Genomic DNA, 382,648 nt, shown 5'->3' on the forward strand with positions numbered 1-382,648 from the left:
GTTTCGTCTACAATCGCGCTTTCAAAAAGACTTGTGCTACCAGGGTTTGATGGTCTTCCAATATATTATGTAGGAATATTTTTTTGGAATGGCATTCAAAAAGGCTTACTAGCCACCAAAGCGTCATCATTGGCCTTCAAGTTTTTTATGGCCATTTTCCCAACTATTATCTTTTTAGTTACATTGATTCCATTAATCCCAATTAATAACTTTCAATTAGAGTTATTGGCAATTTTAAATGATCTACTTCCTACCACTGCATATAATTTTGCTGAAGAAACATTAATTGAAATAATTATTCAACCCAATCAGGGTCTGTTATCATTTGGATTTATTTTTGCAATTTACCTAGCAACCAATGGCTTAGATGGATTACTAACCGCATTTAAAGACAGTTACAATACCACATTTAAAAGAAGTGCAATAAAACAAAAGTTATTAAGTGTACTACTCTTGTTCATTATCACACTTTTATTGATCATAGCAATTGCGGCAATCGTTAGCTCTGAAGTTATTCTTTATTATTTTCTAGACGAAAAGCAAATATTTGCGACCTACTTATTGATGGTTGGAAAATGGATTATCATAGCTGCACTTTGCTTTTTTGCAATCTCATTCATGTATTATATTGGTGGAAACCGAGACATGAAATGGCGTTTTTTTAGTGCAGGATCAACTTTAGCAACTGTATTGGTGCTAATTGTATCCTTAGGATTTGCATTTTATGTAGATAACTTCGCCAATTATAACAAGATTTATGGTTCAATCGGAACATTAATTGTCATTATGCTTTGGATATACTTTAACTCCCTTGTCTTATTGATTGGTTTTGAATTAAATGCTAGCATTCAGCAAGCAGGTTCAATTAGAGAAGTAAAAGATTCATTCGAGGACAATTCTCCTTTGGCAACAAATTAAATTCTTGACCTTATTTTTTGAAATAGACTTGAAATGTCTTCAGAAACATTTGATTTTAATATTAAAAAAATAAACAGCAATGCTATAATGCTAGACTTGTATAGAATATCAATAATATTATTTCCGACATTGGGCAACAGACTTCCAACAAAGATTCCTACTAATACAATTGCAATCGTTTTAATAGTTTGACTATTGAACGGACTTAAGCCCATTTTTAGATAAATAAACAAAACCCTTACCACATTATAAGACACAGAGGAGATTAAAGTGGCAAAAGCAGCTCCATTTATTCCATATCTAGGTATGAAATAAAAATTTGTTCCAATACCTATTAAAACTAAAAAGGAAGAAGTTACTCCTTCAAATGGATAGTATTTCGAAGCATTAATAATTTGGCCATTTACTCCAGTAAGCATGTCAACTAGCCGAGTTATACCTAAAATCAGAATTACCATTTTTCCTGTTGCATACTCTTCTTTTTGGAACTCAAATACAGAATCGATGTTAACCCATAAAAGAGTAAACAATACACCACCAACTAAGAATTGATTAATAGAAGTCTTTTTATATAGTTCTGAAATTAAATCAAACCTCTTCTTTTTATAATTGTGGGCGAGGATTGGAAATGAAATTTTTACAATTGAAGTTGATGGAATAGTAATAAGTATGCAAAAGTAAAGAGCATTAGCATATATTCCTACAGCAGAGAGATTTAGCAAAAAAACAAGCATAATAATATCTAACTTAGACAGAACAATACCAGAAAGGTTAGTAAAAACTGTAAATAGGCTATACCTAAAATATATTTTACGCAGTTTCCTATTAAAAAACTGCCAGTCAATTTTCCACCGGAGTTGATTAGTATTCTTTAGATAGAAATAATAAATCAGTGAATTCAGCAAGTAAGAAAGGATAAATCCAATAATAAATCCTTCAAAATCTATGACTTTAAAATAAAAGAGAACCAACAAAAAAGTAGTGACTATTTTATTTAAAACCTCTCTCAGGAAGGTAGAAATAGACGTGTTGGAGTTTGCCTGGAGTTTTTGCTCAAATAGATTATTGATTAACATCAATAGTATTAATGGAAATAAAGACCAATAGTAATCTACAATTAATGCACTTTTATCATAAAAATAGTGACTAATAATTGGTTGAAAAACAATTAATAAAATAGCAAAAACAACAAATCCTAAAAGAGAAACCAAAAAAGTAAGAGAAAATAAACCTTTATCATCTTTTGAAATGCCAGCGGTAAAGAATGGAAAAAAACGAACAAGGCTTCGACCGGTTCCAAACTGAGCTAGCATGGCTATAATTACGGTAACGTCAAGTAATAATGAACGAAGGCCAAACTCTTCATAAGTGAATAATCTATTCATAAAAAGTGAAACATTTAGGAAACCTATTAATGCTCCTAAATAGCTACTGAATGATGATAGAGATGCTTGTTTTAAGACAATACCCACCTATTATAATTTAATGATGCATGACATAATTAAGAATAAAATGAATAATTTTAAGCATTATTGTTGTTTAAATTAATTTTATGTCATTCTTAGATTTAGCAAAGGCCTACACACATATTTCTTACGAAACTATAAAGGATCGTATGCATTCTAAATCAGTTGAAAACTTATCAGAAGAGGATAAGCAAATTCTTTCCGATTTGGAATTAAATGGAGTAACTGTAATCCCTAATTATTATTCGGAAGAAAAGTGCGACCAAATCAAATCTGAGATTGACAATTTGATAAATGATGCTACTGTAAAGAAATGGGTCGATAAGGACGGATCAGATACGAGGGTATATGGGGCGCATAATCACTCTGATAAAATTATGGAATTTCATAAGGATCAATTCTTGACTCGTATTGGAGAGCAGTATACAAGATGTGAACTAATCAATTCTCATACATTGGGAGCTAGATTAGTTCCAACTCTTAACAATTTAGGATCTGGAGGGGGCTGGCATAGAGATAGCGTTTTCAGAATACAATATAAAAGCATTGTATACCTAACCGATGTTACGGAGGAAAATGGTCCCTTTGAATATATATTGGGGAGTCACAAGATATCAACCATTTATAAATCTATAATTGAAAATAAATTTAATTCAAATCAAAACAGACTCGAAGAGGAACAAATTGAAAATTTTTTGAATTCCAATCAACACCTATATAAGCAGCTATATACTGCTAAAAAAGGATCAGTCATCCTAGTGGACACGCGTGGAATTCATAGAGGCACACCAATAAAGGATGGTAACAGGTATGCACTAACAAATTATTTTATGCCCAAACATCATTATACAAAAGAAGTAGAAAAAAAATGGAAGCAGTTTATATAAGTTCTCTTCCTCTAAAATTTAACAAATAAAAACTCAATTGAATAATACTTTGCATGACCTCGAGGAATCTGGAACTCTCTATAATTTTCATATTTGAGTTTTTTTCTAACTTCATCTACTCTCTTAAAAAAATCATCAATTAAAGACTGGTCCTTCCTAGGTCTTTCGAATTCAACAACAATCTCTGTAGGAAAAATTCTTTGTTCAATCATTTGTTCAATAATTGGGAGAGCCGCCCCTTCAATATCAGCCTTAAATACATCAATGTGGTTATGTCCATTTTTCTGCATTAATTGATTGATAGTATAACATTCTGCATTAAAAGTTTTGCCATCATTCCCACTTGAATTGTCAATCAAACTTGAAGACCCTCCATACTTAGGTTCGTAAAAGGTTAAGACTGTTTGCTCCGTCCAAACACCAAATGGAAAAAAGTAAAAATTAGAGTTCTTCTGAGACTTCATAAACTCAATTGAAACAGGAGTAGGGTCATACATAAATACCTTACAGTTATATACTCGAGAAATATAGTTATCGAACCTTATATCATTCAGAATTCCTAAAGAATAGACTATTGAATGGGGCCCCTTTTCAATTCTTTTATCCAAGAAATAATTACCCGCCTCGATATGATTATGGTCTATTAAAGGTATAGAATTTAAATAGTTTTTAGTACGAACTCTATCTTTATCAAAAATGTAAAATATATTGTGGTTCGCAACATATTTTATAATTCTATTTTTAATAGCTATATATCCATTAGAAAAAAGTGAACCATTTTTAATATTCGTTAAAACTTTGTTTTTTAAATCAGTCATCTAATTGTTTTATAAGGAATGGGAACATTCCCAATTTATACAGTTTTAGAGCTGCCAAATTAAGGAATAAGTCTATTCTATCGATATGTCTTTCTACCATTTAATCATGAAATGTTATCTAAGGAAATAATTATCATTAAGATCTCTTCTTTTAAGAAATTATAAAACACTATAAATTGATTTATGCGTACGGTAAAGGTGATTAGATTTCAATAAGAAAATTCTATAAGCTAATATTCATTATATATTCCAATATTATTACTCCATTGATTAAATACTAAGGATGATTTTTTTTAGTCTAAATCATACAAAGGGATATTTTAGCATTAATTTCACAAAATATATATTATGTAGTATCATAACAAAATAAAATATCCATAACCATTATATTGGTTAATAAGAAAGTCTAAAGAAATAACCCATCGTGAAGAAGTCTAAACTTTTAATAATTGATTTAGTTTGTGATCAAAAAATCAACTTTGATGATTTCATAGATGATTATCCACAACAATTAACCGAAATTACCTATCTCAATGAAAATGAAACAATCTTAAGACCGTACAAGGTTGTAGAACCCATTAACTTTAATAAAATTCACCAAGAAACCTATAATCAAGCATTTGATGAAGTTACAAAACTTGGAGAATTCACTCTAAGTAATGGACTTTCTATTGCTGAAGAGTTAACATTAAACGATAAAAAAAGTTTGTGGTACTATTTCAGATTCATGCTGTTATACAAACATCGAAAAAGAATTTTTGAAGATAGAATTTATAGTGAAGCTATTTTACTTAACAAGGAGTATAAAAAAGTTGTTATCATCACATCTTCATCATATTTAAAAGGAAAAATAAATAAGGAAGTAGAAATAAAGTATTTGAATCAATCAGAAACGAAAGACTTTACCAATATTTTAAAATTTATGATTATATCTATTTGTAGATTTTTCATAGGGTTGCCAAAGTTATTTTTGTTTTTCAAACCATTTAAACGCCATATTCTACTTTCGAATGCAAATTCAGAACAAAACATACTTTCTATTAAAGACTTTACAATTCAAAAGGGTGATCATTTTTGCGAGTATCTTCAAGATAAAATCGAATATGACACAGAGTATATAAATATCTCTGAGTATTTCCCTCCCAAACTCACGGATAGTAACAAAATAAAGCTTAGTGCACATTTCTTTAGAAGTAGACATAAAAATACAGTTTATATGGAGTCATTACTTTACCTCCAGTTTCTGAATCCATTTTTCTATATTTCTTCTATAAAAGCCATATTAAAAATTTTCTATTCTTTTAAAAATATTCAGAAAGAAGAAAAGAAATACCCATTATTAGAGGAGTTCAAAAGCTATCAAAGATTATGCTATTTTATTGGTGTAAGAAAATCAGCAATTTATTGGATACTTAAATTTACTAATTACAAAACTGTTGCTTCAGTTAATGAACATGACTCTCGGGTTAAGTCAATACTAGATGTAGCGACTTCACTAAAAATAAAAACTTTTGGTATTCAACACGGAGTTATACATTACAGACATTTACACTATTGTTTCTCTAGTTTTGATTCTAGATTTCACCCATACCCCGATTACACTTTTGTATGGGGTGATTACTGGAATAAAGTACTTCAAAAAATTTCAACCTATACCTCAGATGAACTTATTAATGTAGGGCAATTAAGGACAGATATAATACCTAAATTAAAAAATCAATATACCAACTTCATAAGTAACGATTGTAAAGACAGTAAAACCTTCACTATTCTATATCCTTCACAACCGTTATATGTTGGTGAGGAAGCTATGAGGGAAAAATTAGCAATTAGCATTCTTCAACTTTCAGTTGACCTACCAAATGTTCAGGTAGTTATCAAGCCTCACCCAAAAGAAAAAGACTGTGCAGAATTCTTTAATCAATTAGCCAGTAAATTAAATACTAAAAATTTTGTAGTTCTAAATGAAGATTTATATAAAATGATTGCTACCTCGGATCTAGTAATTGTTTATAATAGCACAGTCGGTGCAGAAGCAATTTACTTTAGAAAACCTCTTGTAGTTATGAATTACGCCGATAACGATTTTAGTGGTTTTATCAAAAATAAGGTAGCAAAAGAGGTTAATAATTACGAAGAATTAAGACTTGTTACTCAACAAGTCATTACTCATAATCAAATAACTTCACCTGAAAATATAGATGAGTTTATAAAAGAGAGAGCTTTCAAAATCGATGGCGAGGTAGCAAAAAGAATTATTAATAATGTTAAGAATAAATCCCATTAATAATTCTTCTTGTAGTCAAAATCTTAGCTTTATAAAGCTTAGTAAGATTAAATAAATCAACTGTATTTATCCCTTCAAATTAAGAAACCTCAAATGTAAAATAAGTGGTTATTTTCTTTTTTTTGCTAGGACATATATTGAGTTATCCCCAACATATTCAGCAACTTTCACATCAAAATGTCGTCCTACAGATAGGTCAAATGCATTTAATTTTTTAAAATTGTGATCGGGTTTATTTTTTGATAGATAAAACGTCCAAGCATGGTCATTGAACTTCTTGTTGATGTGAACCCCACTGTTCCATCTTTTACATGAATAAGCAGGTACGAGAAAGATTAATTGTCCTTCATCATTTAGCTTCTCATTCATTTGAGAAAAAATTAAATCTAAATCTTCTATATGCTCTAGGGTGTGTGATGAAAAAATAAAATCTACTAAAAAATCAAGCTCCGTTAAAGAGTTATACTTTACAACACGATTAAAGCTATCCTTTTTGGCAAAATCTACAATGGGAATTGTCAAACTAATTGGACCATTCGCTCCTCCAAAATCAATTCCCTTTATATTCTCATTAAAAATAATTGGTATTAATTGCTCCCGATATTGCCAAAGGCCTTTCCATCGCCAACCACCAAGAATTTTATGATGTTTCATATGTCTAAACATAAAATTCTTAGTCCTTTGTTCTGCATCGTCGACAAATGATGTAAAATCCGCATTGGCATATGATGTCATTAATTCATCATAAGCTTTACTACTAATAAATTTTTTAGTCAGGAGTTCTTTTCTTTTAGAGGCATAATAATTATTGACAAATACATTGTTATACCTCCATTTATGTACAGTCCCCTTAATCTTTTCAACTAAATTCATTTTCTAAACATATTAAATTGCAAAACTGTATCTTCATCTATATCTAATAAACTCTGCATTCCTATCAGACTCTTTATATACTCAGGTCCTATTCCATTTCCCGGTCTCTTCCATGTCAAGTCATTATATTCAATGATTTTACCTTTAGAGATCGAATTCTTAGCGACTAAACTTCTCCTAGCGTTCAACCTAGAAACATTTTCTGTTTCAAGAGGCTTCTTTTCAAACGAACCCAATGTTGTAAATAAACTATCAACTTTTGAATTAAAATTTTTAAGGTCATATACATCCATTGCATGATAATGGTCATTACCTTCTAAAGTCTTATCAAACGTAAAATGCTTTTCAATAATTTCTGCACCAAGAATACTTGCATGAAGACAAACGTCCATATCATTTGGAAGAGTATGATCAGAATATCCAATAATCTGTCTTGGAAATTTATGTTGCAAATCCTTAATCATACCTAAATTGGCATTTTTATTTAATGTTGGATAGTTTAGCACACAATGCATTAGACCCAATGCATTTCCATTATTTTCGATCAATTCTACAGTCCTCTGGATCTCCCATAAGTATGCCGCTCCGGTACTAAGTAAAATCGGTTTATTATAATTACAAAGTTCTTCAATAAACGGCAAATTATTTAAGTCTGAGGAAGAAACCTTAAATACATCCATTAAATCATTTAAAAACCTAGCAGATTCTACATCAAAGGGGGTAGAGAGAAACTCTATCCCAGACTCATCACAGGCCCTTTTTAATAATTCATATTCTGACTTCCAAAACTTATCATACTTTTTGAATAACTCAAACTGACTTCGTGTACTTTCTTTTGTGGTATCCCAATAGGAGGGGCTATTTTTTGAAGCTAAAGTTTCAGCCTTATAAGTCTGAAATTTGATAGCATGTGCACCTCCTTCCGCTGCTTCATTAATCAATCTTTTAGCAAGATCTATAGACCCTTCATGATTAACCCCCGCCTCTGCAATAAAGTAAGGTTTTTGAACTCGATAATGATTGACTTCTCTTTTTTCTAAGATCTCAGCTAAATTCATTGAATATTATTTATTAAATTCTTAATCAAATTCACTACTCTTTGTTTGCCTAATTTTAAATCTTCCTTTAACATCTTTTGCTGCATAGTTTGTCTTACTTTATAATCCAAGGAATACTTAAACTTAGCTAAAATATTCTCATTAGAAACAGTTAGTCCAAGTCCTAAATTGATAAAACCATATTTTTCTCCAGCAAAAAAGTGTGTTAATTCTCTTTCATTTTGAGCCAATACGATTGACGGAAGCCCCAGAATTGCAAGTTCATAAGTAGTTCTTCCTGCAGATGTAAAAACTATATCAGCTGACAACATGTACATTGAAATATTCTTTACATTACTAAATACTTCTATATTGCTATAAACTTGAATACTATCAATGTACTTATATCCAAATCCGCAAACGACTTGAATTTTTATAGAATTCTGTTGACAGTATTCATATATTGATTGAATTACTTTTAGTGTTAAGTTATTTGGATCTACACCTCCAAATGCAATTAAAACCGTATTAACACTTCTTGATAATACTTTAATTTCAGAATGAATGAACTCATCTCTTGCACAAAAATATTTTGGACCAAAATAATGATTCCTCAATTTTTCATTCTCAGGATATATTGCATTAAACACTAGATTAGCTTGCTTGGCACCATCCCCTAAATCCTCAAAATGAATCAAATAAACTCCATGATCTAAAAATTTATCAACATCTTCGACTTTCGTATCTAGTCTATCACTTATGATTACATCAGGTAAGATTTTTAGTACTTCCTCTTGAATGTCATTAGTACTCTGAATCAAACACGGATAATTATTCTCCTTTATTTTTTCATAGCCTAAAGCACTTTTACTATCACAAAAAAAGATTATTTCATGCTCTAGTATACTACTAGCAAGAATTAAAGAATTGTATATATGTCCTAACCCAATTTCGTTGTAGCCACTTACTAGGAACACTATTTTCTTTCGTTTTAAATAGAATTCACAAAGGCTCCAATCTTCATAATTATCAATATCAATAGTCTCCTTGGATTCAAGTATATGTAATGAAACCTTCTTTCCAATTCGAGATTTTTCGGAAATAACAGATTCTCTACAAATTAAAAATCCTCCTGTTTCTGTATAACTTTTAGGAAGATACTGTCTATTCAATCTTTCATGATAATTAGGTACAAATTGTCCATTTGAAATACCCCAAGTAAGATGTGTTTCCTCTTTTGCTGATATTATTGTATCTACAGTATCATCATTGATCATTGACTCTATGGCTAATTCGATTGACTTACTAGTCAATAATGGTGAAGTAGGTTGCAGGGTAACGATTAAATCATAGTGCTTCTGTTCATATTTTGTGGCGGCTTTATAAGTATCATAAATCACTGCATCTAAAGTTATACTATCAAGAGATAAACTCAAATCTCTCTTAAAAACCTTTGCTCCAAACTTCTGAGAAATACTAAGTATTTCGTCGTCTTCAGAAGAAACATATACATCGCAGTTATACTTCACATGTAAACCATTTATAATTGAATAATATATTAACGGTTTGCCTGCTAAAGACCTGACATTCTTGCGTGGAATCCCTTTCGATCCTCCACGAGCTGGTATTACAATTAAAATATTCATTATTCAAAAAATTTCAAAGCAGTGGAATAAGTAGTTTGCAAATAGATAAAAAAATAATTATATCGCAATCAACAATTTACAAACTCATAATTGATACTTTCTTACGAAGAACAAAGAGATCACCCCAACAATAAGCATAAAAGACGCAACATAAGCCATTACTGAGCCCAGTTGATAAGAGTATGGTTCAAATACCATCACTATTTCACCCTGACCTTTAGGAATTTGAACTCCTCTTAACAAAAAGTCTACTTCGTGTATTTCTGTTTCATCTCCATTCACATAGGCCTTCCATCCCTTTTCATAAAAAATTTCAGAAAATACAGCAAATTGCTCACTTGAAGCATTGTAAGTATACTTAAGCTTATTGGGTAAATAGGACTCGATTTGGATAAAATCTCCTGGGTTTAAAGTATAGCTATTCTCTTTCAAATTAACAGAGTTAGTCGCCAATGCAATGCTTTTCAAATCATAATCTTTAAGTGCCAATATCACTGAATCTGAATTAGGTAACACTTTGACGCCTTTTACAAACCATGCATTACCATTCGCATATGGATTCTCAATAAGTACTTGACCTTGACCTTGATCAGAATTAGTTACTCCAACTATGTACTTCGCGTTCAACATATTTACAACGTTCATTTGAGGCAAATAAGAGTTGGCCATCGCCTTTCCTCCTTGGGATATAGCCTGTTGCAGGGTATATTGCTCTTGACCTAGATGGAAATCAATTAATTCTTGATACTTCTTCATTTTTGCGCCGTGATAACCACCCAAAGTTTTATGGAAGTAAGCTGTTTGCGCGTCTGCATCTAGTCTTGCCGATGTATTTAAAACTCTATAGTGAGTCTCCCTCATTAAGTTGCTAAACTTAATACCTTCTATGGTGCTGGGACTTAACCTGCCATGAGTACTCCCCTCTTGCTTTGTTCTAGCAACATACTGGTCTTCTAATTCCTTTATTTTAGGACTTTTAGTTACTTCTCTTTTATAAATCTCATAGTCTACTGGACCTGCTGCATATGGAGTGGCTAACTTTTCTTTTCTATCCCAAGCCAGAAACTCTCCTGTTTTAGACTTCTCATTATTTACATATCGTTTATCATTTAACCACAAGTCTATTAGTACAAGACCAGTTAGCGACACAACAACTACCTTCCATTGGATTTTTTCTTTTAAAAATAATACCAATAACAACACAGCAACTACCAAGTATTTCAAACTACCAAAAGCACTTTTCTGAAAAACATCAACTCTATAATCTATTAAAGCATTACGAGAACCTTCTACAGTTTGTGGATTAACTTGAGTACTCTGTTGGGTAAATTGTATTTCCTCGTTAGCAGAGGTAAAACTTAAAAAGTTTTCAGGAACAAGGGTAATAATCAAAAAGACAAATAGAAAGCCCCCAATGAATTTATATAACTTTCTCTGATTTGCAATAAATTCAGATTTTCGGCTAATAAGTTCATGTATAAATAAGGCTGCTAAGAAAGGAAATGCAAGTTCCACTAGAACCATAATAATTGTAACCGCTCTGAACTTATTGTACATTGGGAAGTAATCAATAAAAAGATCTGTAAACCACATAAAATTTTTACCCCATGCCAACATTATTGCCAAGATTGTGATTGCAAAGACTGGCCATTTTAATTTGTTTTTTACAAAAAACATAGCTAAAAAAGCTAATAAAAAAACAATTGCTCCAATATAAACCGAACCAGAAGTTCCAGGTTGATCTCCCCAATAAGTATTAATTATATTGCCATTATTCTGATATTCATTTACTAAATAATTGAAAAATGTAGGATTCTCTGCCCTAAGCCTTTCTACCTCCTCTTGATTGCCGAGTACCGCTCCCGAACCGGGCCCTTTAGCATCGGGAATCAGTAATGAAAATGTTTCCTCCTTACCATAACTCCATCTTGTAATATAATCTCTATCTAATCCATTTTTGGCAATATCCTCTTGACCTGAATTCTTTGGAGATATTGTCAATTCTGATTTCCCTCTTGTTGATACTTTGGAATATTCATATGTAGAAAATAAATTACCAAAGTTTGCCATCAAAGCAATAATTACAGCTGCTATGAGGTAAGAAGATGTTTTAAAGAATTCCCTTAATCTTCCTTTCTTACTAAAATCTATTAAAAAGTAAATACCCAATGCAAGAATTAACAATCCCAGATAATAAGTAACTTGAAGGTGATTTACATAAATTTCCATAGCCATAGCAAAAGCTACTAGCAACGCTCCTACCAAAGGTTTCTTACGATAAGCTAAAATAAATCCACCTACCACAGGTGCCATATATGCAATAGCAAAAGCCTTCGAATTATGTCCTGCTTCAATAATTATAACAAAGTAGGAAGAAAAAGCAAATGCAATTGCACCAAAAATTGAAACCCATGGATTTAAGCCAATGCATAGCATCAGCACATAAAACCCGAACATGTATAAAAAGGTTACACTTATAGGAGGCGGCAAAATACTATTGATAGTATCATTAATATAAACTAAAATATTTCCTGTATACCTCACCTTAGTAGTTTGATAGGCGGGCATACCCGCGAACATATTACCTTGCCATAAAGGTTCCTCTTCAAAAACTTCTTTATGAGAATTAATCTCGTGAGACATTCCTTTATGCTGAGAAATGTCACCTTGCTTCACCTGGTAACCTTGTAATGCAGGATAATAATAGACAACTGCTAAAAGTAAGAAAAGCCCTGTCGCTACAAGGTGTGGAATATACTTTTTGAAATCAATATTCATTATTTAATAGTTTTATCGTCAGGAAGTTCCTCATAATCTACATACTCTCCAAGGTTGTCCGTCTTTTTTTGGTAAGAAGGTTGAGATGTTATTTTCACCTCACCTTCTCTACTATTGTCGGATGGTTTTCCTTGATGGAATTGATTCCCAGTCTGGTTGTAAAACTTTTCTTGCTGTCTATCTATAAACCTTTTAAGTAAAAAAGGAAATAAATACTTCGCAAGAAACTTTAGTCCATAATATACAGCTAAAATGACTAAAATAGTCTTTATAACATTGACCAAACCTGCTTCTTGAATCATTATTTACTCAAATATAAGTTTCTTTCAGAATAAATCTCTCTAAAAAACTTATCCTTTAAATTAGGAATAAACCGAATTGCTTCCCCTGTTGACTTCATCTCTGGCCCAAGTTCTTTATTTACATTTGGGAATTTATCAAACGAAAATACAGGTATTTTAATGGCATATCCATCCAGTTTCGGAGTAAAATTAAAGTCTGTCACCTTAGCTCCTAACATCACTTTTGTAGCGTAATTTACGTATGGCTCATCATATGCTTTTGAGATAAATGGGACTGTTCTAGATGCACGCGGATTTGCCTCAATGATATAAACGACTTCATCCTTTATGGCAAACTGAATGTTAATTAACCCCTTAGTCTTTAAAGCAACTGCAATTTTTCGAGTGTGGTCATCAATTTGCTTTAACACATTCTCACTCAAATCAAACGTTGGTAATACAGCATAAGAATCCCCACTATGTATTCCTGCAGGCTCTATATGTTCCATTACACCAATTATATATACATTCTCTCCATCGCAAATAGCGTCAGCTTCAGCTTCGATTGCTCCCGAAAGAAAATGATCAAGAAGAATTTTATTGCCGGGTAAATCCTTCAAAATTTCAACCACATGTTGTTCTAACTCTTCTTGATTAATTACAATCTTCATTCCTTGACCACCGAGCACATAAGATGGCCTAACTAATAATGGAAATCCAATTTCTTTACTTAGCTCAACGGCTTCATCCGCGGTACTAATGGAACCATACTTTGGGTATGGGATATCATTATCCTTTAAAAGGTCGGAAAACCGACCTCTATCTTCAGCTAGATCTAGGGCTTCATAACTTGTACCAACGATCTTAATACCATAGCGATCTAATTTTTCAGCTAATTTCAAAGCAGTTTGACCACCAAGCTGCACAATTACACCCTCTGGGTTTTCGTGAAGAATAATATCATATATATGCTCCCAAAAAACTGGTTCAAAATATAATTTATCTGCTGTATCAAAGTCTGTAGAAACAGTTTCCGGGTTACAATTAATCATTATTGTTTCATAGCCGGACTCCTTAGCTGCTAAAACACCATGAACGCAACAGTAGTCAAACTCAATCCCTTGCCCAATTCTATTAGGCCCACTCCCTAGTACTACAATTTTCTTCCTATCAGAGACCTTTGACTCATTTTCACCCTCAAACGTACTATAATAATACGGAGTTTTTGCCTCAAACTCTGCAGCACACGTATCTACCATTTTGTAGACTCTCTTTATACCCATATCGTGGCGTTTAGAAAAAACTTCACTTTCCAAACACTTTAATAAATGAGCAATTTGACGATCTGCATATCCCTTTTGTTTGGCTTCTAAAAGCAAATCTTTAGGAAGTTCTGCCAGAGTATATTCACCAATTTTATTCTCTAGTGCAATCATCTCTTCAATTTGAGAAAGAAACCACTTATCTATTAACGTAGCACTGTAAACCCTTGACAAAGGAATTCCAAGCTTTATGGCATCATAAATATGAAACAGTCGATTCCAACTTGGATTTTTTAAGCTATGCATTATCTTTTCTTGATCTCTCAGCTCCTTTCCATCAGCACCCAATCCATTCCTCTTTATTTCTAATGACTGACAAGCTTTTTGTAAGGCTTCTTGAAATGATCTTCCAATACCCATTACTTCCCCAACAGACTTCATTTGCAATCCTAGTGTCTTTTCGGGGCTATCAAATTTGTCAAAGTTCCATCTCGGTATCTTTACTATAACATAATCCAGAGTTGGTTCAAATAGTGCTGATGTAGTTTTTGTTATCTGATTACTTAACTCATCAAGATGATATCCAATAGCTAATTTTGCAGCAATTTTTGCAATTGGATATCCAGTCGCCTTAGATGCTAGCGCAGAAGACCTAGAAACTCTTGGATTAATTTCAATCGCAATAATGTCTTCTTTTTCATCATTACTAACAGCAAATTGAACATTACAACCACCAGCAAAATCTCCGATTGAACGCATCATGTGTATCGCCATATTCCTCATTTTCTGGAAAGTGGTATCTGAAAGCGTCATCGCGGGGGCTACGGTAATAGAGTCTCCAGTATGAATTCCCATCGGATCCATATTCTCCACTGAACAAATAATCACAACATTATCATTCTTATCTCTAAGCAACTCTAATTCATACTCTTTCCATCCAAGAACTGCTTTATCTATTAGAACCTCATGAATTGGAGAAGCATGAAGTCCTCTCGTAAGTAACTTATCAAACTCTTCAGCGGTATGCACAAACGATGCTCCCGTCCCCCCCAAGGTATAGGATGGACGTATAACCAATGGGAAGCCAATCTCTTGAGCAAAATTCTTTCCTTCTAGAAAAGAATTAGCAATTTTTGATGGAGCAACAGGAACTCCGATTTCTATCATTAAATTCTTAAACTCATCTCTGTCTTCAGTAACATTAATAGCTGCAATATCTACACCTATCATTCGAATATTGTACTTTTCCCAAAGGCCGATTTCATCACACTTTATCGCTAAGTTTAGCGCAGTCTGCCCACCCATTGTTGGCAAAACAGCATCAATATCTGGATGCTTTACGAGAATATCCTCTATTGATTCGGGCTCTAGAGGCAGTAAAAATACATTATCAGCAACTACCTTATCGGTCATAATTGTTGCCGGATTAGAGTTAATTAATGTAACTTCAATTCCTTCTTCTCTCAATGATCTAGATGCTTGTGAACCCGAATAATCAAATTCACAGGCTTGCCCGATTACGATAGGACCACTTCCAATAATCAATACGTGCTTTATACTTTTATCCTTTGGCATTACTTTTTTGTTTACTTAAAATTAGCATGATTAATTAGTTTGCAAAACTACTATTTATAGACAAACTTATTGATTCAATTTATTAACAAGAAGACATAAAAAAAGCGGAACAAAATGTCCCGCTTTAAAAATGTCAATCTGACTATTTAGCTACAATAAATTTAGCTGTTTTGGTTTCCGATGCACTTCTTAATGACAAGAAGTAAGAACCATTACTTAAGTTATCAAGCTGTAGAAGTACTTTCTGAGTACCTTTTGGCATATTACCTAGTTGCTTTGTCTGAATCACACGACCAGACAAATCATAAATTGTCAATGTAATATTTTCAGATTTCCCCGTAACAAATTCTATTGTAGATGTTGAAACAACAGGATTTGGATACATCTTCACTTTAGACTCAAAAGTAATATTAGAAGTTTCTCCTATATTCCTTACACTTACAAATTTATCCGATTTAAAGATACCTCTACCGTGGCTACCTGCATAAATCATTCCTGAATTAGACGCATATTGATATCCGAAAATTTGTTGTTGTACTTCATAAACAGGAACTCTAGCCAATCCACTATTTTCTTCTGTCCAAACAACATCGCTTGCATTGCTTGTGAAAGCATTTTCTGTGGCGTAAACACCGAATTCAGTTCCAATAACAACATTATTATTATTTACTTTATCAATCACAGCAGAATAAACTGGGAATTTATTCAGTCCTGCACCTTGAATTGATTCAAAAGAAGTTGCGGGATCTCCTGCAGTAGTAGCAAAAGTTGTTCTGAAAACATAGGCTTGATTACCATAATTACCGCATGTAACTATTACATTATCTGCATTATTTGGATCAACAGCGATTCCTGTTACAGCTCTTCCAGAAAATCGACCAAACCTTTTACACTTTATTAAATCTGCCGTATTTCCAAAAGCATAATTCTTTGCAGACCATGCTGCATTCAAACCAGACACTCTGTATAAATCTCCTGCTGATGTACCAGCATAAATTATATCTCCATCTCTTGAAACTGCCATTGATATTATAGTCCCGTCAAATGCGTCAGGCTTTGAAGTTGGCCCTGCAATTCTGTACCATAAAATCTCTGTACTAGCAATGCTCTTCAATGCGTCTCTTGTAATGTGCAAACTTGAAGAGCTTCCTGATACTGCCGCGTTAGCAAGAATAGCCATTGATTGGTAGCGATCTACAATACCATTAAAAGTTACCTGAATTCCAGGAGGCAAACTATCTACAATTGTATCTGCTACTTTTTCTACAGCATGTTTAATCAATCTACCTCTTGTTTGACTTGGCAATAAAATTGTATCTCCGTATTTATATACTTTATCAGTTGTTACAGTAAGATCTAAAGTGTCTCTCGAATTAACATCATTAAAAGTTTCCCATAATTTAAATGAGGTATAGAAAGGACCACAACCGGCAGTACCAATTGTTGGAGAACATCTACCTGACAAATCAGTATTATAAAAGTTTCCTCCATTCACATTAAGGTCTGTCACATTATCTGCAAGACCTGTCATTTTTAAAACCTTTCCATAATATAGAGACGCAAAGCCAACCTCAGGAACTAGCGCAGACAATTCACTATCGAATCCATCTCCTCCTCTAATTTCAATCCCTGATTTACCTTCATTAAGATTGAAGCCAACCATTATTGAACCGTTATCTTGAGTTCCACCTAGAACTTTACCTGTTGGTCCTACTCCAATATCATAAAACTGAGTTACATTATAACCTCTATTCAAAGAAGTAAACTGAGGCACATTGGCGGTTAAATTTGAAGATCTGTAAATACCCCCATCGGTACCCACTAAAGCTTCTGTTCCACTTGTAAAAAGAATCCTATGAATATCAGAATGTACATAAAAAGGATTTCCTACAGAACCAAAGTTATAAGCAACTTGAGCCCATGAACCAGTAAACGCATCATTTGCGGACTGTTTCCACTCCCATAAAGTTACACCTCCAACTAAAATGTGACCAGGGTCAGTAGTTGATACAGCAATAGCATTGTCGTATCCACCTTGACATTGCTGAGAGCTACAAAACGGATCAAAAGATGAAGTTCCTCCAGGCCCGATTACTGTCCAATTCAAACCTCCATCTATTGATTTTAATATACCTGAAAGCCTACTTATTGTTGCAGACGCATAAATTACATTTGGATCTGATGGCGCCACAGCAATTTCAGTTCTTGATGATTGGATAGGTAGTGGAGAGTTTACAAATGTTCCTACATCTCCATTAGGAGATAAATAAATATCCGGTCCAAATGCTGCTATAACTTTACCGTTTGATGCAACATCAACATCCTGACAAGTTCTTGTTACAGAAGGAATAGCCTCTTTCCATGTAGCCCCTGCGTCATCAGACATCATTAATCCATCCACTTGAGCGACATAAATTCGATTTGAATTATTTGGATCAACAGCCAAATGATTCACACCTGACCACCTAATCCCTCTACTGTTGGAAGCTAAAGGACCTGCCAATTGAACTACCTGCCCATTGCCAGTCATTTTAAAAACACCTTCACCAATCATTTCAGAACCCAACCCTTTAGAATTTCCAGTACCATCGAACAAAGGACCTGTTCCGAAATAAATAGTCCCATCAGGTGCTTGAGCTAAATCTGCAATAGCCATATTATCTAAAGCATTATTATATGACTTCCATGAAACGCCTCTATTCTCAGAAATCCATAAACCGCCTGAAACAGCTCCTGCAATATATCTATTTGGATTTTGATTATCAACGATTAAAGCTCTAGTTCTACCTCCAACGTTATCAGGGCCCATCTCTTGCCAGCTAATATTCGCAACCTTTGCAGAATAATTGGCTTCTAGCTCTTTTCTTATTTTTAAAACCTCTGATACAGGAATCTCACCCGTTTCAACGTCAGCTCTAAGCATTTTGTAATACTCTGCCATACCTTTTGCTAGTGGAGCAGAAGAAGAAAGCGTCGTATTTTTAGGAAAATAAGCCTGGTCTTGATTAGATAACATTAGATTGGTACCGAAAACGATACCTCCAAGTGCTACTAATCCAATGGTAAACTTTTTGACTTTCATATTATTAATTCTTTTTAAATAAAAACTACAGAAAACAGCCACAAGATAAGTAAATTTAAAATAAACTTCCTATTCTTTGAACTATTTTACTCTTTAAAATTTTAGACAGTTAAAACAAGTAAAACGCTGCTTTGTTCACTCATTTTTCTTAACACCATATAGCAAATTGATGGAAAGACTCAGAAAAAATTGTTGATTCTCTGAGTAAGCCATAATAGGAATTTTTCTTGCAAAGACATCAGCCGCCAATCCCACCTCAATGGCTTTCAAAACATCCTTATCATTGGCATACTCGAAGTTTAAACCCAATTTAGCATGTATACCTGGCTCCAACTTCAATTTATCAATTCCTTGCAAAAAGGAGGCTCTACCATATATATTACTTTGATCATAGATTTCTTTTGTAGCTCTTTCGGTTGAAAAATCATCATAAGGAACACTTCCACCTCTATTCCCGGAATTAATTCCTAATATTAAATATACAGGTTTTAAAAAGGCTATGGTAGGACCAACCAATGCGGTATAATTTATTGATACACCACTAAGGCTTTGCTTAGAATACAAAGACTTATGATAGCCAATGGATGGACGCAGGAATGCTAAATTATTTAATTTGCCAAACACGTATCCTTTTGCATCCTCATAATAATAATGGTAAACTTTTACCTCTCTGTGATTTTTCCAACTCACAAAATCTACTTGATAAAGCCTCTGTGTAAAACCCGTTAAAAATTTACCATATCTAAAATTAGCTCCAAAACCATTTGTATGAATAATTACCCCACCTGCAATTTCAGTATTATACTTAACAACCGTCTCCTCAAAAATAGTTTCTTGGGCTAGTAGTGTATCTAGGTTGATTAGAATAAAAAAAATAATGATGGCTTTTTTCATAATTCAGAACAAAAATAACAATTAAATGAATAATTTCCTGAGCAGCACGCATAATAGCCAAAACACCCTCTGACTTCTATCTGGTATACTACTTTTAATAACAAATAATCATTAGCTCAGTTTGCTTAATTGCAAAACACTATTAAAATTAAATCTCCGTTGATTATTTTAACTTAATCAGTCACCACATAAAAGGCGCGCAATTATTAAAAAAAAGAAGGCTTTTATGGATTGTAAGAAAGATACGAAAAAGAGAATTTCAAACTTGAAGTTTATTTCAAAACCAGTTCATTTAAGATAGTTTGCGGAGATATTGAATTATGTGATGCAGTATAAACTGCCTCTCCATTTTTAACTACTATAATTTGTGGGCTTTCATGGACTACTGAAAACTCTTCAGCTATTTGATTTGAAATGGAACGGTGCTGAATTAAATCTAGATAAAAAATCTGACTAATAGGAATTTCAGAAAGCCAATTTCTTTCTAGTCTACTTTTAGCCATCGAACTGATGGAACACCTAGTACTGTGCTTAAAGATTAAGAATAGATTCCCAGAAGTATCATTTTTGATCGAAGTTATGGCTTCAGGAGAGTCTATTACAGTCCAGTCCATTATTAGGATGGCGAATTTGATTTAGAAATCTCAACTTTACTGTAGGCAGCACATTTATGAGATGACTTACATGAAAATAAAACTACCGCTAAAACAATAAAAGAAAATACTAAAGCTAACTTTTTCATATTTGAAATATTTGCAAATTATTTTACAAATGTATGAATTTGGATACTAACAATATTAATTATTTGTTATTTTATAAACATACTTAACAACACAATTGGATTTTTATGCGGCTAAAAGAAAAAGAGTGGAAAAAATGGCTTAATGTGGAATTTGAAAAAGAATACTACTTATCATTAAGTCAATTTTTAGAACAAGAATACTCTAACAAAACTATTTATCCCCCAAGAGAAAAAATTTTTGCAGCTTTAGATAATACTCCTCCAGATGAAATAAAAGTAGTAATCATTGGTCAGGACCCATACCATCAGAAGAATCAAGCAAATGGACTAGCATTTAGTGTGGAAAATGACGTACCATTACCTCCGAGTTTAAAAAACATTTTTCAAGAGCTCAAAATGGATGTTGGGGTTATTAATTACAAATCAGACCTTTTAAGTTGGGCTAAACAAGGGGTATTATTATTAAATACCGTCTTAACTGTTGAAGAGGGAAAAGCAGATGCGCATAAAAACAAAGGTTGGGAAAAATTCACCGATGCCATTATTAAACAGATAAGTGAAAATAGAAAGGGCATTATTTTTCTGCTTTGGGGGAGCAAGGCCATCAAGAAAAAAAACTTAATCGATTCGGATGTGCATTACATTTTGGAGGCTCCTCATCCTTCACCACTATCATCTTATCGTGGTTTCTTCGGATGCAAGCATTTCTCAAAGTCAAATAATATTTTGAAAAAAATGGGAAAAAAGCCCATAAATTGGCAAACCTAAATTGAACCATAATTTGAAACAATTTTTTTTCTTCCTCTTTCTGGCTTTTTCTTCCACCTCTATTGGTCAGAAAGTATCGATTCAATTTATAAGCACTGTCGATATTGATGAGCGCATACAGCTTCCAAAAGTTGCTAAAGACTCTATTGGAGTGCTAAAAATTAGCCAACAACTAATCGATCAATACAGAGAAAATTCTTACTTAACAGCATCAATTGATAGTATAATTTTTAGAACCAAAGACAATGCTATCGTTTTCTTTTATGTTGGTGACCAATTCAATTGGAGCCAATTAGGCAAAGGAAACATTAGTGATGAAGCATTAAGTAAGGTTAACTTTCGTGAAAATATTTATTTTAACCGACCATTCAGAGGCAACGAAACCAGCTTATTTCTGGAAGGCTTACTTGAGTATTATGAAAACAATGGATACCCCTTTGCACAAGTCAATCTTATTGTTAAAGAAATAGAAGAAGAAGGACTAATCGCGGACCTAAATGTCATGAAAGGCCCCGAATACAAAATTGATAGCATTATTATTAATGGTGATTCCAAGGTTGGTGAACGATATTTATACAATTACATCGGCTTGAAGCCAGGAGGCCTATACAATGAATCTTTAATCAATGATATAGGTAACCGACTGGATGAAATCCCATTTTTGAGTCAAACCCAGCCGTATGAAGTACAGTTTTTTGAAGATCAATCAAAGGTAATTCTTTACTTAAAAAAGAAACCCGCGAGTAGGTTTGATGGAATCCTTGGGGTATTGACTAACGAAGAGACAGGAAAAATAGACCTCACAGGGAATATCGAATTAAACCTTAAAAATGCAATTGGAAAAGGTGAAGCATTTGATTTAGAATGGAGAAAATTAATTGGAGAAACCCAAAATTTAAAAATCCATTTGAATTATCCATTTTTATTCAACACACCTTTCGGGATAGACGCAGGTTTTGAACTATATAAAAGAGACACTTTGTTTCTTGACGTCTCCTTTAAACTTGGTTTACAATATGTTTTCAAAGGATATGATTATTTACAGGTCTTCCTAAAAAACAACTCCTCTAGACGATTGGGATCAACTTCAACCTCCTCTACCCCAATACTTGATTTACCACCTTATGCGGATTACCAATCCGTATTATATGGGATTGAATACAACAAAGAAAAATTAAATTATAGGTACAATCCTCAAAAAGGTTATCAATTAAATATCAATACGTCGACAGGGAAAAAAAACATTCAACCGATTGTTTCCTTACAAGAAAGTAATCCGGCAGTTTACGCTGACATTCCTTTAAAAAGCAATCTATTTCAAGGGAAAGTAGAAGCTAGCTATTATATACCAATAGCAAAAAGAAGTGTCATCAAATTAAGAAACCAAATGGCTTTTTTATACAATGAAGCTCTATTTGATAACGAACTTTTTCGAATTGGAGGTATTAAAACCATACGTGGCTTTGATGAAGAGTCTATATTTGCCTCAAGTTATATTATTGGAACCCTAGAATATCGCTTTATTCTTGACAAGAATTCAAGTATATATGCTTTTTCTGATGGAGGATATTATGAAAAAACTAATTCTACTATTAATGACACGCCAATTGGATTTGGAGTAGGTATGAACTTTCAAACAGGAGCAGGAATTTTTTCGATTAATTATGCAGTGGGTAAACAATTTGACAATCCTATCGACTTTAGAGCCTCTAAAATACATTTCGGTTTTGTTAATTTTTTCTAATCCAATTACATTTGTTTAAAAACTCAGTATTTGAAACCAACACATTACATAATAATTTTAATTCTAGCATTTTTTGTTTTCAGCTCTCCATTGAATGCGGGTGGCATAGCTTCTTTTATTGATGATTACATCAACATTAAATACCAACAATCCTTTGACTCTTATATCTTTGTATCTATCAAACGTCAAAAACTTTTCTACATTAAAAATGGAAATGTAGAAAAAGTATTTCTCATTTCTACGGCAAAAAAGGGTATTGGTCAAGAAATTCATAGTCAGCAAACCCCAGAAGGGCTGCATGTAATCAAACATATGATAGGCCAAAATCTTCCTAAAAATGCGATATTTAAAGAACGTGTTTTTAATGGAGAAATAGCTGAAATCTATACCGACAAAACAGATATTAATGAAGACTTTGTAACAAGCAGAATCATGTGGTTAGAAGGTCAGGAAGAAGGAATAAACAAAGGAGGTAACGTGGACTCATATAAAAGGTATATATACATTCATGGTACTCCCGAAGAAGGGTTAATTGGAAAGCCAGCTAGCCATGGTTGTGTAAGAATGAAAAACAAGGAAGTCATAGAATTATTTGACTTGGTTCAAGTTAACACCCCGGTTTTAATCTTAAATTACTAATCGTATTCTGATGGAAGTTTTTATATTCTCTATCATATCTGTTTTTATGGGAATAGCTTTAGGCATTTTAATTGTTAAAAAGCTAATGCCCATTGCTGAAAAAAGTGAAGCCTATTTACGATTAGAGACGGAATACAAATCATTATCCAAACAATTCCAAGAACTGAAATCAGAACGAGATCAGTTAAAAAATGAAAATATTGAACTGATTACCATCAAAAGCACTTTGCATGAACAAAACCGACAACTCACTAACAACCAAGAAAAACAAAAAGAAGAATTAGAGAAAATAAGCACTCGATTTCATAATGAATTTGAATTGCTAGCAAATAAAATTCTATCAAAAAACACTAAAGAATTTTCTGAGACCCATCATTTAAAATTGGCTGAAATATTAAATCCTCTTCAAACAAAAATTAAGAATTTTGAAGAATCCATTGAGAAGAAGTATATAGATGATACAAAGGAAAGAGCAGGACTTAAACAAGAGTTAAAGCAGCTACTTTTATTGAATGAAACATTAAGGGACGAAGCAAATAATTTAACAAATGCACTTAAGGGTGAATCAAAAACTCAAGGAAATTGGGGAGAACTAGTCTTAGAAAGAATTTTAGAGAACTCAGGACTTCAAAAAGGAGAAGAATACGACACTCAATTTAGTGGTAAAAGTGAGGAAGGAAGGCGCCTTCAACCCGATATAATCATTAGACTCCCGGAAAACAAACATTTGATCATCGACTCGAAGGTTTCACTTACAGCCTACGAACGTTTTTCGAATTCAACTGATATACTAATAAAGGCTAACGAGTTAAAATCTCATATTGGTTCTATAAAAACACACATCAAACAACTTTCTGAAAAACACTACCAAAATCTGAACCATATAAATACTCCTGATTTTGTAATGCTATTCATTCCCATAGAAAGTTCGTTCGGCATTGCCATTCGAGAAGACAAAGAATTATTTCAATATGCGTGGGACAAAAAAATTGTTATTGTTTCTCCCTCTACACTATTGGCCACCCTTAGAACTATTGCTTCTGTTTGGAAATATGAAAAGCAGAATAACAATGCAATGGAAATTGCCAAAAAAGCCGGCCAATTATATGACAAATTTGTAGGCTTTCTAGATGATTTAGAAAAGCTAGGAAGGAATATGGATCAATCTAAATCGAACTATGATCAATTGATGAATAAAATTAGCTTAGGAAATGGTAATTTAGTCAAACGAACCCAAGAGCTAAAGAAGCTAGGAATAAAACCTTCGAAAGAAATTCCCAAAAACTTTTTAGAAACCAATGAAGACTAACAATCAACTACTTTCTCTACTTCTATTAGCTGTTGTTACATGGAGTTGTAGTTCCTCGCAGAATACATCCAATGTTAATTTTGCATATATGTATGACCCTGACCCAGCCATAATACGACCCAATTTCAAAATTTTCCATTTAAATGAAAAAGAATCTAACTTTTACTTTGGAATAGAATCTTCAGAAATACTATACAGCAAAATTGAAAAAGATACCCTTTCTGAGGCCAATTTAAAAATCAGGTATAAGCTGTTTGAGCAATCAGACCTTTCTACCATTTTAGACAGCACGACATATTATATGAAAGATACAGTCTCCAAAAAAATTGAAAAAACACTGTATGGAAATTTCACTATCCCCGTCGATGCCAATAAAAAGTATTTCCTAGAAATACGAATACGTGATGTAAATCGAGATTTGAATACCATAGAGTTTTTCTCCTTTGTAAAATATCAACAAGTAGACGAGGGGAATTTTATGCTAATAGACTCTAATAATCTTCCTATTCTAAATAGTATCGTTTATCCTAATCAACAGGTTAAAATTGTAAAAAGTCCATGGATATCAAATGGAGAATATAAAATAGAACAATACATCCAACCTTTTGATTTACCACCTCCACCATTTGCAGATAAAGGGTTGTCATACGCTCTACCTAATTCATCTGATTATATACAATCCATCTTTTTAAAAGACACAACGACATATAGTTTTAACAGCAAAGGACTATATACTATTCATGGTGATAGTTTAAATCAGTTGTACAGCATTTTATGCATGCATGAAGGATTCCCTCAATTAAAAAGAGTTGAATATTTAATTGAGCCTACCCGATATATCTCTACCCAAACAGAATTTGATAAAATAAAAGAAGCAGTAGATAAAAAAGATGCGGTTGACAACTTTTGGCTATCAATATCTAACGATTTCAATAGAGCAAAACAGATTTTGGGAGAATATTACAAGCGTGTTGAAAGTGCCAATCGATATTTTACAGATGTTCAAGATGGATGGCGTACTGATAGAGGTTTAATCTATCTTATTTATGGCACTCCCTCGACAATATACAAAGGATACAATTACGAAAACTGGGTATATGGAGAAGAAACAAATATGCTATCATTAACTTTTAAATTTAGAAGATTAAATAGCCCATTATCCAAAAATACATACATTTTAGAACGGAGTCAAAGCTTCAAAAGCGCCTGGTATAGAGCCGTTGACAATTGGAGACAAGGACGAGTATATTAATATCATGAGAGATAACGAAAAGAAGAAACCTAACGAACTATTTTTTGGTATTCGGGCAGTAATTGAAGCCATTAGAGCAGGCAAGGATGTTGAAAAAGTATTGGTTCAACAAGATTTAAGAGGTCCACTATTAACCGAATTAAGGAAGACCATCAAGCAATATGGTATTCCTAGTCAAAATGTGCCTGAAAATCGATTAAAATACATTGATGGTAATCATCAGGGAGTAATAGCTTACTTATCTCCGATTGAATTTTATGATATTGATGATTTATTAGCCAGCATTTACGAAAAAGGAGAAAACCCATTCTTACTGATCGCTGATCGAATAAATGATGTGAGAAATTTTGGAGCAATATGTCGGTCAGCTGAATGTGCAGGAGTACATGCTATAATAATTCCTGCTAAAGGTTCAGCAGAAATAACCGCAGATGCAGTCAAAACCTCAGCAGGTGCACTGATGCGAATTCCCGTCTGTCGTGTTAAAAGCCTTCCTGCTCTAGCCGAGAACCTAAAGAACTCAGGAATTCAATTAATAAGCTGTACAGAAAAAACAGATCAATTGATGACTACGGCCAATCTAAAAGGACCAATGGCTATAATTGTAGGGAATGAAGAAGTAGGCATCTCTTCCACTCTTTTGAACTTATCAGATCAACGTGTGAAGATTCCATTGAAAGGTGAGATTGGTTCACTGAATGTATCTGTAGCAGCAGGAATTATTATATTTGAAGCTTTGCGTCAAAGAGATGTATGACAATAAATGAAAAATCAAGAGTTCAATTTTTTCTATGGGCAATCCTGCTAATTGGTATTGCTCTTAGATTTTATCAATTAGACGATTGGAGCCTCACCAATGATGAGCTTAGTGCAATATTTCGCACTAAATATGACTCCGTATTTGATTTATTAAAAAGCTACCTCTCCCAACCAGATGGACATCCCCCTTTGGTTCAACTTTTTATATACTATTGGACCACTATTATTGGACCCAACCAAACCTTACTTAGGCTTCCATTTATCATTTTGGGAATAGTCTGTATTCCGTTAAGCTATAGGGTATTCCGAATGTGGTTTTCTGATATCACTGCTGTATATGTTGCCGCAGGAATCGGCTTATTGCAATATCCAATTTTATACTCTCAGTTAGCAAGACCATATAGTATAGGACTACTTTTCATGCTTTTATATACCTATTATTGGACAAAACTAGTATTTCTAAATCGCTATAACCTAAAAACTTATATTCTATATATTATTATCGGAATATGTTCACTATACATTCATTACTTCTTAACGCTAAACATTCTTATTCTTGGAGTTCTAGGTTTCTTTTTAATTAAAAAATACCGTAGAAAAACATACCTTATTTTAAATGCCATCGTTGGATTAGCATTCTTACCCTATATCAAAATTTTTCTAATACAATTGAGTGTTGGTGGAGTGGGCAATTGGCTTCCAAAGCCTGAGAATGACTTTTTTCTTACCTACTTGTATTATTGCTTCAATAGCAATTGGGTTATCATTGTCTTTCTTCTGGCAATGATACTCTCGGGTATCCTATCATTTCAAAATAAGTTCAATAAAAACAATTGGATATTATTGGCTCTAATTTTTCTACCATATATCATTGGACATCTATACTCCGCCAAAATCAACCCAGTAATTCAATATTCCACTTTATTGTTTAGTTTCCCTTTTTTATTAGCCTTTATATTCTCATTCATCGAAGACAAAACTTTCAAGGGACTCTATGGAATCACTTTAATTGTATTTATAGGGTTGACTACACTTACATCGTTCAAAACTTGGGAGCAATATCATCTTCACCCTTTTGGTGATTTCAAAGGTGCTGCTAACCATCTTCACAATTGGGCGCAAGAATTGCCGAATGAAAAAACAGACTTATTGATAAATACTACTCATTTAAATTATTACAAGTATTATTTAGATCAATTAGATTGCCGGCATACCTTCCTAAAGACTTCTGTCACCTCAGAAAAAGATTTAGGAGAGTTAAGTAAATACTTCTCTAAACAAAAAAAAGAACATCTAATTTTCTCTTGGTCTGCTGCAAACAACTACTACGAATTGAAGGAACTCATCCGTTATTATTTTCCAAAAATTCATCGTTTAAAAGGCAATTATAATTATGAAGTTATTCATTTTGTTAAGGGAGAGCCACAACCTAAAACAGTGGATTATGAAATTGGGTTTGAGTCTCCTTCTAACTTTTGGAACTTCGATCCGAATAGCTTAGATTCTTCAGAATTTCGATCAAGCAAACATGCTCTTTTAGTCAATGTAAAGCAAGAATATCCGGTATCCCTTAAAGATATAGAATCTGAAAATTTTCACCCTAAAGAAGCCAATGTAATTACATTTCTTGTACACTTTAAATCCAATCAACCTGTAGAACCCATCTTGGCAATTTCTGTTGATAATGAATTAGGTAATCAATTATGGAGAGGAATTTCATTAAAAGAATTCAATAATGTAGGTGAATGGTCTGTAGGATTAGTTTCTATTTATTTAGAACAACCAATGGCGCCAAATGATAAAATAAAGGCTTATGTTTGGAACAAGAATAAAGAAACTTTTTGGCTGGACGACCTCTCATTTTATGCACATACTGACAGCAAATATTATCTAAAAAAATAGCCCTTGCTTTATTATTTCCTTAAATATACGATGCGGTTTTCGTTGTTCGTTTTTTACAAACGAATCATTAGAAACGGATTTGAAAATATCCCCAATAATCAGCCGAGTATCTTTGCTTGCACTCATCCAAACTCGTTTTTAGATGCCATTATCATTGGTGCTTATAGTCCAAGAAAACTCTACTTTTTAGCCCGTTCAGATGTATTTAACACTCCTTTTAAAATGTGGTTGTTGTCTAAAATGAATCTAATTCCAATTTATCGATTACAAGAAGGAAGTGAAAATCTTCATAAAAACGAAGACACATTCGCTAAATGTTTTGAGATTATGAAAAAAGGCGGATCTATACTTATTTTCTCAGAAGGAATCAGTATTACCGACAAAATAGTGCGACCGCTAAAAAAAGGAACAGCTCGAATTGCTTTTGGTGCCGAATCATACAATAACTTCTCTTTGGATCTGCAGATTATTCCAATGAGTTTAAATTATACTTATCCCTCTAAATTTCGAACTGAAGTAATTATAGGTGTTCAGCCACCAATTGCGCTTAAAAATTATAAAGCAATATATGAAGCCTCTCAGGTAAAAGCCATTCGTCAATTCAATAGTGAGCTATTTGAAGGCATAAAAGCAGCTAGTATTATCGTTGAGCCGGATAAAGAGAAGATCTATGAAATCATTGCCCCTCTATTTAGAACCCAACTCGTCGATCAATCAAAAAGACTTGAAGAAGAACAAAATTGGTCTGAACTGGCGGATTTAGAAAAAACTATCCAAATCGCAAAAAGCTATAAATACAGCAAAAATGAAGAAATCTCTGAAGCGGCAATAGAATATGGACAACCAAATCTTTTATTTTTGGGTCTCATTCAATTGCTATACGGATTAACCTACGTAGTAGGATTTTTACCAAATGCTATTCCTTTTGTGATCGCACAGAAGGTAACTGATAAAAAGGTGCGATTGATTGAGTTTTACGCATCAGTAAGATTATGCCTATCAGTAATACTCTATTTAGTTTACCTTCCATTAGTAAGTTACCTGCTCGGCTCTCTACTGAACCTCAACTTGATAATGGTTTCCGGCCTACTAATCCTGACAGGGTTGGGATATGTAATTGTGAGGGATCATTACAGATTAATAAAACAAGCTACTCTATTTTACTCTTCTGAAAAGCTAGATAAAGTGATTGATTTAAGAAATCAATTATTAGCTATTAGGAATAAAGTGATTTAATCTTTAACTCGATTAAATCGCAACGCTTTAATCATCCACGTTGGTAAACTTTTCTCAGGATTTCGATTTTTTAGGTTCAAATACCAACCCATCTTTTTCATAATTGGAATTTTGTGAGTTTCCACAAATTCAATAAGTGTACCATCTGGATCAGCAATATACGAAAAGTGACCTGCAGCTTCTCCCATATCAAAACTGTTCTGACTATCTACAGTAAATGGAAAACCTTTACTTTCACATTCATTTCTCAATGAATCCATATGTTTAATATCAAAACAAATGTGAATAAAACCTAGGTCTCCCCAGAATCTATTTTTATAAATTTGAGCCCCCTTTTCGTCAATCAACTCAACTAATTCTATAGTAGTCGGTCCTAACAACTTACTGAAACTACCTTTTCGCATAGAGGCATGCTTCAACTTTATTCTTCTTGCCTTCCTTGCTCCACCACTTAGGCTATTAAAGTCTTCAAAAACACCTGTCTCATCATAAACCACTTCATCATATTCTAAAATATCTCGATAAACCTTCAATGAGTCTTCAATATTTGAAACACCAATTATAGCTCCACTTGCACCACCTGTTGCATAATTATTTCGATCAAACCAACCGTCAGCTTCTTCCATCTGGAAAATATTTCCATATAAATCCTTTACGAAAAAGTGCTTCTTCCCTGCAGGATCTTTCATGACTTCTGAGAGCACCTCCAATTGATCTTTTTTATATCTCTTATGCAAGGCATCCACATTAACCACTTTCATTTTTGCAGCATAAATTCCATGATCTCCAAATTTGATTTCAAAATTTGCTGGTTCAGGCATGCGAGAAGTAAACTGCCAAATTTCAAAGCCACCACCACCTTGCATATTTATTGCAAGCACAGCGTTTCGTTTATGCACTTCATTACCAGTATAATTGATCATCAACTTTGCTTCCGCTTCTTCTTGAAAAATAGGCACATCCATCCCAAAATTTTTGCGATACCATGCCCAGGCTTGGTGCACATTTGGTACTCCAATTCCGATCTGCTGAATTCCGCTAATAATTTTACTCTTTCCTTCCAAAATGATATGAATTAAACTGGTTTTATATTTTTTGCAATTTTAAAGAAAATTGACGGGGTATACCGTCGAATTGCTAAAAGTAATAGTTCTCTCTTTCCAACAAAAATTTCTATTCGCTTTTTTTCTAACCCCCTTACAATTTTTTTTGCACAGTCAGATACGTCCATGCCGTTTTGTAATCCTTCATCCATTTTCTGATGAGAATTTCCACTTCCATCTATAGCATGCTTGGATATTTCTGTTTGAATTCTACCCGGATAAACAATACTTACGTCTATTCCATTATTATTTTCCTCCAGATAAAGGGTTTCCAAATATCCCTTTAAGGCATGCTTTGATGCAGAGTATGAAGAACGAAGTGGAAACCCAAACTTACCCACTATACTGCTAACACCCACAATATGTCCTTTTTGGCGTTTAATCATCCCAGGTAATACTAATCCAGTTAATTCTACAGCACCTAAATAATTTACTTGCATCAATTGTTGATGCACAGGAAGAATTGTATCACGAACTAACCCTCTTTGGCTCATTCCTCCATTATTTATTAAAACATCTACTTCAATAGCCTTCGATTCTATCGTTTGAAATGCGTGTTGTATACTTTCTGAATTTGCTAAATCTAATACCTGCACGAGCACTTCAACTCCATGACGTTCGCATTCATGGGCTACAACATTTAGTTCCTTTTCCTTACGAGAAGATATAATTAAATTGCTCCCCTTCTTGGCGAATTCCAACGTCAGCGCTCTTCCGATGCCGGAGGAAGCTCCCGTAATCCATATCCATTTATTTCTAAACGTTTGACGACTCATGAGCAATATTTGATAGTTTTGTAGATTATATTCAACTTCTAAGGTATTTTTTATAAGTTTCCACCATCTTATCCTGAGAAACTCCTGCAAAAAACATCATAAATACGACAAAGTTGATCAAATTGACGCGAAAGTAACTGTTTTTATCGTATTTCCTTGTTGAAATCAAACAGCTGTTTGACATGATTTTTAATTTCCCTGTTTTCTGAGCCCGCTGAAGCCATTCATACTCTTCCATTATCTGCATAGACTCATCATACCCTTTGGTTTTCTTAAAAAAATCAGTCATTACAAAAAGTGACTGGTCTCCTCCTCTGCACATGATAAAATTAAACCTCGTGAAAAAAGCATTCATTCTCATTCTCCAATTTGGTTGATCAAAACGACTCTGATAACAGCCGAATTGAAACCCTTCCTTGATCGAGTTCTCAATATCCTCTATATAGCAAGAAGGAGGTAAAGTATCTGCATGCACAAAATAAAGCACATCCCCAGATGCCCAACTTACCCCTTCATTCATTTGAATAGCTCTCGAAGATTTCATTATTTTTTTAACAATGGCACCCTTTAACTTAGCCTGAGCAACAGTATCATCTGTGCTACCACCATCAACTACAATAACTTCTTGTAACCTTTCATCTCTATGCATAAAAAGGTATTCCACTAAATTTCCGATCCTCGCTCCCTCGTTTAATGTCGGTATTATGACACTCAATTTCATTCCAATTCTATTTACAATTCATATACATACCTTTGATAAAGGAATAACATCCTTATCTAAACGATCTACGTAGTTATTCAAACGAAAGTAGACAAATATTAAAATTCATACAATGAGGCTCAAAATAACCTTAATTTCTTTATTATCGATATTAATCTCATGTCATTCAGAGATAAATGCAAAGAATAATAAGCGAGACATAGATGTTGATTTAAATACAGAAATTAATTACATCGAACTATCAGCCAAGCTGTTAGAAAACTTAATCCAAAACAACGAAACGACAAGTATTCAAGCTCAATTGGCTACAGTAACTGTAGAAGATTTATCTAATCAATTGACCAATGACACTAAAAAAAAGGTGTTTTGGATAAATGTATATAATGCTCACATTCAGATAATTTTAAAAGAAAACCCTAATTTATATGAAGATAGAGGAGCCTTTTTTAAAAAGAAACAAATTACAATAGCTGGAGAAATTCTTAGTTTTGATGATATTGAACATGGGATTATAAGAAGTTCAACCATTAAACTGTCCTGGGGACTTTTAAAAAATCCATTTGTAGGTCAATATGAACGTACTTTCCGAACCAATGAAACCGATCCTAGGATACATTTTGCACTCAACTGCGGTGCTAAAAGCTGCCCTTTGGTTGCAGTTTATCAAGTTGATAACTTTGAAGATAAAATAGATGCAGTCGCTAAAAAATTCCTCTTGAAAGAAACTTCCTATAAAGATGACTTGAATCAAGTATTGGTCACGCCATTGTTTAGTTGGTTTAGAGGTGACTTCGGAGGTAAGAGCGGGGTAATCCAATTCCTAAAGAGTTATTCCCTTATACCATCGGAATCCAACCCTGAATTAGTATTTTTAGATTATGATTGGACGTTAAGTTTAGGAAATTATTATGCTGAATAAAGTTGCTTTGTTAATTTTAGGTATTATGTCATTTTTAAATTCTTTTTCACAAGTAGAAAGCACGTCTTACAGTCTAATGCTGAAGGCTCTAATTAAGGAAAGTATACCAATAGTTGCAGTAGCAGATTTGGATCAAAAGCAAATTCAATCAACTACGTTTATTGATTCTAGAGAGAAAGTAGAGTTCGATGTTTCTCATATCAAAGGTGCCACATGGGTAGGATATGATGATTTTGACATGGCAAAAATGGACGACATTAGTAAAAATGAACCAATTATAATATACTGCTCTGTTGGTTACCGCAGCGAAAAAATCGGCGAAAAACTGCTCCAAGCTGGCTACACGAATGTATCTAACCTGTATGGCGGAATATTTGAATGGGTAAATCAAGGAAAGCCTATAGTCGATTTAAGTGGAGATCCTACCACAAAGATTCATGGATATAGCAAAACATGGGGGATTTGGCTATCCAAGGGAGAAAAGGTGTACTAAAACCTAGAAAAAGATTCTTCGAAAATTCATAAGATAGTTCTATAAGTCATTCAACTTACCTTTTAATTTACCTAAAAAGAAGTAATTTTAGGCAACTGTAGTTCCATTTTTTATAACAACTCTCTCATTATGATAAAGAAAACGCTTTTATCAGCTCTCTCAATGCTGATAATTTACACTATTTCTGCCCAAGAATTTGTAAAAATGATGCAGGAAGAATCTAGAAATTTTTATGAGATTCAATCCGCATTCGAATCTTTCTATGAAGGTAAGCCCTATGAAAAAGGGAAAGGCTATAAACAGTTCAAACGATGGGAATGGTTTATGGAGCAAAGAGTGCATCCTACTGGAGAGCGCTTTTCATCCACTGCTGCTTGGAATAATTTCATGAGTTACAAAAAGGAACATCAAGCTGCTTTTACTGCTGAGAAATCTGCAGGATGGGTTGCTTTAGGCTTAAATGATTTTATTAATCTCAGCTATAGTCCAGGACAAGGAAGAGTAAATGTAATTGCTGTAGATCCCTTCAATCCAAATATAATTTATGTAGGTGTACCTGCTGGAGGACTTTGGAAAAGTATAGATGGAGGAAACACTTGGAATGTCCTAACCGATCATTTGCCCGTTTTAGGTGTATCAGGTATAGGAATCGATCCAAACAATTCCAATATCATCTACATTGCAACTGGAGATGGAGATGGTAGCGACACTTATAGTATTGGTGTTTTAAAGTCTACCGATGGAGGAAGTACTTTTGCACCCACAGGAATGGTGCACACCATTTCTCAAAGTATACGCCCGACAAAAATTTTAATGCACCCAACCAATTCGAAAAAACATTGGGTAAGTTCTAGTAATGGATTGTTTATTACAGAAGACGCAGGAGCGAGTTACACAAGGGTTCAAACAGGATTTATCCGAGATATAGAAATGCACCCTACCGATACCAACATCATTTATGCCTGTAGCAATGAATTTTTTAAGTCCACAAATGGTGGGTTTAACTTCACCAAGATTACGATGGGTCTTCCTTCTGCTGCCGCAGTCAACAGAATGTCTATAGCGGTTTCTATCGATAATCCTTCTTTAGTTTATGGGCTATATGGTGATGCTTCAGATGCTTCTTATTATGGTTTATATCGATCATCCGATTTAGGAACGTCGTTTACTCAAATGAGTAATTCACCCAATATTTTGAGCAGTTCCAATGATGGAATGGGCTCTGGTGGTCAAAGCTGGTATGACCTAGCACTTGCTGTTTCTCCAGACAATGCTAATGAGGTATTTGTTGGCGGAGTTAATGTTTGGAAATCTTTAGATTCTGGACGCACATTCAACATCATCGCTCACTGGGCATTACCTAACAATATTGGATATACGCATGCTGATATCCATACATTAGATTTCTACAACGGTAAATTATACTGCGGTTCTGATGGAGGAATTTATGAATCCATAGATAAAGGCGCTACATGGGTTGATAAATCAAGAACATTAGAAATTTCTCAGTTTTATCGACTTGGAGGTTCTGAGATCGATCCCACCAAAATTGTAGGTGGAACTCAAGACAATGGTTGTTTTAGAGGTTCAACCCTATCCAAAACTTGGACACATGTATTTGGAGCTGACGGCATGGAGTGCGCCATTCACCCTACAAATTCCAATATTTTATTTACTTCCTCTCAAAATGGAGGCTTAAGAAGATCGACCGATAATGGAAATTCATTTACCGGAATAGCAGGAACCATTAGAAATTCAGAATCTGGGGCTTGGTTAACTCCCTATGCCTTGGATCCCAATAACAGCGATCGAATTGTAGCAGGATTTGAAAACATTTGGCTTTCAAACAATCTTGGAAGTAATTGGACCAAAATCTCAAATTTTCCCGGCGGGCCTACTTTCAGATCTATTGCTATTGCAAAGTCGAATAGTAATGTGATTTATGCAGGAACTCAAAACTCCATTTTTAGAACTACCAACTTAGGTAGTAATTGGACAGATGTTACTGGAAACTTATCTAATCAGTCCAAAACTTATATAGAAGTAGATCATCAAAATACCAACAATGTATGGGTGACGGTTTCAGGGTTTAACGCCTCTGAAAAAGTGTACTACTCAAATAGTGGTGGTAGCAACTGGTCAAACATCACCTATAATCTACCGAATCTGCCAGTCAATTGCATTGAACGAGATGAAAGAAATGGGGTTCTTTATGTAGGAACTGACGTTGGTGTATACTACTTAAAACCATACACTACTGAATGGCTACCATATATGACTGGGCTTCCAAATGTGATAGTGAATGAATTAGAAATGAATTATGCAACTAACAAACTCAGAGCTGCCACCTATGGTAGAGGGATTTGGGAGTCTGATCCATTTCAATATCCAACGAATCAACCGGTATCCAGGTTCAATTCTACAAAGCGAATTAATTGTCCAAATGTAGTAGTTCAGTTTAATGACCAATCGGTGAATACTGTTACCAGCTATCAATGGCAATTTCCCGGTGGAACGCCGTCCACTTCTACCGCTGCAAATCCAACTGTAACTTACGCCAATACAGGAAGCTATGATGTTACTTTGATTGTAAGTGATGGCACCAATAGCGACACCTCTAAAGCAATAAATTACATTGAAATACAGACTCCAAACTTGGAGCAATCCCCATTTTCAGAAGATTTCGAATTGGTTACTTTTCCGAGAAATCCTTCGCCAAAATTTACAATAATTAATGAAGATGGAGATAATTCATGGGAGCACGGATTCAATATTCCCGCACTAACTTACACCTTAAGTATCAATAATTTCACTACGACTTCTGCTGGCAAAAAGGACATTTTAGAATTCCCTGCAATCAATTTAGATACGATAAGCTATCCAGTTTTATTTTTAGATCGAGCCTACAGCAGTAGAACAATGACTGATTCTGATACACTGAACTTCTACTATAGTATCGATTGTGGAAACACGAAAGTGAAGTTTGCATCATTCTATGGTGCAGCATTGAGAACAGTTACTCCAACACAATCCGAATACTCCCCAGGTAGCAGTTCGGATTTTCAGACTTTATATGCACATATATATGGAGCAGAAAACCAACCGATAGTTAATTTATACTTAGAGAATGTATCAGGATTTGGAAATAAACTTTTCATAGATAACATTTTAGTCAAAGCTGTGATATCAGACATTTCAGAGATTAACTCTACCGGTCAATCATTTAGTGTTTATCCTAATCCTACTACAGCAGAAATTCAAATCAATTGGAAAGATTATTCCGAAACTCCGACTATTGAAATATTTGATTACCAAGGAAAGCTTGTGAAAACGATAAAGTCAAACAAACTTACGGGCAACGTCCAATATAACTTTGATGGACTAAGTAAAGGTCTGTATTTAGTAAAATTATCTACCTCTACAAGTGAAAAAACATCTAGAGTAATTTTAAAATAATCCATAAGTATTTTAAACCGCTTGAAGAATGAGCCAACCGTTCGTCTTCAAGCGTTTTTTTTATCACACTTATTGGTGTAATTTAGTCGATCGAAAAATTAATTATTTATAAATAGAAAGTACAATGAAGAAGATTGCATTAGTTTTTATTGCAGCATTGTTTTTACTAGGAGTTCCTAAAGTAAAAGCAGATGAGGGGATGTGGTTGCCGATGTTTGTCAAGCGACTGAATTATGTAGACATGCAAAAACAAGGTTTACAATTAACTCCAGAAGAAATTTACAGTGTAAATAACTCAAGTTTAAAGGATGCAATTGTGCGTTTAGGTGGAGGTTTTTGTACAGGAGAAATCATCTCTGACAAAGGTTTGATGTTGACCAATCACCACTGTGGTTTTGGTGTTATTCAGGAAAATAGTACCAAAGAAAACAATTACCTGAGAGATGGTTTTTGGGCAAAAGAAAATAAGGATGAAATTCCTGCTGGTTTCAGCGTGTCATTCCTCGTAAAAATGGACGATGTTACTAAAGACATTATTCCATTCTTAGGTGTTGAACTAACTGAAGCACAAAGAACAGCTAAGGCGGATTCTATCATCAAGGTTCTTGAAGAAAAAGCTGGAACTGACAATGAATATGATATTCAAATTAAAAGTTTTTACAATGGCAATGAATACTACCTATTTGTATATGAGACTTTTGGTGATGTTAGATTTGTAGGTGCTCCTCCATCATCTATTGGAAAATATGGTGGTGATACAGATAACTGGATGTGGCCTCGTCATACTGGAGACTTTACTCTTTTTAGAGTTTATGCAGATGCAGACAATAAACCGACTAAAGAGTATAAAGAGGACAATAGGCCTTATACTCCTAAACATTCATTACCTGTAAACATCGCGGATAGAAGAGCTGGAGATTATTCTATGATTTTTGGATACCCAGGAAGTACTGATCGTTACTTAAGTTCTTACGGAGTTGAAATGGCTGTAAATATTCAGCAACCTTCTATCGTAAAGCTAAGAAGACAAGTATTAGATATATACGAAGCTGAAATGGCAAAAGATGAGCAAACATACATCAACTATGCTGATAAGCAAGCTTCTGTAGCAAACTATTGGAAATATTTCCAAGGCCAGACTGCTGGTTTGAAAAGATTGAAAATCTACGATAAGAAAAAAGCAGAAGAAGATGCATTTGAAGCTTGGATTGCTAAGGATTCTAAAAAGGCAGAGGAATATAAAAATGTTATCAGCAACTATGATCAAGGTTACCAAGAACTTTCAAAAATCATTTTGAAAAGCACCTACGATATTGAAGCGATATACAGAATCGAAGCAGTTTCTTTCGCATGGAGAAGTAGAGGTTTATTAGGAGCCCTTTCTAGTGATGACGAAGAGAAGAAAGCGAAAGCTGTTGAATCTTTTAAAGCCACTGCGGAAAAGCAATTCAAAGAATATTCTTACGCTATCGATAAGCAGGTCTTTGCAGCTATGGTAAAAGCTTATGCTACTGATATTCCTGCAGATCAGCAGCCAAAAATGTTCAAAGACTTAGTTGCAAAGTTCAAAGGTGACTATGCGAAGATGGCAGATAAAATCTATAGTAAGTCTATCTATACTTCTAAAGAAAGAATGATGAAGTTTTTGGACAAACCTAAAGCTTCCACTATCGAAAAAGATCCATTGTATCAATTGGCTAAAACAATCATCTTAGAAGATTATGTTCAGACTTTAGGAGCTCAGAAAAAAGAGATCAACGAAAAGTTAGACAATGCAGGTCGTTTATATTTGAAAGGAATTCGTGAAATGAATCCAAACCATGCATATGCACCTGATGCGAACAGCACTATGCGTGTAACTTATGGTTCTGTGAAAGATTATTACCCAAGAGATGCTGTATACTATAACTATTATACGACAATCGAAGGTATCATGGAGAAAGAAGATCCAAAGAATCCTGAGTTTGTTGTTCCAGCTAAATTGAAGGAACTGTACAAAGCAAAAGACTATGGTCAATATGCTAACAGTAAAGGTGAAATGATCGTTAACTTTATTTCTAACAATGACATTACTGGTGGTAACTCAGGTTCTCCGGTAATCAACGGTAGAGGTGAATTAATAGGTACTGCATTTGATGGAAACTGGGAAGCAATGAGTGGTGATATCGCATTTGAAACAGAATTACAGCGTACTATTTCTGTAGACATTAGATACACTTTATTCATTATCGACAAGTATGCAGGAGCGAAACACTTAATTGATGAAATGAAAATCATCAGAGAATTAAGCCCTAATACTACTGTTGAAGTTCCTGTTAAGGAAGAAGTAAAAGAAGAAAAAGCTAAAGAGACTAAGAAAAAATAGTCGTAACAGCATATAACTAGAAACGCCCATTTCGATAATCGAAATGGGCGTTTTTATTTGAATAAAATCAAAATTCTAGAAATTGCGATACTTCGATGTTTCCTCAAAGATGTATTCCATTATCGATTTATCAGCTTCAGTAAATGGGATATTTCTACGCTCCATCATTTTCTCTGCTACCTCAAATGCCTTATTGGTTCGGAAGGTAATCCATTTGTCAGCTCCACCCCAAGCATAAGATGGAATGAAATTTCTTGGAAATCCACCTCCATAAATATTTGCACTCACTCCTACCACTGTGGCGGTATTAAACATAGTATTGATTCCACTTTTAGAATGATCACCCATCATTAATCCACAAAACTGTAAACCCGTATTTTTAAAGCCTCCTTTGGCATAATTCCAAATCTTTACCTCAGCGTAATTATTCTTCAGGTTTGAAACATTGGTGTCTGCACCTAAGTTGCACCATTCACCCAACACGGAATTTCCCAAAAAACCATCATGACCTTTATTTGAATAACCAAACATTACTGAATTACTTACCTCTCCTCCTGCTCTGCATTGAGGTCCAATAGTGGTGGCTCCATAAATTTTGGAAGCCATTTTTAGTTGAGCTCCTTCACACAAAGCCAATGCCCCTCGAACAACTGAGCCTTCCATTATTTCTGCATTCTTCCCAATGTATATTGGACCGGTTGTCGAATTCAAAATTGCTCCTTGCACCTTTGCGCCTTCTTCAATAAACAACTCTTGTCCAATATGTGTGTTTGTGTCTCCCAAAGGTTGAGAAGTCCTACCATCCGTCAATAATTCAAAGTCTCGTTTAATGGCGACATCATTCTTTGAAAAAATATCCCACACTTCATTGATTGAAATAATCTCCAAATCACAATTCACTTGATGAAAACCATGCACATCAAATGCACCTAACTCTACTTTTTGGGAAGACCTGAACGCAATTATTTTTTCTTCATTCTGATGGTACAGCATTTCTCCTTCCTCCAAATCTTCAATGCAATGAAGCAACTCTGAAGAAGGGAAAACTCCACCATTAATGTAACAATTGTCTGTTTCGTATTGCACCTTATACTTTACTTGCAAATAATCTGATGTCAAGAAAGAAATGTCTCCATTGAGATAATGTGCCCACTTTTCGGTAATGGTTAGAATTCCACACCTGATTTCTGAAACAGGTCGTGTATATGTAAAAGGGAGTAAATCAATCCTTCTATCATCGAATAAAATATAATTCATCGGTATTTTATTTATCGTTAAACTGAAGGAAAGATAAGCGCAGTAGTTGAGTTTTACAAGAAATAAAAAAGGCCTCTCGAAATCGAAAGGCCTTCCTATTATTGAATCTAAAATTTAAATTACTGCACAATCAATTTTATATTCTTACGTGTGTTAGCAGTGTTTACTTGCAAGAAATAAATTCCTTTTTCCCAAGCACTCAAATCTAACTCCACTGTCGATTGATTCGCATTTTGTTGAATCACAACTTGTCCTTTGCTATCGAAAACAGTCATTTCCGCGGACTTCTCACTTCCTAAATTAACAGTAAATTGACCTTTACTTGGATTTGGGTAGACTTGAATTGCAGAAAGAGTGTACTCATTCAATCCAACAGCAGCTCCTGGATCCTCTACTTCAAAATCATCTAATGCAATATCAGAAGTAAATCCTGAACCCGTGAACGCTCTAAATCTTACATTTACGATACTCCCATTGTAAGGAGTTAAATTGATATTCGCTTGTCTCCATGAATTGCCTTGATTGAATTGTACAAAAGGAATCACATCTTCAATTAATTCTCCATCCACTAATAAATCAAAATGCAATTCACCCATAGTGGCTCCATTCATATGGTACCAAATAGACGCTTTAGGTGTAACACCACCGGACAAATCTATACATGGCGAATATAAATCAGCCGTTTGTTCAAAACAACTGGACGTCTCTAGGTATAAATATTTACCGCTATTATTTCCTGTAGTATGGTCTGCCGTTGGGCCAGTATTATTGGATGGTGTAGTACCAGAATTGGTTCTAAAATCAAAGTCATCCCAAATGGTATTGGTTAAATTCAGCCATCCTTGAGACAATTGACAAACACCCTGCTCACAATTACTACTTGTTACACAATTAGAAAAACCATCGAAATTTTGGGTGTAAGGCGCGGTAATTGTTGTTGCATTCGCATACAACTGAAACCTTGAACTTACCGTGTCGTTATAGATATTTAAATCAGAAGAATCTATGATTACCTCAATGGTATGAACTCCTGAATTTATATTCAAAGTGTTTGTAAATTCATACACCTTCACTTCAGATGGTAGAATTGTATCTAAATAAACTTCTTTTGGAGATACAACTCCATTAAAACGATAAGATAAATTGAAATTCGTTTTGATGGATTGACCATTATTTCTGATTGCTACTTTCACTTTAGTCGCTGTAGTATTTGAGCAATCAAACAGTGCATTTCCTCCTGGTGATAAGATTTTTTCAATGGCCAAATCATCACTTAATACACAGTTGGACACCCCCGCCGCTTTATAAACTGCAACTGTTCGCTTCCCTACTATATTATTCCCAATAGCTCTAATCGCTACCCAGGTTTCTCGATTCGATGGAAAAGTTACCAATGCCGGAGAAGTAGTTACCGTTGTAATTGAATCCATGAACTTGTTTCCTAACACAAATACTTCGTAGGCAGTAGCACCTGCTACTGTATCAAAGTCTATTGTAAATTCATTAGGACAAACAGCTGTTATCGCCAAATTATTGGGGCGGTCGATAATGTTAAAAGGTTGTTGAGAAACACCAGATACACCGTTTCGAGACACTCGGATTAAGGCCTGTCCAGTGGCAACATTCGGCGCGTTAAAGTATTGATACCTTCTACTAGCAGGAACACTTGTAGACAAGCTAGTCCAACTAGACCCTTTATTTAAAGAATATTCAACTGTAAAGTTTCCAGTGGTATCATAGGTATCCCAACGCACAATGTTGGAAGTTCCTGACTCTAAACTTTCCCCACCTGCAGGATAAGTAACGACTATTTCATCCATGATGAAAGAGTATACCAGTACATAAGCTTGAGGACCTTGTGGTATGGATGTTCCCTTTACGCTAATTTGCAAACTGCCAGAAGCAGGATTATCAATTGAAATTTGTTCCATATTATTTTTAGAATCTACTCCATTCGTAGCGGGAGAATTTAAAGCAGCTGCATTTGGTGTGGAATTTAAAACATATGGTAGATAGTTCGGATTATTAACATCACTTCCAGTAATATCGAGGTTGTTCACTAAAGCTGAAGTAGTATTTACTGATGCTTCATAATCGGTCCAATACACCATTACTTTAACTTGCTTTACTCCTGCAGGAATAACAATTGAATGAGAATTAGTATCCCCTTGTGAAATCGTATCCAATAAATAGGAGTTATCTTCAAATATTTCTAACGCTTTTCTCGCATTCAACCTTCCCCATCCAAAACTAAAGTCAGGACCTTTATTTCCTAAGTCATCGGCTGAATTTAGCATGGCTGCCTTCATTAATGATGAAGGAGGCAATTGTCCATTGTTCAATTCTTTATAGGCATGAACAAGGGCAGTGTATGCGCCGCTTGCACCTGGAGCCGCCATGGAAGTTCCTGTATTATTTACATAGTTATTATTTGGAAATACCGAAAATACATTGGTTCCGTTGGCACAAATGTCTGGCTTGATTCGACCATCGCTCGCAGGACCTCGACTGCTTGAGTTGGCCAATCCATCTGTTAAAGTCACATTCCCAATTGCCATTACGTTTTTTCCAGATTTAATCCCTCCTGTAATGTTTCCCCAACCAGATCCTGCACCATACCCACAATCAGAAGTTCCTGAATTGCCGGCAGAAAACACATGCATTATTGTATTCAATTGACGTACTTGCTGATCTGCAGTTTGAGCAAAAGCATTATAGCCTGCATTACACCCATTACCATAAGAAGTAGAAGTCACCACAATACCGGGGTTGGTAACTGATGTTGGTGAATTATAAATCACATCCCACACATTGTATACTTTTAAATTGGCTCCCCAAGCCATTCCCTGAGCATCTGGATCTAAATTCCCGGCACCTATTGCAATCCCACAAACGTGATCTCCATGCTCTCCTGTACTAGCTCCTGATACCGACTGATCTATTCTACCTTCAAAATCGATGTGAGGACCAATAGCACCATCATCACCAACTCCCATCCAAACACCTTCTCCATTATAAGAAATGCCATTAATGGTTTTATTCCCAATCCAATTCACTCGATGATTGGTTCTTCCAACCAAATCTTCTTTTACAGGCTCCGGATCAATCGGCTCCATATACTTCACCATTGGATGCCCAGCTATCGAGATGATATGCTTTGGATTTACTGCTATGGTAGTCAGGTTTGAATACGCATACTGCCTCAAAATATCTGCACCAAAATTTTGTAAGTAAGAAGTCCACTCCTCATTATTGAACTCTGAACTTGTTTGAACAACAACTTGTACCTTCTTCCCTAACTTCGAATGCTCGGGATAATTCTCTGTCGCCAAATCATGGTGCATTTTAAATTTAGGGGTAACCACATAAAGACCGTCAATGTTGAACTTTTTAGCAGTCTCTATAGCAGTATTCTCCGCCATTTTGACTAGAAATGTATTGTTGGTAATGAACCCTTCCACCTTTATTCCTGCAGCGTCCAATGCAGCCTTATCAGCTTGAGTTGGAATACTAGTAAAATGAGCATAGAGGTAATAGGCCTCTTTGTACTTTGCTAATTCTAAATCTGACCAACTGATCTGCTCAATGTTGGGTTTAATTTTATAATCTGCCGATTTCAATTTTAAAAGCGTTTCTTGGCTATAACTTGAGAAATGCAAGGCCAAAAAACTAGCGACAACTAGTAAGTATGATTTCATGGATGTAAATTAATTGTAAATTTTAGTCCATAAATTTAACGATTTATTAAGGTAGAATTTGTCTTATGGCTTACTTTATCGTAAGTGGAATTACTTAATTAAACAAGATTCAGAGGATTCTTGAATCCAAGGGGATTATAATTTAAATAAACTAGGATATGATTAAACAGGAATTTGAATAGTAATTGAAGCAGCGAAATGAATGTAAACCCTCCGAGAGTTAATCGCTGCTAAAATATCCCTACCTCAACAAACTCAACGTCCCTTTATACGTTTCTCCATCGTGTTTGATGATGTAGAAATAGACTCCGCTTGCGACGTTATTCCCGTACCATGACGGGCTGTTTTTCCATTGAGCCACTTCCATGCCCCATGCATTAAAAAGGGTAACTTCTATTGGCAAACCTTTGGTATTGCCCAACTCCCAAGTGTCGTTGACTCCATCACCGTTTGGGGTGAAAATGTTGGGGATAATTAACACACAATGATTTACATGTACTTCTATTTTACTTCGTTCTTCGGCGACACAATCATTAATCTCCGTTTCTAAATAATACACTTGGTTATTGGTGACTTTAAACGAATACTCAAATCCTTGAAAAAATGGATTGGTTGCTGTTGCGGAGTTGTACCAATTTAGGACAGAAAGTTTTTCTGCAAACTGCGGTACAATGGTTTGAGTGGTGTTTTGACAAAAAAGCATTACTGTGTCTTTTAATTTTGGAGGAATATTCTGAATAACTTTAAGAGTATCTGAAAACAAGCTATTGCAAACGCTCAACCGATAATACATTGGATTAGCACTAGGAATATGATTGGCAGAATCTCCTGCTGTTATGTTGTCCCAAATGGTTTGATTGCTGCTGTATTGCCACTGTGTTGAACCATTGGAATTGTTGCTGTACAAGTTCACGCTTTCTCCTTTACAAATGGTATCTGCTGAAATAGCAACAGAACCAACAGCATGATTGGGAACAATAGTAGTGTCCCATTGATTGTTGGAGCTCACCTCATCTCGATTAAACGTTGCCGTTACGCTCAATTCATAATTAGCTCCTAAAGTTGTAAAATCTAACCCTTGAATTGGAATTTTTGCGGTACTACCTCCAAACAATGCTTCTGTAGGGATGGGATTGTAGCTATTGGAACTCACTTCTTGATTTATCGTTTGCACCACAAATCCGTTCCGTTTAACAGTAGTAGTAATGCGCAAGGTATCTTGCGTAAAGTCCAACCATTCTTCCCCAGTATTGGTGTAGTTGATAGTAACATCTACAGGACTAGTGTAACAAAGCGCAGAATCCAACTGCACAGAAACAAGATTGCCATCATAGCTCAAAGGCAATGTTGCACAACTGCCTAAATAGAGGTTGTCTATAAAATAGTACGTGCCGTAATAACTGTCTTCGCTTTTGCTCCCTCCCACATAAAGTGTATCAATTGCTGTGGTGTCATTGAAATTACCCATGGTCAACACTTTTTCTCCACCTGCTGCTTTATAGGTATGGTTGTATACTGCCCATTTTTTGGTTTCAGTAATGTAGCTGGATTGAGAAACAATGATTTGAGGTGAATAAGGTAAATGAAAGTTAGAAGTAGAGGAAACCCTATTGTTGGACAAATAAATACCCAATTGATTGCGAGAAGCATATTGCATGGAATCCGGTAGGTTCACATGAATCCGAAAACAATAGATAGAGTCCGTAATTAAGATTTGGTTTAAATCACATTGAATGTAATTTCTATTGGCTTTAATAAGTTTAAATAAATAATATATTTCAATTCCAATATACTTCGATCCTTTTTGAGGATATTGATAACCAAAAAGACTTTGTGGAACTGTCCAATATTGATCGTGAAATTCATTGTAATATTCAGGTTGGGTATTCAATCCGCCTGCTAATCGCCATTGATTAGGCAATGAGTAACCCCATCCTGTTTTTGAGGTATCCTCAAAAGAAAAATTAGGGATTAAATTTTGGGCGGTGCAAAGCACCGCCCAAAACAAAATATTACTGGTTAAAAAGGTTTTCAATTATTCAATGATTAGTTTACCGCTTTCAACAGCAGCATCGTTAGAAACAATACGATAAAAATAGATCCCCGGTTGCACGGCATTTATTTTTAATTGATGCGTATTGGTTGCAGTTAGTCGTTTAACTAACTGCTGCTTGCCCAATACATCGTACAACTCAAAAGTAACGTTTTCTTGATTGAATTGACTTCATCCTTGTGTTCTTTTGGCTTGACCCAAAATGAACCAAAAAGTCAAGTCTCTGAGTTTCCTTCTGCTGATTCCTTCCTAAAGTCTAAGACCTTCGCCGGATCTCCTCAATTCTTCGGAGCTAGACGAACTTTCTAAGACTTTAGTTCAAAATCCTTGAAGAATCCTCTAGGACAACTTCAAGATGGAGATTTGATAAAAATAGAGACTATATTGTACGTGGCTTAAAGTTAGCATCTTAATTCCAATGCGAACTCTCGGAGGGTTAGTATTTAATAGTTTACTTGCTTCCCCAGACGTTCATCTTCAAACAAAAAGAGCCTTCCAATAAAATTAGAAGGCTCTTTCAAAAAGTATTTGTATATTTTTATTTCACCAATTCCATTTCTTCAATTAATCTTGTTGCGCCAGCATATTTGTCTACCACCCATAAAATGTAGCGTGCATCTACAGCTATGTTTCTACACTGATCTGGGTCGTACATGATGTCACTCATGGTTCCTTCCCAGTTCCTATCGAAATTCAATCCAATAAGTTCGCCATTGGCATTCAAAACAGGAGAACCTGAATTTCCACCTGTAGTATGGTTAGAGGCAATAAAACAAACGTGTAATTCTCCATCTTCCGCATAATCACCAAACTCTTTGTTATTGATCAAGTCAATCATATCTGCAGGCAACACAAAATCCTTATTCGCTGGGTCGTATTTTTCTAAAATACCTGTAGCCGTTGTAAAATAATTATATTTCACAGCATCTCTTGGCTCATAAGTATCCACTTGCCCGTATGCTAATCGCAATGTAGAATTCGCATCAGGATAATAGGTCCCAGGCAATAATTCTCTCATCCCCTTCACGTAGATTTTACTCCATTTGTCGATCTCATCATTTAAGCGGTTGTACTCAGGACTAATCTTGTTCAGGTAGTTGCTCCATAAACTTTCTGCTACTAAAAATGCAGGATCCTTCAACAACTTCTTAGCTGCACTTTTATCATAGCTATTCAACAATGCCATTACTTCTTCTTTACTATCAAAAATGGTTTTTTTATACACCATGTCTGTAAATGCAGTAAAGTTTCCTTTGTATTTTCCATTGATTTGATTGAACACATCAGGCATAAAGCTTTTAGGCGCTTCATTAGCATATTTGTACATCAACTGATTGAACAATTCTTTGTCCAATTGTTTATCGTAATCTTTATAAAAACGCTCTACTGTTTTCTTCAATCCATCAATGTGGGCTTGATCAAATGTTTTCCCAGCCGATAAGTCAGTAATGTCTTTTCTGAATGTTCTGGCTATGGATACAATGTCTAATCCGCGATATGCAATCTCAATAAAGTAATCCCGAGCCAAAGCTAAGTCTTGCAATTGATCGTATAGTTTTTTCAACTCAGGCAAAGCCATTTCATATTCTTTATTGTCGCCTTTCATGGCTGCAATTTGAAAAGCTTTCTCTTGTTCTTGTTTCACTTCTACTGCATTCAATCGATCTAAACCTCTATTCTCTCCTATCCATTTTTTCCAGTAATTACTTACTCTAGCATATTTGGCAGAATACTTAATTCTCACCTCATCGCTCTGACGCATATTGCGATCCATAATGTCCAATATAGCTCTTCGAATATCTATCATTGCAGGATTTTCTATGTTTCGAATCTGATCTACCGCATAAGAAGTCAAATATTGCTGTGTTCTACCTGGGAAACCGTACACCATCGTAAAATCTCCTTTTTGAACGCCTTTAGTAGAAACTTTCAAGGCTCTGGGTGCTTCATAAGGCACATTATCTTCACTGTATTCAGCAGGCTCATTATCTTTTCCGGCATAAATTCTAAACATGGAGAAATCGCCAGTGTGACGAGGCCACATCCAGTTGTCTTCATCGCCACCAAATTTACCAATGCTTGAAGGAGGTGCTCCTACCAATCGAATATCTTTATATGTTTTGGTGATGTACATATAGTATTCATTGCCATAAAAAAATGGCTTGATCACTGCATCGTATATCGTTCCATCTGTAGCTTCTTCCCCTATTCTTTTGATGTTCTTTTTGATTTGACGTTCTCTTTCTTCATCGGTCAATTCTACACCGACACTGTCTAACACTTTTGCTGTTACATCTTCCATTCTTACAATGAAAGTAGCTGTCAAGCCTGGATTTTTCAGTTCGTCTTTCAATTCTTTGGCCCAATATCCATTAGTTAAGTAATCATTCTCCACTGAAGAATGAAATTGAATTTGACCGTATCCACAGTGGTGATTCGTCAAAATCAACCCTTGATCGGAGATAATTTCACCAGTACAAAAACCGCCGAATGAAATAACAGCATCTTTTAAACTAGAATTATTTACGTTATAGATGTCTTCAGCTGAAAGCTTTAAACCCATAGTTTGCATATCACTTTCATTCAAACTTTTTAAGAGGAGTGGCAACCACATGCCCTCTTTGGCTATATTTACGGTATTGAGCACTAAAAGTGCGGTCAAAAAAGTGGCTAACTTTTTAATCATGCTTAAATTTGTTAAAGATTAGTTCTTGAATTAAACGACTAAAATAGTCATTGCTGCTAATCTTTGAAAAGAAACTCAAGCAAAAAGCTGCTTTTATAGAAATAATTAGAAAAACAATCAGATGACAGCATCCGAACAAAACATTGAAATCAATCGATTACAGAAAGAAATAGAGAAATACATTGCTTTAAAACAAAGCAACATTATTTTTGACTTTCACAACCACAACGACAAAATAGTGCTAGATGTGGTAACCGTAAATCCTAGACACCACCAATCGTTTTTATTCCACAGCACTGAGGGTTCTACAAAGGTAGAAGCATTAACAAAAATGCTAAACTATATTAAAGAATATAAAGACAAAGAAAGTTCTTACACCATTCAATGGTCATTAAAAGACAAACAAGAATTGCACACTTCTTATTTTATGGCCAACAACATTATGATGGCAATTGAGAAGTGCTTCTATGGAAATGACCCTAGCTCAATGGTCATTTTTAGTGTGGTATTGAATCCGATTACATAAAGATGATTGAAAAAACATTTGTTCCTTTTCATGAGATTGGGAACCAAGAAGTCATTATTGTAGATGGTTTACACCCTCGAGGTTTAATCCTTTCACATTGGAAAGGAGGAAATATCCATGCTGAAATTACAGATGATACCTCAGGTGGCATTGTGCTAAACGCCATTGAAAAAAATTTTACAGGTATTGACAACCCATTCATTTCTGCCACTCATTTTGACATTGACGGATTCGTAGGTGTTTGGGCATTATTTGAGCCTCAACTTGCTATGCAATACAAATCCGTATTGCACCAAATGGCGGTTATAGGAGATTTTAGAGAATTAAACCTCACCAAGGATGGAGCCGATCATGCCTTAAAGCTGGTTTGCTACATCAATGCTGTAGAGAAAGAGAAATTCTACGTTCCTTTTGGCGAAGCTGATGAAATCAAATTGTGTGTGGAGAAGTTTAACTATTTCATTCCAACGTTTAAGGAAGTTTTATTGAATACAGATAGTTATAAAGCCATTTGGGAGAAAGAATACGATCAAGCTAAAGCCGATTATTACAAAATTGATTCTGGAGAATATCCAGTCAACAATTATCCTGAGATTGGATTACAATGCATTCATGCCAAAGCACCCATGCATTATTATGGATTGTTTTCAAAAAGTGAAGGATCTGACATTGTCATGAGTATTTATCCAGATAATAAATACGAAGTAGAATACAAATACACGACTTGGGTAGACATTACAAGCCGCCCTACTTTGCCGCGTATTTCATTGAAACCACTTTTAAAACAACTCAACCTCTTGGAAAAAAGTCAATACACTTGGCATGCTGATGGAATATCAGACACTGGTCCAATTTTACGATTGGAAAATGATAATTTATCCAAAGCAGAACGATATGCCAATCCTACAGAAAGAGCAATTTATCCTTCGAGTATTGATTCATATATTTTTGAGCGATTAATCACTGACTTTTTTAAGTTTGCTTACCGCAATATCACTCCAAAGAAAAGTTGGACATGGAAAGAAGTGAGAGCAATTGATATAGCCATATAAATTCTGTCACTAAATATATTGCGGATTCGTTTTTTAATTGAATTAGAAATTAAACTGTTGAAATATCCATCACGATGAGTCATTTTTTTGAACAATATAAAGACCAAATCTACACTGGAATCATTATTATTCTTTCTGTAGTTATACTGCAAGTTGCTACTAAAATCCTATACAATTGGCTCATAAAAAAGGAACAAAAAAGATTTCCTGGGGAAGATCCCAACACCCTCACTCTAGTTAAAAGGATTTTGAATGCGCTATGGATAGTACTGGGTATCATCGCATTTAGTTTTTTATTTGCCGAGCGAGATAAGTATGATGTTTTAATGGACAACTTTAAGTTAGTGCTATACTTGGGCTTCCTCGCTATAGCTACTATCGTTGTGGCTGCGACCACCAACATGTGGTTTAAACGAAGTATCCAACGAAAGATAATTGCCGGAGAAGACCCGACAAGTTATAAATTTCTAAGGTATGTAGTAGTGTTTAGCATCTACTTTATAGGTGCTCTTTTCGGATTATTAGCATTCCCTTCATTAAGAGGAGTAGCTCAAACGGCCTTAGGAGGAGCCGGAGTTGTTGCGATTATTGCGGGTGTAGCATCTCAAGAAGCATTGGCCAACTTAGTAGGTGGAATTTTCATCATCTCTTTCAAGCCATTCAGAATAGGAGACATTATAAAAGTAACGGACACCATGGTAGGAACGGTTACTGACATTACCCTAAGGCATACGGTGATTAGAAATTTTGAAAATAAAATGATAGTTATTCCTAACGCAATGATTAATAAAGAGAAGCTAATCAACTATGATTTAGGAGAATCTAAATGTTGCGAACGGATAGAAATTGGTATTTCCTATGATAGCGATATTGATTTAGCCAAAAAAATAATGCAGGAAGAATGTGAAAACCATCCATCCATATTGGATAACCGAACCGAGGTAGAAAAAGAACAGCAATTGCCAATTGTAAAAACTGCTGTCATCAGTCTTGCAGACTCCGCAGTAGTCATTCGAGCATGGGCTTGGAGCAGCGACTTTTCTACTGCTTTTGAACTTCGAAACAGTGTTTTGGAAAGCATTAAGAAGCGCTTTGATAAAGAAGGAATAGAGATCCCTTTCCCTCACCGCACCATAGTTATGAAAAAGGAAAAATTAAGTGCAATAGAAAATGTAAAATCAAACCATTAATTTAAGTTTATTTTTAGCTCTCAAAATGAATGCACAAATGAAAAATATAGCCATAGCATGTTTATTATTATTGTCAGCCACATTAACGGCGCAAGATTTTAATATAGAAGAACAGCTGTATAACTTACCAGATGTTATTTTCAAAAAGATAAATACTCCTCTTGGGTATGAGGCGGCTTATGAGCTAAGAATAAAACAGCAAATTGATCACCAAGACCCTAAGAAAGGGTACTTCTATCAACGCGCCTATCTTAGTCACAGAGGGTTTAACCGACCAACCACAATGGTAACTCAAGGGTACACTAGCAACAGCAACCGAATCTCAGAAGTAGCCGAATTAATAAAGTCCAATCAAATTGATGTTGAGCACCGTTTCTTTGGAGAAAGTGTTCCAGATTCAATAGAATATCAATATTTAACACTGGAGCAAGCTACTGCTGATTTACACCACATCAATGAGATATTTAGAAAAATTTACCCGAACAAATGGGTGAGCACAGGAATCAGTAAAGGTGGGCAAACCTCCATTTTCTACCGTTACTTTTACCCTGAAGATGTGGATGTAAGTATTCCTTATGTCGCTCCTTTAAACGCAAGTTTGGAAGATGAGCGCATCTATACTTTTTTGGACACTGTTGGAACTAATGAATGTAGAGCCAAAATAAAAGCACTACAAACCAGATTACTGAAAGAAAGAGAATCAGTTTTACCTCTTTTACGCTGGTATTCATATGGAGCTCAATTGCATTTCAACTATCTGACTTTCGAAGAAGCTTTTGAGTATGCAGTATTGGAATATTCCTTTAGCTTTTGGCAATGGGGAAATGATTGCAATGATATACCGAGTAAGAATGCTTCATTAGAAGAAGTACTCTACCATTTTGTTACTGTTTCGGGAGTTGATTTTTTCGCAGATCAAAGTATGGAAGATTTTGCTTCACATTACTACCAAGCAGGGAGCCAAATGGGGTACTATGGCTACAATATCAGTGATTTTAAACCCCTTTTAAAAGCTTTACCAACGGACAAAAACCCATCTGCAGTGTTTATGCCTAATAAAATGAAAGTACCTTTTAACAACTCCACGCCTAAAAAAGCCGCTGAATGGGCTAAAAAGCATGGTAATAAAATGATTTACATTAATGGAAACTCTGACACATGGTCAGCAACAGCCATTCGACCCAATGACAATGTGGATGCGATTTGGTTTTTTCTAGATGGAAAAGACCATAGAGATGCACGAATAAAAAACATGAATAATAGCGAAAGGGTTAAATTAGTCAACAACTTGGAACGATGGTTGGATATGGAGATTGAGTAAATCTAATCTATACTTTGAAACAAAAAACGTTTCAAACTGTATAAAATCTAAACCAGCTCAAAATGATGGATGCAATAAAAAATTGGCTACAAAATAGTTATCAGATCGTAATCCATAGTATCGCTTTTTATCCAGTTTTAATAGGGTTCTTATTTCTAGCGATTTCTATCGGAATGATTTCATTCGATTATTCCGCTGTAGGTAAAGATTTAAAATCAACTTATGAGTTTTTAAGTATTAAGGACGCTGAGACGGCGAGAAGTATTTTGTCGGCCATAGCAGGAGGAATAATTTCCCTAACTGTATTTAGTTTCTCTATGGTAATGATTGTTTTGAATCAAGCAGCATCTAGTCTAAGCAATAGGGTGTTGGATAATTTAATAGGCAACCGACAACAACAGTATATTTTAGGGATTTATATTGGAACTATCGTCTATGCATTCTTTATTCTGACCGCCATTAGAGATGCGGAAAATTCACTCAGTATTCCGTCTATCAGTACCTACTTTGCTATTCTACTGACCGTTTTTGACATTTTCCTTTTCATCTATTTCTTGCATTACATTACCCAATCTGTCAAGTTTGATGTGATTGTTTCTAGGATTTATCAGGAAACTAAAAATTCAATTATTAAAAATAGTGTAGAAAAGAAAGAAAATGTGACCTTTCAAATGCCTGATGAAAAATTTGAGATAAAAGCACTTCAAAGCGGTGTTTTTGAAGGATTCAACATCACCAAGATCCGCAAATTCTGCAAAGAAAATGACCTAATGATTGAAAGCATTCATTTAAAAGGTTCATTTGTGCTTACTGGCACTCCAATCATTTACACTTCAAAACCTTTAAGCGACAGCCAAATAAAACAGCTACATGATTATATCTTCTTGGTGAATCGCGAATCCATTGAAGAAAATTTTACCTTTGGAATTCGTCAACTACGAGAAATTGCTGTTAAAGCATTAAGCCCTGGAATCAATGACCCTGGCACAGCCAATGAAAGTTTAAAAGCTATTTTTCAATTGTTCGATCTTTATTTAGAATCAGAACTTCATTTTTTGATTGTTGACGACCTAAACAACCCAATTGTCCGATTACGCCCGATAGAGATCGAACAATTATTTAATGAAAACATTTTGACCATTTGGGATTATGGGAAGTCTGATCGCAGTATACAGTATCAATTAAATGTTTTGATAACTCAACTACAGCGGAAGTACCCAAAATTAGTTTTCGAGCAGTTTTTAATAGCAATGAAAAAAGTGAATCACTAATTTTTATAGATTCAGAAACAACAGTATGAAACTAAAAATTGAAGCTCCATTTAAACCAACCGGAGACCAACCTGAAGCCATTAGGCAATTGGTGGAAGGTGTAAACAGCGGAGATTATGCTCAAACGCTTTTGGGCGTTACAGGCTCTGGTAAAACGTTTACAGTGGCTAATGTCATTGAACAAACTCAACGTCCAACTTTAATCTTAAGCCACAACAAAACTTTGGCCGCTCAACTGTATGCAGAGTTTAAAGAGTTTTTTCCAAACAATGCCGTCGAATATTTTGTTTCCTATTACGATTATTACCAGCCTGAAGCTTATTTGCCTGTTTCTGATACTTATATAGAAAAGGATTTATCCATCAACGATGAGATTGAAAAACTGCGGTTAAGTACAACCTCTTCTCTATTGTCAGGAAGAAGAGATGTCATTGTGATCAGTTCAGTTTCCTGTATTTATGGAATTTCTAATCCAGCCGACTTTAAACAAAATGTAACACACATCGATGTGGGACAAGTCATCAGTAGGAATAAATTATTGCACCAATTTGTCAATGCGCTGTATTCCCGAACTACTGCAGATTTTGAACGTGGCAATTTTAGAGTCATTGGTGACGTGGTAGATATTTTTCCAGCTTATGCCGACATTGCTTATAAGATTACTTTTTGGGGCGATGAAATTGAAGAAATTACATCCTTCAATCCTGTTAGTGGAGCTACGATCGAAAATTTCGAGCACTTGTCAATATACCCTGCAAATATTTTTGTGACCACTAAGGACAGAATGACACAATCCATTTTCCAGATTCAGGACGATATGGTGAAGCAGGTGGAGTATTTTAAATCCATTGGAAAACATTTAGAAGCCAAAAGAATTGAAGACCGAGTAACCTATGATTTAGAGATGATGCGGGAATTAGGTTACTGCTCGGGAATCGAAAATTATTCGAGATACTTTGATGATAGAGCTCCAGGCACTCGTCCGTTTTGTTTAATGGATTACTTTCCAGATGATTATTTATTAGTAGTGGATGAGAGTCATGTAACTGTTTCACAAATCAGCGCTATGTATGGTGGAGATAGAAGCCGAAAAGTAAATCTGGTAGAATACGGTTTCAGATTGCCTGCCGCAATAGACAACCGTCCATTGAAGTTTGCCGAATGGGAAGGATTACGCAACCAAACCATCTATGTGAGTGCAACTCCTGCAGAATATGAGCTAAAAGAATCCGAAGGCATCGTGGTGGAGCAATTGATTCGCCCGACTGGATTGTTAGACCCCATTATAGAAGTGCGTCCAAGTTTGAATCAAGTGGATGATTTGATGGAGGAAATTGTGAGCCGTTCTGAAAAAGGTGAGCGAACGCTTGTGACCACGTTGACAAAACGAATGGCGGAAGAATTGACGAAATATTTTGCGGAAGCAGGTATTCGTTGTCGATACATTCATTCGGATGTTGACACTTTAGAGCGTGTTGAAATTCTACATGAATTGAGAACAGGCGTATTTGATGCCTTAATTGGTGTTAACCTGTTGAGAGAAGGATTGGATTTACCTGAAGTATCGTTGGTGGCTATTTTAGATGCCGATAAAGAAGGTTTTTTACGATCCAATCGATCCTTGACTCAAACGGCTGGAAGAGCAGCAAGAAATATAAATGGTCGTGTTATTTTTTATGCTGATACTATCACCAAGTCCATGCAAAAAACGATGGATGAAACCGAAAGAAGACGTGAGAAGCAAATTGCATACAACACTGAACATGGCTTAACACCTCAAGCTCTGAACAAAAAACAACGTGGCACTATTGGTAAGTCTAATAGTACGATTGAAAAGGAGTCCAATGAATATGAGCTTCAAGAGCGGAGAGCTATTGCGGCCGATCCGGTGGTAAAATACATGGATGAAAAGCAATTGAGACGTGCGATTACACGCATCAAAAAAGACATGGAAATTGCTGCCAAAGAGCTCGACTTTATGGAGGCTGCTAGGTTACGAGATGAAATGTATGAAATGGAGAAGTTGTTAGCGAAGAAAATTTCTTAATTGTTAATACTGACAATAGAATCAAATCCTTCCGAGCTAAGCGAATCCTTGGCGTTCTTTGTGGTTAACAATAAAGGCAAATAAAAATTAACCGCTAAGTTCTCAAAGGGAAATCCACAAAGATCACAAAGAAAAAAAATATAAAGTTCATTGAAGTCAAACTCTTTGCGACCTCAGCGAATCCTTGGCGTTCTTTGTGGTAAAAAAAGATTAATAAAAATTTAAACACAAAGATCACAAAGACAAACCCACAAAGGTCACTAAGAGTATAAAAGAAAATATAACTTACATAACTAAAAACAAATCCTTCCGACCTCAGCGAAACCTTGGCGTGCTTTGCGGTTAAACAATAAGAGCAAAAAAAGATTTAACCGCTAAGTCCTCAAAGGGAAATCCACAAAGATCACAAAGAAAAAAAATATAAAGTTCATTGAAGTCAAACTCTTTGCGACCTCAGCGAATCCTTGGCGTTCTTTGTGGTTAACAATAAAGGCAAATAAAAATTAACCGCTAAGTCCTCAGAGAAAAACCCACAAAGATCAAAAAGAAAAAAAATAAAAAGTTCATTGAAGTCAAACTCTTTGCGACCTCAGCGAATCCTTGGCGTTCTTTGCGGTTAAACAATAAAGGCAAATAAAAATTAACCGCTAAGTCCTCAAAGACAAACACACAAAGATCACAAAGAAAAAAAATATAAAGTTCATTGAAGTCGATCTCTTTGCGACCTCAGCGAATCCTTTGCGTTCTTTGTGGTAAAAAAAGATTAATAAAAATTTAAACACAAAGATCACAAAGACAAACCCACAAAGGTCACTAAGAGTATAAAAGAAAATATAACTTACATAACTAAAAACAAATCCTTCCGACCTCAGCGAAACCTTGGCGTGCTTTGCGGTTAATAGAATTGAATTCGTTAAAAAATACAATTCAAATAATTAACCATTATTCTTCGTATTCAAATCGCAACTGTATTCCGTAACGAACTTCTTCTTTTTCTAGATTCGAAAGTGAAATACCCAACAATCGAATCGGCTTTTCGGGAATTTCTGGAGTGCGCAATAATTCCACTGCAAGTGCCCAAATGTGATTGAAGCTAGAAATGTAACTTCCAACTGTTTTAGATCGAGTTTGAATGGTGAAGTCATCATATTTTAATTTTAAACTTACTGTTTTTCCAGCATTCTTGGCTTTTTTAGTTCGATTCGCCACGGTCTGACAAATGGGTTGCAATGCTTTTAATAACTCTTGCTCGGTTTCTAAATCATTCTCAAAAGTATTTTCCGCTCCAATTGACTTTCTAACCCGATTCGGCTGAACTTCTCTTTCATCAATTCCACGAGCAATTCGATAATAATGTAATCCTGCTTTACCAAAATTCCTGTGCAGCCACTCGCTGGATTTACTCTTTAAATCAGCTCCATTAAACACGCCAAACTTTTTCATTTTCTCAGCCGTTACTTTACCGATCCCATGAAATTTTTCAATCTTTAATTGTTCGATAAAAGCTTGCCCTTCTTCTGGTAGAATTACACTCATGCCGTCGGGCTTATTAATATCCGAAGCAGTCTTTGCTAAAAACTTATTGTAGCTCACTCCTGCGGAAGCAGTCAGTCCAGTTGCAGCCAAAATATCAGCTCGAATATTCATTGCAATTTTCATCGCTGAAACGATGTTTTTCTTATTCTCTGTGACATCTAAATATGCTTCGTCCAACGATAATGGCTCTACCAAATCAGTGTAATTCTTAAAGATTTCCATAATTTGAAGAGACACTTCTTTGTATCGTTCAAAGCGTGGCTTTACGAAAATCAAATTGGGACATCGTCGGGCCGCCATAATAGAGGCCAAAGCGGAATGTACCCCAAACTGACGGGCTTCGTAGCTTGCCGCAGCCACCACTCCTCGTTCTCTTGAACCTCCAACAGCAACTGGCTTCCCCTTCAACTCAGGATTGTCCAATTGTTCCACAGAAGCATAAAATGCATCCATGTCAATATGAATTATCTTCCGCGTATTTTCCGAATCAGTCAATTAAATTCATTTTTTTCAACAGAAAGGTAGCATTCATATTTTGGCATATCCCCTTCTTTAAAGTGTAGTCAAAGTGTAAATCATCACCTTTCATGTCCACTTCAAAAGCATAATTTTGGATGTTTTTCGGGTAAACCAAATTCAATTCACACAAGGATAAGTCATGAGTAGCAATAATCCCCGATAACGGATAACGCAATAGTTTTTTCAAAAATTCTGCTGAACCAGTGGCCTTATCTCTTGAGTTGGTTCCTTTTAAAATCTCATCAAGAATTGCAAACGTCGGTTGACCCTTTTCTAATAAATCTACCAACTGCTTCAAACGTTTTAATTCAGCAAAAAAGTAAGACTCATTATCATTTAAGGAATCTTCTGTTTTCATACTCGAAAAGAGTGCAACAGGAGTATACTTCAAAATGCCAGGCAAATTCACTCCAAGTGTGCCCATCACCATGCTCACTCCTATTGTCCTCAAGAAAGTACTTTTCCCAGCCATATTCGCACCAGTCACAATATCAATTTGATTCCATCCATCAATCAATAAACTATTAGGCACTCTAACACTTGGCTTCAACATCGGATGCGAGAGCATTTCTGCCTCGTAAAAAAACTCTTCTTGCTTTACATATTTTGGAAAATGATTTTCAGGATTATTAAACACATAATTCCCCAATGATATTCGTGCATCTATCTCATAAATAGCCGACAACCAGTTATGTAGGCTTTCTCCATAAACAGCTTGCCAATTGGAAAAACGCAATAAACATCGAACATCCCACAACAAAAAGGCATTCAATATGATACCCATTATCATGTTATTCCTGTTATCAAAGGCATTCAAAATCGACTTCAATTGATTTAAAGCTTCAGATGCAGGAGTTTTTCCTTTTAATTTGCCTTGTGCTTCCTGATTTAACTTTTCATCGAAACGTTCTTCTTCAATTAACTTAATATAGGCGGTGTATGAAGATACATCCCTCAATAAGTCTTCAGCTAATTTTGCGACCTCTGTTGTCTTCTTTAAAAAAGTGCCAGTAAACAATAATGCCGCAATTAGGGAATAGGTTAAATAATTTACGCCAATACCATCAAAAATATATCCCAACGTAACTCCAAATACCATTATTGGGATCACATAGTAAAGTGCTTTATAAAATCGATTTGAAAAAACCTGAATTGCAGGAAACGCTATTGATTCTTTATTCGAAACATTGCGCTTATTAGCCCTAAACTGATGTTGCCATTCGGTTTTATCAGCCAATTCCTTCACTGCTAATTGTCTTTGATTTAAGACATCCACATTCAATTCTAGTTGTAATAGTTCATTTGCCAATTTTCTCGCCCCTCCTTTTGTAACCGTCCTATTGAGCAATTGAAATATTGAACCACGACCTAATATTCCAAAATCTGCAGCATATTGATGATTCATTTCTGAAAATTCAATCCCGTTTTCATTAGACGAGAAGTCGTATTCTAGCGCAGACAATTCATTTTCTTGGATAGCAATTAAATGTTGTACTTGATCGATTTCATCATTCAATTGCCCTGCTCGTTTCACAGCTATTGCAAAAACAATAAGTGGAACTATAAAACCAAACATTGCCAATAGGGCGTCTTCGAAAAACAAATAAAGCAACAAAAAAGCTGAAGCAAAACTTAATACTCTTATAACTGTTATTATCCTTGAACGATTTCGCAACTGTGTAAGTTCAGATTCAAACTGATTTTTTCGGTGATTGTAAAAGGTCGATAGTGAATTCATAGGCTGTAAATTTCCTTCTTTTTATCGGAATTGGGTACATTTTGATTAGAATAACCAATTTAATTTTAAAATCAATTACCTAATTTTTAACATGTTGTAAAAAATTAACAATTTTTCAAAATATATTTGTACCTACATTTAATGTATATACATATATTTGCATCATCAAATTTAAACTAAAGAAAAATGAAAAAGATTGTATTATCAACTATGGCATTAGCCATCGCTGCATTAACTTTTGCGGGAAATGGAGAAAAAAACACGTATAAAGTAGACAACAAGTTATCCAACCTAGAGTGGACAGGTAAAAAAGTAACTGGTGAACACACTGGAACTATAGCTGTTAAAGAAGGTTCAATAGTAGTTGAAAACAATATGATCAAATCTGGAACTATTCAGTTTGACATGACAACAATTAACTGTACAGATTTAGAAGGCGAATACAAAGGCAAATTAGAAGGTCACTTGAAATCAGACGATTTCTTCAGTGTGGAAAAACACACTGCATCTACACTAAAAATTAAAAGTGTAAAGAAAATTGAGGGTCAAGATACTTATGAGGTAAATGGCGATTTAACCATTAAAGGAATTACACATCCGACAACTTTTACAGCTGTTATCAAAATGGAAAACAACAAATTGGTTGCAATTGGAACTGTAGATGTAAACAGAACTAAATATGATATCAAGTATGGTTCAGGACAATTCTTTGAGGGCCTAGGAGACAAAATGATCTATGATGACTTTACAGTAAAATTCAAATTAGGAGCAAAAAGCTAAGACTTTTCATATAGGTTGATTTTAGGTTACCCGCCGTTTCTTATGTTTAGAAGCGGCGGTTTTTTTATGAAGAATGATCACTTATTATCTTCCATTGTCCACCCATTCGTTTCCAAAGTAAACTGTAATGCCCTTCTAAGTTTCCCATAGAGCGTTCCAGATGCCACTTCCCAATTACGCTGACATAATCTGTACTCAATTGCTCAATGTAGAGATTAGTAAAAGTAAGTTTCCCCATGTCCGCTGCGGTAGGATAGGATTTCTTATAATTCTCTAATGTTTTTTGCCAACCGTAAGTCAGTCCTTTGCGTCCGATAAATTTCAATGAATCAGAATGCCAATAAGGTTCCATAAAGCATTCCAGATCTCCTGAAGACCAACAAACCTCTTGCTTCTTCATAAGTTCATTAATGATATATTGGGTATCACTTTTTGATGGAGCACTGCAACCAATCGTAATTAAAATAATAACTCCACTAATTAATCGGGAAATAGATAGGATATCTCTCATTATACTTTCTTAAAAAAATGAATAAACGTTCTTCCTTTTTACCTTTATATTTTTTGTATTCATTCCATAAAGAAGGATCTTTTTGAAAAATCGGCTCTGCATTCTTCGCAGAAAAAGTAAATACCTTACCATTATCAAAATTTAGTAAGAATTGAACAAGTGTCTGGCTTTCCATTGGAGATTGAAACCCATACGGATCAATTCTATAACTAATTGTTTTAACATAAGCCGCGAAATGGGAGAAAGCCCCAATAGTAATTAACCGATTAAAATCACCTTCAGCAGAAATATAAATCCCTCTACCAGTAGAATACCCCCAAACTCTATCGGGGTTTAATGGAAAATACTCTTTCAATGAATCATCATAAATTAAAATGGATTCTCCTTTTCTTTGCAATCCTTGAGTGATACTCGGTTGATTATTTTTAAATTCATCAAACGTTAAATAAACTCCTTGATTAAATTCAAAAGTGGGTTGATAAATGACCTCATCCAATTGAGCAAAACCTCGAAAAGACAAAAAAAATAAAAACAAAACTATCGATGTTCTCATACTTCCTTCATACTTAGTTGAATTCTTTTTCTTGACTCATCTACTTCAAGTACTTTCACTTTCACAGTCTGTTGAAGGTTAACCACTTCATTAGGATTAGCGACAAAATGATTGGCTAAATGAGATATATGCACCAAACCGTCCTGCTTCACACCAACGTCAACAAAAGCACCAAAGTTGGTAATATTGGTAACGATTCCTGGTAACACCATCCCAACCTCCAAGTCTGAGATTTTACTGACATTTTTATCAAATTCAAATAATTTAATTCCCTTTCGTGGATCTCTTGCCGGTTTTTTCAACTCCTCCTTTAAATCATTCAATGTCGGCATACCAATTTCGGTAGTAATAAATTTTTGAAAGTCTATTTGATCAATTGCTTTCTCATTCCTAACTAACTCATCTACAGAAACACCAACAGACTTGGCCATCCTTTTGACTAAATCATAACGCTCTGGGTGAACCGCAGAATTGTCCAAAGGATTATCCCCATCTATAATTCGTAAAAAACCTGCCGACTGTTCATATGATTTTGCTCCCATACCTTTCACTTTCAGTAATTCTTTCCTATTTGTAAAAGATCCATTATCAGTTCGATAATCCACAATGCGTTGAGCCAATTGCGGGCCTAAACCAGATATATATTGCAATAGGTGTTGAGAAGCAGAGTTGACATTCACTCCCACCCTATTTACAGCACTTTCCACAACTCTATCCAACGATTGTTTGAGTAATTTTTGATCAACATCGTGCTGGTATTGACCTACACCTATAGATTTGGCATCAATTTTCACTAATTCAGCTAAAGGATCCATCAACCTCCTTCCAATCGAAATTGCACCTCTAACAGTCACATCATATTGAGGAAATTCTTCTCTAGCTATTTTTGATGCGGAATAAATTGAAGCCCCATTTTCATTTACTACATAGACTTCAACGGCCTCGTTGAATCGCATCTTTTGAATAAAACGCTCTGTTTCTCTTCCTGCTGTTCCGTTTCCAATTGCTATGGCTTCAATTTTATATCGACTTACAATGGTATTGATTTTTTTAGCTGCCATCGCACTTTCGTTTTGCGGAGGATGCGGATAAATCGTTTCGTTGTAAACAATGTCACCTAAATCATTTAGACAAACCACTTTACAGCCAGTCCTAAAACCAGGATCTATGGCCAATACATTCTTTTGTCCCAATGGTGGCGCCAACAATAACTGTTTTAAATTCTTTGCAAAAACATCAATAGCTTCCAAATCCGACTTTTCCTTATACGCTTTTTTGAATTCTGTTTCTATTGAAGAACTGATCAATCGTTTGTAACTGTCTTTCGCAGCAATTTGCAGCTGCTCTTTTAATTCTCGATTATTGGTTTTAATAAAAGCTTGCTCAATTTTGGTCAATGCTTTCTCTTCCTCTATAGAAATCTTTACTCTTAAAAATCCTTCGCTTTCTCCACGAGAAATTGCTAAAAATCGATGTGAGGGAATTCGCTTCAACGGCTCTTCCCATTTAAAATAATCTTTAAACTTCTCTCCCTCAACTTCTTTACCTTTTATCAGTTTTGAAGAAATAATCGCTCCTTTTTCAAACATCCAACGGATATTACGACGGATATACTCATTCTCGTTTAGCCATTCCGCTATTATATCTCTTGCGCCTGAAAGTGCTTCTTCTATTGTCTGAACTTTATCATTTAGAAATCTTTCAGAAGTTTCCTCTAATGAATTAAGATTTTGAGCCATCATCATTTTGGCTAACGGTTCCAATCCTTTGTCTTTTGCCACAGACCCTTTGGTTGTGCGCTTTTGCTTATATGGAAGATAAATATCCTCCAGCTCAGTTAAATCAGTACAGTTTACAATTTTTTCTCTTAACTGGTCTGTTAACTGTTCTTGTTCAGCAATGGCTTTTAATATAGCTGATTTTCTTTTCTCCAACTCTTCATAACGACTTTTTTCATTTTGAATATTTTCAATCTCAACTTCATCTAAATTTCCTGACCACTCCTTTCTATACCTGGCAATAAATGGAATTGTAGATCCCTCCTCCAATAATTGAACAGTCGACTGAACTGAATCCTTTGGTAAACCCGTCTTTTGAACAATATAGGTTATTAAATTAATTTCCATTTAAATAGAACTTTTAAGTTTCGTTTACGTAGAATATTTGAACAAGAGTGCTAATTTAATGGTTTAAAATCTACACTACAGCATCTTTTCAAAACTCATTCATATGAAGAAAATATATTCTCTAGCACTTTTAATCGGCCTTTTCTTAAGTTTAAGTTCTTGTGCACAAGACGCTCACCAGTTAGAAGATCAAAATAATCAAGAAATTAAACTTAAGCCAGTTTTAACCAAAGCAGAATACAAAAAATTACTATCACCTGAAGTCTATAACATCGCTATAGAAGAAGGCACCGAACGCCCATTTACAGGAAAGTATAATAATTTTAAGGCCGATGGTATTTTTACTTGTGCCTTATGCGGAAACCCACTATTTGATTCTAGAACTAAATTTAAATCAGGAACAGGTTGGCCGAGCTTTTATGACGTTTACTCTAATGAGAGTATCGAAGAGTCCGTAGACAAAAGCCTAGGTATTATAAGATCTGAAGTTGAATGCTCTAGATGTAAAGCTCACCTTGGTCATGTTTTTGACGATGGACCAGACCCAACTGGATTAAGGTACTGTATTAACTCCCTAGTTCTAGACTTTGTCCCAAGAAAATAAAAAACAACTACACTACATTCCCTTAACGACTGCTTAATAACTACCAATTATTAAGAAAACTCTTAACCCATCATGATTAAAAAAATTAGCATCCTCCTAACTGTTCTTCTAGTTTCTATAAACGTAATCGCTCAAAGAGTCAATGCATTTGCTAGAGCAACATCCATTTCAGGTACTACATTCAATGTAGCCAACGTTGAAGAAAATGACGATTCATTTGAAATCGGTGAACGAATCATTGTCATGCAAATGCAAGATAACGTCATCGGTAGCAATACTAACAATAACTCATCTTTCGGAAATCTAAACAATATTCAGTCTGCAGGTTTGTATGAAATCCGAACCATTTCGGGGATTACTGAATCTAGTGGAACTCCCATTTCAATCACCGTATCCACTTCGCTTACTAACACTTACAACACTGGAACAAATTCAAGAGTTCAATTAATCTCTTTCCCCACTTTAGGAAGTCCTGATTATACAACCACTGCAAATATGACCACTAGAAATTGGAATGGGAATATCGGTGGAGTTAGCGCATTCGAAGTTTTAGGAACTTTTACCTTAGCTCACAATATCAATGCAGATAACAGTGGGTTTAGAGGTGGAGCTAGAGATGATAATAATGCAGGAAATTGCGACAACACCACATACCGCTCAGCTGCTTCAGGTGCATTCGCTGGAAAAGGAGAAGGTATTTATTTAAACACTAATACTACTTATGAAGAAGGTAAAGGTAAAATTCTTAATGGTGGCGGCGGCGGAAACGAACACAACGGCGGTGGCGGTGGCGGCGGAAACTACTCAGCAGGAGGCAATGGTGGAAGAGGATGGAACTGTACCGCACCTAATTCTGCAGGTGGATTAGGCGGAATTGGACTTAGTGCACATATCGGAGCATCTAGAATCTTTATGGGAGGCGGCGGTGGTGGTGGTGAAGGAAATAACGCCGTTGCAACTGATGGTGGAAGAGGTGGTGGAATTATTATCATTCGTGCTAATGAAATCGTAACCACAGGAAGCTGCGGTCAACGTACAATAAGCGCAAATGGTCAAAATTCGAGTAATGCCGGAAATGATGGAGCCGGTGGTGCTGGGGCAGGTGGATCTATAGTGATTCAAGTGAATTCTTGGAATATTGCCGCTACTTGTGAGGTTCTCGTTAGAGCAAATGGTGGAAATGGTGGAATTTCAAATACCGGCAATGCTCATGGTGGCGGAGGTGGTGGTGGCCAAGGTACAGTGATTTATTCCATAACCCAACCAACAACAAACACTACAACTCAGACACAAAACGGAAATGGAGGCTGCGATAATAATTCTTCTCCATGTAATAGCACTACCTCTGGCGGTGGAACTGGCGCTAGCGATACTGGCATTATAGATGAAGCAGCGACTGGACCATTACCAATTCAATTGGATTATTTCAATGCAATAAAAAAAGTAAATAGCGTATTACTTGAATGGAAGACCTTTACTGAGATCAATAATGATTTTTTCACTGTAGAAAGATCAATAGATGGAAAAAACTGGGAGACTTTAATTACTGAAAAAGGTCAAGGAAACTCAACCACGGAAAGATACTATTCAAAAATTGACTGGAGTCCATATAATGGAACCTCTTATTATCGATTAAGACAAACCGACTTTAATGGTAAGTCTACAACCCACGGGATGCAAGCTATTAATAGAGAAAAAAGTAGTGTAGTTAGAATTTATCCTAATCCTGCTAAGAATGAAATAATAATTGAAATAGATCAGCATGAAGCACTAATCAATATTAAAGATTTGTTCGGTAATTTAATTTATTATGGTTCTCAAAATGGTGTATCCAATAGCATTGATATTTCACATTTAAAACCGGGAGTCTACATCGTAGAGGTGAATCAGAAAAACAATAGTACAATAAGAAGATTAGTGAAAGAGTAACTACTCCAAAACTTCAACCACAAAATCAGGTAAGTTAGGAGCACTAGCATTGTTATTTTTTATACTTCCATCAGGTCTTATTATCACAAACTTTGGAAGATTTGAAACAATAATATTTTCAGTTTGAGATAGCTCAACTGATTCTAAAGTAAACCACATGATGGAATTTCTATAGCTATCTCCTACCCAATAGTGATTATTAGATAAAGGTAATGTATCGCTATAGGTAAACCAATCATCTAAATTATGGTCTACGGATATTTTTATAAACACCAATGAATCATTTGCCAAAGTTTTACTGATGGAATCAAAAGAATGAATCAAATTTACAGCCGGTTTCGACCAAGTTGACCATACATTAATGACTACTGTTTTTCCATAAAATTCTGCAAAATCGATATCATCAGCGTCTAAGTTTATCATTCTGAAAGGCAATAGAAATTCTCCGTTTAATGCTTGTTGCATCATCCCAACCTTCTTTTCATTATTGGATGAGAATCCACTTCCATTTTGAGCTAATAACCAAGGAGTAGAAAATAAAATAAAAAAGACTGAAACAATTATTTTCATCAATGACACTGGCATTTATATTTCATTTTGGTAGAGATTTCTACTTGTTGTATGACCAATAATTTCATATACTTCTGTTTTGATATTACCACTGATTGTATCCTCTCGAGGGTTAAATATATAAGTTTTCAAGATAGCTGAAGAAGGAAATTCATTAATTGTGTATACAAAGTCAAACTTTATCGATTTGTCAGGTGCTATTTTTGCAGAAGTCAACGGCCCCACTCCTCCATAGCTATATACTTCATGAGTTACAGAATCTTCTACTGAGAAAATAATTTGATGCGTCTTTTCGATGTTCATATTTGTAAAACTACCTATACATCTTACGAAGATTGGGCTCTGCCTCAAAGTGGGAGTCAAATCATAAAACATATTGTTTCCATCAAATTGTAAGGTATACTCTTTTATTTTTCGTCTAGGCAAAAACTTATTTCTTTCAAAAAGAGTTAATTGAGAAATTGAATCTACATGAAGTTCATGATACTTCTCTCGAATATTAGGTCTTAACTCCTCTAACTGAATAATGTAATCTAATAACGTATCTTCTTCCGATCGAGCTAGTTGAAACGCACGAATAGGATATCCATTCCTTTTAGATAATTCATCGTCCAACTGCCAAAATCTCGCTCCCGTTGCCGGAGGAGTTCCGTTGACTTCATCAGGGACTAAGCTTAATAGTTCTTCATCAAAATGTTCATAATAATAAATCTTTGTATGAGTAAAATTAAAATTCACCACGAAAAAGAATAATGTAATTCCAAACACCGGAATATATAAGAATCGCCAAGAATATTGATCAATTATAAAAGTTAAACTCCCAAAAAATAGAAACACAAAATATGCGGCAGCTCTATTTTCAGGATAAAATATTCCAAAAATTAGATTTTGCATTAAAACACCGAGGACTCCTACAATTAGGAAAGTTTGAAATATATTTTTACTCGAAAATGGATTCCTCTCATTTAAAATTGAAAACAATAGCTGAGTGCAAATTGCCAAAAATACCAAGGTTAATGCACCATCTATCCAACTGCTTCCAGTATGCCACATTAGTTCTGTTAATGAGTGAATGGTTGTGACATAAAAATCAGAATCTGCTCCTAAATATAGCTTACCTACTTTCTGTAAATGAAAAGAGTACATTATTGCAAGAGCAATGGGCAACAAGGAAAAAAGGATAAATCCCACTCCCCATTTTTGATTTCTGCGAATACTAAACACAAGTAGAATGAGGATGCCAAACAAGGCTAAAGGCAATAAAGATAAATTAGAATAAATGGCAAAAACCCATCCTAATAAAGCCAATCCAATATTTCGTGTTTTTTTCTCTTCAAAATAATAGGTCGTTTGTAGTAAAGCAAAAGTCATGAATGAAAATGATAAACCATACCCCCTTGCTATACTAAAAAACTCCAGAAAAAAGCTGGTTAAACAGATACTTAAAATAAGAAATAAAGTACTCCATTTCGATTTTAAATATTTCCCAAACCCTGCCAATGAATAATAAAATAAAGGAAATGCGAAGATGCTTGGTAGCCTGAATACCCAAATAGATTCTGAATTAAAAATTCTATAAAAAAGTCCGCCTAAAAAACTTAATAAAAAATGGTTATTTGCGTCTACATATCCTGTAAAAGGCAAAAAATTCCAATCAATCATGTACCCATTTTTAGTCATGATTTCATCATTGACATAAAAAACAAGAACTGCTCTTAATATTACATAGATGAAGAGTAAGACAAAAATTGAATGAACAGCGAAACGATCAATTATATTTTTTTGCTTCTCCATTCTATCGGACTTACTTTTTATTACTTTTCATTTCGACAGCTACTTTACCTTTAAAAAATTCAAATGATAAAAGTGAAAGTCAGGGTTAGGTAGGTCTATAGTAAATCCTTTAACCATCCCTTCTTTAACATCAAATTTAACATAGCCTTCCGGTAGGAATCCATCTTTAAACTTGATTTGGAAAACATCTCCTTCCCAAGGCAACATTTCACTGTTGAACAATTGTTTGGCAGGAACTAGAGTAAGTTTAAGGCTCTTTTTCTCAAAAGTTACAATGGCTTTACCATACATTTTATCTTCATAAGTACCTGCATATTGTTCTAAATTTAAAGATGGTTTTAATTTCTTGTTTCTTGCTTCAATTTTCTCTAGCCTTTCCTTCTCTAATCTTTCCTCATATCGTTTAGAAAAACCCAAATACAAATCAGCCCAATCCTTCGCATCTTTCGTTTCTAAAAATTCATCCAATATTTTATACATCAAAGCTGCTGGTAGAGAAGATTCGTCATTTGTTAAAATCACAAAACCTAAATTCTCTTCAGGAACAAATCCTATTTTAGAGATAAATCCTGGTAATCCACCACCGTGATGAGCAACCTTTTTACCTTGGTAATCGAACAAGAACCAACCTAATCCATAACCTTTAAAGTGAATACCGTTTGACTCTTCAAAACTAGAAACTGACTGTGGAGTTTGCAACGAAAGGATGTGCCGTACCGTTTTTGATTTCAATAAAGTATCCCCGTTAAAAATCCCATTATTAATCCACATTTTCAACCAATTACTTAAATCCATCACACTAGAATTTAAAGCAGCAGCGCCACCCGAATTATCGTAATTCAAAAACAAAGATGCCGTTCCTTTCACATGGGGAATCGCTAAATTATCTGCTTTAGTAAACTGATTGGTGGATGTTTTAGAAGTGGTCATTTGTAAAGGCCCGAAGAATCGAGTCTCAATAAATTTGTCCCAACTCATACCACTCACTTTGGCTACTACTTCTCCTGCAACAATAAACATGATGTTGTTGTACCCGTATTCTTTTCTGAAAGATGTTTTGTTTGGCAACTTGGAGATTCTACTCATGATTTCTGCACGAGAATAGTCCGTACCGTACCACAATAAATCTCCGTCGAAAGTATTATAACCAGAACGGTGAGCTAGCAAATCTTCAACTGTAAAATTTTGAGTCGCATAATCATCATACAATTTAAAGGAGGGCAATATATCCACCACTTTATCGTCCCATTTCAATTTGCCTTCGTCAACTAACATTCCAATCGCTGCAGCGGTAAACGCTTTACTCAAAGATGCAATCCCGAAAACAGCATTCACATCCATTGGAGTGTTGGTTTCTTTATTTTTCAAACCATAAGCATTTTGAAAAACAATTTGCTGATCTTTTACAATCGCTACTGTCATACCTGCAATACCGTAATTTTTAAATGCCTCTCTAATGTAGGCATCCAATTCAGCATATTCACCCTTTACAACCTGACTCGGGTTTCTATCGATAGGCGCATCTTCTACTCTTTCTCTTGCAACTTGTGCTACCGAAACAACACTTAAAAAACTAAATACTAGCGCAATACTTATTTTCTTTATCATTTTATTTATGTTTAATACGATCCATTTCTCTTTCTAACTAACCACTCTAAGGCGAGTAAACCTAAAATTAAAAAGAAAATCCATTTTAAATTTATCAACTCTGAGAGTTTTATCTGTGAGTAGGAAACTGATGTAATATCTTCCCTCGAATCTAGCTCATTCATTATTTCTTCCATTTGATTCGGAAAATACACGGTGCCACCACCCTGACGACTCAATTCTTGCATTAATCCAAAATTAGCTTGCAGATTATTCCCCTCAACATCAATCGGCAATACAGACAAAGTACCAGTTTCTTTTAATGCCTTTCCCGCATAATTTACAGTGGCGATATAACTATATTCCCCAACTTCTAGCTTACCTGCATTTAAATAATACTTTTGGTTAGTGGGGCTATAACTAAATGGATATTCTCGGCCGTCTTGATTCTTTAGGACAATGCTTACCTCAGCATCGTTGACCAATTCATAACTTTCATTATACAATTCTGCATCAAAAACAACATCTTCGTTGGCCAAAAAGTCATTTTTAGTAGTCACCCTAAACAGACTTTTATCTACTTTCAATGACAAATATTGAACTGTCTTTCCCAACAATTCTTGAAAATTAGCCGTTGTCTGATTTCGTTCATAATCTGACAAACTCCATCTCCACAAACCTTCACCCAAAATAAAGCCCCATTTCTGACTTTCATCTTGAATAAAAAACCACAACGGTGTTTGAGTTTCTACTTTAGAAATCTTTTGATTGAGTAGTGTAAACGATGGTTTCGTAATAACCACATTACCAAAAGGAGCAGCTAAAGGTGGGAAATATGATAATTGCTTCCCTGTAGACTCTTCTATTTTGAATAGTGGAAATGTTGGATTCAACACACCTGTCACTTCATTGGTTTGTTTTCCTCTAGACTCTATGGTAACGCCTAACTTCAGCTCGTTGACCAAAGCAGTTGAAGTCTGATTACTAATAACGAACAAAGCAGACTTATTATTCAGCTCTGATTTAATTCGAGCCGACTGAGCTGCGCTGTTTGGAATCCCATGATAAATAATCAAATTATATGGTGCTGAGTTTCCTTTAAAATTAGATATCAACTGCACATCGACTTCGTAATTTTGATTGAGCTCAACGTTTCGTTTGATGGCTGCCACATCAGGGTGTGGAGCATTGGCCAAGATCAAAATCTTTTCCTTTCCATCTAGTACATCAATATAGATCGATTTACTATTGTTCACCGTGCTCATTTCTCCTGCAACTTCGGATAATGTAACCGTATACTTTTGCAGACCTACGGCCGTAGCTTCAAGTAAAATTGGCAACTCTTTGAAATAGTCTGCTGTTTTTATAGTCAACACATCGGAGAATACTACTTTTCCATTGTGTGAAACGTTTAATGTCGTTTTAGAGCCGTTTAACTTTTGTGCGTTTACCGCAACCGATATTGGAAATTGGTTTCCTTTAAAAGCAATTTTATTGGCAACAACTTTACTTAGCAATAGGTCTTTATTGATGCTCGTATCTCCTAGAATTACAGAATAAATCGGGAAATTAAAATTAGACGAAACAAACAATGGATTTGACCCCGTATTGTAGATACCATCGGAAGCCAATATTAATGCGCCTACATTTCTATTGCTATAGCGATTTTCAATGTCATCGATAACCTTGGAAATATCGGTTTGTGGTGCAGTGTAATCAATGGTTCCACCCTCTTCCAATTCATTGCCAAAGGTGTAGGCTTTTACTTCATAATTTTCACTCAACTGCTTTTTTAACTCTTCAAGTTGAGCTAAATAGTCGGTCTTGTAAAAACTAGAATCTTTATTTAATAATATACTTTGAGAGTTATCTTGCGCAAAAAGCACAATTGGTGGCTCCACTTCTCGCTCCAAATGTTTGATGTAAGGAGACAACAGTAAAAAAGCCAACACAGATACCGCTACAAAACGAAGTGCGGCCAATCCCTTCACTTGCCATCCGACAAATTCACTATGTTTCTTATTGTTCCAATACAGAATAAAAGCATAAATACCCCCTAAGGTCAAGCAAAAAAGAATAAACCAAAGGGGGTATTTTGTAATGATAGAAAAATCCACTATAAGATCTTATTTAGGTGCTTATTAAGTCAGCATTGCGCCACATACATTGATGGTTTGCCCAGAAACGTATGCAGATAAATCAGACGCCAAGAACAAACAAACGTTGGCTACATCTTCAGTTTCACCCGGACGACCCAACGGAATACCTTTTAACCAACCTTGCATCACATCTTCTCCTAATTCTGCTGTCATTTCTGTAGCGATGAATCCTGGAGCAATGGCATTGCATCGGATATTTCTAGAACCCAACTCTTTCGCGATAGATTTAGTGAATCCAATAATTCCTGCTTTAGAAGCGGCATAGTTCGATTGTCCTGCATTTCCATTTACTCCAACTACTGAACTCATGTTGATAATAGAGCCAGAACGTTGTTTCAACATGGTGCGCTGAACATGCTTTGTAATATTGAATACTGATTTTAAATTCACATCGATTACTTGCTGGAAGTTCTCTTCAGACATTCTCATCAACAAACCATCACGTGTAATTCCTGCGTTGTTCACCACGATATCAATCGTTCCAAATTCTGCAACGACATCATTGATCAATTTTTCTGCTTGTGCATAATCTGCAGCATCAGACTGATAACCTTTTGCTTTTACACCAAAAGCAGCCAATTCTTTTTCTACTTCTGCTGCTCTGTCAGGAGATGACACATATGTAAAAGCCACTTGAGCACCTTGCTCAGCAAACTTTACCGCTACTCCTTTTCCTATTCCTCTTGTAGCTCCTGTGATTAAGGCTACCTTTCCTTCTAATAATTTCATGTATGTTGTATTAATCGAATTCGAACTACCAAATATAAGTAAAGACTGTTGTAAAATGGTAAGAAAAGTGGAGATAATGAAGATGAGTGTGAATTGTTCAGTTTGGTTCACATCGACTCACTTCAGCTTCGCTCAATAAACGAAGCTAAACAACCAAATATCAGCAAAAAAACAAAAACAATTAATCTCATTGATTAGCAAAAGTGTTCATTTAAATTACAAGAAGAATTAGTTTTTTAACTTAGAGTACCCATTTTCAAATAGTCCATAAGTGTCTTTATTCTTCGGGGGATTTGATGACTCCGGTGCCTGAATGAAGCCGAAGGCAGAGGAATTATATTTATAGCGGCTATGAATTAATTCCAATCATATTTTTTGAAAATTTGTAACTACGAATTAAGTGAAATCGATATTTCTCATCTTCTTCTCCGAGAAATTTAATTCCAATGGATTTCAACAATTTACTAATCTCCCACATTTGCTTAAAATTATAATCAATAAAATGAATTTTCCTTCCCGACTTGAGGTACAAAATATAAATGGGAAAAGATATTGAACTCAACCCAACTCCCTTTAGATAAGATTTTTTCGATTTACTAAAGCCAATAACATCTACTTTATCAAAGCTTTTTGAATATATCAATGGAAAATAACCAAGTAGTAATCTTTCTCCCTTTATTGCAAGAAAGTTTGGCTCTTGATATATATTCTGCCCTACCAATAAGACAATCAACAATAAGAATACAAATATTATAATCGGAATTAACTCAAACTTCAAGATAGTAACTGAAGTGCTAATGATGAAAAATATAGGTGAAATTAAAATTAACAATGAAATTAATCTCAGAATAAAACATACATAATTGGTCTTTGCTCTTTTCATAAATCTATAACACATAGAGAGTACCAAATATAATCAATCTCCTAATCAACCTATTTACCCAACAAAAAAAGCCCTTTATCTCTTCCGAGATAAAGGGCTTCGTATATTTAATATGAAAGAATCTTAAGCAGTAACGCCCATCAATCCAGCCATTTTTGCACCAATTTCAGCAGGAGATTCTGCTACTGTAATACCACAAGCAGCCATAATCTTCATCTTAGCCTCAGCAGTATCATCAGCTCCACCAACAATCGCACCTGCGTGACCCATTGTTCTTCCTGCAGGAGCAGTTTGACCAGCAATAAAACCAACTACTGGCTTCGTACCGTTTTCTTTAATCCAATTAGCAGCATCAGCTTCCATATTACCACCGATTTCACCAATCATGATGATACCCTCAGTTTCTGGATCGTTCATTAATAACTCCACTGCTTCTTTAGTAGTTGTTCCAATAATTGGATCTCCACCGATACCAATAGCTGTAGTAATTCCCATACCTGCTTTTACTACTTGGTCTGCTGCCTCATACGTTAATGTACCAGACTTAGAAACAATACCGATTTTTCCTTTCTTGAAAACGAATCCAGGCATAATACCCACTTTCGCTTCTCCTGGAGTAATCACACCTGGACAGTTAGGACCTACTAAACGACAATCTTTATCAGAAATGTAATTTTTTACCGCGATCATGTCCTTCGTAGGAATTCCTTCAGTAATACAGATAATCACTTTGATACCTGCCTCAGCAGCTTCCATAATTGCATCGGCAGCAAAAGCCGGTGGAACAAAGATGATAGAAACATCAGCTCCTGTCTCCTTTACCGCATCTGCTACAGTATTAAATACTGGCTTGTCTAAATGAGTTTGTCCACCTTTATTAGGAGTAACACCACCCACTACATTTGTACCATACTCAATCATTTGACCTGCATGGAAAGTTCCTTCACTACCGGTAAATCCTTGAACGATTACCTTTGAATTTTTATTTACTAGAACACTCATTATTTGCGTTTTATTTTTTCTTTAAAAAGGATTTTTTAACGAGCCCAAATTTATGCTTTTATGCCTTCAACTGCAAAGCATATCTACATAAATAAATGAACAAAAATTAAATTCTTCCTTTTAGGTAACTCGATTTCCTTTTGAATGTAGGGAGTTTTGCTATTTTTGAGCCATGAAAAAATGGGGATTAATTCTACTTTTATTGGTTTCAGCCCAAGTTGTAAGCGCTCATAAGTTTTATGTTAGCCTCACACAAATCAACTACAACTCCAAAACAAAATCAATTGAGGTCACTCTCAAACTTTTTACCGATGACTTAGAATTGTCCACCACTAACTTTTCTAAAAAAACAGTAAAAATTATCAATGCAGAAGATTCAGACGTCGAAATTGCGAACTATATAAAAGATAAATTCTCAATATCCATAAATAATAAGGTTCAAGTATTAAATTATTTGGGCAAAGAAATGGAAAATGATGTCAGTTGGTGTTATTTAGAAATCAAAAATGTAACAGACATACAATCAATAAAAATTAATAATCGAATTTTCACAGAGCAGTTTCCCGATCAAAAAAACCTGATTCATCTAAATGTAAACGGAGTAGAGGAAAGCGCTGTTCTTACAAAAAACACGACCACCTTTTTAATTGAACTATAATGGATTTTGGCATCTATTTTACCTTGGGCTTAGAACATATTACCGACATTAATGGTTTCGATCATATGTTATTTATAGCAGCGCTAATGGCACCATTTGCAATAAAAGATTATAAACAAATTTTAATTTTGGTGACGGCCTTCACTGTTGGTCATTCATTGACATTGGCCTTGGCATCGTTAAAAATCATTCCGTTTAATCCAACAGTCATCGAATTATTAATTCCGGTGACGATTTTCATTACCGGAATATATAATCTAATAAGAAAGGAATCTGCCACAAATTCTAAAACCATAAGTTACCTCATCGCTCTAATTTTTGGTTTAATACATGGGATGGGGTTCTCCAATTTTTTCCAATCACTTTTAGGGAAAGAAAGTTCTATTGTCAAGCCTTTATTTGCTTTCAATTTAGGTGTTGAAGCTGGTCAAATCCTATTTGTTTTCATTCTATTGTCAATACAATTCTTACTTTTAAGGATTTTAAAATTCAAATTTAGTTGGTGGAAGAATGCGCTAAGTACGTTAGCTGTCGTTGTTTCTGCTTTTCTTTTTACTCAACAAATCATATCTTAATATATGAAATACAAACATTTACTTTCTTTAAGTAGTGCTCTATTTTTAACAGTTGTATGCTTCGCACAAAGCGAAAACACCAATAAGAGTTATTTCAAGCAATTGTACGATGAATTACCTACACCAAACTCCTTCCGCACTGCCTCAGGATATCCGGGACATCAATATTATCAGCAAAAAGCTGATTATGTGATGGACATCGTTTTGGATGATGAGAAGCAAACCATCACGGGTTCTGAAACGGTAACTTATACCAATAACTCTCCCGATGTATTGCCATATTTATGGGTTCAGCTGGATCAAAACATGCGAGCAAAAGATTCGGATACACGTAAGATTCAATCAATGAGTATCGGAGATAGCTTAAGTTTTGAAGCACTGGATAAATACATCAATCCTTTTGATGGTGGGTTTAAATTAGAGAAAGTAACTGATAGTAGAGGAAATAAATTGGACTATACCATCAATAAGACAATGATGCGTATTGACTTACCTCAACCATTGAAGCCGGGAGCAACGACTTCATTTAAAATTGATTGGTGGTACAACATCAACGATCGCATGAAAATTGGTGGTAGATCAGGTTATGAATATTTCGAAGAAGAAGACAATTACCTTTATACTATTGCTCAGTTTTTCCCAAGAATGGCTGTCTATAATGATGCTGAAGGATGGCAAAACAAGCAATTTCTAGGAAGAGGAGAATTTACCTTACCTTTTGGCGATTACCAAGTAAACATTACCGTTCCGTCTGACCATGTGGTTGCTGCAACTGGTGAGCTACAAAACTCTTCTGAGGTAATGACTTCTGCACAAAGAAAGCGTTTTGCGGAAGCAAGAAACAATACCACAGCGCCGGTATTGATCATTACTCAGAAAGAAGCAGAAGAAAACGAAAAAGAGAAAGCGAAAGGAACAAAGACATGGAAGTTTAAAGCAAGCAATGTGCGTGATTTTGGATTCGCTTCATCACGTAAGTTTATATGGGACGCTATGGCAGTTAAGTTTGGCAACAGAACCGTGATGGCGATGTCGTATTACCCCAAAGAAGGAAATCCTTTATGGGAACAGTACTCAACTCGAGCTGTAGCGCATACTTTGAGAAGCTATTCTGAACATACATTTGATTATCCTTATCCGGTTGCGATATCTGTAAATGCAAAAAGCATCGGAATGGAATACCCCATGATTTGTTTCAATTATGGTCGACCTGAAGAAGACGGCACCTATAAAGAGCGAATAAAATATGGAGTAATTTCAGTAATCATTCACGAAGTAGGACACAATTTCTTCCCAATGATTGTCAACTCAGACGAACGTCAATGGACGTGGATGGACGAAGGATTGAATACTTTTTGCCAATACATGGCGGAACAAGAATGGGACATCAACTATCCTTCAAGAAGAGGCCCTGCTTATAAGATTGTAGATTACATGAAAGGGGACAAAAGCAACATTTCTCCCATTATGACCAATTCAGAGTCCATTTTTCAGTTTGGAAATAATGCTTACGGGAAGCCAGCAACAGCTTTAAACATTTTGCGTGAAACTATCATGGGCCGAGAGTTGTTTGATTTTGCTTTTAAACAATATGCCCAAACATGGATGTTCAAACATCCCACACCTGCTGATTTCTTTCGTTTAATGGAAGATGCGTCAGCAGTAGATTTGGATTGGTTTTGGAGAGGTTGGTTTTTTACCACTGACCACGTTGACATTGCTATTGACAATGTGCAATGGTTGCAAGTTGACTCGAGAAATCCTTCCAAAGAAATGGCATTTCAACGAGAGCAAGCGAATAAAGATGAGGAGGCATTTATTGGCACGATTAGAAACAAAGAATTGAAACCGAAAAATGTTGTAGTAACCGACACAAAGGCGAATGACTTTTACAATTCATACGACCCCTTTGAACCTACAAAAATTGACGAAAAGGCTTATGAAAACTATATGAATTCATTAGATGATGTTCAAAAATCTACTTTAGAACAACCTTTAAATTTATATGATGTCACCTTTTCTACTCCAGGTGGAATTCCAATGCCAATCATTGTTGAGTTTGAATTTACGGATGGTAGTAAGGTCAAAGAGTATATTCCTGCTGAAGTATGGAGAATGGGAGATAAAACCATCAAAAAATTATTCTATTTCGAAAAAGAAGTGGTAGGATTAAACCTTGATCCAAACTTGGAAACTGCAGACATCAATAGAAATAACAACTATTGGCCTGCAAGAATTGAGCCCAGTAGATTTAAACTTTATAAGGAGAAAGAATCGAAAGAAAAAGAGAATCCAATGCAAAGGATGAAAAGAGCCGAAGAAATGGATTAATCTAATATTAAACTCAATTTGAAATGGTCAATTATTATAGCATAATTGGCCATTTTCTTTTTACTGTGTGACAATTAGAAATGAATTTTAATTCAACAAAAGTATTCACAAAGAATAATGGTACCCATTTAGGAATACTATTGAAAACGTTTATTTAAAAATAAACTTCTACTTTGAGACCGTTTTCTGAACTTAATTTATACTCTCCATCTAACTGCAAGACCAAAGTTTTAAACAACTCAGCACCAAAAGTCCCTTTATCAAATGCTTCATCCGGATTATCCAATCCTACCCCATTGTCAGTAATAGAAAGATATCTTTTTCCATCGGCATATTTCACGATAATTTTTATGAATCCACTATCTGATTTAAATGCATACTTAAAGCAATTTGTCAATAATTCATTCACCAACAAACCTAATGGTATAAGCTCTTCTATAGTTAAATCTTTTATTTCTATACTCTTTTCTACTTCAATCCCTTCACTTGAGTACACACTTTGAACCCTGTCTACAAGTGTATTAATATAGTCGGCTACATCAATTGTGGCAAAATCCTTAGATCCATAAAGTTGCTGATGAACTAACGCCATGGAGTTAATACGCCCTTGCATTTCCTGATAGTTTGCCTTTAGCTGATAACTCTTACTGGTATTCGACTGTAGACGCATTAAACTTGAAATTATTTGGAGATTATTCTTAACACGATGGTGAATTTCCTTCAGAAGAACCTCTTTCTCTTCTTTACTAATTAATGTTCGTTTTAACTCTTCGTTAGTCGCATCGATAATGGCATTACTTTTTTTCTGAGCTCTATACTTACTGTAGATCAAAAACAGCAAACCTGCAATAAATAAAAGACAAATGCTCAAAAGGTTTCTAATGTTTTGCTCACTTTCCAATTGTTGTATCCTCTTTTCTTGTGCTAATGCAGTTATATTATTCTCCCTTACACGCTCTAAACTATCACGAAAAATTTGTCGTTCTTGATTATACTTCACTTCTAAGTTCTCCAAAACCTTTACTTCAACTTGATCATATAAAGAATCTTTATATCTGGAGTAAGCTTGTTGGTATTTCAGTGCTGATTTGTAATCATTCTTCTTCACGCTTAAGCGTACTAAAAGAGTATAGACCTCAGAATAATATCGATTTACACCAATCTCTCGAGTGAGTTTTAATGCTTGATTTAAAACCTCTTCGCCTTTACTCAACTCTCCGTTCTGAATGTAGCACTCCCCCAGATTAAACAAAGCGATAATAGAGCCTACTTTATCATCGTTCTTGAGACATATCTCTTTTGATTGATTAAGGCTTAGAATTGCTTTATCAAACTGCTTCTTCTCTAAATAGATAATTCCAATATTTAGGTAGGCTTTACTATTAATGTGGGAGGTGGAAAAATTGTTAGGATCCTTTATAATCAAGTCTAAATAATATAATGCGCTATCGTTATTCTTCAGCATAATATGTGACACCGCAATGTTGTTGTAAGAAATCAATAGGTTGGTATTCTTATTTAATATTCTATTAATTTTACAAGCTTCATAGTGATAAGTTAACGCCTTCTGATAGTTTCCTATCTCTTGATAGATATTTCCAATATTGTTATTACTATTAGCATACTCCACAATAATAGAAGAATCTCTTGCATAAACCTTCTCTACTTTAAAGAGTGTATTCAGACTCTCTTCTTGCTTACCTTTTCGAAATAAAATAGCAGCATAAGTATTGTAAGCTCTAGCTAATTCTAATGTAGCATTCGGTAATGCAAAATCTATTGCCCTAGATATCTCACTTTCTGCCTTAATTAACTGCCCTCGTTTTTGAGAAATTTCAGATCGGGTATAATAGTACTGAGATAGAGAGACGCTGTCGTTAGAATTATATAAATCATCTTGGATATGATTCAACAAGCGCTCTGCCGTATCTAATAAAGAAACCCTTATTGCTGCTTTAGCTGTTGACAAAGCCGTTAATAGATAGTTCGGGTTATTTGCATCAATGCTTAATAGTGCTTTATTTAAATAAAAATAATGAAGACTGTCATTAATTTCTAAATATTGAGCAGAAAGCTGTTTCCAATCTTGGTAGGTTTTAACTTCATTAGCAAATGAAGTTTTATTACCCAAGAACAAGATTAGCAAGAAAATTATTTTAAATAATCGCATCAAAAGTGGAGTTTCAGTATTGGTTTTCAATCAAATTCAAATCGGTAGTTGTGTATTTAATGCTCACTCCTGGAGAAAAAAGACATCATTTTCTAAATCTACATAAAAAAAAGACAAAAACCAGAAAACCTTAATTGCCTTAATTTGAGACTCATAACACAAATCAATCAACTTTGGAATTTTTATTGTTTCAAACATAGAATAACCATAAAACTTAGAAATTATGTTACGTTGGACAATCACATTTTTAATTATCGCATTAATCGCAGCAGTATTTGGTTTTGGTGGTATAGCCGCTGGAGCCGCATCCATTGCAAAAATCCTATTTTTTATCTTTATTGTTTTATTTGTGCTCTCTTTATTAAAGGGGTTATTCTCAAAATAATATTGATCACATTTTTACTTTTTTAAGGGATAATAAATTCATGGGATTAACACCCAAACCTTCTAAGGATTTGGGAACAAATCTTACAACTTGGTCGTAAAAGAGCGGCACTATTGCAGCATCTTTTATGATCATTTTATCCATCTCTTCATACAAAGCAATTCTAGCACTATCGTTCGGTTCACTTAATCCGCTCCAATATAATCGATCGTATTCACTTGAGCTATATCTTGTGTAATTAGGACCGTCAGGAGCTAGATTTTTTCCATAAAAAAGTGCCAAATAGTTTTCTGCATCAGGATAATCTGCCACCCAGGACTTTCTAAAAAAAGTCATATTCCCTTGTGCGACCATTTCATTATGTGTCCCTGATGGATTGACTTCAATTTCTAACGATATTCCAATGTCTTTTAACTCATGCTGTATATACTCGCATAAATCTAGGTATTGAGCTGTGGTGTTCAAAGTAATTTTAGGCACTTTGTTTTGCTTGTCAAACCCTACTTCTCTTAATAAAGCCTTTGCCTTTTTTGGATTATAATCGTAACCTTCAAATTCAGAAGTAAAACCAGGAAGTCCTTTTGGAATAAACCCATTATTGGCAGGAGTGCCAATTCCCTTTCTCAAATACAACAACATCTTTTTACGATTGAACCCATAATTGATGGCTTGACGAACTTGCAAATACTTCAATGGAGAACTTCCATCAACAATTTCCTTTGCTTGTAAATTGAACCCCAAGTATTCAGTATTTAAATATGGAACAGTTATCATTTTTACACGGTCTGAGTATTTCACTTTCAAACCTCCGTCAGAATTCAAGATTTCGTCCTTATAGCTGCCATTTAATCCAGAAATATAATCGAGATCACCTTTTAAAAACTTCAAAAATGCAACCTCTTCGTCTTTATTGAAAGTTACGTTGACAGCATCTATATAGGGCAGCCTATTTCCATCTTCATCCAACTCAAAGTATTCTTCATTCTTTACAAAGACTAGTTTATTGGATTCACTCCAAAATTTAAATTTAAATGGTCCGGTGCCTATAGGATGTTGCCTAAAATCTTCTCCGTAATGAGTAACTACCTCTTCTGGTACAACTGAACAATATTGCATTGTCAAAATACCTAAAAATGGTGGAAAAGCCGTTTTCAATTCAATCTCCAAAACCGAATCTGAGATTGCTCTAAAGGCATAATTATCAACTGAATCTTTTTGCACAAAATTAAAAACCCAAGAACCTGGAGAGGCTAAACCTTGATCAACCAGACGATTAAAGCTATATTCAAAATCTCGAGCTGTTACTTTCCGACTTAATTCATTCTCAAACAAGTCACTTTCGTGAAATAACACATCGTTTCTTAAAACAAATCGATACAATTTACCTGAATCCAAAACCTCCCAAGATTTAGCAATACAAGGAACCACATTTAAGTTCTCATCCATTTGAACCAATCCATTGAATAATTGGTTTACAGCAGAAATATTCTCCAGATTTCTGGTAAAAGCAGGATCCAAAGAGGTTATCCCATTGGGCTCGTTGTATCTAAATATAGCAACGTCTTTATACTGCTCCCTTCTGCTGGTACAGCCCAAAAACATTAAAAAAACGAATATTAAACTAACCTGTTTTCCCACACTGCGAATATGCTAAATTTATAGCGTTTTTGCTCATTTTTATAGATAAAAGTGTTCCTTCATTTCATCATCACCACTATCCAATAAAGAGCTTATTATTTCTACTTGAATTTGGTAACTTTGCGCCCTCATGAATCACAGTAAGAAAGTCGCATTTTACACACTTGGCTGCAAGCTGAATTTTTCAGAAACCTCTGGCATAGCTAGAACTTTTGAAGAAGCTGGATACGCACGTGTTGATTTTCAAGATCGACCAGACATCTTTATCATTAATACTTGCTCTGTAACTGAGAATGCAGACAAAAAATGCAAGCAACTCGTCAAACAAGCAAAAAAGATATCTCCTGATGCCTATGTTGCAATTATTGGTTGCTATGCACAGTTGAAACCTGAAGAAATCTCCAAAATCAAGGGAGTAAATATGGTACTTGGAGCTGCCGAAAAATTCAATATACTTGAACATATCGCTAAAGTAGATGCAGAGAGAGAATCTAAAATAGTTGCTTCAGAAATAAAACATGTTAGAGAATTTATTCCTTCCTACTCTATCGGCGATCGTACACGTACTTTCTTAAAAGTGCAAGACGGATGTGATTATTTCTGCTCATTCTGTACAATTCCATTAGCTAGAGGAAGAAGTAGGAGCAATACTATTGCCCAAACTTTATCAGTTGCTAAAGAAGTTGCTGATACAGATGTAAAAGAAGTGGTTTTAACAGGAGTAAACATTGGTGATTTTGGAAAAGGAACCGAAGAAAACTTTTTCGGACTAGTTCAAGAGTTGGATAAAATTAAAGGAATCGATCGATTTAGAATTTCATCCATCGAGCCGAACTTATTAAGCAATGAAATTATAGATTTTGTGGCTAAAAGCAGAAGTTTTGTACCTCACTTTCATATCCCTCTACAATCCGGAAGCGACAATATATTGAAGTTGATGCGCAGAAGATATGCAACTGATCTATATCGAAATAGAATCGAGCAAATTAAACAACTAATGCCTGACGCTTGTATAGGTGTAGATGTAATCGTGGGTTATCCTGGAGAAACAGACGAAGAATTCATGAAAACTGTTCACTTCCTAAAAGATATCGACATCTCCTACTTACATGTGTTCACTTATTCCGAAAGAAATAACACTACCGCCGTTAGAAGTGAAGATGTTATTCCGATGGAGATTAGAAAGGAACGTAGTAAACAATTACATCTTTTATCAGATAAAAAGAAACGTCACTTTTATGAACAACAACTTGGCAAACCAGTTACTGTATTGTTCGAAACAGAGAATCACGATGGGTTTATGCATGGTTTTACTGAAAATTATTTAAAAATCAAGGCTCCATTTAACCCCCACTTTGTGAACCAGTTGAAAAAAGTGATTCCTTATAAAATTGAATTTGATGGACTGATGCTAGCAGAAGTTCAAGTTGAAGCAATAGCTTAATTAAGAGAAAAAATGGCAGTAGTTCCCTACAAAGACAAAGCAGAAGGAAAAAAAGAGCAAGTCGCTGAAATGTTCAACAACATCTCAGCTAGATATGACTTTTTGAATCATTTTCTATCGTTAGGTATTGATATCCTATGGCGTAAAAAGGCGATACGCTTACTGAAGGATATTCATCCAAAACAAATTTTAGATGTTGCAACAGGAACCGGAGATTTTGCAATTGAAGCCTTGTCTTTAAATCCTACTAAAGTGACTGGAATTGACATCAGTTCTGGCATGTTGGAAGTTGGACGTGAGAAGATGAAGAAAAAAGGCCATGACGGTAGAATTGAAATGTTATTAGGCGATTCAGAAAACCTTCCTTTCGATAGCAATCATTTTGATGCAATTACTGTAGGGTTTGGTGTTCGAAACTTCGAGCATCTAGAGAAAGGCCTTTCTGAAATGAATAGAGTATTGCGTCCTGGAGGAAAAACAGCAGTTTTAGAGTTTTCTAAGCCGAAGAGATTTCCTATTAAACAAATTTATAACTTCTATTTCTTGAACATTTTGCCGACAATTGGCAAATTAGTCTCCAAAGACAGTTCAGCATATACTTATTTACCTGAATCGGTGAATGCTTTTCCTGAAGGAGATGATTTTGTGAAGATTTATCAGAAATGCGGTTATAAAAATATTACCGTACATCCTCTATTTTTTGGCATCGCAAGTATTTATTTAGGAGAGAAATAATTTTCTTCTTCTTACGTTTGTACCATTGTAAACACTACCTATTTTATGAATCTGAGATCTCTTTTATTTAGCTTACTAATTTTCACAAGCTTTATTGCATTGGCCCAGAAGCCAAAGGTTGAAAATTTGCCCAACTTTAAGCAAAAGAGGATTCATTTTGGGTTTTCATTAGGCCTAAATAACGCAGGTTACACATTAGATCGGAAACAAATTGATGTTAAGTCAGACAGTTTACTCCGATTGGATGTTGAAAGTCAAAGTGGCTTTAATTTAGGAATTGTTTCTGCACTTCACTTCAATGAATTCTTTTCCTTGCGATTTGTGCCTACGCTTTCCTTCGCTCAACGAAATTTAAATTACACTTTTAATAATCCTTCAACAGGAGAGTCAGAAGTATTAATCAAGCCATTAGAATCAACCAATATTGAGCTACCATTACTTTTTAAATACCGTTCTCAACGATTAAATAATTTTGCAGCTTATTTAATTGCAGGAGGTAAGTATGTTATAGATTTAGCCTCAAATGAGGATGTAAACAATGCGGACTTACGTGAATTAATCGTAAAACAGCAGTCTCAATACGTGGCCGCTGAAGTAGGTATTGGAACAGATTTCTTTTTACCTTATTTCAAATTCTCGATTGAAGGAAAAATGTCCTACGGCATAAAAAATATTATCGTTCGTGACAACACAATTTTCTCTAACCCTATTGAACGAATGTTACCAAAAATGTTCATCCTTTCGCTGCACTTCGAAGGTTAAGATTTCTTAAACCATTCTATTTTCTACTGCTGAAATGCTTATTCTTGTTGACTGAAATTACATCACAACATGACTGAATTAAGCTGGATTGATTGGACAGTAATGCTGACTACACTATTTACCATAGTGGCATATGGCGTGTGGAAGACACGTGGCAGCAAAAACATAGAGAGTTATTTACTAGGAGATAAAGCTTCAAATTGGTGGACCATCGGTTTATCCGTTATGGCCACGCAAGCAAGCGCCATCACTTTTCTTTCTACCCCCGGGCAAGCCTATATGGAGGGAATGGGCTTTGTGCAATTTTACTTTGGATTGCCATTGGCTATGATTATCATTTCAGCCGTTTTTATTCCATTATACTATCGATTAAAAGTTTATACTGCCTACGAATTTCTAGAATCAAGATTCGATAATAAAACCCGGGCATTAACAGCCATTTTGTTTTTAATTCAGAGAGGGTTAGCAGCAGGAATTACCATATATGCACCTGCTATTATTTTATCGCAAATAGTCGGTTGGAGTCTTAATTTTACCATACTTTTCATTGGAATTTTGGTAATCATTTACACCGTCTCCGGTGGAACCAAAGCAGTGAGTCAAACCCATAAGCAACAAATGGGAATCATTTTTTTAGGCATGTTCATCGCATTTGGAATGCTGATTTCCTTTATTGGAGACTCTGTGAACTTTGGACAATCATTGGACATTGCAGGTGCCATGGGCAAATTAAACATTATCGATACAGAATTTAACCCTGAATCCAAATACAACATTTGGTCAGGTCTAATCGGTGGACTATTCCTCCAACTTTCCTATTTCGGTACTGATCAATCTCAAGTGCAACGATACCTTTCTGGGAGTTCAGTCAAAGAAAGTCGACTCGGTTTAATGTTCAATGGATTGCTGAAGATTCCAATGCAATTTTTTATCCTATTCGTAGGAGTTATGGTTTTCGTATTTTATCAATTCACTACTCCTCCTATTCACTTTAATGAAGCAAACATCGCTAAAATTCAACAGTCAGAATATGCTGAAGAATTCAATCAGTTGGAAAGCAATTATAATCAACTCATTGAAACCAAAAAGCAAGCACAGTTAGATTTTGTAGCAGCCAAAGAAAATGGAGAGACTGTAATAATAGAAGCGCAGAAAACGACCATCAATCAACTGCAAGCGAAGGCAGATGCAATGCGCGAAGAAAGTAAAGCACTCATACTTAAAGTAGATGAGAATGCTGAAACTAAAGACGACGATTACATCTTCATCACGTTTGTTATTAACTACCTTCCTATTGGTGTGATTGGATTATTACTCGCGGTCATTTTCTCCGCAGCCATGTCTTCCACTTCTTCAGAATTAAACGCATTAGGTTCCACTGCTACGGTTGATATGTACAAACGAAATTTCAAAAAGGAAGGCTCAGACACTCATTATTTAAAAGCATCAAAGCTGTTGACAGGATTATTTGGAGTATTCGCTATTCTGTTCGCAACTTTAGCGAGTCTTTTCGAGAACTTAATTGAAGCTGTTAACATCCTAGGTTCTCTATTTTATGGAACCATTTTAGGTGTTTTCTTAGTCGCTTTCTTTTTTAAATACATTAAAGGAAATGCAACTTTTATCTCCGCCGTGATTTCTCAGATTCTAATCGGAGTATTGTTTTATTTGAATAGAAGCGGAATCTATGAAATAGGTTATTTATGGTATAACCTGATCGGCCCGGCGCTTGTTATTTTGTTTGGATTCCTATTTCAAATTGCTCTTCCTAACAAAAAGGATGGCGATCCAATGCACAACAATTCATCAGCTCAATAGGCCGTTTGTACTGCGTTGTTAAATACTTTGAACAGATTTAAGTAAATTCGAGCCTCGTAATTTAATTTTCTATTTATGAATAAAATTTATCTTGCTGCAGCAGCATTGATTATCGGCTTTTCTACCACTATAAAAGCTCAGAATACAGGACAAATTTCACTAGAAGACATTTGGAAAAAATACAGTTATTCTCCCAAATATGTGAGAGGGTTAACCTCCATGAAAGATGGCCTGCACTACACCACTTTAGAGCGTTCAAAGCAGGGAACTTTTATAGTAAAATACGCATATAATACTGGAAAGGCTGTAGATACTATTATAAAGCCAGGAGTTTTAAAATACGATAACGAAGTAATTTCCATCAATGATTACAGCTTCAGTGCAGATGAAAAGAAGATGCTTATTGCCACAGACCAAGAAAGTATCTATAGACACTCGTCCAAATCTCAATACTTTGTAGTCGAACTTAATTCTGGTAAGTTGCAAAAGCTCACTGATGGCAACAAACAAATGTATGCCACCTTTTCTCCCTCTGCAGACAAAGTTGGTTTCGTAAGAGATAACAACCTCTTTTATGTGGATTTAAAAACCATGAAAGAAACTGCTGTTACAACAGATGGAGAGTACAATAAAATTATTAATGGAGCATCCGACTGGGTTTATGAAGAAGAACTGGTATTGGTTCAAGCTTTTCAGTGGGCGAATGATGGCAGCCAGATTGCTTTTTACAAATTTGACGAAAGTAGAGTAAAGCAATTTAATATGGCCATGTACGGAAGCCTCTACCCTACTGATTACGAATTCAAATATCCAAAAGCGGGAGAAGAAAATTCAAAAGTGAGTATTCACGTTTATCATTTAGAAAACGGCAATACAGTTGACGTTGAACTGACAAAACCTTACGAATACATCACTGCTATTCAATGGACGAAATCAGAGAATCAGTTAGCTCTTTTATGTAGCAATCGTCATCAAAATGAGTTGGATATCAATATCGCAAATACAACTACAGGAAAAGTAAAAACAACTTACACTGAAACCTCAGACACTTATATTGAAATGCCTTTCTTTATCGAGTTTATGGAGGATCAAAAAAGTTACATCGTTTTGAGTGAGAGAGATGGTTTTAACCACATATATCAGCATTTTTTAAATGGGGGAAAAGTCAATCAAATCACTAAAGGAGAATTTGAGATAACTGAACTGTATGGAATTGATGAGAAAAACAAAAAGGTATACTTTCAGTCGGCGGAGGTTTCGCCTATGGAACGACATGTTTACAGCATAGGATTAAATGGAAAATCTAAAAAGAAATTAACAGCTAAAGCAGGAACAAATGATGCGTCGTTTAGTAACTCATTTGATTACTTTATCAATTACCATACTGATGCCAATCATCCTTACTACATTACTTTGAATACCAACGATGGAAAAGTAAAGCGAGTATTAGAAGACAATAAAGCTCTTAATGAAAAGTTAGACCAACTAGCAATTGCTCCAAAAGAGTTCTTTTCATTCAAAACTTCAGAGGGTATTTCTTTAAATGCGTGGATGATTAAGCCTGCAAACTTTGACGCTTCAAAAAAGTATCCAGTATTTTTAACAATTTACGGTGGTCCTGGCTCACAAACGGTAACTGATAGCTGGGGAAGTTCCAATTATTTCTGGCATCAGATGTTGGCACAACAAGGCTATATTGTCGTTTCTGTAGACAATAGAGGAACTGGTGCTAGGGGTGCAGAATTCAAAAAGTGTACTTACAAGCAACTGGGAAAACTTGAAGTGCTAGATCAGATAGAAGCTGCTAAACATTTTGCAACTTTACTATATGTAGACGGAGATAGAATTGGAGTTCAAGGTTGGAGCTACGGTGGATTTATGTCTTCTAACCTTTTACTAAAAGGAGCCGAGCAGTTCAAAATGGCAATTGCAGTAGCACCGGTAACTAACTGGAGGTTCTACGACTCTATCTACACAGAACGATACATGCAAACGCCACAAGAAAATCCAGAAGGTTATGATGATAATTCGCCAATAAATCACGTTGGAAAACTGGAAGGAAAGTATTTATTAGTTCATGGAACTGCAGACGATAATGTGCATTATCAAAATGCCGCTGAAATGACTACTGCTCTAGTCAATGCAGACAAACAATTTACTCAATTCTCGTATCCCGATAAAAATCATGGTATTTATGGTGGAAACACACGATTTCACCTGTACACCTTAATGACGAATTTTATCAAAGAGAATTTATAAGAATTTAAACAATCATTTATCTAAAGTTAAAATTTACTACTTTAGGACACTTAATCTAAAAAAAGCAGACTGCGATATGGAAAAACATGAAGATTTATGGGGACACCCAAAAGGATTATATATTCTATTCTTTACAGAATTATGGGAAAGATTTAGCTACTATGGAATGCGAGCAATCTTAGTTTTATTCCTAATTAGTTCTGTTAACGGAGACAACCCCGGATTTGGTTGGGAAGAAAGTGATGCTTTGTCCCTTTATGGAACATATACAATGCTCGTTTATGTTATGTCCATCGCAGGAGGTATTATTGCTGATAAGTATTTAGGTCAAAAAAAGACTGTAATGCTGGGAGGAATATTGCTCTGTTTTGGACATGGTATACTAGCAGTGGAAGCTCTTTGGGCATTTTATGCCGGACTTGGATTAATTATTTTAGGTGTTGGAGGTTTAAAACCCAATATCTCAACAATGGTTGGTGGATTATACCCTCCAGGAGATGATAGAAGAGACAAGGGGTTTACAATATTCTACATTGGTATTAATGTAGGTGCTTTTCTTTCGGCACTTGCGGTAGGTTATTTAGGTGAAAACTACGGATGGCATTATGGTTTTGGTTTAGCAGGTATAGGTATGTTATTGGGTCAAGCAGTATTTGTATGGGGCCAAAAGTATTTGAAAGGGGTAGGTGAAGCCACAAAAGATTTATCACCTGCTGAAGCAGAGGCTAAGAAAAGACCATTAACAAAGGTAGAAATGGACAGAATGAAAGTTATGCTTATCTCATTTGCCTTAATTATAGTTTTCTGGGGAGCTTTTGAACAAGCAGGCGGATTAATGAATATCTATACCGCACAAAAAACTGATTTATACATAGGCTTTTTAGATTTCACTGTTCCTGCTTCATGGTTTCAGTCAGTGAATGCATTCTTTATTATCACTTTGGGTGTACCTATTGCTGCTTTCTGGTATAACTGGAAAAAGAAAGGAAAAGAATCTTCTTCATTATTTAAAATGGCGATTGGTGTTATTATCATGGGGTGGGGATTTTTATTCATGTCTGCGGCATCACTAGAATTTGAAGCTCAAGGAGAATCAGCTATGTACTGGTTAGTATTAGCTTATTTATTCCATACAGTTGGAGAGTTATGTGCATCTCCCGTTGCGCTATCGTTCATCACCAAATTAGCTCCACTAAAATATGCTTCATTAATGATGGGTGCATATTTTGCAGCTACAGGCTTAGGAAACAAAGTGGCGGGCTTAGTTGGAGAATGGTCACAATCAGCAGGTGAATTAGAAATTTTTACAGGTATTGCTATTTTCTGTACAATTATCGGATTACTGGTTATTGCATTACTTAAACCATTGAAGCGCTTAACTCATGGTGCAGAAGACGCACAACCTGAATCTCCACTTCAAAATACAGAACAAATAGAGATAAAAGAGGCATAAACGCTAAACTTACTTAAGATGGATATTGCAAAAGGCATAATGATCGTTTCCTGGATATTTGTTATTATCTGGGTTCCAATAATTATTTTCACCAATAGAAAATTGCACCCAAAAGCATTGTTTGTTTGCTTTTTTGCAGAAATGTGGGAACGATTCTCTTACTATGGGATGCGTACATTACTTATCCTCTATATGGTGAAAGAGCTTTTTGTAGACATGAGCTTTGCTGACGCCGATGCTAAATCATTAGGAATTTATGGCTCATACACTGCTATGGCCTATTTATTTCCTGTGATTGGAGGAGTATTAGCCGATAAAGTTTTGGGTTTTAGAAAAGCTATCTTATTTGGTGGTGTAATGATGATGATAGGTCATTTTGCATTAGCATTAGAAGGAATGTATTTTCATGGTAACTTAAATCTATTTTTCCTTTCCTTAGCTTTTATAATTGTTGGAAATGGTTTTTTTAAGCCAAATATTTCTTCCTTTTTAGGAAACTTTTATGGACTGAATGATAGCCGAAAAGATGGAGCTTACACCATTTTCTACATGGGGGTAAATATTGGTGCTCTACTTTCTATTGTAACTTGCGGATACGTTGGTGAAAGAATCAGCTGGGATTATGGATTTGGATTAGCAGGTATCGGAATGCTTGTTGGTTTATTAGTATTTTGGTTGGCAGGGCCTAAAATTTTTGGGAAGAAAGGTATCAACCCCGCTAGCTTAGAAACATTTCCGGAAATAGACGAAAAAGAGGACATCAAGCTGTTGCACGCGACAACTGAAGATCGAAATAAACGTCTAGAAGAAGAAGCAAATAACTTTACAAAAATCGATGATCCAAAACTGAAAAAGAAACAATTAATTACCATTTTAGCAGCCATCTTCTTTGTACCAATTTGTTCGCTATTCTTAAACTTAAGCGACTTAATAACAATAATTCTCGTGGTACTAAGCATAGGAATTTTAGGTTATATCATCTTTGATGCTAGAAACGAGGAAAAACCTGTTCAGCAAAAGCTATGGGTAGTTGTTGTCCTTTTTCTATTCCATGCTATATTCTGGGCATTGTTCGAACAAGCCGGTGGGTCCATCACTCTCTTTACTGCAAGAAATGTAGATCGTATGGTATTAGGATCTGAATTACCTGCATCCATTTTTCAATTCTTTAATTCATTCTTCATTATTCTATTAGCTCCTGCTTTTTCTTGGATGTGGATAAAATTGAGAAGTAAAGGAAAAGAACCTTCCACTCCAATGAAGTTTGTTTTAGGACTTTCCCAGATAGCAGTGGGGTTTGGTATACTAGTAATCGGAGGTAAATTCTTTGCAAATGAAGGTCTTGTTCCTGTAATCTTTATCGTATTGATGTACTTCTTCCACACCTCAGGTGAATTAAGCTTGTCACCTGTTGGATTGTCAATGATAACCAAATTATCTCCAAAGAAAATGGTTGGATTCATAATGGGGATTTGGTTTCTTTCTATCTCTTTAGGAAATAAATTAGGTGGGTTAATAGGTGAATTAACAGCAGTAGAAGGTGGAAGTGAAAATCCTACAGTTATGGAAACATTAAATGCTTATTCTAGCACATACCTAACTTGGGGTGTTATGGTTGTAGCTATTGCCTCCGGAATTCTTCTATTAATGGTTCCTACTTTAAGAAAATGGATGCACGGAATACACTAATAGAATGAAATCAGGCATTAAATACTTCTTTTTTGGATTACTCATTGGCTTTATGGTATTAATCCTCTTCGTTGTAGCTAAAGGCAACAAAAAGAAGGATATTCCTGAAGCTAATCAACCTATTGAAAATCTATATTGGCTAGCTGGAGAATGGGTTTCTGTAGATGAGGATGGTGGTAAAATGATAGAAAATTGGGAAATCTCTCCCGATAAAGAATTAGAGGGTACAGGCTACTATATTAAAGATACGGATACCATATTTAAAGAACAATTGAGCATAAAAACTATTCATAATGCTATTTGTTATATCGCTACCATAAATCAACAAGGCCCAATTCTTTTTACCTTAGTGAAAAGAAACTTAGACCAATGGACGTTCAGAAATTCCCGTCATGACTTTCCACAAAGAATAATTTACAACAAGCTTAATGCTGAAAGCTTTACTGTAAAAACTGAAGGGCGTTTAATTACAGGGCTAATGGATGGTGAAGACTTTACCTTTATCTCCAAAAAGTAATACTCAAAACTCATGAAAATTTCAGAAAAGCTAAATATCGATTTTGGCTCAATCAGCCTTTCTAAAGAAGAGATAATCGACTTTGCAAAGAGATACGACCCACTAGATTTTCATACTAACATAGACATTGCTAATCAAAGTTTTTTCAAAGGCTTAATCGCTAGTGGTCCGCATATTTTCAATGTCTTTTATCGAAAAAAATGGATACCCCTTTTTGGTCATACAGTTATTGCAGGTCTGGAAGTGAGTAATTGGAAATTTTTAAAACCAATTTATGCCGATCAACCTATTCAATGTTTTGTAAAGGTGGATCAAATGTCAATCTCTAAAGAAAAAGGCACGGCTATTGTAAAGTGGCAGTATTCTTTTAAGAATGACAAACAAGAAAATTGTCAGGCGGTAGACTTGACAATTCTGCATAAACTTGATTAATTTTATAAGATGAGAAAAATACTTCCCCTATTACTATTGTCATTTTACACAGTTTCTGGATTTGCCCAAAAAGCAGAAAAAATAGAATGGATTTCTATTGAGGAAGCTTTCGAAAAAATTCAAAAAGAACCCAGAAAAATCCTAATTGATGTATATACTGATTGGTGTGGATGGTGTAAAAGAATGGATGCCGCAACCTTTACTAATCCTGAAATTGTAAACTTTGTGTCTCAACATTATTATGCGGTAAAATTAGACGCCGAACGGAAAGATACCATAACAGTAGGCAACCAAACCTTTGTAAATGAAAAACCTGACCAAAGAAGGCACCCTCACAACATTGCCATTGCATTAATGAATGGCAAAATGAGCTATCCAACCATTGTCTATTTAGATGAAGGGTTTAACTTGATACAGTCAGTGCCTGGATACCAAACACCTGAAAACTTGGAACCAATTCTTCATTTTTTGGTAACTGATGAATATAAAACCACACCATGGGAAGAGTTTCAGAAGACATTCAAAAGTAATTTATAACAAACCTATTCAGTAAAGTATCTATTATTATTTCACTTTTTTATTTGATGTTTGGAATAATTTATTTACTTTGTACCCACATTATATTATTTTTTATTATGAACATTTACGTAGGAAACATTCCTTACAAGTGCACAGAAGATGACTTAGGGAATCTCTTCGCTGAATATGGCGATGTTGTATCAGTTAAAATTATAACTGACAAATTTAGCGGACGATCTAAAGGATTTGGTTTCGTAGAAATGGCTTCAGATGAAGCGGGTACAAAGGCTGTAGAAGCATTGGACAGTTATCTTTTTATGGAAAGAAACTTGAAGGTGAACGTAGCACATCCAAGAGAAGAGAAATAGAAGAGAAATTAAATTAAAGTCAAAAAGGTGATTAGGAAACTAGTCACCTTTTTTTATTCCATAAATATATCAGCAATAAATTAATAAGAAGGAATTAAAGTTTAACTTTGCGCCCTATTTTAAAATACAATGCAAGACATAAGAAATATTGCGATTATCGCTCACGTTGACCACGGGAAAACCACATTGGTTGATAAATTATTAGCCGCTGGAAAACTTTTTCAAGAACACGAGAAAGTAGGTGAATTAATCATGGACAACAATGATATCGAACGAGAAAGAGGAATTACAATCCTTTCTAAAAACGTTTCGATGATGTACAAAGATGTTAAAATAAACATCATTGATACTCCAGGTCACGCCGATTTTGGAGGAGAAGTAGAACGAGTATTAAACATGGCTGATGGCGTACTTTTATTGGTTGATGCTTTTGAAGGCCCTATGCCTCAGACTCGTTTCGTATTGCAAAAAGCGATTGCGATGGGTTTAAAGCCGATTGTTGTTATTAATAAAGTAGACAAGCCAAACTGTACTCCTGATATCGTTCATGAAGCAGTGTTTGACCTTATGTTTCAATTGGATGCTACGGAAGATCAGTTAGACTTCCCTTCAGTTTATGGTTCTGCTAAAGAAGAATGGTTTTCTTATGATTGGAAAGAAAGAACAAATGATATCACTCCTTTATTGGATTCTATTTTAGAACATATCCCTAAATATGAAGTTCCTGAAGGAAACACTCAAATGTTGATTACTTCCCTAGATTACTCTAATTATACTGGTCGTATTGCGATTGGTCGATTAAAAAGAGGAACCTTAAAAGAAGGCATGACTGTATCCTTGATTAAAAGAGACGGAAGAACTACTAAAGTTAAAATCAAAGAATTATTTAGTTTCGAAGGTTTAGGTAAGCTTAGAGTAGAATCAGTTCAAGCAGGAGATATTGCTGCGGTTGTTGGGTTAGAAGGTTTTGAGATTGGTGATGTAATCGCTGATGCTGAGAATCCTGAGGCAATGGAAAGCATTGCAATTGACGAACCGACAATGAGTATGCTTTTTACAATTAATGATTCCCCATTCTTTGGTAAAGAAGGTAAGTTGGTTACTTCTAGACACATTAAAGAAAGACTAGAAAAGGAATTAGAAAAAAACTTGGCCCTTAGAGTTGAACCAGGCGCAACTGCAGAATCTTTCATCGTTTATGGTAGAGGAGTATTACACTTATCTGTTTTAATCGAAACCATGCGAAGAGAAGGATATGAATTACAGGTAGGACAACCGAGAGTAATTATCAAAGAAATTGATGGCCAAAAATGTGAGCCAATTGAAGAATTAACAATTGATTTACCTGAGGAAGTTTCCGGAAGAGCTGTTGAAATGGTTACTAAAAGAAAGGGCGAAATGCTCTCTATGGTTCCAAAAGGCGACAGAATGGTATTGGAATTTGAGGTTCCTTCGAGAGGAATTATCGGATTGAGAAACCAATTGATGACTGCTACTGCGGGAGAAGCCATTATGTCTCACAGATTCAAAGAATATCAACCATACAAAGGCGAAATTTCAGGAAGAATTAACGGTTCAATGATCGTTTTAGAGGCCGGAAATTCTTTTGCCTACGCATTAAACAAATTACAAGATAGAGGGAAATTCTTTATTGAGCCTGGTGAGGATGTATATGCAGGACAAGTAATAGGCGAAAACTCCAGAGATGGAGACTTAGTAATTAATGTTACTAAATCTAAAAAAATGTCCAACATGCGTTCTTCAGGAGCAGATGATAAAGTAAGATTAGCACCGCCAATTAAGTTTAGCTTGGAAGAAGCTTTAGAATACATTCAAAATGATGAGTATGTTGAGTTGACACCAAAATCAATTCGCCTGCGTAAAACCTATTTGAATGAAACAGATAGAAAAAGAATGTCAAAAAATTAAGACAATCAATCCATAAAAAAACCTGCATTGAAATTCAATGCAGGTTTTTTTATGACTAGGTGTTACAAGAGTTAAATGAGCGCAATTACCAGTTGGGTTGATACAATAACCACAGACCTAGGTTCTGATTTCTCCATCTAGAATCGTATTGCTTAGTGAAAGATGTAAGATCCTCTTCATATCCACATCTCACTCCTACACCTACAATCTCATTAACTTGATATCCTAAACTTAAGTTAAATTGATACCCGTATACCAAGTCTCTGATCGAGTTGGATTGACCAAAATCTTCGGTAATAGCTAAATCTTTTGAAATATATGCTCCTTGATGATCAAACAAGTAGTTAGCTACCAAGCCGGCACGCAATTCTGCCATTATTCGTCCATAATTTTTCTGAACTCCTATGAATACAGGAATAGATAAACGTTTAAAGGTGTTGGTTCGATATAAATAATCTTCAACCAAGGTGAAAGAAGGAGTTTCAATTTCATTGATTTGTTTTTCTATCAATAATACAGGTTTTCCATTACTTACAAAATTTGAATTAACCACTCGATAAGTTGTATCATAAGAGATGTCAACCCCTAATTCTTCTCTATTCACCTTATATCCCACTTGTTCGGTCTGAACTATGTAATGTGCACCAACCCCAAATGTCAAAAACTTGTATGGTCGGATTAAATTTATTCCCATCCTCGAATTAGACTTTGCCACTTCACTATTCTCTTTATATTCTTTCAATGATTCATTACTCATTGCTAGAATTTTATCTGATTTGTAAGACCGCATTGCAACTATTTCTAACGCTAGCTTCTGTCGCTGGATTGGAGGTTGAATAATGGAGCTGACCACTTTCCTCTTAGGATTTAATTGCAAACTATAATTAGAAAAAACTGCATTCCATTTCATCAATTTAGGAACCATTAATTCGATTTCATTCTGCTGAGTTGATAAATTAGAGAACTGATTTTTTGAGGCAAAAGATATTGAAGTATTATTTTCCTTTACTGAACTTTCTCTTGTGGAAGGATTAGCTAAATCATCCTCCATTTTAATATCATTAACGCTCGCTTCGAACTTTTGGGTAACGGTATTTCCACTAATAGCCGAAACCTTAAAATCGGGAACTACTGGTTCTGGTGAAGCATTGGCAGCATTAGTCCTCGCTATACCTTTCGTGGAGACGTCAGGCACCTCTAATGTTTCTACAATATCATTTTTAGTATCAATGATTGAAGGCTGTTTTGTATTTGAATTTGAGGTTGTGTTAGTTTTTATTTGAGGTTGTTCTACTTGAGTCTTCTTTTGAGAAAAAGAATAATCTTCGTCTAATTCAGTTTGATTCTGTTTCGTGGTATGATCTTTTGCAAAAACACCTTCCGATTTCCCAACGGTATTTATTCGTACTGTATCAGTTGAAATCATTGCACTCATCAATAACACGAATGCTAAGGCAATTCCATTTAAACTAAAGTACCAAGGCACCATCCTTTTTGGGGAACTCGGTAACTGAGTCTCTACAGCGGCCCAAAGATTACTATCTACAGGATAGTTCTTTTTTAAACCTTCTCTAAAGAGCTGGTCAATTTTACTATTATCTTCTTTCATCACGATACTTTTTCGTTATACACTTCAAGCATGGCTACTAATTTTTTACGCGCTTCTCCCAAATGCCATTTGGATGTACTCTCGCTCATCTCTAACAATTCAGCAATTTCTCTGTGTTTAAATCCATCTATTGCATACAAGTTAAACACCTTAGCTGTCATTGTTGGCAATTGACGAATCATTTCTAATAAGTATTCTGAATCTAATTCTGCTTCCTTTTCATGGATAGAAGTTGGATGACTTGACAACCCGACTTCTTCAAGAAAGCCTAGCTTATCCCGTTCTCGTTTTTCCTTGCGATACTCATCTATTAGATGGTTCACAGCAATACGTTTCATCCAAGGAACAAAAGCTTCATCACTTCTAAAATCATTTAAATGGTCTAGAACTTTCAAGAAAATTGCATTTAGACTAGCTCCTGCAGAATCATAATCATTTTTATACCGAACACAGATATTCATGAGGTATGAAAACACCTCATTATAAAGCTGATTTTGAGCCAACCTCTTCTGCTTTTTGCAGTCATCAAGAAGCGCCTTATCTATTTTCATAGAATAACCCTACGGTCTTTTAACTATTGTTTGATTACTTTTCTCGTTACTATTTCATTTCCATAATTAATCATCAAGAAGTATAAACCTTCTGAAAGGTGTTGTAAGTCAATCCTATTCTTTATCAAACTTAAATTTCCCTCAACTTTTAGAGAGCCATCAATTCCTATTATAGAATAAGTAGTATTTGTTAGAATTGAATTAAATTCAATCTCAATAAAATCAGCGGTAGGATTCGGGTATACTTTAAGTCCACTCATTGTAGTATTTTCTTCAACTCCAATAAATCCACCATTCAAAACTTTAAGCTTAAAACCTCCTGATTTTAAAATATTTCCCGTACTATCAAGCCCAACAGAGTCGCAATATGTAGAGGTGCAATTCATAGAAACATCACTCACTGTCAAACAAATTTTGTATGCTTTATTCTCCGAATATTGATGAGTTGGCGTACGGTTTGTTGAAGTAGTTCCATCACCAAAGTCCCATAAATACTGATGTGAAGGAACATTAGAAGATTCATTGACTAGGTACAATGTTCCTATTTCCGTGGTATCAATTGCAACTATATACTTTGCAACGCATGAAGTTGAAATAGTAACTGATATAGTTTTACTAGTTGTATCACTACATGCTATTGAATCATTATATACAATTTGTTGAATAGTATAGGTTCCACTATTTTGATACAAATGGATAGGGTTCTCCATAGTTGAAGAATCTCCGTCACCAAAATAATATACTAATCGATTGTAATTAGTTGCTGTATTCTGTATCTGAACTGTATCCCCTAAAATTGAAAAATTAAAACCTGATTTACAATCTCCAACGATTGAAATTGTATCACAATATACATCGGAACAGTGCCCTTGATAGGTAACTGTTTGGCAAACTATATAAGTACCAGGCTGCCCATAAACATGTAATGGATTTTCTGTAGTTGATGAGTTTCCATCACCAAAATCATAGAAAATAGAAGTAAAAGGAGTGCTTGTGTTCTGAAAAGAAATTGTGTCTTTATTGGCTGAGTATAAAAAACCCGCTTCACACTTCGGCGAAATATTTATAACTAGAGAGTCATAATGTGTTGCTAAACAATTTGAAATAGTATCTGCCATATATAATTTTACATTATAGACTCCACTTGCAGAATAATTATGACTAGGGCTTACTGTGTAACTCGAATCTCCATCTCCAAATTTCCAAAGAAAGATAGTAGAGAATTGGTTAGGCAGTGAAGTATTAATAAACTGAGCGACTCCATTAGTGTCTGATTGGCTAACAAAAGACGCCTTACAATAATTGACATAAACCGTATCCAAATGAGTACAAGTTAATCCATTTCCAATCGCAATTAATTGAACTAGATATACTCCAGGGCCTGGAAAGTAATGTATCGGACTTTTCGCAGTATCTATCGGGCTCCCATCACCAAAATCCCACTGATAGGTCAAACCATTTGAAGGCGTTGTTAAGTTGGTAAACCCCACCTCTCCAGTAGTATCAAAAACCTGATAAGAATAATCAGCAATACAAGGGCTAGATACTGTTACTTGTTTCCAAATGGTATCTGTACAGTTAGAATCTGCTATCAACAAGCTTACGAAATAAGTTCCAGACTGGCTGTAAGTATGTGAAGGATTTGCAATTGTATCAGAAGACCCGTCATCAAAATCCCAATAAAAAGAGTGATTCCCTAAAGAACTAAAAGAAGAATCAATAAATTGAACAGTTAAATTCTGACTCCAAAAATAAAAATCGGCTTGACAGTTTTGCGCACTCATATGAGACGCCCCCAAGCCCAAATATATTATAAGAAAAACAAAAAATCTCTTCATGCTAAAAAGACGAAATATATAGAGAAAAGGTTGGGTAAAAAAAAGGGCAAAAGAATAAAATTCTTTTGCCCCTCAAAGCTATTCAGTAGCACTCTTATTTAGTCTTTATAAACTTCTGAGTTTTTTGAGACTTTCCATCATTTAAGGATATGATATATAATCCATTTTCAAGGTTTGAGATATCAAATTGCTCAATATTTCCTGATGCATTATTGTTTCTTTCCATGATCACTCTACCAGAGATATCCATTATTCTAATTTCAACTTTAGAAGAAATTGCTCTTAAGTCAACAGAAAGGTTACTCACTGCTGGGTTTGGATAAACTGTTACTTCTTCTAGAGATGTATTCTTCTCAATGCCTACAAGAGTTGGATCAATTACAGTGATTGAAAATCCTGCTGCAGATTTTAAGTTTCCTAAGGAATCCATACCTACTGTATCACAGAAGTACGAAATACAATTCATTAATGTATCTGTAATTTGCAAACAAACCACATAGTCTCCAAAACTTGCATACTGATGTGAAGGAGTTCTTCCTGATCCGAAGTTACCGTCGCCAAAATCCCAAGTATAAATGTGAGAACTTAAGTTAGATGAAGTGTTAATTAAATAAACGCTATACTGAGCAGTAGTATCTTTCATAATCGTATAACTAGCGTTACAGCTCGCTGGAGGTGGTGTAGTTCCAATTACAACACTATCACTGTAAGTTGATAAACAATTGATTAATGAATCATCAGTAGTCAATGTAATTGTATAAACACCTGAAGAGGCATAAGTATGTGTTGGATTCACTGCTGTACTTGAATTTCCATCACCGAAATCCCAGTAGTATGCCGAACTCCATACCGAAGCATAAGAAGTATTTGTTAAGGTTACTGTATTACCTAAAACTTGAGAAGTAAAAGAAGAATTACAATAATGAACATTAATAGTATCAGTATACTGACAAGCAACTCCGGCTCCAGCAGCGTATAGTGTAACCACATATACTCCTGTTGTAGCATAAGTGTGTGTTGGACTTGTTACAGTTGAATATGGCGAGCCATCACCAAAGTCCCATGCATAAGTTAAAGGAGATGTTGGAGGAGTTGTATTCGTGAAAGTAACGGCATTTGTAGCCCAATCTACTGAACTATTAAAACTAGCTGTACATGGAGGATTTGGGTTTGAAACTGTTACTGGTTTACAAATTGTATCACCACATAAAGTGTCTGCAATCATTAAGCAAACCGTATAAGTACCAGCCTGACTATAAGTATGTGCAGGACTTTGAGTAAATGCACTCTGACCATCTCCAAAATCCCAACTATGAGAATGGTTTCCTGATGTACTGAACGATGAGTCCATAAATTGAGCAGTCAAGCCATTCGACCAATACTGGAAGTCAGCATGACAGTTTTGCGCCTGTAAGCTACTGAAAGCAACTGTAAAGAAGAAGGCCATTAAGTAAGTAATCTTTTTCATAATATAAATTTTTAGATTGTTTACATGAAATACGCCTAAGCCTAAAAGATAGTTGGGTATCTTCAATAGAAAAAAACACAAAAGTCTAAAAAACAAAAGATTAATTAAGAAAAAAAATTATAATGTAGCCTTTACTTTAGAAATTATATCTATTCCATAACCCACTAAAACATTATTTTCAAAAAGTGCTGGAAAAACAAAAAGGGGAACTGGTGGAATAATGTCTTGCTCATCAATGTTTACAATTTCATGAGGAATATTAACAGAAATAAGATAGTCTACAACTTCTTTGCATTGATGGCAATTATGCCCTATATATAAGATTCGATTCATTTTAGCGCATTTAAATCTCTAACTAGGAATCGATTTCTTTCCATATAAATTAAATCTAACTCCTTCAATTCATTCAATATAGTAGTTACTGTCTGACGGGACGTCGCAGTAAGGTTTGCGATATCTTGATGTGTTAAATTGTGCTTAATCAATGTTTCTTCCCCCACTTTAACTCCATATGATTCTCCCATTTCCTTTATCAGATCTACAACTCTAGTACGGGCATCTTTAAAGATTACAGACTCTAACTTTAATTCCACCTTTCGAAGTTTTTCCCCGATCATCTTAGTGACCGCTAAGCTCAATTCAGAGTTTCCACTCATGATTTGCTTCATTTCTTCAATACTAAGTGTGCATAGTCGAGTATCTTTATCCATGGCTATTGCAAAGTCCCTACGTTTAGACTCACCAAGAATTCCCATTTCACCAAATACTTCGCCAGGATACAAAACTGTTTTTAAAATCTCCTTTCCATCTTCGGAGTAGGAACCAATCTTCACTCTTCCTCTCTTTAGAAAATAAATCACCTTAGAGGGTTCTTCTGGAAAATAGATAAATTGATTTTTTTCAGCAGACTTCATTACCGCTCTTTGATCAATCTCAGACATTTCTTCAGGTGATAAATTCTTAAATAAGTTTATCTGCTCTAAATACCACAGTTTTGATTCCGTTGCTGCCATTTATTGTTTATTTCGAATTAAAAGTACTCATTAGCAAATATTGAAACAACATTATTGTATATTTAACCTTAAATAAACAAGAGATATGAATCAGCTAAACACCCTTTTTCAAGAGCACCACAAACACCTTAGACTAATTGAGTCCAAGGATTTAGCTGGAATTGAAATCAATGCCATTATAGAAAATTTTAAAACACAAGAAAGGTTCTTCGAAAAAACAGCTGGAGTTTCGCGTAGTTTAGACCAATTGGCAGAGGAACTGAAGGAAGAACACACATCAATAATAGAATTATGTAATCAATTAGAAGAAGCTGAAGGAGCTTCTCAAGCTCTCGAAATACTTAATGTATTGGGTTTACTCATCAAAAAACACATCCGAAACGAAGAACATGTATATTTTGAGAAGGTGAGAAATCGTTTTTCTGAAGAGCAAATAAACGGGTTTTTGGAAATCTAACTTTCCATTTTTCCTTTTGCAGCAAGTATAGTATTCTTTAATAAAGACACAATGGTCATTGGGCCTACTCCTCCAGGTACAGGGGTAATAAATGAAGCTTTAGGAGCCACCTCATCAAATTTCACATCTCCAAATAGCTTGTAACCTGATTTCTTTGTGCTGTCTGCTTTTCTGGTAATCCCAACATCAAATATTACCACTCCTTCTTTTACCATGTCCGCAGTAATAAACTCAGGCTTTCCTAAAGCAACTATTAAGATATCTGCAGTTCTAGTTATTTCAGGCAAATTAACTGTTCGACTATGAGTCAAGGTAACCGTACAGTTTCCTGGGTAAGAATTTCGAGACATTAGATTTGCAACTGGAGATCCTACAATAGCACTTCTTCCTACTACTACACAATGTTTCCCGTTCGTCTCAATATTATATCGTTCGATTAATTGTAGAATTCCGTATGGTGTTGCTGGTAAGAAGGTGGGTAAGTTCAGCATCATTTTACCAATATTGGATGGATGAAAACCATCCACATCTTTTTGTGGAGATATGGCTTCGGTAACCTTTTTCTCACTAATATGCTTAGGCAATGGCAGTTGAACTATAAAACCATCTACATCTTTATCATTATTTAATTTTGCAACCTCTTCCAATAGCTCTTTCTCTGAAACCGTATCATTTAGTCGAACTATGGATGAATGCATTCCTACCTTCTTACACGCTTCAATTTTGGCATTTACATAGGTAATACTTGCTCCGTTACTTCCTACGAGTACCGCAACTAAATGAGGAACTTTCCCACCTTTATCCTTCAACAATGCTATTTCTGCAGCAACCTCATCTTTAATTTCTGCAGCTGTTTTCTTTCCGTCAATTAATTGCATCTCTGTATTTTAAAAATGTTTTATGGTCTTCCTGGCATTTTTGGCATATTGCGCATCATTTTAGCCATATTTTGTTTGTTCCCCATTAAGCGCATCATCTTACTAGTTTCATCAAATTGCTTTAACAATTTATTTAACTCCTGAACAGATGTACCGCTACCTGCAGCGATTCTTTTTCTTCTACTTCCGTCAATTAGTTTTGGTTGCTCTCTTTCTTGGGGAGTCATAGAATGAATCATTGCTTCAATATGTTTAAAGGCATCATCATCTATATCCATATTTTTTATGGCCTTTCCTACACCGGGAATCATCCCCATCAAATCTTTCATATTACCCATCTTTTTAATCTGAGCAATTTGATCTAAGAAGTCATTAAAATCAAACTGATTTTTTGCAATCTTCTTATGTAGCTTTCTCGCTTTCTCTTCGTCGTATTGCTCTTGTGCTCTTTCCACCAAAGAAACAACATCTCCCATACCTAAAATACGGTCTGCCATTCGTTTTGGGTAAAACACATCCAACGCTTCCATCTTCTCTCCAGTACCTACAAACTTAATTGGCTTGTCTACTACCGAGCGAATGGATAATGCAGCTCCTCCCCTTGTATCACCATCTAATTTGGTCAATACGACACCATCAAAATCTAATCGATCGTTAAATGCTTTTGCAGTATTTACAGCATCTTGTCCAGTCATGGAATCTACCACAAACAAAATCTCAGATGGATTTATCGCTTGCTTTACAGCAGCAATTTCGTTCATCATTTGTTCATCAACTGCCAATCGTCCGGCTGTATCTATTATTACTACATCAAAACCTTTACTTTTTGCATGAGTAATACCAGCCTTAGCAATTTCAACAGGATTTTTATTTTCTTTATCTGAATATACCTCAATGTTAATCTGCTCTCCCAATACATGCAATTGATCAATCGCCGCAGGTCGGTATACATCGGCAGCAACTAGCATTGGATTCTTTCCTTTCTTTTTCTTTAAATAGTTTGATAATTTTCCTGAAAAGGTGGTTTTTCCTGAACCTTGTAGACCAGCAATTAAAATTACTGCAGGACTCCCCTTAAGATTAATGTCGGTACTTTCACCACCCATTAATGAAGCTAATTCATCATGAGTAATTTTAGTAAATAATTGTCCAGGAGAAACAGAAGTCAACACATCTTGTCCAAGGGCTTTTTCTTTTACACTATCTGCAAAGTTCTTTGCAATCTTGTAGTTAACATCCGCGTCTAAAAGTGCTCTTCTAATTTCCTTAGAAGTTTCTGCTACGTTAACTTCTGAAATTTGTCCTTGCCCTTTTAGGACTTTAAAGGCTCTATCTAACTTATCCGATAAATTATCAAACATTGGTGCTATTCTTTTAATTAAGGTGCAAAATTAACAATTCTACACACGTTTGTAAAATCTATTTCCAAGGTATCACATCTGCTCAGGAACTTCAATACCCAACAATTTCATACTTCGTTTTATAATATCTCCAACAACCGCAGACAATTGAATTCTCATCATTTGCAGAGCAGCATCTTCTTCATTAAAGATAGATACATTTTGATAGAAGGAATTATATAATTTAACTAAATCATAAGTGTAATTTGCAATCACCGCGGGGCTATGAGTAACACCGGCTAATTGAACTGTTTCGGGGTAGTCGTGAATTAATTTGACCAAATCCTTTTCGTTAGTATTCAATTTGGAGCTAGTGTCAAAATCACAATCAGAAATTGCCGCCTTTCTCAGAATAGATTGTATTCGTGCATAGGTATATTGGATAAAAGGGCCTGTATTCCCGGCAAAATCAACAGACTCCTTCGGATTAAACAACATACGTTTTTTCGGATCGACTTTCAAAATGTAATACTTCAATGCACCCATTCCAATCTTGTGAAATAAAGCGTCTTTTTCTTCAATCGCTAGTCCTTCTAATTTACCTAGTTCTTCGGAAATTTCTTGAGCAGTGTTTTTCATTTCTAACATTAAGTCATCTGCATCAACCACCGTCCCTTCTCTACTTTTCATTTTCCCAGTTGGTAAGTCTACCATTCCATAAGAAAGATGCTGAATTCCGCTCGCCCATTCAAATCCAAACTCTTGGAGCACTTTAGCTAGCACTTGAAAATGATAATCTTGCTCATTTCCTACCACATAGATATATTCTTCACAATTGTACTCCTTGTGACGAATGATTGCAGTGCCAATATCTTGCGTTATATATACTGAAGTCCCATCGCCTCTGAGCAATAACTTATTATCTAATCCCTGACTGGTTAAATCTATCCAAATAGAGCCATTTTCCTTTTTAAACAACTTACCTTGATCCAAGGCTTTCAAGACTTCATCTTTTCCCAATAAGAAAGTATCAGATTCATAATACAACTTATCAAAATCTACGCCCATCGTGTTGTAGGTACTTTCAAATCCATCGTAAACCCAGCCATTCATCATTTCCCAAAGTGAACGAATTTCAGGATCGTTGTTCTCCCATTTCACCAGCATCTCTTGGGCTTCAATCATAATCGGCGCTTGCTTCTTTGCCTCTTCCTCTTCGATACCTTTAGTGATCAATTCTGCAATTTGCTCCTTATAAATTTGATCGAATTTTACGTAATAGTTCCCAACTAACTTATCACCTTTTATACCTGTAGAAGCAGGGGTTTCCCCTTTACCGTATTTCTCCCAAGCCACCATAGACTTACAAATGTGTATTCCTCTATCGTTGACAATTTGAACCTTTGTGACTTTGTGCCCATTAGCTTTTAATATCTCGCTTACTGAATATCCTAAAAAATTATTTCTTAAATGTCCGAGATGCAGTGGTTTATTTGTATTTGGTGAAGAATATTCCACCATAATTGGCTTTGCTGAATTCGGTATTGCAAATCCAAAATTCGAAGTATCCAGGACTGTAGCTAAAAATTGAGTCCAATATGCATTGAACACTTCTAAATTCAAGAACCCCTTTACTACATTGAAGCCACATACCTCAACTACATTTTGAGTCATCCAAAAACCTAACTCTTCAGCAGTTTGCTCAGGCGATTTTTTGGAGACCCTTAACAAAGGAAAAACCACCAATGTGAGATCTCCTTCGAAATCTTTTCTTGTCTTTTGTAATTGAATTAGCTTTTCGTCTGATTCAACTCCATATAATGTTTGAATGGCTTTTTGAGCCCCTAGGTATAAAATTTCTTCTATCTTCTTCAATCTTTTACTTATTTTCCTCGATCACTCGAGTGGTTTCTTCTAATATTTTAAAAGCAGTCTCTGCCATCTTGTTACATTTATTATCCAGAGTAGGGTTAATTTCAACTATTTCAAAAGCAACCACTTTTTTACTTTGGATAATCAATTTTATCATTTCTTTCACCTCGTCCGGCCTATAACCATCTTTAACAGGTGTACCAGTACCATAACTTACTTCATCTGGATCCATAGAGTCTACGTCAAATGAAACATATAAAATATCGCAATTTGTTAACATCGATAATGCTTCTTTAACTGCATGCTCTATACCTTTACCCCTAGTTTCTGCAACAGTAAAGTTTTTAATACCATACTTATCCATGAGAAAATCTTCAGGACTTTCTGTATCTCTAACTCCAAAAAACACCAAATTATCTGGTGTAATTTTAGGATTTATACCACCTATTGACTTTAACTCATTCCACTTCTGGAGCGTAACTTCCTTAACATCATTCACTTTACACTCTTCATTATCAACACCCAACGCAGTAGCCAATGGCATTCCATGCATATTTCCTGTCGGAGAGGTGTATGGAGAATGTAAATCCCCATGAGCATCAATCCAAATTACCCCTAACGTTTTATCTGGGAAAGCCTTCTTAATTCCTGCAATAGTTCCGCCTGCACTACCATGATCAGCAGAAAGCACTATTGGAAACTCTTCATTGATTAAAGTTCTACTAACTGAGTCGCATACATTTTGATAAACCTCTACCAACCCTTCGATTCGGATACCGAACGGTGTAGGATTATCAGCCCACAGTAGATCGTTTCGATCTGCTATTTTTTGAAGAGGATAACGTAAAAAATAATTGCTTTTTTTGTTCAGAGAAGCAATTCTTAAGGCATCTATCCCCATACTTGAACCACGTGTTCCAGCGGCAATCTCGGACTTCATTTCCAGTAATCTTATTTTCTCCATAATTTGTAAAATCTAGTTACTCTAAAAATATATTTTAGTTAAATCTGAATTATTATTCCCATAAATTTCAATTCAACTATAGATTTGTTGCTAACTTTACTATCTCCAAAACCAATCAATACAACACAACTAACTTAATTACATCGAATTTTAAATCAAAAAGTAACTCAGTTACATCAACAACAACATGAACAACACATACAAAAACCTTATTGAGCAAACATTTGACTTTCCTCAAGAAGGATTCGAAGTTATCGATAATGAACTTTATTTTCATGACATCTGTCTAACAGATGTCATAAAACAATATGGAACCCCCTTAAAATTAACCTACTTACCAAAGATTGGCTCCCAAATAAATAAGGCAAAAAGGTGGTTCAACGTTGCCATGGCAAAAAGCAATTACAAAGGTAAATACACTTATTGTTATTGCACTAAAAGTTCACACTTTTCTTTTGTTCTTAACGAAGTATTGAAGCACGACACTCACTTGGAAACCTCCTCTGCATATGATATTGAAATCATTAATGAGCTAAACCGAGAAGGAAACCTTACCAAAGATACATACATTGTTTGCAATGGATATAAGCGACCATTATATTTAGAAAATATTGTAAAACTTATTGATGAGAAATTCAATGTTCTTCCTGTTTTGGACAATATGAAAGAGTTAGAGTATTACAAAGAGCATGTGAATGGCAAATGCAACATTGGAATTCGAATTGCATCTGAAGAAGAGCCTTCATTTGAATTTTATACTTCTCGTTTAGGCATAAGGTACAAAGACATTAAAAACTTCTATTTAGATCAAATTAAAGAAGATGATCGATTTGACCTAAAAATGCTTCACTTTTTTATAAATACTGGCATTAAAGACACGTCGTATTACTGGAGTGAATTGGTAAAATGCTTACAAGTATATGGTGAACTAAAAAAAGTTTGCCCAGAACTAGATTCCCTAAATATTGGAGGCGGCCTGCCTATAAAAAACTCTTTGGGGTTTGAGTACGACTATGAATACATGATTGAAGAAATCATCAATCAAATTAAAGAATTCTGTGTCAAACATCAAATTGAAGAACCCAACATATTTACTGAGTTTGGCTCTTTTACAGTTGGCGAAAGTGGAGCATCTATATATTCCATTATCGACGAGAAAAAACAAAATGACACCGAAAGATGGTACATGATTGATAGCTCTTTCATTACTACTTTACCAGATATTTGGGGAATCAACCAGAAGTACATCATGATGGCAATAAATCACTGGGACATTCCATACCATAGAGTTAATTTGGGCGGATTAACTTGCGATAGTTTAGATTATTACAATTCAGAAGCGCATGAAAATCAAGTTTTCTTACCTAAATATAGCGATGACCCAAAAGGCACCCCACTATTTATCGGCTTTTTTAACACAGGCGCTTATCAAGAAGCTCTTAGTGGTTTTGGAGGGATAAAACATTGCTTAATTCCATCTCCAAAACATGTGGTTATTGATAGAGATGCAGAAGGAAACATCACCACACGATTGTTTTCGAAAGAACAAAGCCACAAATCAATGTTGAAATCCTTAGGGTATTATTAGTTGAAAATAAAAATTAGTGGTATCCGTCGTTCAGCAGAATGAATATATTGTTTCAAAAAAAATTGAATTCAAATGAAGTTTGTAAAATTCGAATTAAAAGATAGAGTTGGTTACGTCATTCTTAATCGTCCTGAAAAGCGCAATGCATTAAATGCGGAGTTTGTCGAAGAACTAAAAACCACCTTTAGAAATGCAGAAAAGGACACTTCAGTAAAAGTGATTGTAATCAAGGCAAATGGAGATGCTTTTTGTGCAGGAGCAGACTTAGGATACCTCAAAACACTTCAAACCAACAGCTATGAAGAAAACTTAGCAGACTCCACAGCGTTAATGGAATTGTTTCAGTTAATTTATTCTTTAAAGAAAGTAGTGATTGCTCAAGTTGAAGGGCACGCAATAGCAGGTGGATGCGGACTTGCAACGGTTTGCGATTTCGTTTTTGCTGTTCCAGAAGTAAAATTTGGATACACTGAGGTGAAAATTGGTTTTATCCCTGCAATAGTTAGCCTTTTTTTACTGAGAAAAATAGGAGAAGCTAAATCAAAAGAGTTACTTCTTTCTGGACATTTAATAGACAGTTCTGTCGCTCACAAATTTGGCTTAGTCAATTATATTTCGCCATTAGTCGAAATAGATGAAAAAGTTTTTATATTTGCTCAGAAGCTTTGTTTAGAAAATTCTTCACAATCAATGGAAATGACCAAAAAATTAATATCAAATGCGCAACATTTGAGTATTAGTGACGGTTTAAAATTAGCAGCTGCAGAAAATGCAAAAGCAAGGGAAACAGAAGATTGCAAGAAGGGAATTGCCGCTTTTCTAAACAAAGAAAAAATAAAATGGTAAGTAGATATAACGTTCATGAAGCATTCTTCTCTTTTTCTAGTTCTTATCATTATTGCCCTCTGGGGCTGTGATGAATCTAGCAATGACCTTACAGAAGGAGAAATAGTTTATAGCATTTACTATCCTGAGGAGGACACCAATGGATTGATGTACGACATGATGCCAACAGAAATGAACTATATTTTCACTAAGTACAAGACCAAAAGTGAAATTACTGCTGGAATGGGTTTGTTTAGGTCAGCCTACATCAATGATTTGAAAAAGAATCAACTTTCTCAAACTCTAAAGATGCTGAACAAAAAGTATCAATCAACTTATCAAGAAAACTCATTTAATCAGCTGAATCCCAAGTTTGCCGACCTATCGATTCGCTTCACCGATGAAACAGATTCTATTCTAAATTTTTTATGCCATAAGGCGGAGTTTACAATTGGAGGAAGCGATAAAAACTACAGCGTCTATTACACAAAAGAAATAGGTAGCCCCAACCCAAACACAGGTACCCCTTTTGCTAGCATACCTGGAATTATGTTGAAATATACCGTTGAAAATTTTGGAATAATCATGGAGTTCACTGCTGAATCAGTTCATCAAAAAAAGATCGACAGCAATGATTTTAAGATAGGCGAAGAGTATGCAGTAATCCCACCTGACGAATTAAAAAGTCAGATCGAGTCCATTTTTCAAAGCACTCGCTGAGCCACGCTACAAAACTATTTGTTTTACAACAATATATCTCCTTTTCAAACGACAATTCAAAAGTGAATTTGTGTTACCAAATTGCAATGCGATTTCTTACATTTGAAGATTGAGAACTTAAAGAATGGCGAAGAATCAATTCAAATCTGACAAAACCGAAACTCCGGCTTCGGAAAAAGAGTCAAAACAAAAAAAAGGCAAACTATTCAAAGGACCAAAACAGTCATTTCAATCCTTTGGGTCCTTTATTAAAGATGAAAAAACGAAGAACGTTACCGGATTATTATTTATCCTGCTTTCTGCATTTCTTTTGGTTGCATTCTCATCTTTTTTATTCACTTGGGAAGCAGATCAAAGTAAATTAGAACTTTCTCTAGGTGATTTTTTGTGGGACCCAGAAATTGTTGCAGAAAACTGGTTAGGAAAATTTGGTGCAGCAGCTTCACATGTATTTATCTATAAATGGTTTGGAATTGCCTCTTTTATTTTTGTCGTCCTCACTTTTCTTGTAGGGTTTAAAATTCTATTTAAAATCTCTTTGCTTCCTATTCGAAGATCTTTCCGAATCTCATTTTTTGGAATTATTTTCACCTCTTTATTAATGAGTTACTTTTTCAATCAATCTCTATTCTTTTTAGGAGGTGGATTTGGCTATCAAGTAAACATCTGGTTGCAAAGTGTTATAGGGTTTATAGGAACAGGCTTCTTAATCATATTTTCTTTTCTAACATTTTTAACCATTTCATTTAACCTTTCTTTTTCAGGAATCTTTAAGAAAAATGAAACCAGTTCGGATGAAGAAACTATAAAAACCAATACCGAAGCAACAGCAGAAAAGGTAAACTCTCTTCATTCTAATGAAGAGGTTGATCTGGAAGATGAGCTTGCTATTGAGGATGAATTTTCAGAAGAGGAAATGATGCCTACATTGAAGAAGGAGTCTAAGCAACCAGAAGATGATGAACAACAACAAGAAATAATACTTGAGCCAACGGCAGTTGAAGAAAAAGAAAATCAGACAACTGAAGAAGATAAAGCTTTTTCGTTTGAAGTTGCTCAGCCTGAAGACTCTTCAGGAGAAGAAGAGGAAGAAGTAGGTTTAGAAATTGAAGACCCCATTGAAGATGACGAACTCTCTGATGAAGAATTAGATAGTCGAGTGGCAGAATTTGGTGAATACGATCCTACGCTAGATTTGCCGAACTATAAGAATCCTCCAATTGACATTTTAAAAGAGTATGGCAGTGGTTCAATTAAAGTTGATAAAGAAGAGTTAGAAGCCAATAAAAATAGAATTGTAAAAACGCTTGAGAACTATAACATTAAGATTGACAGCATTAAAGCGACAGTAGGTCCGACAGTAACGTTGTATGAAATAGTTCCTGCTCCCGGTGTTCGTATCTCTAAGATAAAAAACTTAGAGGACGATATTGCACTTAGTTTAGCTGCACTTGGAATACGAATTATCGCTCCTATTCCGGGGAGAGGCACCATTGGTATAGAAGTTCCTAATCAGAATCCTGATATCGTTTCAATGCGTTCAGTTATTGCCTCTGAAAAATTTCAAACATGCAAATATGAGCTTCCGGTAGTAATGGGTAAAACCATTTCTAACGAGACATTTGTTTTTGATTTGGCTAAAATGCCTCACTTGTTGATGGCTGGAGCTACTGGTCAGGGTAAATCTGTAGGGTTAAATGCAGTGCTAGCATCCTTACTCTATAAGAAACACCCTGCTCAGTTAAAGTTTGTATTAGTAGATCCTAAGAAAGTTGAATTGACTCTTTTTAATAAAATTGAACGTCACTTCTTGGCGAAACTACCAGACACAGAAGATGCCATAATAACAGATAACCAAAAAGTTATCAATACGTTAAACTCTTTATGCATCGAAATGGACACCCGCTACGAACTGTTAAAAACCGCATTTGTTCGTAATATTAAAGAATACAACACTAAATTCATTAAACGTAAACTAAGTCCTGAAAAAGGGCATAAATATTTACCTTACATTGTAGTGGTAATTGATGAGTTTGCCGATTTAATTATGACTGCGGGTAAAGAAGTAGAACAACCTATAGCTAGAATTGCTCAGTTGGCTCGTGCGATTGGAATTCATTTAATAATTGCGACTCAGCGTCCATCTACCAATATTATTACAGGTTCTATCAAAGCGAACTTTCCGGCTCGAATTGCGTTTAGAGTAACTTCAGGAATTGACTCTAGAACTATCCTAGACTCGGGAGGTGCTGAGCAATTGATAGGACGAGGAGACATGTTATTGTCAAATGGGAGTGATTTAATACGTTTGCAGTGTGCGTTTATTGACACACCTGAAGTCGAATTATTGACTGAATTCATCGGCAATCAACGCGCGTATCCTGATGCGTTTTTACTACCTGAATACATTGACGAAAATGGTGGAGGCGCAGCAGGAGATGTAGATTTAGCAGACCGAGATGCATTGTTTGAAGATGCTGCTAGAATAATAGTACAACATCAACAGGGTTCTGCATCCTTGTTGCAAAGAAGATTAAAATTAGGATACAATAGAGCAGGCCGAATAGTTGATCAATTAGAGGCCGCAGGAATTATAGGACCGTTCGAAGGAAGCAAAGCACGACAAGTATTGATTCAAGACGAAGCAAGTTTGGAACAGTATTTGAATAACATGGATTAAAATAAATATACAAAGCTCGATTATGAAAAAATTATTGATAATAGGAATGATTCTGTTTGGCACTCAAGCCACTTTTGCTCAACAAGATGTAAAAGCCAAAGCTGTATTGGATAAATTAAGCGCAAAGGCAAAAACCTTTAAAACCATCTCAGCTACTTTTATGTACGAGTTGAATAACCCAACAGCAGACATCAACGAAAAACAAGAAGGTAGTTTAATCTCTAAAGGAGAAAAATACAACTTGAACATTGCAGGACAGAATGTAATATCTGATGGTAAAACCAAGTGGACTTACATCGCAGATGCCGAGGAAGTGCAAATTGACGATGCCACAACTGAAGGCGAAGAAGCGTTAAACCCTTCTAAAATACTAACCATTTATGAAGATGGATTCAAGTACAAGTACGACAAAGACATTACTGAAAATGGTAGAGCTATTCAGGTCGTAAAATTGTTTCCTGAGCAAGCAGATGACAAGCCATACCATTCTGCTTTATTGTATGTAGACAAAGTGAAAAACGAAGTCACCAAGATTGAATTGAAAGGAAAAGACGGTTCCAATTACATCTACACCATCACTTCTTTTGAGGTGAATAAAGAGATTCCGGACTCAAAGTTTGTGTTCAACACAGCAAAGCATCCAGAAGTGGAAGTAATCGATTTGAGATAAAACTGAACAACATTAAATAGAAAAGCGACAACTTGATGGTTGTCGCTTTTTTTTGGGGTTAATATGTCTATTTCTTCCAAAGATATAGCGCTAGAATAGAAACTAGACTAATGATTGGGATTAAAAATATTGTTCCATTACCACCTGCTTGTTGAATTTCCCAAGCAGCATATCCAATAAAACAAACACCGACCAAAACACGAGTAAATATTTTTAGGTACTTATTTATATTCCAAATTAATCCAAAGACTCCACCGAATGCTATTAATAATGCGATAAAACGCATAAACTCCAGATCCAATAATTGGCTGTTTCCACTATAATCTGTTTGATAAAAAAGCAACAATGCTGCAAGTAATTCCACCCCTGAAAGAACCCTAGAGACAATTGACTTTAGCTTGCTAACCTCAACACCTTGATAAAAAGACAATGAATTACCTTTTGTGGAGATGGCTTCTTCGTATTCTGCTTTAGAAACTTCTTTGAGCTTGATTAAGTTCTTAAATCGAAAATTAAGTAATATCCCAACAATTGTCTTTTCTGAAAAATAGCAAATCAAGTATTTCTCTTGATCATTCGTTTCATCAAAAGAATAACTTCCTGCATACCAATCTACCTTTAGATTAATTTTGGAAGGTGCCTGATCAATTACGGCTTCAGATTGGCTTCCCAATAAACCTATGAGTTTATTAGTCGAATCAAGAATTTTATAATTGCGAAATGAAAACGATAAGAAATAAGGTCGATAAATGTGTATTTTCATCTTAATAAAATTTTAATATCTTATAAACCCGTCAAATAAATTACACCTATTACACAAAACAAATAACAAATACATTTAGCAAACCATTGGATTTGTAAAGAGAGTTCCATTTGCTCAACTGCAGATAAAATTCTATCGTTTAGTAAATAAGAGTATAGGATTAAGTTTCTCATAAAGGTTTATCAAACATAATCTTAAAAAAAGTAGAAAACAATAGCATTCAGTTTCACAAACAGTTACAAAGGTTTAAAAAAATAGCTCAAAACCAAATCCAAATTGGATTTTTAAGATGTAAACACTTTAAAAAATAGGCCCTTTTTAACATTTTAACAACCAAAATTCCCTAAAATAAAAAAAGCCATCCTTTCCGAGAAAAGATGGCTTTTAAAATATCATTTATGGTGTTCTTAAAACACCTTTTTCAATTTATAATCTTCGTACTTCAATAAGAAAACACTATGGTTTTCATAGCCACTTTCTATTCCTGTTTTAAAGAAATTGAAGTTCATCATCAACATCTCTTTGTTATAACCCATAAACATTACTTCATAGTTCACTCCAAACTGATTTAACAAACTCAAATAAAAATAACCAACATCGTATCCCAAATAACTAAACTTACTAGGTAAGTGTTTGTTTCTGTTGAAGAATTGCTCCTTAAACACTTTTACTTCTTGAGCTTCAGGATCTACAAACTCAGAGGTCAATGCGTGAACATTCAAATCATGTAAATGCTTTATTTCTAAATTATCATAATTCAATACATTCTCATTGAACACTAAAGTAAACAGATAATCGCCTTTAAGCTCATGCAAAGAGCTAATCAATGAGGTAATGAACGCTTGATTCTCTGAAGGAATGTAAATTACATTCATCTTCAATTCGTTCAAGTTGTTCTTTAAATTAGCAAACGACTTGCTTCCATAAATTAACTCATTAGGAATGGACTGCATTGTAGAGTCTTTACTGTCCAACATACTTGTTTTATAACTCTTCAAGAAAGTCTGGATAGTCGCATCGTCTTCTTCACCTTCATGGTTAATCAAGATAATGTTGTGCTTACTCCAGTTGCTGTGGCAGTAGTCCGCAAATCGCTTAACCAGCAATGGGCTACTAGTAGCTACCTTACTTACATAAGAGTTCCCTAATAAGATTTTATTACTCTGCTTAACGGGAGAAACAATGTTTATTTGATTCTTTTTTGCGAAATCGGCAGCCTTCACAAAGTTCTTGTAATACATGGGACCCACAATCAAATCCAAACTTTTCATTTCAGGCTTTTTCAAAATAGAGGCCGTCACAGCAGTATCATTTTCTGTGTCGAATACAAACAGTTTTAGATTCAACCCTTCTTTTTTTAATGAATCCAAAGCAATTAAAAAACCTTCGTAAAACTCTAAAGCATACCCTGACATTCCAAAAATATCAGCAGATGTCACATTCTCCTTTTCTAGCGCCTCTTTATTTTCTTTTAGGAAAAATGGCAACAACAAAGCTACCTTATAGGCAGGCTTAATAGAGGTGCTATCAAAAACAGGAGATGGAACAAAAGATGTATCGGTATCTACAATTTTTAAAAGTGGAATATTTACCGACTCACCAATCCTTAAGCCACCCACTAATCCGTTATTTACAGCTAGAATAGAATCAATTGATACTTGATACTTCTTAGATAATGAATAAACTGTTTCTTTAGGTTCCACTGTGTGGGTTTGCCAAATATTTTCTTGGGCAGGTGTATATAACTGCTTTTCTTCTGTCTTCTTGATTTTAGCAACTGGAATTTTAATTTCCATCCCTTCCTTCAATCCATCAACCACTTGAGGATTTTCAGCAATGATGTCTTTCTGATCAACATCATATTCCTTGCTAATTGCATACAATGTATTCTTTTTCTCTACTTTATGAATCAAGTAATTCCCATCCACCTCAACGGTCTGCGTAAAGTCTTTTCGCTTAACTTCTTTGAGCGGAATTAAAATACGATCACCAATGGCATAACCATCTGCAGCTGCAGGATTAGCCTTTAACAATTCTTTAATAGGAATGGCATACATTCTAGATACCGCATAAAGCGTATTTCCTGCTTCAATCGTATGGATATAATACTCCTTACCATTGATCTTATGAATTTCCAAATTCGGTGTTGCATCTTGAGCAGAGACCATAGCAGGTGTCATTACCAAAAGAACTAAAGCCAATAGGAAAGCTAATCTCATTTTAATTTTCATAATTACTCCCACTCTATTGTGGCAGGTGGCTTTGAGCTGATGTCATACACTACTCGATTAACCCCTTTCACTTTATTAATAATTTCATTGGACGTTTTAGCTAGAAACTCATACGGTAAATGAACCCAATCTGCTGTCATCCCATCTGTTGATTCTACTGCTCTTAATGCCACTGCATTTTCATACGTTCGTTCATCACCCATAACTCCAACAGACTGCACCGGCAATAAGATTACTCCTGCTTGCCAAACTTTGTCGTATAAACCAGCTTTTTTCAATCCATCAATGAATACTGCATCCGCCTCTTGCAAAAGGCGTACCTTTTCTGGAGTGATGTCTCCCAATATACGAATTGCTAGCCCCGGACCGGGAAATGGGTGACGTCCTAATAAGTTATCAGGTAAACCCAAGGCCTTACCAACTCTACGAACTTCATCTTTAAATAACAATCGTAAAGGCTCCACTATCTTCAATTTCATAAAATCAGGCAAACCTCCTACATTGTGGTGACTTTTTATGGTTGCAGATGGACCACCAGTGGCAGAAACGGACTCAATCACATCCGGATAAATAGTTCCTTGTGCCAACCAAGAGATATCAGTTAATTCATGAGCCTCATCATCAAACACTTCGATAAACACTCGTCCAATTGCTTTTCTTTTCTTTTCAGGATCAGACTCACCAGCTAACGCCTCGTAAAAACGAGATTTAGCATCCACTCCTTTTATATTTAAACCCAAGAACTTATACTGTTCTAACACCTGCTCAAATTCGTTTTTTCTAAGCAATCCGTTATCCACAAATATGCAATACAAATTATCTCCTATTGCTTCCTTTAATAGCATCGCAGCTACTGAAGAGTCAACGCCTCCAGACAATCCAAGCACTACTTTATCGTTTCCAATTTTGTCTCGCAACTCCTGAATACTTGTTTCTGCAAAAGAAGCCGCAGTCCAGTTTTGCGAACAACCTGCTACGTTTACAATAAAATTCCTTAACAGCTCCAATCCTTCAGTAGAATGATACACTTCTGGGTGAAATTGGATGCCGTATGTATCCTCTCCTTGTATGTGATATGCAGCCACTTTCACATCTTCAGTAGATGCAATTATTTCGAAATTATCTGCTACTTGTTTAATGGTATCTCCGTGTGACATCCAAACTTGACTGTTATCAGAAATTCCTTTCATGAATGGATTAGACTGACTAACGAAAGATAGATTAGCACGACCATACTCTCGGGTTTCAGATGGTAACACCTGACCACCAAAATGTTGAGCCATATATTGTGCACCATAACAAACACCTAGCAAAGGCATTTTTCCTTTTATATTGGTTAAGTCAATCTGAGGAGCATTCTCATCCCTTACAGAAAAAGGACTTCCAGAAAGGATTACAGCTTTAACACTATCATCCATCTCTTTCAGATTATTAAATGGATGAATTTCGCAATATACATTTAGTTCTCTTACTCTTCTAGCAATTAACTGGGTGTACTGAGAACCAAAATCAACAATAATAATTTTTTCTACCATCGGGCAAAGATAAAATATATGATACGCCTATTTACTATATTTTTTGAAGAATTTTCAACGTTGCTATGAAGAAAACTAAAGGTTGATTGTTCCTTCAAACACAAATTCCGCAGGACCAATCAGCCAAATATTTTTAAAGAAATTCCCTTCTCGCTCAAAAGAGACGTTTAACTCCCCCCCTTCCACTTTAATTTTCAAAACAGAATCTTTCCAATTATGCTTCACGGCTTGTGCCAATGTTACGGCAGTCACCCCGGTACCACAAGACAATGTTTCGTCTTCTACTCCCCTTTCGTATGTTCGCACCTGCACTCCTTCCGGCAATTCTTTTACAAAATTCACATTGGTTCCTTTTGCTTTAAAACGCTCATTATATCGGATTGAATGTGCCTCATTTATAATATTTAATGCCGACAGATCCTCTTTCCAAATTATATAATGCGGAGATCCAGTGTTTATAAACATATAATCTTTCCCAATTTCCACATCAGACACATCACCCATCTTAGTGTAATATAGTTGATTTTCTGATTTCCCAGTATGCTCGCCATCAATAGCAACAAAATTTGCTTGGTGCTCATAAATTCCTAGAAATTCTGCAAACGCTAAAGCACAGCGACTTCCATTCCCGCAAAAGCTCTGGCTACCATCTGAATTGTAATACACCATTTCAAAATCCATTTTTTCATGGTTTCGAATTAATATAACTCCATCTGCTCCTATACCAAATCGCCTATTACACAATTGTTGGATTTGTTGAGCTGATAAATGATGTCTATTTTCACGATCATCGATCATTACAAAATCGTTTCCAGTGCCTTGGTATTTATAAAATTTTAACTGCATAAAAAGGGAATTAAATCTATTTAACAGCAAAGATACTGACTAATTCTAGGTTAACAATTTTTAACGGCAGTTGCCTAATTTTGGTGCACTTACAGCGTTAAATTTGGGATTATCAAAATCAAAAAACACATACTATGAGAAAAATTATTTTAGTTTTTATTGCAGCCATGTTAGGAGGTATTACTTCTATCGGGATGTACAAGATTTTTGAAGACAACACCGAAGTTAGTGCCGCTAATGATGAAAAAATGGCAACCAAATTAGTAAACCTAGTTGGAGGAGCACCTGAAATGGGTGTTGATTATGTTACTGCTGCCGAATTAACCGTTCATGCCGTTGTTCACGTGAAGACTGAAGGAACTAGAGAGTTAACTCAATATGCATTTGATCCCTTTAGAGAGTTATTTTACGGAAACGGTAATATCGAGAAAAAATATTCTCAGCCCATCAAAGGAGCAGGATCTGGTGTTATAATTTCTAGCGATGGATACATTGTTACCAACAATCACGTGGTAGAAAACTCAAACAAGATTAATATCACCCTCAACAACAGTAGGACTTATGAGGCTAAAGTCGTAGGATTGGATCCTACAACAGACATTGCTCTTTTGAAAATTGATGGGAAAGACCTACCTACGGTTGATTTTGCTAACTCTGATGAAACCAGAGTTGGTGAATGGGTATTGGCAGTAGGTAATCCTTTTAATTTAACCTCAACGGTTACAGCAGGTATTATCTCTGCAAAAGGTAGAGATATTAATATTTTAGGTAATGATCCGTATACAGGAGCATCCTCTATTGAATCATTTATACAGACAGACGCAGCAGTAAACCCTGGAAATAGCGGAGGAGCTCTAGTAAACACCAAAGGGGAACTTGTAGGTATTAACGCGGCCATACAGTCCAATACAGGCTCATATACTGGATACTCTTTTGCAATTCCTTCCAACATAGTAAAAAAAGTGGTAGCCGATTTAAAAGAATTCGGCTCTGTTCAAAGAGCTTACATAGGAATAAACATTAGAGATATCGATGAAAACCTTGCTAAAGAAAAAGACATTGAAGACAGAAATGGAATTTATGTTGCGGGATTAGCAGATAAAGGTTCTGCTAAAGCAGCAGGTATTAAGGAAGGAGACATCATCAAAAAGGTTGACGGTGCGACTGTGATTAATGTACCAGCATTACAAGAGAAACTAGGTCAAAAAAGACCTGGAGATAAAGTAAACCTAACCTTATTAAGAGATGGTGAGCTAATTACCAAACAAGTAACTTTAAAAAACATTGAAGGGAATACAGATATTATTAAAAATGATTCTAAAGAACTGTTCCGAACACTTGGAGTAAAATTAAAAGATTTAGAGAAAGAGGAATTGAAAAAATTAGACATTTCCTCTGGAGTTCAAGTGGAAGAAGTATTAACCGGAAAATTTAGAAATGCAGGAATAGGCAAAGGCTTCATTATTCTAAAAGTGGACAATGAAGAAGTCAAATCTATTGAGGATTTTTCAAAAATCATGAAAGATAAAAGCGGTGGAGTTTTACTAGAAGGAATTTATCCAACAGGACAACGCGCTTATTATGGTTTGGGATTATAAGTAGTTGGTTATTTGGTTTGAGAAGCGGGAGTTCATTTCAAAATGGCTCCCGTTTTTTATTTGATAGTAGCATTTAGTAATCACATTGAAAACTACGATTTCGCTAATGGTTTGCTGCTTACCCAATACATCGTACAATTCAAAGGTCACGTTTTTTGGGTTGAATTAACTTCATCCATGTGTTCTTTTGGCTTGAACCATAATGAACCAAAAGTTCAAGTCTTTGAGTTCCCTTCTGCTGATTCCTTCCTAAAGTCTAAGACCTTCGTCGGATCTCCTCAATTCTTCGGAGCTAGACGAACTTTCTAAGACTTTAATTCAAAATCCTTGAAGGATCCTCAAGGACTAATTCTCAATGGACATTTGAAAAAAAAATGTTTTTTCTACTTTTGACTTTGTCATCTTGAGCATTTCGGCTACGCTCAACACAAGCTTTAGTCGAAAGAGTCAAATAAATTATCACCTACTTCCACACACTCAACTTTCCTTTGTATGTCTCTCCATCGTGCTTGATGAGGTAAAAATAAACTCCTGCTGCAGCATTATTTCCCTCCCAAGAAGGGCTATTTTTCCATTGCGCCACTTCCATTCCCCATGTATTGAAAATAGTAATGTCTATCGGTAAGCCTTTGGTGTTGCCAATTATCCATGTGTCGTTATCTCCATCGCCGTTGGGCGTAAAAAAGGAAGGGATAATTAACGCACAAGGGTCTGCAATGACTTCTATTTTACTTCTTTCTTCCGCTTTACAACCATCAATTTCCGTTTCTAAATAGAACGTCTGATTGTTATTGACTTTAAAGCGATAAAAATAGCCTTGATAAAAAGGGGTAGATGCCGAAGGAGTGTTGTACCAATTAATGGTAGAAATGGATGCTGAAAACTGAGGGACAATTGTCTCAGTGATGTTTTGACAATAATTTACTGTGCTGTCTTTTAGCACCGATGGTTGATGTTGAAGAATTTTAAAGGGATCTGAAAATAGGGTGTTACAAACGCTTAACCGATAATACATCGGACTAGCTGTAGGAATGTGATTGGCTGTATCGCCAGCAATGAGGTTAGACCACACAACTGCATCAGTACTGTATTGCCATTGGGCATTTCCATTGGAGTTATTTCTCACCAATTGAATGGATTCTCCTTTACAAATGGTATCTGCTGAAATAGTAACATCATCCATTTGGTGGTTGGGCACAAAAGCAGTATCCCATTGATTGTTGGCGCTCACTTCATCCCGATTAAAGGTGGCGGTTACGCTCAACTCATAATTGGCGCCCAAAGTAGTAAAATCCAACCCTTGCAATGGAATTTTTGCGGTATTCCCTCCAAACAATGCTTCTGTAGGAATGGGATTGTAACTATTGGAATTTACTTCCTGTTGTATTGTTTGCACCACAAACCCATTGCGTTTGACAGTAGTAGTTATGTGCAAGGTATCTCTTGTAAAATCCAACCATTCTTCACCTGTATTGGTGTAATGGAGCGTGGCATCTACAGGGCTGGTATAGCACAAAGCACTATCTAACTGCACCCCAATACTGCCATCATAACTCAACGGCAATGTAGCACAACTCCCTAAATAGAGGTTGTCTATGAAATAGTAAGTGCCGAAAAATTGATAATTATCCCTATTGTAACCCATATAGAGGGTATCAATACCAGTGGTGTCATTAAAATTTCCCATAGTCAATACCTTTTCTCCTCCCACTGCTTTGTAGGTATGGTTGTAAACTGCCCAATTTTTAGTTTCAGTGATGTAATTGCTTGGAGAAACAACGATTTGAGGCGTATAAGGTAGATTGTAGCTAGAATTAGACGAAACTCGATTATTAGACAAATAAATTCCCAATTGATTGCGAGAAGCATGGGAAAATGAATCAGGAAGATTGACATGAATCCGAAAGCAATAAATAGAATCAGCCATTAACGACTGATTCAAATCTGTTTGGATATAATCTCGAAGAGGTTTCCAAGAATGATATAAAAAATACATTGTAATACCCAAATACTTATTACCCTCTTGAGCATATTGGTAACCAAAAGCACTTTGTGGCACTGTCCAATATTTATCGTGATATTCATTGTAATATTCCGGTTGCCTATTTACTCCCCCAGCTAAACGCCATTGGTCAGGTAAGTAATAACTCCATCCAGTTTTTGAAGTATCTTCAAAAGAAGGATTGGGGATTAAATTTTGGGCGGTGCATTGCACCGCCCAAAACAAAATAATAAGGGTTAAACTTAGTTTCAATTATTCAATGATTAGTTTACCGCTTTCACTAGCAGCATCGTTAACAAGTAGACGGTAAAAATAAATGCCAGGTTGTACGTTACTCAATTTAATTTGGTGCTGATTGGTTGCGTTCAAACGGCTAATGGTTTGTTGCTTGCCCAATACATCGTACAATTCAAAAGTAACGTTTTTAGGTTGAATTAACTTCATCCTTATGTTCTTTTGGCTTGAACCAAAATGAACCAAAAGTTCAAGTCTTTGAGTTTTCTTCATCGACTATTTATGCCAAAAAAAGTTGTTCTTTATAAAAGTTAATGTGGATTGCCCTTTTTAAAATTTCTCTTTGATATCTAAAATCAGTTCTTTTCAGAGACCACAAAGTCTATATAAATCGAACATCTCTATTCATCGATTTACTTCCTAATAATATGGGAAGATTGAAACACCAAATCATTAAGATATTCTTTCATTGATAAAAAGGACTATAGACTAATTGAAGCAATATTGATTTAATCTAAGTAAAAAAGGTACATTTGCATTCCCGATTTTTAGGGCAAATCAAACTTTATTGAATGCGTCAGCTAAAGATAACCAAGTCTATAACTAACAGAGAAAGTGCCTCTTTAGAAAAATATCTTCAAGATATATCAAAAGAAGGCCTTATAAGTGCTGAAGAAGAAGTCGAACTAGCAGTTCGAATTCGGGAAGGAGACCAAATCGCATTGGATAAGCTTGTAAAAGCTAACTTACGATTTGTCGTTTCAGTTTCAAAGCAATATCAAAACCAAGGGTTAACTCTTCCCGATTTAATCAACGAAGGAAACCTGGGATTGATTAAAGCTGCTCAAAAATTCGATGAAACTAGAGGGTTTAAGTTCATTTCTTATGCCGTTTGGTGGATTAGGCAATCTATTTTGCAAGCTATAGCGGATCAATCTAGAATTGTAAGATTGCCACTTAATCAAGTGGGATCAATCAATAAAATAAGAAAAGCGTTTTCGCAATTAGAACAAGAGTTTGAGCGACCTCCGACAGCAGATGAATTAGCGAATATTCTAGAACTTCCAGAAGACAAAATCGAAGAATCGATGAAAGTATCTGGTAGAAGCGTATCAGTAGATGCTCCTTTTAGCGAAGGTGAGGACGGTACATTGTTGGATGTTTTACAAGATTTCGATTGTTTAAGTTCTGATAACTTATTGATGAACGAGTCATTGTGTAATGAGGTAGAAAGAAGTTTAGCAACATTGACTGCAAGAGAACGAGAAATCTTGAAATTGTTTTACGGTATCAACTGTAAACATTGCTTATCCTTAGAAGAAATTGGTGAACGGTTTGAATTAACTAGAGAACGAGTAAGACAGATTAAAGAAAAAGCGATAAATAAATTAAAGCACACCTCAAGAAGCAACTTATTAAAGGACTACTTGGGTTAATTAAGGAATGGAAATAATTTTTTCACATATACAAATCTAACATATTAATTATGAGCACAGAAATGAGAAAACCTGTGGTTACAAGTGAATTTGAAAGCGAATTGAATAACTGGATCGACCACAAAATGCAGGCGGTAGAGTTAATCAACTCAATTGGTAGTTTGCTTTATAACAAATCAGTAGAATTGGTATTATTCCGTCACACTTTAGTTGATGAAAGTGTTTCTGAAGTATTAAAATTGCACAACACCACTCAAAACTTTACCAACAGCAAGGTAAGTATTTACGAGACCAACGAGTTAGCTAAAGAGCTTTTAAAATTAGACTTAGCTCCATCTAAAATCGACATTGGTAAGTTAGCAAGTGAGTGGCTGGCCGAAGAAGAAAACTTCGCTACTAAATCAGACTTCATAGCTAATAAGTTGGAAGGTATGATTGGCCAAGAGAAGAGTCAATTGGAGCCAAGAGATGTCATTCTTTATGGATTCGGTAGAATTGGAAGAATTGCTGCCAGAGAATTGATTAAACAAGCTGGTAAGGGTCAGCAATTGAGGCTAAGAGCTATTGTAACAAGAGGAGACAATGAGGCCGCGTTAGAAAAAAGAGCAGCATTGTTAAGAAATGACTCTGTTCACGGCGCATTCCAAGGAATTGTTGAAGTAGATACTGCTGAACGGACAATGACTGTAAATGGTCAAGTCATTCAAATGATCAACGGAAACAATCCAGATGAGATTGATTATACAGCTTACGGAATAAACAATGCATTAGTCATTGACAATACGGGTGTATTTAAAGATAGAACCGCATTGAGCAGACACTTGAAATCTAAAGGAGTTGAACGTGTAATTTTAACTGCTCCAGGAAAAGAGATTCCAAATATTGTATACGGTGTAAATCAAGGTGAAACTGACATCGAAAAGGAAAATATCTATTCTGCAGCTTCTTGTACCACTAATGCAATTGTACCGGTATTAAAAGTTATTGAAGATAAATTTAAAATCGAAAAAGGCCACATCGAAACTGTACATGCTTATACCAATGACCAAAACTTATTGGACAATATGCATAAAAGCACTCGAAGAGGTCGTTCTGCTGCAATCAATATGGTAATTACTGAAACTGGTGCTGGAAAGGCGGTAACGAAAGTTTTACCTCAGTTGCAAGACAAATTAACGGCTAATGCAGTGCGTGTTCCTACTCCAAATGGCTCATTAGCGATTATGAACCTTTCTTTGAAAACGGAAACTTCTTTCGAAGAAGTTAATGAAGTGATGAGAAATGCAGCATTAGAAGGTAGTTTAGTGAATCAGATTTACTACTCTGTTGACCCAGAATTAGTTTCTTCTGATATCGTAGGAAACTCATGCTGTTCAGTGTTTGATAGTCCTGCTACAATTGTTTCACCAGACAAGAAGAATGTAGTTCTTTATGTATGGTATGACAATGAATTTGGATACACGAAACAAGTTATTCGTTTAGCGAAACACGTTTCTAAGGTAAGAAGATTAATCTATTACTAGTAGATTATCCACATAGAAAGAAGGGCCTTTGATTGTATTGTCAAAGGCCTTTTTATTTTCCTTAAAGCGTCCTTCATTCTTTTAAGCTTTCTTGACAAAACAATTCTTCGCATAACGTGTACCTTTATTGAATCAATAAAATAAAATTCAGACATGTTAAACTTTGAATATAAGAATCCAACTAAAATCATATTTGGAAAAGGTCAAATAGAAAAAGTAGCTTCAGAAATTCCAACCGACGCAAAAGTTCTAATGCTGTATGGTGGAGGAAGTATCAAAAAAAATGGTATCTACAACCAAGTTATTAATGCCCTTTCAAAACATGAAGTACTTGAATTTGGAGGCATTGAAGCCAATCCAAAATACCACACATTATTGAAAGCTTTAGAGGTAATTAAATCTGAAAACATTACGTTTTTATTAGCAGTTGGTGGTGGGTCAGTAATTGATGGAACCAAATTCCTATCCAGTGCAGCTTTATACGAAGGGGCAAATCCATGGGATATCTTAAAAAAATCAATTCGAACTGAAGTGGGAATGCCTTTTGGTACTGTGTTAACTTTACCAGCAACTGGTTCAGAAATGAATTCCGGAGCGGTAATCTCAAATGAAGAAACTAAAGAAAAATTAGGCATGGGTGGCCCAGGATTGTTTCCTCAATTCTCTGTTTTAGACCCTCAGGTAATAGCATCAATCCCTAAACGACAAATTGTAAATGGGATTACTGATGCTTTCACACACGTTTTGGAGCAATACATTACATATCCTGCAGGAGCACATCTACAAGATAGAATTGCAGAAGGAATATTACAAACCTTAGTTGAAACAGCTCCAAAAATCATCAAAGACACTACTGATTATGAAGCAGCGAGTAATTTTATGTGGTGTTGTACAATGGCTCTAAATGGCCTCATTCAAAAAGGAGTACCTACTGATTGGGCCACACATGGTATAGGACATGAGTTAACCGCAGCCTATGAAATAGATCATGCGCGAACGTTGGCAATTATTGGACCTAATTTATACCGATTTAAATTAGAACAGAAGAAAGAAAAATTAGCTCAATACGGTGAACGTGTTTGGGGAATAACTTCCGGAAACACTATAGAAAAAGCAGAGCAAGCAATTGAAAAAACAGTTGAATTCTTTCACGACATGGAAATTTCTACCCAACTATCAGACTACACAAAAGACTACAAAGGCTTCGCACAATTGATTAAATCTAGATTTGAAGAAAGAGGTTGGGGTGCTTTGGGAGAACGAAAAGACATCACACCAAGTGATGTAGAAAAAATCATAGAAATGAGTTATTAGTTGCAGCTTCTAAAATGGCTTAAATCTCATAATTTTAATGCACAATCCAGCCGATAAGGGTAACTTTATCGGCTGTTTTGATTCAATTAATATGCGTAAATCGATTTATTGGGGAGTATTTTTAGTGTTTTTAGGGGCATGTAGTTATGGAGTTTTAGCTACTATTGTTAAAGTTGCTTACAACAATGGTTTTAATACATTGGAAATAACGTTTTCTCAGTTTGCTATTGGTTGGATCGCCCTATTAGTGATTCTTCTGATGACTAAAAACAATTCCTCTCCAGTTGGTTCCAATCTACAATCTAAACGAAAGTTGATGATTGCAGGCACATCAATGGGCCTAACAAGTGTCCTTTATTACTTATGTGTTAAAAATATCGATGTTTCCATCGCAATCGTATTGCTAATGCAAAGTACTTGGATGGGAGTAATAGTAGAGTGGTTAATAGAACGGAAAACTCCATCCAGACAAAAAATAATTGCTGCGATTGTAGTATTAATTGGAACTGCTCTTTCAGCTAAGATTTTTAATTCTACCTACGAAGAATTAAATGGATTAGGTTTTTTGTTTGGTTTTTTAGCATCGATATCTTACACCATAACAGTGTATGCTTCTGGAAAAGTTGCATTGAAGATGCCAGCACTTCACCGAAGTTTTTGGATGTTAAGTGGAGGCTTTGTTATTATTTTTATATACGGCCTTTTTACATTTTCAGGAACATTCAATACAGACATTCTGGTATCCTATGGTATTCCGTTGGCCTTATTTGGTACTGTATTGCCTCCCATCCTATTTGCTTATGGAATGCCATCTGCAGGTACGGCTGCTGGCACAATAGTAGGAGCTGTAGAATTACCGATTTCGGTTATTATGGCCTATTTCATTTTAAATGAAAATGTGATTCCCACTCAATGGATTGGTATACTTTTGATTTTATTGGCAGTGGTTTTGATGAATTACCAAAAAAAGTCATCAATTAATTAGTATTATTTTTATCTTCAACATTCAAAATCATCAAAGTTGAAGAATATACTTTCCCAGTCCAAAGACCCCATTACATTAAGTTTTTTTCGTATTATATTCGGAATCTGCTTCTTATGGGAATCCATTTACCTTATTAAGATCAATTTTGTAACAGTATTCCTTACAAATCCTCAAGTTCATTTTAATTATGACTTTGCCGAGTTTGTAAAACCTCTGCCAAGTGGATTATTGTCACTTCTAGTGATTGGCTTGTTTGCTGCCTCTTTATTTTTAATAATTGGAAAATACTTGAAAGTAGCGGCATGGTACCTCTTTTTTACATTTAGCTATATCTTGTTAATTGACAAAGCATATTACAATAATCACCTCTACCTAATATGCCTATTGGCCGGTTTTTTTGCCATCACCTCATCAGATGAATCATTAAGTGTAAAAAAAGGATCAGTAAAACACATTCCAAATTGGCATATCCTTTTGTTCCAAATACAATTAGTGATCGTATATTTTTACGGTGGAATTGCCAAAATAAATCCCGACTGGTTAGTAAGAATGGAGCCAGTAAAAACCATTCTTGCGCAAAAAGCAGCCAATTCGGCCCTCGATACCATTTTACTATCTGATGCAGCGGTATATTTTATTAGCTACGGCGGATTAGTCTTTGATTTATTAATTGGTTTTCTGCTCTTCTATCGACCCACTCGTAAATTAGGACTTATAGCTGCTTTAATATTTAATATTATGAATGCGTGGCTCTTTGATGACATTAACATCTTTCCATTCATGATGATGGGAGCATTAGTACTGTTTATAGAGCCAGATACTTTTAGAAAATTTATAGGTCAATATATTACATCCATAAAACCAATAGATGCTTCTTCAAAATCAACCATTCCAGTTGATCAAAAAGTTGTAATTGGGCTTGCCATCTATTTCATAATACAACTTTCACTTCCCTTGCGCCATTTACTTTTTGAAGGCAATACCGAATGGACAGGAAAAGCCCAGTATTTTTCCTGGCGTATGAAAATCCAAACTAGAAAAACAGAGCAGTTAGAATTTGCAGTAATGAATTATGATAAAAAGGAAGTTATTGCGGTAGATTTAAGAAGTTTTGGACTCAATGACGACCAATTACGGCTGTTGAGTATGCATCCTGAGACAGGAATAAAAATGGCGAAAGCCATACGAGAAACTGCCGAAAAGAAAGGACTTCGAAATATTGAAGTCAAGGCTAAAGTCAAGGTCTCATTTAATGGCCGACCAGCTCAAATGTTATATAAAGACATGGATTTATCTAAAGTAAAAGAAGGTGTTTTTGAACCACGAGAGTATGTCGTGGAGTTAAAGGAATAAAAAAGACCGCATGGAAATTCCATGCGGTCTTTTAATTTTTATATCAAATCGCTTACTTCTCGAATTGCTTCAAAGTAGAAATTATAATATCTATACATTCTCTCAATTCAGCCTCGGTCATTACTAATGGAGGCGCAAATCGAATAATATTCCCATGTGTTGGTTTTGCTAACAATCCATTCTCCTTGAGAGCAACGCATATATCCCATGCAGTAGAACTATCCTCAGTATCATTGATTACGATAGCATTCAGAAGACCTCTACCTCTCACTAAAGTCACTAAATCTGACTCCTCAACATATTTATTTATCTCTTTTCTGAATAACTCACCTAGTTTGCCAGCTTTGGCTGTTAAATCTTCTTCTAAAATCACATCTAGAGCTGCTATTGCAACCTTACAGCCTAGTGGATTCCCACCAAAAGTGGAACCATGTTGACCTGGCTTTATAACATTCATTACTTCATCATTGGCCAAAACAGCTGAAACTGGGAAAACACCACCAGAAACTGCCTTTCCTAAAATCAATACATCAGGCTTAAATCCTGCTTTGCTTTCACACGTTTTTCCAGAACAAGTACAACCTTTACACACAGCCAGTAGGCTTCCTGTTCTACCAATTCCGGTTTGAACCTCATCGGCTAACAACAATACACCTGCTTCTTTACATAATCTTGCAGCTTCAGCCATATAATTATCATCTGGAACAAACACTCCTGCTTCTCCTTGTATTGGTTCAACTAAAAAACCTGCGATATTATCTTGTCTTAGGGCTTCAGCTAAAGCATTTAAATCATTGTATGGCACATTAACAAACCCTGGAGTATATGGCCCAAAGTTTTTTCGTGCGTCTGGATCATTTGAAAAAGAAACGATGGTTGTAGTTCTACCATGAAAATTACCATTCGCTACGATAATCTTTGCCGCATCTTCTTGAATCCCTTTCTTTTCGTAAGCCCATTTTCGGCATAACTTGATAGCTGTTTCAACTGCCTCTGCTCCAGTGTTCATGGGGAGTACCTTATCATAATCAAAATAATGAGTTATGTATTTTTCAAAAGGACCTAACACATCGTTGTAAAATGCACGAGATGTTAATGTTAAAGTATTCGCTTGCTCCACTAATGCACTCAGAATTTTTGGATGGCAATGTCCTTGATTAACGGCTGAATAAGCAGATAAAAAGTCATAATACTTCTTTCCTTCTACGTCCCAAACATGAACACCTTCTCCTTTTGCCAATACCACAGGAAGTGGGTGATAGTTGTGTGCACCATATTTGTCCTCCATTGCTATCGCTTGCTCAGAAGCGCTAATTTTCTCTACTGTAATACTCATCTCTCGTCTGCTTTAATTCTACAAAAATTGAAGTACAAATATATCTATATTTGAACGGAATATTTTAGATAGACACCATGTTAGAAAAACTTATCCAGAATAAACACCTCCAATGGTTACCTTTTATTTTTGGCATACTTCTTTATTCAAATACTCTGAAAAACGAATATGCACTAGATGATTTTGCGGTAATTCTTGACCACGATTATGTAACACAAGGATTAAATGGTATTGATGAGATCTTCACGACCAATTTGCTTCATGGTGTACAGCAATTTAATGATGGACTCTATCGCCCAATTGCTCCAATGACCTTTGCTTTAGAATTTGAATTTTTTAAAGATAATCCATACATCAGTCACTTCATCAATATTATAATTTTTGGATTTGTAGTTTTTCTTCTCTTCCGTCTACTTCGCAGATTATTTGGCACAAATGGTCAATACATAGCTTTATTTGCCACCCTACTTTTCGCAGCACACCCAATACACACAGAAGTGGTGGCTAACATTAAAAGTAGAGATGAATTATTTGCCTCACTTTTCTTACTTTGGAGTACGAACCAATGGTTAAACTATTTAGATCTCAAAAAAAACACCTACTTATTTGGAGCAATAACACTTTATATTTTAGCATTGTTCTCAAAAGAGTCTGCCATTACCTATTTCGCAGCAATTCCTACTTTTTTATGGCTAAAAAAAGACATTAGTATCAAACAATTGATGCTGCCAGCCGGCATAATGCTAGCCCTTTCAGCAGCTTTTTATGGATGGCATTCTCACATTATAAGCTCAATGCCAAACCCTGTCAGCGAAGGGTTATCTGACTTACTAAATAATGCAGCTGCCCATACTCAAAGCTTATCAGAAAGGTATGGCACCGCATTTTACCTTCAGATCCTGTATTTACAAAAACTAGTTTTTCCAAATGTACTTTTACACGATTATTCCTACAATCTTATACCTGTCGTATCACTCAGTTCATGGCAAGGAGTCATCGGTTTACTTTTCTTTGTCTTCTTGGTCGTTTTTGGAATAATTGGGTTTTTTAAGAAAAATAAAATTGCCACATTGGTTATCTTTTATTTATTGAGCATAGCTGTTGTATCTCAACTATTTATTACCATAGGAGCGTTATTTGCTGAACGCTTTTTATTTGTTCCCTCAATCGCTTTTTGTGTCATTATCGCTATTCTCCTGCAACAACTCTTTCAATTTAAGAAGTATCTATCTTTTTTATTGTTTATACCAGTTCTCGCTCTATTAAGCGCTAAAACCATAGCTCGAAATAGTGATTGGAAAAATAATTCTACGCTATACGCTGCAGACATCCAAAACGGTATCAAAAGTGCCAGAATCAATTATAATTATGGAAGCGTGTTAACTCAGCAAGCAAATGAAGTAAAAGATAAAACGACTAAACAACACCTTTATTCCCAAAGTACAAAATACCTACAAAACGCAGTAGAAATATACCCTCAATATTGGGATGCTTATAATAATCTAGCACTAGCCTATAAGTATAACGGCCAGTTTGAGTTATCTGAGAAAGTGTTTCTTCTACTTTTAAAAAAAGATCCTAGTTATAATAAGGCATACTTCAACTTAGCAACAGTTCAGCTTGAATTAGAAAAAGGAGAAGAAGCTCTAAATAACTTAATTATCTTTACCAATAACACCCCAACTGTTGATGCCTTTAGTATGATGGGAACCATTTCGGGCGCTCTTGGAGACTTTCACTCTGCCAAAACTTATTTTAGAAAAGTACTAGAAATGGATCCCAATAATGAGAATGCTTACAATTATATAGGTACGGCAGAAGGCTTTTTAGGTCAACCTTTAGCAGCTATCGAAAATTATAAAAAAGCATTGCAAATTAACCCGAATAATGTAGAGACCTACTATAATATAGCAATTTCATATAGCCAGATTGGTGATACTACAAATGAGATAATGACCTTAAATACCATTCAAAAAATACGCCCAGGAATACCTGAAGTAGTGAATCGATTAAATGAACTGAATAGATCCAGGTAAGAAGTTGGCTATAGCAAGAATCTTTTTTATTTGAGATTTCATATCTGATTATTAAAAGCCCTCTTAAAAAACTAATTTTACACCATGGGAAGACGAATTAGAAAGCGCATACCAATCATGGAAAATGTAACCGTATTGGATGCCGTTGCTGAAGGCAAAACACTCGCAAAAGTTGATGATTTGGTTATATTCTTAAACAACGCCGTTCCAGGCGATGTGGTAGACATCCAGGTTTATAAAAAGAAGCGAAACTACGTAGAAGGAAAGGCCATAAAATTTCATAAGTATTCTGACAAAAGGGTTGAGCCATTTTGCGAACATTTTGGCGTTTGTGGTGGATGTAAATGGCAATTTCTTTCATACGAAGACCAGTTGGGTTACAAAGCAAAACAAGTAAAAGACAACCTAGAACGTCTAGCTAAAATTGAATTACCTGACTTTGAGCCTATATTAGGCGCTCCAAAAACCACTTACTATCGAAATAAATTAGAATATACATTTTCAAATAAGCGATGGTTTACGGATGAAGAAATTGCAAAGGAGGATGACTTAGACCAAGATGGATTAGGGTTTCATGTCCCAGGGCGGTTTGACAAAGTATTAGATATTAATCATTGTTATTTACAAGCAGACCCATCGAATCAGATTCGATTAGCAGTAAGAGCTTATGCAAAAGCTAACAACCTATCTTTCTTTGATATTCGTGATCAACATGGTCTGCTCCGAAATTTAATCATACGTACAGCATCCACCGGAGAATTAATGGTCATCGTCGTTTTTTATCAAGAGGAAAAAGATAAACGAATTGGACTATTACAACATTTGGCTGACAAATTTCCTCAGATTACAAGTCTATTGTATGTTATCAATGGTAAGGCTAATGACACGATTGGTGATCAAGAAGTCATTACTTTCAAAGGAAACGATCATATGTTGGAAGCTATGACTGACTTCCAAGATCCAACAAAAAAGATTCAATTTAAAGTAGGTCCAAAATCGTTTTACCAAACCAATTCAGAACAAGCAGAGAACTTATATCAAATCACTGCGAAGTTCGCTAACATCCAACCCAATCAAACGGTTTACGACTTATATACTGGTACAGGAACCATCGCTAATTACATCGCCAAATCAGCAAAAAAAGTAGTTGGTGTAGAATATGTTCCGGAAGCTATTGAAGATGCAAAACACAATTCAGAATTAAACGGAATACAAAACACTTCCTTTTTTGCTGGTGATATGAAAGATGTGTTGACTGCAGATTTTGTTGAAGAAAATGGTAAAGCTGATGTGATAATAACCGATCCACCTAGAGCAGGAATGCATCCTGCAGTTATCGAAAGAATGTTGGAAATGAACGCCGAACGAATTGTTTATGTAAGCTGTAATCCTGCTACACAAGCCAGAGATTTACAAGCATTAGACGCAAATTATAAGGTCATTAAAGTGCAAGCTGTTGACATGTTCCCCCATACCCATCACATCGAAAATGTAGTTTTACTGGAAAGAAAATGAAAGCTGAACTAGACAAGAACTATTGGGACAATCGTTACAAAGAAGGTCAAACTGGATGGGATTTAGGAGAAGTAAGTCCTGCTTTGAAAGCCTACATTGACCAAATTGAAAAGAAGGATTTAAAAATTTTAATTCCTGGTGGCGGCAATGCATATGAGTTAGCCTATCTGCATCAAAAGGGCTTTCACAATTCATACCTGATAGATCTTTCTCCAACGGCACTTTCTAATTTCAAAAAAAATAATCCATCTATACCTGACAAATTCCTAATTGAAGGAAACTATTTTGATCATATTGGTGAATATGATTTGATTATAGAACAAACCTTTTTTTGCGCGATTGACAGAACACTACGAGAAAAATATGCTGAAAAAACTAATGACCTTTTAGTTTCAGGTGGAAAATTAATTGGTTTACTCTGGAGCGAAGACTTTGGAGATGACAGCCCTCCATTCGGAGGCACCAAAAAGGAGTATTTATCTTACTTTACCCCTTATTTCAAAATCCAAGTATTGGAGAATAGTAGAAATAGTATAAAACCGCGAGCGGGAAGAGAATTATTTATGATTCTTCAGAAATTGACTTAAATTTGAAATCAAACGAAGAAAATGGCAGCAAATAAAACTCTGATTTTAGATCACGATAGAATTATTCAAAAGGTAAATAGAATTGCCTATCAAATATTTGAAGACAACTATACTGAAAAAGAAATTATCATTGCAGGAATTGCTCCTAAAGGTTTTCAATTTGCTGAATTGTTGAGTGAAACACTAAAAAGTATTTCAAAAATTAAGATTCAATTAGTAGAGTTGAAGATAAAAAAAGATAACCCTATAGATAGTAAAATTGAGTTATCCCTAAATGAAAAAGACCTTTCTGAAAAGGTAATCATTGTAGTGGACGATGTTTTAAATTCAGGACGTACTTTAATTTATGGCGTCAATTATTTTCTCAACGGTCCAATTAAAAAGCTTTCAACTGCAGTGTTAGTCAACAGAAATCATCGTCGATTTCCTATCAGCGCAGATTATGTTGGGGTTTCTTTATCCACCACCCTACAAGATCATGTAGAAGTATTCTTTAGCCCATCAGGAACACATACTGTGCATCTTAAATAAGTGAGATTATACTTTTAGGAGATTTATTAGGTGAATTATCAATTACTTGTGCGAGGCTGTAATACTTCTCGCGTTCGTTCAGTTTTTTTGTAACAAAATTCTTTAGTTCATCATCCGATAAATCTGCTATTAATGGCCGATTTCCTTTAGCAGCTCTCAATCGGCCGTATAAAACATCAGACGGTAGTTTTAGGTAGATTGTTGTTCCAGATTTATTCATCAAATCCATATTACTAAAGAAGCACGGTGTACCTCCTCCAACTGATAAAACAAAGTCTGAATTCCGATTAATTACCTCAAGTAATGCCTGCTTTTCTAAAATCCTGAACCTATCTTCCCCAATTTCCTTAAATAATTGTGAAATTGATTGGTTGCTCTGATCTTCTATATGTTGATCTAAATCAATAAATGGAATTTCTAAATGGTGTGCTATTTTCTTACCCAATTTCGTTTTGCCACACCCCATAAATCCAAGAAGGAATAACCTCATTTAGTCTAATTTTTCAAAAGGAGAATCAGGTTCCTTTGCCATGGTATTGTACACAGCCCGCTCAAATAATTTGGGAAATATTCGACTCAATCCACGCACTAGCAAACCATCTAAAGTCATTGTCACCGTCCGCTTTCTTTTGACGACTCCTTTATAAATATAATCTGCCACCTTCTCTGCACTCATCATTTTACCCTCTTCACGAGGAGATTTTCCCTGAGGTGAACCATCAGCGGTAAGTGCTGTATTGCGAATATTAGAAGATGTAAAACCAGGGCAAGCCACCATCACATGTAGGCCTGTTTTCTTGTTTTCTGTTCTTAATGAATTTAAAAATCCTTGCATAGCATATTTTGAAGCTGAATATCCTGTTCGTGCTGGCAATCCAATCAACCCACCAACAGATGAAACTCCAACTATTGATCCTTTATTTTTTAAAATATAAGGAAGGGCATATTTAGTTGTATATACAGTTCCCCAAAAATTAACTTGCATAAGCCGCTCGATTACACTTATATCAGCATCTATAAATAATGCTCTCATAGAAATACCCGCATTATTTACTAAAACATCTACGGTACCATAAGCTGCAACAGTTTCATTAACGATTCTTTCACAATCCGACTTTAGGCCTACATCTGCAACAATTCCAACACAGTTGATCCCTTTGGATAGAAAAGTTTTTAGAGTGGATTCAACATTATCTGCATTTCGTGCAACAATAGCTACCTTGCTACCATTCAGCCCAAAGTGCTCTGCAGTTGCTTTGCCAATCCCAGAAGTTGCGCCCGTAACTATGACGACCTTATCTTTCATAGTGCTACTTTATTTGAAAATAAAGATAAAGTGTATTTCTTTGCTGTAAGAAATAATTACGTAAATGTACACTTCCAATGAATATTCTTGAAGTTAACGACAAAAAAAATATAAAAGAGTTTTTAGATTTTCCGAATCGACTGTATAAAAACGATCCTAATTGGATACCTCATTTACGTCAGGATATTGAGAAAGTATTTGATAAAAAGACCAATAAATACTTTCGACATGGAGAAGCTATTCGATGGATTTTAAAGGACAACGAAAATAAAACCATCGGTAGAATTGCAGCTTTTATCAATCAAAAAACATCGAAAGGATTTAAGCAACCGACAGGAGGAATTGGCTTTTTTGAATGTATAAATAATCAAGAGGCGGCGTTCTGTATGTTTGACACCGCAAAAAAATGGTTAGAAGATAGAGGGATGGAGGCCATGGACGGACCAATCAATTTTGGTGAAAAAGACAAATACTGGGGATTAGTAACACAAAACTTTACTGCTCCTCCTTATTATTGTCAAAACTACAATCCCGAGTATTATGTCCCGTTCTTTGAAAATTATGGATTCAAGGTTTACTATGAACAATACATCTACTCTAGAAATACAACTGATGAGTTAGCTGAAGTATTGATAGATAAAGCCAATCGAATTGCAAAAAATCCAGCTTATACCTTTAAAACAATAGACAAATCTGATTTATATAAGTATGCTGAAGATTTTAGGATTATTTACAATCGAGCATGGGTCAAACATGAAGCTTTTAAGTCGATGGAGCACAAACAGGCCATGACAATAATGAAAACAATCAAACCAATCCTTGATGAAGATCTAATCCATTTTGCATATTACAACGATGTTCCGGTTGGATTTTTCATTGCTCTACCTGAAATCAATCAAATTTTCAAACGAATTGGAGACAACTTTAATTGGTGGGGCAAATTAAAATTTGTGGTTTATCAAAAATTAGGAGTAATGGACACTTTTTTCGGATTAGCTTTTGGAATTGATCCAGCTCATCAAGGCAAAGGATTAGAGGGAGCATTGTTTAACAGTATAAAAAAACAAGTTGCTATTAAAAATAAATACAAGGATGTCGTGATTACGTGGATTGGTGACTTCAATCCTAAGATGATCCACGTCATTGAGAATTTAGGAGCTGAAAAATTGAGGACACTTTGTACCTATCGTTACCTTTTCGACCGAGAAAAGCCATTTGAACGCACAAAAGTGATTACGTAAACAACTAACTAAAAGCAACTTGAAAAAGCATTAAAAAAAAAGCAAAAAATGATGCCATTCTTCTTTGTCAATTTGAATAATCGTTTTATATTTGCAACCGCTTAACAAAGCAGGACTTGTTAGCTCAGCTGGTAGAGCACATCCCTTTTAAGGATGGGGTCCTGGGTTCGAACCCCAGACAAGTCACAAAAAAAGGACGGATAATTTTATCTGTCCTTTTTTTGATTTACGCAAAATCGGTTAACTTTAAACAAAATTGCCCCGGTGCTGAAATTGGTAGACAGGCATGGTTGAGGGCCATGTATCCTTATGGATGTGCAGGTTCGAGTCCCGTTCGGGGCACTACAAAAAAGCAGTAAGTATTTCACTTGCTGCTTTTTTATTTCTATTGATTTATAATCTAAAGCAACTATCGTTCTCCCATTGCGTCATTGATTAACTAACCAAAACATCCCTGAAACCATGAAAAAAATAGTATTGTGCATTCTGTTTCCTTTCCTGCCACTCTTGCAAGTTAAAGCGTCCGATTTTGTAGGTGCAGAAATTTCATATAAACATATCTCAGGTAACACCTATGAAATACGAGTAACGTCATTTATCGAATATATTAGTAATCCTATCATTCGTCCAAATTTAACAGTAAACTATAGGAATAACTGTACAATGGGTAGTTTACAACTTCAGTACGACACTAATTATGCATCTAATATTGCCTGCTCTTTAATTGATCCGCATGTTATAATAGAATATAAAACTCAATTCACTTTTGCAGGACTTAATTGTAATGGAGTAGAACTGACACTTGATGCTCCTTGTTGTATGCCTGTATACAATAACTTGCAGAGCCCTTCTCCTATAGAGGAAGTTAAAGCGGAAATTTTATATTTTAGCCGACAGAACACCTCTGCTGAATTCAATACTTCGGTCATAAAATTTGCTCAAAAAAACAGTACTACAGACATTGATTTATCAGCTTCTGATATTAATGGAGATTCCTTAGTTTATACTCTTGCAGATGCTTCAGGAACCTATGCGTCAGGATATACATTTAATGATCCATTTGGCCCTAATGGAACCTCTATCCTAAATCCCTCCACAGGAGTTTTAACTGTCACACCGACTGCTATAGGTACATACCTCATAAATGTGCTTGTTTCCGAGTATAAAAATGGAAATTTAGCAGGAACAAGTCAACGAGAATGGGCTATTGATGTCATCGACAATGTGGCTACCAATCACAATCCCAGTCTAAGTGGAATTAACAATACTACTAACTATTCAATATCAGCTTGCATTGGTGATACTGTTAGTTTTTTTGCTAGTATTACAGATCTTGACACTAATCAAAATGTACTTGTTAAGTTGCTAACCACACTGCCTTTCTCTAAATTAACTACTGTGGGGAGAACTATAAACTTTAAATGGATCTTAAATAGTAGTATTACTCCAGGAGTCTACCATCCAAAAATTCAACTGAATGATCAAAATTGTGGAGTAACTACTTCTATTTTTAACATCACTGTAAATCCCTGTATTTCAACAACGGTTGATGAACCAATACCTAGTGTCAGTTTTACATTTTATCCCAATCCTTCAAGCGGAAACATTTTACTTAATTTAAATCCAAAAAGTATAAATACTATCATTTCTTTGCGGTCGATTACAGGTTCACTGATTAAAGAAATACAAATTACAAATGATCAGCAAGAGTTGGATCTATCCGATTTAGAAAATGGAATCTATTTTATATCTATTCCAACATCAAAAGGTGTTCTCACTAAAAAAATCATATTAACAAAATAAACCTCTAAGGGAATGAATTAAATTCATTCCCTTTTTACTTCCAAATTTTCTTAGGGTTCATAATTCCGTTTGGGTCAAATACGTTTTTAATCCCCTTCATCAATTCTATTTGTGTTGAACTAAATACGATATCCAAAAAATCACGCTGTACATACCCTATTCCATGTTCACCTGAAATAGTTCCTCCCAAGCGACTTACTTCAGAAAACAACTTTCTAATAGCCTCATTTAGGGTCGTATTCCAAAACTCATCGCTTAGAGAGTCTTTCAATATATTAATATGCAAATTTCCATCCCCAGCATGACCATAACAGACAGAACGGAATCCATATTCCGCACCGATTAACTTCACCTTTTTTAGCAACTCGGGTAATGATGCTCTAGGCACTACAGTATCTTCTTCTTTATAGATAGACTGCTTTTTTACCGCCTCACCTACAACTCTTCTTAAACGCCATAAATTATTTTTTTGAGCTTCGTTTTCTGCTATCAACACTTCACCGCAATCAAATTGCTCTACAACAGAAAAAATCTTCTCCAAATCACTCATTAAAATAGCATCTTCATTCCCATCGACCTCAATAAGTAGGTGTGCTTGAGTTTGATCATCCAGCTCTAAACTATAATCATTGATGAACTTTTGAGCCATTAAAATAGCATCTCGCTCCATTAACTCCATCGCAGAAGGAATAACTCCCATTTTAAAAATTGCTGAAACTGCACTAGCTGCATCTTCAATTGAATTAAAAGGCACTAGCATTAAGGAGTCCAATTTAGGGTGTGGAATCAACCTCAATACTATTTTAGTTACAACTCCTAATGTTCCTTCACTTCCAATAATTAGCTGAGTTAAATTGTACCCTGTAGCATTCTTTAAAACATTTGCGCCAGTCCAAACAACTTCACCATTCGGCAAAACCAATTCTAAGTTTAAAACATAGTCTTTAACTACACCATATTTTACCGCCTTCGGTCCTCCAGAATTTTCTGCGATATTGCCTCCGATAAAACAGCTGCCTTTACTTGCAGGGTCTGGGGGATAAAACAATCCCCTTTCCTTTACTGCATTCTGAAGCACTTCCGTTATAACACCGGGCTCGGTCGTCACTTGTAGATTATCTTCATCAATATGAAGTATTTGATTCAATTTTTCAGTAGACAACATAACCCCTCCTTCAATTGCTAAGGCTCCTCCACTTAGTCCTGTACCTGCTCCTCTTGGTGTTACGGCAATATTGTGTTGATTACAGTAAGCCATAATTTGTGACACTTCACTAGTATTCTCAGGCATTAGAACTAACTCAGGATAAAAAGTAAGGTCCTCTGTGTGGTCATGAGAATAAACATCAAATAGAGTAGACTGTGCTAAATGATGAGCGGAACATACCCCAATTAAATTATCTATATCAGTTTTTGTTATTTTCTTGTAATTCACTTGATCTATTTTTTAACTATAAAAAAACCGTTTCTTTCACGATTGTGAATAGAAACGGTTCCTACAAGTTGTAGTATTTTATCTTGTCAAGAATACACTTCCTTTCACCTGTGCATCTTGTAGTTGTATGACATAAAAATAAGTCCCCGGAGCTGCTTTCTCACCGCTTTGGGTTCTTCCATCCCATCCACTTTTTTCAGTATTGGAAGTGTAAACTACTTCTCCCCAACGGTTAAAAATAGTCACTTCCACACAATTGGCTAAATCCCCTTTGTAATTAATTCTAAATACATCATTAATTCCATCTCCATTTGGAGAGAACACATTGGTTTGAACCAGCTCTAGATAGTTGTCAACATTTCCGATATTAACAGCTTTTATGATACTATCTGAACAACTTTGATTCTGTGCAATTAGTGTAACACTATTCACACTATTAAAAGTAAAGTCTAATAGTGGTTCAAATCCTGAAATTGTGTCTAAAGATCCATTAACAATCCATTTATAATCTATCCCGTTTATACTTCTGTTTTCTATATTTGTCAATAAGCCCTCACACTCTGGAGTGAAGTCTAATTCGAAATCTGCAATTGGCTTAGGCTTCACTTCGACTATCATACTGTCGATGTCGTAGCAACCTAAAGCATTTCTGACCTCTAGAAAGTATTTAGTTGTTACTAAAGGATTGGCTATCGGATTTTTAATGGTATCATTATTTAAATCCGCAGAAGGAGACCATAAATAGGTAATACCAGTGGTATCTCCTGATAGTACAGGACTTAATCTTACAGACTCTGTTTCACATAATTCAATATCTGAAATTGTTACATCAAACACTTCCACAACAACAGTATCTCTATCAAAACAGCCATTAATATCAGTACCTATAACTATATATGTCGTGGTGGTATCAGGAAATGCAATTGGGTTAGCTATAAATGGGTCAGATAAGCCAATAATCGGACTCCAAGCATAGGTTAAAGCTCCAGAAGCTTGCATTTGAACGATATCTCCCTTACACATTACGGTATCAACTCCGGCATCTACTACAGGTAGAGGATTAACGGTAACTAATATTGAATCTATAGCGACACATGCATTTCCATCTTCTACTTCTAAATAATACATGGTGGTTACTAAAGGAGAGCAAATTGGATTCTGAACAGTATCGAAGTTCAGTTGTGTAGAAGGTGTCCAAGTATATTTAGCTCCTACCGGCCCTGAAGGAATTCCTCCTAAAATTACTGTATCTCCAATACAAACTGCCAAGTCATTTCCTGCATCAATTACTGGTAAAGGATTTACTGTTACTGTAATTCGATCTGATTTAAAACAACCATTGGCCCCAATTCCAACAACAGTGTAGGTAGTTGTTGTGGTAGTGAAAACCTTTGGATTTGCAATTGTAGGATTACTTAATCCGGTTGCAGGAGTCCAAATATAAGATGATGCACCAGTGGCATTTATTTGTGCAGTATCTCCAAAACAGTAGGTAATGTCTGGACCTGCATCTGTCAGCGGTAAAGTATCCACCTGAATATTTAAGTTAAATGTATCACTACATGCTAAGTCAGAAGTAACTATCAACTGAACATTAAATACTCCATGGTTGCCATATGTATAAGTTGGTGAAGCACTATTAGAAGTTCCCACTCCATCTCCAAAATCCCAATTCCAATCGACAATAGAACCAGTTGCAACTGTTGAAAGATCTGTGAAGGTTGTCACTGCTCCTTGACAAACTGTATCTGCTTCAAACAAGGCCACAGGTCTTGGATTTACAAAAACAGTAACTGAGTCGATATTTTCACAACCATTTCCATCAACTCCAGTAACATAATATTTTGTCGTAATGATCGGATTGGCTATAGGGTTAGCAATAGCAGCATTAGACAAACCGGTAACAGGTGTCCAAGTATAATTCAAAGCTCCCGTTGCAGTCAATTGAGTTTCTTCTTGCTCACAAATCGTAACATCAGTCCCAGCATCAACAACAGGTAAAGGATTAACCGTTATTGTCATTGAATCTATTCCAAAACAACCATTTGCATCAGTAACTGTTACGAAATACTTGGTAGTTACTGTTGGAAAGGCATTGGGATTAGGAATTGAAGGATTACTCAACCCAGTATTCGGACTCCATGCAAATGTGTTAGCAGGGGCGCCTGTTGGAGAACCTCCAATAATTACCGTATCTCCAGAACAAATGGTAAAATCAGGACCTGCTTCAGCTGATGGATTAGGATGAACAGTAACGACATTCGTAATTGAATCCTTACAGCCCATATCTGAAGTAACTACCAATTTAACATTAAAGGTTCCGGCTGTTAAGTATAAATGCTTTGGATTTTGTGCCGTCACCAATGGCGAAGCATCACCAAAATCCCAACTCCAATTAGTAATGGTTCCACCAGTAATACTAGACAAATCGGTAAAAATAGTAGTATCATTCAAACAATTGGTTGTAGCAGAAAAGGCTGCCGTAATAATTGGATTAACTGTCACAATCACAGAATCTAGACCAACACAAGTATCATTTGTAGTCATTACATAATATTTGGTCGTCGTAGCAGGTGAGGCTTTAGGATTTGCAACATTTGGATTGCTTAATCCAGCGGCTGGTGTCCAAGAGTAGGTAGTATTCAAAGGAGAAGTAGGCATACCTCCAAGGGTTACACTATCATTTAAACATATAGTTTGATCAGCACCGGCCTCGGTAGGAACTGCAGGAGAATACAATACGAATACTGAATCACGACTTCTACATCCATTAGCATCAAAGCCAGTCACATAATAAGTGGTAGACGCCGTTGGTGTTGCCAAAGGATTTGAAATATTTAAATTACTTAAAGTTGGATGTGGATCCCATGTATAGGTTAACCCACCAGTCGCTTGTAATTGAGTTGAAAAACCAGGACACACATAAGCCGAATCACCAGCATCAATCGTTGGTAAAGGGTTGATAGAAACCAATACATCATCTGTAGCTGTGCAGCCATTCGCATCTGTAACTGTAACTGTATAAACCGTTGGAACTATAGGAAAGGCGCGTGGATTGGCCACTGCAGGGTTAATTAATGAGGATGCTGGGCTCCAAGCATAGGATACTCCAGTAGGACTTGTAGGAGCTCCTCCTATGGTAACTGTATCATTTAAACAAACAAACACATCAGGTCCTGCACTAACAGTTGGCAATGGATTAACAGTAACTGTCACTTGATCTGAAGCGGTACAACCATTCACATCAGTAACCAAAACACTATAGGTAGTAGTCACACTCGGACTTGCTGAAGGATTTGATGCCACAAAATTGGTTAACCCAGTTGTAGGGCTCCACAAATAGGTAGAACCAGCAGGACCAGTTGGTGAACCGCCTATAGGTGCCGATTCTCCTAAGCAAATTATTTGATCACTACCTGCATCTACTATTGGAAGTGGATTCACCGTAATTTCAATATCATCAGTAGATACACAGCCGTTGGCATCAGTAACTGTAACAGTGTATACGGTAGTAGTTGTTGGCGTTGCGATTGGATTAGAAACCGTAGAACTTGATAATGTGGCAGATGGTGACCATACATAACTTGATCCTGCAGGACCTGTAGGGTTTCCACCTATTGCAGCGCTACCTCCAATACAGATCGCTCGATCTGCTCCTGCACTTACCGTTGGACTTTGATTCACAAGAACTGTCACTTGATCCGTTGCTGTACAGCCATTTCCATCTGTTGCAATTACCGTATATATTGTGGTCGTTAAAGGTGATGCTGTTGGGTTGGATAGTGATGGATTATTCAATGTCGCTGCTGGAGTCCAAGCGAAAGAAGTCGCTGTTGCACTTGTTGGCGAACCACCAATTGTAGCAGAAAAACCAGCACAAATTGTTTGGTCGCTACCTGCGTCTACAATAGGATTTGGGTTAACATTGACCCTTACTACATCTGTTGATGTACAACCTGCTCCGCTTGTAACAGTAACTGTATAATCAGTAGTTACTGTTGGATTAGCAGTTGGATTAGAAACTATCGTACTAGATAATCCAGTAGATGGGCTCCAAGAATATGTTGCTCCAATTGGTCCTGTAGGGCTTCCTCCAATGGTAGTCGATTTTCCATTGCAAATGGTTTGATCAACTCCTGCATCTGCATTTGGTAGTGGGTTGATAGTAACTTCTACATCGTCAGTTGCAGTACATCCATTCACATCAGTAACCGTTACCGTATAAATTGTATTAACAACAGGAGATGCAATTGGATTTGAAACTGTTGAACTTGATAATGTTCCCGAAGGTGACCAAGAATAACTCGAACCAGCAGGTCCTGTTGGACTACCACCAATTGCTATACTTCCACCAGGGCATATTGCTTGATCCGGCCCAGCACTTACGGTAGGACTCTGATTTACATTAACTGTAACTTGATCAGTAGCAGTACAACCATTGACATCTGTTACGACAACAGTATAAGTCGTAGTAACCAATGGAGTTGCTACAGGATTTGACGATGTTGCATTGCTTAAGGTCGTTGCAGGAGTCCATGAAAAAGAAGTCGCTGTTGGGCTTGTAGGAGATCCACCAATTGGGGTGGAAAATCCTACGCAAACTGTTTGGTCAGCACCGGCGTCAACCGTCGGATTGGGGTTAACTGTTACACGCACCACATCAGTAGATGTACATCCTACACCACTTGTAACCGTCACAGTATAGTCGGTTGTTATAGTTGGATTAGCAATTGGATTAGAAACAATAGCACTAGATAATCCCGTAGTTGGACTCCATGCATAAGTTGCTCCTGATGGGCCTGTTGGACTTCCGCCGATAGTTGTTGTATTTCCATTACATATTACTTTATCTGTTCCAGCATCTGCACTCGGCAACGCATTTATTGTCACTTCAACATCGTCAGTTGCAGTACAACCGTTAGCATCCGTTACAGTCACTGTATAGATAGTATTTACCAAAGGAGAAGCTATTGGATTAGAAACAGTACTATTCGACAATGAAGCACTTGGCGACCATGTATAAGTTGACCCTATTGGTCCAGTTGGACTTCCTCCTATTGCAATACTCCCGCCAGGACAAATTGACTGATCTGCTCCAGCGCTTACTACAGGACTTGCATTAATATCAACAACCACTTGATCCGTTGAAGTACAGCCATTGGCATCAGTCACAAGGACAGTGTAGGTTGTTCTTGTGGTTGGACTTGCTACTGGGTTAGATATTGAAGCATTATTTAATCCAGTTATTGGTGTCCAAGAAAAGGTGATTGCAGTTGCACTAGTAGGTGAACCACCAATGACAACGGAACTTCCATTACAGATAACTTGATCCACACCAGCATCAACTGTTGGATTAGGATTTACGGTTACTCTAACAATATCCGTTGAGGAGCAACCAACACCACTTGTTACTGTAACTGTATAATCAGTGGTAACAGTTGGGTTAGCAGTTGGATTAGAAACAGAAGTACTAGACAAACCAGTTGCAGGACTCCATGCATAAGAAGCCCCTGCAGGCCCAGTGGGACTTCCTCCTATTGTTGTTGATTTTCCATCACAAATTATTTTGTCTGCACCTGCATCCGCAGTTGGCACTGAATTAATTGTCACTTCAACATCGTCAGTAGCGGTACAACCATTTGCATCAGTTACTGTAACCGTATAAATCGTATTCACTATAGGTGATGCGATTGGATTTGAAACGTTGCTATTAGATAAGGTTCCAGCAGGGGACCAAGAAAAAGAAACTCCTGTAGCACTGGTAGGGCTGCCACCTATAGCAATACTTCCTCCTGGGCAAATTGATTTGTCTGTTCCAGCACTTATCACTGGAGACGGATTTACATTTACCACAACTTGATCTGATGCGGTACAACCTGCAGCGTCAGTAACGACCACTGTATAAATTCTGGTTGTTGTTGGGTTTGCTATTGGGTTAGCAACAGATACACTAGACAAACCTGTCGCAGGACTCCAGCTAAAAGTAGATCCTGCAGCACCTGTAGGGCTTCCACCTATTGTCGTAGAACTTCCAATACAAATCGTTTTATCAGCACCTGCATCAACAGTTGGAATCGCTCCAATAGAAACAGTAACTTGATCAGTTCCTGTACAACCATTCGCGTCTGTAACCAATACTGTATATATAGTCGTGCTTGCAGGGTTGGCAGTAGGGTTTGAAGCTGTAGCACTCGATAAACCTGTAGATGGACTCCATAAATAAGTAGAACCAATATTTCCTGTTGGAGAACCTCCAATTGGTTGACCTACTCCAACACAAATTATTTTATCCGGACCTGCGTCTGCAAATGCAGATGGATTAACTGTTACTCGAACTTGATCCGTTCCTGTGCATCCATTGACATCAGTAACCAATACTGTATAGTTAGTGGTAGTCGAAGGACTGGCAACTGGATTAGCCACAGATGTACTCGATAACCCAGTTGAAGGACTCCAAGCATAATTAGAACCAGGACTTCCAGTTGGGCTTCCTCCAATTGCTACGTTTCCTCCCACACAAATTGTTTTATCAGCACCTGCGTTTGCAGCAGCATTGGCATTAACAGTAACAACTACTTGATCAGTTGAAGTACATCCATTAGAATTCCTTACGGTAACCGTATAGGTTGTCGTGGTGGATGGATTAGCAGTTGGATTAAAGGCAGAAGTGCTGCTTAAACCAGTTGCTGGAGACCAAGTAACAGTGTTTCCTGCAGTAGTTGTTGGGCTACCTCCTATAACTACTGAACCACCAGTGCAAATTGTTTTATCTGCTCCCGCATTGGCTGTAGGAATAGGGTTTACAGTAACAACCACTTGATCGGTGGCAGTACAATTTGGACCATCTGACACTACCACGGTATAAGTTGTAGTTGTTGTTGGATTGGCCGTTGGGTTGGCAGCTGTTGTACTAGATAATCCTGTTGCGGGACTCCACGAGATCGTTGCGGTTGAACTATTGGTAGTAGGACTACCTCCAATAACCGTATTACTTCCTGCACAAATAGTTTTATCTGCTCCGGCATTAGCTGTTGGGATATTTGAAACCGTCACAGTTACTTGATCAACGCTTGTACAAGCAGATGCATCTGAAACTGTAACCGTATAAGTTGTTGTTACAGCAGGACTAGCAGTAGGGTTAAAAGCAGTAGTACTACTTAAACCTGTTGCAGGAGACCATAAAACTGAATTACCTGCTAAAGTGGTTGGTGCTCCTCCTATTTGTACATTACCTCCTACACAAATGGACTTATTTATTCCGGCGTCTACAGGAGGTGAGTTGGTCACAGCAACCTGTTTGGTAATTGTCTTGGTACAATTCAAATTGGTAGTAACTGTTAGAGTGACATTATAGGTACCTGCAGCAGAATAAGTATATGATGGATTTTGTTGAGTAGAAGTTCCAGAGCCATCCCCAAAATTCCAAGACCATGAAGTAATAACTCCTGAAGTTACCGTAGACAAATCTGTAAACACAACTGGCAAAGAGGAACAGCTTGCAACAAACGAGAAGTCTGCTACTGGGTCAGGAGCTGTATAATTAAAATTAAACAGATTCGAAGAGGATTGGCAAGCGACTAAAGAATTATCTCGCTGCACACGATAATTTATAGATCCTGTACAACTATTTAAAGGATTACAAAAAGTCGTTGTAGTAGAATTGGTGGTTCCAATCTGGACACCGTTTCTGAAAATACGATAGTTCCCAGAAGATCCTAAAGAATTAAATTGATTCCAACTTAAATTAGCACAACCATTTGCGGCATCTAAAGTCGTATTTAAAAATAGGGTAGACAATGTATCTTTTGCTGGAGTAAGAATCGCATCATTACAACCAGATCTACTTCGAATATAATAATATCGTGCAGCATTATTTGCTCCTGCACCAACGTGAGTATAATTTAATGTATTGTAATTAAATATACTATCTACAATTGTAAACGGCCCATTTGGATTCAAAGAGCTGAATATCATCCAAGCATTAAAAGAATTGGAGGTATCAATGGGTTGATTCCACGTCAATTCGACATCACCATTAGACTTAACATCAAGGCAATGAATATCGGGAGACTTTATGACCTCTTCGGCTAAAACCGTTATTGAAATGGTAACAATTCGCTGAGATGGAGCCGGACAAGAATTATCTACTGCCCGTATCACAAAATTGTAAGTATTGCTTGAGCTCACACAACCATCATTATTGGCAATGTGATCACAAGTTGTTTGCCATGAGAAACTATTGGCTACTGCCACTAACCCCTTAGCCGGCATTGGTTGACTAAACACTGCACAAGGTGGTGTAGAACATCCAGCATTGGGGTTGGTAAAATTAGCACCAAACTGACGTCCACTAGCATATACGTATACTGAATCAATAGTAGGATTTAAAAGTGCATCAAATTGATCAAAAGCTTGCAAATTAAAATTAACAAGTGCTCCTGCTTTCACTGTATCTCTAAATGAATCATTAACACCAGGTGTAGACTGAAATGGAGGCACTATCACAGGCGCACGATTAGCTGGACAGGAACCCAATAAAACCGTTTGAATATCTCTATAGATTTCAGCAGTTTTAACTCCACAACGATACGACTCTACTCTCACTACCGAAACAAACTCTCCTGATGTAAACGACTGATAACTAATCTCTCCTGTTGCCGTATTTAAAGAGGCAGGAATATTATTGGGATTTTGAGCAGTCCCTGGAAAAGGAGAATTAAAGGAATAACCATTCACAAATCCAACATTTGCAGGAACCGAACCTTCAACAAACCTTCCACTTAATGAATTTAAAGGTTGTGCCCAAGAATAAACTAGTGAATCCAATTCAGGGTCTTCTGCATTATGGTTATAGGTATAAGGGCTTCCAATACACAAAATAGAAGCAGGTGCTTCTGAAAACTTGGGAGATTGATCATAACATGTATTCGCATTTTGACCATTGAAAGCAAACATTTTTGCCCTCAATGTCATACCCGCACCTCCAGGATTGGATAAATTGTCAATTGCATTATTTCGAGTACTCCCAGTCCATGTAAAAATCCAGCCATCAGGCCCTGGGACACCATTTAGAGTAATAGGATTTGTTGTAAATACATGCTCTTCTACAGCTCCAGGAATCTGAGGATTACTGCCAGTTGAAATATCTGTATTTGGAGGGTTACATGGCTTTGTACCACAAGTGGCACTAATATCTTTGATCGTGGGGTTACTCATAGTTGCGATACTAGTAACAACCCCAAAAGTGGGATAATTACTAACCCTAAGTATTTGATTACCGGTCAAAGGAATTCCGTTACAATCCCTATAAATTTTTACTGTAAAAATATATTGGTTACTCCCGTTACATTCCCAAGTAATTTCCCCTCCCATATAATGAGATGCATATAACGAATTAGAGAATATAGCGAAAACAAAAACTAAAGCAATTTTGTAGAAACTTTTCATCAATTTGGTAGTAATTGAATAAATAAAATAATTGTTAAAAATACAAAAATATATACTTGGATGACGCAATAAATAGCAATTAGTTGCTTGACGTAGTAGGTAAGATTCACTTCGTGTGGAAATGTTCAAATCTGTATATTTGCCAAAAATCATAACTAAAACAATGGACATAAAAGGAATCATTTCAATTGCGGGAAAACCTGGCTTACATAAAGTCATTTCACAGACAAAAAATGGACTAATCGCAGAATCATTAATCGACAATAAGCGATTTCCGGTTTATTCTAACCAACAGATTTCGGCCTTAGAAGACATCAGTATATATACTTACGAAGATGATGTTTTACTTTCAGAGGTTTTCCTGAAAATATATGAAATGGAAGATGGAAAAGAAACCATCAACCATAAATCATCTGCAAATGATTTATCTGCTCATTTAGAAAAAGTATTACCCAACTTTGATAAAGAAAGAGTTTATGCGTCTGACATTAAAAAGATTATGCAATGGTACAATTTGTTGCATAAGAACAACTTATTGAAAGTTGAAGTAAACGAAAAAACTCCCTCTTCCGAAGATGAAGATAAAGAAGTAGAAAAACCTGCATCAAAGAAAAAAGCCACGACAAAAAAAGCCTCCGCTACCAAGAAAGCTACTTCTGATAAAGAAAAAACTACAGCAACTAAGAAGAAAAAGTAATTCCCTTTTTCAAATCTTTTTGCTAGGAACTTATACTTATGAAAAATACCAATGATTTGACAAGACGTTTCTTGCCAAACGACTTTTCTATTTCCAACTGGGACTCTATTTCTCCATACTTTGAGGAGTTACTCTCTAGAGAGCTTAATTCTTTGCAAGACTTAGAAAGTTGGTTAAAAGACAAAAGTGAACTGGATGCTTTTCTGGAAGAAGATATGGCCTGGCGGTATATTAAAATGAATATCGATACCAGAGATCCACTTCTTCAAGAGCGATTTAATTTTTTTGTGCAAGAAATCAATCCAAGAATTGCTCCTATCAACAACCAATTAGAGCGCAAACTTCTGGCATCTAAGCACCGCAATGAGCTTGACCATTCAAAATACTTTATTCTGATTCGAGGAATTCAAAAAAGTGTGGAACTTTTTCGAGAAAAAAATATTCCAATCTTAACTCGTCTAGAACAAAAGTCGCAAGAATTTGGAGCAATTTCTGCAGCCATGTCTGTTGTGATTGAAGGTCAAAAAATGACCCTGCAAAGGGCAGCAAAATTGTTTGAAGAAACAGATCGATCTTTGCGACAAAAAGCATTTGAAAAAATCAGCACTAGAAGACTTCAAGACAAAGACCGATTAAATCAACTCTACAGTGAACTAATTAAAGATAGAAACCAAGTTGCCATAAACGCTGATTACAGTAATTATCGCGATTATATGTTCGATGCTTTAGGTCGTTTTGACTATAGCCCACAAGACTGTTTTGACTTTCATGAAAGTATCGAAAAAGTAGTGATGCCTTACATTATAGACATAGATATTGAACGAAAAAAGCAGCTCGGGTTATCAGAATTGAGACCTTGGGACAAAAGTGTTGATTTGACTGGGAAAGCACCTCTTATTCCATTTAAAGATAGTGTTGAATTAGTAAAAAAGTCAATTGAGGTATTTGACCAGCTTGATCCTTTTTTTGGAGATTGCTTAAAAACGATGGACCAATTGGGCTATCTGGATTTAGAATCAAAAGAAGGAAAAGCACCTGGTGGGTTTAATTATCCGCTCTACGAAAGTGGAATACCTTTTATCTACATGAATGCTGTTGGCACCTTTAGAGATATGGTAACGATGATGCACGAAGGTGGTCATGCTATCCATTCTTTTTTAATGGCTAAACTTGAATTAGTCGATTTTCAAAACACTCCTTCTGAAGTAGCCGAGTTAGCCTCCATGAGTATGGAACTAATGAGTATGGACCACTGGGATGTATTCTTTGAAAACCAAGAAGATTTAAATCGAGCTAAAAAAGAACAACTAATTGGTGTGCTTACGACCTTACCTTGGGTAGCTACTATTGACGAATTCCAACATTGGGTATACGAAAACCCCACTCATTCTATTGATGAGAGAACGGAGAATTGGAATAGAATCAATGCAAAATTTTCAAGCCCTATAACCGATTGGACAGGATGGGAAGAAGCAAGAAACAATGCTTGGCAACGACAATTACACCTATACGAAGTACCTTTTTATTACATTGAATACGGAATGGCTCAATTAGGCGCTATTGCAGTATGGAGAAACTATCGAACCAACCCTAAAAAAGGACTAGAGCAATACCAAGCAGCGTTAAAACTAGGGTATACTAAATCGATTGGCGAGATTTATGAGGCTGCAGGGATTAAGTTTGACTTTTCAAAAGAATATGTAAAAGAGTTGATTGAATTCGTAATCAATGAATTGAAATCAATAGATTAATATAACCATCCAAAATAAAACAATGGATTTTAACAACTTAAATGCTATATCTCCTATAGATGGTAGATATAGAAGACATACTGAAAGTATAGAAAAATACTTTTCAGAAGCGGCGTTGATTCGTTATAGAATTCTAGTAGAAGTAGAATATTTTATTGCACTTTGCGAACTACCTCTTCCCGAATTAAAAAATGTAGACTCCTCGATTTATCCTCAATTAAGAGCACTATACACTGATTTTAAAAACTCTGATGCGCAACGCGTTAAAGACATTGAGAAGATCACTAATCACGATGTAAAGGCAGTTGAGTATTTTATTAAAGAGAAAATAGACAGTTGGGGACTTGGCAACAGCACGGAATTCATCCATTTTGGATTGACATCACAAGACATCAATAACACCTCTATTCCATTATCATTGAAACATGCAGTTGAGGAAGTTATTATCCCAGAGCTAGAAACTACTATCCAACAATTGAATCAACTTTCTGATGATTGGTCTGCTATCCCATTATTGGCAAGAACTCACGGTCAACCTGCTTCCCCTACTCGTTTAGGTAAAGAAATTTATGTTTTTGTCGAGAGATTACAAATTCAATTGAATCAATTAAAAAGTATCCCTTTTTCAGCCAAATTTGGTGGAGCTACTGGTAATTTTAATGCCCATCAAGTCGCTTATCCGATGATAAATTGGAGAGACTTTGCCAACAACTTTGTAGATAACGGCTTAAAATTAAAACGTTCCCAAACCACTACACAAATAGAGCATTACGATAATTTAGCAGCCTTATTCGATGCCACCAAAAGAATCAATAACATTTTGATTGATCTGGACAGAGACATTTGGACCTATATTTCAATGGATTACTTTAAACAGGTTATTAAAGCAGGAGAGATTGGTTCTTCAGCAATGCCTCATAAAGTTAACCCCATCGACTTTGAAAACTCCGAAGGAAATCTTGGTATTGCCAATGCGATTTTTGAGCATTTATCTGCAAAACTCCCAATCAGCAGGCTGCAAAGAGACTTAACAGACAGCACAGTTCTAAGAAATGTGGGGGTTCCATTTGGTCATACTCTAATTGCGTTAAAATCATTACAAAAAGGGTTGGGCAAGCTCATTATTAATGAAGAAAAAATAAGGCAAGACTTAGAAAATAATTGGGCTGTAGTGGCAGAAGCCATACAAACTGTACTGAGGAGAGAAGGTTTTCCAAAACCATATGAAGCTCTAAAAGAATTGACCAGAACCAATGAAAAAATCACTGCAGAATCCATCAGCCAATTTATTGAAACGCTAAATATTTCTAATGAAATCAAGAAGGAGTTAAAACAAATTTCTCCGTATAATTATACAGGGATTTAGGAAAAACCCACAAATAAATTAAAAGGAGTTTATTATCAAGCTCCTTTTTTTATGCTAGTCTATTAAAAAAAAATATCAACCAACCAAAATTTCATAATTTAACATCCTGAATAACCAATAATATGCAGGATAACTTTAATGATACAGACGAGCAAATAGAATCCAAATTCTTCCCTGCTCTATTTTCTTTTTTTGAAAATGAAATCGCTTTGCAGATAAAGTTTGTAAAAGATGCTGAAAACATCTATTCCAACTTTTCAAGCCGGCTAACTGGTGATAGTAAACGACAAGAAGAACTTAGGGTGATAAAGGAAATCAACAACACCAACAATCACTTATACAAACTTTTAGGAACTTACTATCCAGAAAAAAAAGAAAATGGATTTGCAGAGGATTTTAAGTCATATATCAATTTTTGTAATCAAGAGTTAAAGCAGATTCCAGAGAAAATTTCAATTCCCGAAAAAGAAGAAAGGTTTCATATTTTACCGGCTGATTCAGCTGCCATAAAGTTTAAAAAGCCATTTAAAAGCTTTTTTAGAACTGTTTCTAATATCCCAATAAAAATTGGCGACATATTTAGGTCTGAGAAAAAAAGAGAGAAATTGTGGCTTCATGATGTTCCTGTTAGAGGATTATACGCCTACTATTTTGAATTCCAACTGCCCTATTCTTTAATAGAAGAATACACACGATTACTGTCATCGAGAACGCAAACCATAGACCAAGTTTGGAAAATTGACCAATTCATCAATCAACAAATCGCTATTTTTAATAAGGAAGAGATAACGATCGATGAATTAAAGAAGTTAGTGGCCGATAGAATTGCTCCTTCTAATTTCCAGACCATTTATGACGAATTAAACCAACTGGGGGAGCTGCTCAAAAGGGAAATCAAACATAAACTGCAAATCCAAACTAAGGAATATAGATATACTTTTGATAGGGTTGGAACCATGGAAATTCCTTTTTCTGAATTTTCAGATTCTAAAATTCAGAGTAAAAGTTCTGCACTTCATCTCAATTATTTGAGAGTTAGCAATGGCTGGAAAAATACACTTTTCGCCATGTTGGATGACTTTCAGTTGGATTTAGAACTCTATAATATTGTATATGCAGGGCTTCAGCAGCATGAATTGCTTAGAAATAGTTGTGTCACTAGAATCGACAACAATCTAGTCGCCCAAATTTCAGATATCGAGCAGCAACTGCAAAAATTAAAAGATTGTATTACCAATTGTGAGCAATACCAAGGGGATAAATTTGCTGGGTTTCTAAACAGTGAAAAAGAAAAACTCAATTCTATTCTCACCAGTCAAATTATTCCCGATACGATAGAAAAGCTTTACAGTCAGAACATCCCTTATTTAATCGAGCGGCTAGAAACAAAAATAAAAACAGAGGTAGACAAAATTCAGCCTCAACGTATTATTTCAGGCTCTGCTCAATACGATCGAGCTTTCAAAAAGAATGAATTGGAACACTTTGATCCGAAAGAGTTGGTGCAACTAGAAACCTACCCAAAGTTTGTTAGTAGCAACAAAGATTTAAAATCTAGTGTACTCGAAAAGCTGGAAGGAATTCGAATCGCAATAAGTGACATCAACAGTATTGTGGCTTATAACTTGGATTCTGCAATCACCTATTCAAATGATGGAAAACCATTCAATGAAGTACAAGCATTAGCCTTGGAAGGAATGGAAAGGAGTATTGCCAAAACAGAAGAAATCAAAAATAATCTAATTGGAATAAGTTTAAGTATTGTTTCCAAATTAGACCAATCCATAGACGACCTAAATCGCGAACTGGACCGTTTGACAAAAAATGAAAACATTCTAAACCTTAGGATTTCACTAGCTAAAGCTAAAGCATTGAGGCACACTCAAAACTATAAACAAATAGTTTTCGAGTTTGTCAAAAAATACTTCGCCAAATCCAAAGCTTTCGCAATTGTATATTGGGGAAAAGCCAAAGTATTGTACGAACAAGGTTTAAAGTATTTTGGATTGAATGAAAAGAAAGTGCGAATTAGTGCAGAATTAGCTGACTTTTTAAGTGATACAGACAAGGCAATTCAACAACTTCCTTATGTGTATCAGCGATTATATAGAGTAGAACCAATTGACGATGATAGCTTTTTTGTAGGTAGAACCTCCGAACTCCAGTCGCTAAGCACCTCTTTCAATAATTGGCAAGTTGGTAAGTATTCCTCTACGGTAATAACAGGGGAAAAAGGTAGCGGATCAAGCACATTGATTAATTTTTTCTTAAAAAATCCGATTAATATTCCTGTACACCGAATTAAGATCAAGCAGACAATGCATCAGAAAAAGGAATTGATTGTATTCTTCAATGAATTTATGAACACTAATGCTAAGACGTTTGATGAACTAATAGAGCAATTGATTGAAAAACACAGCAACTCTTTAATCATTATAGAAGATATTAACTACCTATTTCTAAAAAAGGTAAATGGTTTCGATGCTTTAAAAAGCTATTTAGAATTAATTTCTAAAACAGGTAAATACATCTATTGGATAAACAGCTGTAAATTGTATGCATGGCAGTTTTTGAACAAATCAATTCGAATTGAATCCTACTACAGGAATGTATTAAAAATGAGCAAGATTGATGAAAACCAAATCAACAAAATCATTATTAACCGCCACCGTGTAAGTGGGTACAATATCTTATTTGAAGAAGGAGAGATGGTTTCCTCTCAGAATAAATTCAACAAATTGAATGAACTAGAGAAGCAAGAATACCTTCGAAAAGCATTTTTCAAAGAATTAAATAAGTTTTCAGATAGTAACATCAGTATTGCATTATTGTATTGGTTGCGTTCTACAAAAAAGGTAGAAAATAATACCATATACATCGGGAAGCTATCAGGGTTTGATTTTTCTTTTTTAAACAATCTAGAAAAACAAAGCATTCATACCCTACACGCAATGATTATACATGAAAATATAGGAATTGAAGAGCATGCCGCTTTATTTAACCACTCTCTGGAGCAAAGTCGTTTGGACTTAATTATACTAGAAGATAGAGGTATTATCATTAAAAACAGCGAAGGATTGTACCATATTAATCAACTCCTATTCAGACAAGTAGTCAACCTATTAAAAAACCTAAATATCATCCACTAATATGAAAGTTATTCTAAAATATGGGACATTATTGATAGCGCTGACGTTTCATTTAGTGGCTTTTAGTCAAACTAAACAAAACCCTTTTACGGAGTTAGTCCCTGAATCACTATATGATACCGCGGAAGTAAAGATAGACACTTCAGAAGCTGATAGCTTAACATCTGTCAATTCGGACAGTTCCCTTCCATCAAAAAAGAAAGACAGCTCTATCATTACAAAAGCAGGGCAGAGAATAGACGCTGCAAATGAGGAAGCAGAAAAAGAAAGTAATCCGCCGTTAGAAGGCATCAAGAGCATTTTGTCATTTGGAAAAATTTTCTGGACGATAGTCTTGCTCGTTTTGGGATATTTTGTAATTAGTGTACTTTCTAAGATTGCTGACTCTCTTGCAGAACGAAATGCTCAACATCGATATACCTTCAAAAGCTTAATTCCTTTTATAAAAATCGTAGGTTGGTCACTAATTATTACCATCATTATTGCGGGGGTATTTCAGCCACCATTTGAAACGGTATTAGCAGTAACGGCATCAATTGGAATTGCGGTTGGTTTTGCTGCACAAGATATTCTAAAGAATATTTTTGGAGGAATTATGATTGTTTTCGATCGTCCTTTTCAGGTAGGTGACAAAATTGAAGTAGGTAATTATTACGGAGAAGTTGTAGAAATTGGGTTACGTTCAACTCGAATTGTTACAAAAGACGATTCGTTGGTTTCAGTACCAAACTCTGAGGTTGTAAACACTGCTGTATCCAATTCAAATGCAGGAGAATCCAATTGCCAGGTTGTAGCTGAGATTTGGTTACCTATTGATATTGATACTTCCCGAGCTAGAGAAATAGCCATTGAAGCGGCACAAGTTTCCCCTTATATCTATTTAAATAAACCTATAGTGGTGTTATTTCTAAATGATGTAAAAGAAAGAAGAAGCTACCTAAAAATGAGGCTAAAAGCTTACGTTTCTGACACTAGAAATGAATTCGTATTTATGAGCGATATGACTGAGCGAACCACGAAAGAATTTTTAGCGCAAGGAATTATTAAAAAGGAAGATTTATTTTAAACCAGAAAACCACTTTTGACAAATTTAAAAGAAATGAAAAAAGCCATTTCGAAAATAAATAAACGGAGGAGTAGAACTAAAAACAATCGCGAACACCTTCAAAAAAAGGTGGGTCAAGCTCCTGGACAACTCATTTTCTCCGGTGATAAAAAAGTGGACCTGATCAAATGTGAAACCTTCATTTATAACGCGGCCGAATTAGCGTATTATGAAAATGATGACATTGCCCAATTGCTTGCAAATAGAGAAGAAGGAAAAAACATCTGGATAAATATTGATGGGCTCCACGATACGGAATTCATTGAAAAAGTTGGAAAACTATTCAACCTACATACATTACTTTTAGAGGATGTAATGAACCTTAATCATCGACCTAAATTTGAAGATTATGGAGAATATATCTTCTTCACCATCAAAATGTTTAATGGAGTTCAGAACGAAGAGTTGGACTACGAGCAGGTAAGTTTTGTTCTGGGAAAAGATTTTGTGATTTCTTTTCAAGAAAAACCACAAGACATCTTTACTAATTTAAGAGAAAGGCTAACTTCTGGTCAAGGTCGAATGAGGTCTAAAGGACCTGACTATCTGTTTTATCGTTTGATTGACACTATCGTTGATTACTATTATTTTGCTATAGAACATTTCGCAGAACAATTGGAGACGCTGGAAGAAGACGTGTTGGAAAATGCAGACAAAGAATCTCTAGTAAAGATGCAGTCCATTAAAAAAGATTTAGTCTTTTTACGTCGATCTGTTTTACCCGTTAGAGAAGCACTCAGTGGATTAATTCGTTCTGAAAACAAACTTTTAAAAAAAGACACTCGCCCATTCTTTCAAGATATATATGATCATGCCATACATGTAGTTGAATCTTTAGAATCTTATCGAGATATGTTAAGCAGTATCAAAGATCTGCACATGAATGCCATGAGCAATAGAATGAATGAAGTAATGAAAGTTCTTACCATAATTTCAACCATTTTTATACCATTGACATTTATAGCAGGTATCTATGGAATGAACTTTCAATATATGCCGGAGTTAAGTTATGAATATTCTTACCCAATAGCCTGGGTAGTAATGATTGTACTAACCTTATTAATGATCTACTTTTTCAAACGAAAAAAGTGGCTCTAGATTTCTCTAAAGCCACTTTAAATTTAAATAATTTTATACTGTTCTTAAGATCTCTTTCTTAATTCATCACGAATTTCAGCCAATAATATTTCTTCTTTAGAAGGTGCAGGTGGTGCAGCAGGAGCAGGAGCTTCCTCCTTCTTCTTTTCCATTTTGTTGTATGCCTTTACCAACATAAATACAGCAAACGCAACAATTAGGAAGGTAATAATAGTATTGATGAATGTTCCGTAATTGATACTAACCTCTTTTACAGCCTCAGTGACAACAACATCACCATCCATTACGGCAGCAACGCCCTCTTGTAATACTAATTTTAGTGATGAGAAATCTACTCCACCAATTAACAAACCCAATGGAGGCATTAAAATATCATCAACAAATGATTTAGTAATTGCACCAAAATAAAGTGCCATAATTAAACCTACTGCCATTTGCAGCACGTTTCCCTTCTTAATAAAGTCCTGAAATTCCTTTAACATTGTTATATCTTTTAGTTTATATTGGTTCAAATATAGTGCAATAATCAACTTTACCTCATTAGAATTTCGTTGAACCGTTCATTTTTTGGGTCTTATGTCTCATTTTATAGGTTAAGATTTTTATTCCACTCCTTTTTGAAAGACCACAATACCCAAACTCAAATCACTATCTATAAGCAACTTACATTAAATCACAACATCAGTTATTAACAAATTCTACATTTTAGTTAATAACTTTGTTAATAAGGAATTTACATTGGAAGTTCAACCCTCAGCTTAGTCACTAACTTTGTGAGTAAGGAAAAGAAACTAATTTCATTCTGTATGTTTGCCATTTTTGGAAAAAAGAAATTAAATGAAAATAAACTCAGCAACATTGCTGTCAATGCTATTTTAGAAGCAGTTGATGAGGGGTTTCCTGAAATTCAAGAAATCATATTGAATTCACCTGAACTAATTCTAGATTTTGAATTAGATTCTACAGCAAAAGACAAGTTTTTACTAATCGTAATAGCTGCTAATTTACAAATCGCCCCCAAATTTTTAGAATCACACCAAGATAGCAGAGTCATTAATCAAATCATAGAAAAATTTGCTTTAGTTTTTGACGTGGAGCCTGCTGTATTTGAGAAAGCTATCAATGATTACATGGCCTTTTTAAAGAAGGTTAATCATCCATCTAACAACACTTTATACTCGATGGCTAAAGCGATTTTCTTCAAATTCGAGTTAGCCGATTACCAGGAAGAGTATTTTAGAAACATGAAAGCTCCCAACCCTTTATTTCTTAAGAGATTGGACGAAGTTATGCCTATATTTTTATTTGACTGGGAGGCTGTTACCAACAAATATCAGTTGGTTGAGTAACATTTAAATTTAGTCTCAAGGCTACTAATTCTTCAAGCCAAATTGTTTTTCAGCCATTTCAGTTATATCTTCTCCAATTGCTAGACAAGCAGTTGCCGCTGGCGAAGGTGCATTCAACACATGAATACAATTATCCTTGAATTCAATTTTAAAATCTTCAATCATTTCTCCATCCTGACCTAAAGCCATTGCTCGAACTCCTGCTCTTCCTGGCTGTAGATCTTCCATCTTAAGACTAGGAATCAACTTTTGAAGGGTTTTTAAAAATAATGGTTTAGAAAAAGCTCTTCTATATTCGTCTAATCCAAATTTCCAATGCTTGGCAAACAATTTCCAAGTACCTCCATAGCTTAAAGCGTCGGCTGTGTCTGCCAAATCAAAATCAGTCTTTTTATATCCTTCTCTTTTGAAAGTAAACACAGCATTAGGACCGCACTCCACTCCTCCATTAACCATTCGTGTGAAATGGACTCCTAAAAAAGGAAATGCTGGGTTTGGAACTGGGTAAATTAAGTTCTTCACTTTATGCATCCCTTGCTCAGAAAGGTCATAATAGTCTCCTCTAAAACCAACGATCTTCAGGTCAATGTCCACATTATCCTTCTTGGCCAATCGATCAGATTGTAATCCACCACAGAAGATTACATGTTTAGTTTCATGTTGTCCTCTATTGGTTTTTATGGTTGCTTGATCATCATGATGTACTATTGATCTAAACTCCTCACCCAAACTGACTTTGGAATTGGGTTGTTTACCAATAGCCACCTCAGCAAATCGATTAGTTGCTCCTACAAAATCAATAATTCCGGTACAAGGCACCCAAATACCAGCTATACCTTCACAGTATGGTTCGATATCTTTTACCTGATTGCCATCAATTTTTTCAATCCCTTCAGTATTGTTAGCAATTCCATTGTTGAATATTTTATCCAGAAAAGGCAATTCAGATTTATCGGTCGCTACTACTACTTTTCCACACACATCATGATTGACTTTATAATCTTTGGAAAATTGCACCAATTCATGACGTCCTTTTACACAATTAATGGCCTTCTTAGAACCAGGTTTATAATATAATCCTGAATGAATTACTCCTGAATTATGTCCGGTTTGATGACCCGCTAACACCTCTTCCTTTTCCAGTAACAATATTTTTAAGTTGGGAAATTTATTTTGAAGCTTGTACAATGTAGCGGCTCCTACTATCCCTCCACCTACTATAGTGACGTCGTAAATCTGATTTGTATCCAATGTCATTCGTTTTGAAGTCCAAAATTAGGACTACGATTTTTAATACTAAACTCCTTCGATTACTTTTTGTTTAGGAACTCTCCATAACAACAACAATCCTACAATAAAAAAGGCTCCTAATGCAAATATTGAGTTTCTCATACCTCCTGTAACTCCTTCTATGAAACCAAATGAAAATGTTCCGATAACTATTCCTAATTTTTCGAGTACATCATAAAAACTAAAATAGGAGGCGTGATCTTTTGTTTCAGGCAATAATTTTGAATAAGTAGAACGAGATAAAGACTGAATTCCACCCATCACAAATCCAACAATTGCAGCAATTATATAAAATTCAATAGGTTCGTGTATGAAGTATGCACCTACACAAACGCCCACCCAAATTACTAATGCCACAGACAAAGAAGTTATATTCCCTGCCTTTTTAGAGAACCATGAAAAGAAGTAAGACCCACCAATGGCAATGAATTGAATGATTAAAACCGAGACAATCAGCCCTGTTTTAGCAGCACTATCCTCGCCCCAGTTGATTTCTTTAGCAGCGAACAAAGTAGCCATTAGCATTACGGTTTGCACTCCCATGCTGTAAACAAAAAAGGCTATTAAATAACTCTTAATCCGTTTAAGCCCTTTAATTTCCGCTCCTACCTTCTTCAATTCTCTCCACCCTCTCCAAATGATATGATCTTCCTTTTCAGGAGAATTCCCTATATTTCGTGGTAAACGTGCATAGGTAATTTGGCTGAAGCCGATCCACCATAACGCTACCGATAAAAAAGCATATTTTGCAGGCATTCCAAAAACCATTATTCCCACTAGATTCCCAATCAATAAAATCGAACTGCCCAAATAGCCTAAAGAATATCCTTTAGCAGAAATTCGATCATGATCTTTAGGTTCTGCAATTATTGGCAAATAAGAATTATAAAAAACGATACTTCCCCAGAAGCCTACACTTGCGGTCATTACAGGAATCATGCTAAATTCTAAAGCCTTCTCATCAAAAAAGAAAAGTGCCCCACAAGAAATGGCCCCCATATAACAGAAAAACTTCAAGAACATCATTTTATTATCGATGTAATCGGCAATACCTGAAAGGATTGGAGAAATGAAAGCTACAATCAAAAAAGATAGGGAGCTTGCATAAGAATACAATTCTGTATTCTTGAATTGATGTCCTAGAAAAGTAACAACATCTGAAACTTCACCTGAAGCAAGCGTAGTAGTTGTAACTGCTTCGTAATACATCGGAAAGATAGCAGTAGTGATTACTAACGGATATGCTGAATTTGCCCAGTCGTAGAAGGTCCATGCATTAATGGTTTTTGGGTTCCCTTTCTCCATACTTATTTTTTTGTTTTGGACGGCAAAATAGTGTTTCTGATTGAATTCAACTTCAATTTTATATAAAATCTAAATCTAACTTTTGTTTCAAAGTCAACAAGCTAGGATTTCTATCGATCATTTTTTGGAATTTTTCAGCGTCGGTGTAGGCCTTTCGCTCTGTCAAATCTCTATTTATGGTCACCTCAATAGTCACTAATGAGTTTTTTAATTTGGAACGCAAGACATCATGCATGTCTGGTCTAAAAATCAACACCTCCTCTTCTTGACTTTTATTTTCTACCAACATTTTAATCAAATTTCCTTCACGTACAGGAGCTCTTTCACGCATGGCAGAAGTAACTAAAGAACTACCTTCTTTTCCTTCTTTTTCGAATTGATCCATCAATTCACTCCAAGCTTTCATTAATTGCTCGTCAGAGAATTCCTCCGATAATTCTGAACCAGTATCAGCATTCTCATTGGCTTCATTTGCTTGCTCTGCCTGTGGCTTTTCGTTGAGCATAGCACCTAGAGAAGCGGAAACAGTTGGGATTCTTCTTTTACCTGATGGGATTGCTCGTGGCTGTTCTCCTACTGATGGAGGGGGTGCTTGAGGAGGCTGTTTTTCGTGCAAAGTAGCAGTTGAAACAGGCAATGGCTTTTCTTCAGCATTTTTGAGCTTATCTGAAGAGGCAACCGTCTTTTTTGATTGATTTTCAGTAAATTCTACATTTTTGCTACCAGGTTTAATATTGGCAGCTACCTTAAATCCGTCATTTTTTTTTTCAACCGTAGTACCTAAACCACCGTTTGTAATCGAACACATTTGCATGAGACAGAGCTCAATGAGCAGCCGTTGATTCTTGGCTCCTTTAAACTGCAAATCGGCTTGATTGCACAAGCTTAGCGCTTTTAACAAAAAGTGACCATCTGCAGATTTTGATTGATTCAAATATTTTTCTTTGATATTGGCCCCAACCTCTAGTAGATTAACTGTTATCGCATCTTTACTTACTAAAAGGTTTCTTAAGTGCTCTCCCAATCCAACTATAAAATTATGACCATCAAATCCTTTGTTCAGAATTTCATTATAGACCATTAAAGTCTCAGGAATTTTATTCGTAATCAATAAGTCAGTTACCTTAAAGTAGTAATCGTAATCTAAAATATTTAGATTCTCTATTACATGCTCATACGTCATATTATTTCCTGAGAAAGAAACAATTTGGTCAAACATGGAAAGTGCATCACGTAGCGCACCATCAGCCTTTTGAGCAATAATGTGCAAAGCGTCTTCTTCCGCTTTAATGTTTTCTTTCTCTGCAATCCCACCCAAATGGTGAGCAATGTCTTCAATTTGAATTCGATTAAAATCAAAAATCTGACAACGAGAAAGAATCGTTGGTATAATCTTGTGTTTTTCTGTCGTTGCTAGAATAAAAATGGCATGCTTTGGTGGCTCTTCCAATGTTTTCAAAAATGCATTGAAAGCCGCATTCGAAAGCATGTGTACCTCATCAATGATATACACTTTGTGTGAACCCAACTGAGGAGCAAATCGAACTTGATCTACTAAGTTTCTAATATCGTCAACGGAGTTGTTAGAAGCTGCATCTAACTCATGAACATTTAAAGATTGACCCTCATTAAACGACTTGCACGATTCACATTCGTCACAGGCCTCTATGGATTCAGTTCGATTAAAACAGTTAATGGTTTTTGCTAAAATTCGAGCGCATGTTGTTTTTCCAACTCCTCTAGGCCCACAAAACAAAAAAGCTTGTGCTAAATGACCAGTCTTAATGGCATTTTTTAACGTATTGGTAATGGACTGCTGTCCAACTACTGTATCAAATGTAGCTGGTCTATATTTACGTGCTGAAACAACAAAATTCTCCATTCAATCCTTCTCCTTTAAATGCGAAAACAAATATATCATTAATCTTTTTTGGGAAGAAGGGTTGTTGAAAAGAATTGTAGAATCGATTGCTGTGACAATAAAAAACCTCAAAACAAAAGCAATTGAAATCTTCGACAACAAATGCAGCTAGTTCACTACAATATATTTGATGGAAGTACTCTTTTCTCCATTAATCAGGGTAAGGAAATAAATTCCAGTCTTTAATGGATGTAATAAGTTAACTTTTAACTCTTTTGATCCATATCCACTAATCCTCTCTTCATAAAGAATAGCCCCATTCAAATCATTAATTCTTATTTCAGAAGCTCCCTCAGAGAGGCCATTCACCATAAGTGTAAGGCTGTTTCCATTACCAGGATTGGGATACGCCTTTGCGGTTAAAACCGAATGGCAATTAAGTCCATTTTGAGGCTTAAGGGCGATGATATCGAATACCTCTTTTGCACCGTTATAATCCGTTTGGGTTAATCTAAAATACATCAACTCATTTTCCACCTCTAGTAGGTAACTATAATTGATAGTACTGGAAGAATTCCCTGCTCCATTTACCCGAGCAATTGCTGAAAAATTCTTCCCATCTGTTGAGGATTCTACTGTAAAATAATCGTTGTTAACCTCACTCCCTGTAACCCACTTTAGCTCTATCTTCTGGCATGAAATACGGCTCACTGAAAAGTCCAACAATACGATTGGCAGCCCGCTTCCTGTTCCATAATCACAAGGACCGGGAGAACAAGGAGAGGTAGAACCAAATATTGAAGAAGAGTTCCTTATATCAATTTCTCCATTGGTTTGGAGGTTTCCAGTTCCAATAATTACAGCCGAATTTCTAGAAGTTAAATCTCCTACCACTACAACATTACCGTCCAATTGGGTGGTATTATCGTTTCTAATATCTAAATTTCCATTGATATACAAAACTGCGCAACTCTCAATGGTAACTTCTGCGAAATTAGAAAAGCGCACATCTCCATCTACTATCATGGTATCGCAACCTTTTAGCGTAAAAACACCAAAATTTCTAACCTCCAAATCTCCTCCAATCACCACATTTCCTGAAACAGTAAATGTCCCAGTTCCTCTAACATCTATATTATAATCGGTTCCTCCAGAAGGGTCTGTTATTTTTCCTGCATCTGTTACAGTATAGTTTCCATTATTAATATTTAGGTTTTTATTCAATGTCATATTGTGACTGACGGTTGCTGTACCACCATCTGCAGGCACTCCATTATTCCAGTTACCAGAGGTGTTCCAAGAACCAGGAGTGGTAGTTATAGTCGTTTGGGCTGTAACGCTCTCAAACATAAAAATTAGCCATATCAAGCCAAAGACAAATCTCATTGTTGGTTATTTAAGGATGTGGAGTAGATACGTAATTAAAAAAATATAGTTTGGCAATTTACCTATTTAATTTACAAATTAAGTTTCTAGGTAAATTACTTACTTAAACAATACTCCTATAATCATATATTTTAACAACCCTACCAACTATTAAGTTCTTTGGCTCCATCATTTTTTAATCATTTAAATCATACAGATTTCAATCTAAACGCACCACCTTGTATCGAACAGAACCACTAAACTAAAATGCATTAAAAAAACTACTCTTGAATAGATTAATATTCAACAACCACCTACATGTACAACCAAATACACTTCAATAATATTGAGTATTTATTACGCACTCAAAATTAGAGGTCTTGAATACACCATTATTTTCTATAAGCAGTAAGACTTCAAACAAGATTCGACGAGGAACTAGTATAATTTGCTTAAACTTTGAAACACACCCCTCCAATTTGTGTTACCATACTTTTTACCCATTCTAACGATGATGAGATTTTTGGCAGGATTAACATAAACGAATTGACCCAAAATGCCTTGAGCCATATATGCTCCATCTTCTCCTGCCAACCACCATTGGTATTGATAGCGAGCCGAACTGCCTTGAGTGGTGTCCACTTTCGTGGAATTATCAATCCATGATTTTGAAACAATCTGTTTTCCATTCCACTCTCCTTTGTTGAGCATCAATCGGCCAATTTTGGCAAAGTCTCTTGCTCGTGCATTGATACAGCAAAAAGTTTTTTCTAAACCCTCCTTTTTTCGATCCAAGCTCCAACTAGCATCATATTCCATCTGCAATGGTGTCCATATTTTTTCTTGTAAGTATTGGGTAATGTTTTTTGTTTTGATGGCTCTTTCCAACACTAGTCCCAACAATTGTGTAGTTCCACTCGTGTATTTAAATTCTGTTCCTGGCTCAGTATCTAACTTTACTTTCTTTAATGCTTTTCTAAGATTAGTTCCGTAATAATAAGTAGCTGCATCCCCAAAAGGATTCACATAACTTTCGTTGTACTTTAAACCGGAAGTCATTTGCAACAAATGCTCTATGGTAACTTTTTCAAACCCATTATCTTTTAGTTCAGGAATGTAATTGGTAATGGGTTCAGATACATTTTGAATCAATCCATCGTCGATGGCGCAACCTATCAATAAAGAAGTAATGGATTTAGCCATAGAAAACGAAGTGGTGATCGACTGCAACTCATATCCATTCATGTATTTTTCATAGTGAATGGTATCGTTTCGGATAATTAAAAATGAAACCGTTTTATGGTCCGCTAAAAACTCCTCAAAACTGACTTTCTCGCCCTTTATAGTCGCCGACTTTGGAGCGATTCCATTTTCAGCTATTGCAAATTGGTAGGGAGTTGAACTAGCTTCTAGCGGCCGATTTTCAAACTTTTTATAATCGTCTATGTCTGCAAAATTATAAATGATAAAACGGCCAACTTTACAGGCCGAAAACAATTGAATAAATACAAAAACAAGGACAATGGAAGCGAATCTTTTCATGGGGAAAAATTAGGAAATAATTTTGGAAGTGAGAGAATTGCAATTCAGCAAAATAAAACGTGTTAGTTCGCTAGCACGGGATTACAAATACCTGCGAAGCACATCCTGCTCCATAGAAAACTACATACACTTCTTTAATTAGTTAACGGTCTCTAAGCCCTCAGAAAATACACACACGGACGAAGACGTCCGCGCAAACGGGTTTGGTCATTAAGCACCAAGCATATATAATCAAACCTTTGCTTTCTTGACAGTATTTCAAAAATTCAACTAGCCTCTCTTTTTGTACTTCTCTCGTAAAAACATCTACCCATCCAACAATTGTTGTAGTTATATAGTATGGCTTAGAGTTATCATTTACTTTATACTTAGTTGACATACCACTAAAGTAATAAATACTTTAACTACATAATCTTGAGTGCGTTCATTTAACATGCTTTTGAAAAAAATGAGGTAAAATACTAACATACGGACTACAAGTCCTCTCCTCTTTAACGCTTATTTTCACGGACTGCAAGTCCGCGCTAACGGGTATTAGCTATACTGCTCACAATTTTAACTATTTTAGAATTAGTTACCCCATAAAAAAACCAACCCTAAAGTTGGCTTTTCTCTTTTCTTTATTTTGCCGCAGCATTGAAAATACCTACGGAACTTCTTAGTTTTAATGAACATCCTGTGGTGCAGGGTTGAAAACCACTGCGGAACTTCTTAGTTTTAATGAACATCTTGCGGAGCAGGGGCTAGAAGTATATTTAAAACTCTTCAATATAAAAATCTTTGTAGCTAACATATTTCATTCGTCGGTAGGCTGAAGGCATATCTCTATCTAACCAATAATCCCCATCCAAATTATATTTTAAAAAAAAAATAGCATTTTCTAAACCGCCCCCATACTTTACTGTCAAAACAAGGGTAGTGTCTTTCAAAATAGTCCAAGAAGCACTATGTTTACTAAGTTCTCTACTACCAAAATCATCTATAGTATAATAAGTTGCATTATTATTTTTCTTAAACTGAAAAAAGGCATCTTGAGTTTCAATAATGTAAATTCTACCCAAAAAATCTTCGGCAAATTTACTTTGAGAACATCCATCAAACGCAATGGTAACCATAAGTATCTTGAATAAATAGTACTTCATCTTTCAACGCTCTTTATGTGTCTTAAAAAATTTTGTGCTTGTCCTGACAGTTTTTTGTTCTCCGTCTGGTGAACTAGGTTCATTTCTATCTACAGAGTTGCCTGCAGCCTTATCTCTGTTAGCTTGTTCTTTCAACTCACCATATGTTGTAGATTTACGACCTATATCATTAATTTTTTGCTCGGGGGTTTTCTTGTTAAACTGTTCTTTTGCAACTTCATCGTTCCCTGGAGCTTCCATTCCTACCTCAAAGGCTTTTACTTCATCATTTATATCATAGGCAGCATCCAAAACCCATTTACCATCAGAATCCTTCTTAAAACCAACTTCTCCATGCTCAAACTGAACACCATGTTCGGTCTCATGGTAAAGCGAAGAATTCTCTCCATTTAGGACTGAGTTTTCAATAAGTTCGAAGCTAATATTAATTTGACTTCCATCTGATGAAACACCTCCTGGATTCGCTACACCACCTGCTCGTAACTTGTCATAATCCGCAGTTCCCTTTAATGTGTAATTATACACAACATCAGAATTTATTAGAGTTTGAACAGCTTTAGCAAATTTAGGATCAGCAGCCATAGCTGACTCTACAACCTTTTGAGTCTTTGCATTAGCATACTCTACAATTTTTCCATCAGGATCAACAAAAATTAGAGGGTTATTATTAAACCCTACATAAGGACTAAAGCCTGGCTGTACAGAGAATAATGGATCTAAACTCATCCACCTTCCCAGCCTCGGATCATAAATTCTAGCTCCAAAGTCATACGAGTTTCCTGAGCCTTTCATCTCATCATCTCTTTCCATACCGTTAAAGCCATAGCGATAGGCCGCACCATTTCTCAAGGCTATAGGAGCATTGGCTCCAAAGGTTACTTCATTGATACTAATATCAGAAATAGTGGCTGTAGAGGTTGAAAAGCCGGTTCCCGCTGCTACATTAATTCTTAAGTCTACTCTATTGTTACTGCCTGCTAGTGTGGTGAGGTGGCTACCTAGGTAATAAAACTTCACGTATTTGGTAGCAGAAGCATTTACGGCAGCTACAGTAGAAGCTCCTGGAGCTGTCACTGTCATTTGGGCGGTGTCCATTACTGCTGTTATTACTCTTCCTGCGTTTTGCGTAATCATTATCCTAAATTCATAGAGTGCATTGGCATCTAAATTAGGAATTATTTCTTGTAATGACATGCTTAGATTGATGTAAAATTGTTGACTACAATCAATTGTATAACCATTGACTATTGGTTGATTAAATGGGTTGAACTCAACTTTCTCTTAAGAATTCAATAATTTTACTGGCTGCAAATCTCTATTGGAGCAAAGTATTTGAAATCAATAAATCTTTACTTACTTTTGTGCTCCCTTTTTTGGGGAATATTATTAACTAAAATTTATACCAATGAGCAATCATTATGAGGCGGTTTTCATTATGACTCCCGTTTTGTCTCTTGAGCAGACAAAGGAAACAGCCGACAAATTCAAAGCTATCATTACTGAAAATGGTGGAGCAATCGTCAATGACGAGAACTGGGGCTTAAAAAAATTAGCTTACCCAATTCAAAAAAAATCAACAGGTTTTTATCAGATGTACCAATTCGAGTCATCAAATGGAGAATTAATTGAAAAAATTGAAACTGCATTTAGACGAGATGAGCGAATCATGAGATTCTTAACCATCAAACTTGACAAATATGGTGTTGAGTATGCTGCAAGAAGAATTGAAAAGAACAAAGCGCTAGGTACAAAAAAGTAATAAAAGTAATAACAGACTAAAAAAAAGCATTATGGCTGATAAATCTGAAATTAGATATTTAAATCCTCCATCAATTGAGGTAAAGAAAGACAAGTATTGTCGTTTCAAGAAAAACAGAATTAAATTCATCGATTATAAAAACCCTGACTTCTTAGCTCAATTTGTAAACGAGCAAGGAAAAGTTCTTCCAAGAAGAATTACAGGAACTTCATTAAAGTATCAAAGAAAAGTGGCACAAGCGATTAAAAGATGTCGTCACTTAGGTTTGATGCCATACGTAACTGATTTATACAAATAAGGAGGATAAGAGATGGAAATTATATTAAAAACAGACGTTGAGAACTTAGGTTTTAAAGATGATTTAGTGACTGTAAAACCTGGATACGCTAGAAACTTTTTGATTCCTCAAGGTCACGCTGCAGTTGCAACTGCATCTGCTAAGAAAATGTTAGAAGAAACTTTGAGACAAAGAAGTCACAAAGAGGCAAAAATAAAAGAAGCAGCTCAAGCTACTGCTAAGAAATTAGAGAAAGCAGCTGTAAAAGTTGGTGCTAAAGTTGGTGAAGCTGGAACAAAAATATTTGGTTCAGTAAACACAATCCAATTAGCTGAAGCTATCAATGCTCAAGGTCATGATATTGACAAGAGAAGCATTAAGATTTTAGGCGCTCAGATTAAGGAGATTGGTACTTACCAAGCTGAAATCAGATTACACAGAGATGTAACGATTACGATCGACTTCGAAGTGATTGCTGAGTAAGCCAACACAACAAATTATTAGAAACCTCTTTCGTTCAATCGGAAGAGGTTTTTTTATGGCAAATTTTAATTTATCGCTAGGTTCGCTAAGGTTTTTCTAAACAGTTAAAAAAGAATTAGCTTATTCATTCAACAATTAATAATTCAACATTGACAATTAATAATTGACATATGGAAAAAATTGATGCATTGGCAAGCTACTCGTATCGTAACGATTCAATAGGATCTAAGCTAGCAGCCTTTTGAGCTGGATAAATACCTGAAACTACCCCTACAATTAAACACAGAATCACTCCTAAAATCATCCAGTCCCATGGGATAATAAATCCAGCACCTACAAAACCTGAGACCACATTCCCTATAATTATTCCCAACACTATCCCTACAGCTCCACCCAATTGACATACAATCACAGCTTCGACTAAAAACTGCATCATTATTATTCTACTGCTTGCACCCAATGCTTTTCTTACTCCGATTTCTTTGGTTCGCTCAGTTACTGTCACCAACATAATATTCATCAATCCGATGGCAGCTCCCAACAAAGTGATAAAACCAATAATATAGGCTGAAAAACTCACCATGGACAAATTTTCAATCAGTAGGTTAGCTACACTATCAGACCGACTAATTTCAAAAGACGATTCTTCTTTTATTCCATCACCTCTAACAACTCGAAATGCACCTGTCGCCTCTCCGATAGCGCCATCCAATTCTTCAGGTTGGTTTACCATCACATTTATCAAATAGGATGTATTCGCAGATGAAAAATACTGACGCGCGTTCTGCAAAGGAATGAGCGCATTTTTATCCGCACTAAACCCCATACTACTCCCCTTCTCTTTCAGAACACCTACAACTCTATACTTACCTGAACCAATTGAAATAATTTTATCAATGGCTTCTGAATTATTCCCGAACAAAGTAGTTCTAATTTCATGTCCAATTATCACGACGTGAGCGCCAGAATTCACTTCACTTATGGAGAAGTTTCTCCCTTCTGCTATTTCATATCCGGAAGTCACCGTATAGTTCTCATCACAGCCAAATACAAAAATATTAGGATTGGTCTTTTCTGATTCATATTTCAATGTAGCAGTGGCAGTTGCCCTTGAACTAATAGAAACCACCGATGGGTAAGAAAATTGGGTTTTAAAATCTCTAGCATCTTGAAAATCGATTACAGGATACACCTTTGCTTTCTTACCTCTTTTGCCCATACGGATATTACTTCCCTCATTTTTAATAGAGAATGTATTGGAACCCATACTGCTGAAATTGCTACTAATAGAAGTTTTTATGGCATCGATAGAAGTTAAAATCCCAACCAAAGCGCAAATCCCAATAGCAATAATCAAAACCGTTAAGATGGTTCTCAACAATTGAGTTCGAACTGACTTAAAAGATTCTTTTATATTTTCAATTACAACATCCTGCATCGACTTAATTTAATTTAGGACAATATTACCCATTCTCGTGTTCGAGTAAATATATTTTGTGAGGAACGGTTTTAAAAATGGTTGAAAATCGTTAAATTCGCAACCCTCGAAACATCATTAATAACGCATTAACGAAAGAAACAAATGGCATTTGATATTGAAATGATTAAAGCGGTTTATTCAGTAATGGGAGAGCGTGTAGAAGCTGCTCGAAAAATATTGAATCGACCATTGACCTTAACAGAAAAGATTCTTTACTCGCATTTAGAGCAAGGATCTACTACAGAAGAGTTCATTAGAAGTAAATCTTATGTAGATTTCAAACCAGACAGAGTAGCGATGCAAGATGCTACTGCTCAAATGGCTTTGTTGCAGTTTATGCAGGCAGGTAAGAAAAAAGTAGCGGTTCCATCTACGGCTCACGCGGACCACCTAATTCAAGCAAAGATTGGAGCAGATAAAGACTTACAAGAGTCGTTGAACAAAAACAACGAAGTTTTTAATTTCTTAAGCTCGGTTTGTAATAAATATGGTATTGGATTCTGGAAGCCCGGATCAGGTATTATTCACCAAGTAGTACTAGAAAATTACGCATTCCCAGGTGGAATGATGATTGGTACTGACTCTCACACAGTAAACGCAGGTGGGCTAGGTATGATCGCCGTTGGTGTAGGTGGTGCTGATGCTGTGGACGTAATGGCCGGGATGCCATGGGAACTGAAATTCCCTAAATTAATTGGAGTAAAACTAACTGGCCGATTGAATGGTTGGACTTCTGCCAAAGATGTAATTCTAAAAGTGGCTGGAATTTTAACTGTAAAAGGTGGTACAGGTGCTGTAGTAGAATATTTTGGAGAAGGTGCCAAAAATTTATCTTGTACAGGTAAAGGTACCATTTGTAACATGGGAGCTGAAATTGGAGCAACCACTTCTACCTTCGGTTATGATGACTCTATGAGAAGATACTTGAAAGCAACAGGTAGAGAAGATGTAGTTGCATTAGCCGATGAAGTAGCAGAGCACTTAACTGGTGATGATGAAGTATATGCAGATCCAAAGAAATATTTTGACCAAGTAATCGAAATCAATTTAGATGAATTGACTCCTCACTTGAATGGTCCATTTACGCCTGATTTGGCAACACCTGTTTCTGAAATGAAAGAAAAGGCTGCTGCTAATGATTGGCCAACAGACATCGAGTGGGCATTAATTGGCTCTTGTACCAACTCTTCATACGAGGATTTAACCCGAGCTGCATCAATCGTAGAAGATGCTTTTAACAAAGGAGTAAAACCAGTTTCTAAGTTGGGAATTAATCCTGGGTCAGAACAAGTAAGATATACTGCAGAAAGAGATGGCTTATTGGATACTTTTAAGAAATTTCCATCAGTAACAATCTTCACCAACGCATGTGGCCCATGTATCGGACAGTGGGACAGAGCAGGTGCTGAGAAGAAAGAGAAAAACTCTATTGTACACTCTTTCAATAGAAACTTTTCTAAAAGAGCTGATGGCAACCCAAACACTCATGCATTTGTGACTTCACCTGAAATGGTAGCCGCAGTTGCAATTAGTGGTAAGTTGGACTTCAACCCAATCACAGACACCTTAACCAATGAAAAAGGAGAGCAAGTAAAATTAGCAGAACCGACAGGAATTGAGTTACCTACAAAAGGATTTGCATATGAAGATAATGGATTCCAAGCGCCAGCTGAAGATGGTAGTAGCATCGTTATAAAAGTGGCTCCAGATTCAAATCGTCTTCAATTACTAGAGCCTTTCGCTCCATGGAATGGTGAAAACATAACAGGTGCAAAATTATTGATTAAAGCTTTCGGTAAATGTACCACAGATCACATTTCTATGGCAGGCCCATGGTTAAGATTTAGAGGTCACTTAGATAATATTTCTGACAACTGCTTGATAGGTGCAGAAAATGCATTTGGAGGAGCAACCAATGAAGTAACCAATCAATTGACTGGTGAAAAAGGACCAGTTCCTGCAACAGCAAGAGCTTACAAAGCAGCAGGAATTCCATCAGTTGTTGTTGGAGATCATAACTACGGGGAAGGCTCCTCGAGAGAGCACGCTGCAATGGAACCACGCCATTTAGGTGTAGTAGCAGTTATCGTAAAATCATTTGCTCGTATCCACGAAACAAACTTGAAAAAACAAGGAATGTTAGGATTAACGTTCGCAAACGAATCAGACTATGACAAAATTCAAGAAGCGGATACGTTCAACTTTATTGACCTAAAAGACTTTGCTCCTGATAAGCAATTGACGTTAGAATTAGTTCATGCAGATGGCTCTAAAGAACAAATCAAATTGAACCACACCTACAACGACCAACAAATCGGTTGGTTTAGAGAGGGCTCAGCATTAAACATGATAAAGAAAGCAAACGCTTAATCATTTATTTGAATCACATCTAAAATCCCCGCCTTTAATAGAGGTGGGGATTTTTTTTGAATTAATGACAAATTCAATCAGATTCCATTATCTTTATGGATTCGGTATAATAATTGAGAAAGACCTAAGAAAAAAATTATGAAAAAAATCATTTACACTATTTTTTCAATGATTGCAATCCATAGTATTGCACAAGAAAACTTAGTTCCTAACCCAAGTTTTGAGCAAGTTGAAAAGAAAATTAAAGAAGCAGGAGAAATTGAGCTAGCCTACCCTTGGACATCAGCCACCTTAAAAAAAGTAGATTTATATAGTGCTGACGCAAAAAACAAAGATTTTGGGGTACCTGAAAATGCATATGGAGAAGAAAAAGCGCAAGATGGTAGTAATTACGTTGGCCTAAATATTTATGGATATAGAGGTCGAGCTCCTAAAGGGTACTTGCAAACAGAATTAACAAAAGAGCTGACAGCAGGAAAAAAATATTGCATGAAATTTTTCGTGAGTTTTTCTGATCGTTCAAAATATGCGACCAACAATATCGGAATCTATGTCTCCAATGAAGCAGTTACTTCTACCAAAGACGGAGATTTAAATTTCAAACCACAAATCATGAAGTTAAAAAATAGTCCGATTGATAAACAGTTTGATTGGGTCCCAATTTGTGGGCTATACGAAGCGCAAGGGGGTGAAAAATTCATCACAATTGGAAACTTCATGAGTGAAGAAAACACCGTAACCGAAAGAGTTAGACAATCGAGAGAATTTTCAGGTGCTCAAAAAATGGATGGATATTACTACCTTGATAATGTGTCGGTAATAGATATGGAAGGGCAGCCTGCTGAATCTTGTGTATGCGAAAAAATTGCAGGGGGTAAATTGGAAACAGAATTTAAGTCTTTTTCAACTTCAGAAAAAGATAAAGAATCAAGTAAAGCGGAAAGCAAAGTTTTTGTAAATTCTGATGGAACTACAGTTAAGCCAGGTGAAAAAGTTGCTGCACAAAAAAAAGAGTACAGTCCCATTTATCAGATCGTAACTTTTGAAGAAGGTTCAAAAGATATTGAAATGGAAGGCGAAGTTACTTTAGACCAAATTGTGGATTATCTGAAAAAGAATCCAACGAAAAAGTTAAAAGCTACAGGACATGCTAATAAATCAGAGTCTAATGCAGATAAACTATCGAAAGGAAGAGCTTTTGCTATAAAGAAATACATGGATGCTAAAGGCTTAACAGGTCGCATAGTACTAGACAGCAATGTTGAAGAACAATCAAAACCTGAAAACAGAAAGGTAACTTTTGAATTTGTAGATTAATCAAAATGATTTTATATTAATGGCTGTAATTTTAGGATTACAGCCATTTTTTATTACCACATTATGAAAATAGGTATTTTTTTGTTTCTCTCTTTGCTTTCTCCAATGATTTGTTGGGCTCAAGGCCAGCTAAAAATTGATCTTGAAAGTTTTGACCAATTGGAGATGGAAAGTCAACTGGTGGATGCAGTAAATGAATATCGAAAACAGCAGCATTTACCTCTTTTACTTCGTGACGAATCACTGGATGCAGCAGCATTTGACCAAGCCGAATACAATCAAAAAAACAACAAAGAGGGGCATACCCAAGAGGAAGTAGTCAAAGAGAATGTTCAAAAAAGAGTGCGGTTTTATAAAGGTTTACATTATGAAATTGGAGAATTAATCTACATAGCATCTGTGGGAGCTCCAATAAAAACAACTTCTACAGAATCATTCACAATTAACACCTATACAGATGCTGCGAAAGCCGCACTTAACGAGTGGAATAAAAAGAAAGATTCCAAGACAATACTTGACGATAATACTTATTTTAATATTGGAGTAGCAGCTAGCTTTCATCCTGAAAGGCGCGAAATATCCATAGTTAGTGTGATAGCTTCTTCACCGTATGAACTAAGAGAAAAAAAAGACCGAGAAGATGATTACGGTTTAGTAGAGTACAACAAAACCATTTGTGACTTATTCAATAGAAAAAATAGCTTTCTACCAGAATTATTATCTGACAAAGTTTTTGTTGAGAACGGAAAAATTTATTTGGAAAATAGTGACCGTGAGCTCCTTTCTGAAATACTTTCAGACGGTAGAGATGGCTTTTCAATTGACATAGTGGGAAAAGATCAATTCAATTGTGATGGAGGAATAAAACTATACCCAAGTAACATTCATTATGGATTATTACTTCGACCAATTAAGGCTTCATCTATAAACTATAAAACTCCAGAAGGAAATTTTTTAAATAAAATAGAATTGGGAGAACTACCGAGTTATTATCAGTCAGAAGATGTCAATGTTAATCTTTTGATATTTAAAGAAGGAAGTGTTTGCAATTACATCCCTGAAGCTAAAACGAAGGCAAAAAATCTACATTGGTTGGAACCAAAATGGGAAGTATTTAATCCCGCTTCTGAGGTAGCAACATTTTATGAAGAGCGAAAATTTAATTCCGCTGAAACTGAAAAGGTGCTTAACCTACTCGACTCTCTGCAAAATTCAGTTCAACCTATTCAAGAATTATCAATTAAAATCGATTACAACGCCCTGTCTCCTTTTGACAGTTCAAAAGTTAAAGCAATCTATCAAGAAAAGTCAAAATCTATAGTCAAAAAGCCACATATTTCTTCACACGATACTTGGAAGTCTATTGAAAAGTTCATTGCAAATCGTACCATAGCTATAGATGTAAGAGGTGTTTCTTTTAAAGATAAAATCGAAATACTTAATTCAACTGAAGACCCTAATGAAATAAATTTCTTTCGCTCCTCTCAACTTACGACTGTGAGGTTTGGTATGCTTAAAAATATTACTTCAGAACCTACTAACTCTTTAATTCAAGAATACAAAGAATCCATTGAATCTAATAAAATAAACAATGCTTTAACTATTCAAAAAGAATTGATTGAGCGTGCAAAAAACAATGAAGAAGCAGCTAAAAACGTAATTACCATAACTAAAATGGAGCAGGTTAGAGAAAATCTAGCATTGATTTCTAACACTGCCATAGCTAGACATCAACTAGAGGGAAAAAAAGTACTGGCTGAGAGAGAGCACTTAAGACGAACACTACTGGGATTATACTTAGTGGATAAAACCAATCCTATTATCAGTTATAACCTATGCCTTTCCATTTTACACCAATGGGAAATGAGTAAAAAAGCACCAGTTTCTCCTGAAAAGTGGGAAGAATATTTTAAGTCAGCAAGTGCAGACTCTACCATCTCAAAAGACAAGCTAGAGAAATTGAACACCAATTTCTATTTGCTCTCAGCTGACTATTACTACGAAAAAGGGGACATTAGAGAAAGAAAGAAAAGCCTCCAGAATGCCTATAACAGCATTATGTCAACAGATAATACTAGAGATGAAATGTTGTCATATGCTCAATACTATATGTTTCAATTGCAAATAAATTGGGCAGCAACAATTTTAAAAAAGCAGCTATCGAAGGCATTTGACGCAGAAGTGGCTGCCAACTTGGTTTCAATTTCTTCTTATCCTTCCTCAGAAATATCTGAAAAAGATAGAAGTGAATTATTGAATAAAATCTATGAGTCCGAACCCAATTTATTTTGTCATTTATTTACAACGAAGTCAGCTCACCTCCTCTACCTTAGAAATGAGCAAACCAAAAAGAATTGGTGTCTTTCCTGTCAATAGTCAGGAATATTCCACTCCTTCCCTTTTTCATTTTTGAAGTCTGTAGTAAAAGCTTAAATTTGCAACCTTTAATTTGAAAGATTTCGGTGATTTATATCTCCTCAACCTAATAATTTAATAACCTTATGGCACAAAAAATCATTTATACGGAGACGGATGAAGCTCCTGCTTTAGCAACGTACTCATTTTTACCAATTGTCAAAACATTTTCAAAAGCCGCAGGCGTAGAAGTAGAAACACGAGATATTTCTTTGGCAGCTAGAATTTTGTCTGTTTTCCCTGAATACTTGTCTGAAGAGCAAAAAGTAGGAAATGCATTAGCCGAATTAGGAGAACTAGCCAAAACACCTGAGGCCAATATTATCAAATTACCAAATATCAGTGCTTCTGTTCCTCAACTTTTGGAGGCCATTAGCGAATTACAATCTCAAGGATTTGCAATCCCTAATTATCCTAAATCTGTGGTAACTGATGAAGAAAAGGAAATTCAATCCAGATACGACAAAGTAAAAGGTAGTGCCGTAAATCCAGTACTAAGAGAAGGAAACTCTGACAGAAGAGCTCCGAAAGCAGTAAAAGAATTTGCAAAAAAGCATCCGCATTCCATGGGAGCTTGGTCTAAAGACTCTAAGTCTCATGTAGCGACAATGGGGAAGAACGATTTTTTCAGCAATGAAAAGTCTGTAACCTTATCTAAAGCGGATGACCTCAAAATAGTTCATGAAGATCTTAATGGCACCGAAATTGACCTAAAGTCTTGTGTTCCAGTTTTGGAAGGAGAAATAATTGATGCAACTTTTCTAAGTAAAAAGGCTTTAATTGCCTTCTTGGATGAGCAAAAGAAAGATGCTAAAGAGAAAGGTGTACTGTATTCATTGCACATGAAAGCAACAATGATGAAAGTGTCTGATCCGATTATTTTTGGTCATGCAGTTGAAAGCTTTTTCAAACCGGTATTTGAAAAGTTTAATGCTGACCTAAACGCTGTTGGTGCCAATCCAAATGATGGATTAGGTAGTATCTTATCTAAAATAGAACAATTGCCTGAGGAGAAGAAAGAAGCCATTCAAACTGCAATAGACCAAGAAATTGCAAATGGCCCTGCTATGGCGATGGTAAACTCTGATCAAGGTATAACAAATCTTCACGTTCCAAGTGACGTAATTATTGATGCCTCTATGCCAGCGATGATTCGTACTTCAGGACAAATGTGGAATACTGCTGGTAAATTACAAGATACCAAAGCTATTATTCCAGATAGTAGTTATGCAGGGATTTACGATGAAACTATAAAGTTCTGTAAAGAAAATGGGGCCTTTGATCCTAGAACTATGGGAACCGTTCCTAACATTGGTTTAATGGCTCAAAAAGCAGAAGAATATGGCTCTCATGATAAAACATTTGAAATCAAATCTGATGGAAAAGTTAAGGTAGTTTCATCAGATGGAACTATTTTAATGGAGCACATAGTTGAAGCAGGTGATATTTGGAGAATGTGTCAAGTAAAAGATGCACCAATTGAAAACTGGGTCGAACTAGCCGTTTCTAGAGCACGAGCTACCGGATGGCCAACTATCTTTTGGTTAGACGAGAATAGAGCGCATGATGCACAAGTAATTTTGAAAGTAAAAAAATACTTAAAAAATCATGACACTAATGGTTTAGACATTCAGATTATGTCGCCATCGGCTGCAACTAGATATACTTTAGAAAGAGTTAAGAATGGAGAAAACACCAACTCTGTTTCAGGAAATGTATTGAGAGATTACTTAACAGACTTATTCCCTATTTTAGAATTAGGTACAAGTGCAAAGATGTTATCTATCGTTCCTCTGATGAACGGCGGTGGTCTATTTGAAACTGGTGCTGGAGGATCTGCGCCAAAACATGTGGAACAATTTGAAGAAGAAAATCACTTGCGTTGGGATTCACTTGGTGAGTTTTTGGCATTAGCTGTTTCATTGGAGCATTTAAGTGAAAAAACCAACAATAAACAAGCATTGGTTTTGGCGAATTGCTTAGATGAAGCTACTGGAGATTTCTTAAACAACAGCAAATCACCTTCAAGAAAAGTTGGCGAATTAGATAACAGGGGCAGCCATTTTTATTTAGCATTGTATTGGGCTAAGGCGCTTGCGAATCAGAATGAAGACGCTGAATTAAAAGCAAAATTCACTGAAATTGCTAAGGAATTGGCAAATAACGAAACCAAAATCGTTGACGAATTGAACAGCGCACAAGGAGTAAAAGTTGACATGGGAGGTTATTACCACCCTAACAGGGTTTTAGTTTCAAAAGCCATGCAACCAAGTGCTACCTTTAACTCAATTTTAGCAAAGGGAGTATAAAGTTATTCTATTGGAAAATTTGAAAAAGCCAAGTCGAATCGACTTGGCTTTTTTTATGCAACATCCACGAATTAATTGCCCAACATTGTAGACAATTTTCACACAATTACTATGCACATTAATTTTCAATTAGTTTACTCAACATTCGAGCAAGCCCCTACAATTAAGACGTTTGAGTTATATGAACCTACATTCGCCTTCAATGGAACAACTCTTGAAATATCGTTTTAAACCAAAAAACTTAAAACTATGAATGGTATTATCAATTTACTAATCGTTCTTCTAATTGTAGGATGGTTAATCGGATTTATTGGATTTGGAGCTGCAGTTGGCGGCTTGATTCACATATTATTAATTCTTGCCGTAATCGGTATTCTTTATCGATTGGCAACAGGAAAAAGGTTATAAAAATGTTCGCTATCGCGATTCTTCAAAAGGTCAATGCTAACTGCATTGACCTTTTTTGTTCGTCTTTCTCTTCCTTCCATTGACCACTTCTGTTTTACATAAATAATTGAAGTTTTTTTTATCCAACTAGTAGACGCTTTTAGTTTATATCTTGTCTTTGAATTAGAAACTAGTATTCACTAAAAAACTACAACTATGAAATCAGTATTATTTACCCTCGGACTATCCCTTCTCTCCACTCTTGGAATGAGCCAAGATTACTGGAACTACTACAATTCTGATGATGGTTTAATTCAAGACTCTATAAACAGATTAGTGATTGAAAACAGCCAAAGCATTTACTTAGGAACCAATGCAGGACTTTCTCATTTCAATCAAGGCACTTTCACCAATTACACTACTGCCAATAGTGGTTTAAACACCAACAAAATATTGGACATGGAATTGGGGAATAATTTATTATTCCTGCATACTGATAGCGGAATTTCTGTTTTTGATGGATTAACTTTTACTAATTATACTGCTAGAAATGGATTACCCTCCAATGAAGTTAAAGAAATACAAGTAACTTCTAATGGGACTTTATGGATTGGAACTCTTACTGGGGTTGCCAGTTTTGATGGAACACAGTTCACACAGTATCCCAACAAAATAGCTTATTCCCTAGGAGTGGATTCTTCTGACCATATATATATTATTACAAAATTTGCAATATTTGGAAATGACTCCATAAATAATTTAGAAATTTTTGATGGAATAACTTGGAACAGTTACAAGATATTTGATGCCGATTCAACAGCAATTATTATTCAATCTAAATTTAAGTTATTAAATAATGGGCAACTAATAATTGGCAGCCTCTATCCAAATCCCTTTTATATTATCCAACAAAATGTAATTACTAAATTACCATTCCAGATTAATCACTCTCAAAGAGAACCAAAAAATGCAGATCAATTTCAAACTGATCAATCAGGGAAATATTGGGTAGGATATCAAACGGAAGGAAATTACTATGCAAGTATTTATTCAGGGAATTTAAGCGACTTAAAAAGACATTATTTTAATCACACAATCGAAAACATCACTTCAGTGGAGACAGCTGACAATACCATAGCATTTGGGACTGATAATGGGTTTTATTTTGCTTCTATAAATGTGGGAATAGCTCAGGCAGTAAATGACTTCGATGTTAATACCATCAACACACAGATCTCTAGCAAAGGACCTGTTTTTAATAATTCACTTCTTGGAGTTGCATCATTCGAATTTCCAAAAGGCAATGTAACACATGGAATTTACGCAGCCAACTTTATAGTTTCAGCAAAAAAAGCCACTTCAACAACTTTTGATGCACATCCAATAGTGCCATGGGAACAAGACTACTTCATTGGTCCAAAGAGTAATAAAAGAGAAGCTACCAGAAGTTTTATGGCTAAAGTTTCTAAAACTGAAATTTTAACTCACATTGCACAGTCTAATAATTCCGGCTACCAAATGCCAGATGGAATTTTAAATTGGCCAGCCATTGGAGACTCTTCATTGAATGAACCCTTTGATTTAGCTCCATTCGTGGATGTCAACTCAAATGGATGTTACGACCCAGCGAACGGAGATTACCCAGTAATAAAAGGTGATGAAGCTATTTATTGGATTAACCGACCTAATGACACTTCTGCTTTAAGCGATTTGGAATATCACAACATGTTGTATGGATTTAATGACCCAAACGATCCTTTAATTAATCAAAACGTATTTTTAGAGCGGACAATTGTGAATCGAGCTAATGTGGCGTACGACTCCATTAAGGTTGGCTTTTGGATAGACATTGATTTAGGCTATGCAGGAGATGATTATATGGGTTGTGACAGTATAAATAACATCATGTATGGATACAATGGTGATTCAGATGACAATAGCGCCTATGGACAAAAAGGTTTTGGACTAAATCCTCCAGCTATAGGAGTTAAGTTTTTAAGCGACTCCATGGACAATTTTGTTTTTAATACTACTGGCAGTGCAGACAACGGGGACATGCGCAACTCAAGTGATGTACACAACTACCTAAATGCTAGATGGAAAAATGGACAATACATTACCTACGGTGGAAATGGCTTTAGAGGACCTGGGGTAACTACAATTCCAACAAATTATATGTTTACAGGAGATCCTGTTGCCAACACAGGTTGGTCTGAAATAAGCATTGGAAATTCTATTGGAGACAGAAGAGGATTGGCCGCCATCCCCTATTTTTCGCTTCAGCCCAACGAACGCAAAACAATCGTATTAGCCATTGGGTATGGATATGATTCGGTATCAACTGGCCCAAGTCACTTGAATGCTGTTCCTGCTATGATTAACTCTTTAAATCATGCCAAAACGGTTTATGACAATATGCAAATTCAGACTGGAACAACGGCTAGTAATTTTGCTTGCCCTGTGATTCGAATTGGTGTAAAAGAAGAAGGAGTTTCTAACTCTGACATCAACATTTATCCTGTACCATCGAATGGGATGATTACTATATCTTCTGATGAGCCAATGAAAAATCTTCAAGTAATTGATGTAAGTGGATCAATAATAATGGAAGCCGATTTGACCTCAAAAGGTTTGGCACCAAGCTTTCAGTTCCCCAATTCAATTGAAGATGGATTCTACTTTTTAAGAATACAACGACAAGACAATTCTTGGGAAACCAAAAAGATCATTATAGCAAAGTAGTTTTTTATAGTAATTGGTTTTAGTTTCACCTCAATTCTTCATAGAAGGATTGAGGTATTTTTTTTAAAATTATTTACCATTTTTTATTCTCTCTTTGAAAAAGGATATCAATAACTTTGCACTTCAAAACGAGTAAAATGCAGAAGATTTATTGCATCCCCGGATTGGGTGCCGATCACCGATTGTTTAGTAGATTAAATTTAAATGCGGAACTTATTCCCGTGAAGTGGGTAGAAGCCACTCCAAGCGACACTCCTGCTTCCTATGCCACTCGACTGCTAGACCAAATAGAAAATGAGAAACCAATACTTATGGGGGTTTCATTAGGAGGAATCCTAAGTATAGAAATCAGCAAATTAATCCCAACCAAACAACTTTTTCTGATTTCTACTATTAAAACCAAACATGAACTTCCACCCTACTTTTCATTAGTTGACCATTTACCTTTTGACATTTCCAAAGCTGCTAGTTGGTTTAAGAATTACGGCGGAATGTTAAAACCAATTTATAACCGAATCTCCAAAGAAGAATTAGAACTATTCAATGCGATGCTAAAGAAAACTCCTGATGAGTTTATAGATTGGGGGGTTCACGCTGTTTCTCATTGGGATAACGAATTAATAGCATCCAATTATTTCCATATCCATGGCTCAATGGATTTGGTTTTCCCCAAAAAATGGGTGAAAGATTTTACAGAAATTAAAAATGGTTCTCATTTTATGGTAGTTGACAAAGCAGATCAAATTAGTACTCTGATCAATAAAGAATTGGAAAACATAAAATAAAAAAAGTCCTTTCAACCGAGAATATCAGTTAAAAGGACTATTATGATTTGAATATACTAACTGCTACTTTAGCTCGTCAATAGCTTTCATTACATTATCGTAATTGGGCTCATGGGTAATATCATCAACTAATTCACTAAAAGTAATTCTATTGTTTTGGTCAACCACAAAAACCGCACGTGCATGCAGTCCTTTTAATGGACCTTCAGTCATATCCAACCCATACGATTTTGAAAATTCATGATACCTAAAATCTGATGCATTGGTGACATTTTCAATACCTTCAGATTCGCAAAATCGCTTCATAGCGAATGGCAAATCTTTAGAGATAATCAATCCTTCGATTCCTACTCTTTCTTTTAATTTACTATTGAATGCTCTAGTTTCCATTTGGCAAACTCCTGTATCTAAACTTGGAACTGCAATTAACACTTTCACCTTATTGGATAAATCAGACAATTTTCCTTCAGAAAGATCTGATTTAACGTAAGTAAAGTCTGGCGCAACATCTCCAACTTTTGGCAAACTCCCTGCCAAGTTTACTTTATTCCCTTTAAAATTTGTAGTATCCATATTTTTCTATTTTATCCTATAACAAGTTTTCTAATTTCTAGTTCACGAATTTAACTAAATATCTGGTTGAATTAATTCGAATTGTCGTTTGACTGCGGTTCAAAAAATACAGTTATGATTATATTTGAATATGAGATCAGAAAAAGTAACTTTCGAAAACAAGAATAACGAAAAAATTGCAGCAATAATTGACTGGCCGGTGCATCAACATCCGAAAGCAACTGCACTATTCGCTCATTGTTTTACTTGCTCTAAAAATTTAACTGCTGTAAAAAATATCAGTAAAGGACTAACCTCTGCAGGTTTTGCAGTCTTACGATTTGACTTTACAGGACTTGGAGAAAGTGAAGGGGAATTTGAGTCGACCAACTTTGAAACAAATATAGATGACCTTGAAGTAGCAGCCCATTTTCTAGCAACAGAAATAGAGGCACCCAAACTACTCATTGGTCATTCATTGGGGGGAACAGCAATGTTACACGCCTCAAAAAAAATTGTTTCAGCAAAAGGGGTTGTCACAATTGGATCTCCTTATCAACCTAACCATGCCACTCACCTTTTTGAAGACAGCATAGCAGAAATTAAAAATAAGGGTAGAGCAAAAGTATCTATTGGAGGTCGTCCATTTACAGTAAATAATGACTTATTGAAATCACTGAATGAAAATGACAGTGAACATATAATATCAGGATTGGGCAAAGCATTGCTAATTTTGCATTCTCCTCAAGACAAAATTGTTGAAATAGACAATGCTGAAAAAATATATATAGCCGCTAAACATCCTAAAAGTTTTATTTCATTAGATGGTGCAGATCATTTATTATCCGACAAAAATGACTCCACTTATATCGGTGAAATAATTGGCAACTGGGTCAATCGTTATTTGGTTTTTAATGAGGAGAAAATCTTCGACACCAATCACCAAGCAGCAGCACAAACAAATGCAGAAAGTCTGACTACAGAGGTAATAGCTGATGGTCATCCACTTATTGTAGATGAACCCAAAAGTCTTGGAGGGAATGATATAGGCCCAAATCCATACGGACTATTATCTGCTGCACTAGCAAGCTGCACTAGCTTAACTCTGCAGCTTTATGCTCGACGAAAAAAGTGGGAACTAAATGTAGCAACTGTTCATGTCAACCATTCCAAAATATCAAGTAGTGATTCAAATTCAAAAATAGATCATTTTGAAAGAAATATTGAGTTAATAGGCAATTTGGATGATGATCAAAAAAATCGTCTTTTAGAAATTGCCAATAAATGCCCTGTTCATAAAACTTTACACTCTTTTTCAAAAGTAGATTCGAACCTGATAGAATAGAGGGTTAATCATCTCAAAGGTTTAGCTTGTTAAGAATTAACTGTTAATAAGTATATGGTTTTCAACAAATGTTGATAACTATATTTTCTATTTTTATCAGCAGGAAGAACTATATCCATTACACTATGAGCAAGAGAATTACAACCATCTTACTTCTTTTATTATTTACCACTTCAAGCATTACTGCCCAAGAAGTTATCGGTAAAAAAGAAGAAAAATTGTTAATGCAGAAAGGAGAGGCATATTACAACGATGAGTATTATCAAACCGCTGCTACCATTTTCGAAAGATTAAACAAAGCCAATCCGGAAGATTTGTACTATAAGTTGATGGTAGGAATTTGCTACTCTTTCCTAAATGACAAAAAAGAAGAGTCTTTAGATTACCTGCTTGACGTTCAAAAGAAAAATCCCGATTACGTTGATGTCTACTTCTTTATTGGACGAGCATATGCTGTCAACCACCAATTCGACGAAGCCATAAAAAATTTCAATAAGTATATACAATCGAGTCAAGTTTTACCTGAAGATAAGGTAAAGGCTCGCTTATTCATTGAAAATTGCCAAAACGCAAAAGGAATCGTGCCAGATAGTTTGGAATTAGTAATTGAAAATATAGGACCTCCCATCAACACAAAATATGAAGAATATGTCCCTATTATTACTCCTGATGAGAGACTACTCATTTTTACCTACAGAGGTGAGCGAAGTGTTGGAGGAAGAATGGATAGAGCAGGGAACTCAGACCCTAAAGGAGAATATTATGAAGATATCATGATTTCTTATAAAAGAGGAGAAGAGTGGTCAGAACCAAGAAGCATTGGTAATAATATCAACACCAGTAAACATGATGCAAGTATCGCCATTTCAGCAAATGGAAGAAAACTATTCACCTACAGAAGTAGTAATAAAAATGAAGGAGACATCTATTTAAGTGAGTTAGAAGATGGATCTTTTACTACACCTAGACCACTAAACTCAGAAATTAATTCTGATTCTTGGGAAGGCAGCGCAAGTCTAACTAGTGATGAAAAAACCTTATACTTCACCAGTGAACGAGAAGGCGGATATGGGGGTAGAGACATCTACAAAGCTGAGCGTTTAAAAAATGGTGATTGGGGCAATGTAGTTAATTTAGGCCCAACCATCAATACACGGTACGATGAAGACGCTCCATTTATTCATCCTGATAACAAAACATTGTACTTTAGTTCAAAAGGCCACAATAGCATTGGTGGGTATGACATCTTTTACACTTATAATGATGATGGCGTGTGGGATGCACCTGAAAACATTGGCTACCCTGTAAATACAATCGAAGACGATCGGTATTACGTATTAACTGCTGACGGTACAAGAGGATATTACTCCAGTGCAGGGAAGGATGACTCTTACGGTGGAAATGATATCTATGTTGTTAGCCCAGGACACTTTGGAAAACGTCCCATATTAGCATTAGTAGTTGGAGTTACCAAAATGAATGGAAAGGTTGCAGCTGCAGAAATAACCGCAACTGATGCCACCACAGGAGAGTTTGCCAATCAAACAACTTCAGACAGCGAATCAGGAAAATTCATGATTTCATTGATTCCAGGTAATAAGTATAAAATAGCAATAGAAATCGAGGGAGCTAAAACTACTTACGAATATATAAATGTAGAATCAGTGGAGACTTTTGTGCAAGTAAACCATGATATTGATTTATATACAGATGATTTTCCTGAAGAAGAGAAAGCGGAAAATAACGCTAGCATTACTCCTTCTTTACAAGAAAAACTGACTGAACAAATTAAACGAATCAAAGAATTTGCCAACGATAGCATAGAGTACGAAAAAATAGACTTGAACAAGCGAATTATTAAATTAGAAAAATACAACAAGGAAGTAGCTGAAGAAAATGATAAAAACAATAGTAACACCGCAGGAGGCTTGGTGCCAGCAGGTAACAAAACGATTGCAGGTTTGTCATTTAAAGTAGAAGTAGGAGCTGTAACGGATACCAATGAGTTTAAATTAGCAGCTTTGAGTAAATACGGAAAGATTTCTCGCAAATTATATGAAGATGGGTTTTACAGATATACTTTTGGCCCATTTGAGACATTGGAACATGCAGAAAACTTCAGAGATATGATGGTTGAAAAAGAACCAGAAGCTAAAGATGCTTTCATTACGGTATTTGTATTTGGGAAGCGTAAAACGGTAGATGAGTTTACAGAAGAATTTACTTTAGAAGGATTAGATAATGAGCCATTGGCTGCGAATTCTACTTCAAACACTATCATAGAAAATACAAACCCGGAGGTTACTGCAAAAAAATCAAGCACCACTATTACAATGCCTGATGAGATGACGGAAGACGAAAAGATAGCTGCAGAAAAAATGAAATTAATGACTGACCCCTGTGACAAGTACACCATGGAGGCATTCACTGCATTTGTGTTGAAGGACATCGATAAAGAAGAAAACTATAAACGACTATTGAGCTTAGTAGGGCCAATCTGTCACCCTGATTTACACTTTGAAGTACAAATTGGAGCATACAGAAAACCTAACAACTTTAAATACGACAAGCTTTTAAAGTTTGGAAATCCACAAATTAGAAACTATCAAGATGAAATTACCAGATTCACCCAAGGTGAATTTAAGACATTCTACGATGCTGAAGGTTTAAGACAAAAAGTAATTAAGGAAGGAACTACAGATGCATGGATTACTCCATTTTACAAAGGAAAGCGATTATTGATGCAAGACTTGGTAAAAGGCAATTATGAAAGTGCACTAGGACTCAATTAAAAAATCGCTCATTAAAATTTAAAAGATACAACTTTTGTGTTGCTCGAGTAATCGCAGTATACAACCATCTAATATAAGCAGTATCTATCATCTCTTCAGTGAGGTATCCTTGGTCGATTATCACATTTTTCCACTGCCCTCCCTGAGATTTATGACAAGTAATAGCATAAGCAAACTTAATTTGCAAACCATTATAATACGGATTCTTTTTTAAGAGTTCGTATTTTTTTTGTCGATTGGGTTCGTCTGCATAATCTTCCAACACCCGTTCATAAAGCAGTCTATAATCCGCAGGATCAAGCGCCGGACTTTCGGACTCTAAGGAATTCAACAACAACTTCGTTTCAACTAGAGGTTCTTCAGGATAATCGACCAGACGAATGGTCGCATCAACAAATCGAAAACCGTACATTTCCTCCGTATTCCCTAATCGCATAATTTCGGCAATATCTCCATTTGCAATAAAACCTGCTTTCGACTTTTCATCTAACCAGAAATAATTATTTTTCACAATCATGATATACTCTCCTGTCGCGATTTCATCCTCCATCCAACGGATACGTTGTCTAATCTGACCATTAAACAGGTTTGCTCTTTTATTTGATCTACAAATAACTATAGAATGATCTTCTCCATCATTACTGTAACAGTCATTAAGAACATCTTCTAGTTCATCTCCACCTAGCCTAATGATGTCAGGGTAACCATCTATTTCAAACTTAATATTGAAATCATCCGTTAATAAAGCCAGCCTCAATTTTGTTGCATTGTATAAAATCCCTGAATCATATTGTTGACGAACTACCTCTTTTAATTCTGCTCCTTTAAGATGAATTGGAAAAGCCGATTGCAAAAATTTAGGTTCAAGGGCTGGGCTTAAATCCATTCCTACCGGAGGTAACTGAGCTGTATCACCAATAAAAATTAATTTACAATTATGGCCACTAAAAACGAACTCCATCAAGTCATCAAGTAGACTTCTACTAGATCCAAAGCCAGAATTAGATAAGCCAGCTGCATCTGAAATCATAGATGCCTCATCGACTATAAATATGGTATTTTGCATTTTATTGGCTGCCAGAACGAATTTGGACAACCCTTCAGGTGACGTTTTAACCTGGTAAATCGCCTTGTGTATCGTAAAGGCTCTTTTGTTTGAAAAAGTAGATAACACTTTTGCGGCTCGCCCTGTAGGAGCAAGCAAGAGGGACTTTAATCCCAACTTTGGCAGTGCTTTTACCATAGCTCCAACAGTGGTGGTTTTACCCGTACCGGCATATCCTCGAATAATAAAGGCCCAGTTTCCTTCCTTCTTGTCGATAAATCGACTCATTCTATCAATTAGAATTAACTGATCTTTGGTAGGTGGATGTCCCATTTGTGAAATAAATAGAGACGAAAAAGCGTTGGACATGTGAGAATATTTTCCGGACGAATAATGCATAAAGGTAAGACAACTATTAATGATTTTTTAATTTTGCAGCACCATAAAAAATAGTAGTTTTGTAAGGCTTTGAAAAAAGCATTTTGGGACATTTTCGACCAAATAATTTAATTTAACAGTTTAAACATCATAGAAAAATGAAAATCGCAATTCAAGCAGTACTACTTATAGCAGCCGTTGTGCTTGCATACCTTGTTTACGACAGTGTAAATAGCCGAATTGAATTTGAGAAAAAATTAGAATACAGAAAAGGGGTAGTCGTTGAGAATTTAATTCACTTAAGAACTGCTCAGAATGAATTTAAAGGTGAGAAAAAACGTTATGCAAAAACGTTTGACGAATTGTTTGGATTTATCAAATATGACTCTATCTCTGTAATTAAAGCTATTGGTAATGTGCCGGATTCATTGACCGAGCAACAAGCAGTAGAATTGGGGATCGTTTTAAGAGATACCACAAAAATTGCTGCGATTGATAGCGTGCTTAAAGGAATGAACCTCGACTCATTAAAATACATCCCATTTTCAGGTGGTGAAATTTTTAAGATTGATGCAGGCCAAATTGAAAAAAACAAAGTTAATGTAAACGTTTTTGAAGTATCAGCGAAATATAGCCAATTCCTTAAAGGCCTGAGCACAAAAAATGAAAACATTGACCTTGAAAATGAACTAAAAGTTGGGTCTATGGAAGAACCAACAACAAGTGGAAACTGGGAATAATAAAAATATATGACAGGAACTATTCAGCCTGTATTTCATCAGTTCGATCAATCTAAGGTTGACGACAATAAAACAAATTACCATCTATCACTTCAAATAAGTATAGATGGTTTTTGTTTTGCCCTCTTTCATATTATTGAGAAGAGGTACATTGGTATTGGGGAATATCAGACATCCTCCAATCAGACAATGGATACCCAGCTATTTGAGAATATTGTCCAAAATGAACAGTGGCTTCAAGGAAATTTTAAATCAGTAAGTTGCTCTTTTTCCAATTCTAAAAGCACTCTTATTCCTTCCCCCCTATTTGATGATCACGAATTAAGATCCTACTTATCGTTACACACTGACTTAAGTCCAACTGACGAAGTATTTTCAAACAAACTAATTCAAAGTCCAATTCGTAATTGTTTTGCCATTCCTCATGTATGGAGTAAGCTAATAGTTAGCCAGTTTCCAAATACTAACATCTTGAATATCAACTCAACCCTGATTGAAGCGGCAATTCAAAACAATCAAAAGAGAACTGAAATTATGCTCCACTTTCTTGGAGGAGAATTCAAACTGGTGATAACAAATGGTCAAAAATTATTGATGAGCAATAGTTTTAATTACCAGACCTCAGAAGATGTAATTTACTACCTCCTCTATGTTATGGAACAACTGAAACTCGACCCGAACAAATCAGTGCTTATCCTATCAGGAAAAATTTTGAAGGATTCTGCAATCTACAAATTGCTGTATAAATATATTCTTACCATCGAATTTGCAGACTTACCCCATTCAGTTGAATACGCCAAACCCATTATGCAAACAGAAACCCATCGATATTACCCATTAATCCAACAATACTTGTGCGAATAATCAGTGGAATATATAAAGGAAAAAAATTAATCGCCCCAAAAAGTCTTCCCGTAAGACCAACAACTGACTTTGCGAAAGAAGGGCTATTTAATATGCTAAATAATCGAATAGATTTTGAAGGGATTGCCGTTTTAGACTTATTCGCGGGAACTGGAAATATTTCTTTAGAATTTGCCTCTAGAGGAGCTCAATTGATTACCTCAGTAGATGCAGACAGAGGTTGTATAAATTACATTAGAAAAACTGCAGAGGAGCTAAACTGTAACTGCATTCTACCTTTGCGTGGAGATGTATTCAGCTTTGTTCAAAAGAACTTTGGACAGTTTGATGTCATTTTTGCTGATCCACCCTACGGTTTAAAAGGTTCTGAAATTTTACCAACTAGTATCCTAAATGGGACCTTATTGAATGAAAAAGGTCTTCTCATTTTTGAGCACCCAAAAGAACTCAATTTTGATAATCATCCAAATCTGATTTTGAATCGTAAATTTGGTAATGTGAATTTTAGCTTCTTCGAACATAAATAGACTAAATATGAAAATTGCGGTTTTTCCCGGCTCATTTGACCCCATCACCAATGGGCATATCGACCTAATCAAGCGTGCATTACCAATATTCGACAAAGTGATTATCGCTATTGGCTACAACAGCAATAAAACGAGCGGAATGTTCTCTATAGAAGAAAGACAAGAGTTCATTGCAAAAAGTGTAAAAGGTATAGGCAATACAGAAATTGCCACCTACGAAGGACTAACGATCAATTTTTGTAAAAAAGTAAAAGCAAATACTATCTTGAGAGGACTAAGAAACACCGTAGACTTTGAATTTGAAAAATCAATCGCTCAGATGAATAAAGAACTAGCTCCAGATATTGAAACCATGTTTTTATTCACCAATCCAGAGTTTTCAGCAATAAACTCATCAATCGTGCGTGATATAATTCGTAATGGCGGCAATGCTAACCAGTTTTTACCATTTGAATTATAAGATAATCCTATGATTAAAATCTTCTCAACTACAATTTTACTTCTAATTGTAAACTTCAGTTTCTCAAGTGAAACCATAATTCAAGGGAATGCAAAAGGCTTTGAAGGAAAAACTATTCGCTTAACTGCTATTCAAGATTACATCACGAATACTACAGAGAAATTAGGAACTGCCACTATAAAAGACAATCAATTTAAATTTAAATTGGAAACCGAGGAGGTGATTCAAATAACTCTTACTATTGAAGATAAGTCCACCTCGTTTTACATCTCAGCGGGTAAGGTATACAACATTAGTCTAAGTTTTGATGAAGAATGGAACAGAGGTAAAATATATGATAAGGAATTGAGTTTAAGCTTTAGCTTTCCGCAACCAGATGACATTAACCAATTAATTAAAAAGTTCAACAATGATTACGCTGCATTTTTTGAAAAAAATGCGGTTTTAATGGCTAACAGGCAAGCTCAAAAACAAATAGATGAATTTGTAGATCAAGTCAACTCGGATCAAAGATACTCTCGAGATAAATTCATGTTGGCTTATGTAAAATACGCTTGTGCCAGCCTGCAAGATGCCTCCTTTTACAACAAACAAAAACTAACAGCAAATTATTTAAGTGACTCTCCTATTTTATATAATCACAAAGAGTATATGCTTTTTTATACGCAGTTCTATGACAATCATTTCAAGAAATTGATACTGGGCAGTAAAGGAGCAGAACTACTTAAGTATCTAACTTTAGAAAATGATTTAATATCAGCTAATAAATATATTCAAGAACAAATAAAAGTCAAAAATGCATCCTTTGCAGAATTGTACCTACTCTATGGTATTTTTGATGTTTATTTCGATAAAGTATTTAATCAAAAAAGCGCCCAAGATATTTTAAGGCAAATTTCAAAAAATGGAGCTACAAAAGAAAATAAAATCATTGCTGGTAATATCCTAAAGAAAATTCAATTCTATGGAAATGACAATGTCGCTCCCAGTTTTAGCCTGTATGATGTCAATAAAGAGTTACATCAATTAAAAGAATTTAAAGGCAAATATATCTATTTAAACTTTTGGGCAAGTTGGTCATTGATTTCCGTAAAAGAGATGCAAATTATTAAAAGCCTCCATAAAACATTTGGCGATAAAATTGCATTCATCAGTATCAACTTAGACGATAATTTTGAAGATTTTAAAGCAGCAAACAAGCGTTATAATTATACGTGGACTTCTTTACATTATGGTAATCAGTTTGAGGTAAAAGAAGATTATCAAGTCTTCACGATTCCTACATATATCATTATAAATCCGAAAGGAAAAATAGAATCTAGCCAAGCGCCCAATCCAGAAACTATTGGGGATTACTTTTATAAGGTTACGAAGTAATGTTTTTCAGCAGTGATTCAATAGAAGCGTAGGTGTTATTCATGATAGGTTCCATTCCAATTGGAGCAACCCAACAGACCTGCTCAATGCCCTCTTCTTCCTGAGGAGTCAATAATTGATCTCTCTCTACACGCATTTTAAACCAGTGAGTAGGTTTCAAAATCTGATGTTCATTTACCCAATAAACATGGTAAGTCGTCATTAGTTTTTCTTCCAATAAAACATCAACTAATCCACATTCTTCTTCTACTTCCCTTATTGCTGCATCATCATAGCTTTCTCCTTTCTCTACCTTTCCTTTAGGTAAGTCCCATTTACCTAAACGATAAATAAAAAGCATTTCGTTTAAAGGGTTAAATACAATTCCACCAGATGCCTCTACTATTTCGAATTGTCTTTTAAATAATTCCCATTGAATTTCTACTTCTTTCATTAAAAAAACCAAATGCAGGGCATTCTTACTATTTTTTAATAAATCCACAGCCTCTTCTAACTCACTTAAATCGGAATAGTTAATGTAAAGATAATTCTTAAGACGATCTGAAAAGGAATCAAAATGTTGAAAAGTAATGGAAGACTGATTAATAAAAACTTGATACATTTGTCAATATGAATGCTACGGATGATACTGCGTTAAAGGTCGCAGAATTTTTGCTACAAATAAAAGCAATAAAATTGAACAATGCTGAACCCTTTACATGGGCTTCAGGATGGAAGTCACCTATCTATTGTGACAATAGAAAAACACTTTCATACCCTCCAATACGAACCTATATTCGACAGATTTTCGTTGAAAAAATTAGAGAAAAGTATGGTACTCCTGATGTAATAGCTGGTGTTGCCACTGGTGGAATTGCCCTTGCAGCGCTCATCGCTCAAGAAATGGAACTTCCAATGATATATGTTCGTTCTTCTTCGAAAGGACATGGTCTACAGAACCAAATCGAAGGGGTATTGGAGAAAGGCCAAAAAGTTGTGGTAATAGAAGATCTCATTTCCACAGGAATGAGCAGTTTAAAGGCGGTTGAAGCATTAAGGACTACTGGAGCTGACGTAGTAGGTATGGTTGCTATATTCACTTATGGGTTCGACGTTGCAGTAAATAATTTCAAAGACTATAAATGTCCCCTGATTACTTTAACAGATTATGAAGCTTTATTGGAAGTTGCCGTAGAAACTTCCTATATTCAGAAGCATGAAATATCCTCACTTAAGGAATGGAGAGAAAACCCTTCTACCTGGAAACAATAAAAAAATATGAAAATAGAAACAGCTAAAGTAGCTTCACCCAATAGTCAACAAGCATTATTTAATTTTTTATCAGATTTAAACAATCTTGAACAATTAATGCCTGAGGGCAAAATTGACAACTGGAAATCCGACAGTGACAGCTGCGAATTCAGTATCAAAGGGATGGCCTCTATAGGACTTAGAGTAATTGATCGCAAACCCAATAATGAGATCAATATTGAATCTTTCGGCAAAGCTCCGTTTAAATTCAAATTGAATATCCTAATTGAGGAAAAATCAGCAGATAGCGCAGAGACTCAAATCATTTTTGACGGAGATGTCAACCCTTTCATGAAGATGATGATTGAAAAGCCATTGAGTAACTTTTTCAATATGCTAACTGCAAAAGCTGGAGAGCTTAAATTATAAATTTAAGTTCTTTCAGCCCGTATTCGGATAGGTCACCAATTTCATTTTCTAATACTACATTTCCATAATTTTTTACGCCGACTAACTTGGCTTTAATTACTTGGTCGTCTTTTTCATAATACGCCCATTGATTATAGTTTAGCAATCGGTGATGGTAAGCATCGTCAATTTCAAAGTACTTCTCGGCTCTCAGCATTAAATACCACTTTTGCATACTTTTTAACAATGATTGCAATAAATGTCCTGTTTCTATCAACTCTCCTGCCTCCATCGAGAGTGAAGTTGCACCAAGTCCATAAATTCCAAAATCTTGCTCATTAATATTTACCCCAACCCCAATAACTGAGTGTTCAATTTCTTGTCCACGAACTGAGTTTTCAATTAATATTCCTGCCACCTTATCTTTTCCAACGTAAATATCGTTGGGCCACTTTATTTTCACATTGAAAATGGACAGCTTCTCAATAGCCTCTACCATCCCAATCGCGATGACTTTACTGAGGTAAAATTGCTTTTCTAAGGTTAAAAATTTAGGAAATAAAATGACGCTAAACGTTAGATTTAGGCCTTCTCCGGAATACCATTTCGTACCCATTTGCCCCCTTCCATGAGTTTGGTGTTTTGCATTAATGACAGTACCTTCAACAACTTTTTGTTTTTTTAACATGCGTTGTGCATGCAAGTTGGTTGAATCAACTTCGTCAATTTCTATGAGTTGGCCTCCAAAGAATTGCCTATCTATCATAATACAAAGGATTTGAAGAAGACAATATTAAGCGTTTCTATACTAAATTTCGTTACTTTTGTGAATTAATTTTATAGCTCATAATGACCAAGAAAAGAATTGTAGGAGAATCCGAATTGTTGACAGAAAACATCATCAAAGCCATACAAGAAAAAAAAGGAGACAACATCACTTGTCTAAATTTAAAAAATATAGACGCAGCCGTAACGGATTATTTCATCATTTGCGACGGAACATCTAACACCCAGGTTTCAGCCATTAAAGACTCTATCGAAAAAGAAGTTAGAGAAGCGCTAGGCGAAAAGCCGTGGCACATTGAAGGTACGAATAATGCAGAATGGATTTTAATGGACTACGTTAATGTAGTGGTTCACATTTTCCAAAAAGAAACCAGAGCCTTTTTTAATATTGAAGGACTTTGGGCAGATGCAGACATTCAAGAAATACCAAGTATAAATTAAGATTACAATCTAAAAAGTATCACTACCCCCATTTTAACATGACAGAGAAGAAAAAACAAAAAGGGAAACCACCAAAGAAACAATTCAACTTTTATTGGATTTATGTAACGGTTGGTGTTTTACTAATAGCATTAAATTTATTCAACTATAGTTCAGGTGCTCAGAAAGTGACTTGGGATAGATTTGTCAATGAAATGCTCAAAGAGCAAGAAGTTAGCAGATTAGTAGTGGTGAATAATGAGCTAAAAGTTGAAATATTTTTAAGTGCCGAAGCATTAAAGAGTGATAAATACAAAGACCTAAAAAAGGGAACTTTCTCAGATGCTACAGGACCGCAGTTCTATTTAACTATTGGCTCTGTAGACCAATTCAGTAGAGATTTAAATCGAGTACAGGAGGATCTTCCAGAATCTGCACAAGTCAATCCAGAATATGACCAACGTAAAAATTGGACTGGAGAAATAATCAGCTGGGTTCTACCAATCGTGATTATGATTGGCCTTTGGGTATTCATTATGCGTCGAATGTCAGGTGGTGCAGGTGGTGGCCCCGGTGGACAATTGTTCAACATAGGAAAGTCTAAAGCGACTCTTTTTGATAAAGAAAAAAACGTAAAGGTTTCTTTTAATGACGTAGCAGGTTTGGATGAAGCAAAAGTGGAAATTCAAGAAATCGTTGAGTTTTTAAAGAATCCTAAAAAGTATACTGAGTTGGGAGCTAAAATCCCAAAAGGAGCATTATTAGTAGGCCCTCCTGGAACAGGTAAAACCTTATTAGCTAAAGCAGTAGCAGGTGAAGCTCAAGTTCCATTCTTTAGTTTATCAGGTTCTGATTTCGTTGAAATGTTTGTAGGAGTTGGTGCTTCAAGAGTACGGGACTTATTCAAGCAAGCGAAGGAAAAAGCGCCTGCTATCATTTTTATCGATGAAATCGATGCCATCGGTAGAGCAAGAGGTAAAGGTGCAGCGCAAGGATCTAACGACGAAAGAGAAAATACATTGAACCAGTTATTAACTGAAATGGACGGATTTGGATCTAACTCTGGAATCATCATTTTAGCAGCGACTAACCGTGCCGAAATTTTAGATAGGGCATTACTTCGTCCAGGTCGTTTTGACCGTCAAATTAGTGTAGACTTACCTGAGTTAAATGAGCGTAAGCAGATTTTTAAAGTTCATGTGAAGCCATTAAAAATTGACAATACTGTTGATATCGAATTTTTATCAAAACAAACTCCTGGCTTTTCTGGTGCAGACATTGCCAATATTTGTAATGAAGCGGCATTAATTGCTGCAAGAAAAGATAAAAAAGCGATAGATCAACAAGACTTTTTAGATGCCATTGACCGTGTAATTGGCGGATTAGAGAAGAAAAATAAAATCATCACCAGTGAGGAAAAGAAAGTTATCGCTTTTCATGAAGCTGGTCATGCATCAGTAAGTTGGTTAGTAAAATACGCCAACCCATTGGTAAAGGTGACAATAGTTCCTAGAGGAAGGTCCTTAGGAGCTGCATGGTATTTACCCGAAGAAAGACAAATCACCAACACCGAGCAATTGATCGATGAAATGTGTGCTGCCTTAGGTGGAAGAGCTGCAGAAGAAATTATTTTTGGTAAAATTTCTACTGGTGCGTTAAGCGACTTGGAAAAAATCACCAAACAAGCATATGCCATGGTTTCCATTTATGGATTGAATAGCAAGATTGGAAATATCTCATTCTATGATTCTACCGGCCAAAGTGAGTATAGTTTTAGTAAACCTTATAGCGAAAAGACGGGGCAAACTATTGACGAAGAAGTTAGCAAACTTGTCGAAGCTGCATATATAAGAACAAAAGATATTCTGATAAAACACAAGGCAGAATTAACTCAATTGGCAGAGCTACTGTTAGAAAAAGAAGTTATCTTCAAAGAGGATGTAGAACGCATTTTCGGGAAACGCCCGGCTGAATTTGATGCGGAGCGTGAAGAAAAGAAACTTTTAGAACAAACTATTTCTGATAATGAAAAAGCAAAAGCGATAGCATTGAGCGCAGAAAATAGTGATCAGAAGAAATTAACAGAGCCAACAGAGGAAGAAATATCTGAAGAAAAGAATAGCTAATCACATGGAAAACGATTGGGTAAAAATTGCAGGAGCCTCTCAACTATATATTGTTGAAATGTACAAAGGCCTTTTGGACGAACATTCTATCCAATCCATTCTAATGAATAAAACTGACTCCATGCATCTGCATTTAACCAATGCAGATGTAGAGTTATACGTTCGGAATCATGATGTTATTCGTGCTAAACACTTAATTGAAAAAGCCCGATTTGAATAATTTTACACAACGTGCTCTTACAGGAATAATTTTCGTTGCGGTGCTTTTAGGAGCAATCGTACTCAGCGAATATGCTTCAGCCATACTATTCTTCTTTATTATTCTATTGGGAACTAGAGAGTTTTATAATTTCTTTAAAGATGGAGAGTGTTCTCCTCAAAAAAATGTAGGAATTATCAGTTCTCTATCTTACTTCACAATTTCGGTTTTCATTAATCAATCGCAATTAGCCAACACTACGCTTTTCTTATTGGTTCCAATTGTCTTTTCTATTTTCATCATCGAGTTGTTCAGGAATAAGCCAAATCCGATTAGCAACATTTCCTATACCTTATTAGGAATTGTTTACATCGCATTCCCGATGACATTGCTATATGAACTTTCCTTTATCGAAAACAATCAATTTGGGGGAGCGTATAACTATCAAATTGTCTTAGGCTTCTTTTTTCTTTTATGGGCGAATGACACAGGAGCCTATTTAGTGGGAAGAAAATTAGGACGTACCAAACTTTTTGAACGAATTTCACCAAAGAAAACATGGGAAGGTTCATTGGGTGGTGCTGTTCTAGGAATCGGGGTTGGATATTTAAATGCACAAATATTCACAGACTTAAGTTTATTCAATTGGATTATTGTTGCGTTACTAGTAGTCGTTTTTGGCTCACTCGGAGATTTAGTAGAATCTCTCTTTAAACGAAGTTTAAATATCAAAGATTCAGGCAAATTACTCCCTGGCCACGGTGGACTCCTCGATCGTTTTGATGGTATTTTTATCGCGGCACCTATCGTTTATACCTATTTACGATTTATATTTGCATTTTAGTACCTTGCACACCTAACTCATTTTTTTATCAGATGACATTTCATAAAGAAGGATATCCAAGCATTATATTAGTGTTAATTGTATCAGCTATTATTACAGCAATTACACATTATTTTTTTAGTCAATACCCTTGGGTAATCTATTTAGGCTATGCTATTTCAGCCTTTTTAATTGTTGTAATTCTTCAGTTTTTTAGAAGTCCGAGTAGAACGGTAACCCCTAATGACAATCACATTATTTCTCCTTGCGATGGCAAAGTGGTAGTAATAGAAGAGGTTCAAGAGACTGAATTTATCAATGAAAAGAGAATTCAAGTTTCTATCTTCATGTCTCCGATAAATGTGCATAACAATAGATACCCAATTGCAGGAACTTTAAAAAACTTCAAATACCACCCAGGGAAATTCTTGGTAGCATGGCATCCAAAATCCTCTACGGAGAATGAAAGAACCACTGCGTTAGTAGAAGATTCAAAAGGTCGTAGTGTTTTGTTTAGACAAATTGCAGGGGCTTTGGCAAGAAGAATCGTATTCTACGGTAAAGAAGGTGATAAAGTAGAGCAAGGCTCAGAATGCGGCTTTATTAAATTCGGATCTAGAGTTGATTTATTTCTTCCAATTGGAACTAAAATCAATGTAGCACTTGAGCAGAAAGTCACTGGTGGAATTGATGTGATTGGTGAATTTCAATAATTCACTACAAAATCCCTTTCAGCTCAATCAATCCTTTAATGTGATGTGTTGGTTTTACTATTGATTTCTTAGGAAAATCAGCTAAGTAAACACTGTCCATTCCTGCTTGTTTTGCTCCAACAATATCTGCCTCAAAATCGTCGCCGATCATAATACTGTGATGAGCAGCAGCACCACTGCGATCAAATGCGTGTTTAAAAATATCCTCATGTGGCTTTGCCTTCCCGATCAATTCTGAGATGACCACTTCTTTAAAAAATCGATCAATTCCAGAGTTTTTCAACTTTACAAATTGAGCTTCTTTAAATCCGTTTGTAATTATGTGTAGGTGATACTTTTCATTTAGGTATTCTAAAACAGGCAGCGCATCAGGTAATAAATGAGGCTTTATACTACAAGTCTCTACATATCGATCATTGAACTCTAACGCCATTTTCTCATCATCAATATGAAAGTGCTGAAGTGCATGATGAAATCTCAGCTGCCTTAGTTCATCTTTAGTGACTTTTCCAACTCTATAAAGTGCCCACAAGTCGTGATTCTTTATTCTATAAACGCTCATAAATTCATCAAAACTCGGAACACTTTTATGCCCCAGTTCAAATTCGTGATACAAGTCGTTTATAGTTTCTAAAGAATTTCTTTCAAAATCCCATAGTGTTCGATCTAAATCGAAAAAAACATGTTCATATTTAGACATGAATTATTCTTTTTCGCCAAATGCTAAATCTCCTGCATCTCCCAAACCAGGAACAATATAGGACTGAGCTGTTAATTCCTCGTCCAATGCTGCCATCCAAATAGTAACATTATTTGGAAGATTTCTTTTTGCATACTCTAGACCTTCTGTGCTACCAATTACAGATACTAAATGAACGTGTTCAGGCTTACCTTTAGACAACAATGCTTTGTAGGCCAACACAATAGAAGAGCCAGTTGCGATCATCGGGTCGGAGAGAATTAAAGTTTTCTTTTCAATAGAAGGGCAAGCTAGATATTCCAACTCTATATCAAAACTACCATCCTTGTGGTGTTTTCTGTAAGCAGAAATAAATCCATTTTGAGCCGCATCAAAATAATTTAACAAACCTTGATGTAATGGCAACCCTGCTCTTAAAATAGTAGCAATAACAGGCTGGTGCTTGAACACAAATTCATTAGATAGACCTAAAGACGTTTGAACTTCCTTTTTCTCAAAAGCCATTGTTTTACTGATCTCATACGCAAAAATTTCGCCCACCCGTTCAAGATTTCTTCTGAATCGCATGCTGTCTTTTTGTATATTAACATCTCTAATCTCAGCCATAAATTGGCTGACAATCGAAAGTTCTTTATCTAGTATTTTAACTTTGGCCATTTTGATATATTTTTTACAAAGATGCCTAATTTATTGGTGGAGCATCCTATTCTTTGTCCAATTTTTTATTTTTTGACTATTTTTCAGAAGCTTTTTCTAACAAATAAGAATAAATGGAGCGCCAGCCTACCCAAATGTCTTCATCACTCAAACTCTCGTTGTGCCATAAACTAATGAAAGTCCCGTCCACTTGTCTAACCGCATCTACCATTTCATCAATCGCTTCTTTTGCTTCTTCAATGGTGTAATTATAGTAAAACTTTAAACTTGCATCCATAATGCAGAATGGATATACCTTAAGGTCTGTTATTACTTCCAAATCCAAGTCATAGAAGTAAAAGGGCGTACAAATACTGGCTCTAAAGCCAACTGTTGCAGCATAACCCATTGTATAATCCTCCTTCATATCAAAATGAATCAAATTTCGATAGGTTTCTGGCAATGTCAATTTTAAGAAGTGTTGTCTACTTTTAGTGACATCCCTTTTTATCACACCTGCCAACCGCTTGATCTCTTTCTCCAATTTCGCGACATTCTCATTGGACACATAACCAGGATGAATTCCAATTTCTGCTTCGTCAGCAGTAGATTTTATCACCGATTGAAAACTTCGACTTTCTATGGGTACATTTTTATCATTGAACCCATAATCTGCCACTAAGAAAAAATAAATGGGATGCAGCTTATATTCTGCATGCACTTCATTGAGATGTTCAAAAGTATCATAAGGATCGTGCGCTAACCCAAACACCACTTTTAACTGTCGAACCAATTTTGAAAATTGAAACTTAAACAAGTATTTCAAAGAGGCTCCAATGGTGCGTACTACTCCTTTTTGTCGGTAGGCAAACGCATTGTCTACATCTAATGTAGGTAGGAACTGGTAATTTCTAGATTTAAAATCCAAATCAGGAAATTTACTTTCGAGAATCACTTTAAGGCGTTGCGCCCATAGGTTAACTAATGGTCGTTTAATAAATCGATTTTTATAGGCAATACTTTCTTTGGGATCAAATCGATCAAAAACGTCACGAATATGAGGCAAGTATTCTTCATATCTAGAAACCAAATAGAAAGACAATGCAAAAACATCAAAAGGCAATTCTGAGTTGGAATTCGTTTTAAAAAATGCAGGATAACCGTCTACATCGAACACCTTCAACTCTTGTTCTTCTATTCCGTTTTGAAACAAAAAATCGACAGCTGCAAAGTGTAATTCCTCAGCAACTGGACGATAGCAATAGGAAATTTTTGGGCCGCTAAAATCTGCAAACTCCTGCTTTTCAGAAGTAAGCTTTATCTTTAAGCCTAAAATGGTTTCAAAAACTAATTCCAGTGAGTACTGAACTCTATTGGTAATTTTATGCGTGTAGATTAATATCATTTATAGCAAGCCTTCATCTGCGAAGCTAAAGTAAGTATTGTCGGCGAAAATCAAATGGTCTAATATAGGAAGATCGAGGATTCTTCCAGCCTCTTTTAGTTTTTTGGTCAATTGAATGTCGGCATCGCTAGGTTTTAAATTCCCTGAGGGGTGGTTGTGACATAAAATAATGGAAGATGCCAATTTATCGATAGCCATTTTAAATATTATTTTAGAGTCTACTACCGTTTGGCTAACACCACCCTTACTAATGTTAACCCGCTCCAATATTTGATTTCCACGATTCAATAATAACACCCAAAACTCTTCATGTGGCAAATCTTCCATCACCTCTCTCATGTTCTCAAACACGACAGAACTGGCTGTAATTTTCACTCGTTTTACAGCCTCAGTTTCTTTTCGCCTTCTCCCTAGCTCTAATGCAGCAGCAATAGAAATTGCTTTGGCTTCTCCTATTCCTTTAAACTTTTGGAGGTCCACAATGCTCATTTTCCCCAATTGATTGAGGTTATTAGATGCTGCTGACAAAATTCGTTTGGACAACTCAACAGCCGTTTCATCACGACTTCCTGAACCAATTAAAATGGCTATCAATTCTGCGTCGCTCAATGCTGTTTTTCCTTTCAAGAGTAATTTCTCTCGAGGTCGGTCTTCCTCAGCCCAAGCTTTTATTCCCAAATGCTTTTCGATGTCTTCCATAACTCTAAAGATAAGAGAATAAATTATTTATAGAAAATGGAGCTAATAAAAAAGCATCCCTCCTTTCGGAAGAATGCTCTTTTAAAATTCTATGTATAGGACTGAATTAGCTATTCAATCTGTTCTCTAAAGCGGTTTCAAATTGGTGTTTCGCATCAGCTACTGTTCCAAATGATTCTCCATCGATAAGCATTTCTTTACCCTCTACAGTTCCTAAGAAAGTATACTCTAATCCAGAAGCTACCATGTGCTCAACAAACTCATCTTGGTTATCAGGATTGATGGATACCACTACTCTACTTTGAGATTCTCCGAACAAGTATGCATCTTTTCTATAGTCGCTATCAGTTTCTACAGAGAAACCAAATCCATTTGGCATTCCTGCTTCTAACAAAGTAATGAATAAACCACCATCTGAGACATCATGTGCTGAGTTCAACATACCTGCTTGAATCAACGTCTTCACTTGATTTTGCAATGCATGCTCCTCATCCAAATTGAAGTATGGAGAAGGTGATTGCTTCACTTTATGGTAAGCATATAAATATTCAGATGAACTGATATCGTTTTGAGCTCCACCAATCATATAAATTAAATCTCCTTCGTTTTGGAAAGCCAATGAAGTGATGAATTTCTTATCAGTTACAATACCCATCATACCAATAGTAGGAGTTGGAAAAACTGGAACATCTACTCCATTCTGCATGCTTTGGTTGTAGAAACTTACGTTTCCACCCGTTACTGGTGTCTGGAACTTCTCACAAGACTTTTTCATTCCTTTGATCGCTCCCACAAACTGCCAGTATACCTCTGGGTTGTATGGATTTCCGAAATTCAAACAGTTAGTAATTGCTGAAGGCTCTCCACCAGAACAAACAATGTTTCTAGCTGCTTCTGCAACTGCAATGGCACAACCTTCTTCTGGGTTAGCATTAACGTAACGTGCGTTACAATCTACTGTAAAGGCCAAAGCTTTGTTCAAGCCTTTGATGTTTACAATACCTGCATCAGTTGGTTTGTTTGCACTCATGTTAATAGTACCTACCATTGTGTCATACTGCTCAATCACCCACTTCTTAGAAGCGATGTTTGGATGATTGATTAAAAAGTAAGCCACTTCTTTAAGGTCCTTTGGCTCTTCAATAGACTCAATTTTGAACTTCTGATTTTCTGCAAAATAAGCAGGTTCTTTATATTCTCTTTCATAAACTGGAGCTCCACCACCTAATACTAATGATTCAGCAGGAACATGAGCAACTAATTGACCTCCCATATAATATTCCAATTGTCCGCCTTCGGTCACTTCACCAATTTGCTCGCAATTCAAATCCCATTTGTCAAAAATAGCTTCTACCTCAGCTTCTCTACCTTTCTTCACCACTACTAACATACGCTCTTGAGATTCTGATAACAAAATCTCAAATGGCTTCATGCCTTCTTGACGGGTAGGCACTTTATCTAAATCTATCCTCATTCCGAATCCCTCCTTTCCACTCATTTCTGAAGTAGAACAAGTAATTCCAGCAGCTCCCATATCTTGCATTCCAATGATTGCATCAGTTTCAGCCAATTCTAATGAAGCTTCCAATAATAATTTCTCTTGAAAAGGATCTCCAACTTGAACAGCTGGCAAATCATTTGCAGATTCTTCGGTGATGTCTTTCGAAGCAAAAGCTGCTCCATGGATTCCATCTTTACCTGTAGCTGATCCAACAATATAAACTGGATTACCTAATCCGTAAGAAGTAGCAGAAATCATTTTGTCTGCTTTCATAATTCCTGCAGACATAGCGTTTACTAATGGATTGGTGTTGTAGCACTCGTCAAAGAACACCTCTCCTCCCACTACAGGGATACCAAATGCATTACCGTAGCTTCCGATACCTTTTACCACTCCTTTCAATAACCACTTGGTTCTGTCAGAATCGATAGAACCAAAACGTAAGGAGTTTAATTGTGCAATTGGACGAGCCCCCATGGTAAAAATGTCACGGTTGATACCACCTACACCTGTAGCCGCACCTTGAAATGGCTCCAAAGCCGACGGGTGATTGTGTGATTCAATCTTGAATGCACAAGCTAATCCGTCACCGATGTCCACTAATCCAGCATTTTCTTCTCCAGCTTCGGCCAACATATGTGGGCCTTCTTTTGGTAATTTCTTCAACCAAGTAATGGAGTTTTTGTAAGAACAGTGCTCCGACCACATCACAGAGTAAATACTTACTTCTGTAAAGTTGGGTGTACGTCCCAAAATTTCCTTGATTTTATCAAATTCCTCAGGTCTTAATCCTAATTCTATTGCCGTTTCTACGGTTGCTTCGTTCAATGTATTATCTTCCATTTTGTGAAGGGCTGGTTAGTAAGCTGCAAAAGTAAAATTTTGAATCCCATCTACCAACCCATTTAATGCATATTTTTCACTTATGACTTACTATTTTTAAATTACTTTTGAATCATGACTTTAGTGATTCAAATTTTAGTATTTATCCTCTTTGCGATATGCTTTGCATGGATCATTAAATCTTTCGATTTTTTTCGACTAGTTGGAATTCCCTCTAGCATAGTGGTGGGTACTTTTTTTCTTAAAGTAGCTGTTGGAATAGGTTTGTGGGGGCTATACACTTATGTATTTACTGAACGTGCAAATGCTGACATCTACAAATATTACGATGATGGCTACCTACTTTTCCTCCAATTGCGTGATCAACCAGTATTAGCTTTTAAATTCTTTTTTGGGATAGAGGACGAAAAAATAACATCTCTTATGCATGACACTATGCACTGGAATCGAGATTATAACTTCGGTGTTTTGAATGATAATCAGACTATGATTCGGTTTAACTTCCTAACCAGTTATTTTTCTCATGGATTTATACACTTACATACTTTATTCATCAATTTTCTATCCTTTATAGGGCTGGTGGCATTGTACAAAACAATCCATAAACAATTGGATCTACCAGCATTTGTGTTGTACTTTGCAATCTTTCTGGTTCCTTCAACGCTTTTATGGGGTTCGGGTATTTTAAAAGAAGGATTTCTACTCTTTTCATTAGGATTTTTCTCTTTTACCTTCTTTAAATGGTTATCCAACCCTTCCATTCGATACAGTTATTTTCTCATGATTGGAATAGCATTGCTAACTATTATTAAGCCTTACGTATTTTTATCCCTAATTCCTGCAATCATAGCAGCAGTGATAGTTAGATTTACCCAATTAAAACCTATTATTTCCTACTTAAGCATCATCACTTCAGGCTTTATAATATTCGTCTTTTTCAGAGAACTTCACTTATTTGACTTATTTGATTTGTTGCAGCAAAAGCAAACAGCGTTTTACAATGTAGCTCAAATCAATGGAGCAGGCAGCGCTATTTCCACTCCTTCCATACAAACACCAACTGAGGCCTTGATTGCCATTCCTGAAGTATTGATTAACGTGCTTTTTCGTCCCTTCATCACTGAAGTTCATTCTATTTTCTATTTGCTTGCTGCAGTTGAAAACCTATTGCTATTGATACTAATCGTTACAATGCTTTTCTTTTTTAAGAAGCCAAAGGCCAATCAACTTAACTTTTTGTTTTTTGGATTGTTTTTTACATTGATTTTAGGAACACTTATCGGATGGACAACACCTATTTTGGGCGCTGTAGTTCGATATAAAGTCCCATTTTTGCCCTTTTTATTTGCACTTATTTTTTCATGTATTGATTTTAATAAAATCAATCAAAAATTCAACTTATCTATCCGATGAAAAATCTGATACTCATTTTAATTTCTTCTCTTTTTATGACATCTTGCTATAAATCAGAAACAGTCGATTTAATTATTCATAACGCAACCATTTACACCATGGATGAATCCAACTCTATGGCGGAAGCTATGGCCATAAAAGATGGAAAAATTATCGCCATCGGACCAGAGAACCAGATCATGAATAAATACTTTGGTGAAAAAACCATTGATGCAGGCACTCGACCAGTTTATCCAGGTTTCAACGATGCACATTGTCATTTTTTTTGGTACGGACGTTCTTTTCAGGAAGTCGACCTTTCAGGTGCTAAAAGTTGGGACGAAGCCGTGCAAAGAGTCGTAGACTTCGCCAAAGGAAAGTCCTTAAAATTCATCGGTGGAAACGGATGGGATCAAAACTTATGGGCGGAACAAGCTTTCCCTAGCAAACATAAATTAGACAGTCTTTTCCCGAATACACCGGTTCTATTAAAACGTGTAGACTCTCATGCGGCTGTTGCCAATCAAGCAGCGTTAGACATGGCAGAAGTCAATGAAACTACCTTTACAGAAGGTGGAATTTTCAAAAAAGAGAACGGTAAATTAACAGGTCTTTTAGTAGACATGGCGATTACCTATGTGGAGCAAAAATTACCTCGATACTCCGATGAAGAAGATCAGAAATCATTATTGACCGCTCAAGAAAAGTGTTTCGAAAAAGGGTTGACTACGGTGGCTGATGCCATGTTAGAAAACAAGATGATTCACCTCATCGATGACTTACAGAAAGCAGGGAAACTAAAAATGCGCATCTACGGAATGGCGACACCTTCAGAAGAAAACTTAGCTGAGTATTTATTGGATTCTGCATACAAAACAGATCGTTTGCACATTGGTGCGATTAAGTTCTTTGCTGATGGGGCTTTGGGTTCTCGAGGAGCAAAATTGATCGAGCCGTATTCTGATGACTCCACCAATTCGGGACTATTCTTGAATGATTCAGCCTACTTACAAGACATGGCACATAAGATATATGAATCAGGGTTGCAAATGAATACACATTGCATTGGAGACGACGCCAACCGACTGATGTTAAACATTTATGGAAATGCATTAAAACAAGTCAACGACCGAAGATGGAGAATCGAGCACGCCCAAATCGTTCATCCAGATGACATGGAATTGTTTAGAAAGTACACTATCATTCCTTCGGTGCAGCCAACACACGCTATTTCGGATATGGGTTGGGTAGAAGATAGATTAGGCGCAGAGCGTTTGAAAGGGGCTTATGCCTTTAAAACCTTGCTTTCACAGAATGGCTTATTGCCGTTAGGAACAGATTTCCCAATTGAAAAAATAGATCCTTTATTGACCTTTTACACTGCAGTGGTGCGTAAAAACACAGAAGGCAAACCTGTGCAAGGCTTTTTACCTGACGAGGGTTTAAGTCGTTTAGAGACCTTGAAAGGAATGACCATTTGGCCGGCAATAGCCAGTTTTGAAGAAAACGAAAAAGGAAGCTTAGAAGTTGGAAAGTATGCCGATTTTATTCTGCTCGACAAAGACTTAATGACGGTAAAAGAAAGTGAAATATTGTCAACAAAAGTAGTGTATACGGTTGTTGGTGGTGAAGTGGTTTGGGGAGAGTGAAACTAAAAATTAGCAATATGAAAAAGATCGCTCAGATAATGCTGATTAGTGTTCTAGTTAGTTGTTCGAATAATTATGAGAATGTCCTTTTAGAAGAAATAACAAACAAAAGCATCTCTTTAGCTCTTGAATCAGCAATGGATCATCGTAATGAAATTGAATACAGTTTCAATGAAAATCCTGAAAAAACAGGACCTTTTTATAAACTATCTGTAGCTAATTTTGAGAGCTCCATGCACTTTTTGGACAGAATAGATAGTTTTGAAATTTCTCAATACAAGGATACCCTAAAGCAATTATTAACTGATTACAAAAATCTTAGAGACACTCTAATTCAAACAATTAAATATGCAGGTTGTAATTCCGATTCGCTCTGGAATTTTGAAATTGATGGAGTCTCAAATGATAACAGTTATCTAATGAAACTAAATATTGCCTTTCTTAATCAGCTTTCACAGCGATGTCTTTCATCTGGAATTGATGGTTGTAATATGAAATTCCTAACACATAAGATATTTACTAATCAAAGTAATAATGACACTTTTAAAATACAGTTAAACTCTCCAGGAATTCAACTCCAAGATAAACGATTTATAAAAATAGATTCCGTGAAGTTAAATGGGGTTATTATAGAATCTCCTTTTACAATTCAACCTAATTATGCTTTTAGCAATTTGGTAAGTAATAAATTAACTAAAGGAAAGTATGAAGTCTTTGGGAAAGTGAACTTTTTCCCATTAGAAGAGATTAAATTGACCAGAGAATTCACTCATTCTTTTGAACAAGAATAAATCAGCAAGTTGTTCAACCTGCATAAAAGAAGCATTCTTGCAGGAATAATTTATTGCCTAATTTTAGAAAAAATATAAAATCAACAATTATGAAAAAAATAAATGTATTAGCAATTGCTTTAGGCTTATTTGTAGCTTCTTGTGGAGAGACACCAAAAGCAACTGAAGAAAAAGAAATGCAAAGTGAAGAAATGCACAATGATCATGCAGGTCATGACCATGAAGCGATGATGGAAAAAGCCGCTGATTCAGAACCGGTAGCTATTCCTGAGGGAGCTAAAGTCTTCTTCGTTAACCTAACAGATGGTCAGAAAGTAAAATCACCAGTAAAAATTCAATTTGGTGTAGAGGGCATGGAAGTAGAACCTGCCGGTGCTCTAAATGCAGGCAAAGGACACCACCACATCATTATTGATGGTGCTGCTTTAGAAAGAGGAACTGTTGTTCCTGCTGATTCATTAAACATACACTATGGACAAGGGCAAACTGAAACGGAATTGGTATTGCCAAAAGGTGAGCATACATTAACCATGCAATTTGCTGACGGTTATCACCAAAGTTACGGAGAGCAGTTGAGCACGACGATTAAAGTGATCGTAGAATAAACAACAAATCATATAATTCAAAAGCCACTCAGAAAACTGATTACTCAGAAACTGTGTGGCTTTTTTATTTTGTTTCACATACTCTTACTCCCGACAGAACCTTCCAATCAACTCAGCATGCTTTGGAAATTCTTGCGATAACTCCGCCTTTTTCGCCAATTCAAAATCCTTGAAATCAAACCCTGGAGAAACGGTACAGCCGACTAAAGAATAAGTTCCTAAAGATTCACTAGCAAACCAAGCTCCTGCAGGAACTATTGCTTGTGGTGTTTGCCCCTTTTCTAAATCTAACCCAATAGAGAGTTTAGTATAACTTCCGTCTAATGCTATTACATGAACAATTAAAGGATCACCATAGTAGAAATGCCACATTTCATCAGATTTTATTCGGTGAAAAGCAGAAAAATTTCCTGCTGTGATTAAAAAATAAATTCCAGTCGCCAGACTTCTATCGCCTTTCATCCCTGCTTCCATAATATCAGCCGAAACAGTAGTTTCGGACCGATACACTTCTTTAAAAAATCCTCCTTCAGGATGTGGCAATAAATCAAGATGATCTACCCAATAGTCTACTTTTTTCATAATTCTTCACATTTGCGTTTCACAAAACTATCATTAGAAAGTGATATATTTATGCAAAATAAATCACTCGTGAAGATGGAAAAGCAACTTACAAGAATATTTGATCTGCATTATCATCAGCAGAATAACTATAAAAAAGAAGATTCATTAACGTCAAAAGTTAATGGAAAGTGGGAGAAAATTAGCACCGACGAATTCATTTCGATGGGTCAGAAAATGAGTATGGCCTTTCTAAAAATGGGGTTAAAGCCTGGCGATAAAATTGCCATTATTTCCAATAACCGATCAGAATGGCACATCACCGATTTAGGAATTACCCAAATGGGTGGAATTAGTGTTCCTATTTATCCTACCATCACAGAGGATGACTATGCCTACATTATGAACGATGCCGAAATTAAATGCTGCTTTGTTTCGGATGCCGACCTATTTCAAAAAGTAAGCAACATTAAGAGTCAAGTTCCTTCACTAGAAAGTGTTTATACTTTTGATCAAGTAACAGGCGCCAAAAACTGGAAGGAAGTTTTAGAGTTAGACGCCAATGGTGACTTTAGTGCTGTTCAAACCATAATGGATGGTATACAAACGGAAGATTTAGCGACTTTAATTTACACTTCAGGGACAACTGGAAGACCAAAAGGAGTAATGCTTTCGCATAAAAATTTAGTTTCCAATTCTCTTTCCTCCCGAAAAAGACTGCCTTGCGACCATAACAGCAGAGCCCTAAGCTTTTTGCCATTGTGCCACGTGTACGAAAGAATGGTGGCATACATGTACATTTACGTGGGTGTATCTATTTATTATGCAGAGTCGATGGAAACCATTGGCGACGATTTAAAAGATGTAAAGCCACAGATATTTACAGCCGTTCCTAGATTATTGGAAAAGGTTTACGATAAAATCATGGCCAAAGGAATGGAACTAACTGGAATTAAAAGAGCATTGTTCTTTTGGGCTGTTGGTTTAGGGCAACGATATGAAATTGAAGGAAACAATCCATTCTTTAATTTCCAACTGAAATTGGCGAACAAAATCATCTTTAGCAAATGGAGAGAAGCTTTGGGTGGGAATGCCCTAGCAGTAGCTTCAGGTGCAGCAGCATTACAACCTCGTTTGGCTCGAATATTCTTAGCTGCGCAAATTCCAGTGATGGAAGGATATGGTTTAACAGAAACCTCCCCTGTAATCTCAGTAAACTGTGAAGAAAATAATGGTGTAAGAATTGGGACTGTTGGACGTCCTTTAGATGATGTAACTGTAAAAATTGCAGAAGACGGAGAAATTTTGGTGAAAGGCCCGAACGTAATGATGGGCTACTACAAGAAGCCCGAAGCAACAGCAGAAGTATTTACCGAAGATGGTTTCTTCAAAACGGGAGACATTGGGGAGCTAAGCGCAGACAACTTCTTAAAAATTACCGGTCGTAAGAAGGAGACCTTCAAAACCTCAGGTGGTAAATACATTGCGCCACAGGTTATTGAAAACAAAATGAAGGAATCGTCCTTTATTGAGCAGCTAATGGTAGTGGGAGAAGGAGAAAAACACCCTTCAGCAGTTATTCAACCTGCTTTCGACTTCTTGAAAGATTACTGCAAAAGAAAAAACATACCCTTTACTGATAATGCATCCATTGTAAAGAATCAGAGAATAATTGATCGAATTCAAAAGGAAGTAGATTTTTACAATGAAGGATTTGCAAAGTATGAGCAAGTGAAACGATTCATCCTAGTTCCCGATGTTTGGGGAATAGATTCTGGAGAAATGACGCCAACAATGAAAATCAAACGTGCCGTAGTTAAGGCTAAGTACCTCGATCAAATCGAAGCCATCTATAGGTAAGCTAATTAATCCCTTCTTAAAAAATTTTAAGAAGGGATTTTTTTTAAAATAACCCCTCATTACTATGCATGCATAATATAAAATTGTTATATTTGTTTCCATTCAAGTCAAATAGATGAAACCAAACGAAACTGTAGATTACCACATCAAAGTAAATTGGCATGCATTGACCAATTTATACAATGGAATTGCCGCTGAGCATGGATTAACTCAAGCTACGGGATTTGTCCTCTTAAATATTGAAGACTACACTGGGACTCCAGCCACAAAAATTGCTCCATTAATGGGAATGAAAGCAACTAGTTTGAGTCGGATATTGAAGAATATGGAAAACTCCGGACTTATTGAAAGAAAGGGTGACAAATCAGATGGAAGAATGGTAAGGATTCACCTCACAGAAGAAGGAGTGCGTAAAAAACAAATTGCCAAGCAAGTGGTAAAAGACTTGAATGAATACATTATCAAAAATATTCCTCAAAAGAAGTTGGAAACGTATTTTGAAGTAATGGGGAATATCAATGATTTAATAGCTAATTATAAAGAAACTAAATAACCTAAAAATTAATATTTTATGGCGACAAGAAGAATAAGAAAGGTAGCAATTTTAGGCTCAGGAGTAATGGGTTCACAGATTGCTTGCCATTTCGCAAATATTGGTCTCGAAGTTCTGCTTCTGGATATTGCTCCAAAAGAACTGACAGCTAAGGAAGAAAAGCAAGGGTTAAAACTAGATGATTCCGCAGTAAAAAACAGGATAGTCAACGAGGCGTTGATGGCGGCTTTAAAATCTAGCCCATCTCCTATTTATAGGCAATCTTTCGCCAAAAGAATTACCACAGGAAATATGGATGACAATATGAAAGATATTGCATCAGCAGATTGGATAATAGAAGTAGTGGTAGAGCGATTAGACATTAAAAAAATCGTTTTTGACAACGTAGAAAAATTCAGAAAAAAAGGAACCATTATCTCTTCGAATACATCAGGAATTCCAATTCATATGATGTTAGAAGGAAGAAGCGAGGATTTTCAAAAGCACTTCTTAGGAACCCACTTTTTCAATCCACCTAGATACTTAGAATTATTAGAAATCATTCCTACTCCTAAAACAGATCCAGCAATAGTTGACTTTTTAATGGACTATGGCAGACGATTCTTAGGAAAGAAATCAGTGCTTGCGAAAGATACTCCAGCATTTATAGCCAACCGAATTGGAGTTTACTCCATTATGAATCTGTTCCACACGGTGAAAGAGATGGGCTTTAAAGTTGAAGAAGTAGACAAATTAACTGGTAGCATCTTAGGACGTCCTAAATCGGCTACTTTCAGAACTTGCGATGTAGTTGGATTAGACACATTGGTTCATGTAGCAAATGGTGTACGGGAAAACTGTCCAGACGATGAAGCAAAGGACATGTTTGCGATACCTGGATATGTTCAACATTTATTAGACAACAAATGGCTAGGGTCTAAATCCGGTCAAGGATTTTATAAAAAAGTTAAAGGTGCAGACGGACAAAGCAATATATTGTCGCTAAACTTAGAGACTCTAGACTATGAAGAGCAAACGAAAGTTCGCTTCGACATTATTGGAAAAGTTAGAGAAATTGAAGATGTTCGTGAAAGAACCAAACTACTCATCGAGTCTGACGGTAAAGTTGGTGATTTCTTTAGAGCAAATTTCTTGGGCTTATTTGAATATGTTTCGAACAGAATTCCTGAAATTTCAGACGAATTATTCCGAATTGATGATGGTATGAGAGCGGGTTTTGGATGGCAATTAGGACCATTTGAAGCTTGGGACGCGCTGGGCTTAGAAAAAGGAGTCGAGTTGATGAAAGCCAATGGCCAAAAGCCAGCAGCTTGGATTGATGAAATGATAGCAAGCGGTGCAAAAACATTCTACAAAGTAGAAAACGGAGCGAAATACTATTATGACATTCCTTCAAAAGGATACAAAGTTATTCCAGGTACGGAAGACTTAGTGGTATTGGATAACTTAAGAGCTGCTAATACTATTTGGAGCAACAAAGGAACAACAATCGTTGATTTGGGAGATGGAATCTTGAATTTAGAGTTTCATACCAAAATGAATACGATTGGTGCCGAGGTGATTCAAGGAATCAACAAAGCAATTGATTTAGCAGAAGCTGACTACAAAGGTTTAGTAATTTCAAACACCGGGCAGAACTTCTCAGCAGGAGCCAATGTAGGGATGATTTTCATGATGGCAGTAGAGCAAGAGTATGATGAATTGTCATTCGCAATTGCTCAATTCCAAAAGACAATGATGCGTATAAGATACAGTGCAATTCCAGTAGTTGCTGCTCCTCACCAAATGGCGTTGGGTGGTGGTTGCGAGTTGTGCATGCATTCAGACAAGGTAGTCGCTCATGCAGAATTATATATGGGATTAGTAGAATTTGGTGTTGGTGTGATTCCTGGTGGTGGTGGAACGAAAGAATTCGTTCTTCGATTATCTGACAGTTTGAAAGAAGGAGATATCCGAATCAATGCAATGAGAGAGCGTTTCTTGACGATTGGACAAGCTCAAGTTTCTACATCTGCATATGAAGCTTTCGACAAAGGCTATTTGCGTGAAGGAGTAGATGAAGTGGTTGTAAGCCGTGAATTTCAATTGAAGCGTGCTAAAGAAGCTGCAATTGCATTGGCAGATAAAGGATATAGCCAACCTGTAGAACGAACCGATATCAAAGTATTAGGAAAAGAAGGTTTAGGAATAGTATACGTTGGAGCCAACTCAATGAAATCAGGAAACTACATTTCTGAGCACGATGCATTAATCTCTGAAAAATTAGGTTACGTTATGTGTGGTGGAGATTTATCTGAAATCACTGAAGTTTCTGAAACCTACTTATTAGAGTTAGAACGAAAAGCATTTGTAGAATTATGTACCAAAAAGAAAACATTGGAACGACTACAAAGTATAGTGACTAAAGGAAAAGTTCTTAGAAACTAAATATAACTGAATCGAAGTTTTTACAACTTAAAAAGACAACAACATGGAAGCATATATAGTAGCAGGATATCGATCAGCGGTAGGTAAAGCAGGCAGAGGGCAATTGCGCTTTACTCGACCAGATGATATCGCAGCGCAAGTAATCAAACATTTAATGAAGGACAATCCTCAAATAACATCTGACCATATTGATGATGTAATTGTAGGAAATGCGAGTCCTGAAGCGGAACAAGGACTTAACGTAGGTCGTTTAATTTCACTGATTGGTTTAAACAATATTACTGTTCCGGGGATGACAGTAAACAGATACTGCTCTTCAGGATTAGAAACGATTGCGATTGCAGCAGCAAAGATTAAAAACGGTATGAATCACTGTGTAATAGCCGGTGGTGTAGAATCAATGAGCTGCATGCCGATGGGAGGCTGGAGAATTGTGCCTAATGCCGATGTAGCAAAAGATAATCCCACTTACTATTGGGGAATGGGGTTGACTGCAGAAGCGGTAGCAAAAGAATACAATGTGAGTCGTGAGGAGCAAGATCAGTTTGCTTACGAATCGCATATGAAAGCATTGAAAGCTCAAGCTGAAAATCGTTTTGCAGATGACATTGCACCGATCGAAGTAGAAGAAAATTACTATGACAACGGGAAAAAGAAGAAAAGAAATTATACTGTTACAGTTGATGAAGGACCAAGAGCAGGAACTAGCGTGGAAGCACTGTCGAAGTTACGACCAGTATTCGCCAATGGAGGTTCTGTAACAGCTGGAAATTCATCACAAACCAATGATGGAGCTGCATTTGTTTTAGTGGTTTCGGAAAAGATGGTAAAAGAATTAAACTTAAAGCCAATAGCTAGATTAGTGTCTTATGCTGCTACAGGTGTAGATCCTAGAATCATGGGAATAGGACCTATCAAGGCAATCCCGATGGCTTTAGAACAAGCAGGACTTAAGCTAGAAGATATCGATTTGATTGAATTAAATGAGGCTTTTGCCTCTCAATCCGTGGCAGTAATTAGAGAACTTGGATTGGATAAATCTAAAGTGAACGTCAATGGTGGAGCAATAGCCTTAGGACATCCACTAGGTTGTACAGGAGCGAAACTAACCGTTCAAGTATTGAATGAATTAAAAAAGAGAGGCGGCAAATACGGCATGGTAACCATGTGTGTAGGTGCAGGGCAAGGTGCAGCAGGAATCTTTGAATTATTATAGAAACATCTAAAATTTACAACAATGAGCAATAGAACAAAAGGTGGAGAGTTTTTAATTAAAGAAACAGACCCAAAAGACATATTTATCCCTGAAGATTACACGGAAGAACAACACATGATTGCAGACTCATGTAAAGAGTTTTTAGATGCAGAAGTATTTCCAAACTTAGACCGCATAGATTCTATGGAAGAAGGTTTAATGCCATCACTTCTAGATAAGGCCGGGGACCTTGGATTATTGGGAATATCAGTACCTGAGGATTTAGGTGGTTTTGGAAAAGGATTTGTTACATCTATGTTAACTGCAGAAGTAACAGGTGCAGGACACTCATTTGCTGTAGCATTATCTGCACACACTGGTATTGGCACTCTCCCAATTTTATATTATGGTACTGAAGAGCAAAAAGCAAAGTACATTCCAAAATTAGCATCAGGTGAATGGAAAGGATGTTACTGCTTAACTGAGCCTAGTGCAGGATCAGATGCCAACTCAGGAAAAACAAAAGCAGTTTTATCTGACGATGGAAAGCATTATATTTTGAACGGACAAAAGATGTGGATTACCAATGGTGGATTTGCGCATGTGTTTACTGTATTTGCCAAAATTGGAGATGATGACAATCTATCTGCTTTCATTCTGACAAAAGACATGGAAGGGCTTAGCTTAAATCCAGAAGAGAAAAAACTAGGAATTAAAGGCTCTTCAACACGACAAGTATTCTTTAATAACGTTAAAGTTCCTGTAGAAAACCTTTTGGGGGAAAGACAGGAAGGATTTATGATTGCATTAAACATTCTCAATATTGGTCGAATAAAATTAGCAGGAGCAGCATTAGGTGCTGCGAAAATGGCAATTTCAAGATCTGTAAACTATGCGAATGAAAGAGAACAATTTGGCAGAGCGATCTCTAAGTATGGTGCCATTCGATATAAGCTAGCCGAGCAAGCTATCAAATGTTTTGCAACCGAATCTGCTTTATACAGAGCCTCACAAAGTATAGAAGATGAGATTGAAAATTTAATCTCTGAAGGAATGGACAAGCAAAAGGCCACTTTAGAAGGTATCAAACAGTTTGCTGTTGAATGTGCCATTTTAAAAGTACACGGTTCAGAAACATTGGATTATGTAGTAGATGAAGGTGTTCAAATTTATGGGGGAATGGGTTATTCTGCAGAAGCTCCTATGGAAAGAGCATATAGAGACGCCCGAATCAACCGAATATTCGAGGGTACCAATGAAATTAACCGTATGCTTTCTGTTGATCTTATGCTAAAAAGAGCAATGAAAGGGGAAATCGACTTGATGACACCTGCTATGAAAATTGCAGAAGAATTAATGGAGATTCCTGATTTTGACTTTGACGACTCAGCGGCTTATGCCACAGAAACAAGATTAATCGCAAACTTCAAAAAGGCAGTTTTACTTGTAGCAGGTGCTGCGGCAAAAACGCTAATGCAACAATTGGCCAAAGAGCAGGAAGTTCTAATGAACATTGCTGACATGATGATGGAAACCTACATCGCTGAATCTACATTACTGAGAATTCAAAAATTAGGAGAAAATGCAACTGAAGAACAAATTGCGATGATGAAAGTGTACCTATATGATGCGGCTGATAGGATCGGAAAAGCTGGTAGAGACGCTATTCAATCATTTGCTGATGGAGACGAGCTCAGAGCAATGATGATGGGAATGAAACGTTTTACAAAACATGAACCATTCAACGTAAAAGAACATAGAAGGGTAGTAGCTGCAAAGCTAATCGACAAAAACGAATATTGTTTTTAGTAGTTTTTAATTAGAATGAAAGGTAAAAAGCCTGCCAGAACCAATTTAAGGTGTCTGGTGGGCTTTTTCAATTCTATCAGATAGCAAAAAATTTTTCCCAATTCAACTATATCGTTACTTTTGGAGGTGCTACACTATTTCTATGAGGCTAACTTTTTTAATTCTTATCTTATTTGTTCATTTCAGTGCAATTAGCCAATTTGGTCCAGGAGGGGTCGGTAATGTTACCAATAATGGATTATGGCTTAAAGCCAGTAATTATTATGGCACGAGTGGCGATCCGGTTGCTGTTTGGAACGACACTTCAGGTAATAACAACGATGCTATTCAGTTAATTACATCACAACAGCCAGTCTATTACTCAACTAGTTCATTAAATAATCAACCTATCATTCGTTTAGATGGTTCAAACGACCAAATGCAGGTTGCAGATGCAGACATCCTTGACAATAGTGCTGGACTGACCTTTTTTGCGGTTATTCGAGGAAGTAATATTGATGGTACTCCGAGAGGAATATTGGGAAAAAGAAGAGATTTCAACACGTCTACAAACTACTCCTACACTTGGTTTTTCCATACAGGGAGAAGCCTATTTACAGATATAGAAACCCAAAACAATCGATTTTCAACAGCCGCAACATATTCGAGTGGTACCAATTATATTCTTTCACTACGGTATGATGGCACAAGCCCCTCTTCAAGTAGAGTTCGCGTGTATACAGGTGAAACTTTAAGTGCCACCGGTACTGAAGCCTCTGCCACCATTGGAAACAGTAATCAACCACTAACACTAGGTGCTCTTAATAAGGACTATAGTTCATATTTAGGTGCTGACTATGCAGAAGTAATCCAATATAATTTTGCTGTAAACACCGCTCAAAGGATAATCATTAACAACTATTTATCAGCTCAGTACAATATTAGCCTTAGTGCAAATAATGTATATATAAATGATGAAGTTGCTAATGGAAATTATGACTATGAAGTGGCAGGAATCGGACGAGTAGATGCTTCTAATATTCATAGTGACGCTCAAGGTAGTTCAGCACCTCGATTCTTAAATCCTACGGACTTAAACGATGGAGAATTTATGCTATGGGGACATGATAATGCTACCGGCAATGAATATTCAGACATACCTGCCGGCATTGAAGGTAGGATGAATAGAGTTTGGCGGATTAGTGAACGGAATACGTCTGGAAGTTCAGTAGATGTGGGAACTGTCGACCTTCGTTGGGACCTGAGTAAAGGAACTCCAGCGACTGCTGCACATTTGCGATTGCTTATTGATACAGATAACGACGGTCTTTTTAGTGACGAAACTCCTATCTCAGGAGCTACAAGTTTAGGGGGAAATCAATTCGAGTTTAGTGGAGTTTCTCTAATTAGAGATAGTTTAAGATTTACACTGGCCTCTATAGATACAGCCAACACCCCACTCCCTGTAACTTGGCTAAATTTTTACGGAGAGTTTACTGGATACCACAACTTACTAAAATGGACAACTATCAGTGAAATTAACAACGACTTTTTTTCTATCGAAAAAAGTAAAGACGGGAATAGTTGGGAAAAAATAGGAATTGTTTCAGGTCACGGAAACTCAACAGAAAGAATCAACTATCAATTCACTGATTTCTCTCCAAACTATGGAGAAAACTATTATCGTTTAAAGCAAGTAGATTTTGATGGAAAGAAAGACTATTCAGAAGTAATAATAGTCAATTCATCTTTCAATTCAATTTCCAGCATCTATCCAAACCCTGCGAACAGCTCCGTTACCATCAACACTGAAGCAATAGAAATCATTACATTACTTGATGCATTAGGCAGAAAAATTGAAGTACCTAGCACTATTTCTTCTAATAAGATAGTATTGAATACCAGTTTGTTAAAAGAGGGGTTGTACTTTATACGTACGGTCGAGAAGATAAGTGGAAAAACCACCACTACAAAAATCCTAATTCAGCATTAATTCATTAGTCACCTTGGAGTTTCCTAAAATCAGAACCTGAAGGATTTTGAAAAACTTGTAAATCAAATTGAGGAACAACCGAAAGCAGGTGATCCATAATATCAGATTGAATCGCTTCATAATTTTCCCACGCTATATCGCTCGAAAAGCAATAAATCTGCACAGGAACTCCCTTCTCATTTGGTTCTAATTGCCGCACCATAATGGTCTGATTTTTATCCACTTTGGGGTGCTTTTTCAAATACCTTTCTGCATACGCCCTAAACGTTCCTAAATTGGTCATCCTCCTTCCGTTAGAAACATGAGAAGTGTCTACCTCATTTTCTTGATTGTATTTTGCAATTTCAATTTCCTTTTCTTCAACATATTTGCTGATGATGTGAATATTTTTGAAACGTTCAATCATCTCCGGAGATGCAAATTTGACTGAACCAATATTGATAAAAATAGAACGAGCAATTCTTCTTGCCCCTGTTTCTTGCATCCCCCTCCAATTCTTAAATGAGTCGGAGATGAATGAATAAGTAGGAACAGTACTAATTGTTTTGTCCCAGTTTCGAACTTTTACTGTGGTCAAATTTATTTCCAATACATCTCCATCGGCGCCGTATTTATCCATTTGCACCCAATCTCCTACGCGAATCATATCGTTTACCGATAATTGAATGGAAGCAATAAAACCTAAAATAGTATCCTTAAATACAAACAGAATTACAGCAGTCATAGCTCCTGCTGCACTAAAAAAGTAAATCGGCGACTTACTAACTAAGACTGACAAAATCAAAACAGTAGCGATTATGCCAATAACAATTTTTGTTAGCTGAAAGTAACTTTCAAGGGGTTTATCCTTGAAAAGCTGATAATCGGAAAGGATTAATTGAGCTGCATTTAAAAATCGATTCAACATAATCAATACGACTACAATCAGATAAACATCATTCAATCGTATGACGTAATCCACAAAAGTGGGCAAGCCTTTAAAGATGATAGGCACCAAAACTTCAATAAGCAATACAGGGGCCAAGTGGGCTACAGCATAAAAAAACTTTTTCTCTACTAAAATGTCATCCCAGTGAGTTTTGCTTTTAGCGGCTACTGTGCTCACAATTCGCACCATTGTCAATCTTGAGATTCGATCTGCAAGCATGCAAAGTATAACTAGGAACAAGCCTAAGAGCAAGTAATTTAGATAACCTGCAGTTGTTTCAGAAACCCCTAGGCTAATAAATTTCTCGGTAAAATAGCGGGTGCTTTCTTCAATCATTGGATATTCTATTTTCTTTTTGTTTTTCTCTCTGGATCTTCGTGAAAAAAGTATCTAAAATCTAAAGTGAGATAACTTCCATCAAGGTTAAATGTAGACAATGCGTCATATCTTAATGAATTATAACTATCTCCATCTCTGTAATAACTAACGTCTGTTCTTGCAATATCAAAAAATGGACGATGATAAGAGGCTCCAATGTATATATAGCCATTCTTATAAGTCCTGTATTCGTAACCTACATTGGCCAACAACGATGGAACCAACCATTCCTCCCTAGAGGTATACTGCCAATAGTATTCATTCCAAGTTTCTAAATCGGAGGGAAAAAAATCAATCGATGCTCCAAATGCAGTATTCAAAAAGGAGTTCTCCCCCAACTGGATATAGACTAAGGCCAATATGGGGATATCGTAAGATATAAATCCAAAATCTGAACTTAACTCCTGCCCTCCATCTTGTATCAATAAATCATAATTCCTTCGAGTAAAGTTTATTCCTCCTTCTAATGAAAACATTTTCGAAAAACCGTGTCTCGCAACCATTCCGAAACTAAAACCTGTTTTTGCAGACAAGGTAAAGTCCACATTGTTTGATTCTATTATCTCTTCATCAAACCCTATAATACTCATTGGAACAATAGGTTTCAGTTGAACTCCAAATGTGGTTACATCCTTTTGAGAATACCCACAAATTACAAATGTGATAGAGACGAAAAATAAAAGCGTTTTGACTCTCATAGAAAACAAAATTAAGATAAATAAAACCAATAAGAGCACGTATTTAGCTTGCTTTTATTGCACCATAAATAGCCAAAGTCACAGCTGTAATTGTTACTATTAATAACAAATATTTGAAAAACGGCACGGTAATAAAAGGCTCTCTAAAATGTCCATAGGTTAAAAAATTTAACTTTTTGGCTAATTTGAAATCTCCCTTCATTACTCCAAAATAGACACGCCCATCCCCTTCTTCGTCTACTTGCCTTTCATGTTTAATTTTATTTTCGTTCAGTAAATTCTGAAAGTATACTGCATGTTCAGGATCCTTAAAAAAGAATACCATTTTGTTTCGATTAGTCGGATGATCTTGATAATTAATATGGGTTAAAGACATAGGTTAGTCGATTCGCAGTTTTTTCCCAATTCTAAGTGTTGATTTTCTGTTAATCCCATTGAGTTCACACAACCGTTGAACACTAGTTCCGTAACGGTTTGCAATTTTAACCAAAAAATCGCCTTTCTGTACGGTATAATAATTTATTCCTGCCGGGAAGCAAGTATAATTCCCCCATTTGTTGGCCATTAAAACTATAGAGTCACTTTCTAATCGATTAGCATTAAACTCAATAATGCTTCTAGGATTGAGCGGTCTTCCTCTAAAACGAACTTCAAAGTGCAAATGACTACCTGTTGAGCGTCCTGAACTTCCTCCCAGCCCCACTACTTGTCCGGCCTCTACTACATCTCCTGGCTTAACCTTTAGTCGATGTAAATGAGCATATAAAGTTTCCAATCCATTATAATGCCTCACTACTACTACTCTGCCATAGGTTGGATGATGTCTCGCAACTCGGACCATACCATCAAATGCTGAATGAACTGGATCCCATACTTGCAAATCGATATCAATTCCATGATGACTTCTACCATCTCTCCAACCATAGTTAGACGTAATCAATCCTTTAATTGGTGGGTAAAAAGTGCAATTGTTGATCGAGTCCTGTAATACCAATGTAATTTTTTCTTCTTCTGAAGAAATGATTGGATGCATCTTATAATTATCCCAATTTCCATAAAATGAATTAGATGGATACTCAGAATCATCATAAAATCCGCTCAAAGCAACTGGAACTTCTTCTTCTTCTTCTTCAAGCGCAATCTCACCTACCACTTCTACCAATTGCTTCAACATTTCAGAAGGTAGCTCCTTTTGATCCAAAAGAGAATCAATCAACTGTATTAATTGGGAACCCGTTAAGTCTCTAACAGAAGAAGCTATGGAAGAATTACTATTAAAAACCAACGCTTTAACCGTATCACTACCCAAAGCTTCAGTGGCGTTTATATGGCTTATCGGAAGAATAAGATATCCAATAAAGCAGATTACAAATTTTAATTTATTCAATTCAGTCAATTTACTCAACACTAAAGACTAATGTTCTAAATTGGGGTTAGTAGAGGAATAGGCACTTTTTACAACCAGCTAATCTAATTAAAGTTGAATAAAAAAGTATAAATAAAATGTTAAAATTTTAATGTTATAAATTATCCACGGTACAAACTGAATTAATATGAGTTTAAATCGAATTTTATTTATCAATTTTGATGTGCTATATTAGCTAAAAATCAACACCATTAAGCGATGAAAATTTTAAAAAGAATTATTACTATACTGCTCATTTTTATCGCCTTACTAGCGATTGCAACTTTATTCACTCCTTCTTCATTACAAGTAGAGGAATCTATCGTAATTGATGCCTCACCAGAAGTGATATACGATGAAATACTAGATTTTAAATCATGGTCAAATTGGTCTATGTGGCACCAAATTGATTCAAATATGAAAAATTACTATTCCGACTCAATGGGAGTAATAGGCGCTTTTAATCGTTGGGAAAGCAATCATCAGAAAGTAGGAAATGGAAAACAAACAATAACCAAATTAGAAGCAAATAGTCTTATAAGAACAAAAATGGAATTTGGTGGACAAGAATCAAACGATTACTCTGCTTGGTATTTGACACCTGAAGGTGAAGGCAAAACAACAGTAAGATGGACTTTTGAAGGTAGTGAAATGCCATTTACCATGCGCTTGATAAGTTATCTATTTATCAAAGATATGATTCACGATGCCTATATTATTGGATTGAGTCAACTGAAAGAAGTAGTAGAAAGTAAACCAAAAATTGTTGAGCTACCTGAAAACGTGTCAATAACAGAGGTTGAAGCAGAAATGATACTAGCAATACTTGACTCTACTGATGCCAATGGAGTTGGAGATAAATTAGCTGATTTATACAAAGACATATTGGTATATGCTACCATTAAAGGAATGAGTCAGAGTGGATCTCAATTAGCTTATTACCACTACTACAGCCCCGAAAAAGTAATTTTAGAAGCCGCGATTCCATTTGAAGGAAACCTTTCCGAGGAGGGTAGAATTAAATTAAAAGAGAAAAAGGCGGAGAAAGTGCTAAAAGGGGTTTTTTACGGCAATTATGATCAAACAGGAGAAATACATGAAATTATGGCGACTTATATAAATGAGGCGCAACTTCAAATCACTAACTCTCCATATGAAGTATACATTACAGACCCCACTATGGAAGCAGACACAACTTTATGGAAAACAGAGGTGTACTACCCGATCCAATAGATTAGAATCTTAAACAGATGAACGTCCATTTTGAAGTAAAATGGACGTTTTTTTATCCCTAAATTTGGTTAAAAAATAGCATGAAAGAGATTGTCCTAACAGCTCTATTTTGTAGCTTAATCACTTGTTCAAATACTGAAGAAAAACAGCCCTCTTCATTTGAGCCACAAGAAGCATTTTCGAAATATTGGTATTCCGGAGTTGCAGAGTTAAATCGTTACAAATTATCACAAGCCCGATACGGTGAACAAAGAGAAGGCGATGTGGTTCTAATATTTGTAACCGAAGACTTCCTCCTCAAAAAACAGGTTAAAGATGAAGATGCTAAAAATGAATTATCGACCTCAGTTCTAAAAACCAACTACATCAAAAAATTTACAACAGGGATTTATGACTATTCGTTGATGAGCTCGGTATTTACACCAATCAATTCAAAAGAATACCCTTCTACAATTAAGGTGACTACTTCATCTCAGGAGTGGTGCGGGCACACCTACTTACAACTGAATAAAAACAATACAGGATATCAGTTCTCAGGACACTCCTACTTTATGAATGAGGGAGATGAAGCGGGTAAATTTTCAAACATCCTATTGGAAGATGAATTATTTAATCGCATCCGAATTAACTACCATTCTATCCCAATTGGTGAACTTGAATTACTTCCCTCCACGCAATGGCTGAGACTATCTCATAATAAAGTTGTTCCTCAAAAGGCCTCAATTAGTTTATCCGAATTAAAAAAATCAGCGCAACACCTTGTACTAAAGGTTAGTTATCTCCACATAGAAAGAGAATTATCCATTACCTTTGAAAAGGCTTTTCCTCACAAAATATTAGGGTGGGAGGAATCCTATCCTAGTGGTTATGGAAACAATAAGAAAACCATGCAAACCTCTGCAATACTAGATACTACGATATTGTCGCCCTATTGGAATAAAAACACAAATAGTGATTTGGAACTAAGAGAATTATTTTTTTCTAAATAACTGAAAGTAAAACTTCAATAATTTTTAAATATAAAAATTTAGTTCTATCTTGATGCCCAAGCCGCTATCCATCCAATGCAGAAAATAAATAACCGATTCGGACTCCCGATAATTGTGGGTCTTATTATTACAATAATAGTAGGTAGCACTTCTCTTTTTTATATTAAACTGAGAAATGAGCATGAAGAATATGTAATTAATAAGGAACTGGAGAATAGAGTTCAAAATATTAAATCGGTCATAGAAGAATCATTATCTGACAAATTTTATTTATCAAAAGTTATAGCAAGTTATGTAAGCATTCATCCCAACATCGATCAAGAATCATTTACCGAATTTACAAAGGAAGTATACAATATCTCTAAGAAAGGGTTACTCTCAGTTCAACTCGTAAAAGATAGTATTATTCTATATAATTACCCGGAAAAAGGAAATGAAGTCACCGTAGGAGTTAATGTAAATTCATTACTCAAAGACAGAACTATTATTGATTATTCTAGGAAAAACAGAACCCCTTTAATTATTGGCCCTCGGGTATTACTACAAGGAAAAATGGGTTTAGTATACAGATATCCCATTGTTATAACTGACCCTAAAGACACATCAAAAACTCGATTATGGGGCTATTCTGCCATCGTTGTTGACTTAAAAGATTTGTTTAAAGAAGTAAAAAGTTTTGAATCAGACAATATTGATATTGGTTTAATTTCAGTCAATCAAAGTTTAAGTAAAAATGGTTATTTCTACGGAGATTCTTCCATATTAGACCTCAGTTACACAGAGGTGCCCATTGAGTTACCTAACGATTCGTGGAAACTTCAGGTCGGATTAAAAGACAGCACACCATTCATATTTAATGAGGAATCACTGTTGCTTTTCTTTTTACTCTTTTCACTTTTAATTGGATTACTTGCTGCGTTTTTAACTTATTCTATTCAGAACGTATATTACTCTCATAAAGCCCTAAACAGAAGAAACCAACTCATTCGGGCTCAACTCAATGAAAAATCGGCCATCATACTTGAAATCCACCATCGGATCAAAAATCATTTTCAAATGATTAGCAGCTTAAATCGCATCATCTATCAAAATGTAGAAAATCCAGAGGTTAAAAAAGCCATTTCTGATGTCAACAATAGGATTGGAACTTTAGCTACCGCCTATAGCCAACTTAATGAGTCGAACGAATTTCAAAGTGAAATGAACGTATACTTACCCACACTGGCAGAAAACCTAATCCATAGTGTTGCGGGTAACATTGAATTAGACCTAAAGATTGAAGATATTAAGCTGAATATAAAGAAAACTGTTTCGTTGGGTGTGATTGTAAACGAAATGATTATTAACACCATCAAATATGGGTTCCCCAATGGTCAATCAGGCATCATCTATATTTCATTGAAAGTCATCAAACATGAAATTGTACTAAAATACCTTGAAAATGGAGTTGGACTACCACTCAATATTTTTTCAACCTATGCTGACTCAACAGGCATATTATTGATTCAAACTTTTAGCGATCAACTCAATGGAACCATAGAACAAATCAACCAAGATGGGTGGCACGGTTATTACCTTAAATTTCCCCAAGCTTAGCTACTAGTCAGTCGGATTTTCTCTACTCAGGTCGTTTGCTAATTTTAGTATTGTCCGCTTCAACTCTTCATTCTTCATTCTCAAGGTATCCAATTGAGTTTCATAAGAAGCTATTCTACCACTTAGGTCAATTATTTCCTGTTGACGATCATCAATTTCTGCATGCAACTCACCTACTTGACTTTTTTGATAAAAAGAATAACCTGCCAAACCTAATGCAATCACTAACAAAGCAATGGATAAATATTTCATACTTTTAAGAATTAATTTCAATTAAAATGTTCAGTATTTCCTGCGCTGCCGCTGGAAGCTTTGTTCCAGGTCCAAAAATTCCTGCCACACCTTTCTCCCACAAGAAGTCATAGTCTTGTTGCGGAATAACACCACCAACAATCACTAGAATATCTTCACGGCCAAGCTTTTTTAATTCCTCCATCACTTGAGGCACTAGTGTCTTATGCCCAGCTGCTAAAGAAGAAATCCCCAACAAATGAACATCGTTTTCCACCGCTTGTCTTGCTGCCTCAGCAGGCGTCTGGAAAAGTGGCCCAATGTCTACGTCAAAACCTATATCTGCGAAAGAAGTAGCAATCACTTTTGCTCCTCGATCGTGTCCATCTTGTCCCATTTTTGCCACCATAATTCGTGGTCTTCGTCCTTGCATCTCCGCAAATTGATCTGCGAGTTGCTGTGCTTTTTCAAAATCTTTATCTCCCATTGCTTCTGTAGAATACACTCCTGATATAGAACTAATTCTTGCCTTATATCGTCCAAAAACTTCTTCCAAAGCCGATGAAATCTCACCCAAAGTTGCTCTTTCTCGAGCCGCCTCTACAGCAAATTCCAACAAATTACCTTCCCCTGTTTTTGCGACCTCTGTTAATTTCGCCAATTTTTCCTTGACCACGGAGGCATTTCGATTTGCTTTAAGTTTTTCTAAACCAGCAATCTGTCCAAGTCGCACTTTGGTGTTATCAATATCTAAAATTTCTATAGGCTCCTCCTGGCTAGGTGGGTATTTATTAACCCCAACGATAATTTCTTTACCTGCATCGATTCTAGCTTGACGCTTAGCTGCAGCCTCCTCTATTCGTTGCTTGGGTAGTCCTTCTTCGATGGCTTTTGCCATTCCTCCCAACTCTTCTACCTCAACAATGAGCTCCCACGCTCTATTCATCAACTCGTCTGTTAATTTTTCCACATAATAAGAACCTGCCCACGGATCTACACTTCTTGTAATATCCGTTTCTTCTTGAATATACAATTGCGTATTTCTCGCAATTCGTGCTGAAAAATCGGTTGGTAAGGCAATGGCTTCATCTAGGGCATTTGTATGTAGTGATTGGGTTCCACCTAATGCTGCTGCCATCGCCTCTATACAGGTTCTTGCCACATTATTAAATGGGTCTTGCTCGGTCAAACTCCATCCTGAAGTTTGACAATGAGTCCTCAATGCCATCGACTTAGCACTTTTCGGGTTAAACTCTTTCACTATTTTGGCCCACAGCATTCTTCCGGCTCTCATCTTGGCGATTTCCATAAAATGGTTCATTCCAATGGCCCAGAAAAACGAAAGCCTTGGCGCAAATGAATCAATGTCCATTCCTGCTTTTATCCCAGCCCTTAAGTACTCCATCCCATCTGCTAAAGTGTAAGCCAACTCGATATCGGCTGTAGCTCCTGCTTCTTGCATATGATACCCAGAAATACTAATGGAATTAAATTTGGGCATTTTTTGAGCAGTAAATTCAAAAATATCAGCTATAATTTTCATGGATGGCTGAGGCGGATAAATGTAGGTATTCCGAACCATGAACTCTTTTAATATATCATTCTGAATGGTTCCCGACAGTTGGTCTAATGAAACTCCTTGCTCCTCTGCTGCAACAATGTAAAAAGCCAGAATTGGTAATACAGCGCCGTTCATTGTCATAGAAACTGACATTTTATCCAATGGAATTCCATCAAACAAAACCTTCATATCCTCAATACTGTCAATTGCAACTCCTGCTTTACCAACATCCCCCACTACTCTTTCGTGGTCGGAATCATAACCTCTGTGAGTGGCTAAATCAAAAGCGACTGAAAGCCCCTTCTGACCTGCTGCTAAATTTCTTCTATAAAAAGCATTGGACTCCTCGGCCGTTGAAAAACCTGCATACTGCCTTACTGTCCACGGTCGCATTACATACATGGTAGAATATGGCCCGCGCTTAAACGGAGCCAAACCAGCTGCATAGTCCAAATGAGTTAAGGAAATGATATCCCTTGCCTGATAAAGTGGCTTTACTGCAATTTTTTCTAATGTATGCCAATCAGCACCTGCTACAACATTCTCTTGATGTTTATAACTCGAAACCAATTGGTCGTATGAAATATCTTCTATTTTTATCTTCATAATTTCTACTTTTCAAATGGTGTTGCCCATCGCACCTCATTCAGCGCTTTAAATTCAACGCTATTCACTGCTACTTCCTCTTTCAACTTTTGATTTCCCTTTTCTTCAGGCTGAAATTTATTGACCCCAATCATGACTTTAGATTGATTTTCCAACTCCTTTTGAATGGCCAATTTATTATTCAAAATTTCCTCTTGTATAAAATTCGATTTCAATGCAGCCATATATCCACCTTTTGACTCAATTAGTTGGAAGATATCCCATCCTTTTTTTGCCAATTCATCACTCATTTGCTCAATGTAATATGAGCCCGCACCGGCATCTGCTACTTTTGCCAAGTGACCTTCCTCCTTGACTACAATTTGAATATTTCTAGCGATTCGTAGGGCAAAATCTGAAGACTCTTCTAATGCGATGTCATGAGGTAAAACATTTAAATAATTACATCCACCAATTACAGCAGACATAGAGGCAGTAGTGGCACGAAGCAAATTAGTATATGAATCTGCACCGGAGTATACGATGGAAGCTGTTTCTGCAAAAATAGTAGGCTCTACTTGATGCCCATATTGCTGGCATAAACCACTATACAAAAATCGAAAAGCTCTAATCTTTGCGATTTCTAAAAAATAGGATGTACCAAAAGAAAAAGAGAATGCAATGTTCTCCAATACTACAGAAATATCAATGCCTTGTTTCGTCAATTGATCGATATATTCGTTTAATTGTGATAAGGCAAATGCAATTTCTTGCGACTCGTTACCTCCTGCATTTTTCACTATTCTAGCATCAATATGAATCAATTTTAAATGAGTGCATTTATCTCCATAAATGCTAATGATCTCCGCAAAATTATCCAGTTCCTTTCCTTTTCCCATTTTGGAGGAAGCTGTTAAAGGTGAGAAATCGATCAATCCACGAATAGAATCAGGAGCGATTGCTTTCTCCTCTATTAGTTGGTCCAGTTGCTTAAGTGTATCAGTCGAAACTTCCCCATGTAGATTCAACGCAATTGCATCAATATACACTCCTTTTAAAAGCGCCGCTAAATCCGTAGAAGAGTTCAACGCTATACCGATTCCATCTAAACCCTTCGAAAGTGCATCTAAAATAGTAGCATTTTTGGCTTGATTGCCCGCAAAGTTTTGTTGAATGATCCAATCGTTGGATAAAAAACGAAATCGTTCAGGCTTCGCTATTTTTTTAAAATCGGATGAACGATAGTACGGCTGAAAAGTTAATTGATTTGCATCATTCCATTCTAAGGTTTCTGCAAAATCCTTTCCTTTTAAATCTTTTATGATGAGCTCTTTCCACTCTGCATCAGTGATGGATTTGAAATCCTGAGCAATATCCAATTCTTTTTGATTCATAAAGTTACTTTTGAAACGTTTTACAAATTTATCATTCCTAACCAGAAAACACTACTACTTGGCATCGAATCTCAATTTTATTTCATTCTACAATCTTGTATTGCCGTAGGTTTTGTAATTTAGAGCTTGTATTTATACTGACCAAACTTTATGATTCCAATCGAACTTGAAGCTGAGAAAAAGGAGATCTTAAAAAGATATAAGCACCTCTTAAAAGTTAGCAAACTAAAAGACAACAAGGATAAAAAGCTGATTCGAAAGGCATTTGACACCGCCCTTGAAGCGCATAAGGACATGCGTAGAAAGACTGGAGAACCCTACATCTACCACCCAATAGAAGTAGCACGAATTGTTGCAGAAGAGATTGGACTTGGAGCCACTTCGATTGTTTGTGCCCTTTTGCACGACACTGTAGAAGACACCGACATGACATTGGACGATGTCAAAAGAATGTTTGGCCCCAAAGCTGAGAAAATCATTGATGGACTGACCAAAATATCAGGGGTGGTAGACCACAATGTATCGCTACAAGCTGAGAATTTTAGAAAAATCTTATTGACCCTTTCTGATGATGTTAGAGTAATTTTAATCAAACTGGCTGATCGATTGCACAACATGCGAACTTTAGAGTCCATGCGGAGAGACAAGCAGTTAAAAATCGCATCAGAAACACTTTATCTTTTTGCTCCGCTTGCTCATCGATTAGGATTGTATAGCATAAAATCTGAGCTCGAAGATCTTTCTTTAAAATATACTGAGCCGGAAATTTATGAAGAAATAACCAGCAAGCTTAAAAAGACCAAAGCCGTTCGAACTCGTTTTGTCAATCAATTTTCATTACCAATTCAGAAAGCACTTCAAGAGCAAGGTTTTAATTTTGAAATAAAAGCTCGAACCAAATCGATCCATTCCATTTTTGACAAAATCAAAAATAAACATGTTTCTTTTGAAGAGATTTATGACATCTTCGCCATTAGAATTATCGTTGACTCCGCTCCTGAAAGGGAAAAAGCCGATTGTTGGAACATCTATTCCATAGTTACTGATTTCTACCAGCCAAGCCCAGACCGGCTAAGAGATTGGATTTCTACTCCTCGAGCAAATGGATACGAGTCTCTGCACACTACTGTGATGAGTCCAACAGGAAAGTGGGTAGAAGTGCAGATTCGCTCACAACGCATGGATGAAATCGCAGAAAAAGGATATGCAGCGCACTGGAAATACAAAGAAGGCGGAGAAGAATCTAATTTCGACACGTGGATCAATAAGATTAGAGAATTGTTAGAAAACCCAGAAAGCAATGCTATCGATTTCTTGGATGATTTTAAACTCAATCTATTTGCTGAAGAAATTTTTGTATTTACCCCTCAAGGTGATGTAAAAAGCTTACCAGTTGGCGCTACAGCCTTAGATTTCGCTTTTGAGATACATTCTCAAGTAGGAGAACGCTGTATTGGAGCGAAAGTAAATACCAAACTAGTACCGCTGAGTCATGTTTTAAATAGCGGAGATCAAGTAGAAATCATCACATCCCGCAAGCAAAAACCAAATGAAAGTTGGTTAGATTATGTAATTACTGGTAAAGCAAAATCTAAAATACGCTCGGCACTCAAAGAAGACAAAAAACGAATTGCTGTTGATGGTAAAGCTACTTTAGAGAAGAAACTGAAGAAACTCAAGATTCCATTTACCAATGATATTATCAAAGACTTATTGAGCTTTTACCGATTGCCATCACCGTTGGAGTTGTATTATAAAATTGCCATCAACAAAGTAAAGTTGGGCAAGCTCGATGAAGTGACCTACGAAGGCAGCAAACTAGTGTGGAATAAACCCGAACAAAAAATCAACACGAGCAAGCAGTTTGAAGAAGCACTTCGTTCCAAAGGTCAAGCTGATGAAATGCTAGTTATTGGTGAGGACATGGAGCATTTTGACTATAAAATTTCTCCCTGCTGTAATCCTATTCCGGGCGATGAAGTTTTTGGATTCATTACTATCAGCGATGGCATAAAAATTCACAAGACCAACTGTCCAAATGCTGTTCAACTATTAAGCAATTACGCCTACAGAGTTGTAAAAGCAAGATGGACCAGTCAAGAACAAATTGCATTTTTAGCAGGTATAAAAGTAACTGGAATTGATGATGTGGGAATTGTCAATAACATCACTAAACTTATTTCTATGGAACTGAACGTCAACATGCGTTCCATTAGTTTTGACAGCAACGATGGTATTTTTGAAGGAACTATTATGGTGTTTGTGCATGACACTCGCCACTTAACAGACCTCATCAAAAAACTGAAAAATGTGAATGGAGTAATTAATATTTCTAGAATAGATACAGCATAAAAAAAGAGAGCGTCACAAAAAATTGTGACGCTCTCCAATAAGACGCTTTATTACCAATTTACTTCACAACAAAAGATTTAGAAGCAACTCCTTTATCAGAAACGATCTGTAAAAAATAAACTCCTTTTGGATATCCGTTTAAGTCTATTTGGCTTTTAAAGCCATTGATTACTTGTAATTCTTTACCCATTGTATTCACTACTTTTAATTGACTCACTTTATATTTTGATTGGTATTTCCAATCAATTTTAAGGAAATCATTGGTTGGGTTGGGGTAAATTTTAATTTCACCCAAGTTAACCTCATTCTTTTCGTTAAGACCTACCAAACCGCCTAAGTTGGTAGATTTGAAGATTACACCATTGTCACCAAACACAAATAACATCCTATTCGAATACATATAAACGCCTATAAATTTAGAATTAAAGCTCAATGTATCTTTAGTATAACTCATTCCTCCATTTATTGATTTACTTACAATGCCATTGGATCCATAATTAATAACCCCAAACATTTTTTGACTATTTATAAAAACTGGCCTAGTCAAGGAATTAATATTTCTGCTATAAAAATTTAGCCCTTTGTCGTAAGAAATATAATATGAGGAAGGAAAGCCTGAACTATATACAACAATCGTATCACCGCCTTGATAATATCCTCCAGCACCATTTAGAGTTATAGGTGGATGAGTTATAGTATCCCAGCTTAAACCTTCATCCAAAGTGATATACACTTTGTCAAAACCAACGCCAATTACCACGCTATCATACACATTAAAAGCCTGAAATTCTGACTGTAAAATTGTTAATCTCCCATCCTTATACTCCAATGTTTTGCCATCTCCTTGAATCCAAACTTTATCTCCAAAAGAAATCAAACCCAAATAACTCAACAAACTTTCTGTGGTTTGAATTATCCTATTTCCTTTGGTTGCAATTTGAAACAGCTGAAGCGCGTAAATCCTATTCCAAGAAGCACTTCCAGTATCTATGCGAGTAACAAATAGGCTGTCTTTATAAATTGCCAAACCTGAAAAAGCCCATAGATTGGTATCCTGGTAATACAACGTCCAATTTTCTCCAGCATCTGTAGATTTTAAAATTTTGTTTTCAGCAGTTGCATAACCAATCAAGCTGTCCTGAAAAATAATTGAACTAACCTGATCTTGAACTCCTGAATTAACTTGATGCCAATTGGGTTGGGCGCTTATTCCTGAAAAAGTAAAAATAGAGATTATCATTAATGTTATTGTTTTCATAGTTTTTAGTTTTTAGTTTTTAGTTTTTAGTTTTTAGTTTTTAGTTTTTAGTTTTTAGTTTTTAGTTTTTAAAATAAGTTATATCACGACGCTTACTAACTAACAAGCAGACAATTAAAAACGAAATTTACAGAAAAAAAAATACCAACCTAATTTGTAAAAAATAAATTGGTGCACAATCTAAAGACACATCAATCAAGCGATTCGTTGTTTACTTGAAGCTTTAGCTTTAAAATAGTTATTTCCAATCTTCTTTGTCCATAAAAAAGAGCCCTTATTGAAAACTCAACAGGGCTCTACACTCTAACTAATTAAACTAAATTTAGTGATTCACCACTACCTTCTCACTTTTTTGCTGCCCATTTGAGGTAACCGTTAAAATGTATGTTCCATTCTCTAGCTGATGAATAGGAACCTTAATTTCATTAGCGTTTAAAGTCGATTGATTTTCAAAAACCACTTTTCCCGATAAATCGACAATTCGAATTTGATTAATGCGATTACCTTTTGTTGAAATGGTAATTTGATCTGAAGTTGGGTTGGGGTATATTTTAAAATTCGCAAAAGAAGAATGTTCGGCCAGCCCTACCCTTGTTTGATAATTATAATTATACCTTAAATCATCTGATTTAATTAACCAACCACTTGCATCGATAGATTCCTCTATTACTGACTGTAAAGTTCCATTTGGATTGTAATTAAATGAAAACCTAACTTGAGGGTAGTATTTCTGTTGAGATACATTGTAATTCGAACTAACGACTTCACTGAGTCCATTTGAGTTATATTTAAAAACTTTTCGCTTCGAAATTATTCCTGCAGGACTTTCAAATATAGTAGAATCTACTTGATTTGCTGAATTATAATAAGTAGTCAAACGCTCTAAATCTTCCCACATAGAAACTGACCACCTCTGCACAAGCTCTGACTTAGAATTATTAACGGTATCATAAGTGTAAATGAATTTTTGATAATTCATCCCCTGAGGGTTAGACCCAATTAGTAATTTACTAAACTTCTCCATCAATCGAGAATTTTCATATTTGTAGGTGATAATGGAATTCTGATCCCACGAAGAATTACCTCTCATTAGAATCAAAGCAGTATCAACTTGATTACCAAAAAATTTTCGATTAAGTTTATTAAGTGCCACCCAGGAAGTATCTCCCCATGTGTAGTATATATCTTCCACTACATTTCCATTTAAATCGTAGCTGTATTCCCACATCGATTCATTCTCTATGTTTCCAGAATCTAATAACTGTCTTGCCCTTTTCTTTATTTGTCCAAGCACATTAAGCTCCTGAGTATAAACTACACTAGTAAAATATCGGCTATTTGCAGCATCCCAAGAGTAGGTTGTTTGATTATCATAACTATTGAAATAACTTCCATCATAAAGTATTGGTGCACGATACCACTGTGAAGTAAATATATTTAATAACCTTTCATCATCCTGATTCGTACTCCATAGATAACTCACCGAGTCTTGTTTGACATATTGAGTACCATCATACTTTTCGACAGTATAACTTTTAATTTGATCTTGAGCTGTTGCTGTAAGGATTGTAAAGCTTCCAGCTAGAATGGTAGTGAGTAGTTTTTTCATAGCAAATAGGGTTTAAAATTAGTCTATTGTTTTTAAGAGAGTTAAATATAAAAAAATAAATCCTTGATTCAACAACTTTTAAAAAATTAAATTTCATTAACCCCCTTACCGACTGCATTTTACCCAACTCCGCTAACTACACCCCTTATCATTGCTCATTTTTATAGGGATTCGATTGGGAACCATCAGAAGTCAATTAATCCAATTTTCGTTAACAAACTGTTCAAAAATCAGTTTTCCCATCCTAATATAAAGCGTATCTTTGAATCCTTAAAATTGCAAGCCGAAACTATGGCCACCGAAGAAACAATAGAAAAAGTAAATCAAATCTTTGCTGCTTATTTAGAGAAGAATGGCCATCGGAAGACACCCGAACGATTCGCCATTCTGAACGAAATATACAATCAAAAAGGTCACTTTGATATTGAATCCTTGTACATTTCAATGAAAAACAAGAAGTATAGAGTGAGCCGAGCTACTTTATACAACACCATCGAACTGTTATTGGCTTGCAACTTAGTTCGAAAACATCAATTTGGAAATAACATTGCCCAGTTTGAACGCTCTTATGAGTTTAAACAACACGATCACTTAGTATGCACCCGATGCAACAAAGTGATAGAGTTTTGTGATCCAAGAATTCAAAATATTAAATCAACGGTTGGTGAAATTTTAGATTTTAAAATCTTACACCATTCTTTAAATCTTTATGGCATTTGCAGTTCATGCAGCGCCTTGGAAGATGCAAACGCACAAAAACAAGACTAATCGTTGAATTTTTCATACCACATACAACCCATCGAAGATTCTGTGCTGCGCATTGATTTAAAAGGTGATATCCTTGAAAAATCGCAAACGCAAGACATGATGATTGCTGTAGATCAATTATTATTGGACGGAAGAAACAATTACTTGATTAACCTGAACGAGCTCAACTACATGAACAGTAGCGGACTCAACAGTTTAGTTGCATTATTGACTAAAGCGAGAAGCAATAGCGGCGAGGCCGTGGTATTTGGTGTAAATGAAAGAATTGAAAAATTAATTATCCTTACAAAATTAAATACAGTGTTTTCGCTTTACAAAACAGAAGCTGAAGCGCTGCAAGCTATAAAAGAACAGACTGCATAAATTATTACAATGAAAGTAGACGTATTATTAGGCCTACAATGGGGCGACGAGGGAAAAGGAAAAGTAGTAGATGTATTAACCCCAAAATACAACGTGATTGCACGTTTTCAAGGTGGACCAAACGCAGGCCACACGCTTGAATTTGACGGCATCAAACATGTTTTACACACAATTCCTTCTGGAATTTTTCATAAGGATAAAGCCAATGTCGTGGGGAATGGTGTTGTGATCGACCCAGTCATTTTCAAAAAAGAAATTGATGCATTAGTAGAAATGGGTGTGGATGTAAAAAAGTCGTTGCTGATTTCAAGAAAAGCACACTTAATCTTGCCAACTCACCGTATGCTCGATGCAGCTTCCGAACAAGCTAAAGGAAAAGAAAAAATAGGTTCTACTTTAAAAGGAATCGGACCAACCTACATGGACAAAACGGGTAGAAATGGCCTGAGAATAGGCGACATTGAATCTCCAGAGTTCATGGAAAAATATGAAGCATTAAAAGGAAAACACGACGATTTACTAAGCAGATCGGAATTTGAATATGATGTCACTGAAATGGAAAAAGCTTGGTTTGAAGGAATCGAGTTATTAAAATCATTGACTTTAATAGATAGCGAGCATTTTATTAATGATGCGGCAAAAAATAACCAAACTATTCTAGCAGAAGGGGCGCAAGGAACATTACTAGACATTGATTTCGGGTCATACCCCTTTGTTACCTCTTCCAATACAATTACTGCCGGAGCTTGTACTGGTTTAGGAGTGGCACCAAATAACATCGGTGAAGTATTTGGAATTTTTAAGGCCTACTGCACACGTGTAGGAAGCGGACCATTCCCAACTGAACTATTCGATGAAACTGGTGAAGAGTTAAGAAAAGTAGGACACGAGTTTGGTGCGACTACTGGTCGTCCTAGAAGATGTGGCTGGATAGATTTGCCGGCATTGAAATATGCAATTATGATCAATGGTGTGACTCAATTGATTATGACGAAAGCAGATGTTCTAAGCAATTTCGAAACCATTAAAGTATGCACACACTATAGCTACAAAGGGGAAGAAATTGACTTTTTGCCATACGATGTATTGGATGCTGAAATAAAACCCCTCTACAAAGAATTGAAAGGATGGACGGAAGATTTAACAGGATTAGCTTCCATTGATGAAATTCCTGCAGCATTAAATGACTATATTGAATATTTGGAACGAGAATTGGAGACTCCAATCACTATCGTATCTGTAGGACCTGATCGAAGTCAAACCTTGATGAGAGAAGCAGCTACTGCATAATCGAATTTATGAAGACCCTTTTTGTTGTCTTATTTAGTTTCATTTCAACGATTACCATCGCTCAGAAGAAGGAAAAAATCCAAATTCTGAATGCGGATGACTTCATCTATTCTGAAAAGAGCAATAAAGATGTTCAAAAGTTGGTTGGTAATGTAAAGCTAAAGCACCAAGATGCATTAATGTTTTGCGATAGTGCGTATGTCTACAAATTGTCCAACCAAATGGAGGCGTTTGGTAATGTTAGGATAAAACAAGGTGACACTTTATCATTAACTGGAAACTACCTCAAGTATGACGGAAATGCTAAGATTGCAGATGTTCGAAAGAATGTTGTTTTGAATCGTCCTGACATTTCATTGACGACTGATAAGCTGATTTTAGATCGCACAACCAATATTGCCTATTACCTGAATGGCGCAAACATCATTTCCAAAACAGACAACAATAAATTGTTTAGCCGAAAGGGATATTACTACATCAATCAAGATGTCTTTTTCTTCAAAGACAGTGTAGTGCTCAGAAATGAGAAATACACCATGAAGTCGGACACCATGAAATATTGGACGACTACGGAGGAAGTTTTCTTTTTTGGTCCAACAGAAATAATCAGTGAAGACAATTATATTTATTGTGAAAACGGCTATTACAACACCATAAATGAACGTTCTAAGTTCTTCAAGAATGCCTACCTCATCTCATCTAAGCAGAAGTTGATGGGCGACACCCTAACTTATGATCGAATAAAAGGATATGGAGAAGCTAGAGGCCAAATTAGCATCATTGATACTGCAGAAAATATTACTGTAAAAGGCGGATTGGCTAAGTTTTACGAACAAAGCGATAGTGCCGAAGTAACCAAAAATGCTCTCCTAGTTCAGCCTTTTGAAGAGGATACGTTATTCATGCACGCCAAACTATTTCGGGTTTTCCCAAATAAAGATGGCAAACGGGTAATGCAAGCTTTTTATCAAGTCAACTTGTTTAAAAAAGACCTACAAGGCAGCTGCGACTCTATCGCATACTCCTTTACAGATAGTACCTTAAAGATGTTTTACGAACCTATTCTTTGGTCAGATCAAAATCAGATTACTGGAACCATCGTAAACATCAACATGAAAGATGGGAAAATTGATGAACTGTTTATCCCTGAAGACGCTTTTATTACTTCAGAAGTTGATACCACTCGATATAATCAGATCAAAGGAAAACAACTAACTGGAACCTTCGTTGAGAATAAATTGAAGAAGGTCTTTATTGAAGGGAATGGACAAACCATTTATTATGGTCAAGATGAAAATAATAAATTCATAGGTGTTAATCGCGCAGAAAGTTCCGATTTATTGATTGGATTGAAAGAAAATGAAATAGAGACCATCACTTTTGTAAATGATCCTGATGCTACGCTCTATCCATTAAATGAGTTAAAACCTGACGAGTTATTACTCGGTGGATTCAATTGGAAAATTGAATTTCGACCATTAAAAATGAGTGATGTCTTTATCTGGAAGAGGGGCGAATTAAGATAGAATATCTCGATTATTATACAATAATATATATAATCGATGCCTTAAAATCTTCCCCATATTTTCACACTCCAAAAAGTCTTTGTCATCAAAATGAACGGCTAATTCCTCCCGCAATTGCTTCACCTTCTCCTCTGTAGAGATTTCATCAATTTCCATAATATCCAATAAATCTTTCAATCGATAGCGAGAAACCTTGATTCTATTGGCAATCATTGCGCGCTCTTCTAGTTGATATTGCCGAATCGTTTCAGGGTTAATGTAGCGCACCACAAAATCGACAATGGCATTATTATCTTTAAAAAATTGAGGCAAATACATGGTACGCATGCCTTCATACGTCTGTTGATCAAAATCGATGGCTCTAATTCGATACTGAATGTCATCAAAGTCTGGGGTCATATCTACGACATAGTTGTAGGATCGCATATCACCCAATAATCGCACAAAAGTTCGTTCATTGAATTTTACAAATTCCTTCGCCAGTCGTATTTCATTCAGTTCTGCATCGTTCAGCCAATTACTAATAAAAACGTCACCAGGAATTCCTGCGATATGCTCTTCTATAATGGTATCACCATCCACCACATAATTGATTCGGTTAGGCGATAAAATATGTTCCAATTCTAATCCATAAATTCTAGAGGCATCTGCTCGTTTTACATAGAAATAATCATAGTTGTCATTATACCGATTAGTGATTCGTATTCTAAACGGTTTGGAATTCCCAAAAGGACAATAATCAATTCGATTGGTATAAAGATGTTCGGTCACTTCTAGGTCACCTTCTGTTTTTAATAAGGAATAAATCTTTGTTAGATTTTCATTGATCTCTTCCATATCCGACTGAGAGAACATGACTGTTTCCCATAAAGTATCCCGTCCTTCTTTATCATAAACAGGCATACTTGATTCAAAATGCAATAAATCTTTATACTGAATGGGCAATTTAACTTCTCGACTATACTCGGTTAAATAACCTCTCAACTCATCACGAATTGGGAAAAAAAACTTCTTTTTGGAAATGGTATTCATAAAATATTATTGGGATTGCCCTCAAAATACGAATAAATGTTCAGCCAACTCTTCAAATGAATAGGGTTCTTGATAAGAACGATCAGAAAAATAATTTGCGAGTAATTTTATGTAATAAGGAGCTCCATCTTTGGAAGCAAAAACAATTCTTATGGTCCCGTACAATTGATTAAAAGGCGCCGTCTTTCTATATTTCAACTTTGGCTTTAAGTAATAGGATTCTTTCGAAACAATCCAATCTTGGTCTTCTTTAATCTCTTCTTCAGAATGATTAATCGCATAATCCAATTCAATAATGCGATACTTGAATAATTCGAATAGAAACGAAGCTTGCTCTTGAGGAACACCTTTTTCAAAATAGTAAACAAACCCTTTAGATTGAGGACTATTGTAATAAAAAAAGTTCGCCTCTACAGCGGCTATTTCTGACCTCGTTTCCCACTCTTCCTTTATCGCTCGAACATTAAAGTTATAATTTTGCCCCCTTCTCCATACTTCAAAATCACTTTTATACTTTTCAGATCGTCTTATCACCTTCTTAACAAGAATATTAGAACTTGACTCTACCGCTTGCTCAGTAGGCAAAATAGATTGAATTAATTTATCGAGAAAACCCATAGTTCTATTTAAACATTTCTAATTACAAATCTATTCTTTTACAATGGCATACATTCTTTCAATCAGAAAATATTCCATTATATTTGAAGGCTAAACATATACAACTCTAACTAATGACCAAAGCAAAACAAGTCGATAAAAAATCGCTCCAATTTTTAGAACAATATATAAACAACCCATCACCTACGGGGTTCGAATCAGAAGGGCAAAAATTGTGGCTCGAGTATATTAAACCCTATGTTGATGAAACTTTTGTGGACACATACGGAACAGCGGTAGGCGTCATAAACCCTGAAGCGAAATACAAAGTAGTAATAGAAGCCCATGCCGATGAAATCAGCTGGTTCGTTCACTACATCAACGAAAAGGGTTTTATCTACGTTCGCAGAAACGGCGGATCCGACCATATCATCGCTCCATCAAAACGTGTAAATATCCATACGGACAATGGAATTGTAAAAGCAGTATTTGGATGGCCTGCCATTCACACCAGGTCTGGGTACGAAAAAGAAGACACGCCTAAATTGAATAATATTTTCTTGGATTGTGGATGCAATTCCAAAGAGGAAGTGGAGGCATTGGGGGTTCACGTAGGATGTGTGATTACCTACGAAGATGAGTTCATGGTATTGAACAAAAACTATTTTGTAGGTCGTGCATTGGACAATCGGATTGGGGGATTTATGATTGCTGAAGTGGCCAAAAGACTAAAAGCAAACAAAAAGAAATTGCCGTTCGGATTGTACATCACCAACAGCGTACAAGAAGAAATTGGTTTGAGAGGTGCAGAAATGATTGTGCAACGCATTAAACCCGATGTAGCCATCATTACAGATGTTTGCCACGATACACAAACTCCTTTGATTAATAAGATAGAGCAAGGAGATTTCTTTGCGGGGAAAGGCCCAGTTTTGACATACGCTCCGGCAGTGCAGAACAACTTGTTAAAACAAATTATAAAGACAGCAAACGACAACAAAATCCCATTCCAACGTTTGGCGGCTTCTCGTGCTACTGGAACAGATACCGATGCCTTTGCTTATGCGAACGGCGGAATAGCTGCAGCACTTATTTCTTTACCATTACGCTACATGCACACCACAGTAGAAATGGTGCATCAAGATGATGTATTAAATGTCATCGAATTGATTTATCAAACATTATTGAGTATCAGAGAAAATCAAAACTTCAATTATATTCAATAAAACAAAAGGGTGGTTTCTAATTGAAGTCACCCTTTTTATTTTTCTCTTAAAGCGTTTATTCTCCACTAAATACTTCTAGAATTTCACCACTTTCTCAGTACTTATAAAATTCCCTCTTGAATCTGAGATTCTTTTACAATTACTCTTTGACAATTCGTTTAGAAATTACTGCACCATCTTCCAAAGTAACACTGATAAAATAAATTCCAGATTTTAAATTTCATTTTCTATATTGATTTGACAACCACCATAAGGTTCGAAGCATCTGATAATTAACATACTAAATAGCATTATTTAAAAACCTAACATAAGGCTACTCTTTTATAAAAACAGTAGCTCTTGATAGAGGTTTTCCATTATCGATTAAACTAAGAAAGTAAGTCCCAGTACTGAGCGAGTGAACATTGACCTGTTTGTCAGAACCTAAGTTCCCATTTCGTATTTGTTGGCCTTTCATGTTATAAATGATATAACCTAATGAATTACTAGAGTGTACTATCTTTAGATAGTCTGTCGTCGGGTTTGGATAAACATTTATCGAAGTTGCTATCTCATTTTCCCGAATACTAACTAACAGCTGACTAGGAATTTTAGTAATAACCGAAAAAACTTTATTATCACTCCATGCATTGCTAAAATAACTCAATACAAAAATATCTTCATTGGAATCTACAATTAACCTAGAAGATACATGATTTTTTTGACCATAGATGAAAAGACTATCTCTACTTTGCCCACTAACTTTAAAAACTAATAGTTGACGGTATTCTGCTGCAAAAGGAGGAGTGGAAGCATAAGGAGAACTACCAGAAAAATATTCATTATTATTGGCTTTAACATAATAAGTAGATCTATTGTCGATAGTAGTATTTCCTAAATGAATTTTATTTAAAATATTTCCATTCCAATCAATAGTCGCACGGTAGTACTGCCAAAAGTCAGGATTTCCTATGGCAGTTGACTTGTTTAAATCCCCAAAAAAGGTCACGGTGGTTGAATCCATTAAAAATCCCCTTGGTCGCATACTAACCCAACCTTCATTTACTGCCAAATTTAACTCTTGTGTATCGTCCATCTGAATGGTTTTCACTTTATCTAAAGTAAAACGATTTACGAATTGAATCTCAGAAGCATTATTCCCATAAATTAACAATGAATCATTTACTGGAGAGACTTGAGTTGGCCCATAAGCAAAAGGAAAAATCAAAATAGTGGGGTCAGAAAAATTGAAAGTAAGTACTTTCTTTTTTAACAAGTTACCTCTCATATCATAGCGATATAAGAATGCAGAATCAATAGTATTATATACTGTATAAAGGTAAAAGGAATTATCATATAAATAAGGAATAGAAGTCAATTCTTGCTTTTCTAAACTTAAAGTAAACAACACATTTGAATCAGCTTTGAAAGCTTGAGTAGAATTTCTAACCTCCAAATTTAGAGTAGAATTTGAATCTACATATGATTCTACATAGATTCTATTATTAGTATACTTTTGATCAACTACAAATTGGGATAATATTGACACTGGAAAACCACTTCTCACAATATATTTTTCTGTTGAATCCTTTTGCCATGTTACATTTGAATCCCTAATACTCAAATCGTTTTTATTAATCCAATAAAAAACAATCGACTCAGCTACATTATTAGACCCTGCATTTACTTGTGAATAAATTAAAGTACTATCATCATAATCAATATAGTCCCGTTGAAAAATAGTTCTAATTCCAATTGAATCAAAATTTGTCGGAAAAACATGATCTCTTATACTAATTTGAGCACTTGTATTAAACGAAACTAATAAAAACAAAGCCCCCAAAAGGGCTTTGCTTAGTATAATATTTAACTTAAAATATTTCATAATCTTTATATTAACAAACTACACATAAGCCATAATAGAAACGTCCTTCATGGTGAAAATTCATATTATAATATGGAGGAACAGTATAAGTAGCTATTAATTTAATCTTTTTCATTTTATATGTTTAGTGTTTAAAATAGACTTAATTTGAATTTCAATCGATTAGAAACGCCTATAAAATGTGCCTCTGCCATAAAACAAATAGCGTATACATTTAGAAAACCATTGGATTTGTAGAGAGAGAGCTCTACTTGCTCAGCTACAGATAGAGTTTTATCGTGTAGTAAATAAGAGTATGGGGTCAAGTTTCTCATAAAGGTATACCAAACATAAACCAAAAAAAAACAAAAAACAATAGACTCTTCTTTTCTAACTAGTTACAATGCATTGTAAAAATAGCTCAAACTCATATCCCCATTGGATTTTACTATGAAAAATAATTTTTAAAAAAGATCCTTTTTAACATTTTAACTACTAGAAAGTTGACTAAATCGACCCTATTTTTAATAATAATTAGATCTATTTTTAGGCTATTTTGACATTTTTTACGAGTCTAATAAATTAAATCAACAAAAAAGCCACCCTTTCACTGAAAAGGTGGCTTCTACTTATAAATATTCTTTCTAAAATCAATTATTCATGACATCGGTTAAATTTAATTTACCCGTTTTCATGTTATTGTATTGCACTACCATATGTGCCAACAAGGCTGAAATACTTGCCATACTTGCTTTGGTTCCTTCTGAGATATTCATTCCTTTTAGTCGCAATAACAACAAACCATACAATCCATTTAAACAAGCTTCTATTTCATTGATATACTTCCCGTCAGATTTCTGCATCAAAGCAGCGATATGCACCTTCGCATCGTCATACAATGCTTTATACTCTTTATCTTGAATGGTGGTCAATAATGTTTGATGAAGAATTCCTAACCCCATTATGTCGGCATTTATATAACTCAAATGACCGGTTTGCTGTATACCTTCTTCAATCATCATTTCAATCAATTCCGCATACCATTCTTTGATTTTAACTTTAACCTCTAACGGCTGTGGATACTTAGCTACCACCTCTTGATCAATTCGATCTAAATCAAACTTATAGGATCGAATAATGTCCTCAATTTGCCACATATAGATGATATACTCGGCAATATTGGTTTCCTTTTTTAATTGTGCAATTAACATTGTGTTTAGTCCTTTTTATTAAGTTCTTGATATTTTGCGTTTAAGCCATCAATGACTTCCGTAGTAATGTTCATAGCAGAATCAGCCAATAACAAAGAGCTTGTAGTAGAATAATCCAAAATCATATTTAAACCTTTGTCTTCTTTCAACTGTACCAAATAACCATCTAGACTGATTCTAATTTTTCGCTTCATATTGTCCTCCTCTTCAGCCAATTTCAAAGCCAACTCCTCTTGCATTTTGCCAATCCCTTCTTCTTCTTGCATCAAAGCCATTTGACGTTTCTCACCTTCTGCTTGAGTCAACATAGGCGCATCTTCTCTCAATTTAAGGTATTTATTCTCTAAAGTTTTTACTTTCCCTTCTAATTGACTTCTAAATTGTGCTTGTTTGGATTCCAACTCCTTTCTTAATTGCTTTACTAATTCGTACTTTTCCCACAACGTATCCGTATTGATGTATGCAATACTGATAGCCGACTGATTAACTAGACTATCTACTTTTTGAGTGGTTGGCACTGCTTCTATGTTTTCAGCAGATTGATTAGATACCATATAAAACAAGATGGCTACAGCGATAGCCAAAACAACATTAAAAACTAAGGATAAATTCTTCACTTTTCTGATTTAAAAATTATAATTTACAAAGTTGCTATATTTAATTGAAATAGTCACGGATTAATGCAGTTATCTCCAACACATACATTCAGCAACAAATATTTAGCGGACTTAGCTTTCATTTTACTTAGTCCTGAGCTCTTTCGATCGTCCGAACATTCATTTTTTCTAAATGAATACAAGGTAAGTAGCTGGCTAAAAGAGGAGCAATGTCAATCTGATAAAATAGATGCACACTTTGAAAATTATGACATCAGAAAGTTAGGATGGTATGCGGAAAAGTTAATGGAGTACTTCTTTAGCAACTTCGATGACTTTAGATTGATTGCCAACAACATCCAACTATTTGAGAACAAAATCACGAAGGGAGAAATTGACTTCCTTATAGAAGATATACTAGCAAAAACAATTACCCAAGTAGAGTTAGCCACGAAATATTACATCAAATACAACGGTCAATACATTGGGCCAAACGCTAAGGACAATTTAGAAAAAAAATATAACCGACTAGTTCACCATCAATTATTAAAAGAAACTCCTGAAGATATATTAAGGATAACGGGTAACCAGAAGATAAGCGCTGCAAAATTCTTAGTAAAAGGAATCATTTTTTACCCTTATGATAGTTTTATAGTTGAGGATTTTAAGTACCCTTCCTATTTAAATCGGAATCACCAGAAAGGGTGGCACCTTAGTTTTTCAGAGTTTTTGCTCTATGATTTTTCAACACTCCATTATATTCCAAAATCAGAATGGTTCGGATTGAACAATACACTGCGCATTGACAAAAATGAATTTCCTGATTTTTTTAAACAAGCTTTTCAGCTTTCAAAAGCGATAATGGTATTGGATGAAAAAGGAAATAGAGGCTTTATAACATCGGACGAATGGCCTAATTAATAGCTTTTTCTTGTTGTTTCATTTTTTCATAGCCAATAAACTCAATTGGAAGATTTAGCATCATACTGAAATCTTGGCCCATTTCCAGCATATCGACATCTGAAGCTTGATAAAGCCATTTTACTTCTACCAATTTTTTAAACTTTTCATTCTCCATAAAACGATAAAAAATGAAAAGAATTCTTTTAAATGAAGTTACATTAAAATACTCCAGATCGAATTGAAATGTTACCCTTCTTGGTGCTGATTTAGCTAAAAAATTATCGATCCAGTCTAATAACTGCTGATAGAAATCATCAACTTCGGCGAGGATAGAACGACCAGAGATTTGAACTTCTGCTTTTTGGGGGTCCAATATTACTTTGGGTGTCTTATAAGTAGGCTCTATTTCTAAATATTGCATGATTTAAGAGTTATTTTTGAGATGTAGTGTGTAATCAAATATGCATAATTATAATTCGATTTCAAAAAAAAATGCAATTAATCGTTCTACTTTTAGACCAAGTCTGAAATTGAAGCGATAAAGTTACAAGCTCATCATATCTTTTAGCTTTGCCGCTTGCCTTCGAGAAATTTCCACTTGTTTATCATTTCTCAATTTGGCCAATAATCCTCCATTAAACCAACTTTCAACGCTGCTTATCCAATTCAAATTGATAATATATTTCCGATTGGCCCTAAAAAAAGTTTTAGAATCTAGGCGTTCCTCTAAATTATTAAGCGATTTCAAGATCAATGGCTTATTATTATCAAAATAAACACGCACATAATTCCCCTCCGATTCAAATAGACTAATATCGGTCAATTTCACAAACCAACATTTATCTCCATCTTTTACAAAAACCTGGTCGTCTGGGGAGAATCTACTCGTGTTCTCAACTGACTTTTGAGCTGGCTCTATTTCCGCCTCAGGCAGTTTTAACCGATCCAGGGTCTCTTTTAATCTTTCTATATCAATTGGCTTCATCAAATAATCAAATGCACTAACTTCGAATGCTTTAAGAGCATACTCATCATAGGCTGTAGTAAAAACTACTTTTGGCACAAACGATAACTCCTCCAACATAGCGAAACCATCCTTGCCTGGCATTTGAATATCCAAAAAAATTAGATCGGGTTTCAATTCCTCGATTTTCTCTATTCCATTATCGGCATTGTTGCATTCAGCGATAACTTCAACAGAATTAAACTCATTCAATAGACTAGCTAATTCTTTCCTAGCCAATCGTTCATCATCAATTATTATTGCTTTCATCATAATCAAATTGTATTACATGATGGGGAATGTGCAACTGCACTTCCACCTCATTTTTTGAATTATTAAATATGGAAAAATGGGCCTGCTTCCCGAACAACAAATAGAGTCGTTGTTTCGTATTCTCGAGTCCAAATGCCGTTTCCGAAATCAATTGCTCGTCATATAGGCCACTATTCAAAATCCTAATTTTTAATAGGTCGTTTTCTATTTTTGAAGAAATAGAAATGGAACCTCCGTCTCTCAGCTTTGAAATACCGTGCTTAATCCCATTTTCTACTAAAGTTTGCACCATCAATGGAGGTACCGGCCAATCATAAGTATTTTCATCAATCGAATATTCGACCGCTAACCGCTCTTCGAATCTGGTTTTTTCTAATATTAAATAATCTTGAACGAGTTGCATTTCATCTTTAAAACCTATCACCTCTTGCTTGCCCAACATAAATGAACTCCTTAAAATATTTGACAGTCGAGTGATGGAATCTTTAGCCTTTTCAGGATCCTCTCCTACTAAGGCACGAATGCTATTCATGGAATTAAAAATAAAATGTGGATTTAGTTGAGATTTGATTTTATTTAATTCAATCTCATTTCTTGCCGCTTGCCACTTCAGGTTCTTTATTTCTTCCTTTCTGTAGTTTTGAACAAAATGAAATAAGAAATACAAAGAGGACCACAAAAGGAATATAACAGTCTGATTGATCACATTCCTGATCACATCAATCCATTCAAAAACATAGCGCTCTCCAGCAATTAATACATCTGAAATAATCGTATGGACAGTAAAAAACAGGGTGCCAAAAACCAAGCAGGCAACTAAGATTCGAGGGATTAATTTATAGAGCTGATATTTCAACCAATTCAATTTCAGAATCAATTCGCGATAAATATGCGATATCAATACCCCCAAAGAAAAGGTTACCAACAAATTAAAAATGAGTTGTCTATTCAGTTCAGCTCCATTTAATTGATTGAGCAACCCCATCAAAACAACATAAATCAACCACCCGTAAACTTGAGAAATCCAGTATAAATTCTGTTGCTTAAAAACAATTTTCATCGGCTTTTGCTGTTAAATCGCAATAAAGTAAAGATATTTTAAAACGATCGACTACTCAATTAAAAAATTACAAAAGGTGAATAGGTCGTCCAAATGGAAAAAACTTATCCTATAACTTTATGTAAATTTGAAAGAGCAATTTATGAACTATGTTTTAATCCATCCACATGAAACAGTTTAACACCTTTCTCCTATTGATCTTGCTCTCTGCATTCCAAATTAATGCACAAACATTAACGGAATCGGATGAACCCACTAAAAAACCAAAAAAGGATCTTGACATTCTGGATAAATTAGTTCTTGGAGGTAGTTTCGGAGCTGCTTTTGGGGACATCACTTTTATCGACATTTCACCAACCGTTGGCTATTTAGTTTCTGACAATTTTTTACTTGGAATAGGTGGAAAATACATTTATTATAAAGACAATACTCCAGGTTACCAGTTTCAAACCAACATATATGCAGGTAGTTTATTTGGCCAATATTACTTTCTTGAAAACTTTATTGCTCATACAGAGTACGAATTAATGAATAGAGGATTCTCAAGAGACCCATCACGTTTTGAGCTGGAACGTATCAATGTTCATTCAGTATTTGTTGGTGGTGGATATAGAGGTTCGTTAGGTGGCAACTCATTTGTCAGCCTATTGGTATTATTTAACCTCAACGATTCTGAATTCTCGCCGTACACCAATCCTCAAATTAGAGCAGGCTTTGGAATCGGTTTCTAATTGCAGCTAGAAGGCACTAGAACTCTTCCAGAATCCCAATTCCCTTCCCACTCCTCTCTTATTAACACATTGCCATTTATATCGAGTGATTGCGCTTTCTCATTCTTAGCAACTACCAACGTTTTTCCAGAACAAATTTGCTCTATTACTCGCATTTGTAGCTCAGAAATAGAAACCCTTTCTTTTTTTACAACTAAACTCGACCCAACCTGATTATTGAACAAATCCATTTGAATACTCACACTATCGGGAATAGTTCCATCTTCTAGTCGGCCTTTTTTAAAGTCTTGTTTATTCTTTTTCTCATGAGCCTCACCCAACTTTAATGCCCTTCTACTCCCTATTTCCTTTGTCAAAATGGCCATCCAATACGTGTGTCGAAACGCATCTAATTCTCCTCCATTACCATCTTTTCCTAAAAGAGTTTTGATGGTATCTGAATTCGCCACTATTTTTACCTCTAAACTAAGTTGGGCAGTTTTATTAGCTATAAATGGGTGCGTAATCACCCACCACTTTTCAGCACAACCTAACTTTTTAAATTGGTTTACCAACTGCGCTTCAACACTAAAAGAGCAAACCACCAACAAACCAATAAGTATTTTAATCCTCATAGAATGATTTTACAACTGATTGCCCGCCGAGGTTGCTCATTTGTCTTATAGTCCAACTTTGACGACCTCTAACATAAGGAGAAGGGTTTTTAATTTTAAACTTTACAGGGTTAGGCAAAACAACAGCCATCAACGCTGCTTGAGATCGACTCACTTTTAAAGCATCTTTATTAAAGTGGATTATTGCAGAGGCTTGTACTCCATAAATACCATCTCCCTGTTCAATTACGTTTAAATAAACTTCCATAATTCTCTTTTTGGACCAAATGACTTCAATCAAAAAAGTAAAATAGGTTTCCAGCCCTTTTCTAACCCATGACCGAGAGGGTACTAAAAAAACATTCTTAGCAGTTTGTTGACTGATGGTACTAGCTCCTCTGACTTTTTTCCCTTTTTGATTGTTTTTAATGGCCTTTTCTATGGCCTCCACGTCGAATCCATTATGAGTCATAAACTTCTGATCTTCTGCGGCTATAACAGCTAAAGGTAAGTCCGGACTCATCGATTCTATCGGCACCCAATCTTTTTGAATTTGCTTAGACCCTCCTTCAAAATACTTGGCTATCATAAAAGGTGTAATAGGTGGATTAACAAACCTATAGACTACTACAGTCAATATAGTGCTCCCAAAAAAAAGCAACAGCAATCGTCCAATCCATTTGAAGATTTTCTTAAACATAAAAAGGTAAAATTTGTTGATGTAAATGTATACCGAATTAATTAAAACAATAATATATAAGTTATGAAACAGTACTTAAAAAGTGTAACATTTTTTGCTTTAACAGTTGCCTTATTCTCTTGTGGTAGCGAAAAAAACAATAATAAAAACACAGTTGAAAAAGAAACTCCTGCTAAAAAAGAGTCGAGTGTAGAAATAATCACGGAACAAGTTGAATTAAATGTAGCAGCACTCGGAGAAACTATGGCTGAAATCGCATTCCAACCAACAACATTAACTTTGAATGAAGGTGCAGAAGTCACCTTAATTTTTAAAAATCAATCTTCAGCTGCGGGCATGCTGCATAATTTTGTCTTGGTGCCCTTAGGTTCAGGACAAGAAATAGCCACTGCAGGTATAGCTGCAGGTGAAGCCAATAATTTTGTTCCAAATGATGACCGAATTGTGGTAGCAACAAAAATGACAACAATGGGAGAAGAAGTCACAATAACGTTTACCGCACCTAAGAAAGGTTCATATCAATACATCTGTACCTATCCAGGTCACTTTCCTAAAATGGTTGGAAGGTTGACCGTAAAGTAATAACTGTAGTATTTGATTTCACAAAAAAAAGGTCTCAGCAAATGTTGAGACCTTTTTAATTATACTAGTATTTATCATTAAGCCAACATGGCTACTGGATTCTCAATAAGTTGTTTAAATGTTTGCAAGAATGCCGCGCCAGCTGCTCCATCTACAGTTCTATGATCACAAGATAAGGTAACCTTCATCACTGAACCTGGAACAATTTGTCCATTTTTTACTACTGGAACTTCTTTTATCGCTCCTACTGCCATAATACAAGAGTTTGGCGGATTTACAATAGCGGTAAATTCATCAATTCCAAACATTCCTAAATTTGAAATAGAGAACGTACTTCCTTCCCAATCTTGTGGCTGAAGCTTCTTATTCTTCGCACGTTGTGCAAAATCCTTTACCTCTGCTCCAATTTGAGACAGTTGTTTAGTGTTAGCATAACGAACAACAGGAACTAAAAGTCCATCTTCAACGGCCACTGCCACACCGATATTAACATGATGATTGATACGAATTTTATCTCCCAACCATGATGAATTGACTTGTGGGTGTTTTTGAAGTGCAACTGCGGCTGCTTTTACTACCATATCATTAAATGATACTTTAACCCCTTCCATCGAATTGATGGCCTTTCTTGCTTCAATAGCATTGGTCATATCTAACTCAATCGTCAGATAGAAATGAGGGGCAGTAAATTTACTTTCAGCTAATCGCTTAGCAATTGTTTTTCGCATTTGTGAAATATCCTTCTCTTCATAGTTTTCAGAAGAGCTAGACACATTAGATGCCGATGCGTTAGAAGCAGCTACAACAGGAACAAAGTTTTCAATATCCCGTTTTGTAATTCTTCCATTATCGCCTGTACCTTTAACTTGAGTAAGGTTTATACCTTTTTCTGAGGCCATTTTCTTTGCTAGCGGGGAAGCTTTAATTCTAGAGCCATCTGCATTTTCTGATGCAATTGTTGCAGAGCTTGCATTTTCAGTTATTCCTGAATCGGTAGAAGTTTCCGCTTTCACTTCTTCTTCAGGTGCAGAGTCTTGGGCAGAATTGTTTTGCTCGTAGGCCTTAATCAAGCTTTCGTAATCGGCTCCTTTTTCACCTATTACAGCCAAAACAGCGTCAACCTCAGCCGACTTTCCTTCTTCTACAGCTTGATACAATAACACACCGTCATCAAAAGCTTCAAACTCCATCGTCGCCTTATCGCTTTCTATATCTGCCAACAACTCTCCGGACTCTACTTTTTCATTTAATTTCTTATGCCATTTTGAAACTGTACCCTCTTTCATGGTATCGCTCAACTTTGGCATTTTTACTATCGTTGCTTTGATTGAAGAGGTGTCAATTTTTTCTTTCTTCTCGGCAGCAGCTGAACTCGGTTTCTTATCTTCATTTCCTGCAGGTATTTCAGATTTAGTATCTCCACCATCTAATAAAGATTGGAAATCCTCTCCTTTCTCACCTACAATTGCTAAGATAGCGTTCACCTTAGCAGTTTTTCCTTCTTCAACTCCTTGGTAAAGTAATATACCTTCCTGAAATGACTCATACTCCATGGTCGCTTTGTCTGTTTCTATGTCTGCAAGCAGGTCTCCCTCGTTCACTTGCTCTCCAACAGACTTATGCCATTTTGCTACAGTCCCCTCTTCCATTGTATCACTCAACTGGGGCAATTTTATAATTTCAGCCATAATGCTCTATTATTTTAGTCTCTCACGAAAGGGTAATCTTCCTGAGAATAAACGTCTTTATATAAATCTTCTGCTTTTGGAAATTCTGATTTTTCAGAGAAATCTACAGACTCTTGAACTTGGGCTTTCACTCTATCTTGAATCGCCTTCAACTCTTTGTCTGTTGCATATTTTTTCTCCTTAATTACTGCTAACACATTTTCTATAGGATCTAAAGATTTATACTCTTCGAGCTCCTCTTTAGTTCTATATTTAGCAGGATCAGACATAGAGTGACCTTTATATCTATAAGTTCTCATCTCTAAAAGAGTCGGTCCCTCACCATTTCTTGCTCTATCCACAGCTCTTTGATAAGCTTCATGTACTGGCTCACATGCCATCCCATCCACTTGCTCATTAGGCATATCATAAGCGTCTGCTAATCTGTTCAAGTTAGTAACATTTGAAGTACGCTCTACAGAAGTTCCCATTGCGTATTGATTATTTTCAATCACAAAAATAACCGGCAATTTCCAAGTCATTGCCATATTCAAAGCTTCATGAAAAGCTCCTTGTCTTACGGCGCCGTCGCCCATGTAACAAATAGTTACATTTTTATTGCCTCTATATTTATCTGCAAAAGCAATTCCAGCCCCTATAGGAACCTGACCTCCAACAATTCCATGACCTCCAAAGAAATTCTTTTCTTTGTCGAACATATGCATTGAGCCACCCTTTCCTTTTGAACAACCTGTGACTTTACCGTATAATTCAGCCATAATAACATTGGGATGAACTCCTTTTGCAATAGGATGCGCATGGTCTCTGTATGCGGTTATCATATTGTCATCTTCTCCTATAACCGACATAGCTCCTGCTACTAAAGCCTCTTGACCAATATATAAGTGACAGAAACCTCGTATTTTTTGTTGAATATATAATTGACCTGCCTTCTCCTCAAACTTCCTCATCAAAAGCATTGATTCGTACCAGGTTAAATAAGTTTCTTTAGAAAACTCAGTATTCTTGTTTGAACTCTTTGTTGATGTTGTTTTTTTAGCCATTACACCTTCTTTAAAAATGGATTACAAATTTATAATATTTGGGCGACTATTGGTACTTAATTTTGATTTTTAAGTCCTTTTAAATCGAACGCGAAGGGCAACAAATCTGTAACGCATTCAAATATCCAAATTTTACCCTTTTGGGGCTTCAAAATAACGCGAATTGGTGTTGATTGTTTTTGTCGATACTCCATAATAACTTGTCGACATGCGCCACAAGGAGTTATGGGAGTATCTACTGGCATTGTTTCTGATTCGGCAAATATTGCGATAGTTGATATGGGTTCATTAGGATGTGTTGCTCCGGCATGAAAAATAGCGACTCTTTCTGCACATAAACCTGAGGGATATGCAATATTCTCTTGATTATTACCTATAACTATCTCTCCATTTTTTAACAAAATGGCAGCTCCTACCTTAAAATTAGAATAAGGAGCATAGGCAGTATGAGCAACTTCTATTGCTTGTGACAATAGAGATTGTTCCTGTTCGGTGAGCTGATCGATACTATCGTATTCAGAAAATTCAATTTGCTTTTTAACAATTCTCATGTATATTCATTTGAACATTTAAAGGTAGCAAAATAAGAAGGACTTTAGATATGTTTTTGTTCGATGCTTAGAAGAAGTCATATGAATAGAATACAGTGAAACATCATCAGCTATCCATAATACTCCATAAGGTATAAATCAAATCCAGATGCCCAATAATCCTTTTCTATTGATTTAATTCTAAACCCTTGTTGAAGATAAAAACCATTTGAAAATTGAGAGGTCCTCACCTCGATCACCTGAATTTGCTCCAATTTCTTTATCAAATTCAATCTATAATGTGTTAACGCAGTCCCAACTCCCTTCCCTTGACTTTGGGGACTTACGATATCCCAAGATAATCGAGCTTTTTTTTCTTCATAAAAATAATTGATGCCTCCTGATCCGATAACAACACCATTCTGCTCAACTACAAAATAATCTTCCAACTTATGGTTTAGGTAATCTAACAACTCTACTTTTTCGGAAAAATCAAAATATTCTGGAGTATTGGATTGAAACAAATTCAGCACAGACTGCTGATCAGTTTGCCGATATGGTCGAATCAGGTTCAATTTACTTTAAATCATAAAATACAGGTAAATATATCACCTCTTTTCTATCAACACCGTTGCATAAGCGGAAACGCCTTCTTCTCTACCTTCAAAACCAAGCTTTTCAGTGGTAGTCGCTTTGATCGATAGTTCATCTTCTTCAATTTCTAAAATTGGAATCAAAGCCGCTTTCATCGCAGGAATATGAGGATTGATTTTTGGACGTTCCAATGCAATTGTGGCATCGATATTACCAATTGAATAACCCTTATCCTTTAAAAGCTTTACTACATCTTTCAATAAAATTTTACTATCTATTCCTTTGTAGGCATTATCGGTAGGAGGAAAATGAAAACCGATATCTCTCAAATTTGCTGCACCTAAAAGTGCATCGCAAATAGTGTGGATCAAAACATCTGCATCAGAATGACCAGTCGCCCCTTTTGAGTGAGGAACCTTAATTCCACCCAAATAAAAATCAGATCCTTCAGAGAGCTGATGCACGTCGAATCCAAATCCTACACGTATTTTCATTTTATTCTGCTTTAGGTTTTTTCAAATCGTCAAAATTAGCAGTCAAAGTCAATCGCACAGTGTTAGCCAATGGGTTTCGTTGCTTATTACCCACTAAGTAAGCCAAATCAATTCCTAATACATTTAATTTTAACCCAAGCCCAACGGTAAAAAACTGTCGATCCCCTTTAGATTCATCTTCATAAAAATATCCCATACGAACCGCAAACTGCTGATCATACCAGTATTCAAGACCCACAGAATAATTCAATTCCTTTAATTCTTCTTCGGAACCACCTGGCGCATCCGAAAATGAACCAAAAATAGCACTTGCAATTCCACGGTCTGGATCTTCTCCAGCAGCAATTATTGGATTTCCTTCAGAATCCCTTGCAATACCACCACTACCATCATCTTGATAAACTGGAGGAGTTGGCACTAACAACTTATTGACATCAAATAAGAAAGTTAATTGATTGTAATCATCCAAATCAACTGTTAAGGAAGGTCCTAATCTTAAATTCATTGGAATAAAATCCGATAAAGCTGATTCAGTATAAGAAATCTTAGACCCAATATTAGAAACATTTAATCCTGCTCTAAAGATTGCTTTATAATCTCCTAAACGGAATCGTTCACTTTGATAATAAGCAGATACATCTGCAGCGCCAGCAATCCCAGCCTTACTCTCAGATTGACCTTGAGTTAAATTAGAATAAATAAATCTTGCAGTAACTCCTACTGAAAAATTGTCAGAGAGCTTTGAAGCATATGTCCCGTCTAAGGCAAATTCATTCGGATTGAAATCACCAAGTGACTGTCCATCATTACCAGTAAAAGCAATTTTTCCCAACGAAAAGTACCTTAGGGAAGCAGCAACAGTTGACCGCGCATCAATTCTCTTAAAAATTGACACATAAGCAAGGTTAATATCTGGCACTAGATTTCTCAACCATGGAGAATAAGACATTGAGGCTCCAAAATCGTTTTCAATAAAAGCCAATTTTGAAGGGTTGTTATGAATTGAATTGGCGTCAGGCGAAAGCGCAACTCCAGCATCACCCATAGCTCCTGACCTAGAGTCAGGGGTAATTTGCAAAAAAGGAACTGCTGTAGTAATGGTATTTAGCTGAACGTCTTGTGCTCTATCAAATTGATTTTGACCTATCGAAATACCAATCGTGAATACGAAAACAACACAAAAGGAAATTATATTTTTAATTTTCATTAATCAGTTTTAAACTTAAACAAAGGAGAACAAATATAAGAAATCTAAACGTTGGGATTCTTACATTATTATAAAATGACTAATTTTTCATATTTCTCTGCAACGGATCCATTTCTGGAACTTACCTTTAAGCGATATACATAAACTCCTCGACCAATTCGATCACCGAAATCATCCCTTCCATCCCATTCAATGGACCTACTCTGGTAGCCAGTAGCCTGAATTACCTGACTAATACTTCTAACTAATTTTCCGCTCACCGTGTATACATCAACTTTTACATCCAATGTTTGGCCGGCTTGATTATGTTCGAACCAAAATTGCGTATTCGTTGTAAAAGGATTCGGATAATTTAACACATGGTCAAGTTTAACATCCTTCTCTTTCAACACCTCAAATTCTAAAGTTCGTTCAGAAGAATTATTATGAATATCCCAAGCCTTTACAGTTAATCGATGCTTACCTTCTGCTAAACCATTCATTGGATAGTTCACTTTTCCACTAGTGTAATCATCTAAAGCCGCCTCATAAAAATCGTTTAAGATAAAACTTTCATCTGTTTTATCGTCTATGTATGCTACTAAATCATGGCCCACTCCGTTTCCAACTGTATTGATACCCTGTTCATCTGACAACTCTAGGATTAAAGTTGGATTCTCATGTGTTATGCCACCATAAACGAAGTTTTTATCATTTAAAAACATTTCAATATTAGGTCCTTGATCATCCAGCACCACAGAGTCTGCAGTACCTCCAATTAAAAAATCTGTTGACCCTCCACTAGCGTCTATCTGATTATCATCAGCGTAATAACTTACTTTTCCTGAACCTACATTATATGAAATATCTTTAGGAACAATGAAGTCAAATGAAAAGATTCCATTGACTACACTTGCTTTCCCTTTAAACAATCGACTATTTCTAGATTTATAGTTATAAGGGCCATTATTATCATTATTTAGAGTAGTAAACGATCTAATCTTATCAAATATAGTGGGGTAAACAAATCCATTAAAATTAGTCATCAAATTTCCATTCTCATCTCTAACCTCTCCTGCAAAAGTCACTTTGCTTAATGCTTTCAAGGTGTCTTTTCCGTTAACTGGACTTCCATTTATTGCAGTAGTCACTACGTTGTATTTTGGTATTGCCAACTTGGTAGCAGGATCTCCCAACAATGTAAAGTTTTTAGCATTCGCTGAATTTGAATGTTGAGCCTTAGTAATTGCAAAAATATCTCCTAGGCGCTGATATTTATATTCCCCATTTGCCTTTTCAAACATTCGCTTATACAAAGTATCGTTCAGGTACAAATTAGGTGTTGCATAAACTAATCTAGTGGTGGTCATTAAAGCTACTCCACCTCCGTCTTTATTTAATAAAACCATTTCTCCACCAGAATTCCTTAAAGGATCATCGAATCTACTAAACTCACAAGTAGCGGTAATAAACAGTGGCAACTTCTTATTGTTTTGCCAAGCATTGATATCACTAACCCCAATTACACGTTCAGCAGTCCAACCTGTCTCTCCCCCATGACCGGTATAATTAATCAATAAACTACCTTTATTAATTGCAGAATTAATCGCTATAGTGGCTTGAGGATACCTATCACCTCCAGGCGTTGCTATCTGAGGAAAAGCATCTAAATAAATCTTTTCTACATTCATAAATGGAACTGAATCAATATTTCTAGAAACAATTGCAGAATGGTTCATGTGCAAAGTGCCATCCTCATCATCAGCGACAAAAACAGACAAATTCCTCCAATCACCCAAAGATTGCTGAGTACCATACAGCAAAATCTTATTCAATACACCCAGAGACTCGTTTAAATTCTTTACTGGGAACCTACCAACTCCTAAATCTACTTTGTCATTATCAGCACCTGTATAGGCTCCTTCACTAGGGTCTAAAACGGCCATGTAATCATCACTCACATATGAAGCAACTGGGCTTGTTGAATTTTTACTTTGGTATGTCACTATAAAATTAGTATTCCCTGAAATTCTATTTTTATTATCGTAGGAGCCATCACCATACAACAACAAATATTTTGGAAGATCTGCTGCGGAATTGGCCTTTTCGTATAACATTCGCATTAACGATCGAATAGCAACAGGACTTTGACTACCTGCTCCAAACTCATTGTAGATTTGTTCAGGCAATACGACTTCTACAGTTAATCCATCATTTCTTCTAAACTCAGCTAACGTTTCAGCGTGCTCTTTAAATAAGGGATGAGCGACAATTATATAATCAATATTAGATAAAGCATGTAAATTTTGATTCATAACCTTTCCTGAAAAACCCACAGTACTATCACCATCATTAAAAACAACATACTCTTGAAGTGAATTAGAACTTGCAACAAATGTTGCTGTGTTCGCGCTAAGCGAAAACTCTTGATTCAATACGTTTCGATAATCACTTACGTTCCAAACTTTTGCGCTCTGCAACTGTCCGGATAAATTAAACCTAGTTAATCCGTTGGCAACAACTGAATTTACATCTCTAAAAAACATAGTCTGACCACTGAAAACCAACCTTCTTCTTACATTCAATTCAATGAAATTCATCCAAGCTTTAGATGAGGATTGCGGCTTACTATAGGTTGCTGTGACTGTTAAATTTGGACTATTAGGTTGAAATACATAAACGGACTTTGACTCCTCTGCAAACGGAGTATCGTAACGATCAAAATTAACAGTGAAAAACTGTAAAGTATTTGCACTATTTGCAACCTGAATATTTAAATTACTTGGAACACTAGATCTTGCGAACGCACTAATTGACAAGCGAGCATTGCTTGACAAATCTATATTGGGAAAACTAAAGTTATACTGGTAGGTAGTAGTGGCATCAAACAAATCCCCCACCCATTCTTGACCAGACTTTATGAAATTGGTTCTGTCCTTTTCAAAATATTGAAAGTCATCAAAAACACTTACTGTATTGGTAGGAGTACCAGATAAGCTTTCTTGATTACCAATCCGCTTTCCAAGAGCTCCACCAAAAGTTATAAAATAGTAGGTACTATCACTGTATATATTCTGAGTGTGTATAAAACGGTCTGCAATAGTATCGTAATATTTGGAATTCGGATCTTGACCATAAAATAAAACATAATCCTGCCTAGAAAAGTCACCATCATTTTCACCAACCACTAGAATCGACAATTCTTCTAAATCGTCAACATCATTATTTTGATTCAATTCAGGAAGCATACCGGCTTTGTTACCATAAATCTTAATTGTTCGAGGATCAATAGACTCTATATCAATCCCATTCCTAACAAAAAAAGAGTATGTCAACTTAAAAACACTTTCCTTATTAACAGCAATTTTATACCATTCTCCCGCACTTAATACGGAGGAATTTTTAAACACCGTAGCTGTTTTATTCCTTCTTTCTGCAACCGCCTTTTTTCGATAACTCAAATCAAACCTTTTAAGTACTTCAACTTGACCAGAGTTGGCAACTCTAAATGGAGTAACCTTAATTTCTGCAAACTTTCGTTTCTTAAAGTAGAAATAACTCACTTCTATCTTAAAGTCATCATCCAAATCCTCGCTGTTTAATATAGTAGTGCTTACAACTTCGTCCTCAACAACAGATATGGAATAATTCGACAATTCAACTTGTTCTATTTCCTGATTACTGGATAGTTCAATCTGAACCTCCTTAAAAGGTATGCTCGAATTCTCTATGTTATACTTAGCTCCCTCAAAAAAAATAAACGTTCTACTATCGCTATCGTATAAAGTTTCTTTTGTTAAACTTACCTCTCCTACCTCATATTTAGCTTCTTGGGAAAATCCAAAAAAACTAAAACTCAAAAAAGCAAGTGCAATAAACTTTAAAGAGAAATTAATTCTTAGTTTGGTCATTTTTAAGGGTTTTTAATAATAGATTCAAATTTACTTGAATTAGTTGCATAAAAACGAATCCAAATTAATATTATTGTGATGCGAATTTTAAAGAAGAGTTAGGTTTCCTTTAACACTTTACTCAACTTTTAGTTTGTTTAATTATATTTGTTCCCCATGCGAAAGAGACTAGTGCGTTCAGCCTCTATTTATGTATTTTTTCTGATTGTATTCAATTCAGTTTGTTTTGGTCAAGATCCCGGGTTCTCTCAGTTCTACGCTAATCCATTAGACTTGAACCCTGCATTCGCTGGAACAGCAAGATGCCCTAGAATAAACCTCAATTACAGAAATCAATGGCCAGGAATTGACAATTCATTTGTCACTTACAGCGCCAGCTACGATCAGCATTTTGACAAACTTAATGGAGGGCTTGGTCTCATTATTATGAACGACAGAACAGGTGAAAATGTTCTAAACACAACAAACATTGGCGTTATTTATTCCAATCAATTAGAAGTAAATCGAAATTTTTCAATAAAATTTGGGGTACAGGGAACCTACTTTCAACGATCATTAAAGACTCAAAACTTAAAATTTGGTGACATGATCGATCCCAGAAGAGGTTTTGTTCTGCAGACCAATGAGCCGGTTTTTGATGAAACGAATTCATTTTTTGATGCTTCAGCAGGATTTCTTGGTTTTAGTGAGAAATTTTACTTCGGATTCGCAGCCCATCACCTTACTGAGCCAGAAGAGACCTTTTTAGGTTCAAACTCTGTGCTTCCAAGAAAGTATACTGCACACATAGGGGCAGTTCTTCCAATGGGTATACGACACAAGGATATGTCTTGGTCTCCGAACGTGATGTATCAAACACAAGGAACTTTTACTCATTTAAATTTGGGTGTATACATTAATAAAGGACCAGTAGTATTTGGATTATGGCACCGAATTGGCGATTCATTTATTGCATTAGTTGGAGTGGAAACGGATGAATTTAAGGTTGGTTATAGTTATGATATAACTACGAGCACTTTGTCCAATAAAGCTGCTGGGTCACACGAATTATCATTTAGAATGAATTTGCCGTGTCCTCCTAGAAAAGTTAAATTTAAGACAATAAGCTGTCCATCTTTTTAGTTTATTACAAACAAATCATAAAATTCACTATTTTTGAACATTATAAATAATTTAAAAACTATGAAAAGTTTTAAAAATAACGCCTATTTACTTATCGGTGTTGTCGCATTTTTAATGGCTTCTTGTTCAGGAGAGCGCTCTTCATCAACAGGTTGGGAGTACAACAACCCAAAAAATGGTGGATTTGAAAAAGTGCCATACTTTGAACAAGAAACAGGTCCAGGACTGGTTTTAATTGAAGGTGGACGATTCACTATGGGTAGAATTGAACAAGATATTTTCTACGATTGGAATAACAAGCCAAGAACCGTTACTGTGTCTTCTTTCTATATGGACGAAACAGAAGTAACCAACTTTCATTACTTAGAATATCTTTACTGGATTAGCAGAGTATTTGGAGCCGATTACCCTGAAGTTTATAAGAAAGCATTACCTGATACACTAGTATGGAGAAGTAAATTGGCCTACAATGAACCTTTTGTAGAGTACTACTTACGTCACCCAGCTTATAGAGATTATCCTGTTGTTGGTGTTAACTGGCTACAAGCAAGCGACTTTTGTGCATGGAGAACTGATCGTGTAAACGAAATCATTTTAATTAGAGAAGGTTTATTTGATCATTATCCCAACCAAATCAACGAAGACAATTTCAATACTGCGGCCTACATGAATGGACAGTATGAAAGTGGTAAACGAATCGATGGAATGATTGATCTCGACCCAAATAAAGAAACAAGGAATGTAAAGATGGAAGATGGAATCCTCTTGCCTGATTACAGACTTCCGACAGAAGCAGAGTGGGAATATGCTGCATATGGTTTAGTTGGAAATACTGTGGGTGAATTAATTGTTGAAAAGAAATTCTACCCATGGAATGGCCATGGTGTAAGAAATGCAGATGATGATTACCTAGGTCAGATGTTAGCTAACTACAAAAGAGGTCGAGGTGACAACATGGGTGTTGCAGGCTATCTTAATGATAACGCGGAGATTACTGCTCCTGTTTATTCATACTGGCCAAATGACTATGGCTTGTACAACATGGCAGGTAACGTTTCTGAATGGGTAATGGATGTTTATCGTCCACTTTCGTTTGATGACGTTGATGACTTCCGACCTTTCAGAGGAAACGTTTTTACTACGCTTCAAAGAGATGCTGATGGATATATCGCTGAAAAAGATAGTCTAGGTAGACTAAGAAGAAGAGAAGTAAATGTAGAAGAAGACAACTTGCAAGAAAGAAGAAATTACAAGCAAGCAGATGTAATCAACTATGAAGATGGTGACTTGGAGTCAAGTATTTATTATGATGCTCCAGGCTCTTATGACGAGAAAGGAAAGAATGCCATGTATAACTACGGAACTTCTTCTTTAATTTCTGATAGAGCTAGAGTATACAAAGGTGGTTCTTGGAATGACAGAGCATATTGGATGACTCCTGGAACAAGAAGATTTTTAGATGAAGACCAATCATCCCCATACTTAGGCTTTAGATGTGCGATGACACGTGTCGGAAGCCCTGTAGGTTTAGGAGAATATTAAAATATATTTTTAAATTTAGCCCTCTCAATATTGAGAGGGCTTTTTTTTTGACTATTATGAACATAACCGATCTATATCAAATATTTAAGGAATCAGGAAAAGTCTCTACCGACAGTAGAAAAATAGAAAAGGGGAGTATATTCTTCGCCTTAAAAGGTGAAAACTTCAATGGCAATCAATACGCTAAAGTGGCAATTGAGAAAGGTGCTTCCTACGTCGTTATCGATGAATTAGTTAACGACATCCCCTTAGAGAAAATGTTCAAAGTAGATAATGTTTTATCTTCTCTCCAACAACTTGCACATTACCATCGAAAAACATTGAACATCCCGATTATTGGAATTACAGGTTCCAATGGAAAAACTACGACAAAAGAATTATTAGCCGCGGTGCTAAATAAAAAATACAATACTTTTTTTACCAAAGGAAATCTAAACAATCATATAGGCGTTCCCCTATCTTTACTTTCAATCACGAAAGCACATGAAATGGCTATTATTGAAATGGGAGCCAACCATTTGGGAGAAATAGCTGATTTATGCGAAATATCTCAACCTAATTTTGGTCTAATTACAAATATTGGAAAGGCTCACCTTGAAGGTTTTGGAGGAGTCAAGGGCATTATTAAAGGAAAAGGAGAACTATACGATTTCATAAAAAACACCAATGGACAATTGTTTATCAACGCAGACTCACCGACTTTATGTCAAATGGCAAAGGAACGCCAACTAATTGGGATTACATATGGACAGCATGCTCAAGCACATCTTGAAGGAAGTCTTGAGTCAAGTAATCCTTTCATTACTTTTATTTGGAACTGGTCTTTTAATGGAGAAGCTACTAAATCAGAAAAACCGATTACAAGTCAATTGTTCGGCAGTTATAACTATGATAATATGTTAGCTGCAGTTTGTGTTGGAAACTATTTTAAAGTTAATGAGCAAGACATAAACAATGCCCTTTCTGACTATCAGTCAGAAATGAATCGATCGCAAATTCTTGAAAAAGAAAGCAACACCATATACTTAGATGCCTATAATGCCAACCCAACAAGCATGCAAGCTGCGATTCTGTCATTCAACCAACTGGTATTAAAGAAGTCTAAACTTGCAATTATTGGCGATATGTTTGAATTGGGAAAGGATAGCTCTGACGAACATTTGGCAATACTGGAGCTTTTAAAAAACATCACTTTAAAGTCCGTCATCCTCATCGGGTCTAATTTTTATGCTCATAAATTAAGCTATCCCGAATTTCACTTTTACGAATCTAGAATGGACTTAGAAAAGGATAAAACTTTACTTGAAATAGAGAAGTCAGCTATTCTAATTAAGGGAAGTCGTGGAGTTGCTTTAGAAAAACTTTTGGACCATATCTCATAAATAAGGTCGCTTTCAAAATTTTGAAAGCGACCTTATCAATTAATTACTTACCGAAATATTATCTCAATATAGATCGAGAAATCACAATCTTTTGAACCTCCGTAGTTCCTTCGTAAATCTGAGTGATTTTTGCATCTCTCATTAATCTTTCTACGTGGTATTCTTTCACAAATCCGTAACCTCCGTGTACCTGAACTGCCTCTGTAGCTACATCCATAGCTGTTTTGGAAGCAAAAACTTTTGCCATAGCACTTTCTTTGTCAAAGTTCAAGCCTTGATCCTTTAACCAAGCAGCTTTTAAACAAAGTAACCTTGAGGCTTCAACTGTAGTCGCCATATCTGCCAATTTAAAAGCTATAGCTTGATGTTGGCTAATAGGCTTACCAAACGCAGCTCTTTCTTTTGAATAGGCAATGGCAAGTTCCATTGCACCAGAAGCTATTCCTAATGCTTGAGAAGCAATACCGATTCGACCACCAGATAATACTTTCATTGCAAATGAAAATCCGAAACCATCTTCTCCAATTCTATTCTCTTTAGGAACTTTTACATCAGTAAACATAAGAGTATGTGTATCGGAAGCTCGAATTCCCATCTTATTCTCTTTTGCTCCGACTGTAAATCCTTCCCACTCTTTATCAACTATAAAAGCATTAATTCCTTTATGGCCTTTCTCAACATCTGTCTGTGCAATAACGATGTAATAAGAAGCACTCCCACCATTAGTAATCCAGTTTTTAGTACCATTTAATAAATAATAGTCTCCTTTATCTATTGCAGTAGTTCTTTGAGATGTTGCATCAGATCCCGCTTCGGGCTCTGATAAACAAAACGCTCCTATCTTCTCCCCTGTCGCTAAAGGTCTTAAATATTTTTGCTTTTGCTCTTCCGTTCCATATTTCTCAATTCCCCAACATACTAGAGAGTTGTTAACAGACATCACTACTGAAGTAGAAGCATCAACTTTGGATATTTCTTCCATTGCTAAAACGTATGAAATAGTATCCATTCCACCGCCTCCGTATTTAGGATCTACCATCATTCCCATAAAACCAAGCTCTCCTAATTGCTTAATTTCTTCTGTTGGAAATTGTTGTTTTTCATCTCGCTCGATTACTCCTGGTTTTAACACATTCTGTGCAAAATCTCTTGCAGCATCTCTAACTGCAATATGTTCTTCTGATAATTGAAAATCCATACTTATAAAATGTAATTTTAACTCTGTTTATTTGGAAAGGATACAAAAATAATGCTTTCCAATCTTTATTACAATTTAATATGGGTAATGTTTATCATGCAATAGGAATAATGTCAGGAACTTCTCTCGATGGGCTTGATATAGCCTTATCTACATACACTTACAATACTGACCATCAATGGAAGTACCACATTTTAAAAACGAAAACAGTCCCTTACGACGCTCAATTAAAACAACAACTTCAAATGGCGACTGAAATGTCGGGTTTAGAATTAAAATTACTTGAAAACCATTGGTCGATATTTGTAGCACATCACATTAATCTTTTTGTAAAAGAATCTCAAGTTTCACCTGATTTAATTGGAAATCACGGTCACACTATTTTTCATCAAATAGACAAAAAACTCACCTACCAAATTGCAAACAACTCGCTTATCGCCACTCACACCAACATTACCACCATCGGCGACTTTAGGTCGGCAGATGTAGCTCTTGGTGGACAGGGAGCCCCACTTGTACCTATTGGAGATCATCTTCTCTTTAATCATTATGACTGCTGCATTAACCTAGGGGGCATCGCCAATATTTCATATCAAAATAAAGATAAGTCGATTGCATTTGATTGTTGTCCGTTCAACATACCGCTCAACTTAATTGCAAATTCAATCGGTTTAGATTTTGATTCAGGAGGAGAAATAGCAGCAACTGGAGTAGTACATCGACCGCTTTTAGAGCGATTAAAAGCGATTTCATTTTTTTATCAATCCCCTCCAAAATCTCTTGGAATCGAATGGATAAGAAATCACTTTTTACCAATAATCGATGAGTTTAAAATTTCTAACCAAGACATTTTGGCCACATTAGTAGAATTATATGCAGATATAATAAGTAGGATTCTACTTCAAAATAACTTAAAACAAATTTTGATAACTGGAGGAGGTGCCCACCACAAACATTTCATTGAATTGCTAGAGCAAAAGACGAATTTAAAAATCTTTAAAATAGACAAGGAAACAATAGACTTTAAAGAAGCGATTATTTTTGGATTTTTAGGAGTATTGAGATGGCGCAAAGAAAACAACACATTACCCTCGGTAACAGGAGCTTCTAGAGCACATTGTTCAGGTGGAGTATATTTGCCCTAATATATAACTTTATTTCCCTCCTTAAAAGATAGTTTTTATACATTTGCTCCAAAATTTAATGATCGATGCAAGAATTACTGAAAAAATACGAGAACAAGCAGCCAGAAATCGTTTTTGAATGGAAAGATTCTGAAACTGAGGCAGAAGGATGGGTAGTAATCAACTCTTTACGAGGAGGTGCCGCAGGTGGTGGTACTCGTATGAGGGTAGGCTTAGACAAGCACGAAGTGACTTCTTTAGCTAAAACCATGGAAGTTAAGTTTACAGTTTCCGGACCTGCAATAGGGGGAGCAAAATCAGGAATTAATTTCGATCCAAACGACCCTAGAAAAAAAGGTGTACTTGAGCGATGGTATAAGGCAGTAGCTCCTTTATTAAAAAATTATTACGGTACTGGTGGTGATTTAAATGTTGACGAAATTCATGAAGTTATTCCCATCACAGAGGCAAATGGAGTTTGGCATCCTCAGGAAGGAGTATTCAACGGCCATTATCAGCCAACCGAAGCTGAGAAAATCAATATTATCGGACAACTTAGAAATGGTGTAATCAAAGTTATTGAAGACAAAAACTATAGTCCAGAAGTAAGCAGAAGATTTGTAATTGCAGATATGATTACAGGGTATGGGGTTGCAGAATCAGTAAAGCACTATTACTCTATTTATCACAATTCTGATTTAAAAGGGAAAAAAGTAATTGTTCAGGGATGGGGAAATGTTGGTGCTGCAGGCGCTTATTATTTGGCTCAACAAGGAGCAAAAGTAGTTGGTATTATTGACCGAGTGGGTGGAATAATCAATGAAAATGGTTTTTCTTTCGAAGAAATTAAAGCGTTATTTCTAAAGAAAGATGGTAACTTTCTTAAAGCAGACAATATGCTTTCTTTTGAGGAAGTGAACTCGAAAATATGGGATGTTAAAGCGGATATATTTATCCCTTGTGCAGCTTCAAGATTAATTACCAAAGATCAAGTAGATCGAATGATTGCTGGAGGTATGGAAGTAATTTCATCAGGAGCTAACGTACCATTCGCCGATCAAGAAATCTTCTTTGGACCAATCGCTGAATATACAGACAGTAAAATAAGTATTATTCCTGATTTCATATCCAATTGTGGTATGGCTAGAGTATTTGCCTACTTTATGCAACCTGGTGCACAAATGACTGATGAAGCCATCTTTAGTGACACTTCAAAAGTGATTAAGAAAGCTTTGGTAGAGGCACACTCGAAAGATTCAAACAAAATAGGTATTGCTAAAAATGCCTTTGGTATTGCTTTAAGTAAATTAATTTAAAATGGGATATGAAACGCTAATTGTCATTGTATTCATATTAGGATATACGGCAATCACGATTGAACATAGTTTAAAGATTGACAAACTAGTTCCTGCTCTACTAATGATGGCATTAGCCTGGGCATTTACCGCTTTTGGGATTGACAGTTTTACTGGATGGTTTGATTCTCACTCGCATAAAATGATGGAAGGATTTTCATTATTGAACCACGATGAAAAGCTTCATACGCTAGAGTCCACCTTACTTCATCATTTTGGCAAAACTTGTGAGATTCTAATTTTCTTGATTGGAGCAATGACAATAGTTGAAATTATCGACCATTTTGATGGGTTTTCAACCATCAAAAAATACATTAAAACAGACAGTAAAAGAAAATTACTTTGGATTGTATCGGGTCTAGCCTTTATTCTATCAGCTATTATTGATAACCTTACAGCAACTATTGTATTAATTACCATATTAAGAAAATTAATACCGGATAGTGAAACTAGAATATGGTACGCTGGGCTAATTGTACTTGCTGCTAACGCAGGTGGGGCTTGGTCTCCAATTGGGGATGTAACTACCACAATGCTTTGGATGGGACAACGGGTTTCCACTGTTAAATTGATTGAATATTTAATTATGCCTTCCTTCCTTTGTATGGCGATTCCGCTAATTATTGCTAGCTTTTTACCAGTTTTTAAAGGAACATTCCAAATGCCCGAGGAAGATGGGGAGCAAAATAAAATGGGGCCGACAATGTTATATCTAGGTTTAATTATGATTGTTTTTGTTCCTATCTTCAAAACCATAACTCACCTTCCCCCATATGTTGGTATGATGCTCTCATTAGGGGTAGTTGCATTTATAGCTGAATTAATTAGTAATCGCCAGTTTAGCATGACTAGTGTAACTAATCAAGAAGAGTTGGACCACACAGATGTACACCATGTAAAGAGTCCAACATTAAAGGCATTGGCAAAAATTGAATTGCCCTCTATCTTATTTTTCTTGGGTATATTAATGACGGTTGCTTCACTGGAATCGTTAGGCTTAATCTTCCAATTTGGTCAAGATGTTCAAGCTGTAATGGACAACAAGTACTTTGTTCTGCTACTTGGGGTAGGTTCAGCTATAATCGACAATGTGCCATTGGTTGCTGCGAGTATGGGAATGTTTGACATGAATACTTTTGTGATGGATGACCACATTTGGCATTTTATCGCTTATGCCGCTGGCACAGGAGGGTCTATGTTAATCATTGGATCTGCTGCAGGTGTGGTTGCTATGGGAATGGAAAAAATTTCATTCTTCTGGTATCTGAAAAATATTACTTGGCTAGCATTGATAGGATACATTATCGGAGCCGTCTTTTTTATTTTACTTTACCATTAATCAATAAAAGATTCCACAATAAAAGCTAACATTTGACTGTTTACAACTAGTCAGGTGTTAGCTTTTTCTATTCTTGTAGAACACTAATTTAGCTTATACAAAACATAACTTTTAAAATTGACATTCAATGTTACTGCAAATCAATATGACAGGCGATACAGGTTCAGCAATAGCTGACAATGCTGCGGTTACTCCTACCGAGGAAACACTTTCAATTATGAGTTTGATTACCTCAGGCGGTGTCGGTGGAATAATTATTATGTCAACTCTATTCATTCTTTCTATTTTAACTATTTATATTTTCGTTGAACGCTACCTTAGCATTACTAAAGCAGCCAAGGAGGATGAAAATTTCATGAATCAGATAAAAGACTTTATCCATGATGGCAAAATAGATGCGGCAAAAGCTTTGTGTAAAAGCACCTCCTCTCCCATTGCTAGAATGATTGAAAAAGGGGTAAATAGAATTGGAAAACCACTGGGTGATATTGCAGCAGCAATTGAAAACACGGGAAAACTAGAACTTTATAAACTAGAGACCAACTTAGCTTCATTGGCTACAATATCAGGTGCCGCGCCAATGATTGGCTTCTTAGGAACAGTAATCGGTATGGTATTGGCCTTTCACGAAATGGCTGCTGCGGGTGGAAATATTGATGTAGCTATGCTAGCAGAGGGAATCTATACTGCCATGGTTACTACAATTGCAGGTCTTGTTGTTGGTATTGTTGCTTATATCGGATACAACACATTAGTCGCTAAAGTTGAAAAGGTTGTTTTTAGAATGGAAGCAAGAACAACTGAGTTTCTTGACATCTTAAATGAACCAGCATAATGGCAATTCGATCCAGAAATAAAGTAAGTGCAAATTTCAACATGTCTTCAATGACAGACATCGTCTTTCTATTGTTGATTTTCTTTATGTTAACTTCTACATTAGTAAGTCCCAATGCACTTAAACTTTTATTACCAAGTAGCTCCAGCAAAACATTAGCGAAGCAAACAGTGTCTATATCAATCACAAAAGAACTGGAGTATTACATTAATGAAGACCCTGTTCAGTTTGAATTCATTGAGCCCATGCTAATCAAAACGCTTTCTGGCGATGTTGATGGATCTATTATTTTGCATGTAGATAAAACTATTGCAGTTGAAGAGGCCGTTAAAATTATGGACATTGCAAATAGAAATAAATTCAAACTAGTACTTGCTACAAACCCAAACTAATGCAAATACTTGAGTCAAAAAACAAAAGAATTGGAATGGCAGCTACGGTAATCTTACATGTAGTGATGTTAATTCTATTTATCTTTTTTGGGATGACTCATATGATTCCACCACCTGAGGAAGAAGGGATTACTATAAACTTTGGCACCTCAGATGTAGGAATGGGTGATGAACAGCCAGTAGAAGAAACGTCTACATCTACTCCTGAAGAAATGATTGACAACACCCCTGAAGAGGTACCTAATGAAGTCATTGCGGATCAAGAAATCCTAACAACGACCGACGATGCTCCTGCTGTAGACACCAAGAAGAAAAAAGAAGAACCAAAAGAAGTAAAGGAGCCTGTAAAAGAGGAACCGAAGCCCGATAAGAACTTAACGGATGCGTTAAGCAATTGGAAAAATAATAAAAACACCAACTCAGGAGAAGGTGACACCGATCAAAAAGGTGATCAAGGAGCTAATGATGGAGACCCCAATAGTGGAAACCGTGTAGGAGGTGGACAAGGAAATGGCATTTCATTTAACTTGTCGGGTCGAAGTATGTTGGGCGCTCCAAGAATTTCAGACAACTCTCAGGAAGAGGGAAAAGTAGTCGTTGATATTATTGTAGACAATACAGGAAAAGTTGTAAGAGCAACCCCTGGCGCTAGAGGATCTACAACGACTAGTTCTATTTTATACGAAAAAGCTCAAAAAGCTGCTTTGGCTACAAAATTTAATGCCAACCCCAATGCTGCTCAAGAGCAAAAGGGACAAATGACCTTTATATTCATATTGAATTAATGGATTACCAACAAACAATTGACTATTTATTTAGTCAGTTACCCATGTTTCAACGAGTGGGAAACACCGCATTCAAGAAAGATTTATCCAACACCATTGCCATTGCAAAAGTACTCAACCATCCTGAACGAAAATTCAAATCGATTCATGTTGGAGGTACTAATGGAAAAGGATCTGTTTCTCATAGTTTAGCTTCCGTATTACAAGAGCAAGGCTATAAAGTAGGCTTATATACCTCACCACACTTAGTAGACTTTAGAGAACGTATTCGGATTAATGGCCAAATGATTTCGGAACAATACATCATTGATTTTGTGGGGAATCATCAGCAAAACTTTGAGGAAATAAAGCCATCATTTTTTGAATGGACCGTTGGTCTGGCATTTGATTATTTCGCAAACTCAAAAGTAGATTTTGCTATTATTGAAGTGGGATTAGGTGGCAGATTAGATTCAACAAATATTATCTTGCCAATCCTTTCGGTGATTACCAACATCAGCTATGACCATCAAAACTTATTGGGAAACACTTTAAAAGAAATTGCCGGTGAAAAAGCAGGTATTATTAAGCCTAATATTCCTGTTGTGATTGGAGAAGGCTCAGGAATGGAAGCCCTTTTTAAGCAAAAAGCTACTGAAGTCGGCGCACCTATTTACTTTGCTGAAGATACCGAACATCCCCTTCTAGATTTTGACTTAAAAGGAAACTATCAGAAAGCTAATTTGCGTACCATAGCTTGTGCGTGCACAATACTGAAGAAAAGGATAGCACTAACTGACGAAAGTATTGAAAACGGACTTCAAAAGGTAACTGTAAATACTGGCTTAAGGGGCCGATGGGAAACCTTGTCGAAGTCACCTCTGACTATTTGTGATACTGGCCACAATGAAGCAGGCATTCGATTTATCACTGAACAATTGAATGAACTCTCGTATTCGAAGTTGCATTTTGTGATTACGATGGTCAATGATAAAGACATTAGTAAGATAATTGAGCTTTTGCCACAAGATGCACACTACTATATTTCGGAAGCAAAGATCCCAAGAGCACTTGCAAAAGAGAAATTAGCTGAAGCAATGAAAAAAAATGGATTGGATAGCAATCTTTTTTCTTCTATTGCAGAAGCCATTAAAAGTGCGCAAAACGCAGCGAATGAAAACGATGTAATTTTTATTGGCGGTAGCACATTTACGGTAGCAGAAGCCATTGAATATTTTTAAACTTTTTTTCATTTTTTGTTTGTAGAATTAAAAGCTTGTTGTATATTTGCAACCGCTTAACAAAAAAGCAACCCCTTACACAAGGGCGATTAGCTCAGTTGGTTCAGAGCACCTGCCTTACAAGCAGGGGGTCACTGGTTCGAATCCAGTATCGCCCACAAAAGAGACTCTCTTGATTTTCAAGAGAGTTTTTTTATGCATTCTATTTTTCATTCTTTATTATTTATTGGTATTTAGATTCCATTTTTAATGGAGTGTTCAAATGGTTCGTCCCGATAGCTATCGGGACCAGTATCGCCCACAAAATTAAAGCCGCTTCAAAACTGAAACGGTATTTTACGTTCTGAATTTATGAAGTATCAAAAAGATTGTAAGTATAGCACACCTTACTTCGGTAATAAAATCCACCTTTTGCTGCAACACCTCCTCACAATAGCCTCCCACTCCAATCTAACAAAACGAACAACCGACTAACTAATAAACACTTAAGCTAAAAGTAATTATTTTGGAACACTTATAGCACCTACACAGTCAAAACAATACAAACTTAAAAATTACTATTATGAGTGCGACAAGCGATAAACTAAAAGGAAACTGGAATCAATTCAAGGGAAAATTAAAGCAAGAATATGCTGACTTAACTGACGATGATTTACAGTACGAGGAAGGTCAAGAAGATGAATTGATCGGTAGAATTCAAGAGAAAACAGGAAAAGCCAAAGAAGAAATTAAAAGTTTCATTGACAAACTGTAATTCTCTAAAAAGAGATAGCCGCTTCTAATAATTTAGAAGCGGCTATTTATGCTTTTATCTCAATAAAGTTAGCGTACCTTTTCGATTAAACTTTCCAGTAATAATATAGACGTATGTTCCAGTTTGAACCTTTTCACCTTTATACTCTCCATTCCATTTGAAATAGCAATCATTGGATTCGAAAATCAATTCTCCCCAACGATTAAAAATGGAAACATGAAGCTCAAAAGGAGCAGATACATTTAATTCAAAAAAATCATTTACATAATCGCCATTAGGAGTAAATACATTAGGAACAAACAAATCATCTGTACTTTCTAAAATTGCCACTAATTGAGTCGATTCAGACTCACAGCCTTTCTCTCCAACAACTTTTAAGGTAACCGTATAGACACCCGGTAAATACGTGTGCGTAGGATTTATATCTGTTGAACTTGAACCATCTCCAAAATCCCAAAAATAGCTAACCCCAGACGGATCTTTAGCTTGAAATGAAACCGTTTTAAAGTCACCAATAGACGAACGCCAATCAAAAGTAGCACTCACTTTCACCACCTGAACGATTACATTTACTGTTGTATCGCAACCTGAGGCACTTGACTTTACATATTGAAAATCTACATTAGAAGAATAACTAACCCCATTAATCATTACTGACTCTCCTTGACATAAGGTATAACTCTCATTCATAATAATGGATGGAGAAAAATTCAAGGTAGTTACATGAATACTATCACACCCATCAGTAGTCTGCAAGGTATCAATTATTACAGCATCCGCTAAGTAAGTTTGCCCGTTTATCACAACTGACTCTCCATCACACCTTTTAATGATTTCATTAGTTCTAGCAATCGGCGATACATCTAATTGAGTTGTTAATAAGGTATCACAACCATTCGTTACCTTAATAGTATCTTTATAAGAACCCGATACTTTTCTATACATTCCACCTAAAAACACAGAATCTCCCTGACAAATGCTAATTGATTCCGATTTTTGCTTAAGATTATCAACCGTTACATTATACACAACAATACTATCGCACTTATTAAATGCAGGAATCGTATCTCGGTATACTCCAGGCGTCGATATAACTTTTCCATTAATCAATACACTTCCGCCTTGACAAAATGATAGATTCACTGTACTTTGAACATTAAATGGATTAAAGGAATTCCCTCCTGAAAGACAACCATGCGTTACTATAGTCCATCCTTGCACATTTGTGGTATTTGACGAAGGCCATGAATTATGCGATACACCATCTGTACTGGTATATCGTATACAATTATCACTTTTTCTCACTATCTTTTCCTTGTATAAACCTCTTGCTTGTCCGTCTATTTTTGGTGCTACATCAGTACCGAAGCAATTAATCATATCCACAAAAATGGAATTTAAAGGAACTGCAGCTGCCGGACCTAAAGTAATCGCAACTCCATCATTTTCATTAGTCCCAGCAGTTATGCTCGTCAACACAATATCAGGATTGCACCCCATAGATCCAGAAGGATTATTAGCTATTGTTTTAGTTTGATTCGCAAATAAAGTTCCGTTTAATTGAACGGAAGCTTGGAATACAGCATTCCCATTAGTAAAATAATGGAAATAGTAGTTAGATAAGTCTATAGTTTGAGATGTAGGGTTGTATATTTTAACTATGAAACCCGAACCTGAATCCCAATCTACAAATTCGGTTATCATTAAATCATTCAATTGCGCCCTACAGATAAAGCTAAAACAGAGTGCAACTGCAAAAAAGAAACTCTTCAAAACCTTAAAATTAAATTCTTCGCAAAAGTACAACTACTTGCAAAAAACAACTACTTCAAATATTAAGTAAATATTAAAGTTTAAAACCAACTGATTTATAACTTCCTAAAAAAAATCAAAAAAAATACGTAGGTATTTACACATAATCTAAATATTTGTTTTATATTTGAAGTGTAATCAGGAATGATTACGGCCTTTCTAGAGGTTCATAATTCAGTAGTAGTTTTTTAGGGAATGGAAAAAGCGGATCGTAGATTCGCTTTTTCTATTTAAATCAATCTTGATCTGACCTGCCTCCCGTCCACTAAAGCTACCTTTTATCAAAAAAGACGTAGTTTCTAAATGCAAAGGATTAAGTTTGTTTTTCAAATTAACAAATCAGATGAAAAAATTATTATTTATTCTTCCAGCTGCTGCATTATTTGCTTGCCAGCAAGCACCTTCGGAAGCGACAGTTGAAACTCCAACAAAACCAAGTGGGTTTGAATTATCCAACTTAGATACCACAGTTGCGCCATGTGACAATTTTTATCAATACGCTATTGGCGGTTGGTTAAAAAATAATCCTATTCCATCAACCGAAAGCCGTTGGAGTAGTTTTAATGTAGTTACAGAAGGTAACAACACTCGATTACGAGCTATCCTTGAAGAGTATGCTGCAATGACGAATGCAAAAAAAGGAAGCAAGGAACAGCAAATTGGTGACCTTTACAAAAGTGCTATGGACTCCACAAAACAAAATGAATTAGGCGCTCAACCTATTCAACCGATGTTAGAGGAAATTAAAGCACTCACAACAAAAGAAGATTTCCTTAAGCTTTCTGCAGAATATTCTAAAAAGGGTATTGGGTCTATGTTTGGTATGTATGTTGGCCAAGATGACAAAAACAGCTCTGCCTACATCACTCATATTTATCAAAGTGGATTAACACTTCCAGACCGAGATTATTATTTGAAAGATGATGCAAAATCTGTTGAAATAAGAGAGAAATACGTTGAGCATATCGTAAAAATGTTCAGTTTATTAGGAGACGAAGAAGCAGTAGCAAAAAGTAAAGCTGAAACTATTCTAAAGATTGAAACGGATCTTGCAAAAGTATCTATGAGTAGAGTTGAGCGAAGAGACCCTGAGAAAACGTATAATAAGTTTGAATTTAACGAATTCAAATCAAAATTTAAAGGGGTAGATTGGGACACTTACACATCTATTCTCGGCTTAAAAGGTGTGGACCAAATAATTGTTTCTCAACCAGAATTTATTACCAAGGCCATCTCTTACATCAAGAGCTATGGCCTTGACGAGTTAAAAGTTTATCAATCATGGAGTGTTCTTGATAATTTCGCATCTTATTTAGGTGAAGATTTTGATCGACAAAACTTTAGCTTTTTCGCTACTACACTTAGAGGGACTAAAGATATGAAGCCAAGATGGAAAAGGGCTTTAGGTACAGTGAATGGAAGTTTAGGAGAGTTATTAGGTAAAGCATTTGTTGAACGCCACTTCCCTGAAGAAAGCAAAGCTGAAGTAAGCCAGATGGTGGAAAACTTAAGAGCTGCATTTAAAGTTAGAATTGAAAATTTAACTTGGATGGGTGATTCTACGAAAGAAAAAGCATTAGAAAAACTCGCTTCTTTCAATAAAAAAATAGGCTACCCCGATAAGTGGAAAGACTACAGTAGTGTAGAAATTACTGATAATCTCGTTCAGAATATTATCAATGCAAGAATGTTCAGCTATAAGGAAATGACTGACAAACTAGGAAAGCCAGTAGACAAAGATGAATGGTATATGACACCACAAACTGTTAATGCTTACTATAGTTCATCTCAAAATGAGATTGTTTTCCCAGCGGGTATTCTACAACCTCCATTTTATGATAAAGACGCTGATGCAGCTTTAAACTACGGTGGAATTGGTGCAGTAATCGGTCATGAATTTACTCATGGATTTGATGATCAAGGAAGCAAATACGATTCTGAAGGTAACCTTAAAAATTGGTGGACCGATGCTGACAGAGCTGCATTTGACGAGAGAGCAAATAAAGTAGTAGAACAATTCAATGGGTTTGAAGCATTAGACAGCGTATTTGTAAACGGTAAATTAACTTTAGGTGAAAACATCGCAGATCTTGGAGGCCTAATACTAGCTTACCATGCTATGGAGAAATCCTTTGAAGGAAATGGAGTTCCTGAGAAAATTGATGGATTTTCACCTCAACAACGCTTCTTCTTAGGTTGGGCACAAGTATGGCACATGAATATGACAGAGGAAGAATTGAGAAACAGAATTATTACAGATCCTCACTCTCCGGGAGAATACAGAGTAAGAGGTCCTTTGGCTAACTTATCTGAATTTAGTGAAGCATTTGGATGTAATGAAAATAGTCCAATGGTAGCCAAAGATTCTGCAAGAGCAGTTATCTGGTAATTTTCTTGATACTAAAATAGATTATACTCCTTTCCGAAATATCGAAAAGGAGTATTTTTTTGTCGATATAATTCCTCTAATTAATAAAAGTTGGTTAATCGATAAAACTCTTTTGTATTAAATTCAAAAAAGTAAATTCGCACAATGAAACAGTTGCACGCAGCATTTCATTTTCTGAGACATTTACTAATCTCCAAAAAAAGGGGACATGGTGTGCACTCCCCTTTTGTCTATCAATTTATAAAAGAGGTTATCGATTCTAAAGATCAATATTACATTTTTGAAGACATTGAATCTCTTAGAGCCAAACTACTCTTGACTACACAAGAAATAAATGTCACTGATTTAGGAGCAGGATCCAGAACTACATCAAACAATAAAAGGAGTATTCAATCCATTGCAAAAAATACATTAAAACCAAAAAAACAAGCACAACTTCTATTTAGAGTTGCTAACTATTTTCAGCCTAAAAAAAGCCTAGAACTAGGTACATCATTTGGGCTTTCCAGTCTATATTTATCACAATTTAGCTCCAACAATCAACTCTTTACTATTGAAGGCTGCCCCAACATTGCAAAAGTAGCGCGACTAAATTTTGAAAAATTAAACGCTCAAAACATCAACTCAATTGTTGGAGATTTCTCCCAGACGCTTCCTGGAATTCTTCAAAAGTTTGGCTCCATCGACCTCATCTATTTTGATGGCAATCACACCGAGAAAGCCACCTTAGAATACTTTGAAATGTGTTATCCCTATATCCACAACAATACTGTATTTATTTTTGATGATATTTATTGGAGTAGAGGAATGACTAAAGCTTGGACGAAAATCAAAAAAGATCCACGGGTTACCGTTACAGTCGACACATATCATTTAGGATTTGTCTTTTTTAGAAAGGAACAACCGAAGGAGGATTTTACCGTTTATCATTAAGTGAAAGTATATCCTACAGAATTCAATAAATTTGAATTAAATACTATCTCATGAATCCAATTATACGCATTACAGATTTAACTCGAAACTTTAAACTCGGAACCGAAGTCATTAAAGTATTGAAAGGAATTTCATTTGAAGTCCAAAAAAACGAATATGTAGCGTTGATGGGACCTTCAGGATCAGGCAAATCTACTCTAATGAATATTCTAGGATGCCTGGATACTCCAACAGGAGGAGAATATATTTTGAATGGAAACGCAGTAAGCAAACTAACAGATAACGAACTAGCAGAAATTAGGAATAAAGAGATCGGCTTTGTATTTCAAACATTTAATCTTTTACCACGCTCTACTGCACTGGAAAATGTGGCATTACCTTTAATCTACGCTGGAAAAAGTTCAACAGATCGAAAAGAAATTGCCTCCAACATGCTCACTCAAGTTGGCTTAAATGACAGAATGGATCATAAACCCAATGAATTATCAGGAGGACAGCGTCAACGAGTAGCTGTAGCCAGAGCTATGGTGAACTCCCCCTCTATTATTTTAGCCGACGAGCCTACAGGTAACCTAGACACCAAAACATCGTACGAAATTATGGCTCTTTTTGATGAGATTCATAAGAAAGGAAATACAATAATACTAGTAACTCACGAAGAAGATATAGCGATGCATGCGCATCGTATAATTCGATTAAGAGATGGAGAAATAGAATCAGATATTAAAAACGAATCGATTACAACCTTTAATAATTAAAACAATCTACTGCTGGTATTGTTAGCAGATAAAAGCATACATTTTAATGAAAGTATATACAAAGAAAGGCGATAAGGGAATGACCTCTTTAATAGGGGGAACAAGAGTCCCGAAACATCACCTTAGAATAGAATCATATGGTACAGTTGATGAATTGAATTCGTACATTGGAGTAATTCGTGATCATAAAATTGGTGAGCACGAAACAACGGTTTTGATAGAAGTGCAAGATCGATTATTTACGATTGGCTCTTTATTGGCAGCCGATCCTGAAAAGTCGAAGATGAAATTACCTGAATTGTCATTGGCTGATATCGAGTTTCTGGAAAATGAAATTGATAAGATGGATGAAGATCTTCCACCAATGCGAAATTTCGTTCTACCTGGTGGAAACAAAGCCATCAGCTTTTGCCATGTAGCTCGATGTGTCTGTAGAAGAGCAGAACGAATAACAGTGCACTTGAGTGAAGAATCTCAAGTAGATAGCACCATAATGCAATATTTAAATCGACTTTCAGACTATTTGTTTGTTTTATCGCGATATCTGACGAAAAAAATGGGAGCTACAGAAACTCCATGGGTACCTAGACAATAAAAAATAAACCTAAACAATTCATTAATAAAAATTTAGAATTAAAATAAATGATTTTAGAAAAGGTGAAAATTATTCACTTAAAAAATTACATTTGCAAAAATCAAAATTAGAATATTATGTACTGGACACTTGAACTTGCATCAAATTTAGAAGATGCTCCATGGCCGGCAACCAAAGATGAGTTGATTGACTTTGCCATCAGAACTGGTGCTCCTTTGGAAGTTGTAGAAAACTTGCAGGAGATGGAAGACGAAGGTGAGTCTTATGAGACCATCGAAGATATTTGGCCAGATTATCCAACCAAAGAGGACTTCTTCTTTAATGAAGACGAATACTAAGATTAAAAAATAATTGAACCCCGTCCCGAATAATTGGGACGGGGTTTTTTTATACTTCTTTAGTAGTTGGTATCGAACAAAAAGCGCATTAATTTACCTACTTTTGGAGGTAGTTTTTTTTAGAAGAATAGAAGATATATATGATAGGTTCAATCAATAAGTTATTTGGAAAAATTTTAGGTAACAAATCAGATAGAGACATTAAGGCCATCACTCCTTTGGTGGAACAAATAAAAGCTGAATTTTCAAAATTAGCAGACATTTCTAATGACCAATTAAGGGCTAAAACAGCTGAATTCAAATCCAGAATTAAGACAGCTTATCAGGCAGATAGCGAGAGAATTTCTAAGTTAAAGTTAGAAATTGATCAATTAGAAGATGTCGATAAAAAAGAGTCCCTCTATAAGGAAATCGACCAAATCGAAAAATCGATAACGGATACGATAGAAGCGACTATGATGGAAATTTTACCTGAAGCTTTTGCAGTAGTTAAGGAAACGGCACGTCGATTTACAAACAACGAAAAAGTTGAAGTCACCGCCACAGACATGGATCGTGACTTTGCGGCTAAGCGCGACAGTATAGAAATAGTTGGAGATAAAGCTTATTGGCATAATCGGTGGAATGCCGCAGGTACAGAAGTAGTATGGAACATGATTCACTACGACGTGCAGTTAATAGGTGGAATTACTTTGCATCAAGGTAAAATTGCAGAGATGGCTACAGGAGAAGGTAAAACTTTAGTGGCAACTTTACCTGTCTACTTAAATGCTTTAGCAGAAAGAGGAGTTCACTTAGTCACTGTAAATGACTACTTGGCTAAACGAGATAGTGAATGGATGGGTCCTTTGTTCGAGTTTCATGGTATGACCATTGATTGTATCGATAAACACCAGCCCAATTCCGAAGAAAGAAGGAAAGCTTATTTAGCAGATATTACTTACGGTACTAATAATGAGTTTGGATTTGATTATTTGCGTGATAACATGGCTCGGTCTTCTGAAGATTTAGTGCAACGAAAGCACCATTATGCCATAGTTGATGAGGTCGATTCTGTCTTGATTGATGACGCTAGAACACCGCTAATCATATCTGGACCAACACCTAAAGGAGATATTCATGAGTTTTACGAATTAAAGCCTCGCGTAGAAAAATTATACTCTGCTCAAAAAAGATTAATTACCACACTACTTGCTGATGCCAAGAAGCAATTTCATGCTGATTCTACTCCTGAAGGAAAAGAAGGCAAAAAGAAAGAAGAGGAAGCGAGTATGGCTTTGCTAAGATCGTATAGAGGTCTACCAAAAAACAAGGCGCTTATTAAATTCTTATCCGAACCAGGAGTTAGAGCTAAATTGCAAAAAGTAGAAAACTATTATTTGCAAGATCAAGGTAAAGAAATGCACCTTGTAGACGCTGAACTATACTTTACTATTGATGAAAAAAATAATACAATTGAATTAACTGAAAAAGGCTTAGACCTTATTTCAGAGTCAGGTGATGACAAAAATTTCTTTATTCTTCCTGACATCAATTTATCGATTAGCGACTTGGAAAAGCAATCCATTTCCGATGAAGAAAAATTAGCTAAAAAAGAAGCTATTATACAAGATTATTCAGTAAAAGCTGAACGAATTCATACAATCAATCAACTACTGAAAGCATACACCTTATTTGAAAAGGATACTGAGTATGTAGTAATGGACAATAAGGTGAAAATTGTAGATGAGCAAACTGGGCGTATAATGGAAGGCCGAAGATATTCTGACGGTTTGCACCAAGCAATTGAAGCAAAAGAAAACACTAAAGTAGAAGCTGCTACGCAAACCTATGCTACTGTTACGCTGCAGAATTATTTTAGAATGTACCACAAGCTTTCCGGTATGACGGGAACAGCAGAAACAGAGGCAGGGGAATTCTGGGATATCTATGAATTGGATGTAGTGGTTATTCCTACCAACAAACCCATTGCTAGAGATGACAGAGAAGACTTGGTGTACAAGACTACAAGAGAAAAATACAATGCAGTTAGCGAAGAGGTAGTAAAGTTAGTAGAAGCGGGTCGTCCTGTATTGGTAGGTACCACTTCGGTTGAGATATCAGAATTATTGAGTAGAATGCTCAAGATGAAAGGCATCAACCATCAAGTATTAAATGCTAAATTACACCAAAAAGAAGCTGAAGTTGTTGCCAATGCAGGTAAGCCCGGAGCAGTAACCATTGCAACGAACATGGCAGGTAGAGGTACCGACATTAAATTGAGTAAAGAAGTGATAGCTTCTGGTGGTTTAGCTATCATCGGTACGGAGCGTCACGAATCTAGACGTGTCGATAGACAATTGAGAGGTCGTGCTGGTCGTCAAGGAGATCCGGGTAGTTCTCAATTCTATGTTTCCTTGGAGGACAACTTGATGCGATTATTTGGTTCAGACCGAATCGCAAAACTGATGGACAGAATGGGGATCGAAGAAGGTGAAGTGATTCAGCATTCTATGATTTCTAAATCCATTGAAAGAGCTCAGAAAAAAGTAGAAGAGAACAATTTTGGTGTTCGTAAACGATTATTGGAATACGATGACATTATGAACTCTCAGCGTGAAGTAATCTACAAACGTAGAAGAAATGCATTGTTCGGAGAGCGAATAAGCGTGGACATTGCTAATATGATGTACGATACCGCAAGTTCTGTTGTCGAAACTAATTTGGAGATGAGGGATTTTGAAAACTTCAAAATGGACGTAATTCGTAACTTCTCAATTGAAAGCCCTGTTGATGAAAAAGGATTTGGTCAGATTAATGCCAACGAGCTAACTGACAAGTTGTATCAGAAAGCGATGGAACACTATTCTAGGAAATCTAAGCTAGTCGCTGAAACATCGTACCCTGTTATTAAAGATGTATATGAAAATCAAGGTGATCAATATAAAAACATTGTAATTCCTTTTACTGATGGTAAAAAATCGATACAAGTAGTCGCAGATTTGAAAAAATCATATGACTCTCATGGTAAAGAATTGATTGCCACCTTTGAAAGAAATATCATATTAGCAATGATTGATAATTCCTGGAAGGAGCACTTACGTGAGATGGATGATTTGAAACAATCTGTTCAAGGTGCGGTTTATGAACAAAAAGATCCATTGTTAATTTATAAGTTTGAAGCTTTTGAATTGTTTAAGCAAATGATTGACAAAACAAACAAGGAAGCTGTTAGCTTCTTAGTAAAAGGGAATCTTCCTGTTCAAGACCCTAATCAGCAAGCCAAAGTTCAGAATGCACCACAACAACAAAAAGAGCAACCAAAGCTGCAAACTTCGCGTACTGAAGCTCCTCAACCCACAAACCAACAACCCAATAGAGGTCAGCAACCAGGACAAAACACACAAGAAAGACAAGTTACACAACCAATTGTAGCTGAGAAGAGAGTGGGAAGAAACGATCCTTGCCCTTGTGGAAGTGGTAAAAAATACAAACAATGTCATGGGAAATAACCCCGAACAAATTATAAAAGGAAAGGCGCTATTGAGTAATAGCGCCTTTTTTATTTCATTTTCCGGAAGGGAATCTCAATCTACCTTTTGAAAAGTGAGTACGCTTCCTTTCGAAATCAATGTTAATTCTAATCCATTCAATGAATACTTCATGGGATTCTGAAGTCGATTCAAATACTCTTGCTCATTACCAAATCCTTCACAATACTTTTCAGTTACCATTAGATTTATCAAGTAAATAGTATCTTCTTTAACTTTTAAATCTCCTGAGAGTGTATTACAACCAGTATTTCCATAAACTTTATTCATAGTTAGATTAAATTCTAAATATGCTGACCTTAGGTTTCCTTTAGTGTTTTCATTATCCACTCTTCTTAAAGCCCAAATATCATGTAGCTTTATATTTGAGCTCATCTCTGCTGATTTTACTGCTAGTTGATTCTTAACCCTGCAACCATGAAAGACTAAAATTAAAGGTACTGCTATTTGAATACACCTCTTGAAAAGAATTTGCCACATAACTTATAAAACATGATAGCATAAAAAAGCCCTACATATACTGTAAGGCTTTGTGAAATTTATAATTGGTTTACTTTTTACAAACCTCATTTTCTTCTAAAATAATTTCGACATCAGGAACCTGATTAATTAGAATCCGAGACTGTGTAATAGTAAGACATTCTTTTCTAATGAAGGTTTCTCTACTTCCATTCACATGGTACACATTCAAACAATACTCCCCAGGAATTCTAATCCCTGAAAAAGTACCACTCATCTCACATTCTGCAATATAGTCTCTTTGGTCACTGTAGGTAACATCTTCAACTGTTGATATTTTCACTCTTACAATCTTATCAATTTGACAATTTTTCAAACATGCAGAATCTGATAAATTGACAGCAAAATCCATACTAACGGGATTATTTTCAATGCAAGAACCATCATTCAACGTTGCTCTTGGATTGTAATTTAAAGAATACTTATCTGTACAACCTGTTATGGGTGGCTCTTCTTTTTCACAACCAATGATAATAGTTGTAAGTAAAACGACAGTTATTAAATGGAATATTATCTTGAAACTTTTCATCTTCTCTATTTTATATTGGTATAAAAATAAGAGTTCCATAGTTAGGAGACAACATCTAATAAAATAAAAAAACCTTCTGTTTGCAAACAGAAGGCTACGTCTTTAACCAAACAAGGTTGCATTTCACCTTGCTCATTCAAATATGAATTATTTATTTATCTCCAAAACTAGCTAAGCAACCAACATAAGGCAATACTGATAAATAGGTATTTTTATCTCCAAGCAGGACACAACCATGGAATTCCCCTGCGATCGATGACTTTACATTCAGGACTATTTCTTAGGAACAAATTGATATTAAAATATAAATCAACCGCTTTAATGTCACCACGTCTCACAAATGGCAAGATATGGTCGGTTCCAACTGATAAAAACCCCAACCTTATGTAAAATCCAACTTGAGGAGCAACATAATTGGATAGTGACATAGGTATCGATGCTGAGATCCAATCAGTTTCAAAACGAGGAGCTATAGCCGCCAAATTAGACCGTTCAACACCAAAACTATTTCTAAAACTTAATCGCTGATTGACAATCCCAGCTACGTATACATAATCTATAATTCTAAAATCCATCTGCAAAGAAAGCGCTGTAGGAAGAAATGCCGTATAAGTATCACCATCTTTACCCAATACAGCATCATTTCCATCGTATAAATCATCTATGGACAGGGAATCCTGTGATTCCAATTTAGCATATCGAGCACTTTCTTTGAAACGAATATAACCTACATCTAATAAGGATAGTCCAATCCTGTAATCGTAATCTACAATTTTACAACCTCCTCTTTGAGAATGAGATGAATATTTATTAACTACATCTGTCATAGATTTAAAAGTCACTCCTAAATCCATACCCCACCCACCTCCGGAACCGAATTGAGTATCAGTATAGGAGTATTTTCCATTTAAGTTTAGCAAAGCTCCACTATTGTTTTCCACTGAGACAGTTCCACTTTTAATATTAAAAGAAGATTGCTGAATCCCAATCATTCGATTAATAGTAATTCCGGCACTTATCATATCGTAATCCCTATTCAATAATATTCTTCCATAGGTCAATCCAACTTCGCCCCACATCATCGACTTGAACCTCCCATTCTTCATTTGATAACTATCGTCTGCAACCTGATCTACGGATTCTGCATTAGCTACCTCTACTAAAAGAGCAGGCAATCGATTTAAATTCGAATAGTATCTTGCAGAAGTATGAATTCCAAAGGCATTTTTACCATAACTCAAAGTGGCAGAAGGGCCCGATACTTCTCCTGCTATATAACCACGGGCAAATTTATTGGGTTGTTCATAGACCTCATCTTGTAAATCAACTTTTGGAAGTAAAATACTATTGGGGTAATTGAGCACGTTGCTGCGTCCAAACGCGTGAACTCCAGCAACATTGATGGAAAGAAAAAGTCGTTGATCAACCATTAAGGCAGGGTTCAGTCCAATTTGCTTAACTGGCAAATAGTTATCCGTAACCACTCCTACTTTTTCCTGTGCAATTATAACTTCATTGTTGAAGCAGATAAGGACGGCAATTATACAACTCAACTTATTCATAGTAAAGATCATCCTAAATAGTGTTTCCTACTCCCTATCCCTGTAAATCATGAGGAATGTAAAAATAAAGTAACTTTCCTTTTAAAACATAAAAAGTAGTAGCTTATTACTTTTGCAGTTAAAAGAAAACCTACTTTTAACCCCAGTTTTGAAAGCTTACAACCAACCCCACAGTTTGAACTTGTTAAAAACCATCGCGTATTTTGACATTTTTAATCATCCGCTTAAGGATATTGAAATAAGCAATCTATTAGGTCTATCCTTACTTCAAACGCAATCATACCTATCAGACCTTGTTTCTAATGGACAATTGAATTGTACTGCGAACTATTACAGCCTGAGAAAAAGCATCGATACACAGATTCATGAACGAAAGCTAAAAGAAGAGGAGGCTAAGAAATACTTCAGAAAACTACCTGCTTATACAAAACTTATCAAATCCTTTCCTTTTGTAAGAGCAATATCAATTTCTGGATCCTTATCCAAAAATGTAATGCAGGAGGATGGAGACATTGACTATTTTATAATTACTGCACCAGGTAGATTGTGGATTTGTAGAACTTTACTCATTCTTTTCAAGAAAGTGTTTTTATTAAATTCTAAGAAGTATTTCTGTGTGAATTATTTTGTGGATGAAGATAATTTGGAGATTATCGATAAAAACATTTTCACCGCTGTAGAAGTTAGTCATCTTTTACCAGTATATAACCTGCCTTTAATCGACTCCTTCAAAAAGAAGAACAAATGGACCGAAAGTTTTTTTCCTGGTTTTGAGAACCCAATAAAAACAAAGCAATTTGAAGGAAATGGAATAATTAAGACCACTATTGAAAGTATACTTAAAGGACGAATAGGAGACCGTCTTGACCTTTTTTTGATGCGAAATACTTACAAAAGATGGAGTAAAAAGTTCGAGCATTTCGATGCCGACAAATTAGAACTAACTATGCGGTCAAATCGTGGGGTGTCCAAACATCATCCTAGGGATTTTCAAAACCGAGTACTGAAGGAATTTCAAGTTAGAATGAATCAACTCAATATTCAAGAATGAAAACACTATTTACACATAGTTATTTTCTCCGTTTCGATGAGAAACAGTGGAATCAAAGTAAACCCTACCCTCCATTGGCGACCATACAAGCCGCGGCTCTGTTAAGAGAAAATGGACATGAAGTAAAGCTATTTGATACTAATTTTGTTGAAGATCCATTCGAGCTAGAATCCGCTTTAAATGAATTTCAACCTGAGATTCTAGTCATCTATGATGATGGATTTAATTATCTCACCAAAATGTGCTTAACCCGTATGCGTGAAGCTGCATTTGAAATGATTAAGCTATCTAAAGCTAAAGACCTAACTGTTATTGTATCTAGCAGTGACAGTACGGATCATTTTGAATCATACCTAAAAAAAGGAGCAGATGCAGTAATTTTAGGAGAAGCTGACGAAACATTACTACATATAATAACTGCACTTTCAACAAAAGAGTCCATTTATGGAATTGGAGGAATATCCTTCATAGAAAAGGGGGAAGTTCAAAAGAATCCAAAACGACCAATACTAACAGATTTAACCAGTTTACCTTTGCCTGCGTGGGATTTAGTTGATATTACTCCTTATCAAGAAGCATGGAGAAAACACGGGTATTTTTCCATCAATATAGCCACCACCCGCGGATGTCCATACAAATGCAATTGGTGCGCCAAACCAATTTATGGAAATCGATACAATAGCCGCTCACCACAACATGTAGTTGACGAAATAAAACTCATAAAATCCTATTTTAATTTTGATCACATCTGGTTTTGTGATGACATTTTTGGGTTGAAACCTCAATGGGTTCAGGAGTTCAATCAAATTCTTTCTGGGGAGCAAATCCGTATCAAATACAAAATTCAGTCAAGGGCGGACCTTTTATTAAAAGATGATACTATAAAAAGTCTGGCAGACTCGGGCTGTGATGAAGTATGGATAGGTGCAGAGAGTGGTTCGCAGAAAATACTGGATGCCATGGACAAAGGAACCAGCGTTCAACAAATTGAGGAAAGCACTGCCCTGATGAAAAAGCATGGTATCAAGCCTTGCTTCTTTTTGCAATTCGGTTACTTAGGAGAAGAATGGAAAGACATTCAAGCTACTTTAAATATGTTGTTTACTCTGATGCCACATGACATTGGTGTTTCAGTTTCCTATCCATTACCCGGAACTAAGTTTTATGATGTCGTGCAGTCTCAACTATCTGAAAAAGCAAATTGGACAGATTCTGATGAATTATTGATGATGTACAAAGGCACCTACTCTCCAGAGTTTTACAAGAAGCTACATCGATATTTACACAAGCGTTTTAGAGCGAAGCAGGCCATGAACAAAGTCAAAAAAGGGAATATAAAGGAGCTTTTGAAGTGGGTATATTTTAAATCTGCTAGTCAATTGTTCTATATTCAAATGTCAGGTTTAAAGAAATAAAAGTTTTGTATTCAGTAAAAAAATCGCTCATACCTACAGCAAAACATATCAGTTACCTATTCGGTATTGGAAGAGGAAGAGAGTATCGACATAAGTGTAAAAAGGCAATTTGAAATTATCTTCCAAAAAATAATAGAAAGTATTATTCAAAAAACTTCGCTTGAAAATATAAAAGGCATTACCTACAAAAATGAATATCAATAATACATTAAACACCATAAAATCACAGCACAAAAATGACAATTTTAAAGTATAGATTTCCTAGATGTAACTTTTTTCACTTACAAAGACAAGGTTATAGAATTGACAAAAGGACTCATCGTTCAGAATAAAAAAAGTCTTTCATCGACTATGATTTAAATCGACTGTTCGTGATACATTCTAGTGGTTTTAATCTTGAAAATATAATTCCACTCACTCCATTTCCTTCGGCGTTCTACCTCTTCTAATAAAAATGCTTTTTCTTCTGCTATTACTCTAATTCTTTGAATATCGCAATCTTCCGAAAATATCATATATACTTCACTTCTTGAAGTAATAAAAGGAAAAATGGAATTAAACAACCGAGTAAAATACTGGAATTCTGATCCGCAAAACCAAGCTTTTTCTGCATCGGTTTTGGGTTCTTTCGGATAATAGGGAGGATTAATTACAATTACATCAAACTTTTGATTATCAAACGAATCAAATAAATCTGACTGAACCAGCTTTACGGTTACCTTATTCCTTTCCGCATTTTGTCTGGTATTTTCTATTGCCTTGGGATTGATATCAGAGGCAGTAACAATCGCACCTTCTTGTGCAGCAAACACACTAATAATACCAGTTCCACATCCTAGCTCTAAAAAGCTTTTACCTTCAATTTCTAGATTCTCTATAAAGTCTATTAACAATTTAGTACTAATAGTGAAAATGGGGTAAAAAACGCCCGGAAGCACAACTCCCTTTATTCCTTTATATGAAAATGGTCTTGGTTTACTAAAATAGTAAGTCGCAAAACGCTTCAAGAATGGAGAAAGAATTCTTTTTTTAAATCTATTACTCCCCATAAAACCCTTCAATTTCAGGTTGACGGTACTTCCAGATTTTGTGCATGGCTTTAATCTCGTATGGAAACTTATAAAATCCTGTTTTATACCGCCAACTAGAGAGATTCACCAGTAATGATTTTTTAATTCCTTGAATTCTAAAATCAGAGGCTGTTGGGTGATACCCATTCAAAACGGTTTCAAAATTCTGAATCTTATCGATCATCTTTGGAGTCAGCCAAGGTGTCAATGGGTTTTTACGCAGGTCAAAATTTTCCCAAACAGGATTTAGCCAATCTTCTAAATGCGTCGGAAATTCGAAGCCGGCTTTCGTAATTTGCTCATATAATTCAGAACCTTCAGTAGGCACCGGGCTATAGAGGTATATAATAATCTCTGTTTGTGGATTTAACTTTTTAATTTCTTTGATAAATTCAATATCTGAATCTATTTGAGCCATCACCTCATCTTCGCTTTCCCCAGGCATTCCTAGGACAAATGAGTATTCAGGAATTATTCCAATACGACCTAACCTAACTGCAAACGAACGAATTTGAGCAGCGGTTTGGGTTCCACCTTTATCCATCTGCTTCAACACCTCATCGCTACCGGTCTCAGCACCAAAAAAGATCATTTCACAACCGGCATCTTTCATCAATTTTAAATCTTCATCAGAATATTTATCAATGGTATCTATTCGTCCTTCGCCCCACCATTTAATATTATCGTTCAGAACTAATTTCGAAAACTCAACGACTCTTTTTCTAGAAGTAAAGAAATTATTGTCATGAAATTCAATGGAATCTACTCCATAATTATCCTTGAGCCATTTTACATCCTTATAAATATTTTCGGCAGACTTCCCTTTCCAACGTGCATTATAAATTGGCACAACGGCACAAAACGAACAGGTAAATGGACAGCCCAAACTAGAATGATAAGCCATCGTTTTGTCACCAAGAAATGTCTTCTGTAAATACCCTTTAATAGGGTAAAAAGTGTTGAAATACTCATAAGGCAGTTGTGGCAAACTGTCTTGATCCAACAACTCTTCTTTTGGAGTTTTGAAGATTTTGTCGTCCTTAAGGAAGATTAAATTCTTTATCTTATCAATTGATTCTCCTTTTTCCAATGCATCCAATAACAGAGGAAATGATTGGTCGCCAGGGCCACTCACTACTACATCCACATATTTGCTCTGAAGCGCAACCGGATGCTGATTAGTGGCAAAATATCCACCCCAAATAACTTTTACATTAGGGAAGGCTTCTTTTACCTTTTTAGAGATAGGAATGGCTTGACGCAATTGAGGACCAGGCATAACAGTGACACCAAAATATTTGAAGTCACCTGATTTTAGCAATGTCGAAATTGTTTCCCATGGATCTACTTCTTTATTTCCATCTACGAAGGCCACCCCATATTTGCCATAAACAGATGCACCGACCTGCAAAATAGACATCGGAATGCGATGTTTCCATTTCGCACTTTTGGGGTTAAAAAGAATCACACTTGATTTCAAATCCATGATATTAATTGCCAAAAATAAGTGTTATTTTGTAATAAGTGAAGGAATTAAACTATTTCCTGTAGATAAAGCATTTGAATGAACTTAGTCAAAAATCTTCTCTTTTCGTTACTATTCTTTCTATTCCTCCTTGCACTTTCGGAATTAATGTTAGTTTTCTTTTATTCCTATCCTAATGGATATTATGTTTCAACCCCTGAATCAAGTTTTGTATGGAAAAAAGACACCACAATTATTAAAGGGATAACCAAGGATGCTAAAGTACAATTTGATCAGTTTGGAGCAAGAACAATTTCAAAACCTACTTCTGAAAAAATAGCCATTTTAGCTATCGGCGGAAGCACAACTGCCTGCTACTCATTGGATCAACAAGATACCTGGACTGCTCTGTTGGAAGGTCAATTAGGAAATAATTATTGGGTAGGTAATTTTGGAAAACCGGGAAACCTCAGTAGCCATCATATTCTTCAGCTGCAGAAATTAATAAGGTATCCATCCCTCCCTCCAATTGAAAAGATTATTATCATGATGGGTAAAAATGATTTCTCTGCCAGTATAATTGATGAAAAGAAATACTTGGGTTTAGACTCATTTAACATCCAAATTAATGCTTTCACCCATCTTCCCGACAGCACTCTTCCATGGCACAGAAGGTTAAGATTGACTAAATTGTTTAAAACCGCACGACACCAAGTTATTCAATTGTATAGAGGTAAAACGCATGGTGAAGAATTACTAGAAAGTCGAAAGGCTAGAACACTCACCCAAGAAGTAAACCAACTACCCAATTTAAGTACTTCTCTAAGTTTCTATCTTGATAATGCTCAAAAGATGATCGATTTTGCAAAAACTAATCAAATTGATATTGTATTTATCAGCCAAACTGTTTTATGGGATAAAAATTTGAATCAGGAGGATCTGAAATTAATTTGCAGTAACGTAAGCGAAAAAAATATACATTACTCCGCAGAAGCTCTAGCAAATGGAATGAATTTGTTTAATACCCAACTTGAGGAATTGTGTAAGCGAAATGATATTCAATTCATCTGGAATTCCATAGAATCCAACTCGACTAATTTTATCGACGACTGTCATTATACTGAACTAGGAGCTAAAAGGACCGCTAAAAATATATACGAAGGTCTTAAACTATCCAACCTGAAAAAAACTCATTCGAATCAATGAAACGAAGGCCTTTAGCTTAACTATAAATGCATTGATAGTTAAGTGTTTATCGGCATTTTTTAATTTTTCATAATTAACCTCATTTACAATCCTTCTTACAGCAAAGTCATAATACCTTCTAGGAAAAGTACGCTTGAAATCAATCTGTCTATCCGTACTTGTTGACCATTCTGGTTGAACAATGATATCTTTTTCAATTTGAGTGTACAATCCAGTGCCTTTAATCGGATATGCTACAGTTATTGTAAACTGGTTGGGATTGGCCTTTTTGAGATAATCAATCGTCAATTCAATATCAGTCTTGGTTTCAGTTGGGTATCCTACCATGATAAAAGTACCGGCCTCCATTCCAAACTTTTGGGTCAGAAGCATCATATCACTAACCTTATTAATATCTACTTGTCTTTTCATTAAGTCGATAATTCGCTGTGAACCACTTTCAGCTCCTATCCAAATTCGGAAACAACCTGCTGCTTTTAATTGTACCAAAACCTTTTCATTCATTCGTTCAGCTCTGGTGATACATTCAAAAGGAATCTTTAAATTTCTATTTTGCATCTCCCTTGAGAATTCTTCCAGCCATTTATGACTTACTGTAAAAACATCATCAACAAACCACAATGCATCTGGATTGTAATTCTTAATCAAGTACTCTATTTCATCCACCACCAACTTTGGACTACGCCTTCTATAACTTTGTCCATAAACTGCTGTGCTACACCATTGGCAAGTGTATGGACAGCCTCTTTGAGTAGAGATATTTAGGGTGCTTTTTCCATGATATTTTTTCCACGTCTCAAGGTATTTTGTCAAGTCGATTTTCTTCCGATTAGGCATCGACAACTGATCCACTTCTTTTATTTTAGTTCTAGGAGGGTTCTTTATGAATTCATTGGTGGCAGACTTATACGCCAATCCATCTACCGAACTAAAATCTTGCTGTCCGAAAAACTGCTTCGAAAATTCTAAAAATGTCTCTTCTCCTTCTCCAATCACCAAAAAATCAGCGCCATATTTCAAATAATTCTCCCAATTATAGGTCACATCTGGCCCACCCAATAATATTTTAGTCTCACTTAATTCTGGCGTATTATTTACCCTTTTGATGAGTTTCAAAATCTTTACTTTAGTCATCAAATTGGTGTAAATCGCGATTAACTTTGGCTTTAGACTCAATACATTATTGAACCATAATTCTTGATTAGAAAAAGTAGAATCTATCAACTCGTGACCCACCCCATTTTCTTCTAAATAGGCAGATATGTAGAGCAACCCCAAAGGCGGATATGGACGCATAATTTTTTGCTCCGTCTCATCTTCTTCTAAAAAATACCCATGGGTTAATAAAATACTCATTTGCGTTTTGCTATTATAAGGTAATGATCGGAACTTTTGGCTAAAAAACTAAAACTTCCAAAAATACGTTCTAAAAAGTTGAGAAAGCGAAGAACACCAATTCTACGTTTAAAAAATGACTCTAAATAAGATGGTGGTATGAAAAAAGCAACGGGCTTAATAAGTTCCACTTGGTAATCATTGGACAACAATTGTTTTACTGTGGAAGGAGAATGATAAAACGTTTTAACTTTTTCTCCATTCACATCAACTTCTAAATAACCTTTTTTACTTCTTCTATTAATTTTTGAGAACTTCCCTTTAAAGAGAAAGTAAAAATCCTCAATCAAACAATATTCAGGCATAATGACCATTGCCAAATAATTACCCACTTTTTGCTTCAATGCCAAGTCATAAAAAAAGGTTCTCAACTCTTTTTCACTTAAACAATTCAATCCACCAAAGTTAGAAAATACTATATCCGCATCTCCGACATTTTCATCGATAGAAATATCTTGGAAGTTTCTCTGGTAAAAGTTAATTCTTGGATTCCGTTTTGATTGGGCAACTTTAACCATTTCTGAAGAGGCATCTGTTGCAATAACTTCAAACTCTTTATTGAAAAACCATTCTGCATCGTATCCTGTCCCGCAATTAATCTCAAAAACTCTTTTAGAATTATTTAAAATCTTGCTTTCTTTCAGCCAATGAAACACTCTATTTCGTTGTTTTTTGCCTATTTCTGACAATGTAAAATCATTATCGTAGGTGGCTGCTGCAGCATCAAAAGACTCATTATTCGGGCTATACATAGAATTAAAAGGCGCTACAACAACGATTACAAGCAGGCAACAATCCACCAGCATTTACAAGTGCTTTTCTAAAGTCACCATAATGTTTTGAATTCCATATTTCAGGAAGTGTATTCTCATAAAGATTTCCCATTGTAGAATTATAGCATCTCCCATGTGAGGGTATTACTGTTCCGTCCGTTTTTACCATTAAATTAGTAAACACATCGTTACATGTCTTCCCTAATTTCACTTCCGGTTTATAATAGTAGGTCATCAACTTTTCAATATCATTAATATCAGGCGAAAAACTAGGCTTAAACGAATACTCCTTAGCTTTTATCTTTTGGATCTGCTGATGTAAAATATGCATATCAAAAACAGAGAAATCTGTTTCTTCAATATTTGAATGTGTTGCACTGTATAATTGTCCATAAACTGCATTATGCCCTTCTGCAACATCTTTTGTAATAAAATTTTGGTGCATAAATCCTATATGCTTTATTGGTTTATTCGCAAAAAAGTCTACAAACTCAACAAGTTCTTTATAATTCCATTCAGTAATTACACAATAAATTGAAATTTCAGGTGAATTTTCAAATTGAGAAATATACTCAATACCCTCCAAAGCCTTCTGGAAAGATTTACTATTCCCTCGAATATAATTATGAGTGTCTTGAAGTCCATCGAGAGAAATATACAATTCCTTAACCTTCCCTTCTAGAATATCGTCCGCTTTACGACGAAGATTCAAAGCATTAGTTGTAATGGTAGTATCTAAGCCCTTTTCATTCGCATATAATAAGGATTCCTTCAAATGAGGGTAAACTAATGGCTCCGTAAAAGCATACCCTAGTTTAGCATTAGGATAATATTCAGAAGTTTGATCAATCAGGCGTTTAATTAAGTCTAACGGCATATTTAGAGGGTGGGAACCGACTAAATTTTGTGCAAAATTTGTCTCTAGATTTTGAGTCCCTACATCGCACATTTTACAATGAAGATTACAGACATTATTAACACCCAACACTATCCACTTTGGATTTTGAACAATATACTTCGGATAAAATTTAGCATTAATTGCTCTTAATTTTTCATTTATCATGTTTCGATAATTATTTTTTTAGCGTCTTTAACCACTAATACTGCCATCAAACTCTTGCTAATTATCCCACTTATTAAAGCACCTAATATCCCAAAAAATGGTATTAAAACGATTGAAAGAATGACACTTGCTATTATTGCGAGAACATTGAATTTTAATAATCGATTCTCCAATCTATGTTTCAAAAGTAATTGACTTTCGATAAGATAAATATACAAGAGAAACACATAAACATAAAACAGAACTATATACCAATAATCTAAGTGTATTTTATAGAATAAATCTAACCCAAGAAAGAGTAAAATCGAGAAAACAAAAGATATTAGCATCCCTAACAAACGATATTTCTTCTTGAGTTCACCGATATTAGTTTGTTTCCATCGATACAAGTTTTTTTGAAAAGGACCCAATATAATCCATGAGATAGTTTGACCAAGCACTAAGAAGCTAATCATTACTTGATATTCTGCTAATTTTATATCGTCTAAAAAAAAAGTGGCTGTATAAAGATCTCCTTTCATTTGAAGTAAAGCAGTAAAGGAAATTGCGAAAAGCGGAAAGGTGGATTTTAAGTTACTTTTCAATCTATTCCTATTAATCTTGAGTAATCTTATGGTGCTGAGCAAAGGAGACAACACTAATAATCGGACAATTGATGACAACATAAAAGCAAAAATAACTTCACTAATTTTTATGGAAGGATATTGTATCAATAAGTAACCAACAGCAGCAACCATGGCTAACATTTCTGCAAGTATAGAGTGCCAATAGTGTCTATTATACTTAATCAAAGACTCAAAAAGATTCGCCAACCACTTAAAAATCAACCACAAAAACAAACTCCAAAAATAGGCTCTAAAATTAGGCCAGACGAAAAGAACTAACGTGGCAACTATCAACAAAGGTATTCTAGCCATTAACGTGGTTGAAAGTAAACTCGATATACGCTGAGGTTGCAATGAAAATTCACGCATCAAATAAGCCCTTTGACCCCAATTAAGAAACATCGTAATTATTTCTATTGCTAATAGAAAATAAACAAATTGCCCCCACAAGTCCTTACTTATCAATCGAATTACCAATAATGAAATAAGACTAGTATGAATTGGTCTTACAGCAAAATTCAACCCTTCAAGTCCAATAAACTTGGTTCGTTTAATGGTTTTAGCCGTCTTATTCAAGGTAGTAGATCGATTTCAAATGGCACAGTTTCTCTTGCACTCGCTGCTCCAGGAAGTACTTCGTATGGAGAATAAGCTTGAATCTGTTCTCTATAATATAAATCCCCAAATTCAGGAAATTCATGATGTGTATGCGTTGGAGTATTTTTTAAAACAGACTCCACTTGTTGAATACTCATATTCCATTCATTAGCCAGTCGTTTAGCTGATGGTTCGAAATACCGAATATATAACTTTTCGGTTTCAGAATGTGCTATTTTGTCATTAAAGTTAATTTCTGAATCTAATAAACTTCTGTAATTTTCTAGCTCTTGAATATTCACACTTACAATACTATCAAACTGATTAGGAGAATAGTACCCTGGAATTACTGTTAGCGCCGCAAATCCTTTTTGTATATTGGTTTCATGACACCATAAACATTTGGCGGGTTTTCCGGCTATTGTCAAACTAGCATCAGAACCGCCTATTAACTCTTTTTGCTTGTTGTAGATTCCAAAACGAAGTTGTCCATTAGCCATTATATCCATTACCTCATTTTCCTCTACCATTTCTGAAGAATCTTTTAATGAACCCGACAATTCTTCCGCCCAATATTTCAATCGAGCTACATCTTTAGTCGATAGAGGCATGTTGATCACTCTTTCTTTAATAGCCACAGCTGATTCAACTATAGCAGCTCGCTTCGACAAAAAGTTGGCATTTTGAGTAAATTCGTCCAATGTCTTTGGCATTCCGACTATCTTATAATAATGATTGGAATTATTGAGGATGCAAGTAATAAATCTGCCAGCATCTATTCCGCCCGTTTCCAAATATTCTTCACTCAAAATAAATTGCTGAATCAATAAATAAAGTTGGAGTGTGGCATTTTGAGAAAAGCCCAATTTTGAAAAGTTGACACTAACTAATTTATCATTTCGCCAAACCACACTCTTTTCCCATGACCCACTCTTAAGCTCAGCACCTAAATATGAAAAAGCCCATTTTAATCCAGTTTCAAACTCTTCCCTTGTTTCGTTATCGTTTTGATAATAATGCAAATCGATAGCAGAAGAGTTTGGAAAAACGGATTTGGAATCAGAAGAGTCCTCTTTTTTACAAGAGTACATCAATAAACCTGCAAAAAGGAGGATACTTAAATACTTACATATCGAACGAGTCATTTTATTTTTCAAGAAATACTTTTGGATTGATTGAGGTTTAATCGGTTAGTTTTATTTCTAGCTATTTTTCTATAGCTTCAAAATTAGGGATTTAATCCTATTTAAAATAAAGCCCTTAACTAAATGTAATTCAAGTAACAAAGATTAACCGAATAGAAGTTCTATTTTTGTTTTACAATTTACGCCTAGTTAATAGTCGGAATTCATCCGAAACAGCCAATGAAATACCTAAGTAGGATAAAAAGTCTTCTAACAGAATACTCTATTGGATATTTAATCCCTACTATCGTCATGGGGTTCTATTTTTCCTTACTGTCCTTAAACCAACCGTTACATGACTTTGCCAACAATTATTTTCCAGCATTATTGGCAGTAGAAAACATCTCTCCAGAAACTGTACTATTTGACATTTTTGAATTTAACCAATACGCATGGAGCAAAGGTTATGAAAGCGTTATTGCCGACTTTTATTTAAACTCTCCTTTTACCTCCACCCTATTTTATCCATTTGCGTGGATTAAGAATGCTTATTATTCCAAACTCCTTTTCAATCTAATCAGTGTTTTGTTTTTCACAATGAGTCTTCAATTATTCAGTAAAAAATACTTGAGTAATAACAATCGCTTTCTACTGCTCACCATTCCTTTTCTTTTCTTTATTCCGATTAGAAACAACATTGAGTTTGGCCAAGTATACATTCTCCTAATATCTCTTATACTATTAGGTTATTACTACATCGATTCCAATAAAAAAATAGCAGGAGAGTTATTTTTAAGCTTATCTATTCTCATTAAGGTATTTCCCCTCATTTATTGCATTCCACTACTAATAAGTAAAAAATGGAAGTCGATAATAACCATTTTCATATGCACTTTGATTTTATTATCCATCTCAATTCCAATAAGTGGATCATCATTTTGGAGCAGCTATCTATTCGAAGTCATGCCTAATGCGATAAACAACGAGAGTACAGTCAACTTCCAATCCAATTCACAATCGTTCACAGTTTTTTTAAAAACCTTATTTGTTCATGATTCCTATTACAATCCTGAAGCTCTGTTCGATAGTCCAACTTTATATCGTCTATTATCTTGGTTGTTCAGTGCTTTTTTTATTTCAATAGCTATTACTACTAGCTTTCAGTACAGAAAGCAACAGTTTCGTCTTTTATCAATTTGGATTGTTGTCTTGTTTTTAATTCAATCTAGAACGGCGACCTACGCTCAAATTCTTTGGTTGATTCCAGCCTTCGAAATTTTTCGAGGTCAATTTTCTAAAATTTCAAAAATAACTGCATTTTTACTGTTACTTTTAATTTGCAACTCTCCATTTCATTGGATGTCAGAACTTCCACTATTTTTTAAATTTACTAGAATGTGGCTGAGTATAGCATTTGGCTTAATGCTTTTAATCCAATTTAAGGTCCGTTTAGATCATATGTTATTAAAAGTTTTCTTACTCATTTTTATACCATTTCTCATTCTCCTTTTAACTAAAAAACAAAACATTGAAGAGTCTGATTATGTATTATCAAAAAAGGAATACTTTTTAATCCATAATTTTTACGCTAAGGATAATCATTTAGTTTATGAAGCCATTGGAAAGAATGGAAATGAAATTGTACATTCCAATATACCAATTGAAAAATTTGACACTTCTGCCTGCAAAATCGAAGAAGGACAAATTATGTACGGAAACCAAAAATTAACAGATAGTTATTCAATCAAGAAAAAACCAATATTGGTTAATGATAATCTTATTTACTACCTCACTGACCACCACTCTAGACGCGGAGCATACACCCTTAGACAAATAGCAATTCCCCAAAAAAAATGAAAGCCTTCATCAGATACCATACAGTAGATGTGCTTAAGTTGTTTTTCTTAAAAGTTAACTTCATACTCTCTAAAAAACACCCCATATTGGTTTATACCATGGCAAAAGTAGGGTCAATGAGTGTTTATTTTTCAATCCGAAAACAAACCAACTATTCTTGTTTTCATATCCACACATTAAACTTAGAAGAAGAGCTTCATAATCAAGAGATCTGCTTAACAAATGGCTTAATTCCTGACAGCAGAACCCCTATACATTTCATACAGCGCAAAATTTTAAAACCAAAAAAGGTTGTGAAGTTCATTACCTTATACAGAAACCCAATAGATAGAAACATTTCGGCCTTTTTTGATGCATTTGAGTTGTATGTCGGCACATCTATCGAAAACTATAAAGGGGAAATTGAACAATTAATTCAAATTTATCATGAAAAAATGCCTCACAACTATGCAGTTGAGTGGTTTAATCAAGTTTTTGAGAGAGATTTAGGCATCAATATATATGACTACGATTTTAATCCAGAGATTGGTTTTCAAACACTAGTGAAAGACAATTATATGATTTTAGTGTTGAGTAGTGCTTTAGACAATTCTGTAAAAGGAGAACAGATTGGCCAGTTTATCAATCAACAACCTTTTTATATAACCGATGTAAATGTAACAGCAAGCAAGTACAAGGCAAAACTTTACAACGAGTTCAAATCAACTATAAAATTCAGTCAATCCTATTTAGATACTTTACTTCAATCTTCCTACAGTCAACACTTTTTCACAAATGAAGAAATTGAGGCGAGTTATAAAAGGTGGTTAGAAATCTAGTGAAGAAAGTCTAACATTAGCTTTTTGAATACTTAATCATCCCTATCAGGACACCTAAAGCAAAACTAATGCTCATAAAAATGGACTTCTTAGGAAAGCTCGGTTTGCGAAAAACCGTAAAATCTTTAGCAACCTGAATCATCACTAAATTTTCAAGGCTTGCTTTTAATTGAAGTTGCTCATTGAACAATTTATATCCTTCCTGATACATGTCAATTGGATTCAGAGGCTCACCAAATACAAAGCCGCCGGCTTGCCCCTTGGGTAGCTGATTATTTGCAACAACCAATCTCAAGCTATCCAATTCTTGAATATCAGTATCTAACTTTTTAATTAATTGATTATAACGGTCTCTTCTAACGCCCATTTGTCGTTGGTAAAAATCTACGTCTGACAAATAGCTCACAATTTGAGGTTGAAGAATTTCAAACAAACTATTGTCGGACACCTTGACCTCTACCTTAAAAAAGAAATTCAGATTTATTGAATCTATGGGATACTCTTTAATTTCAATATAACGGATTTCATTTATCTTTTCTATCACGTCAATTGGCAACACTAATTTTTCGCTTAATAAGCTGAAGTTATCTTCCTCGATTAAAAAATCCAAATCATTTATCTTCTCTCGATGAAACTCGTTAGAAATCCCTCCTGACATGGCAGTAAAGGTTGACTTATATTCCTTTGGAATAATAAAAGTAAGTGCTAATCCAACAAGTGAAAAGGCCAATCCAAATGCTAGAAGTTTCCATTTTATTCTAAAACCATATTGAATAAACACACTTATTTTGGCAAAAAACTTTCTTGTTCCTTTTACAAATGAATTGACTAACGGCCCTAAATCAATTTCTTCATTATTATTGCTCATCCAATTTTTCTATTTTCTATCAACAACTAAAGTAGTAAAGTTTAACAAAAAGAAGCTTTAAAACATTTTCAGTTCTACAATTTAAATGAAAATCGAATCTTCTTATCAATTAAAAAGACCTCTAATCCCTTTAAGTGAACAATGATTAGTTTTACATTCGTACTGTATTGAGTAATTTGTACCAAAACTAAATTCAACTATAAGGAAGTCTTACATTCACTATCAAACATGGCAAACGACACTATTCTCCAGTCTTTTAAAATTAATAAAGTACTGCTTATCGCAATACTTTATTTCTTTTTCAATAGTGTTTTTTTGCCGCACGGATTACTTTACACAACCCTATTAGCTCCTATTCTATTTCTTTCATTTTCGTATAGAGGTCAAATAAAATTCATAGAATTCATTGCAATTGCACTTATTCCATACTCAGGAATTCATTTTTTCATTGTTCCAGATCTTAAGTCATTAGCGATTTCTACAGCTTTATTGATCTTAAACTTGGTTTTCATTGCCGCATTCTATGACTATTTGAAGAAAAAGCGAGACTTAACGTACCAATATTATAAAATTACCATCATTAATTTTATTTTCTTTATTGCTGCCCTGCTGCTTTTTTTTACTCCTTGGAAAGAAGTTTTCTGGCATATAAAACCATTAACAAGAAACATTGATGACTTTTCTAGATTAAGTTTTTTAACCTATGAACCTTCCTACTACTCTACTTTACTCGCGCCTATTTTTCTATTCTATATGCTCAAAGTTGTCCTTTTTAGGGATCAGCAAAAAAAGACTTTTCCTCTGCTAGTATTTACAGGTCTTCCGCTTGTATTTTCATTCTCTTTTGGAGTGATTGGCGGAATCATTATCGCTTTCATAGTTTTAATTTTATTCTACAATAAACATATACTTAAGAAAAGGCTATTCTTCTACTTCTTTAGTACTTCTATATTTCTAATTATTCTTGGGCTTGTTGTATTGTCAATACTATATCCTGAAAATGTAGTTTTCCAAAGAGTCAGTGATATTTTTACTGGAGAAGATACATCGGCTAAGGGAAGGACTTTAGGTGCGTTCAAAATGGCCTATCTAATTGCTAAAGAAAAAAGCATTTTATTTGGAGCTGGACTTGGGCAAATCAAAATTGTAGGTGAAGATATTATTCGAAACTATTACCATTACAATGTTGCAGATATTCCGACTTTGAGAATTCCTTCGTCTATTGGTGAAACTCTTGCTTCATTTGGAGTGGTAGGTGTATTAGTAAGGTTAGGGCTTCAATTTTATTTTTTCCTGAAAACAAAAACATACAACAACTTTTACCGTTTTTTTATTTTTGTCTATATATTTATCTATCAATTCACTGGAAGTTACCTTACCAATATAGCAGAATATGTATTATGGGTTATTGCATTTACCCCAGCGTTTGTGCAATTTGATGTTTTCAACAAGCAAGCAACCCAGTCCCAAGAAAAAGAAACTATTTAAAACCCAATATTGATCTTAGCTGAGAATGTATTGGTAGAGCCTTGGTAAAATGGAGAAGTGTAAATAATAGCATCCACTCCTTCTACTTTTTGATATTGATAATCTAGAGAGATAAAAACATCATTAAACAACTCATAACTACTTGAAAACAGAATAGAATTATTGGACCATCGTTCATTTTCTAGAAAGGTTAATCCCCAAACAGAGCTACCCGGATCAGTTGTACCAGCATAGAAGTACTCTTCTCCCTTATGAGCAAAGCTAATATTAGCTATTAAATTAAGTCGCGCTATAGGTCTAACATTTACCCTAAATGCCAATTCTTGCGCATTATCCCTTAAATAATGCCCCATATTATAGTTATTACTCTCGTAAGTGGTTGTATTTACAAAATGCCTGAATGTAATCGGATTGGTACGTGTGTACTCAATTGCAATTGAAATATTCTTATTGAATAAATTACTTCGTTGTGCACCAAATTTCATGCTTACAAAATTGGAATGTTGGTCTTTATCCCACATTCTAGAGAATGAAATTTCATCAATAAAAAAGGAAGTATAAAAATGATAGCCTTTCAAATTTCGAGAGCTTACATCAAAAAATATTTGAGAATTACCTCCTCCAAAATTCCCAGATCCATTATAAACTCCGTGATCTATTGACTTGAAAAACATAAAAGGAATAAAGAATACGGCTTGCAGATTATCGCTATAAACGATAGAATTACCTATTGACACATTCAAGTTCTTAATTGGTCGAATAGTGAAAATATTAGCAGCCATAAATTTTCGAACATCCACATTGCGTTGTTTAACACCTGCAGTATAACTTCGAGAACTATCTCGAACTTCAGATGAAAGAGAGCCGTGAAAATATTCAAAATCTAACCACTTCACCGGTTGCACTTTCAATTGCATTCGCGCATAAGAAGGCGCTTTATCCGATAAAATATTGGCTCCGAAATTATTATTTCCCCATGTAAAGTTATCTTTTATTAAGCCTACACTTCCCCAATTCCAACTGTAGGTAACTCCTCCGCGCATATCGCTATAATCCCCGTTACTTTTGTAGTTAGCCCCAGGATTTGGATTTATATATTGTTCATTTTGTAGTATTTCATCAACCACATTATCTCTTAAACTGGCATAAAAACCCACGTTCTTCCCTAAATAGCCCAACATTTCGCCACCGATAGTTCTTCTCAAATAGTCTCCATTTCTATTAGTAGAATATTCTGCGCCTACAATAGGGTTTAATGTAAAAGAGAAAATGGAATCCTTGTAATACAACAAGTCCAAACGTTTGTCAAAATCCTTATTGGAAAGTAGTTCTTTATTATACTCCTTTAAATAAAAATCGAGCTCATTAATTTGGCGATTATTCAACTCCGATCTATCTAAAGAATTTAATTTTTGAGCAATCACCGCTCTTGAATAAGGCTTACTAAAAGAGTTGAGCTCTATCAATTGGAGGTTGGCCATCTCATCTAAAAATTCATAGATGGAAGTCTTTGAAATATCCTGATAAACAGTCTGAGAGTAGGCTGAACCACTTAAAAGAGTAAGAAACAAAAAAAAGATAATTGAACGAATCGACATAGTTAAAATTCCTATTTACTCCTTGCCTTTTTTATAACTATGTTGCTAATTGACTTAAAGAAATATCGAATATCCGTCTTTAAGGGATATTTTTCATAAGCATCAAAATAGCGCATTTCAGAATCCATAATCTCATCAATGGATTTTGGTAAATCTGCATAATATGGAGGTATTAGTCCAGGTTTGAAGTTCTTACGTCGATTTTTCAGCTCGGGACTATATAGCCCTAAATATTGAGCACTTAGTGGACGTGGCCCAACTAGCTTCAAATCCCCCTTTAGCCAGTTATAAATCATTGGCAATTCGTCTAACCACAACTTTCTTAGAATCTTACCCATAAAATTAACGCGGTAATCATCCTTAAATTTACCCCCTTCAGCCAATTTATTTGTAGAATAGATGTAATCCTGCAGATACTCAGAATAGGCATTCATCGTTCTTACCTTATAAACCGTAATCGGTTTGCCCTGGTAACCTGTCCGGTTTAACTTAAGAAAAAAGCCATAGTTACGAGGCTTAAGATTAACAGTATATAGTTCCTTTTCAGCTACTACATACAATAGATTATCAATGCGTTTTGTCTCCACAATTCGAAAGCCGCAATACACCAATCGCCCTAACACTTCTACAGAAGTCAATACTCTATTTCGATTGGCTGTTAAAAAAAAGTAGATTTTATTTGATATCGGCAACTTCGGTGCGACACGCTTTCCTAAGTAATCAAAAAAGTAATAAATGGAACGTATAACAGGAGGAAATTTTCTATACAAGCGCTCCTTCCTTAAATCAGAGGTTTCCAGGCAAGTAATGAGCCTTCCTCCCATTTCTAAACGACTATTGATCGCCGAATATAGACCAGTGATACTTTGAACCTCATTAACTTTCTTAAGATTAATAATGTTCTCATAATTCCCATCTGTATCGGTTGGGTCTGCAAGGTTATCTATGGTGAACTGATTTCCAACTGAAAGAATTGTAGTCTTATTTCTATTCCCAATCCGAATACTATTCTTGACAAAAGAATTTAAATCTTTGTTTTTTATTCCTTTAAGAATAACGTCTTGATCAACATTTACAACCCTACGACTTACTATCTGCATTTCAACATTTTGAGGAAGGCTAATTTACAACAATTATTTTACCCTCATAAAAAATAGCCCTCGAAATACTTCACCCACAGTTTGGTGACATCTATGGTCTCTTCAAGCATCTTTTCCTTACGCTTGTTCCATACTGCTTTCAACTCATTTTTAGAAGCTAACTCTTCTACCATTTGAAGTAATCGTTCGGGCTGATTAGTTGGAATTCCGTAAGTTAATTCATACTTATGCTCCAATTCTTCCAAATAACTTAGCTTACCCACAAAGTCGTTAAAACGAAGCGAAGGAGTGCCTAAAACTGCTGCCTCTGCCGCCATTGTTTGGCTGTCACCAATGTATAAATCTGCATAAAATAACGCGTGATGAATTTCGGTAGCGGGAATTGCAATTCTATATTTTTCAAAATCAGAAGAAAGTTCACGCTCTGAAGTAATCCAAATTTTCCCTATCGGTTCTAGAATAGCGATGATTTTTTTCGCCAACTGGTCATTAATCCCCTCTACTCCATCGTCATGATGCGCAGTAAGCGATGCAAAACGCAATAGAAAAAAACGTTCCTCTCCTGCAAACAATGATTCTACTTTAGATCGATCAGGAGTAAAATAATCTGGATGCAAATAAGCCAATTCCTGATAGCCTTTGTAAAAGACACTTTTATCGCGATAAGGCCCAACAGAACAACATTCTGGAGCTAGAATATTAGTGGCATATTTCATTCCCATATTGGCAAATAATGGAACCGCTTCAGCATCGTCTTCATTCACAATGATGGAAGGAATCCGCAGTAACTTCCCAATATGCGTAATGACTAAATCAGTTCCTATCGCTAAGTTTGGTCGATGTTTAAGCATAATCCCGAGCATTCGAAACTCTCTATTTAAGATTCTTCTAACCCTTCCCCACTTTCCTTTTGGTGCCTTCTCTTTTATGAAATAAGTCTTGAATTTAACCTCATCCAATAAGTTAAACAATACATCCTTCTCACGAACTACCCAAATGATTTCATGCCCTTTATCCGATAACTCTTGAGAGACAAACTTCAGGTTGTGATAATGTGCTGGATGACCGATATAAAATAAATATTTCATTTAGTTCTGAACTTTTTGATGGTGCAACAATTCTGTTAGTGCCAACAACATCCATGCTTGACTCCAACGCATAAATGGAATCTTAATGGTAAATAAAGGGTACTTTTTATAGTAGAAAAATCCTTTATTAGAGCGCATTTGATCGATGGTATATGCTGCAATCTTGGTTGATTGAGAAATATACTCTTCATTCAAATCAGACCATCTTGCAAAAGTGATGATTCCCTGTGCTTGATTGTGAATCTCTACCGGCCATTTTGATGGAAACCGATAAATCGATTGTCCATTCGCCAAGAATTGATTCTTTTGATAATAGTCTAACCCCTTCTGTAAATAATGCTGATATTTCTTTTTGGTTGACGGAATGTATCTCATTACATATCCTAAACTATCAATTACATAGCCTTGATGAAAATCAACCTGAGTTCTTTCTTTCCCTGACTCTAGTTTTATGCTGTAATTCCACTTCCCATCTGCTTTCTGCTTGTCCACTACAAAGTCGGTAGATCGAATGGCTAACTCTTTATATTTTTCGATTTTAGTTTCTTGATGTAAAAAGGCAAACAATTCGCTACCCAACATACTCGCATTATAGCAACAATCCACTTCTATGGTACTATAACTGAAACAAATTCCTGATTCATCTTCAGATTGTGCTAAGTCTTCCTCTATAAATTGCCCGATGCTTTTCAGCACTTCTAATGCTTTTGGATCGTTGAATGTTTCATAATAGGCTATCATCCCTTTGGCGATAAATACACTTACGACAATAGTTGGGGAATATGCTTTTAGCAATTTCTCTGAACTTGCCCAATCAAAATTATATCCCCAACAATAATGCTTAAAGCCTTTGGTTCTGTTTTCCAACAACCAATTGAACAAAAAGTCAATTTTAGATTTGATTTCTTCGTTGGGATCGGTTTGATACATCAAACTATAAGCATGCAATAACAAACCAATAGCTTTTGGATTGTAGTCTTTTTTAATTCCTATGAGTGAACGAACATTGATGGGATTTCTCTTCTGAATCTGAATTCCAATCGGTTTTCCCCACTTACCTAACCAACCAAATGGCACCCATGAATTCAAGGTATCATAAGGATCGTAGCCTTTAAATTCTTCCTTTTCAATGTATGCTAAAAGCTCTTGTTGTGCTTTTTTAATCACTGAACTATTTGTTTGATTTTTCGCCATTCGATTATGAGAGGATTATTTTCTCTCCTCCTTTCTGAATAGATTCCAACACTTTCAAAGAGGCCAATGACGACAAGTATAACTCGTCCGCTGAAATTGGCGAAGCCGTTCCATTTAGGATAGAATTGGTAAATCCATTAATTTCTTCTGTATATCCTTTGTCCTGATCGCTTTTAAATTTTTGAATCTTGCTATCGGCCAAGGTTAACTTTTTAAAGTCATCAATAATGGCCGACTTGCCACCACAAAACACTTCTAAATATTCTTTAGAAACTTGCTTACTTCCGTTCGAGAAATACGAAATAGAGGCAATGCTTCCATTCATCGTTTCTAAGCTAATCACAACATTGTCATATAAATTTTCAGAGGATTGCAATGAAATGGCCGAAACACTCTTCAATAAACTACCGGTTAAAAACTGTACTAAATCTATGAAATGGCAAGCCTCACCTACTATTCTGCCGCCACCTACTTCTGGGTCGTGCACCCAATGGTCAGCAGGCAATTGCCCAGCATTGATTCTATAATTGATAGACATTGGAAGTTCTGCCCCCAAAAAGGCTTTGGCCTGTTTCGTAAAAGGAGCGAATCGCCTATTGTAGCCCACCATCAATATTCCAGTGCTCTTTAAATTGGCTTGTTTAATAGCGTCTAATTCTTCCTCCGACATGCACATCGGCTTCTCGACAAACACATTCTTATTGGCTTGCAGTCCTTCTATGACATATTGCGCATGCGTATTGTGACGAGTGGCGACAATCACTGTATTCAGTTGGTCACTTTTAACCAATTCCGAAGCATCGTTGGTGCAAAATGAAAAATGATATTTATCTGCTATGTATTTTGAATTGGTTGGTCGTGCAGTGGCAACACCAACAAACTGTACTTTATCTTTCAGTACAGGCAGCAAAAAATTTTGTGCAAACGAACCTGCTCCTATGAGTCCAACATTCACTGCATTCTTTTTGGCCACCTTGTCATACAAACGAACTGCTGCTTTTAACTCCTTCTGAGTGTCGTATTTCAACACCATTCCACCTATCACTTCTTCTTTGTCTAGAATTAATTGATAAGCTTTGGGCGCATCCTTAAACTCAAATTCATGAGAAATCAGCGGCTTTAAATCTACCTTTCCGTCACCGACTAAATCGACAAACGCCTGCATATTCCGATTCTCTGTCCACCGCACAAAACCGATTGGATAGTCTAATCCTTTTTCTTCATAATTATTCTCATATCTCCCCGGACCATAAGAAGAAGACATTCTTAAATCCAATTCTTTCTTGAAATAATTCTTTCGAGAAAAGCCAGTTGGAACAGCTCCAACTATGATCACTTTTCCTTTCTTACGGCACACTTGACCCGCAAATTCTATCGGATCTAAAGAACTCGTACTTGCGGTTATAATAACGGCATCTACGCCATAACCACCAGTTGCTTCTGCTATAATATTTTCTAAATCCGGATTATTCCGATTGTAGATCAACTTCGTTTTCTGCCCTTTGGCAAAATTTACTTGATTTTCATCAATGTCAATTCCAATGACTTTAACACCCGAAGCCTCTAGCAGCTGATTGGTTAATTGCCCAATTACACCCAAACCAATCACTAAACAAGATTCACCTAACTTCAACTCCGATTGACGAACACCTTGCAAGGCAATAGCTCCCATGGTGGCAAAAGCAGCATCTTTTAGAGAAGTATCCTTTTTAACTTTAACACATAAATTGACTGGTATACAAACGATTTCACTGTGCCCAGCAGTATTTCCTCCACAAGCCACAAAGTCGCCAATTTCAAATCCTCGAACATCATCTGCCATGGCTACAACTTCTCCTGCACAACTATAACCCAATGGAGAATAAGCTTCTAACTTATTCATCACCATATTGTAGGTTTTAAGCACTCCAAAAGTTCTTGCGGAAGTAATGACTTTCTTTACTTCTTCTTTTCTAGCTTTTGCTTTACCAATATAGCTTAAACGAGCATCCTTTACCGTTTTCCCTTCTGTACCAGGACTAATAATCGAATAATGATTACGAATCAATAAACAGCCAGGAAGTATGGCAGGAAATGGCACCTCCATTAGCTGCATATTTCCATCTTTCAATGTTTGAGTCAGTTGCTCCATTTAGCGAATATACATTTTATACCACTCTTGAAAAGTAATTAAAGCATAAATGAGAGCGGAATTATCCTTTATACCTTTTATATGTAATTCTATAACTTGTTGAATTCCTTCAACTGAGAACTGTTCAAAATTATTAAAAAAGTCCAGATCTAATAACCCTTCTAGTTGCTTTCGATCGCCCAAGAGACTTCTTAACGGCATTCCAAAACCAGCTTTTCGTCGGTTCGTTACAAAATCAGGCAAATCGTTTTTAAACGCATCTTTCAAGATTCTCTTTGTTTTACCTAAGTTGCTTAGCTTGTAACTTCTCGGAATGCTATACGCAAATTCAACTATTCGATGATCTAAAAATGGCACCCGATTTTCTACCGAATTGGCCATGCTCATGCGGTCTGTATAGTGTAGATTTTTAATCAGAAAATTATTGCGTTCAAATCGCTTTAAGCCTTCAAAAGGATTTTCCCCTTCTGGGAAATATTCCGCTATAAAAGGAATAATGGTTTGCGATTCTTTCTTAAAAATCAATCGAGAGCTATCAAAATCACCTACTATATTGTAAAAGCCATACCGTTCGTTTCCTTGTTGATTATAATTTCCTAGCTTTTGTAAGTACCGCTTGTATGCTTTAAAGCTTCCTTTTCCTACATTCAAATTAGAGAAGGCTTTAAACAATGGCTTTGTAAGCCCTATTGGCAATTTATTTAATGTACTGTCTAACAATAGCAACTGATGACCAGCATATCCTAAGAATAGCTCATCAGCTCCCATCCCGGATAAGATTACCGTACTCTTTTCAGCAGCCTTTTGTGTGATTAAATAAGATGGAATCTGAGAACCATCCGCAATAATATCGTCATTAAAATGAACCGTTTTCTGAATTAATTCTTTGGTCAATTGATTTTCCCCAATGGTGATTAACTCTAGATTCATTTTCCAATCTTTCGCTAATTTCTCAGCGTAATAGCTGTCAGAAGTGGTTCCTTCTTTCTTTAAATCCTTCTCATTCTTGCTAGCACAATAATGGTTGATGCTACTATTCCCTTTCAAGAAATGAGCAATAATCGATGAGTCCAATCCTCCTGAAAAGAAAGTCCCAACAGGCACATCTGAAATCAAACGAATTCGACAAGCATCTTCAATTAGAGAATAAAGCTTTTCTTGAGCGCCATTATAGTTGAGTTTTGAGTATTCTTTTTGAGCAGTCGGCTCCCAATATTTCTTAACCGATAAGCTTTTTGATTTTAAATCATACTGCAAATAATGCGCAGCAGGCACTCGATAGATGTTCTTAAAAAGCGTGTTATTTTCTGGTACGTATTTGAATGTAAAGTACTGTTGTAAACAGGCATCGTTCAACTCTGCTTTTATGCCAGCAGCCAAAATGCTTTTTATCTCCGAGGCATATAGGAAGTTCTCATTTTCATGATAAAAATAGAGTGGCTTTACGCCCATTCTATCACGAATCACAAACAATTGGTTGCGTTTTTTATCCAATAAGGAAATAGCAAAATCCCCATTCAACTCTTGTAAAAAGTCAATTCCTTTTTGTTCGTACAACTTAAGTAAAACCTCGGTATCTGAAGTAGAATGAAACCTTTGTCCTTGTAAAAAGGTTGTTTTTAGTTCTTGAAAATTATAAATCTCACCATTAAAAGTGAGCACAATTTGCTGATCGTCGCTCAACATGGGCTGATGGCCACCAACACTCAAATCAATAATGCTTAACCGCTTATGTCCTAAAAATAAATTCTGCCCTTCGATTTCTTCTTTAAACTCTCCAACACTATCGGGTCCTCGATGATGAAGCACCTCCAACATTTGCTGAGAATCCCATTGTTGATTAGAAATATAGCCGGTTATTCCGCACATGAGCTGTTAATTCAGAATTTGTTGAATGGTTTTTGAAATATTCCCCACCATTTTTGCTTCCGTAAAATTACGATCATAATGGACTTTACTCGCCTTCCCCATTTCTATTCGTTGTTCTTTATTCAAAATCAATAATTCTAATTCCTTGGCTATTTCATTCGGACTTGAATCCGAAAGAATGATTCCGTTTTTATTGTGAATAACCGATTCTACAATAGCTCCTTGATTGGTAGAAATAATGGGCAATCCTGCTGATAATGCCTCCACTATTACCCAAGGATGGCCTTCCGGTCCATTTGGTGTAAACAAAAACACATCTGCGTTGGCGAAGGTTTGCCATTTTTGATCTCCACTCATGGGAGGATAAAAATGAACTTCCAATTGGTTTTTATCGACTAAGCTCATGCATTCCTTTTTATAAACCTCATTATCCCAAGCTCCAACAGCGGTCAATTCGTAAGTATTTACTCCTTTCGTTTTTAGAATCACTAAGGCCTCTATAATTTCTTTTATTCCTTTAGACGGGAGAAAGTTGGCAAAATAAAGCAATTGAACTTTTGTGGATTCTATATTTCTTTCAGGAATGGTAATGTCGCATCCGTTTGGGATCACATAAATCTGCCTAGGCGAATAATAATCTTCAAAGAGGTGACGTAGATTTTTTCCTAGGACAATCATTCCATGCGTTCGGTTCATGCAATACCGCACATACTTTTCAGTCATAGAATTTGCTGAATTGATCCAATTCTTAAAGTTGCTTCCTCTGAGCTGCAACAGGATTTTAATTGGAAACAAAGAAGCAATTAATATAAAAATGGAATCCTTTAAAAAGCCTAAGGTGGTTTGACTAATCGGTATCAAAATAACATCAGCCTTTGAACTTCTCAAAAGACGAAACAACTTCAAATAAATGCCAATATTCTTAAATAATTTCCAAATTCCTCCCTTGCCAAAATCATCAATGGACTCGTTGACTTTAGTATTCAAGTGCAGTAATTCAAACTCTTCTTTCAATGTAGAATTCAAAATAATATTGGTCGCCACGGCAGGCCCAATGTACGGTGGTGGCAATTTTCCGACGATGATGACTTTCTGTTTATCCATTTCAATCACTTTCTTAATAAAAGAAGTTTGGGTAAAGAAGCATATGCCATAATGGGGAAAACACAGTACAAAAGAGGAAAATATAATAGAGGGTTAGTTGATACAGAATAAAGCATCACGGTGCCCACACCTCCAAATACTAGAAACCTTTCAGGAATTGCAATTTTTCGTGCCCTCATTAACAAATTCAACAGAAAAAGCATGTAAAATATAAATCCAAGAATACCGCTTAAAAAGATTACCCTAACATAGTCACTGTGCATTCCTCCGCTAACCATAATGAGCGTTTGGTCATGTCCTGATGTAGTTACCCCGACTAAATTACTTCCAATAGGCATTTCAGACCAAATGCCAAAAAATTTAACCCATCTACTCATACGTCCATTAAATGAACGCTCCAGGTCAGCCTCCCCTTCAATCACTTTATACTCTTTCTCAATCAAAGGTTCTATACTCGACTTATAGACAACAGGCAATGTAAAAATTAATACAGGTAATGTAATCAGTATTACAACTATCCCTTTTCTACTATTCAAATTATAAACAAGAAATAAAAAACCGATGAATAGCATAACTGCCCATGAGGATGACTGCTTAATCCCTACTAACCCGATAAAACAGACTAAAGTAACAACTATCAATAATAATCTTTGCTTAATGGACACATAATTTAATTTACTTGATCTAATAAAGAAATAACATTGGATGAGGAAGGCCATTGTAAAATAAATCGCATAGTTCATTATATCAGCATATCCTCCCTGCAATCTTGCTCCTCCGCCTCTACTCTCAGTTAAAAACTCCGCATTAATAGCACCAAACATCAATTCATAAGCTAAAAGACACATGGGAAATATAGCGGAATAAACGAAACTCTGTAGTAAGCCAATGAGGTCTACTTTAGACCTGACAAAATGCCTGATATAAAAAAATAATAGCAAAGGAGAACCATAACGTATTACTTCTGACGAAATCGCTAATCCTCCATAAAAAACAAATAAAACGATAAGGTTTATCAGAACAATCACTGACCAAGTAGTAAAACTAAAATCAGAAATGAACGATTTAAACTTTTTGGGAAAACCTCTAGATAAAAAACTTAGTAAAATGAGCACAGGTGTAGCGACCCCCACAATATATAAAGGAGAAAGAAAGGGAGATATCTCTTTTAAGAAATAGAACAAATCCACTAATGGCCTTAACAAAATCAAAACCACAAACCATTTTAGGGAGAGAGGTAATTGCTTAAACCATATTTTCCAGTTTTTATAATTCAATTTTCAATTATTTTTTTGGCAATGGTTTCAAATGAAAATTTGGCACTTACTTTTTTTGTTAACTCCTCTCTATTCGCTAAACTATAATCCCTTACACTTTTTTCCAACTTCTCAATTAAATCGTGTTCTGAGTAATACTCACCTGTTTCTTCCGATAAAATATGGCTTACATTACGTTTAGAAGGCAGCAACAAATAAAGGCCTGTAGCTAAACCCTCAAAGATAGAAATCGCTGCCTGTGTCCACAAACCAATATCAGCCATATTGTAATAACTATTCATTTTATCCCTAGGCATAAAAGGTAAAGTTATCACAACTTCGTCTAGCCCCTTTTCTGAAATATAAGATTTTAGTTTTTCACAATAATCAAAATTAGAAAACCCTATCAACACATATTTAAACCTCCATCCCTTTTTACTTAATATTTCAAGAGCATCAATAATCTTTTCTATTTTTTTAGAAGGAGTAATTCTAGTTGCTGTAATTAACACAAGACTATCTTCATCTACACCCAACTCTTTTCTGACAATCTTCCTATCATCAGGAGAATAGTTAAATTCCATTGCATCAAAACCTAAAGTCGTTGTTCCATATTTCTCTTGCAGAATGGTTTTGAACCTTTCATTTAAAAATTGATTAACCACCTCTTTTGTTGAAGGTGTATAGCCTAACAACTTGTCACTTTTCAGAATCGCTAATTCATATAATGGCTTTTTTAAGATTAGATGTAACAGTCTTCTTTTTATACTTTTAGATGACTCACTGTAAGTGTCTTCATTATCTCCCAATAGGGTAATTATCTCAAAATCCTTTTTCTGAATTTGAAACACTCCTCTAGGAAATATTTTTCCCAACCCGATCACAATTACTTTATTCGGTTTGAACTTGTTGATCTCTTCTTTTATCCCATTAGCCACCACTATTTGACCAAAGGAAAACCACGGTTTTAATCGAACAACCTCAACATTTATTGACGACTCGCTATTCTTAATATCCGAGTATCTCGCTGATGAAGAAGTTTTATTAGAGGTGATTACTTTCACTGAATGACCTAATCGATGCAAAGCATTAGCCAAATGTACTTCTACATAACCCAATGATGGCACAAAATGTCCACATATAATTGCGATTTTCATTAGGCCTTCAAGTTAAAAATATTATACCATTTAACTAAGGAATATGCTCTCCAAAACTCTGTTAGATGAGCTGAATTTAGAATCTCTCTATCACATAATTGTATGATATAATCGCGATCCATAATTGAAGGAATGTCGCTGTCTTTCAATTCTAATTTTAAATTCAACATTAATTCGTTTTTCCAATCTTGTTGAGGTGTAACAAAACCCTTTTTATCTTTTCGCCATACCACCTGGTTATCCAGCTTGTTGTTTAGCATTTTTCTAAGAGGATATTTTGACCAACCATGGTGAATTTTATGGTGACTCGGAAGAGAATGTATCAATTCTACTAAGCGATGATCTAAAAACGGAACTCTAGATTCTATTGAAAATGCCATTGAATTTCTGTCCTCATACCTCAGTAGGTCATACATCCCAAACTTTATATTTAACTCTGAATGCTCCTTAAACGATTTCCCGCCCCTTAGTGGACCATCAAGATTTAATTCATTAATGCTATCAGTATTAATAAATCGAAAGCTCAATCTTTCTTTTGCTCTAAGTTGCCTCTGAAACTTCTGAGGCAAATAGTAAAACGCACCTTTCAAAAGAGCCTCTCTAATTTTAGGATTGAAGTTATCCTTCAACTTTAAATAGTCACTCATAAAATGACCAAACCTTCCCTTTTTTAACAACTCAATCAAATAAATTCCAGCGAAATTAGTGTACCCACCTAATGTTTCATCCGCACCTTGACCATCAAGCAGCACCTTTACTTTATGTTGATTAGCTGATTTCATAACCTCCCACTGAGCAAAAATTGATGTGGAGCCAATCGGCAAATCTTGATGATAAAGCATTTTACTCAAGTCTGCAACCATTGTTTTAGAATCAGGATATAAGTAGTTATCCTCTACGTTATCCAATTCCTTGGCAACCATTTTAGCGTATTTAGATTCATCTATCGTAGTATTCTTATAACTAGCTGTAAATGTTTTTAAACAAACATCACCTAGTTGTTTACTTGCCTTATATACTATAGCGCTAGAATCCAATCCACCACTAAGACAAGAGCCGATTTCGACATCAGACCGGAGATGTAAAGCTATTGAATCATCGAAATAAGATTCAAACATTTCCATATTCTCATTAAGCGTAGATGTTGACTGTGGAATAGCCTCGGATAAATTGTAATAGGGCGTTTTAGTAACTATACTTGATTTTAAATTATAGACATAATTACAACCAGGCTCTGCATCTTCGATATACGAGAATAAATTTTGATAAGGACTGCTCGTGGTGCCGTAGCACAAGAAACTTCCCACATTTTCATTAGAAATTCGCGGATCTACTTCTGACAGCTTTAACAATGCTTTTATTTCTGAGGCAAAAGCAAAAAAAGAGTTTCGTCTATAAAAGTACAATGGTTTGATTCCAAATCGATCTCGAGATAATGTTATTGTTTGATTTAATTTATCATAGATTGCAAATGCCCACATTCCAACGAATTTCTCAACACACTTTTCTCCCCATTGAATAAATGCATTTAATACAACCTCTGTATCAGAATTAGATTTAAAGTGAAATCCCATTGAAATTAATTCTTTTCGAATTTCCTTGTAATTGTATACCTCTCCATTAAAAATCATACTGAATCTATCTGTTTCTGAAACTAAGGGTTGATGCCCTTGTTTAGTAATATCTATTATGGAAAGGCGACGATGTATTAAGGCTAGTATAGGAGACTCTTGCACTTCTGAAATATGGGGCATATCACTTAGCTCTTCAATTGTTTCTTCCCCCCGATATTCATTCGATAGATTCCCCCTCAGCAATAAATAAAAACCCTCATCATCAGGACCTCTGTGTCTTAACACTTTGGATACTGTTTTAATCTCGTCAGTAATAATACCTTTGGGATTGAATATTCCTGCAATACCACACATAACTACCTTTTAAACCTCTTAATGACAGATTCGTAATCAATTACCAATTTTCGTCCAAAGTTATCAATTCCAAACCGCTCTACTACTTCTCTTCTTATATCAGATGGTTTATAATTACCTAATGATCCTACCATTTCAAGCATTGCATCCGTTAACTCTTCAATTGAATCTGTTTGCAATAAGATGCCATTGGACTGATGAATATATTCAGGCATAGCAGATGAATTTATTGCAATGATGGGTAAGCCACTTGACATCGCTTCAACTGGTATTAATCCGAAACTCTCATGTAAAGAAGGGAAAACCAAAAAGTCAGAACAACTTAACTCATGATGGTACTCCAACTTAGTCAACATACCCTTCAATAAAACTCTATGCTGCAAACTATTCTTCCGAATGTAATCTATTATAGCTTGCTTTTCTGGACCCTCGCCACATAAAGTCAACCCCCAGTCAGCATGAAGCTGTGAAAATTTATGAAAAGCCTTTACTGTTCTTAACCCACCTTTAAAGGGCTCTAATCGACTAACAAAAAGTATATTCTTATTACTTTTTTCAACTTTATCGAGATAAAACAGCTCTGTATCTACAGGATTAAATGTGACTTGTACTTGACTACTACTTACTCCGATTTGTACAATTTCATTCTTAAGATGATTGCTAACGGCGAATACTTTATCTGCTCTTTTCAGAATAAACTTAGCCCAATGCCTTTTAACAAAAGGCTTAGATATTTTTGAAAAAGGACCAGTGTGTTCTGTAATAACGAATGGAACTCTTAGTTTCCTGCTTAACAAATAAGCCAACGTACCATTTAAGATAGTCCCGTGCGAATGAATAATATCTATTGTTCTATCTTGAGCAATCACTTGTTTAATTGTATGATGAAACCATAAGACATAAAACAAAGGTTTCAATAGCTTATTAACTTTCTTTTTGTAACTCCACCGATATACATCAAAGCAACCCCTAAAACTCTCCTTAGTTACCTTTTGACTATCGCCTGTTAACCGACTATAAAAAACCCACAGTTGAGTATAAGGTTTGATCGCTGCCAAGTAATCTACCACAAATACCCCTGTCCAATCTTTATCATCTTTTGGAAAAAGTTCAGGTAAAACCAGTACATTCTTTCTTTGGGAATTCATCTTTAAATTCTTTCCTTTATACACCGAACTGGACTTCCAACATAGATCCCATTTTCCTTAATTACACTATTTTCATTCACCAAAGAATTTGCCCCAATTACAGAATGACTACTTAAATAACTACCTTTTAAAATAATACAACTAGCACCCACCCAAACATCTTCACCGATAAAAACAGCTTTGGATTCCATTCTCTGCTGCATGGTATTTTTTCCAGCCTTCATCCCATGATCTGAATCTCTTATACTTGAGTTTTCTCCAATAGCAGAAAACTTTCCAATAGACACCTTACTAGCAGAACTTATTAATACATTTTGAGTCAATTGTACATCATCTTCAATACTCAAACTTCCTTGAATACTAATATCAAGAGTACATCCAATCCCAAAAGTCACTCTATCTCCAATTCTAATATTCTTATGAGGAACTATTTTAAGGTTAGGGAAAGTATAACACTTTAATCCTTTACCAACCTCACAACCATGAAGCTGCAGATATATTTTAAAAAAATATCCCTTTAGCCTTTTCAACCCATTCCGATATATAAGTTCTATCTTGTAAATCAATCCCTTCAATTATAATAGATTCTACACATTTTAAATCGACAATTAAATTACCTTATTTATTCCAAATTCCGGTGGCACGCCCTTTAATGATCTTATAACATTGAATCGGCTGAATAATCATACTTATTAACACTCCGAAACAGGTCGCTAAAATAACTCCAACATTTCCTAGTTCCAAGTTTTTAGAAAGGTAAACAGACAAAGGAATATTTATAATTCCCACAAAAAGGGCATGATACAAACTCAGTCTAATCTTGCCAATTCCATACAAAAAGTTCGAAAATATCATAATGTTACTTGCCATAACTACATAAATTGCCATAACGAGTGATAACAAAAATGGAATCTCTATTTCACTTCCTATCCAAAGCTCATAAACAAATTGTGAAGTAAAAAGCATTAAAATCACCAACCCAATTGAAAGGATCCACAATTTCATTACTTTCCTAAATGCACTTTCAATCCATGAGATTTCGTTTTTTAGAAATGCTTCTGTAAAAGCTGACCAATAAGGCTTAGTAACGATTGTAAAGAATATTGTAATAATTCCAAAATACTTAAAAGCAATATTATATGGAGTTACATACTCTGGTCCAGAAACTTGAGTAATAATAAGGTTATCTGTAAGATAAACAATTAGAATAGACCCTTGCAAAATAAAAAACTGACTTCCAATCCCTAGCAACTCCTTGGTGTAGGAAAAATCAATTGTTTTTAATGAAGGTTTAAAATGTTTATAACTTGTATTAAAGAACCATAAGCCTGCTGCAAATGGGACTACAACATTGATTATACTAAACGTTGCCCCTAGGTATAAAATCGAACTATCAGTAGTGTTAATCAGAACCAAAATAGCAAGTAGTGAAAGCAAACTGCCCGTGGTATTTATGACATTACTCATCGCAGGTCGTTGATCAGCTATAAAAATCATGTTAATCAGTTTTACTATAAACTGAAGACAAAAAACACTGAAAACGATTAGCACTAACTTTTGTAGCTCCTCCAAATTTTCAGTAGTATTAAAGATTTCACCCCAATTTAAGAATGGATTGATGATGGTGAATAAAATAAAAAACACCACTGCAATAATAGTTATTAGGGCATAAGTAGTACTGATATAGACCTGACCCAACTCAATATCACCTTTGGCCTTTGCTGCCGCAAGTTTATTGCGCAGTCCATTACCCAAGCCAATATCAAAATAGTTAAACCATGCAATTATTGAGGTTAATGTTATCCAGATCCCAAAATTTGTAGGATTCAGGTAATCAATAGTTAATGGAATTAAAATTAAATTGATTAGAATACTGATACCCTTCAAAAAAAAAGATGCAATTATATTCTTCTTGGCTTTAACTGAACGTTGATGACCTGAAAGAAAACTATTTATACTTTTTTTTATCACTTCTTGTCTAAAAATAGTTGGTCTCAGTTATTATAAAATGGAATGATAATTCGTTCTTAGTAATTTACTTAAAGAAGAACTCTTGCACTATTAAAAAATATATCAAACATAATCAGTTATTTATTATGCTCATTTAGTCCTAAAAAGATTTTTTCTCGACTTCTTACTTTCTTCCTCATAATAACCATAATTATTATTCGAGCTCTTATCCACATCATTTAGCACAATACTCAGATTTGTCAGCTTTGACGTTTTATAAAAGTCATTGATCTGATTCAAGAATTCTCGTTTCGAATAATTCTGTCTTACTATGTATAAATTAAGATCAGACTCTTGTTGAAGTAATAATGCATCGGCTACTAAGCCAATTGGAGGAGTATCAATTATCACATAATCAAACTGTCCTTTCAATTCAGTGATTAATTCGCTAGTTTTAGGTGTAGAAATTAATTCTGCTGGGTTTGGAGGTACTGGTCCTGAACTAATCACAAATAAGTTATCTTGAGATGTTTTTAATATTACTTCAGCCAAACTTGCATTTGCTGACAAGTAATTACTGATTCCCGCATTGTTTTCTAAGTTCAAATAATTGTGAATCTGAGGTTTTCTTAAGTCAAAACCTAACAATATAGTACGTTTCCCAGAGGCCGCTAATGAAGCTGCCAAATTAATTGAACAGAACGACTTTCCCTCTCTAGCAACTGTAGAGGTAACCATAATCACAAAAGAAGATTTCTTTTGTTGGTAGAAAGTTAAGTTGGTTCGAATAGTTCTGAATGCCTCTGCTAAAGCCGATTTAGGTTGATCAAAAACGATTCTATTGTTTTCTATATGTTTAGAGTTCGGAATAATACCCATTACCGGGATATCTGTGGTACTTGTAATATCGTCTTTATCCCGAACGGTATCATTCAGAAAGTCAATCGAGATAAAGATAACAGTGGGTAGCGCTATTCCTAACAATAATGCAATAAGATAATGCATCTTTCGGTTAGGCGCTATAGGACTTAATGGGTTCTTCATGGCCGGTTCTATGACCTTACAATCAGGTGTATTGGATGACATTGTAATTGCAGCAGAAGACCTTTTTTCCATCAAAAACAGGTAAATATTCTCATTCAATTTTAACAAACGATTCAAATTCACCAACTTCAACTGTGTAGCAGGCAATTTCTGTGCAGTATTACTTAACTGATTTGATCTATTATTCAAATCATTCAGCAATATTTTATTGGCTTTTGAAAGGTTTTCTATACTCTCCGTTAAAGCACCGATAACTTCAATCCTCCTATTTTCTACCTGACTAAAAAGAGGACTTTTTGTGTTTCCATCATTGATTAATTTTTTTCGAGTTAAGTTAAGCTCAATTAAATCTTTAACCAATTCATTTACTATCAAGTCTTCAATCCCAAAGGCAGAAGGCGCTACTAAATTTTCTAGATTCTGCCCTTGCTTACTCTCCAACTTCTCTTGCAAATAGTTGTAATACTTTTGCATGACTTCATACTTGGCCTTTTCCGTTTCTATTTCATTGTACTTTTGAATCAGTGACTCTCCTTCGGCACTCAGACTACCGATAGTTTCGGAGGATTTAAAGTCAGCTAAATTTTGTTCTTTTCTATTCAATGAATCAGAAATAACTGCCAATTGCTGATCAATGAATTCAACGGTATTCTTTGCAACTTCATTTTTTTCTTGCAAATTTTGATCTACATACTTTTTAACTAGCTCATTAATAAAGTCAATAGACTTCTCCGGCACATTTGATTTCATTGACATTGTCAGAAGGTTGGACAAGCGGTCATCATCATTGAAATTCAATTGATTTTTATACGAATAGGCTGTTTGCTCTATCGAACTCAGTCTAACGTAATAGGTACTACCGAAGTTGGCATATTGACTATAACCCTCCTCTTTTATTATCATAAATGAAAATGAACCTAATGAAATAGCTTTATTGAATTTTTCGACACTTTGAAGTAAATCCTCTTGATCATGCGCTATTGCTTTTATTTCAAATTTTTCCTCATCTAATAATTTTATTTCAAACTGAAGACCTTGGGGGATTTGCTGACTGTCATCTCTATCGTACTTAAACGTAAAAGGTCTATTATTGTAAATCTCTTGTCTTTTCCATCCATTTTCCACAGAATAAACTACCTCCAAATTCAATTCCTCAACCACACCTTTCACCAAAGGGTATGACCTAAAAATCACAGACTCATCGGTTATACCAGAAAACTTGGTCATTGTCCGTCCACCGAAAAGCAATTCACTTGGATCATCCATGCGGTTACTTTTCTTTATTTGAACAATGCTTTCTACCTTGTATACATTCGATTTGAAACTAAGGTACAAATGTGCCAAAGTCATGGCTATAACCATAGAAATAAGCAACCAGGGCCATTTTAGAGCATATCTTCTCAAACTCTCTTTAAACCTAGATATTTCTTGTCTATTCGACTGCTCAATTAGGTCTTCTGTACTCATCGTGATGTAATTGAAACTATAGTAATGATGGTGGTAACGACTGAAAGCACTAAAGGCAAAGCATTGTCACTGCTGAACTTTTTAACCTTAAGGGGAGCTACATGGATTACATCATTAGGTTGAATATAAAAAAAAGGAGATTGTATAAAGTCCGGGGCGGTCACGTCAATATAATGAACCGATAAATCTTTCCCATTATTTCTAATTAATTTTATCTCCTTTCTATTGGCAAAGTCAGTCAAATCTTTCGCTAAGCCGATTGCATCGAAGATGGTGGGGTTATTGGTTATTAATTGATATAACCCTGGACTATTGACCTCTCCTAAAACCGTTACATTATAATTAGTCATGTAAATTTTGACAGAAGGATTATTGATATACCCCTTGCACTTCTCATAAATCTCATTGTGTAATTCCGCAATAGTTTTACCAACTGCTTCAATTTCACCAATCATAGGATAATCTATCTTACCATCTGGTCTTACGATATAGTCGTGTACTGACATCGTTTGTGAAATCATATTCGGAGTTTGTTGACTACTCGAGCTAGTCATCTCTAATCCTCCTAAAACAGAATTTGCAAGTGGGTCTATGACTTTGATGTAAAATCGATCACCTGGACGAATCACATAGTTTATATTTTGAACAGAATAATTACTCCCTTCCTCAGCGTCGTGTAAATATGTTATTTTCTTGGTTGGGATACAGGAATAAAAAGGACAAGAAATAACCACAATAAACATTAGCCGAGTTATAATTTTCTTGACAACCGGCATAAAAATAATCTTAGACATCTTTCGAGAGTAATTAGATAGCGAATGAATGTTGCAAATCTCCTTGAATTGTTTTTAAATAACAACTAAAAGAGATTTGCATTTTCAAATTATAGCTTACGTTTAATATGCACCCAAGCTTTAGGAAATCCTTTTTCTCTTATTACTTGCATTTCTTGCAATGCTTCTGCTTTTGTAGTATGTCTACTTACAGTGATCAAATACCAAGTACCTTGCAAATTTCTAATGATAGTTGGAGTTAATCCTGTTTCTAAAACCTCATCCGCCATAATTCTTGCAGTTCTCTCTTTTCTAAAGGCTGCAATAGTTACGAAATAGCCTTCCTCCTCACTTAAAGCAACCTTCGTCTTGTCAGCTGAAGTCACCTTTTTAGTGGTTTCTGCGGGCTTGGAATCAATTACCTTCTCTTCGACCTTTTTACTTTCAAAACTAAATTCTTCAATCTTTTTACCATTCTCGTTATTTAGAGTGTATAACGAAATATCATTAGCATTAAGTTCATCCAGATTCAATGGTTTAAATGACACTTTTTGATCAGCATTTAATTTGGTGTATTCAAAAAATCCTAATTCATTGGTGTATATTGTATCTATTGGCATTCCATTTTCATCTAAAACTACCAATGCAGTGTTTCCGGCAGGTAACTTTTGATATTCATATTTACCAAAAATGGTGTTACTCTTCTCAATGGTCTTAGGCGTCTTTTCCTCAATTACTTCTATTGGTTCTGCTGTTTTTAATGGCAACTCCTCAACTTCGGTCATCTGATTTTTTACGATATAATCTCTTTTCTTCAAGTGATAAGTAATCCCGATTGCAGAATAGCTATACGCATCGTTATAATCTCCAGCAACCCAAGCATCTAATTTATCATTAAAGACATTTCGCAAAGATGCTTCCAATGAAATATCTAATCTATTGTTCACTACATAGGATATTTTTCCCCCAAAAGAAGCCACAGCCTCTGTCGTTTTTCCAGTTCTTCCTCTAGTTTTACTATACAACAAGTTAACATCCTCATCGCTTTGGGCATAGATTTTTGAATCATATTTCACCAAACTATAACTGGCCAAGACCCCAAAAGAAACCTTATTAAAAAACTTCACTCTATCTTTAAAGATTAGACGAGACAAATTTAAATCAATTCTAGGAAGCATTAGCTCTAATATATCCGTATTGTACTGTATGCCAGTGCCTAAATTAAAATTTCCATTGGTTGCATTTGCAGTATTTACGTCGTCCAACCGCCCTTCTAAAGATCCGTATAAAATTCCACCACTAACACTCAAATAATTAGTTAGGTGAAAATCTCCATTAATCCCAAAACCCAATTTATTATATTCCGGCTGGGCAAATGATGGCATGAATCCATCCTTTTTAAAATCTCCCCAAGAGTGCAATAAACCTATATGAGGAGAAACGCTAGTTCTCTCGATAATTCTGTTTAACAAGGATTTATTTTCAACTTCAGGCTTAGCAACAGTATTATCTTGAGCTTGAAGCTCGATAGAGAAACTTACACTACACACTAAAAATAAGAACATTAACCTAATTTTCATACTCCACTTCTTTATGTTTAATACGAAGCGAATATACAACAATAATGATATCATTCAACACTAGTACTTTAAAGTATTTAAAAATTTAATTTTAGCTTGGAAATTTTATTTGAACATGTATATTTGAATTCTAACACAAATCTCCAAAATGATAAAAAAAAAGGTGTTCTGCGTCGTTGGAACTAGACCTAACTTCATAAAAATTACACAATTAGAAAGGGAATTTCTGAAACACGCCGATACATTTCAATTTGACTTGATACATACAGGTCAACATTTTGATGATAAAATGTCAGCTATTTTTTTTGAACAACTCCAATTAAAAAAGCCGACTTTCTTACTAAACATCGAAAATAAATCTAGAAAAGACAAAACAAAATCCACCATATTTGAATTGAATCAGTTGTTTATGACTGAGAGACCTGATTTAGTAATTGTAGTTGGAGACGTTGATTCTACCTACGCTGCAGCCATCGCGGCCAAAAATTTAGATATTAAGATTGCCCACCTAGAAAGTGGCTTAAGAAGTTTTGATTTAAATATGCCTGAAGAAGTCAATCGAATTGCAGTAGACCAAATTTCCGATTACTTTTTTGTGACGGAACAAAGCGGAATTGACAACTTAAAGAACGAAGGTGTCAATGAAAACAACATCCATTTTGTGGGTAACACTATGATAGATGCTTTAGTTGCTTTTGACCAAGAAATTAAATCCAATCCAATCCTCAGTCTTCTGAGCCTAAAGCCTAAACAATATATCTTAACCACTTTCCATCGACCTTCAAATGTTGATAACGAACTATCTCTAAAAGTTATTCTTGAATTAATCAATGAAATTGCAAATGACACGAAAGTGGTGATACCGATTCATCCACGCACAAAAAATAAAATAAGTGAATTTGGACTTAATCATTTAATAGATAAAAATCTGAACATTATTCAATTGGAACCTATAGACTATTTTGCATTCCAAAATTTAATTTTAAATGCAAAGGTAGTAATTACCGATAGTGGAGGCATTCAAGAAGAAACTACCTTTCGGAAAGTCCCCTGTTTGACAATCAGAGATAACACTGAACGTCCTTCAACTATTGAAATCGGTACCAATCAATTATTGGCATTGGATAAAGATCTTATCCTTTTAAAAATAAAAGAAGTAAATAGTGCCAGAAAATCACAAATCCCTGAGCTTTGGGATGGAAAGTCGACACAAAGAATTGTGGAGATTTTAAAAGATCTTGTTTAATTACAAATGATAATCAAAGCACTCTAAATCTTCCTTGTAATAGCTTGAAATCAAACCTATCAACTCTTCATCTAAGTAATGTTCATAGTTATTATGTTCAGATGAATTATGCAATTCTAACTTAATTTGAGGCAACCCAACCTTTTGGCAAACAGCATCAAAATCTGATTGTAGACTCTCAAATCGCCCAATAAAATCAACTATATTTTCTCCGAATTCATTTGTAACAAAGTTCCATTGAGGTTTAAATAGAATGTCATCACCCAATGATGGATTTTTAAAAAGTAACTTCATTATCCCAAGCTTATTATTGGCAAATATTTCAGAAGATCGATGTCGAAAAAAGGCGTAAGAAATGAAACGATCAAATGGATTTCTAACAAAAGTAAACTTGAAATAAGAGTCCCAGACTTCTTCACTAAGTACACGCTTTGCTTCTGAAGAAGTTATGTGTCCATGAGTAATATCTTGAAACTCTTTATATGGCAATCTACTTTGATGAAATAGATCCACTTGCTCCCAGTCATCTGAACCAAGGTGCCTTCTTAATGCAAAACGAATTGCATGTGTTGCCGTTTTGGGAATGGCTACATAAATAAATTTATATTTATGAGAAACTATCACTATATCAAAACTTTGATCTATATAAACTATTGTTGAATTGTCGTTCAAACCAGTTGGAGGTTCAAAAGTGCTCAAAATATTTTATTATCCCCTATGGATTGTTTTAGAATTTAAACATATATGTTGAATTTAGCTATATGAAGCAAAAGGTATTTTGTATTGGGTTTCACAAAACAGGAACTTCAAGTTTGGCGAATGCTCTTCAAATGTTGGAATACAGCGTTTGTAGACGTCTAGGATCACTTCAAGATTTAATTCCTGATAACAATGTGATTGAATTAATACGGAATCACAAAACACAAGAGATATTAAAGGCCTTAAAACCATATGATGCTTTTTGCGACAACCCGTGGCCACTTTTTTACAAAGAAATTGATGCTTTTTATCCTGGCAGCAAGTTTATTTTAACCATTCGAGAAGAAAACAGTTGGCTAAAAAGTGTACTCCAATATTTCAAGAATTCAAAGACTGAAATCAGAGAAATAATTTATGGAGAGCCATCTCCTATTGAAAATGAAACCATCTACCTAGAGCGATATAGAAAACATAATGCAGAAGTATTAGCCTTTTTTAAAAGCAGACCGGAAGATTTGCTCATTATTGATATTGAAAAAGAAGAAAATCAGTGGGCAAAACTCTGTCAATTTTTAGGAAAAGAAATCCCGAATCAAGAATTCCCTCACCGAAATAAATCAAAGTCGAACCAAAAAAACATTACCGAAACCAAAACCTCAAAATCAAAAAACAACAAACTTGTAACGTTTCTTAAATTACCTGTTCAGGACAAACGCCTTTTAATTGAAACGACTGCTCTACTTTTTATTGCTAGACTTCTAGTACTTTTTCTACCATTCAGAGCAATTGCAAAAAGATTGGGCGAACACATGACAGAAACGACAAGGCAAACTTCTTCTCTGCAAGAAGAGACAACCGAAAAAATAGGAAAGGCAATTAGAAAAGTGAGTAGACTCACTCCTTTTAGGAGTTTATGTCTTGAACAAGCTATAGCTTGTAAAGTCATGCTCAACAGACGAGGAATTTCATCTACTATTTACTTTGGACTTGCAAAAGAAAATGAAGCTTTAAAATTAAAAGCCCATGCATGGACACGTTCAGGCAATCAGATTATCACAGGAGCCAAAGGCAGGCATCAATTTAAGGTCGTTTCTACTTTTGGGAACACTATTTAAAAGAAATACAGTTCGAAAACTCAAAAAGACTGTAAATAATGGGGCCTTTAGAATGAACTAATTATGAAATCTTTACTAAACGTTGCTCCTCCAACTGATCTAAAAAATCAAGCACATCTCGTTTACAAGTAAGTTCATCTACATTGTATTCTTTCATTAAACGACTGCAGATATCACTTATTACAATCGGAGACTCAATCATTTTCCAAATATCCCCTCCTATAGAATCCATTCCATAATATTTACCATTTTCTAAACTCATCATAACCAGCTCATTCTCTACTTCACTTGCTATCACTTCATTTGACCTCTCTATAGTGTTTTCTATTGTAATGTTCATTCTATTTTTTTTTGTAAAAGTAGAAATAATCTATTTTTTAAATTTCTGCTCACTACATTTTATGCAATTTTTAGTTAGACAGACTTAAAAGTTCCTATTTTTACCGTCGTTCAATTAAAAGCTTGAATACTAAGCAACATTATTCTGGTGTAAATAGTCAATAATGATTAACTCTTTTTTAATTAGAAAATCAAATTTCGTTTAAATGTTTCCCTCCAATTCAGATAAAAGCTATGGAACACCACAAAACTATAAGGTTCCAAGACGCTACACTTCTTATCACAACGAATCATTCTACCTAAAGATGAGAGATGGAGTCAAAATTGCGATTGACTTATACCTTCCGAAAAAACTGAATGGAACCAAAATCCCCGCGATAATTCATCAAACTAGATATCGACGAGAAATTGCTATCCGGAAACCATTTAGCTGGTTTATAAGTGGCCGTAAGATTCGAAGTCTTGATTTAATGAGAAATAAAATAGTAAAAAGTGGCTATGCTTGGCTGAATGTAGATGTTAGAGGCACAGGAGCTTCTTATGGTCAGTGGTTACATCCATGGTGGAAGGAGGAAATAGAAGACGGAGTTGAAATTATTGATTGGATTTTAAAACAAAAATGGAGCAATCAAAGGGTAGGCACTACAGGTATATCATACGCAGGAACAGCAGCGGAGTTTTTAGCAGCAAAAGCTCACCCGGCCTTAAAGGCTTGTATCCCTATGTATTCTCTTTTTGATGTTTACGATGACATTGTAATGCCAGGAGGAGTGTATCTGAAATGGTTCGTAGAGTCTTGGGAAATGATAAATAGAAGTTTAGATCAAAACAAATTACCTAAGAAATCTTCTATCATTTCTCACTTAACCAATGGTGTAAAGAAAGTAAAGCAAAGCGAAGACTTTACTGCCGTATTAAAAGCTCATGAAAAGAACACAGATATCGCCAGTGAAGCATTCAGCTTAAATTTTAGAGATGATAAAAGTCCTGGTTTATCCATAAAAATGGATGATTTTTCTCCACATCATCAAATTAATAACATTGAAAAAAGTAATTCAGCAATTTATAGCTGGAGTGGTTGGATGGATGGAACCTATGCACATGCAGCGATAAAAAGATTCTTAAGTTTAAAAAACGAGCACAAAAAACTTATTCTTGGACCTTGGGACCATGGTGGAAAATACAATATTGACAAAAAATGTAAAACATCCTTTGAACATGAAGCTGAAATGCTAAAGTTCTTTGATTATCATTTAAAAAACGAAAAAAATGGTCTAGAATTAGAAAAAGCGGTTCACTACTACACTTTGGTTGAAGGAAAATGGAAAAGTGCCTCACAATGGCCTCCACATCACAATAAGACCTCATTATTCTTAAAAGGAAAAGGATTATTAGCAAAAAAAACAGATGAAAACGAAAATTCAGCCAGCGAGTACAAAGTTGACTTTAATTGCAGTAGCGGAAAATGGTCGAGATACAGGGCGCTTAACGGAGTTGAAAAAAAAGCCGCACTATACGCTGATTGGGCAAATCGAAATGGGAAATACCTCAGCTTTGAGACTCATAAGTTAACTCAAGATATTGAAATCACAGGCCACTCAATGGTAGAATTCTATCTGGAAAGCTCAGCTCCTGACGGAAATATTTTTGCATACTTAGAAAATATTGATGAAAAAGGAAATGCTACTTACATTACAGAAGGCATGCTAAGGCTAATCCATCGAAATGCATTTGCAATGCTAAATATTCATGAGGATGCAGTTCCGGTTAGATCTTATTTACGAGACCAAGCTGATTCTATGCCAATTAATCAAATAGAAAAAATCCAATTCGACTTATTGCCCACTTCTTATCTTTTGAAAAAAGGTCATTCATTACGACTGTCAATTAGTGGTGCTGACGAGGCTTATTTTAAGGCTTCAAAAGAAGAAAATGTGGTTTGGAAACTTCATCATTCCAAAGAATTTCCATCTCAAATCATCCTCCCAACAAAAGACATCATCTAAAGATAATTAAGCTCTTCCATCACCAATCCATGCCTTGAAACAATTCGTTCTATTTGTTCTGGGATCAAAATTGATTTCCATTCTCCACTTATTCCCTTTCTAAAAAAATTTTGATTGACTATAGAACCTTCCTTAAAACGCGTCTTTGCTTCTTGCTTTTGCAGCAGACCTATTTTACTCTTTATAATAGCTTCATTTATTTCTCCTTTAGTAAAAGAAAAACCTAGATACTTACTAATAGATGAAAATGTAATCCATTCATTTTCCAACATATCTTCATAGCGTATCACTAAACATTCAGGATAACCCACTTTCCATGACCGATAATGCCGACTCCATGAACTCAGAAAGTCGGCACTCATACGCTGATTCAATTTAGTCGGATTACCCATAATAGCATTATTATTATTTAAAAATTCGATTGATTGATCGATAGACCACTGTTGATGATAAGCAAGTGAAATAACAACATCCAAAGGGTTTCTAACCACATAAATTACTTTTTGGGATAAATCCGATAACAAACTTTCATTCAATTGGAACAATTGGTTCGCATGATGAATTTTAACACAACTCTCTTTTAAAACTAGTTTTGGTAATTGATGAAATAACCTCTTTCTAACATTCTCCAATTCCTGAAATGTAAGCTCTGAAGGTTCAAAAGGAGTAAAATGCTCAATGAGTTGATTATCGTTAGCAAAATACGTTTTCATCAATTGATTGATATTAAAGGTTCCTTTTCCTCCAATTATCAAATTAGTCAAAAACACACGAATCCACGTATTTCCTGACTTAGGATATGAAGCAAGCCAAAACATAATCTAAACCCCTATATATTTCTTAATCAGCGCTACTTGTTCATTTAAACTTGGAACTGATCGGGGTTGCTGGATTTCATATAAGTCAACTTGATTACTTAATAAGGCACATTTTCTAAAGTGCTCCTGTTCTAATTCAAAACCGTTGATAAGTTGACTTCGATAGGTTTGACGCATTAATTTTACTAATTTCTCTTTACCTTCAACCTTCTTAATGGTTAGCTTTTTAGTATAAATATTGGGGCATAAAATAAATATACTTTTAACTGGAAATTCTTTAGAGGTTTCAGCCGTTTCAATTTCAAGTGCATATTTCTCCAGGTCGCTTCGAATCTGATATAACCTATTCGTAGTTTTACCTAACATTTTTAACGCATCAGGCCATAACTTCATACGTCCAATACCCTGATTTAAGACCGCATTATCATCAGCAAATACAATTGGGGAAAGGTCATCATTCAAAGCAAGTAGGCCTTCCTTTTGTAAGGCAGCTACTAGGGTTGATTTCCCTGATCCTGAATTGCCAGCAAATAAATAACTGTAACCTCGATTTGCAACTGCACTGGCGTGGATAGGCAAAGTACTTCTTAAATGACAAAGGCCTCCTAAAACTGATGCAAAAAGAAAGACCTTAACATCTTTAAAATCAGCATTTGGAGCTATATCAATCTGAATTTCTCTTCCTTCAATTACATAAAAACGAGCAACCCCATCAATATTTAACTGATAATGACCCGGTTTAACTTGAAAACCGATTCCCTTTTTCTTTACTCCCTTTAATTCCTTCGCTACTTCCTTAGCCAGAATCTTAATTTCTACTTCCTTTTCATGATCACCTTCAAAAAGCTCAGGTAGTTCAAATTCAGAAGCAACATTCCAACCAAAAAGTGTATAGTAATGCATAGTAATTGTGTTATATTGAATAGTATTCAAAAATCAAGTGTATACGATCAATATTCCCATTATTAATGGCCCAATGTAACTGATTATTATTTACCTCATAAACTTGTCCAACTTCCATATGAATTGATTCTCCATTAGCATAAAAAAACACTTCATTATTAGTAAAAATAGGTATATGTATTTTGTGAGGATATTGGGCAGAAGGAGATTTATCAACATGTGGTTTTACCTCTGATTTGGAAGGTAGTTTAGCCAACATGATTCGAGGGAAATAACCTTTTGAGTAGTTAAAGGGTTGAACCGCCTTTTCTATAATAGGCTCAATTATATCTTTCCAACCTGACCAATGTGAAGTTTCATAACTTTCTAAATGTGATTTGAGGTTTTTCGGGAAACGAAAAACTAAGTGCTGTGCTCTTCCTAGCGCATTAAATTTATTCGGCTTTTCAGAATCAGCAATTTGCCAATCACTATCACTTAATGCTTCAACTCTTCGTTTTAAATCCGAAACATTTACCGAACCTAGGTTGCGATAGCTTTTTGTTTTATTTGAATTAATCACGATACGAAATTAGGAGAATTAAACCACTCAAGCACTTCTCTTTCCAAGTCATTTTTTTATTCATGATTTTAGAAAACTCATGAAATAACAAATTCCATTCTGCTATTTGAGCCGATGGCCTTCTGCCTTTTAAAAGTCGCTTTACCAAAACTTCTCTTTTCCATGGTTTCGGATGCCTCAAAAAATGCCAAACCGATGCGCTCTCAACGTTTTCCTTCTGTTCAATTTGCCGGGCAGGTAAAACATAGGCATTGTACTTAGAATCTATAATATTGGCAGATTTAGTAAATTCTTGATTTAAGATAAATTGATCTGTGTGCCCACTTTTTAATTTTGAAAATTGTTTGATTGAAATACGATTTAAAAGTTTTTCATAAATCTTTTCATCTAATTTCTTAGGTTTAAAATGAAAAAAGCCAGCATTAAACGTAAGATGGGTTGTAAGTAATGGATCTGCTGAAAAAGTTTCTAAACTACGCTTTCCGCCAAGCATAGAATGCAAATCTATGCAAGCAGAAAAAGGATTTTTCAATTCAAATATCTCTGCTATATTTTTTCTAAAAATAATATCACTATCTACATATAGAATCGAATCATAATCTAGTTTAAAAGCTTGTAAACTATAAAACCTTGTTTGCCTTTTTCTGTATGAAGGCAAGGCATTTGTAAGTTGATTTATCTTATTTTTTAATTTTATATCAAGCTTAAAACATTGAACTCCAAATAATTCATTTAATTCCCTTTGTTCTTGTTTGCTGAATTCATCATGTATAAGAATTAAGTCTACCTTAAACTTTGAATGTAGCTTTAAAAAGGAATAAAACATTAATTGAGTTCCTTCCAAATAAGATCTGCTAGAAACTGTAACAAGGGCTGCTCTCAACATTTAACTCTATTGGTATTTCCCAAAAGTAAGACCAACATTCCTTATACATATGATTTTTATTAAATCATTTAACTTAATATTGTTCCAACTTTATTTTGATATGACTCTCCAAGAAATTAAAAATTTAAAAGAAAAAAGCGATACTCGCGAAAGCCTAATCGAATATCTCATTCATTTACACAAAGTTAAAAACATAGCCGAAATTGGCGTTTTTAAAGGTGACCTGACCTCCTATTTATTAAATAAAGTTGAAGCTATTGAAAATTACACTTTAATAGATCCATGGAGATATTTAGAGGATTGGAATAAACCAAATAATCAATCAAACACCAATTTTGAAGCTATTTATAAAGACACCTTAGAAAAGGTCTCTTTTGCACAATCAAAGTTGACAATATTAAGAGGAAAAACAAATGAGATATCCGAATCGATTAAACCTAATTCACTTGACGCAATTTATATTGATGGAGATCATACCTTAAAAGGGATCACAATTGACTTAATCCAAATGTGGGATAAATTAACTTCAAATGGAATAATTATCGGAGACGATTTCTACCCTAGCATAAAACGGAACAAGTTTGCCTTTGAGCCAACCTTAGTCTTCCCTTTTGCAGTTTACTTTGCGGAAGCAAAAAATGTAAAAATTTTTACGCTTCCTTTCAATCAATTCCTAATAATAAAAAATCATCAACCATTCGAATTTATTGACTTAACCGGAAAATATTCAAAAATTGAATTAAAACCATTAATAGAAGAAGTATTGCAGACTCAAGCCAACGAGAACAGACTACTAGTCAAATTTAAAAGAAAATTAAATCGCTTGTTGAAGTAAACTTCACGTTAGCTGATCTGCAAGCATGAGATAAACAAAGTCGGTTGTAGATTGATTCCATTCTTTAAACTGAATTCTATTTTTTTGGAGCTTCTCACGATCTAAATAGCTCCAAACAGGGTGGTTTGGGGCTATAGAAAAAAGTCTTTCTTCTAGCTTTTCACCATCATTCATTGTGCGGCTCAATACCTGTGGATTAGAACTGCCCTTTTTAGTATTTCGCCAAACATAATCTTTAGGCAAATGGCGTTCCAATACTTTCTTAAAAATATAACGACCATTTCCATTTCTCGCTTTATACTCCGTTGGCAATCCCAGATAAAATTCAATTAAGTCAATATCCAACAAAGGATAACGATATTCAACTTGAAAAGATCGAGCGGCTTGGGCTTGATACTCTAGGCGCATAGCTACGTGTGGCTCTTGCATCCTACGGATTTGATCTTCCATAAAATTACCATTTCTGCTATACCGCTTTTGGTAATCCCTAAAGCGATCTTCCATATTTAATTCCTTAAACCAATGCTCAACTAAAGGTCTATGTTTTAGCTTTTTTTGTAGATTGGACGCGTTACCACAAATTGATTGAAAACGGTTTATTGTATTCACTAGAATTCGATCATTCATAATAAGTTTTAGATACAAGCTACTATATAACAACCACTTTCCTTTATTCTTACGTTTACTTAGTGCTGAAATTTCATCCTTAAGAAGATTATTTTTACCCTCTAAATATAGTTGTTTTATATAACCACTAGCTTGAGAAGATACCATTTCATCACCCCCAAAACCAGAGAAAAGTATTCGTTGCCCTTTGGCATACAACTTTTGATACAAACCGTCTCGAAAGAGTGGATTAAATTCAAAAGGTGGTTCATCATGGACTTTTAAGTTCCAGGCTAGGCTATCAAGCATTCCTTTACCTGTATCAGTGAGCAATTCCACATCTTTAATCCCAGCATAATTTGCCACTTCTAAAACTCTAACTTCATCACTAGACAAACCCATACCGCTTAAATAAGAAGGCAAAACATAGCTATAAGCACTTACCCTATTGGGCGAGTGGTTTTGAAGCAAAACACTTACTAGAGAAGAATCAAGGCCTCCACTCAACTCAGTTCCTGAAGATACGCCGCTTTCCATTCTATATGCAACCGCTTGGATTAACTTTTCTTCAAATGCATCAATATAATCTGCTTCCCTATTAAATGAAATTGACTTTATATTATCAAGATTCCAATACTTTTGAAACTGCATATCCTTCTCTCTAAATAAGGCAGTATGGGTTGCCGGAAAGCGTTTAATGTTTCTATAAAGTGTATGCCTATTATCAAGCCATATTCTACAAATAAAATCAGCAACATATTGCTCATCAATTGCATGATTGATGAAAGGCAAACTTAAAAGACCTTTCAATTCAGTTGCAAAGGCAAAATATTCTTCGTTTAGAAAGTAATAAAGCGGTTTAATTCCGTGTTGATCCCTCGCCACATATACATTCCCAGTTTGTTGATCAAGTATTACAAAAGCAAATTCACCATTGAGATACTCAGGACAACTTCTTCCCCATTTATGATACGCTTTAAGCAACAAAAAATCATCAGAATGACTTTCAAATGGATTTAAATCTAACTTCTGTTTAAGCTCTGATTTGTTAAACAAAGTTGCATCTGCTATCAGAACATGTTTTTTATCAGTTACTATTTTCCCCTCTTTAGTGTTAAGACTTAAGTAACCTAAACAAAACACTTCATTACTCTTTATCACCTTGGCTTTTGCATCCCAATAATCTAAGGCCACTTGCATAGCTTGTCCATGCTCCTGTTTTATTGGCGCCCCATTTCTACTCACAATACCAAAAATTGAATTCATGGAAATCAGTTCAATGGGTTTTGATCTTTAAAAAAAGAAAACAATTTCCACATGCTACCTCTCTTCACATGAGAAATATCAAGAAAATCTGTCTCGGTGAGTCCGAAATCAGTTGGATCAGTTCCTCCAAAAAGTTTAACTCTGTATTTTCTCTCTAATTCACGGGTGTATAATTTCCATTTCTTATTAACCTCTTTGAAAGACTTATCGTTCATCATTTTAGGATGAAATGGCAAAATAAAAAAACTCACTACAACTCCCTTATCTTGCAAATAATCAATTAATTTATGATGCAACAAAATTAATTCTGATTTCGGCGAATTAATGGCTTCAGAATAAAATTCTATAGTTTCTTGAAGCGTGTTCTCTGCTATTTCCTTTTGGGGAATAAAATTATTCTTAACCGTTCCATCAGGAAACATAATGAATCTTTCATTTAAAGTTTTAACCTTAGAAATTTCATGCGTTTCTGATTTTAAGTTGTAAACCAAATACTTTGCAGAAAAGAGTTCTTGAAACTTATCTTTTAGAATTTTTATTGAAGTAACACCCAAAGTCGGCTGTTCCAAGTTCATTTTTTCTAACATTTCCAGATACGGTTCTGCAATCACATCCAGTGGTCGCGGATCTTTGTTTGAAATGTAATAAGGTCGCAAAGCCAATACCACCTGCTTCGGAAGCATACCTCTCTTATCGTATTCATTCAAAATAGCTAGTTGAAAAAATAAACCGCTCCCGGGAGCCCATTGAGAAAAGACATCCATTCCTTTAAATATATTTTCGCCTAATTGAGCACAATCACTTGCCCCTATAACTAAAACATCTTTAGGTCGTTTTAATTGCTTAGCGTATTTGAAGTGAAGATAAGGTTTATGGACATGAGAAACTCCATAAATCGTATCTTCTTTTTGCAAACCTTCTACCGCTTTTTCAAGGTTTTCTTGATGAAAAATCATTTGTTCATCTAAAGCATAGTTAATGGCTCCCATTATGATAAAAAAGAGAATCAGATAAGTTATTTTGAATAAAAACTTCCTCATTAAACCTAATTAAAACTGAAAGTAGATGTACGGTGAACCACCATCATTTAGATAAAGAATTAAAAATAGCAAGGTATAGTAAAACGACCAGCGCAGGATCCCCGGCCAATGACCAATATGCAATGGATGTTCTTTTGCCTTTCCTAACCAATCTATGATAAAGAGAGTTGCAACAGGTAGAAGTTTATTTAAGCCATTTGGCATTACCCAAAATTCTGCCTCAAAAATCTGATAAAAATAACCTAGAGAAGACTCAAAGTCGGGAGAAATGAAAAATATGCAAGGAATAGCATATAAAATAAATACCCAAACCATGAGCAATAGTTGCCTTGGGCTTGGCAATATACTAAGCTTTTCTTTTCTTCTTCTTTTTGTTTTTAACTGCCAAGAAATAGTAGCCCAGACCATTAGTCCATATATCAATCCCATTACTATGAACTTAGCACTATCAGCTCCGTGCCACAATCCGGTTAAGGCAAAAATGATCATCACATTCCTGAACAAATACCAACCTCTCTTTCGAACTCCTCCTAACGGGAAAAAAACATAATCTCTAAACCAAGCATAGAGTGAAATATGCCAACGTCTAAAGAAATCTGAAATATTCATCGCAAAAAGTGGATAATCAAAGTTTTTCATAATTCGAAAGCCAAATAACTTTCCTACTCCAATTGCAATATCAGAATAGGAGGAAAAATCGGCATAAATCTGCACGCCTATTAGCATAATGCCATAGACCAAAGTAGAAGCAGACATCCCTTCATATCCGGCTAAAATTAATTCTGTTTGTTGACCAATCACATCAGCAATGGCTACCTTTTTGAATAATCCCCATAAAACTTGTAAGGCTCCATCCTTAGCGAATTTAAAATCAAAATTTCTTTTTTGCTGAAATTGAGGAAGTAGATTTTTTGCTCGCTCTATTGGACCTGCAACCAATTGCGGAAAAAAACCGACAAATGCAAAATAGGAAATAGCATCTCTAGTAGCTTGAATTTCGTTTCTGTAAATATCAATGGTATAGCTCAGCGTTTGGAATGTGTAAAAACTAATTCCGACTGGCAAAATAATATTCAATGTGTTGCTTCCTAAATTTATTCCAACTGAAGCAAATGCGGCTATACACGTATCGACAAAGAAATTAAAGTACTTAAAAAACGAAAGTAAGCCTATATTGACCACCACACTAATTATCAAAAGCGCCTTTCGCTTACTTTGATTATTAGAATGTTCAATAGATAGACCAATTAAGTAATCAAGTAAGGAACTAAAAAACATTAAAAATAGAAAGCGCCAATCCCACCATGCATAAAAAAAATAACTAATTACCAGAATAAAAAGGTTTTGATACTTGAGTTTTTTGAATGGTACAAACCAGTATAATCCAAAAACAATTATCAGAAATAGAATAAACTCAAGTGAATTAAAAAGCATTGATTGGCAAAATTTTCAGATTCCAATATTATAAAAATTTAAAGCTAGTCTTTTAAAAAATAAAATAAATATTTAAAGAATAAACATCTAATTGTAACATTTAAGTTAAACTTGTTACAGAATTAATTATGGATGAAAGTGTTTAAAAGTATTGGGATTATTGGAGGTGGAACAGCAGGTTACCTTACTGCTTTAACCTTAAAGAAGGCCTTTCCAAATTGTTCAATTAACTTAGTAGAATCATCAGATATTCCTCCCATTGGCGTAGGCGAATCAACAACACCAAAGTTATTAAAACTACTCCATCACGAGCTAGGCTTCGATATTTCAGATTTCTTTAAAGAAGTTAATCCAACTGTAAAGTTAGGTGGAAAACTTTATTGGGGTAGTGAAAAACATCAATCATATAATAATGCATTTGGTTACATTGACCCTGTTTCTAGTTTATTTTTAAAAGATAATATAAACATTAACTCGTTGAATTCATTGCTAATGGATGAAAACAAGGTTTTTATTGTTTCAGGCAACAATAAGGAGACCTACAAAGCTATAAATGAACCTCATTCATTTAGCTACCATTTAGACAATCATACTTTTATTAAATTTTTACAAACTAAAAGCAAAGAAAGAGGGATAAAAAACTATCGACGGACTATCAATAAAGTTATTTTAAATAAGGCCGGGGAAATTGACAAACTATTAACGAATGAAGGAGAACACTTAAAGTTCGATTTTTACATGGATTGTACTGGATTTAATTCCACTCTACTTTCTCAGTCTATGAAAGTTCCTTACATTACTTATGATAACCAGCTACTTACAGACTCAGCAATTACTGCTGAAATAGAAAATAACAGTATTATTAAACCTTACACCACTTCTTCTAACATGCAATTTGGATGGGAATGGAATATTCCAATGCATACTCATGACCATTTAGGATATGTTTATTCTTCTAATCATACTAATCAAGAAAAGATAATTGAAGAATGGCAAAAAAAGCACGTTAGTTTAAAGATTTTAAATACATTAAAATTTAAGAGTGGTCGCCATCAGAAAGCAATTATTAAAAATACTGCTGCGATAGGCAATGCTTACGGTTTTATTGAGGCTCTCCATTCTACTTCTCTGCATATGTGTATCAATAATATTTATGCTACGGTTACACACTTAAAATTGTTGGAGAAAGGAATCGATAGAAGTGATTCGATAAATAAAGAATTAGCAAAAATTTGGGATTCTCTAAAAGACTTCATCAGTATGCATTTTAAACTAAATCACAGAATTAATGGTAGCTTCTGGAATGATTGTAATGAAATTAAAATATCAAATGAACTTGAATTTTTAATAGAATCATTTCGCTCACAAGGTCTACTCTTCAATAGCAAAGACAAAGATTTATCTCTTAAGGCTCTTAATAAACACATGATATTTGGTCTATTTTCTTACGATTTTATGTTAGAAGTGCTTGGCTTAAAAGGTTTTAAAAACAACAAACCTAATAATGATGACCTCGAAGCAGCTAAAAAAAATATACAGAAGTGGAGTTTTTTAACTAGTCATGCAATAAATCATAAACAGGCATTAAGCTTAATTCATTTAGGAAAGGTTGAAATAGACATTCAATTTAATAAACTGCGATTTTTAAATCGCAATTTTAATTCAACAGAAATAAACGAATTGATTAAAAACATAAGGTGACACCAGTCAATCCCCTACTAATTAAAAAGTCCCCCCCTACATAGCTAAAATCAATCATCTATTTTACTAGCCTATTATTTAGGTTCGCCCTTAATTCATATTGCAGATTTCTTCCAGGAAGATTTGATTTAAATTCTATCTCAACATTATCGCCCTTTTCCAATATAATCCAAAAACAATTATCAGAAAAAGAAAAACTCAAGTGATTTAAAAAGCATTAATTGGCAAAATTTCCAGATTCCAATATTATTAAAAAATAAAGCTAGTCTTTAGAAAAACAAAATAAATTATTAGAGAATATTAAATCTAATTGTGACATTTAAGTTAAACTTGTTAAAGAAATCAATGAGGATACAAAAAATCAAAAGTATTGGAATTATTGGAGGTGGAACAGCCGGTTACCTTTCGGCTTTAGCTATTAAAACCTATTTTCCTAATGTGAAAGTAACTCTAATTGAATCAGATCAGTTACCCATTATTGGGGTTGGGGAGGCAACCACTCCTCCTTTGGTCGACTTCTTACACCGCATTTTAGGTTTTGACCTCCAAGAGTTTTATAGTGAAGTTCAACCTACTCTAAAACACGGGACTCGTTTTGACTGGGGCTTTGAAGCTCCCTACTGCTTTAATTATCCCTTTGAGCCACATGAAACCTATTTAGCAAAAGAACTCTTTAATGATCCAAAAGAATCTAGTCTTCAGTCGCTTTTAATGAATTATGACAAGTCTTTTTTGTATGAACAAAATGGTATTATTATGCCTATTACCTCTATTTTTAAAAAGGGAAACTATGCCTACCATTTAGAAAACAGAAACTTTGTTAGTTACTTAAAGAAAAAGGCTATTTCACGAGGTATTCTACAAATAATAGATACCATACAAAATGTACAAACTGATTCAGAGAAAGGAAGCATAAAGTGCTTAAACTTTCAGGGAGGCAATATAGCTTCCTTTGACTTTTATATTGATTGCACAGGATTTGTTTCAATGCTATTAGAAAAAAGTCTAAAAGTATCATTTGTTGACTATTCTAGTAGTTTGTTTACCAATACCGCTATAACGGCTACTATTCCGAATGGAAAAAATATTAAACCATACACCACTGCAATGACTATGAATCATGGCTGGTTATGGAACACTCCATTAAGAGATAATACTCATATTGGTTATGTTCATAGCAATCAGTTTGCTTCAGAAGAGGAGATCATCCAAGAATTAAAGATAAAAAATCCAGAAGCTACAGACTTCAAATTGGTAAGATTTAGGTCGGGAAGACATGAATTTGCTTTGAAGTATAATGTACTTGCAATTGGTAATTCTTTTGGCTTTGTGGAGCCGCTTGAATCTTCAGGAATTCATATGATTGTAAGTAGTTTGAAAGTTTTTGCTGAAATTTTCAAAGACCAAAATTTTACTCCTTCAAACTATGATCGTTATAACTTTGTAATTAACGACAAATGGGACCAATTACGATGGTTTTTAGCATTGCATTTTAAATTTAACAATCGACTTGACACGCCATTTTGGAGAGAGAATCGAGAATATGTGAATTACTCAGGCTATGAAAACCTAATAAATTTAATGAAAGAAGTCGGCCCGTTGAGACAAGCAAAGCACATGAGAAATATTGATATTAGAAAACAAATTCAAAATAGCCTAATTAAATTTAGTGGACTTGATACTTTTATGGTTGCTCAAGGCATACTTCCAAACGCAAGGAATAGTGCTTTTATAAACGAAAGAGCCAAAAATCACAAAGCCAAAGTGCATATATGGAACGAATTATCAAAAAAAGCAATTCCGCACAAGGAAGCACTTGAAATTATTTCAAAAGATGCATCTGTTTTAGGAAATCATCCTTGAAACGGATAATAAACTCTTTTCTTGAACAAAACAGATCCAAACTGAAACAAGTGAATTGCCTAGGGACATAAGATTAGATTAGTTAATTCTTCCCTAAGAAACAAATTCAGGCTCTTCCCCAGCTTAAATCATTAATCTATTTTACTGGCCTACCATTTATGTTCGTCCTTAATTCATATTGCAGATTTAATCTTATAAGATTTGATTCAAATACTATCTTAACAGAATCACCCTCTTCCAAACTTAGGCCACTTCGAATAAGTTGGAAGTATGGTGTAGATCAATTGGTGATTTGAATTAGACTTTTCAAACTATACTCCTGATTAAAATTAACTTTAATATAAAAATAGAAAGCTATCATTTACCTTAAAAACAAGCTTTCTTTCATTTTTGGGGTTAATATTCTCATTAAAATTAAATTACACTAATATTTGCAGGACATCAATAATTGAAGATTTTGGAAAATTAATTACACGATAAAGTCCTTTTCCTTTTAAACCTCCAGTCATTATTAATGTTGATCCTCTCTCAAAAAAGTTAAGTATTGGTTTAGAGACTGGAATACTAAATCTCCTACACTTTTGAGGTATAAAGTTACTTTCAGATTCCAAAAATCGGCCTTTTTGCTCCGCGATAGCCTTTGCCATTCCTTCATTACTCACTATAGAGCCAATAATTTCATAAATTGACATATTACCCTTTGTGATAACCTATATCTTGTTTGAGATACCGTTTATCAATTCTGTATAAACTCCTTTATTTCGGTCGTTAAAAATCTTTTTGGCACTCTTGATAGCCTTTCATTTTCTTCTATTGCAGTAAATGATTTCGGGTCTTGTTCCCAACAAAGTTTACTCATATAATCTAGATTCCCACAACCAATTTCAATCACATTTGATCCACCATTTCTCCTTCTTTTTATAGTATATTCACAGCCCCAATTTCTGACTTTGTCTTCAGCGAGAACTCGATAGACAATATTATTAAACCAATTAATGTTTAATTAAAAAGTATAAAGTTCAGCTCGCTTAAAAATAATTATAAAGTATGTTATTCGAAGAATTTAATAAAGCTTAGAGATAAACAGTACAATCATAAAACGTGGGAGTCGTCAAACGAATTTCAATCTTGAATATTTACTGTTTTGCAAGTTATTAAAAACAATGGTAAATATAATTTGGAATCATCCATTCTGATGAAATTAAACTTGAACCAAATTAATTGGGGAAATTTAGAACTGACATCTTGATATACCGATTAGTTGTGTTTATTTACAATTTCCAAACAATGATTTATGGGCAATTTCAGCACTGAGGATATAAAAGAGTTAAAATCTCGACTGCCAATAGTAGAAGAATTAATGGCAAAAAAATTAGAGTTACAAAGAAATATACCATCATACACGGACAAAAAAATCCAAAGAGCTATAAAGGTTTTAGAAAACTTAAATACTTCAATTGATTTTTTTGAGAGATTATCCTTTGCTGATCAAGAAGCCTTAGACACTTTGATAAATTTTAATTTTTATCATCAAAACAATCGATTTCAATCAATGGCCAAAAGAAGATTGACTAATATTAATACGGACCACTGGCCCCAGGGTATGTTAAGTTGTTTAAGTTGGAAGAATTTGCCATTGATAAAAACCGTTGAAGACTACGCGGTAATTCCATTAATTATACAAAACCTTCGACCTCGAACCATCATCGAAATTGGCTCAGGTAGCGGGGCAAGTGCACTTTGGATGGCGGATCACTTACAAATCAATAATATTAATGGTAAGGTTTACTCTATAGATATTCATCCTGCAAGCTTTGAAAATAAATCTATTGAGTTTATTAAAGGTGATGCAAAGCAAATTGAGTATTTGATTCCAAAAAAAATGGCACTAGACCTGCCTCACCCTTGGTTAATTGTAGATGATGCACATCAAACTATACAATCAGTTTTAGCATATTTTGAGCCTTTGATGCATATTGGTGATTATGTTTATGTAGAAGACAGTTTTAAGCAACAAGAGATTATTGGAGAATTCTTAATGATAAAGAAAAACTCTTTTTTAGTAGACACTTTTTATACTGATTTTTTTGGGCGAAATTCGGTGAGTGCTAAAAATAGTATCCTAAAAAAAATAAAATAAATGAGACAGAATTCCACCTTTCAAAACCTTTTAGGCAAAATAAGTCGTGAAGAGTTCTTTGAACAATATTGGGGAAAGGAGTTTCTATTCCTAAAAGGAATTGATAGAAATAATTACTTACCCATCTCTGAAAATGAACTTAATTCATTTTTTTCAAATTCTAGATTAAGTTACCCCTACATTACACTTTTCTCTAAAGGTAAACCTTTAAATTTTGAAGAGTACAGAAACCGAAAGATGGGTATAAACTCAACTATTGTGGACATAGATAAGGTTTTTACACTTTTACAAAAAGGTTATAGCCTAACCGTTAATAGTCTTGAACAAATGGAACCCAATTTGGCTGAATTTTGTCATAATCTCAGTCATGAGCTAAAAACAAAGATCTGGACCAATGTCTACATCACTCCTTGTGAACGAAGTGGGTTTCCACAACATACCGATCATCATGATGTATTTGCGCTTCAATTATCAGGTAAAAAAACTTGGACGATTTACCCTGAAAAGAAGGATCCATTGCAAATCACTTTAGAAAAAGGAGACTTTTTATACTTGCCTAAAAACTATCCCCATGAAGCAAAAACTGGCGACTCACATTCCGTCCATTTAACTTTAGGTGCTGAGTTTGCTACCTACTCTGATTTATTATACCAACTGTGGAAAAGTGTAAGAAGCCAAAGCAAATTTGCCAAAAGACTCGATCCCAACAACGCGAGATTGACTCCAACAGAAATTGAAAATTTCCAAAAAATGGTAATGGAACTTATGCAAGAAAATAAACTTCATGACTTTAAGAAATCTTCTCAAAGCGTTAATGTGGCACAAGGCCCCTTTACATCAAACAAACGATTTCATGACTGGCTGTCTACTGAGCAACTTTCTAATAATCAAACTTTATGCAAAAGAAAAACAGTTAACTGGGAATTAAAGAAAAAAGGAAAAATGATAGAACTACAGTTTGAAGATAAAAAAATCCCTTTCCCTATATTCTTGGAAGAATTCCTAACTTCTTTGTGTCAAGAAAAACCATTCAAGCTCAAAGAGATTAATAGTAAAGTTGGGGATTATGAAGCATTTAAAATAGCCAAGTTATTACTGGCAGAAAAGTTTTTAGAAATAAAAAAATAGGCATCAAAGTTCTTACACAAATCTAAGATGTATACCATGAATCATCTCCTGGAGAATTGCAAGATAAAGTTCCCCCTAAAGTATTATTAGTGTTTTCAACTTGAAGTTTAGGAGCTTTCCATTCCTTTAAATTACTTTTATCCTCATTATGATTCTCATTATCATCAAAGGTCTTTTTATCGGATTGTTTTTCTTTCATTTCTTTAGTTGATTGTAATTAAACACAAATATTAGCAAACTTATTCTTAAAATTGAAATTTAGTAAAAATTATATTTAAGAAGTATACAATTCTTTTCAATGAAAAAAAAACTTCTCAACATACTTCTTGCAGTAAATCTTTTCTATTCTTGTGATTATTCAATATATACTACTGAGGGAAAGTATTATGAGCAACTTCATTTAAATCAACGATATATTAGTCTAAGAGAAGCACCTCCCGCTTCAACTATACACTTAAGCTATCAAGCATATAACACATTAACCGATAGTTATAAAAAAAAGATTCAACTAACTTCTATTGATAGTTCAGGTTTTATTAATCCTTCTCAAAATCAAACTAATGCTAATTATAATATTTACTTTCTTGGAGGAAGCACAACGGCTTGTTTTGAAGTAGTCGATAGTTTAAAGTTTGTAAATCTTGTACAGCGCAGTTTAGCAATGAACTATCAGCTAAATGTAAATACTTTTAATGCAGGTTATCCTGGAAACTCAAGCCTAAGTTCATATAATAAATTAGTTAATGTAATACTACCCCAACAGCCAAATATGGTAGTGCTTATGCATAATTTTAATGATTTAGCCATTATGCTTTATCAAGGAGATTATTGGAGCACCAAAGTAATGCGAGGTAAAGTAAGGAGGAAAGTTGAAATTCTAAGAGACAAAAGTCAGGTCGCTTATCTTGCTTACCTAGAAAATAAAAAGATAGAGCCCTTTTATAAATTAAAAGAAGGATTGAATGGGATTTTTTCTGTTTTTAACAGCACTGAAAAAGAGTGGCATAATAACAAACAAAACCCAAACGAAATCGACATCCAACAATTAGAATCAGATTTTAAGTCATCGCTCATTACTTTTATTCGTACTTGCAGAATCTATAATGCGGAACCAGTATTAATGACCCAAGCTAATTTCCTTATAAAGGATCCGCCTGTAAACTCATTAGTTCATCAATATGCCAAAAATATTATGCAAGGATCAGGTTACGACTACCATAAAATTCAAATGCTCTACACCAATCTTAATCAAATCATAAAAGATCTTGCAAATCAAGAGAACGTCACTCTTATAGATTTAGAAAAGAAAGTGCCTAAAAAGAGTACCTACTTTTTAGACTTGGTACATTTAAATCAAAGAGGTTCACAATTAGTTGCTGAAATAATTAGCCAAGAATTTGCAAAAACAATAGTAAAACCTCAGTGAAAAGTTTAAAGAAAATAGGAAAATTGATTGTAATAAACAGCTTAGTATTACTTATCCTACTATTGATAGTAGAATACAGTTTAAGGCACACAAACACAATTACACAAATGGGTCTTCAAAGCTATAGCTATGAAAGGTTTATAGAATTGAAGGAATTTATCCCTGCTGTTGAAGTAAGCAGCTACTCAAATAATATAGAAGCAATTGAGCTTTTGGAGGTTAATGTCGCCTTACCTTGTTTAGCAGACTCCAATGGTCTTTTGGTCTCAAAAAATTCTGTCAATCAAGAGAGTATTCTCTTACTTGGCGATGCACAAACTTCTAATCTAGATTTAGATCCGAATGAACGAATTCATCACCTTCTCTTCAACAAATTGGACTCTTCTTATCAGATTATAAACGCCTCATATCCAAGTAGCGACTTAATTCACAGCACTAACAAATTAGTAAATATACTTTTGCCGATGAGGCCAAAAGTGGTGCTTATCAACCATAACTTAACTGACTTATTACTTTTAGCAAAGAATGGTAGTTATTGGAATAAGATTATTGGAGATAAGAAAAAAGCGAGAGTTTCGACTACCCCGTTTGTTCCAAATGTTTCATTAAAAAAAGTAGAAGACAGCATAATTTTAAAGGAATATACAAAAGCATTGAGTAACATCGGACAATTATTAAGCAACTGGCATATTACACCCATATTTATTACCCAAGCGTTTAATCACTATGACTCTTTAAATCTTTCTAAATTGCTTCAAGTCAAAAACATTCATATAACAAATGAAAGAGTTTCTGCGTTGCATCGCAAGATTAATCAAGAAATTAGAGCAATTTGTAAAGATAATAATTGGTCCATTATAGATCTAGAAAGAGTTTTAAATAGCAATCCTCTCTATTTTAATAATTATTTACTTTTTAATTCCAGCGGAACTAAAGAAGCTTGTCAGCATATTTCAGACAGCCTAAAAAGATGGGAGTTAGTAAAAACTACTGAGCCAACTTTACTATGAAAAAAACACTATTTGTTATAATTTCTCTCGCTTTTGGACTTTTATTTTGTATTTGCTTACTAGAATTAGGCTTGTATATTTATTTAGAAAACTTCGCCCCCAACCATACCTTTTACAAATATGCTTCATCAGCAGACAAGCATGAAAAGTCTAACTTTCTCAATGTAGATCATCATCGTTATTTTGGATACTCTTCAAAACCTAATTTTAAACAAGGAAATAATCTACACAACCAATTTGGTTTTCGAGGAAATTCAATGAACAAGGAAAAAGAAGCCAATACTTATCGAATTATTTGTATCGGGGGATCAACCACATATGGCACAGCAGTTGAAGATTACAGAAATAGTTATCCATATTTGCTAGAGCAAGAACTAAAAAATTCTACACCAAAAAAAATTGAAGTTATCAATGCCGGTGTTAAAGGCTATAGCAGTTTTGAAAGTTTACTCAACTTTCAATTTAATTTGCTCGAATTCAATCCAGACCTTATTATTATAAATCACGGAATCAACGATTTAAGCACTCGATTAGTATGGCCTCCACAAGCATACAGAGGAGACAACTCAGGATTTAGGGTAGATCCATATCCTCAACATCTCGCGTATGATAATGATTGGCTAAATCGATTTTATTTAGGAAGGTTTCTAAAACAAAAAATAATGAATGATTATGAGTTTCAGAAAGAGTATCTACAAAGTATTGGACGTGCTCCCACGGATATAGGCTTTGAATTTCGATATCAAAATTTAAAAGGAACCTACCCTTCCGGTATTTTCGAAAAACATTCTGTAAAAAAAATTTTAGACTTAAACCCTCCTAAATATTTAATGAGAAACTTATCCATTATGGGCAATATTGCTAAATCTAATGAAATTGCTGTCCTTTATACTTCTTTTTTATATTTTAATAATGCAAAAAGTTCAATGTCATCTCCAGTTATAGGGAAGGAAATTGACAAGCAGAATGAAATAATTGAGCATTTGGCAAAAACGCAAAATTTTTATTTTTTTGATTTAGCTAATTATAGTAGTCAATTTAAAGATTTAAATACTGACGAAGTGCATTTAAACACACAGGGCAATCAGTTAAAAGCTAAAATTCTTTCTAACTTTTTAAAAGATTCCATCTTTATTAATCGTCTAGTTCATGAGTGATCGAAAAGTCAATGTAGCCATGGCTCAATTGTTAGTTGAAGGTGGTGAAGTTAATCGCAACTTTGAGCGGGCCTTTAATTTTGTTAAACAAGCTAGTCAGCAGGACTGCAAGTTAATCGTTTTACCCGAAACCATTGATTTTGCATGGACTCATCCTAGATCTAAAACCGAAAGCGAACCCATTCCTGGTGCTTATAGTGATCAGTTTTGCCAAATGGCGAAAGAGTTTAATATTTATATTTGTGTCGGACTAACTGAAAAAATTAATGATAACAAACGTTTTAACACTGCTTTATTAATTGATTCCGAAGGTAAAATTGTGATAAAGTATCATAAGATTAATTTATTATCTGTAGAACATGATTATTATGAAGTGGGCAACACTTTAAACGTTGTAAGCACCCCATTTGGAAAAGTAGGCCTAAATATTTGTGCCGATAATTATCCAGATGCATTACATATTGGCCACACTTTGGCAAGAATGGGCGCTGAAATCATTCTTTCCCCCTCTTCTTGGACAGTTGATCATTTTATATCAGAGGATACCGACCCCTATGCTGAAAAGTGGGTAAAACCTTTAAACGACCTAGCCTCTAAATACAATATTGTAATTATCAGTACAACTAGTGTGGGCTATATAGTCGGCGGTCCATATGAAGGGAAAAAGATGGTGGGCTGTTCGTTAGCTGTTAACAAAGACGGTATAATTTCTAAAGGTATTTTTAATGAATTTGCAGGCGAATTAATTGTGCAGCAAATTGAAATTCCAGAGCAGCAGCTGAAAGGTACAGACTTTGCAAAACTTTAACTGTCTGTTTTAGGCATCTGCAATAATTTTAGATAATCATTCTGATACAGAATTTGTAATTCACTTTTATGCTGTTTTGTAACCACCACAAAATCAAAATCATACTTTTGCTGCAATCTCAAGAAATCTTGATCTTCTAACTTATTATAATTCTCCTCTGTTTGTAGAATATGATTCAGTTTTATTTCTTTTTTTCGATTATAAACTTCATTTATTCTTCTCCACCACTCTTCCATCCCTTTATCATTCATTGGGATACCATAGGCATCAACCACTAAAGCTCGATTAGCCAAAATTCTTAAGCGTCCGTTTCGTGGACCACAAAGCAAGGGACTTTCATCTGAAGTATTGGCTCTAATGAAAGTTGCCAACTCTGCTTCTGCGTCATTTAAATCGGAAAGATAAACCTGAGCTCTAAAGTATTTGAACAAATCAGTGTTATTGGTTTTAGCAGTAAAAAAATTATTATGAATCACAAAGAGCAAGACTAAACTTAGACTAAGCCAAAACAATTTTCTTGAGAGAATTAATACGATTACTAATATCAGAAAACTGATCAGCAGTTTTGGTGTCAGCGAGAAATAAAAACAAATTACTCCAGCTCCAATAAAAGGAAGCACATTTCTAACAGGTAAAAGTTTTTCACGAAAACCCATTAATTCACTTCCTAAAAACATTGCTATTCCGATTAAACTTACAATCTTAAGTAAAGTTAGAAAACGCCATAATTGAAGCGTTATGATAAATCGGTTGGGTACTACCTCGGCAAAAAACCAACCGATACCACATAACATTATTACAATGCAAGAAGTTACAATAAGTGACTGAATAACAACTTTAAACTGAGTTCTTAGTTTATACCATGAAAAAGTGGCTAAAGAAAGAAATAAAACTCCTTGGAACAACTTCTCAGGCTTTAGAAAGTATGAAGGAAAGTAATGGTGGGGGAAACGAACTTTCATAATTTCTATAAATAAAGCATCGCTCATTTGGTAGTTGAAAGAATGAGCATAACTCGATACATACATCACAGCCGGTATACTGATTAGAACTCCCGCAATAATAAATTGATAGCATTCAACTTTAGTTAAATCTTTTCGATATAATTTTCCAATCAAAATTTGAAAAAGCATTATTCCTCCTATCCCAGGCCCACTTAATGGATGAATTATGGTCGCCAGAGCAGCGAAAACACCTACTCCAAGAATACGCTGTCTTATACCCTGCCAAATGCATAAAATGAGAAATGGCATAATCAAATGTTCAGGAGTTAAGTCATAACGGAATATTTCTTCACGATTTCCCCATTGAAATGTTTTAACGCTCAAAAATAATATTGTGGCAATCAATCCACTCATTCGATTTCCTTTACTTAAACCTTTCGTAGTAAAATATGCTGCAACAGCAATTCCAAGATTGGCCAATAAAGTCAATATAAAAATTACAGTAGGAATATCTAAAAATTTCCCCGCTCGGCCCACAAGCTTCGCAAAAATAAAGTCTTCATTAAATAATTGTGAGGAATTAGTGAAAAAGTCATTTGTTAAAAATTGCACATCTAACTCTCTATAAATCATAGGCAACATATCAATCTGTATTAAACTCACAAATTGATAATTATATAAGGTTGTCAACAAGCCAATAAAAAAGACAAGAACCATAGCAGATTTGTGAGAGATTTCCCGAGAATAGCCTTTGCCCAAAACTTCTATGATTGTTAAAATACCCATGCTATTTATGCAGCATAAAATTACCTATCAATAGAGCATCCATTCCAGAGCCGTAAAAGGCTGCAACCGCATCCTTTGGGCGATGAACTATTGGCTCTCCTTTTCTATTGAAACTTGTATTTATACATACCCCCATTCCAGTATTCTTCTGCAGTGCTTTTAAAAATCTATAATACAATGGATTTTGATGTTCGCTTACTGTTTGAATCCGAGCGGTTCGATCCTGATGTGTAATAGAAGGCAAGTTTGCCGATTCTAAAACCTTATAATTAATTGTCATATAAGGAGACTCAGGAAATTTCCCTTCAAAGTATCGATTTGCTTCTTCAGCCAAAACTGATGGAGCGAAAGGACGAAAGGCTTCTCTAAACTTGACTTTCTGGTTGAGTTTATCTTTCATATTTGCTAACTGTGGGTTTGCTAGGATTGAACGATTTCCTAAAGCTCGAGGACCAAATTCATCTCTGCCCTGATGCCATCCAACTATCTTCCCATCTGCAACTAAATCTGCAGCTTTTTCTGCAACATCCTCTATTCTTTTAAAATCGACACACAAGAGGTCTAATTCTGCTTCTATTTCATGATGACTAAAGCTTTTACCTAAACAATAATTATGTGGCACTTTAGGCCTTACTCCTAATTCTTGTGAAACTATCCAAGCAGCACCCAAACTAACCCCATCATCTCCACTTGCCGGTTGAACAAACAGTTCTTCAATAAAGTCCATTTCTGCAATCAATCTATTTGTTTCACAGTTCAAAGCCACCCCACCTGCCAAGCAGAGTTTTCGGAATCCTGTTTTATGATGTAAATCTTTAACTGTATTTATAACTGCTTCGTTCAGTTTAATTTGTGTTGCCGCAGCAACATTCATAAAGTATTGATTTAAATGCTCATGAGGTTGCCTTGGTTTGCCTAAAAGGTTAATTAATCTTTCATTAAAAGCAGCTTGTTGTCTAGAACCTTGTGGGGAACCTGACTTATATTGTTTGACATAGTTAGGGTTCAATCGGAAGCAATTATGTTCAAGATGGAGAACATCATCCAAATTTACTTGATTGGCATTTCCATATGGTGCAAGCCCCATTAGCTTATATTCATCCGTATCTCGCACAAAGCCACAAAATTGAGTCATCATTGAGTAAAAAATACCTAAGCTATTACTCCGTGGAACTTGCTCTAAAATCTCAATTTCTCCTTGTATACCAATTGCTTTTTGCAATGCAATACCATCCCCTGAGGCATCCATAGTTAAGATAATTGCCTCATCAAAATTAGAACCATAATAAGCAGACGCTGCATGCGCCAAATGATGATGAACTCTTCTTATTGGCGGACAGTAGCCAAAATTATAGGAATAGAATTCAGCTAATATGGAATCATATTGATTACCAAATGTGGCGCCTTGTGTAGCAATATAGTCAACATCATTCATCTGAATACCTTCATATCGGAGCGCTTCTATCACACTTAAATAAGGTAACATACCAGCAGAATGTTTAATACGGTTGAGTCGTTCTTCTGCAATAGCAAATACAACTTCCCCATCTTTAATTAAAACAGCTGTTACATCTTGATAACCTGCTCTTACTCCCCCATTAATTCCTAATACATACATTAATCAACGAATTTAAAGTATTTTTCGTAGGTCACCCTAGGAATTAGATTGAAGCGAGATAATAAGTAGATAGGCCATCTAGCAAATTTAATATATGAATAACTAGTAGAATAATCCTTAAAAGTTTTAGGCTCTAATGCTAAATATGACTCAAACTCTTTTTTAGTTATTCCAAGTCGATTAATGCACAATTCTATAATCTCTTCCTTTTCGATTTTATAAATACTGTGTGCTCTTCCTAATGCTACTTTATAATCCAGCTGTCCACTCCTTACCAGAGCTGCATCACTATTCATATTTAAATCTATATTAAATTTAACTCGATGAACATACTTTATCACACTATGGTATAAATCATCAAAATAATGAGCTCCTGGGTAAACCCAATCTAACTCTTTTTTTAAGATTTTTTCTGCATCAGCCCGTATATAATTCATATAGTAAAAAGGAGTATAAGCTTTTATACCTTTTACCAGAGTGTAGTAAAAAAGCTCCTTTACACCGAAATTAAAATGAGGCAAATCAGGACTCCAAGATTTGAGCTTTACCTTGCCGAACTTATTTTGCACATTTCTCAAATAGTCACCATCAAAATATGACCAACTTAAAGGTTTTACACCTTCAGTTCTAAAAGACTGACCAATTAAAATATTCTTTATCCCTTCTTTATGCGCTACCCCATAAATAGCAGCAGCAATTCCAATATCGGTTCCTAGATTCAAATCTGGTGTAGATGCCTTCAAAAAAGTCAACTTTAAGTCCTTAGCTTCGCGCCAATCAGAGGTAATGGTACGAAGTTCAACACCAAGCTTTTTTACTGCATTTAGCATATTTTCTCCAGCCACAGGATTATCAAAACCATCATTAAAGTGAACCGCAATGGGGCGTAATCCCCAATCCTTAACCGCTTTGTAGAGCAAATAGGTGCTATCTCTCCCTCCACTAATTCCGATTACACAATCGTACTTATTATTTTTCCCCTTTTTCTTTATCTTAGAAAATAATTGGCTTAGGTATATTTCCCCTCTTTCATCGTTGGGAAATATTTCACACAAACTATCATGTAAATCACAATAATTGCAAACTCCTTTTTTGTCAAATGAAATGCCTGGAACAGTTTTATCTTGAACACACCTCGTACAAATTTGATTGGTCAAATTTGACTCCACACCATTAACAATAAGTTTGTTACCCATTCAATTTCTTGTTGCGACTAAGTTTTTAGATTAAACTCAAAACTAGGAAAAAACACTAGCTAATTAAACACCCCCAATGAATCATATTATTGACAATTCATTAAATATTTGACCAACTCCACTGTATATCTGTCAGAACCTTTTTGATTCCAATGCCCATCGTATTTGAGCCAATGCCTATCCACTTCATCATTATTTAAACCTTTAAAAACTGAATAGCCATCAAAATAATCTAATTGATATTCTTTAGCAATGATGTCCATATCTACTTTGTGTTGATTTCTTTCACCATACAAAGTATTCTTCAATTCCTCTCTCGATGGAATTGAAGCCAAAACAAATTGCTTTTGATTAGATTGGCACCATGAAATTATTGAATCTAATTGAGTAAACTTTTTCAATCCCATTCTACCATTTAATTGGCTTATTGTTTTTACATCCTCCGTATTACTATTTTCATTCTTTCCAAATCTTAATATATGACTTTTCAATTGTTTCTTGAGTGCCCAATCAAACGGCTTTAATGGATGACTCAAAAAGTGTTCTATCTCAATGTCGGAGTATACATTATTGTAAGACTTTAGTTCTTTAAAATCACTCATTTTTGGAATAACCCCTTCCGACCAATCAACTGAATCTATTCTACCCATAAATCCGTTGGTATCAATCAACATTATCATAAAATCACGATACAAATTATCTGCATAAGGTGCCAATATAATTCCATCAAACTCATAATTTGGGATAATCTCTTTGAAGAATATATTAAACCAGTTCATAATTCCTCCCCCATCTACTGCGAATGAATAAAGCTCAACTTCTTTATTCCCTATCGAATCGTTTAATAGTTGTTGAGCGCGATTTGGCAAATTAGTCTTTAACATAATGCCAGCTATAAATGAATCACCTAATATCATCCATCGTTTTTTGGTGGAGTCGTTCTTAATATATGAATACTCCTGATCCATAATCCACCCTTCATTATTAGGATAGAAACGATTGTCATAAACTGTAATTCCCATTCTTGTTCTAAAGCTTCTGACATTGTTACCTAACCATCGATACCCTCTAATAGGATCAAATTCGGTAGCTTTTTTATTGAACCCCGAAGCACTTAGATATGGATTAATTGTATAAAAAACGCCTTCACCACACAGGTATACGAAAACTAAAGCACTAACCATTAAAGATAAACCAGTTCCTTTTCCCCCTATTCTGGCAGACAATACACCACCGACAGTTAGAACTAATGTTCCTATCAATATTGATTTAGAATTTATAGAGAAAGAGCAAACTAAACCAACACCAAGAACTAAAAATGGAAAGAAAACAAGCAACCTGAGTTGCTTCAGAAATTTAGTACCCATATCACATAATTAGACAACTAAATTAGTTAAGAATAATCTAACTCGAATCCAGAATTTTTGATTTCCTTTGAATCAAAATTGAATACAGCGTTTACTATTTAGCTTCTTATGTCAATACCTGCAACCCAAAGTTGGTCTATAATAATACTTTGTTACAACGAAGAAGGCACTATAAAAAAAGTGATTGAAGATGCATTAAGTACTCTAAAAATAATCTCCAACAATTGCGGACAGGTTATAGTTGTGAATGATGGTAGTAACGACAATTCACATAAAATCATTTCGGATTTAACAATAAATAATAAAAATATCACCTACATTAATCATACTAACAATAAAGGCATTGGTAAATCACTTTATTCCGGCTACCAGAATGCAGTGAACGAAAATGTTATCATGATTCCTGGAGATGACCAATTTAACTTGGAAGAGCTCATCCCTTATAAAAATTTGCAAAACAATTCATTTCTTTCTTTTTACCGAGTAAACAATCAAATTTATAGTAGATCAAGAAAGTGGCTTTCATCCTTTAATCGATTATTAAATCGCTATACAATAAAACTAATACTGAAAGATGTGAACTGGGTAAAAGCTTACAAAAACGAGTCATTAAAACTTCTTGATTTAAAAATGGAAAGTTCATTAATTGAATCGGAAATTTGTAGCAAAATGGTTTACAACGGAAACCACCCAATTGAGATTCCATCTAACTACCAAACTCGATTAAGCGGAAACAGTAATGGCGCATCTTTCAAAATAATCAAACAAGCCTTCCTTGAGACTCCAAAGCTAATTTGGGTTTATTGGTGCTACAGAACTATTTGTAAATAGTACCATCCTCTCATTAATTCGATTTATCAACACAACATCATTTAAAACTTGTATTTTAGCATTGTTTAAAGAAATTTTACTTGAATAAGCATAGGCATAATTTAATATGATCTGTGATCATAAATATTACCCGAAACTTTTTCATTTCTTAAAAAAAATAGAGCATTTAATGTCATTTAAATTAGGAAACAACCACCATACTCCAATATAACCATTGACTAATATCTCGTTTCATTTTTAATAAAGTAATGTATCATCAACTAATTTGAATACTTCTATAAAAATAAATTACTTTTCATCAATTGAAGTTTTGCTGAAATTATGTACTGCGTCGCTTAAATCTGAAAAGTTAAAAGTTGAGCTTATTCAATTTGAAAGTGTTATTGATTTAGGAAACAGGCATAGAATCTCAAAAATAGTTGAGAATATAATCATCAAAAAGAACTTAACTTTTCCTTTAGACCTGATAAAACATTTAAGCCTCCAAAATAAAAAAGGAACACTAAGAATGCTCTCTTTTACCGCAGAAATTAGTTTAATCTGTGAAGCATTCAACCAACATTCCATTGCGGTTATTCCACTAAAAGGGCCAATTGCTTCCAAACAAATCTACGGTGATTTTACCGCAAAAAGCTCTAGAGATATTGATCTTCTAATAAAGGAGGAGCAGTTAGAAAAATGCATTAAAGAAATAGAGAATCAAGGCTATATCAATTCTTATCCATTCAACTCACTGAACAAAAAACAGAAAAAAGCCTTTCAAAAATCCAACAACCAATTGGCCTTCTTTCATCCTAAGAAAAAGATTCAAGTTGAAATTCATTGGCGTTTATTTGCTAATCGTCATTACTTACCACTTACCTTCGATGAATTATTAAAAGACAGCTCACCAATGGTCGTTGGAAAAACAACCGTCAACTGCCTTTCCAATAAACACCTATTGTTGTACTTGTGTGCTCATGGTTCAAAACATCAGTGGGCACTATTGTATTGGTTATTAGAAGTTGCAACTTTAATTCAAAAAGATAAATTTGATTGGAAAACTATTCTTAAAGAGGCCATAAAATTAGGAATAGAACGACCTCTAGTACAAGGACTTTTATTAACTGAGATACTATTTAAGCTTCCTGCCCCAAAAGTAATTCAAGAACTTTATCAGCAGAGCAAAATTACTCAAGAACTAGTTGAAACTTCTAGAGCAATAATAATGGAAGAAGATTTATTTTCTCAAGAAGCTTCTGTTTCCAACTATCTGAAAATTTTAGATTATAAAATAAAACTCAGCAATCGGATTCAATATAAACTATCTTATTTCAAGATAAATTCAATTAATGATTTTGAGCTCGTTAAATTACCAGATTCCCTCTTTTTCGGCTACTTTTGGCTTCGACCAATCTTTTGGTTTTGGAGGTATATCATAAAACCTGATCGGACATCATAAATCAATAACTTTACCCTTCTAGCGAAAACTAAAATGAATACAAAAAAGGTAATTTTTAGAATTTCATCAATTGTATTTTTATCATATTGCATCTTAGTTTTCTCTGAAAATCAATTAGAAATAGAGGTCAGAATAGATCCGAAGTCAACTGAGTCTATTAATATAAAGAGAAGATTTTTAAGCCTAAGAGAAATCGATCCTAAACTCCATTTAGAAAATAAAAGCCAAGGCTTTAATTTCTCAGCAGATCAGAATGGATTTATCAACCCTTCTGGCAAACATAAGGATTCTGATATTGACATTGTCTTTCTGGGTGGATCGACAACTGAATGCCTAAAAGTTGATGAAAACTTAAGGTTCCCATACTTAACTGGCAAAATCTTAGGGCAAAAATCTAAACTAAAAATAAACACGTTTAATGCCAGTAGAGCAGGTAATAATAGTCTAAATTCCTATGTTAAGTTATTAAATGTAGTTGTTCCTATGAGGCCGGATTATGCGGTAGTAATGCACAATATAAATGATTTAGTTCATTTAATTTACACCGAATCATATTGGAGTACATCCAACAAATATAGACTGATGGTGTCTAGCTTTGATTCAACATCTTACTACAATCATGACATTTCATCTTTTTATAAGAATGAATATTATTTTCCGAATACGATAAAGGCTATAAAAGAGGTTAAATCCTCAATTTTCAAAAAAAGGGCGCACGACAATGAGTGGATAAATACCAATGATGTAAGTAATATGGGTGATACCAATCAAATTTATGCAGACTTTACGAGTGCTCTAGAAATCTTTGTTCATACGTGCATTGCATGGGATATAAAACCCATCTTAATGACTCAACAAAATCGAGCATTAACGCAAGAAGACGCTAAACATCTTAAAAACAAACTAGCAAAACGAGGTTTAAGCCTATCTGACTTCAATAACATATACAAACGAGCCAACACTATAATCAGAAATGTAGCTCAGCAAAACAAGATAGACCTAATTGATCTTGATCAAAAAATACCAAAAACAGCTAAATACATGAAAGATTTTGTTCATTTCAATAACGAAGGTTCACAATTAGCAGCAAATATTATTAGCGATGCCTTATTATTAAAAATCAATACTACACGTTTATTACAAGCCAAATGAATAAAGAGAAGGCTCAACTTTTTGAACGCAATCCTAAAACAACAATCATTGTTTTTTTTGTAGTCGTTAGCACAGTTATTTTGTGTCTTTCAGAATTTTATTTGGGGCAATCTAAAACGAAAATGATTCGTAAAGGAAACAGCAGATACGTTGATTTAGGAGAACCTTCACCAAATAGCCATATTAATTTAAAACTAGATACTAACAGCTCCCCAGATCTATTTATACTCAATGACTCTTTAGAATTTGAAACTGATAAAAATGGATTTATTAAACCCTCTTTTTTAAAGGAGAACAACAATACTTCAATTGTATTTTTAGGAGATGGAACAACTGCAAATCTACATCTAAAGCCAGAAGATAGATTCACATATCTAACCGGTAAAAACTTACAATTGAATACCTTCAACGCAGGTTTCCCCGGCAACGATATTATTCACTCCATTAATAGACTTATAGGTACAATTATTCCATTAAAACCAAAATATGTCTTGTTAATGCATACTTTAAACGATTTAATCATATTAACGGAAAATGGGAATTATTGGGACTATGAAAAAAATCAAAAGGTAAAATCCTTTGAGAGCTTAGAAAATGAAAATGATTTCAGTAGTTTACTTACTCTAAAAAAAATAAGAAGTACACTTTTTAATCAAACGAAAGAAATAGAAGAAACTAAGAATCAAACGATAAAAATAGACACTTCACTAATTTATAAGAACTACAGAAGTGCTTTATTAACTTTCATTGCTGTTTGTAAAGATTGGCACATTACTCCCATTCTAATGACACAGGCCAACCTATTAGATTCAACTAAAAACATTTCAAATTTATTGAAACTTTCATTGAACAATGGTTTAACCGACGAAGAAATTATTGCAATTCACAGGCGGTTCAACTCTTTAATTATTCAAACTGCCAAATCTCAATCTATTCATTACATAGACCTTGACCAACACCTATCTAATCAACCTCAATATTTCTATAATGAATTAGCGCTAAAACCAGAAGGGTCAAAGTATGTTTCAACAATAATAAGTGATTCTCTATCTATTTGGATAAATGAAAATTGAAAAAAATTATAAGTTGTTACGTAAAAAAGACAGTTACAATTAACTCGTTTATTTGAACAGAAACAAAATACACCGCTGGATAACAAGCAATAAATGTCCAAAAGAAAAAGCTATAGTTATATCTTACATACAGGAAAGCATGAAACAAGAATCCAATTATCATAAAAACAATTGCAAGTTGTTTGAATGCTAAACCTAAGAAAAAACTACATTCGAATAAAATAACCAAAAAACCAAAGTACTTCCAAAACTCATGTTTACCTTTAAAAGGGAAAGAACTTTCTTCGGCAAAATTGATCATTCGAGCACCGTTTCTCCAACTTTTACTTTCACTCTTCTTATAGCCTGAGGCGAAGTAAGCCAAGCAAAGAAACAAAGAAATAGCAGTCAAAATAATTATAGAAACCTGTTCTGTTGGAAACAGAGAATGGAACATAATCCCAATCAAAAGAACTCGTTGCAATGGCGACTCAGACACTGGAAAAAATTTCCATCTGGGAAATGCAATCTGATCAATTATCAGTAGGAACAATATAGGAATGAAATGTACTTCTTTGTAGTAACATTGCAGCAACACAAGAAACCCAAGCAGCAATCTCAAAATCAACAGAATCCACACTCCAGGAGAATTATAAAAATACCTAAATCCATTTGCTAGCTTAGATTTTAAAATTCCTTGATTTAACGGATAATTAGCAATATTTGGTAACTTAATGAAAAGCAATAGATTTTCTAAAGCGGATTGAATTGCACCAATCCCAACCAGCAGAGTAATAAATATAAAGGTATTATCTATGTTCATTTTAATGCAAGAGCTTTAGAAGTTAACAGGTTTTCACTTGAACCATTTTCAAAATGGCGTTCCACTTTTACTTGTCTATATTTAGCCTTATTGGGGTTTGGAAGCTCAATAATAACTGCACATAAATAATCAAAAAAATGAAGATTAAGTTTTGCACTCGTATTGAACCTTCTCGGAGCATGAATTTTTTTTAAACAGTCGATAACAAAGCATTCAAATCGAAACACTGGACTAATCAAGATGCTGTTTTTTTGAATTAGATTCGGATCTAACGATTTCCAATTAAACTCTTCCAATTCAGAATCAAAATCACAATAAACAACTTGAAATTCTTTTTCGGACCCAATCCTACTCGTATACATTGACCAAGCATTAACCCAACCCCATTTGTGCAGTAATTTTCCCAGTTTACCCAATACCTTTTTATTAAAGACATAAAAGATGCTGATAATAAACCAAATTGTAAAAATCGATGCTACTAGAGATACTTCCATTTCTTAATTATAGTTCAACACTATTTAGATTTAAAGTACATTTTAAGATAGGAGAAACTTCGATTGTAGAAGAATCCGTCTCATAATTATCAATATACCATTTAGAGCAATATCCGCCAAACTTATCAGACAACTCAGCTATCAAAGATTGATATTTTTTTTTCAGAAAAAGACTAATCTTTTCGGGTGCAACAGTACTATAAGAAACATTCGTTTTTAAGTCCAAATTTGTTAATCTAGTTACCATTTTTTCATTGCCGCCAACAAATCCTACAATCTCTTTTAAAAACTGTTTTGGTTGTTCTTCAATTGCATCAAAGAAACCAATCAAGATTTGTTCTTTCTTATAATATTTCACATAATTTTCAAGTGTTTGAATATAACTAGATCTCAAGTGCTGAAAATCATGATTGAGAAATTGAATAATTTTTTCATCCTCCAATGTACCGATCGAATCTATTAAGGAATTACTACCTTTCACACTTAAACTGCTTTTATATCTATCCCATTCTTTATCCAATGGCTCTCTTTCACTAATAAAGCTTCTATATTGAGACCATGCCCTTTCTATCGGATTTCGAATGATAAAAATAATTTTTACATGCGGTACTAAATCATGCATTCGTTTTATTCCATCTTTATCAATTGCAGCATACGAAGGAGAAATTTCACCAGTTATTCCTTTACAATTATCAAATAAGGATAAATACCAGCTTTCATTATAATTGGAAAAATACCATTTGATTAACCACCTGAATTTTCTAGAGTCTTTTCGATTTTTAAACAATACATTCAATGCCGTTTTCGTCCACTTTAAGTTTATTAATCTTTTCTGCAATGAAGCCTCTTGCAATAAGTTTGACTTCCCATAAACCGTTGAAAATCTATCAAAATAGTGAAGCTCCTTTATCGGAGGCAAACTAAATTCTTCCAACTCATTAAGCCGAGCATATAACCATGAGGTTCCCGACTTTTGAGCACCTATGCCAATAAAGTTAATATGATTATCGGAATTTCTAAATCGAATACTCATTGTAAAGTAATGATCATCTATAATTAATTTAAACCTTTAAGCTTTTGTAATTTTCTATGTAAAAGCAAGACTCTCTGCCCTTTCAAATTTGAGAATTCCTTTGTTCTTCGCTCTAAGTCTATACTCCTAATGTATTCTTCTACATTTACAAATTCTTGAATTGCATCATTCATACCAATTGATCTCAAAGAATCTACTATCATTTCTTTATCCCTAAATTTTCTCCAAGTAGTTGAAGGACTTGTATTTCCCTTAGAATCCTTATAATTAATTACACTGTCGGGTACTAATCCCTTTATCGCATTCCTAAAAAAATAACGACTCTCTCCATTCTTAATTTTCTCTGTAGAAGGAATAGAAGTAAAAAATTGAATTAAAGGTATATCTAACAAAGGGTAACGATATTCAATTTTATTATGACCCGTAGATATGTCTCCATATTCTAGCCTTAATGGAAACATTCCCGGATGAGTAAGGCGGGACCCTATCTTTTCTCTAACAGTGCTTCCTGCAAAACCCATTTGTCTCGCATATTGAAACCGGCCTTTCATATCCAATTCATTTGCAAACTCATCTCTTATCCCAGTCTTTATTCGCTTGTTATGGTAATCCTTTAAAATTCTTTTAGTAAATCTACCTTTACGGAGATTCCTTGAGTTAGATGAATCGAATAATGCATGATTAATGGTTCCTCCTAGTCTTCCATATGGAGAAGTACCGTTTAATTCACTTCTCCATTTAATTTCCTTCCATAGTTTCTTCCACTTCCCTTGTAAAAGTAGCTCTTCATGAAAATAATAGCCAAAATAAGAAACGACATCATCTCCTCCATATCCAGACAAAATCACTCTACTATTAAGTGATTGAGCTTTATCCATCATTAAATCAAAAAAAACATTTAAGAACTCCCTTGGTGGTTCATCTTGAATTGTAGCAGCTCTTTCAATAGACTCTAAATAAGTTTTTTCTTCGCCAGTTAAATAATGATTATTTTTTAAGCCAAGGTATTGAACTACATCTTGAATCAACTTCCGATCATCAATAGAACTAAGATTTAATTTGGCAAGATTCTTCGGCATAACATCAGATAAGGTATGAAATTGTTCTGATTTCAGTTTTTTATGACAGATACTTACAATGGACGAAGAATCTACACCACCACTTAATTCACTACAAATTGCCCAATCCGATCGAATTCTTTTATCTATTGAATCTTCAAATTTTTCGAGAAAAGCTTCCACATATTCACCCTCAGACGACAACCTAATTTCACTTTGCGTATCTAATTCCCAATACTTGTAAGTTTTAACCTCACTATCCTTAAATATTAGAGAATGAGCAGGCTCTAACTTTAAAATATTTTTATACATGGTAGAGTGACGATCCAATTTTATGTTCATTAAAAAATCACCGATCCACTGTCTGTTTAATTCATCTTTTATTCCCGAAAGGCTTAAAAGACCTTTCATCTCACTAGCGAACGCAAATTGCTCATTATAAAAACAATAAAAAAAAGGCTTAATTCCAATTCGGTCTCTTGCACAAAACAATTGCTGTTCTGATTCATCCCAAAGTGCAAATACAAAATCACCTTCCAAATGATTCACACAATCTATTCCCCATTTCTTGTAGGCTGCTAGAATGAACCAGCTATCTGCTCTCGTATTTATTTCATCGTTTGATATGTCAAATGCTTTGGCTAAATGTTTTCGATTATCAATTCTAGCATTTGAAGTAATTGACAACTCAGATTCTACATCATAAAAGGGAAGTACTTCGCATTTTGATTCAGGTGTATTTAGAAGCATTAAGTGCCCTAATGCAACTGAGGAATTTATCCATTCTCCTTTTTTATCAGCTCCCCAATGATCTAATTCGACAAGCATCGTATTTAGTTCGGCTTTCGTAACCATTTCCCCCTTTCGATTTACAAATCCACAAATACTACTCATACTTCCTAATATTTATAATTAAAGCGACAAATCTCATCTTTAAACATTTCTTCAATTATTTTTTTAGATTTGCTATCTATCACAGATTTATAATCTATTGATTTTCTTGATTTTGATTTTGCCCTATAACTTCCTAAAGTAAGACTTTTCTCTAAGGTTAATCTACGGTTAAGGTCCTCAAGCATGTAAGGAAGTTCCTCAAATTGATAAACTTTATCTACTGCAATTTCATTATTTATGAGGTATATTTTACTTCCTTTAAATCGGGTAAAACCTCCTTTTGTCAAAAAATCATAGATATTACCATATTTTTCATCTCCTTTACGCCAGAAATATAGTGAAACCATTTTATCAAAAGGATTTCGTTCGATTGTAAATTTAAAATAGCTATCCCAAATTTTGGTTGGTAATGCTTTTTTGATTTCAGCCGCGGACATGTGGCTATAATATTTTTTTCGTTTTCTCTTTAAGATAAGACGAACAAAGTCTTTGATAGAATAACTAGAAAAAGGGATATAAAAATTTTGAGCACTTCTAGAACCATGATTGATTCTATTTTTTTCGTCAATTGGAGAAATTGCACTTATGATATCGGTTGCTCCACAAATAGAACTTAACGCCATTTCGATGGATGTTCCCGCAGTTTTTTGAGTTTTTATAAAGATAAATCGATGTTGATGAGAAACAATCATGAATGATTTAGCTAAACAAAATTTACGAAAGGATTAAATTTTATACCGTGTTAGATACAAGAATATTAAAATTAAAGTAGACTTAGATTAACAAGCACTAAGCCTAGAAATTAATTTTAATATGAAAAGAGATTCAGTAAAATGATCTATTTGGGAAACAAGAGTATTCAATATAATTTTAAGAAGTGTAAAACCCATCTTCTTGGTCATCGGCAATTAATGTCCCACCTTCTGTTATGGTTTCTATGCTTGAAACGCTTAATTTTGGAGCTTCCCAATTTCTCAATCCATCATTAGACTTTTTGTCTATATTTTTATCCTTATCGTCCTGACTATCCATAATTAACATGTTTAATTATTACAAATGTAATAAAAGTTTCAACAGATAAGTAGAACAAATATAAATTTGTTTAGTGATTGGTAATTAGTATTAAATTTTCTTGAAGTAGGTGTTTTAAATAGCTCTGGACTTCTATTTCACAAGTCGCTTTTTCTACCTTAAAATTAGATAATAATGAAGCATGAATATCCTTTAATTCTTTCGGCTCATCCAATAACCTCCAAATCTCAGAACCTATTGAATTCATGCCATAATACTTACCCGTTTCAACATTCATCATAACTATTTCATTATCAATCTCACTAGATAACAACTCAGAGTTTTTGGTAATAATAGCATTCATCGGAATTAAAGGATCTAAACTCATAATCGCAGTTTTAATTTATTACAAAAATATTGAATAGAAGTTATAAATAACCTAAAAATTGCATCATTTCTTGATGATCTAATTTTATCTTTTCAACCTGAATTTGTGTTAATTTTTTTATGCCTTCACCAGAGACTCCACTTCTAAAGAATGAATTACAATTTGAATGCTTTTCTAAATAACCATAATCTTCTTCCATTTTTTTCAATTTATAAAATGAACTTTCATCAATAGCTAATTTTATTTGTTGTATGGAACAGGGCAACTCAAGAAATTCAACAACCTGGCTAACAACACCAAACACATCACAAATAAGATCCTCATAACGAACAACCAATACAGGAATATCTTTCTGTTTAGTCCAACTTTCAACGTGATTACTCCATGAAGAAAGATATTGCCTAATCTCCATTTTCAAACTATGCTTTGAATCAGCTAAACAGAAACTTTTATCATTCATTTCTTCAATCACTTTATCTATAGTACTTCTTTTGAATGCAGAAAAAGAAACCGCTACATCAAGCGGATTTCTTACAATATAAACAATCGACTTGCTAGCTTTTTTCGATATTAATGCTTCCCCATTAGATAAAATTTGATAGGCGTCATGAATTTTAAAAAAGAGATTCTCTTTGGAATGAGAACTCATTGTTTCATATACCTTAGGGCGTAAAAGACTAATTTCTTCATCACATAAATCTGAAGAGTCTATCCCTGAATACTCATCAAATAACCTTCTATCACTCACGTAACGAATGTGCTTAAGATAATCTAAACGATCATCCTTTTGCGCAGGCTGTAGTAAGTGAACCAATATACTTCTCAACCAGGTATTTCCGGATTTAGGATAAGATGCCAACCAAACTATATTCTTTTTCAATTTGGATTGCAATTAAGATCATTTAAAACAGCATTTACTAAATCATCTAGTTGAAAAGTTTGAGTGGGACGTTCAATTACGCTAACCTCAATGTCTTTACTAAGATGATTCAATAAATCAAAGTAATTCTTTTGACTACCTATTCCTTTTAAAAGTTTAATCCTAAAAGTTTGACGAAGCAACAACTCAACCTTTTGACTACCATAAATTGGGTTAATGTTAATTGTGTTTGTTTGTTTTTGCTTCAAAACATAAATTTTACGCAGAGGCGAAGGCGAAATTGATATGCGGTCATTAAGCACCATATTATACTTATTTACCTTTTCTCGCATTTTCCACTTCTCTTCTTCAAAATTCTCTAATCTTTCTAAAGAATCTTCCCAGAGCCTTAATTGACTATAACTAGGGTGAACTAAATAGTTATTTTCGCTTCCTTTAACGATTGAGGCAATGTTGTCTGTCAAAAAAGAATACCCTTTTTTATAAAAAGCAGCTCCTAGTGTCGATTTTCCGACCCCGGCATTACCAGTAAAGAGTACAGCACTTCCATCAATTACAGTTCCGCTTGCGTGAAGAGGCAACATATTCTTCATGAAGCTTAATGCACCTAAAACTGACGATAAGATAAAGACTCTAACATCAGCCATCTTCGCCTTTTCTTTGACCTTAATAGTTACAATAAATTGATCGTTTATCTTTTCAATAAAATAAGTAGCAACCTTATCAATAGTTAACATGAATTTATTATCTCCAGCTTGGGCTTTCGCACCATTAAACTGTGGATTCAATATCTTATCAGGCACTTCTCCTAGAAGTATGTACACATCTCCTTCCCCATTCCCTATCTGCAACTCAGGCATTTCAATCTCCGAGAAGAGCTGAATTCCGTTCGCTACATAAGAATAATAATTATTTTGATTTTGCCTCAAATCTCTATTTGTTAAAATTGATCTCAATATTTTAGTTTACAGTAAGTAGCAAACCTTCATCTAATAATTTCTCTACAAGCTGAATTTTCTGCGGTGAAGGAATTTCGCCTAAGATATTCCCAACTTTAATTGGAGTGTACGATAAAACTGATTTTAAAAATTGTTTTATAAACGAAGGGTACTTCAACTCTTTCCCATCTAAAATAATTACACAAAAATGACCCTCCTCTTTGAACTCATAATTGATTTCATGATTCAAATACACCTCAGTATCAACACCAATCGATATCTTATTAATTATCCTACCTAATCTACCTTTACTAGCCTGGTTTGGAAGAATATTTCTTGCACGAGACCAAACTCTTTCCACTTCCTCTATTTTCAATGAATTAAAATAGTTTAAAGCATATTTCTTAATCTCATTTAAAATTTCCTCAGAATTATTAGGAATTTCCTTCCCAATTAAAGATCTTCTAAATTCTTTTTGCTGGTAGGAGTCAGCTAAAAACTCCTCAAATATAGTGTTGAATTTTACGGTATAAATTCCTAAGGCAATGTGAGTAGATGAATTTTCTTCAGAAAAAGCACGATGATAAATTCCTCTTGGCAGATATAAAGTATCTCCTTCTTTTAATAAAACCTTTTTAACTTTTGAGAAGTCCTTAGTTTCCTGTTTATCATATTTAGTTTTTTTATCTCTTAAAGTTGGAGATTTGTCAATAAGCTCCCACATTTTTTCACCCTTAATTTGAAGTATAATAACATCATGAGTATCAAAGTGCCAATCTAATCCTTGTTTTTTAGCTGGAGTTATATAAATATTGGCAAGTAATTTAACATTCCAATTTTTAGAATGCGAAACAACAAAGTGATTCAATTTAGGAATCTTTAAATGTAGACTATTTAGTATTAAAGTCTTTCCATTTTGCATCTGTTTATACAGTTGTTCACGATCTACAGGGATACTTGGAAAATTTGATTGCTTAAAACTCCAAGGTTGAAATTCATATTCTTCATGAACATCCTTTAAAACAACAAAAGGATATGTTAATTCCCCTGAAGCTATAAAGTCATCAATATCATCGAAGGATAATATAGAATTAAAATATTTTGATTGATTTCGTGAAACATGAAGAATCTTCTTTTCAAAATAATTTGAAAAAAATTCTTCCTCCTTTATAGGGTTTAGAATTGATAATGAACTTTTAACCATTTTTTATTAGTAGTATTCCTGCTAAATTACTTTAATGAAAATACTTTTCATTAATATTTAGTAAGTAGATTTACTTTTTTTATCTTATTCAAATAAACCCGACTAAAAAAAGGATTAACTTGTTCAATAGATTCTTAGTTTTGAACTTAGTTGAAAGTTTGGTTAATATGGAAATTAATTACAATAAAGTAGTCAAAATCAAAAAAATAGGCAAAGTAGACATTTCTGAGCTTGAAGAAAAAGTAAAACTACTAAGCGCTAAAGATTGGGACACTAAAGAGGATTTTAAAGTCAATTACAACAAAAATGAATCTTCAAACAAAGGTGCACTAGGCTCGACCCAACATATTATCTTTAAATTCATTAATAAAAAAACTACTCCTTTTGAATACATTCATTGCTCACGCTGGAATATTTGGGAGCCTATCCTTATGCCAATATTGATAAATGCGACAAAATACTTGAATTACGAACATCCCTATTTCCCTAAAATCATGCTTGCTTCTTTGCCCGCAAAAAAGTTTATCCCACCCCACATAGATGGTAAAAGTGATGGTTATGTCGCACATAAAATACATATACCAATTGAGACTAATTCTGAATCCTTTTTCTTTTTAGAAGCTGACAAGTTTCATTTTGAAAAAGGAATCGCATACGAAGTAAATAACGGAAAGGTTCACGGAGTAGTCAATAATGGTGATACTAATAGAATCCATTTAATCTTCGAATGTTTAGATTTTGATACTCAAACTCCAGAAATTAAACATCAAATGAAATCCCCAAAGATTAGTAGTATATAAAAGCTGTTAAACTACATTAGTATTAATCCATGTATAAATTACTAATCAACAATCCATCCACTTGAAAGAAAAATCAAAAGAAACTTCTTCACTTTTCGATAAGCTAAATTTACTGCTAAGTGGAGTAAAAAATAAATCCTTCTTTTCTTTAATTATTTTAGTTTTTCAAGGACTGACAGAAGGAGTTGGCCTTTTACTAATAATTCCACTATTAAGTGTCGCTGGAGTTTCAAACGCAGACAACTCTAACGGTCAAATGACTCAAGCTTTTCAGTCATTTTCTAAAATCGCAAATACATCAATAACAATCACCAATGTGCTCATATTTTATGTGATAATTATGAGCTTTTACGCATTCCTAAAATTTACTCAGGCAATCATTACGGCTCAGATAAATCAAAAGGTAGTAGTCTATTGGAGAAACCAATTTTTCGAAAGATTAAGCTTTTCAAGTTGGTCATCAATTTCCAAACTTAAGCATAGCGACATTCAAAATGCCCTTTCAATTGAAATTCGAAAGTTTGGCGCGATTAGCAATCAACTCATTCAACTTACTGGTAGTTCGATACTAATTATAATTTACTTAATTATCTCTGCTACACTTTCTTTAAAGCTAACTTTAATCGCATTAATTCCAATTGGAATAATTGCACTAATCAATAAGCCAATTAACAAAAAAACTAGTCTATTAGGAAAGTCCACAGTTATTGGAAACAAAGAGATTCAATCCATTATACTAGAGCAATTATCAGCATTAAAACTGGTAAAAAGTTATCAAAAAGAAAAACAACATTTAGATGAATTTAGATCGACCAATGAAGAATTAGAAAGTAAAACCATCAACTTTATTAAAGAAACTCAAAAAACGAAGGTTATTTTCGAACTTTTTGCAGCCGTTTTTATCGCTATATATATCTATATAGCAATCAGCGTATTTAAAGCTGAAATTACTGAACTGCTTTTACTAATTTTTATATTCTCAAGAATGCTACCAAAGGCCAGTAAGCTTGCAAACAACTACCAACAGATTTTAAACAATATACCTGCAATGGAATCTACACAAGATTTACTTAGAGCTATTGAGACAGAAAAAATGCCCCACCACACACCATCACCTAAGGTCTTGCTTGAAAACACTATCACTTTTAAAGACGTTTCATTTTCATACCCTAAGAAGCCGGTACTAAATAAATTGAATTTTAAATTAAATGCAAATAAAACAACGATAATAACCGGCCCTTCTGGAAAAGGAAAGAGCACTTGTATTGACTTAATTCTAGGACTACAAAAACCAGTAGATGGTACAATTTTCATTGATGATACCCCAATGCAATCAATAAATCAAGTGCATTGGAGATCTCTGATCGCTTATGTCCCTCAAGAAGCATTTTTATTTCACAAATCTATCAGAGACAACCTAAGTTGGGCGAATGAGTTTGCCTCAGAAAAAGAGCTATGGAATTGTTTGGAAAAAGCAAATGCAAAAGAGTTTGTTAAGGGTTTGCCTGATGGCTTAGATACAGTAGTAGGAAATAGAGGCAATAACCTATCCGGTGGACAACGGCAGCGCATTGCATTAGCAAGAGCAATAATTAGAAACCCGAAACTATTAATTTTAGATGAGGCAACTAATGCTGTAGATGATGAAAGCGAAACTCTTATTAAGGAAGCATTGTCAAAATTAAATGGAGAGATTACCATTGTAATTGTAGCTCACCGTTCAAGCTTAATTGACTTGGCAGACTACATAGTAGAACTGTAATATCCTATAGCTTTGAATACCATCCAAAAAAAGGACATCTCAATTTAAGATGTCCTCTCTGTTAAATTCCACTCACCTAAGATTAGCTTCTCGATGGATAAACTCCGAACTGGCAGATGATATAATTTATTACCTCTACCGGCTGAATATTTTGTACTGGTTGTCCCATTCCGGAGTTATTGATAGTTGTAGTGATTGACCCTGTTCCATCAACTGAAATTGGTGACCCCAAAGTTGTATCTGGAGTTGCATCTGTATAAGTTGGATCATTAACATCTACCGCAAGAACATTCCCCGTAGGTTTCTTTTTATTCCCAACAGCAGTAGATGCTGGAATAGTTAAAGTTAAATTATTTACTGACAAAGTACTCTGAGCAAAATGAGTATGCGCAGCCATCTGCAATGGGCTAAGACTATACTCTTCAACTCCAAACCTTTGCCCTAACATCCTAGGAGTCAAACCAGGTCCTGTACCTGCATGCATTCCAATTCGCCCCCTCATATCAGGCAAGGCAAAAGTAGTTCTCCCATCCCCTCCGTATGTGGTTCCGATAATTGAAAACAAAGCTGTATTTGATGATATTGCGATTAATTGTCCGTCACAAAATGCCCAAGATCTTGGGGCAAAATTGCCTGCAAACATTCTTATTTCTCCTATTGTTCCTTCCATTTCTTTAAATTTATTATGAAAATCCAACTAGTTAATCTAGTCAAAAATTAATTTCTATTTTCCCTCAAGTAAGTCTAATCTCTTGATGGAAAAACTCCTTGCATACAAATAATATAGTTTACCACTTCTGAAGGCTGAATATTATTAACAGGCTGACTTGCACCAGCATTAGCTACTTGTGTAGTAATCCCTGCAGCTCCTGATACTGGAATAGGCGCTCCTAATGTAGTATCTGGAGTAGAATCTGTGTATGTCGGATCATTTGCATCTACTGCCAAAACATTACCAGTCGGCTTCTTTTTATTTCCAACTGTAGTGGATGCAGGAATAGTTACAGTCAAGTTATTTGCATCTAACGTACTCTGAGCAGTATGGGTATGCGAAGGCAGCTGTGTTAAATTTAAAATATTATATTCTTGACCAAACCTTTGACCAATCCTCCTTGTACTTAAACCGGGTCCGGTACCTGCGTGCATAGCAGCTCTACCTCTTAAATCTGGTAAAGCAAAAGAAGTTCTACCATCCCCTCCATAAGTAGTTCCTAATAAAGAAAACAAAGCTTGATATTGAGCTATTGATAATAATTGTCCATCGCATAATGCCCAATTTCTTGGAGCAAAATTTCCTACAAACATTCTAACTTCTGCCATCGTTCCTTCCATAATAAATAAGTTTTAATTAATAAATTTAGTTTCGATAGCTTTTAAAAACTATCCCTTCAAAGGTGAGACATCTATAAACCAAAAAAAATAGGGGCAAACCCCTATTTTTCAATGCTAAAAATCAAATCCACTAAATTTTACTTATTTAAACCAAACGCACGCTGGCTTTTATTCCCAATTCAGTTATTCGATCATTACTATAAAACCCCATACTTTCATCGTAGACAATTTTCAAAAGGAGTACTTTCTCATCGCTGGTACAAACTGCCAATTGGTTCGTTTTACCAATACACACAATTGTACCTGGCAACTCACTAAAACGAGCTCCTTGAACAACCTCTACTTCTACTATCTTTATAGGAACATTTCCCAATGTTGTGATTGCGCCTTTATTCCATGGATTGCATGCCCGACACAATTGTTCTACATCAGCAGCCGTCATTTTATTCCAGTCAATCCTAACATCATTAAACAGTGGCTTGGAGTGATATTTTGCTACAGATTGCTTTTGAGCCTTCAGTTGTTTTTTCCAATTATTCTTACTTAGCAACTCCAAAACCTTTTGAATCACTTTCACATTCAATGAGGACATCTTAGTCATATAACCACCATAGGTTTCAACAGAGCTCATCGGAAAGCGTTCAAAATGCAACACAGGGCCACCGTCAATCTTAGCGGTTATAAGATGAGCACTAATTCCTCCTACTTTTTCTCCATTCTTAATTAACCAAAATGCAGGCTGGGCTCCTTTATACTGAGGTAAGGGTGCAAAATGAAAATTAATAATCTCCACTCCAATAGAATCAACCAATTCTGCAGAGAGTATATATGGAAAAGTTATCACAAATAAACAATCCAATTCAGAAGTAGCTTTCCAAAAAATCAACTCATCCGTTATTTTCTTCGGATCTACCTTTAATATAGGAATTCTAAAATGCATAGCAAACCCTTCTATTTCGGCATGGTCCTCAGCTATTACTTGAGGCATCGCTATAAACACCTGATTGCCCATTTGCATCAAGTACTGTATAGAGGGAAAGCACAATTTGCTGTTACATAGGATGCCGATTTTCATTTGCTAAGTTGGTTAAGTTAACGTTTCGGTTGCTAATATAGAAATTTAGACTAACGATACCATTTCACTACCAAATATTTGCTAATAAAATTTGAATTTAACCAAACAACAAATCACTTCTGCAGCTTTAAAAAATAAGGAATCTTTAGGTTATTCTTGTATTTTGGAAAACAATTGCAATTGGTACAATTCAAAACAAAAAAAGCACCTTAATTTCTTAAGATGCTTTAATGTACCCGGGGCGGGTGCCGATAGCTATCGGAATGAACCCAGACGTTTTTTTTTATTTATACTTAATGATTAACTCCTTTACCATTTCAGGATACTTTTTTAAATTTTGTATATAAACTGAACTCTTCATTGATTTAATATGTGATT

Annotated in this window: 309 protein-coding genes, 3 tRNA genes and 1 pseudogene (1 of these 313 only partly in view); 156 read left to right on the top strand and 157 right to left on the bottom strand. The window is 35.2% G+C overall.

The features are described from left to right. Nucleotides 1–918, top strand: partial view of a YihY/virulence factor BrkB family protein gene (locus tag GQN54_RS07065; RefSeq protein ID WP_160632833.1) — the 3' portion only. It extends 42 nt beyond the left edge of the window; the window shows 918 of its 960 coding nt (coding positions 43–960); the start codon falls outside the window, past its left edge; the stop codon is at nt 916–918. Here GQN54_RS07065 and GQN54_RS15575 read toward each other — a convergent pair. Continuing rightward, entirely contained in the window at nt 915–2,390 is a 1,476-nt protein-coding gene (locus GQN54_RS15575; protein ID WP_160632834.1) for a lipopolysaccharide biosynthesis protein, read from the bottom strand. The genes GQN54_RS07065 and GQN54_RS15575 overlap by 4 nt on opposite strands. Before the next feature lie 80 nt (nt 2,391–2,470). On the opposite strand from GQN54_RS15575, the gene GQN54_RS07075 reads away from it, so the two are divergent. Further along, entirely contained in the window at nt 2,471–3,271 is an 801-nt protein-coding gene (locus GQN54_RS07075; RefSeq protein WP_160632835.1) for a phytanoyl-CoA dioxygenase family protein, read from the top strand. Nucleotides 3,272–3,282: 11 nt separating this feature from the next. On the opposite strand, the gene GQN54_RS07080 is transcribed toward GQN54_RS07075, so the two are convergent. Next, nucleotides 3,283–4,089 (bottom strand): FkbM family methyltransferase, encoded by an 807-nt coding sequence (locus tag GQN54_RS07080; protein ID WP_160632836.1) that lies wholly within the window; start codon nt 4,087–4,089, stop codon nt 3,283–3,285. A 424-nt stretch (nt 4,090–4,513) separates the two neighbouring features. Here GQN54_RS07080 and GQN54_RS15580 point away from each other — a divergent pair, with 424 nt between their 5' ends. Further along, nucleotides 4,514–6,376: a capsular polysaccharide export protein, LipB/KpsS family gene (locus GQN54_RS15580; RefSeq protein ID WP_160632837.1), complete on the top strand. Its 1,863-nt coding sequence runs from the start codon at nt 4,514–4,516 to the stop codon at nt 6,374–6,376. Nucleotides 6,377–6,484: 108 nt separating this feature from the next. On the opposite strand, the gene GQN54_RS07090 is transcribed toward GQN54_RS15580, so the two are convergent. The 9 genes from GQN54_RS07090 to ytxJ form a co-directional block, all read right to left on the bottom strand. Then, on the bottom strand, nt 6,485–7,249 hold the full coding sequence (locus tag GQN54_RS07090) for a methyltransferase domain-containing protein (RefSeq protein ID WP_160632838.1): 765 nt from the start codon (nt 7,247–7,249) through the stop codon (nt 6,485–6,487). After that, on the bottom strand, nt 7,246–8,307 hold the full coding sequence (locus GQN54_RS07095) for an N-acetylneuraminate synthase family protein (protein WP_160632839.1): 1,062 nt from the start codon (nt 8,305–8,307) through the stop codon (nt 7,246–7,248). The genes GQN54_RS07090 and GQN54_RS07095 overlap by 4 nt, the downstream gene beginning before the upstream one ends. Then, complete coding sequence (locus tag GQN54_RS07100) at nt 8,304–9,932, bottom strand: cytidylyltransferase domain-containing protein (RefSeq protein WP_160632840.1); 1,629 nt, start codon at nt 9,930–9,932, stop codon at nt 8,304–8,306. The genes GQN54_RS07095 and GQN54_RS07100 overlap by 4 nt, the downstream gene beginning before the upstream one ends. Before the next feature lie 84 nt (nt 9,933–10,016). Beyond that, nucleotides 10,017–12,710: a YfhO family protein gene (locus GQN54_RS07105; protein WP_160632841.1), complete on the bottom strand. Its 2,694-nt coding sequence runs from the start codon at nt 12,708–12,710 to the stop codon at nt 10,017–10,019. Further along, a complete protein-coding gene (locus tag GQN54_RS07110) occupies nt 12,710–13,012 on the bottom strand; it encodes a DUF4834 family protein (RefSeq protein WP_160632842.1) in 303 nt (100 codons plus the stop codon). Before GQN54_RS07110 ends, GQN54_RS07105 begins: the two co-directional genes overlap by 1 nt. Beyond that, entirely contained in the window at nt 13,012–15,828 is a 2,817-nt protein-coding gene (gene carB, locus GQN54_RS07115; protein WP_160632843.1) for a carbamoyl-phosphate synthase large subunit, read from the bottom strand. The genes GQN54_RS07110 and carB overlap by 1 nt, the downstream gene beginning before the upstream one ends. A 142-nt stretch (nt 15,829–15,970) precedes the next feature. Next, nucleotides 15,971–18,910, bottom strand: coding sequence for a T9SS type A sorting domain-containing protein (locus GQN54_RS07120; protein WP_160632844.1), 2,940 nt, complete (start codon nt 18,908–18,910; stop codon nt 15,971–15,973). Nucleotides 18,911–19,045: 135 nt separating this feature from the next. Further along, a complete protein-coding gene (locus GQN54_RS07125) occupies nt 19,046–19,804 on the bottom strand; it encodes a hypothetical protein (RefSeq protein WP_160632845.1) in 759 nt (252 codons plus the stop codon). A 272-nt stretch (nt 19,805–20,076) separates the two neighbouring features. Next, nucleotides 20,077–20,418 (bottom strand): bacillithiol system redox-active protein YtxJ, encoded by a 342-nt coding sequence (ytxJ, locus tag GQN54_RS07130; protein WP_160632846.1) that lies wholly within the window; start codon nt 20,416–20,418, stop codon nt 20,077–20,079. A 233-nt stretch (nt 20,419–20,651) separates the two neighbouring features. On the opposite strand from ytxJ, the gene ung reads away from it, so the two are divergent. From ung to GQN54_RS07170, 8 genes are read left to right on the top strand one after another with little or no spacing between them, the layout of a single operon-like run. Next, nucleotides 20,652–21,314 carry a uracil-DNA glycosylase gene (ung, locus tag GQN54_RS07135; RefSeq protein WP_160632847.1) on the top strand — a complete coding sequence of 221 codons (663 nt, stop codon included), beginning with the start codon at nt 20,652–20,654 and terminating at the stop codon, nt 21,312–21,314. A gap of 13 nt (nt 21,315–21,327) precedes the next feature. Further along, on the top strand, nt 21,328–23,058 hold the full coding sequence (locus GQN54_RS07140) for a ShlB/FhaC/HecB family hemolysin secretion/activation protein (protein ID WP_160632848.1): 1,731 nt from the start codon (nt 21,328–21,330) through the stop codon (nt 23,056–23,058). A gap of 30 nt (nt 23,059–23,088) precedes the next feature. Further along, the gene (locus GQN54_RS07145; RefSeq protein ID WP_207554847.1) at nt 23,089–23,697 is read left to right on the top strand and encodes a L,D-transpeptidase; all 609 of its coding nucleotides are present in this window, start codon (nt 23,089–23,091) and stop codon (nt 23,695–23,697) included. 10 nt (nt 23,698–23,707) lie between these two features. Beyond that, nucleotides 23,708–25,006 (top strand): DNA recombination protein RmuC, encoded by a 1,299-nt coding sequence (rmuC, locus tag GQN54_RS07150; protein WP_160632849.1) that lies wholly within the window; start codon nt 23,708–23,710, stop codon nt 25,004–25,006. Further along, a complete protein-coding gene (locus tag GQN54_RS07155) occupies nt 24,996–26,258 on the top strand; it encodes a GWxTD domain-containing protein (protein WP_160632850.1) in 1,263 nt (420 codons plus the stop codon). The genes rmuC and GQN54_RS07155 overlap by 11 nt, the downstream gene beginning before the upstream one ends. A gap of 4 nt (nt 26,259–26,262) precedes the next feature. Next, a complete protein-coding gene (gene rlmB / locus GQN54_RS07160) occupies nt 26,263–27,015 on the top strand; it encodes a 23S rRNA (guanosine(2251)-2'-O)-methyltransferase RlmB (protein WP_160632851.1) in 753 nt (250 codons plus the stop codon). Beyond that, nucleotides 27,012–28,919 (top strand): glycosyltransferase family 39 protein, encoded by a 1,908-nt coding sequence (locus tag GQN54_RS07165; RefSeq protein ID WP_160632852.1) that lies wholly within the window; start codon nt 27,012–27,014, stop codon nt 28,917–28,919. Before rlmB ends, GQN54_RS07165 begins: the two co-directional genes overlap by 4 nt. Before the next feature lie 30 nt (nt 28,920–28,949). Next, entirely contained in the window at nt 28,950–30,155 is a 1,206-nt protein-coding gene (locus tag GQN54_RS07170; protein ID WP_160632853.1) for a 1-acyl-sn-glycerol-3-phosphate acyltransferase, read from the top strand. Here the strand turns inward: GQN54_RS07170 and GQN54_RS07175 are convergent. The 3 genes from GQN54_RS07175 to GQN54_RS07185 are packed head-to-tail and all read right to left on the bottom strand — an operon-like array spanning nt 30,152 to nt 32,755. Further along, a complete protein-coding gene (locus GQN54_RS07175; RefSeq protein ID WP_160632854.1) occupies nt 30,152–31,219 on the bottom strand; it encodes a VOC family protein in 1,068 nt (355 codons plus the stop codon). The genes GQN54_RS07170 and GQN54_RS07175 overlap by 4 nt on opposite strands. A gap of 11 nt (nt 31,220–31,230) precedes the next feature. Then, the gene (locus GQN54_RS07180; protein WP_160632855.1) at nt 31,231–32,034 is read right to left on the bottom strand and encodes an SDR family oxidoreductase; all 804 of its coding nucleotides are present in this window, start codon (nt 32,032–32,034) and stop codon (nt 31,231–31,233) included. Between the two features lie 31 nt (nt 32,035–32,065). Further along, a complete protein-coding gene (locus GQN54_RS07185) occupies nt 32,066–32,755 on the bottom strand; it encodes a TIGR04283 family arsenosugar biosynthesis glycosyltransferase (RefSeq protein WP_160632856.1) in 690 nt (229 codons plus the stop codon). A 112-nt stretch (nt 32,756–32,867) separates the two neighbouring features. Here GQN54_RS07185 and GQN54_RS07190 point away from each other — a divergent pair, with 112 nt between their 5' ends. From GQN54_RS07190 to GQN54_RS07205, 4 genes are all read left to right on the top strand, one after another. Continuing rightward, nucleotides 32,868–33,674 (top strand): DUF547 domain-containing protein, encoded by an 807-nt coding sequence (locus GQN54_RS07190; protein WP_160632857.1) that lies wholly within the window; start codon nt 32,868–32,870, stop codon nt 33,672–33,674. A 25-nt stretch (nt 33,675–33,699) separates the two neighbouring features. Further along, complete coding sequence (locus GQN54_RS07195; protein WP_235933001.1) at nt 33,700–34,167, top strand: rhodanese-like domain-containing protein; 468 nt, start codon at nt 33,700–33,702, stop codon at nt 34,165–34,167. A gap of 129 nt (nt 34,168–34,296) precedes the next feature. Further along, complete coding sequence (locus GQN54_RS07200; protein WP_160632858.1) at nt 34,297–37,623, top strand: VPS10 domain-containing protein; 3,327 nt, start codon at nt 34,297–34,299, stop codon at nt 37,621–37,623. A 124-nt stretch (nt 37,624–37,747) separates the two neighbouring features. Next, the gene (locus GQN54_RS07205) at nt 37,748–39,988 is read left to right on the top strand and encodes a S46 family peptidase (protein ID WP_160632859.1); all 2,241 of its coding nucleotides are present in this window, start codon (nt 37,748–37,750) and stop codon (nt 39,986–39,988) included. 75 nt (nt 39,989–40,063) lie between these two features. Here GQN54_RS07205 and GQN54_RS07210 read toward each other — a convergent pair whose 3' ends face one another. The 5 genes and pseudogenes from GQN54_RS07210 to GQN54_RS07230 form a co-directional block, all read right to left on the bottom strand. Then, nucleotides 40,064–41,245, bottom strand: a complete 1,182-nt coding sequence (locus tag GQN54_RS07210; protein ID WP_160632860.1) for a GlmU family protein — start codon at nt 41,243–41,245, stop codon at nt 40,064–40,066. Nucleotides 41,246–41,364: 119 nt separating this feature from the next. Next, on the bottom strand, nt 41,365–44,943 hold the full coding sequence (locus GQN54_RS07215) for a S8 family serine peptidase (protein ID WP_160632861.1): 3,579 nt from the start codon (nt 44,941–44,943) through the stop codon (nt 41,365–41,367). Between the two features lie 241 nt (nt 44,944–45,184). After that, on the bottom strand, nt 45,185–46,978 hold the full coding sequence (locus tag GQN54_RS07220) for a T9SS type B sorting domain-containing protein (RefSeq protein WP_160632862.1): 1,794 nt from the start codon (nt 46,976–46,978) through the stop codon (nt 45,185–45,187). Continuing rightward, nucleotides 46,979–47,146, bottom strand: a pseudogene (locus GQN54_RS07225) (T9SS type A sorting domain-containing protein); the annotation flags it as partial. It abuts the gene before it with no gap. A gap of 388 nt (nt 47,147–47,534) precedes the next feature. Further along, nucleotides 47,535–49,682 (bottom strand): S46 family peptidase, encoded by a 2,148-nt coding sequence (locus GQN54_RS07230; RefSeq protein ID WP_207554848.1) that lies wholly within the window; start codon nt 49,680–49,682, stop codon nt 47,535–47,537. A 121-nt stretch (nt 49,683–49,803) separates the two neighbouring features. On the opposite strand from GQN54_RS07230, the gene GQN54_RS07235 reads away from it, so the two are divergent. The 6 genes from GQN54_RS07235 to uvrB all read left to right on the top strand — a co-directional run bounded on the left by GQN54_RS07235 (nt 49,804) and on the right by uvrB (nt 57,089). Further along, nucleotides 49,804–50,208 carry a hypothetical protein gene (locus GQN54_RS07235; RefSeq protein ID WP_160632864.1) on the top strand — a complete coding sequence of 135 codons (405 nt, stop codon included), beginning with the start codon at nt 49,804–49,806 and terminating at the stop codon, nt 50,206–50,208. A gap of 2 nt (nt 50,209–50,210) precedes the next feature. Beyond that, a complete protein-coding gene (locus GQN54_RS07240) occupies nt 50,211–51,260 on the top strand; it encodes a DUF6687 family protein (RefSeq protein WP_160632865.1) in 1,050 nt (349 codons plus the stop codon). A gap of 74 nt (nt 51,261–51,334) precedes the next feature. After that, nucleotides 51,335–52,450: a mechanosensitive ion channel family protein gene (locus GQN54_RS07245; protein ID WP_160632866.1), complete on the top strand. Its 1,116-nt coding sequence runs from the start codon at nt 51,335–51,337 to the stop codon at nt 52,448–52,450. Between the two features lie 37 nt (nt 52,451–52,487). Continuing rightward, on the top strand, nt 52,488–53,771 hold the full coding sequence (locus GQN54_RS07250; RefSeq protein ID WP_160632867.1) for a S28 family serine protease: 1,284 nt from the start codon (nt 52,488–52,490) through the stop codon (nt 53,769–53,771). Nucleotides 53,772–53,833: 62 nt separating this feature from the next. Then, nucleotides 53,834–55,042, top strand: a complete 1,209-nt coding sequence (locus GQN54_RS07255) for a DUF2254 domain-containing protein (RefSeq protein ID WP_160632868.1) — start codon at nt 53,834–53,836, stop codon at nt 55,040–55,042. Nucleotides 55,043–55,067: 25 nt separating this feature from the next. Then, complete coding sequence (uvrB, locus tag GQN54_RS07260) at nt 55,068–57,089, top strand: excinuclease ABC subunit UvrB (RefSeq protein ID WP_160632869.1); 2,022 nt, start codon at nt 55,068–55,070, stop codon at nt 57,087–57,089. Nucleotides 57,090–58,031: 942 nt separating this feature from the next. On the opposite strand, the gene dinB is transcribed toward uvrB, so the two are convergent. Then, nucleotides 58,032–59,120, bottom strand: a complete 1,089-nt coding sequence (gene dinB / locus GQN54_RS07265; protein WP_262885861.1) for a DNA polymerase IV — start codon at nt 59,118–59,120, stop codon at nt 58,032–58,034. Continuing rightward, nucleotides 59,113–60,882: a MutS-related protein gene (locus GQN54_RS07270; protein ID WP_160632870.1), complete on the bottom strand. Its 1,770-nt coding sequence runs from the start codon at nt 60,880–60,882 to the stop codon at nt 59,113–59,115. The genes dinB and GQN54_RS07270 overlap by 8 nt, the downstream gene beginning before the upstream one ends. A 186-nt stretch (nt 60,883–61,068) precedes the next feature. On the opposite strand from GQN54_RS07270, the gene GQN54_RS07275 reads away from it, so the two are divergent. Next, the gene (locus tag GQN54_RS07275; RefSeq protein WP_160632871.1) at nt 61,069–61,662 is read left to right on the top strand and encodes a YceI family protein; all 594 of its coding nucleotides are present in this window, start codon (nt 61,069–61,071) and stop codon (nt 61,660–61,662) included. Between the two features lie 64 nt (nt 61,663–61,726). Here GQN54_RS07275 and GQN54_RS07280 read toward each other — a convergent pair whose 3' ends face one another. Genes GQN54_RS07280 through GQN54_RS07290 form a run of 3 tightly spaced genes read right to left on the bottom strand, consistent with a single transcriptional unit; the run spans nt 61,727 to nt 64,852 of the window. After that, complete coding sequence (locus GQN54_RS07280) at nt 61,727–62,173, bottom strand: YybH family protein (protein WP_160632872.1); 447 nt, start codon at nt 62,171–62,173, stop codon at nt 61,727–61,729. After that, on the bottom strand, nt 62,139–62,726 hold the full coding sequence (locus GQN54_RS07285; protein ID WP_160632873.1) for a hypothetical protein: 588 nt from the start codon (nt 62,724–62,726) through the stop codon (nt 62,139–62,141). The genes GQN54_RS07280 and GQN54_RS07285 overlap by 35 nt, the downstream gene beginning before the upstream one ends. Then, the gene (locus tag GQN54_RS07290; protein ID WP_160632874.1) at nt 62,723–64,852 is read right to left on the bottom strand and encodes a Tex family protein; all 2,130 of its coding nucleotides are present in this window, start codon (nt 64,850–64,852) and stop codon (nt 62,723–62,725) included. The genes GQN54_RS07285 and GQN54_RS07290 overlap by 4 nt, the downstream gene beginning before the upstream one ends. A gap of 103 nt (nt 64,853–64,955) precedes the next feature. On the opposite strand from GQN54_RS07290, the gene msrB reads away from it, so the two are divergent. After that, entirely contained in the window at nt 64,956–65,456 is a 501-nt protein-coding gene (msrB, locus tag GQN54_RS07295; protein ID WP_160632875.1) for a peptide-methionine (R)-S-oxide reductase MsrB, read from the top strand. A 72-nt stretch (nt 65,457–65,528) separates the two neighbouring features. Next, nucleotides 65,529–67,385 carry a T9SS type A sorting domain-containing protein gene (locus GQN54_RS07300; RefSeq protein WP_160632876.1) on the top strand — a complete coding sequence of 619 codons (1,857 nt, stop codon included), beginning with the start codon at nt 65,529–65,531 and terminating at the stop codon, nt 67,383–67,385. Here GQN54_RS07300 and GQN54_RS07305 read toward each other — a convergent pair whose 3' ends face one another. From GQN54_RS07305 to sucD, 7 genes are all read right to left on the bottom strand, one after another. Next, nucleotides 67,386–67,970 carry a thioredoxin-like domain-containing protein gene (locus tag GQN54_RS07305; RefSeq protein ID WP_160632877.1) on the bottom strand — a complete coding sequence of 195 codons (585 nt, stop codon included), beginning with the start codon at nt 67,968–67,970 and terminating at the stop codon, nt 67,386–67,388. It lies immediately after the preceding gene. Continuing rightward, nucleotides 67,971–69,749: an ArnT family glycosyltransferase gene (locus GQN54_RS07310; protein ID WP_160632878.1), complete on the bottom strand. Its 1,779-nt coding sequence runs from the start codon at nt 69,747–69,749 to the stop codon at nt 67,971–67,973. 39 nt (nt 69,750–69,788) lie between these two features. Next, a complete protein-coding gene (locus GQN54_RS07315; RefSeq protein WP_160632879.1) occupies nt 69,789–71,357 on the bottom strand; it encodes a serine hydrolase in 1,569 nt (522 codons plus the stop codon). A gap of 11 nt (nt 71,358–71,368) precedes the next feature. Next, nucleotides 71,369–73,402, bottom strand: a complete 2,034-nt coding sequence (locus tag GQN54_RS07320; protein ID WP_160632880.1) for a hypothetical protein — start codon at nt 73,400–73,402, stop codon at nt 71,369–71,371. A gap of 75 nt (nt 73,403–73,477) precedes the next feature. Beyond that, a complete protein-coding gene (gene fabG / locus GQN54_RS07325; RefSeq protein WP_160632881.1) occupies nt 73,478–74,224 on the bottom strand; it encodes a 3-oxoacyl-[acyl-carrier-protein] reductase in 747 nt (248 codons plus the stop codon). Nucleotides 74,225–74,573: 349 nt separating this feature from the next. After that, nucleotides 74,574–75,107: a hypothetical protein gene (locus GQN54_RS07330; protein WP_160632882.1), complete on the bottom strand. Its 534-nt coding sequence runs from the start codon at nt 75,105–75,107 to the stop codon at nt 74,574–74,576. A 123-nt stretch (nt 75,108–75,230) separates the two neighbouring features. Then, nucleotides 75,231–76,109, bottom strand: coding sequence for a succinate--CoA ligase subunit alpha (sucD, locus tag GQN54_RS07335; protein WP_160632883.1), 879 nt, complete (start codon nt 76,107–76,109; stop codon nt 75,231–75,233). 172 nt (nt 76,110–76,281) lie between these two features. Between sucD and GQN54_RS07340 the strand changes: the two genes are divergently transcribed. Genes GQN54_RS07340 through GQN54_RS07350 form a run of 3 tightly spaced genes read left to right on the top strand, consistent with a single transcriptional unit; the run spans nt 76,282 to nt 79,673 of the window. After that, nucleotides 76,282–76,767 carry a DUF6702 family protein gene (locus GQN54_RS07340; RefSeq protein WP_160632884.1) on the top strand — a complete coding sequence of 162 codons (486 nt, stop codon included), beginning with the start codon at nt 76,282–76,284 and terminating at the stop codon, nt 76,765–76,767. Further along, entirely contained in the window at nt 76,767–77,342 is a 576-nt protein-coding gene (locus GQN54_RS07345) for a HupE/UreJ family protein (RefSeq protein WP_160632885.1), read from the top strand. The genes GQN54_RS07340 and GQN54_RS07345 overlap by 1 nt, the downstream gene beginning before the upstream one ends. 3 nt (nt 77,343–77,345) lie before the next feature. Next, nucleotides 77,346–79,673 (top strand): M1 family metallopeptidase, encoded by a 2,328-nt coding sequence (locus GQN54_RS07350; protein ID WP_160632886.1) that lies wholly within the window; start codon nt 77,346–77,348, stop codon nt 79,671–79,673. Between the two features lie 154 nt (nt 79,674–79,827). On the opposite strand, the gene GQN54_RS07355 is transcribed toward GQN54_RS07350, so the two are convergent. Continuing rightward, on the bottom strand, nt 79,828–81,843 hold the full coding sequence (locus GQN54_RS07355; RefSeq protein ID WP_160632887.1) for a histidine kinase dimerization/phosphoacceptor domain -containing protein: 2,016 nt from the start codon (nt 81,841–81,843) through the stop codon (nt 79,828–79,830). Between the two features lie 223 nt (nt 81,844–82,066). Between GQN54_RS07355 and GQN54_RS07360 the strand changes: the two genes are divergently transcribed. Further along, nucleotides 82,067–82,228, top strand: a complete 162-nt coding sequence (locus GQN54_RS07360) for a DUF1328 domain-containing protein (protein ID WP_160632888.1) — start codon at nt 82,067–82,069, stop codon at nt 82,226–82,228. A gap of 6 nt (nt 82,229–82,234) precedes the next feature. Here GQN54_RS07360 and GQN54_RS07365 read toward each other — a convergent pair whose 3' ends face one another. Then, nucleotides 82,235–83,866: an ABC transporter substrate-binding protein gene (locus GQN54_RS07365; RefSeq protein ID WP_317163956.1), complete on the bottom strand. Its 1,632-nt coding sequence runs from the start codon at nt 83,864–83,866 to the stop codon at nt 82,235–82,237. Between the two features lie 130 nt (nt 83,867–83,996). Between GQN54_RS07365 and mtaB the strand changes: the two genes are divergently transcribed. The 12 genes from mtaB (at nt 83,997) to typA (ending at nt 97,791) form a co-directional block, all read left to right on the top strand. After that, the gene (gene mtaB / locus GQN54_RS07370) at nt 83,997–85,310 is read left to right on the top strand and encodes a tRNA (N(6)-L-threonylcarbamoyladenosine(37)-C(2))-methylthiotransferase MtaB (RefSeq protein WP_160632889.1); all 1,314 of its coding nucleotides are present in this window, start codon (nt 83,997–83,999) and stop codon (nt 85,308–85,310) included. 12 nt (nt 85,311–85,322) lie between these two features. After that, a complete protein-coding gene (gene ubiE, locus GQN54_RS07375) occupies nt 85,323–86,045 on the top strand; it encodes a bifunctional demethylmenaquinone methyltransferase/2-methoxy-6-polyprenyl-1,4-benzoquinol methylase UbiE (protein WP_160632890.1) in 723 nt (240 codons plus the stop codon). Nucleotides 86,046–86,090: 45 nt separating this feature from the next. Continuing rightward, entirely contained in the window at nt 86,091–86,807 is a 717-nt protein-coding gene (porT, locus tag GQN54_RS07380; protein ID WP_160632891.1) for a type IX secretion/gliding motility protein PorT/SprT, read from the top strand. Between the two features lie 69 nt (nt 86,808–86,876). Next, on the top strand, nt 86,877–88,625 hold the full coding sequence (locus tag GQN54_RS07385; protein ID WP_160632892.1) for a sodium:solute symporter family transporter: 1,749 nt from the start codon (nt 86,877–86,879) through the stop codon (nt 88,623–88,625). A gap of 75 nt (nt 88,626–88,700) precedes the next feature. Continuing rightward, a complete protein-coding gene (locus GQN54_RS07390) occupies nt 88,701–90,884 on the top strand; it encodes a S9 family peptidase (RefSeq protein WP_160632893.1) in 2,184 nt (727 codons plus the stop codon). Nucleotides 90,885–90,960: 76 nt separating this feature from the next. Continuing rightward, complete coding sequence (locus tag GQN54_RS07395) at nt 90,961–92,337, top strand: peptide MFS transporter (RefSeq protein ID WP_160632894.1); 1,377 nt, start codon at nt 90,961–90,963, stop codon at nt 92,335–92,337. Between the two features lie 18 nt (nt 92,338–92,355). Next, nucleotides 92,356–94,026: a peptide MFS transporter gene (locus tag GQN54_RS07400; RefSeq protein ID WP_160632895.1), complete on the top strand. Its 1,671-nt coding sequence runs from the start codon at nt 92,356–92,358 to the stop codon at nt 94,024–94,026. Between the two features lie 4 nt (nt 94,027–94,030). Next, complete coding sequence (locus GQN54_RS07405; RefSeq protein WP_160632896.1) at nt 94,031–94,543, top strand: DUF6265 family protein; 513 nt, start codon at nt 94,031–94,033, stop codon at nt 94,541–94,543. Between the two features lie 12 nt (nt 94,544–94,555). After that, on the top strand, nt 94,556–94,975 hold the full coding sequence (locus tag GQN54_RS07410) for a MaoC/PaaZ C-terminal domain-containing protein (protein ID WP_160632897.1): 420 nt from the start codon (nt 94,556–94,558) through the stop codon (nt 94,973–94,975). 9 nt (nt 94,976–94,984) lie between these two features. Next, the gene (locus GQN54_RS07415) at nt 94,985–95,512 is read left to right on the top strand and encodes a thioredoxin family protein (protein WP_160632898.1); all 528 of its coding nucleotides are present in this window, start codon (nt 94,985–94,987) and stop codon (nt 95,510–95,512) included. A 98-nt stretch (nt 95,513–95,610) separates the two neighbouring features. Then, the gene (locus GQN54_RS07420; protein ID WP_160632899.1) at nt 95,611–95,862 is read left to right on the top strand and encodes an RNA recognition motif domain-containing protein; all 252 of its coding nucleotides are present in this window, start codon (nt 95,611–95,613) and stop codon (nt 95,860–95,862) included. 129 nt (nt 95,863–95,991) lie between these two features. Next, complete coding sequence (typA, locus tag GQN54_RS07425) at nt 95,992–97,791, top strand: translational GTPase TypA (protein WP_160632900.1); 1,800 nt, start codon at nt 95,992–95,994, stop codon at nt 97,789–97,791. A gap of 85 nt (nt 97,792–97,876) precedes the next feature. On the opposite strand, the gene GQN54_RS07430 is transcribed toward typA, so the two are convergent. From GQN54_RS07430 to GQN54_RS07455, 6 genes are all read right to left on the bottom strand, one after another. Continuing rightward, the gene (locus tag GQN54_RS07430) at nt 97,877–99,400 is read right to left on the bottom strand and encodes a porin family protein (RefSeq protein ID WP_160632901.1); all 1,524 of its coding nucleotides are present in this window, start codon (nt 99,398–99,400) and stop codon (nt 97,877–97,879) included. Continuing rightward, complete coding sequence (locus GQN54_RS07435; protein WP_160632902.1) at nt 99,400–99,951, bottom strand: RNA polymerase sigma factor; 552 nt, start codon at nt 99,949–99,951, stop codon at nt 99,400–99,402. Before GQN54_RS07435 ends, GQN54_RS07430 begins: the two co-directional genes overlap by 1 nt. A 23-nt stretch (nt 99,952–99,974) precedes the next feature. Further along, the gene (locus GQN54_RS07440; RefSeq protein ID WP_160632903.1) at nt 99,975–101,735 is read right to left on the bottom strand and encodes a T9SS type A sorting domain-containing protein; all 1,761 of its coding nucleotides are present in this window, start codon (nt 101,733–101,735) and stop codon (nt 99,975–99,977) included. 148 nt (nt 101,736–101,883) lie between these two features. Beyond that, nucleotides 101,884–103,257, bottom strand: coding sequence for a PKD domain-containing protein (locus GQN54_RS07445; RefSeq protein WP_160632904.1), 1,374 nt, complete (start codon nt 103,255–103,257; stop codon nt 101,884–101,886). A gap of 117 nt (nt 103,258–103,374) precedes the next feature. Further along, on the bottom strand, nt 103,375–103,590 hold the full coding sequence (locus GQN54_RS07450; protein WP_160632905.1) for a thioredoxin domain-containing protein: 216 nt from the start codon (nt 103,588–103,590) through the stop codon (nt 103,375–103,377). Continuing rightward, a complete protein-coding gene (locus tag GQN54_RS07455) occupies nt 103,587–104,270 on the bottom strand; it encodes a Crp/Fnr family transcriptional regulator (RefSeq protein WP_160632906.1) in 684 nt (227 codons plus the stop codon). Before GQN54_RS07455 ends, GQN54_RS07450 begins: the two co-directional genes overlap by 4 nt. Nucleotides 104,271–104,355: 85 nt before the next feature. Here GQN54_RS07455 and GQN54_RS07460 point away from each other — a divergent pair, with 85 nt between their 5' ends. After that, nucleotides 104,356–104,727, top strand: a complete 372-nt coding sequence (locus tag GQN54_RS07460) for a hemerythrin domain-containing protein (protein WP_160632907.1) — start codon at nt 104,356–104,358, stop codon at nt 104,725–104,727. Here the strand turns inward: GQN54_RS07460 and GQN54_RS07465 are convergent. The 4 genes from GQN54_RS07465 to GQN54_RS07480 form a co-directional block, all read right to left on the bottom strand. Continuing rightward, complete coding sequence (locus GQN54_RS07465) at nt 104,724–105,605, bottom strand: bifunctional 5,10-methylenetetrahydrofolate dehydrogenase/5,10-methenyltetrahydrofolate cyclohydrolase (protein WP_160632908.1); 882 nt, start codon at nt 105,603–105,605, stop codon at nt 104,724–104,726. The two genes, GQN54_RS07460 and GQN54_RS07465, sit on opposite strands and share 4 nt — an antisense overlap. A 20-nt stretch (nt 105,606–105,625) precedes the next feature. Further along, nucleotides 105,626–106,966 carry a signal recognition particle protein gene (gene ffh, locus GQN54_RS07470; protein ID WP_160632909.1) on the bottom strand — a complete coding sequence of 447 codons (1,341 nt, stop codon included), beginning with the start codon at nt 106,964–106,966 and terminating at the stop codon, nt 105,626–105,628. 72 nt (nt 106,967–107,038) lie between these two features. Continuing rightward, the gene (gene argS / locus GQN54_RS07475) at nt 107,039–108,820 is read right to left on the bottom strand and encodes an arginine--tRNA ligase (RefSeq protein WP_160632910.1); all 1,782 of its coding nucleotides are present in this window, start codon (nt 108,818–108,820) and stop codon (nt 107,039–107,041) included. 4 nt (nt 108,821–108,824) lie between these two features. Continuing rightward, nucleotides 108,825–109,781 (bottom strand): arginase, encoded by a 957-nt coding sequence (locus GQN54_RS07480; protein WP_207554850.1) that lies wholly within the window; start codon nt 109,779–109,781, stop codon nt 108,825–108,827. 187 nt (nt 109,782–109,968) lie between these two features. On the opposite strand from GQN54_RS07480, the gene GQN54_RS07485 reads away from it, so the two are divergent. The 5 genes from GQN54_RS07485 to GQN54_RS07505 all read left to right on the top strand — a co-directional run bounded on the left by GQN54_RS07485 (nt 109,969) and on the right by GQN54_RS07505 (nt 116,264). Then, the gene (locus GQN54_RS07485) at nt 109,969–111,369 is read left to right on the top strand and encodes a type III PLP-dependent enzyme domain-containing protein (protein ID WP_160632911.1); all 1,401 of its coding nucleotides are present in this window, start codon (nt 109,969–109,971) and stop codon (nt 111,367–111,369) included. A 72-nt stretch (nt 111,370–111,441) separates the two neighbouring features. Continuing rightward, nucleotides 111,442–112,215 (top strand): enoyl-CoA hydratase/isomerase family protein, encoded by a 774-nt coding sequence (locus GQN54_RS07490; protein WP_160632912.1) that lies wholly within the window; start codon nt 111,442–111,444, stop codon nt 112,213–112,215. Between the two features lie 15 nt (nt 112,216–112,230). Continuing rightward, the gene (locus tag GQN54_RS07495) at nt 112,231–112,914 is read left to right on the top strand and encodes a hypothetical protein (RefSeq protein ID WP_160632913.1); all 684 of its coding nucleotides are present in this window, start codon (nt 112,231–112,233) and stop codon (nt 112,912–112,914) included. Nucleotides 112,915–113,038: 124 nt separating this feature from the next. Further along, a complete protein-coding gene (locus tag GQN54_RS07500; RefSeq protein ID WP_160632914.1) occupies nt 113,039–115,594 on the top strand; it encodes an FtsK/SpoIIIE family DNA translocase in 2,556 nt (851 codons plus the stop codon). Between the two features lie 22 nt (nt 115,595–115,616). Further along, nucleotides 115,617–116,264: a LolA family protein gene (locus tag GQN54_RS07505; RefSeq protein ID WP_160632915.1), complete on the top strand. Its 648-nt coding sequence runs from the start codon at nt 115,617–115,619 to the stop codon at nt 116,262–116,264. A 67-nt stretch (nt 116,265–116,331) separates the two neighbouring features. Here GQN54_RS07505 and GQN54_RS07510 read toward each other — a convergent pair whose 3' ends face one another. The 4 genes from GQN54_RS07510 to dapF all read right to left on the bottom strand — a co-directional run bounded on the left by GQN54_RS07510 (nt 116,332) and on the right by dapF (nt 121,639). Continuing rightward, nucleotides 116,332–117,027, bottom strand: coding sequence for a hypothetical protein (locus tag GQN54_RS07510; protein WP_160632916.1), 696 nt, complete (start codon nt 117,025–117,027; stop codon nt 116,332–116,334). A 407-nt stretch (nt 117,028–117,434) separates the two neighbouring features. After that, nucleotides 117,435–119,258 (bottom strand): LysM peptidoglycan-binding domain-containing protein, encoded by a 1,824-nt coding sequence (locus GQN54_RS07515; protein WP_160632917.1) that lies wholly within the window; start codon nt 119,256–119,258, stop codon nt 117,435–117,437. 2 nt (nt 119,259–119,260) lie between these two features. Next, a complete protein-coding gene (gene guaA / locus GQN54_RS07520) occupies nt 119,261–120,793 on the bottom strand; it encodes a glutamine-hydrolyzing GMP synthase (protein ID WP_160632918.1) in 1,533 nt (510 codons plus the stop codon). Between the two features lie 75 nt (nt 120,794–120,868). Next, entirely contained in the window at nt 120,869–121,639 is a 771-nt protein-coding gene (dapF, locus tag GQN54_RS07525; RefSeq protein ID WP_160632919.1) for a diaminopimelate epimerase, read from the bottom strand. A 134-nt stretch (nt 121,640–121,773) separates the two neighbouring features. On the opposite strand from dapF, the gene GQN54_RS07530 reads away from it, so the two are divergent. Together GQN54_RS07530 and GQN54_RS15310 are read left to right on the top strand one after the other, a co-directional pair. Next, entirely contained in the window at nt 121,774–123,237 is a 1,464-nt protein-coding gene (locus tag GQN54_RS07530) for a Do family serine endopeptidase (protein ID WP_160632920.1), read from the top strand. A gap of 42 nt (nt 123,238–123,279) precedes the next feature. Beyond that, on the top strand, nt 123,280–123,546 hold the full coding sequence (locus GQN54_RS15310) for a hypothetical protein (protein WP_207554851.1): 267 nt from the start codon (nt 123,280–123,282) through the stop codon (nt 123,544–123,546). 154 nt (nt 123,547–123,700) lie between these two features. On the opposite strand, the gene GQN54_RS07535 is transcribed toward GQN54_RS15310, so the two are convergent. Next, entirely contained in the window at nt 123,701–125,491 is a 1,791-nt protein-coding gene (locus GQN54_RS07535) for a T9SS type B sorting domain-containing protein (protein ID WP_160632921.1), read from the bottom strand. Further along, complete coding sequence (locus GQN54_RS07540; protein ID WP_160632922.1) at nt 125,492–125,683, bottom strand: T9SS type A sorting domain-containing protein; 192 nt, start codon at nt 125,681–125,683, stop codon at nt 125,492–125,494. Nucleotides 125,684–126,045: 362 nt separating this feature from the next. On the opposite strand from GQN54_RS07540, the gene GQN54_RS07545 reads away from it, so the two are divergent. The 5 genes from GQN54_RS07545 to GQN54_RS07565 all read left to right on the top strand — a co-directional run bounded on the left by GQN54_RS07545 (nt 126,046) and on the right by GQN54_RS07565 (nt 132,084). After that, a complete protein-coding gene (locus GQN54_RS07545; protein WP_160632923.1) occupies nt 126,046–126,909 on the top strand; it encodes a sigma-70 family RNA polymerase sigma factor in 864 nt (287 codons plus the stop codon). Between the two features lie 50 nt (nt 126,910–126,959). After that, nucleotides 126,960–128,432 carry a glyceraldehyde-3-phosphate dehydrogenase gene (locus tag GQN54_RS07550; RefSeq protein WP_235933002.1) on the top strand — a complete coding sequence of 491 codons (1,473 nt, stop codon included), beginning with the start codon at nt 126,960–126,962 and terminating at the stop codon, nt 128,430–128,432. Between the two features lie 153 nt (nt 128,433–128,585). Continuing rightward, nucleotides 128,586–129,746 (top strand): iron-containing alcohol dehydrogenase, encoded by a 1,161-nt coding sequence (locus GQN54_RS07555; RefSeq protein ID WP_160632924.1) that lies wholly within the window; start codon nt 128,586–128,588, stop codon nt 129,744–129,746. Nucleotides 129,747–129,783: 37 nt separating this feature from the next. Then, the gene (locus GQN54_RS07560) at nt 129,784–130,731 is read left to right on the top strand and encodes an EamA family transporter (RefSeq protein WP_235933004.1); all 948 of its coding nucleotides are present in this window, start codon (nt 129,784–129,786) and stop codon (nt 130,729–130,731) included. Between the two features lie 36 nt (nt 130,732–130,767). After that, on the top strand, nt 130,768–132,084 hold the full coding sequence (locus GQN54_RS07565) for an HTTM domain-containing protein (protein WP_160632925.1): 1,317 nt from the start codon (nt 130,768–130,770) through the stop codon (nt 132,082–132,084). Nucleotides 132,085–132,136: 52 nt separating this feature from the next. On the opposite strand, the gene rocD is transcribed toward GQN54_RS07565, so the two are convergent. Further along, on the bottom strand, nt 132,137–133,414 hold the full coding sequence (gene rocD / locus GQN54_RS07570) for an ornithine--oxo-acid transaminase (protein ID WP_394350980.1): 1,278 nt from the start codon (nt 133,412–133,414) through the stop codon (nt 132,137–132,139). An 83-nt stretch (nt 133,415–133,497) separates the two neighbouring features. Between rocD and GQN54_RS07575 the strand changes: the two genes are divergently transcribed. From GQN54_RS07575 to GQN54_RS07590, 4 genes are all read left to right on the top strand, one after another. Next, on the top strand, nt 133,498–135,456 hold the full coding sequence (locus GQN54_RS07575; RefSeq protein ID WP_160632927.1) for a tetratricopeptide repeat protein: 1,959 nt from the start codon (nt 133,498–133,500) through the stop codon (nt 135,454–135,456). A gap of 84 nt (nt 135,457–135,540) precedes the next feature. Beyond that, a complete protein-coding gene (gene rlmD / locus GQN54_RS07580) occupies nt 135,541–136,971 on the top strand; it encodes a 23S rRNA (uracil(1939)-C(5))-methyltransferase RlmD (RefSeq protein WP_160632928.1) in 1,431 nt (476 codons plus the stop codon). Next, nucleotides 136,968–137,558, top strand: coding sequence for a class I SAM-dependent methyltransferase (locus tag GQN54_RS07585; RefSeq protein WP_160632929.1), 591 nt, complete (start codon nt 136,968–136,970; stop codon nt 137,556–137,558). Before rlmD ends, GQN54_RS07585 begins: the two co-directional genes overlap by 4 nt. A 21-nt stretch (nt 137,559–137,579) precedes the next feature. Next, nucleotides 137,580–138,089, top strand: coding sequence for a phosphoribosyltransferase family protein (locus GQN54_RS07590; RefSeq protein WP_160632930.1), 510 nt, complete (start codon nt 137,580–137,582; stop codon nt 138,087–138,089). Here GQN54_RS07590 and GQN54_RS07595 read toward each other — a convergent pair. Together GQN54_RS07595 and GQN54_RS07600 are read right to left on the bottom strand one after the other, a co-directional pair. Next, nucleotides 138,082–138,579, bottom strand: coding sequence for a shikimate kinase (locus GQN54_RS07595; RefSeq protein WP_160632931.1), 498 nt, complete (start codon nt 138,577–138,579; stop codon nt 138,082–138,084). The two genes, GQN54_RS07590 and GQN54_RS07595, sit on opposite strands and share 8 nt — an antisense overlap. Further along, complete coding sequence (locus GQN54_RS07600) at nt 138,580–139,395, bottom strand: SDR family oxidoreductase (RefSeq protein WP_160632932.1); 816 nt, start codon at nt 139,393–139,395, stop codon at nt 138,580–138,582. A gap of 77 nt (nt 139,396–139,472) precedes the next feature. On the opposite strand from GQN54_RS07600, the gene GQN54_RS07605 reads away from it, so the two are divergent. From GQN54_RS07605 to GQN54_RS07620, 4 genes are all read left to right on the top strand, one after another. Continuing rightward, a complete protein-coding gene (locus GQN54_RS07605) occupies nt 139,473–140,636 on the top strand; it encodes a GNAT family N-acetyltransferase (protein WP_160632933.1) in 1,164 nt (387 codons plus the stop codon). Between the two features lie 113 nt (nt 140,637–140,749). Further along, a tRNA-Lys gene (locus tag GQN54_RS07610) sits at nt 140,750–140,822 on the top strand. A 72-nt stretch (nt 140,823–140,894) separates the two neighbouring features. Next, nucleotides 140,895–140,978 (top strand) — tRNA-Leu (locus GQN54_RS07615). A 120-nt stretch (nt 140,979–141,098) separates the two neighbouring features. Then, on the top strand, nt 141,099–142,439 hold the full coding sequence (locus GQN54_RS07620; RefSeq protein WP_160632934.1) for a T9SS type A sorting domain-containing protein: 1,341 nt from the start codon (nt 141,099–141,101) through the stop codon (nt 142,437–142,439). A 34-nt stretch (nt 142,440–142,473) separates the two neighbouring features. Here GQN54_RS07620 and GQN54_RS07625 read toward each other — a convergent pair whose 3' ends face one another. Both GQN54_RS07625 and GQN54_RS07630 read right to left on the bottom strand, forming a co-directional pair. Continuing rightward, nucleotides 142,474–143,874, bottom strand: coding sequence for an FAD-binding oxidoreductase (locus tag GQN54_RS07625; protein WP_317163957.1), 1,401 nt, complete (start codon nt 143,872–143,874; stop codon nt 142,474–142,476). A 78-nt stretch (nt 143,875–143,952) separates the two neighbouring features. Beyond that, nucleotides 143,953–153,321 (bottom strand): PKD domain-containing protein, encoded by a 9,369-nt coding sequence (locus tag GQN54_RS07630; protein ID WP_160632935.1) that lies wholly within the window; start codon nt 153,319–153,321, stop codon nt 143,953–143,955. Between the two features lie 139 nt (nt 153,322–153,460). On the opposite strand from GQN54_RS07630, the gene GQN54_RS07635 reads away from it, so the two are divergent. From GQN54_RS07635 to corA, 6 genes are all read left to right on the top strand, one after another. Then, complete coding sequence (locus tag GQN54_RS07635; RefSeq protein ID WP_235933005.1) at nt 153,461–154,018, top strand: DUF5606 family protein; 558 nt, start codon at nt 153,461–153,463, stop codon at nt 154,016–154,018. 38 nt (nt 154,019–154,056) lie between these two features. After that, nucleotides 154,057–155,769, top strand: a complete 1,713-nt coding sequence (locus GQN54_RS07640) for a M3 family oligoendopeptidase (RefSeq protein WP_160632936.1) — start codon at nt 154,057–154,059, stop codon at nt 155,767–155,769. A 22-nt stretch (nt 155,770–155,791) separates the two neighbouring features. Then, nucleotides 155,792–157,135: an adenylosuccinate lyase gene (gene purB, locus GQN54_RS07645; protein ID WP_160632937.1), complete on the top strand. Its 1,344-nt coding sequence runs from the start codon at nt 155,792–155,794 to the stop codon at nt 157,133–157,135. A gap of 122 nt (nt 157,136–157,257) precedes the next feature. Beyond that, the gene (locus GQN54_RS07650; RefSeq protein WP_160632938.1) at nt 157,258–160,284 is read left to right on the top strand and encodes a P-loop NTPase family protein; all 3,027 of its coding nucleotides are present in this window, start codon (nt 157,258–157,260) and stop codon (nt 160,282–160,284) included. A gap of 1 nt (nt 160,285) precedes the next feature. Next, the gene (locus GQN54_RS07655; RefSeq protein WP_160632939.1) at nt 160,286–161,350 is read left to right on the top strand and encodes a mechanosensitive ion channel family protein; all 1,065 of its coding nucleotides are present in this window, start codon (nt 160,286–160,288) and stop codon (nt 161,348–161,350) included. 33 nt (nt 161,351–161,383) lie between these two features. Continuing rightward, complete coding sequence (gene corA, locus GQN54_RS07660) at nt 161,384–162,487, top strand: magnesium/cobalt transporter CorA (RefSeq protein ID WP_160632940.1); 1,104 nt, start codon at nt 161,384–161,386, stop codon at nt 162,485–162,487. 44 nt (nt 162,488–162,531) lie between these two features. Here corA and mscL read toward each other — a convergent pair whose 3' ends face one another. Continuing rightward, nucleotides 162,532–162,969, bottom strand: coding sequence for a large-conductance mechanosensitive channel protein MscL (gene mscL / locus GQN54_RS07665; protein ID WP_160632941.1), 438 nt, complete (start codon nt 162,967–162,969; stop codon nt 162,532–162,534). A 324-nt stretch (nt 162,970–163,293) separates the two neighbouring features. Between mscL and GQN54_RS07670 the strand changes: the two genes are divergently transcribed. Beyond that, a complete protein-coding gene (locus GQN54_RS07670) occupies nt 163,294–163,836 on the top strand; it encodes a hypothetical protein (protein WP_160632942.1) in 543 nt (180 codons plus the stop codon). Nucleotides 163,837–163,860: 24 nt separating this feature from the next. Here GQN54_RS07670 and lhgO read toward each other — a convergent pair whose 3' ends face one another. The 7 genes from lhgO to GQN54_RS07705 all read right to left on the bottom strand — a co-directional run bounded on the left by lhgO (nt 163,861) and on the right by GQN54_RS07705 (nt 173,535). Next, nucleotides 163,861–165,093: an L-2-hydroxyglutarate oxidase gene (lhgO, locus tag GQN54_RS07675; RefSeq protein ID WP_160632943.1), complete on the bottom strand. Its 1,233-nt coding sequence runs from the start codon at nt 165,091–165,093 to the stop codon at nt 163,861–163,863. A 39-nt stretch (nt 165,094–165,132) separates the two neighbouring features. After that, nucleotides 165,133–166,431, bottom strand: a complete 1,299-nt coding sequence (locus tag GQN54_RS07680) for an MFS transporter (protein ID WP_160632944.1) — start codon at nt 166,429–166,431, stop codon at nt 165,133–165,135. A 58-nt stretch (nt 166,432–166,489) separates the two neighbouring features. Further along, on the bottom strand, nt 166,490–168,313 hold the full coding sequence (locus tag GQN54_RS07685; protein WP_160632945.1) for a DNA polymerase III subunit gamma/tau: 1,824 nt from the start codon (nt 168,311–168,313) through the stop codon (nt 166,490–166,492). A gap of 147 nt (nt 168,314–168,460) precedes the next feature. After that, nucleotides 168,461–169,678 carry a T9SS type A sorting domain-containing protein gene (locus GQN54_RS07690; protein WP_160632946.1) on the bottom strand — a complete coding sequence of 406 codons (1,218 nt, stop codon included), beginning with the start codon at nt 169,676–169,678 and terminating at the stop codon, nt 168,461–168,463. Between the two features lie 417 nt (nt 169,679–170,095). Further along, a complete protein-coding gene (locus tag GQN54_RS07695) occupies nt 170,096–171,199 on the bottom strand; it encodes a serine hydrolase domain-containing protein (RefSeq protein ID WP_160632947.1) in 1,104 nt (367 codons plus the stop codon). 755 nt (nt 171,200–171,954) lie between these two features. Further along, nucleotides 171,955–172,341, bottom strand: coding sequence for a hypothetical protein (locus tag GQN54_RS07700; protein WP_160632948.1), 387 nt, complete (start codon nt 172,339–172,341; stop codon nt 171,955–171,957). Between the two features lie 3 nt (nt 172,342–172,344). After that, nucleotides 172,345–173,535, bottom strand: a complete 1,191-nt coding sequence (locus tag GQN54_RS07705) for an RHS repeat-associated core domain-containing protein (RefSeq protein ID WP_160632949.1) — start codon at nt 173,533–173,535, stop codon at nt 172,345–172,347. Between the two features lie 211 nt (nt 173,536–173,746). On the opposite strand from GQN54_RS07705, the gene rpsF reads away from it, so the two are divergent. From rpsF to rplI, 3 genes are read left to right on the top strand one after another with little or no spacing between them, the layout of a single operon-like run. Beyond that, the gene (rpsF, locus tag GQN54_RS07710; protein ID WP_160632950.1) at nt 173,747–174,100 is read left to right on the top strand and encodes a 30S ribosomal protein S6; all 354 of its coding nucleotides are present in this window, start codon (nt 173,747–173,749) and stop codon (nt 174,098–174,100) included. 31 nt (nt 174,101–174,131) lie between these two features. Then, nucleotides 174,132–174,398 (top strand): 30S ribosomal protein S18, encoded by a 267-nt coding sequence (gene rpsR / locus GQN54_RS07715; RefSeq protein WP_160632951.1) that lies wholly within the window; start codon nt 174,132–174,134, stop codon nt 174,396–174,398. A 12-nt stretch (nt 174,399–174,410) separates the two neighbouring features. Continuing rightward, nucleotides 174,411–174,860, top strand: a complete 450-nt coding sequence (gene rplI / locus GQN54_RS07720) for a 50S ribosomal protein L9 (RefSeq protein ID WP_160632952.1) — start codon at nt 174,411–174,413, stop codon at nt 174,858–174,860. Nucleotides 174,861–175,056: 196 nt separating this feature from the next. On the opposite strand, the gene GQN54_RS07725 is transcribed toward rplI, so the two are convergent. Next, nucleotides 175,057–176,298, bottom strand: coding sequence for an ABC transporter permease (locus GQN54_RS07725; protein WP_160632953.1), 1,242 nt, complete (start codon nt 176,296–176,298; stop codon nt 175,057–175,059). Nucleotides 176,299–176,442: 144 nt separating this feature from the next. Between GQN54_RS07725 and GQN54_RS07730 the strand changes: the two genes are divergently transcribed. The 7 genes from GQN54_RS07730 to GQN54_RS07760 all read left to right on the top strand — a co-directional run bounded on the left by GQN54_RS07730 (nt 176,443) and on the right by GQN54_RS07760 (nt 188,665). After that, the gene (locus GQN54_RS07730) at nt 176,443–178,710 is read left to right on the top strand and encodes an aconitate hydratase (RefSeq protein ID WP_160632954.1); all 2,268 of its coding nucleotides are present in this window, start codon (nt 176,443–176,445) and stop codon (nt 178,708–178,710) included. Nucleotides 178,711–178,848: 138 nt separating this feature from the next. Beyond that, nucleotides 178,849–180,027: an OmpA family protein gene (locus GQN54_RS07735; protein ID WP_160632955.1), complete on the top strand. Its 1,179-nt coding sequence runs from the start codon at nt 178,849–178,851 to the stop codon at nt 180,025–180,027. A gap of 63 nt (nt 180,028–180,090) precedes the next feature. Beyond that, entirely contained in the window at nt 180,091–182,403 is a 2,313-nt protein-coding gene (locus tag GQN54_RS07740) for a CAP domain-containing protein (RefSeq protein WP_160632956.1), read from the top strand. 125 nt (nt 182,404–182,528) lie between these two features. Continuing rightward, complete coding sequence (locus tag GQN54_RS07745; protein ID WP_160632957.1) at nt 182,529–184,751, top strand: NADP-dependent isocitrate dehydrogenase; 2,223 nt, start codon at nt 182,529–182,531, stop codon at nt 184,749–184,751. A 249-nt stretch (nt 184,752–185,000) separates the two neighbouring features. Next, nucleotides 185,001–185,159 (top strand): lmo0937 family membrane protein, encoded by a 159-nt coding sequence (locus GQN54_RS07750; protein WP_160632958.1) that lies wholly within the window; start codon nt 185,001–185,003, stop codon nt 185,157–185,159. Nucleotides 185,160–185,354: 195 nt separating this feature from the next. Next, nucleotides 185,355–187,880, top strand: a complete 2,526-nt coding sequence (locus GQN54_RS07755; protein WP_160632959.1) for a T9SS type A sorting domain-containing protein — start codon at nt 185,355–185,357, stop codon at nt 187,878–187,880. 137 nt (nt 187,881–188,017) lie between these two features. Beyond that, a complete protein-coding gene (locus tag GQN54_RS07760) occupies nt 188,018–188,665 on the top strand; it encodes an alpha/beta hydrolase (protein ID WP_160632960.1) in 648 nt (215 codons plus the stop codon). Nucleotides 188,666–188,728: 63 nt separating this feature from the next. On the opposite strand, the gene tpx is transcribed toward GQN54_RS07760, so the two are convergent. Beyond that, entirely contained in the window at nt 188,729–189,238 is a 510-nt protein-coding gene (tpx, locus tag GQN54_RS07765; protein ID WP_160632961.1) for a thiol peroxidase, read from the bottom strand. A 130-nt stretch (nt 189,239–189,368) separates the two neighbouring features. On the opposite strand from tpx, the gene GQN54_RS07770 reads away from it, so the two are divergent. Together GQN54_RS07770 and GQN54_RS07775 are read left to right on the top strand one after the other, a co-directional pair. Continuing rightward, nucleotides 189,369–190,562, top strand: coding sequence for a bifunctional alpha/beta hydrolase/OsmC family protein (locus GQN54_RS07770; protein ID WP_160632962.1), 1,194 nt, complete (start codon nt 189,369–189,371; stop codon nt 190,560–190,562). Between the two features lie 125 nt (nt 190,563–190,687). Beyond that, on the top strand, nt 190,688–193,354 hold the full coding sequence (locus GQN54_RS07775; RefSeq protein ID WP_160632963.1) for a tetratricopeptide repeat protein: 2,667 nt from the start codon (nt 190,688–190,690) through the stop codon (nt 193,352–193,354). On the opposite strand, the gene GQN54_RS07780 is transcribed toward GQN54_RS07775, so the two are convergent. Then, on the bottom strand, nt 193,347–194,768 hold the full coding sequence (locus GQN54_RS07780; RefSeq protein ID WP_160632964.1) for an ATP-dependent DNA helicase: 1,422 nt from the start codon (nt 194,766–194,768) through the stop codon (nt 193,347–193,349). The two genes, GQN54_RS07775 and GQN54_RS07780, sit on opposite strands and share 8 nt — an antisense overlap. Before the next feature lie 167 nt (nt 194,769–194,935). On the opposite strand from GQN54_RS07780, the gene GQN54_RS07785 reads away from it, so the two are divergent. The 5 genes from GQN54_RS07785 to GQN54_RS07805 are packed head-to-tail and all read left to right on the top strand — an operon-like array spanning nt 194,936 to nt 198,745. Next, nucleotides 194,936–195,517 carry a hypothetical protein gene (locus tag GQN54_RS07785; RefSeq protein WP_160632965.1) on the top strand — a complete coding sequence of 194 codons (582 nt, stop codon included), beginning with the start codon at nt 194,936–194,938 and terminating at the stop codon, nt 195,515–195,517. Between the two features lie 9 nt (nt 195,518–195,526). After that, on the top strand, nt 195,527–196,381 hold the full coding sequence (locus GQN54_RS07790) for a DUF3822 family protein (protein ID WP_160632966.1): 855 nt from the start codon (nt 195,527–195,529) through the stop codon (nt 196,379–196,381). After that, the gene (gene rsmD / locus GQN54_RS07795) at nt 196,372–196,908 is read left to right on the top strand and encodes a 16S rRNA (guanine(966)-N(2))-methyltransferase RsmD (protein WP_160632967.1); all 537 of its coding nucleotides are present in this window, start codon (nt 196,372–196,374) and stop codon (nt 196,906–196,908) included. The genes GQN54_RS07790 and rsmD overlap by 10 nt, the downstream gene beginning before the upstream one ends. A gap of 7 nt (nt 196,909–196,915) precedes the next feature. Next, nucleotides 196,916–197,368: a pantetheine-phosphate adenylyltransferase gene (gene coaD, locus GQN54_RS07800; protein WP_207554852.1), complete on the top strand. Its 453-nt coding sequence runs from the start codon at nt 196,916–196,918 to the stop codon at nt 197,366–197,368. A 9-nt stretch (nt 197,369–197,377) separates the two neighbouring features. Next, a complete protein-coding gene (locus GQN54_RS07805; protein ID WP_160632968.1) occupies nt 197,378–198,745 on the top strand; it encodes a TlpA disulfide reductase family protein in 1,368 nt (455 codons plus the stop codon). On the opposite strand, the gene GQN54_RS07810 is transcribed toward GQN54_RS07805, so the two are convergent. After that, entirely contained in the window at nt 198,735–199,346 is a 612-nt protein-coding gene (locus tag GQN54_RS07810) for an NUDIX hydrolase (RefSeq protein WP_160632969.1), read from the bottom strand. The genes GQN54_RS07805 and GQN54_RS07810 overlap by 11 nt on opposite strands. An 8-nt stretch (nt 199,347–199,354) precedes the next feature. Here GQN54_RS07810 and pyrE point away from each other — a divergent pair, with 8 nt between their 5' ends. Together pyrE and GQN54_RS07820 are read left to right on the top strand one after the other, a co-directional pair. Next, on the top strand, nt 199,355–199,996 hold the full coding sequence (gene pyrE / locus GQN54_RS07815; RefSeq protein WP_160632970.1) for an orotate phosphoribosyltransferase: 642 nt from the start codon (nt 199,355–199,357) through the stop codon (nt 199,994–199,996). Between the two features lie 6 nt (nt 199,997–200,002). Then, entirely contained in the window at nt 200,003–200,404 is a 402-nt protein-coding gene (locus GQN54_RS07820; RefSeq protein ID WP_160632971.1) for a hypothetical protein, read from the top strand. On the opposite strand, the gene GQN54_RS07825 is transcribed toward GQN54_RS07820, so the two are convergent. Next, on the bottom strand, nt 200,394–201,149 hold the full coding sequence (locus GQN54_RS07825) for a biotin--[acetyl-CoA-carboxylase] ligase (protein WP_160632972.1): 756 nt from the start codon (nt 201,147–201,149) through the stop codon (nt 200,394–200,396). The two genes, GQN54_RS07820 and GQN54_RS07825, sit on opposite strands and share 11 nt — an antisense overlap. An 83-nt stretch (nt 201,150–201,232) precedes the next feature. Here GQN54_RS07825 and rsfS point away from each other — a divergent pair, with 83 nt between their 5' ends. The 5 genes from rsfS to GQN54_RS07850 are packed head-to-tail and all read left to right on the top strand — an operon-like array spanning nt 201,233 to nt 205,450. After that, nucleotides 201,233–201,610 carry a ribosome silencing factor gene (gene rsfS, locus GQN54_RS07830; RefSeq protein ID WP_160632973.1) on the top strand — a complete coding sequence of 126 codons (378 nt, stop codon included), beginning with the start codon at nt 201,233–201,235 and terminating at the stop codon, nt 201,608–201,610. A gap of 38 nt (nt 201,611–201,648) precedes the next feature. Beyond that, nucleotides 201,649–203,715: an ATP-dependent zinc metalloprotease FtsH gene (gene ftsH, locus GQN54_RS07835; RefSeq protein ID WP_160632974.1), complete on the top strand. Its 2,067-nt coding sequence runs from the start codon at nt 201,649–201,651 to the stop codon at nt 203,713–203,715. Nucleotides 203,716–203,719: 4 nt separating this feature from the next. Next, the gene (locus GQN54_RS07840; protein ID WP_160632975.1) at nt 203,720–203,935 is read left to right on the top strand and encodes a putative signal transducing protein; all 216 of its coding nucleotides are present in this window, start codon (nt 203,720–203,722) and stop codon (nt 203,933–203,935) included. Continuing rightward, a complete protein-coding gene (locus tag GQN54_RS07845; protein ID WP_207554853.1) occupies nt 203,928–204,758 on the top strand; it encodes a phosphatidate cytidylyltransferase in 831 nt (276 codons plus the stop codon). Before GQN54_RS07840 ends, GQN54_RS07845 begins: the two co-directional genes overlap by 8 nt. 32 nt (nt 204,759–204,790) lie before the next feature. Continuing rightward, a complete protein-coding gene (locus GQN54_RS07850; protein WP_160632977.1) occupies nt 204,791–205,450 on the top strand; it encodes a phosphatidylserine decarboxylase family protein in 660 nt (219 codons plus the stop codon). A gap of 4 nt (nt 205,451–205,454) precedes the next feature. Here GQN54_RS07850 and GQN54_RS07855 read toward each other — a convergent pair whose 3' ends face one another. The 5 genes from GQN54_RS07855 to purL all read right to left on the bottom strand — a co-directional run bounded on the left by GQN54_RS07855 (nt 205,455) and on the right by purL (nt 211,234). Beyond that, nucleotides 205,455–206,150, bottom strand: coding sequence for a YjjG family noncanonical pyrimidine nucleotidase (locus tag GQN54_RS07855; RefSeq protein WP_160632978.1), 696 nt, complete (start codon nt 206,148–206,150; stop codon nt 205,455–205,457). Nucleotides 206,151–206,153: 3 nt separating this feature from the next. After that, nucleotides 206,154–206,807, bottom strand: coding sequence for a uracil phosphoribosyltransferase (upp, locus tag GQN54_RS07860; protein ID WP_160632979.1), 654 nt, complete (start codon nt 206,805–206,807; stop codon nt 206,154–206,156). A gap of 76 nt (nt 206,808–206,883) precedes the next feature. Next, nucleotides 206,884–208,191, bottom strand: a complete 1,308-nt coding sequence (locus GQN54_RS07865) for a polysaccharide deacetylase family protein (protein ID WP_160632980.1) — start codon at nt 208,189–208,191, stop codon at nt 206,884–206,886. Continuing rightward, nucleotides 208,192–208,890, bottom strand: coding sequence for a RadC family protein (radC, locus tag GQN54_RS07870; RefSeq protein WP_160632981.1), 699 nt, complete (start codon nt 208,888–208,890; stop codon nt 208,192–208,194). It abuts the gene before it with no gap. 106 nt (nt 208,891–208,996) lie between these two features. After that, on the bottom strand, nt 208,997–211,234 hold the full coding sequence (gene purL, locus GQN54_RS07875; RefSeq protein WP_160632982.1) for a phosphoribosylformylglycinamidine synthase subunit PurL: 2,238 nt from the start codon (nt 211,232–211,234) through the stop codon (nt 208,997–208,999). Nucleotides 211,235–211,348: 114 nt separating this feature from the next. Between purL and GQN54_RS07880 the strand changes: the two genes are divergently transcribed. The 4 genes from GQN54_RS07880 to GQN54_RS07895 all read left to right on the top strand — a co-directional run bounded on the left by GQN54_RS07880 (nt 211,349) and on the right by GQN54_RS07895 (nt 215,671). Next, nucleotides 211,349–212,647 (top strand): hypothetical protein, encoded by a 1,299-nt coding sequence (locus GQN54_RS07880; protein ID WP_207554854.1) that lies wholly within the window; start codon nt 211,349–211,351, stop codon nt 212,645–212,647. Further along, nucleotides 212,644–214,275: an amidohydrolase gene (locus GQN54_RS07885; RefSeq protein ID WP_160632984.1), complete on the top strand. Its 1,632-nt coding sequence runs from the start codon at nt 212,644–212,646 to the stop codon at nt 214,273–214,275. The genes GQN54_RS07880 and GQN54_RS07885 overlap by 4 nt, the downstream gene beginning before the upstream one ends. A 17-nt stretch (nt 214,276–214,292) precedes the next feature. Further along, nucleotides 214,293–215,066: a hypothetical protein gene (locus tag GQN54_RS07890; protein WP_160632985.1), complete on the top strand. Its 774-nt coding sequence runs from the start codon at nt 214,293–214,295 to the stop codon at nt 215,064–215,066. Nucleotides 215,067–215,155: 89 nt separating this feature from the next. Next, a complete protein-coding gene (locus tag GQN54_RS07895; RefSeq protein WP_207554855.1) occupies nt 215,156–215,671 on the top strand; it encodes a DUF4399 domain-containing protein in 516 nt (171 codons plus the stop codon). Nucleotides 215,672–215,755: 84 nt separating this feature from the next. On the opposite strand, the gene GQN54_RS07900 is transcribed toward GQN54_RS07895, so the two are convergent. Beyond that, nucleotides 215,756–216,253: a cupin domain-containing protein gene (locus GQN54_RS07900; RefSeq protein ID WP_207554856.1), complete on the bottom strand. Its 498-nt coding sequence runs from the start codon at nt 216,251–216,253 to the stop codon at nt 215,756–215,758. Nucleotides 216,254–216,328: 75 nt separating this feature from the next. Between GQN54_RS07900 and GQN54_RS07905 the strand changes: the two genes are divergently transcribed. The 6 genes from GQN54_RS07905 (at nt 216,329) to GQN54_RS07930 (ending at nt 226,048) form a co-directional block, all read left to right on the top strand. Then, nucleotides 216,329–218,092, top strand: a complete 1,764-nt coding sequence (locus GQN54_RS07905) for an AMP-dependent synthetase/ligase (protein ID WP_160632986.1) — start codon at nt 216,329–216,331, stop codon at nt 218,090–218,092. 115 nt (nt 218,093–218,207) lie between these two features. Continuing rightward, on the top strand, nt 218,208–218,645 hold the full coding sequence (locus GQN54_RS07910) for a MarR family winged helix-turn-helix transcriptional regulator (protein WP_160632987.1): 438 nt from the start codon (nt 218,208–218,210) through the stop codon (nt 218,643–218,645). Between the two features lie 18 nt (nt 218,646–218,663). After that, entirely contained in the window at nt 218,664–221,072 is a 2,409-nt protein-coding gene (locus GQN54_RS07915; RefSeq protein ID WP_160632988.1) for a 3-hydroxyacyl-CoA dehydrogenase/enoyl-CoA hydratase family protein, read from the top strand. A 43-nt stretch (nt 221,073–221,115) separates the two neighbouring features. After that, nucleotides 221,116–222,288 (top strand): acetyl-CoA C-acyltransferase, encoded by a 1,173-nt coding sequence (locus GQN54_RS07920; RefSeq protein ID WP_160632989.1) that lies wholly within the window; start codon nt 221,116–221,118, stop codon nt 222,286–222,288. A 21-nt stretch (nt 222,289–222,309) separates the two neighbouring features. Beyond that, complete coding sequence (locus GQN54_RS07925; protein WP_160632990.1) at nt 222,310–224,076, top strand: acyl-CoA dehydrogenase family protein; 1,767 nt, start codon at nt 222,310–222,312, stop codon at nt 224,074–224,076. 142 nt (nt 224,077–224,218) lie between these two features. Beyond that, the gene (locus GQN54_RS07930; protein ID WP_160632991.1) at nt 224,219–226,048 is read left to right on the top strand and encodes a T9SS type A sorting domain-containing protein; all 1,830 of its coding nucleotides are present in this window, start codon (nt 224,219–224,221) and stop codon (nt 226,046–226,048) included. Between the two features lie 4 nt (nt 226,049–226,052). Here the strand turns inward: GQN54_RS07930 and GQN54_RS07935 are convergent, their stop codons facing one another. From GQN54_RS07935 to GQN54_RS07950, 4 genes are read right to left on the bottom strand one after another with little or no spacing between them, the layout of a single operon-like run. Beyond that, complete coding sequence (locus GQN54_RS07935) at nt 226,053–227,312, bottom strand: mechanosensitive ion channel family protein (protein ID WP_160632992.1); 1,260 nt, start codon at nt 227,310–227,312, stop codon at nt 226,053–226,055. 8 nt (nt 227,313–227,320) lie between these two features. Further along, on the bottom strand, nt 227,321–228,052 hold the full coding sequence (locus GQN54_RS07940) for a hypothetical protein (RefSeq protein ID WP_160632993.1): 732 nt from the start codon (nt 228,050–228,052) through the stop codon (nt 227,321–227,323). 43 nt (nt 228,053–228,095) lie between these two features. Then, entirely contained in the window at nt 228,096–228,428 is a 333-nt protein-coding gene (locus tag GQN54_RS07945) for a hypothetical protein (RefSeq protein WP_160632994.1), read from the bottom strand. A 3-nt stretch (nt 228,429–228,431) separates the two neighbouring features. Then, entirely contained in the window at nt 228,432–229,439 is a 1,008-nt protein-coding gene (locus tag GQN54_RS07950; RefSeq protein WP_160632995.1) for a M23 family metallopeptidase, read from the bottom strand. Nucleotides 229,440–229,676: 237 nt separating this feature from the next. Between GQN54_RS07950 and GQN54_RS07955 the strand changes: the two genes are divergently transcribed. The 3 genes from GQN54_RS07955 (at nt 229,677) to GQN54_RS07965 (ending at nt 233,275) form a co-directional block, all read left to right on the top strand. Next, complete coding sequence (locus tag GQN54_RS07955) at nt 229,677–230,690, top strand: SRPBCC family protein (protein WP_160632996.1); 1,014 nt, start codon at nt 229,677–229,679, stop codon at nt 230,688–230,690. Between the two features lie 80 nt (nt 230,691–230,770). Continuing rightward, a complete protein-coding gene (locus tag GQN54_RS07960) occupies nt 230,771–231,679 on the top strand; it encodes a hypothetical protein (RefSeq protein ID WP_160632997.1) in 909 nt (302 codons plus the stop codon). A 75-nt stretch (nt 231,680–231,754) separates the two neighbouring features. After that, entirely contained in the window at nt 231,755–233,275 is a 1,521-nt protein-coding gene (locus GQN54_RS07965) for a histidine kinase dimerization/phosphoacceptor domain -containing protein (RefSeq protein WP_160632998.1), read from the top strand. 3 nt (nt 233,276–233,278) lie between these two features. Here the strand turns inward: GQN54_RS07965 and GQN54_RS07970 are convergent, their stop codons facing one another. Genes GQN54_RS07970 through GQN54_RS07980 form a run of 3 tightly spaced genes read right to left on the bottom strand, consistent with a single transcriptional unit; the run spans nt 233,279 to nt 237,046 of the window. After that, nucleotides 233,279–233,527: a hypothetical protein gene (locus GQN54_RS07970; protein ID WP_160632999.1), complete on the bottom strand. Its 249-nt coding sequence runs from the start codon at nt 233,525–233,527 to the stop codon at nt 233,279–233,281. A 4-nt stretch (nt 233,528–233,531) separates the two neighbouring features. Continuing rightward, nucleotides 233,532–235,673: a methylmalonyl-CoA mutase gene (scpA, locus tag GQN54_RS07975; protein ID WP_160633000.1), complete on the bottom strand. Its 2,142-nt coding sequence runs from the start codon at nt 235,671–235,673 to the stop codon at nt 233,532–233,534. Nucleotides 235,674–235,678: 5 nt separating this feature from the next. After that, on the bottom strand, nt 235,679–237,046 hold the full coding sequence (locus tag GQN54_RS07980; protein ID WP_160633001.1) for a methylmalonyl-CoA mutase family protein: 1,368 nt from the start codon (nt 237,044–237,046) through the stop codon (nt 235,679–235,681). Between the two features lie 150 nt (nt 237,047–237,196). Between GQN54_RS07980 and GQN54_RS07985 the strand changes: the two genes are divergently transcribed. Next, nucleotides 237,197–239,398: a RelA/SpoT family protein gene (locus tag GQN54_RS07985; protein ID WP_160633002.1), complete on the top strand. Its 2,202-nt coding sequence runs from the start codon at nt 237,197–237,199 to the stop codon at nt 239,396–239,398. A 58-nt stretch (nt 239,399–239,456) separates the two neighbouring features. Here GQN54_RS07985 and GQN54_RS07990 read toward each other — a convergent pair whose 3' ends face one another. Continuing rightward, nucleotides 239,457–240,656: a T9SS type A sorting domain-containing protein gene (locus tag GQN54_RS07990; RefSeq protein ID WP_160633003.1), complete on the bottom strand. Its 1,200-nt coding sequence runs from the start codon at nt 240,654–240,656 to the stop codon at nt 239,457–239,459. Between the two features lie 322 nt (nt 240,657–240,978). Beyond that, on the bottom strand, nt 240,979–242,265 hold the full coding sequence (locus tag GQN54_RS07995) for a T9SS type A sorting domain-containing protein (RefSeq protein ID WP_160633004.1): 1,287 nt from the start codon (nt 242,263–242,265) through the stop codon (nt 240,979–240,981). Nucleotides 242,266–242,556: 291 nt separating this feature from the next. Here GQN54_RS07995 and GQN54_RS08000 point away from each other — a divergent pair, with 291 nt between their 5' ends. Genes GQN54_RS08000 through GQN54_RS08015 form a run of 4 tightly spaced genes read left to right on the top strand, consistent with a single transcriptional unit; the run spans nt 242,557 to nt 246,212 of the window. Beyond that, nucleotides 242,557–243,033, top strand: a complete 477-nt coding sequence (locus GQN54_RS08000) for a Fur family transcriptional regulator (RefSeq protein ID WP_160633005.1) — start codon at nt 242,557–242,559, stop codon at nt 243,031–243,033. A 3-nt stretch (nt 243,034–243,036) separates the two neighbouring features. Continuing rightward, the gene (locus GQN54_RS08005) at nt 243,037–243,396 is read left to right on the top strand and encodes an STAS domain-containing protein (RefSeq protein WP_160633006.1); all 360 of its coding nucleotides are present in this window, start codon (nt 243,037–243,039) and stop codon (nt 243,394–243,396) included. A 9-nt stretch (nt 243,397–243,405) separates the two neighbouring features. Beyond that, nucleotides 243,406–244,686, top strand: coding sequence for an adenylosuccinate synthase (locus tag GQN54_RS08010; RefSeq protein ID WP_160633007.1), 1,281 nt, complete (start codon nt 243,406–243,408; stop codon nt 244,684–244,686). Nucleotides 244,687–244,694: 8 nt separating this feature from the next. Beyond that, nucleotides 244,695–246,212 (top strand): OstA-like protein, encoded by a 1,518-nt coding sequence (locus GQN54_RS08015; protein ID WP_160633008.1) that lies wholly within the window; start codon nt 244,695–244,697, stop codon nt 246,210–246,212. Here the strand turns inward: GQN54_RS08015 and GQN54_RS08020 are convergent. Continuing rightward, nucleotides 246,204–247,244: a hypothetical protein gene (locus GQN54_RS08020; RefSeq protein ID WP_160633009.1), complete on the bottom strand. Its 1,041-nt coding sequence runs from the start codon at nt 247,242–247,244 to the stop codon at nt 246,204–246,206. The two genes, GQN54_RS08015 and GQN54_RS08020, sit on opposite strands and share 9 nt — an antisense overlap. A gap of 21 nt (nt 247,245–247,265) precedes the next feature. Then, entirely contained in the window at nt 247,266–247,862 is a 597-nt protein-coding gene (locus tag GQN54_RS08025; RefSeq protein ID WP_160633010.1) for a hypothetical protein, read from the bottom strand. Nucleotides 247,863–247,975: 113 nt separating this feature from the next. On the opposite strand from GQN54_RS08025, the gene GQN54_RS08030 reads away from it, so the two are divergent. Next, nucleotides 247,976–249,067, top strand: a complete 1,092-nt coding sequence (locus GQN54_RS08030; RefSeq protein WP_160633011.1) for a M42 family metallopeptidase — start codon at nt 247,976–247,978, stop codon at nt 249,065–249,067. Nucleotides 249,068–249,380: 313 nt separating this feature from the next. On the opposite strand, the gene GQN54_RS08035 is transcribed toward GQN54_RS08030, so the two are convergent. The 4 genes from GQN54_RS08035 to GQN54_RS08050 all read right to left on the bottom strand — a co-directional run bounded on the left by GQN54_RS08035 (nt 249,381) and on the right by GQN54_RS08050 (nt 252,738). Beyond that, entirely contained in the window at nt 249,381–250,931 is a 1,551-nt protein-coding gene (locus tag GQN54_RS08035) for a T9SS type A sorting domain-containing protein (protein ID WP_160633012.1), read from the bottom strand. A gap of 131 nt (nt 250,932–251,062) precedes the next feature. After that, nucleotides 251,063–251,245, bottom strand: coding sequence for a hypothetical protein (locus GQN54_RS08040; RefSeq protein ID WP_160633013.1), 183 nt, complete (start codon nt 251,243–251,245; stop codon nt 251,063–251,065). Nucleotides 251,246–251,560: 315 nt separating this feature from the next. After that, complete coding sequence (locus GQN54_RS08045) at nt 251,561–252,121, bottom strand: DUF4924 family protein (RefSeq protein ID WP_160633014.1); 561 nt, start codon at nt 252,119–252,121, stop codon at nt 251,561–251,563. Nucleotides 252,122–252,126: 5 nt separating this feature from the next. Then, nucleotides 252,127–252,738 (bottom strand): OmpH family outer membrane protein, encoded by a 612-nt coding sequence (locus tag GQN54_RS08050; RefSeq protein ID WP_160633015.1) that lies wholly within the window; start codon nt 252,736–252,738, stop codon nt 252,127–252,129. 63 nt (nt 252,739–252,801) lie between these two features. Between GQN54_RS08050 and GQN54_RS08055 the strand changes: the two genes are divergently transcribed. After that, the gene (locus GQN54_RS08055; protein ID WP_160633016.1) at nt 252,802–253,638 is read left to right on the top strand and encodes a DUF1853 family protein; all 837 of its coding nucleotides are present in this window, start codon (nt 252,802–252,804) and stop codon (nt 253,636–253,638) included. Here GQN54_RS08055 and GQN54_RS08060 read toward each other — a convergent pair. The 3 genes from GQN54_RS08060 to GQN54_RS08070 form a co-directional block, all read right to left on the bottom strand. Further along, the gene (locus tag GQN54_RS08060) at nt 253,631–254,041 is read right to left on the bottom strand and encodes a DUF1987 domain-containing protein (protein ID WP_160633017.1); all 411 of its coding nucleotides are present in this window, start codon (nt 254,039–254,041) and stop codon (nt 253,631–253,633) included. The two genes, GQN54_RS08055 and GQN54_RS08060, sit on opposite strands and share 8 nt — an antisense overlap. Before the next feature lie 123 nt (nt 254,042–254,164). Beyond that, the gene (locus tag GQN54_RS08065) at nt 254,165–254,893 is read right to left on the bottom strand and encodes a LytR/AlgR family response regulator transcription factor (RefSeq protein ID WP_160633018.1); all 729 of its coding nucleotides are present in this window, start codon (nt 254,891–254,893) and stop codon (nt 254,165–254,167) included. Further along, nucleotides 254,874–255,956 (bottom strand): sensor histidine kinase, encoded by a 1,083-nt coding sequence (locus tag GQN54_RS08070; RefSeq protein WP_160633019.1) that lies wholly within the window; start codon nt 255,954–255,956, stop codon nt 254,874–254,876. Before GQN54_RS08070 ends, GQN54_RS08065 begins: the two co-directional genes overlap by 20 nt. A gap of 167 nt (nt 255,957–256,123) precedes the next feature. Here GQN54_RS08070 and GQN54_RS08075 point away from each other — a divergent pair, with 167 nt between their 5' ends. Beyond that, the gene (locus GQN54_RS08075) at nt 256,124–256,687 is read left to right on the top strand and encodes a hypothetical protein (protein ID WP_160633020.1); all 564 of its coding nucleotides are present in this window, start codon (nt 256,124–256,126) and stop codon (nt 256,685–256,687) included. On the opposite strand, the gene GQN54_RS08080 is transcribed toward GQN54_RS08075, so the two are convergent. Together GQN54_RS08080 and mtgA are read right to left on the bottom strand one after the other, a co-directional pair. Continuing rightward, nucleotides 256,684–257,301, bottom strand: coding sequence for a transposase (locus GQN54_RS08080; protein ID WP_160633021.1), 618 nt, complete (start codon nt 257,299–257,301; stop codon nt 256,684–256,686). The two genes, GQN54_RS08075 and GQN54_RS08080, sit on opposite strands and share 4 nt — an antisense overlap. Then, nucleotides 257,291–257,980 (bottom strand): monofunctional biosynthetic peptidoglycan transglycosylase, encoded by a 690-nt coding sequence (mtgA, locus tag GQN54_RS08085; protein WP_160633022.1) that lies wholly within the window; start codon nt 257,978–257,980, stop codon nt 257,291–257,293. Before mtgA ends, GQN54_RS08080 begins: the two co-directional genes overlap by 11 nt. 63 nt (nt 257,981–258,043) lie before the next feature. Between mtgA and GQN54_RS08090 the strand changes: the two genes are divergently transcribed. Beyond that, nucleotides 258,044–258,562, top strand: a complete 519-nt coding sequence (locus GQN54_RS08090) for a plastocyanin/azurin family copper-binding protein (RefSeq protein ID WP_160633023.1) — start codon at nt 258,044–258,046, stop codon at nt 258,560–258,562. A gap of 77 nt (nt 258,563–258,639) precedes the next feature. Here GQN54_RS08090 and GQN54_RS08095 read toward each other — a convergent pair whose 3' ends face one another. The 7 genes from GQN54_RS08095 to porU form a co-directional block, all read right to left on the bottom strand. After that, nucleotides 258,640–260,250 (bottom strand): pyruvate dehydrogenase complex dihydrolipoamide acetyltransferase, encoded by a 1,611-nt coding sequence (locus tag GQN54_RS08095; RefSeq protein ID WP_160633024.1) that lies wholly within the window; start codon nt 260,248–260,250, stop codon nt 258,640–258,642. Nucleotides 260,251–260,264: 14 nt separating this feature from the next. After that, the gene (gene pdhA / locus GQN54_RS08100) at nt 260,265–261,293 is read right to left on the bottom strand and encodes a pyruvate dehydrogenase (acetyl-transferring) E1 component subunit alpha (protein WP_160633025.1); all 1,029 of its coding nucleotides are present in this window, start codon (nt 261,291–261,293) and stop codon (nt 260,265–260,267) included. 56 nt (nt 261,294–261,349) lie between these two features. Then, nucleotides 261,350–261,844 carry a cytidine deaminase gene (gene cdd, locus GQN54_RS08105; RefSeq protein ID WP_160633026.1) on the bottom strand — a complete coding sequence of 165 codons (495 nt, stop codon included), beginning with the start codon at nt 261,842–261,844 and terminating at the stop codon, nt 261,350–261,352. Between the two features lie 110 nt (nt 261,845–261,954). After that, entirely contained in the window at nt 261,955–262,398 is a 444-nt protein-coding gene (locus tag GQN54_RS08110) for a GNAT family N-acetyltransferase (protein ID WP_207554858.1), read from the bottom strand. Nucleotides 262,399–262,431: 33 nt separating this feature from the next. Next, nucleotides 262,432–262,911, bottom strand: a complete 480-nt coding sequence (gene ispF, locus GQN54_RS08115; RefSeq protein ID WP_160633027.1) for a 2-C-methyl-D-erythritol 2,4-cyclodiphosphate synthase — start codon at nt 262,909–262,911, stop codon at nt 262,432–262,434. Nucleotide 262,912: 1 nt separating this feature from the next. Further along, entirely contained in the window at nt 262,913–264,118 is a 1,206-nt protein-coding gene (gene porV / locus GQN54_RS08120) for a type IX secretion system outer membrane channel protein PorV (protein ID WP_160633028.1), read from the bottom strand. Nucleotides 264,119–264,186: 68 nt separating this feature from the next. Then, complete coding sequence (gene porU / locus GQN54_RS08125; RefSeq protein WP_160633029.1) at nt 264,187–268,008, bottom strand: type IX secretion system sortase PorU; 3,822 nt, start codon at nt 268,006–268,008, stop codon at nt 264,187–264,189. 156 nt (nt 268,009–268,164) lie between these two features. Between porU and GQN54_RS08130 the strand changes: the two genes are divergently transcribed. Genes GQN54_RS08130 through GQN54_RS08140 form a run of 3 tightly spaced genes read left to right on the top strand, consistent with a single transcriptional unit; the run spans nt 268,165 to nt 272,054 of the window. Beyond that, nucleotides 268,165–269,130, top strand: a complete 966-nt coding sequence (locus GQN54_RS08130; RefSeq protein ID WP_160633030.1) for a PorP/SprF family type IX secretion system membrane protein — start codon at nt 268,165–268,167, stop codon at nt 269,128–269,130. Between the two features lie 60 nt (nt 269,131–269,190). After that, nucleotides 269,191–270,672: an SUMF1/EgtB/PvdO family nonheme iron enzyme gene (locus GQN54_RS08135; protein ID WP_160633031.1), complete on the top strand. Its 1,482-nt coding sequence runs from the start codon at nt 269,191–269,193 to the stop codon at nt 270,670–270,672. A gap of 56 nt (nt 270,673–270,728) precedes the next feature. Next, nucleotides 270,729–272,054, top strand: coding sequence for a UDP-N-acetylmuramoyl-tripeptide--D-alanyl-D-alanine ligase (locus GQN54_RS08140; protein ID WP_160633032.1), 1,326 nt, complete (start codon nt 270,729–270,731; stop codon nt 272,052–272,054). A gap of 58 nt (nt 272,055–272,112) precedes the next feature. Here the strand turns inward: GQN54_RS08140 and GQN54_RS08145 are convergent, their stop codons facing one another. Next, the gene (locus GQN54_RS08145) at nt 272,113–273,252 is read right to left on the bottom strand and encodes an acyl-CoA dehydrogenase (RefSeq protein WP_160633033.1); all 1,140 of its coding nucleotides are present in this window, start codon (nt 273,250–273,252) and stop codon (nt 272,113–272,115) included. Nucleotides 273,253–273,332: 80 nt separating this feature from the next. On the opposite strand from GQN54_RS08145, the gene GQN54_RS08150 reads away from it, so the two are divergent. The 9 genes from GQN54_RS08150 (at nt 273,333) to GQN54_RS08190 (ending at nt 281,056) form a co-directional block, all read left to right on the top strand. Continuing rightward, entirely contained in the window at nt 273,333–274,397 is a 1,065-nt protein-coding gene (locus GQN54_RS08150) for an anhydro-N-acetylmuramic acid kinase (RefSeq protein WP_160633034.1), read from the top strand. Nucleotides 274,398–274,462: 65 nt separating this feature from the next. Continuing rightward, complete coding sequence (locus GQN54_RS08155) at nt 274,463–275,692, top strand: Glu/Leu/Phe/Val dehydrogenase dimerization domain-containing protein (RefSeq protein WP_160633035.1); 1,230 nt, start codon at nt 274,463–274,465, stop codon at nt 275,690–275,692. 1 nt (nt 275,693) lies between these two features. Then, the gene (gene nhaD, locus GQN54_RS08160) at nt 275,694–277,070 is read left to right on the top strand and encodes a sodium:proton antiporter NhaD (RefSeq protein WP_160633036.1); all 1,377 of its coding nucleotides are present in this window, start codon (nt 275,694–275,696) and stop codon (nt 277,068–277,070) included. A gap of 127 nt (nt 277,071–277,197) precedes the next feature. After that, nucleotides 277,198–277,905, top strand: a complete 708-nt coding sequence (locus GQN54_RS08165) for a MotA/TolQ/ExbB proton channel family protein (protein WP_160633037.1) — start codon at nt 277,198–277,200, stop codon at nt 277,903–277,905. Next, nucleotides 277,905–278,297 (top strand): ExbD/TolR family protein, encoded by a 393-nt coding sequence (locus tag GQN54_RS08170; RefSeq protein WP_160633038.1) that lies wholly within the window; start codon nt 277,905–277,907, stop codon nt 278,295–278,297. Before GQN54_RS08165 ends, GQN54_RS08170 begins: the two co-directional genes overlap by 1 nt. A 35-nt stretch (nt 278,298–278,332) precedes the next feature. Continuing rightward, a complete protein-coding gene (locus GQN54_RS08175; protein ID WP_207554859.1) occupies nt 278,333–279,082 on the top strand; it encodes an energy transducer TonB family protein in 750 nt (249 codons plus the stop codon). Further along, nucleotides 279,082–280,302, top strand: coding sequence for a bifunctional folylpolyglutamate synthase/dihydrofolate synthase (locus GQN54_RS08180; RefSeq protein ID WP_160633040.1), 1,221 nt, complete (start codon nt 279,082–279,084; stop codon nt 280,300–280,302). The genes GQN54_RS08175 and GQN54_RS08180 overlap by 1 nt, the downstream gene beginning before the upstream one ends. Before the next feature lie 83 nt (nt 280,303–280,385). Continuing rightward, nucleotides 280,386–280,460: transfer RNA gene (locus GQN54_RS08185), tRNA-Val, on the top strand. Between the two features lie 404 nt (nt 280,461–280,864). Beyond that, nucleotides 280,865–281,056, top strand: coding sequence for a CsbD family protein (locus tag GQN54_RS08190; protein ID WP_160633041.1), 192 nt, complete (start codon nt 280,865–280,867; stop codon nt 281,054–281,056). 54 nt (nt 281,057–281,110) lie between these two features. On the opposite strand, the gene GQN54_RS08195 is transcribed toward GQN54_RS08190, so the two are convergent. Continuing rightward, the gene (locus GQN54_RS08195; protein ID WP_160633042.1) at nt 281,111–282,760 is read right to left on the bottom strand and encodes a T9SS type B sorting domain-containing protein; all 1,650 of its coding nucleotides are present in this window, start codon (nt 282,758–282,760) and stop codon (nt 281,111–281,113) included. Between the two features lie 451 nt (nt 282,761–283,211). Between GQN54_RS08195 and GQN54_RS08200 the strand changes: the two genes are divergently transcribed. The 6 genes from GQN54_RS08200 to secA all read left to right on the top strand — a co-directional run bounded on the left by GQN54_RS08200 (nt 283,212) and on the right by secA (nt 291,372). Next, a complete protein-coding gene (locus GQN54_RS08200; RefSeq protein ID WP_160633043.1) occupies nt 283,212–285,257 on the top strand; it encodes a M13 family metallopeptidase in 2,046 nt (681 codons plus the stop codon). Between the two features lie 144 nt (nt 285,258–285,401). Then, nucleotides 285,402–286,190: an O-methyltransferase gene (locus GQN54_RS08205; RefSeq protein WP_160633044.1), complete on the top strand. Its 789-nt coding sequence runs from the start codon at nt 285,402–285,404 to the stop codon at nt 286,188–286,190. Between the two features lie 50 nt (nt 286,191–286,240). After that, nucleotides 286,241–286,948, top strand: a complete 708-nt coding sequence (locus GQN54_RS08210) for an ABC transporter ATP-binding protein (RefSeq protein WP_160633045.1) — start codon at nt 286,241–286,243, stop codon at nt 286,946–286,948. Nucleotides 286,949–286,994: 46 nt separating this feature from the next. Next, entirely contained in the window at nt 286,995–287,543 is a 549-nt protein-coding gene (locus GQN54_RS08215) for a cob(I)yrinic acid a,c-diamide adenosyltransferase (RefSeq protein WP_160633046.1), read from the top strand. Nucleotides 287,544–287,659: 116 nt separating this feature from the next. Further along, nucleotides 287,660–287,881, top strand: a complete 222-nt coding sequence (locus GQN54_RS08220) for a DUF2795 domain-containing protein (protein WP_160633047.1) — start codon at nt 287,660–287,662, stop codon at nt 287,879–287,881. 140 nt (nt 287,882–288,021) lie between these two features. Further along, nucleotides 288,022–291,372, top strand: a complete 3,351-nt coding sequence (gene secA, locus GQN54_RS08225) for a preprotein translocase subunit SecA (protein ID WP_160633048.1) — start codon at nt 288,022–288,024, stop codon at nt 291,370–291,372. A gap of 75 nt (nt 291,373–291,447) precedes the next feature. Here the strand turns inward: secA and GQN54_RS08230 are convergent, their stop codons facing one another. The 3 genes from GQN54_RS08230 to GQN54_RS08240 all read right to left on the bottom strand — a co-directional run bounded on the left by GQN54_RS08230 (nt 291,448) and on the right by GQN54_RS08240 (nt 294,021). After that, the gene (locus GQN54_RS08230) at nt 291,448–291,786 is read right to left on the bottom strand and encodes an META domain-containing protein (RefSeq protein ID WP_160633049.1); all 339 of its coding nucleotides are present in this window, start codon (nt 291,784–291,786) and stop codon (nt 291,448–291,450) included. Between the two features lie 175 nt (nt 291,787–291,961). Next, a complete protein-coding gene (locus GQN54_RS08235) occupies nt 291,962–292,459 on the bottom strand; it encodes a hypothetical protein (RefSeq protein WP_160633050.1) in 498 nt (165 codons plus the stop codon). Nucleotides 292,460–292,671: 212 nt separating this feature from the next. Further along, nucleotides 292,672–294,021, bottom strand: coding sequence for a DUF5723 family protein (locus GQN54_RS08240; protein WP_160633051.1), 1,350 nt, complete (start codon nt 294,019–294,021; stop codon nt 292,672–292,674). Between the two features lie 175 nt (nt 294,022–294,196). Between GQN54_RS08240 and GQN54_RS08245 the strand changes: the two genes are divergently transcribed. Further along, entirely contained in the window at nt 294,197–295,072 is an 876-nt protein-coding gene (locus tag GQN54_RS08245; RefSeq protein WP_160633052.1) for a hypothetical protein, read from the top strand. Beyond that, a complete protein-coding gene (locus GQN54_RS08250) occupies nt 295,069–296,487 on the top strand; it encodes a B12-binding domain-containing radical SAM protein (protein ID WP_160633053.1) in 1,419 nt (472 codons plus the stop codon). Before GQN54_RS08245 ends, GQN54_RS08250 begins: the two co-directional genes overlap by 4 nt. Nucleotides 296,488–296,843: 356 nt before the next feature. Here GQN54_RS08250 and GQN54_RS08255 read toward each other — a convergent pair whose 3' ends face one another. After that, entirely contained in the window at nt 296,844–297,536 is a 693-nt protein-coding gene (locus GQN54_RS08255; protein WP_160633054.1) for a methyltransferase, read from the bottom strand. Beyond that, on the bottom strand, nt 297,526–299,058 hold the full coding sequence (locus tag GQN54_RS08260; protein WP_235933008.1) for a B12-binding domain-containing radical SAM protein: 1,533 nt from the start codon (nt 299,056–299,058) through the stop codon (nt 297,526–297,528). The genes GQN54_RS08255 and GQN54_RS08260 overlap by 11 nt, the downstream gene beginning before the upstream one ends. Before the next feature lie 63 nt (nt 299,059–299,121). On the opposite strand from GQN54_RS08260, the gene GQN54_RS08265 reads away from it, so the two are divergent. Continuing rightward, nucleotides 299,122–300,228 (top strand): SGNH/GDSL hydrolase family protein, encoded by a 1,107-nt coding sequence (locus tag GQN54_RS08265; protein ID WP_160633055.1) that lies wholly within the window; start codon nt 299,122–299,124, stop codon nt 300,226–300,228. Here GQN54_RS08265 and GQN54_RS08270 read toward each other — a convergent pair. The 5 genes from GQN54_RS08270 to GQN54_RS08290 are packed head-to-tail and all read right to left on the bottom strand — an operon-like array spanning nt 300,193 to nt 305,818. Further along, a complete protein-coding gene (locus GQN54_RS08270) occupies nt 300,193–301,584 on the bottom strand; it encodes a B12-binding domain-containing radical SAM protein (protein ID WP_160633056.1) in 1,392 nt (463 codons plus the stop codon). The two genes, GQN54_RS08265 and GQN54_RS08270, sit on opposite strands and share 36 nt — an antisense overlap. Beyond that, nucleotides 301,581–302,429, bottom strand: coding sequence for a class I SAM-dependent methyltransferase (locus GQN54_RS08275; RefSeq protein ID WP_160633057.1), 849 nt, complete (start codon nt 302,427–302,429; stop codon nt 301,581–301,583). The genes GQN54_RS08270 and GQN54_RS08275 overlap by 4 nt, the downstream gene beginning before the upstream one ends. Further along, complete coding sequence (locus GQN54_RS08280; protein WP_160633058.1) at nt 302,380–303,459, bottom strand: radical SAM protein; 1,080 nt, start codon at nt 303,457–303,459, stop codon at nt 302,380–302,382. Before GQN54_RS08280 ends, GQN54_RS08275 begins: the two co-directional genes overlap by 50 nt. Beyond that, a complete protein-coding gene (locus tag GQN54_RS08285; protein WP_160633059.1) occupies nt 303,456–304,640 on the bottom strand; it encodes an MATE family efflux transporter in 1,185 nt (394 codons plus the stop codon). The genes GQN54_RS08280 and GQN54_RS08285 overlap by 4 nt, the downstream gene beginning before the upstream one ends. Beyond that, nucleotides 304,637–305,818, bottom strand: coding sequence for a hypothetical protein (locus GQN54_RS08290; protein WP_160633060.1), 1,182 nt, complete (start codon nt 305,816–305,818; stop codon nt 304,637–304,639). Before GQN54_RS08290 ends, GQN54_RS08285 begins: the two co-directional genes overlap by 4 nt. A 207-nt stretch (nt 305,819–306,025) precedes the next feature. On the opposite strand from GQN54_RS08290, the gene GQN54_RS08295 reads away from it, so the two are divergent. Beyond that, entirely contained in the window at nt 306,026–307,642 is a 1,617-nt protein-coding gene (locus tag GQN54_RS08295; RefSeq protein WP_160633061.1) for a glycosyltransferase family 87 protein, read from the top strand. Next, complete coding sequence (locus GQN54_RS08300) at nt 307,639–308,460, top strand: putative capsular polysaccharide synthesis family protein (protein ID WP_160633062.1); 822 nt, start codon at nt 307,639–307,641, stop codon at nt 308,458–308,460. The genes GQN54_RS08295 and GQN54_RS08300 overlap by 4 nt, the downstream gene beginning before the upstream one ends. Before the next feature lie 16 nt (nt 308,461–308,476). On the opposite strand, the gene GQN54_RS08305 is transcribed toward GQN54_RS08300, so the two are convergent. Beyond that, entirely contained in the window at nt 308,477–309,328 is an 852-nt protein-coding gene (locus tag GQN54_RS08305; protein ID WP_160633063.1) for a GumC domain-containing protein, read from the bottom strand. 228 nt (nt 309,329–309,556) lie between these two features. On the opposite strand from GQN54_RS08305, the gene GQN54_RS08310 reads away from it, so the two are divergent. Then, on the top strand, nt 309,557–310,816 hold the full coding sequence (locus tag GQN54_RS08310) for an O-antigen ligase family protein (RefSeq protein ID WP_160633064.1): 1,260 nt from the start codon (nt 309,557–309,559) through the stop codon (nt 310,814–310,816). Here GQN54_RS08310 and GQN54_RS08315 read toward each other — a convergent pair. The 16 genes from GQN54_RS08315 to GQN54_RS08390 form a co-directional block, all read right to left on the bottom strand. Next, nucleotides 310,813–312,387: a hypothetical protein gene (locus GQN54_RS08315; RefSeq protein WP_207554860.1), complete on the bottom strand. Its 1,575-nt coding sequence runs from the start codon at nt 312,385–312,387 to the stop codon at nt 310,813–310,815. The genes GQN54_RS08310 and GQN54_RS08315 overlap by 4 nt on opposite strands. 38 nt (nt 312,388–312,425) lie before the next feature. Further along, nucleotides 312,426–313,514 (bottom strand): sugar transferase, encoded by a 1,089-nt coding sequence (locus GQN54_RS08320; protein ID WP_160633066.1) that lies wholly within the window; start codon nt 313,512–313,514, stop codon nt 312,426–312,428. Between the two features lie 44 nt (nt 313,515–313,558). Continuing rightward, nucleotides 313,559–314,602 (bottom strand): DUF354 domain-containing protein, encoded by a 1,044-nt coding sequence (locus GQN54_RS08325; RefSeq protein WP_160633067.1) that lies wholly within the window; start codon nt 314,600–314,602, stop codon nt 313,559–313,561. Continuing rightward, nucleotides 314,603–315,796 (bottom strand): glycoside hydrolase family protein, encoded by a 1,194-nt coding sequence (locus GQN54_RS08330; protein ID WP_160633068.1) that lies wholly within the window; start codon nt 315,794–315,796, stop codon nt 314,603–314,605. Between the two features lie 4 nt (nt 315,797–315,800). Further along, entirely contained in the window at nt 315,801–317,927 is a 2,127-nt protein-coding gene (locus GQN54_RS08335) for a bi-domain-containing oxidoreductase (protein WP_160633069.1), read from the bottom strand. After that, nucleotides 317,928–319,796: an asparagine synthase (glutamine-hydrolyzing) gene (gene asnB / locus GQN54_RS08340; protein ID WP_160633070.1), complete on the bottom strand. Its 1,869-nt coding sequence runs from the start codon at nt 319,794–319,796 to the stop codon at nt 317,928–317,930. It abuts the gene before it with no gap. Nucleotides 319,797–319,802: 6 nt separating this feature from the next. Further along, nucleotides 319,803–320,900, bottom strand: a complete 1,098-nt coding sequence (locus tag GQN54_RS08345; RefSeq protein WP_160633071.1) for a glycosyltransferase family 4 protein — start codon at nt 320,898–320,900, stop codon at nt 319,803–319,805. A gap of 5 nt (nt 320,901–320,905) precedes the next feature. Further along, the gene (locus GQN54_RS08350) at nt 320,906–322,177 is read right to left on the bottom strand and encodes an O-antigen ligase family protein (protein ID WP_160633072.1); all 1,272 of its coding nucleotides are present in this window, start codon (nt 322,175–322,177) and stop codon (nt 320,906–320,908) included. Then, nucleotides 322,174–323,313: a glycosyltransferase family 4 protein gene (locus GQN54_RS08355; RefSeq protein ID WP_160633073.1), complete on the bottom strand. Its 1,140-nt coding sequence runs from the start codon at nt 323,311–323,313 to the stop codon at nt 322,174–322,176. Before GQN54_RS08355 ends, GQN54_RS08350 begins: the two co-directional genes overlap by 4 nt. Continuing rightward, nucleotides 323,313–325,241, bottom strand: coding sequence for an asparagine synthase (glutamine-hydrolyzing) (asnB, locus tag GQN54_RS08360; protein ID WP_160633074.1), 1,929 nt, complete (start codon nt 325,239–325,241; stop codon nt 323,313–323,315). The genes GQN54_RS08355 and asnB (GQN54_RS08360) overlap by 1 nt, the downstream gene beginning before the upstream one ends. A gap of 2 nt (nt 325,242–325,243) precedes the next feature. After that, nucleotides 325,244–326,389 carry a glycosyltransferase gene (locus tag GQN54_RS08365; RefSeq protein WP_160633075.1) on the bottom strand — a complete coding sequence of 382 codons (1,146 nt, stop codon included), beginning with the start codon at nt 326,387–326,389 and terminating at the stop codon, nt 325,244–325,246. Nucleotides 326,390–326,391: 2 nt separating this feature from the next. Beyond that, nucleotides 326,392–326,955 (bottom strand): acyltransferase, encoded by a 564-nt coding sequence (locus GQN54_RS08370; protein ID WP_160633076.1) that lies wholly within the window; start codon nt 326,953–326,955, stop codon nt 326,392–326,394. A 52-nt stretch (nt 326,956–327,007) separates the two neighbouring features. Then, nucleotides 327,008–328,360: a lipopolysaccharide biosynthesis protein gene (locus GQN54_RS08375; RefSeq protein WP_160633077.1), complete on the bottom strand. Its 1,353-nt coding sequence runs from the start codon at nt 328,358–328,360 to the stop codon at nt 327,008–327,010. 129 nt (nt 328,361–328,489) lie between these two features. Continuing rightward, nucleotides 328,490–330,850: an exopolysaccharide transport family protein gene (locus GQN54_RS08380; protein ID WP_160633078.1), complete on the bottom strand. Its 2,361-nt coding sequence runs from the start codon at nt 330,848–330,850 to the stop codon at nt 328,490–328,492. Further along, nucleotides 330,847–331,644, bottom strand: coding sequence for a polysaccharide biosynthesis/export family protein (locus GQN54_RS08385; RefSeq protein ID WP_160633079.1), 798 nt, complete (start codon nt 331,642–331,644; stop codon nt 330,847–330,849). Before GQN54_RS08385 ends, GQN54_RS08380 begins: the two co-directional genes overlap by 4 nt. An 89-nt stretch (nt 331,645–331,733) precedes the next feature. Next, nucleotides 331,734–333,203: an SPOR domain-containing protein gene (locus tag GQN54_RS08390; RefSeq protein ID WP_160633080.1), complete on the bottom strand. Its 1,470-nt coding sequence runs from the start codon at nt 333,201–333,203 to the stop codon at nt 331,734–331,736. A gap of 148 nt (nt 333,204–333,351) precedes the next feature. Between GQN54_RS08390 and wecB the strand changes: the two genes are divergently transcribed. Next, the gene (gene wecB / locus GQN54_RS08395; protein ID WP_160633081.1) at nt 333,352–334,449 is read left to right on the top strand and encodes a non-hydrolyzing UDP-N-acetylglucosamine 2-epimerase; all 1,098 of its coding nucleotides are present in this window, start codon (nt 333,352–333,354) and stop codon (nt 334,447–334,449) included. Here the strand turns inward: wecB and GQN54_RS08400 are convergent, their stop codons facing one another. Continuing rightward, nucleotides 334,450–335,148, bottom strand: a complete 699-nt coding sequence (locus GQN54_RS08400; protein WP_160633082.1) for a sulfotransferase family 2 domain-containing protein — start codon at nt 335,146–335,148, stop codon at nt 334,450–334,452. It lies immediately after the preceding gene. A 62-nt stretch (nt 335,149–335,210) separates the two neighbouring features. On the opposite strand from GQN54_RS08400, the gene GQN54_RS08405 reads away from it, so the two are divergent. Beyond that, entirely contained in the window at nt 335,211–336,263 is a 1,053-nt protein-coding gene (locus GQN54_RS08405; RefSeq protein WP_160633083.1) for a lasso peptide biosynthesis B2 protein, read from the top strand. Nucleotides 336,264–336,324: 61 nt separating this feature from the next. On the opposite strand, the gene GQN54_RS08410 is transcribed toward GQN54_RS08405, so the two are convergent. Beyond that, the gene (locus GQN54_RS08410) at nt 336,325–336,603 is read right to left on the bottom strand and encodes a lasso peptide biosynthesis PqqD family chaperone (protein WP_207554861.1); all 279 of its coding nucleotides are present in this window, start codon (nt 336,601–336,603) and stop codon (nt 336,325–336,327) included. Between the two features lie 205 nt (nt 336,604–336,808). On the opposite strand from GQN54_RS08410, the gene GQN54_RS08415 reads away from it, so the two are divergent. After that, nucleotides 336,809–338,608 carry a CocE/NonD family hydrolase gene (locus tag GQN54_RS08415; protein WP_160633084.1) on the top strand — a complete coding sequence of 600 codons (1,800 nt, stop codon included), beginning with the start codon at nt 336,809–336,811 and terminating at the stop codon, nt 338,606–338,608. Here the strand turns inward: GQN54_RS08415 and GQN54_RS08420 are convergent. The 4 genes from GQN54_RS08420 to GQN54_RS08435 are packed head-to-tail and all read right to left on the bottom strand — an operon-like array spanning nt 338,605 to nt 341,777. After that, nucleotides 338,605–339,426, bottom strand: a complete 822-nt coding sequence (locus GQN54_RS08420; RefSeq protein WP_160633085.1) for a sulfotransferase domain-containing protein — start codon at nt 339,424–339,426, stop codon at nt 338,605–338,607. The two genes, GQN54_RS08415 and GQN54_RS08420, sit on opposite strands and share 4 nt — an antisense overlap. 3 nt (nt 339,427–339,429) lie before the next feature. After that, on the bottom strand, nt 339,430–340,329 hold the full coding sequence (locus GQN54_RS08425) for a hypothetical protein (RefSeq protein WP_160633086.1): 900 nt from the start codon (nt 340,327–340,329) through the stop codon (nt 339,430–339,432). Between the two features lie 10 nt (nt 340,330–340,339). Continuing rightward, nucleotides 340,340–340,891 (bottom strand): aspartyl/asparaginyl beta-hydroxylase domain-containing protein, encoded by a 552-nt coding sequence (locus tag GQN54_RS15585; protein WP_160633087.1) that lies wholly within the window; start codon nt 340,889–340,891, stop codon nt 340,340–340,342. After that, nucleotides 340,884–341,777 carry a glycosyltransferase gene (locus GQN54_RS08435; RefSeq protein ID WP_160633088.1) on the bottom strand — a complete coding sequence of 298 codons (894 nt, stop codon included), beginning with the start codon at nt 341,775–341,777 and terminating at the stop codon, nt 340,884–340,886. Before GQN54_RS08435 ends, GQN54_RS15585 begins: the two co-directional genes overlap by 8 nt. Before the next feature lie 100 nt (nt 341,778–341,877). On the opposite strand from GQN54_RS08435, the gene GQN54_RS08440 reads away from it, so the two are divergent. Next, entirely contained in the window at nt 341,878–342,612 is a 735-nt protein-coding gene (locus GQN54_RS08440; protein WP_160633089.1) for a class I SAM-dependent methyltransferase, read from the top strand. 3 nt (nt 342,613–342,615) lie between these two features. Here GQN54_RS08440 and GQN54_RS08445 read toward each other — a convergent pair whose 3' ends face one another. From GQN54_RS08445 to GQN54_RS08455, 3 genes are read right to left on the bottom strand one after another with little or no spacing between them, the layout of a single operon-like run. Then, on the bottom strand, nt 342,616–344,484 hold the full coding sequence (locus GQN54_RS08445) for an asparagine synthetase B family protein (RefSeq protein ID WP_160633090.1): 1,869 nt from the start codon (nt 344,482–344,484) through the stop codon (nt 342,616–342,618). Nucleotides 344,485–344,489: 5 nt separating this feature from the next. Then, a complete protein-coding gene (locus GQN54_RS08450) occupies nt 344,490–345,524 on the bottom strand; it encodes a hypothetical protein (RefSeq protein ID WP_160633091.1) in 1,035 nt (344 codons plus the stop codon). 9 nt (nt 345,525–345,533) lie between these two features. After that, nucleotides 345,534–346,802 (bottom strand): MBOAT family O-acyltransferase, encoded by a 1,269-nt coding sequence (locus GQN54_RS08455; RefSeq protein ID WP_235933010.1) that lies wholly within the window; start codon nt 346,800–346,802, stop codon nt 345,534–345,536. 288 nt (nt 346,803–347,090) lie between these two features. Here GQN54_RS08455 and GQN54_RS08460 point away from each other — a divergent pair, with 288 nt between their 5' ends. Both GQN54_RS08460 and GQN54_RS08465 read left to right on the top strand, forming a co-directional pair. Then, nucleotides 347,091–348,659 (top strand): tryptophan 7-halogenase, encoded by a 1,569-nt coding sequence (locus GQN54_RS08460; protein WP_160633093.1) that lies wholly within the window; start codon nt 347,091–347,093, stop codon nt 348,657–348,659. 345 nt (nt 348,660–349,004) lie between these two features. Continuing rightward, the gene (locus GQN54_RS08465) at nt 349,005–350,522 is read left to right on the top strand and encodes a tryptophan halogenase family protein (RefSeq protein ID WP_160633094.1); all 1,518 of its coding nucleotides are present in this window, start codon (nt 349,005–349,007) and stop codon (nt 350,520–350,522) included. A 419-nt stretch (nt 350,523–350,941) separates the two neighbouring features. Here the strand turns inward: GQN54_RS08465 and GQN54_RS08470 are convergent, their stop codons facing one another. Beyond that, entirely contained in the window at nt 350,942–351,214 is a 273-nt protein-coding gene (locus GQN54_RS08470; protein WP_160633095.1) for an SAM-dependent methyltransferase, read from the bottom strand. 602 nt (nt 351,215–351,816) lie between these two features. On the opposite strand from GQN54_RS08470, the gene GQN54_RS08475 reads away from it, so the two are divergent. Continuing rightward, nucleotides 351,817–352,662 (top strand): CmcI family methyltransferase, encoded by an 846-nt coding sequence (locus GQN54_RS08475; protein ID WP_160633096.1) that lies wholly within the window; start codon nt 351,817–351,819, stop codon nt 352,660–352,662. Further along, nucleotides 352,663–353,790, top strand: coding sequence for a cupin domain-containing protein (locus GQN54_RS08480; RefSeq protein WP_160633097.1), 1,128 nt, complete (start codon nt 352,663–352,665; stop codon nt 353,788–353,790). It begins immediately after the preceding gene. Nucleotides 353,791–353,812: 22 nt separating this feature from the next. Here the strand turns inward: GQN54_RS08480 and GQN54_RS08485 are convergent, their stop codons facing one another. Beyond that, nucleotides 353,813–353,989, bottom strand: coding sequence for a hypothetical protein (locus GQN54_RS08485; RefSeq protein WP_160633098.1), 177 nt, complete (start codon nt 353,987–353,989; stop codon nt 353,813–353,815). A 99-nt stretch (nt 353,990–354,088) separates the two neighbouring features. On the opposite strand from GQN54_RS08485, the gene GQN54_RS08490 reads away from it, so the two are divergent. From GQN54_RS08490 to GQN54_RS08505, 4 genes are all read left to right on the top strand, one after another. Continuing rightward, complete coding sequence (locus tag GQN54_RS08490; RefSeq protein WP_160633099.1) at nt 354,089–355,216, top strand: SGNH/GDSL hydrolase family protein; 1,128 nt, start codon at nt 354,089–354,091, stop codon at nt 355,214–355,216. A gap of 107 nt (nt 355,217–355,323) precedes the next feature. Then, a complete protein-coding gene (locus tag GQN54_RS08495) occupies nt 355,324–356,226 on the top strand; it encodes a hypothetical protein (protein ID WP_160633100.1) in 903 nt (300 codons plus the stop codon). Beyond that, a complete protein-coding gene (locus tag GQN54_RS08500) occupies nt 356,223–357,383 on the top strand; it encodes an SGNH/GDSL hydrolase family protein (RefSeq protein ID WP_160633101.1) in 1,161 nt (386 codons plus the stop codon). The genes GQN54_RS08495 and GQN54_RS08500 overlap by 4 nt, the downstream gene beginning before the upstream one ends. Next, nucleotides 357,376–358,191 (top strand): carbon-nitrogen hydrolase family protein, encoded by an 816-nt coding sequence (locus GQN54_RS08505; protein ID WP_160633102.1) that lies wholly within the window; start codon nt 357,376–357,378, stop codon nt 358,189–358,191. Before GQN54_RS08500 ends, GQN54_RS08505 begins: the two co-directional genes overlap by 8 nt. Here the strand turns inward: GQN54_RS08505 and GQN54_RS08510 are convergent. The 4 genes from GQN54_RS08510 to GQN54_RS08525 form a co-directional block, all read right to left on the bottom strand. Then, nucleotides 358,188–359,921: a DUF6798 domain-containing protein gene (locus GQN54_RS08510; protein WP_160633103.1), complete on the bottom strand. Its 1,734-nt coding sequence runs from the start codon at nt 359,919–359,921 to the stop codon at nt 358,188–358,190. The genes GQN54_RS08505 and GQN54_RS08510 overlap by 4 nt on opposite strands. A 1-nt stretch (nt 359,922) precedes the next feature. Beyond that, nucleotides 359,923–361,539 (bottom strand): carbamoyltransferase family protein, encoded by a 1,617-nt coding sequence (locus GQN54_RS08515; RefSeq protein ID WP_160633104.1) that lies wholly within the window; start codon nt 361,537–361,539, stop codon nt 359,923–359,925. Next, on the bottom strand, nt 361,539–362,735 hold the full coding sequence (locus GQN54_RS08520; protein ID WP_160633105.1) for an N-acetyl sugar amidotransferase: 1,197 nt from the start codon (nt 362,733–362,735) through the stop codon (nt 361,539–361,541). The genes GQN54_RS08515 and GQN54_RS08520 overlap by 1 nt, the downstream gene beginning before the upstream one ends. An 86-nt stretch (nt 362,736–362,821) precedes the next feature. Then, on the bottom strand, nt 362,822–364,102 hold the full coding sequence (locus GQN54_RS08525; protein WP_160633106.1) for a hypothetical protein: 1,281 nt from the start codon (nt 364,100–364,102) through the stop codon (nt 362,822–362,824). Between the two features lie 108 nt (nt 364,103–364,210). On the opposite strand from GQN54_RS08525, the gene GQN54_RS08530 reads away from it, so the two are divergent. The 4 genes from GQN54_RS08530 to GQN54_RS08545 all read left to right on the top strand — a co-directional run bounded on the left by GQN54_RS08530 (nt 364,211) and on the right by GQN54_RS08545 (nt 368,599). After that, entirely contained in the window at nt 364,211–364,933 is a 723-nt protein-coding gene (locus tag GQN54_RS08530) for a glycosyltransferase family 2 protein (RefSeq protein WP_160633107.1), read from the top strand. 310 nt (nt 364,934–365,243) lie between these two features. Further along, complete coding sequence (locus GQN54_RS08535) at nt 365,244–366,374, top strand: nucleotidyltransferase domain-containing protein (protein ID WP_160633108.1); 1,131 nt, start codon at nt 365,244–365,246, stop codon at nt 366,372–366,374. Between the two features lie 33 nt (nt 366,375–366,407). Beyond that, nucleotides 366,408–367,526 carry an SGNH/GDSL hydrolase family protein gene (locus tag GQN54_RS08540; RefSeq protein WP_160633109.1) on the top strand — a complete coding sequence of 373 codons (1,119 nt, stop codon included), beginning with the start codon at nt 366,408–366,410 and terminating at the stop codon, nt 367,524–367,526. Then, a complete protein-coding gene (locus GQN54_RS08545) occupies nt 367,523–368,599 on the top strand; it encodes an SGNH/GDSL hydrolase family protein (protein ID WP_160633110.1) in 1,077 nt (358 codons plus the stop codon). Before GQN54_RS08540 ends, GQN54_RS08545 begins: the two co-directional genes overlap by 4 nt. 16 nt (nt 368,600–368,615) lie before the next feature. Here GQN54_RS08545 and GQN54_RS08550 read toward each other — a convergent pair whose 3' ends face one another. The 10 genes from GQN54_RS08550 to GQN54_RS08595 form a co-directional block, all read right to left on the bottom strand. Next, on the bottom strand, nt 368,616–369,401 hold the full coding sequence (locus GQN54_RS08550) for a hypothetical protein (RefSeq protein ID WP_160633111.1): 786 nt from the start codon (nt 369,399–369,401) through the stop codon (nt 368,616–368,618). Then, nucleotides 369,398–369,895, bottom strand: a complete 498-nt coding sequence (locus GQN54_RS08555) for a hypothetical protein (RefSeq protein WP_160633112.1) — start codon at nt 369,893–369,895, stop codon at nt 369,398–369,400. Before GQN54_RS08555 ends, GQN54_RS08550 begins: the two co-directional genes overlap by 4 nt. A gap of 7 nt (nt 369,896–369,902) precedes the next feature. Continuing rightward, a complete protein-coding gene (locus GQN54_RS08560) occupies nt 369,903–370,928 on the bottom strand; it encodes a sulfotransferase domain-containing protein (protein WP_160633113.1) in 1,026 nt (341 codons plus the stop codon). A gap of 23 nt (nt 370,929–370,951) precedes the next feature. Then, complete coding sequence (locus GQN54_RS08565) at nt 370,952–372,880, bottom strand: asparagine synthase-related protein (protein WP_160633114.1); 1,929 nt, start codon at nt 372,878–372,880, stop codon at nt 370,952–370,954. Nucleotides 372,881–372,885: 5 nt separating this feature from the next. Next, nucleotides 372,886–373,572 (bottom strand): sulfotransferase family 2 domain-containing protein, encoded by a 687-nt coding sequence (locus tag GQN54_RS08570; protein ID WP_160633115.1) that lies wholly within the window; start codon nt 373,570–373,572, stop codon nt 372,886–372,888. A gap of 178 nt (nt 373,573–373,750) precedes the next feature. Continuing rightward, entirely contained in the window at nt 373,751–373,912 is a 162-nt protein-coding gene (locus tag GQN54_RS08575; protein WP_160633116.1) for a hypothetical protein, read from the bottom strand. A gap of 70 nt (nt 373,913–373,982) precedes the next feature. Beyond that, entirely contained in the window at nt 373,983–374,279 is a 297-nt protein-coding gene (locus GQN54_RS08580) for a lasso peptide biosynthesis PqqD family chaperone (protein WP_160633117.1), read from the bottom strand. Between the two features lie 40 nt (nt 374,280–374,319). Next, entirely contained in the window at nt 374,320–375,159 is an 840-nt protein-coding gene (locus tag GQN54_RS08585; protein ID WP_160633118.1) for a sulfotransferase domain-containing protein, read from the bottom strand. Then, nucleotides 375,156–376,088, bottom strand: coding sequence for a hypothetical protein (locus GQN54_RS08590; protein ID WP_207554862.1), 933 nt, complete (start codon nt 376,086–376,088; stop codon nt 375,156–375,158). The genes GQN54_RS08585 and GQN54_RS08590 overlap by 4 nt, the downstream gene beginning before the upstream one ends. Nucleotides 376,089–376,119: 31 nt before the next feature. Next, nucleotides 376,120–377,301 carry a JmjC domain-containing protein gene (locus GQN54_RS08595; protein ID WP_160633120.1) on the bottom strand — a complete coding sequence of 394 codons (1,182 nt, stop codon included), beginning with the start codon at nt 377,299–377,301 and terminating at the stop codon, nt 376,120–376,122. A gap of 167 nt (nt 377,302–377,468) precedes the next feature. On the opposite strand from GQN54_RS08595, the gene GQN54_RS08600 reads away from it, so the two are divergent. Together GQN54_RS08600 and GQN54_RS08605 are read left to right on the top strand one after the other, a co-directional pair. Then, nucleotides 377,469–378,101: an aspartyl/asparaginyl beta-hydroxylase domain-containing protein gene (locus tag GQN54_RS08600; RefSeq protein WP_160633121.1), complete on the top strand. Its 633-nt coding sequence runs from the start codon at nt 377,469–377,471 to the stop codon at nt 378,099–378,101. Nucleotides 378,102–378,162: 61 nt separating this feature from the next. Then, on the top strand, nt 378,163–379,863 hold the full coding sequence (locus tag GQN54_RS08605) for an ABC transporter ATP-binding protein (RefSeq protein ID WP_160633122.1): 1,701 nt from the start codon (nt 378,163–378,165) through the stop codon (nt 379,861–379,863). Between the two features lie 82 nt (nt 379,864–379,945). Here GQN54_RS08605 and GQN54_RS08610 read toward each other — a convergent pair whose 3' ends face one another. From GQN54_RS08610 to GQN54_RS08620, 3 genes are all read right to left on the bottom strand, one after another. Further along, the gene (locus GQN54_RS08610; protein ID WP_160633123.1) at nt 379,946–380,533 is read right to left on the bottom strand and encodes a phage tail protein; all 588 of its coding nucleotides are present in this window, start codon (nt 380,531–380,533) and stop codon (nt 379,946–379,948) included. Nucleotides 380,534–380,607: 74 nt separating this feature from the next. Further along, nucleotides 380,608–381,195 (bottom strand): phage tail protein, encoded by a 588-nt coding sequence (locus GQN54_RS08615; protein WP_207554863.1) that lies wholly within the window; start codon nt 381,193–381,195, stop codon nt 380,608–380,610. A 145-nt stretch (nt 381,196–381,340) separates the two neighbouring features. Then, entirely contained in the window at nt 381,341–382,270 is a 930-nt protein-coding gene (locus tag GQN54_RS08620) for a methionyl-tRNA formyltransferase (RefSeq protein WP_160633124.1), read from the bottom strand. Nucleotides 382,271–382,648 lie beyond the last annotated feature (378 nt).

Origin of the sequence: Acidiluteibacter ferrifornacis, assembly GCF_009909615.1 — a bacterium.
GTDB classification, from domain to species: domain Bacteria; phylum Bacteroidota; class Bacteroidia; order Flavobacteriales_E; family Vicingaceae; genus Acidiluteibacter; species Acidiluteibacter ferrifornacis.

Excerpts from the sequence above, each read along its gene's own strand:
- GQN54_RS07075 (WP_160632835.1), top strand. The coding sequence starts at position 2,471 with ATGTCATTCTTAGATTTAGCAAAGGCCTACACACATATTTCTTACGAA.
- GQN54_RS07080 (WP_160632836.1), bottom strand. The coding sequence starts at position 4,089 with ATGACTGATTTAAAAAACAAAGTTTTAACGAATATTAAAAATGGTTCA.
- GQN54_RS07090 (WP_160632838.1), bottom strand. The coding sequence starts at position 7,249 with ATGAATTTAGTTGAAAAGATTAAGGGGACTGTACATAAATGGAGGTAT.
- GQN54_RS07095 (WP_160632839.1), bottom strand. The coding sequence starts at position 8,307 with ATGAATTTAGCTGAGATCTTAGAAAAAAGAGAAGTCAATCATTATCGA.
- GQN54_RS07100 (WP_160632840.1), bottom strand. The coding sequence starts at position 9,932 with ATGAATATTTTAATTGTAATACCAGCTCGTGGAGGATCGAAAGGGATT.
- GQN54_RS07105 (WP_160632841.1), bottom strand. The coding sequence starts at position 12,710 with ATGAATATTGATTTCAAAAAGTATATTCCACACCTTGTAGCGACAGGG.
- GQN54_RS07110 (WP_160632842.1), bottom strand. The coding sequence starts at position 13,012 with ATGATTCAAGAAGCAGGTTTGGTCAATGTTATAAAGACTATTTTAGTC.
- carB (WP_160632843.1), bottom strand. The coding sequence starts at position 15,828 with ATGCCAAAGGATAAAAGTATAAAGCACGTATTGATTATTGGAAGTGGT.
- GQN54_RS07120 (WP_160632844.1), bottom strand. The coding sequence starts at position 18,910 with ATGAAAGTCAAAAAGTTTACCATTGGATTAGTAGCACTTGGAGGTATC.
- GQN54_RS07125 (WP_160632845.1), bottom strand. The coding sequence starts at position 19,804 with ATGAAAAAAGCCATCATTATTTTTTTTATTCTAATCAACCTAGATACA.
- ytxJ (WP_160632846.1), bottom strand. The coding sequence starts at position 20,418 with ATGGACTGGACTGTAATAGACTCTCCTGAAGCCATAACTTCGATCAAA.
- ung (WP_160632847.1), top strand. The coding sequence starts at position 20,652 with ATGCGGCTAAAAGAAAAAGAGTGGAAAAAATGGCTTAATGTGGAATTT.
- rmuC (WP_160632849.1), top strand. The coding sequence starts at position 23,708 with ATGGAAGTTTTTATATTCTCTATCATATCTGTTTTTATGGGAATAGCT.
- GQN54_RS07155 (WP_160632850.1), top strand. The coding sequence starts at position 24,996 with ATGAAGACTAACAATCAACTACTTTCTCTACTTCTATTAGCTGTTGTT.
- rlmB (WP_160632851.1), top strand. The coding sequence starts at position 26,263 with ATGAGAGATAACGAAAAGAAGAAACCTAACGAACTATTTTTTGGTATT.
- GQN54_RS07165 (WP_160632852.1), top strand. The coding sequence starts at position 27,012 with ATGACAATAAATGAAAAATCAAGAGTTCAATTTTTTCTATGGGCAATC.
- GQN54_RS07170 (WP_160632853.1), top strand. The coding sequence starts at position 28,950 with ATGCGGTTTTCGTTGTTCGTTTTTTACAAACGAATCATTAGAAACGGA.
- GQN54_RS07180 (WP_160632855.1), bottom strand. The coding sequence starts at position 32,034 with ATGAGTCGTCAAACGTTTAGAAATAAATGGATATGGATTACGGGAGCT.
- GQN54_RS07185 (WP_160632856.1), bottom strand. The coding sequence starts at position 32,755 with ATGAAATTGAGTGTCATAATACCGACATTAAACGAGGGAGCGAGGATC.
- GQN54_RS07190 (WP_160632857.1), top strand. The coding sequence starts at position 32,868 with ATGAGGCTCAAAATAACCTTAATTTCTTTATTATCGATATTAATCTCA.
- GQN54_RS07195 (WP_235933001.1), top strand. The coding sequence starts at position 33,700 with ATGTCATTTTTAAATTCTTTTTCACAAGTAGAAAGCACGTCTTACAGT.
- GQN54_RS07200 (WP_160632858.1), top strand. The coding sequence starts at position 34,297 with ATGATAAAGAAAACGCTTTTATCAGCTCTCTCAATGCTGATAATTTAC.
- GQN54_RS07205 (WP_160632859.1), top strand. The coding sequence starts at position 37,748 with ATGAAGAAGATTGCATTAGTTTTTATTGCAGCATTGTTTTTACTAGGA.
- GQN54_RS07210 (WP_160632860.1), bottom strand. The coding sequence starts at position 41,245 with ATGAATTATATTTTATTCGATGATAGAAGGATTGATTTACTCCCTTTT.
- GQN54_RS07215 (WP_160632861.1), bottom strand. The coding sequence starts at position 44,943 with ATGAAATCATACTTACTAGTTGTCGCTAGTTTTTTGGCCTTGCATTTC.
- GQN54_RS07230 (WP_207554848.1), bottom strand. The coding sequence starts at position 49,682 with ATGATTAAAAAGTTAGCCACTTTTTTGACCGCACTTTTAGTGCTCAAT.
- GQN54_RS07235 (WP_160632864.1), top strand. The coding sequence starts at position 49,804 with ATGACAGCATCCGAACAAAACATTGAAATCAATCGATTACAGAAAGAA.
- GQN54_RS07240 (WP_160632865.1), top strand. The coding sequence starts at position 50,211 with ATGATTGAAAAAACATTTGTTCCTTTTCATGAGATTGGGAACCAAGAA.
- GQN54_RS07245 (WP_160632866.1), top strand. The coding sequence starts at position 51,335 with ATGAGTCATTTTTTTGAACAATATAAAGACCAAATCTACACTGGAATC.
- GQN54_RS07250 (WP_160632867.1), top strand. The coding sequence starts at position 52,488 with ATGAAAAATATAGCCATAGCATGTTTATTATTATTGTCAGCCACATTA.
- GQN54_RS07255 (WP_160632868.1), top strand. The coding sequence starts at position 53,834 with ATGATGGATGCAATAAAAAATTGGCTACAAAATAGTTATCAGATCGTA.
- uvrB (WP_160632869.1), top strand. The coding sequence starts at position 55,068 with ATGAAACTAAAAATTGAAGCTCCATTTAAACCAACCGGAGACCAACCT.
- GQN54_RS07270 (WP_160632870.1), bottom strand. The coding sequence starts at position 60,882 with ATGAATTCACTATCGACCTTTTACAATCACCGAAAAAATCAGTTTGAA.
- GQN54_RS07275 (WP_160632871.1), top strand. The coding sequence starts at position 61,069 with ATGAAAAAGATTGTATTATCAACTATGGCATTAGCCATCGCTGCATTA.
- GQN54_RS07280 (WP_160632872.1), bottom strand. The coding sequence starts at position 62,173 with ATGAGAGATATCCTATCTATTTCCCGATTAATTAGTGGAGTTATTATT.
- GQN54_RS07285 (WP_160632873.1), bottom strand. The coding sequence starts at position 62,726 with ATGAGAACATCGATAGTTTTGTTTTTATTTTTTTTGTCTTTTCGAGGT.
- GQN54_RS07290 (WP_160632874.1), bottom strand. The coding sequence starts at position 64,852 with ATGGAAATTAATTTAATAACCTATATTGTTCAAAAGACGGGTTTACCA.
- msrB (WP_160632875.1), top strand. The coding sequence starts at position 64,956 with ATGAAGAAAATATATTCTCTAGCACTTTTAATCGGCCTTTTCTTAAGT.
- GQN54_RS07300 (WP_160632876.1), top strand. The coding sequence starts at position 65,529 with ATGATTAAAAAAATTAGCATCCTCCTAACTGTTCTTCTAGTTTCTATA.
- GQN54_RS07305 (WP_160632877.1), bottom strand. The coding sequence starts at position 67,970 with ATGCCAGTGTCATTGATGAAAATAATTGTTTCAGTCTTTTTTATTTTA.
- GQN54_RS07310 (WP_160632878.1), bottom strand. The coding sequence starts at position 69,749 with ATGGAGAAGCAAAAAAATATAATTGATCGTTTCGCTGTTCATTCAATT.
- GQN54_RS07315 (WP_160632879.1), bottom strand. The coding sequence starts at position 71,357 with ATGATAAAGAAAATAAGTATTGCGCTAGTATTTAGTTTTTTAAGTGTT.
- fabG (WP_160632881.1), bottom strand. The coding sequence starts at position 74,224 with ATGAAATTATTAGAAGGAAAGGTAGCCTTAATCACAGGAGCTACAAGA.
- GQN54_RS07330 (WP_160632882.1), bottom strand. The coding sequence starts at position 75,107 with ATGAAAAGAGCAAAGACCAATTATGTATGTTTTATTCTGAGATTAATT.
- sucD (WP_160632883.1), bottom strand. The coding sequence starts at position 76,109 with ATGAGTGTTCTAGTAAATAAAAATTCAAAGGTAATCGTTCAAGGATTT.
- GQN54_RS07340 (WP_160632884.1), top strand. The coding sequence starts at position 76,282 with ATGAAAAAATGGGGATTAATTCTACTTTTATTGGTTTCAGCCCAAGTT.
- GQN54_RS07345 (WP_160632885.1), top strand. The coding sequence starts at position 76,767 with ATGGATTTTGGCATCTATTTTACCTTGGGCTTAGAACATATTACCGAC.
- GQN54_RS07350 (WP_160632886.1), top strand. The coding sequence starts at position 77,346 with ATGAAATACAAACATTTACTTTCTTTAAGTAGTGCTCTATTTTTAACA.
- GQN54_RS07355 (WP_160632887.1), bottom strand. The coding sequence starts at position 81,843 with ATGCGATTATTTAAAATAATTTTCTTGCTAATCTTGTTCTTGGGTAAT.
- GQN54_RS07360 (WP_160632888.1), top strand. The coding sequence starts at position 82,067 with ATGTTACGTTGGACAATCACATTTTTAATTATCGCATTAATCGCAGCA.
- mtaB (WP_160632889.1), top strand. The coding sequence starts at position 83,997 with ATGAATCACAGTAAGAAAGTCGCATTTTACACACTTGGCTGCAAGCTG.
- ubiE (WP_160632890.1), top strand. The coding sequence starts at position 85,323 with ATGGCAGTAGTTCCCTACAAAGACAAAGCAGAAGGAAAAAAAGAGCAA.
- porT (WP_160632891.1), top strand. The coding sequence starts at position 86,091 with ATGAATCTGAGATCTCTTTTATTTAGCTTACTAATTTTCACAAGCTTT.
- GQN54_RS07385 (WP_160632892.1), top strand. The coding sequence starts at position 86,877 with ATGACTGAATTAAGCTGGATTGATTGGACAGTAATGCTGACTACACTA.
- GQN54_RS07390 (WP_160632893.1), top strand. The coding sequence starts at position 88,701 with ATGAATAAAATTTATCTTGCTGCAGCAGCATTGATTATCGGCTTTTCT.
- GQN54_RS07395 (WP_160632894.1), top strand. The coding sequence starts at position 90,961 with ATGGAAAAACATGAAGATTTATGGGGACACCCAAAAGGATTATATATT.
- GQN54_RS07400 (WP_160632895.1), top strand. The coding sequence starts at position 92,356 with ATGGATATTGCAAAAGGCATAATGATCGTTTCCTGGATATTTGTTATT.
- GQN54_RS07405 (WP_160632896.1), top strand. The coding sequence starts at position 94,031 with ATGAAATCAGGCATTAAATACTTCTTTTTTGGATTACTCATTGGCTTT.
- GQN54_RS07410 (WP_160632897.1), top strand. The coding sequence starts at position 94,556 with ATGAAAATTTCAGAAAAGCTAAATATCGATTTTGGCTCAATCAGCCTT.
- GQN54_RS07415 (WP_160632898.1), top strand. The coding sequence starts at position 94,985 with ATGAGAAAAATACTTCCCCTATTACTATTGTCATTTTACACAGTTTCT.
- GQN54_RS07420 (WP_160632899.1), top strand. The coding sequence starts at position 95,611 with ATGAACATTTACGTAGGAAACATTCCTTACAAGTGCACAGAAGATGAC.
- typA (WP_160632900.1), top strand. The coding sequence starts at position 95,992 with ATGCAAGACATAAGAAATATTGCGATTATCGCTCACGTTGACCACGGG.
- GQN54_RS07430 (WP_160632901.1), bottom strand. The coding sequence starts at position 99,400 with ATGAAAGAAGATAATAGTAAAATTGACCAGCTCTTTAGAGAAGGTTTA.
- GQN54_RS07435 (WP_160632902.1), bottom strand. The coding sequence starts at position 99,951 with ATGAAAATAGATAAGGCGCTTCTTGATGACTGCAAAAAGCAGAAGAGG.
- GQN54_RS07440 (WP_160632903.1), bottom strand. The coding sequence starts at position 101,735 with ATGAGTGCGCAAAACTGTCAAGCCGATTTTTATTTTTGGAGTCAGAAT.
- GQN54_RS07445 (WP_160632904.1), bottom strand. The coding sequence starts at position 103,257 with ATGAAAAAGATTACTTACTTAATGGCCTTCTTCTTTACAGTTGCTTTC.
- GQN54_RS07450 (WP_160632905.1), bottom strand. The coding sequence starts at position 103,590 with ATGAATCGAATCTTATATATAGGGCATAATTGCCATCAATGCAAAGAA.
- GQN54_RS07455 (WP_160632906.1), bottom strand. The coding sequence starts at position 104,270 with ATGGCAGCAACGGAATCAAAACTGTGGTATTTAGAGCAGATAAACTTA.
- GQN54_RS07460 (WP_160632907.1), top strand. The coding sequence starts at position 104,356 with ATGAATCAGCTAAACACCCTTTTTCAAGAGCACCACAAACACCTTAGA.
- GQN54_RS07465 (WP_160632908.1), bottom strand. The coding sequence starts at position 105,605 with ATGCAATTAATTGACGGAAAGAAAACAGCTGCAGAAATTAAAGATGAG.
- ffh (WP_160632909.1), bottom strand. The coding sequence starts at position 106,966 with ATGTTTGATAATTTATCGGATAAGTTAGATAGAGCCTTTAAAGTCCTA.
- GQN54_RS07480 (WP_207554850.1), bottom strand. The coding sequence starts at position 109,781 with ATGGAGAAAATAAGATTACTGGAAATGAAGTCCGAGATTGCCGCTGGA.
- GQN54_RS07485 (WP_160632911.1), top strand. The coding sequence starts at position 109,969 with ATGAACAACACATACAAAAACCTTATTGAGCAAACATTTGACTTTCCT.
- GQN54_RS07490 (WP_160632912.1), top strand. The coding sequence starts at position 111,442 with ATGAAGTTTGTAAAATTCGAATTAAAAGATAGAGTTGGTTACGTCATT.
- GQN54_RS07495 (WP_160632913.1), top strand. The coding sequence starts at position 112,231 with ATGAAGCATTCTTCTCTTTTTCTAGTTCTTATCATTATTGCCCTCTGG.
- GQN54_RS07500 (WP_160632914.1), top strand. The coding sequence starts at position 113,039 with ATGGCGAAGAATCAATTCAAATCTGACAAAACCGAAACTCCGGCTTCG.
- GQN54_RS07505 (WP_160632915.1), top strand. The coding sequence starts at position 115,617 with ATGAAAAAATTATTGATAATAGGAATGATTCTGTTTGGCACTCAAGCC.
- GQN54_RS07510 (WP_160632916.1), bottom strand. The coding sequence starts at position 117,027 with ATGAAAATACACATTTATCGACCTTATTTCTTATCGTTTTCATTTCGC.
- GQN54_RS07515 (WP_160632917.1), bottom strand. The coding sequence starts at position 119,258 with ATGAAAATTAAAATGAGATTAGCTTTCCTATTGGCTTTAGTTCTTTTG.
- guaA (WP_160632918.1), bottom strand. The coding sequence starts at position 120,793 with ATGGTAGAAAAAATTATTATTGTTGATTTTGGTTCTCAGTACACCCAG.
- dapF (WP_160632919.1), bottom strand. The coding sequence starts at position 121,639 with ATGCAGTTAAAATTTTATAAATACCAAGGCACTGGAAACGATTTTGTA.
- GQN54_RS07530 (WP_160632920.1), top strand. The coding sequence starts at position 121,774 with ATGAGAAAAATTATTTTAGTTTTTATTGCAGCCATGTTAGGAGGTATT.
- GQN54_RS15310 (WP_207554851.1), top strand. The coding sequence starts at position 123,280 with ATGGCTCCCGTTTTTTATTTGATAGTAGCATTTAGTAATCACATTGAA.
- GQN54_RS07540 (WP_160632922.1), bottom strand. The coding sequence starts at position 125,683 with ATGAAGTTAATTCAACCTAAAAACGTTACTTTTGAATTGTACGATGTA.
- GQN54_RS07545 (WP_160632923.1), top strand. The coding sequence starts at position 126,046 with ATGCGTCAGCTAAAGATAACCAAGTCTATAACTAACAGAGAAAGTGCC.
- GQN54_RS07550 (WP_235933002.1), top strand. The coding sequence starts at position 126,960 with ATGAGCACAGAAATGAGAAAACCTGTGGTTACAAGTGAATTTGAAAGC.
- GQN54_RS07555 (WP_160632924.1), top strand. The coding sequence starts at position 128,586 with ATGTTAAACTTTGAATATAAGAATCCAACTAAAATCATATTTGGAAAA.
- GQN54_RS07560 (WP_235933004.1), top strand. The coding sequence starts at position 129,784 with ATGCACAATCCAGCCGATAAGGGTAACTTTATCGGCTGTTTTGATTCA.
- GQN54_RS07575 (WP_160632927.1), top strand. The coding sequence starts at position 133,498 with ATGTTAGAAAAACTTATCCAGAATAAACACCTCCAATGGTTACCTTTT.
- rlmD (WP_160632928.1), top strand. The coding sequence starts at position 135,541 with ATGGGAAGACGAATTAGAAAGCGCATACCAATCATGGAAAATGTAACC.
- GQN54_RS07585 (WP_160632929.1), top strand. The coding sequence starts at position 136,968 with ATGAAAGCTGAACTAGACAAGAACTATTGGGACAATCGTTACAAAGAA.
- GQN54_RS07590 (WP_160632930.1), top strand. The coding sequence starts at position 137,580 with ATGGCAGCAAATAAAACTCTGATTTTAGATCACGATAGAATTATTCAA.
- GQN54_RS07595 (WP_160632931.1), bottom strand. The coding sequence starts at position 138,579 with ATGAGGTTATTCCTTCTTGGATTTATGGGGTGTGGCAAAACGAAATTG.
- GQN54_RS07600 (WP_160632932.1), bottom strand. The coding sequence starts at position 139,395 with ATGAAAGATAAGGTCGTCATAGTTACGGGCGCAACTTCTGGGATTGGC.
- GQN54_RS07605 (WP_160632933.1), top strand. The coding sequence starts at position 139,473 with ATGAATATTCTTGAAGTTAACGACAAAAAAAATATAAAAGAGTTTTTA.
- GQN54_RS07620 (WP_160632934.1), top strand. The coding sequence starts at position 141,099 with ATGAAAAAAATAGTATTGTGCATTCTGTTTCCTTTCCTGCCACTCTTG.
- GQN54_RS07630 (WP_160632935.1), bottom strand. The coding sequence starts at position 153,321 with ATGAAAAGTTTCTACAAAATTGCTTTAGTTTTTGTTTTCGCTATATTC.
- GQN54_RS07640 (WP_160632936.1), top strand. The coding sequence starts at position 154,057 with ATGAAAAATACCAATGATTTGACAAGACGTTTCTTGCCAAACGACTTT.
- purB (WP_160632937.1), top strand. The coding sequence starts at position 155,792 with ATGGATTTTAACAACTTAAATGCTATATCTCCTATAGATGGTAGATAT.
- GQN54_RS07650 (WP_160632938.1), top strand. The coding sequence starts at position 157,258 with ATGCAGGATAACTTTAATGATACAGACGAGCAAATAGAATCCAAATTC.
- GQN54_RS07655 (WP_160632939.1), top strand. The coding sequence starts at position 160,286 with ATGAAAGTTATTCTAAAATATGGGACATTATTGATAGCGCTGACGTTT.
- corA (WP_160632940.1), top strand. The coding sequence starts at position 161,384 with ATGAAAAAAGCCATTTCGAAAATAAATAAACGGAGGAGTAGAACTAAA.
- mscL (WP_160632941.1), bottom strand. The coding sequence starts at position 162,969 with ATGTTAAAGGAATTTCAGGACTTTATTAAGAAGGGAAACGTGCTGCAA.
- GQN54_RS07670 (WP_160632942.1), top strand. The coding sequence starts at position 163,294 with ATGTTTGCCATTTTTGGAAAAAAGAAATTAAATGAAAATAAACTCAGC.
- lhgO (WP_160632943.1), bottom strand. The coding sequence starts at position 165,093 with ATGACATTGGATACAAATCAGATTTACGACGTCACTATAGTAGGTGGA.
- GQN54_RS07680 (WP_160632944.1), bottom strand. The coding sequence starts at position 166,431 with ATGGAGAAAGGGAACCCAAAAACCATTAATGCATGGACCTTCTACGAC.
- GQN54_RS07685 (WP_160632945.1), bottom strand. The coding sequence starts at position 168,313 with ATGGAGAATTTTGTTGTTTCAGCACGTAAATATAGACCAGCTACATTT.
- GQN54_RS07690 (WP_160632946.1), bottom strand. The coding sequence starts at position 169,678 with ATGAGATTTGTCTTTGGCTTGATATGGCTAATTTTTATGTTTGAGAGC.
- GQN54_RS07695 (WP_160632947.1), bottom strand. The coding sequence starts at position 171,199 with ATGAAAAGATTCGCTTCCATTGTCCTTGTTTTTGTATTTATTCAATTG.
- GQN54_RS07700 (WP_160632948.1), bottom strand. The coding sequence starts at position 172,341 with ATGAAGTACTATTTATTCAAGATACTTATGGTTACCATTGCGTTTGAT.
- GQN54_RS07705 (WP_160632949.1), bottom strand. The coding sequence starts at position 173,535 with ATGTCATTACAAGAAATAATTCCTAATTTAGATGCCAATGCACTCTAT.
- rpsF (WP_160632950.1), top strand. The coding sequence starts at position 173,747 with ATGAGCAATCATTATGAGGCGGTTTTCATTATGACTCCCGTTTTGTCT.
- rpsR (WP_160632951.1), top strand. The coding sequence starts at position 174,132 with ATGGCTGATAAATCTGAAATTAGATATTTAAATCCTCCATCAATTGAG.
- rplI (WP_160632952.1), top strand. The coding sequence starts at position 174,411 with ATGGAAATTATATTAAAAACAGACGTTGAGAACTTAGGTTTTAAAGAT.
- GQN54_RS07725 (WP_160632953.1), bottom strand. The coding sequence starts at position 176,298 with ATGCAGGATGTTGTAATTGAAAATATAAAAGAATCTTTTAAGTCAGTT.
- GQN54_RS07730 (WP_160632954.1), top strand. The coding sequence starts at position 176,443 with ATGGCATTTGATATTGAAATGATTAAAGCGGTTTATTCAGTAATGGGA.
- GQN54_RS07735 (WP_160632955.1), top strand. The coding sequence starts at position 178,849 with ATGAAAAAAATCATTTACACTATTTTTTCAATGATTGCAATCCATAGT.
- GQN54_RS07740 (WP_160632956.1), top strand. The coding sequence starts at position 180,091 with ATGAAAATAGGTATTTTTTTGTTTCTCTCTTTGCTTTCTCCAATGATT.
- GQN54_RS07745 (WP_160632957.1), top strand. The coding sequence starts at position 182,529 with ATGGCACAAAAAATCATTTATACGGAGACGGATGAAGCTCCTGCTTTA.
- GQN54_RS07750 (WP_160632958.1), top strand. The coding sequence starts at position 185,001 with ATGAATGGTATTATCAATTTACTAATCGTTCTTCTAATTGTAGGATGG.
- GQN54_RS07755 (WP_160632959.1), top strand. The coding sequence starts at position 185,355 with ATGAAATCAGTATTATTTACCCTCGGACTATCCCTTCTCTCCACTCTT.
- GQN54_RS07760 (WP_160632960.1), top strand. The coding sequence starts at position 188,018 with ATGCAGAAGATTTATTGCATCCCCGGATTGGGTGCCGATCACCGATTG.
- tpx (WP_160632961.1), bottom strand. The coding sequence starts at position 189,238 with ATGGATACTACAAATTTTAAAGGGAATAAAGTAAACTTGGCAGGGAGT.
- GQN54_RS07770 (WP_160632962.1), top strand. The coding sequence starts at position 189,369 with ATGAGATCAGAAAAAGTAACTTTCGAAAACAAGAATAACGAAAAAATT.
- GQN54_RS07775 (WP_160632963.1), top strand. The coding sequence starts at position 190,688 with ATGAGCAAGAGAATTACAACCATCTTACTTCTTTTATTATTTACCACT.
- GQN54_RS07780 (WP_160632964.1), bottom strand. The coding sequence starts at position 194,768 with ATGTCCAACGCTTTTTCGTCTCTATTTATTTCACAAATGGGACATCCA.
- GQN54_RS07785 (WP_160632965.1), top strand. The coding sequence starts at position 194,936 with ATGAAAATCGCAATTCAAGCAGTACTACTTATAGCAGCCGTTGTGCTT.
- GQN54_RS07790 (WP_160632966.1), top strand. The coding sequence starts at position 195,527 with ATGACAGGAACTATTCAGCCTGTATTTCATCAGTTCGATCAATCTAAG.
- coaD (WP_207554852.1), top strand. The coding sequence starts at position 196,916 with ATGAAAATTGCGGTTTTTCCCGGCTCATTTGACCCCATCACCAATGGG.
- GQN54_RS07805 (WP_160632968.1), top strand. The coding sequence starts at position 197,378 with ATGATTAAAATCTTCTCAACTACAATTTTACTTCTAATTGTAAACTTC.
- GQN54_RS07810 (WP_160632969.1), bottom strand. The coding sequence starts at position 199,346 with ATGTATCAAGTTTTTATTAATCAGTCTTCCATTACTTTTCAACATTTT.
- pyrE (WP_160632970.1), top strand. The coding sequence starts at position 199,355 with ATGAATGCTACGGATGATACTGCGTTAAAGGTCGCAGAATTTTTGCTA.
- GQN54_RS07820 (WP_160632971.1), top strand. The coding sequence starts at position 200,003 with ATGAAAATAGAAACAGCTAAAGTAGCTTCACCCAATAGTCAACAAGCA.
- GQN54_RS07825 (WP_160632972.1), bottom strand. The coding sequence starts at position 201,149 with ATGATAGATAGGCAATTCTTTGGAGGCCAACTCATAGAAATTGACGAA.
- rsfS (WP_160632973.1), top strand. The coding sequence starts at position 201,233 with ATGACCAAGAAAAGAATTGTAGGAGAATCCGAATTGTTGACAGAAAAC.
- ftsH (WP_160632974.1), top strand. The coding sequence starts at position 201,649 with ATGACAGAGAAGAAAAAACAAAAAGGGAAACCACCAAAGAAACAATTC.
- GQN54_RS07840 (WP_160632975.1), top strand. The coding sequence starts at position 203,720 with ATGGAAAACGATTGGGTAAAAATTGCAGGAGCCTCTCAACTATATATT.
- GQN54_RS07850 (WP_160632977.1), top strand. The coding sequence starts at position 204,791 with ATGACATTTCATAAAGAAGGATATCCAAGCATTATATTAGTGTTAATT.
- GQN54_RS07855 (WP_160632978.1), bottom strand. The coding sequence starts at position 206,150 with ATGTCTAAATATGAACATGTTTTTTTCGATTTAGATCGAACACTATGG.
- upp (WP_160632979.1), bottom strand. The coding sequence starts at position 206,807 with ATGGCCAAAGTTAAAATACTAGATAAAGAACTTTCGATTGTCAGCCAA.
- GQN54_RS07865 (WP_160632980.1), bottom strand. The coding sequence starts at position 208,191 with ATGATATTAATCTACACGCATAAAATTACCAATAGAGTTCAGTACTCA.
- radC (WP_160632981.1), bottom strand. The coding sequence starts at position 208,890 with ATGGAAGACATCGAAAAGCATTTGGGAATAAAAGCTTGGGCTGAGGAA.
- purL (WP_160632982.1), bottom strand. The coding sequence starts at position 211,234 with ATGGAAGATAATACATTGAACGAAGCAACCGTAGAAACGGCAATAGAA.
- GQN54_RS07880 (WP_207554854.1), top strand. The coding sequence starts at position 211,349 with ATGACTTTAGTGATTCAAATTTTAGTATTTATCCTCTTTGCGATATGC.
- GQN54_RS07885 (WP_160632984.1), top strand. The coding sequence starts at position 212,644 with ATGAAAAATCTGATACTCATTTTAATTTCTTCTCTTTTTATGACATCT.
- GQN54_RS07890 (WP_160632985.1), top strand. The coding sequence starts at position 214,293 with ATGAAAAAGATCGCTCAGATAATGCTGATTAGTGTTCTAGTTAGTTGT.
- GQN54_RS07895 (WP_207554855.1), top strand. The coding sequence starts at position 215,156 with ATGAAAAAAATAAATGTATTAGCAATTGCTTTAGGCTTATTTGTAGCT.
- GQN54_RS07900 (WP_207554856.1), bottom strand. The coding sequence starts at position 216,253 with ATGAAAAAAGTAGACTATTGGGTAGATCATCTTGATTTATTGCCACAT.
- GQN54_RS07905 (WP_160632986.1), top strand. The coding sequence starts at position 216,329 with ATGGAAAAGCAACTTACAAGAATATTTGATCTGCATTATCATCAGCAG.
- GQN54_RS07910 (WP_160632987.1), top strand. The coding sequence starts at position 218,208 with ATGAAACCAAACGAAACTGTAGATTACCACATCAAAGTAAATTGGCAT.
- GQN54_RS07915 (WP_160632988.1), top strand. The coding sequence starts at position 218,664 with ATGGCGACAAGAAGAATAAGAAAGGTAGCAATTTTAGGCTCAGGAGTA.
- GQN54_RS07920 (WP_160632989.1), top strand. The coding sequence starts at position 221,116 with ATGGAAGCATATATAGTAGCAGGATATCGATCAGCGGTAGGTAAAGCA.
- GQN54_RS07925 (WP_160632990.1), top strand. The coding sequence starts at position 222,310 with ATGAGCAATAGAACAAAAGGTGGAGAGTTTTTAATTAAAGAAACAGAC.
- GQN54_RS07930 (WP_160632991.1), top strand. The coding sequence starts at position 224,219 with ATGAGGCTAACTTTTTTAATTCTTATCTTATTTGTTCATTTCAGTGCA.
- GQN54_RS07935 (WP_160632992.1), bottom strand. The coding sequence starts at position 227,312 with ATGATTGAAGAAAGCACCCGCTATTTTACCGAGAAATTTATTAGCCTA.
- GQN54_RS07940 (WP_160632993.1), bottom strand. The coding sequence starts at position 228,052 with ATGAGAGTCAAAACGCTTTTATTTTTCGTCTCTATCACATTTGTAATT.
- GQN54_RS07945 (WP_160632994.1), bottom strand. The coding sequence starts at position 228,428 with ATGTCTTTAACCCATATTAATTATCAAGATCATCCGACTAATCGAAAC.
- GQN54_RS07955 (WP_160632996.1), top strand. The coding sequence starts at position 229,677 with ATGAAAATTTTAAAAAGAATTATTACTATACTGCTCATTTTTATCGCC.
- GQN54_RS07960 (WP_160632997.1), top strand. The coding sequence starts at position 230,771 with ATGAAAGAGATTGTCCTAACAGCTCTATTTTGTAGCTTAATCACTTGT.
- GQN54_RS07965 (WP_160632998.1), top strand. The coding sequence starts at position 231,755 with ATGCAGAAAATAAATAACCGATTCGGACTCCCGATAATTGTGGGTCTT.
- GQN54_RS07970 (WP_160632999.1), bottom strand. The coding sequence starts at position 233,527 with ATGAAATATTTATCCATTGCTTTGTTAGTGATTGCATTAGGTTTGGCA.
- scpA (WP_160633000.1), bottom strand. The coding sequence starts at position 235,673 with ATGAAGATAAAAATAGAAGATATTTCATACGACCAATTGGTTTCGAGT.
- GQN54_RS07980 (WP_160633001.1), bottom strand. The coding sequence starts at position 237,046 with ATGAATCAAAAAGAATTGGATATTGCTCAGGATTTCAAATCCATCACT.
- GQN54_RS07985 (WP_160633002.1), top strand. The coding sequence starts at position 237,197 with ATGATTCCAATCGAACTTGAAGCTGAGAAAAAGGAGATCTTAAAAAGA.
- GQN54_RS07990 (WP_160633003.1), bottom strand. The coding sequence starts at position 240,656 with ATGAAAACAATAACATTAATGATAATCTCTATTTTTACTTTTTCAGGA.
- GQN54_RS07995 (WP_160633004.1), bottom strand. The coding sequence starts at position 242,265 with ATGAAAAAACTACTCACTACCATTCTAGCTGGAAGCTTTACAATCCTT.
- GQN54_RS08000 (WP_160633005.1), top strand. The coding sequence starts at position 242,557 with ATGGCCACCGAAGAAACAATAGAAAAAGTAAATCAAATCTTTGCTGCT.
- GQN54_RS08010 (WP_160633007.1), top strand. The coding sequence starts at position 243,406 with ATGAAAGTAGACGTATTATTAGGCCTACAATGGGGCGACGAGGGAAAA.
- GQN54_RS08015 (WP_160633008.1), top strand. The coding sequence starts at position 244,695 with ATGAAGACCCTTTTTGTTGTCTTATTTAGTTTCATTTCAACGATTACC.
- GQN54_RS08020 (WP_160633009.1), bottom strand. The coding sequence starts at position 247,244 with ATGAATACCATTTCCAAAAAGAAGTTTTTTTTCCCAATTCGTGATGAG.
- GQN54_RS08025 (WP_160633010.1), bottom strand. The coding sequence starts at position 247,862 with ATGGGTTTTCTCGATAAATTAATTCAATCTATTTTGCCTACTGAGCAA.
- GQN54_RS08030 (WP_160633011.1), top strand. The coding sequence starts at position 247,976 with ATGACCAAAGCAAAACAAGTCGATAAAAAATCGCTCCAATTTTTAGAA.
- GQN54_RS08035 (WP_160633012.1), bottom strand. The coding sequence starts at position 250,931 with ATGAAATATTTTAAGTTAAATATTATACTAAGCAAAGCCCTTTTGGGG.
- GQN54_RS08040 (WP_160633013.1), bottom strand. The coding sequence starts at position 251,245 with ATGAGAAACTTGACCCCATACTCTTATTTACTACACGATAAAACTCTA.
- GQN54_RS08045 (WP_160633014.1), bottom strand. The coding sequence starts at position 252,121 with ATGTTAATTGCACAATTAAAAAAGGAAACCAATATTGCCGAGTATATC.
- GQN54_RS08055 (WP_160633016.1), top strand. The coding sequence starts at position 252,802 with ATGCAGTTATCTCCAACACATACATTCAGCAACAAATATTTAGCGGAC.
- GQN54_RS08060 (WP_160633017.1), bottom strand. The coding sequence starts at position 254,041 with ATGCAATATTTAGAAATAGAGCCTACTTATAAGACACCCAAAGTAATA.
- GQN54_RS08065 (WP_160633018.1), bottom strand. The coding sequence starts at position 254,893 with ATGAAAGCAATAATAATTGATGATGAACGATTGGCTAGGAAAGAATTA.
- GQN54_RS08070 (WP_160633019.1), bottom strand. The coding sequence starts at position 255,956 with ATGAAAATTGTTTTTAAGCAACAGAATTTATACTGGATTTCTCAAGTT.
- GQN54_RS08075 (WP_160633020.1), top strand. The coding sequence starts at position 256,124 with ATGAAACAGTTTAACACCTTTCTCCTATTGATCTTGCTCTCTGCATTC.
- GQN54_RS08080 (WP_160633021.1), bottom strand. The coding sequence starts at position 257,301 with ATGAGGATTAAAATACTTATTGGTTTGTTGGTGGTTTGCTCTTTTAGT.
- mtgA (WP_160633022.1), bottom strand. The coding sequence starts at position 257,980 with ATGTTTAAGAAAATCTTCAAATGGATTGGACGATTGCTGTTGCTTTTT.
- GQN54_RS08090 (WP_160633023.1), top strand. The coding sequence starts at position 258,044 with ATGAAACAGTACTTAAAAAGTGTAACATTTTTTGCTTTAACAGTTGCC.
- GQN54_RS08095 (WP_160633024.1), bottom strand. The coding sequence starts at position 260,250 with ATGGCTGAAATTATAAAATTGCCCCAGTTGAGTGATACAATGGAAGAG.
- pdhA (WP_160633025.1), bottom strand. The coding sequence starts at position 261,293 with ATGGCTAAAAAAACAACATCAACAAAGAGTTCAAACAAGAATACTGAG.
- cdd (WP_160633026.1), bottom strand. The coding sequence starts at position 261,844 with ATGAGAATTGTTAAAAAGCAAATTGAATTTTCTGAATACGATAGTATC.
- ispF (WP_160633027.1), bottom strand. The coding sequence starts at position 262,911 with ATGAAAATACGTGTAGGATTTGGATTCGACGTGCATCAGCTCTCTGAA.
- porV (WP_160633028.1), bottom strand. The coding sequence starts at position 264,118 with ATGAAAATTAAAAATATAATTTCCTTTTGTGTTGTTTTCGTATTCACG.
- porU (WP_160633029.1), bottom strand. The coding sequence starts at position 268,008 with ATGACCAAACTAAGAATTAATTTCTCTTTAAAGTTTATTGCACTTGCT.
- GQN54_RS08130 (WP_160633030.1), top strand. The coding sequence starts at position 268,165 with ATGCGAAAGAGACTAGTGCGTTCAGCCTCTATTTATGTATTTTTTCTG.
- GQN54_RS08135 (WP_160633031.1), top strand. The coding sequence starts at position 269,191 with ATGAAAAGTTTTAAAAATAACGCCTATTTACTTATCGGTGTTGTCGCA.
- GQN54_RS08140 (WP_160633032.1), top strand. The coding sequence starts at position 270,729 with ATGAACATAACCGATCTATATCAAATATTTAAGGAATCAGGAAAAGTC.
- GQN54_RS08145 (WP_160633033.1), bottom strand. The coding sequence starts at position 273,252 with ATGGATTTTCAATTATCAGAAGAACATATTGCAGTTAGAGATGCTGCA.
- GQN54_RS08150 (WP_160633034.1), top strand. The coding sequence starts at position 273,333 with ATGGGTAATGTTTATCATGCAATAGGAATAATGTCAGGAACTTCTCTC.
- GQN54_RS08155 (WP_160633035.1), top strand. The coding sequence starts at position 274,463 with ATGCAAGAATTACTGAAAAAATACGAGAACAAGCAGCCAGAAATCGTT.
- nhaD (WP_160633036.1), top strand. The coding sequence starts at position 275,694 with ATGGGATATGAAACGCTAATTGTCATTGTATTCATATTAGGATATACG.
- GQN54_RS08165 (WP_160633037.1), top strand. The coding sequence starts at position 277,198 with ATGTTACTGCAAATCAATATGACAGGCGATACAGGTTCAGCAATAGCT.
- GQN54_RS08170 (WP_160633038.1), top strand. The coding sequence starts at position 277,905 with ATGGCAATTCGATCCAGAAATAAAGTAAGTGCAAATTTCAACATGTCT.
- GQN54_RS08175 (WP_207554859.1), top strand. The coding sequence starts at position 278,333 with ATGGCAGCTACGGTAATCTTACATGTAGTGATGTTAATTCTATTTATC.
- GQN54_RS08180 (WP_160633040.1), top strand. The coding sequence starts at position 279,082 with ATGGATTACCAACAAACAATTGACTATTTATTTAGTCAGTTACCCATG.
- GQN54_RS08190 (WP_160633041.1), top strand. The coding sequence starts at position 280,865 with ATGAGTGCGACAAGCGATAAACTAAAAGGAAACTGGAATCAATTCAAG.
- GQN54_RS08195 (WP_160633042.1), bottom strand. The coding sequence starts at position 282,760 with ATGATAACCGAATTTGTAGATTGGGATTCAGGTTCGGGTTTCATAGTT.
- GQN54_RS08200 (WP_160633043.1), top strand. The coding sequence starts at position 283,212 with ATGAAAAAATTATTATTTATTCTTCCAGCTGCTGCATTATTTGCTTGC.
- GQN54_RS08205 (WP_160633044.1), top strand. The coding sequence starts at position 285,402 with ATGAAACAGTTGCACGCAGCATTTCATTTTCTGAGACATTTACTAATC.
- GQN54_RS08210 (WP_160633045.1), top strand. The coding sequence starts at position 286,241 with ATGAATCCAATTATACGCATTACAGATTTAACTCGAAACTTTAAACTC.
- GQN54_RS08215 (WP_160633046.1), top strand. The coding sequence starts at position 286,995 with ATGAAAGTATATACAAAGAAAGGCGATAAGGGAATGACCTCTTTAATA.
- GQN54_RS08220 (WP_160633047.1), top strand. The coding sequence starts at position 287,660 with ATGTACTGGACACTTGAACTTGCATCAAATTTAGAAGATGCTCCATGG.
- secA (WP_160633048.1), top strand. The coding sequence starts at position 288,022 with ATGATAGGTTCAATCAATAAGTTATTTGGAAAAATTTTAGGTAACAAA.
- GQN54_RS08230 (WP_160633049.1), bottom strand. The coding sequence starts at position 291,786 with ATGAGCTCAAATATAAAGCTACATGATATTTGGGCTTTAAGAAGAGTG.
- GQN54_RS08235 (WP_160633050.1), bottom strand. The coding sequence starts at position 292,459 with ATGAAAAGTTTCAAGATAATATTCCATTTAATAACTGTCGTTTTACTT.
- GQN54_RS08240 (WP_160633051.1), bottom strand. The coding sequence starts at position 294,021 with ATGAATAAGTTGAGTTGTATAATTGCCGTCCTTATCTGCTTCAACAAT.
- GQN54_RS08250 (WP_160633053.1), top strand. The coding sequence starts at position 295,069 with ATGAAAACACTATTTACACATAGTTATTTTCTCCGTTTCGATGAGAAA.
- GQN54_RS08255 (WP_160633054.1), bottom strand. The coding sequence starts at position 297,536 with ATGGGGAGTAATAGATTTAAAAAAAGAATTCTTTCTCCATTCTTGAAG.
- GQN54_RS08265 (WP_160633055.1), top strand. The coding sequence starts at position 299,122 with ATGAACTTAGTCAAAAATCTTCTCTTTTCGTTACTATTCTTTCTATTC.
- GQN54_RS08270 (WP_160633056.1), bottom strand. The coding sequence starts at position 301,584 with ATGAGTATTTTATTAACCCATGGGTATTTTTTAGAAGAAGATGAGACG.
- GQN54_RS08275 (WP_160633057.1), bottom strand. The coding sequence starts at position 302,429 with ATGCTGGTGGATTGTTGCCTGCTTGTAATCGTTGTTGTAGCGCCTTTT.
- GQN54_RS08280 (WP_160633058.1), bottom strand. The coding sequence starts at position 303,459 with ATGATAAATGAAAAATTAAGAGCAATTAATGCTAAATTTTATCCGAAG.
- GQN54_RS08295 (WP_160633061.1), top strand. The coding sequence starts at position 306,026 with ATGAAATACCTAAGTAGGATAAAAAGTCTTCTAACAGAATACTCTATT.
- GQN54_RS08300 (WP_160633062.1), top strand. The coding sequence starts at position 307,639 with ATGAAAGCCTTCATCAGATACCATACAGTAGATGTGCTTAAGTTGTTT.
- GQN54_RS08305 (WP_160633063.1), bottom strand. The coding sequence starts at position 309,328 with ATGAGCAATAATAATGAAGAAATTGATTTAGGGCCGTTAGTCAATTCA.
- GQN54_RS08310 (WP_160633064.1), top strand. The coding sequence starts at position 309,557 with ATGGCAAACGACACTATTCTCCAGTCTTTTAAAATTAATAAAGTACTG.
- GQN54_RS08320 (WP_160633066.1), bottom strand. The coding sequence starts at position 313,514 with ATGCAGATAGTAAGTCGTAGGGTTGTAAATGTTGATCAAGACGTTATT.
- GQN54_RS08325 (WP_160633067.1), bottom strand. The coding sequence starts at position 314,602 with ATGAAATATTTATTTTATATCGGTCATCCAGCACATTATCACAACCTG.
- GQN54_RS08330 (WP_160633068.1), bottom strand. The coding sequence starts at position 315,796 with ATGGCGAAAAATCAAACAAATAGTTCAGTGATTAAAAAAGCACAACAA.
- GQN54_RS08335 (WP_160633069.1), bottom strand. The coding sequence starts at position 317,927 with ATGGAGCAACTGACTCAAACATTGAAAGATGGAAATATGCAGCTAATG.
- asnB (WP_160633070.1), bottom strand. The coding sequence starts at position 319,796 with ATGTGCGGAATAACCGGCTATATTTCTAATCAACAATGGGATTCTCAG.
- GQN54_RS08345 (WP_160633071.1), bottom strand. The coding sequence starts at position 320,900 with ATGGATAAACAGAAAGTCATCATCGTCGGAAAATTGCCACCACCGTAC.
- GQN54_RS08355 (WP_160633073.1), bottom strand. The coding sequence starts at position 323,313 with ATGAAAATCGCAATTATATGTGGACATTTTGTGCCATCATTGGGTTAT.
- asnB (WP_160633074.1), bottom strand. The coding sequence starts at position 325,241 with ATGTGTGGTATTGCAGGAATATTCAATCCCAAAGGTATTATTACTGAC.
- GQN54_RS08365 (WP_160633075.1), bottom strand. The coding sequence starts at position 326,389 with ATGAATTCCCAAAGAAAGAATGTACTGGTTTTACCTGAACTTTTTCCA.
- GQN54_RS08380 (WP_160633078.1), bottom strand. The coding sequence starts at position 330,850 with ATGAGTACAGAAGACCTAATTGAGCAGTCGAATAGACAAGAAATATCT.
- GQN54_RS08385 (WP_160633079.1), bottom strand. The coding sequence starts at position 331,644 with ATGTCTAAGATTATTTTTATGCCGGTTGTCAAGAAAATTATAACTCGG.
- GQN54_RS08390 (WP_160633080.1), bottom strand. The coding sequence starts at position 333,203 with ATGAAAATTAGGTTAATGTTCTTATTTTTAGTGTGTAGTGTAAGTTTC.
- wecB (WP_160633081.1), top strand. The coding sequence starts at position 333,352 with ATGATAAAAAAAAAGGTGTTCTGCGTCGTTGGAACTAGACCTAACTTC.
- GQN54_RS08405 (WP_160633083.1), top strand. The coding sequence starts at position 335,211 with ATGAAGCAAAAGGTATTTTGTATTGGGTTTCACAAAACAGGAACTTCA.
- GQN54_RS08410 (WP_207554861.1), bottom strand. The coding sequence starts at position 336,603 with ATGAACATTACAATAGAAAACACTATAGAGAGGTCAAATGAAGTGATA.
- GQN54_RS08415 (WP_160633084.1), top strand. The coding sequence starts at position 336,809 with ATGTTTCCCTCCAATTCAGATAAAAGCTATGGAACACCACAAAACTAT.
- GQN54_RS08420 (WP_160633085.1), bottom strand. The coding sequence starts at position 339,426 with ATGTTTTGGCTTGCTTCATATCCTAAGTCAGGAAATACGTGGATTCGT.
- GQN54_RS08425 (WP_160633086.1), bottom strand. The coding sequence starts at position 340,329 with ATGCATTACTATACACTTTTTGGTTGGAATGTTGCTTCTGAATTTGAA.
- GQN54_RS08435 (WP_160633088.1), bottom strand. The coding sequence starts at position 341,777 with ATGTTGAGAGCAGCCCTTGTTACAGTTTCTAGCAGATCTTATTTGGAA.
- GQN54_RS08440 (WP_160633089.1), top strand. The coding sequence starts at position 341,878 with ATGACTCTCCAAGAAATTAAAAATTTAAAAGAAAAAAGCGATACTCGC.
- GQN54_RS08445 (WP_160633090.1), bottom strand. The coding sequence starts at position 344,484 with ATGAATTCAATTTTTGGTATTGTGAGTAGAAATGGGGCGCCAATAAAA.
- GQN54_RS08450 (WP_160633091.1), bottom strand. The coding sequence starts at position 345,524 with ATGAGGAAGTTTTTATTCAAAATAACTTATCTGATTCTCTTTTTTATC.
- GQN54_RS08455 (WP_235933010.1), bottom strand. The coding sequence starts at position 346,802 with ATGTTTTTTAGTTCCTTACTTGATTACTTAATTGGTCTATCTATTGAA.
- GQN54_RS08460 (WP_160633093.1), top strand. The coding sequence starts at position 347,091 with ATGAAAGTGTTTAAAAGTATTGGGATTATTGGAGGTGGAACAGCAGGT.
- GQN54_RS08465 (WP_160633094.1), top strand. The coding sequence starts at position 349,005 with ATGAGGATACAAAAAATCAAAAGTATTGGAATTATTGGAGGTGGAACA.
- GQN54_RS08470 (WP_160633095.1), bottom strand. The coding sequence starts at position 351,214 with ATGTCAATTTATGAAATTATTGGCTCTATAGTGAGTAATGAAGGAATG.
- GQN54_RS08475 (WP_160633096.1), top strand. The coding sequence starts at position 351,817 with ATGGGCAATTTCAGCACTGAGGATATAAAAGAGTTAAAATCTCGACTG.
- GQN54_RS08480 (WP_160633097.1), top strand. The coding sequence starts at position 352,663 with ATGAGACAGAATTCCACCTTTCAAAACCTTTTAGGCAAAATAAGTCGT.
- GQN54_RS08485 (WP_160633098.1), bottom strand. The coding sequence starts at position 353,989 with ATGAAAGAAAAACAATCCGATAAAAAGACCTTTGATGATAATGAGAAT.
- GQN54_RS08490 (WP_160633099.1), top strand. The coding sequence starts at position 354,089 with ATGAAAAAAAAACTTCTCAACATACTTCTTGCAGTAAATCTTTTCTAT.
- GQN54_RS08495 (WP_160633100.1), top strand. The coding sequence starts at position 355,324 with ATGGGTCTTCAAAGCTATAGCTATGAAAGGTTTATAGAATTGAAGGAA.
- GQN54_RS08500 (WP_160633101.1), top strand. The coding sequence starts at position 356,223 with ATGAAAAAAACACTATTTGTTATAATTTCTCTCGCTTTTGGACTTTTA.
- GQN54_RS08505 (WP_160633102.1), top strand. The coding sequence starts at position 357,376 with ATGAGTGATCGAAAAGTCAATGTAGCCATGGCTCAATTGTTAGTTGAA.
- GQN54_RS08510 (WP_160633103.1), bottom strand. The coding sequence starts at position 359,921 with ATGGGTATTTTAACAATCATAGAAGTTTTGGGCAAAGGCTATTCTCGG.
- GQN54_RS08515 (WP_160633104.1), bottom strand. The coding sequence starts at position 361,539 with ATGTATGTATTAGGAATTAATGGGGGAGTAAGAGCAGGTTATCAAGAT.
- GQN54_RS08520 (WP_160633105.1), bottom strand. The coding sequence starts at position 362,735 with ATGGGTAACAAACTTATTGTTAATGGTGTGGAGTCAAATTTGACCAAT.
- GQN54_RS08525 (WP_160633106.1), bottom strand. The coding sequence starts at position 364,102 with ATGGGTACTAAATTTCTGAAGCAACTCAGGTTGCTTGTTTTCTTTCCA.
- GQN54_RS08530 (WP_160633107.1), top strand. The coding sequence starts at position 364,211 with ATGTCAATACCTGCAACCCAAAGTTGGTCTATAATAATACTTTGTTAC.
- GQN54_RS08540 (WP_160633109.1), top strand. The coding sequence starts at position 366,408 with ATGAATACAAAAAAGGTAATTTTTAGAATTTCATCAATTGTATTTTTA.
- GQN54_RS08545 (WP_160633110.1), top strand. The coding sequence starts at position 367,523 with ATGAATAAAGAGAAGGCTCAACTTTTTGAACGCAATCCTAAAACAACA.
- GQN54_RS08550 (WP_160633111.1), bottom strand. The coding sequence starts at position 369,401 with ATGAACATAGATAATACCTTTATATTTATTACTCTGCTGGTTGGGATT.
- GQN54_RS08555 (WP_160633112.1), bottom strand. The coding sequence starts at position 369,895 with ATGGAAGTATCTCTAGTAGCATCGATTTTTACAATTTGGTTTATTATC.
- GQN54_RS08560 (WP_160633113.1), bottom strand. The coding sequence starts at position 370,928 with ATGAGTATTCGATTTAGAAATTCCGATAATCATATTAACTTTATTGGC.
- GQN54_RS08565 (WP_160633114.1), bottom strand. The coding sequence starts at position 372,880 with ATGAGTAGTATTTGTGGATTTGTAAATCGAAAGGGGGAAATGGTTACG.
- GQN54_RS08570 (WP_160633115.1), bottom strand. The coding sequence starts at position 373,572 with ATGATTGTTTCTCATCAACATCGATTTATCTTTATAAAAACTCAAAAA.
- GQN54_RS08575 (WP_160633116.1), bottom strand. The coding sequence starts at position 373,912 with ATGGATAGTCAGGACGATAAGGATAAAAATATAGACAAAAAGTCTAAT.
- GQN54_RS08580 (WP_160633117.1), bottom strand. The coding sequence starts at position 374,279 with ATGAGTTTAGATCCTTTAATTCCGATGAATGCTATTATTACCAAAAAC.
- GQN54_RS08595 (WP_160633120.1), bottom strand. The coding sequence starts at position 377,301 with ATGGTTAAAAGTTCATTATCAATTCTAAACCCTATAAAGGAGGAAGAA.
- GQN54_RS08600 (WP_160633121.1), top strand. The coding sequence starts at position 377,469 with ATGGAAATTAATTACAATAAAGTAGTCAAAATCAAAAAAATAGGCAAA.
- GQN54_RS08610 (WP_160633123.1), bottom strand. The coding sequence starts at position 380,533 with ATGGAAGGAACAATAGGAGAAATAAGAATGTTTGCAGGCAATTTTGCC.
- GQN54_RS08615 (WP_207554863.1), bottom strand. The coding sequence starts at position 381,195 with ATGGAAGGAACGATGGCAGAAGTTAGAATGTTTGTAGGAAATTTTGCT.
- GQN54_RS08620 (WP_160633124.1), bottom strand. The coding sequence starts at position 382,270 with ATGAAAATCGGCATCCTATGTAACAGCAAATTGTGCTTTCCCTCTATA.